Annotated in this window: 351 protein-coding genes, 9 tRNA genes, 3 rRNA genes, 3 pseudogenes and 1 riboswitch; of the genes and pseudogenes, 202 read left to right on the top strand and 164 right to left on the bottom strand. The window is 67.3% G+C overall.

All coding sequences use genetic code 11. The features are described 5' to 3' along the window. Positions 1–123: 123 nt before the first annotated feature. From E0E18_RS10390 to E0E18_RS10415, 6 genes are read left to right on the top strand one after another with little or no spacing between them, the layout of a single operon-like run. Positions 124–1170, top strand: a complete 1047-nt coding sequence (locus E0E18_RS10390) for an intradiol ring-cleavage dioxygenase (protein ID WP_237559814.1) — start codon at positions 124–126, stop codon at positions 1168–1170. 30 nt (positions 1171–1200) lie between these two features. Next, the gene (locus E0E18_RS10395) at positions 1201–1455 is read left to right on the top strand and encodes a twin-arginine translocase TatA/TatE family subunit (RefSeq protein ID WP_110482197.1); all 255 of its coding nucleotides are present in this window, start codon (positions 1201–1203) and stop codon (positions 1453–1455) included. After that, positions 1452–2255 (top strand): twin-arginine translocase subunit TatC, encoded by an 804-nt coding sequence (gene tatC / locus E0E18_RS10400; RefSeq protein WP_202616727.1) that lies wholly within the window; start codon positions 1452–1454, stop codon positions 2253–2255. The genes E0E18_RS10395 and tatC overlap by 4 nt, the downstream gene beginning before the upstream one ends. Further along, positions 2249–2779, top strand: a complete 531-nt coding sequence (locus E0E18_RS10405) for a Sec-independent protein translocase subunit TatA/TatB (protein ID WP_130840684.1) — start codon at positions 2249–2251, stop codon at positions 2777–2779. Before tatC ends, E0E18_RS10405 begins: the two co-directional genes overlap by 7 nt. Before the next feature lie 7 nt (positions 2780–2786). After that, positions 2787–4082: a sensor histidine kinase gene (locus tag E0E18_RS10410; RefSeq protein WP_161972273.1), complete on the top strand. Its 1296-nt coding sequence runs from the start codon at positions 2787–2789 to the stop codon at positions 4080–4082. Continuing rightward, positions 4042–4758, top strand: coding sequence for a response regulator transcription factor (locus E0E18_RS10415; protein ID WP_202616728.1), 717 nt, complete (start codon positions 4042–4044; stop codon positions 4756–4758). Before E0E18_RS10410 ends, E0E18_RS10415 begins: the two co-directional genes overlap by 41 nt. A gap of 3 nt (positions 4759–4761) precedes the next feature. Here the strand turns inward: E0E18_RS10415 and E0E18_RS10420 are convergent, their stop codons facing one another. The 4 genes from E0E18_RS10420 to E0E18_RS10435 all read right to left on the bottom strand — a co-directional run bounded on the left by E0E18_RS10420 (position 4762) and on the right by E0E18_RS10435 (position 10124). Then, entirely contained in the window at positions 4762–5424 is a 663-nt protein-coding gene (locus E0E18_RS10420) for a DedA family protein (protein WP_130840690.1), read from the bottom strand. A gap of 114 nt (positions 5425–5538) precedes the next feature. Then, entirely contained in the window at positions 5539–7830 is a 2292-nt protein-coding gene (locus tag E0E18_RS10425) for a 3-hydroxyacyl-CoA dehydrogenase NAD-binding domain-containing protein (protein WP_130840692.1), read from the bottom strand. Positions 7831–7840: 10 nt separating this feature from the next. Next, positions 7841–9076, bottom strand: coding sequence for an acetyl-CoA C-acetyltransferase (locus E0E18_RS10430; protein WP_066586493.1), 1236 nt, complete (start codon positions 9074–9076; stop codon positions 7841–7843). A 253-nt stretch (positions 9077–9329) separates the two neighbouring features. Continuing rightward, entirely contained in the window at positions 9330–10124 is a 795-nt protein-coding gene (locus E0E18_RS10435; protein ID WP_110482622.1) for a class I SAM-dependent methyltransferase, read from the bottom strand. Between the two features lie 105 nt (positions 10125–10229). Here E0E18_RS10435 and E0E18_RS10440 point away from each other — a divergent pair, with 105 nt between their 5' ends. Continuing rightward, entirely contained in the window at positions 10230–10793 is a 564-nt protein-coding gene (locus tag E0E18_RS10440) for a DUF4395 domain-containing protein (RefSeq protein ID WP_130840694.1), read from the top strand. Positions 10794–10843: 50 nt separating this feature from the next. Here the strand turns inward: E0E18_RS10440 and E0E18_RS10445 are convergent, their stop codons facing one another. Then, positions 10844–12085 carry an MFS transporter gene (locus E0E18_RS10445; RefSeq protein ID WP_237559740.1) on the bottom strand — a complete coding sequence of 414 codons (1242 nt, stop codon included), beginning with the start codon at positions 12083–12085 and terminating at the stop codon, positions 10844–10846. Between the two features lie 698 nt (positions 12086–12783). Here E0E18_RS10445 and E0E18_RS10450 point away from each other — a divergent pair. The 10 genes and pseudogenes from E0E18_RS10450 to E0E18_RS10495 all read left to right on the top strand — a co-directional run bounded on the left by E0E18_RS10450 (position 12784) and on the right by E0E18_RS10495 (position 22181). Beyond that, positions 12784–13008 (top strand): transposase, encoded by a 225-nt coding sequence (locus E0E18_RS10450; protein WP_161972274.1) that lies wholly within the window; start codon positions 12784–12786, stop codon positions 13006–13008. Continuing rightward, positions 12974–14041, top strand: coding sequence for an IS3 family transposase (locus E0E18_RS10455; RefSeq protein WP_130840700.1), 1068 nt, complete (start codon positions 12974–12976; stop codon positions 14039–14041). The genes E0E18_RS10450 and E0E18_RS10455 overlap by 35 nt, the downstream gene beginning before the upstream one ends. 358 nt (positions 14042–14399) lie before the next feature. Then, a complete protein-coding gene (locus E0E18_RS10460; RefSeq protein ID WP_202616729.1) occupies positions 14400–15539 on the top strand; it encodes a glycosyltransferase family 4 protein in 1140 nt (379 codons plus the stop codon). Between the two features lie 165 nt (positions 15540–15704). Then, positions 15705–16541 (top strand): annotated as a pseudogene (locus tag E0E18_RS10465) (quaternary amine ABC transporter ATP-binding protein); the annotation flags it as partial. A gap of 199 nt (positions 16542–16740) precedes the next feature. After that, on the top strand, positions 16741–17604 hold the full coding sequence (locus E0E18_RS10470; protein WP_066586502.1) for an ABC transporter permease: 864 nt from the start codon (positions 16741–16743) through the stop codon (positions 17602–17604). 13 nt (positions 17605–17617) lie between these two features. Further along, positions 17618–18649: a glycine betaine ABC transporter substrate-binding protein gene (locus E0E18_RS10475; protein ID WP_130840704.1), complete on the top strand. Its 1032-nt coding sequence runs from the start codon at positions 17618–17620 to the stop codon at positions 18647–18649. Between the two features lie 51 nt (positions 18650–18700). Further along, a complete protein-coding gene (locus tag E0E18_RS10480; RefSeq protein ID WP_130840707.1) occupies positions 18701–19327 on the top strand; it encodes a hypothetical protein in 627 nt (208 codons plus the stop codon). 95 nt (positions 19328–19422) lie between these two features. Beyond that, positions 19423–20799 carry an alpha/beta hydrolase gene (locus E0E18_RS10485; RefSeq protein ID WP_130840709.1) on the top strand — a complete coding sequence of 459 codons (1377 nt, stop codon included), beginning with the start codon at positions 19423–19425 and terminating at the stop codon, positions 20797–20799. Next, complete coding sequence (locus tag E0E18_RS10490; RefSeq protein WP_237559741.1) at positions 20780–21655, top strand: LssY C-terminal domain-containing protein; 876 nt, start codon at positions 20780–20782, stop codon at positions 21653–21655. Before E0E18_RS10485 ends, E0E18_RS10490 begins: the two co-directional genes overlap by 20 nt. Beyond that, positions 21648–22181: a hypothetical protein gene (locus E0E18_RS10495; protein WP_130840711.1), complete on the top strand. Its 534-nt coding sequence runs from the start codon at positions 21648–21650 to the stop codon at positions 22179–22181. The genes E0E18_RS10490 and E0E18_RS10495 overlap by 8 nt, the downstream gene beginning before the upstream one ends. Here E0E18_RS10495 and lysX read toward each other — a convergent pair. From lysX to pgfA, 3 genes are all read right to left on the bottom strand, one after another. Further along, a complete protein-coding gene (gene lysX, locus E0E18_RS10500; RefSeq protein ID WP_237559742.1) occupies positions 22168–25599 on the bottom strand; it encodes a bifunctional lysylphosphatidylglycerol synthetase/lysine--tRNA ligase LysX in 3432 nt (1143 codons plus the stop codon). The genes E0E18_RS10495 and lysX overlap by 14 nt on opposite strands. 405 nt (positions 25600–26004) lie before the next feature. After that, on the bottom strand, positions 26005–27651 hold the full coding sequence (locus E0E18_RS10505; RefSeq protein WP_130840715.1) for an MmpA family trehalose lipid delivery protein: 1647 nt from the start codon (positions 27649–27651) through the stop codon (positions 26005–26007). A gap of 28 nt (positions 27652–27679) precedes the next feature. After that, positions 27680–28870, bottom strand: coding sequence for a cell envelope lipid trafficking protein PgfA (gene pgfA / locus E0E18_RS10510; protein ID WP_130840717.1), 1191 nt, complete (start codon positions 28868–28870; stop codon positions 27680–27682). 70 nt (positions 28871–28940) lie between these two features. Here pgfA and E0E18_RS10515 point away from each other — a divergent pair, with 70 nt between their 5' ends. Then, on the top strand, positions 28941–30173 hold the full coding sequence (locus tag E0E18_RS10515) for an acyltransferase family protein (RefSeq protein ID WP_237559743.1): 1233 nt from the start codon (positions 28941–28943) through the stop codon (positions 30171–30173). Positions 30174–31798: 1625 nt separating this feature from the next. Here the strand turns inward: E0E18_RS10515 and E0E18_RS14225 are convergent. The 3 genes and pseudogenes from E0E18_RS14225 to E0E18_RS10530 all read right to left on the bottom strand — a co-directional run. Continuing rightward, positions 31799–33799: pseudogene (locus E0E18_RS14225) on the bottom strand (alpha-(1->3)-arabinofuranosyltransferase domain-containing protein); the annotation flags it as partial. Between the two features lie 26 nt (positions 33800–33825). Beyond that, on the bottom strand, positions 33826–34020 hold the full coding sequence (locus E0E18_RS10525; protein ID WP_066586525.1) for a DUF2613 domain-containing protein: 195 nt from the start codon (positions 34018–34020) through the stop codon (positions 33826–33828). A 154-nt stretch (positions 34021–34174) separates the two neighbouring features. Then, positions 34175–34693, bottom strand: a complete 519-nt coding sequence (locus tag E0E18_RS10530) for a universal stress protein (protein WP_130840721.1) — start codon at positions 34691–34693, stop codon at positions 34175–34177. A 37-nt stretch (positions 34694–34730) separates the two neighbouring features. Between E0E18_RS10530 and E0E18_RS10535 the strand changes: the two genes are divergently transcribed. Further along, a complete protein-coding gene (locus E0E18_RS10535; protein WP_130840724.1) occupies positions 34731–36044 on the top strand; it encodes a glycoside hydrolase family 3 N-terminal domain-containing protein in 1314 nt (437 codons plus the stop codon). A 30-nt stretch (positions 36045–36074) separates the two neighbouring features. After that, positions 36075–37796: a VanW family protein gene (locus E0E18_RS10540; protein WP_419866051.1), complete on the top strand. Its 1722-nt coding sequence runs from the start codon at positions 36075–36077 to the stop codon at positions 37794–37796. Here E0E18_RS10540 and E0E18_RS10545 read toward each other — a convergent pair. Continuing rightward, positions 37773–38942, bottom strand: a complete 1170-nt coding sequence (locus E0E18_RS10545) for an oxidoreductase (RefSeq protein WP_474077610.1) — start codon at positions 38940–38942, stop codon at positions 37773–37775. The genes E0E18_RS10540 and E0E18_RS10545 overlap by 24 nt on opposite strands. A gap of 139 nt (positions 38943–39081) precedes the next feature. Here E0E18_RS10545 and E0E18_RS10550 point away from each other — a divergent pair, with 139 nt between their 5' ends. Further along, entirely contained in the window at positions 39082–40698 is a 1617-nt protein-coding gene (locus tag E0E18_RS10550) for an MFS transporter (RefSeq protein WP_130840726.1), read from the top strand. Positions 40699–40716: 18 nt separating this feature from the next. Here E0E18_RS10550 and E0E18_RS10555 read toward each other — a convergent pair whose 3' ends face one another. From E0E18_RS10555 to E0E18_RS10610, 12 genes are all read right to left on the bottom strand, one after another. After that, entirely contained in the window at positions 40717–41445 is a 729-nt protein-coding gene (locus E0E18_RS10555; RefSeq protein ID WP_237559744.1) for a LutC/YkgG family protein, read from the bottom strand. After that, positions 41442–42983 carry a lactate utilization protein B gene (locus E0E18_RS10560; protein WP_237559745.1) on the bottom strand — a complete coding sequence of 514 codons (1542 nt, stop codon included), beginning with the start codon at positions 42981–42983 and terminating at the stop codon, positions 41442–41444. The genes E0E18_RS10555 and E0E18_RS10560 overlap by 4 nt, the downstream gene beginning before the upstream one ends. Further along, positions 42980–43804, bottom strand: coding sequence for a (Fe-S)-binding protein (locus E0E18_RS10565; protein WP_130840728.1), 825 nt, complete (start codon positions 43802–43804; stop codon positions 42980–42982). Before E0E18_RS10565 ends, E0E18_RS10560 begins: the two co-directional genes overlap by 4 nt. 674 nt (positions 43805–44478) lie before the next feature. After that, the gene (locus E0E18_RS10570) at positions 44479–45063 is read right to left on the bottom strand and encodes a hypothetical protein (protein ID WP_237559746.1); all 585 of its coding nucleotides are present in this window, start codon (positions 45061–45063) and stop codon (positions 44479–44481) included. A 14-nt stretch (positions 45064–45077) separates the two neighbouring features. Continuing rightward, entirely contained in the window at positions 45078–45656 is a 579-nt protein-coding gene (locus E0E18_RS10575; RefSeq protein ID WP_272914250.1) for an arsenate reductase/protein-tyrosine-phosphatase family protein, read from the bottom strand. A 97-nt stretch (positions 45657–45753) separates the two neighbouring features. Then, the gene (locus E0E18_RS10580; RefSeq protein WP_130840733.1) at positions 45754–46905 is read right to left on the bottom strand and encodes a polysaccharide pyruvyl transferase family protein; all 1152 of its coding nucleotides are present in this window, start codon (positions 46903–46905) and stop codon (positions 45754–45756) included. Further along, positions 46887–47345: a hypothetical protein gene (locus E0E18_RS10585; protein ID WP_130840735.1), complete on the bottom strand. Its 459-nt coding sequence runs from the start codon at positions 47343–47345 to the stop codon at positions 46887–46889. The genes E0E18_RS10580 and E0E18_RS10585 overlap by 19 nt, the downstream gene beginning before the upstream one ends. A gap of 71 nt (positions 47346–47416) precedes the next feature. Continuing rightward, positions 47417–50224: a tyrosine-protein kinase domain-containing protein gene (locus tag E0E18_RS10590; RefSeq protein WP_130840737.1), complete on the bottom strand. Its 2808-nt coding sequence runs from the start codon at positions 50222–50224 to the stop codon at positions 47417–47419. Continuing rightward, positions 50221–51321 carry a glycosyltransferase gene (locus tag E0E18_RS10595; protein ID WP_130840740.1) on the bottom strand — a complete coding sequence of 367 codons (1101 nt, stop codon included), beginning with the start codon at positions 51319–51321 and terminating at the stop codon, positions 50221–50223. Before E0E18_RS10595 ends, E0E18_RS10590 begins: the two co-directional genes overlap by 4 nt. A 22-nt stretch (positions 51322–51343) precedes the next feature. Beyond that, the gene (locus E0E18_RS10600; protein WP_130840742.1) at positions 51344–52888 is read right to left on the bottom strand and encodes a sugar transferase; all 1545 of its coding nucleotides are present in this window, start codon (positions 52886–52888) and stop codon (positions 51344–51346) included. A 449-nt stretch (positions 52889–53337) separates the two neighbouring features. Beyond that, positions 53338–53410: transfer RNA gene (locus E0E18_RS10605), tRNA-Thr, on the bottom strand. Between the two features lie 71 nt (positions 53411–53481). Beyond that, positions 53482–53552, bottom strand: a tRNA-Gly gene (locus E0E18_RS10610). A 137-nt stretch (positions 53553–53689) separates the two neighbouring features. Here E0E18_RS10610 and dcd point away from each other — a divergent pair. Continuing rightward, positions 53690–54298 carry a dCTP deaminase gene (gene dcd / locus E0E18_RS10615; RefSeq protein ID WP_066586551.1) on the top strand — a complete coding sequence of 203 codons (609 nt, stop codon included), beginning with the start codon at positions 53690–53692 and terminating at the stop codon, positions 54296–54298. Positions 54299–54571: 273 nt separating this feature from the next. Here dcd and E0E18_RS10620 read toward each other — a convergent pair whose 3' ends face one another. The 7 genes from E0E18_RS10620 to E0E18_RS10645 all read right to left on the bottom strand — a co-directional run bounded on the left by E0E18_RS10620 (position 54572) and on the right by E0E18_RS10645 (position 61796). Beyond that, positions 54572–55561, bottom strand: coding sequence for a lipase family protein (locus E0E18_RS10620; RefSeq protein ID WP_161972275.1), 990 nt, complete (start codon positions 55559–55561; stop codon positions 54572–54574). A 544-nt stretch (positions 55562–56105) separates the two neighbouring features. Then, a complete protein-coding gene (locus E0E18_RS10625; RefSeq protein WP_237559815.1) occupies positions 56106–56729 on the bottom strand; it encodes a response regulator in 624 nt (207 codons plus the stop codon). A 110-nt stretch (positions 56730–56839) separates the two neighbouring features. Then, positions 56840–57016 carry a hypothetical protein gene (locus tag E0E18_RS13890; protein ID WP_154669491.1) on the bottom strand — a complete coding sequence of 59 codons (177 nt, stop codon included), beginning with the start codon at positions 57014–57016 and terminating at the stop codon, positions 56840–56842. A 22-nt stretch (positions 57017–57038) separates the two neighbouring features. Further along, positions 57039–58244: a sensor histidine kinase gene (locus E0E18_RS10630; protein WP_066586559.1), complete on the bottom strand. Its 1206-nt coding sequence runs from the start codon at positions 58242–58244 to the stop codon at positions 57039–57041. Between the two features lie 12 nt (positions 58245–58256). Then, on the bottom strand, positions 58257–59513 hold the full coding sequence (locus tag E0E18_RS10635; protein ID WP_066589460.1) for a pyridoxal phosphate-dependent aminotransferase: 1257 nt from the start codon (positions 59511–59513) through the stop codon (positions 58257–58259). A 38-nt stretch (positions 59514–59551) separates the two neighbouring features. Beyond that, the gene (locus E0E18_RS14040; RefSeq protein ID WP_202616731.1) at positions 59552–60679 is read right to left on the bottom strand and encodes a hypothetical protein; all 1128 of its coding nucleotides are present in this window, start codon (positions 60677–60679) and stop codon (positions 59552–59554) included. A gap of 181 nt (positions 60680–60860) precedes the next feature. Next, the gene (locus tag E0E18_RS10645) at positions 60861–61796 is read right to left on the bottom strand and encodes an alpha/beta hydrolase fold domain-containing protein (protein WP_237559747.1); all 936 of its coding nucleotides are present in this window, start codon (positions 61794–61796) and stop codon (positions 60861–60863) included. 213 nt (positions 61797–62009) lie between these two features. Between E0E18_RS10645 and dnaK the strand changes: the two genes are divergently transcribed. Both dnaK and grpE read left to right on the top strand, forming a co-directional pair. Further along, on the top strand, positions 62010–63875 hold the full coding sequence (gene dnaK, locus E0E18_RS10650; protein WP_110482169.1) for a molecular chaperone DnaK: 1866 nt from the start codon (positions 62010–62012) through the stop codon (positions 63873–63875). Beyond that, entirely contained in the window at positions 63872–64498 is a 627-nt protein-coding gene (gene grpE, locus E0E18_RS10655) for a nucleotide exchange factor GrpE (protein WP_066586574.1), read from the top strand. Before dnaK ends, grpE begins: the two co-directional genes overlap by 4 nt. Before the next feature lie 110 nt (positions 64499–64608). On the opposite strand, the gene E0E18_RS10660 is transcribed toward grpE, so the two are convergent. Next, the gene (locus E0E18_RS10660) at positions 64609–65685 is read right to left on the bottom strand and encodes a DUF1444 domain-containing protein (protein WP_066586577.1); all 1077 of its coding nucleotides are present in this window, start codon (positions 65683–65685) and stop codon (positions 64609–64611) included. Between the two features lie 120 nt (positions 65686–65805). On the opposite strand from E0E18_RS10660, the gene dnaJ reads away from it, so the two are divergent. Then, a complete protein-coding gene (gene dnaJ, locus E0E18_RS10665; RefSeq protein ID WP_066586579.1) occupies positions 65806–66963 on the top strand; it encodes a molecular chaperone DnaJ in 1158 nt (385 codons plus the stop codon). 11 nt (positions 66964–66974) lie between these two features. Continuing rightward, positions 66975–67412, top strand: a complete 438-nt coding sequence (locus E0E18_RS10670) for a heat shock protein transcriptional repressor HspR (protein ID WP_130840746.1) — start codon at positions 66975–66977, stop codon at positions 67410–67412. A gap of 36 nt (positions 67413–67448) precedes the next feature. Here E0E18_RS10670 and E0E18_RS10675 read toward each other — a convergent pair whose 3' ends face one another. From E0E18_RS10675 to E0E18_RS10715, 10 genes are all read right to left on the bottom strand, one after another. Beyond that, the gene (locus E0E18_RS10675) at positions 67449–67820 is read right to left on the bottom strand and encodes a DoxX family protein (protein ID WP_066586584.1); all 372 of its coding nucleotides are present in this window, start codon (positions 67818–67820) and stop codon (positions 67449–67451) included. A 112-nt stretch (positions 67821–67932) separates the two neighbouring features. Then, on the bottom strand, positions 67933–69426 hold the full coding sequence (locus E0E18_RS10680) for a basic amino acid/polyamine antiporter (protein ID WP_110482166.1): 1494 nt from the start codon (positions 69424–69426) through the stop codon (positions 67933–67935). 26 nt (positions 69427–69452) lie between these two features. Then, the gene (locus E0E18_RS10685) at positions 69453–70805 is read right to left on the bottom strand and encodes an alpha/beta fold hydrolase (RefSeq protein WP_130840748.1); all 1353 of its coding nucleotides are present in this window, start codon (positions 70803–70805) and stop codon (positions 69453–69455) included. A 137-nt stretch (positions 70806–70942) separates the two neighbouring features. After that, a complete protein-coding gene (locus E0E18_RS10690) occupies positions 70943–71365 on the bottom strand; it encodes a GNAT family N-acetyltransferase (RefSeq protein ID WP_202616732.1) in 423 nt (140 codons plus the stop codon). Between the two features lie 54 nt (positions 71366–71419). Continuing rightward, positions 71420–72508 (bottom strand): LLM class flavin-dependent oxidoreductase, encoded by a 1089-nt coding sequence (locus E0E18_RS10695; RefSeq protein WP_130840750.1) that lies wholly within the window; start codon positions 72506–72508, stop codon positions 71420–71422. A gap of 254 nt (positions 72509–72762) precedes the next feature. Beyond that, on the bottom strand, positions 72763–74055 hold the full coding sequence (locus tag E0E18_RS10700) for an NAD(P)-binding domain-containing protein (RefSeq protein WP_130840752.1): 1293 nt from the start codon (positions 74053–74055) through the stop codon (positions 72763–72765). A 60-nt stretch (positions 74056–74115) separates the two neighbouring features. Then, positions 74116–75864 (bottom strand): alpha/beta hydrolase, encoded by a 1749-nt coding sequence (locus E0E18_RS10705; protein WP_130840755.1) that lies wholly within the window; start codon positions 75862–75864, stop codon positions 74116–74118. Positions 75865–76029: 165 nt separating this feature from the next. Then, the gene (locus E0E18_RS13895; protein ID WP_154669492.1) at positions 76030–76197 is read right to left on the bottom strand and encodes a hypothetical protein; all 168 of its coding nucleotides are present in this window, start codon (positions 76195–76197) and stop codon (positions 76030–76032) included. A gap of 73 nt (positions 76198–76270) precedes the next feature. Next, on the bottom strand, positions 76271–77830 hold the full coding sequence (locus E0E18_RS10710; protein ID WP_130840757.1) for a metallophosphoesterase: 1560 nt from the start codon (positions 77828–77830) through the stop codon (positions 76271–76273). Between the two features lie 88 nt (positions 77831–77918). Further along, positions 77919–79331, bottom strand: coding sequence for a SulP family inorganic anion transporter (locus tag E0E18_RS10715; RefSeq protein ID WP_130841427.1), 1413 nt, complete (start codon positions 79329–79331; stop codon positions 77919–77921). 248 nt (positions 79332–79579) lie between these two features. On the opposite strand from E0E18_RS10715, the gene E0E18_RS10720 reads away from it, so the two are divergent. Next, positions 79580–80251 (top strand): hypothetical protein, encoded by a 672-nt coding sequence (locus E0E18_RS10720; RefSeq protein WP_202616733.1) that lies wholly within the window; start codon positions 79580–79582, stop codon positions 80249–80251. 153 nt (positions 80252–80404) lie between these two features. Next, positions 80405–81331 (top strand): carbon-nitrogen hydrolase family protein, encoded by a 927-nt coding sequence (locus tag E0E18_RS10725; RefSeq protein ID WP_066586610.1) that lies wholly within the window; start codon positions 80405–80407, stop codon positions 81329–81331. A gap of 72 nt (positions 81332–81403) precedes the next feature. Here the strand turns inward: E0E18_RS10725 and E0E18_RS10730 are convergent, their stop codons facing one another. After that, positions 81404–82870 carry a ferredoxin reductase domain-containing protein gene (locus E0E18_RS10730; protein ID WP_237559748.1) on the bottom strand — a complete coding sequence of 489 codons (1467 nt, stop codon included), beginning with the start codon at positions 82868–82870 and terminating at the stop codon, positions 81404–81406. A gap of 222 nt (positions 82871–83092) precedes the next feature. On the opposite strand from E0E18_RS10730, the gene E0E18_RS10735 reads away from it, so the two are divergent. From E0E18_RS10735 to E0E18_RS10745, 3 genes are read left to right on the top strand one after another with little or no spacing between them, the layout of a single operon-like run. Then, a complete protein-coding gene (locus E0E18_RS10735) occupies positions 83093–84499 on the top strand; it encodes an LLM class flavin-dependent oxidoreductase (protein WP_066589466.1) in 1407 nt (468 codons plus the stop codon). Then, positions 84496–85413 (top strand): LLM class oxidoreductase, encoded by a 918-nt coding sequence (locus E0E18_RS10740; protein ID WP_130840759.1) that lies wholly within the window; start codon positions 84496–84498, stop codon positions 85411–85413. Before E0E18_RS10735 ends, E0E18_RS10740 begins: the two co-directional genes overlap by 4 nt. After that, positions 85410–87311, top strand: coding sequence for an FAD/NAD(P)-binding protein (locus E0E18_RS10745; protein ID WP_161972276.1), 1902 nt, complete (start codon positions 85410–85412; stop codon positions 87309–87311). The genes E0E18_RS10740 and E0E18_RS10745 overlap by 4 nt, the downstream gene beginning before the upstream one ends. 99 nt (positions 87312–87410) lie before the next feature. On the opposite strand, the gene E0E18_RS10750 is transcribed toward E0E18_RS10745, so the two are convergent. The 7 genes from E0E18_RS10750 to E0E18_RS10780 form a co-directional block, all read right to left on the bottom strand. Beyond that, on the bottom strand, positions 87411–88109 hold the full coding sequence (locus E0E18_RS10750) for an NADPH-dependent F420 reductase (protein WP_130840763.1): 699 nt from the start codon (positions 88107–88109) through the stop codon (positions 87411–87413). Positions 88110–88222: 113 nt separating this feature from the next. After that, positions 88223–89419 (bottom strand): LLM class flavin-dependent oxidoreductase, encoded by a 1197-nt coding sequence (locus tag E0E18_RS10755; RefSeq protein WP_066586622.1) that lies wholly within the window; start codon positions 89417–89419, stop codon positions 88223–88225. An 88-nt stretch (positions 89420–89507) separates the two neighbouring features. Beyond that, the gene (locus E0E18_RS10760; RefSeq protein ID WP_202616734.1) at positions 89508–91196 is read right to left on the bottom strand and encodes an ABC transporter substrate-binding protein; all 1689 of its coding nucleotides are present in this window, start codon (positions 91194–91196) and stop codon (positions 89508–89510) included. A 125-nt stretch (positions 91197–91321) separates the two neighbouring features. Continuing rightward, positions 91322–93040: a dipeptide ABC transporter ATP-binding protein gene (locus E0E18_RS10765; protein ID WP_130840765.1), complete on the bottom strand. Its 1719-nt coding sequence runs from the start codon at positions 93038–93040 to the stop codon at positions 91322–91324. Between the two features lie 15 nt (positions 93041–93055). Next, a complete protein-coding gene (locus E0E18_RS10770; RefSeq protein WP_130840767.1) occupies positions 93056–94024 on the bottom strand; it encodes an ABC transporter permease in 969 nt (322 codons plus the stop codon). Next, the gene (locus E0E18_RS10775; protein ID WP_237559749.1) at positions 94021–95079 is read right to left on the bottom strand and encodes an ABC transporter permease; all 1059 of its coding nucleotides are present in this window, start codon (positions 95077–95079) and stop codon (positions 94021–94023) included. The genes E0E18_RS10770 and E0E18_RS10775 overlap by 4 nt, the downstream gene beginning before the upstream one ends. Further along, positions 95072–96280 (bottom strand): LLM class flavin-dependent oxidoreductase, encoded by a 1209-nt coding sequence (locus tag E0E18_RS10780; protein ID WP_161972277.1) that lies wholly within the window; start codon positions 96278–96280, stop codon positions 95072–95074. The genes E0E18_RS10775 and E0E18_RS10780 overlap by 8 nt, the downstream gene beginning before the upstream one ends. 385 nt (positions 96281–96665) lie before the next feature. Between E0E18_RS10780 and clpB the strand changes: the two genes are divergently transcribed. The 6 genes from clpB to E0E18_RS10810 all read left to right on the top strand — a co-directional run bounded on the left by clpB (position 96666) and on the right by E0E18_RS10810 (position 105607). After that, a complete protein-coding gene (gene clpB, locus E0E18_RS10785) occupies positions 96666–99248 on the top strand; it encodes an ATP-dependent chaperone ClpB (RefSeq protein WP_066586630.1) in 2583 nt (860 codons plus the stop codon). A 127-nt stretch (positions 99249–99375) separates the two neighbouring features. After that, positions 99376–99909, top strand: a complete 534-nt coding sequence (locus E0E18_RS10790; RefSeq protein ID WP_130840772.1) for a DUF4265 domain-containing protein — start codon at positions 99376–99378, stop codon at positions 99907–99909. Between the two features lie 1066 nt (positions 99910–100975). Next, complete coding sequence (locus E0E18_RS10795) at positions 100976–102238, top strand: class-III pyridoxal-phosphate-dependent aminotransferase (protein WP_237559750.1); 1263 nt, start codon at positions 100976–100978, stop codon at positions 102236–102238. Next, positions 102231–103283 carry a phosphotransferase enzyme family protein gene (locus E0E18_RS10800; protein ID WP_130840774.1) on the top strand — a complete coding sequence of 351 codons (1053 nt, stop codon included), beginning with the start codon at positions 102231–102233 and terminating at the stop codon, positions 103281–103283. The genes E0E18_RS10795 and E0E18_RS10800 overlap by 8 nt, the downstream gene beginning before the upstream one ends. 1 nt (position 103284) lies before the next feature. Beyond that, positions 103285–104097 (top strand): GntR family transcriptional regulator, encoded by an 813-nt coding sequence (locus E0E18_RS14520; protein WP_161972278.1) that lies wholly within the window; start codon positions 103285–103287, stop codon positions 104095–104097. Then, a complete protein-coding gene (locus tag E0E18_RS10810; protein ID WP_202616735.1) occupies positions 104078–105607 on the top strand; it encodes an APC family permease in 1530 nt (509 codons plus the stop codon). Before E0E18_RS14520 ends, E0E18_RS10810 begins: the two co-directional genes overlap by 20 nt. A gap of 1244 nt (positions 105608–106851) precedes the next feature. Here the strand turns inward: E0E18_RS10810 and E0E18_RS10815 are convergent. Continuing rightward, entirely contained in the window at positions 106852–107613 is a 762-nt protein-coding gene (locus E0E18_RS10815; protein WP_130840781.1) for a trimeric intracellular cation channel family protein, read from the bottom strand. A 160-nt stretch (positions 107614–107773) separates the two neighbouring features. On the opposite strand from E0E18_RS10815, the gene E0E18_RS10820 reads away from it, so the two are divergent. Genes E0E18_RS10820 through E0E18_RS10830 form a run of 3 tightly spaced genes read left to right on the top strand, consistent with a single transcriptional unit; the run spans position 107774 to position 109722 of the window. Beyond that, on the top strand, positions 107774–108625 hold the full coding sequence (locus E0E18_RS10820; RefSeq protein WP_337189538.1) for a sulfurtransferase: 852 nt from the start codon (positions 107774–107776) through the stop codon (positions 108623–108625). Positions 108626–108673: 48 nt separating this feature from the next. Then, a complete protein-coding gene (locus E0E18_RS10825) occupies positions 108674–109192 on the top strand; it encodes a PTS glucose transporter subunit IIA (protein WP_130840786.1) in 519 nt (172 codons plus the stop codon). A gap of 23 nt (positions 109193–109215) precedes the next feature. Continuing rightward, positions 109216–109722: a hypothetical protein gene (locus E0E18_RS10830; protein ID WP_237559751.1), complete on the top strand. Its 507-nt coding sequence runs from the start codon at positions 109216–109218 to the stop codon at positions 109720–109722. Here the strand turns inward: E0E18_RS10830 and E0E18_RS10835 are convergent. Both E0E18_RS10835 and E0E18_RS10840 read right to left on the bottom strand, forming a co-directional pair. Further along, entirely contained in the window at positions 109710–110639 is a 930-nt protein-coding gene (locus tag E0E18_RS10835) for an SDR family oxidoreductase (RefSeq protein WP_130840788.1), read from the bottom strand. The two genes, E0E18_RS10830 and E0E18_RS10835, sit on opposite strands and share 13 nt — an antisense overlap. Before the next feature lie 49 nt (positions 110640–110688). Then, the gene (locus E0E18_RS10840) at positions 110689–111234 is read right to left on the bottom strand and encodes a hypothetical protein (RefSeq protein ID WP_066586643.1); all 546 of its coding nucleotides are present in this window, start codon (positions 111232–111234) and stop codon (positions 110689–110691) included. A gap of 116 nt (positions 111235–111350) precedes the next feature. On the opposite strand from E0E18_RS10840, the gene E0E18_RS10845 reads away from it, so the two are divergent. The 15 genes from E0E18_RS10845 (at position 111351) to E0E18_RS10915 (ending at position 127452) form a co-directional block, all read left to right on the top strand. Then, the gene (locus tag E0E18_RS10845; RefSeq protein ID WP_161972279.1) at positions 111351–112040 is read left to right on the top strand and encodes a TetR/AcrR family transcriptional regulator; all 690 of its coding nucleotides are present in this window, start codon (positions 111351–111353) and stop codon (positions 112038–112040) included. A gap of 207 nt (positions 112041–112247) precedes the next feature. Continuing rightward, positions 112248–112374, top strand: a riboswitch (glycine riboswitch). 59 nt (positions 112375–112433) lie between these two features. Next, positions 112434–115376 carry an aminomethyl-transferring glycine dehydrogenase gene (gene gcvP, locus E0E18_RS10850; protein WP_130840792.1) on the top strand — a complete coding sequence of 981 codons (2943 nt, stop codon included), beginning with the start codon at positions 112434–112436 and terminating at the stop codon, positions 115374–115376. Between the two features lie 4 nt (positions 115377–115380). After that, entirely contained in the window at positions 115381–116589 is a 1209-nt protein-coding gene (gene gcvT, locus E0E18_RS10855; RefSeq protein WP_130840794.1) for a glycine cleavage system aminomethyltransferase GcvT, read from the top strand. 30 nt (positions 116590–116619) lie between these two features. After that, the gene (gcvH, locus tag E0E18_RS10860) at positions 116620–117003 is read left to right on the top strand and encodes a glycine cleavage system protein GcvH (RefSeq protein ID WP_066586658.1); all 384 of its coding nucleotides are present in this window, start codon (positions 116620–116622) and stop codon (positions 117001–117003) included. Positions 117004–117039: 36 nt separating this feature from the next. Further along, positions 117040–118740: a hypothetical protein gene (locus E0E18_RS10865; protein WP_110482141.1), complete on the top strand. Its 1701-nt coding sequence runs from the start codon at positions 117040–117042 to the stop codon at positions 118738–118740. 115 nt (positions 118741–118855) lie between these two features. Continuing rightward, positions 118856–119428 carry an orotate phosphoribosyltransferase gene (gene pyrE, locus E0E18_RS10870; RefSeq protein ID WP_130840796.1) on the top strand — a complete coding sequence of 191 codons (573 nt, stop codon included), beginning with the start codon at positions 118856–118858 and terminating at the stop codon, positions 119426–119428. After that, positions 119425–120147, top strand: a complete 723-nt coding sequence (locus tag E0E18_RS10875) for a lysoplasmalogenase family protein (RefSeq protein ID WP_237559752.1) — start codon at positions 119425–119427, stop codon at positions 120145–120147. The genes pyrE and E0E18_RS10875 overlap by 4 nt, the downstream gene beginning before the upstream one ends. Next, entirely contained in the window at positions 120140–120847 is a 708-nt protein-coding gene (locus E0E18_RS10880) for a TrmH family RNA methyltransferase (RefSeq protein WP_130840798.1), read from the top strand. The genes E0E18_RS10875 and E0E18_RS10880 overlap by 8 nt, the downstream gene beginning before the upstream one ends. Positions 120848–120857: 10 nt before the next feature. Beyond that, entirely contained in the window at positions 120858–122072 is a 1215-nt protein-coding gene (locus tag E0E18_RS10885; protein WP_130840800.1) for a glycoside hydrolase family 76 protein, read from the top strand. 62 nt (positions 122073–122134) lie between these two features. After that, the gene (gene fbaA / locus E0E18_RS10890) at positions 122135–123169 is read left to right on the top strand and encodes a class II fructose-bisphosphate aldolase (RefSeq protein WP_066586673.1); all 1035 of its coding nucleotides are present in this window, start codon (positions 122135–122137) and stop codon (positions 123167–123169) included. Between the two features lie 12 nt (positions 123170–123181). Further along, positions 123182–123628 (top strand): DUF3151 domain-containing protein, encoded by a 447-nt coding sequence (locus E0E18_RS10895; protein WP_066586675.1) that lies wholly within the window; start codon positions 123182–123184, stop codon positions 123626–123628. Between the two features lie 4 nt (positions 123629–123632). Next, positions 123633–124877 carry an endonuclease/exonuclease/phosphatase family protein gene (locus E0E18_RS10900; RefSeq protein WP_237559753.1) on the top strand — a complete coding sequence of 415 codons (1245 nt, stop codon included), beginning with the start codon at positions 123633–123635 and terminating at the stop codon, positions 124875–124877. Between the two features lie 41 nt (positions 124878–124918). Further along, a complete protein-coding gene (locus E0E18_RS10905) occupies positions 124919–126139 on the top strand; it encodes an FUSC family protein (protein ID WP_110482137.1) in 1221 nt (406 codons plus the stop codon). Between the two features lie 257 nt (positions 126140–126396). Next, complete coding sequence (locus tag E0E18_RS10910) at positions 126397–127188, top strand: YbjN domain-containing protein (protein ID WP_130840802.1); 792 nt, start codon at positions 126397–126399, stop codon at positions 127186–127188. A gap of 12 nt (positions 127189–127200) precedes the next feature. After that, positions 127201–127452 carry a hypothetical protein gene (locus E0E18_RS10915; RefSeq protein ID WP_130840804.1) on the top strand — a complete coding sequence of 84 codons (252 nt, stop codon included), beginning with the start codon at positions 127201–127203 and terminating at the stop codon, positions 127450–127452. Positions 127453–127545: 93 nt separating this feature from the next. Here E0E18_RS10915 and E0E18_RS10920 read toward each other — a convergent pair whose 3' ends face one another. The 3 genes from E0E18_RS10920 to E0E18_RS10930 are packed head-to-tail and all read right to left on the bottom strand — an operon-like array spanning position 127546 to position 130260. Continuing rightward, the gene (locus E0E18_RS10920; protein WP_130840807.1) at positions 127546–128616 is read right to left on the bottom strand and encodes an ABC transporter substrate-binding protein; all 1071 of its coding nucleotides are present in this window, start codon (positions 128614–128616) and stop codon (positions 127546–127548) included. 49 nt (positions 128617–128665) lie between these two features. Further along, the gene (locus E0E18_RS10925; RefSeq protein ID WP_110482131.1) at positions 128666–129427 is read right to left on the bottom strand and encodes an ABC transporter permease; all 762 of its coding nucleotides are present in this window, start codon (positions 129425–129427) and stop codon (positions 128666–128668) included. After that, positions 129424–130260 (bottom strand): ABC transporter ATP-binding protein, encoded by an 837-nt coding sequence (locus E0E18_RS10930; RefSeq protein WP_130840809.1) that lies wholly within the window; start codon positions 130258–130260, stop codon positions 129424–129426. The genes E0E18_RS10925 and E0E18_RS10930 overlap by 4 nt, the downstream gene beginning before the upstream one ends. Positions 130261–130403: 143 nt before the next feature. Here E0E18_RS10930 and E0E18_RS14340 point away from each other — a divergent pair, with 143 nt between their 5' ends. Then, positions 130404–130535 (top strand): hypothetical protein, encoded by a 132-nt coding sequence (locus E0E18_RS14340; RefSeq protein WP_261796913.1) that lies wholly within the window; start codon positions 130404–130406, stop codon positions 130533–130535. 22 nt (positions 130536–130557) lie between these two features. On the opposite strand, the gene E0E18_RS10935 is transcribed toward E0E18_RS14340, so the two are convergent. Continuing rightward, the gene (locus E0E18_RS10935; protein WP_130840811.1) at positions 130558–131454 is read right to left on the bottom strand and encodes a hypothetical protein; all 897 of its coding nucleotides are present in this window, start codon (positions 131452–131454) and stop codon (positions 130558–130560) included. A gap of 74 nt (positions 131455–131528) precedes the next feature. Here E0E18_RS10935 and E0E18_RS10940 point away from each other — a divergent pair, with 74 nt between their 5' ends. Then, positions 131529–132815, top strand: coding sequence for an adenylosuccinate synthase (locus E0E18_RS10940; RefSeq protein ID WP_130840814.1), 1287 nt, complete (start codon positions 131529–131531; stop codon positions 132813–132815). After that, complete coding sequence (locus tag E0E18_RS10945; RefSeq protein ID WP_130840816.1) at positions 132802–133323, top strand: MGMT family protein; 522 nt, start codon at positions 132802–132804, stop codon at positions 133321–133323. Before E0E18_RS10940 ends, E0E18_RS10945 begins: the two co-directional genes overlap by 14 nt. On the opposite strand, the gene E0E18_RS10950 is transcribed toward E0E18_RS10945, so the two are convergent. Next, positions 133295–133858, bottom strand: coding sequence for a manganese efflux pump MntP (locus tag E0E18_RS10950; RefSeq protein WP_066586702.1), 564 nt, complete (start codon positions 133856–133858; stop codon positions 133295–133297). The two genes, E0E18_RS10945 and E0E18_RS10950, sit on opposite strands and share 29 nt — an antisense overlap. 432 nt (positions 133859–134290) lie before the next feature. On the opposite strand from E0E18_RS10950, the gene E0E18_RS10955 reads away from it, so the two are divergent. After that, positions 134291–135052 carry a metal-dependent transcriptional regulator gene (locus E0E18_RS10955; RefSeq protein WP_202616737.1) on the top strand — a complete coding sequence of 254 codons (762 nt, stop codon included), beginning with the start codon at positions 134291–134293 and terminating at the stop codon, positions 135050–135052. Here the strand turns inward: E0E18_RS10955 and E0E18_RS10960 are convergent. Continuing rightward, the gene (locus E0E18_RS10960) at positions 135033–136070 is read right to left on the bottom strand and encodes a zinc-dependent alcohol dehydrogenase family protein (protein ID WP_130840818.1); all 1038 of its coding nucleotides are present in this window, start codon (positions 136068–136070) and stop codon (positions 135033–135035) included. The genes E0E18_RS10955 and E0E18_RS10960 overlap by 20 nt on opposite strands. 149 nt (positions 136071–136219) lie before the next feature. On the opposite strand from E0E18_RS10960, the gene E0E18_RS10965 reads away from it, so the two are divergent. From E0E18_RS10965 to E0E18_RS10975, 3 genes are all read left to right on the top strand, one after another. Next, positions 136220–137050: a hypothetical protein gene (locus E0E18_RS10965; RefSeq protein WP_130840820.1), complete on the top strand. Its 831-nt coding sequence runs from the start codon at positions 136220–136222 to the stop codon at positions 137048–137050. Positions 137051–137169: 119 nt separating this feature from the next. After that, the gene (locus E0E18_RS10970) at positions 137170–139002 is read left to right on the top strand and encodes a hypothetical protein (RefSeq protein ID WP_227871060.1); all 1833 of its coding nucleotides are present in this window, start codon (positions 137170–137172) and stop codon (positions 139000–139002) included. Beyond that, positions 138995–140143 carry a nucleoside hydrolase gene (locus E0E18_RS10975; RefSeq protein ID WP_130840822.1) on the top strand — a complete coding sequence of 383 codons (1149 nt, stop codon included), beginning with the start codon at positions 138995–138997 and terminating at the stop codon, positions 140141–140143. The genes E0E18_RS10970 and E0E18_RS10975 overlap by 8 nt, the downstream gene beginning before the upstream one ends. Here the strand turns inward: E0E18_RS10975 and E0E18_RS10980 are convergent. The 5 genes from E0E18_RS10980 to E0E18_RS11000 all read right to left on the bottom strand — a co-directional run bounded on the left by E0E18_RS10980 (position 140112) and on the right by E0E18_RS11000 (position 144431). After that, positions 140112–140462 carry a hypothetical protein gene (locus tag E0E18_RS10980; RefSeq protein WP_130840824.1) on the bottom strand — a complete coding sequence of 117 codons (351 nt, stop codon included), beginning with the start codon at positions 140460–140462 and terminating at the stop codon, positions 140112–140114. The two genes, E0E18_RS10975 and E0E18_RS10980, sit on opposite strands and share 32 nt — an antisense overlap. 84 nt (positions 140463–140546) lie before the next feature. Continuing rightward, a complete protein-coding gene (locus tag E0E18_RS10985) occupies positions 140547–141599 on the bottom strand; it encodes a phosphotransferase family protein (RefSeq protein ID WP_130840826.1) in 1053 nt (350 codons plus the stop codon). After that, positions 141596–142828 (bottom strand): acyl-CoA dehydrogenase family protein, encoded by a 1233-nt coding sequence (locus E0E18_RS10990; protein WP_110482117.1) that lies wholly within the window; start codon positions 142826–142828, stop codon positions 141596–141598. The genes E0E18_RS10985 and E0E18_RS10990 overlap by 4 nt, the downstream gene beginning before the upstream one ends. A gap of 38 nt (positions 142829–142866) precedes the next feature. Then, the gene (locus E0E18_RS10995) at positions 142867–143646 is read right to left on the bottom strand and encodes an SDR family oxidoreductase (RefSeq protein WP_066586727.1); all 780 of its coding nucleotides are present in this window, start codon (positions 143644–143646) and stop codon (positions 142867–142869) included. Positions 143647–143672: 26 nt separating this feature from the next. Then, on the bottom strand, positions 143673–144431 hold the full coding sequence (locus E0E18_RS11000) for a TetR/AcrR family transcriptional regulator (RefSeq protein ID WP_130840828.1): 759 nt from the start codon (positions 144429–144431) through the stop codon (positions 143673–143675). 50 nt (positions 144432–144481) lie between these two features. Between E0E18_RS11000 and E0E18_RS11005 the strand changes: the two genes are divergently transcribed. Together E0E18_RS11005 and E0E18_RS11010 are read left to right on the top strand one after the other, a co-directional pair. Then, positions 144482–145204, top strand: coding sequence for a histidine phosphatase family protein (locus E0E18_RS11005; RefSeq protein WP_161972281.1), 723 nt, complete (start codon positions 144482–144484; stop codon positions 145202–145204). A 111-nt stretch (positions 145205–145315) separates the two neighbouring features. Beyond that, entirely contained in the window at positions 145316–146941 is a 1626-nt protein-coding gene (locus tag E0E18_RS11010) for an AMP-binding protein (protein ID WP_130840833.1), read from the top strand. Here the strand turns inward: E0E18_RS11010 and E0E18_RS11015 are convergent. Next, on the bottom strand, positions 146931–147629 hold the full coding sequence (locus tag E0E18_RS11015) for a FadR/GntR family transcriptional regulator (protein WP_130840835.1): 699 nt from the start codon (positions 147627–147629) through the stop codon (positions 146931–146933). The two genes, E0E18_RS11010 and E0E18_RS11015, sit on opposite strands and share 11 nt — an antisense overlap. Before the next feature lie 252 nt (positions 147630–147881). Here E0E18_RS11015 and E0E18_RS11020 point away from each other — a divergent pair, with 252 nt between their 5' ends. Continuing rightward, positions 147882–149138, top strand: a complete 1257-nt coding sequence (locus E0E18_RS11020) for an alpha/beta hydrolase-fold protein (protein ID WP_202616738.1) — start codon at positions 147882–147884, stop codon at positions 149136–149138. 59 nt (positions 149139–149197) lie between these two features. Here the strand turns inward: E0E18_RS11020 and metE are convergent, their stop codons facing one another. Then, complete coding sequence (gene metE / locus E0E18_RS11025; RefSeq protein WP_130840839.1) at positions 149198–151546, bottom strand: 5-methyltetrahydropteroyltriglutamate--homocysteine S-methyltransferase; 2349 nt, start codon at positions 151544–151546, stop codon at positions 149198–149200. A gap of 513 nt (positions 151547–152059) precedes the next feature. On the opposite strand from metE, the gene E0E18_RS11030 reads away from it, so the two are divergent. Genes E0E18_RS11030 through E0E18_RS11040 form a run of 3 tightly spaced genes read left to right on the top strand, consistent with a single transcriptional unit; the run spans position 152060 to position 154768 of the window. Beyond that, positions 152060–152854, top strand: a complete 795-nt coding sequence (locus E0E18_RS11030) for an ECF transporter S component (protein WP_130840841.1) — start codon at positions 152060–152062, stop codon at positions 152852–152854. Beyond that, positions 152851–153546, top strand: a complete 696-nt coding sequence (locus E0E18_RS11035; protein ID WP_110482109.1) for an energy-coupling factor transporter transmembrane component T family protein — start codon at positions 152851–152853, stop codon at positions 153544–153546. Before E0E18_RS11030 ends, E0E18_RS11035 begins: the two co-directional genes overlap by 4 nt. A gap of 58 nt (positions 153547–153604) precedes the next feature. After that, complete coding sequence (locus E0E18_RS11040; protein ID WP_130840844.1) at positions 153605–154768, top strand: ATP-binding cassette domain-containing protein; 1164 nt, start codon at positions 153605–153607, stop codon at positions 154766–154768. 146 nt (positions 154769–154914) lie between these two features. On the opposite strand, the gene E0E18_RS11045 is transcribed toward E0E18_RS11040, so the two are convergent. Beyond that, entirely contained in the window at positions 154915–155457 is a 543-nt protein-coding gene (locus E0E18_RS11045) for an Hsp20/alpha crystallin family protein (RefSeq protein ID WP_066586742.1), read from the bottom strand. 188 nt (positions 155458–155645) lie between these two features. On the opposite strand from E0E18_RS11045, the gene purT reads away from it, so the two are divergent. After that, a complete protein-coding gene (gene purT / locus E0E18_RS11050) occupies positions 155646–156863 on the top strand; it encodes a formate-dependent phosphoribosylglycinamide formyltransferase (protein ID WP_110482104.1) in 1218 nt (405 codons plus the stop codon). Between the two features lie 58 nt (positions 156864–156921). On the opposite strand, the gene E0E18_RS11055 is transcribed toward purT, so the two are convergent. The 4 genes from E0E18_RS11055 to E0E18_RS11070 form a co-directional block, all read right to left on the bottom strand. Further along, a complete protein-coding gene (locus E0E18_RS11055; protein ID WP_066586745.1) occupies positions 156922–157704 on the bottom strand; it encodes a RidA family protein in 783 nt (260 codons plus the stop codon). 132 nt (positions 157705–157836) lie between these two features. Beyond that, a complete protein-coding gene (gene trhO / locus E0E18_RS11060) occupies positions 157837–158805 on the bottom strand; it encodes an oxygen-dependent tRNA uridine(34) hydroxylase TrhO (protein WP_110482608.1) in 969 nt (322 codons plus the stop codon). A 31-nt stretch (positions 158806–158836) separates the two neighbouring features. Beyond that, entirely contained in the window at positions 158837–159382 is a 546-nt protein-coding gene (locus E0E18_RS11065; protein WP_066586748.1) for a GNAT family N-acetyltransferase, read from the bottom strand. Positions 159383–159720: 338 nt separating this feature from the next. Continuing rightward, on the bottom strand, positions 159721–160017 hold the full coding sequence (locus E0E18_RS11070; RefSeq protein ID WP_227871058.1) for a helix-turn-helix domain-containing protein: 297 nt from the start codon (positions 160015–160017) through the stop codon (positions 159721–159723). Positions 160018–160173: 156 nt separating this feature from the next. On the opposite strand from E0E18_RS11070, the gene E0E18_RS11075 reads away from it, so the two are divergent. The 6 genes from E0E18_RS11075 to E0E18_RS11100 all read left to right on the top strand — a co-directional run bounded on the left by E0E18_RS11075 (position 160174) and on the right by E0E18_RS11100 (position 166809). Continuing rightward, the gene (locus tag E0E18_RS11075; RefSeq protein ID WP_130840846.1) at positions 160174–161163 is read left to right on the top strand and encodes a hypothetical protein; all 990 of its coding nucleotides are present in this window, start codon (positions 160174–160176) and stop codon (positions 161161–161163) included. Between the two features lie 33 nt (positions 161164–161196). Continuing rightward, on the top strand, positions 161197–162120 hold the full coding sequence (locus tag E0E18_RS11080; RefSeq protein ID WP_130840848.1) for a chymotrypsin family serine protease: 924 nt from the start codon (positions 161197–161199) through the stop codon (positions 162118–162120). After that, complete coding sequence (locus tag E0E18_RS11085) at positions 162117–163484, top strand: hypothetical protein (RefSeq protein ID WP_130840850.1); 1368 nt, start codon at positions 162117–162119, stop codon at positions 163482–163484. The genes E0E18_RS11080 and E0E18_RS11085 overlap by 4 nt, the downstream gene beginning before the upstream one ends. A gap of 57 nt (positions 163485–163541) precedes the next feature. Beyond that, complete coding sequence (locus tag E0E18_RS11090; RefSeq protein ID WP_130840852.1) at positions 163542–164384, top strand: cutinase family protein; 843 nt, start codon at positions 163542–163544, stop codon at positions 164382–164384. A 66-nt stretch (positions 164385–164450) separates the two neighbouring features. Further along, complete coding sequence (locus E0E18_RS11095; protein ID WP_130840854.1) at positions 164451–165959, top strand: hypothetical protein; 1509 nt, start codon at positions 164451–164453, stop codon at positions 165957–165959. A 37-nt stretch (positions 165960–165996) separates the two neighbouring features. Then, positions 165997–166809: a cutinase family protein gene (locus E0E18_RS11100; RefSeq protein WP_161972283.1), complete on the top strand. Its 813-nt coding sequence runs from the start codon at positions 165997–165999 to the stop codon at positions 166807–166809. An 8-nt stretch (positions 166810–166817) separates the two neighbouring features. On the opposite strand, the gene E0E18_RS11105 is transcribed toward E0E18_RS11100, so the two are convergent. Further along, a complete protein-coding gene (locus tag E0E18_RS11105) occupies positions 166818–168245 on the bottom strand; it encodes an FAD-dependent oxidoreductase (protein WP_130840858.1) in 1428 nt (475 codons plus the stop codon). Between the two features lie 1955 nt (positions 168246–170200). On the opposite strand from E0E18_RS11105, the gene E0E18_RS11115 reads away from it, so the two are divergent. The 10 genes from E0E18_RS11115 to E0E18_RS11165 all read left to right on the top strand — a co-directional run bounded on the left by E0E18_RS11115 (position 170201) and on the right by E0E18_RS11165 (position 183639). Next, positions 170201–171889 (top strand): nitrite/sulfite reductase, encoded by a 1689-nt coding sequence (locus E0E18_RS11115; protein WP_066586769.1) that lies wholly within the window; start codon positions 170201–170203, stop codon positions 171887–171889. 213 nt (positions 171890–172102) lie between these two features. After that, complete coding sequence (locus E0E18_RS11125) at positions 172103–173806, top strand: ABC transporter transmembrane domain-containing protein (protein ID WP_130840862.1); 1704 nt, start codon at positions 172103–172105, stop codon at positions 173804–173806. A gap of 50 nt (positions 173807–173856) precedes the next feature. Continuing rightward, positions 173857–175611, top strand: coding sequence for an ABC transporter ATP-binding protein (locus E0E18_RS11130; protein WP_110482606.1), 1755 nt, complete (start codon positions 173857–173859; stop codon positions 175609–175611). A gap of 196 nt (positions 175612–175807) precedes the next feature. Beyond that, on the top strand, positions 175808–176641 hold the full coding sequence (locus tag E0E18_RS11135; RefSeq protein WP_110482078.1) for a phosphoadenylyl-sulfate reductase: 834 nt from the start codon (positions 175808–175810) through the stop codon (positions 176639–176641). After that, positions 176623–177564, top strand: coding sequence for a sulfate adenylyltransferase subunit CysD (cysD, locus tag E0E18_RS11140; protein ID WP_202616739.1), 942 nt, complete (start codon positions 176623–176625; stop codon positions 177562–177564). The genes E0E18_RS11135 and cysD overlap by 19 nt, the downstream gene beginning before the upstream one ends. After that, positions 177564–178937 (top strand): sulfate adenylyltransferase subunit 1, encoded by a 1374-nt coding sequence (locus E0E18_RS11145; RefSeq protein WP_130840867.1) that lies wholly within the window; start codon positions 177564–177566, stop codon positions 178935–178937. Before cysD ends, E0E18_RS11145 begins: the two co-directional genes overlap by 1 nt. A gap of 78 nt (positions 178938–179015) precedes the next feature. After that, a complete protein-coding gene (locus E0E18_RS11150; protein WP_227871057.1) occupies positions 179016–179780 on the top strand; it encodes a sirohydrochlorin chelatase in 765 nt (254 codons plus the stop codon). Then, positions 179777–180877: a sulfite exporter TauE/SafE family protein gene (locus E0E18_RS11155; protein WP_130840869.1), complete on the top strand. Its 1101-nt coding sequence runs from the start codon at positions 179777–179779 to the stop codon at positions 180875–180877. Before E0E18_RS11150 ends, E0E18_RS11155 begins: the two co-directional genes overlap by 4 nt. Before the next feature lie 99 nt (positions 180878–180976). Further along, positions 180977–182410 (top strand): phosphate acetyltransferase, encoded by a 1434-nt coding sequence (pta, locus tag E0E18_RS11160; RefSeq protein WP_130840871.1) that lies wholly within the window; start codon positions 180977–180979, stop codon positions 182408–182410. Positions 182411–182430: 20 nt separating this feature from the next. After that, the gene (locus tag E0E18_RS11165) at positions 182431–183639 is read left to right on the top strand and encodes an acetate kinase (RefSeq protein WP_066586790.1); all 1209 of its coding nucleotides are present in this window, start codon (positions 182431–182433) and stop codon (positions 183637–183639) included. A gap of 36 nt (positions 183640–183675) precedes the next feature. On the opposite strand, the gene E0E18_RS11170 is transcribed toward E0E18_RS11165, so the two are convergent. The 3 genes from E0E18_RS11170 to E0E18_RS11180 form a co-directional block, all read right to left on the bottom strand. After that, positions 183676–186243, bottom strand: coding sequence for a serine/threonine protein kinase (locus E0E18_RS11170; RefSeq protein ID WP_066589506.1), 2568 nt, complete (start codon positions 186241–186243; stop codon positions 183676–183678). 77 nt (positions 186244–186320) lie between these two features. Next, positions 186321–187433, bottom strand: a complete 1113-nt coding sequence (locus E0E18_RS11175; protein ID WP_110482070.1) for a glutamate ABC transporter substrate-binding protein — start codon at positions 187431–187433, stop codon at positions 186321–186323. After that, positions 187433–188878, bottom strand: coding sequence for an MCP four helix bundle domain-containing protein (locus tag E0E18_RS11180; protein ID WP_237559754.1), 1446 nt, complete (start codon positions 188876–188878; stop codon positions 187433–187435). Before E0E18_RS11180 ends, E0E18_RS11175 begins: the two co-directional genes overlap by 1 nt. Before the next feature lie 53 nt (positions 188879–188931). On the opposite strand from E0E18_RS11180, the gene E0E18_RS11185 reads away from it, so the two are divergent. Genes E0E18_RS11185 through E0E18_RS11195 form a run of 3 tightly spaced genes read left to right on the top strand, consistent with a single transcriptional unit; the run spans position 188932 to position 191916 of the window. After that, complete coding sequence (locus tag E0E18_RS11185) at positions 188932–189867, top strand: ABC transporter ATP-binding protein (RefSeq protein WP_066590231.1); 936 nt, start codon at positions 188932–188934, stop codon at positions 189865–189867. Continuing rightward, on the top strand, positions 189867–190688 hold the full coding sequence (locus tag E0E18_RS11190) for an ABC transporter permease subunit (protein WP_130840873.1): 822 nt from the start codon (positions 189867–189869) through the stop codon (positions 190686–190688). The genes E0E18_RS11185 and E0E18_RS11190 overlap by 1 nt, the downstream gene beginning before the upstream one ends. Before the next feature lie 22 nt (positions 190689–190710). Beyond that, positions 190711–191916: a multidrug effflux MFS transporter gene (locus tag E0E18_RS11195; protein WP_227871055.1), complete on the top strand. Its 1206-nt coding sequence runs from the start codon at positions 190711–190713 to the stop codon at positions 191914–191916. 72 nt (positions 191917–191988) lie between these two features. On the opposite strand, the gene E0E18_RS11200 is transcribed toward E0E18_RS11195, so the two are convergent. The 6 genes from E0E18_RS11200 to E0E18_RS11225 form a co-directional block, all read right to left on the bottom strand. Continuing rightward, the gene (locus E0E18_RS11200) at positions 191989–192528 is read right to left on the bottom strand and encodes a MarR family winged helix-turn-helix transcriptional regulator (RefSeq protein ID WP_066590255.1); all 540 of its coding nucleotides are present in this window, start codon (positions 192526–192528) and stop codon (positions 191989–191991) included. A gap of 62 nt (positions 192529–192590) precedes the next feature. Beyond that, positions 192591–194165: a cardiolipin synthase gene (cls, locus tag E0E18_RS11205; RefSeq protein WP_078057557.1), complete on the bottom strand. Its 1575-nt coding sequence runs from the start codon at positions 194163–194165 to the stop codon at positions 192591–192593. Positions 194166–194172: 7 nt separating this feature from the next. After that, a complete protein-coding gene (locus tag E0E18_RS11210; protein WP_066590259.1) occupies positions 194173–194988 on the bottom strand; it encodes an exodeoxyribonuclease III in 816 nt (271 codons plus the stop codon). A gap of 15 nt (positions 194989–195003) precedes the next feature. Next, positions 195004–196203 (bottom strand): N-acetylglutamate synthase, CG3035 family, encoded by a 1200-nt coding sequence (locus E0E18_RS11215; protein WP_237559755.1) that lies wholly within the window; start codon positions 196201–196203, stop codon positions 195004–195006. A gap of 6 nt (positions 196204–196209) precedes the next feature. After that, on the bottom strand, positions 196210–196857 hold the full coding sequence (locus E0E18_RS11220) for a peptide deformylase (protein WP_110482066.1): 648 nt from the start codon (positions 196855–196857) through the stop codon (positions 196210–196212). A gap of 29 nt (positions 196858–196886) precedes the next feature. Further along, positions 196887–198209 (bottom strand): MFS transporter, encoded by a 1323-nt coding sequence (locus tag E0E18_RS11225; protein ID WP_066590221.1) that lies wholly within the window; start codon positions 198207–198209, stop codon positions 196887–196889. A gap of 119 nt (positions 198210–198328) precedes the next feature. On the opposite strand from E0E18_RS11225, the gene E0E18_RS11230 reads away from it, so the two are divergent. From E0E18_RS11230 to E0E18_RS11240, 3 genes are read left to right on the top strand one after another with little or no spacing between them, the layout of a single operon-like run. Further along, positions 198329–198538 (top strand): DUF3263 domain-containing protein, encoded by a 210-nt coding sequence (locus E0E18_RS11230; protein WP_066590224.1) that lies wholly within the window; start codon positions 198329–198331, stop codon positions 198536–198538. A 15-nt stretch (positions 198539–198553) separates the two neighbouring features. Next, positions 198554–199492: a LytR C-terminal domain-containing protein gene (locus tag E0E18_RS11235; RefSeq protein ID WP_130840875.1), complete on the top strand. Its 939-nt coding sequence runs from the start codon at positions 198554–198556 to the stop codon at positions 199490–199492. Between the two features lie 35 nt (positions 199493–199527). Continuing rightward, the gene (locus E0E18_RS11240; RefSeq protein ID WP_130840878.1) at positions 199528–200706 is read left to right on the top strand and encodes a glutamate--cysteine ligase; all 1179 of its coding nucleotides are present in this window, start codon (positions 199528–199530) and stop codon (positions 200704–200706) included. A 36-nt stretch (positions 200707–200742) separates the two neighbouring features. Here E0E18_RS11240 and E0E18_RS11245 read toward each other — a convergent pair whose 3' ends face one another. Both E0E18_RS11245 and E0E18_RS11250 read right to left on the bottom strand, forming a co-directional pair. After that, the gene (locus E0E18_RS11245; protein ID WP_078057280.1) at positions 200743–201375 is read right to left on the bottom strand and encodes a hypothetical protein; all 633 of its coding nucleotides are present in this window, start codon (positions 201373–201375) and stop codon (positions 200743–200745) included. A 180-nt stretch (positions 201376–201555) separates the two neighbouring features. After that, complete coding sequence (locus E0E18_RS11250) at positions 201556–202935, bottom strand: dipeptidase (RefSeq protein WP_130841445.1); 1380 nt, start codon at positions 202933–202935, stop codon at positions 201556–201558. Between the two features lie 364 nt (positions 202936–203299). Between E0E18_RS11250 and groL the strand changes: the two genes are divergently transcribed. Beyond that, the gene (gene groL, locus E0E18_RS11255; protein WP_066586795.1) at positions 203300–204946 is read left to right on the top strand and encodes a chaperonin GroEL; all 1647 of its coding nucleotides are present in this window, start codon (positions 203300–203302) and stop codon (positions 204944–204946) included. Positions 204947–205206: 260 nt separating this feature from the next. After that, a complete protein-coding gene (gene ppk2 / locus E0E18_RS11260) occupies positions 205207–206112 on the top strand; it encodes a polyphosphate kinase 2 (RefSeq protein ID WP_066586798.1) in 906 nt (301 codons plus the stop codon). An 11-nt stretch (positions 206113–206123) separates the two neighbouring features. On the opposite strand, the gene E0E18_RS11265 is transcribed toward ppk2, so the two are convergent. Next, positions 206124–206570, bottom strand: coding sequence for a MarR family winged helix-turn-helix transcriptional regulator (locus E0E18_RS11265; RefSeq protein WP_066586801.1), 447 nt, complete (start codon positions 206568–206570; stop codon positions 206124–206126). Between the two features lie 96 nt (positions 206571–206666). Continuing rightward, positions 206667–206975, bottom strand: coding sequence for a rhodanese-like domain-containing protein (locus E0E18_RS11270; RefSeq protein WP_066586804.1), 309 nt, complete (start codon positions 206973–206975; stop codon positions 206667–206669). A gap of 221 nt (positions 206976–207196) precedes the next feature. Between E0E18_RS11270 and E0E18_RS11275 the strand changes: the two genes are divergently transcribed. Next, positions 207197–207862, top strand: a complete 666-nt coding sequence (locus tag E0E18_RS11275) for a YdcF family protein (RefSeq protein WP_110482059.1) — start codon at positions 207197–207199, stop codon at positions 207860–207862. A 179-nt stretch (positions 207863–208041) separates the two neighbouring features. Here the strand turns inward: E0E18_RS11275 and E0E18_RS11280 are convergent, their stop codons facing one another. After that, positions 208042–208515, bottom strand: coding sequence for an inorganic diphosphatase (locus E0E18_RS11280; protein WP_066586810.1), 474 nt, complete (start codon positions 208513–208515; stop codon positions 208042–208044). Positions 208516–208539: 24 nt separating this feature from the next. Continuing rightward, positions 208540–209007, bottom strand: a complete 468-nt coding sequence (locus E0E18_RS11285) for an SRPBCC family protein (protein ID WP_066589512.1) — start codon at positions 209005–209007, stop codon at positions 208540–208542. A 166-nt stretch (positions 209008–209173) separates the two neighbouring features. Here E0E18_RS11285 and E0E18_RS11290 point away from each other — a divergent pair, with 166 nt between their 5' ends. From E0E18_RS11290 to E0E18_RS11375, 17 genes are all read left to right on the top strand, one after another. Further along, positions 209174–210259 (top strand): helix-turn-helix domain-containing protein, encoded by a 1086-nt coding sequence (locus E0E18_RS11290; RefSeq protein ID WP_130840880.1) that lies wholly within the window; start codon positions 209174–209176, stop codon positions 210257–210259. Positions 210260–210331: 72 nt separating this feature from the next. Next, on the top strand, positions 210332–210658 hold the full coding sequence (locus E0E18_RS11295; protein WP_161972284.1) for a helix-turn-helix transcriptional regulator: 327 nt from the start codon (positions 210332–210334) through the stop codon (positions 210656–210658). Between the two features lie 89 nt (positions 210659–210747). Then, positions 210748–212232 (top strand): D-alanyl-D-alanine carboxypeptidase, encoded by a 1485-nt coding sequence (locus E0E18_RS11300; RefSeq protein WP_130840884.1) that lies wholly within the window; start codon positions 210748–210750, stop codon positions 212230–212232. Positions 212233–212235: 3 nt separating this feature from the next. Next, positions 212236–213882 (top strand): hypoxanthine phosphoribosyltransferase, encoded by a 1647-nt coding sequence (hpt, locus tag E0E18_RS14400; protein WP_318552403.1) that lies wholly within the window; start codon positions 212236–212238, stop codon positions 213880–213882. 93 nt (positions 213883–213975) lie between these two features. Then, on the top strand, positions 213976–216465 hold the full coding sequence (gene ftsH / locus E0E18_RS11315; RefSeq protein ID WP_130840886.1) for an ATP-dependent zinc metalloprotease FtsH: 2490 nt from the start codon (positions 213976–213978) through the stop codon (positions 216463–216465). Positions 216466–216545: 80 nt separating this feature from the next. Then, positions 216546–217124 carry a GTP cyclohydrolase I FolE gene (gene folE / locus E0E18_RS11320; RefSeq protein WP_066589515.1) on the top strand — a complete coding sequence of 193 codons (579 nt, stop codon included), beginning with the start codon at positions 216546–216548 and terminating at the stop codon, positions 217122–217124. Then, positions 217124–218032 (top strand): dihydropteroate synthase, encoded by a 909-nt coding sequence (folP, locus tag E0E18_RS11325; RefSeq protein ID WP_130840887.1) that lies wholly within the window; start codon positions 217124–217126, stop codon positions 218030–218032. Before folE ends, folP begins: the two co-directional genes overlap by 1 nt. Then, a complete protein-coding gene (folB, locus tag E0E18_RS11330) occupies positions 218025–218411 on the top strand; it encodes a dihydroneopterin aldolase (protein ID WP_066586817.1) in 387 nt (128 codons plus the stop codon). Before folP ends, folB begins: the two co-directional genes overlap by 8 nt. Continuing rightward, entirely contained in the window at positions 218408–218950 is a 543-nt protein-coding gene (gene folK, locus E0E18_RS11335) for a 2-amino-4-hydroxy-6-hydroxymethyldihydropteridine diphosphokinase (RefSeq protein ID WP_110482048.1), read from the top strand. Before folB ends, folK begins: the two co-directional genes overlap by 4 nt. Beyond that, positions 218947–219501, top strand: coding sequence for a DUF3180 domain-containing protein (locus E0E18_RS11340; RefSeq protein ID WP_419866052.1), 555 nt, complete (start codon positions 218947–218949; stop codon positions 219499–219501). Before folK ends, E0E18_RS11340 begins: the two co-directional genes overlap by 4 nt. 10 nt (positions 219502–219511) lie before the next feature. After that, the gene (locus E0E18_RS11345) at positions 219512–220531 is read left to right on the top strand and encodes a DUF6779 domain-containing protein (RefSeq protein ID WP_130840890.1); all 1020 of its coding nucleotides are present in this window, start codon (positions 219512–219514) and stop codon (positions 220529–220531) included. Beyond that, on the top strand, positions 220528–221544 hold the full coding sequence (locus E0E18_RS11350; protein ID WP_237559756.1) for a Rossmann-like and DUF2520 domain-containing protein: 1017 nt from the start codon (positions 220528–220530) through the stop codon (positions 221542–221544). Before E0E18_RS11345 ends, E0E18_RS11350 begins: the two co-directional genes overlap by 4 nt. Before the next feature lie 43 nt (positions 221545–221587). Then, the gene (gene panC / locus E0E18_RS11355; protein WP_237559757.1) at positions 221588–222514 is read left to right on the top strand and encodes a pantoate--beta-alanine ligase; all 927 of its coding nucleotides are present in this window, start codon (positions 221588–221590) and stop codon (positions 222512–222514) included. A gap of 10 nt (positions 222515–222524) precedes the next feature. Then, entirely contained in the window at positions 222525–222944 is a 420-nt protein-coding gene (gene panD / locus E0E18_RS11360) for an aspartate 1-decarboxylase (protein ID WP_066586826.1), read from the top strand. Positions 222945–223138: 194 nt separating this feature from the next. Then, positions 223139–223654, top strand: a complete 516-nt coding sequence (locus E0E18_RS11365) for an RrF2 family transcriptional regulator (protein ID WP_237559758.1) — start codon at positions 223139–223141, stop codon at positions 223652–223654. 5 nt (positions 223655–223659) lie between these two features. Then, positions 223660–224874, top strand: coding sequence for a globin domain-containing protein (locus E0E18_RS11370; RefSeq protein WP_130840896.1), 1215 nt, complete (start codon positions 223660–223662; stop codon positions 224872–224874). Between the two features lie 42 nt (positions 224875–224916). Next, the gene (locus E0E18_RS11375; RefSeq protein WP_130840898.1) at positions 224917–225480 is read left to right on the top strand and encodes a GNAT family N-acetyltransferase; all 564 of its coding nucleotides are present in this window, start codon (positions 224917–224919) and stop codon (positions 225478–225480) included. A gap of 56 nt (positions 225481–225536) precedes the next feature. On the opposite strand, the gene E0E18_RS14405 is transcribed toward E0E18_RS11375, so the two are convergent. Beyond that, entirely contained in the window at positions 225537–227273 is a 1737-nt protein-coding gene (locus E0E18_RS14405; protein ID WP_130840900.1) for a MerR family transcriptional regulator, read from the bottom strand. Positions 227274–227564: 291 nt separating this feature from the next. On the opposite strand from E0E18_RS14405, the gene E0E18_RS11385 reads away from it, so the two are divergent. Then, positions 227565–227969 (top strand): hypothetical protein, encoded by a 405-nt coding sequence (locus tag E0E18_RS11385; RefSeq protein WP_066589523.1) that lies wholly within the window; start codon positions 227565–227567, stop codon positions 227967–227969. 92 nt (positions 227970–228061) lie between these two features. Here E0E18_RS11385 and E0E18_RS11390 read toward each other — a convergent pair whose 3' ends face one another. Then, a complete protein-coding gene (locus E0E18_RS11390) occupies positions 228062–228256 on the bottom strand; it encodes a DUF4177 domain-containing protein (protein ID WP_110482033.1) in 195 nt (64 codons plus the stop codon). A 144-nt stretch (positions 228257–228400) separates the two neighbouring features. Between E0E18_RS11390 and lysS the strand changes: the two genes are divergently transcribed. The 5 genes from lysS (at position 228401) to E0E18_RS11415 (ending at position 236387) form a co-directional block, all read left to right on the top strand. Continuing rightward, complete coding sequence (gene lysS, locus E0E18_RS11395; protein ID WP_066586871.1) at positions 228401–230005, top strand: lysine--tRNA ligase; 1605 nt, start codon at positions 228401–228403, stop codon at positions 230003–230005. Positions 230006–230166: 161 nt separating this feature from the next. Next, a complete protein-coding gene (locus E0E18_RS11400) occupies positions 230167–231576 on the top strand; it encodes an acyl-CoA dehydrogenase family protein (protein ID WP_130840902.1) in 1410 nt (469 codons plus the stop codon). Between the two features lie 66 nt (positions 231577–231642). Beyond that, positions 231643–232851 carry an acyl-CoA dehydrogenase family protein gene (locus tag E0E18_RS11405; RefSeq protein ID WP_066586882.1) on the top strand — a complete coding sequence of 403 codons (1209 nt, stop codon included), beginning with the start codon at positions 231643–231645 and terminating at the stop codon, positions 232849–232851. A gap of 189 nt (positions 232852–233040) precedes the next feature. Further along, entirely contained in the window at positions 233041–235560 is a 2520-nt protein-coding gene (locus E0E18_RS11410) for an alpha/beta fold hydrolase (protein ID WP_130840904.1), read from the top strand. A gap of 56 nt (positions 235561–235616) precedes the next feature. Then, the gene (locus E0E18_RS11415) at positions 235617–236387 is read left to right on the top strand and encodes an SDR family NAD(P)-dependent oxidoreductase (RefSeq protein ID WP_066589527.1); all 771 of its coding nucleotides are present in this window, start codon (positions 235617–235619) and stop codon (positions 236385–236387) included. 36 nt (positions 236388–236423) lie between these two features. Here the strand turns inward: E0E18_RS11415 and E0E18_RS11420 are convergent, their stop codons facing one another. Continuing rightward, on the bottom strand, positions 236424–238196 hold the full coding sequence (locus tag E0E18_RS11420; protein WP_066586894.1) for an AMP-binding protein: 1773 nt from the start codon (positions 238194–238196) through the stop codon (positions 236424–236426). 353 nt (positions 238197–238549) lie between these two features. Here E0E18_RS11420 and E0E18_RS11425 point away from each other — a divergent pair, with 353 nt between their 5' ends. Then, a complete protein-coding gene (locus E0E18_RS11425) occupies positions 238550–241177 on the top strand; it encodes an ATP-dependent Clp protease ATP-binding subunit (protein WP_066586897.1) in 2628 nt (875 codons plus the stop codon). A 32-nt stretch (positions 241178–241209) separates the two neighbouring features. On the opposite strand, the gene E0E18_RS11430 is transcribed toward E0E18_RS11425, so the two are convergent. Further along, positions 241210–242217 (bottom strand): HhH-GPD family protein, encoded by a 1008-nt coding sequence (locus E0E18_RS11430; protein ID WP_130840909.1) that lies wholly within the window; start codon positions 242215–242217, stop codon positions 241210–241212. Between the two features lie 73 nt (positions 242218–242290). On the opposite strand from E0E18_RS11430, the gene E0E18_RS11435 reads away from it, so the two are divergent. Next, positions 242291–242977: a carbonic anhydrase gene (locus E0E18_RS11435; protein WP_130841449.1), complete on the top strand. Its 687-nt coding sequence runs from the start codon at positions 242291–242293 to the stop codon at positions 242975–242977. Between the two features lie 129 nt (positions 242978–243106). Continuing rightward, complete coding sequence (locus E0E18_RS11440) at positions 243107–243826, top strand: hypothetical protein (protein ID WP_066586900.1); 720 nt, start codon at positions 243107–243109, stop codon at positions 243824–243826. A gap of 14 nt (positions 243827–243840) precedes the next feature. On the opposite strand, the gene radA is transcribed toward E0E18_RS11440, so the two are convergent. Continuing rightward, on the bottom strand, positions 243841–245232 hold the full coding sequence (gene radA / locus E0E18_RS11445; protein WP_110482025.1) for a DNA repair protein RadA: 1392 nt from the start codon (positions 245230–245232) through the stop codon (positions 243841–243843). A gap of 122 nt (positions 245233–245354) precedes the next feature. Beyond that, positions 245355–245945, bottom strand: coding sequence for a hypothetical protein (locus tag E0E18_RS11450; RefSeq protein ID WP_227871048.1), 591 nt, complete (start codon positions 245943–245945; stop codon positions 245355–245357). A gap of 143 nt (positions 245946–246088) precedes the next feature. Between E0E18_RS11450 and E0E18_RS11455 the strand changes: the two genes are divergently transcribed. Next, positions 246089–246673: a CarD family transcriptional regulator gene (locus E0E18_RS11455; protein ID WP_066586907.1), complete on the top strand. Its 585-nt coding sequence runs from the start codon at positions 246089–246091 to the stop codon at positions 246671–246673. Between the two features lie 22 nt (positions 246674–246695). Here the strand turns inward: E0E18_RS11455 and E0E18_RS11460 are convergent, their stop codons facing one another. Both E0E18_RS11460 and E0E18_RS11465 read right to left on the bottom strand, forming a co-directional pair. Continuing rightward, on the bottom strand, positions 246696–247283 hold the full coding sequence (locus E0E18_RS11460; protein WP_130840911.1) for a thiamine biosynthesis protein: 588 nt from the start codon (positions 247281–247283) through the stop codon (positions 246696–246698). Between the two features lie 43 nt (positions 247284–247326). Further along, positions 247327–248220: a fumarylacetoacetate hydrolase family protein gene (locus tag E0E18_RS11465; RefSeq protein ID WP_130840913.1), complete on the bottom strand. Its 894-nt coding sequence runs from the start codon at positions 248218–248220 to the stop codon at positions 247327–247329. A 24-nt stretch (positions 248221–248244) separates the two neighbouring features. Here E0E18_RS11465 and cysS point away from each other — a divergent pair, with 24 nt between their 5' ends. Next, a complete protein-coding gene (gene cysS / locus E0E18_RS11470; protein ID WP_130840915.1) occupies positions 248245–249663 on the top strand; it encodes a cysteine--tRNA ligase in 1419 nt (472 codons plus the stop codon). 46 nt (positions 249664–249709) lie between these two features. On the opposite strand, the gene E0E18_RS11475 is transcribed toward cysS, so the two are convergent. Next, on the bottom strand, positions 249710–251158 hold the full coding sequence (locus E0E18_RS11475) for an MFS transporter (RefSeq protein ID WP_130840917.1): 1449 nt from the start codon (positions 251156–251158) through the stop codon (positions 249710–249712). Positions 251159–251229: 71 nt separating this feature from the next. On the opposite strand from E0E18_RS11475, the gene rlmB reads away from it, so the two are divergent. Then, positions 251230–252183: a 23S rRNA (guanosine(2251)-2'-O)-methyltransferase RlmB gene (rlmB, locus tag E0E18_RS11480; RefSeq protein ID WP_066589545.1), complete on the top strand. Its 954-nt coding sequence runs from the start codon at positions 251230–251232 to the stop codon at positions 252181–252183. Positions 252184–252223: 40 nt separating this feature from the next. Beyond that, complete coding sequence (locus tag E0E18_RS11485) at positions 252224–253369, top strand: NADH:flavin oxidoreductase/NADH oxidase (RefSeq protein ID WP_130840919.1); 1146 nt, start codon at positions 252224–252226, stop codon at positions 253367–253369. A gap of 17 nt (positions 253370–253386) precedes the next feature. Here E0E18_RS11485 and E0E18_RS11490 read toward each other — a convergent pair whose 3' ends face one another. From E0E18_RS11490 to E0E18_RS11500, 3 genes are read right to left on the bottom strand one after another with little or no spacing between them, the layout of a single operon-like run. Then, positions 253387–254313 (bottom strand): metal ABC transporter permease, encoded by a 927-nt coding sequence (locus E0E18_RS11490; protein WP_078057560.1) that lies wholly within the window; start codon positions 254311–254313, stop codon positions 253387–253389. Next, positions 254310–255026: a metal ABC transporter ATP-binding protein gene (locus tag E0E18_RS11495; RefSeq protein ID WP_130841451.1), complete on the bottom strand. Its 717-nt coding sequence runs from the start codon at positions 255024–255026 to the stop codon at positions 254310–254312. Before E0E18_RS11495 ends, E0E18_RS11490 begins: the two co-directional genes overlap by 4 nt. 20 nt (positions 255027–255046) lie before the next feature. Continuing rightward, the gene (locus E0E18_RS11500) at positions 255047–256063 is read right to left on the bottom strand and encodes a metal ABC transporter solute-binding protein, Zn/Mn family (RefSeq protein WP_110482013.1); all 1017 of its coding nucleotides are present in this window, start codon (positions 256061–256063) and stop codon (positions 255047–255049) included. Between the two features lie 114 nt (positions 256064–256177). Here E0E18_RS11500 and E0E18_RS11505 point away from each other — a divergent pair, with 114 nt between their 5' ends. After that, positions 256178–257341 (top strand): LacI family DNA-binding transcriptional regulator, encoded by a 1164-nt coding sequence (locus E0E18_RS11505; protein WP_237559760.1) that lies wholly within the window; start codon positions 256178–256180, stop codon positions 257339–257341. Positions 257342–257348: 7 nt separating this feature from the next. On the opposite strand, the gene otsB is transcribed toward E0E18_RS11505, so the two are convergent. From otsB to thrE, 5 genes are read right to left on the bottom strand one after another with little or no spacing between them, the layout of a single operon-like run. Further along, a complete protein-coding gene (gene otsB, locus E0E18_RS11510) occupies positions 257349–258197 on the bottom strand; it encodes a trehalose-phosphatase (RefSeq protein ID WP_110482009.1) in 849 nt (282 codons plus the stop codon). A 43-nt stretch (positions 258198–258240) separates the two neighbouring features. Next, positions 258241–258687 carry an META domain-containing protein gene (locus tag E0E18_RS11515; RefSeq protein ID WP_130840924.1) on the bottom strand — a complete coding sequence of 149 codons (447 nt, stop codon included), beginning with the start codon at positions 258685–258687 and terminating at the stop codon, positions 258241–258243. Beyond that, on the bottom strand, positions 258684–260219 hold the full coding sequence (locus tag E0E18_RS11520; protein WP_066585171.1) for an alpha,alpha-trehalose-phosphate synthase (UDP-forming): 1536 nt from the start codon (positions 260217–260219) through the stop codon (positions 258684–258686). The genes E0E18_RS11515 and E0E18_RS11520 overlap by 4 nt, the downstream gene beginning before the upstream one ends. A gap of 5 nt (positions 260220–260224) precedes the next feature. Next, entirely contained in the window at positions 260225–260575 is a 351-nt protein-coding gene (locus E0E18_RS11525) for a hypothetical protein (RefSeq protein WP_130840926.1), read from the bottom strand. 45 nt (positions 260576–260620) lie between these two features. Further along, the gene (gene thrE, locus E0E18_RS11530) at positions 260621–262129 is read right to left on the bottom strand and encodes a threonine/serine exporter ThrE (protein WP_066585177.1); all 1509 of its coding nucleotides are present in this window, start codon (positions 262127–262129) and stop codon (positions 260621–260623) included. 87 nt (positions 262130–262216) lie between these two features. Between thrE and E0E18_RS11535 the strand changes: the two genes are divergently transcribed. The 3 genes from E0E18_RS11535 (at position 262217) to E0E18_RS11545 (ending at position 265056) form a co-directional block, all read left to right on the top strand. Further along, positions 262217–262289, top strand: a tRNA-Thr gene (locus tag E0E18_RS11535). Positions 262290–262713: 424 nt separating this feature from the next. Continuing rightward, on the top strand, positions 262714–263643 hold the full coding sequence (locus tag E0E18_RS11540; RefSeq protein ID WP_202616740.1) for a hypothetical protein: 930 nt from the start codon (positions 262714–262716) through the stop codon (positions 263641–263643). Between the two features lie 72 nt (positions 263644–263715). Further along, positions 263716–265056, top strand: a complete 1341-nt coding sequence (locus E0E18_RS11545) for a D-serine ammonia-lyase (RefSeq protein ID WP_130840930.1) — start codon at positions 263716–263718, stop codon at positions 265054–265056. 6 nt (positions 265057–265062) lie between these two features. Here E0E18_RS11545 and E0E18_RS11550 read toward each other — a convergent pair whose 3' ends face one another. From E0E18_RS11550 to E0E18_RS11575, 6 genes are all read right to left on the bottom strand, one after another. Continuing rightward, on the bottom strand, positions 265063–266601 hold the full coding sequence (locus E0E18_RS11550; RefSeq protein WP_130840932.1) for a sodium:solute symporter family protein: 1539 nt from the start codon (positions 266599–266601) through the stop codon (positions 265063–265065). A gap of 32 nt (positions 266602–266633) precedes the next feature. Further along, positions 266634–269279 carry an NAD(P)-dependent oxidoreductase gene (locus E0E18_RS11555; protein WP_130840934.1) on the bottom strand — a complete coding sequence of 882 codons (2646 nt, stop codon included), beginning with the start codon at positions 269277–269279 and terminating at the stop codon, positions 266634–266636. Between the two features lie 4 nt (positions 269280–269283). After that, positions 269284–270252, bottom strand: a complete 969-nt coding sequence (gene speB / locus E0E18_RS11560) for an agmatinase (RefSeq protein WP_130840936.1) — start codon at positions 270250–270252, stop codon at positions 269284–269286. Between the two features lie 242 nt (positions 270253–270494). Further along, complete coding sequence (locus E0E18_RS11565) at positions 270495–271073, bottom strand: helix-turn-helix domain-containing protein (protein WP_110481966.1); 579 nt, start codon at positions 271071–271073, stop codon at positions 270495–270497. Positions 271074–271113: 40 nt separating this feature from the next. After that, positions 271114–272910 carry a BCCT family transporter gene (locus E0E18_RS11570; RefSeq protein ID WP_130840938.1) on the bottom strand — a complete coding sequence of 599 codons (1797 nt, stop codon included), beginning with the start codon at positions 272908–272910 and terminating at the stop codon, positions 271114–271116. A gap of 160 nt (positions 272911–273070) precedes the next feature. Further along, the gene (locus E0E18_RS11575) at positions 273071–274390 is read right to left on the bottom strand and encodes an MFS transporter (protein WP_078057229.1); all 1320 of its coding nucleotides are present in this window, start codon (positions 274388–274390) and stop codon (positions 273071–273073) included. Positions 274391–274481: 91 nt separating this feature from the next. Here E0E18_RS11575 and E0E18_RS11580 point away from each other — a divergent pair, with 91 nt between their 5' ends. Together E0E18_RS11580 and crtI are read left to right on the top strand one after the other, a co-directional pair. Then, positions 274482–275357, top strand: coding sequence for a phytoene/squalene synthase family protein (locus tag E0E18_RS11580; protein ID WP_237559761.1), 876 nt, complete (start codon positions 274482–274484; stop codon positions 275355–275357). Then, on the top strand, positions 275354–277021 hold the full coding sequence (gene crtI, locus E0E18_RS11585; RefSeq protein ID WP_130840940.1) for a phytoene desaturase family protein: 1668 nt from the start codon (positions 275354–275356) through the stop codon (positions 277019–277021). Before E0E18_RS11580 ends, crtI begins: the two co-directional genes overlap by 4 nt. Here crtI and E0E18_RS11590 read toward each other — a convergent pair. Continuing rightward, positions 277011–277784, bottom strand: a complete 774-nt coding sequence (locus E0E18_RS11590; protein ID WP_237559762.1) for a L,D-transpeptidase — start codon at positions 277782–277784, stop codon at positions 277011–277013. The two genes, crtI and E0E18_RS11590, sit on opposite strands and share 11 nt — an antisense overlap. A gap of 132 nt (positions 277785–277916) precedes the next feature. Here E0E18_RS11590 and E0E18_RS11595 point away from each other — a divergent pair, with 132 nt between their 5' ends. Both E0E18_RS11595 and E0E18_RS11600 read left to right on the top strand, forming a co-directional pair. Beyond that, a complete protein-coding gene (locus E0E18_RS11595) occupies positions 277917–278651 on the top strand; it encodes a response regulator transcription factor (protein ID WP_066585211.1) in 735 nt (244 codons plus the stop codon). 161 nt (positions 278652–278812) lie between these two features. Then, positions 278813–280303 (top strand): sensor histidine kinase, encoded by a 1491-nt coding sequence (locus E0E18_RS11600; RefSeq protein WP_419866064.1) that lies wholly within the window; start codon positions 278813–278815, stop codon positions 280301–280303. A gap of 30 nt (positions 280304–280333) precedes the next feature. Here the strand turns inward: E0E18_RS11600 and E0E18_RS11605 are convergent, their stop codons facing one another. Genes E0E18_RS11605 through E0E18_RS11615 form a run of 3 tightly spaced genes read right to left on the bottom strand, consistent with a single transcriptional unit; the run spans position 280334 to position 282513 of the window. Then, on the bottom strand, positions 280334–281071 hold the full coding sequence (locus E0E18_RS11605) for an alpha/beta hydrolase family protein (RefSeq protein WP_237559763.1): 738 nt from the start codon (positions 281069–281071) through the stop codon (positions 280334–280336). 31 nt (positions 281072–281102) lie between these two features. Then, the gene (locus E0E18_RS11610; protein WP_237559764.1) at positions 281103–282074 is read right to left on the bottom strand and encodes an esterase/lipase family protein; all 972 of its coding nucleotides are present in this window, start codon (positions 282072–282074) and stop codon (positions 281103–281105) included. 10 nt (positions 282075–282084) lie between these two features. Next, positions 282085–282513, bottom strand: coding sequence for an HIT family protein (locus tag E0E18_RS11615; protein ID WP_130840947.1), 429 nt, complete (start codon positions 282511–282513; stop codon positions 282085–282087). A 36-nt stretch (positions 282514–282549) separates the two neighbouring features. Here E0E18_RS11615 and purD point away from each other — a divergent pair, with 36 nt between their 5' ends. Genes purD through E0E18_RS11635 form a run of 4 tightly spaced genes read left to right on the top strand, consistent with a single transcriptional unit; the run spans position 282550 to position 286520 of the window. Beyond that, positions 282550–283839, top strand: coding sequence for a phosphoribosylamine--glycine ligase (gene purD / locus E0E18_RS11620; protein WP_130840949.1), 1290 nt, complete (start codon positions 282550–282552; stop codon positions 283837–283839). A 40-nt stretch (positions 283840–283879) separates the two neighbouring features. After that, complete coding sequence (locus tag E0E18_RS11625; protein ID WP_110481953.1) at positions 283880–284578, top strand: hypothetical protein; 699 nt, start codon at positions 283880–283882, stop codon at positions 284576–284578. Further along, positions 284579–285664 carry a YbjN domain-containing protein gene (locus E0E18_RS11630; protein ID WP_130840951.1) on the top strand — a complete coding sequence of 362 codons (1086 nt, stop codon included), beginning with the start codon at positions 284579–284581 and terminating at the stop codon, positions 285662–285664. Then, positions 285657–286520: an Fpg/Nei family DNA glycosylase gene (locus tag E0E18_RS11635; protein WP_110481950.1), complete on the top strand. Its 864-nt coding sequence runs from the start codon at positions 285657–285659 to the stop codon at positions 286518–286520. The genes E0E18_RS11630 and E0E18_RS11635 overlap by 8 nt, the downstream gene beginning before the upstream one ends. Here E0E18_RS11635 and E0E18_RS11640 read toward each other — a convergent pair. Then, entirely contained in the window at positions 286487–287755 is a 1269-nt protein-coding gene (locus tag E0E18_RS11640; protein ID WP_130840953.1) for an HNH endonuclease signature motif containing protein, read from the bottom strand. The genes E0E18_RS11635 and E0E18_RS11640 overlap by 34 nt on opposite strands. Before the next feature lie 152 nt (positions 287756–287907). Between E0E18_RS11640 and purB the strand changes: the two genes are divergently transcribed. After that, entirely contained in the window at positions 287908–289347 is a 1440-nt protein-coding gene (purB, locus tag E0E18_RS11645; protein WP_174217170.1) for an adenylosuccinate lyase, read from the top strand. Positions 289348–289404: 57 nt separating this feature from the next. Here the strand turns inward: purB and E0E18_RS11650 are convergent, their stop codons facing one another. Beyond that, complete coding sequence (locus E0E18_RS11650) at positions 289405–290064, bottom strand: LysE family translocator (protein WP_130840955.1); 660 nt, start codon at positions 290062–290064, stop codon at positions 289405–289407. An 83-nt stretch (positions 290065–290147) separates the two neighbouring features. Between E0E18_RS11650 and E0E18_RS11655 the strand changes: the two genes are divergently transcribed. Further along, positions 290148–290576, top strand: a complete 429-nt coding sequence (locus E0E18_RS11655; RefSeq protein ID WP_066585241.1) for an Lrp/AsnC family transcriptional regulator — start codon at positions 290148–290150, stop codon at positions 290574–290576. 41 nt (positions 290577–290617) lie between these two features. Here the strand turns inward: E0E18_RS11655 and E0E18_RS11660 are convergent, their stop codons facing one another. The 8 genes from E0E18_RS11660 to E0E18_RS11695 all read right to left on the bottom strand — a co-directional run bounded on the left by E0E18_RS11660 (position 290618) and on the right by E0E18_RS11695 (position 303604). Continuing rightward, on the bottom strand, positions 290618–294064 hold the full coding sequence (locus E0E18_RS11660) for a pyruvate carboxylase (protein ID WP_130840957.1): 3447 nt from the start codon (positions 294062–294064) through the stop codon (positions 290618–290620). A 15-nt stretch (positions 294065–294079) separates the two neighbouring features. After that, the gene (locus tag E0E18_RS11665) at positions 294080–295237 is read right to left on the bottom strand and encodes a bifunctional 2-methylcitrate synthase/citrate synthase (protein ID WP_130840959.1); all 1158 of its coding nucleotides are present in this window, start codon (positions 295235–295237) and stop codon (positions 294080–294082) included. A 34-nt stretch (positions 295238–295271) separates the two neighbouring features. Continuing rightward, entirely contained in the window at positions 295272–296195 is a 924-nt protein-coding gene (gene prpB, locus E0E18_RS11670; protein ID WP_161972285.1) for a methylisocitrate lyase, read from the bottom strand. Then, entirely contained in the window at positions 296195–297709 is a 1515-nt protein-coding gene (locus E0E18_RS11675) for an MmgE/PrpD family protein (protein ID WP_130840961.1), read from the bottom strand. The genes prpB and E0E18_RS11675 overlap by 1 nt, the downstream gene beginning before the upstream one ends. A gap of 545 nt (positions 297710–298254) precedes the next feature. Next, on the bottom strand, positions 298255–299991 hold the full coding sequence (locus E0E18_RS11680) for a dipeptide ABC transporter ATP-binding protein (protein ID WP_130840964.1): 1737 nt from the start codon (positions 299989–299991) through the stop codon (positions 298255–298257). Further along, positions 299988–301007, bottom strand: coding sequence for an ABC transporter permease (locus E0E18_RS11685; RefSeq protein ID WP_187119893.1), 1020 nt, complete (start codon positions 301005–301007; stop codon positions 299988–299990). The genes E0E18_RS11680 and E0E18_RS11685 overlap by 4 nt, the downstream gene beginning before the upstream one ends. Beyond that, entirely contained in the window at positions 301000–301926 is a 927-nt protein-coding gene (locus E0E18_RS11690) for an ABC transporter permease (protein WP_066585263.1), read from the bottom strand. Before E0E18_RS11690 ends, E0E18_RS11685 begins: the two co-directional genes overlap by 8 nt. A 1-nt stretch (position 301927) precedes the next feature. Next, positions 301928–303604 (bottom strand): peptide ABC transporter substrate-binding protein, encoded by a 1677-nt coding sequence (locus E0E18_RS11695; RefSeq protein ID WP_130840966.1) that lies wholly within the window; start codon positions 303602–303604, stop codon positions 301928–301930. 239 nt (positions 303605–303843) lie between these two features. Here E0E18_RS11695 and E0E18_RS11700 point away from each other — a divergent pair, with 239 nt between their 5' ends. The 8 genes from E0E18_RS11700 to E0E18_RS11735 all read left to right on the top strand — a co-directional run bounded on the left by E0E18_RS11700 (position 303844) and on the right by E0E18_RS11735 (position 315900). Beyond that, positions 303844–304743: a phosphoribosylaminoimidazolesuccinocarboxamide synthase gene (locus tag E0E18_RS11700; RefSeq protein WP_066585264.1), complete on the top strand. Its 900-nt coding sequence runs from the start codon at positions 303844–303846 to the stop codon at positions 304741–304743. Between the two features lie 88 nt (positions 304744–304831). Then, complete coding sequence (locus E0E18_RS11705) at positions 304832–307063, top strand: S9 family peptidase (protein ID WP_130840969.1); 2232 nt, start codon at positions 304832–304834, stop codon at positions 307061–307063. A 214-nt stretch (positions 307064–307277) separates the two neighbouring features. Continuing rightward, positions 307278–308699, top strand: coding sequence for a cation:dicarboxylate symporter family transporter (locus E0E18_RS11710; protein WP_130840971.1), 1422 nt, complete (start codon positions 307278–307280; stop codon positions 308697–308699). A gap of 157 nt (positions 308700–308856) precedes the next feature. After that, complete coding sequence (purS, locus tag E0E18_RS11715; RefSeq protein WP_066586205.1) at positions 308857–309099, top strand: phosphoribosylformylglycinamidine synthase subunit PurS; 243 nt, start codon at positions 308857–308859, stop codon at positions 309097–309099. Continuing rightward, entirely contained in the window at positions 309099–309770 is a 672-nt protein-coding gene (gene purQ, locus E0E18_RS11720) for a phosphoribosylformylglycinamidine synthase subunit PurQ (protein WP_066585269.1), read from the top strand. The genes purS and purQ overlap by 1 nt, the downstream gene beginning before the upstream one ends. A 24-nt stretch (positions 309771–309794) precedes the next feature. Continuing rightward, positions 309795–312167: a phosphoribosylformylglycinamidine synthase subunit PurL gene (purL, locus tag E0E18_RS11725; RefSeq protein ID WP_130840973.1), complete on the top strand. Its 2373-nt coding sequence runs from the start codon at positions 309795–309797 to the stop codon at positions 312165–312167. 287 nt (positions 312168–312454) lie between these two features. After that, on the top strand, positions 312455–313738 hold the full coding sequence (locus tag E0E18_RS11730) for a bifunctional glycosyltransferase family 2/GtrA family protein (protein ID WP_202616769.1): 1284 nt from the start codon (positions 312455–312457) through the stop codon (positions 313736–313738). Then, entirely contained in the window at positions 313735–315900 is a 2166-nt protein-coding gene (locus E0E18_RS11735) for an ArnT family glycosyltransferase (RefSeq protein WP_130840977.1), read from the top strand. The genes E0E18_RS11730 and E0E18_RS11735 overlap by 4 nt, the downstream gene beginning before the upstream one ends. Positions 315901–315932: 32 nt before the next feature. Here E0E18_RS11735 and E0E18_RS11740 read toward each other — a convergent pair whose 3' ends face one another. Next, positions 315933–316889: an acyl-CoA thioesterase gene (locus tag E0E18_RS11740; protein WP_110482598.1), complete on the bottom strand. Its 957-nt coding sequence runs from the start codon at positions 316887–316889 to the stop codon at positions 315933–315935. A gap of 244 nt (positions 316890–317133) precedes the next feature. Here E0E18_RS11740 and E0E18_RS11745 point away from each other — a divergent pair, with 244 nt between their 5' ends. Both E0E18_RS11745 and purM read left to right on the top strand, forming a co-directional pair. Next, complete coding sequence (locus E0E18_RS11745; protein ID WP_110482597.1) at positions 317134–317544, top strand: sterol carrier family protein; 411 nt, start codon at positions 317134–317136, stop codon at positions 317542–317544. Positions 317545–317596: 52 nt separating this feature from the next. Then, on the top strand, positions 317597–318685 hold the full coding sequence (gene purM, locus E0E18_RS11750) for a phosphoribosylformylglycinamidine cyclo-ligase (RefSeq protein WP_227871039.1): 1089 nt from the start codon (positions 317597–317599) through the stop codon (positions 318683–318685). Between the two features lie 123 nt (positions 318686–318808). On the opposite strand, the gene E0E18_RS11755 is transcribed toward purM, so the two are convergent. Together E0E18_RS11755 and ygfZ are read right to left on the bottom strand one after the other, a co-directional pair. Beyond that, entirely contained in the window at positions 318809–318991 is a 183-nt protein-coding gene (locus E0E18_RS11755) for a DUF3073 domain-containing protein (protein WP_066585282.1), read from the bottom strand. 133 nt (positions 318992–319124) lie between these two features. Further along, positions 319125–320327, bottom strand: coding sequence for a CAF17-like 4Fe-4S cluster assembly/insertion protein YgfZ (ygfZ, locus tag E0E18_RS11760; RefSeq protein WP_130840980.1), 1203 nt, complete (start codon positions 320325–320327; stop codon positions 319125–319127). Between the two features lie 59 nt (positions 320328–320386). On the opposite strand from ygfZ, the gene E0E18_RS11765 reads away from it, so the two are divergent. Continuing rightward, complete coding sequence (locus E0E18_RS11765; RefSeq protein WP_130840982.1) at positions 320387–321373, top strand: aminodeoxychorismate lyase; 987 nt, start codon at positions 320387–320389, stop codon at positions 321371–321373. A 3-nt stretch (positions 321374–321376) separates the two neighbouring features. On the opposite strand, the gene E0E18_RS11770 is transcribed toward E0E18_RS11765, so the two are convergent. After that, positions 321377–322123, bottom strand: a complete 747-nt coding sequence (locus E0E18_RS11770) for a heme-binding beta-barrel domain-containing protein (RefSeq protein ID WP_130840984.1) — start codon at positions 322121–322123, stop codon at positions 321377–321379. A 31-nt stretch (positions 322124–322154) separates the two neighbouring features. Beyond that, the gene (locus tag E0E18_RS11775) at positions 322155–323030 is read right to left on the bottom strand and encodes an LmeA family phospholipid-binding protein (RefSeq protein ID WP_237559765.1); all 876 of its coding nucleotides are present in this window, start codon (positions 323028–323030) and stop codon (positions 322155–322157) included. A gap of 231 nt (positions 323031–323261) precedes the next feature. Here E0E18_RS11775 and E0E18_RS11780 point away from each other — a divergent pair, with 231 nt between their 5' ends. From E0E18_RS11780 to E0E18_RS11810, 7 genes are all read left to right on the top strand, one after another. Continuing rightward, on the top strand, positions 323262–323948 hold the full coding sequence (locus tag E0E18_RS11780; protein ID WP_066586926.1) for a response regulator transcription factor: 687 nt from the start codon (positions 323262–323264) through the stop codon (positions 323946–323948). A gap of 22 nt (positions 323949–323970) precedes the next feature. Next, positions 323971–324945: a mycothiol synthase gene (mshD, locus tag E0E18_RS11785; RefSeq protein WP_066589548.1), complete on the top strand. Its 975-nt coding sequence runs from the start codon at positions 323971–323973 to the stop codon at positions 324943–324945. A gap of 141 nt (positions 324946–325086) precedes the next feature. Continuing rightward, positions 325087–326190: a phosphate ABC transporter substrate-binding protein PstS gene (gene pstS / locus E0E18_RS11790; RefSeq protein WP_066586937.1), complete on the top strand. Its 1104-nt coding sequence runs from the start codon at positions 325087–325089 to the stop codon at positions 326188–326190. Between the two features lie 35 nt (positions 326191–326225). Further along, positions 326226–327326, top strand: coding sequence for a phosphate ABC transporter permease subunit PstC (gene pstC, locus E0E18_RS11795; protein WP_419866053.1), 1101 nt, complete (start codon positions 326226–326228; stop codon positions 327324–327326). A 13-nt stretch (positions 327327–327339) separates the two neighbouring features. Continuing rightward, positions 327340–328254 carry a phosphate ABC transporter permease PstA gene (gene pstA, locus E0E18_RS11800; protein ID WP_066586940.1) on the top strand — a complete coding sequence of 305 codons (915 nt, stop codon included), beginning with the start codon at positions 327340–327342 and terminating at the stop codon, positions 328252–328254. A 19-nt stretch (positions 328255–328273) separates the two neighbouring features. Continuing rightward, a complete protein-coding gene (gene pstB, locus E0E18_RS11805; protein WP_066586943.1) occupies positions 328274–329050 on the top strand; it encodes a phosphate ABC transporter ATP-binding protein PstB in 777 nt (258 codons plus the stop codon). A gap of 77 nt (positions 329051–329127) precedes the next feature. Then, a complete protein-coding gene (locus E0E18_RS11810; RefSeq protein WP_066586947.1) occupies positions 329128–329652 on the top strand; it encodes an AAA family ATPase in 525 nt (174 codons plus the stop codon). 61 nt (positions 329653–329713) lie between these two features. Here E0E18_RS11810 and phoU read toward each other — a convergent pair whose 3' ends face one another. Both phoU and dusB read right to left on the bottom strand, forming a co-directional pair. Beyond that, positions 329714–330451: a phosphate signaling complex protein PhoU gene (gene phoU / locus E0E18_RS11815; RefSeq protein WP_066586950.1), complete on the bottom strand. Its 738-nt coding sequence runs from the start codon at positions 330449–330451 to the stop codon at positions 329714–329716. 75 nt (positions 330452–330526) lie between these two features. After that, complete coding sequence (dusB, locus tag E0E18_RS11820) at positions 330527–331696, bottom strand: tRNA dihydrouridine synthase DusB (RefSeq protein WP_272914264.1); 1170 nt, start codon at positions 331694–331696, stop codon at positions 330527–330529. Between the two features lie 377 nt (positions 331697–332073). Between dusB and E0E18_RS11825 the strand changes: the two genes are divergently transcribed. The 11 genes from E0E18_RS11825 to E0E18_RS11875 all read left to right on the top strand — a co-directional run bounded on the left by E0E18_RS11825 (position 332074) and on the right by E0E18_RS11875 (position 342827). Next, on the top strand, positions 332074–333576 hold the full coding sequence (locus E0E18_RS11825; protein WP_066586953.1) for a succinate CoA transferase: 1503 nt from the start codon (positions 332074–332076) through the stop codon (positions 333574–333576). A gap of 252 nt (positions 333577–333828) precedes the next feature. After that, entirely contained in the window at positions 333829–335367 is a 1539-nt protein-coding gene (locus tag E0E18_RS11830) for an acetyl-CoA hydrolase/transferase family protein (protein ID WP_237559767.1), read from the top strand. Between the two features lie 64 nt (positions 335368–335431). Next, positions 335432–335504, top strand: a tRNA-Lys gene (locus tag E0E18_RS11835). A gap of 217 nt (positions 335505–335721) precedes the next feature. Beyond that, positions 335722–336540, top strand: coding sequence for a pyruvate, water dikinase regulatory protein (locus tag E0E18_RS11840; RefSeq protein WP_066586960.1), 819 nt, complete (start codon positions 335722–335724; stop codon positions 336538–336540). 29 nt (positions 336541–336569) lie between these two features. After that, a complete protein-coding gene (gene ppsA / locus E0E18_RS11845) occupies positions 336570–339017 on the top strand; it encodes a phosphoenolpyruvate synthase (RefSeq protein WP_110481913.1) in 2448 nt (815 codons plus the stop codon). A 19-nt stretch (positions 339018–339036) separates the two neighbouring features. Next, positions 339037–341256, top strand: a complete 2220-nt coding sequence (gene pabB / locus E0E18_RS11850) for an aminodeoxychorismate synthase component I (RefSeq protein WP_130840990.1) — start codon at positions 339037–339039, stop codon at positions 341254–341256. A gap of 5 nt (positions 341257–341261) precedes the next feature. After that, positions 341262–342053: a YggS family pyridoxal phosphate-dependent enzyme gene (locus E0E18_RS11855; RefSeq protein WP_066586967.1), complete on the top strand. Its 792-nt coding sequence runs from the start codon at positions 341262–341264 to the stop codon at positions 342051–342053. 133 nt (positions 342054–342186) lie between these two features. Further along, positions 342187–342259: transfer RNA gene (locus tag E0E18_RS11860), tRNA-Glu, on the top strand. Positions 342260–342299: 40 nt separating this feature from the next. Continuing rightward, positions 342300–342376, top strand: a tRNA-Asp gene (locus tag E0E18_RS11865). A gap of 282 nt (positions 342377–342658) precedes the next feature. Continuing rightward, positions 342659–342732 (top strand) — tRNA-Asp (locus tag E0E18_RS11870). Positions 342733–342754: 22 nt separating this feature from the next. Beyond that, positions 342755–342827 (top strand) — tRNA-Phe (locus E0E18_RS11875). Between the two features lie 57 nt (positions 342828–342884). Here E0E18_RS11875 and epsC read toward each other — a convergent pair. After that, positions 342885–343469, bottom strand: coding sequence for a serine O-acetyltransferase EpsC (epsC, locus tag E0E18_RS11880; protein WP_066586969.1), 585 nt, complete (start codon positions 343467–343469; stop codon positions 342885–342887). Between the two features lie 227 nt (positions 343470–343696). Beyond that, positions 343697–344632 carry a cysteine synthase A gene (gene cysK / locus E0E18_RS11885; protein ID WP_066586971.1) on the bottom strand — a complete coding sequence of 312 codons (936 nt, stop codon included), beginning with the start codon at positions 344630–344632 and terminating at the stop codon, positions 343697–343699. Between the two features lie 133 nt (positions 344633–344765). Here cysK and E0E18_RS11890 point away from each other — a divergent pair, with 133 nt between their 5' ends. The 6 genes from E0E18_RS11890 to E0E18_RS11915 all read left to right on the top strand — a co-directional run bounded on the left by E0E18_RS11890 (position 344766) and on the right by E0E18_RS11915 (position 354651). After that, a complete protein-coding gene (locus E0E18_RS11890) occupies positions 344766–345602 on the top strand; it encodes an enoyl-CoA hydratase-related protein (RefSeq protein WP_078057468.1) in 837 nt (278 codons plus the stop codon). Positions 345603–345605: 3 nt separating this feature from the next. Then, a complete protein-coding gene (locus E0E18_RS11895) occupies positions 345606–346094 on the top strand; it encodes an SRPBCC family protein (RefSeq protein ID WP_130840992.1) in 489 nt (162 codons plus the stop codon). Between the two features lie 435 nt (positions 346095–346529). Then, a 16S ribosomal RNA gene (locus tag E0E18_RS11900) occupies positions 346530–348048 on the top strand. A 326-nt stretch (positions 348049–348374) separates the two neighbouring features. After that, positions 348375–351449 (top strand): 23S ribosomal RNA (locus tag E0E18_RS11905). Between the two features lie 131 nt (positions 351450–351580). Continuing rightward, positions 351581–351697 (top strand): 5S ribosomal RNA (gene rrf / locus E0E18_RS11910). Together the 16S, 23S and 5S rRNA genes form the textbook arrangement of a ribosomal RNA operon. 251 nt (positions 351698–351948) lie before the next feature. Next, positions 351949–354651 carry an FtsX-like permease family protein gene (locus E0E18_RS11915; RefSeq protein WP_130840994.1) on the top strand — a complete coding sequence of 901 codons (2703 nt, stop codon included), beginning with the start codon at positions 351949–351951 and terminating at the stop codon, positions 354649–354651. A 16-nt stretch (positions 354652–354667) separates the two neighbouring features. On the opposite strand, the gene E0E18_RS11920 is transcribed toward E0E18_RS11915, so the two are convergent. The 3 genes from E0E18_RS11920 to E0E18_RS11930 form a co-directional block, all read right to left on the bottom strand. Then, a complete protein-coding gene (locus E0E18_RS11920) occupies positions 354668–355879 on the bottom strand; it encodes a cobalamin-independent methionine synthase II family protein (RefSeq protein ID WP_066590057.1) in 1212 nt (403 codons plus the stop codon). A 50-nt stretch (positions 355880–355929) separates the two neighbouring features. Then, positions 355930–357141, bottom strand: coding sequence for a cobalamin-independent methionine synthase II family protein (locus E0E18_RS11925; RefSeq protein WP_130840996.1), 1212 nt, complete (start codon positions 357139–357141; stop codon positions 355930–355932). Positions 357142–357312: 171 nt separating this feature from the next. Next, positions 357313–358626 (bottom strand): aminotransferase class I/II-fold pyridoxal phosphate-dependent enzyme, encoded by a 1314-nt coding sequence (locus tag E0E18_RS11930; RefSeq protein ID WP_130840999.1) that lies wholly within the window; start codon positions 358624–358626, stop codon positions 357313–357315. A 21-nt stretch (positions 358627–358647) separates the two neighbouring features. On the opposite strand from E0E18_RS11930, the gene E0E18_RS11935 reads away from it, so the two are divergent. The 4 genes from E0E18_RS11935 to E0E18_RS13900 all read left to right on the top strand — a co-directional run bounded on the left by E0E18_RS11935 (position 358648) and on the right by E0E18_RS13900 (position 362913). Beyond that, a complete protein-coding gene (locus tag E0E18_RS11935; RefSeq protein ID WP_130841002.1) occupies positions 358648–359667 on the top strand; it encodes an alpha/beta hydrolase family protein in 1020 nt (339 codons plus the stop codon). Between the two features lie 424 nt (positions 359668–360091). Next, a complete protein-coding gene (locus tag E0E18_RS11940; RefSeq protein WP_237559768.1) occupies positions 360092–361279 on the top strand; it encodes an NRAMP family divalent metal transporter in 1188 nt (395 codons plus the stop codon). A gap of 14 nt (positions 361280–361293) precedes the next feature. Beyond that, the gene (locus tag E0E18_RS11945) at positions 361294–362103 is read left to right on the top strand and encodes a putative hydro-lyase (protein ID WP_237559769.1); all 810 of its coding nucleotides are present in this window, start codon (positions 361294–361296) and stop codon (positions 362101–362103) included. 651 nt (positions 362104–362754) lie between these two features. Further along, positions 362755–362913 (top strand): hypothetical protein, encoded by a 159-nt coding sequence (locus E0E18_RS13900; protein ID WP_161972286.1) that lies wholly within the window; start codon positions 362755–362757, stop codon positions 362911–362913. Positions 362914–363485: 572 nt separating this feature from the next. On the opposite strand, the gene E0E18_RS11950 is transcribed toward E0E18_RS13900, so the two are convergent. Continuing rightward, positions 363486–364979 carry an aromatic amino acid lyase gene (locus E0E18_RS11950; protein ID WP_161972287.1) on the bottom strand — a complete coding sequence of 498 codons (1494 nt, stop codon included), beginning with the start codon at positions 364977–364979 and terminating at the stop codon, positions 363486–363488. 172 nt (positions 364980–365151) lie between these two features. Here E0E18_RS11950 and E0E18_RS11955 point away from each other — a divergent pair, with 172 nt between their 5' ends. Genes E0E18_RS11955 through E0E18_RS11995 form a run of 9 tightly spaced genes read left to right on the top strand, consistent with a single transcriptional unit; the run spans position 365152 to position 375056 of the window. Continuing rightward, complete coding sequence (locus E0E18_RS11955; protein ID WP_066590187.1) at positions 365152–366153, top strand: ABC transporter ATP-binding protein; 1002 nt, start codon at positions 365152–365154, stop codon at positions 366151–366153. A gap of 20 nt (positions 366154–366173) precedes the next feature. Beyond that, the gene (locus E0E18_RS11960; protein WP_066590069.1) at positions 366174–366824 is read left to right on the top strand and encodes an ABC transporter permease; all 651 of its coding nucleotides are present in this window, start codon (positions 366174–366176) and stop codon (positions 366822–366824) included. After that, complete coding sequence (locus E0E18_RS11965; RefSeq protein ID WP_110481893.1) at positions 366814–367497, top strand: ABC transporter permease; 684 nt, start codon at positions 366814–366816, stop codon at positions 367495–367497. The genes E0E18_RS11960 and E0E18_RS11965 overlap by 11 nt, the downstream gene beginning before the upstream one ends. Positions 367498–367548: 51 nt before the next feature. Further along, entirely contained in the window at positions 367549–368466 is a 918-nt protein-coding gene (locus E0E18_RS11970) for an ABC transporter substrate-binding protein (RefSeq protein WP_066590075.1), read from the top strand. Next, on the top strand, positions 368466–369119 hold the full coding sequence (locus E0E18_RS11975) for an IclR family transcriptional regulator (RefSeq protein WP_130841009.1): 654 nt from the start codon (positions 368466–368468) through the stop codon (positions 369117–369119). The genes E0E18_RS11970 and E0E18_RS11975 overlap by 1 nt, the downstream gene beginning before the upstream one ends. Before the next feature lie 11 nt (positions 369120–369130). Next, positions 369131–370390, top strand: coding sequence for an allantoate amidohydrolase (locus E0E18_RS11980; protein ID WP_237559770.1), 1260 nt, complete (start codon positions 369131–369133; stop codon positions 370388–370390). Then, complete coding sequence (locus tag E0E18_RS11985) at positions 370383–371753, top strand: formimidoylglutamate deiminase (protein ID WP_130841011.1); 1371 nt, start codon at positions 370383–370385, stop codon at positions 371751–371753. Before E0E18_RS11980 ends, E0E18_RS11985 begins: the two co-directional genes overlap by 8 nt. A gap of 2 nt (positions 371754–371755) precedes the next feature. Further along, positions 371756–372970 (top strand): imidazolonepropionase, encoded by a 1215-nt coding sequence (hutI, locus tag E0E18_RS11990; RefSeq protein ID WP_202616741.1) that lies wholly within the window; start codon positions 371756–371758, stop codon positions 372968–372970. A 58-nt stretch (positions 372971–373028) separates the two neighbouring features. Further along, positions 373029–375056 (top strand): urocanate hydratase, encoded by a 2028-nt coding sequence (locus E0E18_RS11995; protein WP_130841014.1) that lies wholly within the window; start codon positions 373029–373031, stop codon positions 375054–375056. A 30-nt stretch (positions 375057–375086) separates the two neighbouring features. Here E0E18_RS11995 and E0E18_RS12000 read toward each other — a convergent pair whose 3' ends face one another. From E0E18_RS12000 to E0E18_RS12030, 7 genes are all read right to left on the bottom strand, one after another. Beyond that, on the bottom strand, positions 375087–375740 hold the full coding sequence (locus E0E18_RS12000; protein WP_066590079.1) for a GntR family transcriptional regulator: 654 nt from the start codon (positions 375738–375740) through the stop codon (positions 375087–375089). Positions 375741–375786: 46 nt separating this feature from the next. Beyond that, complete coding sequence (locus tag E0E18_RS12005; RefSeq protein ID WP_130841016.1) at positions 375787–377604, bottom strand: ATP-binding protein; 1818 nt, start codon at positions 377602–377604, stop codon at positions 375787–375789. Beyond that, a complete protein-coding gene (locus E0E18_RS12010; RefSeq protein WP_237559771.1) occupies positions 377601–379031 on the bottom strand; it encodes a carboxyltransferase domain-containing protein in 1431 nt (476 codons plus the stop codon). The genes E0E18_RS12005 and E0E18_RS12010 overlap by 4 nt, the downstream gene beginning before the upstream one ends. Then, the gene (locus E0E18_RS12015) at positions 379028–379786 is read right to left on the bottom strand and encodes a LamB/YcsF family protein (protein ID WP_066590082.1); all 759 of its coding nucleotides are present in this window, start codon (positions 379784–379786) and stop codon (positions 379028–379030) included. Before E0E18_RS12015 ends, E0E18_RS12010 begins: the two co-directional genes overlap by 4 nt. A 131-nt stretch (positions 379787–379917) precedes the next feature. Further along, positions 379918–380556 (bottom strand): DUF3239 domain-containing protein, encoded by a 639-nt coding sequence (locus E0E18_RS12020; RefSeq protein WP_066590083.1) that lies wholly within the window; start codon positions 380554–380556, stop codon positions 379918–379920. Between the two features lie 9 nt (positions 380557–380565). Continuing rightward, on the bottom strand, positions 380566–382212 hold the full coding sequence (locus tag E0E18_RS12025) for a DNA repair helicase XPB (RefSeq protein WP_130841019.1): 1647 nt from the start codon (positions 382210–382212) through the stop codon (positions 380566–380568). Between the two features lie 145 nt (positions 382213–382357). Continuing rightward, complete coding sequence (locus E0E18_RS12030; protein WP_130841021.1) at positions 382358–384769, bottom strand: helicase-associated domain-containing protein; 2412 nt, start codon at positions 384767–384769, stop codon at positions 382358–382360. A 101-nt stretch (positions 384770–384870) separates the two neighbouring features. Between E0E18_RS12030 and E0E18_RS12035 the strand changes: the two genes are divergently transcribed. Continuing rightward, a complete protein-coding gene (locus tag E0E18_RS12035) occupies positions 384871–385065 on the top strand; it encodes a hypothetical protein (protein WP_066590205.1) in 195 nt (64 codons plus the stop codon). Between the two features lie 124 nt (positions 385066–385189). Here the strand turns inward: E0E18_RS12035 and E0E18_RS14525 are convergent, their stop codons facing one another. Both E0E18_RS14525 and E0E18_RS14530 read right to left on the bottom strand, forming a co-directional pair. Next, positions 385190–385492, bottom strand: coding sequence for a resuscitation-promoting factor Rpf1 domain-containing protein (locus E0E18_RS14525; protein ID WP_237559819.1), 303 nt, complete (start codon positions 385490–385492; stop codon positions 385190–385192). A 118-nt stretch (positions 385493–385610) separates the two neighbouring features. Then, positions 385611–385886: pseudogene (locus tag E0E18_RS14530) on the bottom strand (transglycosylase family protein); the annotation flags it as partial. 470 nt (positions 385887–386356) lie between these two features. Between E0E18_RS14530 and E0E18_RS12045 the strand changes: the two are divergent. Beyond that, positions 386357–386746: a cold-shock protein gene (locus E0E18_RS12045; RefSeq protein WP_066590088.1), complete on the top strand. Its 390-nt coding sequence runs from the start codon at positions 386357–386359 to the stop codon at positions 386744–386746. Positions 386747–386795: 49 nt separating this feature from the next. Here the strand turns inward: E0E18_RS12045 and E0E18_RS12050 are convergent, their stop codons facing one another. Genes E0E18_RS12050 through E0E18_RS12060 form a run of 3 tightly spaced genes read right to left on the bottom strand, consistent with a single transcriptional unit; the run spans position 386796 to position 389667 of the window. Next, the gene (locus E0E18_RS12050; protein WP_130841025.1) at positions 386796–387404 is read right to left on the bottom strand and encodes a DUF2771 domain-containing protein; all 609 of its coding nucleotides are present in this window, start codon (positions 387402–387404) and stop codon (positions 386796–386798) included. Positions 387405–387433: 29 nt separating this feature from the next. Next, positions 387434–388840, bottom strand: coding sequence for an MFS transporter (locus tag E0E18_RS12055; RefSeq protein ID WP_227871027.1), 1407 nt, complete (start codon positions 388838–388840; stop codon positions 387434–387436). After that, entirely contained in the window at positions 388837–389667 is an 831-nt protein-coding gene (locus E0E18_RS12060; protein ID WP_237559772.1) for a glutaminyl-peptide cyclotransferase, read from the bottom strand. Before E0E18_RS12060 ends, E0E18_RS12055 begins: the two co-directional genes overlap by 4 nt. Positions 389668–389754: 87 nt before the next feature. On the opposite strand from E0E18_RS12060, the gene E0E18_RS12065 reads away from it, so the two are divergent. From E0E18_RS12065 to E0E18_RS12075, 3 genes are all read left to right on the top strand, one after another. After that, complete coding sequence (locus E0E18_RS12065) at positions 389755–390594, top strand: DUF3027 domain-containing protein (RefSeq protein ID WP_161972288.1); 840 nt, start codon at positions 389755–389757, stop codon at positions 390592–390594. 202 nt (positions 390595–390796) lie between these two features. Beyond that, positions 390797–392278 (top strand): NCS2 family permease, encoded by a 1482-nt coding sequence (locus E0E18_RS12070; protein WP_066590103.1) that lies wholly within the window; start codon positions 390797–390799, stop codon positions 392276–392278. Between the two features lie 68 nt (positions 392279–392346). After that, complete coding sequence (locus E0E18_RS12075) at positions 392347–393225, top strand: TrmH family RNA methyltransferase (protein WP_161972289.1); 879 nt, start codon at positions 392347–392349, stop codon at positions 393223–393225. On the opposite strand, the gene E0E18_RS12080 is transcribed toward E0E18_RS12075, so the two are convergent. The 3 genes from E0E18_RS12080 to serC form a co-directional block, all read right to left on the bottom strand. Then, the gene (locus E0E18_RS12080; RefSeq protein ID WP_130841031.1) at positions 393210–394124 is read right to left on the bottom strand and encodes a DUF6928 family protein; all 915 of its coding nucleotides are present in this window, start codon (positions 394122–394124) and stop codon (positions 393210–393212) included. The genes E0E18_RS12075 and E0E18_RS12080 overlap by 16 nt on opposite strands. 3 nt (positions 394125–394127) lie before the next feature. Then, positions 394128–395177, bottom strand: a complete 1050-nt coding sequence (gene sepH, locus E0E18_RS12085) for a septation protein SepH (protein WP_130841033.1) — start codon at positions 395175–395177, stop codon at positions 394128–394130. 128 nt (positions 395178–395305) lie between these two features. Beyond that, positions 395306–396439: a phosphoserine transaminase gene (gene serC / locus E0E18_RS12090; protein WP_130841035.1), complete on the bottom strand. Its 1134-nt coding sequence runs from the start codon at positions 396437–396439 to the stop codon at positions 395306–395308. A gap of 386 nt (positions 396440–396825) precedes the next feature. On the opposite strand from serC, the gene E0E18_RS12095 reads away from it, so the two are divergent. Continuing rightward, on the top strand, positions 396826–398121 hold the full coding sequence (locus E0E18_RS12095; RefSeq protein ID WP_066590113.1) for a citrate synthase: 1296 nt from the start codon (positions 396826–396828) through the stop codon (positions 398119–398121). A 296-nt stretch (positions 398122–398417) separates the two neighbouring features. After that, on the top strand, positions 398418–398777 hold the full coding sequence (locus E0E18_RS12100) for an FKBP-type peptidyl-prolyl cis-trans isomerase (RefSeq protein ID WP_066590210.1): 360 nt from the start codon (positions 398418–398420) through the stop codon (positions 398775–398777). A 76-nt stretch (positions 398778–398853) separates the two neighbouring features. On the opposite strand, the gene E0E18_RS12105 is transcribed toward E0E18_RS12100, so the two are convergent. The 5 genes from E0E18_RS12105 to E0E18_RS12125 all read right to left on the bottom strand — a co-directional run bounded on the left by E0E18_RS12105 (position 398854) and on the right by E0E18_RS12125 (position 402599). After that, on the bottom strand, positions 398854–399417 hold the full coding sequence (locus E0E18_RS12105) for a 2-oxo-4-hydroxy-4-carboxy-5-ureidoimidazoline decarboxylase (protein WP_066590115.1): 564 nt from the start codon (positions 399415–399417) through the stop codon (positions 398854–398856). Between the two features lie 197 nt (positions 399418–399614). Continuing rightward, positions 399615–400796, bottom strand: coding sequence for an ABC transporter permease (locus tag E0E18_RS12110; protein WP_066590117.1), 1182 nt, complete (start codon positions 400794–400796; stop codon positions 399615–399617). After that, positions 400793–401710, bottom strand: a complete 918-nt coding sequence (locus tag E0E18_RS12115) for an ABC transporter ATP-binding protein (RefSeq protein ID WP_130841038.1) — start codon at positions 401708–401710, stop codon at positions 400793–400795. Before E0E18_RS12115 ends, E0E18_RS12110 begins: the two co-directional genes overlap by 4 nt. Further along, positions 401710–402327: a hypothetical protein gene (locus tag E0E18_RS12120; protein WP_130841040.1), complete on the bottom strand. Its 618-nt coding sequence runs from the start codon at positions 402325–402327 to the stop codon at positions 401710–401712. Before E0E18_RS12120 ends, E0E18_RS12115 begins: the two co-directional genes overlap by 1 nt. Then, positions 402324–402599 (bottom strand): helix-turn-helix transcriptional regulator, encoded by a 276-nt coding sequence (locus E0E18_RS12125; protein ID WP_066590125.1) that lies wholly within the window; start codon positions 402597–402599, stop codon positions 402324–402326. Before E0E18_RS12125 ends, E0E18_RS12120 begins: the two co-directional genes overlap by 4 nt. 154 nt (positions 402600–402753) lie before the next feature. Here E0E18_RS12125 and E0E18_RS12130 point away from each other — a divergent pair, with 154 nt between their 5' ends. From E0E18_RS12130 to E0E18_RS12150, 5 genes are all read left to right on the top strand, one after another. Continuing rightward, positions 402754–403620: an aldo/keto reductase gene (locus E0E18_RS12130; protein WP_066590127.1), complete on the top strand. Its 867-nt coding sequence runs from the start codon at positions 402754–402756 to the stop codon at positions 403618–403620. Positions 403621–403798: 178 nt separating this feature from the next. Continuing rightward, entirely contained in the window at positions 403799–404524 is a 726-nt protein-coding gene (locus tag E0E18_RS12135) for an enoyl-CoA hydratase (protein WP_237559773.1), read from the top strand. 5 nt (positions 404525–404529) lie between these two features. Then, positions 404530–406956, top strand: coding sequence for an HAD-IC family P-type ATPase (locus E0E18_RS12140; protein WP_130841046.1), 2427 nt, complete (start codon positions 404530–404532; stop codon positions 406954–406956). Positions 406957–406991: 35 nt separating this feature from the next. Further along, positions 406992–408170, top strand: coding sequence for a CE1758 family FMN-dependent luciferase-like monooxygenase (locus E0E18_RS12145; protein ID WP_130841048.1), 1179 nt, complete (start codon positions 406992–406994; stop codon positions 408168–408170). Continuing rightward, entirely contained in the window at positions 408170–408877 is a 708-nt protein-coding gene (locus E0E18_RS12150; protein WP_066590135.1) for a CE1759 family FMN reductase, read from the top strand. The genes E0E18_RS12145 and E0E18_RS12150 overlap by 1 nt, the downstream gene beginning before the upstream one ends. A gap of 22 nt (positions 408878–408899) precedes the next feature. On the opposite strand, the gene E0E18_RS12155 is transcribed toward E0E18_RS12150, so the two are convergent. The 7 genes from E0E18_RS12155 to E0E18_RS12185 form a co-directional block, all read right to left on the bottom strand. Further along, positions 408900–408972: transfer RNA gene (locus E0E18_RS12155), tRNA-Arg, on the bottom strand. Positions 408973–409052: 80 nt separating this feature from the next. Then, the gene (locus tag E0E18_RS12160) at positions 409053–410669 is read right to left on the bottom strand and encodes a solute symporter family protein (protein ID WP_066590137.1); all 1617 of its coding nucleotides are present in this window, start codon (positions 410667–410669) and stop codon (positions 409053–409055) included. A gap of 9 nt (positions 410670–410678) precedes the next feature. After that, a complete protein-coding gene (locus tag E0E18_RS12165) occupies positions 410679–411041 on the bottom strand; it encodes a DUF485 domain-containing protein (RefSeq protein WP_066590140.1) in 363 nt (120 codons plus the stop codon). A gap of 422 nt (positions 411042–411463) precedes the next feature. Beyond that, complete coding sequence (locus tag E0E18_RS12170; RefSeq protein ID WP_066590142.1) at positions 411464–411742, bottom strand: mycoredoxin; 279 nt, start codon at positions 411740–411742, stop codon at positions 411464–411466. 11 nt (positions 411743–411753) lie between these two features. Beyond that, entirely contained in the window at positions 411754–412422 is a 669-nt protein-coding gene (locus tag E0E18_RS12175) for a dihydrofolate reductase (protein WP_130841050.1), read from the bottom strand. Beyond that, positions 412422–413258 carry a thymidylate synthase gene (locus E0E18_RS12180; RefSeq protein WP_130841053.1) on the bottom strand — a complete coding sequence of 279 codons (837 nt, stop codon included), beginning with the start codon at positions 413256–413258 and terminating at the stop codon, positions 412422–412424. Before E0E18_RS12180 ends, E0E18_RS12175 begins: the two co-directional genes overlap by 1 nt. Positions 413259–413344: 86 nt before the next feature. Next, positions 413345–413941: a TetR/AcrR family transcriptional regulator gene (locus E0E18_RS12185; protein WP_161972290.1), complete on the bottom strand. Its 597-nt coding sequence runs from the start codon at positions 413939–413941 to the stop codon at positions 413345–413347. Positions 413942–414697: 756 nt separating this feature from the next. On the opposite strand from E0E18_RS12185, the gene E0E18_RS12190 reads away from it, so the two are divergent. The 4 genes from E0E18_RS12190 (at position 414698) to E0E18_RS14535 (ending at position 420290) form a co-directional block, all read left to right on the top strand. Further along, positions 414698–415669 (top strand): class E sortase, encoded by a 972-nt coding sequence (locus tag E0E18_RS12190; RefSeq protein ID WP_237559774.1) that lies wholly within the window; start codon positions 414698–414700, stop codon positions 415667–415669. A gap of 934 nt (positions 415670–416603) precedes the next feature. Beyond that, a complete protein-coding gene (locus tag E0E18_RS14350; RefSeq protein WP_161972291.1) occupies positions 416604–418937 on the top strand; it encodes a collagen-binding domain-containing protein in 2334 nt (777 codons plus the stop codon). 304 nt (positions 418938–419241) lie between these two features. Continuing rightward, a complete protein-coding gene (locus tag E0E18_RS12200; RefSeq protein WP_130841057.1) occupies positions 419242–419631 on the top strand; it encodes a transposase in 390 nt (129 codons plus the stop codon). Positions 419632–419789: 158 nt separating this feature from the next. Beyond that, the gene (locus E0E18_RS14535) at positions 419790–420290 is read left to right on the top strand and encodes a transposase (RefSeq protein WP_419866054.1); all 501 of its coding nucleotides are present in this window, start codon (positions 419790–419792) and stop codon (positions 420288–420290) included. Positions 420291–420402 lie beyond the last annotated feature (112 nt).

Consider the following 420402-nt stretch of genomic DNA (forward strand, 5'->3'; position numbering starts at 1 on the left):
ATCGGGTCGTATTTGTTTATGTAGTATGTGCATAAGATTCGGCTAAGGATGTCTTGCGTGTTTTTGTTTTTTTTTTTTTTCAAAGCAGAAGGCGGCATCGGAAGGGGGAGTCCGCCCCGGGGGCTGGGAGATTGTAAAAAGAGACAGGCTTATGAGGGCCGCCTGCTCGACCGCCCCGACGAGGACGTCGTCGACCAGGGCCCCGCCTTCGACATCCGCACCCTCATGACCCGCCGCACCGTCCTCGGTGTCGGCGCCGCAGGGGTCGGAGTCCTGGCCCTGGCGGCCTGCTCCGACGGATCCTCGTCCTCGGCGTCCACCTCGTCCGCGTCCGCTGCGTCCTCGACCGGCGCGTCCACCGCGACCCTGCCCGACGCCGAGATCCCCGACGAGACCGCCGGCCCCTACCCGGCCGACGGCTCCAACGGACCCGACGTGCTCGAGGAGTCCGGCATCGTGCGCAGTGACATCCGCTCGTCCATCGGGGCCGACTCCCCCGTCGACGGCGTCCCGCTGGAGTTCTCCATCACCGTCACCGACATGGCCAATAATGATGCGCCGTTCGAGAACGTGGCCGTCTACGCCTGGCACTGCAACGCCGAGGGCCTCTACTCCATGTACTCCGAGGGCGTCGAGGACGAGACCTGGCTGCGTGGCGTGCAGGTCGCCGACGCCGACGGCACGGTGTCCTTCACCTCGATCGTCCCCGCCTGCTACACCGGCCGGTGGCCGCACATCCACTTCGAGGTCTACCCGGGCGTGGACGACATCACCGATTCCACCAACGCCATCGCCACCTCGCAGATCGCGATCCCGGAGGATGTCTGCAACGCCGTCTTCGCCCTCGACTCTTACGCCGGTTCCGCCGAGAACCTCTCGCAGGTCTCCCTGGAGACCGACAACGTCTTCGGTGACGACGCCGGCGCCAGCCAGCTCGCGACGATGAGCGGTGACGTCGACTCCGGCTACATCGCCTCGCTCACCGCCCGCGTCGACACCACCACCGAACCCACCGGCGGTGCCGCACCGGCCGGTGGCGGCGGTGAGGGTGGCCCCGGCGGTTCCGGTGGCCCGGGTGGCGCCGGTGGTGAGCCGCCGGCCGGCGAGCCCCCGGCCGGATCCCCCGGAGCATCTTCCGACTCGTCCACCGATTCCACGACCACCAACTGACCCCTTCCCCCTGAGCTTTAGGAGCCCATCATGTTCGCCAATCTCACCGGCATGCACGCCGTCGTCATCCTCGCCATCGTCTTCCTCCTCTTCGGTGCGGCGAAGCTGCCCGCCCTGGCCAAGAGCGTCGGCCAGTCCGTCCGCATCCTCAGGAAGGAGGTCAACGAGGACGCCCGGGACGCAGCGCAGGACGCCGTGGCTCTCGCCACCGTTCCCGCCACCACCACCGCTGAGCCGGTTGTCGCCGCCGTGCCGACCGCGCAGCAGGAGCAGCGGATCTCATGACCACCACGACCGCTACGACCAGCGTCGCACCCGGTGGTGCCGGTGACCCGGCGACCCGGGACCTGCCCCGCATGCCCCTGTCGGGGCACCTGAGGGAGGCGAGGAAACGGATCACCCGCTCAGCTCTCGCCTTCGCGGTCGCGGCGGTCGTCGCCTACCTGCTGTCCGACGCCGTGCTCGACGTCCTGCGCGCCCCGGTCACCGACATCGCCGAGACCCGTGACGCGGCCATCAACTACGACAGCATCACCGGCGCCTTCGACCTGAAACTGAAGATCGCCCTCTACGGCGGCATCGTCCTGTCGAGCCCGGTGTGGATCCACCAGCTCGTCGCCTACGTCTCCCCTGCGCTGACCCGCCGGGAGAAGAAGTACACCTACGGCTTCCTCGCCGGCGTCCTCCCGCTGTTCACCGCGGGATGCGCGGTCGGCGTGCTGATCTTCCCCCGGATGGTCGACCTGCTCACCGGCTTCGCCTCCGACGACGACAGCACCCTGCTGCAGGCGTCCTACTATTTCGACTTCGTGCTGAAACTCGTCCTCGCCGCCGGCGTGGCCTTCACGCTCCCGGCCTTCCTCGTGGTGCTCAACGCCATGGGTGTGCTGTCGGCGAAGATCATCGCCCACAGCTGGCGGGGAGCTGTGATCGGCATCATCGTCTTCAGTGCGCTGGTCACCCCGGCCGCGGACCTGATGTCCATGTTCCTCATCGCGGTGCCCATGGTGGTGCTGTACCTCGTCGCACTGGCCGTCGCCTGGCTGCACGACCGGAGGAAGAGAAGGAGTGAGCCGACATGCTAGGCCTGTCACTCGAGAAGCTCATCGTCATCGGCATCGTCGCCGCCGTGGTCATCGGCCCGGAGCGTCTGCCGCAGTACGCCTCGAAGCTCGCCGGATTCGTCCGCAGCTTCCGGGACTTCACCGCCGCGACGAAGGCGAAGGCCGAGTCCGATCTCGGCGTCCCGCTGGACACCGCGGAGTGGAACCGGCAGATCCGGCGGTACGATCCGCGCGTCATCGTCAGGGACGCCCTGAAGGATGACGCCCTGAAGGATGATGCTCCGCAGGACGCTCCGGCGGTCGTCGGAACCGACACCGCGTCCGTGTCTGAGCCGGACACCGCACCTGAACAGGACGTCACACCGGAGCCCGAGCCGGTCATGCGGGAACGCTGGATCGTGGTCGGTGGCACCTCGGGCCACCCGGTCCGCCGTCGCGTCCTCGAACCCGTGGCGGCCACCGTGCAGGCCACTGTGACGGACGCTGTGCCGGACGCCGCACCGGAGGACCCGGAAAGCGACGTATCCGATGACATCCGGCAATAATGGCTTCATGAGCTTCCACCGCCCGCACGAGGAACCCGACGCTCTGCGCCGGATCCCCGCCCGGGCGGCGGATCTCGCCGTCGTGGTACTCATCCTCGTGTCCACCGCACTGCTGGGTCCCCGTCCCTCCGGCGACCCCGGGCCACAGGCCCCGAGACCCGCGCCGGGTGACGGAGTCGGCTTCAGTGACATGACCGGCATCGACGATCCCGACAGGTTCTGGTTCATCGTCCCGGTCACCGCTGTCGCCGCAGCTCTCCTCATCCTGCTGCGCCGCCGCTGGCCGGTGCCGGTGATCGTCGCGACCCTCGTGCTCTACGTCATCACCGTCGTCCTCGAACTCCCGGTGTTCGGCATCGGCATCGCCGCGGTCGTGGCGTCCTACTCCGTGGCGACCCGGCGGTCCCGCACGACGACCCTGGTCGTCGGCGTCCTCGGTGCCTGTGTGGTCGCGGTGCTCAGCCTGCTGTACTCCGGCGAGCTGACCCTGGACCCGCAGGTCTTCCAGATCGCCGCCGGCATCGCCATCGGCTGCGCCCTCGGTGACAGCACCCGGTCACGCCGCGAGTACACCGCGGCGATGACCGAGCGGGCCGAACGTGCCGAACAGACCCGGGAGGCCGAGGCCCGACGCCAGGTCGCCGAGGAGCGGCTGCGCATCGCCCAGGATCTCCATGACACCGTCGCCCACCGCATCTCGGTGATCAGCCTGCACGCCGGGGCGGCGTCCGCGGCACTGGAACGTGACCCCGACAAGGCCCGCGAATCCCTCGGGACGATCCGCACCGCCTCCCGCGAGGTGCTCGGTGAGATCGGCGTCCTGCTGCGCTACCTGCGTACCGAGGACGGGCAGAGCGCCGCCGTGCCGCAGCCTGGCACCGGGGACATCGACGCCCTCATTACCACGGTGCGCGACTCCGGACTGGCGGTCGACTACAGTACCGAGGGCGATCTGGACCGGGTCGACGACATCACCGGCCGGGTGCTCTACCGTGTGGTGCAGGAAGGTCTCACCAACGCCGGAAAGCACGGGTCGGGTCACACCGTCACCCTGACGATCGGCGTCGGGACCGCCGGGGTGACCGTGACGGTCACCAACCCGGTGGCCGCCACCGACCGCAACCAGCCGGACGCACCCCACGGCGGGCTGGGTCTCACCGGACTGCGGGAGCGGGTCTCCGCCGCCGGCGGCACGGTACACACCACGGTGGACGGGACCTCGTTCCGGCTGGACGCCGAACTACCCCTCAGATGGCTCATGGATGAAAGGACACCCCGTGATCTCCGTACTCGTGGTCGATGACCAGGTGCTGATCCGTCAGGCTGTCAGCGACATCCTCTCCTCCCACCCCGACATTGAGGTCGTCGGCACCGCCGGCGACGGTGAGGAGGCGGTGGACCAGGTGGCGTCGCTGCACCCGGACGTGGTGCTCATGGACATCCGGATGCCCGTCCTCGACGGCATCGGTGCGACGGAGAGGATCTGCTCGGACCCTGCGAACACCGGAACCCGCGTCCTCATCCTCACCACCTTCGAGGAGGACGAGTACGTTGTGTCCGCGCTGCGCGCCGGGGCCGGCGGATTCATCGGCAAGGGGGCGGAACCCGAGGACATCATCCGGGCGGTGCAGGCCGTCCACGCCGGGGACTCCCTGCTCTCGCCGGCGGCGACCCGTGGCCTGATCACGAGGTACCTCGACGCGCCGGGCACCGGGACCTCCTCCGGGACGCCGGGTGCGCCCGGTGCGGTGTCAGAGGCCGCGACCCGCGCGCTGGAACGGCTCACCGAGCGGGAGCAGGAGGTCCTGCTGCGGGTGGGGCAGGGCCTGTCGAACCAGGAGATCGCCGAGGAGTTCTTCATCTCCCCGCACACGGCGAAGACGCACGTCAACCGGATCATGTCGAAGATCAACGCCCATGACCGAGCGCAGCTGGTGATCCTCGCCTACGAGAGCGGGCTACTGGTGCCAGGTGACTGACCGTTACTTCAGACCCTCGTCTATGGCAGACGCGGCCCGGGCCATCGCCTCGGCCTTCCTCTTCCGGTCCCGGTACACGAGGTAGACGACGAACCCGACCAGGATCAGCGCACAGACGGCGTAGATGAGGGTGGAGAAGCTGTCGATGGTGTCCGAGACCCGGTGGTAGTTCGCTCCGAGGAGGACGCCCAGCCAGATCAGCACCGCATTCCAGACAGAGGACCCGATGAGGGTGAGGACCGTGAACTTCACCAGGTTCATCCGGTGGACACCCGCGGGGATGGAGATCAGACTGCGGATGCCGGGGATGACCCGGCCGATGAGGATCGCGGCGTCCCCGAAACGGTCGAACCAGTGCAGTGCACGGTCGACGTCACGGCCCTCGGTGAGCCACATTCGCTCGGCGATCGCACGCAGGCGGTCCGCCCCGATCGCCGCGCCCAGCCAGTACAGCAGCCACGCTCCCGTCAGGGAGCCTGCGGTCGCCCAGATGAAGGCGGCCCAGGCGCTCATGTGCCCCTCGGTCGAGGCGAAGCCGGAGAGGGGGAGGACCACCTCGCTGGGGATCGGCGGGAAGACGGTCTCGATGAGGATCGCCAGTCCGACGCCCGGGGCGCCGATCGTCTCCATGAGGGAGACGATCCAGTCGACGACAGAGGTGATCACTACGGGGCCTTTCCGGGGCAGCGGGGGAGCGGGCGGGGACGACAGTTCCCCCCATGGTAAATGAGGGTCACGACGGACTGCCACCGGGCCGGGCTCAGGGGAGCCGCCGGATCCTCACCCCAGCAGGGACTCCACTGGGGCGAACCGGTCCCCGTAGGTGGCGGCGAGTTCCCGGGCCCTGGCCACGAACCCTGCCGTGCCCGTGGTCGGGTAGTCGTCACCGGCGTCCTGAGGCAGGGGAGCCGCGGCGGGACGGGCGTAGTTGGTGATGAACTGGCGGGTGCCGCCGGTCCAGGCCGGGTACCCGATGCCGAGCAGTGAACCGATGTTGGCGTCCGCGTCGGAGGTCAGCACGCCCTCGTCGACACACTTCTGGGTCTCCAGTGCCTCGATGAACAGCATGCGTTCGATGAGGTCGTTGAGGCTGGGTCCGTCCTGTCCGGCGGAGACCGTGGAATCCAGCCCGTGCCCTGAGGTGGCGTCCTCACCGTCGGGGACGGTGACGGGGGTGACGCCCAGTTTCTCCCTCAGCTCGGTGCGCAGGCCCTCCCACAGGCCGGTGCGCCGACCGTTGTCGTCGTAGCTGTAGAAGCCTCGCCCCTCCAGCTTCCCGGGCCGGTCGAAGACGTCGAGCATGGCGTCGACGAGAGCGGTGACACCACCGTCGTCGGTGGTGACGCCGGCGGCGTCGTTGGCGGCCTTCGTCTCTGCGCCGATCTTGCGGGCGAGCTTGAGGTTGAGTTCGTCCTGCAGCTGGAGCTGCGGGGCAGGGTAGCCGGCCTGGCGTCCCGCAGCTTCGATGACGGCCGGGTCCACGCCTTCGACGAGCATGCGCATCGCCTCGTTGAGGACGGTGGAGATGACCCGGGACGTGTAGAAACCCCGGGAGTCGTTGACGACGATGGGGGTCTTGCGGATCTGGCGGGCGAAGTCGAGGGCCTTGGCGAGGGTCGCCGGGGAGGTCTTCTCGCCGGAGATGATCTCGATCAGGGGCATCTTGTCCACCGGGGAGAAGAAGTGGAGGCCGATGAAGTCACCGTCGCGGTCCACGCCCTCGGCCAGGCCGGTGATGGGAAGGGTTGAGGTGTTCGATCCGAGGACACAGGTGTCGGGCACGGCAGCCTCGATCTCGGCGAAGACCTTGTGCTTGAGCTCCGTGTTCTCGAAGACGGCCTCGATGACGAGGTCGACGTCGGCGAGGTCGGCGTAGTCGGCGGTGGGGTGGATGCGGTCGAGCAGTGCGGCGGACTTCTCCGGGGTGGTCCGGCCCCGTTCGAGGGCCTTCGCCTCCAGTTTCTCCGAGTAGGCCTTTCCCTTGGCGGCGTTTTCGGCGGAGATGTCCTTGAGGACGACCTCGAGTCCGGACTTCGCGGCGACGTAGGCGATCCCGGCGCCCATCATCCCGGCTCCGATGACGCCGACCCTGGTGAACTGTGTGGCCGGGTAGGGGGTGCCGTCGGCCTGGACCGGGCGGGAACCGCCGCCGTTGCAGTGGTTGAGGTCGAAGAAGAAGGCCTGCATCATGTTCGTGGAGGTCGGTCCGGTGACCAGCTCGACGAAGTAGCGGGTCTCCACGGCGGTGGCGTCCTCGATGCGCTTGAGCTGCGCGCCTTCCACGGCTGCGGCGAGGATCGCACGGGGGGCGGGCATGGGGGCGCCCTTGACCTGCTTGGTGACGTTGGCGGGGAAGCTGGGCAGCATCGCTGCGAGAGCCGGGGTGGACGGGGTTCCGCCGGGGATGCGGTATCCCTTCCGGTCCCAGGGCTGGGACGCTTCCGGGTTGTCGGCGATCCAGGCGCGGGCGGCGTCGATGAGGCGGTCGGCGGGGACGATCTCGTCGATGAGGCCGAGTTCGAGGGCGTCGGCGGCGTTGAACTGCTTCCCGGTGGTGAGGACGCGGGTCAGTGCGGTGGCCAGGCCGAGCATCCGGGTGACACGGGTGACTCCGCCACCGCCGGGCAGCAGTCCGAGGGTGACCTCGGGGAGGCCGACCTTCAGTCCGCGGGCGTCGGAGGCGATGCGGTGGTGGGTCGCGAGGGCGAGTTCGAGGCCGCCGCCGAGGGCGGTGCCGTTGACGGCGGCGACGACAGGGACGCCGAGGGTTTCCAGGGTGCGGAAGTCGGCCTTCATGCCGTCGCACATTTCCCGGGTCGCTTCAGCGTCCGCGGGAGTGGTGGTGATCATGGCCTTGATGTCGCCGCCGGCGAAGAAGGTCTTCTTCGCGGAGGTGACGATGACGCCCCTGATCTCACCGGCGTCGACACCGGACTTCAGTTTCTCCACGGTCTCCGTGAGGGAGGCGCGGAAGGCGTCGTTCATGGTGTTGACGGGTGCGGAGGGGTCGTCGATGGTCAGGGTGACCACACCGTCGGGGTCGGCTTCCCAACCGAAGATGTTCTCGCTCATTGTGGTCTCCTTAGACTCGCTCGATGATGGTGGCGACGCCCATGCCGGCGGCGACGCAGAGGGTGACGAGGGCGTATCGTCCGCCTGAGCGGTGCAGTTCGTCGACTGCGGTGCCGGTGATGATTCCACCGGTGGCGCCCAGGGGGTGGCCCATGGCGATCGCGCCACCGTTGATGTTCAGTTTCTCGTCGGGGATGTCGAGTTCACGCTGGGCGCGCAGGACGACGGAGGAGAAGGCCTCGTTGATCTCCCAGACGTCGATGTCTTCTGCGGTGAGTCCTGCCTTGGCGAGGGCGGCGCGTGCCGCCGGGGCCGGGGCGGTGAGCATGATCGTCGGTTCGACGCCGGTCGTGGCCGCGGTGACGATGCGGGCGCGGGGGGTCAGACCGTAGCGTTTTCCGGCGGTTTCGTTGCCGATGAGCAGGAGGGACGCCCCGTCGACGATGCCGGAGGAGTTGCCGCCGTGGTGGACGTGGTTGATTTTCTCGACCTGGGGGTACTTGGTCAGGGCGACGGCGTCGAAACCGCCCTGGTCGCCGACTGTGGCGAAGGCGGGGCGGAGTCCGGCGAGCTTCTCGGGTGTGGTGCCGGGGCGGATGGTCTCGTCACGGTCGAGGAGGGTCAGGCCGTTGGCGTCCCTGACGGGGACGACGGAACCGTCGAAGCGTCCTTCGTCCCAGGCTGTGGTGGCGCGGGCGTGGGAGCGTGAGGCGTAGGCGTCGAGTTCCTCGCGGGAGACCCCGTCGAGGGTGGCGATGAGGTCCGCGGAGATTCCCTGGGGGATGAAGTCGTTGTGGAAGGAGGTGGTCGGGTCCATTGCCAGGGCGCCACCGTCCGAGCCCATGGGCACGCGTGACATTGATTCGACACCGCCGGCGAGGACGAGGTCGTCGAAACCGGAGCGGATCTTCATCGCGCCGAAGTTCAGGGCGGTGAGGCCGGAGGCGCAGTAGCGGTTGAGCTGGACGCCGGTGGCGGTGTACGGCAGGCCTGCGTTGAGTGCCGCGGTGCGGGCGATGTCCATGCCCTGGTCGCCGAGGGGGGTGACGACGCCGGCGATGACGTCAGCTACGGCGGCCGGGTCGAGGTCGGGGTTGCGGTCGAGGATCTCCGTGATGAGGCCGGAGAGGAGGTCGACGGGTTTGACGGTGTGCAGGGAGCCGCCCGGCTTCCCCTTGCCGCGCGGTGTGCGGACGGCCTCGTAGATGAAGGCTTCGGGGATTCCCGGAGCGGTTGCGTCGGTCATAGTGGTCCTCACGTGAAGTGTTGTCGTCCCGGTGTGCGGTTCTGCCGGCCCTGCCGGACCCGGTTCCGCCCGGTCGGTCAGGTGGCGGTGTGCGTCACAGGGACAACATACGGGTGCAACATGTGTCGCCGATCACTATAGCTTCTGCCGGGTGGGCGAGGGTGCGGTTTCCGTGTCTCGGGGGTGGTTTCTTTTAAGCCCCCTGCCTGCGGTTTTGTCTGGTGAACCTATGTTCGGAGGTGGCTGCGGGACGCTACCGCCTGCGCAGAACGAGCACCAGGTTCGAGACACCCGCCTCGCGCAGTCCGGGCACCTCTGTCATCCACCACGCCCACGACGGGTGGTACCGGGGGAAGGCCGCCACGGGCTCGGCGGGGTACGGGTGGTCGGTGCCGGTGACGGACTCCGCGTACCGCAGCCCGTCGGCGCAGGAGACCTCGAACAAGGACTCACCCCACCGGTTCTTCGGCGCATGCCCGTGCCGCCGTTCGTAGCGCCGGGCGGCGAACTCCCCGCCGATGTAGTGCTGCCACAGTCCGGTCTCGTGACCGCCGAACGGGCCCAGCCAGCAGGTGTAGGAGAAGACCATGAGCCCGCCGGGCCTCGTGACGCGCAGCATCTCGTCCGCCATGCGCCACGGGTCGGGGACGTGCTCGGCGACATTGGAGGAGTAGGTGAGGTCGAACGCGGCGTCCGCGAACGGCAGGTCCATGCCGGAACCCCGGACGGACGCCGAGACCCGGATTCCTGCGGCGGACATCTCGCCGGCGTCCGGCTCGCAGGTCACGTAGTTGTCCACACCTGCGGAGGCGAAGGCGCGGGCGAAGTAACCGGGGCCGCCGCCGACGTCGAGGATCCGCGTACCGGCCAGGGAACCGGTGTCTCCGGCGTCAGCCCACACGGCGGAGAGGACGCCGACCGTGTCCGCGGCGAGGTGCCCGTAGAAACGGTCGGGATCGGCCTGCTCGTACCGGAAGTCGGCGAGGAGGCGGAGTGAGCGGCGCAGTGTCGCGTGGCGGCGGAGGGTGGGGAGGGTGTTCCCGTGCATGTCGACATGGTCGCACACTGCGGAAGGCGGTTCTGACAGGGTCACCGGGAAGTGGTGAATGGAAACCTGGTCAGGACAGCGGGGCAGGTGTACGCTGCGGCGACCATGAGCACTCCCGGTATTTCTGGCAGTCCGGTCATTCCTCCGTTGTCCGCGCAGGATTCGCGCCCGCCGCGGGGTATCCGGACGCTGTGGTGGTTCCCTCCCGTGGTCAACGACCGTGCGGCCCGGACGACGGCGATGCTGGTCGTCGCTCTGTCTGTGGTGGTCCTCGTGTTTTCGCGGACCGGTTTCGCCACTGTGGCGCTGGTCCTCAATGTCCTGCTTTTCGCGGGTTTTGTGCTGCGTGTGCTCGCCGGTCCCCGGTTTGACCCGTTCGGCCAGTTGTCGGTGCGTTGGTTGGCGGGTGCGGTGTTCGGTGGGCCGGTGATGACGGCGGGGCCTCCGAAGCGTTTCGCGCAGGGGATCGGGGTGGTTTTTTCCGGGGGGTCGTTGATTCTGCGTGCGGTGGGTTGGGATGTCGCGGCGGATGTGGTGCTGCTGTTGCTGGTGGTGGCGGCGTCTCTGGAGGGCTTCGTCGGACTCTGCCTGGGGTGCCGGATCTTCGCCTGGTTGCAGGACCGTGGGGTGATTCCGGCGGATGTCCGGGCGGACTGCGCAGTCCGGTGACTGTCAGCCCGCGGTGCCCGCGGTGACTGCGGTGGCTGAGGCTGCTGCGGCTAGTGCCGCTGGTTCACTGCCGCGGCGAGGAGTGCACCGATGACCCCTACCGCCGCGAAGAGCAGGAACGCTGCGGTACCTCCGCCGGTGGCGGAGACGATCGCCCCGGTCACCGACGGACCGACGATGCCGCCGATCCGTCCGATGCCCAGGGACCAGCCGACGCCGGTGGTCCGGGCTGTGGCGGGGTAGGAGCGGGTCACCCACCCGTTGATGAGGGTCTGGGTGGCGACCGCCCCGTAGCCGGCGAAGGCGGCGAGGATGAGCAGCAGTGCCGTGGAGTCCGCTCCCGCGAAGCAGAGCACGGCGACGGCTCCGACGAGGAAGGACGCCGTGACCACGATCTTCGAGCCCCACCTGTCGGCGGCCACTCCGGCTGCGACTCCGCCGACGATTGCGCCGAGGTTGAAGCACAACAGGAAGTTCAGTGAGCTGGAGAATCCGCGCCCGGCGTCCTGCATGAGGGTGGGCAGCCAGGTGTTCGCGCCGTAGACGAACAGGAGTGAGCAGAAGCTCATCGCCCAGAACAGTACGGTGGTGGCGCGGAATGTGGGGGAGAAGATGATCTGCAGGCCGTCGCGGGCGGCGTGGCGTCGGTGTTCTGCGGGTGTGCCGGCGGGAACCTCCTGTGACTCCGGCAGCCATCGGCGTGCCGCGGGGAGGACTGTCACCAGCGGGAGGGCGGCGATGAGGTACATCCAGTGCCAGGAGAATGCGGGCACGACCCATTTGGCCAGGAGTGCAGCCGCGACGCCGCCGACCGGGTAGCCGGACTGCATGATGACGTAGGCGACGGCACGTCGACGGACCGGGGAGAACTCGGTGGTCAGTGCGGCTGCCAGGGGCATCACCCCGCCGAGACCGATGCCGGCGAGGAACCGCACGACGGCGAACACCTCGGGGCCGGGGGCGGCGGCGCAGAGGATCATCAGCACGCTGAACCAGGTGACGCAGCCGAGGAAGGCTCTGCGGCGGCCCCACCGGGCGGCGAAGGTGCCGACGAGGATGGCGCCGACGAACATGCCGACCAGGGCCGAGGATCCGACGAGGCCGGCGGTTCCCGAGGACAGTCCCCATTCTTCGCGGAGTTTCGACAGGGTGGTGCCGTAGACGACGATGTCGTAGCCGTCGAAGGCGATGGCGGTGCCGCAGACAGCCATGACGCCGTAGGGCAGCCGGTCGGGGGAGGTGCCGGTCGGGGTTGTCACGTCGGTGACGCCGACGGTGGAGGGGGTGCTCACGGTTCTTCTTTCGCACTGGGGCCCGGCCGGTGTGCCGGGCATGAGACTGACAGAATGGGTAGCCTACCCTGTCTGTGCTCCGTGCAGGGATCAGGCAGCTATGTGTGTCCGGGTGGCTGGCGGCATGGGTAACCTAACTGTGTTGTCTGAAATCTATCTACCCGTCGGACCGGCGAGGGTCGCGGGTCCTGAGAACTCCTCGAGGTGTTGCATGGTCATGGCTGGTGCGGCCGGTGGTCGGCGATCTGTGTTGCGGGAGGCGTGGCTGGACAATGTCACGGCCTATACGGACGTCCACGTGTTCTGGGTGGAGCACGGTCATGCCCGGGTGATGGTCGGTGGTGAGCTGTACCGGCTGGGTGAGCTGGAGGCGCTGCAGATTCCGCCGGGAGTGACGGTGGACTACATCCAGACGACTGAGGGATCAGTTGCACTGTCGGTGCTGATCCCTGCCAACAACTTTCCGGAAGTCCCGTCAGAGGTGGTTCGCGAGGTTCTGGACCGGGATGCCGCCGATGTGCTGCTGCACCTGTACGTCCGGTGGACGATGCCGGACTGGAAGGGGCACGACCCCCGCAACCCGCTCGCGAATCTGGGAGGAAGTACGGCCAAAACTGACGCACCACTGGTCAGTGGGTCTGAAATGCTGAATCGCTCCGGGTTTAATGGAGGGGCCAGGATTGCAAAGGAGCAACCCCATGCCCTCGAAGTACACACCCGAACTCAAGACCAGGGCCATCGAACTGGTCCTGCACGCACAAGCAGACCCCGACACCGCCCGCGGCGCGGTCTCCCGCATCGCCGACGAGCTCAACCTCTCGCGTGAAACCCTGCGGATCTGGGTGACGGAAACACAAGGAATCCGGCGCCACCACCCCGACGGAGTCGGTGGACCTGGAAGCAGAAAACCGCAGGCTGCGTAAAGAACTCGCCGAATCACAGCGGGCCAACGAGATCCTGAAGAAGGCCTCGGCTTTCTTTGCGGCGGAGCTCGAGCTACCCACACAAGTAGTCGTCGATTTCATCGACAACAACCGTGCTCACTACGGGGTCGAGCCGATCATCCGGGTGTTGGCAGACACACCCGCCCGCATCGCCGTGAGCACCTACTACGCAGCCAAAAGCCGCCCGGCTTCCGCCCGGTCCGTCCGGGACAACGAGGTCGCCGAGGCCTTGCACCGCATCTACGCCGACAATTACTCCTGCTACGGCGCGAGGAAACTGTGGGCTGAGATCAACCGCGAAGGAGTTTTCGGCCATGTTGCCCGTTGCACCGTGGAGCGGCTCATGGTCCGTGAGGGCATCCGCGGGATCCGTCGACGGGTGAAGAAACCCGCCACGCGCAGTGCCGATGCCGATGACTGCCCGGTCGACCTGGTCGACCGTGACTTCGACGTGGAGTTTCCGAACATGCTCTGGGTCGCCGACATCACCTATATCCCGACTCGTGCTGGGTGGGTGTACGCCGCATTCGTCCTGGATGCGGCATCCCGGGAGATCGTCGGTTGGCAGGTCACCAACCACCTGCGGGCCTCACTGGCCCGTGATGCCCTCGACATGGCCTTGTCCGCTCGTCTTCGGGCAGGTCGGGACGTGTCCGGGCTGATTGACCACTCGGATCGCGGAGTGCAGTATCGAGCGGTTTCCTACGGGCAGTCGCTGGCGGACTCGAAAGTCGTCGCGTCGGTGGGGTCCAAGGGTGACTCCTATGACAATGCGATGGCCGAGGCGTTGAACTCGGTGTTCGAAGCCGAGCTGATCGACCGGAGGGTCTGGCCGGCGTTGACGGACGTCATCGTGGAGACGTCGAAGTGGGTCGGGTGGTACAACACCCGGCGACTGCATTCGGCGATCGGCTACGTGCCGCCGGTTCAGGCTCATCGTCAGCTCATCGACAGGCAGGCCGTCGCGGCCTGGTCAACAGACAAACGACCCTCTACAAAACCCAGGGCTTGACCCACTGCCCCGGTCTGCGCTCAGCGATGGTCGCACCGGCGACGGGTGTTCTAGGCATTGGTATAGACGCCGAGGTGAACGCACCCCTGCCCGAGGACTCCTGGGCGGTGGTGAGCGTACCCGGAGAGGCCGAGATGCTCGCAGACCTCGGCGGACGGGCCGATGGTGCGTGGCCGGGAATCATCTGCTGACAGCCGTGAGTATCGGTACCTGAGGCCGGACGCAGAAGGTCTCCGGGCTCCTGAGCTTGAGGTCCATGCGGCTCAGACTATGGAGATCACTGCCACCCGCCCGGGACAGAGGGGAAGCGCGGTTAGCACCGGGCGGTGTCCCCACGGGTGTTACCGTGGTTCACATCATGAAGGTTCTTCTGCTGTGCTGGCGAGATTCAGGTCACCCCGAAGGAGGTGGCAGCGAGGTGTACCTGGAACGCGTCGCAGAGTACCTGGCGTCCCCCGGGGGAGGAGGACACGACGTCACCTTCCGCACCGCCCGCTACCCGGGTTCCGCACCGGTGGAGCACCATGACGGTGTGACCTACGTCCGTGGCGGCGGTCAACTGTCCGTGTACCCGCGGGCCTGGTTGTACATGTGCAGGAACCGGTTCGACGTCGTCGTCGACACTCAGAACGGGGTCCCGTTCTTCGCCCGCATCTTCGCGGCGGGGCGTCCTCCCGTCGTCCTGCTGACACACCACTGCCACCGCGAACAGTGGCCCGTGGCGGGACCGCTGCTGTCCCGAATCGGATGGTTCACCGAGTCACGCATCTCGCCCCTCATCCACCGGCACACCCCCTATGTCACCGTCTCCGAACCCAGCGCCGGCGACCTGGTCGACCTGGGGGTCGACAGGGACAGGATCACCGTGATCCGCAACGGGGTCGACAGTCCCGACCCAGAAAACACGAACCCGGACAACACGACTCCGGACGTCACCGGGAGAACCCACCTGGTTACCCTGTCCCGCCTGGTGCCCCACAAGCAGATCGAGCACGCCGTCCACGCCCTGTCCGCGGTACTCCCGGACCACCCGGGAACTGTGCTGGACGTCATCGGTGACGGCTGGTGGTCAGAGAACCTGCGCCGGTGCGCCGCCGACCTGGGGGTCGCCGGCAGCGTCATCTTCCACGGACACGTCACCGAGGCGGTGAAGCACCGCATCCTCGCCCGCGCGGACGTCCACCTTCTGCCCAGCAGGAAAGAGGGGTGGGGCCTGGCGGTCATCGAAGCCGGACTCCACGGCGTCCCCACCCTCGGCTACTCCTCCTCGGCAGGACTGCGTGACAGTGTGGTCGACGGCCGGACCGGCATCCTCGTCGACTCCGAAGGGGACCTCATCACCGCTCTGGGCGGGCTCCTCGACAACCCGGTCCGGCGGCGGGAACTGGGGGACGCCGCCCGCGCCCGCGCCCTGAGTTTCTCGTGGGACGCGACCGGAAAAGCATGGCAGAAACTGCTTGCAGACCTTGTCCGGGAATCGCGACATTCCACCAGGTAGGCGGGTGAATTGGAGGTTACTTACCACTTCTGTGACCTGCGAATTTAAGGTTACTTTCAGTCACTCGAATCGTGGTCGTGAAAAGAATTTCGGTACAGTGGATGCGGTGATCTTCACGGTTCTGATGACGGGAACCGTACGACGACTGCTGGAGGATGATGCCGTGTGACTGCCGTGCGCGCCCGTGACCTGTACAAGGTGTTCGGGAAAAAGCCTGGTGAAGTGGTACGTAGACTGAAAGAGGGGGCAGACCGCAGCGAGCTGACAGGCCTGGGGACGGCCGCTGTGATCGACGTGAATTTCGATGTCGAAGAGGGGGAGATTTTCGTCGTCATGGGCCTGTCCGGGTCAGGGAAATCGACTCTGATCCGCATGATCAACGGACTCTGGAAACCCACTGCGGGAACAGTGGAGGTCATGGGGGAGAACATCGCGGAACTCGACGGAAAAGCGCTGCGTGACCTGCGCGCCCGACATGTGTCGATGGTCTTCCAGCACTTCGCCCTCCTCCCGCACCGCACAGTGAGGGACAACGCCGCCTACGCCCTGGAGATCCGCGGCGTCCCCAAGGAGGAACGCCTCGCGAGCGCCGACAGGTGGCTGGAGAAGGTCGGACTCCGGGGCTGGGGCGACAGCCTGCCCGGCCAGCTGTCCGGAGGAATGCAGCAGCGCGTCGGCCTGGCCCGCGCCCTGGCCGCCGAAACCGACATCCTGCTCATGGACGAAGCCTTCTCCGCCCTCGACCCCCTCATCCGGTCGGAGATGCAGGACCAGCTGCTCCAACTGCAGCATGACCTGCACAAGACCATCATCTTCATCAGCCACGACCTCAACGAGGCGATGAAACTCGGCGACCGCATCGCGATCATGCGGGACGGTCGGATCGCCCAGATCGGCACCGCCCACGAGATCCTCACCAACCCCGCCGACGCCTACGTCGCCGAGTTCATCGCCGACGTCGACCGCTCCCGCGTCCTCACCGCCGCAGAGATCATGACCCCCATCGAAGAGTTCGACGCCGAAGAACGCGAAGACACCGGCAGTTTCCCGAAGGTCGAGGCCACCGACATGGTCTCCGAACTGTTCGAACAGTTCGGAGACCATGTCGGTGGCCTCGACCTTCGGGAAACTGCCGGTGTCTTCGCGTTCTTCGGCGTCGNCCCCGGACAGCACAACCGACCCCCGGAAGGAGGCGTAGGCCGTGGGAACCATCGCCAACCCCGACGTCCCCCTCGGAGACTGGATCTCCGACTTCATCGACTGGTTCACCGGCGCCTTCGGATGGCTCCTCGACTTCATCGGAACCGTCCTCGACGGACTCTACGACGCCTTCTACTGGGTACTCGGTTCCCCCACCTACCCGTGGCTGGTCGTCATCTTCGGCCTCATCGCCTGGGCCAGCGTCAGCTGGAAGGCCGGCATCCTCACCGCGGCAGGTTTCTACCTGGTCCGGGCCGTCGACGAATGGGTCCAGGCCATGGAAACCCTCTCCCAGGTGCTCGTGGCCGTGCTCATCGCCGTCGCACTGTCCGTACCCCTGGGCATCTGGGCGGCGAAGTCACGCACCGTGTCCGGGGTGGTCAAACCCGTCCTCGACTTCATGCAGGCCATGCCCGCACTGGCCTACCTGGTGCCCATCATCGTCATCTTCGGCATCGGCGTCACCCCGGGAATGATCGCCACCCTCATCTTCTGCATGCCCCCCGGGGTCCGGTTCACCGAACTGGCGATCCGCCAGGTCGACCAGGAGACCGTCGAAGCCGGCAGGGCGTTCGGCGCGTCGAACACCCACATCCTGTTCCGCATCCAGCTGCCGCTGGCACTGCCCACCATCATGGCCGGAATCAACCAGGTCATCATGCTGGCACTGTCGATGGTGGTGCTCGCCGGAATGGCCGGCGCGCCCGGCCTCGGAGCGGACATCACCAGTGCGATCAGCAGTCTCAACGTCCCGCTGGGAGTGAACGCCGGTATCGCCGTCGTCATCCTCGCCGTCTTCCTCGACAGGGTGACCGCGGGTCTCGGCAACCGGACTCCGCTGGCCAGGGCACAGCGCAACGCGTAGGAGGAGAACAACCATGACCAGCACACCATCCGGCACCCGGAAGCCCGGCCACAGCGCCCGCACCGTCTGCGCCGCACTCGCCGCAGGCGTCCTCACCCTCTCCCTGGGCGCGTGCGGTGCGAAGAACTCCAACGACGAAGTCACCGGAGCGGGGGATGAGGGCGGGTCCTACGCCGCCAGGTTCGCCGACTGCGTCCCCGGCGAGGACTCCGCCGACCTCACCACCACGGACGTGGACGCCGACAAGTCGATCACCGTCGCCGCCTTCAACGGCTGGGACGAATCCTTCGCCGCCTCCCACCTGCTGCGCTACGTCCTCGAAGACGAGGGGTACACCGTCGACATCCAGTCCCTGGACGCCGGCCCCGGCTACACCGGCGTGTCCCGGGGCGACATCGACCTCATCATGGACTCCTGGCTGCCCGTGACCCACGAAAGCTACCTCGAGCAGTACCGGGACACCATCGAACCCCTCGGCTGCTGGTACGACAACGCCAGACTCACCATCGCCGTCAACGAAGACTCACCGGCGCAGTCCATCGCCGACCTCAGAGACGACGCCTCCGACTACGGCAGCCGGCTCGTCGGCATCGAACCCGGCGCCGGGCTGACCGAACAGGCCAAGAAGGCCGTCCGGGCGTACGACCTGGACGACTGGAACTTCCAGATCTCGTCGACCCCGGCGATGCTCGCCGAACTGAAGAAGGCGACAGACGCCGACGAGAACATCGCCGTGACCCTGTGGCGCCCCCACTGGGCCTACGACGCCTTCCCCGTCCGCGACCTGGAGGACCCCGAAGGGGCCATGGGAGGGGCGGAGAACATCCTCAACTTCTCCCGCAGCGGATTCTCCGGTGACAACCCCTACGTCGCCCAACTGCTCAAGAACCTCGTCATCGATGACGAGCACCTCTCATCCCTGGAGAACGTCATGTTCTCCGACGAGAACTACGGGGGAGAGAACCTCGACGCCGCAGTGGCGGAATGGGCGGAGAAGAACCCCGACTTCATCGACGCGTGGAAGGCCGGCACGCTGGGGAAGTGACGCGCACCGGACTGCGTCGAACCGGCCTACCCCACGTCTACAGTGGGCATGATGATCAACGACTTAGTCGCGACCGCTCCGGACACCGTGTCTGTGGTATCCGCGGTGTCCGGGGTGGCGTCCTCGGTGTCGTCCGCGGTGTCCGGCGTCATTTCCGACCTGCAGCACCAGGTGGACGCCCTTCCCCCGGTCCTGCAGTTTGTCGCCGTGTTCGTCCTCGCGGTCGTCCCCGTGATCGAAGGTGACATCGCCGCCGGTATCGGCATGGTCGCCGGCGTGGACTGGGAGTTCACTTTCGTCGCCGCAGCCGGTGGCACCGCACTCGCCGCCTGGGCCGGCGCCCTGTGGGGCTCCCGGATCACGGAGCGGCGGCGTAGCCGCACGCTCCCCCGCGATGACGCTGGGGCTGCAGCGGACACGGAGGACGCCGTCGATGTGGTCCCTTCACGCCGCCGCGCCGCGGCCGACCGGATCCTCGCCAGGGTCGACCGCTACGGCCTGGGACCCGCGATGGTGCTGTGCGGTTTCGTTTCCCCGGTGGGGCTGAACACCTTCGTGCTCGCGATGGCAGGGTTTGACCGGCGACGCCTGGTGGTCTGGGGCGTGGTCAGCGCCGTGCTCAACGTCGGGATTGTCGTGGCCGGGACCACCGGAGTGCTGCACCTGCTGCTGCACTGACCCCGGTGCCGTGGTCGCCCGGTGATCAGCGTGTTCCGTTCCTGGATCGTGGCGTGGTCAGATGCATACGGCGCGCCGGGTCATACTCTGTTCTCATGCCCGATTTCCTTCGTTCCGTTCCGCTGGTCGGAACCCAGGCCACGGTGGTCTTCCTCATTGTTGGTCTGATCTGCCTGCTCGCACTGTCCCGACAGATGCTGTGGCGCCCCGGAACAACCCGTCGACGGAGGTTGACAGTGCTCTGCACTGTCGCCGCTGTGACCGTCATTGTGTGTGCGGCCCTGTTGGTCTACGTCGTCGTGGGCATTGACGTGGGGCTGTCAGAGATCCCTCCGGCAGCACTGGCCGGTGGTGTTCTCACGGTCGTTGCGGTCGTAACCGTGGTTACCGGGTTTGTCGGCTGGATGAGGCAGGACCGAGGCACGCGGGGGACCCTGCGGCCCGTTCGTTCGTCTGTCCTGGTCGGCGGTGTGCTGCTCACCTCGGTCCTCCTGCTCAACGTTGCGTTCAATCTGTACCCGGAGGTGGGATCATTGCGGCCAGGTAAGGCCTATGAGGAGACTGATGCCTCGGATCTCCCGCGGGCAGTCGGTTCCGACGGCACAGTGTCTGTCACGGACTGGCAGGACCAGGATGAACACACCTACCAGGGGGGAACGCAGCCGAAATACGGGTCCGTCGTCACTATGCCGGTGCCCACGCCGGCATCAGGATTCGCGGCACGGGACGCGCAGGTGTACCTGCCACCTGCCTGGTTCTCTGAGCCCCGTCCCGCACTGCCTGTCCTGGTGCTCATGGCGGGGATCCCCGGTGCTCCGTCCCAGTGGTTCGGCAGTGGACGTGTCGGTGATGTCGCCCACCGCTACCAGCGGACCCACGGTGGATTGTCTCCTGTGGTCGCCGTGGTCGACGCAACAGGATCTACCTGGGGAAATCCTGTGTGCACAGACTCGCCGACGGCGAAGGTCCAGACCTTCCTCAGCAAAGATGTTCCGTCCTGGCTTGTCGGCCGTTTCGACGCTGACCCCGACCAGTCCCACTGGGCGATCGGCGGCCTGTCCTACGGAGGAACGTGTGCGTTGCAGGTGGTGGCGAATGCCCCCGAGGCCTACGGGATGTTCCTCGACTTCTCCGGAGAGCGGCGTCCGACAGCCGCAGACGGCAGCCACGAGACGACTGTCCGGGAATTCTACGGCGGGTCACAGGCGGCGTTCGCTGCCGCCAATCCGGAGGATCTGTTCCACGCACATGCCTCTGACGGCAGGTATGCGGACGTGGTCGGATGGTTCATCGCAGGTAAGCGGGACAGTTCTGTGCGTAACGACCTCAGTGCCCTGGCGGACGCCGCACAAGCGGCAGGCGTCGATGTCACCGTCCAGACGGTGCCCGGGGCCCATGACTTCGGTGCGTGGCGTGAGTCCATACGCCGAGCCTTCCCCGCCGTGGCCGAGCATGCAGGACTGGCAGGATGATGGGCTCCCGATCCGGCGCTGTGATATTGATGAGAGCATGAGTTTGGCCCGCTACCGGATCTCGCTGACCGTGGTCCTCGACCAGTTCTTCTTCATCTTCGCTGCCGGGGCGGCGCTGTGGCTGGCTTGGCTGCTGTTCACCGAGGCCTTCGATGTCGGCTGGGCGGGGACGGTGTATCTGGTCGCCTTCTGGGCGTTGCTCGCTTATTTTGTGCTGCCCCGTGTGCACCGCATCTTCGCTGCAATTTACTTACCCGGTTACTTCATCGGTCGTACCCGTACCAGCGACGGTCTCCTCGGTGACCCGGTGAATGTGGCTGTGCTGGGTGACCAGTCTCAGATTGAGACGGTGATGGCGGCTGCCGGGTGGACCCGGGCGGATCCGGTGGATCTGTGGTCGTCGATGCGGATCGTGGCCTCGGTGATCATGCGGAGAAGTTACCCGACCGCACCGGTGAGCCCGCTCTTTCTCTTCGGCAGGCTGCAGGATCTGGCGTTCCAACAGGAAGTCGCGGGAAACCCGGCGAAGCGACATCACATCCGGCTCTGGCGCACACCGGACGAGTGGCTGCTACCCGGTGGTACCCGGGTGGACTGGCTCGGCGCGGCCACTTTTGACCGTGCAGTGGGTTTATCCCTGTTTACCCTGCAGATCACCCATAAGATCGATGCTGACATCGATGTCGAGCGTGACTACGTCACCGCGTCAGTCATGGACACCGGCATCGGCGCAGAACTGGAAGTCATGACTGACTTCGCTACCGGCTACCATGCCCGCAACGGCGGAGGAGACTCAGTGCGTACCGACGGGAGTCTGCCGGTCATCGACCTCAGGAAAATCCACCGTGATGACTGAGCGGCGCCGTCACCGGGAGAAGCGTCCCGCCGGAGAGTTTCTCGCCGCCCTAGGTGACTCGGGCGTCCCTGAAGTTGATCCCGGGCGTAGACCGGCTGGGGTCTCACTCGGTATCGCTTTCCTCCTGCTCCGCGCGCTGAGCGGCGTGCTCTGGTTGATTGATCTGGTGACCAACTGGGACACGGTGGTTTCGACGGATCCGAACGGCAAGTGGGGCGCGCTGGCTTTCGCCGTGCTGCACATCGGCTGGACAGTGCTGCTACTGGCTCTCATCCGTTCCCTGTGGCGGGGATCGGATGTGACCCGGCTCGTGGTGCTGTCCTGGACGACAGTGAACATCATTATTTTCGCGGTCGGCTACTTTGCCTGTGGTCAGCAGATCGTCCTGAGTACTTCTCTGCTGGCACTTCCGCTGGACATCCTCGTCCTCCTGGCCTTGTCCGGCAGAGATGCCCGCGTCTGGACCCGGGCCAGGACTGAGCTGAGGCACCGGGCCAGAGGGAAGCGCCGGGCTACTTTGTCATAGGGAAGGCGAGCACGTCGCGGATCCCGCCGCCGACGATGAGCATGACCAGCCGGTCCACTCCGATACCCATGCCACCGGTGGGGGGCATGCCGAACTCGAGTGCCCGGAGGAAGTCCTCGTCGACCTCCATGGCTTCCGGATCACCACCGGCTGCGAGCAGGGACTGGGCCTCCAGCCGTTCGCGCTGCAGGAGCGGATCAGTGAGCTCGGAGTAGGCGGTGCCAAGTTCCGTACCCCAGGCGACGAGGTCCCAGCGCTCCACGACACCGTCGATCGACCGGTGGGGCCGGGTCAGTGGCGAGGTTGACGCAGGAAAGTCGACGTAGAACGTCGGCAGGGTCGTCCGGCTTTCCACGAAGTCGCCGTAGAGCTCCTCGAGGAGATAGCCGTGGTCCCAGTCCGCGCGCCACGGATAGTCGATGGCGTCCGCCACACGATGCAGTTCCTCCACAGGGGTACCCGGAGTGACTGCCCATCCTGGCTCCGGGGTCCGGCCGCGGGCGGTCAGTTCTTCGGTGAGTGCGGCGGTGACTGCCTCATAGACACTCACCACAGGCCACTGCCCGGAGATGTCGACGAGTGCGCCGTCAGGGCCGGTCACTGCGGGTCGACCATGGACGGCGATCGCTGCGGCACAGATCAGTCGGCGGGTGAGGTCCATCATGTCGTAGTAGTCGGAGTGGGTGCGGTACGCCTCCAGCACAGTGAACTCCGGGTTGTGGGTGGCGTCTGCACCTTCGTTGCGGAAGTCCCGGCCGAGCTCGTAGATCCGGTCCATCCCGCCGCAGAGGAGCCGTTTGAGGTAGAGCTCCGGAGCTATACGCAGGTAAAGGTCGATGGAGTAGGCGTTCGAGTGGGTCATGAACGGTCGGGCGGATGCGCCACCGTGTGTCTGCTGGAGTACGGGGGTCTCCACTTCAAGGTATGCGTCAGCGTCGAGGACGCCACGCAGCGCCTTGAGGACCGCCGCGCGAGCCCTCAACCGGAAACCTACCTGTGGGTTGACAGTCATGTCGAGGTGCCGGTTTCGCAGCCGCGTCTCCGGGTCGGTGAGACCTGAGCGGGTGTCCGGCAGGGGGTGCAGGGCCTTGGCCTCAATCCGCAGACTGTCGGCCAGTACCGACACCGTGCCGTTCCTGGACGCGCCGACCGTACCGGTGACCTGCACGAGGTCGGCCAGGTCGAGGTCGTGGATTCGTGTTGTCGCGGCCGGACGAGAGGCTTCAACGAGGATCTGACAGCGGCCTGTGGAATCCTGCACATCGAGGAATGTCACTCCACCGAACCGGCGGCGCGCCATGATGCGCCCGGAGACGGTCACCGGTGTGTCGGCATCCAGTGTGGTGACGTCCCCGCAGCCGACGGTGGGCTTCACGGCGACGGGCCACGGGTCTACTCCGGCTTCACGTAGTCGAGCGGCGGTGGACATGCGGACCCTGACCTGCTCAGGAATCCGACGGTGCGGTCGAACCGGGTTGGCGACCTCGTCGCGCCAGGTGGGAACGCGGGCGAGCGCCGCCTCCGCAGCAGGGCCGTGCACAGGTTCCGGAGATGTCGAGCGGCGGGCCAGGATCCGGGCGCCGGGCAGCGACGAGAGGTCGGGGATGAAGCCCTCGGCCATGCCGGAGGCGACACCGACGCGCACGACGGAGGTGCTCTCGCCGTAACAGAGGTAACGCGGCACCCACTGCGGGTTGTACTTCTCGTTGGAACGGTACAGGGCCTCCATCTGCCACCACCGGGAGAAGAACACGAGGACGCGGCGGTTGAGCCTGGTCAGCGGGTCGGTGCCGATGTCACTCTCGGTGGCGAAGATCCGGCGGAAGACCGCGAAATTCAGTGACACGCGGCGTGGTTCAGGCACACTTCCTGAGTTTTCCGCCTGCCCGAGGCACAGGTCGACGACCATCTTCTCGACCGTGCCGTTGGGCGCGGCGGGGCTGCGCCGCATAAGGTCGAGGGACAAGCCGTCGGGACCCCACGGCACGAGGGAAAGCTCGGCGACAACCTCGCCGTCCACGAGTGCCTCGACGAGTACGCAGTCTCCGTCGCCGGGGTCTCCGATGCGGCCCAGCGCCATGGAGAATCCACGCTCGTCAGTGGTATCGCGCCAGGCCTCCGCCCGTTCGTCGACCCGGTGAAGTTCCTCGGCGGTGAGTTCGTGGTGTCGTCGGGTGCGGACGGTGACACCGGAGCGGCGGGCCCGGGACACGGCCTGCCGCAGAGAGCGGAACTCCGGGGAGGACAGGTGCAGGTCGGCGGAGTGGAGCACGGCCTCGTCACCCAGCCGCACTGCACTGAGACCGTGACGTGCGTAAGCGCGGGCTCCGGTGTCGGAGGCGCCCATGACTGCCGGCGTCCATCCGTAGGACGCTGCCATCGCGGTCCAGGCACCGATCGCCGAATCCCAGGCCGCCGGGTCGCCCAACGGATCGGCGGCGGCGAGGCAGACACCGTTTTCCACGCGGTACGTTATCGCCGCGCGGCCGTCGGGGGCGTAGAAAACGGATTTGTCGTGACGGAAGGAGAAGTAGGCCAGGGAATCGGAGCCGTTGAACCGGGCGACCATGGTCCGCAGAATTTCCTCGTCGGTGTCGGACAGGGCGTTGCGGTCTCCGCTGGACCGCAGCAGGACCATGACACCGGCGATGACGGAGAACGCGGAGAGCACTGAGACAGTGAAGCGGATGAGGGCGGTGGGCGATCCACCGAGTACACCATGCTCGGCGATATTCACGCCGACCGCGTGCTCGAGAACCCACCACCACCGGTCGGAACCGGACAGGCTTCCGGGCCAGAGCGAGACAAGGACGGCGCCGACAACGGCGGTCGCTGTCACACCGGTCAGCCAGCAGCCCAGACCACGCCACACTGATCCGCTGCGGGTGCGGGCACGGAAACTCCGGTAGCCGAGGAGCAGACCCACGAGAATGACAAGCTGGATCACGCAGCCGATGATGAACAGAGGCCAGGGTCCGTCATAGATAGTCTTCAGGCTCGCCTCGACGATGATGGGCAGGTCTGGGTCACTGAGTAACGAGTCATCTCCGGGTCCACCGTTGGAGACGATGACGATGAAGGCGACGAGATTGAAGATGTTGAGCGCCGCGAACAGGATCGTCCAGATGAGCCAGCCGAGCCGCTTGCCAGCGAGGAGAGCGCCGCCGAGGAAGAACAGTGCCACACACCAGGCGAAGGAGGGCGGCAGCGGGAAGAACAGCAGATCCAGGGCAGCCCGCACGGAGCGCACGTTCCTGTCGATGTAGGTCAGCAGGACGATGAAGGCACCGAGCAGGGCGTAGCCGGTGAAGAGAACCCCGAAGAATCGTGGGAGCCGGCGGTCGGGGGCCTTCGCAGGTTGGTGCTGTGCAACCGATATCGGAGCGGTTGCGATCAAGGTCGGGGACGAAGTAGTCACGGAAACTCCCGGGGATGAGGGCGCCAGCTGCTGCGGTGGGTACGAGCTGTGAACGACTGAAGGTGGTGGTGCTCCAGAGACTGATGAGCCCACCGGACAGTGACTGTACGCTGACGGAATATAGTGGAACCGCAGACCGGTGCCATGGCATTTTCCGGCGGAAAGGTGGCGTGCCGATTTCAGCATTTCTCCGGAGACTCTGTCGCCGGGGTGTCGGGGTCGTTCTCCCGGCACCCCGTCCCGCCGCTTGTCCGGCCCGTCGAGTTTGCACCCTCACCGGCCGCTTTCCAGGCAGATGCGCTGCCGGTGAGGGTGTGTACATGACACCGGCGGGGGTGGTCGGAGGAGTTTGGTTCTGGCTGCCATCTCCGCACGGAGTGAATAGGCAGGCCGTCATCGACATACTCACCCCACGCGGTAGAGCGTCCACCTGTCGTCCGACCAGACCAGTTCATGGGGGGACGCCGGGTCGGTGAGTACCGCGGGGACGTCGACACCGGCGTCACGGGCAGCGTCCACCTCGACGAGGACGAGGTCGACACTCGCCTCCGCCAGGCCGTCCGCCCCGTCTGCGGTTCCGGGCGCGGCCTCGGGGGTGAACCCGTCCCCGGAAGCACCCCCGGACGCCAGTTCGGAGAGCAGTTGCACCGTCGTCGGATCACCGTCGACGACTCGTCCGTCGACGATGAGGTAGCCGGGGTCCACAGGTGAGCCGGGCAGCATCTTCAGCAGCGGGTCCAGCACCGGACGTCCGTCGATGAGCCGGTAGTTCCCCGGAGGCCACAGCAGGGTGTGCGGGTCGCTGAGGTCGGCATTCTCCGCGGCGTCCTCCACCGCGTCCACGGCATCGGCATACCCGCCGTCCAACGCCACCGGACGCAACTGTGCCAGATCGGCGGGAAGCAACGGGACCTGCAGGAACGCCAGTGCTCCCGCCAGCAGGACCGGGACAGGCGAAGTAACCCGCGGCACCAGCACATCGACCCGCGACACCAGCATCACCAGTGCCGGCAGCGCGAGCACCACGAATTTCTGGATGTCGCGCAGCAGCCCCGCCCCGGGCACGGTCTCCAGCACCTCACCGAATAGTGTCAGCCCCGGCCCAGTCGCCAGCAGAGCCGGCACCACCACGGCCACCCCACCCAGCGCCGACAACCGTCGCAGGCCACCGGTCCACCCACTCCGCCGCCACAGCACCACCGCCACCGTCACAGCGGCCACGGCGAGCAGTACGCCGGCGGGCGGCAGCCGGTGGTCGGGCACGGCGTCCGCGTTCCAGATTCCTCCGAGTCCGGCGAGTGCACCGGGTGTGCCGACCCACGGTTCCGCCCGTGCGGCGAACAGTGACGCTCCGGCGGCGTCCGTGAGCGTGCCCGCGGCGTCCCCCAGTGAGGGGAGCACCCACGGCAGTGACAGCACCGCACCCGCGACCAGCGGCAGCACAGTGAACCGCCGCCGGCCGGACGCCACGACCGCGGTCACTACGCCGAGGATCAGCCCGGTCGGCGTCAGCGCGCACACGGTCAGTGCCACCACGAGTCCCACCGCCGACTGTGCCTGGCGTCCCTCCACCGCCAGCCACGCCACCAGCGGAAGCAGCATTCCGGCCGCGACTACCGACCAGTGCCCCTGCAGCAGCCGCTCCGCAAGGTACGGGTTCCACAGCACAAGGAACGCCGCGAGTGCCTGGCCCACGCACCCCGCACCGAACTGCCGCGCCAGCAGGGATGCCCCCCACGCACCCGCCACCCCGCAACTGCACATCAGCAGGCCGACGACCACCGGTGGCGGGACCAGCGGGGACAGGACCGCGAGAACGGCGTCCTGCGGGACGGCCCTGGCCACACCGTCCGCCCCGGTGGCAAGGTCGTTGAGCGCCATGGACCCGGGCACCGACATGTCGCGCAGCAGCAGTGCATTCCTACGGTCCCACCCTGTGACGACCGCGACGACGAACGGCCACAGCACCACGGTCGTCATAATGACGCACCACGACAGACGCCACCGGTTCCCCGTGGGGGACCCGGTGGCGGCGGATGTGGCGGAAGACACGGATGCAGCGTACCCGCTGTCGGGGTGCCTATCCCCGACGGGAACCGCGGTAGACCACGAACCCGACGACCAGCAGGAGCACTCCGACAAGACCGGCACCCCACGGAATGTACTGTCCGATCAGGTCCATGCGGGCGATACCGTCCTTCGCCCGCTGCATCTGGGCGTCAACCGTCGCCTGGTTGAACTCGCCGGGGAAGTACAGGGCGGTCCGGGTCGGATCGGCGAGCTCCTTCTCCCGGTTCTCGGGGCTGGCCATCTCCCGGGCCTCGGCGTCACTGCGCGCGTAGTACATCCACACTTCCTCGGACCCCTTCACGATCACCCCGGTGTCGGGCTGGACGTGGAGGGTCCGCTTGACCGTGTAGTACCGGGACATCTGCACTTCGGGGCCGGTCTCGTCGTCAGCAGCCCACCCTCTGACGTCGTTGCGGTCGAGACCCCACACCGAGGCGGGGAACTTCAGGCGCAGGGACGCCAGGGACGCCTTGTCCGCGGCGGACAGTTCCCCGTCGGCGTTGAGCCGGGCCTCGACATTGGGGTACAGCTCTGTCGGCTCGATGACCTGCTCGAAACGGTAGACGGTCTCGCCGGCGATCTTCTCCTTGTCGACATAGTCGATGTCCTGGCTCTTGAGCACCTGGCCGTCGAAGTAGGGGTACGCCTTCTTCTCGGTGCCGAACGGGAACTGGTACTGCAGGCCGTCGCGGACGAACTCGGGGGTGTCCTCCTCGGCGGTGCCGCCGCCGACAGCCGGTGCGGTCATGTCGAAGGAGGAGACGGGACGGTCGACGGGGAAGGCGGTCTTGCGTGTCAGGGTGACCCGGTCGACCGTGGCGGAGATCAGGTTCCGCGGTTCGGCGAGGTCCGTCCTGAACACGGTGTTGCCGGCCTCGAGGGTCAGTTCCTTGTCCGTGGTGGGTTCCTGGGCGATGATGTGCCGCTGGTTCTGCAGGGGAACGTCGCGCCAGATGAAGCAGGACACCGTGCGGGTCTCTCCACGGCACTCGGGCCGGGACGCGTTGTCGCCGACGGGCCTGCCGGCGGCCAGGGCTGCCGCGTCGAGGAGGCGTCCCTCGACCTCATTGGTGACGGTGTAGGACTCGATGTCCTTCGGCAGCACCTTCCCTTTCGGCAGGACGTAGACCGGCAGAGCCAGGGCGACAGCGATGAGCGCTGCGCCGACGACGATCAGCGCGTGGGAGAGAACCTTTTTCATGGTCGCTAGTTTAACGGTAGAAACCTGGGCCACGGGGGTGGAACGGGCCAACGGTAGTGTCAGAGGGACCATGTCGACGACCACACCACCCCAGAAAACCGGCCAGCCGACCGGCCGGACGACCGGACGACGCCCGTTCCTGCCCGCCCTGGAAGGCCTGCGTGCCGTCGCCGCGTTGGGCATCATCGTCACCCACACCGCCTTCCAGACCGGCAACGACACCGGGGCGGTGGTCAACCGGATCATGGCGCGCACCGACTTCTTCGTTCCCGTGTTCTTCGCTCTGTCCGGATTCCTGCTGTGGCGTCGGCATTTCGCCGACCGGGGGGACTGGAGGGGCTACTACGTCAGACGGTTCGGCCGGATCATGCCCGCCTACCTGGTCGTCGTCGTGGTGGTCCTCGTGCTCTTCCCCGTCGCAGGGGACCCGGGACCGCTGCAGGTCACGGCCACCCTCCTGCTCCTGCAGAACTACGTCCCCGACGGTCTGGTCGGAGGTCTGACCCACCTGTGGTCACTGTGCGTGGAAATGTTCTTCTATCTGGTCATGCCCCTGCTGGCACTGGCCGTGGGCCGTCGCAGCCGCCGTACCCGGGTCGTGGTGATCGTGGGGGTGGCCGTCCTCGCGGCGTTGTGGCCCTTCCTCGCCGGGCCCCGTACCGGCGGGATCAACCCGCACATCATGCCCTGGGCGTTCTCGGGCTCCTTCTGCGTGGGCCTGCTCGCCGCGGAGGCCGAGGGCCGGATGCTGGACGCCGGGGGCGGCGGATCCTCCCGGTCGGTGGAGTCGGTGCGCCGGTGGGCGGGACGTCGGTGGTTGTGGGCCGGACTGGCCGCGGTGATCCTCGTCGCGGCGTCCTTCGACGGCCCGGAGGGACTCACCGCGGCCAGTCCCGCGGAGTTTTTCCGCCGGACCACGTGCGGGGTGCTCTTCGCCGCGGCGCTCGTCGTCCCGGTGGCCCTGCAGCCCCGGTCACGTTTCCTGGAGAGTCCGGTGATGCAGGCCCTGGGCAGGTGGTCGTACTCGGTGTTCCTGTGGCACATGGCACTGCTGTCCCTGGTGTTCCCGCTGACGGGTGTCGGGCTGTTCAGCGGCGGGGACCTGGCGGTGCTGGTGGGCACCGTGGTGGCCGTGGCACTGACTGTCCCGGTCGCGGCGCTGAGTTACTCGCTGGTGGAGGAGCCTGCGCGACGGGCGGTGTCCCGGTGGTGGTCGTCGCGCCGGGCAGACGGTAACGGCAGTACCACGGCGGTGAGGCAGGCCACGAACAGCAGCTGCACGGTCAGTGACGCTCCGGCGTAGTCGCCGCTGAGCCCGCCGCCGCCCCACGGTCCACGGGTGAACAGGGCGGTGGCCGCCGCACCGGTGACAAGGAGAATGTGGCGGGCACGGATGCCAGCGAGCAGCTTCACCGGGGCGGGGACTTTCCGGTGGCCGGTCGGGCGGCGGTACCGGAGGGCGGACACGAGGACGCCGAGGGTGACCGCGGCGACGGCGAGGCCGGCCGGCCCTGCGAGGATCCACGCCACCGCACCCCAGGCCGGCACTGCTGCGCCCACCCGGATGCGCCGACGCAGAACGCTTCCGGCCTGTCCGCGTGCGAGGTGCTCCTGCGCGCCGTCTTCCGCGTACCCCGCTGTGCGGTCCGGGGTGGACCCCGCTGTGATGCCCGGGGTGTGGTCGGGTGTGCGGTCCGTTTCGGCGGCAGGCACGGTCCTCCGCGACGACCGCAGGAGGAGCGCCCCGGTGGCGAGCAGGACCAGTGCGGCGCCGAGACCGACGGCGAGCCACGCCCGGTAGACCGGGGTGGCGGTGAACTCCGTGCGGACGGCGGCGGCGAGGTCGGAATCTGACAGTGATTCCAGCGACGGCAGGGTCGCCGACAGGGACGCCGGCACGCTCCACCCCTGCTGCCACCCGTTGACCGTCACCGGGTCGAGGGTGACCGACTGCCCGTCGAGTTCGAGGACGGCTGAGCGGCCGGGATTGACGGAGGTGGGGGTGAGCACGATCCTGTCGTCCGGCCCGGACGTGTCGGATGTGCCGGCCGGACCGGCCTCCGGCTCCCCGGACGTGCCGGCGGGGCTCTCCCCGGAGTCCAGGGTCACCCACCGGGCCGTGGACCGTACCTCATGGTCCCCCGGGGACAGGGTCACCGTGTCACCGCAGGCCAGCTTCGAGCCGTCCACCGTGGTGACCGCAGAACAGTCGGAGGAGGTCATCCGCACGCGCACACCCTCACCGGTGCCGGGGAGATTCCCGGGAAGACTCCCGTCCCGGTTCTCGGGCACAGTGACGGTGCGGCGCATCGTCCCCTCTGGGATCTCCTGGCCCAGGACCCAACGCACCGGCCGCAGGTCACCGTCGACCTGCGGGTCGGGTACGACGATGTCCCTGCGGGGGGTGATGTCCTCCCCGTCGGGTCCGTGAAGGGAGAGTTCGCTGACTCCGGCACCGCCCCATGCCCCGGTGATGCGCAGTTCCACCCTGTCGGCGTCCCCCGGTGGCAGGGACACCGTCTCCTGACGCCCCACCGGGATGCGCACCGTGGAGGACGCCACGGTCGAGTCCCCGAGGAAGGTGGTGACCTGGACGCGCAACGCCGAGCCCTGGGCCTGGGCCGTCAGCCTCATCTGGTGGACGGGACTGTCGAGGGACACGGTCAGTGACTGGTTCACCGGTGAACCCGGTGTCGGGTACCAGGCGGTCGTCTCGTCCCCGTCGACGGCTGCGGAGACCGACGAGAGTGTGTCCGCCCCTCCGAGGGAGGTCGGGTCGTCGGCCGATGAGCTGGCGTGGATGTGCCCTCCCGATTCGCGGACCCGGGTCATCCCTGACCCGTCCTGCCTGCCCGAGGGGTAGTCGTGCACCGGGTTGAGGCCGCGCCAGGGGTCGTCCCCGGCCCGGATCGCCGAATCCGGGGATGTCACGGTGCCGTAACTGTGCTCGCGCAGGGCAGGGGTGTCGGTCACGGTCAGTGCTGTCCCGGTCGCGCCACGTGCGACCAGGGCGTCCACACCCTCATCGCCGAGCAGCAGCCGGTCCCGGGGCGTCCCGCCCCCGCCGGAGTCGCTCCCGCCGGTGGCACTGTCGGCGGCGGCGAGGCGCGGCAGGACCTCCGCACCGCCGGAGACCACATCAAGGTCCCTGACATGCACCGTCCGGGGGGCGGTCGTGGAGGAACCGACCTGGAAGATCCTCACCTCCCCGTCGCCGAAGGACGCCACCTCCGTGAAACCCGGTGAACTCTGCAGGGTCCGCAGCACGGTGCGGGACCCCGGAGTATCGGCCGACGCCACCAGGTCCGACCTCACCAGCAGATAACCCACCCCCTGCTGGACCAGTGCACCGGCCAGAGTGGGGGCCGGTGACCCCGGGTCGAACTCCCGCTGCACCCCGTCGAGACCACGGATCGCCTCGGGAGGAACCAACGGCACGGCGTCCCGCACCACCCAGGGCACGTCGAGGAGTGCCTGTGCCGGCTCATCACGGGTGTTCCCCCAGCTCTGGCGGGCCGTGGCAGCGCGGGGAAGGATCATCGTCCGGGTCGACGACGCCCCGTGCGCAGGATCGTTGAGCCAGTCAGCGGCCTCGGTCCAGTAGGACGGCACCTCACGGTAACCGTCGACCGGTGTCAGACGGGCGGACCACGCCGGGGCGGTCACCACGGCGAGCAGCAGCACCACCGCAGTACACGTCACCACACGACGGTCCCGCTCCGGGTGTGCCAGCGCGGCAGGGGAGGGCAGCCGGACCGGTGCAAGCAGGTGCGCCACCCCCACGACCAGGGGAAGGTGGACGAGAGGGTCGAACTTGTGGAGGTTGCGCAACGGGGCACCTGCACCGTCGAGGAATACCCGGGCCGCCTCATGCACCGGGGAGAACGGTCCGGCGACCCCGAAGACCAGCAGACCGGCCGTCAGCATCAGCAGCCACACCGTCCGGTGCGGCACCGCGCCCCGGCCACGACGGGCCAGTCCCGCCAGCCCGAGCAGGGCGACGGCGAGAGTCCCGGCGACGAAGACGGCACCGGTGACCAGGGCTGCGCCGGCCTGCCTCTCCCCGTCGAGGAAGGGGGTCCAGCTCGTGGTACCCCGCAGAACCTCCCCGAGGTTGAACCAGTGGGTGGTGATCCCGGCGGACTCGATGTAGTCGGTGAACGGCGGGGAGTAGCGGCCCAGGACGAGCAGGGGACCGACCCACCAGAAACAGGCGGCGGCAAGGGCCGGAACCCAGTACAGCAGGAACCGGCGGGCGGTACGCCGGGTACCCCTGTCCGCCGAGCACACTCCGGCGACGAACCACCACACCACCGCCGGGACGACGGCCGCCGCCGTGGCCACCGCATTGACGGCCCCGAGGCACAGCACGGCCACGGCGGAGGAACACGCCGCGAGGGCGGTGCGGCGACGGGACGGGACGGTGCCCGGCGGGGCAGCCGCCGGTGCGGGGAGCAGCCGGACGACCGGGAGCATGATCCACGGCACCAGCGCCACCGTCCACGCTTCCGAAGAGATCGCCCCGAGGGTGGTCAGTATGCGGGGGGACAGGGCGTAGAGCACCGCCGCGGTCACCCGGGACGCCCGCGACCCGGTGCCCGTCGCCTCCAGCAGCCTGACAGTCCCGGCGAATGCGAGACCCAGCAGCAGCGCCCACCACAGTCGCTGGGTCAGCCAGTCCGGCAGGGGGGACAGGAGCGCGAAGAACAGTCCGTGGGGGAAGAGGTACCCGTACGCCTGGTTCTGCAGCTGGCCCAGGGGGAAGATGTCCGTCCACGGGGACAGTGCCTGGCCGAGGAAACCCCACGGGTCGGCCACGAGATCGTGCTTGGTGTCCGCGACGGTCAGACCGGGGGACTGCACGAGGCAGAGCAGCAGCCAGGCGCAGGCGGCAGTGAACCAGCCGCGCCGGGTCAGCGTGGACGTCACCGGATACCGGCTGGTGTGCGGGGTCGTCAGCGACGCTCGCCGTACTGGACGGAACCCAGGATGGCGTTGTTGGCGTCGATGTTGTTCGACGGCAGGTCAGAGCTGTCGGCGACCATGCCGACACCGAAGGTGACGGCGCCACCGATGACGATGCCGATGACGGCGGAGGCGATGGCGGGGCCGACGCTGCGGCGCGGCGTGGAGTCGGTCTCGAAGGGCATCGGTTTCAGGTCCTGTCTCGGATCAGGGTTGATCAGGGTTGATCGGGGAGGATCGGGGTTGATCGGGGGGCAGTCAGCGGCAGGGTCCGGCGGTGAAGTGACACCGGAGGGCCCGGTGCCGTGGATCCTGTGGAGTCTACCCGGGCCGGCCGGACTATTCGTCCTGTTCGGGCTGTTCGTCCAGCGGAGGCACGACAAGCACCGGGCACTGGGCGTGCTTGACGAGGTTGTCGGCCACGCTGGACTGCAGCAGTGACCGCCAGCCGGTCAGGGCACGGGTGCCGGCGACGATGAGGTCGACACCGAGCTCCTGTGACGCCTCGACAATGGCACTCCACACGGCAGTCGTCGACTCTACCAGGTAGGGTTCTGTCTCAAAACCAAGTTCCGCCGCCAGGGCCACACCCTCGTGGCTGATCTGGGTGGCGTCGATGTAGGCGGGGTCCGAGGTGACGTCGTCCGGGTCCTCGAAAATCCCCTGGCCGCCGCCCGCCAGTCCGCCGACGCCCGCGGCCCTCGCCGCCTGCCGGTGGATCGGCTCCCAGGCGGTGATGATGTAGGCCTTGTGGGACGACAGCAGCCGTGCCGCGTATTTGATGGCGTCCCGGGCCTGGTCAGAACCGTCGAAGGCGATGAGGACAGAATCTGTGTGGGCGCTCGTGTCGCTGCTCATGTCCCTGACACTAGTCCCACCAAGTACCGTCGGGAGTATGAACACCCCTCACCGCCACCACCCGTCAGCGGTTGCGGCCCTCCTGTCCGCAGCACTCGTCTGCCTCGCCTCCTGCTCCGGCACCGACGGCTCCGGCACCGCGGAATCCACCCCGGCCGCACAGTCGACCACCGGTGCGTCAACTGCGCCGGCACCGGGTCCGGGCACGTCGACGGGGCAGGACGCCGCGACCGGGTGCGCAGTCAACCCGGCCAACCCGGCCCCGTCAGACACCGCGGCGGTGCGCCGCGCCGCGGCCGCGACCCTCGCCGTCGGCGTCACCGGTTACGATGCGGCCGCCGCAGCAGTCGACAACGGCGTCCGCCACCTCTTCATCGGCTCCTCCACGGACCGGTCACTGCTGGACGGACAGGGGGATCCGGCACGGTCCCTGGCGTCCCTGCGCCAGCGCGTCGCGGACCTCGACGGACCTGACGGCCCGGGCCTCACCGTCTCCGTCGATGAAGAGGGTGGCAGGGTGCAGAGGCTCGCAGACCTGACCGGCACCCTCCCCTCCGCCCGGGACATGGCAGCGACCATGACCCCGGAACAGGTCACCGCACTGTTCACCGACCACGCAAGGAAACTGCGTGACCTGGGCATCACCATGGACTTCGCCCCGGACACCGACCTCGGCAGCGCCACCGGATCCGCCGACGACGCCATCGGTGACCGGGCCTTCTCCACCGACCCGCAGGTCGTCGTCACCTACGGGCGGGCGGTCGTCGACGGTCTGTTGGCAGGTGGCGTCACCCCGGTCATCAAACACTTCCCCGGCCACGGGCACGCGACCGGGGACTCCCACACCGGCGCGGTGACCACCCCCCCGCTCGACCGGATGGGACCGGACCTGCAGCCGTTCCGGGAACTGTCGCAGATCCCCGGGGTCGCCGTGATGGTCGGCCACATGCAGGTGCCCGGCCTCGACTCCGGACAGGGGGCCGGCCAGACGCCCGGCGGAGGAGAAACGGCGGTCACCGGTGCGGACACCCCTGCCTCACTGAACCCGGCGGCGTACGCACTGCTGAGGGAGGGGGATGCCGGGGCACCGGGGTTCACCGGGGTGGTGTTCACCGACGACCTGACGGGCATGCAGGCGGTCACAGACCGGTACTCCGCCGGAGAGGCCGTGGTCGGGGCGTTGCGGGCAGGCGCCGACGCTCCCCTGGTCTCCTCCGGGGTGGATGCCGCACAGGTCCCCGGGATCCTGGATTCGGTGGTCTCGGCGGTCTCCGGGGGGACTCTCGGGGCCGACGTTCTCGCCTCCGCGGCGGACCGGATCTGTGCGTCAACTGTGCCGGGGCGGCGGTGAACGGTTCCGTGAGAGGTTAAGGTATGTGTCGTGACCAGCAGAACGTACAGCTCCCGGGACGCCGGGCACCCACACGCCCGTAAGCGGCGGCGCAGTCTGTGGTGGCTGTGGACCCTCCTCGGCCTCTTCGGGATCGGGGGAGTGCTCTACGCCACCGACCTCGTCATGTCGGAGGGGACGGTGCCGCGGGGAGTGACCGTCGGCGGGGTGGACATCGGGTCGATGACCCCGGAGCAGGCAGAGGTGCGGCTGCGCAACCAGCTCGACGCACAGGTCAAGACACCCGTGACCGTCACCGCCGGCGACATGGAGACCACGGTCGACCCGGTGACCTCCGGACTGACCGTGGACTGGGACGCCACGGTCGACCAGGCCGGACAGCAGCCGATGAACCCGATCGTGCGCATCACGAGCTTCTGGCAGACCCGCGAGGTGGGCACGGTCAGCCATTTCAACGAGCAGCTCCTCGGCGGCACCGTCAGTCGTGTGACCTCGGACCTCAGCCGTGAGGCGGAGAACGCCGCCCTGTCGATCGACGACCAGGGCAGGCCCGAGGTCACCGACGACATCGACGGCCAGAGCGTCGACCGAAACGCCGTGGACGACGGCACCCGCCGCCACTGGCTCAACGCCGACCACCGTATCGCCGTGGACGCCGACAGCACTGACGCCGACGTCGACCGGGAGGACGCCGAGGTGGCGGTCCGCGACGTGGTCGACAAGGTCACCGCCGGTGACGTGGTCTTCACCGGCCGGGACAACGTCAACGGGGTGCTCCGTCCGGCAGACATGGGCAGGATCGTGACCTTCACCCCGGACAACGGCAGTTTCCGCACGGACTGGAACGTCGACGCCGCCCGCGAGATCCTCAGCGGAACCCTCTCCGCGACCGAGGTGGAGTTCCGCAACGCCAACTTCGAGGTCAACGGCAGTGACCTTGTGGTCGTGCCCTCACAGGACGGGGTGGAGATCGACTGGGACAAGACCCTTGACCCGCTGGCCGACAAACTCCTCGACACCACGAACCGGCGCCACGAGGTCAGCTACGAAGACCACAAGGCGACCTACACCACCGAGATGGCGCAGAAGGCGAACTTCGACGACGTGATGGGGTCCTTCACCACCGGAGGCTTCGCCGGGGACTCCGGCGTCAACATCCGCCGGGTCGCCGAAGAGGTCGACGGTGCGATCGTGCTGCCGGGACAGACGTTCAGTCTCAACGGGTACACCGGCCCCCGCGGCGAGGCCCAGGGGTACGTGGAGGCCGGGGTGATCGAGAACGGGCACGCCGACCGTGCCGTCGGCGGCGGTATCAGCCAGTTCGCCACCACCCTGTACAACGCCTCCTACTTCGCCGGCATGGAGGATGTCGCCCACACCCCGCACTCCTACTACATCAGCCGGTACCCGGCCGGGCGTGAGGCGACCGTCTTCGAGGGGGCGATCGACCTCCAGTTCAAGAACACCTTCGACACTCCGGTGCTGATCCGGACCAGTGCGGACAGTTCCTCGGTCACCGTGGAACTGCGTGGGGTGCGGCACGTGGACGTGGAGTCCATCCCGGGGCCGAAGACGGACTACACGGATCCCGAGCGCATCGAACTCGACGGCGACACCTGCTCCCCGTCCTCCGGGTCGAGAGGGTTCACCACCAGTGACACGAGGGTCATCCGGGACCTCGACGGCCGGGAACTGTCGCGGACGACCACGACGACGAAGTACGATCCCTCACCTATCGTGACCTGCCGCTGAGACGGGGTAGTCCGTGTAACCGGACGCCCCGCCGAAGTAGAAGGTCGACCTGTCCGGGGTGTTCTCCTGCGGCGTGGCCGCCGCGTCGACGGCGGTCCACCGTGCGACAAGGTCAGGGTTGGCCAGGGCCGGACGGCCCACGGCAGCGGCGTCGTAGCCGAGCGCCAGAATGTCCAGGGCGTCCTGTCTGGTACTGACCTGACGGAGCCCGGTGTTCCGGTTGGCGAAGACAGGGCCGTTGAACCTGTCACGCAGGCCGGTGGCCAGTTCGCCGCCGAGGTCCGGCTGCTCCAGGTTGAGGTAGGCGATGCCCTGCCCGCCGCCGAGTGAGTTCAGCCCGTCGACGAGATGCCCGTAGGTTTCCGCGGCGACGGAGTCGTCGTCCTCGACAACACCCTGGATCGTCATGCCGGGGCTGATCCTGATACCCGTCCGGTCGGCTCCGATGCGCTCTGCGACGGCTGCGGCGACCTCTGTGACGAACCGGGCCCGGTTCTCCGGGGACCCGCCGTAGGAGTCGGTCCGGATATTGGACCCGGGGCCGAGGAAGGAGTGCAGCAGGTAGCCGTTGGCGGAGTGCAGTTCCACCCCGTCCAGGCCGGCGGTGACGGCACGTTCGGCGGCGTCGGCGAAGCCCCTGCGGACCCGCTCCAGGCCGGCGTCGTCGAGGGCGACGGGGGTTTCGTAGGGGATCCGGTTGCCCCGGGCGTCATGGGACCATCCGTCGTGGTCGACGGCACTGGCGGATTCCACGGGCAGTCCGGTGACCTGGCTGTGGGTGTTCCATCCGGCGTGCATGAGCTGGACGACGATGTGCCCGCCGGCGGCATGGACCGCGTCGGCGACGGCACGCCAACCGGGGATCTGGTCGTCGGACCAGAGGCCTGGCTGGGTGTAGGAGACGCGTCCCTCACGGGTCGGCGATGTTCCGTCGGTGACGATGAGTCCCATGCCGGCACGCTGGCTGAAGTGGCGTGCCATGAGCTCGCCGGGGCGTCCTTCCGTGTCCGCCCGCAACCGTCCCATCGGTGCCTGGACGATGCGGTTGGACAGTGTGAGACGGCCGGCCTGCAGGGGCCGGAGGATCGCGGTGGCGGGTGACATCGGTGAGGGGACGACCCCGGAAACTGGTGAATCCTGGTTCATGGGACCGGAGTCTACGTGAACCGGCACAGGCGCGCCGACCCCTGCCGCACCACCGGCGGACGGGCCCGGGAGGACCCGGGGGAGGCTGTAGACCCCGGTAACGTCCCAGGTCGTGTTCAGGTCCGATACAGTTGCGGGAATGAGCAGTACCGCAACCCGCACCCGCTCCGGCGGCGGACGGCACCGTAAGGTCCCCGACCGGTCACCCCGCCGCGTTGTCGGGTGGAGCCTCGGCGTCTCCGCGGTCTCCACCGTCATGATGACGCTCGACATCACCATCGTCCTCGTCGCCCTCCCCGCGATCCGCGAGGACCTGGGCCTGACCCTGTCCGGGTCACAGTGGGTCATCAACGCCTACTCACTGACCTTCGCCTCCCTGATGCTCGCCGCGGCGAGCCTCTCCGACATCGTCGGGCGCCGGACCATCTTCCTCATCGGCCACGTGATCTTCCTCGCCGCCTCGGTCGGATGTGTCCTCACCGGTACCGAGGCAGGTCTGATCGCCTTCCGTGCCGTCCAGGGTGCCGGCGGGGCACTGGTGTTCGGTACAGCCACACCGCTGCTCGCCGACGCCTTCGAGGAGAAGGACGCCGCGAAACGGACCAGAGCCGTCGCCGCCATGATGGGCATCGGCGGTGCCGCCAGCGCCTTCGGACCACTGATCGGCGGGGCCCTGGTGGAGACCGGTGAATGGAGGTGGATCTTCGCGATCAACATCCCCATCGGGGTGCTCGTCATCCTGGCGACCCTGGTCTTCGTCCCCGACCTGTACCGGGAGTCCCGCAGCCGGGCCGGTGCCGCACCTGCCCCGCAGGGCGTCCCGGTGACCCCGCAGCGCCGTGCCCCGAAGGTCTCCGTCTTCGCGATGCTGCTGACCGTCGGTGCCCTCGCACTGTTGAACTACGGGATCATCGACGGCGAGGACCGGGGGTGGACCAGTCAGGTCATCGTGGCGTCCCTGGGGGCGGGTGTCCTGCTCTTCGCGGCCCTGGTGCTGTGGGAACTGCACAAACGCGACGGGGCGATGATCGACTTCCGGCTGTTCCGGATCCCCTCCTTCGCCACCGTCACCTTCAACGCCTTCGCCTCACGCATGTTCAGCTTCGGTATGCTGCCCTTCCTCGTCCTGTGGATGTCCGGGCAGCTCGGACTGTCCGCCCTGGAGATCGGGTACGTGGCCAGCGGACTGGCCGTACCGATGATCCTGTTCTCCGCCGTCGGTATCCGGGCGGTGGCGTGGATCCCGGTCGGCTGGGTGCAGGCCGTCGGCATGGTCATCGTCGCCGGCGGACTGATGCTCGGCCTGCGGCTGGACACGGACTCCGACTGGCACACCCTCCTGCCCATGCTCATCGTGATGGGGGCCGGGACCGGACTGATGCTCCCGCACGTCATGAGTCTGGCGGTGGAGGTCGTCCCCGCGTCACGCACCGGAATGGCCAGCGGGCTGGCGAACACCGCCCTGCCGCTGGGAACCGCCACCGGTGTGGCGGTGTACGGCGCCTACCTCGCCAACAAGGTCAACGGCGGGCTGGACACCCTGCCGATCCCGGAACAGTTCCGCGGGATCGCACAGGACGCTGCGGAGGCCGGCCAGTTCAGGCTCATCGCGCAACGGTCGGAACCGCTCGCGCAGCAGGCCCTGCAGTTCTTCCTCGACGGGCTGCACGGCATCTTCATCATCGCCGCGATCCTCGCGCTCATCGGCGCCGTCGCCAGCGTGGTGTTCATCAGGAAGCCGCGGGAACGGGCCTGAGCCGTCCGTACCTGTCCCTCAGCCGGCGAGGACCACGTCGAGGGTCCTGGGCCCGTGGACACCCTGGACACGGACCAGTTCGATGTCCACGGAGGCGCTCGGACCCGCGACCATGGTCACCGGTGTGGTGTGCAGTCCGACACCGGTGAGTCGGGTGACCGCCTCAGGGAGCAGTTCGACGATGTCGCTGACCCTGACCACCACCACATGGTGATCGGGGACCAGGGTGGTGGCGCGGCGTCCTGAATTCTCCCCGGCGAGCAGGACTGTCCCGGATTCCGCGACCGCGCAGAACGATGCGGTCACCACCGCATCGACCGCGTCAAGGTCCGCGACTGAGACGGGGGAGGACGCCGAATCCGGGAGTACCTCGCCACCCTGCGCCCGGAACCCGGCGAGCCAGCCCCCGCGGAGCGTGGCCGGTGCCACGATCCTGCTGCCTCTGCCGCCGTGCCCGCGGTCGGTGAGGAAGGACGCCACGGCGTCACCCACCGCGCTGTCGTTGTCGGCGACACGGCGGACGGTGGCGTCGTAGTCCTCCAGTCTGTCGGTGAGCAGGCTGACCAGTTGCTCTCCGGCCAGGGTGCCGGCGCGCCGGTACCTGCGGGGCACGGGTACGGTCTCGCCGGGGGGCAGGGAGCTGCCGGCGTCGCCCGTGATGCCCAGGGAGGACCGTATCCGGGCGAGAACCTCAGAGCGGGCGTCGCCCTGCGAACCGCCCTGCGAACCGGTCTGTGAATAAGTCACTGTCCGTCCCTTTCTTCCGGGTGCTGTTCATGCCGCCGGTTCTCCCTCTCCCGGAACCAGCTGCGGAAGGACTGCCCCGGTGGCCGGGGGATGTCACGGGAGGAGGTCCACCGGCCGGCCACACCGGGCAGGTCGTACACGCCGCCGCGGGGGGAGAGTCGATTGACCACGGGCAGACCCTTCTCGACCAGGGCCATGCGCCGTCCGTCGCTCATCATCCACTTCGCCCCGTCGAGGGCCGCGTCCAGCTGCGTGTGCGGGAGGCGGGAACCGTGGTTGACCTCCTGGTCCTGGGCGCGCAGCCTGGTCAGCATCTCGGGGATGTTGATCTTCACCGGGCAGGCGTCGAAACAGGCCCCGCACAGGGAGGAGGCGTACGGCAGTGACCCGTTGGCGGATTCGTCGACCCCGGTGAGCAGTGGGGTGAGGATTGCGCCGATCGGCCCCGGATACACCGAACCGTAGGCGTGGCCGCCCGCCCGCTCGTAGACAGGGCAGACGTTCATGCACGCCGAGCAGCGGATGCAGCGCAGGGCCGTACGCCCGTGCCGGTCCGCCAGGGCCTGGGTCCGTCCGTTGTCCAGCAGGACGACGTGGACGTTCTGCGGTCCGTCACCGGGGGTCACCCCGGTCCAGAAAGACGTGTAGGGGTTCATCCGTTCCCCGGTGGAGGACCGGGGGAGCAGTTCCATGAACACTTCGAGATCCTGGAACGTCGGAAGCAGCTTCTCGATGCCCATCACGGTGATGAGCGTCTCCGGCAGGGTCACACACATCCGGCCGTTGCCCTCGGACTCGACGACGGACAGGGCCCCTGTCTCCGCGATGCCGAAGTTCGCCCCGGACACGGCGACCCTGGTCTCGAGAAACTTCCGGCGCAGGTGCCTGCGGGACGCCTCCGCCAGGTGCTCCGGTTCGGAGTCCAGGTCGGGGTCCACGTCATCCATGCCGTTGAGGAAGATCTGACGGATCTCCTCACGGTTGCGGTGGATGGCGGGCACCAGGATGTGGGAGGGCTTGTCGCCTCCGAGCTGCACGATCAGTTCGGCGAGGTCCGTCTCATAGGCGTCGATGCCCGCCGGGGCCAGGGCCTCGTTGAGGCCGATCTCCTGGGTGGCCATGGACTTGACCTTGATGACGTCCCGGCGTCCTTTTTCGTTGAGCGGGGCGTTCTGCTCGATGAGGGTGCGGACGATCGTGTTGGCCTCGTCGGCGTCACGGGCCCAGTGGACGTGGCCCCCGGCGGCGGTGAAGGCGTCCTCGAACTGGATGAGGAGTTCGGGGAGACGGGCGATGACGTCGTCCTTCGTGGCTGCGGCGGCGTCGCGCAGGTCCTCCCAGTCCGGCATCTCGGACACCCTGAGGGCGCGTTTGCCGCGGATCGTCCCGGTCGCCTTGCGCAGGTTGGTGCGCATCTGGATGTTGCCGAGCTCGTGTTCGGCGACTTCGGGGAAGGGGTGGAGTTCATTGAGGTTGCCGTGGCCGGGGACGGTGGGCATGCCCAGGACCGTGCGGCTGCCGTTGTCGGTGACGCTCATCGCAGGGCACCTCCTGTCACGGTCGCGCCTTCCTCGGGCAGGAGCAGGGGATGCTCCTTCGTCGAGGCGAGGATCCTGGCGAGGTGCACGGCGGCGGGGATGTGCCCCTCTCCGGGGACCAGGCGACCGGTCCGGGACAGGCCGCCGCCGATGTGCATCGGGCAGGAGGCGTCACCGCCGGTGCAGGTGGACGCCCCGGTCGACAGTATCGCCTCGACCTTGTCACCGAGCATCGCGCCGGAGACCTGCGGGTTCTTCACCGAGAAGGTGCCCCCGAATCCGCAGCAGGCGTCCTCGTTGCTGATGGTGCGCAGTTCCAGACCTTCCACGGAGGCGAGAAGGTCGCGTTGCCGGTCGCCGAGCCGCAGCAGGCGCATCCCGTGGCAGGAGGGGTGGTAGGCGACGGTGTGGGGGAAATAGGAGCCGAGTTCCTCCGCCGCGTCGGTCACCCCGAGGACGTCGGTGAGGAACTGGCAGAGTTCGTAGGTTCGTCCGGCGATCTCCGAGGCCCTGGTGGCGAGGCCCGGGTCGCCGTTGTACTCGGCGATCATCGGGTGCTGGTGCCCCAGGGAGGCGACACAGGAGCCGCTGGGGGCGACGGCGTAGTCCCAGTTCTCCTCTTCGAACGCCCGGACGTGGTTGCGGACGACCGGGTAGGCGTCCCTGAACTTGCCGGAGTTGATGTGCATCTGTCCGCAGCATGCCTGGCGTTCCGGGAAGATGACGCGGTGGCCGAGACGTTCGAGGACGCTCACGGTCGCCTGCCCGACCTCCGGGTACATTGCATCGACGATGCAGGTGGCGAATAGTGCGATCTTCATGGGGAGTCACCCCTCAGGTTGTGGTTCGTCAGTTCTGGTTCGGGTGTCGGTCTTCTGTAGGCCGACCGGGCCGGTCGTCGGAGGGGCAGGCGGGGGAGGGCAGGTCAGTGTCCTCCTGTGGACCGGTCAAGGCCCGTCGTCTGCCCCCGGGGGCGCAGTCACCCTCCACCCTATACCGGAACAGTTCCTTTGGTCTGACCACAGGGTGAAATGCTGTGGGCTGCGGTGCCGGGGGAGGGCGGACGCAGAAACACCACCGGGTCAGGCGCCGGAGGAGGTAGATCCGGGCTGACTGCCACTGCGGGGGGAGAGAGGTCGGCTGAGGCGACCTGCGGAGGGGTGCATCCGGCAGTGGGCCGGTGGTGTTGTGCGGGGAGATGACCCAGAGAAGAGAGATTCTGCCTGGTGGGGCCGGTCTTCCCTGCGGTGTGCACTGACGATAGGCAGGCCGGCCGGACACGTGCAACGGGCCTGCCGGGGATCCGGGGGTGGCCAGGTGGATACCCCAGGGGGGTACCCGGTCGGGTACTTCCGTATCGAAGTCGCAGGTGGATGAAGAGCAGGAAACAATCGCGGAAGCGGCAGAACCGTTACCAGGGTCCCGCAACGGGGGTGGCAGGGGGGAACGGGGCCGGAAGACAGACAGGGAAGGACGCCCGGACCCGACTGACGGGTCAGCAGGAACGTGCCGCGAGGGCCTTCACCCACCCGGCGGTCTGGTACACACCCTGGCGCACATGCTCGCCGACGGACCTCGGGGACGCCGGCCTGTTCACGGCCAGCTCACCGTCCCAGCACCTGCTGAAGTACAGACGGACCCGCCCCACATGCTCGCGACTCGTCCCGGTGACATAGGCGGACCGCCAGCCGTTGGCGTCCGCCAGGGCGGCGAACCCCCGTGCCTCACCCCGGGTGGTGGACGGGTCCGGGGCGAAACAGTGGACCCGGACACCCGGAAGCTCCCCGCAGTACCGGTCCTCAATGACCTGTCCCACCGGGTTCGACAGCACCAGGTCCGGAACTCCGAGCTGCTGTGCCAGGTCCCGCGCAGCCTGGTAGTCCCCGGGCGGGACGCCACCGAGCTGCACGATCACGTCGACGTCGTCCGGCACCGGGTCCATCCGGGGGAAGTAGATCTCCTTCACCGCGAACCAGGACCACCCGACAGTGAGGGCCAGGACGAGGACGACGGCGACGAGCACGGTGCGGCGCAGCCGCCCGCCGCGGATCCGTCGCCGGCCGCGTGACCGTGGTCCCACCCGGTGCGTCATCGTCAGCGCCCGTAGGTCAGCAGGGCGGACAGTTCCGCGACGTCGTTGTCGATCGCCTCAAGTACCCGGGTGTACTCCTTCGCCGAGCTGAAACCGACCGGATCCTCGACATCCCCGTCCACCCTGGGCAGCCCGTGCCGGAGTTCCGGGAGGGCGGTCAGGGAGGGGAGCAGACCACTGCGGTGCCACTGCGCCAGCTGCGGCAGACGGAACGTCTTCGACATCGCGCCGGGGTGGGTGATGAGACAGGAGTCCACCTGACGCTGCTCGAAGCAGACCACCAGGTCCTGGGCTTCCAGGATCCGACGGCTGACACGCCGTGCGGAGAAGCCGTTCCCGTCGATGCCCCTGCCCTTCAGGTAGTCGACGGACCTGGAGTCCATGGGGTGACCGGACAGACCGGCGACACCGGCACTCGACACGGCAATGCCCGGGTGGTCACCGCCGAGGTAGTCGCGGAGAAGGTACTCGGCGGCAGGGGAGCGGCAGATGTTCCCGGTGCACACGAACAGGACCCGCAGGGGTGCGGGGGTCTGGGGGGGAGCAGATGACTGCTGTTCGGACGACATGGCTGACGACATGGCTTCGGTCTCCTGTGAGGTGGAGGGACGGAGTGGTGGAGAGCTGGACTGTGGAGAGCTGGACGGAAACGGTCAGGACCGGCCGGACGGGACGGGGTCAGGCGGGGCTCGTGGTCCGGGCCAGTCGACGGAGATCGTCGACCATTTCCCGGTGCCGCTCCTGCAGCACCGGAACACTGGAGCGTACACGCGAATCGTAGCGCGACTGATCCTCCGGATCCTCACGCAACCCGACCACCTGCGACACCACCTGGTCGACATCGAAACTGTTGACGTTGTGCACCCACTCCCCGAGTCCGAGGTCGGCGAACGCGGAGAACCCCTTCCTCTCGTAGGCGAGGTGGATGACCCGGTGCCCGGCGCGGACCGCCAGGAGCGCCGCGTGGAGGCGCACGGCGACCACCACCCTGGGCGGGTCCTGGTGGTGGACGCCACGGCGCAGATACTCGTCCTCGTCGACAGTGTTCCCCGGGGTGACCTGCTCCTGGGCGGCTCCGTCGTCGTTGCCGCCGACGGTGCTCTGGACGTAGCCGACGACCGGGACTCCGGCGTCCCGCAGTCTCCCGGCGAGCGACACCACCAGTGGAGGCAGTTTCCCGTGGACCTGACGGACGCTGAGGACGGTGGACGGGGACCCGGGGTGCCCTCCGGGACGGTCTGCGTCCCCGAGCCCCGTCGTCTCCGGGGCACCGTCGAACCGTGAGGTGAAGTCAGGGGACGCGATCGCGAGGTCCGGCATGCGCACCGCGTTGTTCGGCCCGACGTCCAGGCCGAGCTCCTTCATCGACCGGTCGTCACGCACCATGACCAGGGACAGCCGCCGCAGCAGTGGTGCGTAGAGTGCCCGGGTGCCGCCGCGGAGAGGGCCGATGCTCTGCGGAAGATAGACGGTGGGCGAGGAGGTGAAGGCGGCGGCGACCAGCTGCGGACCCATGACCAGGGCACACTTCAGCGCTTCCGTGACCCGCCCTGCCCGCAGGTATCCCCCACCGACCCCGACGACCAGGTCATACCTGTCGAGCTGACGCAGCACCCGCAGATAGTCACGCCGCCAACCGCGGGCAGAGGGGCGGGAACTGTGGAGGGTCACCGGAAGATGACGGAAGCTCTCCGGGTCGGAGGCGCACAGGGTGATGTCCGTGTCCCCGCCGAGGGCTTCCCTGAGAAGTGCCACGGTCTCCTCGACGAGAAGACCGTCACCCCGGTTTCTCGAGCTGTATCCGTGCAGGATCAGCGCCTTGCTTTCCATGTGGACTTCCTTTCGCGGGACGGTGAGGGGGTGTGGGGGACGGTGTCCGCCGGGGGAAGGAGGACAAGGGGGACAAATGCCGCGGCACTGACAAGCTGCGCCACCGCGATGGCGGTGAGCAGTGGACCGTCCGACAGGGTGAGCAGGGAGACACCGAGGATCGTGGGCCGGATCACCGACCAGACGAGGCACAGCGAATCTCTGCCGGTGATGTAGGGGACCTTCGTCACCAGCGACGTCACCAGGGAACCGAGAGTGAACACGCCCAGGCAGAGGAGGGTCCGGGCCGTGACATCCGGGCCGTCTGCCGCGAAGACCACGGCAGCGACGACGACGACCGCGGAGAAGAACGCCAGGACGACACTGGACCAGAGGCCCCGGAGAGTCCATCTGCGGACAGTCCCCGGGTCTCCCCGGCGTACGGCGTCCGAGATCTTCATCTCGAAGCCCGGTGCGACGANAGAGGGGTAAGAGGGGCAGGGGGGGGGCCGGCCGGCTCCGTCCGTCGAATTCAGCGGTCGGGGTCGGGGCGGGAGGTACCGCCGGGTACCTCGACGCTGACGGAGTCCTGTGTACCCGTGGAGGCGGTGCGTCCGGCGTCCTCCCCGGATTCTGGCCCGGATTCTGGCCCGGTTTCTGGCCCGTCCGTGGCTGCGTCCGGGAGGTCCGGGGTGGCTGCGGTACCGGCGGTGGCTGCGGTGGCCCCGTACCCGTGCGCGCCGTGGCCGTTGTCCCTGCCGTACCTTCCCTTCGGCGCCGGAGTCTGGGTGAAGACGGTACCCAGGATCCGGGAGTTCACGGCGGTGAGGGTGTCTGCCGCCGCGGGGAGCTGGTCGGGGGTGGGGCCGTTGTACCGCACCGTGATCAGCACCCCGTCCGCGGGAGAGGCGACCAGCGCACCGTCGGGGACGGGCAGCACCGGGGACGCGTCGAGGATGACATGGTCGAAACGGGCGGCGAGCTGGGCGAGGATCTCCCCGAAGCGCCTGGACCCGAGCAGTTCTGCAGGGTTCGGCGGAATCGGACCGGAGGCGACCACACTCAGCCCCTCCGTGGCGGTCGACTGGATGACGTCGCCGATGTCCGCCCGGCCTGACAGGGCCGTGGACAGGCCCACCGCACTCTGGAGATTGTTGCCCACATAGTTCGTGACACTCGGGTCACGCAGGTCGGCGTCGACCAGGCAGACGCTCTCACCGTCATCGGCCAGGGCGAGGGCCAGGTTCACCGCCAGGGTGGACTTGCCGTCACCGGGCATCGCCGAGGTGACGGCCAGCACTGTGGGGGCATTGTCGACGTCGAGGAACCTGAGGTTCGTGCGCAGCTCCCGCAACTGCTCGGCGGCCGGGGTGGGGGCACCGGAGAAATCGAGGGTGTGGTGCTCGACGAGGACGTCGGCGGTACCGACGCTGCCGATGACCGGGGCGTCGACGATCTCCTGGATGGCCGCGGGATCGGTGATCCTGCGGTCGAACAGGCCCCGGCACACGGCGGCGACAGCGCCCACCACAAGGCCCACCACAAGTCCGAGGGCGATGTTCAGGGACATGTTCGGGGACGAGGGCGACGTCGGCGTGACCGCCTGGTTGAGCAGTGCGAGCTGCGGGGCGCCGCCGGCACCGGGAGCTGAGGTCTGCTCGTTGAGCTCACGGACCATCTGCTGCAGCTGGGTCGCCGCAGAATTCGCCACATCCCGTGAGAGCACGGGATCCCCGGAGACGGCCGTGAGATCGAGGATGACGGTGTCCTTGTGGGCTCCGGCGTCGAGCATCGCCATGACCTCGTCGGGCGTGCGGTCGAGGCCGAGCTGGTCGACTACGCGCTGGCTCAGTGCCCGGCCGTTGGCCACCTCCGCGTAGGAGCCGACCTGCTTCTGGCTGAGCAGGACGCCCTGGTAGGCGTCACTGGAACCGCCGGTGGACGCCGTGCCCACGTACACCTGGGCGGTCGCCGTGTACTCCTTGGTCATGAGAGCGGTGGCACCCCAGCCGGCGAGGGCGCCCACGAGCGCGCCGACGACGAGCATCCACCAGGACCTGCGCAGATGACCCAGGTAGTCGACGAGCACGTTGCGGGCGGAGAACGTTCCACCGGCCGAAGATGCGGTGGAGGCTGGTGAAGTCCGGGAGATCATGGTGGTCCTTAGTCGTCGGGAAGATGGCGGGCAGTGGATCGGGTGTCCGGTACCTGTCTCACCGGGAGGGTCGTCGCCGGGGTCCGGCACGGTGTCCTGCGCAGCCTGGCGGCTGGCCAGCGCCACCGCGCCGACGATGAGCGGAAGGATCGGGGTGGTGTGCCGCAGGGCGGAACCCCAGTCAGGTTCGAACAGGCCCTGGACAACGAGAAAAGCCAGGGGAAGTGCGGTGAACCGGGCGAGCAGCGGGTTCCCCCTGCCCGCCGTGCCGGCGGCCCGGACCGCGCTGGTCCAGATGAGTGCGAAAAGTACGCCGATCACCAGGTAGTACGGCGAGAACTTCGCCAGCATCGGCAGGGGGACGATGAAGAACAGTGAGGTCAGGGTGGAGTTCAGGATGCCGCCGAGCGGTTCCGGGGCATTGACGAACCGGGTGATCAACGAGCCGGTGTTCGCCTGCCTTTCGGCGGTGTCGTTGGCGTCTGTACGGAAACTGTCCGCAGGTACGCCCATCACGGTCCACACCGCCAGGCCGGTGACCACCGCAACTCCCACGATCATCCACACCACCTGTGCGGTGCTGCGGGTCCCAGGACCGGCCGGACGTCGGCTGAGCAGTACCCGGAAGACCACGTAGAGGCCCATGACGATGAACCAGTAGGTGCGGAACTCCGCCCCCAGCAGTGCCATGGACGCGACAACGAGGATCTCTCCGAGGAGGTTGACCGGCATCAGCACGATGACCAGCATCGCCAGGGAGATGACCACCTCCTTGGTGTAGGCCGCCTGGTACACGCCGACGGCCAGGGGGGTGACCAGTGCGAGCACCAGGGCGAGGGTGCTCAGGTGGACACTGTCCACACGTACCAGCACGGCCCCGAGGACGGCTGCGCCGATGACGACGCCGAGGACGGCGGCGGCTGTCGGCGCCTCCACCATGCCGATGCGGGTGTAGAACGCGGCGATGGCACTGTACGAGCCGGCGCCGAGGTCCGCCGCGTCAAAGGGGGAGGACATGATCCAGCGGATGGTGGCGGCGTCATTGCCGAATCCGCCGAACAGTCCGGTGAGCCTGGGACGGACGAGCAGACCCACCGCCAGTGCGACCGCACCGAGGCACACCCCGAGGACCAGGGGCGACGAGGCCGGCCCCCGGGTGTGACTGCTGTCGGTCCGTGCGGTCACAGCACTGCCTTCCGGTCGGAGGTTCTCCCCACCGCCAGATCATAAACCGAGGTGAGCCGGTCCCGCTGGGTCTGCGGGGAGTGCGCACGGTCAAGTGACGTCCAGTCCGCAGGGTCCCTTCCCGCGGTGAGGATCCGGACTGCCCTGCGCGCGGCGTCCTCCGGTGTGCCGAACCTCGCCTCGGCCGGGCACTCCTGCAGGGCCGGGATGTCCCGGACGAGGAGGGGGACGCCGATCCTGCGGACCTCGAGGACCGACATGGGGAACCCGTCCCACCTTGCGGTGTGGACCACCACTGACAGTTCTGCGATGCGCCGGTGAAGCTCATCCCCGTTGAGCCAGCCGGTGACCTCGACCCCGGCGTCCTCGAGAACGGGAATGAGGGAGGTGTCTTTGCCGTCCCCGTCCCCGATCCACACGAAGCGGGTCTCCGGCAGTTCCCCGCGGATCAGCCGGGCGGTGGCGGCGAAGAAGGCCGGGTCGCGTTGCGGGGTCACCCGGGAGACCACGCCCACCGTCTGCGGGAGGGTGGGTGACCAGCTGTCCACGGGGGCGGGGTGGTCCTCGGCGAGCACGTTCGGGACCACGGTGACAGGCACTGTCCACGGCAGGCCGTGTCCGAGACCGCACATGAGTTCACCCTCCCAGACCGCGCAGGGTGCCCCCACGGTGGTCAACGGGTAGAGCATCTTCTCCAGCAGTCGGAAGGCCCGGCGTTGCGCGGCGGGGATGTCGGCCCGTTCGAAGGCGAAACTGTGCGGGGTGTACACCACCGGGACGGTGTCGCGGCCGGGTGTCATGCGGTCGAGTGCTGCGGCGAGGCGGACGTAGACCCCGGCGAAACTGGAGTGGGCGTGGACGACGTCCGGGCGCAGTTCGGCGACGGCGTCGCGGACCGCGCGCACGGCGGCGAGGGGGGACGCCGGGAGTTCCCGGTCCACGGTGAAGACACCGGGGCTGCGCGGGACGGGCGGGGCGGAGCTGCGGGCGTTGTTGGACAGCAGCAGGTGGCTGTGGTCGGGCAGAAGCCGGGCGTACTGCTCGACGGCGGTGGCGACCCCACCGTGGTAGCAGTCGGTGACGTGCAGGATCTTCATGGTCGTTCCGACTGCCCCCGGCTCAGTAGGCGCCACGTGACAGGGCCACGGCGCGGAACGTGCGCGCGATGGTCTTGATGTCCAGGGCGAGCGACCAGTTGTCCACGTAGTACAGGTCGAGCCGTTCAGCCTGTTCGGGGGTCAGGTCGGAGCGGCCGGAGACCTGCCACAGTCCGGTGATGCCGGGGCGGACCTCCATACGCATCCTCATGTCGGAGCCGAAGGCGTCGACCTCGTGCTTGAGGTGGGGGCGCGGACCGACGACGCTCATGCTGCCCATGAGGGAGTTGAAGAACTGGGGTAGCTCGTCGATGCTCGTCTTGCGGATGAAGCGTCCGACCCTGGTGACCCTGGGATCGTTCTTCATCTTGAACAGTCCTTCCGCGCCGACCTGCTCGCGCAGCTTCTGGAGGCGGGCGTCGGCGTCCGTGTGCATGCTGCGGAACTTGAAGATGCGGAACGGCTGGCCGTGCAGGCCGATACGGGTGCTCACGTAGAAGACCGGGCCCCGGTCCTCGAGCTTGATCGCCAGTGCGGTGAGCAGCATGACCGGTGAGACGAGGATGAGGGCGACCGCCGAGACGGTGATGTCGAAGACCCTCTTGATCAGCCCGTTGGCGGCGCTGAACCGGGGACGGTCGACGAACAGTGCGTGGCGGGGGCCGAAGGGCACGACGTCCAGCCGGGTGCCGCTGATGCCCTCGAGCATGGGGTCGAGGTACAGGCGCATGTTGAGCTTGTCCAGCTGCCAGGACAGCCTGCGGAGATTACGGTGGCCGAACTCTCCGATGGACGCCACCCACACGGCGTCACACTCGTAGCCCGCGGCGGCCTTGGCGAACTCCTCGGTGGTGAGGATGCTCATGCAGATTCCGTCGACGGGAATGCCGTGGACGTCGAGGAGCTCGTCCCGGTTCTCCGGGTCGGTGAGGAGGATGCCGTGGATGAGGTCGCCGACGTCCTCCCTGTCATGGAAGGACAGGATCATGCGGTTGATGTCCCTGACCTGTCCGATCGCCAGGAAGCTGTGCCTGAGGTCGGTGCGGAAACGGTCGGTGACCCGCAGGTTCACCATCCGGGAGACCATGAGCAGGAACAGTCCGACGGGCAGGCCGAACAGGGCGAAGTGCCGGAACACCGAGTAGGAGGAGATGGCGTCGACCATGGCGAGGCCGGAGGCGAAGACCAGGCTGCCCTTGATGACGTTCTCGCGGCCGATGCGGTGGAAGGTGCGGGCCTGGTGACTGTAGCCGTGGGTGAGGCCGATGCAGGCGAGCCAGAAGACCGAGACCGCTGCGCTGAGCAGGAGGTTCCGGGCGGTGAAGAAGTGGTCGGTGATGACGCCGAAGTCTGGTGCCCAGGTGTAGATCGAGAGCAGGTCGGCGATGAGGACCGCGGTGACGACGGCGAGGGTGTCACTGAGGACGTAGAACACCGTGCGCTGGGAGTGCCGGAACCGGCGGGTGTCCGCGGTCTTGGCGAGGTGAGGGAGGGAGGGGCGGGGGATGACGTCAGGGAAGGGGTTTCCTGTTGACCGGGAGGTCGACGGTGGAGTGCGGAGAACCATGGGAGAGTCGTTTCTGTGTGCCGGCAGGTGAGGGGGCTTGACTGGAGAGGTACGGGGGTAACAGTAATGCTTTCCCCGCCGTTACACGACGGTCCTGTCTGTACGGAGGCGGTCAACATCTGGTCTGACCAGGAGTTTCCTGGTAGTAGCCGCAAAAGGAGAGGGGCACTGAACAGGCGTTACACAAAAAACAGTGATGTTGGTCACGTAAGTTAAGCCAACGTTACGTACTGCTTGCGGGGGCGTGTCACCTGCGGTTTTACGTTCACGGTGAGTTGAATCCGGAGTCAGTGTGCGTCGGTGTCCGGCGGTCCCGGAGGCGCTCCGTGGGGCACGGGGGTGGCCGTGTAACGGAGTCGGATGTGACGGAGACCGGACGCGGTCCGGGGTGCAGATACGCAACGACCCGGCAGAGCTGGCGGCAGCTGTACCGGGTCGTGATCGTTCCGAGCCCCCTGACAGAATCGAACTGTCGACCTTTTCCTTACCATGGAAACGCTCTGCCGACTGAGCTAAGGGGGCGGGCGGCGGTCCCGCACACGGAGCCTGACGTGCAGTGCACGCGGGCAGGTCCGGGAGGAGAACCGCTGCTGAGCCGATGACGGGAATCGAACCCGCGCCACCTGCTTGGGAAGCAGGAGTTCTACCATTGAACTACATCGGCAGTGCCCGGCAGCAATGCTGCAGTCTTCGACCAGGTTTCTCTACCAGGGTCTCCGACCGGGCAACGCTAAGTACTGTAACACACCCCGGCGCAGTCCCGGAGCCAGCCCCACGTGTTGACTGCGCTACGCTGTTCACGTGCTTCTTTCCGACCGAGACATCCGCACCGCCATCGCCGACGGGGCACTGTCCCTCGACCCCTTCGACCCGTCGATGGTCCAGCCGTCCAGCATCGACGTGCGCCTGGACCGCTACTTCCGGGTCTTCAACAACTCGAAGTACACCCACATCGACCCACGGCTGCCCCAGGAGGAACTCACCACCCTCGTCGAGGTCGGTGACGGACTGGGGGAGGACGGCACCGCCATCGCCGACGGCGGCATCGCCGGGGAGGCCTTCATCCTCCACCCCGGGGAATTCGTCCTCGGTTCGGTCCTGGAGTACATCACCGTGCCCGACCACCTCGCCGCACGGTTGGAGGGGAAGTCCTCTCTCGGACGCCTCGGTCTGCTCACGCACTCGACCGCAGGGTTCATCGACCCGGGTTTCACCGGCCACGTGACCCTCGAACTGTCGAACACCGCCAATCTGCCGATCGCACTGTACCCCGGCATGAAGATCGGTCAGCTGGCCATCTTCACCCTCTCCAGTCCGGCGGAGAACCCCTACGGCTCCGGTGCCCTGGGGTCGAAGTACCAGGGGCAGCGGGGGCCGACACCGTCCAAGGCCTACCTCAACTTCCTGTAGAGGACGCCGAGTTCCGGGCTCCGGGGCGGGAGACTCCGACCCCCGCTGTGCCCGGTGCCTGCCGCCGGACACAGGTCACCCCCGGCAGTGTCGCCACTGACCGGGGGTTTCCTGCTGACGTTTCAAGAGGAGAATGCTCAGCTGCCGTATACGGATCCTTTCTGTCTGCCGATGAGATTCAATCTACGAGCGGCTTCTTGGAGGACCCTGGCAATCGACTGACGCCTCGGTGCGATCTCGGTGCAGGTTGTCCGGACGCTCTTCCGGGCCCCTTCAGACCCGCGACGATGCGAAGGCGACGGCGTCCTCGAGACCGTCGGTCCACCCGGCGTGGCCCGCGGGGTCCTCGTCGACCCGGTAGGTGACGTCCATGCCGTTGGCCTCGGCCTCCGCCACCAGGCGGGCGGTGAACGGGGCAGGACTGACCATGTCGTATGCCTGCTGGTAGATGAAGACCGGGGCGTCGTACCCGTCGACCGGGACGGCGAGGTGCTCCCGCACCGCGGGCAGGAGGTCACCGGTGGCCAGAGGCCTGGTCACCAGGTCACCGACGGGAATGTCGGCCACGGCGTCCGACATCTCGAAGTAGTTCGCGGTCTCCGCCAGATCGACGATCCGCCGGCCCGTGTCGGTGAGGTAGTCGTCGAGGGGGAAGTCAGGTCGCGCCGCGCGGAATCCGGCGAGCACGAAAGCCAGGTAAGTCTCCAGGTCAGGCTGGCTGAACTGCAGGACCGGGGTGACCACGGCAAGCTCGTCGGCGATACCGGCGGGGACGCCGCCGGCGGTGACTGCGGCGAGGTGGAGCTCCGGGGCGTACTCCGCGGCCATCTCCGCCGCCGCCATCGAAGCGTGGCCACCCTGCGAGTAACCGTTGGTGACCCATGTGGTGGACAGGTCGTCGCTGAGCGACCGGGACGCCCGGACGATGTCGATCATCGCGGCACCCTCACTGTGGGTGTTGAGGTAGGGGTGGACCCCGTCGGTGCCGAGACCGACGTACTCGGGTGCGGCGACGGCGAAGCCGGCGTCCAGCCAGTGGGCCAGGTACTGGTCGCCGGTGTTGTCCTCCCCGACCCAGCCTGTCCAGGAGACGTTGGCGTCCCCCAGGCCCTGGGTGCCGTGGCCGTAGACCAGTACCGGCCATCCGCCCTCGGGCGCCTGTCCCTGTGGCAGATAGAGGGTGCCGAGACTGGAGGCCTTCTCTCCGTGGGGGCCGTCCGTCTCGTACTCGAAGTGCCAGCCACCGCTGGAACGGGTGAGCACCAGGTCGTCCGGGAGGACAGAGGAGGAGATGACGGTGCCCCGTGTAGGGGCGGAGGCCGTGGCCGCTGGTGCCGCCGTGGCCATTGTTGCGGCGGGGGTCGGGGGGGGGGGGGCGGGGGGGGGGGGGGGGGGGGGGGGCGGGGGGGGGGGGGGGGGGGGGGGGCGGGGGGGGGGGGGGGGGGGGGGGGGGGGGGGGGGGGGGGGGGGGGCGCGGGCGCGGGGGCCCGCCGCGACACCCGCGGGGCTGCCCCCTCGCGCCCCCCCTCGCCCTCTGACAAACCCGACCGCCCCCACCAGANGGGGGCGGGGGGTCGTACGCGGGCGGGGCGTGGCGTGGGAACGGGGGAAACGTCGCATGTCGGAAAGGTTATCCTTACCGGGGGTGATCGGGAAGTTTCGGCGGCAGATCGGAAAAAAGTTTCGCAGATCGGACATTAGCTGTGGATCTGGCTGCGGGGGCCGGTCACACAGTCCCACCGACCACGCCACCCGCCCGCCCGCAGCCCCGCGGGCCCGGGGAATCCGCAGGTACTTCTGCCGGACCCTACTGGTCCTCGGGGTGGAACCCGGCCTCGACCGCCAGGACAGCCAGCTGCACCCGCGAATCGGTACCGAACTTGGTGAGCAGAGAGGACACCGTCTTCTTCACCGCGCTGGCTGAACGCCCCGTTCTGCGGGCGATCTCCGCATTCGACAACCCCGCGCACACCAGTGACAGGACCTTCTCCTCAGAGGGGGAGAGCCTGTCCAGCCGGTCCGCGTCCTCCGCCGACAGTCCCCCACCGGCAGGGAGATGCCTCATCAGACGGGTGGCAGGCTGCGGGCTGACGACGGTACCGCCGGCGAGTGCCTGATGGACCGTCTCGATGATGAACTCCGGGCGGGAGCTCTTCAGGATGTACCCCGCGCCGCCGAGCGAGAGAACCGACAGCATCGTCGCGTCCTCGTCCAACGCGGTCATCGCGATGAACACCGGGGGGCGCTCCAGCTCGCGGACATGACGCAGCAGCTCCACCCCGTCCATGGTCGGCATGTGGATGTCGGCCATGAGGACGTCAGTGTCGATCCTGCCGAGAAGGTCGAGTGCACCGGCACCGTCGCACGCCTCCCCGACCACCTCGATGTCCGAGGCGGCGGGAGTGCTGAAGTACAGGCGCAGCGAGGACAGGACCAACGGGTCGTCGTCGACCAGCAGGAGCCGGATCGTGCCGGAGGGAGAGGGGACGGAAGCGGCCCCGGAGGAGGAGCCGGGAGAGGGAGAGAACGTCACCGGTGACGTCAGCAGTAGAAGTGGTTGTGCTTCTTGCAGGAGAAGATCGAACCGAGGGACGCCTTGTAGTTGACGGAGCCGGTGTCGGCTGAGGCGGTACCGACACACAGGCCGGAGGCGAGGACCACGGTCACGGCACCGGCGGAAAGACGGCGCAGCAGGGACTTCGGGCGGGAACTGGACAAGATTTTCTCCTCTGTAAGAGAGTCACGGAGACGTGGGGGGCGATACGTCGCCTCCAACAATAGGCAGCGTGACGGCCGTGCGCCAGAGCTGGGGACCACCGGATCCGTGATCTCTGTTGACCGGACCGGCGACCAGCTCCCCTCCCGCCGTATGGGCCCTGGCGACCATCGACCCCATCCCCAGGTCACTGGTCAGCGCAGGATCTGCCCCGGCGCTGTCGGAAACCGGGTTCACCATCGACACCGTCACCGAGTTACCCGCATTCACCCTGCAGCTCAACCACACCTCAGCGTGGTCGGGGGAGTGCTTCGCGGCGTTGGCGGTCATCTCGGTGAGAATCCGGGACAGGGCCTGCAGATCCACCACAGGTTCCCGGGATGCGCGCGGAAGACTGACATGGGACCGCACCCGCAGACCGTGGGCGCGGAGTTCGCGGGTCGACGTCTCCAGGGAGTCCCGCAACGACGGTGGCGGCCCCGCACTGTCGGCACCGGTGTCCGCACTGTCCGAACTGAGCAGGCGCAGCATCGTCCGCAACTGTTCCAGCGCCTGACGTGAACTGCGGGAGATGTCCCTGAGCCCCTCGACCACCTCAGGGTCCGCGCGGTCACCCACCGTCAGCTCGAGGGCCTGGGACCTCATGACGACACCGGTCAGGGAGGTGGCCACCGAATCATGGAGCTCACGGGCCAGACCGATGCGCTGCAGCCGTTGACTGTCCGCCAGCGACCGCCGCAGTGCCGCATTGTTGAGCGCCTGCGCCAGCCGGTTACGGCCGACGAAATAACCGGTGCTGAGCAGGACCAGTGTCACGGTCACGACCACCGGGTCACTGTCGACCGTCATCGTCGCGAAATCCACCATGACCAGGGCGGTGTGGACCAGTGCCAGGGCCAGTCCCACGGCGGCGAGACCGCTGGCGGTGACCACCTCGATGATGATGAGCACGAAGAAGACGGCGTAGGTCGCGGCGTCCGCGGCAACGTAGGACGAGGCGGCGACGAACGGGAGGGTGAGGACCGCGGACGCCAGGGGCCACCGGGGTGCGGTGAGGACCAGGGCGACACCGGCGACAGCGCAGAGAATCGACGCGAGAGTCACCGGTTCACTGACCAGCACAAACTCGATGACCAGGAGCAGCAGTGCCAGCACGGCCTCCGGCAGGCCGAAAGGGATCCGGTGACGGGCCCGGAAACCCGTCAGCGCGTTACCCGCCAGAATCCGCACGCCGCACCCCGGTCACTGCTTGTAACTGGCCAGGAAGTTGCCGAGCCGTTCAATCGCCTCCGCCAGGTCCCTGGCCCACGGCAGGGTGACCACACGGAAGTGGTCGGGTGTCGGCCAGTTCATCCCGGTGCCCTGGACCAGGTGGATCTTCTCGGCCCGCAGCAGGTCGAACATGAACTGCTCGTCGTCGTGGATCTCGTGGACGTTCGGGTCGAGCTTCGGGAACGCGTACAGTGCCCCCATCGGTTTGACGCAGCTGACGCCCGGGATCTCGTTGAGCTTCTCCCAGGCCACGTTGCGCTGTTCGAGCAGTCGTCCGCCCGGCAGGACCAGATCCTCGATGGACTGGCGTCCCGACAGTGCGACCTGGATGCCGTACTGGGCGGGGACATTGGCGCACAGCCGGGTGGAGCACAGCAGTTCAATGCCCTCGATGAAGCCCTTCGCGTGCTCCTTCGGCCCGGTCAGGACCATCCACCCGGACCGGAAACCGGCCGCACGGTAGGCCTTCGACAATCCGTTGAAGGTGATGCACAGCAGGTCAGGGCACAGGGACGCCGTGTTCACGTGCACGGCGTCATCGTAGAGGATCTTGTCGTAGATCTCGTCGGAGAGCACCAGCAGAGAATGTTCCCGGGCGATGTCGACGATCCGTTCCAGCACCTCGCGGCTGTACACCGCACCTGTGGGGTTGTTCGGGTTGATGATGACGATCGCCTTCGTCCGCGGCGTCACCTTCGACTCGATGTCCTCGACGGAGGGGAACCAGTCGTTCTCCTCGTCGCAGAGGTAGTGGACGGCCTTGCCCCCGGCCAGTGTGGTCGCGGCAGTCCACAGCGGGTAGTCCGGCGAGGGGATGAGGACCTCGTCACCGTCGTTGAGCATGGCCTGGGTGACCATGGTGATCAGCTCGGAGACCCCGTTGCCCAGGTAGACGTCATTGGTGGTGAAGGGGGGGAAGTCCGGGATGACTTCGTAGCGGGCGACAACGGCCCGCCGGGCAGAGGGGATTCCCTTGGACTGGGAGTAGCCGGCGGCGTAGGGCAGTCCGGCGATCATGTCCTGGACGATGGTGTCCGGGGCGTCGAAACCGAAGGCCGCGGGGTTGCCGGTGTTGAGCTTGAGGATCCGGTGACCGTCGGCCTCCATACGCTCTGCCTCGGCGTTCACCGGGCCACGGATTTCGTAGAGGACGTTCTGGAGTTTCGTCGACTGGTCCAGGGGACGAAGCTCCACAGGGTGCTTCGGTGTGGTGCTCATTTTTCCCATCATGCCAGTACGGGGGTGGTGCCGTGCCTTCTGCCCCGTTATTCGGTGGTGGTGGAGTCCCCGTCACCGGTACCGGGGGTCGTGCCGCCACCGGCCCCCGGCGTTTCTCCGGTGCCCGGGTTTCCGCCTGTTCCCGGTGTGCCCCCGGTACCCGGGTTTCCTCCGGTGCCCGGCGTGCCCCCGGTGCCCGGGTCGGTGCCGGGTGAGGTACCGGTGCCGGGGTCGGTGCCCGGCGTCCCCGGTGTGGTGCCGCCGCCGGTGCCGGGGGTACCGGTTCCACCGGGGGTCTCCTGTCCGGTGCCCGGGGCGCCGGTTGAGGGGGTGCCCGTCGGACCGGAGGTGTCAGGCTCCTCGGTGGTGTCGGTCCAGTCGCTGCCGTCGTTCCAGCTGTCGTCCCCGGACTGGTCCCCGTAGCCGTAGCCGTAGCCGTCGTAGCCCAGGCCTGCGCTGTTGTCCGGGATCTTCGTCGTGGTCGGTGTCGTGGAGTTCCACGCGGTCGGACGTCCGTAGCTCGGAACGACGCTCGTCAGCGGTGAGGAGTCCGAGACGCTGTTGTGCCTCATGAGGCTGGCGGCGAAGAGTCCGACGAGAACGGCGAGGACGACGCCGATGACCAGGATCCACGCCCAGGGCGGCACGCTGCGGAAACTGAAGGATCTGCCGTCGCCGCCGTCGTCGCCGCCGTCACTTCCGTCGCCGCCTGAACCGCCCGCGGGGACGCCCTCCGGGGACGTCTGGCCGGACGGGGACGCCGCGACCGGAGGTACCGCACCCACGGCCGTCTCCTCTGCTGCGGCGGACCCGGCGGCGGCGGAGCCGGCAGTACCGGGTCCGGTGCCGGGGCGCTCACTGTCGTCCCGGACCGCGGGAATGATGCCGGTCATCTCCGGGTCGGTGGTCGACCCCAGCACGGGCGGCCGGGACGCGGTGGAGCGGCCGTGGTCACCGGCAGGTCCGGTCTCGTCGACGATCTCTGCGTCGATGACGGTCCCGTCGTCGGGGACGTCGGGGTGGTCACTCTCCACCACATCGGCGAGGTAGCCCTGGCGGGAGGTCGGCGGCGTTGACGCAGCTTTTCCGAAAGAGAACTCCGTGTCCTCGAACGCCGCGGTCTCGCGGGGCCGGTCTCCGCCTTTCGGGCGTTGGGGATCTGAGGGTTCGTTCATCTGATCTCTTCGTTCCGTCGGAGCACATGTTCGCCCGGCGTGCGGTATGGACTGTTCCATACTAGTCCGGGAAGGAGCGTCGACTAATCGGGGAGCCCTGCGCTCCGGTCATTGTACCGGTCGTCGGGACCGGCCTACGGGACCGGCCTACGGCACCGGTCTTCGGTCGTGGCCGGGCAGGTCAGCTGCTCAGCCACCGGATGACCTCCTCCCGGGCGGCCTTCCCCTCCGGGGTGGGGGTGAGCGGGTGGACGTGGACGGCGCCGTCGCAGGTGTGCACGTCCACCGTGGCACCGGTGCGGTGCATCCGCGCGCCCAGGGCCAGGGCGTCGGCGTGGAGGATGTCACGTGTGCCGGTCCACACCGCCGTCGGCGGTAGGGCGGCCAGGCCGGTGTCCGGTGCCGCCAGGGGGCTGACCAGCGGATCGTGGATGTCCACTCCGCCTGCGGTGTCCGCTCCCGCCCAGGCGAGGCCTGCCACGCGGAGACCGTCGGGGTGCAGCCAGGGATCGTCGTCGACGAGGGCGTCGAGGCCCTCGGTGGTGCAGGACACGTCGAGCCACGGGGACACCAGTGCGATCCGCTCCACCGGGTCGCGGGCATCGTGGCGTCCTGTGGTGAGCATCCAGCCGAGGGCGAGTCCGCCGCCTGCGGAGTCCCCGGCAAGGCACAGCCGGTGGCCGCTGTCCCGGGCCTCGTCCGCGGCGTCCCCGATGACCCTGTCGAGCAGGGTACGGGCGGAGGACGCCGTGTGCTCCGGGGCCAGGCCGTAGTCCGGGACGATGACTTTCATTCCCGCGCCGGCGATGTCGCTGACGAACTTCCAGTGCCTGTCGTCGAGGCCGTTGACGTAGCCGCCGCCGTGGAGGTAGACGCAGATGTCGAGGGGGGTGTCGCGGGGGGCGTCGGTGGCGGGGACGAGGGAGTGGACGGTGAAAGTGCCGTCGTCGGTGGTCACTTCGTGGCCGGTGACATGGTTGACCTGGTAGAGCTCGTGGGGGATCGCGGCGGAGTGGCGGGGCCGGGACATGATCTCCCTCACCCTGTCCGCGGACGCCCATGTGCTGTGGCGGGTCCGCTTCACGTAGGCGGCGAACAGCTTCATCGGCAGGCTCATGGGGTCTGATGGTAGGTGCAGGCGGCGTCCCGAAAAAAAGTTGAGTGCATCGGGAACAACTTCGGGGTGTGCGCCGTTGTACCGGATGTCATGAAGTTGAGCGAGTGGAACTCAACTCAGGTTGACTCCTCCGGATCGCGGAGGCAGACTTGAGCCCGGCTCACTTAACAAACCTCGATCATCAACGATCAAACACATCAGGAGGACGTCACTATGGGACGCGCAGTGGGAATTGACCTCGGTACCACCAACTCGGTGGTAGCAGTTCTGGAGGGCGGCGAACCCGTCGTCATCGCCAACTCCGAGGGCTCCCGCACCACCCCGTCGATCGTCGCCTTCGCCAAGAACGGTGAGGTGCTCGTCGGTCAGTCGGCCAAGAACCAGGCGGTGACCAACGTCGACCGCACCATCCGCTCCGTCAAGCGCCACATCGGCGACGACGGCTGGACCACCCCCGAGATCGACGGCAAGAAGTACACCGCCCAGGAGATCTCCGCCCGGACCCTCATGAAGCTGAAGAGGGACGCGGAATCCTACCTCGGCGAAGACGTCACCGACGCCGTCATCACCGTCCCGGCCTACTTCAACGACGCCCAGCGTCAGGCCACCAAGGACGCCGGGCAGATCGCAGGCCTCAACGTCCTCCGGATCGTCAACGAGCCGACCGCGGCCGCCCTGGCCTACGGACTTGAGAAGGGCGACAAGGAACAGACCATCCTCGTCTTCGACCTCGGTGGCGGTACCTTCGACGTCTCCCTGCTGGAGATCGGCGACGGTGTCGTCGAGGTTCGCGCCACCTCCGGCGACAACAAGCTCGGCGGTGACGACTGGGACCAGCGCATCGTCGACTGGCTGGTCGACAAGTTCAAGAGCGCCCACGGAGTGGACCTGTCCAAGGACAAGATGGCACTGCAGCGTCTGCGTGAGGCCGCGGAGAAGGCGAAGATCGAACTCTCCTCCTCCCAGCAGGCCAGCATCAACCTGCCGTACATCACCGTCGACGAGGACAAGAACCCCCTCTTCCTCGACGAGACCCTGTCCCGCACCGAGTTCCAGCGCATCACCCAGGACCTGCTCGACCGGACGAAGAAGCCCTTCGCCGCGGTGCTGAAGGACGCCGACGTCTCCGTCAACGACATCGACCACGTCGTGCTGGTCGGCGGTTCCACCCGTATGCCCGCCGTCACCGACCTGGTGAAGGAACTGACCGGCGGCAAGGAACCGAACAAGGGCGTCAACCCCGACGAGGTCGTCGCCGTGGGTGCCGCACTGCAGGCCGGTGTGCTCCGTGGCGAGGTCAAGGACGTGCTGCTGCTCGACGTCACCCCGCTGTCCCTCGGTATCGAGACCAAGGGTGGCGTGATGACCAAGCTCATCGAGCGCAACACCACCATCCCGACCAAGCGTTCGGAGACCTTCACCACGGCCGAGGACAACCAGCCCTCGGTGCAGATCCAGGTCTTCCAGGGCGAGCGTGAGATGGCCCAGCAGAACAAGCTGCTCGGTTCCTTCGAGCTCGGTGGTATCGCACCGGCACCCCGTGGCGTCCCCCAGATCGAGGTCACCTTCGACATCGACGCCAACGGCATCGTCCACGTCACCGCGAAGGACAAGGGCACCGGCAAGGAGTCCACGATCACCATCCAGGACGGTTCCGGCCTCTCGCAGGACGAGATCGACCAGATGATCAAGGACGCCGAGGCCCACGCCGAGGAGGACAAGAAGCGCCGCGAGGAGCAGGAGGTCCGCAACTCCGCGGAGTCCATGGCCTACCAGACCCGCAAGTTCCTCTCCGAGAACGAGGACAAGGTCTCCGAGGACACGAAGAAGAAGGTCGAGGACGCCGCGACCGCCGTCGACGAAGCCCTGAAGGGTGACGACGTCGAGGCCATCAAGGACGCCGTCGAGAAGCTCTCCGCCGAGAGCCAGGAGATGGGCAAGGCCATCTACGAGGCTGAGGCTGCAAAGGGCGGCGCCGAGGGTGGTTCGGCCACCTCCTCCGACGGTTCCACCAACGGCTCAGCGGACGACGACGTCGTCGTCGACGCCGAGGTCGTCGACGAGGATGATGCGAAGTGACCACCCCCAACCCCGCCGACCCCGGCTCACCGTCGGAGACCGACGAGGAGTACACCGAGACCCCGATGCCCGGGACCACCCCTGAGGAGGACGCCGTGAACGCAGCCGGCACCGATGCCGCTGACACCGTCGACGCCCTCGCCGGGGATGTCGAGGACGTGGTCGCAGAGACCGCGGACGCCGACATCGACGACTCGGGAGAGCTCTCCGACGCTGAGGAGCAGCTCGCCGAGCGGACCGCAGACCTGCAGCGGATCACCGCGGAGTACGCCAACTACCGGCGGCGTACCGAGCGTGACCGGGTCTCCATCCGCGAGGCCGCGAAGGCCGATGTGGCTGTCAGGCTGCTGCCGCTGCGGGACGACCTGGATCTCGCCGAGAAGCACGGCGACCTCACCGGACCGCTGAAGGCCGTGGCTGACAAGCTGACGTCCGTGTTCAACGAACTGGACATCGAGGCTTTCGGTACAGAAGGGGACACCTTCGACCCGGCCCTCCACGAGGCGGTGCAGGACACCTCCTCCGGAGATGAGAAGGTGATCGGCACAGTGCTGCGCCGGGGCTTCCGGATCGGTGACCGTACCCTGCGCACCGCCATGGTGGTCATCTCCGACCCGCGGTAACGCCGGTCGGAGCGGTCCGGGGGGACCGGTGCACCGTGGGTGCCACCGGATGCCGGTGAGAGCTCAGGGGGGCACCGGGGGGTATGAGGGGGTCAGGGGATACGGGAGTTTCAGTATCCCCCGTCAGGGTCGGGGAAACCCGGGAGTCCGGGACCTGCGGACCCTCCGGGAGGCCGGCCCTCGTTGATCCGGTCCATGAGGTAGTCGTCCGGGTAGACCTGGATGACCCGCTGACCGTCACCGTTGTCGGTGATGTCCGTGAAGGGGAGGACCTCCGCACCGTCACGGAACAGGTGCAGCTTCGGGGTGACCGGTCCCGGACTCTCGGTGAACTGGACCACGGCGACGGAGCTGACGGTGTTGATGCCGGTGAGCAGGTCGTTGCCGGTGGTGACGGCACGCAGCAGAAGCAGGTGACGGTGGGGGACCGCCACCATCACGCCGTCCGAGGTGTCCAGATCGGGAATCCAGCGGGGCAGCAGGTCCTCGAGGAACAGGACCGCGGAGGCGAGGAAGAACGAGGAGGACTCGACCACCCAGAAGTTCGCTCCCGGGTCGTCGCCGTGGATCTCGTTGACGTCGACCTCGGCGTCCACCAGCTCCTGCCAGAGGTTGCGGTGGCCGGCGTGCCAGAGGTCCCCGAGGTCCGCGTCGGTGTCGAGGTGCCGGGCTGCGAGAGTCCTGTCGGCGACGGTCATGACGGTGGTGGGGGTGTCGATGACGAGCGAGGTGACGAGCTCGTCGGTCCATGCGCGGGTGGTACGGCTGAACTGCTGGCCGTTTTCCGCAGTGACGGAGCTGAGCATCTCCCGGTTGACCACCCGGACCTTCAGCATCCGGAGGAACTCCGCCTCGGTCAGGGTCTCCGGGTCGATCCGGTGTGAGACGGCGTCGAGCATCCTGCGTACCCGTTCGGCGATCTCCCTGCGCCCCGGCTCCTCGCCGAGTTCGGTCTCCTGGGCGACCTGGAGGGACAGGTTGTCGAGGCCGACGAGTTCCGTGGTGTCACCCCGGGTGGCGGAGATGTAGCCGTCAGGACGCCAGGAGGTGCGGTATCCGAGCCTGTGGAGTTCGCGCAGTGCCTCGTCCCGCAGGATGTCCGCGCTGCGCCGGGGCAGGTGGGGGAACATGGTGTCGGGGGTGGAGTCCTGCATCTCCCGGCGGTGTCGGAGGCCTCTGAAGAACATGTGACCGACCCTACCGCCCGGGAATGCCGGCCGCTGCCGGCGCGTTGCAGGAGATAGTCCTTAGCGTGTTAGACTCAAGTTTCAATCACAGGCGTCAAGCCGGGAAGGGAGAGCACGACTGTGGCACAGAAGGAGTGGATCGACAAGGACTACTACGGTGTCCTGGGTGTCCCGTCCTCGGCCGGTGCTGACGAAATCAAGAAGGCGTACCGGAAGATCGCCCGGGACAACCATCCGGACTCCCATCCCGGGGACGCCGCAGCCGAAGAACGCTTCAAGGCGGCCTCGGAGGCGTACTCCGTCATCGGCGACAAGGACAAGCGCGCCGAATACGACGAACTGAAGGCCATGGCGGCCAGCGGAACGGGCGGATTCGGCGGCAGTTTCGGTGACTACGGCGGATACCGGGGCAGCTCCCGGGGCTTCAGCGGGTTCACCGGCGACGGTGAGAGCTTCGACATCGGCGACCTTTTCGGAGGCATGTTCGGCTCCGGCGGCGGGCAGGGAACCCGCACAACCCGGCGTTCCCGTGGCGCTGACGTGGAGACAGAGATCACCCTGGACTTCCGCGAGGCGACGAAAGGCGTCACCGTCCCGATCCGGCTGACCAGCCCGGCCCCGTGCACCGTGTGCCACGGCTCCGGTGCCCGACCCGGAACATCCGTCACCCGGTGCACCACCTGCGGAGGTGACGGGATCATCTCGGAGAACCGTGGTGCCTTCGGGTTCTCCCGCCCCTGCCCCGACTGCAACGGCACGGGCACCCGGATCGAGGACCCCTGCACCGCCTGCGGCGGCTCCGGCAGGGTGACCCGCACCCGGACCATCACCGTCCGGGTTCCCGCCGGTGTGGTCGACGGCCAGAAGGTCCGCCTCGCCGGCCAGGGTGAGGCGGGGGAGCGGGGGCGCGCCGCCGGTGACCTCTTCGTCACCGTGCACGTGCGCCCGGACAAGCTGTTCACCCGGTCCGGCGACGACCTGAAGGTCACGGTCCCCGTCAGTTTCACCGAACTCGCACTCGGGGACACGATCACCGTGCCGACCCTGGACTCCAAGGTCAGGGTGCGGGTTCCCGCCGGTACCGCCGACGGCACCACCCTGAGGGTGCGCGGTCGTGGGGTCACCAAGCGCAACGGCAACTCCGGCGACCTCCTCGTCACCGTGCGGGTCACCGTGCCCAGGCACCTTGACGAAGGTGCGGCCAGCGCACTGCGCCGGTACGCCGAGGAGGAGAAACGCTCCGGATTCGACCCCAGGGCGAACTGGGCCGGGAACTGAGGTGACCGGTCATGGCGGACAAAGGTGACAAAGAGGTCTTCGTGATCTCCGTTGCCGCGGAGATCACCGGCATGCACGCCCAGACCCTGCGTACCTACGACAGGTTGGGGCTGGTCACCCCCGAACGGACCAGTGGCGGAGGACGCCGCTACTCGCGCGACGACATCCGGCAGCTCATGGAGATCCAGAGACTCAGCCACGACGAGGGTGTGAACCTCGCCGGCATCCGCGCCATCATCGAGCTCCAGCGGCGGGTCAGCGAACTCGAGGACGAGAACGCGGGCCTGCGGCGCCGGGTCGCGGAGGCGGAGAGGTCGGCGTCCTCAGCGGTGGGACGGCACGGGGAGATCGTCCACGTTCCCCGGTCGACGGCCGTGGTGCTGTGGGAGCAGCGCCGGCGGCGCCGCAACGACGGCAGAAACGGTGACGGCAGGGGCGAGCGGGACTGAACCCGGCGTCCCCGCACCGCCGCACACGGCAGCACATCACAGGGTGGCGAAACCCAGCACGGCGCTGACTGCGGTGAGCAGTCCCAGCGACAGGGCGGCCTGTCCTCTGACGGCCAGTTCCCCCCGCCGGACATGGGTCGTCACCGCACCCACCATCACGACGAAAAGGCAGGTGGCCGCCACCGGCGTGAGCACCGGCAGGATGTCGAGGGCACGGGGGAGGATCAGGCCCAGGGCGCCGAGGAACTCGACCGCCCCGATGAGTTTGACGGTGTTCTCACTGAAACCGTCCGCCCACTCCTGACCTGACTCCACGAGACTCTCCCGGGCACGTCCGATCTTCATCAGCCCGGAGCCCACGAAAGACACGGCCAGGATGATGTTGACTACCCAGAGAACAACTGACATGTCGCCTCCGCCGGAGGTTTCGGGGGTGGGTGTTCCCCAGAGTGTAGCCGACACGGCAGGTCGGGCGGGCCGGAGCCGGAACAGGGCCGCCGGTGTTTCTACACCGGTGTTTCTAGTCCAGGGTGACCGAACCGTCGGCGATGAGCACGACAGCGGTGACCGCGGCAACGGCCACCACCGCGGCGATGACCCACTCGAAGGCGTTGAAGACACGACGTCCCTCACGCAGCTGCGTCACCACGTAGGTGACCGCCCCGGGAACCACGAGAACCATGCCCAGCAGCACGAACTTCGGGTCGGCGGCGTAGAACAGCCACACCGAGTAGATGAACGCGACCAGGGAGACCACCAGATGCAGACGGTTGGTCCGCACCGGAACCTCAGGCCCGTCGAGGTTGACCGAACGTCCCTCCTCAGGGTGGCGGATGCCGTGGCCCCGGGTCGAGAGGAACACCAGGTACAGCGAACCGAACAGGTACGGGATGAGGTAGAGGGACGTCGCCAGCTGGACCATCGTGGTGTACGCGGACTCGTTGAGGAAGAACACGACGATGAACAGCTGGATGACGACCGCCGACAGCAGCTGGGCGGCGACCGGTGCGCCGGTCGGGTTGATGTGGCCGAGCCTCACCGGAAGCAGCCTGTCCCGGGCCATCATCGTCAACGGTTCGGCACAGAGCATCTGCCAGGACACGTACGCACCGAGCACGGAGATGCACAGTCCCGCCGAGATCAGTGCCCCGCCCCAGTCGCCGACGACGAGCCTGAGCACCTCGGCCATGGAGTTGTCGCCCATCGCGGCGAGCTCCTCGCGGGACGCCACCCCGTACGACAGGAAGTTCACCAGCAGGAGCAGCACGAACACGGCGAGGAAGCCGAGGAGGGTGGCCAGGGACACGTCCCGTCTCGTCTTCGCCCGGCGTGAGTAGGCCGAAGCACCCTCAACCCCGATGAACGCCCACACCGTGAACAGCATCATCCCCTTGACCTGTGTGGACAGGCTGGCCGCCTGATCACCGTCCTCCCCGAAAGTGAGTGCACGCCCCCAGAAGTCCGCGGTGAAGATCTCGGTGTGGAAACCGAGGAACGTCACCAAGATGAGGAAGGCGGCGATGGGGAGGAGCTTCGCCACCGTCGTGACGATGTTCATCACCGCAGCCTGGCGGACGCCACGGGCCAGCACCGCGAAGATCACCCAGTTCAGCACCGACACGCACACCGCGTTGACGAGCGGGTGGCGTCCGTCGAACACCGGCAGGAAGTAGGACATCGAACTGAAGAACAGGGTCGCGTACCCCACCTGGGCGATGATGCTCGCCAGCCAGTAGCCCCAGCCCGAGATGAACCCGACAAAATCCCCCAGACCGGCACGCACGTAGCTGTACACCCCGGAATCCAGGTGGGGTTTGCGCAGCGCCAGGGCCTGGAAGACGAAAGCGATGCACAGCATCCCCACACCGGTGACCGACCATCCGATCACCGCAGCACCCGGGGACGCCACATTCGCCACGTTCTGGGGCAGCGCGAAGATCCCCGACCCGACGCAGGCGCCGAGGATCAGGGAGATCAGGGTGGGGAGGCGGACGGTGTCCCGGGAGCTGTTCACGGAGTGTCAGGGTACCCACCGCCGTATCAGTGATCGAGAGCCAGCTCCCGCAGTGTGCGGAACAGGCCCGCACCGTCGACGCCGAGCCCGTTGTGCTCCCAGCGGTTTGTCACATGGGGGCGGAGTCCGCTGATGTGGGAGGCGGTCTCCATCGACAGCTCGAAGGGCACGAACATGTCGTCCAGGTACACCGCAGCAGCCGTACGGACACCCTGCTCAGCGGTACGGGACAGGACGTCGGCGTTGTAGAGCGGCGTCCAGTCGTCCTTCCCGGCGAGGAGGTCGGCGACCTCCCTCCACGGGCGCAGTGCGGGATCCTCGTCGAACAACCAGGGCCGGATGTGCTCACCGGTGAGGTAGACCGGGGCGTCCCGGTCACCGGCGTCGGTCTCGTCGGTGAAACCGGGGAGGGTCGCCCCCACCCGGGCCGCCGACCATGCCGTCGCCCCGCCCATGGCGTAGATCGACTCGTGGAGCACGGCGTAGAGCGGGGCGTCGGAGAAACGGACCCTGTCGCACACTCCCAGCAGGAACGGGGTCCGCAGCCGCTTCTCCCCGTGGACGCTGACGAAGGGGTCCTCCAGCAGGTAGGCCAGACTGTCGAAGCCGCCGGTGCGTCCGAGGTCCATGCCGACCATACGGAACCGGCGCGAGGTCAGACGTTCACCGGTGGGCAGGAGCTCGTCGGCACCGTCGAGATGACGGCAGATGTCCCTGACCGTCCGCTCCACGCCGGGGAACTGCGCGTGGAAACGTTCATTGCGCACCGCGGTCTTGGCGTACGTGGCGCGGTAGATGTCGTCGGCACGGGTGCGGGGGTCGTGGGCGTAGCCGGGCAGACCACCGGTGAAGAACGCCTCCCGGACCCCCTCCGGATGCCGTGAAAGGTACGTTGTGATGCAGAAACCGCCGAAAGACTGGCCGAGCAGTGACCAGGGGCCGGAGCCGAGCGCGGAGCGCAGCAGTTCGGCGTCCTCGACGATACTGTCCGCGCGCAGGTGGGTGAGGTACTCCGCGCGGGCGGCCGGGGTGGGGCCGAGAGCGTCAGGGGAGGCGGCGTCCACCGGAGTGGAACGGCCGGTGCCACGCTGGTCGAGGAGGATGACGCGGTAGTGGCGGAGAGCCTCGCCGAGCCAGCCGCCGATCTCCCGGGTCGGGGCAGTCGGGCGCAGTGCTCCGTGGCCGGGGCCACCCTGCAGGAACAGGAGCCGGGGCAGGTCCTCGCCGCCGTCGGGCACGTACTCGCGGGCGAAGATGTCGATCGTACGGCCGGCAGGGTCTGTGCCGGGATGCACCAGCGGAGCGGTGAGCAGGGAACTGTGGACGGTGTGCCCGTGCCGGCGCGTGGTGGTGGACGTGAGGTTCGGGGTGACGGTCATGGCACCGGTTGTACCTGGTGCCTCCACCAGGCGTACCGGCGGGTGGGGGGAAGCCGGACCGGGGGGTCATGCCCGGCCGTGGGGCTCAGCGTGGGCTCGGCGTTGGCTCGGAGCGTCCCCGTGCGGGTCAGAGAAGATCAGAGGCGGGCTGTGCCGGGCAGGACACAGTGGTAGCGGCGCCTCCCCGGCCACCGGGGATCCTCCGGGGCTGCGGTGACGGTGAAGCCGAGACGGCGGTAGAAGTCCACCGCGTCATCGTCGGTCCGCGCACTGACGTCACGACCGGGGAGCTGTTCGCGCACCGCCCTGACCAGAGCAGTTCCGGTGCCCCTGCCCTGTGCCGCAGACGCGACCGCGATGTACTCGAGGCTGCCGGAGTCCGGTTCGAACGCCGCTGCCCCGGTCAGGGTCCCGTCGGTACGGTGGCCCAGGACCGACATCCCGGGCAGTTCGGTGGCGATGACCCTGTCCAGGGCGTCATCGTCGAAGTCGCCGGCAAGTCGGAGCAGTTCCCGGAAATCGCGGTGGCGGAAATCTGTGCCGTCCAGAATCGTGATCACCAGGTGAGGATAGCAGGGCGGTCAGCCGCTGCCCGAGAGGTCCCCCGCCGTCGGTCAGTCCACCGGGTAGCCGGTGACCGGTCCCTCCGTGTTGGACTTCCAGCCCAGGGCCGGGGCGACATGCTCGGTGAAGTTCTCGAGGATGCGCAGGTTGGCGTCCACGCCGAGCTGGCTCGGGATGGTGAGCATCAGGGTGTCCGCCGCGGCGAGCGCGGGGTCCTTCTTCAGCTGTTCGACAAGCTTGTCGGGCTCGTCGACGTAGGACCGGCCGAACGTGGCCTGACCGTCGTCGATCCAGCCGATTCCGCCGCTGTCACCGCCGAGTCCGAACATTCTCCTGTCCTGGTCGGAGGTCACAGGGATGATGGACCGGGAGACGGAGACCCGCGGCGTCCACGGGTGTCCGGCCTTCTTCCAGGCCTCACGGTACAGGTGGATCTGCTCTGCCTGGAGGTTCTCGAACTGGTCCCCGTTGGCCTCTGTGAGCAGTGTGGAACTCATGAGGTTGACGCCCTGTTCGGCGGCGTGGACGGCGGTGTTGCGCGACCCCGCGCCCCACCAGACGTGCTTGCGCAGGGACATGGAGTGCGGCATCACCGGGATCTTCACGTTCGGCTGGTACATCCGCGGGTACTGCTCCTCGAGGGGCAGTGAGGTGGCCATGCCTTCACCGTCGACTGCGGCGAGGAAACGGGCGAACTTCTCGCGGGCCATTGCCGCGCCCTTGGGGTCGTCGTCGGCCGGGTGGTAGCCGAAGGCCTCGTAGCCGCGGTCGACGGGCTCGGGGGCGCCACGGGAGATGCCGAGGGCCAGCCGGCCGTCGCTGAGGAGGTCCAGCTGGGCCGCCTCTTCGGCGAGGTGGAGAGGGTTCTCGTAGCGGATGTCGATGACGCCGGTGCCGACCTCGATGCGGCTGGTGCGTGCTGCCGCGGCGGAGAGCAGCGGCATGGGGGAGGCGTGCTGCGGTGCGAAGTGGTGGACGCGGTAGTACGCCCCGTTGACGCCGATTTCATCCGCGCCGACGGCGATCTCCACCGCATTCTTGAGATTCTCCTTGGCGCCGGGCATGCGGCGTCCCGGGCCGGACCGCTCGGAGGCGGCGAGGTCGTAGTGTCCGAAACTGAGGAAGCCGAAGGCTTTCACGTGGTGCTCCTTGTGGATGTCGGTATTGGTTCAGTGTTGATCAGCGGCCCGGCATGCCGGGCAAGTAGTTGACGTTTCAACTATATGTCCGTGGGGGGGATACACGCAAGGACCGGGCCCTGCGGGGACAGGCGGAAGCGGCCCTGCAGGGGCAGGGCAACGCGTTGTCCCTGACCTCGCGTCCCTACCTCGCCTCCTCGGCCTCCCCGGCCTCCCCGGCCTCCCCGGCACCGAGCTCCGGGCCGGTTGAGGTGTCAGGGCTGTGAGTCCAGTAACCGCGCTGCAGCCCGCCCCGCCAGTCTCCCGGCACGGTTCGCCCCTACCGTCGACGCCGTGGACCCGTATCCGACGAGCAGGACGCGCGGATCCTCGGCCACCCTGACCTCGTCGGCCATCCTGATACCGCCACCGGGCTCCCGCAGGTGCAGAGGGGCGAGATGGTCGAGAGCGGGGCGGAAACCTGTGTTCCAGAAAATGGCGTCGACGTCCTCGGAATGACCGGGGGGAAAGGGCTTCCAGCTGTCCGGTCGGGCGAGTGGGCTGGATCCGTCCGGTAGGGGAGCGGCATCCTTCAGGGCACTGTCGGAGGGTGCGCCCCACGTCGCGGCGTGGGCGGTGATTCTGCTGAACATGCCGTGGGACACCAGGATCCCCGTATCCACCGCATCCAGGTAGTCAGGGCGTGGGGGGATGCCGGTGTTGCGGACGACGGAGGCGGGCCGGCGCCCGTTGAAAGTCGCTTCGCGTACCCGCTGTTCGACGCCGTAGCCCCACCGTTGATCAAAGTCGGTACGCGTGAAGTTCGGGGGCCTGCGGGTGGCCCACACCGTCTCCCGGGCGGAACCGGGCCTGTTGAGTTCGAGGAGGAACTGGACGGCACTCAGCCCGCCGCCGACGACCAGTACCTTCTGTCCGGCGAAATCCTCGCTGCGCACATAGTCCACCGTGTGGAGCTGGCGTCCGGTGAAGTCCGCGATGCCCGGTACATAGGGGATGTAGGGGTGGGTCCATGTTCCGGTGGCGTTGACCAGGATGCGGGTGCGAAGTGTGCCGCAGATTCCTCCCGCCTCATTCCCACTGTCCCCACTGTCCCCGTTGCCCCCGTTGCCCCCGCACAGCACGGTCAGTTCGAGCTCTCCGGAGTGACTGTCTCTGTCGGCGCCGCCGGTGTCTCCGGTGTCTCCGGTGTCGTGGACGGAGATGACCCGCACCGGTCGGACCACCCGGAGGGAGAAGGTCTCCTCGTACCGCCTGTAGTAGTCGGCCACGAGCCGGGACGCCGGGATCTGCGGGTCCGGTCGTTCCATCTTCAGACCGGGAAGATCAGCTATCCCGTGTGCTCTGCCGAGGGTCAGGGAGTCCCAGCGGTGTTGCCAGGCCCCACCTGGGCCGGTGTCGGCGTCGAGGATGAGGAAATCGGTCCCGGGTACGAGTCCCCGGTGCACGAGTTCATGTGCGGCGGCCAGACCTGCCTGCCCGGCGCCGACGACGACAACGGGAATCCGGCTGGGCAGGTGGCCGGGAACCCGGGCGGGAGGCTGTGTCATGACGACGAGGGTAGTTCGGCGACGGAGTGACTGCGTACCGGCGGGCTGCCCGCCGGAGCCTCACTGTCCCCGCAGCGCCCCGAGCACTTTCTCGTCACCGCGGTAGCTCCCGTGTTCGTCCCCGACATCCAGGTCGGTCAACCCCCACAGGTTCATGGCGGTTTCCCACCACTGCCGGTCGGCCGGGGCCTGCCCCGGTGGCACGCCGTTGACCGAGTCCGCACCCCAGTCAGGGTCCGCAGGATCGTCGCCGTGGATACGGGGAATGTCGGCGACGAGACCGATGACGTCGCCGGGGGTCTTGTGGACGTGGACCTCGGCATGACCGTCCGTGGCCCGGAGGTTGAGGTCCCCTGCCGTCGGTGCGGTCATCCCGGGGCTGCCCATCAGATGGATCTCGTCGGCGTCGAGGGCGAAGATGTCGTCCCCTGCGGCCTCGTCGATGACCCGGGTGCCGTAACTGTGCCCGACAACGCTGAGACGGGCCTGCGGACTGTGCTCCCGCAGGGTCGACTGCAGTCCCCGCAGTGAGGTGCCCCCGGAACGGGCACTGCCGGACAGTGCCGCCTCGGGCAGAGACCCGGGTGCGGCGTAGCCGTGCCAGGCAACCGTCGCATGCCCCGGCGCCGAGATACGTCCCGCCAGTGCGGCGGAGTCCCGCAGACCACCGAGGTCGCTCGACCCGGTACCGGAGACCAGGGTGGTGATCCTGTCGGCGGTGGTGATGTCACCGACCACCACTCCCGGGGCCCCGCCGACCGTGGTCACCTCCACCCCGGTCTGCCCCGGGTCCAGACCCCGCAGAACAAGCTCCTGCGCCGCTGCTGTCGCGACCTCGAGAAGTTCCTCCTGCACCTCAGGTGTGACCGACCCGGTGAGACGGGGATCTACCCGAACCCCCTCCGGTACCCCGTCCGTCACCCCGTCCGTCACCCCGTCCGGGGACAGCGCCCACGACGCGGCCGTGCCCGGGGCCACCGGGACAGGCGCCGGGGCAGGATCCGGACCGGGCTCCACCGAGGTGACCGCGTGCACCTGTAACGCGAAAGCGGTGTCGAGGCACGACACCGTCGTCATCGCCGCCCTGAGAACTGCCGTGAGTGCAGACTCTGCTGAGCGCACCGCCCCGGACGCGGCCGGGACATGGGAGAGTACCGCGGCGACTGTTCCTGCCGCACCTGCCCTGCCCGCGGTGACCCTGCCGTCGTCGTGGACGGTCATCCCGGCTGCTTCCGCCGTCCGGACTGTCGCCACCACCGCGAGTTGGACGGCGGTGAGGACCCCGCAGTGCAGTTCCAGCAGATCCCCGGCGGCCCCTGCCGCGAGCGAGGCCGAACGTAGCCTGCCCGACGACGCCGAGATCCTGTGCCTCATCCCGTCTGAGGCGGTTCCCGACCAGCCCGGGAACTCCGCGAGCGAGTCCAGTCCCTCCGCCCCCGCCCCCCGCCCCCCCCCCGCGGGCGGCCCCAAACGGGGGGGAAAGGCGGCCCCTTTTACCCACTTAACCCGCCCGCGAAAAGGNCCCGACTCCGCCCCTGTGACCGCGTCGACGAAGATGCGCAGTTCGGACGCCGCGGATCCGGTGGACGATCCTTCAGCCGCCGCCAGCTTTCCGACCCGGTCGGCGGCGATCTCCAGATACTCGGCCGCCAGACCCCCGGGGAGACAGTCGCGGGGAGGGGCTCCACCACCAGACAGTGACTTCCCTGTCTCACGCAACTCCGATCCGTGCCCGTCGAGTTCGGACGACGCCCGGACGACCTCGTCCGGAGTGATCCCGAAGACCTCTTCCGCCCCGAATGTACCCATGTCCCCTCCAAAGGTGTCCACGGAACCGCCGGAAGTGGCGGTACCTGGTGTGAGGGGACGATAGGGCGGTGGTGGAACCTGCGGCAACGACCCGGTGTGCCGCTGTGGACAACACCTGACCACTGCCCTGCCGTGCCTGTGGAGTCCGGCCTGTGTGCTCCCGTCTCAGCCGGTGACCGTCACGGCCACACGCAGTGCGGTCAGCGCCACACCGATGCCGAGCAGTACCACCCCCGTCAACCTCAGCCGGTCGTCCCACGGTGCCGCGGCATTGCGCGAGCGGAGTATGAACAGTGCGGCGACCAGAAGGAAGGCCACGGAGATGAGGATCATGGCGTCCCAGCCTAGGGGGTGTCCCCGGACGGTGCAGCAACGGCTGCGCCGGCCACCGTCCGACCCGGGACCACTACAGTTCCACCACCAGATTCCGTGACGTGTGCCGGCCCAGCGAATACGCGGACTGCAGTCCGAACGTCGACCATCTGGTCCGTTGAGCCCACGCCAACGCCTCCGGACCGACCGCGTGCCGGAAGTTGACCGTCAACCTGTCCCCGTACACGCGGAGGTGCATCGCACCGGTCGGCCAGTTCTTCGCCGAGGCCGTCTCCAGGTACACCGGCGGCCTGCGGCCCGACGCAGGGTCCGCAGTGTTGCGCCGCACCCGGTGGGTGTGCCCGCCGAGCACGAGCCGCACCCCGGGGGCCGCGGCGAACACCGCCTGCAGACGCTGTGCGTCCGCGTCCGCCAGGGTGAAGTCCGGTCCGCCGATGTTGGTCCACTGCGCGTCGCGGGTCATCGGATGGTGCAGCATCACCACCGTCGGCCGCAGGGGATCCTCCTGCAGGATCTCCTCGATCTGCGTGAACTGCTCCCCGTTGATGACCCCGCCCGACCGGTCCCGGTGAGTCGAATCTATGCCCAGCACCCGGATCCCCCCGGGACCGTCCTCGACCCAGGCCTGCTGACGGGGCTCGAACACGGCCCCGAAACTGTCCCGGTAGTCCGTCCCTGCTTCCCCCTGATCCGGCCCCCGGTACGGCGGGGCCGCGAGGTACACCGGATCAACGGCGGCGTCATGGGGCCGGTCATGGTTGCCCCGGGTGACCCGCCACCTGCCGTTGAAGGTGTCCAGGATGCGTTTCGCCGTCTCAACTTCGACCGGGCGCGCCTCCGCCGTCAGGTCACCGTTGACGAACAGGTGCGAGGCCCCTGCCGCATGCGCCCCGGCGATCACCGACTCCAGCATGATCTCCCCGTAAGGGCGGGCTCCCCGCGCCTGGGTCACAGGCGGCGGAAAGTCACCGAAGATGATCCCGTCCCGGTCCTCGCCGATATGGGTGTCATTCGTGGTGACGACGGTGCCGGCCAACGGGCCGACCGGGGCGTCCAACGTGGTCACCGTGTCCAGCGGGCCCTCGTAGATGTTCAGCACCGGTGCCGGGGTGACACCACCGGAGGACGCCGCGAAGCGGTAGCGGGTCCCCGGCCGCAGACCGGTGACGGTGAGCACGTGGAATGACGTGGCCCCGGGTGAGTGCACCTCCCGGACACCGGAGGGATCGTCGTCCGGCCACACCCGCAGGACCCCGTCGGTGGGGGTTCCGGTGGGGCGCCCGTCGTCGAGCCTCTCCGTCGACCAGGTGCACCATGTCACGGTCAGTTCACTTTCGGTGACAGTGACAACCTGGAGGTCACCTGCGATGAACCCTCCGTCGGAGGACCGGCCGTAGGAGCCCACGGCCCCCGACAGTGAAGGGTACGGGGACGGGGACAGACTCTGTGCCCGGGCGGACGGCAGCGGGGACAGCCCTGTCGCCGAGAGAAGACCGGCGGCACCTGCCCCGCCGAGAGCGAACAACTGCAGGGCCCGGCGTCGTGAGACGGCCGGGGCGGGGAAAGGGGAACCGGGAGTGGCGGGGTGACCGCCGGAGGTGGAGGAACCGTGGTGAGGGTGATCGGAGGTCATGGCCGGTCACGGTAGGCGTCCCCGGTGTCGTCCGTTCTAACCCCGTCTGACCGTCCGGTGAAGTTCTCCGGACATGCCCGGTACCGCGCTACCCGGCCCCTCCGAGTTTCCCTTCGAGCCGGTCGATGTACCCGGCACTCACGGCGTCCAACCCGGTGAAGGTGACGGTGCTCCCGTGTCCGGCGTACCGCTCCCGGACCGCCTGCAGGGCGGCGACGGTGGAGGAGTCCCACACGGTCGCCGTCGAGAAGTCGACCGTGACCTCGGGCGGGTCGCCGGCGTAGTCGAACTGGTACACGAGGTCGTTGGAGGAGGCGAAGAACAGCTGGCCCTCCACCCGGTAGGTTCCCGGCCCGGTGGGGACGATGCGGGTGAAGTGCGCCACGCGCCGGGCGAACGCCACCATGGCCGTGAGGACGCCGAGGACCACACCCACGGCGAGGTTGTCGGTCACCACCGTGGACACCACCGTGACCAGCAGGACGACAGTCTCCGACAGGGGCATCACCCGCAGCGTTCGCAGAGAATTCCAGTCGAAGGTGGTCACCGCGACTGCCGTCATCACCGCGACCAGGGCTGCCATGGGGATCTCACCGACGATGTCGGCCAGGGTGACGGACATGATGATGAGGAAGACACCGGCGAGCAGGGAACTGATCCGGGTGCGGGCCCCGGCCTGCTTCACGTTGATCATGGTCTGACCGATCATCGCGCATCCGCCCATGCCGCCGAAGAAGCCGGTGACGATGTTCGCGGCTCCCTGGCCGAGCGCCTCCCTGGTCTTGTTCGAACTGGTGTCGGTCAGGTCGTCGACGAGTTTGGCGGTCAGCAGTGACTCCATCAGACCGACCAGGGCCAGTGCCGCCGCGTACGGGGCGATGACGCCGAGAGTGTGGAGGGACACGGGCACGTCCGGGACGCCGAAGACCGGGAAGGACTCCGGGAGCGCACCCTGGTCCCCGACGGTGGGGACGTCCACGGACAGGACGACGGCAGCGAGCGTGACCAGCAGGATCGACGCCAGTGGTGCAGGGACTCCCGTGGTGATCCGGGGGAACAGGACAATGACCAGAAGTCCTGCGGCGACGAGCGGATAGACCTGCCACGGGACGTCGATGAGATTGTCGAGCTGGGCGGTGAAGATGAGGATCGCGAGGGCGTCCACGAACCCTGTCATCACCGACCGGGGGATGAACCGCATCAGTTTCGCCACGCCGAGTGACCCCATGACGACCTGCAGGACCCCGCCCAGAATGACGGTGGCGAAGAGATACTCCACCCCGTGGTCCCTCGCGACGGGGAACACCACCAGTGCCGTGGACCCCGCCGCCCCAGAGACCATGCCGGGGCGTCCTCCGAGCAGTGCGGTGACGCACGCCATGGTGAACGCCGCGTACAGACCTGTCTTCGGGTCGAGGCCCGCGACAATCGCGAAACTCAGGGACTCGGGGATGAGGGCGAAGGCCGTGACGAGACCGCCGAGGACTTCCACGGTGAGCATGCGGGGACTGCGGAGGGCGGCCAGGACTCCCTCAGGCCCGGGTCGTTCCGGCCCCGCCGACCCCGGGGAAAGGGAGACCGTGCCGGAGGGATCCGGGCGGCGCCGGGAGGGGCCGGAGGAGGTGTCGTTCACGCAGGGGATGGTATACCGCCGCTGTCAACGCCGCGCGACAGGTGCGGAAAGGGCCGGTCATGGAGGATAATGGTCCTTTTCCGGACCTGTACCCGACCGAGAATCAGGAGACCACGTTGCCGTACAGCGAAATGTCGCCCGGGGATACGTCCGGCCGTCACGGTCGCCCCCGGTCACCTGCAGGCACCGTCTTCGCCGTCGGGGCACTGCTGTGCGCGGCACTGCTGGCCGTCGTCGCACTGGTCGCAGGGTCCGGGCGGACACAACTGGGACTGCTGGTGATCGCCGGCGGTGTGACCGCGCCGGCGGTGTGGTGGTTCATCGCCGGGGCGATGGCTCCCGGCAACCCCTACCGGCGTGCACTCTGGGTGCCGGTCGCACTGTTCGGGGCAGGGCTTGTCGTGGTGGGGGCGGTGGCCTGCCTCCGTGACCCGGAGACCAACAGGGGAGGCGACGGCCCCGCGACCTCGTCGACGGCACCTGCCGCACCGGCCCGCACCTCCGCCCCGTCATCGCCTGCACCGACGTCGACGTCCCCGTCCCGGACGCCCACCCCGGAAGCGACACCCCGGTCTCCGTCCTCCGGCTCCTACGGCGGCGGGCAGTCCCCGGTGCCGCAGGCTCCGGCACCGGATCCCGTGCAGACCCCCGCCCCCGCTCCCGCCCCGGCTCCGGTACCGCAGCTTCCACAGCTGCCTCAGCTTCCGGCACTGCCGGAGCTTCCGCCGCTGCCTCAATTACCTCAGCTGCAGATTCCCGGGATCGAGATACCCGGCCTGACCGGCTGACCCCGCCGGGTCGATCCGGTCGTGCAGATCAATCCTGGTCTGCCGGACCGGTGTCGGACAGGCCACGGACAGGCCACGGACGGGCCTCGGACAGGCCTCGGACAGACCACGGACGGGCCTCAGACGCCGGGGTAGTCACGTACCCTGGGACGCATGCGCATCGCAGCGATCCAGATGAGTTCCGCGCCGGATGTGGCGGCGAACCTGGTCTCCATCCGAACCTACATTTCCGAGGCAGCGCGCCTGGGGGCGGACCTCGTGGTCTTCCCCGAGGCCGCGATGTTCCCTTTCGACGCGGGACGTCTCGACGTTGTGGCACAGCCGTTGTCAGGTCCTTTCGCCACGGCGGTGACCCGGGCAGCCGAGGACAACAACGTCACAGTCGTCGTCGGCATGTTCACCCCGGCGGACACCGTCTACCGCCATCCCAGCGGGGAACTGTCGACGGAACCCATCGCCGGGGCGGGCGAGGCCAACCGGTTCCGCAGGGTCAACAACACTCTTCTCGTCACCGGGCCGCAGGGCACGGACCACTACGACAAGATCCACACCTTCGACGCCTTCGGTTACCGGGAGTCCGACACTGTCCGTCCCGGGTCGCGCCGGGTGGTCTATGACATTGACGGGGTGACTGTCGGTCTCGCCACCTGCTACGACATTCGGTTCCCCGGGCACTTCTACGCCCTGGCCGAGGCGGGTGCCACGGTGATGGTCGTGCCGACATCGTGGACCGACGGCCCGGGCAAACTCGACCAGTGGCACACGCTGACCTCGGCGCGGGCCCTGGACACCACCAGCTACCTTGTTGCCGCAGGCCAGGCCAGGCCCGGGTCCCCGGACCGCTACGGCATCAACGACGGGCCGACCGGGATCGGGCACTCGGTGGTCGTCGGACCCGACGGCGCCAGGCTCGCGGAGACCGGTTACGTGTCCCAGGTCCTGCTCGTCGACATTGACCCGAACCGTGTGGACAAGGTCCGGCGGGGCCTGCCCGTTCTCGCCGGACATGCCCGGGACCTGGAGATCAGTGGGGTGGACGTGCACTCCGGCAGTGTCCGCGCCCTGGGGGAGCGGGGCTGAGGCGGAATCCCGGCCGGGTCCACCGTCACGCCCGGCGTCACCCCTGCCCCGGGTGTGTCGCCCCTGCGACTGTCACAGCGGCTCCGCGGTGACGAGTGCCGGGTCCGCACCGGCGTCGGTGAGCACACGCACTGCCTCACGGACCTCAGCGGCACCCCCCGGGTTGGAAGGGTCACCGGCGACGAGGAACCTCACCCCGCCGATGCCGCCGATGCCGCCGGGCCCTGAGGTGCCCTGCCCGTCCGGGTGACCGGTGAGATCCTCCACGGCGACCCTGGCAGCGGTACCACGGCGCAGGGGGCGGCCGGCGGCGGCGAGTTCCGGACCGGGACCGGAGAAGGTGAGGAACCGTCCATGGTCGCCGTCGGCGAACCAGGCCGCGTCATCGTCGGCGGTGGCGTCCTCCCCGTCGGTGACCACGGGTGTGAAGGTCAGACGGTCGAACGCCCGGGCCAGGCCGAGCAGACCGGTGTACTCGTGCAGGTCGGAGCGGTGGTTGACCTGCCAGTACAGGTGCACCGGCGGGGCGGTGTCGCGGTCAGGGGTGGCGAGGATGAGCGAACGCAGCGGCGAGAGTCCGGCGCCCAGTGCCAGCATGACCACCGGGGTGCCACCCTGCCGGGGCATGTCCAGGGCACCCGTCGGATTCGCGACCACCCAGTGCTCTCCCACGGTGGCGGAAAGAGGCTCCCCGGCGGGGTGGAAGACCGCGAACTCGAGCAGCCCTGAGGGGTCCGGTGCCACCGAGGGGGCGGCTGACCACCACTTCCCGGGATCGGAAGGGGTACGGACCTGGAGGAACTGACCTGCCCACCAGGTCGGGGCGGGTGTGGCTTGGAGCCGGACCACGGTGACCCGGGGTGACCGTCGCTGGACTTCGAGGACCTCCGCGTCCGAGGCTGCGGGGATCCCGGCGTCCTCGTCCTCGACGGCTCCGAGGGCGGTGATCCTGACCCCGAGGTCAAGGGTCTGCAACAGCTCGGTGAGCCCCTCCGGCAGCCCGGCGGCCTCCGCCGCCTTGTACGTCAGGTCGGCACCGGGGTAGGGCAGCCCGTTGATCTGGCAGAGGGCCCGTCCCAGAGCTTCGGCGGCAGCGGCGTAGTGGTCGACGGTGACGCCGTCCTTGCGCAGGTCACGGCCGAGGTCGGCGAGGAAGTCCGTGTGTTCCCGGTCGAATGTGGCGGTCCCGGAGGCGGTGAAGGTGAGACCGTCGGCGGCGACGAGGGCGGCCCGGAGCAGCCATCGGCTGTCGGGGAGGTGGGGTGGGCCGGCGGTACCGTCCGCGGTGACGGGCTGCGGTACGTCCGCCACCGGCGGGGTGAGACGCCGCCAGTGCTCCAGGGTGGCCTCGACGAGCTCGTCGAGGCGGTCGTAGGTGGCGTTGACCGCGTCGCTGAGGGTGCCGAGGTCCCGGGTGCCGGCGGTGCGGGAATGCCGGGGACCGCGCGCCGCCAGATCCCGGGCCGCATGCCGGCCCTCCGGGTGGGTCTGTGCACGTGCCCGGTCGTATGGACCGGAATCCGGCAGGTCCGTGGTCATGTGACCATTCTGACACAGGGGAATCGGTGCACGGAGAAAGAAACGGTGACGTGCCGGGGCGGGCCGGTCCTAGGCTGGTGGCACCGCACCAGAGCAGACCGAGCTGTCTGTCCGGATCGCTGCCGGAACTGCCTGCCGGAACTGGTCGTCAGTACCGGGCACCAGAACCGGGCGGAGCAGTTGCGGCAGCGTGAACCCGACCCCACCCTGAAAGGCGTGCCCATGCCCGGAAACCGGAAGACCGGAGACCAGAAGACCGGAGATCTCACGGCAGGAGACCGCAAGGTCCACCTCGCCGCACACTTCCCGGGAGTCAACAACACCACCGTGTGGGCGGACCCGACCTCCGGGTCCCACATCGACTTCTCCAGTTTCGACCACCTCGCCAGGACCGCCGAAGAAGGACTCTTCGACTTCCTGTTCCTGGCCGAAGGACTGAGACTGCGCGAACACAAGGGGAAGATCTTCGACCTTGACGTGGTGGGACGCCCCGAAACGGCCACGGTCCTCGCCGCCGTCGCCGCCGTCACCAGGCATCTCGGAGTGGTCGGCACATTCAACTCCACCTTCAACGAACCCTATGACCTGGCACGCACCCTGGCCACCCTCGACAGGGTCTCCGGGGGACGCGCCGCGTGGAACGTCGTCACCACCCACAACGCGTTCACCGGGGAGAACTTCCGCCGCGGCGGTTACCTCGACGGGGCGGACCGCTACCGTCGGGCCGAGGAGTTCGTCACACTCGCGCGCCGACTGTGGGAGTCCGGGGGAGAACCGGTCGACTGGACGCCGGGGGCAGGGGACTCCGGGACCCCGGTCACCTCCCCGGTCCACGGCACATTCCCGGTCCCCCGGACCCCGCAGGTCGACCCGGTGATCTTCCAGGCCGGCGACTCCCCTGAAGGCAGGGACTTCGCCGCGCGCAACGCCGAAGTCATCTTCACCCGGCACGGTACCCCGGAAGAGGGACGGGCCTTCCGCCGTGACCTCGACTCCCGCCTCGCCCGGTTCGGCCGCACGCCGGACAGTCTCAGGATCTTCCCGGCGGTCACCGTCGTACTGGGCGACACCACCGCTGAGGCGCAGGAGCGGGCCCGGGAGATCAGCCTGCAGCAGGTCTCCGGACCGGGTGCGATCGCCTTCCTCGAACAGGTGTGGGGCCGTGACCTCACCTCCTACGACCCCGACGGACCGTTGCCCGACATCGACCCGGTCGCGGAGAACGTCGACATCACCCGTGGCCGCGTCCGCCACCACCGCGACCCGGCGGCGGTCGCGGGGCAGTGGCGGGAACTGGCCGCGGCGAAGAACCTGTCGATCAGGGAACTGGTCATCGAGGTGTCGGCGCGTCAGTCCTTCGTGGGCACTGCGGTGGATGTCGCCGAGGAGCTCATCCGCCGCACCCGGGACCGGGTCGCCGACGGCTTCATCCTCGTTCCCCACCTCACACCGCACGGGATCGACGATGTGGTCCGGAAGGTGGTGCCGGTCCTGCAGGACCGCGGCGCCTACCGCACCAGCTACGAAGGGGAGACACTGCGTGAGAATCTCGGGCTGCCTCCGCTGCGACCCCTCACAGGACAGGACGCCACCCCCGCAACCGCACACGACCAGGAGATCCCCGCATGACCACCGTGAGAATCAGTCCCGCCGCCGCACTCGACATCCCGGCCCTGAAAGACGCCGTCACCGCCCTCGACGCCGACCCGACGGTGGAACGGGTCATCCTCGGTGACGACCACGTCACCGGCCAGTCGGCGGTCGTCCTCGCAGCATGGCTGGCCCCGCAGACCACCCGGATCGCACTGGTGCCCGAGGCCCCCGTCCCCAACACCGAACCCTTCCACGCCGCGACGGCCACCGCCACACTGGACCATCTCACCGCGTTCACGGGCCCGGCCCGGGCCGGGTGGGCACCTACCGTGCAGACCGGGGAGGTGGGACGCCGGGACGCCGCACTCGTGGGCCTGCGTCCGCCGGCGGAACCGGCCTCAGCCTGGGAACACGCGGTCGACGTCGACACCGCCGTCAGCGCACTGTGGGGGTCGTGGGACCCCGACGCGGAGATCCGCGACACCGTCACCGCCAGGTTCATCGACCGGGACAAGGTCCGTTACACCGAAACCACCGGCACGGACGCCGCCGGGGAGACCTTCACCGTCAAAGGCCCGTCGATCGTCCCCCGCTCACCCCAGGGTGATCTGACCACCGTCATCACAGTCGACGGTCAGGAGTCACTGTCCGCGGCGTCCCGGATCGCCGATGTGGTGGTCCTTCGCCGGGGCGACGGGTCCGTCACCGTCGGCGAGGTTCTGGAGAAACTGGGGACACCGGACAGGAGTGACTCTGCCTCACCGGACAGGTATGTCCCTGTCCTTCTCGAGGTCGACGCGTCCGGCATCGTGAACTCCGGGGTCCCGGAGCTGCCGGAGGGGGTGTCCGGACTGGCGGTGGAGGTCGACGACCTGTCGACCGTCCGCCCGCTGCTCGACGCCCTGGCATCCTCCACCACGGGGGACACCGTCGCAGGACACCACCGGTGAGCAGCCTCGTCATCGTCGGTGGTGGCCCGCGGGCCACAGGGGTACTGCTCGCCCTGGCCGCGGCCCTGCGTGACCGGCCCACCCGGCTGGACATCCACGTCATCGACCCGTACCCGGTCGGTGGCGGCAGGATCTGGCGGGCGAACCAGGACAGGCTGCTCTGGATGAACTCCACCGCCGCCGAGATCACCGTCTACGCCCCGGCGGACCTCTCCGCCAGCGCCGCCGCCCCCGCCACCGCCGCCGACAACGTGAACGACAGCCCACCGGCCGGACCCGTACCCGTGACGGGCCCGGACCTGGCGTCCTGGATCCGCACCGTCACCGACCGCGACACCGGACGTGACACCTTCATCCCCCGCCGCGACCTGTCCGCCTACCTGTCCGACGCCGTGGAACGGGCCCGCGCCGTCCTCGACGGTGTCCCCGGCGTGAGGATGACCGTCCACCAGGCGACCGCCACACAGCTCCGCACCCGGACCACCCCTGACGGGGAAGGACGCCGCGACGTCGTCCTCGACGACGGCAGCGTACTCGGCGCCGACGTCGTACTGCTGGCGCAGGGACACCTCGATGTCGAATCCCCGGCCGCAGGACCGGGGCATCAACCTCCCGGGTTCACCGCGGACACGGACTGGTCGACCCTGCCCGCCGGAGAGGACGTCCTGGTCCGCGGAATGGGACTGGCGTTCATCGACCTCATGATGCTGGTCACCGAGGGACGCGGCGGCAGGTTCCTGACACCGGCGGGCAGCCCGCCCGGCACGGTCCCGGTCTACGTCCCCTCGGGCGAGGAACCGGTGCTGTGGGTCGGATCGGGCCGTGGAGTCCCCTACCGGTCGAAACTCACAGAAGGGCCCCTGCCCGTCCACCTCCGGTACCTTCCCGCCGCATCCCGGTTCGCCGGAGCAGACGGAACCGTCGACGGCCGGACCCTCGGGATCCTGCTGGAGGCCGACCTCGCCGTGGCGTGGTACTCGGCCCTGGAGGAGCACCATCCCGGGAGAACCGCACTGCACCGGGACACCCTCCACCGTCTCGTCGACGCTGCAGTGGAATCCGGCCGCTCCCCGACCGGGGACCTTGAGGAGACCGTGCGCCGGCTCGTCCCCGACCCGGCGGACCAGTTCCGGCCCCGGCTACTGGACAGTCCGCTCACCGGGCAGGTCTTCGCAGGCAGGGCCGACCTGGAGGACACGATAGCGGGGATCGTGCGGGATAACCTCACCCGTGCGACCGGACGGGATCACCGGCAGGACGGTGCCCTCTACGGGGCTTTCGTCGCCGCCTACATGACCCTGCTCTCGCTCGCCGCGGACGGACTCGTGTCGGACGCCGACCGTCACAGCTTCCTCGGCGACTCGGTGGCGTCCTCGTTCTCCTACACCTGTTCCGGGCCGCCGCCCCAGCGTCTCGCGAACCTGCTCGCCCTGCATGACGCCGGGATCGTGCGGTTCCTCGGCCCCGGAGTGACCGTGACGGCCGGTACCGGGGGCGCCGGCGGATTCACCGCCTCCTCGCCCGCGGTGCCCGGCCGGGTACACGCCCGCCGACTCGTCGACGCCCGGCTCGCCCGGTTCGACGCAGCCAGGGTCACCGACCCGCTGCTGCGTGGCCTGACGGACAGGGGAGAGGTCACCGCCACCCGTGACGGCTTCCTCGTCGACACCCTCCACCGCGCCGTGGCGTCCGACGGCACCCCGGACAACGGCCTGTTCATCGTGGGGCCGGCGGCGTCGCTGAACACCCCGGAGGCGTTCGGGCGTCCGGGTGGGCCGACCAGGGTGTTCGAGGCCAGTGCCCGCCTGGCCGCCTCACTGCTCGACGCCCTCGGTCCGGGATTCTCCCGGCGACGAGCCCCGGAGATCAGGCAGGCAGCCGGCACAGCCGTCGGTTGAGCCGGGGGGTCTGAGCCGGGGGGTCACTGTCCGGCAGCTGCCGGACTGTCGCCCGGAATCGGGGGACGGCCACCTGGCGTGCCGGATATTCGGCTGGTGTCAGATGCTGCGGTCGGCGGCGGCGAGCGCGGCCCTGAGCTCGTCCTCGGTCGCGGCACGACCGGGCCCCATGTCGAACAGGGACGTCGGAGTGGCGTCCGGGGAGATGTACGGCCTGCCGTAGGCGGGCTCACCGTTGTCGAAACGCCACCCCTCCGAGAGCACTCCCGCGTCGACCGTGCCGTAGCCGATCGAGTCGAGGAACCGGCTGACCTCGGCCTTGGCGTCATCGTCGTCCCCGGCGATGATCAGGGAGGTACGGTCGGCGGCGCCGTGCGGCCGGGCCAGTTCACCCAGGTGGGCGAAGTTGATGTTGTTGAAGGCCTTCACCACGTGTGCCTCGGGTGCACGGTCCTGGAGAATCTGCGAGGTGGTGATCTCCCTCGCGTCCAGAACATCGATGTGGCCGTCACGCTGCCAGTAGTAGTTGCTGGTGTCGATGACGGTCTTGCCGGCGAGCTGCTCCACCGGCACACTGTCCAGGGCGCCGAGCGGAACAGTGACGACGACGATGTCGCCGGCCTCCGCCGCCTCGGCAGGGGTGGCGGCACGGGCGCGGCCGCCCAGTGCGGCGACGATGGGGAGAAGGGTCTTCGGGTCGCGGGAATTGCTCAGGACGACGTCGTGGCCTGCCTGAACCGACAGTCGCGCCACGGTTGCCCCGATGAGGCCCGCGCCGATCAATCCGATGGTGCTCACAGTGTAGATCTCCCGGTCTGGTAGTTCGGTCTGGTTGTTCAGTCTGGATGACTGACGGGTCACGGGTACCAACCAGGCCCACCGGCGGCATATTCCCTGCAGGTCCGGGACAGTCAGACTGTGGTGCCCTGGTCGGCGAGGAACGGGGTGGCGGCAGCCGGGCGGACCCGGCCGGCGTCATGGTTGCGCACCGGCACACCCAACCTGAGCAGCTCCGGCACCACGCCCTCACCCACGTGGTACGCCTCCTCCAGATGCGGGTAACCGGAGAAGATGAAATGCGTCAGTCCGATCTCCCGGTACTCCGCGACAGCCTGCGCAACCTGCCGGTACGATCCCACCAGGGCAGTACCCGCACCACCACGCACCAGGCCCACCCCGGCCCACAGGCCCGGGGCGATCTCCAGGTCCCGGGCGTCCCCGCCGGCCACGAACGACCGGCCACGGTCATGCAGTTCACTCATCCGCCGCTGCCCCTCAGACTGCGACCGGGCCAGACCCTGCTGGATCCGCCCGACCTCCTCCGGGTCCAGCTGGTCGTAGAGACGCTGCGCCTCAGCCCAGGCCTCCTCCTCAGTCTCCCGGGCGATCACGTGCAGCCGGATACCGTAGTCCAGGCTCCGGTTGTTCCGTGCGGCCTCCTGACGCACCCGGTCCAGTTTCCCGGCGACCGCCTCCCTGGTCTCCCCCCATGTCAGGTACACGTCAGCGCGTCGGGCGGCGACCTCGACCCCCAGCTGTGAGGAACCGCCGAAGAACACCGGCGGCACCTGCCCGGGGGTTTCCTTGAGCACCGCGTTCTCGATTCTCAGGTGCTCGCCGGTGAACGTCACCGGTTCAGGGTCCGTCCACAACCTCGTGATCACCTCGAGCGCCTCATCGGCCTGGTGGTAGCGCTGTTCCTTCGTCGAGAAGTCCGCGAAAGCACGCTGCTCATGGTCCTCCCCGCCGACGACGACGTTGACCAGCAGCCGGTTGCCGGAGAACTTCTGGAACGCCGCACCCTGCTGGGCGATGATCGTCGGACTGACCTGGCCGGGGCGGATCGCCACCAGGAACTTCAGCCGGGTGGTCCGTGACAGCAGGGCTGAGGTGGTGACCCAGGCGTCCTCGCACCACAGTCCGGTGGGGGTGAGCACGGACTCGAAACCGTTCTCCTCGGCGGCCAGTGCGATCTGCGTGAGATAGTTCAGGTCCCCGGAACGACTGCCGAAATGGAAGCCGGAACCGTGACCTCCGGCGGTGATGTTCCGGGAGTCACCGTAGGTCGGAAGGAACCAGTGCAGGGAAACAGGAGTGGAATCAGTCATGACGTCCAGTGGAACCCGACGCAGGTCCGGTCGGCAATGAAAAAGACCACCGGGAATATTTCACCCGGAGTGCCTGACCACTGCTGCCTCACTGTTTTGTGGCGTCCACCAGGAGGTTGAGCCGCGAGTCCGCTCCGAGACCGACACCGGACACGCTGTCCGAGACCCCGAGGACCGTGGTCAGTTCGTGGACCGGGATGAACCACCGGGATTCGGCGATCTTCGTCTGGAGGGTGCCGAGCAGGTCCTCGCGTGCGGCAGGGTCGCCGGTTTCCAGCTGTCGTTTCAGCAGGTCCTGGATCTCCTCGTCCGGGATCGGCCAGTTGCGGGTGGAACCGGTGTCCCCGAAGTCGGTGCGCAGGATGTCACCGTCGGCCCCCGACAGATTCCGCCAGGCGATGTCGTAGTCCCCGGAGGTCAGACTGTTCTGGAACTCCGGAACCGTTCCGGTCTGCTGGGTCGAACCGACCCCGATCTTCTCCAGCTGCTGCTGGAGCAGCGCAATGCTGTCCGGATTGGGGCCGAAGTTGTTGATGTAGGTGATCCGGAGGGTCAGCTTCCTGCCGTCCTTCTCCCGGATCCCGTCCGCCCCGGCCCGCCAGCCGGCCTCGTCGAGCAGTCTGGCCGCCTCATCAGGCCGGTTGACGTCGATGTCGGACGAGACGTCACGGTGACCACCGGTGGTCGAGGCCAGGGGACTGTCAGCGACGGCGAAACTGTCGTTGAGGGCACCGTCGCGGATCTCGGTCGGGTTGACCGCCTCGGAGATCGCCTGCCTCACCTTCGGGTCCGAGAACAGGTCCCCACGGGTGTTGAGGTACAGGCCGAAGACGGTGCCCGGGTTGGCACGTTTGACGATCTGCGAACTGGCGGCGACCGAGTCGATGTCATTGGGGGCTATTCCACCGGCGACGTCGACCTGCCCCGAGGTCAGCCCGCCGGTACGGTTACCGGATTCGGGGACGATCGTGAACTTCACGGTGTCGGTCTCGGCACCGTCGGTGTCGGTGTCGAATCCGGGAGGGGCCCAGGCGTAGCCGTCCCGTTTCCTGAGGGTGACGGAGTCGTCCTTCGTGTAGTTGTCGAGGACATAGGGTCCGGAACCGGAGACCTTGTCGCCACCGGCCCGTTCTGCGAAGGGGATCTTCAGCGTTTCCGGGGAGACGATTCCGAAGGACGGGGAGGAGATCTGTGACAGGAGTGCGGCATTGGGGCTGGAGAAGTTGAGGGTGACGGTGCGTGCGTCCCGGACCTCGGCACCGCTGTAGGACTGCAGGGTGGCCACCCCGGAGGATTCCGCCCCGGCCGCCTTGATGTCGTCGAAGTTCGCCTTGACGGCCTCCGCGTCGAGTGCCGTGCCGTCGGAGAAGGTGACGTTGTCCCGGAGTGTGAAGGTGAAGGCGGTGGCGTCCCCGTTGACAGTCCACGATTCGGCCAGCCACGGCTGGATTTCCAGGGTGTCCGGATTCTGGTACACCAGGGAGTCGACGAGCTGCCTGGTCACGTACAGGGTGTCATTGCCGTTGCCCACGGCGCTCGGGTTGAGGACGAGGGGATCGTTGCCGATGGCGAAGTTGAGCGTCGAGGTGTCACCACCGGAGCCCGGGGAACCTGTCGAGGACCCGCAGGCGCTGAGGAGCAGTCCGGTGGCGAGGAGAGCCGAGATCACGGCGGGAGAGTGGCGCGCTGTGGACCGGGTGGACCGGGTGGACCGGGCGGTCCCGGGACGGCGGGAGCGGATGGATCGGGTGTCACGGGCGGTGCGGTGGTTCTGCACGGGTTCTCCTTCAGAGACGGTTGTGGACGCTGGTGGACGGTCGTGGACTGTCGTGGACGGTTGTATGGGGGAAGTTGTTGTTGAAACAGCTGTGGAGATGGTCGTCGACAATGTCGGTTGGGAGGTCACGGGGCTGCCGCGACCGCCTGCCCCGGTTGTCCTGCCCCGGCCGGACGACCGGGTATGGCGTCCAGGAGCTCACGGGTGTACGGGTGGGTCGGGGATCCGAAGATGTCGAGGGTCGGGCCCTCCTCGAGAAGATGACCCCGTCGGATCACGCCCACCCGGTGGGCGATGTCGCGGACGACGGCGAGATCGTGGGAGATGAACAGGTAGCTCAGCCCCCGCCTGTCCTGGAGGTCGACAAGCAGGTCCAGGATCTGCGCCTGAACACTGACATCCAGGGCTGAGACCGGTTCGTCGAGGATGACCACCTCCGGGTCGACGGTCAGCGCCCGGGCTATCGCGACGCGTTGGCGTTGGCCCCCGGACAGGCCGGCGGGACGTCGGTCGGCGAGTTCCGCGGGAAGCGCGACCTGTTCCAGCAGTTCGCGGGCGAGATCGCGGCGCTGTCGCCGGTTTCCTGTCCGGGTGGCGGCCAATGGTTCGGCGATGTTCTCTCCGACGGTGAGGCGTGGATTGAGGGTGGCGTAGGGGTTCTGCTGGACGACCTGGATCCTTGTCCGCAGCCGGCGCAGGTCTCCTCCGGTGATTCCGGTGATGTCTGTGCCGTCGAGGAGGACCCGACCGTCCGTGGGCTGCTCGAGTCTGAGTGCGATGCGGCCCAGGGTCGTCTTGCCTGACCCGGATTCGCCGACGAGCCCGTAGGTCGTTCCCCGGTCGATCCGCAGGGACACCCCGTCCACTGCGCGGAAAGTTCCGCCGCCGGAGGGGAAGTCCTTGACGATGCCGCGCAGCTCGAGAGCGGGCGGGGTCCGGGGAACCGTGAGCGCCGGCGTCCTCTGTCTGTCGTCTCCGGTCGGCCCGGCGACCCTCCGGACGGTGGTCAGGCCCGGGGCGTCGGAGATCAGCTGTCGTGTGTACGGGTGGGTCGGGTGGTTGAGCACCTGACCGGCGGGGCCGGCCTCCACGATCTGTCCGCGTGACATGACGAGGATCCGGTCCGCGCGTTCCACAGCGACCCCGAGGTCATGGGTGATCAGCAGGGAGGCCAGCCCACGGTCGGCGGTCAACCTGTCGAGGTGGTCGAGAATCCTCTTCTGCACGGTGACGTCCAGGGCACTTGTCGGCTCATCGGCGATGAGCAGGGACGGGGACGCGACGAGTGCCACGGCGATGAGGACGCGTTGGCGCATCCCCCCGGAGAGCTCATGGGGGTACTGGCGGGCGCGGAGTTCAGGGTCGTCGATGCCGACGGTCGCCAGTGCCTCGACCGCGCGGCGACGGGCCTCGGCCTTCGGGGCGAGACGGTGGGTGAGGACGGCTTCGGCGATCTGCTCGCCGATCCGCATCACCGGGTTCAGTGACACCGTCGGATCCTGGGGGACGTAGCCGATCCGGCGTCCCCGTACGGTGCGTAGGACCCGTTCCCTGGCACGGAGGATGTCTGTGGGGTGACCGGTCCGGTCGCCCCCGGCGTGGCCGTTCCAGAGGACGGACCCGGAGTCGACGTGCAGCTCCGGTGGGGTGAGCCCGAGGATGACGGACGCCACCGTGGACTTGCCGGACCCGGACTCGCCGACCAGGGCGAGGCGCTCCCCGGGGTCGACGGTGAAGCTCACCCCGCGGACCGCGGGGACGGTTCCACCGTGGGTCCGGTAGCTGACCCGGAGGTTCTCCACGGTCAGCAGCGGGCTTGCAGGGGTGGTCGAATCAGACGACATCGGTTGTACCTCCGGTCAACGACGCAGGGCGTGGGCGAGACGGTTGGTGGACAGGACGGTGGCGGTGATCACCAGTCCGGGCATGGTGGAGATCCAGCTCTGGGCGGCGAGGTAGTCCCTGCCCTGGGCGACGAGCGCCCCCCATTCCGGGGTCGGCGGCGGGGCACCGTAGCCGAGGAAGCTGAGTGCCGAGACCGCCAGCACGGCGTTGCCGAACTCCAGTACCCCGTAGACGATGACCGGGCCGAGGGAGTTCGGTACGACATGCCGCCAGAGGATGCGGAACCTTGTCGCTCCGGCGGCACGGGCGGCGTCCACGTAGGCGGCCTGCCGTACCTTCAGCACCTCGGAGCGCATGACACGGGCGATGGACGCGACACCGGTCACCCCGACAGCGACCGCGACGTTGACGGTCCCGAATCCGAGGGCGACGATGACCGCCAGGGACAGCAGCAGTCCCGGAACCGCGAGCAGGACGTCCACGAGCCGCATGATGACGGCGTCCACCCGTCCACCACTGAAACCTGCCACCGCCCCGAGCACGGAGCCGCCCACGATGCTGATGGCCACCGCGGTGAGCACCGCACGTACCGTCAGCGACGTCCCGTGGACGACCCGGGAGAAGATGTCCCTGCCCAGCTGGTCGGTGCCGAACAGGTGCTCCGCGCCGGGGGCGAGCAGTTTGGAGCCGATCTCACCGTTGACCGGGTCCTGACCGGTGAACAGTCCGGGGGCGACGGTACTGACGAGGACGAGGACCAGCCAGCCCGCCGCGAGGACGGCGGTGGGGGCGGACAGCGGTGACCGTCGGAACCTGGTCCACAGGGAAACCCCGGTGACGGTGGCGACCCTGGAGGTAGGTGAGTCCGTGCCGCTGCCGTCGGGGTGACCGCCCGGCCGCCCGGTGGACGGGTCGTCGCCTGCGGACGAAGCCTGGCCTGTCACCGGCGTGGCGTGGCCGTTGGGGGGGAAGGCGGTTGTCATGACGGACCTCCTGCCGTTGGGGTGGTGCCGGGGACGCCGGGGGTGCCGGACGCCGTGGTCCGTTCCGGTGTCTGTGCCGGGGAGTGTGCGGGCGAGCCACCGCCGATTCCCCCGGTGCGTACCCGGGGATCGGCCAGGGGGTAGAGCAGGTCGACGATGAAGCTGGTCCCGGTGTAGAGCACCGCACCGACCAGCACGGCGCCGAGGACGACCGGGATGTCCTGGCCGCTCACGGAGGACGCGATGACCCTGCCCAGCCCGGGACGGGAGAACACGGTCTCGGTGACGACGGTGCCGCTGAACAGCTGGCCGACGATGAGCCCCGCGATGGTCAGGGTCGGGAGCAGGGCGTTACGTCCGGCATGACGCAGCAGGACGGTGCCCCGGGGAACGCCCTTGGCCGTGGCTGTCACAGCGTAAGGCTCGTCGAGGGCGTCGAGGAGACTGCGGGCGAAGACCTGGGCGACAGTGGCGCCGGTGGGCAGGGCGAGGGTGAGGGCGGGAAGTACCAGCCCGGTCAGTCCGGTGGCGTTGAACGCCGGGAACCAGCCGAGCCGGAAGGAGAAGAACTGGATCAGCAGCAGACCGAACCAGAAACCCGGCACGGACACGCCCAGCACTGGCAGGGCCAGCAGCCATGACCGGAGCCAGGGGGTGCTGAGACGGACTGCGAGCAGTGCCAGGCTGACGCCGCCGACGACCGCGAACACCAGTCCGAGCAGTGCAAGCCGAACCGTCGGTCCGAGGGCTCCGGTGATGACCGCGGTCACCGGGGCTCCCTGCTGCAGTGAGTATCCGAGGTCACCCTGCAGCAGGTCGAGGAGGTGGTGGAGGTACTGGACGATGACAGGGTCGTCGAATCCGTACCGTGCGGCCAGTTCCTGCTGCTGTTCCTCGGTGACACCGGTGGAGTCGGGGCCGAGCATCAGTGAGACCGGGTCACTGGGCAGGGCGTAGAGCAGGAAGAACGCCAGTGTCCACGCGACGAAGATGACGCCGAGGGCCTGGAGGAGGCGTCCGGTGACGTAACGGAGCGGGATCCGGAGTTCAGACACGGGCGTCCTCCCGTTCACCTGCGGCGGTGCCGGGGTCGGTGCCGGCTTCTGAGGGACTGGACGTACGCGACCGCGGCGTCCATCCGAGTGAGGGAAGGACGCGTTCCCGGACGTCGGTGATGATCTGCAGGTAGTCGTCGAGTTCCAGGGCGTAGGGCAGGGCGAGCCTGAGCCCGGTGGTGCCGTCGAAGACCGGGTCGGAACTCAGCCGGTCGACGATCTCCTCGGGTGATCCCACCAGGTCCCGCTGATAGATCACGGTGCGGTCTCCCCGGCGGTGGCGGACCAGGGTCCTGTCCCGCCGGGACTGTGCGAAGTGACGGTATCGGCTGCTGCGCCCGGGGGAGGTGGGGTCGAGGGGGACGATGACCCGTTCCACCGCGACACGGGGGCCGGGGTCCCCGGGACCCGGGGACCGGTAGCCGGCGAGGTAGCGGTCCACGGTGGCGCGCTGGGCGTCGGTGAAGTCGCTGTCCTGCAGGGGGGCGTCCCCCTCGGCTGTGCCGGTACTGCCGGTACCGCCGGTACCGAGGTAGCCGATGTTGCCGAGGAACACGCCCAGTCCCAGTGATGCGGCACGGTCGACGGACCGGGCGGATCCGGCCCCGAGCCACACCCGTGACAGGGCGTCGGGGATAGAGGGGAGCACCGCCGGCGGGTGCAGCTCACCGTAGGGGGTCGGCAGGAGGGCATCGGCGAGGGGCGCCCCACGGAGGGCCTCGAGGAACCGGTCGAGGAGTTCGAGGGGGTCGGTCGCGGGGGAGTGGTCGGGGCGGTTGAGGTGGTCGAGGAGTTCGTGGTGGGGTGCCGACGTGCTGATTCCCACGGTCACGCGTCCGCCGGAGAGGGCGTCGACGGTGGCGAAGTCCTCGGCGAGGCGGAAAGGGACCTCGTATCCCAGGGGTACGACACTCGTCTCCAGTCCGATCCCGGTGGTGCGCTGGCTGGCGGCGGCGAGGACCGTCAGGGCCGAGGATGACCCGCGTTCGAGTTGACGTTGCCGGACACCGGCGGTGTCGTACCCGAGTTCTTCGGCGGCGACGATGAGGTCGAGGGTCGCCCCGAGACCGCGGACCCGGTCGGCGGGGTCTCCGTCCGGGTAGTTCGCCGCGGTGATGATGCCGGCCGAGGAAATGAGGGAACCGCCGGCGCCGGTGGCTGGATCGGGGGGAGAATCTGTGACGGGGGTGGTGGTGCTCACGGGTTCGGGTCCTTCCGGTCGGTGGTTCCGGGTCGGTGGTTCAAGACGGAGCCAGATGAGACAGACAGCTCGGTCTGTCCGGAACATGCAAGGGAGCGTATCCCCGGTCGGCCCCGCGGCAGGTATGCAAGTTCCAGCGTGAATGAAAAGAAACGGGCCGCCGGTCGGGGCGGTGGCGGCGTCCTCCGGACATGACCGGAAAGTGACACAAGTCACAACAAATCACCAACTTGAGTGGAACAGACTCAAGTAGGGATGCGTTGGAACAGTCAGGAACGTAGAGTTGACAACATCGGACTAAACCCGGGGCTGAGATCGCTGAGTCGGCCACTGAGACCCGGAACGGTCCCCGACCATCGCCCGTACCCGAGAGAAAGGGAGTCACATGAGCGGTTTCACCCCCACCACACGTACCCAGGAGGCCATGCAGGCCGCCCTGCAGTCAGCCAGCGCCAAGGGGAACCCGGACATCCGTCCGGCCCACCTCCTGGTCGCGATCCTCGAACAGGAGGACTCCATCGCCCGCCCCGTCCTGCAGGCGGCCGGAGTGGACGCTGACGGCGTCCTCGCGGACGCCCGGGACCTCGTCGACGGATACGCGAAAGCGTCCGGCGACGGGCTGGCGAACCCGAACTTCAACCGGGACGCCCTGAATGCCCTGACCGCGGCCCAGGAACTCGCCGCGGAACTGGGTGACACCTATGTCTCCACCGAGGTCCTGCTCGCCGGCATCGCCAAGGGCACCTCCGACGCCGCTGAGGCGCTAAAGAGGCGCGGCGGGACCTATGAGGCGATCCGGGGCGCCTTCGAGTCCGTCCGGGGCAACCGGAAGGTCACCACCGAGGAGCCGGAGGGCCAGTTCCAGGCCCTCGAGAAGTACTCCACCGACCTCACCGCCCGCGCCCGCGAAGGCAAGATCGACCCGGTCATCGGCAGGGACCAGGAGATCAGGCGAGTCGTCCAGGTGCTCAGCCGCCGTACCAAGAACAATCCCGTCCTCATCGGTGAGCCGGGCGTCGGCAAGACCGCCATCGTCGAAGGGCTGGCCCGGCGCATCGTCGCCGGTGACGTCCCCGAGTCCCTGCGCGGCAAGAAGCTCGTCGCCCTCGACCTGGGATCCATGGTCGCCGGCGCGAAGTACCGTGGCGAGTTCGAGGAGCGCCTCAAGGCGGTCCTCGACGAGATCAAGGAAGCTGAAGGTGAGGTCATCACCTTCATCGACGAACTCCACACCATCGTCGGTGCCGGAGCCACCGGAGAATCCGCCATGGACGCCGGCAACATGATCAAGCCGTTGCTCGCCCGCGGTGAACTGCGCCTGGTCGGTGCCACGACCCTCGACGAGTACCGCAAGTACATCGAGAAGGACGCCGCCCTCGAACGACGCTTCCAGCAGGTCTACGTCGGTGAGCCGACCGTGGAGGACACCATCGGCATCCTCCGCGGGCTGAAGGAACGCTACGAGGTCCACCACGGCGTCCGGATCCAGGACTCCGCCCTCGTCGCCGCGGCGACACTGTCCGACAGGTACATCACCAGCCGTTTCCTGCCCGACAAGGCCATCGACCTCGTCGACGAGGCAGGGTCGAGGCTCCGTATGGAGATCGACTCCCGCCCGGAGGAGATCGACGACGCCGAGAGGGTTGTCCGTCGCCTCGAGATCGAGGAGATGGCGCTGAGCCAGGAGACCGACGAAGCATCGAAGGAACGCCTCGCCAAGCTGCGTGCCGAACTGGAGGACGAGCGCGAGAAGCTCTCCGGACTCACCGCCAGGTGGGAGAACGAGAAGGGCTCCATCGACAAGGTCAGGAAAGTGAAGGAGGAACTGGACTCCCTCAAGACCGAGTCGGAGATCGCGGAACGTGACGGTGACTACGCCAGGGTCGCGGAGCTGCGGTACGGCCGGATCCCGGAGCTGGAGAAGGAACTCGCCGAAGCTGAGGCGTCGGCCGCGAAGGCGGAGGAGGACCGGATGCTGACCGAGGAGGTCACCCCGGACACCATCGCCGAGGTCGTCTCCGCGTGGACCGGCGTGCCCGCAGGCAAGATGCTCCAGGGTGAGACAGAGAAGCTGCTCGCCATGGAACAGGTGCTGAGCGGACGTGTCGTCGGCCAGTCTGCCGCCGTCACCGCCGTGTCCGACGCGGTCCGCCGGTCCCGGGCAGGCGTCGCTGACCCGAACCGTCCGACGGGGTCCTTCCTCTTCCTCGGTCCGACCGGTGTCGGCAAGACTGAGCTGGCGAAGGCACTGGCGGAGTTCCTGTTCGACGACGACCACGCCATGGTCCGGATCGACATGTCCGAGTACGGGGAGAAGCACTCCGTGGCACGGTTGGTCGGGGCTCCTCCCGGATACGTCGGCTATGACGCCGGTGGACAGCTCACCGAGGCAGTGCGGCGTCGTCCGTACACGGTGGTCCTCTTCGACGAGGTCGAGAAGGCACACCCGGACGTCTTCGACGTACTGCTGCAGGTCCTGGACGAAGGTCGGCTGACCGACGGTCAGGGAAGGACCGTGGACTTCCGCAACACGATCCTCATCCTCACCTCGAACCTCGGGGCCGGCGGGACGAAGGAACAGGTCATGGACGCCGTGAAGCACGCGTTCAAGCCCGAGTTCATCAACCGCCTCGACGATGTCGTCATCTTCGACCCCTTGTCCGAGGAACAGCTGAAGTCCATCGTGGAGATCCAGGTGCGTCAGCTCGCTGAGCGGCTCGCCGCCCGCCGACTGGACCTGCAGGTCACCGAAGGGGCCAGAGCATGGCTCGCCGAGCGCGGCTACGACCCTGCCTACGGGGCACGCCCGCTGCGCCGTCTGATCCAGAAGGCGATCGGCGACGAACTGGCCAAGAAGCTCCTGGCCGGAGAGGTCCGCGACGGTGACACCGTGCAGGTCGACGTTGACCCGCACATCGCCGACGGCGTGGACGCCCTGGACATCGAGGCCGTGGCCCACGAGGAGTGACACTCCCCCTCTGAGCGCCCCTGAGCGCCCCTGACCGCCTCTGACCGGTGACGCCGGGCAGTGAGATCTCTCACTGTCCGGCGTCAGCTCTGTCGGTCAGAGTTAGGGGAGCCTATGCTTGTGCGGCATGACCCAGCCGAAGCGCCACCTCCGGTCAACACCACAGAACCCACGGAACCCACAGAACCCACGGACACCAGTGGAACCGCAGTGCGCGGGCTCCGTCCGCACCGTCACGGCGCCTGCCGGGACCATGTCCGGGGCCACCGCCGAAACTCTCGTCACCTGGAACCTCGGGGGAGGCCACCACGTCATCCGCTCCGTACCGGTCGTCGCCACCTACCTCGCTCACGGGGACATCGTCTCCTGTTCCGAGCGTGACGGGATCCTCGTCGTCGACGACGTCGTCGTCCGTGGCGGAGGCACGACACTGCGCCTGTTGGTCGACTCCGAACACGCCGGCCACCGTCCCGGCCTGCGGGAACAGCTTGCCGGCCAGCTCATCGTCTCCGGGTGTGTGGTGGAGCGGATCGGTAACCATGTTCTCGCCGTAGGAGTGGGACCGGACGTGGACGCCGGGGACATCGGCACTCTCTGCGACGCCTGGGAGGATGCCGGGGTAGTGAAGGTCCTGCCGGGGTACACCCCTACAACTGACTGACACTGTGGGGGTAAGCTCCGGATGCTTTGTGCTCTCCCCAAGCTCGAGACCGGTGCCGGAAGTGTCCGTGGCCCGGACCCCGCTGATCCGGTGAGGGCGGCAGGTCCCTCCGCCGAAAGCGGTTCTGCAGACCATCTACACTGAACGCCATGCACCTGACTCTGCGGCCACCCGTCTGCTCTGACGGGAATGCCGAAGGACTCACCGAGACAGTGCGAAATCCACATGCTGGTAGCTGCACCATGAACCCGGAAGACTGCCCATGGTCGGTATTGCAAGGGCACCGAAGACAGCCAGACGTCGAGGCCGGAAAAGTCACGATAGACAGGGTGCAACCGGGTGTGGATAGATCCGGGACGCATACACGTGGACATCTGTGGCTAATACGGGCGACGGGCCAGATCTGCCGGAATCAGCGGAGAGAGCGGACCAACAGGCCGTAGGCACTAGGAACTTTTGGTCTCACAGTCCTGACTCGCATAGATGGATGTGCCGATACGGTCGGGCGAAGCAAACAGGGTGGAAAGAACAAGCCGTTGGCATTCCTGCAGGATATCGTCAGTGACATAACCGGTGCAGGACTCTTACAAACTATGTAGAAGGAACCTGCAGTGCCTTCCGACGCCGCCCTCATCGCACAGGGTGCCGCAGTAACAGTTGGAAGTTGTCGTGGCTCCCTTGGAGCACACCAAAAGACAATCCCCAGGGATGGGAAAGGTCTGCCCGAGACACCGGAAACTGTGCAGGTGAGGGAAAGTAAATACCTGAAAAATCGCCCGGTTGTCAGGAACGGTGTCGTCACTGAGTACATGAGACAAAGCAGTCTCCGCCTCACGGCACTCTCGCTGATCCACTGCCAGTCAGTGCGGGACCGGTGGCCTCACCGGCTATCGCTCTGGGACCGCAGTCACGGGTCGTCCTCAACAGACCATAAGCAGACCTTATCGTTTACGGAAGCGCAAACAGTCGATGACTGCACCGCAATTTCTCGACGGCAGCGTTGTGTTCGCAACACAGAAACGATCGCTGATCCGATGTGATCGTCCGAAGAGAGACAGGACCTCAGATGACTGAATCCCAGTTGAGCATGTACGGATATAATTCTAAGACGGAAGTTCTTGACGACTCGGAACACTACTGGAACCCCGACAAAACACGCTTCTGGCAGAGTGAGGGAATTCCTCTGGTCATAGGAAGACGCGAGGGGTATGTTCTCACCGACATTGACGGCCATGAGGTAATCGATGTGCACCTGAACGGAGGAACGTACAATCTGGGCCACCGCAACCCAGAAATCATCGCAGCATTGAAATCTGCCCTAGATTTGGTCGATGTGGGCAATCACCATTTCCCTACACCCGGCCGTGCAGCCTTGGCAAAAAAACTGGTAGACCTCACACCCGGATCTGAAAAAGTGGTCTTCGGATCGAGTGGCGGTGAGGCGATTGACCTAGCAATAAAAAGTGCCCGTTACGCAACTGGTAGACGAAAGATCGTGTCGATAATCAAGGCCTACCACGGTCATACCGGACTTGCGATAGCGACAGGTGACGATCGTTTCTCCTGCATGTTCAATTCCGACGATCCATCGAACTTCGTCCACGTTCCCTTCAACGACATTGAAAAAATGAGGGACGCACTTGCACCTGACAATGTCGCCGCGGTGATAATGGAAACGGTGCCGGCTACCTATGGATTCCCCATACCATCGCCCGGATACCTCGCAGCGGTTAAGCAAATGTGCGAAGATCACGGAGCGTTGTATATCGCAGATGAAGTCCAGACCGGACTAGGCAGAACAGGAAAACTCTGGGGAATATATGATCAAGGAGTCACTCCTGACATCTTGGTGACGGGGAAAGGACTCAGCGGAGGAGTATATCCGATTACCGCGGCTATTCTGGGACCCCGGGCAGCGGGCTGGCTTGAAGAGGACGGATTTGCACACATGTCTACTTTCGGCGGGTCCGAACTAGGTTGTGCTGTGGCGATGAAAGTACTTGATATCACCTTACGTGAATCTACTCAGCGAAATATTGCATACCGGATCGAACAGTTCCGTAAGGGACTCACAGATATCCAGAGGAGGCATCCCGGCCAACTCACGGAAATTCGGCAGAATGGACTTGTAATTGGACTCGAGTTTGGCGGCGGTGGCGCCAAACCTATAATGAGTGAACTATATAGGCAGGGTGTATGGGCCATCTTCTCAACGCTCGACCCGAAGGTCCTGCAGTTCAAACCCGGACTACTGGTAACAGAATCCGAGACGGCTAAAATTCTCGAAGTTCTAGAGAAATCCATGAAAAGCGTGAATTCCTATGTCTGACCTTAACTCATCAATATTTGCAGGGCCGCAGAACGGCGCATGGGCCAGCCAGTGGCGAGAGGCGCTGAGATCATACAACCTTGACACTGACCGGGTGCAGGCCCGACTCATCGGCTACTCTGAAAATGCCACCTACCGGTGCGAAGATGCAGAATCTGGGCACAGCTACATCCTTCGCTTACATCGTCCCGGGTTCAGGTCCAAGGCGCACATCCGGAGTGAGCTTCAGTGGATTGAACAACTACGCCAGGACCGAGTAGTGTCTACTCCCGGTGTCCGGCGAACCGCATCAGGAGAGTTAGTCGGTGAGTTCTCGACCGCTGACGGTACCGTGCAGTATGCTGTCCTTTTCGAGCATATGAGGGGCACGGAGCCATCAGTTGATTCACTTGCGTCTGTCATGTTCCAGATCGGAACGTTGACGGCGAGACTACATCAACATGCGCGTCTTTGGAGCCGCCCAGAGGGATTTGAGAGACCTGAATGGACGATCCGTACACTGATCGGTCAAGACTCTCTGTGGGGAAGATGGACCGATACCCCGGAAGTCGACCTCATCCCCGGGGCTCGATCTCTGCTTCGCGATGCTGAGCGCAAGGCAACCGATGAACTTGCAGAATATGGCATGGCTCGTGATCGCTACGGTCTAATTCACGGTGACCTACGGTCAACAAATCTTCTCATAGAGGATACGCAGGTCAATGTAATTGATTTTGATGACTGCGGATTCGGTTGGTTTATGTATGACCTCGCGTGCTCTCTTTCCTTCAACGAGCACCACCAGATGGTTGACCGTTGGGTTCAAGAGTGGATCCGTGGATATAATTGTGTGCATCAGTTGCGGGCGGAGGATGTTTACGTAATTCCCGCCTTGGTGATGATTAGACGACTACTTCTGGTGTCGTGGCTAGAAGCCCGCCGAGAGACAGAACTCGCCAACGGAATAAGGGGAACATTTGTAGAAGAATCTGTTCAGATCGCGCGGAAATATCTGTCCGATGAGTTCCTCGCATTCTGTCTCGTGCCGGTTGAGGCGGGAACTTAGTATGACAGCTCTGGAGGGTCTCCGTCTTGAAGGGACTGGTTCTGCGACAAAACGTGCGGTAGCAAGTATCCTGCTACGAATCGAGCGAGGAGAAGTCGAGCTTGGCGGTCGTCTTCCGCCGGAGAGACAACTCGCTCGAGAGTTGGATTGCAGCCGTCAGACCGTGCGCCGTGCGTTAGAGGTACTGGAGAAATCTGGAGAAGTGAGAAGGCGATCTGGTCGTCGTGGAGGTACTTTTGCACTGAAACCGAACCCGAACTGGCCGATGTACAGCTGGAGCAGGCTCGCTGAGGGAAGCGATCGACGTGTCGCCCGGCCGCTCGGGGTTGACGTTAGTGTACCTGAATTTTTGTCACGACAGCATTTCACAGTGAGCACCCGCATTGTATACGCGGGGTTTGAATCCGCGGACCCAGTTGTCTCCGGCGCATTAAACATTTCACCCGGATCACCGGTCATTGCGGTGAAACGAGTCCGATCTGCTGATCAGGTCCCGCTTTCCTGGGAGCGGCTATCGGTTCCGCCATCTCGCTTTCCGAACTTACTGAACTATCCATTGAACGGTTCTCTGACTGAAATTTTCAACGAGGTTTACGGGATAGAGGCCGCGAAGATCACGGAAAAGATTATGATCCGCATCGCTGAATCTCACCATGGGGAGTATCTCGACGTGTCCGCCGGACAGCCACTGCTTTCGATAACTAGAACATCATTTGATTCGTCGTCGAATCCGTTCGAGTTTTCTTACGATCTGTTCCGAGCGGACAGGACTGAACTAGTAATATCATCTTCTCGTGTTGCCGATAGCCTCTAATCTGAAGAAAGACCAAGGTATGTCACAGTTCACCGATTTTGAGAAAAGTTGCGCCTCGTCGTACACCTTTGAACGAACGCTCGGGGTTGGCTCCATTGTTTTTATGGTTGTTGCCGCAGCAGCTCCGCTGACTGTAGTGGGCGGAACAGTGCCGTTGGTCTTTGCGACGAGTGAAAGCCTTGGTGTACCCGCCTATTACCTTATAGCTGCCGTGACACTTGCTGTCTTTTCGGCTGGGTTTACTGCAATGAGCAGCCATGTCAAGAACGCCGGGGCGTTCTACTCGTACGTTCACGCAGGACTTGGAAAGGTACCGGGTGTAGGTTCCGCAATACTCGCCCTATTTTCCTATTCGGTGCTGCTGGTTGCAGTCTATGCCTACTGTGGTGAAGCGGTGAAAAACGCAGTCTCACACTATTTCCATGCGGACGCGCCCTGGTGGATATGGACAGCATCAATTGCTATTTTGATTTCATTTCTGGGTTATCACAGCATCAATTTGAGTTCCAAAGTTCTGGGAATTCTACTATTAGCAGAGGTGGCTGTTGTCGTAATTGTAGATGTGGCAATAGCAGTACAGAAAGGGGCGGAAGGGCTGTCAGCTACCCCGTTCTCGATTTCCGCTATAGCGGAAGGAAGCCCTGGAATAGGTCTCATGTTCGCATTCTTCGGTTTCATTGGATTTGAGGCAACGGCGGTATTTCGAGAAGAAACGAAGGATCCGGATAAGTCGATTCCGAAGGCTACTTATATAGCAGTTATTCTGATAGGCTCTTTTTATTCTCTCTCATCATGGGCGATAGCAATGGGAGCTGGGGTTGTTGATATTGTCAGTTCGTCTGTAGCGGATCCTGAAGGCCTGGTGATCGCGTTAGCTGGCCAGTATGTGTTCCCTGTCCTCGGCGACGTGGTACAGATTTTACTGGTTACTAGCCTGTTTGCCTGCGTGCTAGCCTTCCATAATGTTGTAACTCGATACCAGTACTCTCTCGGTGGCCAGGGTATCCTTTTTTCGCGACTCGGTAGCATTCATGAAAAAAATAACTCGCCAGCCTATTCTTCGATGGTAACTTCATTCACTTCCGTGATAGCGCTATCAGCGGTAGTAGTTATCGGACTCGATCCTGTAAGTCAGATTTATTCATGGTTTTCGGGTGCTGCAACTCTTGGGCTCTTGATATTGATGGCGCTAACTAGTCTGTCGGTCTGTGTGTTCTTTTGGAAGAAGAAATTAGGTAATAGCAGGGTTCGCACTCTGTACGCCCCTCTCCTGTCGCTTCTGGTCCTCGTCCTGGTAATCGGTTTGGTCGTACTGAATTTTCCTATGCTTGTCGGTGATACAGCTACTGCGACGGTAATGGCTACGGCGGTCGTTGTATCATTTTTCGTTGGGATAGTGATGGCTGTTCGCCTGCAACGACGTCGTCCCGATGTGCTGAGGAAAATGGACGAGTCTTTGTTCGGGGTCGGAGATTCAGCATCGGACTTGGTCGGGGAACAGGTAGTGTAGTTGAAGTAGGTTGAACCGTTGCACAGCGTGTTGCTTGATTAGCTATGAAACTAGTCTACGGTCGATGTTGTCGCGGTGGGTTCACCCGGAGCGCTAACGGTCTCCGGAACCGGATCGCGTGTCCTCCGTAACCAGGTATGATGTGACGACGCACATGATCTGAAAACCCGCGAAGAGCAGTAAGAATATAGTGGATGTGGTCAGGCGTCTGTCTGCGGCGGAAAAGACTACGGAGAGAATGTACGTAAAGATCATGCTTGCCTTCAGGTGGTTTTTCGGGGTTATCTTGTAGTTGACGAAATTGGTCCTCACCAGGAAGTGATTGATACCGATAAGCAGGAACGCGAATACTATTCCGAGAAAAAGTCCTGGAAACAAGGTCATGGTGGTTCCTTCCTGGGGCTGGTGGGATGCCCGGTGTTTTGAGACTGCTGGCGTCAGGGTTCGGTATTTCCGCAGAGATTGTCCAGGATCTGTTCCCGCAAGGTGATGCTCCGCCGCAGAGGACAGGAGAACCGGCAGTGTCAGACGGGACCGCTTACTGATTGCCGGATTAGGGGCGGGGTCGACATGTGCGCCTGTGGATCAGGTAAGCCGAGTCTAACGGCTATGTGCGGTATCGCGGAGGAGCAGTACCGCCGGACAGTGCCGACAGTCACTCTGTGAGCTGAGGTGGCGTTGACCCGGAGATCCGTGCGGTCGGATGCGGGTGATCCGGGTGAACCCTCCGCCGCGCATTGCGGGCCCTTCATTTCACATGCGGCCGGCTCCCGGATCCTGCTTCCGGAGCGCCCTGGTGAAGAGGTCGGGGGCATCCCTTCTCGCACCCCAGTTCCAGACCGGAAGGATTGCCGCCCGTCGAGCGGTGCACTGGTGTCTCGGAATCTCGCTTGTGGGACCAGTTGCCGTTAGACCTGTCGGGGCGGGAGGTTTCGACTGACCGCCACAGGTACGGGCAGTGTGAATCTGTAACAGGGGCCGGGCGGTGTTCCCGACATGATCGGTCCCCACAGGGGAAACCGCTGTGACGGTACGGAGAGTTCGGCGCCGACAGATCCCCGATAGATCGTGAGTCACCGATGTTCCACAGGGACCGGATACTGAACATAAATGCGCCTGCGGACGAGTTTTCGTGCTCTGCAGTGGCGCACCGGGGGACGGACAACCAGGGAGGCGGACCCGCGATCACTACAAGGACTTCAGTATCGGTGACGAGCGTTCCGGTCGGAGTGACAGGGGCCTGGTCAGCTGTAGGCGTCCCACTTCTTCCGCCGCATCCGCCCCCGGCGCCGTGCCATGTCTCTGGCAAGTGTCATGGGTTGGCGCAGTTTCTCCTGGGCGGCCCAGGACAGGTCCTGTGCTCCGGGGAGTACCCAGCCCCGCCAGTAGGACAGGATCATCATTCCGGCGCCGAGCACCGGGGAGACGATCATTCCGATGAACAGTACGGGGGCGTCCCCGGCCGCACCGGATTCGTTGAAGCACCAGATCCCCACCATCAGCGCGGAGGTGAGTGCGGCGGGAGTGGCGTACAGGGTCGCCCCGCCGAAGATCTCCGGTACCGACCCGGTCATCACGTCGCGGATCATGCCGCCACCGACGACCGTCACCACGCCCAGGAACAGGGCGGACGACCAGGGGAGTCCGTTCGCCAGGGCCTTCGTCGAGCCGGTGGCCGCCCATACCCCCAGCACCACGGCGTCCCCGTGGACCCGGAAGATCTCCCACCACCGTGAATTCATGTGTATGAGTGACGCCAGCACGGCCCCCAGCAGGGCCAGCCCGAAGTAGCGCATGTCCTGCAGTGCGGCGGGCGGGCCGTTGTCGATGAGGACGTCGCGGACCATACCTCCGCCGAGGGCGGTGATGAGGGCCAGGAAGATGATGCCGACGAAATCGAAGTTCCGTGACCGGGCGATCATTGATCCGATCATCCCGTAGAGAACCACACCGGTGAGGTCCAGGGTGGAGTACACCGTCCTGACTGACGGGTCGACGAAGTCCATGGCGACGACACTAACGTTTCCGGCGTGTTAACTGGAACGGAAGTCGACGACGGGTGTGGTCCCCGGGAAGATCTGCAGGTCTCCGCTCCGGCGTCCCGTCCGTCCCGGGGCTGTCCCGGGTCCCCGGCGCAGAGGCCGTGCTGCTTCTAGTATGGCCGGCATGAGCCCTTTCCTCCCCGCGGACGAACTCCTCGCCGCCGCCACCCGCGGCGAACGGATGACCATCATCGACTCCCACTGGGAACCCCGTCGCAACGCGTCCTGGGACGCCTATGTCTCCAGGCACATTCCCGGTGCCTTCTGGTGCGAACCCCTGCGCATGCTGGCCGGCACTCCGTCACCGGAGACGGGCCGCAACCCCCTGCCCAATCCTGCACAGCTCCAGCACTACATCGCGGACTGGGGTGTCTCCCCGGAGCTGCCGGTGCGGGTCTATGACAGTGGCCGTATGCTCTGGGCGGCGCGGGCCTGGTGGATTCTGCGTTGGTCCGGGGTCACGGACGTGAAGATCCTCGAGGGCGGCACGCCGGCGTGGGAGTCTGCCGGCGGAGACGTCGCCGTCGGTATCGGGTGTCTCCGCGGCAGGGGCACGTTCACGGTCACCTCCGGCTCCATGCCGACGATCGACGTGGATGAGATCGGTGAGTGGGTGGCGGCGGGCAACCTGCTTGTCGACGTCCGCGGAGCGGGACGGTACATAGGACGCCGCGAGCCCCACGACCGCCGTGCCGGGCACATTCCGGGTGCGGTGAACATCCCCGTCGAACTGATGCTGGAGACCGGCGGCGTCCCTGCCCCGGAGGTTGTCCGCGAACGTCTCACCCGACGGGGTATCGGGGGTGACGACGGTGTTCCGCCGGAGAAGGTGGCGGTGTACTCCGGTTCGGGTGTCGATTCAGCCCTGTTCATCGCGGCGATGGAGCATGCGGGGTTGCCGGGTGCCCGCCATTTTGTCGGCGGTTGGTCCCAGTGGGCAGGTGACAGTAGCCGGCCGGTGGCACTCGGGGACTGATCTGCCGAATACCGGTGGCGGTGACGGTGGGGAAACTATGCTGACCGCATGGATACTTCCGCCGGAGCCGTCAGCACACCGGGTACACCGGCTGCACCGGGCGCGTCGTCCGGCCCCGGCCACCGGGTGGTGACACCGGTGCACGGGACGGTCGCACCCCTGGACTCAGTCCCCGACCCCAGACTGGCGTCCGGGGCGTACGGGGCAGGTGTGGCAGTGGTCCCGGATTTCGGGGTGGAGGTGGCCACCGTGGTCGCACCGGTCGCCGGGGAGGTGTGCAGCATCATGCCGCACTACTTCCTCGTGCTCACTGACGGGGGCCTGCCGGTGTACACCCAGCTGGGCATTGACACGGACCTGCTCGACGGCACCGGGTTCAGTCTCCATGTCAGCGGCGGGGCCAGGGGGGGTGCGGGGCAGCGGGGCGTGACCTATGCCCCGGGGCAGCTCGGCAGGCTGGGGTTTGACCCGGTGGTGTCTGTGGGGGCGGTCCGGAGGAGCTCAGTGACGCCCGCGCTGGGGCCGGGTGAGCCGTGCGGGGCGGGGGACGTGCTGTTCGAACTGTGAGGTGACTGTGCCAGACTGGAGCCATGCTGCGCCGTTTCACCTCTGCCGCGGCGGCCCTGCTCATGCTGGTCGCGATGACCAGGATCGCTGACCGTGTCGCCGACAGGATCAGTGACGACTACGCCTCTCTGCTGTTCTACAGTTTCTTCGCGGTCGAGTTCGGCCTGATGCTGCTCGGTGTGACCGGCACGGAGCGGGACTATTTCGGACCGCGGCGTCATCCGGTCAACCGTATGTTCATCGCCTTCAGCTGGGTGGGGATCACCGGTGGTGTGGTCACCATGGTGGTGCAGGGTCCGGGTGGGGGGAGCCCCCTGTGGCTGGCGGTGATCGGCGGTACGTCGATGTTCACCGGTGCGATGGCGGGGGCGGTGCTGGCGGTGTCGTCCAGTCCGTGGCGTGACCTGTTGTACTCGCGGCGCCCCGACGACGACCGGGAACACCGCTACGGCAGGGAACACCGGCAGGTTGACAGCCGGCAGGGTGACAGCCGGTACAGCGGGTCGGGTGGTCCGCGTCAGATCCCGTGACGTCGTGCGACCAGCCCGTGGAGGACGTCCCTGGGCAGAAGTCGTGACGCGGGGTAGGCGACGGCGGCTCCGGAGCCGGTGGCGTAGAGGGCTCTGGGCCTGTCCGTGGTAGCTGCTTCAGCGATGACGGCGGCGACTTTCCCTGCGGGGACGCCGTTCCTCTCATTGGCGTTGAGTCGGTTCAACATCGTGTCGAACTCCGCCGCGTAGGGTCCGGTGCGGTCGATGTACACGGTCCTCCTCTGCGAGATTCCGGTGTCGATCGCGCCGGGTTCCATGACACTGACCCCGATGCCGAAGGGGCGTAGTTCGCGCCGGGCGGAGAAGGCGAAGGCCTTCACCGCCGCCTTGGACGCCCCGTAGCTGCCGCGGTGTGCGAGGGGGAAGCTGCCGAGCATGGAACCGACGAAGACGATGCGGCCACGTCCCTGTTCCCTCATGGCCGGCAGCAGGTGCTGTGTGACCCCGACCTGGCCGGTGACGTTGATGCGGAACAGTCTGTCCAGTGCGTCGCCGGGCAGTTCCTCGAGGGGGCCGCTCTGTGATTCGCCGGCGTTGTTGACGAGGACGGTGACGGGGTCCTGTCCCGGTCCGGCTCCCACCCGTGCGAGTTCCCCGGGCAGGGCGGCGACGGACTCCGGGTCGCCGAGGTCGAGGGGGACCAGGGTCACCCCGTCGGGGGTGTCGGCGGTGGAGCGCAGGGACGCCGGGTTCCGGGAGGTTCCGATGACACGGAAGCCGAGCCCGACGAGTGTCTGTGCGGTGGCCCGGCCGATTCCGGAGGTTGCGCCGGTGACCAGGGCGATGTCTCCGGGGATGGCGGTGGGGAGTGAGGGGGTGGTCAGTCCCCTGAACGGGGAACGCAGGGTGGTGAACAGTCGGGTGAGGTGTCCGGTGGTGCGGGAAGGTTCTGCCATGGTCACAGTGTTACCGGGTCAGAGGCGGGACTGTCCCCGGAACGGGCTGTCATGCTGTTCTTTTCCGGCCGGTGGGGGCGAACAGCTGCCAGACCGGGCCTGTGACCAGCCAGATGACCAGGACGGTCGCCATGGGGCGGTACCAGGCGCGCAGTGTTTCGGTGGCGGCGTCGGCCTGGGGTGTGCCGCTGACGAGGAGGACGCAGACCTCCAGGACCGCGGTGGCGACGGCGGCGGCGAGGAGGGCGCGTCCGAAATCGACGGTCTCGACCCGGAGTGCGGGGCCTCGGTCGGGTTCCGGGACGTCCTCGTGCCGGATCCGTCGACGGTAGGCGCGGTCTGCCCGGGCGATCACCCGGTGGCCGAAGACGACGGAGAATCCGAGGTAGAGGGCGGCGAGTCCGTGGGCGAACCCGGGTTCCCCGCCGGTCCGCAGGTCGATGACGGTGAAGGTGAGCAGGAGAAGGTCCACGACGGGGCTGGCTGCGAGGAGCACCAGTCCGGTGCGGGGGAGGTTGAGGGGATAGCGGGCGACGAGTCCTGCTGCGATGAGGACCCAGAATCCGATTTCGCAGGCGATGATGGCTGTGACCACGGCGTCTTTCCTGTGGTTGCGGTAACTGCCCGAAGTAGCACAGCTGTACTACAAGGGATGACGGAAGCGAGAGTAGCACAGTCGTATCAGAAATGGTGGGGCGCTACAGTGGCCCCATGTCCCGTAAGAGCGCCACCGAACGCCGCGCCGACGCCCTCACCGCCGTCCGGAGGCTCATCGTGGAGCAGGGGATCGAGGCGGCCAGCGTGCGCAATGTCGCCGCAGCCGCAGGAATGTCGGCAGGATCGCTCCGCCACATCTTCCCCTCCCACGAGGACCTCTTCGTCGCCCTGCTGGAGGACGCCGAGACCACGGTCGGATCCCGGATCGGGGAACTGATCGACCGGTCCCGTGGGGGGGAAGACACCGATGACGTTCCCGCCGACGGGAGCGGGTGCACCCCGGCAGACCGGAGGCGCGCCCTCGCACTGGAACTGCTGCTCCAGGTGGAACCAGTGGGAGGGGGGGACGCCGGGGGCCGGCCCACCCCCGCCGGCGGAGGAACACGGTCGGACCTGCTGGCCCAGCTGGCGGTGCTCACCGCGAACCCGGGCAACACCCGGCTCGCCGAGGTCCGCCGTCGCACCGGTCAGGCACTGGACGGTCTGTGCCTCCATGTGGTGCGGGAACTGCTCGCCGACACATCCGCCGACCCTGCCGCGGTGGACGTGCAGGCCACGGCGCTGGAACTTCGGCTGATCCTGGACGGCACAGCCCTGCGCGTCCTCGAGAACCCGGACTTCGGTGAGGAGCAGGTGAGGAAGTTCCTGGCGCACACCCTCGACCGGCTGATTCCACCGTCCTGACCAGGGATGAGGGGAGAGCGCCGACGCGACCGTCACCCCCTCCCCGTTCGGCGTGTCCCACGTCACCGCAGCAGTTATACTGAGCCCGCACGAACCACAATTTCATGCGCCGCTCGTAGCCGCGGTGGGAGAGGCCGGTGGAAGCCCGGCCGCCGTAGGAGCAAACACCTCCCCGTCAGACACTCTCAGGCACCCGTACCGCCACGGCGAGGCAACTCTGGAAAGTGCAGGTCACCGTCGTTCGTGAGCTGCCGCCGAAGGAGAAAGGCACCCTAGGAAGCACACCAGCGTGGTCATGCTGAAGCTCTCAGGCACCCTCGACAGAGTGGGGAGGACTACCATCCACGCACATCTCCGCGCGCCAGGAAACACCCTGCGCAGGAAGAAGAAGACATGGCAGCCCCCCACTACCAGCGGCACATCGGCCCGGACGCCGACGACACCCGTGCCATCCTGGACACGCTCGGCTACGGGAGTACTGAAGCTCTCGCGGCCGCCGCAGTACCGGCGTCCATAGTCCAGGACACACCGACCGACCTGCCCCCGGCGCTCGACGAAACCGCCGCGCTCGCCGCACTGCGGGACTTCGCCTCGAAGAACACGCTGAAGAAGCAGCTCATCGGTGCCGGCTACCACGACACGGTCACCCCCGCGGTGATCCGCCGCAACGTCGTCGAGAACCCCGCCTGGTACACCGCCTACACGCCTTACCAGCCCGAGATCTCCCAGGGCAGGCTCGAGGCCCTGCTGAACTTCCAGACCATGGTCGAGGACCTCACCGGCCTGCCCGTCGCCGGAGCCTCACTGCTCGACGAGGCCACCGCGGTCGCCGAGGCAGTCCAGATGATGGCACGGCTGAACTCCAGGGCGGCGAAGAAGGGCGGAGTCATCCTTCTCGACGAAGCCCTCCACGATTCGAGCATCAACGTCACCCTGACCCGGGCGGCGGCCGCAGGACTGCCGGTCACCGTCACCCCGGTGGACGTCGGTACCGTCCGCCGGCTGGCAGAGGAGGGCACCGTGATCGTCGGTGCAGTGGTGTCGAACCCGGCGACCACCGGTGAGCTCCGTGACGACCTGCCGGAGGTGGTCGCGGAAGTCCACGACCGGGGTGGTCTGGTCACGGTCGCCGCCGACCTGCTCGCGCAGGTGCTCGTCCGGTCGCCGGGGGAGGCGGGAGCCGACATCGCCGTCGGGTCCGCACAGCGTTTCGGGGTCCCGCTGTTCTTCGGCGGACCGCACGCCGCATTCCTGTCCTGCCGCGAGGAGTACCAGCGCAAGATGCCCGGGCGCATCGTCGGCGTGTCCGTCGACGCCGAGGGGACGCCCGCCTACCGGCTGGCACTGCAGACCCGTGAGCAGCACATCCGCCGTGACAAGGCCACGTCGAACATCTGCACCGCCCAGGCACTGCTCGCTGTCGTCGCCGGTTTCTACGCCGTCTGGCACGGACCTGACGGGCTGCGGTCCATCGCCACCGGAATCCACTCCCGCGCAGTGGCCCTGGCGGTCGGACTGGCTGAAGCCGGTCTGACCCTGGCGTCCGACCTGTTCTTCGACACCGTCACCGTCGAGGTCACCGACGCCCCCTCGATCGTCGCCGCGGCGTGTGACGAAGGTTTCAACCTCCGCCTCGTCGACGACATTCACGTCGGGGTCTCGGTCGGAGAATCCACCACTGACGCCGATATCGCGGCTCTGCTGCGCATCATCGCCGGTTCCCGCGTCACCGTCGACACCTCCGGTTTCGTCCTCGACGAAGGTCCCCTGTCCGGGTACCTGCGCACCGACGACATCCTCACCCACCCCGTGTTCAACACGGTGAGCTCCGAGACCCAGATGATGCGGTACATGCGTCGGCTCGCCGACCGTGACCTCGCCCTGGACCGGACGATGATCCCGCTGGGCTCCTGCACCATGAAGCTCAACGCCGCCGTGTCCATGGAACCGATCACCTGGCCGGAGTTCGCGGGCATCCACCCGCTGGTGCCCGAGGACCAGGCGACCGGCTGGCTGGAACTCATCTCCGACCTCGAGGACCGTCTGGCGAAAATCACCGGGTACGCCGCCGTGTCCGTACAACCCAATGCCGGATCCCAGGGAGAGTTCGCCGGCCTGCTGGCCATCCGCCGCTACCACCTCTCGCGTGGGGAGGACCAGCGCACCCTCATCCTCATCCCGGCGTCCGCCCACGGCACCAACGCCGCCTCCGCGGCACTGGCCGGGCTGAAGGTGATCGCCGTGAAGTCCGCCGCAGACGGTTCCGTCGACCTTGCCGACCTCGACATGAAGATCATGGAGTACGGTGACCGGATCGCCGGCATCATGATCACCTACCCGTCGACCCACGGCGTGTTCGAGGAGCACGTCGACGCCGTGTGCGAGAAAGTCCACGCGGCGGGAGGACAGGTGTACATCGACGGTGCCAACCTCAACGCACTCGTCGGGCTCGCCCAGCCGGGTGTATTCGGCGGCGATGTCAGCCACCTGAACCTGCACAAGACCTTCACCATCCCTCACGGTGGCGGTGGTCCCGGTGTGGGACCGGTGTGCGTCGCCGACCATCTCATCCCCTTCCTGCCCACCGACCCCTGGAGTGACCCCTCCGTCGCACCCGCTGTGGTCGGGGGACGCCCGGTCTCCGGGGCCGTCTACGGCTCGGCCGGGGTGCTGCCGATCTCCTGGACTTACATCGCGATGATGGGTGGGGAGGGGCTCACCGAAGCATCGCGGACCGCGCTGCTCAACGCGAACTACATCTCGCACGAACTCGCCGCGTCCTTCCCCACCCTCTACACCGGCAGCAACGGTCTGGTCGGACACGAGTGCATCCTCGACCTGCGCGAACTCACCAGGCAGTCCGGGGTCACCGCGGCCGATGTGTCCAAGAGGCTCATGGACTACGGTTTCCATGCCCCGACCCTGGCCTTCCCCGTCGCCGGCACCCTGATGGTGGAGCCGACCGAGTCCGAGGACAAGGGAGAACTCGACCGCTTCATCACCGCGATGAGGAGCATCCGGGCAGAGATCGACGAGGTCATCGAAGGAAAGGTCGCGGTGGAGGACTCGGTCCTGCGCCACGCCCCCTTCACTGCGGAATCCGTCGTCCGTGACGATTTCGAGGACGCCGTGTCCCACGGACACTTCACCCGGGAGAAAGCGGCCTTCCCGGTCCGGTCCCTGCGGCGGGACAAGTACTTCCCCGCCGTCCGCCGCATCGACGACGCCTACGGCGACCGCAACCTGGTCTGCACCTGCCCCCCGGTCGAAGCATTCGATGTCAGCGGGGAGACCGACAGCGGTTCCGCCACCTCCGCAGAGCACGAGGAGAACTGACACCATGCCCCGGAAGACAGCACTTCATGACATCCACGCCGAACTCGGCGCGAAGTTCACCGACTTCGGCGGGTGGGACATGCCCCTCAGGTACGCCAGCGAACTCGACGAACACCGTGCCGTGCGCGGGGCCGTCGGCGTGTTCGACCTCTCACACATGGGAGAGATACGCGTCACCGGACCGGAGGCAGCGGCCTTCCTCGACCATGCCCTGATCTCCCGAATCTCCGCGGTGAAACTGGGGAAGGCGAAATACTCGATGATCTGCCGTGAGGACGGCGGCATCATCGACGACCTCATCACCTACGCACTCGGGGAGAACGAGTACCTTGTCGTCCCCAACGCCGGCAACGCCCGGACAGTGTTCGAGGAGTTCACCGAACGGATCGGGAACTTCAACGTCACCGTCGTCGACGAGACCGAGGAGACCTCGCTCATCGCGGTGCAGGGTCCGAAGGCGGCAGAGGTCATGCTCAGGATCACCGACTCCGTCGCCGCCGCCCCCGCCGCCTCCGGGGCAGCAGCCGACGGAGACTCCGACCCCGTCGAGGCGGCGGTGGAGGGACTGCGCTACTACGCGGCCTTCCGGGGCACCGTCGCCGGAGTCCCCGCACTCATCGCCCGGACCGGGTACACCGGCGAGGACGGGTTCGAGATCTTCGTCCGTGACACCGACCCGGATGACACCCCCGGTACCGGCAGTGGCGCCGCAACGGTGTGGAGGGCAGCCCTCGCCGCGGGTGAACCTTTCGGCGTCCTGCCCTGCGGGCTCGCCGCCCGCGACACCCTCCGCCTGGAGGCGGGCATGCCCCTCTACGGACACGAGCTCTCCACCGCCGTCACCCCGGTCGACGCCGGTCTCGGCGTCCTGGCGGCGACGGGAACCAAGGACGCGTTCGTGGGACGCGACGCCATCCTGGCGGCCAAGGAGAAAGGCCCGGACCAGCATCTCATCGGGCTGGTGGGTGAGGGAAGGCGTGCCGCCCGCGAAGGCTACGAGATCCGGGACGCCGAAGGCAACCGGCTCGGAGAAGTCACCTCCGGCGCACTGTCCCCGACCCTGGGCCACCCGGTGGCGATGGGCTATGTCGACGCCACCGCCGCGCAGGACGGTGGACCGGCGGCTGTCGGCTCCACCATCACCGTCGACATCAGGGGGAAGAGCTTCCCTTACACCGTCGTCGAGCTGCCGTTCTACAACCGTGAGAAATAGAATTCCTTCAACTGCACCGAGGAGAGAACAATGACTGAAATTCCCGCCGACCGCCTGTACTCCGTGGAACACGAATGGGTGAACTCCACCGACATCAACCCGGGGGACACCGTCCGCGTCGGGATCACCCACATCGCCGCCGACGCCCTGGGTGAGATCGTCTTCGCCGAGCTTCCCGAGGTCGGCACCGAGATCGAGGCCGGGGAACCGTTCGGGGAGGTCGAGTCGACCAAGTCGGTCTCCGACATCTTCGCACCGGTCTCCGGGGAGATCACGGCGGTCAACGAGGAGATCGCGGACAACTCCGGTCTGATCAACGAGGACCCCTACGGGGCCGGCTGGCTCTACGAGGTGAAGGTCACCGGTGTCGGTGACCTCGTGGACCATGAGGCCTACGCCGCGGACAACATGTGACGCGGACGGAGACCACCTCCGCCTAGACTGTCGTTGATGTCTTACCCGGTTGTCGCCCTCGTCCTCGGGCTCGTACTGCTGATCTCAGCTGCGGGCCTGTTCCTGCGTGCCTCCGGACAGGACCACCGGTCCGGCAAGGGCACTCCGCCCGGCGGTGAGGGTTCCACCGGTTTCACCGGGACCGCCGGTCGGGACAGGGTGACAGGACAGGACGCCCGGGGTGCGGACCGGGGTCGTCCGCGACGGAACCCGGGGGAGAGCCGGCCCGCGGCGTCCTCCCCCCGCTCCCCGGGGGATGTGCCCTCACCTGCGGTACCCGCGGCAGATGCCGACGTTCCGGCCGTACCGGTGACTCCGGGCACACCTCAACGCAGTGAGGAGGTCCCGGGTCATGGGCCCGGGCCGACCGCAGCACCCACGTCCGGCGGTCTGTTCGGTGCGCGGCGTGGGCGCCGGAACTGGGCGGCCTCCCACGGCTTCGAGTACACCCGTGAGGACGCCTTCCTCACCGTGGAGTGGCCGGTCAGCCTGATCCGTCTCATGACCCCCACCGACTCCGGTCCCACCGCCCGCGACCTCGTCTCCGGCTTCGTCGACGGGCACCAGCTCCACATTGCCGATGTCGCAGGGTCGACGGTGTTCGCCCTGCGCCGGGGGGCCTATTCACCGGTGGACGTGCACATCAGTGCGGTCGCGGCGGTGCCCGCGGGAATGCGTCACGACCGGGCTCTCGACCGTCCCCCGTTCAGTGTCTACACGACGGACGTCCGCGCCGCGGCCCGGCTGATGGACGTCCGGGTCGACACCGCACTGCGGGGACTGACGGGTGATGTCTCCGACGTGGCATTCTCCGGGGCGTGGGTGGCGGTGCGCTGCCCGCGCAGGACCGACCCGGACAGGTGGGACGCCCTGCTGCCCCACCTCACTGCGTTGGGGACGGCGTCGCGGGTACTTCCGCCGCTGGTGACGTCCGCGACGCTCGACATCACCGTCGCCGACCCGACCAGACCCAGACCGGCCTCGGGAGCGCGGGTCGCCCCCGTGCTGCCGGACGCCGGCCACGGTCCCGGAGAGGTGCCGGAGGAGGCTCCGGCCCGCCCCCGGGACCGCGCGGACAGCCCGCGTCCCGGTCATCTGCGTGCGGTGCCGGACAGTCCTCCCCAGGCATCTGAGGCCCGCACGCCTGAAGCCCGCACATCTGAGGCCCGCACAACGGGGGAGTCCCCGGCCCCGGGGGCAGGCGCGGAGGGAAGTTCCCCCGAGCTGAAGCAGGACCTCAGGCAGGACCTGGATCAGGATGCTGTACCGTCCGCCGCAGAGGTGGAGGAGCATCCTACCGTGGAGAGGTCGGCGGAGCCGGTGGAGTTCCCGACCCGTGCGCGTGGCAGAATCCTCGGCGACGCGGACCTGGACGGGACGTGGCCGGAGGATGTCGCCGAGGACGGTCTGACCAGGATCCCCGCCCTCGGGGAGGAGCCCTCGCCCACTCCGGGGCCGGATCCCGGTGATCCCCGGATCATCCGGGCTGGGACGTCGGCGACGATCTTCTCCGACGGTCCGGGCATCGGTGCCGGGATCGGGGACCCCGAGCCGCGCAGGACGCCCCGACGGCCACGGCGGGGACGCCACCGTGGCCCGGAGGCACGGCACGCAGACACCGGAGGCGCGGGGACCGGCCGTGATGATGCCGAGGTCTACGACGTGGTGGACCCTGAGATCATCGACCCTGAAGACTGACCTGACCGGAAGGCGTCCGCGCACTGACCTCACGGGTCGTCTGTCGGCCGGGTACCGGGGTGTTCTAGGATCAGTGACCGTAGCGTCACCGTCCACAAGCCCCAGGAGCCAGCCGATGAGCGTCCCCGCCGTCAACCCCGACAAACTCCGGCGTCTCGCCGAGCTCGTCACCGAACTCTCCGTCGTCCGGGGCAGGGTCGTACTGTCCTCGGGCAGGGAGGCCGACTACTACGTGGACCTGCGCCGCGCGACCCTCCACCGGGAGTCGGCGAAACTGATCGGGGAGCTGCTGCGCGAACTGACCGCGGACTGGGACTACGTCGCCGTCGGCGGGCTCACCCTCGGGGCGGACCCGGTGGCCACCGCCGTGATGCACACCGGTGACGGAGTGGACGCCTTCGTCGTCCGCAAAGAGGCGAAGAAGCACGGCATGCAGCGCCGTATCGAGGGACCGGACATCAGCGGCAGGAGGGTCCTCGTTGTCGAGGACACCACAACCACCGGGAATTCCCCGTTGACCGCCGTCGCAGCGGCTCGTGAGGCCGGGGCCACCGTTGTCGGGGTGGCCACCGTGGTGGACCGTGCCACCGGTGCCGGGGACGTCATCGAGGCCGAGGGCGTGGAGTCCCGCAGTCTGCTGGGCCTGGCAGACCTGGGTCTCGCCTGGTCCGCCCGGGGACAGCCGTGACGTCCACCGCACGCATCCTGCGCGGCGCCTACCTCACCGCCGGTGCGGTGTCGGTCCTGGCGGCAGCGGCCGGACCACGTGGCGACCGGTTCACCCGAACCGTGAAACCCGCGCTGATGCCGTTGCTCGCGGCATCCGCACTCGCGGGGAGGCGTACCGGGGCAGGCCCAGGGGCCGTCACGGGGGCAGTCGCCGGGGTGGTCGCCGGACTGGCCGGAGGGTGGGTCGGTGACGTCATCCTCATGGGCCCGGACGGCCGTAGTGCGGACTCCCGGACCCGGGCCCGCAACCTCAACCGGGGTTCGGCGGCCTTCGCCGTCAACCAGGTCGCCTACATCACCGCACTGTGGCGGAAAGGCCACCGGCCGCAGAAGGGGCCCCTCGCCCTGCGGGTTCCGGTACTGGCGTCCGGTGTCCTCACCGCGGCCACCGGGGCGCCGGCGGCCCTTCCCGCCGCCGTGGGCTACGGCTCCCTGCTCGCGGCAGCGTCGGTGCTCGCCGCGGACCCGACGGTGACGGGTAGGCACGCCGACCTGCACGGGGTGGGACTCGGCGGCAACCTCTTCGTGCTCTCCGACGGGCTCATCCTGGCCCGTCAGGCATTCCTCACAGGGCAGAAACCCCTGGTCCGGGTGCTTGACGGCATCGTCGACGGGCTTGTCATGGCGACCTACGTCGCCGCCCAGCTGCTGCTCGTGGAAGGACTCACCCGTGAATGAAACCACACCTGACAGGGGGACGGAACCCGCGCCCGACCGGGGCCCGACCGAGTGGTCCGACCATCCGGTCGGGGTCGGGCCGTGGGCGGAGGAGCATCCGGGCGTCCCCTCCCCGTCGGAGGGCCCCGACGGCGACCGTTATGATCCCGACCTGCTGGAACACGGTGACCGGCGCAATGTCGTCGACGCCTACCGGTACTGGACGCGGGACGCCGTCGTCGCCGACATCGACACCCGACGCCATCCGCTCCACATCGCGATCGAGAACTTCGAGAACGACTCCAACATCGGAACCGTCGTGCGCACCGCCAACGCCTTCGCCGTCGACACTGTGCACATCGTCGGACGCCGCAGGTGGAACCGGCGTGGAGCGATGGTCACCGACCGTTACCAGCACCTGATGCATCACCCGGACACGGCGTCGGTCATCGCGTACGCGCGGGAGCACGGTCTGACTGTCGTGGCGGTGGACAACACCCCCGGATCGGTGTCCCTGGAGACCGTCCGCCTGCCCGAGCGCTGTCTGCTGCTCTTCGGGCAGGAGGGTCCCGGGGTCACGGAGGAGGCCCAGGACGCCGCGAGTATGACCGTGTCCATCGCCCAGTTCGGGTCCACCAGGTCGGTCAACGCGGGGGTGGCCGCGGGTATCGCCATGCACACCTGGATAAGGCAGCACGCCGACCTGGGCCGTTCCTGGTAGAAACGGTCCCATGGAGGAGATCTGGGACCACCGCGCCGACCTGGCGGAACAGGCCGTCCTGGAACGCCACGTGACAAGGCTCTGGGGAATCCCGAAAACCTCCCTCGCCGTCATCGCGTGGCCGCCGACGACCCGGGACAAGTTCTTCTACCACTGGCACTGCTGGTGGCAGGCCCAGTTCATCGACTGCCAGGTCGATGCCGCGACCCGTCGGGCGACAGGGCGTCGACTCCGCCGGATCCGACGTACGGTCCGTGCCGTACGCATCCGTAACCGGCGTGCACTGCCGCACAACGAGTTCTACGACGACCGGGCCTGGCTGGCTCTGGCCATGCACCGTGCCGGAGAACTGCCGAAGTACGGGTCTGTGCGCTACCTGCCGGGCCTGTGCTCCTCGCTGCTCGACGGGATCGACCCGCTGACCGGCGTCCTGCCGTGGCGGGACGGCCAGGACTTCTTCAACGTGACGACGAACGGTCCGGCCGCGATCCTCGCGGCGCGCACGGGGCGCCGTGACCTCACCGGGCAGTTCGTCGAGTGGGTGTACCCGCGGCTGATCAACGCCGACGGTCTGGTGACGGACGGGGTGAGACTGCGCCTGCACGGTGAGGAGCAGGTACCGCGGGTCCACACGGTGAACCAGGGGCTGGTCCTCGGTGCCCTGGTGGAGCTCGCCCGGTCCCTGCGGAAGGACGCCGGGGTCCCGATGGGCGCGGTCAGTGAGGTGGGTACCCGGTGCCTCACCCGCGTACACCAGCTGGTCCAGGCGGTGGCAACGCACATGGCCACGACCGACGGAATCATCGACACCGGTGACACCGGCGACCCGGGGCTGACCGGATGGCAGGGCAACGGGGGAGGGGACGGGGGCCTGTTCAAGGGAGTTCTCGCCCGGTACCTCGCGCTCGTGGCCACCGGACTGCCCAGCGACGACCGTCTCGGCCGGGCGACCCGTCAGCTGGCCAGGCGTCTGGTACTTCAGTCGGCGGAGTCGGTCTGGCACCACCGCCTCGAGGTGGACGGGCTGCCGTTGTTCGGGGCGTCCTGGGGCCGGGACGCGGCCCTGCCCCGCACCGGCGGGCGGGTCGGGACCGCACTGGCCTCGGGCCCGGGGGCGGGTCTGGGGGGACCGGGGCGGGATCTGTCGGTGCAGGTGTCCGGATGGATGCTGATGGAGGCGGCGGTCAGGGTGACCGGAGGGGTGGTCCGGGACTCCACGGACTGAGCGGAGCAGGCATACTGGAGAGCAGCCATGCGTCAGACAGTGGACACCTAGGGAGGACCTCCATGCCAATCGCCACCCCCGCCGTATACCGGGACATGCTCGACAAGGCCAAGGAAGACGGATACGCCTACCCGGCCATCAACTGCACCTCGTCAGAGACGATCAACGCCGCCCTCAAGGGCTTCGCGGACGCCGAATCCGACGGCATCATCCAGTTCTCCACCGGCGGTGCCGAATTCGGTTCCGGGCTCCACGTGAAGAACATGGTCGCCGGAGCCACGGCCCTCGCCGCCTTCGCCCACGAGGCTGCGAAGCATTACGGGGTCAATGTCGCCCTGCACACCGACCACTGCCAGAAGGAGAAGTTGGACACCTACGTCCGTCCCCTGGTGGAGATCTCCCGCAGGAGGGTGGAGGCCGGTGAAACCCCGCTGTTCCAGTCCCACATGTGGGACGGCTCGGCCATCCCGATCGACGAGAACCTGGAGATCGCCAGGGAACTGCTGCCCGCGTGTGCGGCGGCGGACATCATCCTCGAGGTGGAGATCGGTGTCGTCGGCGGCGAAGAGGACGGAGTGGAGGCCAGGGCGGGGGACAACCTGTACACCACGGCCGAGGACTTCGAGAAGACCGTCGACGCGCTCGGCACCGGGGAGAACGGCCGGTACATTCTCGCCGCGACCTTCGGTAACGTCCACGGCGTCTACAAGCCCGGCAATGTAAAGCTGCGCCCCGAGGTCCTCGACATGGGGCAGCGGACCGCCGCGGCGAAGCTGGGACTTCCCGAAGGCTCCAAGCCCTTCGACTTCGTGTTCCACGGCGGATCAGGGTCGGAGAAGGAGAAGATCGAGGAGGCGCTGCGCTACGGCGTCATCAAGATGAACGTCGACACCGACACCCAGTACGCCTTCACCAGGCCTGTCGCCGGCCACATGTTCGCCAACTACGACGGTGTCCTGAAGATCGACGGCGAGGTGGGCAACAAGAAGGTCTACGACCCCCGGTCCTACATGAAGAAGGCCGAGGAAGCCATGAGCGTGCGGGTCGTTGAGGCCTGCACCGACCTGCACTCCGTCGGCACGACCCTGTCGAAGTAGGTCGGGGCTGACATGACGGAACAGATCAGGAAGGGCAGGGACCTCTTCGGTGCCGAGCATCCTGCGGTGATGCTCCCGGCGTCCCTGGCGTCCTCCGTTGTCGGCGGCGAAACTCTCGCCGAACTGGAGGCGAAGGCTGTCGCAGACCCGAAGGACTCGGGTGTGTGGGCGGCCCTGGCCGCCTACCACCTGCAGCAGGGAGACCTGCCGAGCGAGAAGATCACGGCGTACGCCTGTGCACGTACGGGCTACCACCGTGGGCTGGACGCCCTGCGGGCCAACGGGTGGCGGGGGACCGGTCCGGTGCCGTGGTCCCATGAACCCAACCGGGGTGTGCTCCGGGCGATCATGATGCTCGCCGTCGTCGCCCGCGCCATCGGGGAAGAGGACGAGTACATCCGCTGCCTCAACCTCGTCAACGACTGTGACCCCGGAGCTGCGGACGAGATGCTGAAGTAGATTCTTGGACGGTCACGCTGCCTCTGCCGGGCCCGGCCCCGGCGTCGCGCCCGGGGCAGGGGAGGCACCGGCATCGCGCCGGAAGCAGGGCAGGACGCCGAGCCGGTCGGTGTGCCGGTCGGCTGGTGCGGCGGTGCGGACCATTGCGGCGGTCACTGCCGTATGCGGGTTGCTGTGGGCGTCCTCCCCGTGGTGGGGCGTCTTCACCGACCGTCTTCCCTCGTCAGTGGCGTGGCTGCTGCCCTCCGCGCAGGCTACCTGGCCGGCGGGTCTGCTGCTGACACTGGCCGCGGCAGCCGGGGCCGCGGCAGCAGGGGCGGTCCGGGGTGGACCGACGACATCCCGGTCAGTCTTCCCCGCCGGACACCGCCCGGTGCTGACGGGCCCGGCGTTTCCGGTCCTGCCTGCGTGCGCCGTGGTCGTGGTCGTGGCCGTGGCCGTGTGCGTGGCCGTGGTCGTACCCGGGATGGCAGGCAGGGCAGCATCAGCGCAGCCGGGCCCGAAGGCGCCGGGTGACCTGAGAATTCTCGCAGTCAACACATGGTACGGTGCGGCGTCGGACACGGTCCTCGCCCGCACGGCGGCAGACATGGACGCCGACGTGGTGGTCCTCCCGGAGAGCTCCGGGGCCGAGGCGGAGGCTGTGGCACGGGCGACCGGGCTGCACCTGGTACAGCAGGTCTCCACCAGATCCCGGGGCGGAGGAACAGCGCTGCTCGTCCGCTCCACGCAGCTCGTCGACGGGTCGGTGACGGACCTGCACCTCACCAGACACCAGAATCCTGTGGCCCGGTTGACGACCGGTGGGCAGGGGGACAGTGGCCCGGCAGACGCCGGTACGGTGACCCGGGCGACCGGGCCGGTGGTGACGGTCACCGGGGTGCACACCAACGCCCCGGCGCACAGCGACCTCGTCGACGGCTGGGTCCGGGAAATGGGTGACCTGCGCGACTTCGCCGCCGTTACTCCGGGTCCGTTGGTGATGGCGGGAGACTTCAACGCGACAACCGCACACCCGGAGTTCCGACGGCTGACAAAGGCACCCGGCGGGGACGTTCCCGGGCTCGTCGACTGCGGCGGCGGCATGTTCGCGGCCCCGACCTGGCCTCGCGCGGGGGTGCCGGTGGCGCCGGTACCGTTGCTGCGGCTCGACCATGTCCTTGTCCGCGGACTGTCGTGTGCCGCCTCCGGCGTGGTCGGGGTGGAGGGCAGTGACCATGCAGGGGTGTGGGCCGACCTCAGGCCGTGACCGGTCGGGCCTGCAGGACCGACGACTGACACAATGGGAGCATGTCTGAGGAGAGGGTGTGGCAGCGTCCCCGCCGGCGTGCGGGTGCGGGGGTCCGCGCCGCCGCGGCGTCCCTGAGCCGTCTCGCGCCGCGGCAGGGGCTCTCCCGTGCCCGGTCGACGGTGATCTTCGCCCTCCAGGCGGCACTGTCGGCCGGACTGGCCTACTGGGTCGCCACCGACATCATCGGCCACGACAACGCCTTCTTCGCGCCCATCGCCGGTGTGATCAGTCTCGGGCTGTCGGGTGGGAAGAGAATCCGCAGGGGTTTCGAGATCGTGCTGGGAGCGTCGGTGGGAATCGGCATCGGTGACCTCGTGATCTCCTGGATCGGTGACGGTCCGTGGCAGATCGGGGTGGTGGTTTTCGCCGCGATCCTGCTGGCCGTGGTCGTCGACCGGGGGCCACTGGTTCCTACCCAGGCTGCGAGTTCGGCGGTGCTGGTCGCCACTCTCATCCCGCCGGGTGACCAGGGTGCGTTCGACAGGGTGGTCGACGCCCTGGTCGGAGGTCTCATCGGCCTTCTGGTTCTCGCTGTGGTGCCGAAGAACCCGCTGCGTGCGGTGCGCCGGGAGATGTCCGGTCTCATCGCCAAGGCCTCTCTCGTCCTCGATGATGTGGCGGACGGAATCGAGGACACCGACCCCGGTGTCATCAACCGTGCGCTGACGACCGCGCGGGGCACCCAGACCAGTGTGAACGCCATGCTCCAGGCCATGTCCGGGGGTGAAGAGGTGGTCAGCATCTCCCCGATCTACTGGTCGGCCCGGAGATACGCGAAGTCCATCGACCGCGTGCTGGTTCCCGTGGACAACATCATGAGGAACACCCGGGTCCTGGCGCGGCGCGCCGAGATCATGGTCAATGACGGCGTCTCCCCGAATCCCGGACTGACCCGGCTGATCCGTGACCTGTCCGACGCCCTCGGGCACCTGGCCACACTTCACGCCGAAGGGGGTTCGCGGTTCACCGACGAGGAACTTCTGGAGCTGCCGGAGATCACCCGGCGTCTCCAGGTTCTCGGCGGACGGGCGGACGTGGCACTGGCCAGAGGGTCGGGACTGTCGGGGCGGGTGGTGCTGGCACAGTGCCGTTCGATCATTGTCGACGCCCTGCAGGTGTGCGGCATGTCGAGGGAGTCCGCGATGGCTGCGCTGCGTCCGACGGTGGAGCACCCGTGGCAGCCTCCGGAACTGTGGGAGGACGGGGGCGCCCCCGACTGAGAGCAGGTACCCGGAGTGTTTCCGCGTACCTGAGAAAGCCGGTCTGGTGTACAGGGATCCGTCGTGTGCCGTTGACGTGGTCGTTACTGCGGGGGTGACGTCACTGTCTTGTCTGTAGTTCACCAGGGGTGAAGCTTATACACTGCATGCGCACAAAAAATAATGAGGAGAATCTATGTTCGGCTTCGGCAGAAGGAAGTCCACGGACGCCCGGGGGCCGGTCCCGGCCGGATGCGTCGGCGGTACCCGACGCGCCTGTGGCGCAGCCGGCTCCGACGGAATCCGCGGAACAGGTGGTTCCGGGTCCTGTTGTTGAGGCCCCGTTGGCGGCAAATGCGCTGCAGCTGGTGGCGGCGGGGGCGGGTCTGACTGCGTTGTGCACCGGGACGACGGTATGGCTGCATTCCGGCGCTCTGGGTCTGGGTGAGCTTGATCTGGTGGACATTGACCTGCGTGTGGAGGTCGGTGCTTCCTCACAGGAACCGTTGGTGCATGACGCCGTGATGGACTGGTACGGAGTGCTCGACGGAATGGACCCGTTGGATGTTCAGCGGCTCGTCAACGGGTGGAATGACCGGTTTGTCGGGCCGCGGGTGTACTCCTGGCGCGACGGGCAGGGACACCTCCGGATCCGGGGGGAGATCGTGATGACGTGGTGGCGGGGGCACACCGTGGCACAGGTCGATGATTTTCTCCGGGTGGTGGTCTCTGCCGCGTTGAATCTGTCGGAGTGGCTGGAAGAGCAGTGGCCGTCCGTTGACCGCCTGACCCCGGAGACGGTGCCTCCGGAAAACGGGGTGGCATTGACAGGTGACGACCGGGGACTTGAGGAGACGGAACGACTTGCCGCGCAGTTCGTCACTCCCGGGAACCCTTTCGGACTGCTGAAGGCCGAGACTGCGCCGGTGACTGCCGACCGTATCGCCGATCTTTTCGCCGCCAGGTCGGGTCAGCGGTCGCAGGTCAGTGATGACGGGGTACTGCGGATCAGGTGGGGCGAGCCGGCAGTGGACATCGCCGTGCACGACGCGGTGCTGACCATTTCTTAGGGGGCTGAAGTCATGGTCGCAGATCCGGAGCAGATACCGGACAGCCTGCTGGAAGTCACCTGGAAATGGTCGACGAACCGTGCGGGGGCTGTCGCGGTGGTGCACCGCGAACAGAACGGTCCGACATTCCTGGTCTATGCGCTGCACCAGTTCGTCGGGATGGGAATGAGCGACGGTCAACTGGCGATGACGGCGTCCCGGACCTGCGAACTGGTCGCGGACTGCATGATCGAGTTGGCGGGGGAGATCACCGGCGGGAGGTGAGACGGCCCCGGGGGTGCGCACCTTCGGACACCCGGTCAGATATGCCCGGAGTCCGGAAGTCCGGTGGGTGGGAACCGGCCCGGTTCCCGTGACTCACCTCGGCAGGTAGTCGTTGGTGGTCACGGACGCACCGTCGATCCCGGCGTCCTGCCCCGCTGCAGCATCGAGCAGGCCGTTCTTCCGCATCCAGTCGGCGTAGGCCGACCACGCGGCAGGATCCTGGACCCCGAAATCCGCCGACGCCGCGCCCGCAGCCGCACCGCTGCCGGATCCCCCCCTGCGGAGGATGTCGACGGTGGCGTCCACCATCTTCTTCAGCAGGGCAGGATCGTAGGCGCCCTCGGTCTGCGGGGTCAGGGCGTCCACCGCCGTCGCACTGTCACCGAGCGCGGTGGTCTGCCCGTCGGCGGTGCCGGCGAGGAAGCCACGGACGCGTTGAGCGTAGTCGGCGTCCTGCGTGAGACGGGTGGGGTTGGCGATCAGGACCAGTTCGGCGGAATCCGGCAGCCCCAGATCACCGGCGCTGAGTACGGTGATCTCGGTCTGTTCGGCCAGCTCGACACCCTCGATGTTCGGGTAGGCGCCGAAGATGGCGTCCACCTGGTCACTCAGCAACGCCTGATTGAGGTTCTGCTGCACATTCGGCATCTCGATACTGTCCGGGTCGATGCCGGCCTTCTCCGCGATGAACCGCATCGACGGTTCCTGCGACGGCACACCGGAACCGGCGACCTTCCTGCCCGCCAGGTCCTTCGCCGTGGTGATACCGGAGGACTTCTTCGTGATCAGCGAGTTCAACGGAGTCGGGATCAGGGCACCGACGCTCACCACGTCGAGGCCCTGTGCCGCAGCGAGAATGGTGTCCGTCTCATAGCTCACGGCCAGATCTGCGTGTCCGAGGGAGACCTCCTTGGCGGCGTCGGCGGTGTTCCCCGGCACAATGAACTCCGGGTCCACGCCGTGGTCGGCGTAGGCGCCGGTGTGGTCGGCCGTGTACATCGCCAGATGATCGGGGTTGGGGTTCCAGTCGAGCAGGACACTGACCTGGTCGGTGCCGGCACCGTCGCCGGAGGAGGCGCTGTCACCGTCCGTGGAACAGGCGGACAGTGCGGTGCAGGCCGCCACAAGGACGGCGGAGGCGGAGGTGGTGAATCGGGTTGTCACGGAAGTTTTCCTTTCAGTGGTGCATGCCTGTGGTGCATCCGGTGCAGTTTCACCGGCGCGCGGTGCCGGACCACGGGCAGCAGAGTCGTTCAAGGGTGGTGACCGCCAGCAGGAGAGCCGCAGACATTGCGGTGAGGACGATGACGAGGGCGAAGACGAAATCTGTCTGCAGCCGTGGAATCGCCTGCAGCAGCAGGTAGCCGAGTCCGTCGGTGGAACCGGTGTACTCGGCGAAAACCGCGGCGACAGGGGCGTAGGTCACTGCGATACGCAGTCCTGCGAAGCCGGCGGGAAGTGCGGCGGGGAAGCGCAGGCGCCAGAACAGGGAATGTCGGGTCGCATGGAGACTGCGCATCGTGTCCACCAGGGTCGGGTCCACCCCGCGTATCCCGCTGAGCAGGTTCATCGCCACCGGGAAGAAACACAGCAGGGCCACGACCAGTACCTTCGGTGCCGTCCCGTACCCCAGCGCGATGGTGAGGATCGGGCCGACCACCACCACGGGGATGGACTGGGACGCCACGAGTAGCGGTGCGAAGGCGTTGCCGAGCAGCGGTATGTAACCTGCGGCAACCGCGACGCCGAGCGCCACCGCCACGCCGAGGGCGGTGCCCGCCAGTGTCTCGGTGAGGGTCAGCCAGGTCGCCGGTGCAAGGCGTCCTCCCCAGTTGTCCCGGAGCGCCGAGACGACCGAGGCAGGGGAGGGCAGCACATAGTCTTCGGTACGTCCTCCGGTGGTGGCCCACAACCAGACCAGCAGCACCAGGACCACGGTGACCAGCGGGGGGAGTACCTTACGGATGACGCTCATGCGGCATCACCCCGTGAGTCCCTGCCCAGTTCCCGGAGGATCTCCGCCCGGACCGAGGCGAACTCGGGATCGGCGAGCACCTCCTCCCTCGGCCGGCCGTGGCGCCGGGCGAACCAGCCCGGCCAGTCCCGGGCCAGGGTGCCACCGGCGACAAGTACGACACGGTGCGACAGCAGCAGTGCCTCGTCCACGTCGTGGGTGACCATGACCATCGTGGTGGCTGCGGTGGAGGGGCCGACGCCACTTCCGGTGGCGGCTCCGGCGACGGGCGCGCCGTCGTCGAGCAGTGCGGCGAGCCAGTCCTGGATCCCGGCACGTGTGATCGCGTCAAGGGCACCGAGAGGTTCATCGGCCAGGAGTACCGGTTTCTCGGCCAGCAGTGCACGGGCCAGTGCGACCCGTTGCCGCATACCTCCGCTGAGCCGGGTGGGACGTGCGGTGGCGCAGTCCGCCAGTCCGCAGCGTCCGAGAGTCGCCTCGGCACGCTCGCGGGCCGCGCGGCGTCCCACCCCCCTGTTGCGCAGAGGGACGGCGACATTGTCCCGGACACTGAACCAGGGCAGCAGACTGTCCCCCTGGGGCATCAGTGCGCAGTGACGGAGGCGGGCGTGGTCCGCGGCGTCCCCGAGGACCCGTACCTGACCGCGGGAAGGTGTCAGGAGGCCTCCGATGAGGTGGAGCAGGGTTGACTTTCCGCAGCCGGAACGGCCGATGACGGCCAGGTGTTCCCCGGCGGGGACGTCCAGGCGTATGTCACGCAGGACGGGTGATGACTTCGGGTAGGCGACGTCGACGTGGTCGACGGCCACCGCCGGTGTCGGCGGCAGGGGCATGACAGACATTCCTCCGCTCATGTGAATGAGGTCAGGTTCGGCGGGTGTGATCTCAGCCCCGGAGCTGGTCCGGGACACCCCGTGTCGGTTGGTGTCGGTTGTTCTCGGTGTTCAGTTTTTGTTTCTTCGGCCATCATAGACAGATGGACACCGTCACCGTGAAGGTCTGGAACGAACTCACCCCCGCAGAGGCCTACGTGAAGTTCAGGTTCGTGACGGTGGGTGGGGAGTTCGAGGAGGCCGGTATCCCCCACATCACGATGGTGCGCCACTGAGACCCCGCCGTCCGTCCGGGTTTCAGCGACGGACGAACTGCCCGTCGCGCAGGTGCCGGTAGAAGGTCACCGAGGACACTGTCCGCGGGTGGACCACACCGTCCCGGACCACGGTGAGTCCCACACCGCCGGCCTGCAGTGCACGACCGGTGAGCACGACGTCCGCGTCAACCTGGCCGGGAGCCGCCGGTCTGCTGAAAATCCTGGACAGTCTCCTGCCCGGGGTCATGTCCGCGGCCACCCGGTCCCACCTGGAGGGTGTGGTCAACCGTGTCGCCGCGATGCCGGGTGCCCCGGTCGTCGGGACGAAGCGGACGCCGAACGGTCCGGTCCTCCCGTTCCACGGGACTTCGGCGTCGTTGAGGAACAGGGTCTCGGAATCCACGATGACCTCGCCGACGAGGGTCTGCCCGCTGTGGAAGATCTCCGCGCAGCCGAGGGTCACCGTCCCCGAATCGTCACGGACAAGAGCGGTGGGCCGGGCCTGGCCTGTCAGTGCGACATCGAATGCCGCGGGCAAGGGCAGCTGTCCGGCGTCCAGCCCCCAGTTGTGGGCGGTCAGTGACTCAGGGTCGACCGGGACGTAGCCGACCGAGATCCACAGGGCGTCGATCCTCATCAGGCGGGTGACCACCGCGGCGAGAGCGGCGTCGGAGCCGACGACGATGACCCTCACCGGTTCATCCGGCTGCTGTGGTGCGGTGACGGGGTCGGCCTGGTGGGGAACGTCGGGCTGCGCCGCAATTTCGTCGAGGGAAGGGGTGGGGTCGACGGGCAGATGGGAGGACGCCAGTTCATCGAGGACACGCAGTTCCCTGCGGCCCGGTACCGCGGACATGACAGTGGTCACGACCTCGTGGGGAACGGTGCCCGCCAGTTCGGGCGGCAGTCCACCACAGGCGAGAATCACGGATGTCATGGCAAGTACCCTACCGGGGGGCTAAACTGTCCAGTCGGTCAATATAACGCACGCCGAGGAGCGACGGAACAACAATGACAGCAATCATCGTGGTGGGAGCCCAGTGGGGGGACGAGGGCAAGGGGAAGGCCACCGACATCCTCGGAGGAAAAGTCGACTACGTCGTGAAGCCGAACGGCGGTAACAACGCGGGGCACACCGTCGTCGTCGGAGGGGAGAAGTACGAGCTGAAGCTGCTGCCCGCCGGCGTCCTCAGTGAGAACGCCACCCCGGTCATCGGCAACGGCTGCGTGGTCAACCTGGAGGCACTCTTCCAGGAGATCGACGGACTGGAGGCGCGCGGGGCCAACGCCTCCCGGCTGAAGGTCAGCGCCAACGCCCAGCTGGTCGCCCCCTACCACCAGGTTCTCGACAAGGTCACCGAGCGTTTCCTGGGCAAGAGAGCGATCGGCACCACCGGCCGCGGTATCGGTCCGACCTACGCGGACAAGGTCTCCCGCATCGGTATCCGGGCCCAGGACCTTCTGGACGAGTCGATTCTGCGCCAGAAGGTTGCCGGTGCCCTGAACCAGAAGAACCAGATGCTGGTGAAGCTCTACAACCGTAAGGCCATCGACCCGGACGAGATCGTCGACTACTTCATGGGCTTCGCCGACCGGCTCGCCCCGATGCTCATCGACGCCGAGCTGGTGCTCAACAAGGCCCTCGACGAAGGGAAGTCCGTGCTCATGGAGGGTGGTCAGGCGACGATGCTCGACGTCGACCACGGCACCTACCCCTTCGTCACCTCGTCGAATCCGACGGCCGGTGGAGCATGTGTCGGGTCGGGCGTCGGGCCCACGAAGATCACCACCTCCATGGGGATCATCAAGGCGTACACCACCAGGGTCGGGGCAGGGCCTTTCCCCACGGAGCTCTTCGACAAGTGGGGTGAGTACCTGCAGACCACCGGTGGAGAGGTCGGAGTGAACACCGGCCGTAAGCGCAGGTGCGGCTGGTATGACTCGGTCGTGGCGAGATACGCCTCCCGCGTCAACGGTTTCACCGACCTTTTCCTGACCAAGCTGGACGTTCTCACCGGTATCGGGGAAATTCCGATCTGTGTCGCCTACGACGTCGACGGTGTCCGCCACGACGAGATGCCGATGAGCCAGTCGGACTTCCACCATGCGGTGCCCGTCTACGAGACCATGCCGGCCTGGGACGAGGACATCACCGGGTGCCGTACCTTCGAGGATCTCCCGCCGAAGGCACAGGACTACATCAACCGTCTGGAGGAACTGTCCGGAACCAGGATCTCCTACATCGGTGTCGGTCCGGGGCGTGACGAGACCATCGTCCGCCACGATGTCCTGGCCTGATCCACAGGGGCCTGACCCAGAGGGGCCCGACCGCCCGGATCCCGTCACCCTCTGTGACACTGTCCGTCGTCGGGGCCATGTTGCCGGAGCACCTTCCGGCCTCACCGACCGGGTTCGGCAGGTGCTGGCAGTCATCGGGGACGGTGAGGTCACCGGCTACGGGGAGGTGGCCCGGGCACTGGGAATTCCGCGCGGGGCCAGGGCCGTCGCCCGGGTCCTGGCGTCCGGTGGTTTCGGCTGGGATCTCGCCGCACCAGTTGTCCCGGTCGGACGGGTACGGCGGGGGTGCTTCGTCGTCCCGGAGATCGGCCAGGGCCAGCTCTCAGATGAACTCTCAGGTGGCCTCTCAGGTGAACTCTCACGGTCGGCGGCACTGGCGCGCCGGGAAGTGCCCTTCACCGTGGAGGGTTCAGGGGAGGATACCGTGCTGCTGGTCCCGACGGACCGGTGCCTCGACGCGGCAGACCTGGTGGAACGTCTCACCCGCCGAGGAAGTGCTCCAGGATGATGCGGACGCCGATGGCCACGAGTACCAGGCCGCCGATGATCTCGGCGGGTGTGCGGAACCGGACCCCGACCTTGTGACCGACCAGTACCGCCAGGAGGGACAGTGTCAGTGTGGTCGCGGCGATGATGAGGACCGAGTTGATGACGGAGACGTCGAGGACAGCGAAGGACACGCCCACGGCGGCCGCGTCGATGCTGGTCGCGAGGCCGAGCAGCAGAAGGCGTCCGAGGTCGAGGCGACCGTCACGGGGGCTGTCGTCACCCGGGTGCAGTGCGTCCCAGGTCATCTTCGCACCCACGGCGCTGAGCAGCCCGAAGGCGATCCAGTGGTCGACCGGGGCGAGAAACTGTGAGAACCGGGAGGCGGCGAACCAGCCCAGCAACGGCATCACCGTCTGGAAGACCGCGAACACCAGTGCGGTGACCAGCGCGTGGAAATAGTTCAGGGTCCGCATTCTCACACCTGTCGTGAGGGATGCGGCGACGGCGTCGGCGGAAACTCCCACACCGATGACGAATACCGACCACAATGACATCGAATTCACCCTGACTCTGCATCTCTTCCGGAGTTGTCCTCCGGTGTCACTTCCGCTTTTCGTTCCGTTGACCAGCGTCGACCACGTGCCCGTGGTGTGTCTACGCATAACTTGGCATGTCACGGCCACAAGTCAGTTGTTGATGGTCAGGGACAATGCCGTCCGGTACCGGGAATACCGGTCTGTTTTCCGTTGAAAGATTTAACTTCACAGTCTGCGACGACGGTTTCCGTTATCTCTGTTTCCAAAGTTCCCGGTCGCAAACACTGAAATTAGTGTGGACACACAGGGGCACGGGGCGGGAAAGTGGTTCTCGGCGTCTGGGCCGGCGCACGGGCAGGTGGACTGGTCGGGCGGACAGGTGTGCGGACGTGGACAGGTGAAGATGTGGACAGGTGAAGACGTGGACGACCGGAAGGTGGGACGATTACCGTGACAGCGGATGTCACACGGGTCACAGAGGACTACCTGAGGTTGATCTGGCAGTCCCGCGACTGGCCCGACGGACAGCGCAGGCCGACGACCGGCAGTCTCGCCGCAGCGCTCGGGGTGACACCTTCCACGGTCTCGGCGAACCTGAAGAAACTGGCCGGCAGGCAGTTGATCGACTACGAGCCCTACGGTGCGATCGCCCTGACCGGGGAGGGGGAGAAGATTGCGCTGCACGTGGTGAGGCGACGCCGCATCATAGAGACGTTCCTGGTCCGGCAGCTCGGTGTGGAGTGGGACGAGGTCCTCGACGAGGCCGACCGGCTGGAACATGTCGTCTCGGAGCGGCTCATCGGTCGGTTGGACGAGATTCTGGGACACCCTGCGGTGGACCCGCACGGTGATCCGATTCCCCGGCCGGGACAGGCGGGTGAACCTTCCGCGGTGGTGCTGTCCTCCTGCGTGTCAGGGGACAGCGTGCAGGTTGTCCGGGTCTCGGACATGAACACTGACATTCTCCGCTTCCTGTCCGGACGCGGCATCGGCCTCGGCACCACCCTGGTTGTGGAGGTGGAGATGTCGGCGACGGGCCTGATGAGGGTCAGGCACGGCGAGAGGGTCGCCGAGCTGAGCGCGCCGATAGCTGCCGCTGTGCTTGTCGTCCCGGCCTCCGGGGCGGGGGTGCAACAGTCCCCGCCCGACCGGGACGGCCCCGACCGGGACAACCCTGCCGCAGAGGACGGCGTCACGACCACGGGTCGATGAGCAGCTTCCCCGGTCCGGTGGTTCCGGCGTCCAGCGCCTCCGTCAGGCGCGACAGGCCCACCCGGGCCGCGACCGCGGTACGCAGCAGGCCACGGCGCTGCAGAGCGAACACCGGTCCGAAGAGCGGGGCCAGCTGTGACCGGGGCAGGGAGTGGACAGTGTCACGCAGGCGGAACATCTCGACCCTGGTACCCCGCCGTCCGTCGAAACAGGCCGGGGGGAGTGGTCTTCCCGACAGCAGTCCGTAGAGGACGAGGACGCCACCGGGTGCCAGAATGTCCGTGAGGTCGGATCCCAGAGATCCGCCGACGCAGTCCAGGACGATGTCCGCACCGTCCGGTCCGACGGCCGAGCGCAGACGGGTCCTCCACCCGGGTACGGCGGTGCCCACGATCCTGCTCCACCGGGACGGATCGGCGACCGGCGGGGAATGACCGGCAGCCCGGCGGACCAGGCCCACGGGGCGGACCGGGGCCAGGCCGGGGTGGGTGAGCGGCAGTTCGGTGAGCAGTTCGGCCAGGTGCCCGGCAATGGCGGAACCTGCGGCGGTGACGACGACGGTCGGTGGCGTCCCCGGTGCCCGGCCGGCGGCGGGCCGGGTGCAGAACCGGTCGACCATGAGTGAGGCGGTGAGGGGGTTGATGTAGGAGAAACAGGCGGTGGCGTCGTCGAGGTCGTCGGGCACCGGGACGCACCAGTCGCGTCCGACGTTCCTGAGCTGCTGCCAGCACCCGGGGCCGCCCAGAGGAAGGACGCGGCGTCCTTCCAGGGAGCTGCCGCTGTGGGCGGCCCCGCGGTCGTCCTCGACGACACCGACACCTTCGAAACCGGGGACGAAGGGGAATACCGTCCGCGACGGGTACGCCCCGGACACCGTCACCGCATCCGAGGGGTTGACCGTCGTCGCCGTCATGCGGATGCGCACCTCACCAGGGCGGGGTGGCCCGGGTCCGTCGACGGTGAGGACGGACACGGAGCCGGCGAGGGGGCCCGGCGTCCGGGCGACGGCTGCTTTCATGGTGCGGCAGTGTACCGGACCCCCGCGCCTACCCCCGGCATTGGTTCCTGCCTGCGAACCCGGGGACGGTGAGAGCAGTCACACCTTAGTATGAGCGGATACCCCCCGAACCGGTCATCCACCCCTCCGACACCCCAGGAGCATTCCCCGTGAGCTTCGGCTTCCTATTCTTCGTCCCCTCTCCGGATACAGGTACTCCGGACGGGTACCTGCCGGACAATGCCCTGCTCTCCCTGGCGAACGAGCACATGAACACCCTGGAGGCCGCCGACACGGTAACCACCGTGGACCTCGGGCAGAAGGAACCGCCCACCTGGGATGAAGCTGCAGCGAACGCCCCGGCACAGATCATCGACCTCGCAGGGTGGGTCAACCACCACGCCGACCTGGGGGCTCACGACCCGAACCTGCCCCCCGCGTTCCGGTTCCTGTCCGTCTCGGAGTACCCGGTCACCCCGGAATGCGGCGTCCTGCACATAGCGGTCCCGTTCTCCACCGCGGAGGTGACCGGACGCCACTTCCAGTTCAAGGCGGCCGAACTCGGTGTCTGCATGGTCGATGACATGGAACAGGTGTGGGTCAACCCCACCGGAGGAGATTCCGGCCTGCGGATGCGTGACTCACTGGACACGGTCACCACCCATGTCGACCGGGCGAGCATCCTCGCCGTCCTGGGGGAGGACGTCGACCGTCGTCGTCGGGCAGACCAGGGCATCCCTTTCGTGGTCCTGGAGGTCAACGGGGATGATTCGACAGCTCCTGTACCCGGGGTCCGGTACGTGCAGGCCGCACTGACGGGTGCGGGCTGGGTGGTCGAGTACCGTACCGCCAACAGGCACTACCGGCTCGACGACGGGGAGATTGACGCGGGCAATGCGCTGGACAGTATCACCACGGTCCTCGCCGAGTACGCGTCCGGTGACTCCGCGTCTTTCCTGGCGCACCGGTGGAGTGACGCCTCAGCGGAACTGATGATGTGACGGACGCCGGCCACGGGCAGGGGCCACAGGCTGGGGCCACAGGCAGGGGACACAGACTGGGGGGAACGGGTGGACTCAGCCGGCAGGTCCCGTTCCGTGTCGTTTGTTAGCGTGTCCACATGGACCCCTTGGACAACGCCTTTCTCCTCGTAGCGCCATCCGCAGTGGGCGACGGTGCGGCGTGGTGTCCGCCGGAGTACCTGCGCGGGGCACCCGGGGTTCCTGACGGGGACGAGGCCCGGCACCTCCGGGAACTGGCGGAGGACATTCTCGACCTGCCCGGCGTCCTGGGACTGTTCGACCACGCAGTCCCCGCGGACACCGGAATTCTCGCGGGAGAGGAGTTCCCGCCCGAGAGCAGGGCAGAACTTGTCGCCATGGCTGTCGACCACCGGTTCTGCCTGACCACCTTCGACCTGGTCGCCGGTGCGGTGGGGGAGATCCTCGTCAATGCGACCGGCCCGGCGACCGACTGCCTCATGTGGGACTCACACGACCGCATCACCACGCACGTGGACCGTCGGACAGTCGGTGACCTGCTGAAAAGGGACATCTCCAGGTGCGAGGAAGAGGGCGGGTCCCCGTCGGTCACGGTGGAGCCGGTCGACGGGAGCCTGTCGCCGGTGCCCGGCGTCCACCTCGTCCACGCCGTCCACCTGCGCGACCGTCTCTGGGTGGTCAGCCACGCCACCGGGGGGCCCGACCCCGAGCTCGAGGTCACAGTCGACGGAGTCGAGGAGGTGGTACGGGTGGTGGGGAACTTCATCGACGGGGACGCCGCGGAGTTCCTGGGCCGGGACTGGAACCGCCCGGGCATCGTCCCCGACGACGACGGTGATTCCACCGACGCCGACGAAAGCCCGGTGACCGTCCACTTCTTCCTCGCCGCGGACTTCGACGACGACCCCGGCCAGTTCCGCACCTCCCGCGACTTCGAACTCGCGGCAGAGGACTTCAACTCCTATGCCCGGGATCCTGCCGCCGACCGGGACGCAGTTCCCGAGGTGCTGGACAATTTCGCCGACTGGATGAACCGTCGCGCCGTCCGTGCGGCCGACGACCCCGACAATCCTCCGGCGGACATGTACATGGACCTGGACCCCTTTCCCGTCCGCCCCCGTGGACGGATGCTGTCGGTGACCGTCCCCCTGGTGGCCCACGTCCACGACGACACTTTCGTCGATCTCCTGGTCAAGGCGTCCTCCCTGGGCCTGTGCATGCTGGAGGAGAACGGCACGGTGTGGGTCAACGCCTCCGGTCCTGTCACAGACTGCCGGGTCAGCGTGCGCGGTGGCGGTGTCGTCCTCTCGGCGACACCGGAGTCCCTGCGGTCGACCCTGGAGGCTGCCGTCTTCGCCGGCGTCGAAGGGTTCGTCCTCTCCGTGGAACCGTCCGGCCGGGCTGTCGGCCCGCCGGTCCCAGGGGTGTCGGAGGTGCAGGTCGGTATCGGGGAGAACAGCTGGATCATCCACCGGCTCTCCGAGAACAGGCGTTTCTCCCTGACCACCCCGGGTACCACCGTCGACGACGTCATCGGGCTGCTCGTGGAGTACCTGACCGGGGACACCGGGGCACTTCTCGGCCGGGACTGGGAGGACATCTCCGAGGGCACCGTCCCGGACGGGTCGTCGCGGTGGCAGCTCTCGGACTCGACCGGGAACATTCTCGAGGTCGGCGAGCAGGAGGTGCACGTCGCGGTGCCGATGAACTACGACGAGGACCTCAACTGGTTCCAGGTCTCCGACCGGATCGTCCAGGGCGACTACATCACCGTCAGCCGCCACCTGGGCACCAAGTGGAGCGTGATGTGGGGACACGGTTTCGGCGAGGAACATTACTTCCGTAGGATCGTGGACACCCGGGAGGACGCCGAAACGCTGATCCACGCCTGGATAGATGAACCCGAGAGCGACTTCCTCGACCGCGGATGGGAGCTGGTCGACAATGACTGATTCTGTGACTGACCCACGGACTGACCCACGGACTGACCCACGGACTGCCGGAGCCGCGGCGCCGGAGCTCCCGTACACCCTCGTCGCCGACGTGGACACGGGGATCGACGACGCTCTCGCACTCCTCTGGCTGGCGTCCCTGCATCGGCGGAAGGAGATCGACCTCCACGTCACCACGGTCGCCGGCAACACCACCGCCGCCACCGCCGCCCGTAACTCGCGGGAGGTGCTGCAGGTCGCGGGTGTCCCGGAGGTTCCGGTGACTGTCGGGGCGGGGCGTCCCCGGGTTCTCCCGTTGACGACGACACCGGAGACCCACGGCCCCGGCGGACTCGGATACCGCGTTCCCGCCTCCCCTGCCACAGGTACCGGGGAGGCGGAGGGCACCGGGGACCCCGGGGACCCCGGGGACGCAGTGGCCGCGTGGGAGGCGGCGTCCCCGGACCGGATCCTCGTCGCCGGTCCCGCGACGAATCTCGCGTGGGCGGTCGAACACCGACCGGAGGTACTGCGGGGCACCCGGGTCACGCTGATGTGCGGGGCATTCCTGTACCCGGGCAACACCACTCCGACCGCGGAGTGGAACGCCTGGTCTGACCCGCATGCGCTGGCGTACTGCCTGGACAACTGGCCCGCGTCCGCACCGTTGCCGCAGATCTGTCCGCTCAACGTCACCGAAACTGTCCTGCTCACCCCGCAGCGCCTGGAGGAGTGGACTGCGGCGGCTCCGGCGGAGGTGGGCGTCCTCCTGGATGAACTGCTGCGCTTCTACATGGAGTTCCACCGGTCGGTCGGGGTCGGCTACGTCGCCCAGATACATGATCTCGCGGCAGCGACCGTCCTGTGTTCGGCGGTGCCGGCGGAGTTCCGGGACGCCACGGTACGGGTCGCCCTCGGTGACGATCTGGTGCGCGGGACCACGGTCGCGGACTGGACGGGCGCGACGGCCCAGGGTGACGGGCGTTGTGCCGGCACGGGCCCCGACCCCTGCATACAGGGCGGTCTTCAGGGTGCGAGGAATACAGAGCCGGCAACGGGGCCGTACTGGGGACGTCCCGCCAACGCCAGGATCCTCACGGGTCTCGACCCGGAGACGGTCTTCGCCAGGTTCAGGGAAGCGTTGACCGCTCCGGCAGGATGATCTCGGTGGCGCCGGCGCCGTCCGCGCTGGAGCCGTCGTCGCTGCCGGACAGTGCCATGAGGAACATCACCGCGATGACGACCGCCACCACGACAACTCCGATGACAACCCCCACGATGATCGTCGACAGGCCTCCGTCACCGTCGTCGGGCTCCTGATCCCGCGAATCCCGGTGCCCGTCCGGCCGGCTGTCCAGCTTCCCGTCCAGCTTCCCGCCCGGAGTCCTGTCCTGTGTCCTGTCCTGTGTGCTGTCCTGTTCCCGGGGTCGGGCAAGGTCGTGCACCCCGTGGTACGGCGGGTTCGGTCTCGGATCTGTCACAAGGTCCTCCGGCTCTCGACGGAAAGTCTTCGTACGATGGCGGACATCCAGTGTAACCGCGCCTGCGACCGCCACCGCAGCAGACTACAGGCCCACCGCGTCGGCGATCCCGGTCGCCTTCGACACCAGCAGGTCGACCAGTTCTGTGGTGGGGGCGCCGGAGGTGGGTGCGTTCTCCGGCCTGTCACCGACCCGACGGACCACCCCCTCCACGATCACGGCGACCTTCCACAGTCCGAGGACGTGCCAGAAATCCAGTGCGGTCCGCGATCGTCCGGTGGCCGAGAGATAGCGGTCAGCAAGTTCAGCATGGCCGGGGAAACCGTCGGAGAGCGCGGCGTCGAATCCGGGCAGGTTCGGCCCGGTGGGTGTGGGCCAGTACGCCAGCAGTGAACCGATGTCCGCCAACGGGTCACCCAGGGTGGCCAGCTCCCAGTCGACCACGGCGTTCACCGTCCCGGTGCCGGGGTCGACGATGATGTTCCCCAGGTGGAGGTCACCGTGGACGAGGACGGTCTCGGACTGGTCCGGGACAGCGTCCCGGAGTCGGGCGGTCAGTGCGTCCAGCGGGGGAAGTTCCCTGGTCTTCGTCTTCTCCCACTGCCGTGACCACCGCCGCAGCTGTCGTGGTGCGTAGGGTTCGTGGGAGGCCAGAGTGGACAGGCCGGTGCGGTCCAGGTCGACGGCGTGGACGGCGACCATGGCGTCCACCAGTCCCTCGGCGGCGGCGGCACGTGCCCGGGGTGACAGTGCGGCCGCGGCGTCCCTCGAGTTCAGCGAGGTGCCGGGGACGACGGACATGGCGATGACGGGAACACCGCCGGCGGTGGTGGTGGCCCCGTAGATCTCCGGCACCGGCACGCCGCTGCCCGCCAGGGAGGCCATGATCCGTCCTTCGCGGAGGACGTCGTGGGCGGAGGCGGTGAGCCGGCCCAGGGGAGGACGCCGCACCACCACCCGGTGTCCGTCCCCGTCGGCGGCGAGGAAGGTGATGTTGGACTGTCCGGCCCCGATGCGGGTGAGGGTGACCGGGCCGTGCCGGTCACTGATCACCGGGCCGTGCAGGTCAGGTGGTGAGGACAGGGACGCCAGCCAGGTGGTCAGTTCGGCGGTGTCGAAGGCGGTGGTCGTGTTCATCGCGCTACCCCGTCATCGTCGGTCCGGTGACGCCGTAGTTCGGTCCGGGCGATGGTCATCAGGTGCACTTCGTCAGGGCCGTCGGCGAGTCTCAGGGTCCGCAGTCCGGCGTACATCTGCGCCAGGGGTGTGTCGTCGGTGACGCCTTCCCCGCCGAACACCTGGATGGCCCGGTCGACGATCCGCAGGGCCGTCCGAGGTGCCAGGACCTTGATCGCGGCGATCTCCTGTCTGGCGGCCTTGTTGCCGACGGTGTCCATCATCCATGCCGCTTTCATGGTCAGCAGTCGGGCGGATTCTATGCTGATCCTCGCTTCGGCGATCCAGTCGCGGATGTTGTCCCGGTCCGACAGTCGGCGTCCGAAGGTGGTCCGCGACATCGCCCGTCGGCACATGAGGTCGAGGGCACGTTCGGCGATGCCGATGGACCGCATGCAGTGGTGGATGCGTCCGGGGCCGAGACGGTCCTGGGAGATGCGGAAGCCCGCGCCTTCGCCGCCGAGGATGTCGGAGTCCGGTACGAAGACGTCCTCGAACCGGATCTCGGCGTGGCCTTCACGGTCGTGGTAGCCGAAGACCGGGAGGTTGCGGACCACGGTCACCCCCGGTGCGTCGGCGGGGACGACGAGCATGGACTGCTGGAGGTGCCGGTCGGCGTCCGGGCTGGTCTTGCCCATCACGATGAGGACGCCCAGGTTCGGGTGCATCGCATTGGAGCTGAACCATTTCCGCCCGGTGAGACGGTAGCCGCCGTCGACCCTGCGGAAGTCCATGGCGATGTTCGTGGCGTCGGAGGAGGCTACCCCGGGCTCTGTCATGCAGAACGCGGAGCGTATCTCGCCGCGCAGGAGGGGGGTCAGGTACCGGCGGCGGTGTTCGTCGGTGCCGTAGAGTTCGAGGATCTCCATGTTCCCGGTGTCCGGGGCGTTGCAGTTGCACGCTTCGGGGGCCAGGCCGATGCTGCGTCCCATGATCTCTGCCAGGGGCGCGTACTCGGTGTTGGTCAGTGCGGGGACCCCGTCTCCTGCGTGGGGGTGGAACAGGTTCCACAGGCCACGGTTCTTCGCCTCCTCTTTGAGTTCGCCGAGGACGGCGGGGAAGTGGTGGGGGTCTCCGGAGGCCCGGATCTGTTCCTCGGCGACCGGTTCTGCGGGGTAGACGCATTCGTCCATGAATGCGGTGAGGCGGTTCTGGTAGTCGGTGCTGCGGTCGGTGTTCGCGAAATCCATGCTGTTCTCCCGGGGTGCCGGTTGTCGGGGTGGGCGCTCTAGTGTCCGACGGTGCCGACGAGCTGCCCGCCGTCGACGACGAGGTTTGCGCCGGTGATCCAGGAGGTGGAGGGGGCGGCGAGGAAGGCCACGGCGTCGGCGATGTCGGAGGGTTCGCCGATCCGTGCCAGGGGTGTGACAGCTGTGACGGTGTCCTCGTGGTCTCTCCACAGCGCCTCGGACAGTCGGGTGCGGACCACTCCCGGGCACACGGAGTTCACCCGGACCCGGGGGCCGAGTTCCCGGGCCATCTGCCGGGTGAGGTGCACCAGGGCGGCTTTCGAGGCGTTGTAGACGCCGATGCCGTCCTCCATGGTCAGTGCGCCGATGGAGGCGATGTTGACCACGGCGCCGGTGCCGACGGTGCCGAGCCCTGCGGCCAGGGCTGCGGCGGTCCACACGGCGGGTGCGGTGGTGTTGATCTCGAAGACCTTGGCGACCAGGGCCGGGTCCTGGTCGGTGACGGGGCCGTAGGCGGGGTTGGTTCCGGCGTTGTTGACGAGGATGTCTAGGCGTCCTGTGGTGTCGACGGCGGTGTCGCACACTGCGCGGGCGGCGGCCGGGTCTGCGGCGTGGGCGGCGGTTCCGGTGACGCTGCCGGCACTGTCGGGGAGGGAGTCGGTGATTGTCCGGGCGGCGTCGTCGGCGCGGGCGGCGTCCCGTGCGGTGAGGATGACGTCCGCCCCGGAGGCGGCGAGGAGGGCTGCGGTGGCGTAACCGATGCCGCGGGATCCGCCGGTGACGACGGCGGTGCGGCCGGTGAAGTCGTAGGTGGTCATGGCACCACACTACTGTGAACTGTGATTCATTTCACCGAATCGGGAGAAAGGCCCAGAGTTCCCAGCCAGATACGGTCGGCGGTGGAGCACATACGCTCGAAAACCTCGTCGGTGTCGGGGAATCTGCCGTCCACCCAGGCGACGTAGGCCAGGCGCGAGACCGCCGCCGACAGTGCCGTCGCCGTCATCTCGGGATCGTCCAGGGCGATCTCCCCGGCGTCCACGAGACGCTGCAGCGCCCGGGAGTTGCGGTCGATGAAACCGTCCGCCCGCAGCAGCCGCTGGCGTCCGAAGCTCTCGTCGGCCTGCGCGACCTGTTCCATCAACGCCATGATCGCCCGGTTGCGCCGGTAGGAGGCCAGGTATGCGCGGTTGGTCGCACTGATCTGCGCCGCAGGGGACACGGGCCTGCCGTCCTCCGGGGCTGCCGGCCGCCCGGCGGCCCTCATCTCCTCCTCGACCTCGGAGAGCACCGCGGCGAGCAGGGCGTCCCGGTCGGTGAAGTAGGTGTAGAGCGTCCCCACCGAACACCCCGCCTCCCGGGCCACACCGGTGAGCTTGGCGTCATGGTAGCCGTCGCGGAGAAACACGGTACGCGCGGCGGAGAGAATGTCGGCGCGCCGACGCTCGGCCCGCTGGGCGCGTCCGGCCTGTGATGCCCGGGTCGGCGACGGGACGCGGGAAGAGCTGTCTCCACCGTCCGCGCTGCCTCCGCCGCGTGCGGCGGAGCCGGATGCGGAACCTGTGGAATGTCCGTCAGTCGGGGAGTTACCTGAGTCACTCATGGGCAAATCGTATACGCTGGCCGCCGTACAGGGGTGCCGAAAGGAGTCAAATGTCCGTCATCTACCTGGTCAGGCACGGGCAGGCAGGGCAGAACGCGCTCGACAACGCCACCGGAGGTGGCTTCGAGGCCGCTTATGACAGGCTCAGCGAACTCGGACGAATCCAGGCCGAGGCGACCGGCCGGGCACTGGCGGAGAGGACGCCGCAGGGCACCCCGGTGATCCACGGCCCTCTCGTGAGACAACGGGACACGGCGGCCGTGATCGCGGAAGCCCTCGGCTCCCCGCCGCCCTGCGTCCATGACGCCTGGCGGGAGATCAGGTTCGGCGACATCCTCACCCCGTGGTTCCGCGAGCGCCCGGACATTGTCGCCGACCTGGGGAAGGCACGCGCCGGACTGCTGCCGCGACCGCAGGTCGACAGGGTCAACCGCGAACTCACCGATGCCGTCGGACGCTGGGCGGACGGTCCGGAGTTCCCCGCGTTCCGCCGCCGCGTCCGCGCCGGGCTGCAGGACGCCGCCCGCACTGCGGCGGACACCGGTGCGCTGGTGGTGGTCAGTTCAGGTGGACCGATCGCCGCCTGCGTCGCCGAGATGCTCCCCGGAGTCCGGTGGACGACCCTGCTGATGACCGTGCTCAACGGGTCGGTGACCACGATCGGGGTGACGCCGGAGGCAGGACCCGGGATGAGGCTGCGCTCGCTCAACGAGCACGCCCACCTCGACCGACAGGACGGGAAAGGCGGGCACCCTCTGCGTACCTTCGGCTGACCCCCGGAATCTGAACCGAAATTCGGACGCGGGGGTGCGGGACAGGCTAGTGTCATTTCACAACGGAAAGTCCCGTCAGTTCTCTCCCGCCAGTCACCCAAGGAGCCCGCCGTGCCCGTCACCAGCCCGCACCGCCCCGTCGAGATTCCCGGGGTCGGTGTATACGACCTCCTGTTCGCCGACCTGACCCCGCAGGACGCCGCGCGTACCGCCGTCACCGACTCCGCCACCGGCACCTCCGTCACCTTCGGGGAGCTGAGAGACCGTGTCGACGCCTTCGCCGGCGCCCTGGCGCACCGGGGCGTCGGAGTCGGGGAGGTCGTGGCCCTCCACGCACCCAACTCCCTCGCCTTCGTCGTCGCCTTCCACGGCATCATGCGGGCGGGGGCGACCGTCACCACTGTCGGCGCCCTGGCCACGGCAGGGGATGTCGCCCGGCAGGTCACCGTCTCCGGGGCGTCCCTCATGCTCACCGTCGGACTGCTCGGCCCGGCCGGGGCCCAGGGGGCGGAACAGGCCGGTCTCGACACTGACCGGGTGATCGACCTGGCGGACGGGGAGCGGGGACTGGCGTCCCTGCTGTCGGAGGGCCACCCCGCACCCCAGGTCGACTTCGACCCCGCCACCCACGTCGCGGTCCTGCCTTTCTCCTCGGGCACGACCGGGGTTCCTAAAGGAGTCCGGCTCAGTCACCGCAACCTGGTGGCGAATATCGTGCAGATCAGTCCGCTGCTCATGGACAACGGGCAGACCCGGGACTCGGTGATCATGGCCGTCCTGCCGTTCTTCCACATCTACGGGATGAACGTCCTGCTCAACTCCTCGCTGTACAACAGGACCCACCTGGTCACGATGCCTTCGTTCGACCTGCCGACCTTCCTTGACCTGCACCAGAGGCACAACATCGACTTCACCTTTGTCGCACCCCCGATCGCCGTGGTCCTCGCAAAGCATCCGCTGGTCGATGACTACGACATCTCCTCGCTCACCACCGTGCTCTCCGGGGCTGCCGCCCTCGACGAGAACCTTGCCGCAGCGGTGGAGAAGCGGCTGGGGGTGAAAGTCCTCCAGGGGTTCGGCATGACCGAGGCGTCACCGGTGACCCACGTGTCCTCCCGGGGTGTCACACCCCTGGCCTCCATCGGTCTGCCCGTGGCGAACACCGAGTGCAAGGTGGTGGACCTCACCGACCCGGACTTCTCCGAGATCCTCCCGCCGGCGCAGGAGTCCGGGCTGTCCGGACTGTCCAGGCCGGGGGAGATGTGGGTCCGCGGTCCCCAGGTGATGCTCGGCTACCTCGACAACGAGGAGGCCACCGAGGTCACACTGCTGCGCGACGGCTGGCTGCGCACCGGAGACATCGTGCGCTACGACCACCAGGGCAATGTGTACGTGGTCGACAGGGCGAAGGAACTCATCAAGTACAAGGGCTACCAGGTCGCCCCGGCGGAGCTTGAGGCACTGCTGATGACCCACGACTCTGTCGCGGACGCCGCCGTCGTCGGCTTCTTCCGGCCGGAGGACGGTGAGGAGATCCCCCGGGCGTTCGTCGTCCCCCAGGTCGACGCGTCCGGCACCCCGGTCACCGTTGACGGGGACGCGCTGATGGAGTGGGTCGCGGCACGGGTGGCACCGTACAAGAAGATCCGGATGGTCGAGGTCATCGACGTGATCCCGAAGTCCGGCACCGGCAAGATCCTCCGCAAGGACCTGCGCGACCTCCCGGTCACCCCGTAGGCCCGACGGCACCGGGGTCGGGGGTGATGTCGTGTGAGACGTGGGCGGCCATGGCGGCAGCGGCGGCGTCCGGGTCCCGGTCCCTGATCGCCCGGAGGATCACCGAATGGTCCTCCCTGCGCAGCTGCGGAAGGTCCGGTGCCTGCAGGTCTCCGCTCTGCCGGTGGCGTCTCACCGCGGCGATGGTGCACGTGTACATGTTCAGCAGGAGAAGATTTCCGGACGCCTCGACCACGGTGTGGTGGAAACTGCCCGGGGCCCGGGCGTGACTGAACGGCAGCGTGCTTTCCGCACCGGCGTTGCGGCTGTCGTCGAGCAGGGCGGTGAGGGTCTGCAGCTGTTCCTCTGACCGGTTCACGGCGGCCTGCCGCGCACTCTCGATCTCGAGGGACCTGCGGTAGCCGAGAATGTCCGCGACGGGGAAGTCCGCGATGTAGTCGGCGATGACCGAGTTGACCGGTGTCCTGGAACGAACGAACGTGCCGACGCCGCGGATCGGCTCCAGCATTCCGAGGCTGGTCAGGGACCGTACCGCCTCCCGCAAGGTGGACTTGCCCACTCCGATGGCGACCATGAGCTCATGCTCCCGGGGGATCCGTGAGTTCAGTGTCCATTCTCCGGAGGTGATGCGGGCACGCAGGTAGCGCAGGGCTGCGGCGGTCTTGCCGGAGTCGGTGGGATGAGTCACCGGGGTTCTCCCGTCAGTCTGTGGGGTCGGAGCTCCAGATGGCCACCAAGTCTAGGTCGTCAGGTCCGTATCCTCGGCCACCCGGCCACCCGGTCGCCGGTGATCCGCTGGTGGTTCCGGTATGAACAGGGGCCGGGACGTGGCGCTACCGTGGTGACGGAGACAGGCCGGAGAGACTGACCGGTGGAAGATGACTGACTGTGGACGTCCGTGGAGATCGAACCGTGGAGACCGAACTGTGGAGATCGAACTGTGGTGACAGCAGGTGGGAAGGACATGATGCTTGACGGGCTGACTGTGCTGCCGAGACCCGGTAGCAGGCTCCGGACACCGGTGCCGCGGACCACCCTCCCTGAGGGTTTCCGTGACCCGGCGTCGGGCCACGGGTGGGACGGGGCGCCGGTGTGGACGGAGTTCAGCCGGAGTGACGGTCGTGTCGGGGTCGTGGTGCGTCACCGCGCACCGGAGGCGACGGCGGTGTCGGTCGCCGTCAGCGGATGGTTCCGCCCGGATCCCCCCGCCGCCTGCGACCTGGAGCCGGTCGGCCACGGCTGGTGGGCGGCCGCCTTCACCGTCCCGGGGGACTGGCAGGCCTCGTACTCCTTCCTCGAGCACCGGGGACCCGTCGGGCGGACGGGGTTTCCGGCCGGCCCCGTGCCGGACCGTGAGTCAGGGCAGGGGGCTGCCCCGTGGCACGGGGGGGACCTCCACCGCCTGCCACGCCTGGTGCCCGGTGACCCCGGTCTGTGTCGCGCGACCGTCAGTGAGGTGGCACGGGTCTGCCCCCGGCGTCCGTGGCTGGACGCCTACGGGACGCCGTGCCCGGAGATGACGGTCACGTTGCCGGCCCGGTCACCGGAGGAACCGGTCGTCCGGCTGTGGCGCTCCCCGTCCGCGCGACCGGAAACTCCTGTCCCCCTGGTCGTGGTTTTCGACGGTGAGGGGCATGTCGACCGTCTCGGCACACCGCTGGTCCTCAGGGACGCGGAGCAGGCGGGGGTGGTTCCCCCGGTGGCGGTGGCCTTCGTCTCCGCCGGTCCTGCCAGGTCGGAGGACCTGGGGGTTCCCGGCGGTCAGGCGGAGTGGGTGGCAGGCGTTCTGGTTCCACGTCTCCACGCCGAGGGCGTCCTGGGCGCGGTGGACAGGACCGGCACGGTGGTCACCGGGGCCTCCTTCGGAGGACTGTCGGCACTGTTCGCACTCGCCCGGTCCGGGGGGAGGATCGGCGCCGCCGTGGCGCAGTCGGTCTCCTACTGGCGCTACCGGACACCTGACCTCGACAATGCCCTGGCCGCCGCACTCCGTGGCGGGGACGCCGTCGTCCGCCTCCAGTCGGGACGTTACGAGGGAGATTCGGCGCAGAGGGCGCAGGAACTGGCGGCGCTGCTGCGCCGGCAGGGCGGTGACGCCACCGCCCGCACGGTGTCCGGCGGTCACGACTGGGCCTGGTGGATACCGGAGATGGTGGAGGAACTCGGCGGACTGCTGTCCCGCTCCGGCAGGCCCTGACAGGGTCCTGACAGGGCCCTGACCGGGCAGATCAGGCCCGTGGCGTCACGCCGACGCTGTCACGCCGACGCTGTCGCGCGGGCCTTCTCCGCCGCCGCGACGAGCACCCGGATCGAGGCCGTGGTCTCCTCCCAGCCGCGGGTCTTCAGACCACAGTCCGGGTTGACCCACAGCTGGGACGCCGGGACGGCCTCCAACGCCTCGGTGAGCAGGGTGTCCACCTCGGACTGTTCCGGGACGCGGGGGGAGTGGATGTCCCACACCCCGGGGCCGACACCGAGCTCGAAACCGGATTCCCGCAGTGCGTGGAGCACCTGCATCCCGTTGCGGGCGGCCTCGATGGAGGTCACGTCGGCGTCCAGGTCGCCCACTGTCCCGATGAGCTCATTGAACTCGGAGTAGCACATGTGGGTGTGGATCTGGATGCTGTCCGCGACACCGGAGGTGGCCAGACGGAAGGCACCGACCGCCCATTCCAGGTACGCCGGTTGCTGGGCACGGCGCAGGGGCAGAAGCTCACGGATCGCAGGCTCATCGACCTGGATGATCTTCGCACCGGCGTCCACAAGGTCGTCGATCTCGTCACGCAGGGCCAGGGCGACCTGGTCGGCGGTGGTCCCCAACGGCTGGTCGTCGCGGACGAACGACCAGGCGAGCATCGTCACCGGCCCGGTGAGCATCCCCTTCACCGGCTTGTCGGTGAAGGACTGGGCCACCCGGAACCATTCGACGGTCATCGGCTCCGGGCGGGTGACGTCACCGAACAGGATCGGCGGGCGGACACACCGCGACCCGTAGGACTGCACCCATGCCAGGTCGGTGGAGTGGTATCCCTCCAGCTGTTCGGAGAAGTACTGGACCATGTCGTTGCGTTCCGGTTCCCCGTGGACCAGGACGTCGAGGCCCAGTGCCTCCTGCCGTTCGATGACGTCCCGGATCTCGTCGACCATCGCCTGGTGGTATTCGGCCGGGGTGGTCCGGCCCGCCCTCAGGTCGGCCCGGGCCCGCCGGATCTCGGCTGTCTGGGGGAAAGAACCGATCGTGGTCGTCGGCAGCGGGGGCAGGTTCAGCTCCCTGGCCTGTACTTCGCGACGCTGTTCGAACGGACTGCGGTGCCGGTCGGCGTCGGTGACGCCGGCGGTACGTGCACGCAGTGCCTCATTGTGGGTCCGCGCGGAGACACGGCGTGCCTCCACAGCGTCGTGGGAGACGGCGACCGCGGTCCGGTCAGTCTCGGTCTCGGTGCCGGTGAGCAGCCGGGACAGGACCGCGACCTCGGCGACCTTCTCGGCACCGAACGCCAGCCAGCTGCGCAGCTCGGCGTCATCGTCGAGGCTCGTCTCCTGCGCCAGGGAGTAGGGGACGTGCAGCAGCGACGATGAGGTGGACACCCCCACCGGCCCCCGCGCGGCGAGGGTCTTCAGGGTGGCGAGGGCGCGGGAAAGGTCGGTGCGCCAGATGTTGCGCCCGTCGACGACACCGGCGAGGATCTGCTCCTGCCCGGTCCACGAGGGAAGCAGGTCGGCGTCGGCGGTACGGGTGTCGGTGGACTGACGCTCGTCGGTGCGGCCGGTGACCAGGTCCACACCGAAAGCGGCGATGCCGGTGCCCGACAGGGTGCTCACCGCCAGGTCACCGTCCCCGAAGTAGGTCTGCAGCAGGATGTGCAGGTCGGACGCCGCGGCCAGCTTCGTGTACCCGGCGCGGGTGCGGGCCAGCAGGTCGGACCGTCGCCCGTCGTCGACGGCGATGTCGGTGACGAGGTAGGGCTCGTCGAACTGGACCCAGGAGGCACCGCGTTCGGCGATGCGGGGCAGCAGGCGGGCGTAGGCGTCGAAGACCTCACCGAGGTGGACCAGGGCGTCTGACCCGTCGGTGGTGCGGGCCAGTGCCAGGTAGGTCAGCGGGCCGATGAGCACCGGACGGGCGGCGGTGCCGCGGGTGATCTGGTCGGAGAGGTCGGAGAGCAGGGCGGCGTCGTCGAGACGGAACTCGGTGTCCGCGTCGAGTTCGGGGACGATGTAGTGGTAGTTCGTGTCGAACCACTTCGTCATCGCGGACGCCGGGAGGTCGGCGGTGCCCCGGGCGGCGGCGAACAGCCGGTCGATGTAGGCGGGCAGGCCGTCGTTGCCGTGGTCGTCGATGTCGGCGACGCGGGCGGGAAGGGTGCCCAGGAGGGCGGAGGTGTCGAGCATCGAGTCGTAGAAGCTGCGGCCGATGGTGGGGACGGAGTCCAGGCCCGCCTGCGTCAGCGCGTCGGCCTGCTGGTTGACCAGCTGTGTGGCGACGGTGGCGAGGTTGCGCCCGGTTGTGGCGTCCTTCCAGTAGGTTTCCAGGGCTTTCTTCAGCTCGCGCCCGGGGCCGATGCGCGGAACCCCGGCGACGGTGGCGTTGATCTGTGCGGTCACGATGATCCTTCACAAAGTGGGTGTACGGGTCTCGCCGTCGGTGGGAGGTCACGTGAAGGCCGGGTCCGCCGGTACCTGCCGGGGGATCTGCGGATGATGCGCGGAAAGCCCCGGGGAAGCGCCTGTGGACCAGGCTGCACGCTGCGGTCCGTTCCCGTGGGGGGGGAAGGTCCGCAGGTTCCGCCTCATCCGGGGCTCCAGGAGGGGAACTCGACTCTCGTCGACTGCTTGGTGCCCAAGAAAACCAGTAGACCGCTCGGTCTGTCAAGTCTGCGGGTGGACTCCACTGTCCCGCATCCCGGGAAAACCCGGTTCACACGGTGTTCGGCAGGCAGCTGTCTTGCCCCCGCGGGCCGTACTGGGCACAATTGCCCGTAGCAACTTCAGGAACAACCTCAGGAACCGGCCCTGCCCGGCGATCTGAGGTGGGCGGCGACCCCGAGGTGACATAGGGGCTGCCGCGACCTGTCCAGCCACGCCGTCCACACCAGGCCAACCCAGGAAGTCATCACCGTGCGCCCCTTGTCACGCCCCGTACGCCACGCACTTGTCGGCACCAGTGTGCTGCTGTTCGTCCTCACCTGGCTCTGGCTCGTCCTCAGTCAGCCGGAGGACTCCGACTTCTCCACGGTCGCGGACTCCCGGTCCACCGCCGTCGCACTGGTGGGGTTCCTCGTCCCCACGGTCCTCTCCCTCATCGCCGTGGTCCCCACCCTGCCGGTGCGCACCCTCAGCATCATCCCCGTCGCCCTGGTGCTCAACATCGTCGTCGGCCAGGTGGTCGGGACCATGGGCCTGCCCCTGCCGCTCTACCTCGACTCCTTCGGCACAGTACTCGTGGCGGTCCTCGCCGGTCCGGCCGCAGGACTGGCCACCGGGGGACTCTCCAGTCTGGTGTGGGGGGCGTTCAACCCCACGATCATCTGCTTCGCGGCAGGCTACGCGATGACCGGCTTCGTCGTCGGTCTGGTCCGGGGACTGTGGCGGTCGTCGTGGTGGAAGGTCGTCATCGCCGGACTTGTCGTCGGCCTCCTCTCCGGCCTGGTCTCCGCCCCGGTCGCGAACTTCATCTTCGGCGGAACCGCAGGCACGGGGACCGGGCTGCTCGTCTCCGCCTACGAGGCACTCGGGTTCTCCGGTACCACAGCGGTGTTCCTGCAGTCCTGGCCCTCCGACCCGGTCGACAGGGTCATCATCTCCATGCTGGTGTTCGTGGTCTCCCGGGCACTGCCGCAGAAGCCCCGCCGGACCTTCGCCCCCGCGGCCGACAGTGCCCCCGCCGCCGACGGCACCACGGTGACGGTGTGAACCCGTTGACGCCGTTGACCGCGGCGGTGTGTGCGGTGGTCGTGGTCATGATCGCCCACGACACCGTGGTCAGTGCCGTCATGCTGACATTCGCCGTGGTCACCGCCGTGCTGTCAGCCGTACTGTCTGGCGGGGCCGGCCGCTCCACCGGACGCCGGTCGTCACGGCAGCTCCGCGCTCTCGGCGCCTCCCTGCTGCTCACTGTCCCGGCCACGGTCTCCTACGCGCTGATCTACGTGCCTTTCTCCGCGGAGGGCTGGACCACCGCCGGAGGGCTGTCACTCCGGTTCGCCGCGATGACGGCGTCAGGGCTGGTCCTGCTGTCCTTCGTGGATGTCGACGATCTGATGTGCTCACTGCAGCTGCGGGTCCCGGCACCACTGGTCTACATGGTCGGATCCGTGGTCCGGCTGCTGCCGATGGCACGCCGCCGCTGGTCGACGATCCGGGAGGTGCAGCGCAGCCGCGGTGTGCCCGACACCTGGCGGGCCAGGGCGTCCTGCGTCCTGCCCCTTGTCGTCGGACTGGTGGTGGAGGCCGGTCACCGTTCCCGCCCGCTCCAGCGCACCGGAATCGGCGACCCCGGCCCCAGGACACTCCTGGACCCGGTGGACGATCCCTGGCAGGAGAGGGTGGGACGCCGCCTCCTGGTGCTCGTCCCGGTGTTCGTCGCAGTCACGGTGCTGTGGTGAGCTGCCGTCGGTACCGCCGGTGCCGCCAGGCCGTGCCGACGCTGGTACGGTCTCGGCCATGACCGTGCGCTTCATCTGGGGGACCTCCGGATCCGGCCTGTCCGAGCACGCCTGGGCCACGGCCGAATCCACCGGTGCCGCGTGGGTGGGCAACGACGCCGCCGCACATATCTCGCTCCTGCGACCTACGGTCCGTCAGGAACTCGCCTTCGGCATGGAACAGCAGGGGGTGCCCAGGGAGGAGATGGAGTCCCGCATCAGTGCCGCCGTGCACCTGTGGGGACTGGAGGAGATCACCGGTCAGGACCCGTCGGCACTGTCTACCGGGCAGACCAGGCGGGTCGCCGTCGCCTCAGCGCTCCTGCGGGACCCGGGGTCCCTCGTCCTCGACTGTCCGACAGACGGACTGGACGCCGCCGCCGTGGACACCCTGGCCGCCACGCTCGTACGGTTCAGCCGCACGGTCGGTGACGTGACCGTCTACGACCGGTTCGCCACGCCCCTGACCGCCCTCGCCGACGAGCAGTTCAGGCTGACCGACGGGCATCTCGTCGCCGCGCCGGCACCGCGGCCCGAGGTTCCCGCCACTGTTTCCGCCACGGTTCCCGCGCCGCAGGGGGACGCCGTCCTCGACTGCGATCTCACCGTGGTGAACGGCGCGTTCACGCTCCGGGCGTCCCTGACCGCTTTCGCGGGCCAGGTCACCCACCTTGCGGGGCCGAACGGGTCGGGGAAGACCACCCTCATGCTCGCAGTGGCCGGACTGCGGCCGTCAGAGGGACGCCTCCGCGCCCCCGCCGTCACCGGCTGGGCACCCACCGGGATGGACGCCGCGTTCTCCAGGCGCACCGTCGCCAGGGAACTGGAGGTGGGCACCGACGCGGACCACGCGGAGGCGGCGCTCCGGTGGGTGGGGCTGGAGCGGTGGCGTGACGTGCACCCGTTGGACGTGCCCAGTGCCGCACGCAGGATGGTCGCGGTCGCTGCAGCACTGGTGAGGGGGCCGGAACTGCTGCTCGTCGATGAGCCGACGGTGGGGCTCGACGCGCCGGGCCACGGGTGGCTCGCCGGGGTCCTGCGCCGGTACGCGGCGGGGGACTACCACCGTGAACTGGGGAGGGACGGGGTACGTCCGGCGGTGGTGTGGACCTGTCATGACGCGGACTTCGCCGCGGCGGTCAGCGACCGGTCGGTGACGCTGGCGGGCAGCGGACGCGACTGAGGGACGCCGGGGGCCGGGGGCCGGCGCCGGGCACAGCAGAACCCGGCCACAGGCGGGTGTGGCCGGGTTCTCCGGAGATGTCGTGTGTCTCCTGCTGACCAACGTCACTGCAGGGGAGGTGTTACAGCGCAGGCGTCAAGAACCGCTCAGGCTTCGACAGCGGGTGCGGTCGGTGCCGCGTCGACGGTCTCCGGCGCAGCTGCCGTCACGGTCTCCGGGGTGGAGGCGCTGTGGGTGACGGCGATCCTGCGGGTCTTGGCACGTTCTGCGACAGGCAGGGTGACTGTCAGCACTCCGTCGGAGTAGTCGGCGGTGATCTTCTCGGTGTTGACCGTGTCACCGACGGAGATCTGGCGCCGGTAGGAACCCGAGAACCGTTCGTTCGCCAGCCAGGTGGCTCCGGACCTGCCTGAGGTCCCGTTGGCCTGGGCGTCACCCCGGGCGTCCCCGGTGGTGTCGGCGGCCGGTCCGGTGGTCCTCTCCGCGGTGATGGTGAGGATCCCGTTGTCGATGTCGATCCCGATGGATTCGGGCGAGACTCCCGGGAGGTCGGCGGTGAGGGTGAAGCCGTCCTCGGTCTTCACCAGGTCCAGCGGCATGAAGCGGGGAGCACGGGTGGCGGGGGTGCCGAAGAACTCGCGCGCGACGTGGTCGAGGGGGGCGAAGGGGTCGAGGCGGAAGCTGGTCATTGTACTGTCCTTTCTGCCCCGGTGAATCCGGGGAACGGTCTCAAAACTTGCTTGCACCACACTCAACTCTTGCGGGGGAGGATCTATTCCCGACCGGGCACATTTTTCCCGTTCAGTTTCGGTGTGACGGGGGTCCTGGGGGTAGCGTCTCGGGGTGACGCAACTGACAGTCTCCCGAAAGGAACACGGTGTACACTCCCGACGCCATCGGCACTCCGGGCGCCGCCAACGCCACGAAAGTCCTTCTCCTCGGTTCCGGTGAACTCGGGCGTGAGGTCACCGTCGCACTGCAACGGCTCGGCGTCGAGGTCCACGCCGTCGACCGGTACGCAGGGGCACCGGCACAGCGGGTCGCAGATTTCCACTACACCGTCGACATGACTGATCCGCAGATGATCCGTGGCCTGGTCGAGGAGATCCGTCCGGACTTCGTCGTCCCGGAGATCGAGGCCCTGGCCACCGGCGCCCTCCAGGAACTGGAGGACGAGCAGCTCACCACGGTGATCCCCACCGCGCGGGCGACGAGGTTGACGATGAACAGGGAGGGGATCAGGACACTCGCCGACCGGGAACTCGGGCTGCCGAACTCCCGGCACGTCTTCGCCTCCTCCTTCGAGGAGTTCCGGGACGGTGTCCGGCAGATCGGGATCCCCTGCGTGGTCAAGCCGGTGATGAGCTCCTCAGGCAAGGGACAGTCCTACATCCGGTCAGCGGAGGACATCGCCCCGGCATGGGAGTACGCGATGAGCGGTGGGCGGGTCCACTCCGAGAGGGTGATCATCGAGCAGTTCGTGCCCTTCGACTACGAGATCACACTTCTCACGGTCCGGTCGGTGGATCCGGCGACGGGGGAGGACGCCACGTGGTTCTGCGAACCGATCGGTCACCGGCAGGAGCACGGCGACTACGTCGAATCCTGGCAGCCGGCACAGATGAGCACCGAGGCACTGGAGGCCGCACGCTCGGTGGCCGCGAGGATCACCGGTGCTCTCGGCGGACGTGGAGTGTTCGGGGTCGAACTGTTCGTCAAGGGCAATGACGTGTACTTCTCCGAGGTCAGCCCCCGCCCGCACGACACCGGCATGGTGACCATGGGGTCGCAGCGGTTCAGTGAGTTCGACCTGCACGCACGGGCGATCCTGGGACTGCCGATCGACACCACCCTGATCTCCCCCGGGGCGTCCGCGGTGATCTACGGTGACGTCGAGGGCAGGGCCCCGTCCTACGCGGGTCTGGCGCAGGCACTGGCCGTGCCGGAATCCGACGTGCGGATCTTCGGTAAGCCGGAGAGTCATGTCCGTCGCAGGATGGGGGTGGCGTTCGCGACGGCCGAGGACACGGACACCGCCCGCAGGAACGCCAGACAGGCCGCGGACGCCGTGACCCTGAGCGTCAGCGGCGAATAGCCGGCGGCCCGCTCAGACGGGTTTCACGGGGGTCACCTGCCGTGCTCCCGGGGCCCGGTCAGTCCTCCCCGTGGAAGACCTCGATCTCCACCTGCACGAGCCACCCCTCCACCGGCTGCTGGGCGACCCCCACGGTGACGAGGGTGGGGCGGGTGGGGTTGACCGTGCCCGGGTACAGATCCTCGACCGTCGAGGGGCGGGTCGTCCTCGTCGTCGCCGGTGCAGTGGATGACCGGCCGGTCGTGGCCGGTGAGGTCTCGTCGGGACCGGCCGGGGTGGTGGACAGCGCCACAGGCGGCGGTGGAGTGGACAGCGCCACAGTGGTCGACACGGTGGTGGTCTCCACCGGTTCCGGGAGGAGGGAGTCCCCGTTGTCCCGGTCGATGTTGGCGAAGTAGCGGCGGTAGGCACGCTGCCACCCGTCGAAGTCTGCGCCTGCCGCCCCGTCAGGTGCCAGGTAGGCCCTGACTGTGCCGACCTCGTAGAACTCCAGACCCCGGGAGGTCAGCAGGTCGTCGAGCTTGCCGAGGACCTGGAGCGACTGGGCCTCGGTCAGACTCATTCCCGCGGGCAGACGTCCTTCACTGTCGAGCAGTCTGCGTTCCACGTAGGCCAGTGGGGACCCTTCCCCGACGAAGAAGTTCACCCGGTCGGGACCGATCGCCGAGGAACGGAAGACCGAGGCGTCGGCAGGGGCCGAGATGCCCGCGGCCGCAGGATCGGTCTCACTGTCGACCTCACTGTAGAACACCGCTTTGTCTGCGCATCCGGCGGCGCAGGTCAGCAGTACCGCCCCTGCAGCGAGGGCGACCACGCGCGGGATTCCGTGGTCAGCTCTCATGGTGAACCCTCATTGTCCGTCCTCCGTGGTTCTGCGGTTCCTGTATGCCTGTTCCCGGGTCTCTCAGTGCCTCTCAGTGCCTCTCAGCGCCTCACATGGCCTCATAAGGCCTCTCCACCCTGATCATACGAATCACACGGACACGGAGCCGCTGACGCGCCCTGTGGAGGTCCCCGCCGTGTCTCCATCCGGGACCGTCCCCGGTTCCACAGCCGGGATCCGGCACCCGGGGCGTCCGCAGTGGGAGGTCGCCGGTTGCGCGGCACAGTTGTCGCAGATGAGGACCATGTCCCGGCAGCTGTCGTTGATGCAGTTGCGGTAGGTGTTGGTCGCGGTTCCGCAGTGGATGCAGTGGCCGAGTTCCGCGGCGTCCCCGCTGAACTCCACGTGCATGCGCCGGTCGAAGACGTACAGTGACCCCTCCCACAGGCCGTGGTCGCCGAACTGCTCCCCGTAGCGGACGATCCCGCCGTCCAGCTGGTAGACCTCCCGGAATCCCCGGTCCACCATGAGCTTGCTGAGAACCTCACATCGGACGCCTCCGGTGCAGTAGGTGACGACAGGCCGGTCACGGAGGTCGTCGTACTTCCCTGAATCCAGTTCACCGAGGAAGTCCCTGGTGGTGTCCACGTCCGGGACGACCGCTCCACGGAACTTTCCGATGGCGGCCTCCATGGCGTTCCGTCCGTCGAAGAAGACGACCTCGTCGCCCCGTTCGGCAACCAGGTCGTTGACCTGGGCGGGGGAGAGGTGCACCCCGCCCCCGACAACCCCGTGTTCGTCGACCTCGATACTGTCGGGCACGCCGAAGGTGACGATCTCGTCGCGGACCTTGACCGACAGCCGCGGGAAGTCGCCGGCGGAACCTGCGGACCACTTGAAGTCGATGTCGTGGAAGGCCGGGTAGGTGCGGGTGCTCCGGATGTAGGCCTTGACGGCGTCGAGGGTGCCTCCGACTGTGCCGTTGATGCCGTGGCGGCTGATGATGATCCGTCCCCGGAGTCCGAGGGACTCGCACAGGGTGCGCTGCCAGAGCATCACTGCGCCGGGATCGGACAGCGGTGTGAAACGGTAGTACAGGAGAATGCGGGATTCGGTCACGCGTGTGAGTGTAGGCGGGCCGGCCGGCATCTCAGAGGGTGAGGTGCATCTCCTGGTGCGCGATACCCTCCACGGTGAACGGTTCGCCGACAGGCTCGAAACCGTAGGAGGCGTAGAACGGCTGGGTCGCGACCTGGGCGTCGATCTTCACGACCGCCTGCTGACTCACCGGGTCCAGTGCGGCGGCGCGACCCCGTGCGACGTCGAGTGTCGCCTCGACGATTCTGCGGGCGACGCCGAAGCCGCGGAATTCCGGCAGTACGGCGAGGCGTCCTATCTGCTGTTCTTCGGCCGGCCCGAAGATGCGCGCGGTACCGATGAGCTTCAGCGGGGACCCCGGGTCGGGGGTGCCCCACCGCAGGTCCGCACCGGGGTGGATGTAGGCGAGGACATGGTGGGTGCCGGGTTCGGCGTCCGCGTCGTCGATCTCGGCGAAGCTCGTGTGCTGTTCGTTGACAAATGTGTCCACACGCAGCTTGTACAGGGCATGGACCTGGCCGGGGGTCATGGCGAGCAGTTGCTTGCCGGTGATGTGGACGTCGGGGGTCTCTGAGGAGATGTCCTGGCTGTCGGTCATGTCGATCAGGATAGTCCGGGTCCCGTGGGGAGAGGGAGGATCGCGGAAAGTCTGTCCCTGCAGTGTCTTCTGCCGGGCACCGGTTTCTCCGGAGGAACTGCGGCGGACAGGGACGCCGTGGCCGGCACAGAATACCGAACTTATGTGATGTTCATCACAGTCAAGTCCTCGTCTGAGTCCTCGACTATCAGTGGGGTAAATATCGAGGACTTAGGCTACCATACGTGTCAAGTGTGTGGCTTGAATAATGGCCCTGAACAGGTAAGTTCCGACGTGTCACCCTCGGCACGGACGGAAGGAAACATATGTCGGCATATGTGAAGGCATATCTGGAACGCTCAGGACAGGCCGCTGCGGCTGTCGGCTGCGTCCCGCTCCTCGGCAAGTCTCAGCAGTTCGCTGGGGCGGACCCCGAGGGCGTCCGCGAACCTGCCGAGGATGTCCACCGTCAGACTGGTCTGCCCCTGCTCGATGCGGATGACGCCGCGCTTGCTGACCCCCACCGCCGCCGCCAGCTGGGTCTGTGTCAGCCCCCTGGCGTGCCGGAGGTCGCAGATCGTGTTCCCCAGGCTCACCCGACGCCGCTCCTGCACTGCGAGCTGGGCCTCGCTGAGATGGGCGGATGACTGGGGCATGACGCCCATTGTGCCTTACGGCACCTGACAGCTCCGCCGGCCGGTGCCGTCGGATACCGCCCGGAGCTGTTGATTACCACAGAAAGTGACAGTACTGTCACTACGGTCCCGTGTGCAACCACCACTGCCACCGCAAGAGAAACAGGAGAAAACCACATGTCCCGGTACACCCTCTACCGATCACTCGGTCTAGACCGGAGCAGAGACCCGCAGCAGTTGGCGGCCCAGCTCGACCAGTGGCTGAAAATGCCGGACCAGGACGCCCTGCGCCTGGAGGAACTGCGGGTGGCCCGGGCCATCCTCGGCGACCCGTGGAAGAGGACCGAGTACGACCGGCGGATCGACGACCCCGCCGCCGCCCCCATGTCGCTGGCGGAACTGACGGAGCTGGCCGCGTGGCAGCAGTACCCGGCGACCCCGGTCTGGTCGCAGGCTGCTGAGCCGGCGGTGGCTCCGACCGTCGGACAGAGGCAGGGGTATTCCGCGGCACAGGTCGTCTCCGCCGCCCCGGCTACCGCGGGGCGGGGAGCAGCAGCAGCCCTTGGCGTGCTGTTCCTGTTCCTGGTGCTCAGTCTGTTCCTGAACTGGAAGAAGTTCACCAGCAGCTTCAGCTATGAAGGCGTGGACTTCGACTATGACATCGACCAGAAGGGGTACGGACGACTACTTGCCGACCTCGCCGCCGACGGACAGTCGCTTGACAGTACTTCCGAGGTCCTCCCCTTCTACCTCTCAGGGATACTGCTCTCTCTGGTGCTGGTCCTTGTGGGATCAGGGCTTCTCGCGATGGGGAAGGCGCCCCGTTCCGCCACTGTGCTGGCTGGTGTCGGCGGCCTGGTCGCAGCACTTCTCGCTGTCCTGAACATGGCCGCGAACAACATGGACGACGCCATGGATTATTCAGAAGGTGCTGAGGACGTTGTTGAAGCGATGCTCCGGGACGGCGAATTGTCCACCGGGCTCGGCTGCTTCATCGCCCTTGCCACCGGAATCCTGATCATAGTGGCAGCCGGATCTGCCTTCGTTCTGGTCCGTCGACAGCAACTCGCTCAGTCGGGATATGAGTGCCCGGGAAATTCGGGTTTCGGTGACCACCCGGACGCTGCTCCGATCTCGTCCCATTTCGCCTCCGGCAACCGGATCTGAATGGCCGGGGAACTCACCAGAAAGATGACCAAAATGAAGACATCACGCGCAGCGGCAGGTATCTCCGCTCTCGCAGTCTCCCTCGTCCTCGCATCCTGCAGTGACGGTTCGACCGCCAAGGTCATCGACAACTACACGCCACCGGCGACGTTCACGGACGCCGCTGACATGCAGGACCTTGGCAAACTGGACACCTCATCGCCGGAGAAGGTGGAACAGGATCCGGAAACCATTGAGAAGAGGGAAATCCTCCGGGACAGCGAGAGTTATCAGTACCTGTCCACGCCGAACTACATCGAACCGGGTGCACGGTACTACGTCGATTCCGCAGAGGGGCTGGCCTCGTGCTCCTTCGGCTGGTTCGTCCAGGAGAAGGGAAACCGGGACGCAACCTACAACCTCACCGCCGGACACTGCGGTAACCCCGGAGACAAGGTCTACATGGATCCGAGTGGGACCGAGGATCCCCGACAGTTCATCGGGGTCGGTGAGTTCGTGTGGCGGGCATTCGACAGTGAGTCATCAGCGATGAACGGCGGCGATGACTATGCGCTCATCCAGTTCTACCCGGAACTCGTCGATGAGGACGTCATGACCGGTACCCCGAACTTCCAGATCTTCGGAAAACAGGGTGAACTGGAACTTGCAGGATGGGAGGATTCCACCTGGCTGGAGAAGAACAAACCCTACATGTGTCGCCTCGGTTGGCGCTCCGGCATCACCTGCGGTGAATATCAGAAGATGGTGGATGATACGAATGTCGCCTTCGACGGTATCACCGATCATGGTGATTCCGGCGGCGTGATCTGGGCATTCGACCCTGCGGACAGCTCCATGCGCACGATTCAAGCTGTCGCCATCACCAGTTGGGTGGACTTCGCGGAGGACGCTGCGACCACCAATGGCAAGACCATCGACAAGGTGATGACGGGTATGGACCTGGGGGTTCTCGCATGACGAACTGGCAACAGCAACCGCGGCAGACACTGCAGAACTGGCAGATGCCGCAGCAACCGTATCCGCAGCAACCTGCCGTCCTAACCGGACCGGGTGCCAGGGACTACCTGGTCCGGCTCACCGGATTCGGTGAGTCTGTGCCCAGCTCCCGGGAGGCGGCGGCACTCACCGCAGCCGGCGTGGTCGAGCCACGGGTCCAGGGCCTTCTCGTCTGGCGACGCACCCTCCTCATCGTCATCACACCGCTACTGCTGCTGGCTTTCATCCTGTCCGCCTACCAGTGCACGGTGTCGATGGGGCAGGACATGTCGGAGTTTGAGACAGGCCTGGGGAAGTTCCTGGAATGGTTGTCTCCGATCACGCTCCTGGCGCTCCTTGTCGGCGCCCTGATCGTCATCGGGTGGTGGACTGAGACCGGACGTTCCACCCGGATCCTGTTCTGGAGCTGGCTGGTCGCCACGGTCACTCCTCTGGTGACGGCACTGGTCCCGTTGGCGTGGCAGTGGGATTTCACGGCCATGGGGGCTGCGGACTTCGAGTCCTCCAACGGCTACCGGTCGGAGAGTGTAGAGGAGATTCAGGGTTATGCGGACCTCTACTCGGACACACTGGGTATGGCCAGCGTCCTCGCCTACTCGATTGGCCTGCTTCCCGTGATTGTCGGTCTGGTCAGTGGTGTCCTCCGCGGAGCGCGTCGGACCAAGTCCGTCTTCCCGTCTTCCATTGTCCCGGGATGGTTCCTCATCATCGCCGGTCCGTTCTACTCGGTCATTCTGCTCACGGTGTTCGCGATCATCGCCCCGATGCTCGGTAATGCCCTGCTTGCTGTGGGAGCCCTCATTCTCGCTACGGCACCACTACTCAACCTCTTGTTCATGCGGAACTTCACTCGCCCGATATCCCGGGCAGAGGCAGCCCCGCTCTTCTACCGGTCCTCGTTCCTCTCGATCGGGGTCAGCATCCTGGGGATGGTGCTGCTCGGTATCTACCTGTTCACCGCCGAGGTCCACGGGGTGGCAGTTCTCGGCAGCAGCTCCGCCAGGGAGGAGGGTACTGCCTGGTTCTCGTACCTGAGCCTGTCCCAGGCCGGTGTGGGGTTGGTGGCCCGTTACTTCTTCACCACCCTTGTCATGGCATTCCTGTTCGCCCGGCTGGTCTACCGGGAGAGTCACGAGATCACCTCGATGACCCCGGATGTCCGTGAAGAACTGGTCGAGGACATGCAAGGACTCCGGCGTTTCGCCGGGGAATCTGCGGTGACCCGCGCAGGTGCTGTATCTGCTCCAGCATCCTCTGCCCCCTCCGTGCCGTGGACGATCCGGCAGCCAGATACCACTGCGCGTCCACCGCAGTATCCGCAGTAGCTCTTCACCTGTCCCGATACACACCGAACGTCCCTACGCTCCCGAAGGAATACCGCCATGTCCGTGCCCTACCCGCCGTACCCTCCACACAAGCCCGCCCTGCAACGGCGACCCCCGTGGCTCCTCATCATCGGAGCGCTGGTTCTGGCCATTGCCCTGGTCACGGCAGTGGTGGTCATTGCCGTTCGCTCCGGATCATCGTCCTCGATAGCGTCCTGTGCCGACGTGGAGTTCATCGGTGCAGCCGGTTCCAGCCAGCGTGACATTGACCCTTCCTCCGGGACTACCGAGATCGCGGACAGCGGTGTAGGTGGCATCGTTGAGGACACGTACCAGAATCTTGCCGTTGATCTTCCGGAGGGAACAGATATCAACCTTCGGGCTGTAGAGTATCCGGCTATGGCTGTTCCTGTTAAGCCTACAGTGGATAACTGGACAGCTTTCTTGAATTCAGTTTCCACCGGCGCATCGGAGGCGGAGCAGCTTATCAGGGCGACGATGGATGAGTGCGGTGATTCGAAGATCGTGGTTGCCGGGTACTCCCAGGGAGCAATGGCGGTGCACCGCGCGCTGCGGGCGATCGGTCCTGATGATCGGATCACTGCAGGGGTTCTGATCGGGGACGGGGACAAGGTTCCCGACGACAATGTGGAGACCATCCCGGAATACGACACCGATGCGAGACAGGGAATTGCTCAGGTGGCGCTCGCTAACGGGATAAACTCGGGTGCCGTCAACGAAGTTCTTCCGCCGGAATGGAATTCGAGGATTATTTCCCCGTGTATGTCTGGCGATGTGGTCTGTGCACCCAACTCTTTTGCGCTGCTGAGGGTTACCGCTCATGTCAGTTACGATGCCGATGATTGGCGAGGTCAGCTCCTTTCCAAGGTAACTACATAAGGTGTTATGTACAGACGATGGGTTCTGTGTATAATTAAGTAATAACCAATTCACAGGGAGAATATCATGTCCTATTCCTCACGGCGCACGACCGGCCTGCGCCGCGCCACAGGCCTCGCTGCGCTGGCCACCGTCATGGCACTGACCGTCACCGCCTGCGGCCCTGATGACAACTCCGGGGCTTCGGCAGTTGCCGGTGATGACGGCGGTAAGGACGCTGACGTACAGAAGGCCGAGGCTCTGAAAGACGCCTACCGGGGCGTCCTCGGCGGTCTGAACACCGCTGATTTCGAGGATCCGGAGGGGGTCTCCATCGATTTCACAGGGAACTTCGAGTACACCACGGCCGATCTCAACGCCGACAAGGCCCCGGAGCTGCTGGTCAAGGCAGTGGGTAAGGAATTCAGTCCGATCCGCGTGTACAGCGCCACGGAGGACGGCACGCTCATCACCCCTGCCAAGTTCTTCTATGAGGGCGCGTCCTCTGCCGGCGGTGCACGGGGAGCGGTGTACACGGCGTCCGACAGCAGCGGACTACTGCAGGACGACTGGATGAGCGGGACCGGTGAGGCAACATCGACGCTCTGGACCCTCGACGGATCGGAGATGGCTGAGTCCGGTAAGGACTGGGACTACCGGATAGACCAGATTCCTTCGGACCTGACAGCTCTCCAGACCAAGATCACCTGGATCTCCACCGACGACTCCTCGGCCATCGATTCCCTGGTCGTCGGCGGGGCAGGGGAGGACGCGGCGTCCGGCGACGGTCCTCAGCCGACGGCAGTCGGCCGCGGAGAGTTGTCATCGAATGCGACCGCACCGTCTTCCCAGATCGGCGGGAACTGTGGCACCGTCGACGGTGCGACAATCACGGCCGGCAGTGTCACCAGTTGCGGTTTCGCGATGAATGTCGCCAAGGAGGCGCTGAGTACGACGTGGGGACCGGACACCGTCTCGCCGGCTGATGCCAATGGAGGTGCCGGTATCACCACGGTCACTGCGACCAGTCCGTCAACGAGCACCACTTACACGATGAACTGCATGATTGGTTCCGGAGGCGGTACGGCGAACTGCACCGGTGGGAACAACGCCCAGGTCCGTATCGAGAAGCCCGGCAACAGCAGCCTGCTGTACCTCGTCGACGAGAACGTGACCCCCGGGGCATCGTCGGGCCAGGGGCAGCGGCCCGCTCCGGACACCACTGTCGACGGTCAGACGGTCCTCACCGGCACCGTCGTCGACATGACCACCAGCGAAATCATGGACATCAGTGAGACTGCGCCGGGCAGTCCCCCACCCAACGGAGAACCTGAGACCAACGGCTACATCGTGCTGAAGCTCGACAGACCGCAGCAGATCACGGCACGGCATTCCGGTATGAGCGGACAAACAGCGGAGCGGACGGTTCGCTACGTCAGCCTGTCTACCCCCAACGGCTCAGAGAGCTCCATCAACTGGACCGGCTACGTTGGAAAGCACGTCACCGTGACCACCACCGCTGAAGGTATGTGGTTTCCCTCGGACACCGGGCTGCCGCTCGGTATGGTGCGGCTGTCTGAGGGGACGGTGAAGTAGTGCCGCACCAAGGCCCGACCTGATCTACCCTGAGTCCGTGTCATTCAGTAAGAGACGTCGTACCGGGTGGATCCTCGGGGCCGTGGTCCTCGTCCTCGTTGTCGTCGTGGGACTGGCAGGTGCCCTCGTCCTCGGCAACCGTGGTGGGGGAGACAACAAGGACGCCTCCGGCTGCTCGGACGTCGAGTTCATCGGCGCTGCCGGATCCGGACAACGGACCGTCGACACCCTCACCGACACCCCCGTGCACAGCGGCGTCGGCGAAATCGTCGAGACGACCTACCTCAACCTCGTCCAGGACCTGCCGGAAAACCGCACCATCGCCCTGCACCCCGTCGAGTACCCGGCCCTCCCTGTCCCGGGCGGCATGGACCGGGCGGCGTGGACGGACTTCCTCGGCTCCGTCTCCACCGGTGCGGACACCGCCGAGGCTCTGATCCGGGACGCCCTCGTCACCTGCGAGGACGCTACGATCGTCGTCGCCGGGTACTCCCAGGGTGCGATGGCGGTGCACCGTGCCCTGCAGCGCATCGGGCCGGATCCGCGTATCGTCGCCGGCGTCTTCATCGGTGACGGGGACAAGGTCGCCGACGACAATGTCACGACGCTGCCTGGTGAAGACACGGACTCCCGGGCGGGCATCGCCCAGGTCGCCTCCGGCCTGGGGATCAGCACCGGTGCGGTCGTCGAGAAACTCCCGGAGACCTGGCGTCCGGTACTGATCTCGGCGTGTCTCGACGGGGATGTGGTCTGTGCCCCGACGTCCTTCAACCTCAACGGTTTCGGGACGCACGGCGACTATGACGCTGAGGCGTGGCGCGCCGGGCTCCTGGACCGGGTGACCGGCTGAGCCGGGGTCTACGCCTCGACCCGGGCTTCGCCGGAGGAGTAGCGGACCATTTCCTCGATCTCGCGGACCTTCTTGCGCTCGCGTCCCTCGGCCTCGCCCAGGGCACGCTCGTGGGCGTCGAGGTTGTGCCACCCTTCCCAGGTGGTGTAGTCGATACCCCGCGAGTGCAGTAGTTCGATCACGCTCTCCTCGGACGCGTCCTCAGGCTGGAATCCGATCCCCTGCGCAACATCCTCGAGCAGATTGGCGACGGCCTGGTTGGCGTCACCCTTGGTGTTGCCGATCAGCCCCACCGGGCCGCGGCGAACCCAGCCGGTGGTGTAGACACCGGGAAGGGTTTCGCGCAGTTCGGCCTCGGGGTCGGCGGAGCCGGGCACGCCGGCAATGCCGTCCGCGGTCGGTCCTTCGGTGAGGACACGTCCACCGACGTTGGGGATGACGTTCTGGCGGTCATCCCACGGAATGTCCGCCGGCCTGTGGGACTTGTAGCCCACGGCACGGTAGACGTCGCCGACCGGCCACTCGGTGAGCTTGCCGGTGCCGACGACCTTGCCGTCCCGGTAGGTGGTGCGTTCAGTGATGAGACCGGTGACCTTGCCGTCGGCGTCGGTCTTCACCTCCACCGGGGACTCGAAGAAGTGCAGGTAGAGCTTGTGGGGGGCATTCTTGGGGTCGGCGATGGCGTAGTTCTCGAGAATGGTGCAGACCTGGTCGGTGATCTTCGAGTTGTGACGGGCCTCCATGGACGCCTCGTCGTAGTCGATGTCCTCCGGGTCGACGACGACCTCGATGGTCTTCGAGTGGTTGAGCTCCTTGAGTTCCAGGGGGGTGAACTTCGCCTGGGCGGGACCACGGCGTCCGAAAACGTGGACCTCCCGGGCCCGGTTGTTTTTCAGGGACTCGTAGACATTGTCGGGAATCTCGGTGACCAGGAGTTCGTCCCCGGTCTTCGCCAGCACGCGGGCGATGTCGAGGCCGACATTTCCCACCCCGATCACGGCGACGGATTCGGCCGGCTGTGACCAGGATTCGGAGAAGTGCGGGTTGGCGTCGTAGAAGCCGACGAACTTTCCGGCACCGATGGTGTGTTCGCCGCCGGGGATGTTCAGTTCGCGGTCGTCGGTGGCGCCCGTGGCGTAGATCACGGCGTCATAGTGCTTCTTCAGGTCGTCCAGGGTGACGTCCTCGCCGACGTTGATATTGCCCAGCAGGCGGATCTGGGGCTTGTCCAGCACCTTGTGGAGGCTCTTGATGATGCCCTTGATGCGGGGATGGTCAGGGGCGACGCCGTACCGGATCAGTCCGAATGGGGCGGGCATGCGCTCGTAGAGGTCGATGGAGACCTCCTGGCCGGATTTCATCAGGGCGTCAGAGGCGTAGATGCCGGCCGGGCCGGATCCGATGACGGCGACGCGGAGCGGTCGGTTGTCAGACATGAATACGAGGGTCCAATCCGTTGATGACAGTGCTTCCACGTTAGCGTGGCCTGACTTCCCCGGGAAGGGCCGGGCACGCGGAAGTGGGCAGGGCAGGTGGGTCGGACCGCAGTCTAGACCGCTTGGTCTGTTCTATGCAAGGTGAATTGTTCCGGGTGGGGATGAGGGCGTCCTGCGTTGTGTATCTGAACCGAGCGGTCTACTCTGGGGCGTCGACGAATGCTAGACCGAGCAGTCTGGACAGAGAGCCGCTCAGAGAGAAGGGTACCTATGACCACGGCGACCGAGACGCCTTCCCGCGCCTCGTCCAGGGTGGATGCCGCCCGTGAGCATGTCCGTGAAGCGACCGCAGCCAGGGATTCCGCGGCGGCGGCCGCCAGAGCAGCCGCGCAGGCGGCGAAGGCGGACCCCGACAACGAGACGCTGGCGGAGGAGGCCCGTGCGGCCCACAACGCCCGCCGGCGTGCCGCCCGAGCCCTGAAGAAGGCGGAGGAGACTCTCGAAACGTTGCTGGAGGACGCCCCGGACGGTGAGACACCGGACAATGAGACACCGGACCGTGACACCACCGCAGTCGGAGGCACGTCTCCGGCCTCCGCGGAATCTGCGCTCGACATCGCCCGCGATAACGCGCGGCGTGCCGAAGCGGAGAAGGCGGAGAAGGCGTCGGCGACTGCGGCAGCAGAGGCCGCTGCCGAGGCGGATCCCGGGAACACGGAACTGTTCGCGGCGGCCCGTCGGGCGCGCTGGGACGAGCTGAAGGCGGCCAGGGCGGCCCAGAAGGCTGCTTCCGCGCTGGCCGCCGCCGAAGCTGAGGCAGGGGCGGAAGCCGGCACCGGCCCTGATGCCGGACTGGAGTCCGCTGCCTCCGCGACGGAAGCCGCAGCAGCCACAGGAACCACCGCAACCGAGGAAGCCCGGGAAGTCGAGGAGGCCACAGAGAAGACCACCGGGCGGGGCGGGGTCACCGCCGCAGGTCAGGACGCCGGTTCCGCGGAACCGGCGGAACCTGCCGTCGTGCAGCCGGCTGCTCCGGCCGCGTCCGCTGCGACGGAGGACACCGCACCACAGGCTCCTGCTGCCGACGGGGCGACCGCGGACGAAGACCCGGTGACTGCCGCGGAACGCAGGCTCGCCGAAGCTACGGCCGCGACAGAGGCTGCTGAGGCTGAGGCGGACAAGGACCCCGGTGACAAGCATCTCGCAGCTGTCGCGCGACGGGCCAGGGCTGCCCAGAAGAAGGCCACCCGTGCGCTGAAGAAGGCCCGGCAGGCTGTTGCGACGGCGGAAGGAGACGCCGACGGAGGTACAGGCAACGGTACCGACGGCGACTCCGCAGTCGACGCGCCCGCTGACGTGGCGTCCCCGGCAACTGCCGGGCCGGATGCCGCTGCGGCCCCGGTCCCACCGGACGCCGCGCCGACCGAGCCCGCAGATTCGACCGCAACCGCCGNGCTGCCGCAGCCGTGGCCGCCGCCGCAGCACTCCACGCCCGGCCACCGGCCCGCCCCCACCTGCCTGCCGGTCAGGCTCTGCCGAACGAACCCGGACAGGAGAGCCAGGCGGCAGGCACCACCCCGGCCACCACCGACGCATCCGCCGCCGCTGTGACAGAGGATGCCGCTGCGACAGAGGACGCCCCGGTGACCGGGGCAGCAGCTGAACCGGACAGTCCGGAAAGCCCGGAAAGCCCGGACAGCCCGGAAGTCACCGCGGCGCGCGAGAACCTGCGAACGGCCGAGGACGCCCGGGACCGGGCTGCCACGGCAACCGCCGCCGCAGAAGCTGCCGCAGAAGCAGACCCCGGCAATGCCACGCTCTTCTCCGCGGCACGCAAGGCCAGGTGGGACGAACTCAAGGCGGGCAAAGCGGTCCAGAAGGCCACCGCAGCACTTGAAGAGGCGCTCGCCGCCGCACCGGCGGCCGGAGCCGCCCGGCCCGCCCCGCCCGCCGGGCTGCCTGCCCCCAGGACACTCACCGACGAGGAGAAGGAGGAACGCCGCGCCCCCAAACCACAGGGCCAGTGGCTCATCGACGGGCACCGTCCCCTCAACGACGACGAACGCATCAAACGGGAGGACGCCGGACTCGCCGTCGCCGACCGGGTGCGGAACATCTACGCCCTCCAGGGATTCGACTCCATCCCGGCAGAGGATCTCGCCCCCCGGTTCAAGTGGATCGGGATGTACACGCAGCGGCGTCAGGACATGGACGGTGAGCAGACCGGCACCCTGTCCAACGCGGAACTGCAGGACCGTTACTTCATGATGCGGATCAGGTTGGACGGCGGGCAGGTCACCCCGCGCCAGCTGCGGGTCATCGGGGAGATCTCCTCCAGGTTCGCCCGCGGTTCCGCCGACTTCACCGACCGCCAGAACATCCAGCTGCACTGGGTGAGGATCGAGGACGTCCCGGAGATCTGGGACAGACTCGCCCAGGTGAACCTGGACACCTTCTTCGGATGCGGCGACGTCCCGCGCGTCATCCTCGGCTCTCCGGTGGCAGGGATCTCCAAGGACGAGATCATCGACGCCACCCCCGCCATCAGGGAAATCAAGGAGAACTGGCTGACACGCGAAGAGTTCGCCAACCTCCCCCGCAAGTTCAAGTCGGCGATCTCCGGCAACCGTCGGCAGGACGTGACCCACGAGATCCAGGACATCTCCTTCATCGGCTCCGAGCACCCGGAGAAAGGCCCCGGCTTCGATGTCTGGGTCGGCGGCGGGCTCTCCACCAACCCGATGCTCTCGCGGCGACTCGGGGTGTGGGTGCCGATCGACCAGGTCCCCGAGGTGTGGGTCGGTGTGGTCCGGATCTTCCGTGACTACGGCTACCGTAAGCTGCGCAACCGTGCCCGTCTGAAGTTCCTCGTCGCCGACTGGGGCATCGAGAAGTTCCGCCGCATCCTCGAGGAGGACTACCTCGGGCACCCGCTCACCGACGGTCCGGCTCCGGAGATCTGGCCGGGCTACCGTGACCACGTGGGAGTCCACGAGCAGAGGAACGGAAGGTTCTACGTCGGTGTCAAGCCCACCGTGGGCCACACCGAAGGCGACCAGCTGCAACGGCTCGCGGACCTCGCCGAGGCCCACGGTGTCTCCCAGCTGCGGACCACCCCTGACAAGGAACTGCTCTTCCTCGACGTGGACGGGGAGGACGTCGACGACCTCGTCGCCGCCCTGGACAGGGAAGGACTGTCTGCCAGGCCGTCCAGCTTCCGGCGCGACATCATCTCCTGCACCGGTCTGGAGTTCTGCAAGCTCGCACTGGTCACGACCAAGGCCCGGGCCATCGAACTCACCGACCAGCTCGAGGAACGTCTCGGAGACCTGGACGTCCCCCTGAAGATCAGTCTCAACGGGTGCCCGAACTCCTGCGCCCGCACACAGGTCGCGGACATCGGTCTGAAGGGCCAGATCGTCACCGACGAGAACGGCAACCGGGTCGAGGGATTCCAGGTGCACCTCGGCGGCGCCCTGGGCATGCACCCCGACTTCGGCAAGAAGCTGCGCGGTCACAAGGTGACCTCCGCCGGTCTGGACGACTACATCGTCCGCGTGGTGGAGCACTACAAGGAGCAGCGCAACGACGGGGAGCAGTTCCGTGACTGGGTGCTGCGGGCGGATGAGGCGGTCCTGCAGTGACGGACGAGACGAACCGGACCATCGGCGGGAAATCCGCCCACCCCAACCCCCGGAGGGCCACCGTGATGAACTGCCCCTACTGCGCATCGGAGAACCTCTGGCCGGATCCGGAGACAGACAACGCATGGCAGTGCAGGGACTGCTGCAGGGTCTTTTCAGTCAAACTGCACGGGCAGTTACCCCGCGGCGTGTAGAGCGGTAGCCTCGGAGGTCATGGCGCAGCGCGACGGACAGGAACGACACCCCCGGCACGACCCCCGGCAGGACCGTCACGACGGGTCCGTCAGTTCGGGCAGGCTCAGCGTCCGGGTGTCCCGGCTGCCGGAGCCCACGGATCCGCACTGGCTGTTCAAGGTGGCGTTCTCGCAACGGCCCCGGCAGTTCCTCGCCTCGGGCGGGATGCTCCTCGGGTTCATCTGCAACGCGACCACCTCGGTGATCGTCGGACGGGCCATCGACGAGGCTGTCGCCACGGGCAGTGTCCGCCAGCTCCTTGTCTGGCTCGGCGCCCTCGTCGCCCTGTTCTGTCTCAACGGGGTGGCCGTCTGGTTCGGACGCCGTTACCTGGAGATGATCCTCCAGCAGCTCAGCCATGACCTGCGCACGGCGGTCACCGACCGCATCCAGGATCCGCGCGGGGTCGGTGTGCCGGCCGGAGGTGCCGGAGTGGAACGTACTGCCGGGGGGCTGTTGTCGGTGGCGAGCACCGACGCCAACAAGGCCGCCGAGATCGTGGTGATGACCGTCTTCCCCGTCGCGGAGCTCGGTTCGATACTCTATGTCGCCGCAGTTGTGCTCACCGTGGACTGGCGTCTCGGACTGGCGGTTCTTCTGGGTGCCCCCGCTGTGGTCCTGCTGTCGGTGCGTGCGGCCCGCCCGCTGCGTGCCCGGGCTGGTGCCCGTCAGACGGCTCTCGCACGCACGGCGGCGGTGGCCACCGACGCGGTGCGTGGTCTGCGGATCATCAAGGGTCTCGGCGTGGTCTCCACGATGCGGGACAGGTACCGGGGTCACTCGGACCGGGCCTACCGGGCGACGGTCGCGGCCAACGCGGCCGAAGCCCGTCTGACGGCGAGTACCCAGTCCATCGGCGCGGTCTACGTCGTCGCGGTCGGCGTCGCCGCCGGGTGGCTGGCCCTCCACGACGGTCTGACTGTCGGTCAGCTGATCACCGTCGTCGGCCTGTCCCAGTACGTGGTCCACCCGATGACCATGCTCGGGCGGAACTTCGCCACCCGGGTCGCGGTGTCCGCGGCGTCCGGTCGGAGGGTCGTCAGCGTGCTCACCGCACCGTACGTCACCGTGGGGGAGGCGTCGGAGTCCGCCACCTCGGCGGTGCTTGACGCGGTCCCCACTGGTCTCACGGTGGTCCGCGGAACGGGCCGGTCGACCAGGTTGGCCGATGCCCTGCAGCATCTGCCCCGCAACCGGGTCATCGTGGCCCCGCACACCGCGGACCTGTTCGACGGATCGCTGCGTGACAATGTTCACCCGGACCCGGAGGTGGCGGACGCCGCGCTCGTCCTCGCCGACTGTGCGGACATTCCCGGCGGACCCGACCGTCCGGTGGGTGAGGGGGGACACGGACTGTCGGGTGGTCAACGGCAGCGTGTAGCCCTGGCCAGGGCCCTGGCCGCCGACCCGGAGCTACTCGTGCTCACGGACCCGACCACCGCGGTGGACTCGGTGACCGAACAGCACATCGCCGAACGTGTCGCCGCCCGCTACAACGGCACCGGGCGCCGTCTGCTGGTGCTCAGTGACGCGCCGGCGTGGCAGGTGGTCGCCACCACACGGTGGGACGCCGCCGCCGCCGACCGTCTCGCCGACCTTCTCACCGACGGTCTCTCCGGCCGTTTCACCGACACGGTCGAAGGGACCGGCACCGCCGGACGCAGGTCGGGGGTGCAGGCGTGAGTGAACTGCGTCCCTTCCCCCTGGCGACATGGAGCCAGGCCCGCCGGGACATGGCCCGGCAGCTCCGCCGCGTCCCCGGGGCCCGTCGCCAGGCACTCCTCGCCGCGGTGCTGCTGGCGTTCGGGGCGTGGTGCACCGTCTCGGTGCCACGGCTCATGGGCGGCATCGTGGACATCGTCACCGCCGCAGACACGGCCTCCGGCGCCGACGGTGACGCAGCCCTGTGGCGGACCGCCGGGCTGATGGTCGCCGCCGCGGTGGGCGCCGGTGTCGCTGACGGTGCCGGCTACTTCCTGCTCGCGAGGCTGTCGGAACGCATGATCGCCAATCTCCGTGAGGAGATGGTCGGCACCGCACTCGGACTGCCGATGCACCGGGTGGAGGACGCCGGTACCGGTGACGTCGTGAGCCGCTCGACAGACGACGTCGCCCAGGTCTCCTCGGCGGTGATGGAGGTCATGCCGGTGCTCTCCGGTGCGGTGTTCGTCATTGCGGCGACCGGGGTGGGGCTGCTCAGCGTGGACTGGCGGTTCCTTCTGGTCCTGGTGCTGGTCTCGCCGGTGTACTGGTTCTCCGCCCGCTCCTACCTGCGCCGGGCCCCGCAGCTTTTCGCTGCGGAGCGGGCGTCGATGGGGCTGCGGGCACGCCGGGTCCTCGAGGCCATCCACGGACGCCGTACGGTCCGGGCGTTCCGCATGGAGCAGGAGATGCACGACCGGATCGGGGAGGCGTCCTGGTCGGTGGCGACGAATGCGGTGGCCGCCAACCGTGTCATGGTCACCCTGCTGAACAGGATGCTGGTCGCGGAGCTGGTGATGATCTCCTCGACGGTGCTGCTGGGCTTCTTCCTCGTGGGTCACGGCGTCCTCGGGGTGGGTGCGGTCACCGGCGCGGCGTTGATGGTGATCCGGGTCCGCGGACCGTTGCAGCAGGTCATGAGGGTTCTGGACGCCGCCCAGTCGGGGTATGCGTCACTGGCGAGGATCATCGGGGTCACCGTGGATCCGCCACGGCCGGTTCCGGACGCGGGTGCGCCGGAGCCCCGGGGCGAGATCGTGATGGACGGGGTCGGATTCAGCTACGGGCCGACAGAGGGGGACGGGGCGGGTGACGGTTCCGTGGACTGGGCGGTCGAGGACGTGAGTTTCCGGGTCACCCCCGGCCGAACCGTGGCTCTGGTGGGATCCTCGGGCGCGGGGAAGACCACCGTGGCCACGCTGCTCGCAGGTCTGAGGGAGCCGACCACGGGGGCGGTGACCGTGGACGGGGTACCGGTGACGGAACTGTCCGATGCCGAGCGTGCGGCACGGCTGGCGCTGGTTTCCCAGGAGGTGCATGTCTTCTCGGGGACGTTGCGCGACGACCTGCTGCTCGCGGCACCTGGCGCGGGTGACGGGGAGCTCCGGGACGCCCTGTCCGCGGTGGGGGCACTTGAGTGGGTGGACCGGCTGCCCGACGGACTGGACACTGAGGTCGGCAGCCGTGGTGTGGTCCCTGACCCTGTCGTGTCACAGCAGCTGGCGTTGGCGAGGATCCTGTTGCGTGACCCGAGAGTCGTGGTGCTGGACGAGGCGACCGCGGAGGCGGGGTCCTCCGGGGCACGGGCGCTGGAGGACGCCGCCCGCCGGGTCACCGAGGGGCGGACGGCGTTGACGGTGGCACACCGCCTGGACCAGGCGCGGGAAGCTGACGAGATTCTGGTGATGGAGGACGGGCGGATCATCGAGCGCGGGACCCACGAGGACCTGGTGGCGTCCGGGGGCAGGTACGCCGAGCTGTGGTCGGTGTGGTCCCGGGGGCGGTGACAGACCCCTCTGTCCGGGAGTTTTTTACGCCCTGAACTGAATATACAAATCCAGCTTGTAGGGGTACGGAACTTCCCTGTTGCCCCAGGTGAACCGAGTGGTCTAGTGTGGGGCAGCATTAGACCACTCGGTCTGTTGACGACGGGCCGCGGTGGACGACAGGAAACGCCGAGAAGAGCTTAGGGAAGAGCAGTCAATGACTAACGCGGGCGCAGCCGCCGGCATCACGGCGCTGACCGGTCTTGTGGGACCCGGGATCACCGGTGCAACCCCGGACAGGCCCCTGAAGGACCCGGAGGTCAGTCCCGCCGGCGCGCCGACGACAACCACTCACCTCAGTGCCGAGCAGAGCGCGGTACACCGGGCGCTGGTGGACGAATGGAACCCACGCCTGGAGGGAAAAACCGCCGAAGAGATCCTCGACTGGGTCAACACGTACGTCACCGGAACCGTCGCCGTGACCATGTCCATGCAGGACACGGTGCTGGCGGAACTGGTGCAGGACCGGGTGCACGACGCCGACCTGGTGTTCCTCGACACCGGCTACCACTTCGACGAGACCTACGAGGTGGCCCGGAAGGTCGATGAACGCTACCGCCTGCCGTTGAAGACCGTGGAACCCGTGCTCACGGTCGCCGAACAGGACCGTGAGTACGGGGCGAACCTCTACCGGTCGAACCCCACGGCCTGCTGCAGGATGCGCAAGGTGGAACCCCTCGCACGCATGCTCAACCCCTACGAGGCCTGGATCTCCGGGGTGAAGCGGGTCGACAGCGAGCTGCGGAAGAACACCCCTGTCCTCGACGTCGACCGCACCGGGCGTCTGAAGATCAACCCGATCGTCGCCTGGACCGACCAGGACGTCGAGGACTACATCGAGGAACACGACCTCATCATCAACCCGTTGACCAGGCAGGGCTACCCCTCCATCGGCTGTGCCACCTGCACTCTCCCCGTCGCCCCCGGCGAAGACCCCCGTTCCGGCCGCTGGGCCGGCTCCACCAAGACAGAATGCGGACTCCACCTGTGACCACTGCAACCACCGAAAAGAACCAGAAGAAGCTCAGCCCCCACCTCGCCAGCCTGGAGGCCGAGGCCATCGAGATCCCCCGGGAAGTCGCCGGCCAGTTCGACCGGCCGGGTCTCCTGTTCTCCTCCGGCAAAGACTCCGTCGTCGTCCTCGAACTCGCGAAGCGGGCATTCGCCCCGGCAGCGGTCCCCTTCGAGCTGATCCACGTCGACACCGGCCACAACTTCCCGGAGGTCATCGAGTTCCGGGACCGCGTCGCCGCCGACCCCCGGATCAGCCTGCATGTCGCGCTGGTGCAGGACTGGATCGACTCCGGAGCGGTCCAGGAACGCCCCGACGGGACCCGCAACCCGCTGCAGACCGTCCCGCTGGTCGAGACGATCCAGAACCGGGGCTATGACGCCGTGATCGGTGGCGCCCGGCGCGACGAGGAGAAGGCCCGGGCCAAGGAGCGCGTTTTCTCGGTGCGTGACTCCTTCGGAGGATGGAATCCCCGGCGTCAGCGTCCGGAACTGTGGGGGCTGTACAACGGCCGCCACCAGGCCGGCGAGAACATCCGGGTCTTCCCGATCTCGAACTGGACCGAGGCGGACATCTGGGAGTACATCCGCGACCGCGACGTGGAGATCCCGCAGATCTACTACGCCCACCGCCGCGAGGTCTTCAACCGCAACGGCATGTGGCTGACCGCCGGCGACTGGGGCGGCCCGAAGGAGGGGGAGACCGTGGAGACCAGGACGGTGCGCTACCGCACTGTCGGGGACATGTCCTGCACCGGTGCCGTGCTCTCCGAGGCTGCGACGGTCGACGAAGTCATCGAGGAGATCAGGTCCTCGACCACCACTGAGCGGGGTGCGACCCGCGCCGACGACAAACTCTCCGAGTCCTCCATGGAGGACCGCAAGAAGGAAGGCTACTTCTGATGACCGCCGCAACCACCGCAGCAACCGTGGCCACTGACGGTGCCGCCGACCGGGATTCCGGTGTGGGAACCGACCTGTCGGAGACCACCGCACTGCCGACCCTGCGGCTGTGCACCGCGGGTTCCGTCGACGACGGGAAGTCCACCTTCGTCGGCCGTCTGCTCCACGACACGAAGTCGATCCTGGCCGACCAGTTCGAGGCGGTGCGGCGGGTGTCCGCCGCGCGCGGCCTGGAGAACCCGGACCTGTCCCTGCTCGTCGACGGTCTGCGCGCCGAGCGTGAGCAGGGAATCACCATCGACGTCGCCTACCGCTACTTCGCCACGGACCGGCGTTCGTTCATTCTGGCGGACTGCCCCGGGCATGTGCAGTACACCCGAAACACCGTGACCGGGCTGTCGACCTCTGAACTGGTCATCGTGCTCATTGACGCGCGCAACGGTGTGATCGAACAAACCCGCCGGCATCTGACCGTTGCAGCGATGATGCGGACCTCCCATGTCGTCGTCGCAGTGAACAAGATCGACGCCGTGGACTTCTCCGAGGAGGTGTTCGGCAGGATCGCCGCCGACGTCAGGGAACTGGCGACGGAGCTGGGTCTGCCGAAGGTCGACATCGTCCCGACCTCGGCCCTGCTGGGTGACAACGTCGTCACCAGGTCGGAGAACACGCCCTGGTACGGCGGCCCCTCGGTCCTGGAGATCCTGGAGACCGCCCGGCCCGCCCGGGTCAACGCGGGCCGGGAGCGGGGACTCCGCTTCCCCGTGCAGGTGGTCATCCGTGACCACGCCTCCGACTACCGGGGCTACGCCGGACGACTGACCTCCGGGTCGGTCTCTGTCGGGGACACCGTCACTGTCGGCGGAGCCGGCGGACGCACCACCACCGTCGTCGGCATCGACGGTCCCGGTGGCGCGCAGGACCGGGCCGTCCGCGGGGAGTCGGTGACCCTCCGCCTGGCCGATGACATCGACATCGCCCGCGGTGACCTCATCGCCACCGGGATCGAGGGGGACCCGCTCCCCGCCCCGGTGAGCACGTTCAGCGCACTGGTGTTCCATCTTGCGGAGTCGCCGGTGCGTGTGCGCGGCAATGTTCTTCTGCGGTACGGGACCTCCCTGGTCAGGGCGCGGGTCGACGAGATTGTCCGCAGGGTCGACATCCTCGGCGGGGAGTCCGCCGACCGTGGTGACGACCCGACCCTGCAGCTCAACGACATTGCCGAGGTCCGGGTCACCGTGGCGGAGCCGCTTCCGGTCGAGGAGTACCGGCGGGGTGGACGGGTCGGGTCCTTCCTCCTGGTCAGCCCCGGGGACGGGGACACCCTCACCGCCGGACTGGTCAGCGACACCGGGGACCGGTCGGGACAGTAGCGGCGGCACAGGCGGCGACGGCCGCACAGGTGGCACAGGCGGCGACGACAGCCGGACCGGGAATACAGGAGGAGACAGGTGCCAGCAACTCTGGCGAAAGACGGCACGGACGCGACCCCGGTGATCTGTCTGGCACACGGGTCCCGGCATCCGGAGGCGGATGCCGCGGTGGCCAGGATCGCTGATGCGGTGGGTGAGTCCACCGGGGTGCCGGCACGGGCCGCCTACCTCGACTTCTCACCGCTGACCTTCGGCGCTGTCGCCCGTGACCTCGCTGAGGCAGGGTACCGGCAGGTCACCGTGGTACCGATGTTGTTCACCCGGGCCTACCATCTCAACAATGATGTCCCGGAGGTTCTCGGGGAGGCCGCCAGGGAGACCGGGCTGGAGTTCCGGCTCGCCGACGGTCCCGGTACCGGTGACGATGTCGCCGCACTCCTGGCGTCCCGCATCCCCCGGGGCACCCGGCGTTACATCCTGTACTCCGTGGGCTCCTCGGTGGCGGGTGCCAACGAGACTGTCGCCGGTCTCGCCGTGAGGGCGGGCAACCTGGCAGGCCTGGAAGACGGAGATGTCGTGGCACTCACCGCCACCGGCCCCGGGAACACCGGCCCCGCGGCTCTCCTCGCGGCAGTGGAGCAGGCCGCCGGCTCCTCCGCCGCTCCCGTGCACGTGGCACCTCTGTTCACGTCCCCGGGGACCCTGTGGGACGCCGCGGTGGATGTCCTCCACGGACTGCCGCGGGACATCCCGGTCACCACCGGTGTCCCACTGGACACCGCCGTTGTACCGGTCGTCCTCGACAGGGTCAGGGCCGCCTGGGCCGGGAGGCCGCGGGAATGAAACTTCTCCTCTTCGCTGTGGCAGGTCTGCTGGCACAGCTGGTCGACGGCGCCCTGGGCATGGCCTTCGGGATCACCGCGACGACGGCGCTGATCCTGTCCGGTGCGGCACCGGCGCAGGCGAGCGCGGCTGTGCACTTCGCCGAGGTGGGTACGACCCTGTTCTCGGGACTGGCTCACTGGCGGCTGCGCAATGTCCACTGGCCTACCGTGCTGTGCCTCGGTGTCCCTGGGGCGGTGGGGGCGTTCGCCGGGGCGACCGTCCTGTCGGGGATGTCAGGCGAGGCCGCTGAACCCGTCGTCTCCTGCCTGCTGCTTCTCCTCGGAGCGTACGTACTTGTCCGCAGCATCGCCCTGCCCTGGAGGGAGACACCGGAGAGGGCGGAGAAGAGGGCACGCCGGCACAGCGGCGGGGACAGTGGGGAACTGGCCGGGAATGTGGCCGGGGATCTGGCCGGGGAGTCGTCCGCAGAGCCGACCGCTGAGCGGCACCACCGGGACCGGCGACGCCTGGGACTGGTGGCACTCGGTCTGGGCGGCGGATTCCTCGACGCCACCGGTGGCGGCGGTTGGGGACCGGTGACCACCTCGACACTGCTGAGTGTGGGACGCCGGGAACCGCGGCTGATCATCGGAACGGTGAACACCGCCGAGTTCCTTGTCGCGGTGTCGGCGTCGCTGGGCTTCCTGTTCGGTCTGGAGCAGGTCCACGGCTCATGGCAGCCGGTGGTCGGTCTGCTCGTCGGCGGTGCGCTCGGTGCACCGGTCGCGGCCTGGGTGGTCACAGTCGTGAGACCTGACATTCTGGGTGGACTGGTCGGTGCGCTGCTCGTCGTCCTCAACGGGATCCGTGTCGTGGAGTCCGCGGGTGTTCCGGGGGCACTGCTCGTGGCGGCGCTGGCCGTTCCTCTCAGCGTGCTGGTCGCCGTGACCGCGGTCCGCGCGTTCCGCCGTCGTGGTCGCGAGGGTCGCGAGGGTCGCGAGGGTCGTGGCGGTAGCGACGGCCACACCGGTGCCGGTGGCGTCGCGGCAGACCGTCCCGGCGAGGTTGTGGATAACGCGGGTGCCCCCGCGAGCGGGGCTTTCACCACAGGTTAGAGCCTGTTTGCCCGTGCCCGAAAATGTGGCGTTGGTCACCGCTTGTGGTTCGGTGCACAATAGTAAGGTCCGTGTAGACCACACCACACAGGAGATTCCGTGACAGTTCGCGCCGTGCTCAGTCCGATCGCCGCCGCAGCAGGCCGCCGAAGGGAGCTGCTCAGCACCCTGGGAGCCGTTGACGGTCCCGATGTCGGAACCGTCACCGACATCTTCGACACGCTCCGCCCCGCAGCACCGGATTTCAGTGCCGCCCTGGACGTCGCCCTCGACACCGACGGAGGAGTGCTCGTCGCCACCGGCGAGCCGATGTTCGACTCCCGCCTCGCTGCGGCGGTGGGTGCACCACAGTTCCTCGTCGCCGCCGGCGAACAGGACCACCTCCAGCTCCAGCAGGTGTCCGGACAGCTCGTCCGGGTCGGTCGCATCCCCCGCGGCATCGCACTGATGGACGGCTCCCACGGCGGGTCCGCACTCGAGGCGGAGGGGGAGGCGATCGCCTTCACCGAGCTGGACAGGCTGGACAACGCCGACCCCTCCACACCGGTCGTCGGCCCGGAGGTCTTCGAACGCAACCTCATCATCCAGGCCCGCGCCGCGTCCGCGCACATCGTGTTGCCCGAGGGTGATGACGACCGTATCCTCACCGCCGCCCACCAGCTGCTCGCGAAGAAGGTCTGCGACCTCACCATCCTCGGCGACCCGTCCGGTATCGCCGCCCGCGGCCACGAGCTCGGACTCGACCTGTCGGGTGCCACGTTGACCGACCCGACGAAGGGGGACGACCTTGAACGGTTCGCCGCCGAGTTCGCCGAACTCCGGCGGGCCAAGGGAGTCACCCTCGACGAGGCACGGGAGACGATGAAGGACATCAGCTACTACGCGACGATGATGATCCATCTCGGACTGGCCGACGGCATGGTCTCCGGTGCCGCCCACACCACCGCGCACACCATCAGGCCCAGCTTCCAGATCATCAAGACTGTTCCCGAGGCGTCCATCGTCTCCTCGATCTTCCTCATGGTCATGGACGGCGTCCTCTGGGCCTTCGGCGACTGCGCCGTGAACCCGGACCCCACCCCGGCCCAGTTGGCGGAGATCGCCGTGGTCTCGGCGAAGACCGCCGCACAGTTCGGCATCGACCCCAGGGTCGCGATGCTCTCCTACTCCACCGGATCCTCCGGGTCAGGTGCGGACGTGGAGGCTGTCGCCGAAGCGGTCTCGCTGGCACATTCCGCGGCACCGGACCTCAGCATCGACGGCCCGCTCCAGTTCGACGCCGCGGTCGTCGAGTCCGTCGGACAGAAGAAACTCCCGGGTTCCACTGTCGCCGGCCACGCCAACGTCTTCGTCTTCCCGGACCTGAACAGCGGGAACATCACCTACAAGGCCGTGCAGCGCACCGCTGACGCCCTGGCGGTCGGCCCGATTCTCCAGGGACTCAACAAGCCCGTCAACGACCTGTCCCGCGGGGCCACGGTCGCGGACATCGTCAACACCGTCGCGATCACCGCCATCCAGGCCGGCAACTAACCGAAAGGTCACCCACAACCATGACGCAGCACATCCTGGTCCTGAACTCCGGCTCCTCCTCCATCAAGTTCCAGGTCCTCGACCTTGAGGCCGAGCACCCGGACGTCCCTTTCCTCTCCGGACTGGTCGAGCAGATCGGTGAGTCCCGCGGTCACATCCGGATCGTCACCGAGAACAACACCATCGAGGACCGGCGCCCGATCCTCAGCCACTCGGTCGGCCTGGAACGTGCCTTCGGCATGATGTCCCTGCTGGGGGTCGGCCCGCAGGACCTTGACGTCCACGCTGTCGGCCACCGCGTGGTGCAGGGCGGGTCCATCTTCAACGAACCGGTGATCATCGACGACCGGGTCGCCGAACAGATCGGCTCACTGATCCCCCTGGCCCCGCTGCACAACCCGGCCCACCTCGACGGGATCGAGAACGCCCGGGCACTGCTCCCGGACGTCCCCCATGTCGCGGTGTTCGACACCGCGTTCTTCCACTCGCTGCCGGACGCCGCATCCCGCTACGCTCTCAACCGTGACATCGCCGACCAGTACCATATCCGCAGGTACGGGGCGCACGGAACGAGCCACAAGTACGTCTCCGGTCTGGTGCCCGACATCATCGGCAAGGATCCGCGGGAGGTCAACCAGATCACCCTGCACCTCGGCAACGGTGCGTCGGCGGCGGCGATCAGGGGCGGCAAGGCGATCGACACGTCCATGGGGCTCACCCCGCTGGCAGGCCTGGTCATGGGTACCCGTACCGGCGACATCGACCCCTCCGTCATCTTCCACCTCGTCCGCGAGGCGAAAATGAGCATCGACGAGATCGACACCCTGTTCAACCGCCGTTCCGGTCTCAAGGGCCTCTGCGGCGTCAACGACTTCCGCCTGCTCCAGGAACTCATGAACGAAGGGGAGTCGGACGCCCAGGAAGCCTATGACATCTACGTCCACCGGGTCCGCCAGTACGTCGGTTCCTACATGCTGGAACTGGGACGCCTCGACGCCATCACCTTCACCGCCGGAGTCGGGGAGAACCATGTCGGCATCCGCAGGGACACCATGGCCAACCTGGAGAACTTCGGGATCATCATCGATGACGCCAGGAACAACAACGAAGCAGGGGTGAAGGGAGCCCGCCTCATCTCCACCGACGATTCCGAGGTGAAGGTGCTCGTCGTCCCGACGAACGAGGAGCTCGCCATCGCGCGTGCCGCGGCGGAGCTCGCTGACAGCTAGAACCGCCTGACGGCCCCGACAGGAGAGGGCACCGGGTCAGAACCAGGTCCGTGGGCGGATCCTGTTGGCCATGTCGACAAGCCGGAAACGGTGCCTGGCGAACGGTGACTGCCGGGCAAGCTCACGCAGTCCCCGCTCCAGGCCCGTCCGCAGCCCCCGTTCAGTGAAGTCGACGTCGAACAGCTGTCCCGGTCCGACCGTCACCGGCCGGCCCGAGGACTCCCGGTCACGCAACCAGTCCAGGGCGGCGGAGAGGACCGCGATCCGCAGCTGGGGGATCCGCGGCTCCGTCGTCGGGAGAAGCTCCAGGCGCCTGCCCGCCCGTCGGATACGGGACTCGTTGAGCGCCTTACGGTCGGTGATGAACATCAGCACCGTCGTCAGACGGGCGATCTCATGGTGCCGGGAGTTCGCCGGCACCCTGTCCAGTGTCGCGACCGCGGCGTCCACCATCCCCTCCGCCTGGAGTTGCCGGGCCATCCCGAACGCCGAGGACACCGTCGTCGGATTCGTCGACCAGACCAGACCGTACAGTCGGAGCGCGTGGAACCGGAGAGCCACCGGATCCAGGGTGAGATGGCTCCAGCTGGGCACCGAGGTCTCCTCGTCAAGGTTCAGTCCCTGCTGGTACGTCAGCGCCATCGCCGAGCGCCGGATGTCGGCGTCCAGCAGCCCCACGGTGTTGACCCCTTGGGCCTGCAGCAGCAGTTCATCGGTAGCTGCCAGTGCAAGTTTCGGGGCCGGTTCACCGGGAAGAATGTTCAGCACCGTGTTGAAGTACCTCTGGGCGCTCACGAAATCACCGTTGAGCAGGGCACACACCCCCGACAGCCACTGGTGACGCCAGTCGCGGCGGGCAGTGGCGTCCATGTCCCTCAGGATGGTCTCCGCCTCCGCGGTCATCCCCAGGTCGAGCTGGGCGCGGACCAGGGTCAACGGGATCTCCCGGGAATTCTCGAAACCCGGCTGGTCCATCGCGGTGGACAGGGTGTCGATGATCTCGCCCGGCTCTGTCAGGCTCGCCGCCGACAACAGGGCGGCGCCGGGGTCCGCAGGATCCGTCAACGGGATGGGGAGAGCGGCCACGACCTCCGGGGCGGTGATCTCCACCGAGCGTTCGATTCCGTCCAGGAGCTGGTCGGTGCGGAACAGCAGGTGGTTCGTGCCGAACGTGGACCTCTGGGCGGTGAACCGGGTGGCGGTGTGCGGGTACTGTCTCCCGTCCCTGATGGCCAGCACTTCCCTGAGCACACCGACAAGCTGGTCGCGCAGACTGCGGACCGAAGAGAACCTCACGTCCGGGTCCGGGTCTGTCGCCCGCAGCAGGAGCCGGTACAGCGACAGGTAACGCCGGAACAGCGGCTCATCGTCGGGGGAGGGCAGACCTGGATCGTAGACGCCGTCGGTGACCGGGAGGTTCACCACCAGGCTCGCGAGGGTCCTGCCGACCGTGTAGATGTCGCTGGCGACCGTGGGGCCGGTGCGCGCGATCTCCGGGGCCTGGAAACCCTTCGTGCCGAAAATATGTCCGTACGCCCCGATACCGGTCACCGCGCCGAGGTCGATGAGCTTGACCTGGTCCTCGGTGATGATGATGTTGTCCGGCTTCAGGTCGTTGTAGACGACGCCCCGGGAGTGCAGGTACTCCAGTGCGGGGAGGACGGACAGGATGTACCCGATCGCGACGTCCACGTCGAGGGTGTTTCCCTTCTGCAGACGCCGACGGTCGCGCAGGGAGGGCCCACCGACGTACTCCATGACGATGAAACCGCCGGGACTGCGCGGATCGTCGATGAAGTTGAAGATCTTCACGATTCCCGGGTGGGTGATGTCGGCGAGGAAGGCCCGCTCCGATTCCGCGACAGCCCGTTCCTGGCGGGTCACCGTCGCCATCATGCCCTTGAGGACCACCCACCTGTCGGAGACGTTGTGGTCCAGCGCCAGGTAGATCCATCCCATCCCGCCGTGGGCGATGGGACCGATCACCTCGTACTGCCCGGCGACGATGTCACCGGCGGACAGGGTCGGTGCTTCGGTGCCCTTCGCGATCTCCTCCGCCGGGTCGATCACCGCCCTGGCAGGGTCGGTCGGCGGTATGAACGGCAGGCGGACCATGCCTCCGGCGACATCTGCCCCGGCCCGGGAGGTGCCACGGCGTCGACGGAAGGTGGAGAGGGCCTCCAGCCGGCTGCGCTCCCCGGCGTCGCGGGTCGTTGTCGCGTCGGTGCCCGCTCCCGTCGGGGTCTGGTCGTCACTGTCCTCGGCAAAAGGATCGAAAGGTGTCGCAGACGTTCCCGCGTCACCGTCTGAGGTAGTCGGGCCGGGGGTCCGTGCGGTTGCACCGTCGGTCGCTCTCTCGGCAGTCCTGTCGGCGGACACGGTGACGCTGTCGGTGCTGCTGTCGGTGCCGCCGTTGCCGCCGCTCCCGCTGTCATTTCCGGTGCCCGTGCCCGCGGTTCCACCTCCCGCCATAAGGTCGGCGATGTCGATCTCGGGTTCGTCGTCATCGTCGGCGAAAGGATCGAAGACGACCGCTTCAGTACCCGGCCCAGTCACAGGCCCGGTGTGCCCGTCCGACGGACCTGCCCCGGAGCCCTGCGTCATCCCGGAGTCGTCCCGGCCGTCGTCTCCGGAGCCCCCGTTCGCCCGGTCATCCCCGTTCGCCCGGTTCTTCCTGTCCTTCACTGTCGGTTCCCCTCGCTCTGCGGTACGTCGGCGGTGGTGGCAGGTGCGCCGGACCCGCCGGGCTCATCTGACGGAGGCGTCCTGCGTGCGGCGAGCCGGATGTCCCTCAGTTCCTCCGACTCCTCCGCACTCCGGTACTCCGCCTCCGGCTGCACCGCGGCACCCATGAACGGTGCGAGCCACCTGTTGTAGCTGCGGGTCCAGGAACCGTCACCCCGCATACGTTCCAGTGTCGCATTGACCTGGCGGACCAGCCCTTCGGTGTCCCGCACCGTCGACGGGGCGACAGCCACCCCGTAGACATCGGAGGAGCCGTCGGTCGCGATGAGCTCGGTGTTGGGGTCCTGGGCACGCAGCCCCGACAGCACCGGGGAATCGGAGAAGATGGCGTCCACCTGTCCGTGCTGCATGGCCATGAGACAGTCCGTCCAGGTCTGCGTGACGAGCAGGCGACCGTGGGGTATGTCCTGGGACACGGACTGGGCGTTGGTGGTGTTCTCCGCGGTGCACACCGTCCGGTCGGAGAGATCCGCCTCCGAGGTGATCCCGGAGTCCCTGCCGACGAGCAGCCGGGGGGAGACCGTGAGATACGGTTCCGAGAACTCGAGGGTGGCCTGCCTGGTCCGGGTCACCGTCATCGACCGTATGACGATGTCCACGTCACCGTCGTACAGGGCGTCCTCCCGGTCAGCGCCCTCGACGTAGCGGAAATCCACTCTCCCGGGGTCACCGAAGATGTCCCGGGCGATCTCGTGGGCGATGTCCACCTCGAAACCGGCCATGTCCCCGGTGACCGGGTCGCGGAACCCGAGGCGGTTCATCGACTGCGACACGCCGACGATCAGCCGTCCCCTCTCGATGATCTGCGGCACTCTCACCGACGCCGGTTCATCGTCGGGGGCCAGGGAACCGAAGGGGACACCACCGTCGTCCTGGACGGGGCCGGTGTCGCCGCTGACGTACGTCGAACCGGCGGGCAGCGCGAGGGTCGGTTCCGGGGCGTCCGGCCAGCGCTGGACCCCGTCGGAGGCCCCGCAGGCACCGAGCAGGAGCGCCGGGACCAGGAGCAGGCAGGACCCTGCGGCGCGGAGGAGACCGGGGGCAGCCATCACAGGTACTCCTGGAGACGGGGGCGGGTGCCCTGGATGACACAGAGGATCGACAGCAGGGACAGCACCAGCACCAGAAGATTGACCCGGCTGGCGGCGGCACCGGCGTCGGCGAGGTAGTCGCGCAACTGCTCCCGGGAGTTCCCGATGAGCGACTCAAGGTCGTTGTCGAGGGCGGTGAAACTCTCACTGACCCCGTTGTCGTCGTCACCGACGGTCGCCCTGACCGCGGCGGAGTAGTCACCCTGCCGCACCATCGACACCATCTGGGCGTGGGCACTGTCCCAGGTGCGCAACGCCTCCCGTGCCTCGTCGATCCTGGTCCGGCCGTCCTGACCGTCCGCGGCACCACGCAGCTGCTCCAGCTGGGCGTCGATGGAGGCGACCCGGTCGGAGAAACTGTTCTGGTTGTCACTGGTGTAGTCACGCTGCACCAGTCCCAGGACCTCGGTGGACCTCGCCTGCTGGACCTCTATCCTCAGCGAGGTGAGTGTCTGGAGGGGCAGTGACGTCCCGGTCACCCCCCGGGGACCCTCGTGCCAGGTACTGAGGGAGGACACCCCCGCCCACACCAGGGCGACGGACATCAGGACGGTCGCCGTCGCATATCCCACACTGATCCGCCGGTTCGACCACGCAGCCAGCCAGAACTGCGCCACGATGAGCATCAGTACCGCGGCGAGCAGGCCTGACAGGGCGAACCAGCTGGGCCGGGTGAGCCGGTGCTGCTGGGCGACGACGGAGGAACTGGTGCGGTCGTAGAGCTCGGCGGCGGCCGGCAGGAGTTCCTCCTGCATCATCGAGGACGCCTGGGTGATGTACGCGGCACCGAGCGGAAAACCCTGCCGGTTGTTCGCCCCTGCCTCGGTGACCAGGCTGACATAGGAGGGCAGCTTCTCCTGGATCTCCAGGATCAGCGACATCTCCCTGCTCGACGGGTCATCGATACCGTTCGAGGCACGGACCACGGCCCGGGAGGCGGTGTCCAGCGCCCTACGGTAGGGGTCACGGGTGTCCGCAGTCCGGGACGGGTCGGTGAGGAATCCTGTCGTCGCCACCGCGTCCGCGACCGACAGGGAGTTGTAGAGTTCCTGTGCGGCAAATGAGACCGGCTCAGACCTGTTGACCATGGTGCTGAGCTCATCCTGCCTGTCCCCTGAGGACGCGGCCATCGCCCCGCCGGCGGCGAGGATGGCGGCGACGAGGATGACGGAGACCACGGAGAGCAGTCCGGGAGTCGTGGAGATGAACCGGGCGAAACGTTTCGGGGCCTCCACCAGCGGGGTGAAGATATGGAGCCGGCGGGGGCCGTCGGTGGCGGCTTCCTCGTCCATCCAACGGTCGGCGTCCCGGCGCGGCGCCCCGCTGGGCTGCGGGCCCGTGCGGGGTCCGGCACTGGGCTGTGGGTGCGACGTGGGTGGCGTCACCGTCTCCGGCAGGGACATGGTTCCGATGATACTGTCCGGGGCCGGCGGGAGGGATGTGGCACCATGGGACCATGATAGAAGTCCAGTCACTGACCAAGAGATACGGAGCCGCCACTGCGGTCGACGATCTCTCCTTCACGGTTGATTCCGGCATCGTCACCGGTTTCCTCGGACCCAACGGGGCGGGGAAGTCGACCACCATGCGGATGATCACCGGGCTGGACGAACCCACCTCCGGCACCGCGACGATCGACGGCACCAGGTACCGCGACCTGGACCGCCCGTTGACGAAGGTGGGGACGCTGCTGGACGCGAAGTGGGTGCACCCCAACCGTTCCGCGGCGAACCACCTGCGCTGGATCGCAGCGGCCAACGGCATCGGGAGGAACCGGGTCGACGAGGTCCTCGGCCTGGTCGGACTGTCCGATGTCGCAGGTAAGAAGGCGGGCGGGTTCTCACTGGGAATGGGGCAGCGGCTCGGCCTGGCGGCTGCCCTGCTGGGTGACCCGGGAACTCTCATCCTCGACGAGCCGGTCAACGGTCTCGATCCTGAGGGAATCCGGTGGGTCCGTGATTTCGTCCGGCACCTCGCCGCTGAGGGCAGGACCGTTCTGATCAGTTCCCACCTGTTGTCCGAGATGTCGCAGACCGCCGACCGGCTCGTCGTCATCGGCCAGGGCAGACTCGTGGCAGACACCACCACCCGTGACTTCATCAGCAGTTCCTCGGAATCCACCACCGTCGTCCGCTCCGAGCATCTCGACCACCTGGACAAGGCCCTGACCGAGGAGGGTCTGAGGTTCGAACGCTCCACCGACGAGGAGGACCGTCCCGTCCTCGTCGTCCACGGCGCCACCCCCGACGATGTCGGACGTATCGCCTACAGCTACGGTCTCATGGTCCTGGAGCTCACCGAACGTCGTGCATCCCTGGAGGACGCCTTCATGCGGATGACCGGTCACGCCGTGGACTACCAGACCGGCTCACTCCCGGGAGAGGACAACTGATGCTGCTCAACACCGTCCGCGCGGAATGGGTCAAGCTCCGCACCACCCGGAGCCTCTACTGGACCACCGCGCTCATCGTACTGTTCACTCTCGGCTGGGCCCTTCTGATGGGTTACGCCAACGGCTCGACATTCCAGCAGGCCGTCGACGACCGGGACACGAGTCTGCTCACGGCCCTGGGCGATCCCTCGGAACTGTTCACCGTCTCCACCGCGCTGCAGGGACTGCAGTTGTTCGGGACGATGATCGTCATCGTCCAGGCGGTGATCACGGTGACCGGCGAGTACGGCAACGGGACCGCGAAACTGTCCGCTCTCGCCGCGCCGGGCAGGTGGCAGCTGCCGGTGGCGAAGACTGTCGTCTACGGTGCCGTGACGGCCGTCGTCTTCCTTGTCGTGGGTGTCGCCAGTGTCTTTTTCACCGCGATGACCGCGAACATGCAGCTGGACGACAAGTCGCTCACCGACGGACTGTCCCTGGGTGCCGACGGCGCCTGGCGTGCCGTCGGGTTGACCGTCCTGTCCTCGGTACTGGTGGTCATGGTCTCCGTGGGGGTGGGGTACCTGCTGCGCCGCACCGCGGGCGCGGTCGCCCTGCTGATGCTGTGGGTGCTGCTGCTCGAGGACCTCATCGGCGCGATCCCGAAGATCGGCGAACATGTCACCTCGTACCTTCCGTTCAGGAACCTGAACGCCGCGCTGTCCGGGACGCCGATTCCGGACGCGCCGTGGGGTACCACGGGGTCGCTGATCTACTTCATCGTCATCGTTGTCGTGGTCTTCGGCGCGGGAATTGCGGTGTTGAGGCGTCGGGACGTGTGACCGGGGGGTATCCTGGCACCACGTGACTACTTCCCGGCCCGCGTCATCTTCCGCGCCCCGTCCCGCACTTCCCCTGGCGATGCTCGCAGGTATAGCCCTGCTGTCGACTGCCGGGCCGTTCGGCACCGACATGTACCTGCCGAGCCTGCCGGAGATCACCCGGGACCTGGGGACCACCGACTCGGTCACCCAGTTGACCATCACCGGTTTCATGGTCGGCATGGCCCTCGGCCAGCTGGTGATGGGACCGTTGTCGGACAGGGTCGGCCGCCACCGGATGCTGACGGTCGCGACCGTTGTCTGGCTGGCGGCCTCGGTCGTCTGTGCCCTGGCTCCCGGGGTGGGACTGTTCATCGTGGTCCGTTTCCTTCAGGGTGCGGCCGGCGGTACGTGTGTGATGCTGGGGCGGTCGATGATCGCCGACCGGGCCACGGGGTCGGCGGCGGCGAAAGCACTGTCGACGATGATGATCTTCACCGCGGTGGCACCGATCCTCGCCCCGGTGGTGGGTGGTGTCGTCGCCGGCCTGGGCGACTGGCGGACGGTGTTCTGGGTCCTCGCGGCCGTCGGCGCCGTGGAGTTCGTGGTGGCGGTGTTCCTTCCGGAGACCCTGGTGAAGGAGAAGCGGGCGTCAGGTTCACTGTCTGTGGTGTACCGCCGCATGGCCGGCCTGTTCCGTGTCCCGGCGTTCGTGTGTCACCTGGCGGCTTTCGCGGTCGGATTCGGGGTGTTCTTCAGCTTCGTCTCCGGTTCCTCGTTCGTCATGCAGGAGGAGCTCGGACTGTCCTCGACGGGCTTCAGTCTGGTCTTCGCGGGTAATGCCGTGGCCCTGGTGGTCACCAACCTGGTCAATGCGCGGATTGTCGGCAGGTTCGGCCCGGCCGTCCTGCAGCGCACCGGTCACGCCATGCTGGTCACCGGGTCAGTGGCGCTGCTGGTCGTTGCACTCGTTGACCCGTCGTTGCCGGCGGTGGTCGTCTGCACGTTCATCGCGACAATCGGCAACGCCCTGAACATGGGCAACACCACCGCCCTGGCCATGGACCTGAGTCAGGGGCGTGCCGGTGCTGGTTCGGCACTGCTGGGTGCGGGTCAGTTCATCACCGCAGGCACGGTCGCCCCGCTGGTGGGGCTCATGGATGACGGCCTGCTGAACATGGCACTGGTGATGACGGTGTGTGCCGTTGTCGCGGCCGGTGCCGGTGTGCTGGGCCGGCGCCGCGGCTGAGCCCCCGGAGTTCCGCACCGGCGGGCCCCGGTGCCCCTGGCGTCACCCCCGGTGCTCCGGAGGTCGTGGCGGTCAGCGTTGCCGCTGGATGTCCTCGATGAGGCCCTCGGCGGCGACGGAGAGGTTGCGCAGTGCAGGGACGCCACGGCGCAGTTTGGCCAGGTCCCTGCCGTCCATCCTGGTCGCTGCACGGGAGATCAGCAGCGCCCATTCGTCCGTCACCGAGTTCAGCATCTCGATGCCGTCCTCGGACAGGAAAAGGTCCTGTGCGCGGCGGTCCTGGTCATTGGCCCGTCGCAGGACCAGTCCGGAGTTGATCAGCCGGCGCACTGTCGCCGAGACATTCGAGGCGCGCAGGAAACGCAGCCGGGCGATGTCGGAGACACCGCATCCGGGGTGCTGGGAGATGAACTGGAGGACCTCGATCTCCGACTGGGAGATGGAGAGCTTCTGGTTGGGCCGGTCCATGAGCCGGCGCAGGGCGGAGAGGAAGTCGTAGACCGCCGAGGCGATCTCGGTGACGTCGACGTCGGGCAGAATCTCCGGCGCACGGTGTCCGCGTATGGAGCCCCGCGAGTCCTCGTAGAGGTCGTCGACGGTCTCATTGGTCATGGCGGACTCCTTCTCGCAGTTCATTGCACAGCCAAAAGCGGATATCCGCCATTGTAAGACACTCACTGTAGTGCGGAGCTCAGGCGGGCCACGTTATCGACGTAGCGCCGGAGCCGGGGACGCCGGTCCCATTCCTCGGCGGTGAGCTCCACACTGGCCTCCCGGTACTCCGCGGCGAGGTCTTTCATCCTGTGCAGGAGAGTCCCCTCCACCGACATCAGGGTGATCTCGTAGTTCAGTCCGAAAGAGCGCATGTCCATGTTCGACGAGCCGGTGCACACCACCTCGTTGTCGGCGATCATGAACTTGGAGTGCAGGACCGCCGGATACGGGTAGCGCAGGATCCGGATCCCCGCGGACAACAGTTCGGCGTAGTAGGAGGACTGGGCGTGTTCCACGAGGTTCTGGTCGGCTCTCTCCGAGACGAAGAGCTCGACCTCCACACCCCGGTACGCGGCGGTGGTGATCGCCTCCAGCAGTGACTCGTCAGGGATGAAGTAGGGGCTGACAAGGATCAGGTGGGACTTGGCGTGGTGGACCACCGAACTGAACAGCCGGAGGTTGGGTTCGGTGGTGAACCCGGGGCCGGAGGGCACGATCTGCAGCATGTCGCTGCCGGGGTCGGGCACGGCGTCCGGGGAGTTGCCCTTCGGTCCGTTGTCCAGCCACTCGGCGGATTCCGAGGGGGTGAGCAGCGGGAGTTCTTCGCCGCACTCCGTGAACCAGTCCACGGCGAAGACTGAGTTCAGCATGGTGACCACCGGCCCGGTGACCTCGACCATGTTGTCGATCCAGTGACGTCCCTCCCGGACGTTCGCCTTCATCAGGTAGGAGGAGTCGATCATGTTCTGGCTGCCCATGAAGCCGGTGTGCCCGTCGATGACCACCAGCTTGCGGTGGTTGCGCAGGTCGGGTCGGCGGAACCTCCACCGCCACGGCTGCAGCGGCAGCATGACCAGCCATCTCACGCCGATGGCGTCGAGCCGTCGTCCCAGGGTCCGGTAACCGGGGTACTTCCAGCTGCCGACATGGTCGAACATCAGCCTGACGGTGACGCCGCGGTCCACCGCCCGTTCCAGGGCACGGAAGAAGACGTCGGTGGTGCTGTCCCAGGCGGTGATGTAGATCTGCACGTTGACGTAGTGGTCCGCGGTGTCCACCGCCTCGGCCATGCGCCTGATCGAGGCGTTGTAGTCCGAGTGCACGTCGACGACTGTTCCGGTGGTCGCGGGCATGGCGGTGAGCCGTCGGTTCAGGGACACGAGGCTGCGCTGCTCCGGGGTGAGCGTGTGTCCCTCCGGGACATCCGGTTCGTCACGGCTGACGGTGCGGATCAGTTCGTTGGCCCGGTTCTGGATGTGGTGCCGGCGCCGGTTGATGTACGGCGAACCGATGAGCATGAACAGGATGATGCCGACGAAAGGCATGAGGAAGATGGCGAGCAGCCACGCCATCGCACTGGTCGGTTTGCGCTGGGACGGCACATAGCCCAGCGCGATGATCTTCAGGGAGTAGTCCAGGGCCACCAGCATCCACGCCCACCACGCCATACCTTCGGTCACGAGTGTGCCGAGGAAGGAGAACCCGAAACCGTCGGGGGTGATGAAGCTCCACGCTGAGTGCAGATCGTCCCACATGCCGCGCTCAGCTTCCCGACACAGCTGACTCGGCGGGCAGGGAGGGCAGAGAGGGCACGGTGTAGGTGACCGTCACCGGGGCGTGGTCGGAGGCACCACGACCACGGCGCTCGTCAGTGTCGGTGACGGGGGCCTCCCCGGCCGAGGGTGTGATACCCCGGCAGAACTGCAGGTCGATACGGATGCCCTGTCCCCGCTGGAACCGCAGGGACTGGTAGTCCCAGTAGGAGTAGGTCCCCGTCAGCGGGGCGGTGGACTCCGTGAGCCCGGCGTCCTCCAACCGCCGCAGGGCGGCACGTTCCCGCGGGGTGACATGGGTCTTCCCTACGAACAGGGAGGGGTCCCAGACATCGTCGTCGGTGGGGATGATGTTGAAGTCGCCGGCGAGGACGAGGGGGCCCTCGGTCTTCTCCGCGTAGGACGCCAGGGCCCCGAGGAAGTCGAGCTTGTAGGTGTAGTGCCGGTCGGAGATCTCCCGGCCGTTGGGAACGTAGAGGCTCCACACCTCCACCCCGCCGCACACCGCACCGAGTGCCCTGGCCTCCGGTTCCTGCGGGGCCGCAGGGTCCTTGTCGAAACCGGGCTGCCCGAAGTCGGTGCGTACGTCACTGACGCCCACCCGGGACAGCAGTGCGACACCGTTGAACGATCCGTCACCGTGGTGCACCTGCCGGTAGCCGGTGTCGGAGAAGTCCGGGAACTGCGCGTCGGTGCACTTCGTCTCCTGGAGGCACAGGACGTCCACGTCCGAGCGGGCGAGGAACTCACGGACGCGGTCCTCCCGGGTGCGCGCGGAATTGATGTTCCAGGTGGCGATACGCAGTGCTGACGGCATGCCCTACACAGTATCGGGAATGACGATGCACCGGTGCCGGTGGTGCTCGGTGAACCCCAGGTTGAGATAGAGGCCACGCCCGGCGGTGTTGCTCGCGATGACCTGCAGGCAACTCTCCGTCGCACCGTGCCGTGCCCCCCAGTGCAGCATCGCGGTCCCCAGCAGGGTCGCCAGACCACGACGACGCCACGCAGGGGCGACCTCGACGGCCGAGTAACCGAGGAACATGCGGCCCCCGCCCCCGGTCACGGTGCCGCGGGTCACGGCGACGAGTTCCCCGTCGACGCTGAGGCGGGCGAAACCGAGCGAACCCTCCAGCCTGGCGGCGAGGAGTCTGAGGGCGTGCTCGGGCAGGGGCCTGCCACGGAAGTGGTAGAGACGCAGCCACTGGTCGTCCGGCTGGTCGTCGATCCGGAGTTCCAGGCGTCCTGCCAGGTCCGCCGACGGTTCAGGGACGGGGGGCAGGGGCCCGGTGAGGCTGCGGGCCATGACGATGATCTCCGGGCCACGCTGTACCCCGGGCAGGGCCAGCAGAGGTTCGGCGGGACGGCTGATGCGGTCGGGAAGGAGGAGCCGGGTCGGCAGCCCGTGGGACCGGTAGAAGGCGTGGATCCTGTCCAGCGGCACCGGGGTGGTCCCGGTCTCCGGCCCCAGGGGGACCGCGGAGTTCGACCGTTCGGTGATCCCGTCGCCGGCCCTGGCCAGCCAACCGTCGATGTCGCGGTGTTCCAGTCCGGGGAACGCGGCGGCGGTGGCGGCCTCGACTGCGCGGATGTCGGAGGCCCGCACCGGACGGGAGTGGAGGGTCTTGAGGACCACGACGTCGGCGGCCGGGATGTGGTGCACGGCACCCTTGGCGTCCTCCACCGTCAGCGGGTCGGTCTGACGGAGGACGCCGATGATGTCGCTGACCAGCGGTCGGCCGGTGGCAGGGTTGATGCGGGGACGCCCGTCGTCCCCGGTGACGGTGCGGCGGACAGTGGCGCGCGCGCCGGGCCGGACCGTGAGCGGGTCGGTGTGTCTCGACACGGGGAAGGGAAGGCCGGTCTGCGCCGGTGGGAGGGCACCTGCCCGGGCACCGGACCAGGCGGTGTCCCGGTCCGGCTGTCTGCCGGCGGCAGGGTTCGGCCGTTCGCCGGCGGCTGGGTCCGGCCGTCTGCCGGCGGCAGGGTCACGGGGGTGCCCGGAGGGGGTTGCTGACACGGCGGTTCAGTCGTCGTGGCCGAAGGGGTCGGGGTCGACCCCGGGAAGCCAGGAGTTGCCCGGGACGGTCCACCCCTCGCGCTTCACCATCTTCTTCGCAGCCCGGGCATAACGGCCGATGAGCATGTCGATGTAGAGGTGCCCGTCGAGGTGGCCGGTCTCGTGCTGCAGGCAGCGGGCGAAGAACCCGTGGCCTTCGACGCTCACCGGCTGACCGTGTTCGTCGAAGCCTGAGACCCGTGCCCAGTCGGCGCGGCCGGTGGGGTAGTCGTAGCCGGGGACGGAGAGGCATCCCTCGACGTCGTCCTCTGGGTCCGGCATGGTCTCCGGTACAGGCCCGGTCTCCAGGACCGGATTGATGACGCAGCCACGGCGCATGGGGCCGCCCTGGGCCTCGATCTCGGCGTCGGACTTCCGGGTACCGTCCGGCCCGTCGATGTCCGGGCAGTGGTAGACGAACAGCCGCAGTCCCTGCCCGACCTGGTTGGCCGCCAGTCCCACCCCGTGTGCCTTTTCGAGGGTCTCGTACATGTCGGCGATGAGCCCGCTCAGTGCGGTGCCCTCACCGAGCTGGTCGACGACCGGTTCGGGGACCGGGGTGGTGGGGCGGTGCAGGACGGGGTCGCCGCAGATGACGACTGGAAGAACGGACATGCCGTCCAGAATAACCCGCTGTCTTCCGGTCAGACGTGGAGGTCCGACTTCTCCACCGACTTCGGCACCATGAGTACCGCAACCAGGGAAATGAGGCACATTCCCCCGAGGTAGAGGCCGATCATCCAGGACCGTCCGGTGGCGTCGAGGATCATCTGGGCGAAGGTGGCGGCGAAGGCACCGCCGAGGATGGAACCGAAGGCGTAGCCGATGGAGGTCCCGGAGTAGCGGACGTCGGCGGGGAACATCTCGGCGTAGAGGGCGGACTGGGGGGCGTAGGAGGGCGCCAGGCCGAGGGTCAGCACGAGGATGGCGAAGATGAATGACGCGGTGGTGCCCTTGTCGATGAAGTACCACATGGGAACGACCCAGGCGATGAGCAGGACGTAGCCCAGGGCGAAGGTCACCCGGCGGCCGATGCGGTCGGAGAGCCGGCCGCTGTAGATGGTGAGCACCAGCCAGGCGATACCGCCGACGATCGCGGCGACGAGGGTCTGTGACTTCTCCATCCCCAGGGTCTTCGCACCGTAGGAGGAGAAGAAGGCGATGACCATGTAGCCGGTGGCGTTGTTTCCGGCGAAGATGAGGGCGGCGAGCAGCACCCGGCGCCAGTGGTCGCGGAACAGGCGTCCCAGCGGGGCCGAGGCGTCCTTCTGGCGGGACTGCATGTCGAGGTAGACCGGGGATTCGGCGACGCCGGCGCGGATCAGGTAGCCCACCACGATGAGCAGGAGGGAGGACAGGAAGGGGATGCGCCAGCCCCAGGACTGGAAGTCGTCCTCGGACAGGGAACTGGTGAGGACGTACATGAACGAGGTCGCCAGGATGAGTCCGAGGGGGACGCCGATCTGCGGGTAGGAGCCGAACAGCCCCCGCTTGTCGCGGGGGGCGTGCTCGACGGACATCAGGGCGGCGCCGCCCCACTCTCCGCCGGCGGAGAAGCCCTGCAGGATGCGCAGCAGGATCAGCAGGACGGGTGCGGCCACGCCGATGGTGCCGTAGGTGGGGAGGACGCCGATGAGCGCGGTGGCAGCGCCCATACCGACCAGGGTGACGACGAGCACCGCTTTGCGTCCGTATCGGTCACCGAGGTGACCTGCGATGATCGCGCCGAGCGGGCGGAAGAGGAAGCTGATGCCGATGGACGCCCAGGAGAAGATCTGGGCCAGCGAGGCGCTGCCCACGGGCTCGAAGAAGAGGGGGGCGAAGATGAATGCCGCGGCCTGGGCGTAGATGAAGAAGTCGTACCACTCGATGGTGGTTCCGACGAGGGTGCCGGCGAGCACCCGTTTCTCTTCTCTGGAACGGGACCCGGACACGGGTCCGGCGGGGTGAGCGGTGGCGGTCGCCACGGGGCCTCCTGAAAGGTTCTGGAAAATCTCTGGGTGTCCGCACCTGCTGGCAGAGGTACTGACCTGACAGTTCGGGGGTGAGATCGTCAGGGTGGTGACGGGTATTACACTTTACGGGCATGACTGCGCTGAACGACCGGGAACGGGAGATTCTCGCCTTCGAACGCCTGAGGTGGTCGGCCGAGGGAGCGAAGGAGGAGGAGATCCGTCGTCGGTTCGGAGTGGAGCCCTGGCGGTACTTTCAGCAGCTCAATGCCCTTATCGAGAGACCGGAGGCGCGTGAGGAGGACCCGGTCACGGTGAGGATACTGCTGGAAAGGCGGGGCTGAAGTTAATATTGGGGCGTGACTGATCACAATGGACCGCGCCATGCCCGGGATTCCGACGGGAATCCACCTGACAGTGTCGACCGCGACAGCTCCCACGGGGACCGGTCGTACGGAGACCACTCGTACGGCTCCGCCCACGACGCCACGTACGACTCCGCCTACGACTACGACCCGGCCTACGCGTACCCTGCCGCGGCCGCCGGAGACGTCCCCGGCGCCCCGGAAGAACCCCGGGCCGGTGCCGCCGGTGCCGCCGGCGCCGGGGCAGGCGCTGCAGCGGGTACCGGTGCCGGTGACGCCGACGCGGAGAAGTCAGGTCCGCCGCTGAGGGGTTTCGCCATGATCCTCACCGCGGTCGCGGTCGTCCTGATCCTCTGGGGAGCATTCTCACTCTTCGGGAACGATGACGGGGACGGGGACTCCGCCGCCGACACCTCCACGGCCGGACAACCGGCCGCCCCCGCACCGCAGAGCGGTGCCCCGGCAACACCGGCGCAAGGCACGGAAGTCCCGGGGGACAGTGCCGGTGCGCCTGCCCCTGAGGCTTCTGCTCCGGCGCCCGCCCCCGGTGACACCCCGCCCGCACCCGCCGACGGTGCGCCCGCCGGTACCGTGCCGGTGGACAAGGGCATCGCGGTGACCGTGCTGAACAACAGCAATGTCGAGGGAGGTGCGGACTCCCGGGCCGGTCAGCTGCGTGAGGACCGCTGGACCTCGGTGGCGACCGGAAACCTTCCGGGCGCGACCTACCCCGCGTCGGGGGTGTACTACCCCGGAGACAATCCGGCTGCCGAGGCGGCGGCACGCCAGGTGGCGCAGGACCTCGGTATCGCAGCCGTCGAGGCCCGCAGTGACGAGGACAACCGGAACTTCGCTACGGCGCGGACGCCGGGGGGAGGGGAGGTTCCGGTCTCGGACGTGGTCGTCGTCCTCACCGCCGATCAGCTCCGGTGACTCTTCCGGGGTGGTGATGCAGTAACATCGCCGCCATGGAATTCCCGGGGTCTGCACCGACGGTCGGCATCGAATGGGAGGTCGCTCTCGTCGACCCGGAGTCCCGCGACCTTGTCGCCCGGGCTCCGGAGATGCTCGCGGAACTGGACCGTCGCTACCCCGGGCACACCGTCACCCGTGAATTCCTGGCGAACACGGTGGAGATGGTCACCGGCGTCCACGACACCGTCCCAGGGGCCGTCGAGGACCTCCGGGGACAGCTTCGCAAGATCATGGAGGTCGCCGACGACCTCGGCGTCCGGGTCTTCTCGGCCGGAACGCATCCTTTCGCGCACTGGGGGGACCAGGTGCTCAGCGCGAAGCAGAGCTACAACGAGATCATCGAGCGGACCCAGTACTGGGGCCGTCAGATGCTGATATGGGGCATCCACGTCCATGTGGGGGTGGGGGACAGGGACCGGGTCTGGCCGATCATCAACGCGGTGATGATGCAGTACCCGCACGTTCTGGCGTTGTCGGCGTCATCCCCGGCGTGGGAGGGGCTGGACACCGGCTACGCCTCCAACCGCACCCTGCTCTACCAGCAGCTTCCGACCGCGGGAATGCCGTACCAGTTCGCGGACTGGGAGGAGTGGGAGGCCTTCAACGTCGACCAGGACCGCTCCGGGGTCATCAACCACACCGGATCGATGCACTTCGATGTCCGGCCGTCCCGGTACGGAACCGTGGAGGTACGTTTCGCCGACGCGACCATGGAGGTCCGCGAGGTCGCCGCGATCGCGGCATTCATCCACTGCCTGGTCGTGCACTACGAGCGCGAGTGGGTCGCCGGCCGCGCCCTGCCGACACTGCAGTACTGGCATGTCGCCGAGAACAAGTGGAGGGCAGCCCGTTACGGACTTGACGCGCTCGTCATCACCGACCGTGACACGACCGAGCGGCTGGTCACCGACGACATCGCGGACTGGGTGGAGAGGTTGACTCCCCTGGCCGCGGAGCTGGGGTGTTCCGCGGAACTGGCCGACGTGCCGAGGATCATCGACCGTGGCGGGGACTACGCCCTCCAGCGCGCCGCGGCGAGGGCCGCCGGGGCCGCCCTCGAACCAGGGGTGCGCACCAGAGGGGACGCCGGGGCGGAGCAGGGATTCACCCAGCCGGAGGCCTGGATCGCGGCCGTGGACCTGACGGTGGAGACACTGCGCCGGTCAGTGTAGGGGACGCCGCGGCCCGGGTGAGCGGCGGCCGCGGCCCTACCCGTGCAGACGGGTGGCGGCCGAGGCCAGAGCGGACGCGATGGAGGTGTCCCGGTCCGCGCCGAATCCGACGGCCCAGACGCGCGTGTTCTTGTGCTGCGCGTAGATGAAGGTGACGGTCGCCTCGAAGATGTCGTACTGGTGGAACTCCAGGATCTCGACCCGGCGGCCGTGGTCGGCGAGGATCTGCGTCATCGCACCTGCCGCACCCATCGACATGATCGACACCGTGGTGGACATGCCCTCGGTCAGCCCGGTGACCGCGAACTCATAGTTCCTGCGCCCGGCGGTGAGCCGGGTGGAGCGCAGTGACTCGACCCGGATGTTCTCGGGCGCGTACGTGGCGACGAAGGTCCGCCATTCCATGCCCCTGGCCTCCTGACGCATTCCGGACGGGAGGTGGCGTCCGAACCGGGCGCGGAACGGATCCTCGGCGAAAGTGCGGCTGCGTCGCCTGTCGATGCGTTGTGACCTGCGGTCACTGCGGTAGGTGACGGAACTCGACCGTGGTGCGGCCGGACGGCCCGTGGGGCGGAGGGTGTAGCTCGCCTGGCGGTCCTCGGTGGACTCCGGCCTGGCGAACCTGATCAGTGTGGTGGATGACATCCGGTTGTCCTGTGACTCGAACATGAGTGGTTTTCCCTTTGGCGGTGACGATGGTGTCGGTTGGATGTGGACCGACGCACCGCGCGAGTATGGCGGAGACCCCGAGGTGGAGGGGTCAGTCCCTTCCTCCACCCGGGTGGGGTACTCGCTTGAGGGAGATGCGCATGGTCGAGGATCTTAGTTCGGACCCCGGTGTGGGGCAAGTCACGCGGTGGGCTCTGCCGCCGCCCGGGCTTCTGTCTGGACCGCCGTCCGTGCAAGGAAGAGCAGCTCAGCGGCGCCTATGGCGGAAATCTCATCGGGAGAGACGGACTCGTCCGCAGAGTGGATACGGCAGGTGGGTTCCTCGATGCCGAACAGGCCGAGTTCAGCGTCGGGGTAGTGGCCCAGCAGGGAGTTGCACAGTGGAATCGAGCCGCCCGATCCGATCCGCGCGGTCTCGGAGACCCCGTAGGCGTCCGCGAGAGCGTCGCTGAGGCGGGCGAGCGCCGGCCCTGACGTGTCCGCGACGAACGGGGACGCCGTCGACTCACGGTCGACGGTGACCCGGGCGTGGTTCGGTACATGGGACTCTATGTGTCTGACCAGGGCGTCCTGCGCCTCGACGGCATCCGTTCCCGGCGGAACCCGGAGACTGACGTGGGCGGCGGCGCGCGCGACGACCGCATTGACGGCGTCTGCGACAGGAAGGGCGTCGAGTCCGGTGACGGTGATCGACGGGCGGGCGACGGTGAGGTCGTTCGGGCTGAGGCCCTGAGCCTCGCCGATCACGTCGACACCGTCGAGGACACCGGCGTCCCGGCGGAACGTCCGGGCGTCCGGACCCCTGCCCTCCCACCGTGCGTCCGAGACGAGGCCCTCGACGGCGACGAGCCCGTCATCGTCATGGAGTGTGGAGAGCACACGGATCAGGCTCAGCAGGGCGTCCGGCGCCGCACCGCCGTACTGTCCGGAGTGGACGGGCTGGTCGAGGGTCTCCACGGTGACGGTCACCGACGCCGTGCCACGAAGGGCGGTACCGAGAGAGGGGACGCCCGGGGCGTCGTTTCCGGAGTCGGCGATGAGGAAGACATCGGCGGCGAAAAGCTCGGGATGTGTGTCGAGCAGGTCCTCCAGCCCGTACCCGCCACGTTCCTCCGACCCTTCCACGACGACGCGGACACCGATCTCCGAAAGCTCGGGACGGTCGGCGGCGAGGATGTTGAGTGCGCGGAGGACCGCGAGGTGCATGACCACATGGCCCTTGCAGTCCGCCGCGCCGCGCCCGTACCACCGGCCGTCGCGTTCGGTGAGTTCCCAGGGGGAGCTCGTCCAGTTCGTGGTGTCGGTCGCCGGCTGGACGTCATAGTGGGAGTACAGCAGGACCGTGGGGCGGCCGGGGGCGGGTTCCCGCAGACCGATGACGGCGGTCGACCCGTCGGCGGTGACGTGGGGCTCGACGGGGACGCCGACTTCACGGAAGGCGTCGACGACCCAGGCTGCTGCGGCGGCGTTGTCCTGTTCGAGCCCGGGGGTGGAGTGGACGGAACGGAAGGAGACCAGTTCGGTGAGGGCGCTTTTCACGAAGTCCGCCTGCGCCGCCATCGCCGCGCGGGCGTCCTGGGGCTGTCTCTTTTCCACATCTCCGAGCCCCCGAGACGGACTCCTACCTCCGATGCCGGCTTNCCGCGCGGGCGTCCTGGGGGGAGGGGGCGGTCGGTCGGGTCGGGGAGTCAGTCATGGGTAGAGGATAGCGCGCCGGAGTGATTCTGCTCCTTGCACTCGGACGCCGAGACTGCTAAAAACGGGTGTTAGCACTTGCCCATTATGAGTGCCAGACAATCTGACTGAAGTCACCTCAGGTGCAGTGAGGGTGGATGACGCGGCATGCGTCCACCCGTGCCGTCGCGGGCGCTGCGTCTGAACCGTACGTGTCGCTCCTACTCTCACACGGAGGAACAAGAGCCACATGGCTAAGATGATTGCTTTTGACGAAGAGGCCCGTCGCGGCCTGGAGAAGGGTCTGAACACCCTCGCGGACGCCGTGAAGGTCACCCTCGGCCCGAAGGGACGCAATGTCGTCCTGGAGCGCAAGTGGGGTGCCCCGATGATCACCAACGACGGCGTCACCATCGCCAGGGAGATCGATCTCGAGGACCCGTACGAGAAGATCGGTGCGGAACTGGTCAAGGAGGTCGCCAAGAAGACCGACGACGTCGCAGGTGACGGCACCACCACCGCCACCGTTCTGGCACAGGCTCTGGTCAAGGAGGGCCTGCGCAACGTCGCCGCAGGTTCCAACCCCATGGGTATCAAGCGCGGCATCCAGGCCGGTGTGGAGAAGGTCACCGAGGAACTCCTCAGCACCGCCAAGGAGATCGAGACCCGCGAGCAGATCGCGGCGACCGCGGGAATCTCCGCCGCCGACGAGAAGATCGGCGAGCTCATCGCCGAGGCCATGTACGCCGTGGGTGACGGCAAGCTGAACAAGGAAGGCGTCATCACCGTCGAGGAGTCCAACGCCTTCGGCGTCACCCTCGAAACCACCGAGGGCATGCGCTTCGACAAGGGCTACATCTCGGCGTACTTCGCCACCGACATGGAGCGCGGCGAGGCTGTCCTCGAGGACCCGTACATCCTCCTGGTCTCCTCGAAGATCTCCAACGTCAAGGACCTCCTGCCGCTGCTGGAGAAGGTCATGCAGTCCGGCAAGCCGCTGCTGATCATCGCCGAGGACGTCGAGGGTGAGGCACTGTCCACCCTGGTCGTCAACAAGATCCGCGGCACCTTCAAGTCCGTCGCCGTCAAGGCCCCGGGCTTCGGTGACCGCCGGAAGGCCCAGCTGCAGGACATTGCCATCCTCACCGGTGGCCAGGTCATCGCCGAGGAGGTCGGCCTGTCCCTCGAGACCGCCGACCTGCCGCTGCTGGGTACCGCCCGCAAGGTCGTCGTCACCAAGGACGACACCACCATCGTCGACGGTGCAGGCTCCTCCGAGCAGCTCGCCGGTCGGGTCCGCCAGATCCGCCAGGAGATCGAGAACGCGGACTCCGACTACGACAAGGAGAAGCTGCAGGAGCGCCTGGCCAAGCTGGCCGGCGGCGTCGCCGTCCTGCAGGTCGGTGCAGCGACCGAGGTCGAGCTCAAGGAGCGCAAGCACCGCATCGAGGACGCCGTCCGCAACGCGAAGGCTGCCGCTGAGGAAGGCATCGTCGCAGGTGGCGGTTCCGCACTGCTGCAGGCCGCCCACGTCCTCGACGACAACCTCGGTCTCGAGGGTGACGAGGCCACCGGTGTGCAGATCGTGCGCTCCGCCCTGTCCTCCCCGCTGAAGCAGATCGCCTTCAACGCCGGTCTCGAGCCGGGCGTCGTGGTCGACAAGGTCGCCGGCCTCGAGAACGGTCACGGCCTCAACGCCGCCACCGGCGAGTACGTCGACCTGCTGGGTGAGGGCATCGCCGACCCGGTGAAGGTGACCCGCTCGGCGCTGCAGAACGCCGCCTCCATCGCCAGCCTCTTCCTCACCACCGAGGCCGTCGTCGCCGACAAGCCGGAGCCCGAGGCTCCCGCTGCAGGCGGCGGCATGGACGAGATGGGCGGCATGGGCGGCTTCTGATCCGCTCCGCCATGTAACCCCGGGTCGTCACCCGCTGGTTGCCTGACCCCCGGAACCGTGTACCGGCAAGAAGGTACGCGGTGCCGGGGGTTCTGTGCTGCCGGGGAACTGTACCGGGCTGTACCGCAGACTCACGTACCCGTCCGCTTCCCTGTCCGTTTCCCTGCCCGTCACCTCGACGTGTGTTCCCGGGGGTACGGCGGGGGGCCGGCGTCCCCGGTGGTGTCCGGGGCCGGGGCAGTTCACTCTAGACTGGAGTCATGGCTGAGAAGACGGGCGACAACCAGGAATTCCACATCGTTGATCTGGCCGCCACCGAGGGATATCTGGTGGACGACTCTGACGAGGACGATCCGGTGCTCATCACCCCCGACGGTCACAGGGTGGACACGTGGCGTGAGAACTACCCCTACGACCACCGCATGGACCGTGAAGAGTACGAGGCGACCAAACGCGCCCTCCAGATCGAACTGCTGAAGTGGCAGAACTGGACCAAGGAGACCGGCCAGAAGCACATCATCCTCTTCGAGGGGAGGGACGCCGCAGGCAAGGGCGGCACCATCAAGCGGTTCAACGAGCACCTCAACCCCCGGGGTGCCCGCACCGTGGCACTGGAGAAGCCCTCGCCCCGGGAAGCGACGTCCTGGTACTTCCAGCGCTACATCCAGCACTTCCCGTGCGCCGGAGAGATCGTCTTCTTCGACCGCTCCTGGTACAACCGCTCCGGTGTGGAACGTGTCATGGGGTTCTGCACCAATGACCAGCACGCCGAGTTCCTCCGCGAAGTCCCGATGCTGGAGAACATGCTCATGGGGTCGGGGATCAGCCTGACCAAACTGTGGTTCTCCGTCACCCAGAAGGAACAGCGCACCCGTTTCGCCATCCGGCAGGTCGACCCGGTGCGGCAGTGGAAACTGTCGCCGATGGACCTGGCGTCCCTCGACAAGTGGGACGACTACACCCGGGCGAAGGAGGAGCAGTTCCGTTACACCGACACCAACGAATCCCCCTGGATCACCATCAAGTCGAACGACAAGAAGCGCGCCCGCCTCAACGCCATGCGCTACGTGCTGAGCAAGTTCGACTACACCGGCAAGGACTATGACATCGTCGGTGAACCGGACCCGAAGATCGTCAAGAGGGGCCGCGACCAGATCGGTGACTGACCGCGGGAGGGTCAGTCCTCCTCGGCGGCGATGATGGACTTCGCCAGCTTCTTGAGGTGTTTGAGCTGCTTGGATGTCGACTCGTCGAGGGCCTTGTCCTCGGCGTCCTGCACCACCGGGGTGAGCTTCTCCTGGACCTTGCGGCCCTTCTTCGTGGCCGTGATGATCTGACGGCGGCGGTCTTTCGGGTCCTTGACCCGTTGAGCGAGTTCCCGCTGCTCCAGCGAATCGACAAGCCTGACCATGTCCGACCGGTCGACCCCGATGACCTCCCCGAGAGTGGTCTGACTGGCGGCGTCCCCGTCCACCAGGTAGGTCAGTACCCAGTACTCGCGCAGGTTGAATCCTTCGCGGGCGAGATCCGCCTCCACGAAGCCCCGGGTGCGGCGCCTCAGCCGCTCCAGCTGGAATGACGGGGACGCGAGGAGACCGTGGGGGAGATGGGGGGATTCTGCCATAGGCTTCAGGGTAGCGGTTAGGGGTTTGGGTCACCCAATTGTTGGGGATCCCCCGTTTCGGTCCGGGTGCCCGGAAGCGGGCCACCGGACGCCGACCTAGTTCTGCGAACCAACGATCGGAAGTCCGGCGTCCCTCCAGCCGGAAGTGCCGTTGGCGACGTTGATCGCGTCGATCCCGTTCATCTCCAGCCACTGGCATGCACGGGCGGACCGGCCCCCCGACAGGCAGATCAGGTAGATGTCCCGGTCGAGGTCGAACTCGCCGTAACGCTCCTGGAGCTGGGAGAGAGGAAGGTTCACCGCACCCTCGGCGTGCCACCGGGCGTATTCCTCCGGTTCACGGATGTCGATGAGTTGGGCGCCGGCGGGAACCTCCGTCGGCTGTACTGTCTCGAAATCACTCATGTCCCGGAATTCTACGCCGGACCGCGTACCGGGACAGCGGGGTCGGGCACCGCATTCCGTGTGCCGGCGCCGGGTCTTTCCCAGCGGGAGAAGATGAATACCGTGAGAATCCCCGGTTCGGGTGGCGCCGCCCGGGGTGCGGGGGCAAGCTTCAGTGGAGTCCGGCGCCGCCGGGCAGTGCCGCCCACCTGACATCACCTGACCTCACCGGAAGGCCCCGCATGCTCCCTCACCGTCACCGGTCCTCTCCTCCGGCGGCCCCCTCCGCCTTCCCTTCCACCGTGTCCGACACCGGCAGAGGCAGGCGGCGGGCGCCCGGCCGCACCATGTCACGCCAGGCGGTGGCGGTGACCGCGGCAGCGGTCCTCGCCGGCATGACCGCCCCGGCGGCGACAGCCACCACGGAGGACCGGGACTGGATCACCGCCCACCGTGCCACCGTCGACGCCGACGTGTACGACCCCTCTCGGCCCCTCCGGGTACTGGCCCGTGACCCTCTGGTGCCGTTGGTCGTTCTCGGGGCCAGGCTCGACGAGGACTGCACACCACCCCAGGTGCTGCAGGACCGGCTGGACGCCGCAGCTGAACTCGCGGTCGCCCGTCCCGACGCCACCGTCGTCGTCACCGGCGGCACCACCAGAACCGGGTGCGTGTCCGAGGCGTCCGCCATGGCTGCCGTCCTGCGCAGCTCGGGGGTGACCAATACCGTGGTCACCGAGGAGGCTGCGACGAGCACCCTCGGCAACGTCGAGAACACCCGGCAGCTGATCCTCGACAGGGGAGGACTGGCAGTGGTCGTGACCTCCGACCCCCACTATGTGCGCGCCCTCGACAACTACCGTGACGCCGGAGTCGAGGCGGTCGCCTACGTCCGCGGGCAGGGCTGAGACTGCACCGGCCCGGTTTCAGTGGCCCGGTTTCAGTGCCCCGGACTGCGCCCGGGTCAGGGCAGGGAAAACCCCTGCCGGCAGGGCCCGGGAACACCACGGGCGCGCAGGCAGGGGCAGAGGAAGCAGGCGGTCGGGGCGTCCCGGAACGGAGTACCGGCGACGCCCCGTTCAGCGCTCTAGCTGTGACGCTCGACCGCCTCGGCGAGGATCCTCTCCGCCTCGGCCCTGTCGCCCCAGCCCGACCCGTGGACCTCTTTACCCGGCTCAAGGTCCTTGTAGTGGGTGAAGAAGTGCTCGATCTCGTTCTTCACGTCGGGGGCGATGTCGTCGATGTCCCGGTACCCCTCGTAGCGGACGTCGTCGATGACACACAGCAGCTTGTCGTCACCACCGGCCTCGTCGGTCATCTTGAACACGCCGACCGGACGGGCCTCGACAATGACGCCGGGGAACACGGACTCCGGAAGAATGACGAGCGCGTCCAGCGGATCCCCGTCCTCGCCGAGGGTGCCGTCGATGTAGCCGTAGTCGGCCGGGTAGGCCATCGGGGTGAACAGGTAGCGGTCCAGGTGGACCCTGCCGGTCTCATGGTCGATCTCGTACTTGTTGCGGGATCCCTTGGGGATCTCGATGGTGACTTCGATGCTCATGGGCGTCAAGTCTACCTTCCCCGGTCAGCCTGCCTGCTCGACCTCCCCTGCCACAGCATCCAGGGTGCGGCGGATCCCCTCCAGGAGTTCAGCCTCGAAGTCCTGCTCGCCACCGAGCGCCGTGGCGACGAGGAACCTGGACAGCAGGGAGGTGTCCCCCTCCACGATCCGCGACTCCGTGAGTGTGGTTGCTCCGTCACCGTCGGCGGCCAGATCATAACGCCACCGGGACCCGTTCAGCGGGACACGCCACTCCAGTCTCTTTCCCGGCTCCCAGACCGTGACACGTGACCACGTGGGCCAGAAAAGGACGCCTCGACGGTTCAGGTTCACCGTGACGGTCCCGACCCCGGGCTCCCCTTTCCCGAGAACGAACATCCGCCTGCACTGGGGGCTCCTGCGGCCCATTGCCGTCAGGTCGGCGACAGCCCTCCAGACCTTCGCGGGTGGTGCCTGCACGGACCGGGACGCGGTGATCAGTTCTTTCGCCATGGAACGGAGCATACGTCCCCCGCGCCCGGGGGCGCAGGAGTTCCGCCCGACCGGTGCGGGCACACCGGAAGGTAGGATCACCTCAGACAGCGCCCGGTAACCCCGGGGGCAGAGTGGGGACGGAACCGTCCCGTGAGACCCGTGACACCGGAACCGAGGACGGACTGTGGACCAGCTGATGCCCGCCTGCTGGCTGGGGACGGTCACCGTCCACAGTGACCACCACATCTTCTGGGTGATGAGGGGCACGGCGAAAGTCCTGGCAGGTGGGGAGGTCCACGACCTCGCCGCACGTGAGGCCCTGTGGATCCCGCCCGGGGTGCCCGTGGACCAGATCTCCACCGAACCCGGCAGCGTGGCGTTCACGGTACTGCTGCCGTCACGGCTCTTCCCTGACTTCCCCGCGGGAATTGTCCGGCGCACCCTCACCGGACCACTGTGCGACCTCCTCCTGTACCTCCATTCCCGGTGGGTCACACCGTCCTGGCGGGAAGCTGCCGTCACCCCGGACATCGCGGTCACCCTGCGCAGGGTGTTCTCCGGCCCGGGGCGTCCTGCCGTGTCCTTCCCCGTCACCCCGGTGTCCCCGCCGGCAGTGGCGGTGGCACGTCAGCTCGTGGACGACCCCGCCGACCGACGGACCCTCAGGGAACTGGCCGCGGAGACTGACCTGAGCCCCCGCCACCTGACCAGGATCTTCAGCACCGAGACCGGCATGTCCTTCGGCGAGTGGAGGGTGGAGCTGAAACTGGCGGTCGCCGCGCGGATGCTCGCCGACGGCACCCCGGCCGGCAGGGCCGCAGCAGCGGTCGGATACACCTCCCCGGCGTCGTTCTCCAGGGCCTTCAGGGCGAGGACCGGGACGACCCCCGGGGCGTTCCGGTCGGTTTCCGGGGGACCGGTCGCGGCCCGGCCGGACGCCGTCACCGTGCCCGAGGCGCCGGCAGCGACACTCCTCCCACTGGTCAACCGGGTGCACGTGCTGGTGTGGATGGCCCGGGGCAGTGCACGTGTACGCCTGCGCGGCCGTGAGGTGACCGTGGCCCGCGGACAGCTCATGTGGTTTCCCGCCGGAGTGTGGCATGAACTCACCACCTCCCCGGGAGGGGTGCTTCTCTGCCTGGGCACCCTCCCGCTGGAGGTGCCGCTGACACACGACCACGCCGTCCCCTTCTCCTGTCCCGGCATCCCGGAGGAGGACCTGCTGTACCGGGCCTCGGTGATGAACACGCTCCTGCGCCCCTACCCGTGAGACCCCGGGGAGTTCACCGGGGAACTCGCCGCCCTCCTGCCCCCGGTCGGGCACCGCGACAGGAGCCCGTCGGTGGCGGCGATCCTCCGTGACGACGCCGAGGGCCACCAGACCCTGGCCACCTGGTCGCGGAGGCTCGGTCCGGACACGCCGGAACTGGCACGGCTGTTCCGGCGTGACACCGGGCAGTCCTACCGGGAGTGGAAGGTGGACCGGAGGATGACGGAGGCCAGGGCGCTGCTGCGGGACCCCGGAAGGTCGGTTGAACAGGTGGCGTCCGCCGTCGGGTACCGGTCCGCAATCTCCTTCAACAGGGTGTTCCGTGCCCACCACGGCATGACACCCGGACAGTTCCGCCGCGACCGGCTGGCCCGCAGCCTGTTCGAGGCGGTCGAGTGAGCGCCGCCTGAGTCGGATACAGTGTCGGTGTCAGAAGTCGGCGCCGGTGGCACGGCACCCGCCGGCACGGTACCGAGGAAGCGGAGCAGATGGGCGGAGACGGCAGCAGGGGAACCACGGCAGGTTCCGGACGGCCGGCGCCGCAGCTGAAGCGCTGGGTCATCTCCGTCATAGCCTTCACCGTGGCGGCGGTCGTGGTCGTCACCGCCGCCCTGGTGGTCAGGGACCGGACGATGACCAGGGTCGCCGCCGTCGCGGAGATTCCCGCCGCCACGGCTGTCGTACAGGCGGCCCCGCCGGCCGCAGACTCCGGCGGGGACGAGCAGGACGCCGCGGAAGTCGGGGACGCCGCCCGCATTCTCTCCGGTCCGTCCGGGGACGCCGCGCTGGGCAGGCTGAGCGGCCGTGTCACCGACGTCGCCACCGGGCAGGAGATCTGGGCGTCCTCCCCGGACACCCCGCTGGTGCCTGCCTCGGCGACGAAACTCGCCACCGCCACCGCAGCGCTGCTCACCCTGCCCTCCGACGACCGGGTGCCGACTTCGGTGTACCGCGGCACCGTCCCCGGGCAGGTCGTCCTGAAAGGCGGGGGTGACGTCACCCTGCAGCGAACCCCGGGATCCGGCTTCTTCACCGGAGCGGCGTCCCTGTCCGACCTGGCCGCGCAGGCGGTCACGGCGTCCGCCGGTGTGCCGGTCACCTCCGTCGTCGTCGACAACTCGGTGCGCGAGGGTGACCTGTTCAACAGGACCTGGTCCACCGACGACGTGGCGGCGGGCAATGTCGCACCGCTCGGGGCGGTGATGGTCGACGCCGGCCGTCTCGACCCCGCCGACAACTACTCGCCACGGTCCGGTACCCCCGCCGCGGACGCCGGACGCGCTCTCGCTGAGGCGCTCGGCGCGGACGCCGCGGCAGTGACCGTTTCGGACGCTCCTGTGGCGGTGGACGGTGAGGCTCTGGCGACAGTCTGGTCGGCTGCCCTGCCCACCCGTCTGCGCGACATGATGCTGCACAGCGACAACCTTCTCGCGGAAGCTGTCGGACGGGAGGTCGCGGCGGCCCGGGGCCTGCCGCAGACCTTCGACGGGGCGACACGGGCCGTCCTCGACACTCTCGGTGACCACGGGATCCCGGTCGGTGACGCTGTCCTCGCCGACTGCTCCGGGATGAGCGGGGACAACCGACTCACCGCACGGATCCTCGACAGTCTCCTGGCACTGGCCGCCGGTGCGCCCGGGGACAGCGGGGGGGACAGCAGCGGTGAAGGCGCCGGCGGCGGCGAAGACGGCGCCGGCGGCACTGCGGAACTCCGGTCCCTGTTCGACGCTCTGCCGGTCGCCGCCGCCGACGGCACTCTCGCAGACAGGTACCTTCCGGGCTCCGGGGCGGAGACCGTCGCAGGCAGGGTCAGGGCCAAGACCGGAACGCTCGACGGTGTCAACGCGCTGGCGGGAACCCTGACAACCGACACCGGCCGGGTTCTCACCTTCGCCTTCCTCTCCAACGGCTCGCAGCCGGACGCCGGGCGCGCCGCCCTCGACCGTCTCGCCGCGGCACTGCGCAGGATCTAGGCCGTGGCAGCGCGACCGGGACCCCGCACCCTCGCCGTCAGGCACTCCCTGGCGTCCTTCCTCCGGACCAGCGGACTTGGGGAGGGTGACGCCGTGGTGTGCGGTGTCTCCGGGGGCGGGGACTCCATGGCGATGGCGGCGGCCTGCGTCCACGCGGGACTGGACGTCACCACCGTGACCGTCGACCACCGTCTCCAGCCGGGGTCGGACAAGGTAGCCCGGGACGCGGCCGCCCGCTGCCGGGAGCTGGGCGCCAGGGCCGAGGTCGTCACCGTCACCGTCGCCGGGGCGGGGGAGGGGCCGGCCAGGACCGCACGCTACCGCGCCCTCGGCCGGGTCGCGGCGGGGCGTCCTGTCTTTGTCGCCCACACCGCCGACGACGACGCCGAGGGACTGCTGCTCTCACTGACCCGCGGGTCAGGGACGGGCAGCCTGGCAGGACTCCGGGAGATGTCCCACCGGCACCCGGTGGTCGACGCCGGGGCGTCCTGGCTGGGACGCCCGCTGCTGGCCGCCACCCGGGCGGACACCCGCGGCAGCTGCGCGGAACTGGGCATCACCGTCTGGGACGACCCGCACAACCGGCACCCCGATATCCTGCGCTCCAGGGTCAGGAACGAACTGCTGCCCACGATGCGCGACGTCCTCGGCCCGGCGACGGACCATGCCCTCTCCCGGAGCGCACGACTGCTGCGGGAGGACGCCGACCTGCTGGACTCTCTTGCCGCCCGTGCGCTCACCGGTGCCGGGACAGTCCCCGGGGACCCGCTGCCCGTCTCTGTCGTCGCCGAACAGCCCGGACCGTTGCGACGGCGGATGTACCGGCACTGGCTGACAGGGACCACCGGCGCGCTGGCCTCCGGACACCTGTCCCGGATCGACGCGCTCGTCACCGGCTGGCACGGCCAGGGGCCGGTGGCGGTCCCGTGGCCGGCACCGTACGCCCCCACCCTGCGCCGGGCACGGCACCACACCCCGGCGACTACAATTGACCTGTCACAGCAGCGTGACACCCATCGACTGGTGGTCCGCCGGCGCAGTGGCGTGCTGGAGACCGCATTACTGAGGAGAGAGAACCGGATGCAGGTCGACATGCCCGCACATCCTTTCGGCGACGACATCACGAAAGTCCTCATCGACGAGGCGACCCTGCAGTCCCGGGTGCGGGAGCTCGCGGCGGAGGTCAGTGAACGTCACCGGGACGCAGCGGACGACCTCGTCCTCGTCTGCGTACTCAAGGGCGCGGCAATGTTCATGTCCGACTTCTCCCGCGCGCTGACGGTGCCGGCCCAGCTGGAGTTCATGGTGGTCTCCTCCTACGGGTCCGGCGCTGAATCCTCCGGGGAGGTGACGGTCGTCAAAGACCTCACCACCGACATCTCCGGACGCAGTGTGGTGGTCGTCGAGGACATCATCGACTCGGGCAGGACCCTGTCCTGGCTGGTGGAGGAACTCAGGTCCAGGGGTCCGGCGAGCCTGGAGATCGTCGCACTGCTGCGCAAACCTGACCGTGTTGTCGTCGACGTGGACTGCGACTGCCTCGGATTCGAGGTCCCCGACGAGTTCATCGTCGGCTACGGTCTCGACTACGCCGAGCGGTACCGCACCCTTCCGTGGATCGGGGCGCTGCGGCCGGAAGTCTACAGCTGACCGGGGGCACCGCCACGGTCACACCGGAGACTCCCGGGGCAGGGCGCGGTCGGCGGAACGTCACGGCGCCCGCTGCGATACTCTGGTGAGACTATGACTAAGAAGAAGGTCCTGCGGATCGCCGCGGTCATCGCCGCGGTCCTCGTCGCCATCTACGCGTTCAGCGTCCTCACCGATTCGACCCGCGGGTACTCCGACGTCGACACCTCCGTCGCAGTCAGGCAGCTCGACGACAAGAACGTCAGCGAGGTGCAGATCAACGACCGTGAGCAGCAGCTCCAGATCACACTGAAGAACAAGATCAGTGTCGACGGGGACGACGACGTCGAGAAGATCATCACCCAGTACCCTGCGCGGGCGGCGGACACGATCTTCGACAAGGTCCAGGCGTCCGGGGCGGACAAGTACCAGACGAAGGTCACCGAGGACAGTCTCCTCGGGTCACTGCTGGTGATGCTGCTGCCGGTACTGCTCATCGGTGGTCTGCTGCTGTTCTTCCTCACCCGCATGCAGGGCGGGGGAGCGGGCGGGCCGTTCGGCATCGGCAAGTCGCGGGCCAAGGAACTCAACGTCGACAACCCGGACACGACCTTCGACGACGTCGCCGGGGCGGACGAGGCGGTCGAGGAGCTCGACGAGATCCGCGACTTCCTGCAGAACCCGGGCCGCTATGAGCAGCTCGGGGCGAAAGTGCCCCGGGGCGTCCTACTCTACGGTCCTCCGGGTACCGGCAAGACCCTCCTGGCCCGTGCGGTGGCCGGTGAAGCGGGCGTGCCCTTCTACTCGATCTCCGGGTCCGACTTCGTGGAGATGTTCGTCGGTGTCGGCGCCTCGCGGGTCCGTGACCTGTTCAAGACGGCAAAAGAGAACAGTCCCTGCATCATCTTCGTCGACGAGATCGACGCTGTCGGCCGTCAGCGCGGCGCCGGGATGGGCGGCGGACACGATGAACGTGAACAGACACTCAACCAGCTGCTCGTCGAGATGGACGGTTTCGACGACCGTGAAGGTGTCATCCTCATGGCCGCGACGAACCGTCCCGACATCCTGGACCCCGCACTGCTGCGCCCCGGCCGTTTCGACCGGCAGATTCCGGTGGGCAACCCCGACCTGGCCGGGCGGGAACAGATTCTCCGCGTCCACGCACGCAACAAGCCGCTCGCCCCTGACGTGGACCTGAAGTCCCTGGCCAAGCGGACAGTCGGCATGTCCGGTGCGGACCTGGAGAACGTGCTCAACGAGGCGGCACTCCTCACCGCCCGTGTCAACGGCAACGTCATCACCGCCGACGCGCTGGAGGAGGCCACCGACCGGGTGATCGGCGGCCCCCGCCGCACCTCCAAGATCATCTCGGAACAGGAGAAGAAGGTCACCGCCTACCACGAGAGCGGTCACACCCTCGCGGCCTGGGGCATCAGGGACATCGAACGGGTGTACAAGGTCACCATCCTCGCCCGCGGCAAGACCGGCGGGCATGCGATGGCGGTGCCCGAGGACGACAAGGGCATGTACACCCGGTCCGAGCTCTTCGCCCGGCTGGTCTTCGCCATGGGAGGACGTTCCGCCGAGGAACTCGTCTTCGGCTCGCCGACCACGGGGGCGTCCGCGGACATCGAGCAGGCGACGAAGATCGCCCGGGCCATGGTCACCGAGTACGGGATGAGCCCGCAGCTGGGTGCGGTGAAGTACGGGGAGGAGCAGGGTGACCCCTTCGCCGGTCGCGGCGGTCAGGGGACCCTCGACTATTCGCCGGCCGTGGCCGCGACCATCGACGACCAGGTGCGGACCCTCATCGAGAAGGCACACGTGGTCGCCTACCGGATTCTGCGTGGTCACCGTGACCACCTCGACACCCTGGCGTCCCGTCTTCTGGAGAAGGAGACCCTGCGACGCCCCGATCTCGAGGCGATCCTCGGTGAACTGGATCCGGTCGCGGTCGAGGACATCTTCGACGGCCAGGACCGGGACTTCCCCCGGGACTACCGGGAGCCGGTGAAGACCCCCACCGAACTCGCCCGCGAACGTGGTGAAGAGCCGCCGGAGAGGCCCGACTTCTACTCTGAGGCCAGGAAGGCACGGATGGAGCGCAGGAAGGCCGAGCAGGAGGCCAGGCGGGCAGGTGCGGACCAGGGGCAGGACAGCGGCGAGGCTCGACGCCTGCCCGGCTTCCCGCCGCAGGAGGGAACCGGAACCCGCAGGTGGGGTGCCCGGTCGGACCCGCAGGAGCACCGGCGCGCCGGGCATGACCATCTGTGGGGCGGCCAGGACCGGGTGGATCCCCCCGGGGATCCGGTGGACGGCCGTTCCGGTCCGCCCCCTCACCCGGGTGAGGTGAACTACGGTCCCGGCGACGGTGCCGCAGACGGTCCCGTGTCCCCTCCGCTGCCTCCGGCAGGGGAGATGCGGGGGTTCCGGCTGCCCGACAATGAGCAGCCCGACAATCCGTGGACCACGGATGACGCCCCCACGGGACGCCATTCGCGCACCGACTCCGGTGGCAGCGGCAACCCCGACGCCGGCAACAGCAGCAGCAACAGCGGCAACAGCAACAGCAACAGCGAGGACAGGGACGGGCAGCGTTGAGTGCCACAGATTCCACCGACACACCGGACAACGTCCCGGACAAGGACGACGACCGGGGCACCGACCCGGTACGGTCACTCCTGACCGGCCGGCCTTTCGACAGACAACGTGCCGAGGCGGCGGTGCGCGAACTGCTCATCGCCGTGGGGGAGGACCCGGACCGTGAGGGCCTGCAGGAGACACCCGCCCGGGTGGCCCGCGCCTACCGGGAGATCTTCGACGGCCTCTACCGGGATCCCGCCGAAGTACTCGCCAAGACCTTCAACGAGGACCACCGGGAACTCGTCCTCGTCAAGGACATCCCCATCTACTCCACCTGTGAGCACCACCTCGTGCCGTTCTACGGGCACGCGCACATCGGATACATCCCCGGCAGTGACGGCACCGTCACCGGACTGTCGAAACTGGCCCGTCTCGTCGACGGTTTCGCCAAACGGCCCCAGGTGCAGGAGCGGCTCACCAGCCAGGTGGCGGACGCCGTGTCCGGCCGCCTCAGGGCGTCCGCGGTGATAGTCGTCATCGAGTGTGAGCACCTCTGCATGGCGATGCGCGGCATCCGTAAGCCGGGTGCCACCACCGTCACCTCCGCGGTACGGGGAGGGTTCCGCAGCGACGCCCGCACCCGTGCCGAGGCGATGTCCCTGATCCGGGGGCACTGATGCAGGCTCCGGCCTCACGGACGCTGGTGATGGGGATCCTCAACGTCACCGGGGACTCCTTCTCCGACGGTGGTCTCTGGAACTCCCCCGACCGGGCACTCGCCCACGCCAGGGAGATGGTGGGCGCCGGGGCCGACATCATCGACGTCGGAGGTGAGTCCACCCGCCCCGGCGCGACCAGGGTCGACGCACGGACCGAGCGTGAGCGGGTCGTCCCCGTCATCGCCGCACTGCACTCACAGGGCATCCGCACCAGTGTCGACACCATGCGAGCCTCCACCGCCGCTGCCGCCGTGGAGGCGGGCGTGGACATCGTCAACGACGTCTCAGGGGGACTGGCGGACCCCGACATGTACCGGGTCGTCGCGGAAGCCAACCGTGACCGGGGACCCGGCCGGCCCGTGGACTACTGCCTCATGCACTGGAGGACCGACCGTTTCGGTTCCGCCGCCGGCCGGGCCGACCACGGGGGAGACGTCGTCGCCGACGTGCAGTCGCTGACGACGGAACTGTCGGCGGCGGCGGTCGCCGAGGGTGTTCCGGCCGAGCGCATCATCCTGGACCCCGGGATCGGATTCGCCAAGAACGCCGAAGACAACTGGGCGCTGCTCCACGCCCTGCCCGGGTACGTCGCAGGGTGGTCCGCGGCAGGCTACCGTACACTTCTCGGGGTGTCCCGTAAACGCTTCCTCACCGCGCTGAGGCCGGGCCCGGACGGTCGACCAGGTTCCCCCGTCTCCGCCGACGACGCCACCGCCGCAGTGTCTGCCCTGGCCGCTTCCGCCGGAGTATGGGCTGTGCGCGTCCACGATGTCGCCCCGTCGAGGGCCGCGGTGGATGTCGCCCGGGCGGTGGCCCTGGGCCACGGACCGGACGTCCCGGAGGGATGGAGGGCACGTCGTGGCTGACCGTATCGAGCTCGACGGCCTGGAGGTGTACGGATACCACGGGGTCTACGACTTCGAGCGGGAGAAGGGGCAGAAGTTCATCGTCGATCTGGTGGTGTGGACGGACTTCCGCGCCGCCGCGGCCACCGACGACATCGGCCGCACCATCTCCTATGTCGAACTGGCGGACATTGCCGTGGAAGTCGCCGCCGGACCCTCACTCAACCTCATCGAGACGTTGGCGTCCACCATCGCGGACCGCATCAACGGACTGGACGGGGTGTACGCCGTCGAGGTCACCGTCCACAAGCCGGACGCCCCGATCCACCACCCGTTCACGGATGTCCGGGTCGTCGCCAGAAGGTCGGCGGCCGGTGCGGGAGCGGAGAAGCGTCGGTGAAGGCCGTCCTCGCGTTCGGTGCGAACCTGCCCGGTGACCTCGGCGACCCGGTGGCGCAGATCGCGCGCGCCGCACGGTCGCTCGCGGAGTCGCCGGGGATCACCGTGACCGCGGCGTCCGCGATGTACGCCACGCCGCCCTGGGGTGTCGAGGACCAGGCGGAATTCCGCAACAGTGTGCTCGTCGTCGAAGTCGATGAGGCACTGTTCTCGCCGCTGGACCTGCTGCACCGCTGCCAGGACGAGGAGAAGGCGGCGCACCGGGTGCGTCACCGGCACTGGGGTCCCCGGACACTGGACATCGACCTGATCTCGCTGTGGAGCGCCGGCGTCGAGATCCACAGCGGAGGTCGGTGGGGTGCAGAGCTGGTCCTCCCCCACCCGTGGGCACACGCCCGGGCGTTCGTGCTGGTCCCGTGGAATGACGCCGATCCGGCGGCCACGCTGGACGGACAGCCGGTCGCAGGTCTCATGGCGTCCTGCCCGGCCGGTGATCTGGCGGGAGTCCGGGCGCTGCCCGACGTAGCATGGGCACCGTGAACACATCGGACACCGGACGTGCGGGAGGCGCCGGAGACGGCGGGGGTGACCGCGGCCCCGGTCTGGCACTGACCCCCGTCAGTGCCCTGCTGACCGCCGCCGCCGGCATGGCGCTGGTCATCGGGGTCGCGGCGGTGTTCTTCTACGGCGACTTCCCGCCGGCGCGGGTGCGCAACTCGGTCGCGCTCTGGGTGTTCGCCGTCGTCGCGGCTTTCACCGCGGTCGCGGTGCGCCGTCGTATCGCCGACGGCGAGGTGGGTCTGGACCGGAGCCAGATGTCGCCGGTGTTCATCGCCCGCGCCGCGGTACTGGGTAAGGCGTGCTCCTGGCTCGGTGCGTTGGTGGGTGGAGGTTACCTGGGGCTGACGGTCTACGTCCTCATCCGGTACCCGTCTCTTCTCGCCGCCCAGGAGGACGCCCCGGGCGCACTGGTGTGCACAGCCGCAGGAGTATGCGTGGCGGTTGCCGGGGTTGTCCTGGAACGTTGCTGTCTGGTCCCTCCGGGCGACGCGGACCCTGACGGTCGTCGTTCGGGAGCACAGGCCATGTAGTGTTGGCTCCATGAGTTCCGCGTATCCGTCTCCTGATCTGCACCGGCTTCCGGACCCGAACAGCGCACAGACCACCCGGGCACCCGGTACAGGGTGGAAGCTGCTCATGTTCCTGCTCCTGGCACTTGCCCTGGCGGCGACCGTGATCATGTTCTTCGTCGACAACGACTTCTGGATCAACATGGCCGTCATCGCGGCACTGTGGGCCGCGTTCATCGGCGCTGTCCTGGTGTTCCGGTACTCAGGCGCTCTGGGGGAGGAGACCACCCGCTCGGAGGAGCGGGATGCGCGTCGTCTGGCGGAACTGGACGCCGAGCGTGCCGAGCACCGTCGCCGGGAGGCGGAGCTGGAGAAGACTCTGGCACAGAGCGCCGCCGACGGTTCCCCGGCCCGCGACGAAACCCTTGAGTCCATCCGTGCAGAGTTGGCGGCCCTGCGGGCCCAGCTCTCCGAGCTCTCCGGTCTGGACCTCAGTGAGGACCAGGTGGCTGTGCGGGCCAGGGCGGAGCGGATCATCGAACTGGAGCGGCGCTCGGGGGAGACTCCTGCCCCGGGGACTCCGGAGGGAGCCGCCTCCTCCGCCGCCCCTGTCCCATCTGCCGCACCCGAGGTCTCCGGTGAGGACCGGGGTCCCGGCGCGGCACCTCACCAGGGCGCCCGGCGCGGTGGTTTCGCCACCGGGACATTCTCCGCGGTGAACTGGGCGGGGGCGGACTCGGAGGAGACGAGCATGATCCCGCTGGTCGTCGACACCCGGGACATTGACCGGGACCGGCCTGCCCCGTCGGCACCGGCTGAGTCCCCGGCACCGGCCGGGCCGACTGCGGAGACGTCCGGCATCCCGGCCGCAGGCGGTTTCCCCGCCGGTCAGGCCGGTGGGGCGGAGGACTCCGGACAGGCTGGACACCACCGTCGTACCAGGGAGGTCGAGGACCCCCACGGTCGTCGCAGGGCCGATGAGCGTGCCGGCGCCGGCGGGTCGGTGACCGTGGCGGAACTGATGGCACAGCTGAAGAAGAACGCCAGGTGACCGGAACAGGCATCAGAGCACCACACCCCGACCGACAGGAACCACGCCTGTCGGTCGGGGTCATTTCCGCAGGTGCGGTGGGCACAGCGGTCGCAGAAACTCTCCTGCAGGCCGGCCACCACATCCACGGTGTGGTCGCACCGTCGCAGGTGTCCCGTGACCGGGTCGCACAGCGGCTCCCCGGGGTGGACGTGACGGATGTGGGGGACGCCTCCCGTGCGGCACTGGTCGTCCTCGCCGTCCCCGACACCGTCCTGCCCGGGGTTGTACGTCAGGTCGCGGAGGTCACCCGCCCCGGCCAGATCGTGGTGCACACGTCCGGGGCGTCGGGTTGCGGCGTCCTCCAGCCGGTCACCGACACCGGCGCCCTCCCACTGGCACTGCACCCCGCGATGACCTTCACCGGAAATGCTGAGGACGCCGCCAATCTCGTGGGATGTGCCTGGGGCGTCACCTCGGACTCGGACACCGGTGCCGCTGTCGCCGAACTGCTGGTGAATTCCTGCGGTGGGGTGGCGGTCCCGGTCGCGGAGGAGAACCGTCCGCTCTACCACGCGGCAATGGCGCACGGTGCCAACCACCTGGTCACGCTGGTGTCTGAGTCTCTGCGCATGCTTGACCACGCCCTGGCTTCCCCGGACACGGAGGGAGTGCCCGGTGACGGGGGAGCGGGGGCGGTCGGGACAGACCGGCCGGGCAGAGCGGGCAGGGTGCCCGTGGATCCGGACTCTGCCGTCCTGCTGCGCCGTATCCTGCCCACGGCACTGTCCAATGCGCTTGACCGGCGTACCGCGGCGTTGACAGGCCCTGTCGCCCGGGATGACGCTGAGACGGTGCTGCGCCATCTCCGTGCGTTGGACGACATCGGCACGCCGGAGCCGGTCGACGGCCCGGGGAGCCTCGACGGTGCCGGTGGCCTGTCCGGGGCATACCGGGAGGCGGCCCAGCGTACCGCCCGTGCACTCGGCTCCCTCAATGTGGAGCGGGCACTGGACGGGGACTACCCTTATTGATCCGTCACAGGACCACACACTTTTTCGCGAAGGAGCGGCAACGGTGAGTTTCACCCCCGGCCAGGCCACCGTCTACACGGGTATCGAGGAGATCGGGGAGCTGACCCGTGCCATGCGCAAGGTCGGGCGTCCCGTCGTCCTGGTCCCCACCATGGGGGCACTGCATGAGGGCCACATGGCCCTGGTCCGCACTGCCCGACGGATCCCCGGCGCCCTGGTGGTGGTCTCGGTGTTCGTCAATCCGCTGCAGTTCGGGGAGGGGGAGGACCTGGACTCCTACCCGCGCACCCTCGACAGCGACGTGCAGAAGCTCCGGGCGGTCGGGGCGGATGCGGTGTTCGCACCAGGTGCCCGGGAGATGTACCCGAACGGTCCCCGAACTTCGGTGCACCCGGGGCCGCTGGCGGAGATCCTGGAGGGGGCCGTGCGCCCGGTGCATTTCGCCGGTGTGCTGACGGTGGTCAACAAGCTGATGCACGTCACCAACTGCACCCACGCGGTCTTCGGTGAGAAGGACTACCAGCAGCTGATCCTGGTCCAGCAGATGGTCACCGACCTGAATCTGGGGGTGCAGGTCCACGGTGTCCCGGTGGTGCGTGAGGCGGACGGTCTGGCGAAGTCTTCGCGCAACGTCTACCTGTCGGAACGGGAGCGGGAGCTGGCGGTGACCCTGTCCGCCGCCCTGACCGCCGGTGCCCACGCCGCGGAGGACGGTGCGGAGGCGGTGCTGTCGACCGCCCGCGGGGTGCTGGATTCCGTGGAGGGGGTCGAGGTGGACTACCTGGAACTGCGGGGAACTGATCTGGGTGAGGCCCCTGAGGTGGGGGACGCCCGTCTGCTCGTCGCCGCACGGGTGGGTTCCACCCGGCTGATCGACAATGTCGGCGTGCCGCTCGGCACAGGTTTCCGGGGGGCGGCGGAGGGCACGGGTGTCGCTGAGGACGCCACCTCCGGCCGGGTCGGGAAGTAAGGTTGTCCGCGTGTTGCGAACGATGATGAAGTCGAAGATCCACAGGGCGACGGTCACCCAGGCCGATCTGCACTACGTGGGGTCCTGCACGATCGACGCGGACCTCATGGACTCCGCCGACATTCTGGAGGGGGAGCAGATCGACATCGTCGACGTGGACAACGGGGCGCGGCTGACGACCTATGCGATCACCGGGGAGCGTGGCAGCGGCATGATCTCCATCAACGGTGCGGCTGCGCACCTGGTGCATCCCGGCGACCTGGTGATCATCATCGGCTACGGGCAGTTCAGTGCCGCCGACCTGGAGGAGGGGTACCGTCCCCGCGTCGTTTTCGTCGACGAGCACAACCGTCAGGTGACGTTGGGGGATGATCCGGCGGATGTGCCGGTGGGGTCGGGGTTGCTGAACCCACGCTTCCCCTCCCGGTGACCGGGCCGGGTCCGTCGGTGAGGGGCCGGTGGGCAGGATCCGGCGAAATGTGACGGAGATCAATCCTGCGTCCCGGTCGGGCTGCACCACCCCCGGTCAGACCCTGGTGAACATACCCTGACCGGCAGAGATACCGGTTTTTTAAAGGGTATTCCAGATGTACCTTTTCCGTCTGCGGCCCTAGCGTGGGTGGTGTGCACCTCACCAAGTTCGCTGATCTGGGACTGCGGTCCCTCATGATCCTCGGGGACACCGGCGCAGCCGGTGCCACTGACCCGGGGCAGCGCCGCACGGTCGGAGAACTCGCCGTACGTACCGCTGCTCCGGCGTCCCATGTCAGGAAGGTCGTCGCCAGACTCACCGGTCTCGGCGTCCTCGCCTCCGTACGGGGACGGACCGGTGGGGTGTACCTCGCCGAGGGAGCCTGGGACACCGACATCGGGTACCTGCTCCGTGAACTGGAGGGGGTACACGAGGTCGTCGACTGTGACGGCAGGGAGAACGCGGTCGCCTGCCCGCTGTCCTCCCGTGACTGCGCTCTGCGGCACCTTCTCCGTGACGCCCGGGAGCGCTTCTTCTCCACCTTCGACGGTGTCACCCTCGGAGACCTCATAGAACGGACCGGCCCGGCGCACTCAGGCCCGGGCACCTCCGCCCCGGTGCGGGTCGGTCTGCCTGCCCCGCACCCCCCGAACAACCGAAGGAACTGACGACGATGTTCACCGCTGCCGAAACACTCCGCGGGGCCGCCCGCGCCGCCCGTCTCACCCCCGCCCACGAGGCCACGGTGAGGGCCACCCTCCCGGTGATCGGGGCGCACATCAACGAGATCACCCCGGTGTTCTACCGCCGGATGTTCGCGGCCCACCCCGAGCTGCTCCGTGACACCTTCAACCGGGGCAACCAGCGCTCCGGTGAACAGCAGAAGGCCCTCGCAGCCTCTGTGGCGACCTTCGCGTCCATGCTGGTCGACCCGGACGCACCGGACCCGGTCGACATGCTGTCGCGTATCGCCCACAAGCACGTTTCCCTCGGCGTGGTCGCCGACCAGTACCAGATCGTGCACGACCACCTCTTCGCCGCGATCGTGGAGGTCCTCGGTGACGCGGTGACCCCGGAGGTCGCCGAGGCATGGGAACAGGTGTACCAGCTCATGGCCGGGGTCCTCGTCGGAGAGGAGAGCGCCCTCTACGGCACCGCGGGCGTGGAACCGGGAGACGTCTTCCGGGACGCCGTCCTGGTCGCCCGCCGTGACCTCACCGACGTGGTCACCGAGTTCACCTTCGAGGTGCCGGACGCCCCGGGCGCCTTCGCAGCGGCCCAGCCCGGCCAGTACACGTCTCTCGGGGTGAGGCTGGGGGACGGTGCCCGGCAGCTCCGGCAGTACTCCCTGGTGAACTGGGACGGCCGCGGTTTCACCGTCGCCGTGCAACGCGACGGTGAGGTGTCCGGCGCCCTGCTCGACACGATTGAGGTCGGGGACCGGGTGGACGCCACTCTGCCGGCCGGTGACCTGGTCCTCGGTGACGACGACACGGTTCCGGTGGTGCTGGTCAGCTCGGGTATCGGCTCCACTCCGATGACCGGGATGCTCGCTGCACTGGTGGCCGGGGCGGGTGCGAGAGATGTCACGGTGATCCACTCGGACCGCTCCCCGGACAGTTTCGCCCAGGGCGCCGTGACCGTGGGACTGCTGGACGCCCTGGAGTCGCAGGGTTCCACCGTGCGCCGGTACTTCAGCTGGACCGGCCGTGGCCAACGGGTGGTGCTGGGGACACGGGACATCCCGGCCGGCGCTGACTGGTACCTCTGCGGAGGCAACGGGTTCCTGCAGGACGTCCGGGCCCAGCTGGCTGATCTGCCGGAACTGTGCCCGGCGGGGATCCACTTCGAACTGTTCTCCCCGAACGACTGGCTGACGGGTCAGTGAACCGCCCGTGACCGGGGCGGTGCGGGGGTATGCTGACGCTCCATGACCGGTTTCGTCTGGCCCCTCCCGTCCGCCGACGTCGTCGGTGATCTTCCGGGCGGTGCCGTGCTGCGGCTGCGTGCGCCGGTGGACACGGACCTGGAGGGCCTGGTGGTGTCCGGCCGGGATGCGGGATCGCGGCGGTTCACCGGTTTTCCGGAGAACTACACCCGGCGGGACGCTGCCCTGTTCCTCCGGACGATGATGCACGACCCGGGCGCGATGCTGTGGATCGTCGACGACCCGGACCGCCAGGGAGGTTTCGGGGGCACCGTGGAGCTGCGTCTGGTGGAGTTGAACTCCGCCACCGTCGAACTGGGGTACACGACGGCACCTCATCTGCGGGGTCGTGGGCTGATGACTGCGTCGGTGCGGTTGATCTGCGAATATCTCTTCGACTACGGCGTCCACCGGGTGCAGATCCGGGCGAATCCGGAGAACCTCGCGTCCTGCAAGGTGGCCCGCAACGCGGGGTTCCGTCTCGAGGGGACGCTGCGGGACGCCGAGTGTCTCCGGGGGCAGTGGAACGATCTCTGCATCTTCTCACGCCTGGAGGGGGAAGTCTGACGGGACCCGTCCCGGTCCGGAACCTCGGGCCGGACTCCTGAATCCGTCCCCGGAGATCATCTTCCCAGCAGGTAGTGGGCGGTACCTGCAACGGTGGTGTCCTCGTCGCCGGCGAACCTTTCCAGTGCCTCCCGGGCGCCGGCGCCGGGTATGTCGCCGAATGCCTGGACGATGCGGAGGCGGGCGGGAATACCGCTGTCTTCCGCCGTGGTGAGGAGTTTTCCGATGACGGTGCTGCAGGCGCCGGGGTCGTCGCGGACGACCCCGGCGAGTGCGTCCGCCGCTTCCGTGTCACGGATTCCGTCGCGGACCATGCCGACCAGAGTATCGATGACCTTCTCCGGACGGATACCGCGCCGGGCGAGTGCGGTCGCCACCCGTGCTGCGGTGTCAGGGCAGATGTTCTCGTCGGTGTCGCTCATGAGCAGGACATCCTCCAACGCCGCGGTGGCGGCGGGGGCGTCGCTCCCGTCGAGGAGGTCGATGATCCTCCGGTCGGTCACCGGATCTCCCCCGATGCGCTCCAGGAGGTGACAGAGGAGCCCGGGTACCGCAGCCTCCCCGGAACGCAGCAGTGACCACCGCAGTGCTCCGGCGGCGTTGTCGTCGGGTTCCTCCAGGTAGGACGCCACGAGTGCGGCCACGGGTTGCCGGTCCGGAGACTGGATGACCGCGGCCTGCCGGCGGCGGGAGGGGCCCTCGCGCAGAGCTGTCAGCAGAGCGGTGACATCAAGGGCGTCCTTCCAGTCCGTGGGTGTGGCCGCACGGACCTCATCGAGGCGGTCGAGAAGTTCCCGCTCGGCGCGGATCCGGAGGAGGGTCCGCGCTCTGATGTCGTCGAGGACGGAGGCGGCGCTCATGTCGGGGTCGGTCAGGGCGTCCCGTACCTCAGCGAGGCTGAGGCCCAGGGAACGCAGGGCCTCCACCCGCAGCAGCCGGTCGAGGTCGGCCGGTGTGTAGTCGCGGTACCCGGCGGAGGTGCGGTGGGAGGGGGTGAGCAGCCCGGTGCGGTCGTAGTGGCGCAGCATGCGCACGCTGACGCCGGAGAGTTCCGATACCTCGCCGATGCGCATGGGACCGAGCCTACTGCGCCGGCCGTCAGACTCAGGGACGGCAGTGTGTCCTTCGGTCGTGGGTCTGACCGCGGCCGCCTGATACTCCGCGGCCTGATACTCCGCGGCGTCGAAGCTCAGGTCGGCGTCGTCGAGCAGGACCAGGGTGGCCCGGGCGTGGTGGCCGCGGTGGGTGTCGGCGGTGTGAGCCTCCAGGGCAGGGCGGGCGGCATCCCCGAGCAGCAGGAGAGCGCGGGACAGGGACCGTCGGAGATCCCGGTCTCCGCGACCCAACTGTGTGGTGAGACGGTCCGCCAGAGCGGCGCGGTCACCGGGTGGGGCGAGTCCGGCGGCGGTCCGCCAGGCGGTGCGTGCGGTCTCCTCGTCGTCGCTTGTGAGGTGGGCGTCGGTGATGTGCGGCCAGGCGCGGGCGTCCCCGATCTTGGACACTGTGTGGAGTGCCTGGGCGACCGCCTGCGGAACAGGGGAGTGCAGTTCATCGAGTAGCCGGGGAAGCGTGTCCTCGACCGGGTGGCGGGTCAGGGCCCAGGTGAGCATGTCTCGGACGAAGAAGTCCGGTTCGACACGGCACTGTGCGATGAGTGCGGGGAGGTCGCCGGGCCGCGGGTCGGTACCTGCGGCGAGGGTGGCGCGCAGTCGGGTGTCGGCGTCGGAGGACGTGTAGGCACCTGTCAGGCGGTTGCTGTCGGAGCTGGTGGGCATTGTCGTGTCTCTGGTCATGTCTCCAGTGAAGACCCTGTCACGGTGTCAGGGTCAAGGTCAGGGTCACGCTGGGCTTGACCTCATCCCGAGAATGACTAGACAGCTTGGTCTATGTGATGCTACCGTCGTCGACGTTGATCACGAAGCTCACTGAGCGACGCACCTGACCCGGGCCGGAACCCCGGGGCGTCCTCCGGCTCCGGACGGACTGAAGTGACTGGCAACCGTGTCGCGTACATCGGTGCCTCCGAGAGAGATCAGCCCCGCTGGGCGACAGTCCGCGAGGAAACTGCGAAACACAGGAGCATCATGCGTACAACGCACTGCACCCTGCACACTCCAGGACACAGCGTCCATTACCTTCAGAGTCGGCGGATCACCGACTTTGCCCGGCGCTTCCCCGACCGGTGCGTCCCGGTCACCGTCCGTGACCTCGGAGCCGGCTGGTTCGAGATGCCCGCCGAGGGTGGGACCAGGCTCAGCTGGAACCACGACCCCGACCTCGTCACCGACGTCGCGCGCGACTCGGTCTACGGGGAGGTGGTCCACGTCCCCGACTTTGAGGCCCTTGTCCGCTGGGTCGGTGGCAACCGCGCTGCCGGACCTGTGGAGGGATCTGGTACAGTCCTCATCCCCGCCTGGGGTGGCGCACGTCCCTGTCTCACCGTCGACGGATACCGCGGCGTCCGCCAGGAGGCGCGCGATGAGCGGTGAGAGGTCTGCCCCTTTGCAGGCCGCCATGTCCTGCGAATGTGCCGGAGGCGCGGTACGACCGTGCCGCGGGTATCGCGGGGCGGCCCGGACCCTCACTCCCGCTCGAAGACGATGATCACCCCGTCAACGCCGCCTGGCCCCACCCTGCCCTTGACGTCGACCGAGGTCAATGACTTGTAGCGCCAGCCGTCGGCGGCGTGCCTGTTGAGTTCCTTCTCCAGCTTCCTGGCGGACATCTTTCCGCCGATGAGCCCTTCACGCAGCTCCACGACGAGGGTGCCAGACATGGTGTCGTCCTATCCGTCAATGTGATATCGGATTCCGCTGTAAGTTGACATCACTGTTGGTCGAGCGTCGGCCGTGGCGCGGTGGTCTACACCGGTGGACGCGCACTCCGGTGTCCGACCTGCCATGCAGTAGGCTGGGGGACCGTGACTGACGCGAAGCAGACCCCCCAGAGTGCAGATGCCGACGACCTCCCCGAGCAGCTGAAGATCCGCCGGGAGAAGCGTGCCCGCCTGCTGGCGGAGGGGAAGGACGCCTACCCCGTGGTCGTGCCCCGGACCCGCACCCTGCGCGAGATCCGGGATTCCTACCGGGCCCTTCCCGGGGATCCGGAGGAGGCGGCGGCTGTCGCGCGGGTCGACGGGGTGACCTACCTGGAGCCCGGTGAGGAGACCTCCGACGAGGTCGCGGTGGCCGGTCGGGTCATGTTCGTCCGCAACACCGGCAAGCTCTGCTTCGCTACCCTCCAGGAGGGTGACGGTACCCGTATGCAGGTCATGCTGTCCCTCGCGGAAGTGGGGGAGGAGGCCCTGGCGTCCTGGAAGGCGGACGTGGACCTGGGGGACATCGTCTCCGTGCACGGTCGGGTGGTCTCCTCGCGGCGTGGTGAGCTTTCCGTCATGGCGGATTCGTGGGCCATGGCGTCGAAGTCCCTGCGTCCGCTGCCTGTGGCGCACAAGGACATGAGCGAGGATTCCCGTATCCGGCACCGTTACACGGACCTGATCATGCGGGAACAGGCTCGGACCAACGCCCTGACCAGGATCAGGGTCGTGAGGGCCCTGCGCAACGCCCTGGAACGCCGTGGTTTCCTCGAGGTGGAGACCCCGATGCTGCAGACCCTCCACGGCGGCGCCGCGGCCCGGCCTTTCCGGACCCGTTCCAACGCCCTGGACATCGACCTCTACCTGCGTATCGCACCGGAGCTGTACCTCAAGCGCTGCGTGGTGGGCGGCATCGACAAGGTTTTCGAGGTCAACCGGAACTTCCGTAACGAGGGGGTGGACTCCTCCCATTCGCCGGAGTTCGCGATGCTGGAGACCTACCAGGCCTACGGCACCTACGACACCGGGGCGAAGCTCATCCATGACGTGATCCAGGAGATTGCGGTCGAGGTGTTCGGGTCGACCACCGTCACGCTCGTCGACGGCACGGAGTACGACTTCGGTGGTGAGTGGCGTTCGATGGAGATGTATCCGTCGCTCAACGAAGCTCTGGCCCGGAAGTTCCCGGAGCAGACTGTGGTGCCGGAGGTGACCGTGGAGACCTCCGTGGAGGACCTGAAGAAGCTGGCGGACCTCATCGGTCTGGAGGTTCCGGAGAAGGGTGGCTGGGGTCACGGCAAGCTTGTCGAGGAGATCTGGGAGTTCCTCTGCGGGGACCAGCTCTACGGCCCGGTGTTCGTGAGGGACTTCCCTGTGGAGACATCGCCGTTGACCCGTCAGCACCGGACGAAGCCGGGGGTGGCGGAGAAGTGGGATCTCTACGTCCGTGGCTTCGAGCTGGCGACGGGTTACTCCGAGCTGGTCGACCCGGTGATCCAGCGTGAGCGTTTCGAGGACCAGGCCCGGCTGGCGGCCGGTGGTGACGACGAGGCCATGGTCCTGGACGAGGACTTCCTCGAGGCGATGGAGCAGGGTATGCCCCCGACGTCGGGGAACGGCATGGGGATCGACCGGTTGCTCATGGCGCTGACTGGTCTGGGGATCCGGGAGACGGTGCTGTTCCCCATGGTCAAGCCGGAGCACTGACCGGGCCCCGGGGCAGCTCCACCCCCGTCGGGGGTGTCTGGTCCGGTGTGCGGTGCAGCACGATTCGTAGAATTGTGACGCGGATCATGGTGAATGGCTATGATGAAATCATCACTATTCATCCGTCCCTGTCCGAGTACAGCGAAAGGTAGCTGCCCGCCATGAGCGACCGAAGCAAGCGGAACGATTCCACGCCCGGCCTGAACACCATCAAGCGCGACGCCACCGGCGCCGTGATGCGGGTACTCACCCGTTTCACCGGCTCCGAGCTCGCGCAGCGGTACGGCCTCGGCGAGAAGATCGACCGAGTGGCCTACGAATCCACCAGGGGCGGAATGCGCACCCTCGGTGCCATCAACCGCCAGTTCAAGAAGGTCAAGGGATCCGGACGCCCGGTGCGGCTGGAACCGCAGCCCGGTGAAGCCGGAGGAGCGGAGGACGCCGCCAGGCCGGCGAAGGTCCTCTTCGACCTCACCCCGACCGAAGACCAGGAGATGCTGGTCGGCGCCGTCCGCGAGTTCGCCGAGGAGCAGCTCCGGCCGGCCGCCCATGACGCCAACGAAGCCGCCGCGACCTCCCCGGAGGTCTTCGCCGCCGCAGCCGACCTCGGCATCTCGCTGATCAACCTGCCCGAGGAGTACGAAGGCCTCGCCTCCGAATCCTCCGCCACCACCGGTGCCATGGTCGCCGAGGCCCTCGCCTTCGGTGACATGGGACAGGCGGTCGCCGTTCTCGCACCCGCAGGAGTGGCGAACACGATCACCAACTACGGCGACGACGCCCAGCAGAAGACCTACCTGCCGGAGTTCGCCGGACAGAACGTCCCCGTGTCCGCCGTCATCGTCAACGAGCAGCGCGCACTGTTCGACCCCTTCGTCCTGCAGACCACCGCGAAGCGGGAAGGGGACGACATCGTCGTCAACGGGGTGAAGACGATGGTCCCCAACGCCGGCTCCGCGGAACTGTTCGTCGTGGCCGTCGACCTGGACGGGGTGAACACCTTCGTCATCGTCGAATCGTCCACCGACGGCGTCATCGTCGAAGCGGACCCGTCGATGGGACTGCGCGCTGCATCCCTGGGACGGGTGCTGTTCAAGGACGTCCGCGTCCCGGTATCCAATCTTCTCGGCGGGGCGGACCTGGACGCCGACACCAGGGGGGAGAACTACACCGAGATCATCCGCCGGGCCCGTCTCGGATGGGCGGCGCTGGCGACCGGCACCTGCGAAGCGGTCCTCGAGTACGTCAAGCCCTACGTCCTGGAACGTCAGGCATTCGGTGAGCCCATCGCCAACCGGCAGGCCGTCGCCTTCATGGTCGCCAACATCAGGATCGAGCTGGACGGTCTCCGCCTCATCACGCTGCGCGGGGTGTCCAGGCTCGACCAGGGACGCTCCTACAACCGGGAGGCCGGGCTCGCCCGCCGTTTCGCCGCGGACAAGGGAATGCAGATCGGTTCGGACGGGGTCCAGCTGCTCGGAGGGCACGGTTTCACCAAGGAGCACCCGGTCGAACGCTGGTACCGCGACCTGCGTGCCGTCGGTGTCGCCGAGGGCGTCGTGGTCCTCTAGCCCGCACAGTGAACTCCACCGGCACCGCCGGTTCCGAAAATCAGCAGAGCATTCAGGAGAACTGACATGATCAACCTCGAACTCCCGAAGAAGCTGCGGGCGACCGCCAACCAGGCGCACCAGGCCGCAGCAGAGATCTTCCGGCCGATCTCCCGCAAGTACGACCTCGCCGAGCACGAGCGTCCGGTCGAACTCGACACCATGGCATCCCTCGTCGAGGGGATGACCGACGGCGGCGGCAACATGGCCGGCGCCTCAGGCGGACGCAGCGACAGGAAGAAGGATGACGGCGCCGTCCGCAACGGCGGGAACATGGCGTCGCTCATCAACGTCATCGAGACCTGCTGGGGCGACGTGGGACTGACCCTCTCGCTGCCGTACCAGGGTCTGGGAAATGCCGCGGTCGCCGCGGTCGCCACCGACGAACAGCTCAAGCGGTTCGGCAAGGTCTGGGCGGCCATGGCCATCACCGAGCCGCAGTTCGGGTCGGACTCCGCCGCAGTGGCGACGACGGCAAAGCTCGACGGTGACGAGTACGTGCTCAACGGCGAGAAGATCTTCGTCACCGCCGGTGAGCGTTGCGACCACGTGGTCGTGTGGGCCACCCTCGACAAGTCCGCCGGCCGTGCCGCGATCAAGTCCTTCCTCGTCCCGCGGGACACGCCCGGTTTCGAGCTGGTGCGCCTGGAGCACAAGCTCGGCATCCGCTCCTCCGACACCGCCCACTTCATCCTGGACAATGTCAGGGTCCCCAAGGACAACCTGCTCGGTTCCCCGGAGATCGACACGAAGAAGTCCTTCGCCGGTGCCATGGCGACCTTCGACAACACCCGCCCGCTCGTCGCCGGGATGGCCGTGGGTGTGGCCCGGGCGTCGCTGGAGAAACTCCGTGAGATCCTCACCGACGCCGGCGTGGAGATCGACTACGACGCCCCGGCCTGGAACCAGAGTGCCGCAGCCTCCGAGTACATCCGGCTCGAGTCCGACTGGGAGGCCGCCTACCTGCTGACCCTGCGTGCCGCGTGGATGGCGGACAACAGGCAGCCCAACAACAAGGAGGCCTCGGAGTGCAAGGCCAAGGCCGGCCGCATGGCGACCGAGCTGACGCTGAAGGCTGTGGAGCTGGCGGGTTCATTCGGTTACTCTGAGCGCTCCCTCCTGGAGAAGTGGGCCCGGGACTCCAAGATCCTGGACATCTTCGAGGGCACCCAGCAGATCCAGCAGCTCGTTGTCGCCCGGCGCGAGCTGAACCTCTCCTCGTCCCAGCTGAAGTAGCAGGCCAGGGTAAGGCCACGACGGCGTCCGGTCACACCGACCGGGCGCCGTCCGCGTTGTCTGCCCCGTACGTCCCGTACACCCCGTCGCTGCGTCGCCCCGTCACTGCGTCCCCGGGAGTGTCCGTAGATCCGCACATGTAATCACCATTCCACAAAACAGTTCTACTTTGTGAAGTAGACTTCCGGCATGAGTACACACACGCCGGACCGTCCGGGCACTGCGGACAATCCACTCGACCTGCTGATCGTCGGAGCCGGCCTGTCCGGGATCGACCTCGCGCACCACGTCTCCGCGAATTTCCCGGACTGGACGTGGGAGATCCACGACACCCACGATGATCTCGGAGGTACCTGGCACACCTTCCGGTACCCGGGGATACGCTCCGACTCGGACATGGCCACCTTCGGATTCCCGTTCCGACCCTGGCCCCACCGGGGCACCCTCGGACAGGGTGCGGACATCAGGGAGTACATCAGGGACGTGGCCAGGGACAGCGGGGCACTGGAGAGACTGAGGACAGGATCCTGGATCCGGGACTCCGACTGGCGTACCGACCGGAACCTCTACGCGGTCACCTCGGTCACCGGGGACGGGGAACGCACCATCTGGGCCCGACGGGTCCACTACGCCTCCGGCTACTACTCCCACGGCGCAGGCCACCGGCCCACCTTCCCCGGTGAAAAGGACTTCGCCGGACAGGTCATCCACCCGCAGGAATGGCCGGAGAACCTGGACTGCCGCGGCCGTCGGATCGTCGTCATCGGCTCCGGTGCGACCGCCGTGACCCTCTTGCCCGCCCTCGAGAAGGCCGGGGCCCGGGTGACTATGCTGCAGCGCAGTCCCAGCTACATCGCCCCCATGCCCTCGGTGGACATCATCAGCGCGGTGTGGAGACACCTGCTTCCCCCGTCCGCCGCCTACCGCGCGGCACGGCTCAACCACGCGGCCAGGGACATGGCCCAGTACACCCTCGCGCAGCGGGCGCCGGGGGCGTTCCGCAGGGTCCTCCGGCTCATGCAGCGCAGGTACCTGTCCGCAGAGGAGATCGACCGGCACTTCACACCCCGCTACAGTCCCTGGGACCAGAGGGTGTGCAAGGCTCCCGACGGTGACTTCTTCACCGCGCTGAAAGGCAACGCCGACGTCGTCACGGACACTGTCGACAGATTCACCTCCGGGGGAATCCTCCTCGGCTCCGGGAAGACACTGCCCGCCGACATCATCGTGACCGCCACCGGTCTGGAACTCGAGGCGTTCGGGGGAGGGACGCTGAGCATCGACGGTGAACCTCTCGACCTCAGGGAACGGGTGTTCTACCGGGGGATCATGCTGGCGGGACTGCCCAACTTCAGCTTCACCGTGGGATACATCAACGCGTCCTGGACCCTGCGCTCCGACATGGTCTCCCGCTACATGGTCAGACTGTGGGGTACAGGCGAACGGTACTACTGTCCGGTACTTCCCCCGGGACGCCACGACCGGCCGATGCTCGAGTTCGACGCGGGCTACATCCGCCGCGGAATCCACCGTTTCCCCACCCAGGGCGACCACTCACCGTGGCACTACACCCAGAACTACCTCACCGAGCTGCCCGAGCTGGCATTCGGCGACCAGCGCAGGGACATGGCTTTCGGCGACAGGGCCCTGCAGTGTGCCGGGGCATGCTCCCCGGGGCCGGTGGTCAGGTCAGTCGGGTCGGCCGCACCTTTCAGGCCGACGGACCTGGGCGACCTCCCACCCACCGAGACAGTCACCGTCGCCGGTCGGACCGTCAGGATCCGACGCACCGGCACCGGGGGAGACTTCCGCACCGCCGGCACCACCGTGGTGATGATCCACGGGATCGGACGTTCCCTCGAGGACTGGGACGACCTGGTCGCCCTGGCAGGAAGAACCGGCTCCACCGGCTCCACCGGCTCCACCGGCTCCACCGGCGGTGACCTCGCCTGCATCGCAGTCGACGTGCCGGGCTTCGGGCTCAGTGAACCGCCCCGGGACGTCACTCTCGCCGACACCGCCGGACTCATCTGGGCGGCCCTGGACGCCCTCGACGGGCAGGACGCCACAGACAGTCCCGCCCCCGTCTCCCTTCTGGGGAACTCGCTCGGTGGCGCACTGGCGATGGAGATGACTGCTCAACGTCCCCACCTGGTCTCCAGCGTGGCACTGGTGGACCCGGCAGGCTTCGGCTCCGGGACGACCCCGCTGCTCAGGCTCCTCGCCGTACCGGTACTCGGCCTGATCAACGCGGCCGCCACCCGCCTGCCGGTCGTGTACCGCCCGGTGGAGCATCTCATCCTCCGCCGGCGGGGAGCGGTCACCGCCCACCGGCTCAGGGTTGCGGGCAGGGTCGCGGCGAATCCGGGCCGCGCCCGCACCTACCACAGGATGGTGAGGCACCTCGGTAGCCCGGCGGGTATCCGACCCGGATGGCGCAGAGACCTGCTCGACCGTTTCACCCGGGCGGTCGGGGACCGGATCCCCGTCATGCTCGCATGGGGCGCCGACGACCTGATCCTGCCCTACGGTGACTTCCGCCGGGCCCTCGAAAAGATACAGGTCGCGGACGCCGTGGTCTTCGACAACTGCGGTCACATGCCGCAGCTCGAGTATCCGGAGGAGTTCGCCGACGAGTACCGCAGATTCCTCGCCGGGGTCGGCGCGGGGCAGATCCGCCGCAGTGACATGGCGGGGGCGGCACTGTGATGGCGCCTCGGGTGTGCCACAGGGGCGCCGGACGGTCCACCGGCCGTCCACGCCGTGTGCTGGTCACCGGTGCGGCCTCGGGTCTGGGCCTGGAGTTCGCCCGGGTGTACCTGGGTCGCGGGGACCGGGTGACGTTGACCGACATCCACGAGACTCCTCCGTCACCGGTGACCGCACTGTCCGGGGACTGGAGCTACCGGAAACTCGACGTGACCGATGAAGCTGACTGGGCCGCCGCCGCGCAGGAGGTCGGCTCCCTCGACGTGCTGGTGAGCAATGCCGGTATCGGTGTCGGCGGAAGGATCACCGGGACGTCCCTGGCGACCTGGCGACGTGCCCTGGACATCAACCTGCTGGGTTCGGTGCGGGGGGTCCGTGCGATGCTGCCGAGGATGGGCGGGGGAGGGCAGATCGTGCTGACCGCCTCCCTGGCGGGGCTGGTCCACGCGCCGTCGATGGCGGCCTACAACGCCACCAAGGCCGCGACCGTGGCACTGGGTGAGACCCTTGACGGGGAACTGAGGTGCCGGGGGATCAGCGTCACGACCGTCTGCCCCCAGTTCTTCCGCTCGGGTCTGGCCGGTTCACTCACCGGTGACGACGCCTCGGCCGACCGGGTGGCCCGTTCCCTGCTGAAGTACACCTGGCTGGACGCGGCCACGGTCGCTCGCCGGGGGGTGCGGGGTGCGGACGCGCGCCGGGTGACTGTGACCCCGGACGCCTTCGCCACACTGTCGTGGTACTCGAAGCGCTTCACCCGTGTCCCGTACCTGCTGGTGATGCGGTTGATCGGCAGGTGGGTGGACCGGCGCCTGGGGCCGAGTTGACGGCGTCCTTCCTCCCGGGGGCGGGCCTTCCCGGGATCAGTCCCCGTCCTGCATCCCGTTGTCGACGTCGGGCAGCAGTCTCGGGACGATCTTGCCGACGGCGTTGCGGGGCAGCACGTCCATGAACACGAAGTAGCGGGGCACGTTGTGGCGTGCCAGTTTCGCTTTCACGGCGAGTTTCGCCTTCTCCGCGAAACCTTCCTCCTGTTCCCCGTCGTTGAGCACGACGTAGCAGGCCAGTGCCTGCCCGAAGTCGGGGTCGGGGACGCCGTGGACCGCGACCTCGTAGACCTCCGGCATGTCGGCGATGACGTCCTCCGCCTCCTGCGGGTACACGTTCTCACCACCGGAGACGATCATGTCGTCGCTGCGTCCGGCGAGGTAGAACAGGCCGTCCCGGAAGTAGCCGAGGTCGCCGGTGGCGACGAGGCCGTGGAGGTTCTCCTTGTCGACACCGGGGCGGGTGTAGCCGTCGAAGAGCAGGTCGTTGCCGACGAAGACCCGGCCGATCTCACCTTCGGGAAGATCGTTGCCCTCGTCGTCGACGACTTTCAGGACCGTGGCCATCGGGGCCTTGCCGGCGGTTGTCGGATGGGCCTCGAGTTCCTCGGGGGTGGCGATGGACGCCCAGGAGACCTCGGTGGACCCGTAGAGGTTGTACAGGACCTTGCCGAACTTCTCGTGGGTGTCGCGGATGACACGGGCGGGCAGGGCTTCACCGCAGGCGACGATGTTGCGGACGCCGGGGCTGAAATTCTCGGGTACCGCCTCCAGCAGGCGGCGCAGCTGGGTGGGGACGATGGCTATGGTGTCCGGCCGGTTCGCCTCGATGAGTTTCACGGCGTCACGGGGGCTGAACCTGCGCTGGAGGATGAAGGTCGCCCGTAGGGCGAGGCCCAGCTGGATCTGGCAGAAACCCCAGAGGTGGAACATGGGTGCGGGGACGTAGTAGCCGCGGTGGTGTTTCAGCGGGATCCTCGACATGACCGAGGACGCCGGGAGGTAGGTCTTCGGTTCCGGGCGCCGGGCGCCTTTCGGTGTACCGGTGGTGCCGGAGGTCAGGATGATGGTGCGTCCTCTCCTCGGGTGGGCCGGGATCTTCTCGGTCCCGGGGGAGGTGCGCAGCACCTCGGTGAGGGTGGGCCACTGGGGGTTGCGTTCGGCGTGGTCGTCGGACTGCTGTGCTTCGGCGACGTTGCTCGCGTACTCGATGACGTCGTAGCCGAGGGACGCCCGGTGTCTCTTCTCCTCGTCGGTCAGGGGCGCGGCTGCGGAGTCCTGGTTCTCCTCCCAGCTGATGACGACGGGGCAGTCGTCGAAGCCCCGGGGCAGCAGGGGGATGAACTCCTCGTCGATGAAGAGCAGGTCGATCTTCTGCTCCTTCATCACCGCACGGGTCTGTGCGGCGGAGGCGCCGGTGTTGAACAGGACGATGTCGGTGCCGAGCCGGCCGTGGGCGCACAGGGTCATGAGGAATCCGCGGTGGTTCCGGCTGAGCATGCCGATCTTGTCGCGCTCGCGGACTCCGGTGCGGTACAGCGCCTGAGCGAGTCTGTTGGTCTGGTCGTGGAGTTCGCTGTAGGTGATGGAGCCGGCGTCGTCGATCACGGCCGTGTGGTAGGGGTCCTGTGCCGCGCCGAGGGCGAGTAGTCCTGCGGGGGTGAAGGACCACTGGTAGATGGCCTTGAGTGCCTTGCCCATCGCCAGTGGTCCCATGAGGCCGAGCACTCCGGACCGGAAAAGTGGCAGGGTGCCTTCCGCGAGTTTGGGGAGCTCCTTCAGGGAGACGGCGGGGTCGGATCCGTTCATGGTTCCTACTCTCGTGATCGGGGGCTGACGGAAGTGACGTACGGGCGTCTGAGCGCCCTTCTGTAACATAGATTACAGATAAAAATGGAAAGTTTTGCCCAATCACCGTTTTTGGCGCAGACGGCCTCCGACCGCCCGGGGTTCCGGCTTCCCGGGACCTGTTCGCTGACGGCGAACAGGTCGCCGTGGCGTCCCGGATATGCGTCCTGACCTGTGACGACGGGTCCTGTCGGCAGGGACGGGGCGCCGGGAACACTCTTGTGCTCCGCCGTGTTGACACTGCTGAGTCAACGAAGGGTCCGGAAGTCACTAAGGTGGTGCCCATATCCGACCCCGCGAGTAAGGGAGAGCTCATGTTCGAGAGGTTCACGGACCGGGCACGGCGTGTCGTCGTGCTGGCGCAGGAGGAAGCCCGCGCGCTCAACCACAACTACATCGGTACGGAGCACATCCTGCTCGGGCTGATCCATGAGGGGGAGGGAGTCGCCGCCAAGGCCCTCGAATCCATGGGGATCTCCCTCGAGGCGGTGCGCACCGAGGTCGAGGACATCATCGGCACCGGTGGTCATCCGCCGAGCGGGTACATCCCCTTCACACCGCGTGCGAAGAAGGTGCTCGAACTCGCACTGCGCGAGGCACTGCAGCTCGGCCACAAGTACATCGGCACCGAGCACATCCTGCTCGGCCTGATCCGTGAGGGTGAGGGTGTGGCCGCCCAGGTGCTGGTCAAGCTCGGCGCGGACCTGTCCCGCGTGCGTCAGCAGGTCATCCAGCTGCTGTCCGGGTACGAGGGCGGCGAGCCGGAGAGCGAGCACGCCTCGGACGAGCCGGCCACCGCCGGTGTCGGCGAAGGTGCCCCCTCCACCCCGTCAGGCAAGCCGGGCCAGAAGTCCAACTCTCTGGTCCTTGACCAGTTCGGCCGGAACCTGACCCAGGCGGCCAAGGACGGCAAACTGGACCCCGTCGTCGGCCGTGAGAAGGAGATCGAGCGCATCATGCAGGTGCTCTCGCGGCGGACGAAGAACAACCCGGTCCTCATCGGTGAGCCCGGTGTGGGCAAGACCGCGGTGGTCGAGGGCCTGGCCCTGGACATCGTCAACGGCAAGGTCCCGGAGACACTGAAGGACAAGCAGCTGTACTCCCTCGACCTGGGTTCCCTGGTCGCCGGTTCCCGCTACCGGGGTGACTTCGAGGAGAGGCTGAAGAAGGTCCTCAAGGAGATCAACCAGCGCGGTGACATCATCCTGTTCATCGACGAGATCCACACCCTCGTCGGGGCAGGTGCCGCCGAAGGTGCGATCGACGCCGCCAGCATCCTCAAGCCGAAGCTGGCGCGCGGTGAACTGCAGACCATCGGCGCGACCACCCTGGACGAGTACCGCAAGCACATCGAGAAGGACGCCGCCCTCGAGCGGCGCTTCCAGCCCGTGCAGGTCCCGGAGCCGAGTGTCGAGATGACGGTCGAGATCCTCAAGGGTCTGCGGGACCGCTACGAGGCGCACCACCGCGTCTCCATCACCGACGACGCCCTGGTCGCCGCGGCACGCCTGTCGGACCGTTACATCAACGACCGGTTCCTGCCGGACAAGGCCGTCGACCTCATCGATGAGGCCGGTGCCCGCATGCGTATCAAGCGCATGACCGCGCCTAAGGCCATCCAGGACATCGACGACCGGATCGCCGAGGTCCGTCGGGCCAAGGAAGCCGCGATCGACGACCAGGACTTCGAGAAGGCCGCCTCCCTGCGCGACGACGAGCGCAAGCTCACCGAGGAGCGTGCGGAGAAGGAGAAGCAGTGGAGGGCCGGCGAGCTCGACGATGTCGCCGAGATCGGTGAGCAGGAGATCGCCGAGGTCCTCGGTTCCTGGACCGGTATCCCTGTCGTCCAGCTGACCGAGGAGGAGACCTCCCGTCTGCTGCACATGGAGGATGAGCTGCACAAGCGGATCATCGGCCAGGAGGACGCCGTCAAGGCGGTCTCCCGGGCGATCCGCCGTACCCGCGCCGGTCTGAAGGACCCGAAGCGTCCCTCCGGATCGTTCATCTTCGCCGGTCCCTCCGGTGTCGGTAAGACGGAGCTGTCGAAGGCTCTCGCCGAGTTCCTCTTCGGCGACGAGGATTCGCTGATCTCCATCGACATGGGCGAGTACCACGACAAGTTCACCGCCTCCCGTCTCTTCGGCGCCCCTCCCGGATACGTCGGATACGACGAGGGTGGGCAGCTCACGGAGAAGGTCCGCCGCAAGCCGTTCTCGGTGGTCCTGTTCGACGAGATCGAGAAGGCCCACTCGGAGATCTACAACACCCTGCTGCAGGTCCTCGAGGAAGGCCGCCTCACCGACGGTCAGGGCCGGGTGGTGGACTTCAAGAACACCGTCCTGATCTTCACCTCGAACCTCGGCACCAGGGACATCTCCAAGGCCGTGGGCATGGGCTTCTCCTCGAGCGGGGAGACTGACGAGGCGGGCCAGTACGCGCGCATGAAGTCGAAGGTGAACGAGGAGCTGAAGAAGCACTTCCGCCCCGAGTTCCTCAACCGTATCGACGACATCGTGGTCTTCCACCAGCTGACCCAGAAGCAGATCGTGGAGATGGTCGACCTGCTGCTCAACCGGCTGCGTAAGGCACTGTCCGACAAGGACATGGCGCTCGAGGTGAGCGACACGGCCAAGGACCTGCTGGCCAAGCGCGGTTTCGACCCGGTGCTGGGAGCCCGTCCGCTGCGTCGCACCATCCAGCGGGAGATCGAGGACCACCTGTCCGAGGAGATCCTGTTCGGCAACGTGCACTCCGGTGAGATCGTGACCGTCGACGTGGAGAACTGGGACGGAGGTCCCCGGACCGAGAACGCCAGGTTCGTCTTCGGTTCGAAGCCGAAGCCGGCCCCCGTGGCGCTGCCCGCGGTGGACGTGGCTGACGGGGTCACCGAGGTCCCCGGGGTTCCCGAGGTTCCGTCCGTGGACGCCACCGACGCCAAGTAACCGGGATCCGACCTCCCCCGGAGTGACGGGAGCTACCGCGGCAGACGGTAGCTCCCGTCATTCGTCTTCTCGACCAGTCCGTCGGTCACCAGGGAGGCCAGGGCACGTGCCCTCTGCACGGGATCAGGTCCGGCGTCGGGAAAGTCGACGGCACTGCCACGGTCACGCAGCACCGCCATGATTCTTCCCCGGACCTGTCGGTCGGTTCCCTCGAACTTCTGTACTCTCCGCCTGGCCGCGGCCCGGTCCGCGTCAGACGGTTCCGGGCGCCCCAGTGCGATCCACCGGCAGCGGGAGGAGACGGGACAAACCGTGCATTTCGGGGAGCGTGCGGTGCACACCACGGCCCCGAGTTCCATCAGAGAGGCACACATCCCCAGTGCCTCGGTACGGCGGGAGCGGTCCTGCACCGGGTTACGGTAGCCCCGCCGGAGAAGGTCGGGGTCGTCGTCGACCCAGGGCATGAGGTCGGCGACGTCACCGAGGTCCCCGCTACGGGCCGGGCCCTGCAGGAACTCTCCGCGGACGAGACGCCGGTGGACCCTGCGCACGTTCGTGTCCACCACCGGTACCGCTGTACCGAAGGCGAATGCGGCCACGGCACGGGCGGTGTAGCCGCCGATGCCGGGGAGCGCCAGCAGGTCGGCGATGTCCGTGGGCACTCTGCCGTCGTGACGGTCCACTATCGCCGCAGCGCACTCCCGGAGCCTCAGTGCCCGTCTCGGATAGCCGAGGTTGGCCCATTCCCTGAGAACCTCGTCGGTGGGGGCCACAGCGAGGTTGGCCGGTGCCGGCCACTTCTCCAGCCACCGTCTCCACAGTGGTTCCACCCGTGACACCGGTGTCTGCTGCGACATGACCTCACTGAGCAGTACCGCCCAGGCCGAGGTGCCCTCCTCCCTCCACGGCAGGGGACGGGCAGTGGCGCGGTACCAGGAGTTGAGGAGTTCACCCAGGGTGGCGTCAGAACCGGCGGAGACGGCGGGGGCAGGGGACGCGGCGGAGGCGGTGGACTGGACAGGGTACTGGACGGCGGTCATGATTCCTCCACTGTGCCGTACCGGGACGCGGCGCACCAGCCGGAGGTCCGACCGCCTCCTGTGCGGTGGCACAATGGTCACCATGACAACCGAGAAGACGGACCAGACAACGACGTCGGACCCCCGCCACACTCCCCAGGGGGCGTTCGAGGCCCTGCGCCGGGGAAACTCCCGGTTCATGGCAGAGGAGTCCGCCCATCCCAGGCAGGACGGGGCACGTCGGGAACTGATGACGACCGGTCAGCGCCCTTTCGCTGTCGTACTGGCGTGCTCGGACTCCCGGGTTCCCGTGGAGATCATCTTCGACCAGGGACTCGGCGACATCTTCGTCATACGGACCGCCGGCGAGATCACCGATCTGTCGGTCCTCGCATCGCTGGAGTTCGCGGTGGTCGGCCTGGGCGTCCCCCTGGTCGTGGTTCTCGGACACGAGAACTGTGGTGCGGTGAACGCCGCCCAGAACGCCCTGGAGACCGGCGAGCTTCCCTCCGGGTTCCAGCGGGTCCTGGTCGAGAAGGTCACCCCGTCACTGCTCGCGGCCAGGGCTGAGGGCGGGGACACCGCGGAGGACTTCGAGAGACACCACGTCGTCGAGATCGCCGCACACATTGTCGACCGCTCACCGCAGATACTGTCCAGACTCAGGGAGGGGACCGTCGGGGTGGTCGGCATGCGTTACCGGCTGTCGGACGGGATGACGGAACCGGTGGTGAACTATGGTCTCGACGTCCCGGGCACTCCGGGTCAGCCGCTGAACTGACCGCACCGTGTCCGGCCCCTGTGACCGCACCGTGTCCGGCCCCTGTGTCCGGACCGGTGCCCGGACCGCTGCGGGGCCGGGGGGTGTCGTGTCCGGGGCAGGACCACCGCGCTGGATAGACTGGACTGCGTGACCCAGCCCGCGTACCCAGGTAACCGCCCGCTCCCTCCCGAGATCTACCGCCGGCGTCGTATCGCCGCGGCAGTTGTCGCGGTCGTCGTGCTGGTGGTCCTGGTTCTCGTTGTCCGGGCCGTCGCCGGCGGCGGTGATCCCGAGGGGACGGCGTCGTCAACATCCGTTGTCCCGTCCACCGCCTCCTCCGCGGCGGACAGGACAGCCACCACGGCAACCTCCACAGCAACCTCCACAGCTACCTCCACGGCGTCGTCGGAATCTCCGGCCTCATCCACCGCCCCGGCGGGTACGACCACCTCCCTCGCCGCGGAACCGGGTGGGGAGTGCACCGCGGAAGACCTGGTCCTCTCCGTCAGCGCCGGCCTGCCGACGTACGCCGCCGGCGAACTACCGGACTTCTACCTTTCGGTCTCGAATCCGACCGGTTCAGGGTGTGCCGTGGACCTCTCGGCGAATCCGATGAGTTTCGAGGTCTACACTCTCAGTGACTATGCGCGGGTGTGGGCGGACACGGACTGCAACGAACCCACACTCACCGGGACACTCGAACTGGCCGCCGGGGAAGAGCGCAGTTTCGCGCTCAACGGCTGGTCACGGACGACATCCTCACCCGACCAGTGCACCGACAGGGAACCGGCGGGCACCGGAGCGTTCCTGCTGTACGGACGTCTGGGCGACAGCACCTCCGAACCCGCGACCTTCAACCTGGCCTGACCGGCGCCCCGCACTCAGGAACCGTCGAGTCCGAGTTCCCCGAGTGCACCGGCCACCGTGTGCACCGGGATGATCCGGAGCCCGGGGAGTGCCACACGGTCGGCGTCCCGCGTGGCGGCGGGAACCACCGCCGACGTGAACCCCAGCCGGGACGCCTCAGTCAGCCGGAGCCGAAGATCGGGGACCCGGCGTACCTCGCCTCCGAGGCCGACCTCGCCGACGGCGACCAGCCCCGTGGGCAGACTGTGGTCCCTGCTGGTCGATGCCAGCGCGAGCGCGGTGGCAAGGTCAGCGGAAGGTTCGGTGATCCGCATCCCCCCGACCGTGGCGGCGTAGACCTCGTGGTCCATGAGGTTGAGTCCGCATCTGGTCGCGAGGACTGCCAGTACGGTCGCGACGCGTCCGGGGTCCACGCCCGTGACGACCCGACGTGGATTATGCTGCTCCGACTTCAGGGCGAGGGTCTGGATCTCCCCGACCATGGGGCGACGGCCGTCCATGACGACCGTGACCGCCGTCCCGGACACCGGTTGATCCCGGTGGTTGAGGAACAGTCCGGACGGGTCGGGAACCTCCCGGATGCCTTCGGCAGTCTGTTCGAAACACCCCACCTCGTCGGTGGCCCCGAAACGGTTCTTCTGTCCCCGGAGGAACCTCAGCGAACTGTGCCTGTCGCCTTCGAAGTGCAGGACGACGTCAACGAGGTGTTCGACGGTACGCGGACCTGCCACAGCACCGTCCTTCGTCACATGGCCGACGAGCAGCACCGGGATGCCCGTCGTCTTCGCGAAGGTGGTGAGGGTGGCTGCCACGGCACGGGTCTGGGCCACACCGCCGGGAACCCCCTCGACGCCCGGTGCGTGCAGTGTCTGGAGGGAGTCGACGATCACCAGTTCAGGGCCGACAGTCTCGATCTGGCCCAGTGCGGTCTCCAGGTCGTGTTCTGCGGCCAGCCAGAGGTCACCTGACAGGGCATCCGTGCGCCCGGCCCGCTGACGGACCTGGCTGACCGACTCCTCGGCGGTGACGTAGAGGACACTTCGGCCCTGCCGGGCCCACCTGTTCGCGACCTCGAGAAGCAGAGTCGACTTACCGACCCCGGGCTCCCCGGCCAGGAGAACGGCACTTCCGGGGACCACCCCTCCGCCGAGGACCCGGTCGAGCTCACCGATGCCGCTCGGACGGTGTGCGGCCTCCGACGGGTCTATGTCCGTGACCCGCTGTGCAGGGGAGGTGGGCGTCAGTCCGGCGGGGACTGACCTGCCGGCGTGGGAGCCGCTGACGACGACGGCCGGGGCGGCTTCTCCCACGGTCCCCCATTCCCCGCAGGAGGGGCATCTGCCCACCCATTTGGGGACGCGGTAACCGCACGAGGAGCATTCGTATCCGGGGGTCTTCCTGGCCATGGTCGCACAGCCTAGTCCGGGCACCGGACACGGGAACGCGCGCCCACCGTGGCCGGTGGACGCGCGTCATGTCGGCGGGGTCGGCCGCCGTGACCTCCCTGTCGACGGGGAGACGGGAGGAACTAGTGGGAGGCGGGAAGGTCGGCGAGCTCACTGCCTTCCTTGGTCACACCGTCCTGGTCCCGGTGCAGGGTGCCCGACGGCGCGTAGTACGACGTGATCGGGGCGTTGATCTGGATGTCACCGGTGTCGAAGCTGAAAGTGATGTTGCGGGACGCGCCGGGGTAGAAGTCCGTCCCCTCGACCGTGGTGGGCAGGTACTCGGTGCAGGAACTCGTGTTGTCCTGGGCCCGCATGTCCTTCAGCCCCTGTTCCGAGTCCGCCACGAGGTTGCACCGCGGGTCGATGGTGCGGTTACCGCCGAGGTTGAATGTGGCGTCCTCGATCTTCACCGAGGAAAGCACCACCGGGTCCTTGTCGATGGCCTGGTTGGAGGCGTTGAACTTCAGTGCCACCGACCGGTCCTCCTGGATGATCAGGCTGACGTCGCGGACGACAGCGTCCCCGGACTCACCGTTGGTCCCGTTGACGGCGGGAACCTGGTTGGCGGTCTGGGAGATCTGACCGGCACCACAGGCGGTGAGGGCCAGTGCCGCGGAACCGGCGACCAGGGCGAGTGCGCCACGGGCGCCGGGGGACTTCAGGTGCTTCACTGTCTTCTCCTCCATTGAGGCATACGTCGTACTGCAGTCATCGTCCAGAATAGCCCCTGGGGACGCCCGGAACCTACTCAGTACCCCGTCCGGCAGGGCTGGTGGGGGAGGGACGGGGGAGGACGGTGGTAGAGTTTCAGGTCATGGAGTTCAACATCGGGGACGTTGTCGTCTACCCCCACCACGGCGCCGCAGAGGTCAGAGGAATCGAACAGCGGGAGTTCAAGGGCGAGACGGTCGACTACCTGGTACTCCGCATCCTCCAGGGTGATCTGCTGGTGAAGGTCCCCGCCGCGAACGCCGAACTTGTCGGCGTGCGGGACGTCGTCGGTGAAGAGGGCCTCCAGAAAGTCTTCTCTGTCCTGAGGGAGACCGACGTGGAGGAAGCCGGAAACTGGTCGCGCCGGTACAAGGCCAACCAGGAACGACTCGCCTCCGGCGACGTCAACCGGGTCGCCGAGGTCGTCCGTGACCTGTGGCGCCGTGACCAGGACCGGGGCCTGTCCGCAGGAGAGAAGCGCATGCTCGCCAAGGCGCGTCAGGTTCTCGTCGGTGAGCTGGCACTGGCCGAGGGCGTGGACGATGACAAGGCAGATGCCGTCATCGGATGGCTGGAGGAAGCTGTGCAGCGTCACCGGGACGCCGCAGCCGCCGCCCGCGCCGCTGCCGCCGCAGGTGAGGAGCCCAGGCACACCGTCGACCTCGATGAAGAACTCGACGAGGACTGACCCCCGGCACCGCCGTTGGTGCTCAGTCCGCGAAGGTGACCGGGGCCTCACCGACATTGCGGAACTCATTGGCGTGGTCGCCGAAGAGTTTGAGCACACATGTGTCGACCGAGCAGTCCACGGCGTCCCCCTTCTCCGCCACGGTGAGGGTCACTTCGGCGTTGCCTTCGGCGTCGAAATGGTCGGTGGCGCGCTGCTCAGACTCCGGGGCGATCCACTTCGAGGCAGAACGGTCCCCGGTGCACTCCGGCGGTGCTCCCCGCCCCGCGGCGTCCGCCCCCGTGTCCTCCCTGCAGATCGCGAGGTAGTACCCGGCCGAGGTGTCCAGTCCGTGGAGGGTGACGATGATCTGTTCGCCGTCGACGAGGTTCTGGGTCTTGTCCGCGGAGATCTGCGGCGGACCGGGATCTTCCGGGGGAGTGTCCCCGGCAGCCAGCGGCGCCTCACTTGTCGGCGGAACGGTACCGGTGGAGTCGCCCGGGGTCTCCGTGCCGGCCGCGTCTGTCGTTCCGCCGGTGCCGTCCCCGTCGCCTGAGCAGGCGGCCAGGCCCACGGCCAGGACGGCTGTGGCGGTGAATGCGGCGGTACGGCGGGTGAGGGTGGTGGTCATCGGTGGACTCCTCAGCGTGGTGTGGTGAACGTCAGTTCTTAGTTCAACCTACCAAAGGCAGGGGTGAGCGCACCGTGGTTTCGACCGAACCCAGTCCGTCGACACTGACCGTCACCACGTCACCGTCCCTGAGGAACCGGCCGCTGCCCGCCCCCACACCCTCCGGGGTTCCGGTGAAGATCACGTCACCGGGTTCCAGGGTGGTGAACTCGGAGATGTACCGGACCAGGTCGACCGGAGGGAACACGAGGTCGGCGGTGGAGTGCTCCTGACGCAGCTCCCCGTTCACCCACGTCCGTAGGACGGCACCCCCGGCAACCGGGTCGACCCCGGTGGTCAGCCACGGTCCCAGCGCGGAGGACGCGTCCAGGTTCTTGCCCTGGAGCCACTGCTGGGTGCGGTACTGCCAGTCACGCTGCGAGAAGTCGTCGCCGACGGCGTACCCGGCGATCGCGGCCTTCGCATCCTCCTCTGAGGCTCCTCCGGTGGCCCCCGGGAGGCGGCGTCCGATGACGACGACGAGTTCACCCTCGTAGTCCGCTTTCGCCGCCAGATGCTCCGGCACGGTCACGGTCGCGGAGGGACCGGTCAGTGCGGTGGGGAACTTGGCGAAGAGGGTGGGATGGTCGGGGACCGGGTGGCCCATCTCGACGATGTGCTCCCGGTAGTTCAGCCCCACGCACAGGGCCTTGCCGGGGCGGGGGACCACCGGCAACAGGTCGGAACGGTCCAGGGTCACCTCGGCACCGTCCCGGCGGAGGCAGGTCGACACCCTGGATTCCAGGTCGTCGGGGGACTTCGCCAGCAGGGTCCCGAGGTCGCAGCGTTCCACCACCCGGCCGGTGACGGTGGCCGAACCGGAGATGTCGGCCCCGTCGTCGATGAGCACCGTGGCGACACTGCCGGCGGCGTCGATGCGGGCTGTGGCAAGTTTCATGGGCTTCTCTCCTACAATGACGGTGTGACTCTGCGCATCTTCGATACCGCCACCCGAGAACTCCGTGACTTTGTTCCGCTGCGGGAGGGGCACGCCAGTGTGTACCTGTGCGGTGCGACTGTCCAGTCCGTCCCGCACATCGGTCACGTGCGGTCAGGGGTGGCCTTCGACATTCTGCGCAACTGGTTGACGGCCAAAGGGCTGGACGTCGCTTTCGTGCGCAATGTTACCGACATCGACGACAAGATCCTCGCCAAGTCTGCCGAACACGGCCGCCCCTGGTGGGAGTGGGCGGCGACGCACGAGCGTGCGTTCACCCGTGCATACGACCTGCTGGGCGTCACCCCGCCGTCGGTGGAGCCGCGTGCGACCGGGCACGTCCCGGAGATGATCGCCTACATCCGTCGCATCATCGACAACGGCCTGGGTTACGCCGCCCCCGACGGGTCGGTCTACTGCCGGACGGCGAAAGTGCCCGGTTACGGCTTCCTGTCCCACCAGAAGCTCGACGAACTCGACCAGGGTGAGGATCCCGCCCCCGGTAAGGAGGACCCCCGGGACTTCGCCATGTGGAAGGCCGCCAAGCCCGGTGAACCGGGTTGGGAGACCCCCTGGGGGTACGGCCGTCCGGGCTGGCACATCGAGTGCTCGGCCATGTCCCGGAAGTACCTCGGTGCCACGTTCGACATCCATGCGGGGGGAATGGATCTGCAGTTCCCCCACCACGAGAACGAGGCGGCGCAGGCGCACGCGGCCGGCGACGGTTTCGCGAACCTGTGGATGCACAACGGCTGGGTGACGATGTCGGGTGAGAAGATGTCGAAGTCCCTGGGCAACGTGCTCTCCGTGCCGAATGTGCTGACGCTGGTCCGCCCGATCGAACTGCGCTGGTACCTGGGGTCCGCCCACTACCGGTCCATGCTGGAGTACTCGGAGAAGGCCCTGCAGGACGCCGCGGCCGGGTTCCGCCGGGTCGAGAAGTTCCTCGACCGTGCTGTGGAGGTGCTGGGCACCGTCGAGGTGGGGGACTGGCTCCCGGAGTTCGGGAGGGCACTCGACGACGACCTCGGGGTGCCGGCGGCCATCGCGGTCCTCCAGGACGCCGTGCGCTCGGGCAACACCGCCCTGGACGGGGGTGACCTCGTCGCGGTGGCCCGGATCGCGGGCCAGGTGCGCGCGATGACGGGTGTCCTCGGGGTCGATCCCCTGTCGGACACCTGGTCAGGGCCGGACTCCAGAGGACGTGGCCAGGGCATCGGTGCCGGGGCGTCATCCGGGGCTCTTGAGGCGTTGGATGTACTGGTGAAATTCGAGCTGGAGCGCCGGGCGACCGCGCGTGCCGAGAAGGACTGGGCCACCGCGGACGCCGTGCGCGACCGCCTGAAGGCCGCCGGTGTCACCGTCGCGGACTCCGCTGACGGTGCCACCTGGTCGCTGGGCTGAGCAGCTGGGCTGAGCCTGGGCCGGGTCCGCTAGGCAGGGCCGGGTGCTAGCGTTCCGCCAGTGCCGTTCCCTTGAGCTCCGGCAGGGTGTAGGCGGCCACGGCCGCGACGGCGAAGGCCACCCCGAACAGGGCGAAGAGGATTCCGGTCCCGCCGAAGACCAGCAGCGGCGGCACGATGAGCGGTGCAATGATCGAGGCGATGCGTCCGAATCCGGTGGCGGCCCCGGTACCCGTCGCCCGCAGAGGCGTGGGGTAGAGCTCCGGCCCGACCGCGTACAGCGCACCCCAGGCGCCGAGGTTGAAGAAGGACAGCAGGCATCCGGCCGCGATGATCTGCCATCCGGCGTCGGCCAGCCCGTAGAGTCCGGCCGCGCACGCCGAGCCGACGAGGAACGTGGTCAGGGTGACGCGGCGTCCCCACTTCTCGATCAGCCAGGCGGCGCAGGCGTAGCCGGGCAGCTGCGCGACCGTGATGACCAGCGTGAAGGTGAAGGACTTCACCAGTGAGTAGCCGTTGGACGCCAGGATCGAGGGGATCCAGGTGAACGCCCCGTAGTAGCTGAGATTGATGCAGAACCACACTGTCCAGAACGCTGCCGTGCGCCTGCGCAGGGGCTTCGACCAGATGCCGGTGACCTCGGCGTCCCCGTCTGTCCCGATGATCGCGGCGTCCCTCTGGGCCTCGTCGAGCACCCTGTCCCCGGGCGCGGGGGTCCCGGCCTGAAGGAACTTCGGCCCGGGTTCACTGGCCTCGAACTCGCGGACGGTGGCCTCGGCCTCGGCGTGGCGTCCCCGTGACTCCAGGAACCGCACCGACTCGGGCAGTGTGAGCCGCACGACCAGGGCGTAGGCGGCGGGGATCACGCCGATGGCGAAGGCCCAGCGCCAGCCGTTGTCACCGAGGGGTACGAGGAGTGTGCCGATCACGGCAGCGGCGATCCAGCCGACCGCCCAGAACGCCTCGAGCAGCACGACCATCCTGCCGCGCACGGCACGGGGGGAGAACTCGGAGACCAGGGTGGAGGCCACCGGAAGCTCCGCGCCGAGGCCGAGGCCGATGACGAAACGCAGCACCAGCAGCATGACCAGTCCGGTCGACAGTGCCGCGGCACCGGTCGCCAGTCCGTAGACCAGCAGGGTGAGGGCGAAGACGTGGCGTCGTCCGAACCGGTCGGCCAGGAGCCCCCCGACCGTGGCGCCCAGTGCCATTCCGATGAATCCTACGGAAGCTATCCAGGAGGTCTGGGTGTGGGAGAGTCCCCAGTGCTGGGTGAGTGCCGCCATGATGAAGCCGATGAGGCCCACGTCCATGGCGTCCAGTGCCCATCCGATACCGGATCCGGTGAGCAGTCTGGTGTGCCGACGGGTCACGGGGAGCCGGTCAAGACGCTCGGTGCGGCTGAGTGCACCGGCGGACGGTGACTGCGGTGAATGCGGTGACTGCGGTGACGATGGTGACGAGGGGGACGGTGACGGGGGAGGGGTGGTGTTCATGGGCCATGAGGGTACCCTCATGGGACGTGCCGGAATAGAGCTGCCCGGGGTTGACCCGTAGGATGACCCCCATGGCAGGTAACGACAGGCGCCGCGGCGCGGTGCGCAGGACCGAACGCAAGGGCTCGACGAAGGGTTCGGGGGGACAGGTCCGGCGGGGGCTCAAGGGGAAGAAGGCCACACCCAAGGCAGAGGACCGCGTGTACCACGCGAAGTACAAGGCGAAGAAGGCGAAGGAACGCCGTGAATCGGGTCGTCCGGCGCCGAAGGACCCGGACACCCAGCCGGAACTCGTCGTCGGGCGCAATCCCGTCATCGAGTGCCTCCACGCACACGTGCCGGCCACCGCACTCTATGTCGCGGTGGGCACGGCCAATGACGACCGTCTCAGCGAGGCGGTGCACACCTCGGCCGAACGGGGGATACCGGTCCTGGAGGTCAGCAGGGACGAACTCGACCGCATGACCGGTAACGGTATGCACCAGGGTATCGGACTGCAGGTGCCCCCCTACCGGTACGCCGACGTGGACGACCTCATCACCCTGGCACAGGAGTCCGGCCGACCAGGTCTCATCGTCGTGCTGGACAACATCACCGACCCACGCAACCTCGGGGCGGTGATCAGGTCGGTCGCAGCGTTCGGCGGGCACGGTGTCGTCATCCCCGGGCGCCGTTCCGCATCAGTGACCGCGGTTGCGTGGAGGACGTCGGCGGGCACTGCGGCCCGACTTCCGGTCGCCAAGGCGACAAATCTGGTTCGTGCGTTGAAGCAGTTCCAGCAGTCCGGCTACCAGGTCGTGGGACTGGATGCGGGAGGACGCCACACCCTGGACACCTACGACGGCACCGGTCCGGTGGTGGTTGTCGTCGGTTCCGAGGGCAAGGGACTGTCCCGGCTGGTCGGGGAGACCTGTGACGACATCCTCTCGATCCCCATGACCTCCACCGTAGAGTCGCTCAACGCCTCCGTCGCCGCCGGGGTGGTGCTCAGCGAGTTCGCCCGCCAGCGCAGGGTCCGCGGCTGAAACGGGAATTCCCGCCCCGCCCCGCGCGTTGGGTCACTGTATGACCCGTAAGTTGTTCACCCCCGTGACCCTGCCCACCCCGGACGGATCAGGACTGGAGGTCGGCAACCGCGCCTTTGTCGCGCCGATGTGCCAGTACTCGGTCACCGCCCGTGACGGCGTTCCCACTGACTGGCATCTCTCTCACCTCGGAGCATTCGCCGCCGGCGGGTTCGGACTCGTCGTCGTCGAAGCCACCGGTGTGGAGGCCCGGGGCCGGATCTCGCCGCTGGACCTCGGACTGTGGGACGCCGGACAGGTTCCCGCCCACACCCGTATCGTCGACTTCATCCACGGTCAGGGGCGCCTCGCCGGCGTCCAGCTCGGACACGCGGGCGGGAAAGCCTCGACCTACCCGATGCTCCCCGGTCACAACGACGGTGCCACTGTCCCTGAAGAGGAGGGAGGATGGTCCACCGTCAGTGCCTCCTCGGGACCGGTACTGGAAGGGCTGGATCCCGCCCGGGAACTCACGGAGGAGGACATCGCCGGGGTGGTGGCGTCCTTCGTCGCGGCCGCACGGCGGGCGGAGGAGGCGGGCTATGACGTGGTCCAGATCCACGCCGCGCACGGTTATCTCATCCACCAGTTCCTGTCGCCGTTGACCAACCGGCGCACCGACGGCTACGGCGGTGACCTCAGGGGCCGTTCACGTCTTCTGCGCGAGGTCGTCACCGCGGTCCGGCAGGAGTGGCCGGACTCGAAGCCGCTGGGGGTCAGGGTCAGTGGAACAGACTGGGTGGATGACGGCCTGCAGATCTCCGAGGTCGCGGAGGTGCTCAGAGGCCTCGCCGCGGAGGGGCTCGTCAGCTGGGTGGACGTGTCCTCCGGTGGTCTGACCGACGGGTCGACCATTCCTGCCTGCCCCGGCTACCAGGTGCCGTTGGCACAGCATGTCACCCGGACTCTCGCGGACGCCGGTCTGGGCGAGGACACGGTGGTGGTTTCGGCGGTCGGTGCCGTCGACAGTGCCTCCCAGGCGGAGACGATCCTGGTCACCGGGCAGGCGCATGCTGTGTCGATCGGGCGCGCGGCACTGCGCAACCCTCACTGGGCGGCCCTGGCCGCGGCGGCGCTACGGGTGCCCCGCGGGGAGATCCCCCATGCCCCGCAGTTCTTCCGCGCCGGGTTCGGGTCGGCGTCCTGACCTCCCAGTGATGTGGGTCAGTGCCGGTGGTGGTCTCCGTCGCCGGGGACGGCGGTGACTCCTTCGGTACTCCCGGCCCCGTCACCCGGGGCGTCCCCGTCGGGGTTCTCCGGGTTGTCACGTGAGGCGTCACGTGAGACACGTCGTCCCCGCACTGCTGCGATACCCCGGCAGGCGAGGTAGATGCCGAAGCTTATCGAGGTGACGAAGGGGCTCACCGGCAGTCCGGGACCGAGGGAGAGAACCAGCCCGCCGGCGGCGGAGACCACCGCGAAGGACGCCGAGAGCACCACCGCCAGGGCCGGGTTGGCCGTGACCTTCACCGCCGCCGCGCCGGGGGTGATCAACAGGGCGAGCAGGAGCAGTGCCCCGACGATCTGCACTCCCTGGGAGGCGACGACGCCGATGATCACCGCGAAGACGGCGGCCAGGAGTTTCACCTTCACTCCTGCGGCTGCGGCGAGCACCGGATCGGCCGTGGCGAACAGCAGGGGGCGCCAGAGAACCCCGACCACGGTGACGACGAGGACGGTGACGACGGCGAGTGTTCCCAGCGACGCCCCTGACACGCCCACGATCTGCCCGGTCAGCAGGGCGTAGGCTTCAGAGGTCCGTCCGGGGTAGAGGTAGATGAACAGTACCGACAGTCCCATGCCGAAGGCGAGCACCACTCCGGTGGTGGCGTCCTGTTCCCTCATGCCGAGCAGGGCGAGGACGACCGAGGCGAGGACTGCCCCGGCAACCGCACCCGCGGTGACACTGACTCCGAGCAGGAGGGCGGCTGCGGCCCCCATGAGTGCGAGTTCGCCGGTGGCGTGTGCGGCGAAGCTCATCTTCCTCATCACGATGAGGGGTGCGACTGCCCCGGACACCACTCCGAGCAGCAGTGAGGCCCAGAGGGCGTTCCGGACGAAATCGACCCCGAGCAGGTCCCAGGTACTCACACGACCACCAGTTTTCCGTTGACGCGGGCGACATCGACCCTGGTCCCGTAGAGATCGGAGAGGACGTCGCCGCGCATGACCTCGTCGACTGTCCCGGTGACGTGGCTGCGGGGGCCGAGGTAGAGGATCCGGTCCGTCACGTCGAGGACCGGGTTGATGTTGTGGGTGACGAAGACGACCGCGGTGCGGCGTTCACGACGGCGGCGGTCGAGCAGTTCGACGGCAGCACGCTGGGTACGCAGGTCGAGACTGAGCAGGGGTTCGTCACACAGCAGCAGCTGCGGGTCACCGGCCAGGGCCTGGGCCTGGCGTACGAGCTGCTGCTGGCCTCCCGAGAGGGTTCCGACGCGGCGGTCGGCCAGTCCCAGGGCCCCCACTTCGTCCAGGGCGCGGTCGACGGTGGAGCGGGAGGGACGCCGGTTGTGCAGGATCCCGTGTCCGATGGCCAGGCCGACCAGGTCACGCACCCGTACCGGAAGGTCGGGGTCCGCCATGCGCTGCTGGGGTATGTACCCGGTGCGTGCGCCGGTGGTGACCGTGCCGTGGGTCAGGTGACGGGTGCCGAGGACTGTTCCGAGGAGGGTGGATTTGCCGACCCCGTTGGGGCCCAGGACGGTGAGGAACTCCCCGGGGGTGACGGTGAGGTCGAGATGACGCCACAGGGGCTCGACGGCGGCGTCACGGAAGGTCAGGACGGTCGTCTGGACAGGCACCGTCCGGGGCACTGTCCGGGTCACTGTCCGGCTTCTTCCGGGCCGGCGGCCTTCTCCAGCGCTGTGACGACATTGTCGAGGTAGTCGAAGTAGGTCTGCCCGTTGTCGGGGGATTCGTTGACGTTGACCACGGCGTCCCTGTCGGGCAGGCCCTTGTCCTGTGCGGCCTCGACGAGGCGTGTGGCGGCGGGTGTCTGGGCCTGGGTGTTGGTGACGAGGATGTCGACGGTTCCGTCGCTGATGAGGTCGCGGGCGGCGGTGAGGTCGGCGGCGGAGGGCTCCGATTCGTTGAGGGTGGCGTGGGCGAAGCCTTCCGGGGTCACGTCCCTGAGCTTCGTGTTCTTCAGCAGGTCGGCTGCGACCGGTTCGGTGAGCAGCACATCGGCCGCCGGGAGTTTGCCGAGCCTGGCTCCGGCGTCGTCCAGTTTCCCGGCGACACCGTCGGCGTGGTCGGGGAAGGAACTGTCCCTGCCGTGGAGGGAGGACGCCAGGCGGTCGGCGAAGTCGCGGACGGTGGCGAGGTCGAACCAGACATGCGGGTTCACGTCGTCACTGGGGCTGTCACCGTGGCCGTCACTGGGGCTGTCACTGTGGTCGTCGCCTGCGTGGTCGTGTTCCCCGGTGTCATGTCCTTCGGTCGTGGGCGCGGCGGTGATGACCTCGGCGTCGGGTGCGGCGTTGTCGGTGAGCCAGTTGTCGTAGCCGGCACCGTTGCCGATGACGATGTCGGCGTCCCTGATGTCGGCTATGTCTTTGGCGGTGGCCTCGTACTCGTGGGGGTCACCGTCGGTGCCGGAGAGGATGGTGGTGACGGTGACGTCGAGGTCGGAGCCTGTTTCCCGGGCGTCGTCGACGACTTCCCGGGCCACTGAGCCCCATACGGCGGTGGATGCGACGATGTGCAGGTCGGCGTTGTCGGCGGCAGGATCTCCGGAACCGCCGGAGCACGCGGTGAGGGACGCCCCGGTCAGGGTGAGTGCGGCGGCGGCGACGAGTGCCGTGCGGGTGGCACGGGCGGTCAGGTGGAGGCTTCTCATGGTGCGTCAACGTAACTCTTGTTGTTAATGGTTGTCAATTGCAGAAGAGTGCGGGCGCGGGGGTCGGACGTGCCCGCCCGGCCACCGGGTGAACACCGGCTAAACTCGGACCCCGTGAACCGATCCAGCAGCCAGGGCAGGAAGGGCCGACCCGCCCGCCGGGGAACCCTCGCCTCCATCGCCGCGGAACTCGGGGTCTCCCGCACCACCGTGTCGAACGCCTACAACCGCCCGGAACAGCTCTCCGCGGAACTCCGGGAGAAGATCCTGCGCACCGCCGACGCCATGGGCTACTCCGGCCCCGATCCCATGGCCCGGTCCCTGCGCACCAGGCACGCCGGTGCCATCGGCGTCCTGCTCACCGACGACATGACCTACGCCTTCGAGGACCAGGCCTCCCTGGAGTTCATGTCCGGCATCTCCGAGGCGTGCGTGGGCATGGACACCTCCATGCTGCTGATCCCCGCCGGCGCGGAGACCAGCGAGGAGGACCGGCCGGCGACCCTGGTCAACCAGGCCGTCGTCGACGGGTTCATCGTCTACTCCGTCGCCTCCGACGACCCCTTCCTCACCTCGGTGGAGGCCAGGAACATCCCCACCGTGATCTGTGACCAGCCCGCCGACGACCACGGCGTGAACTTCGTCGGCATCGACGACGCCACCGCGATCCGACCGGCGGCCCGCGCACTGGTCGATGCGGGGCACACCAGGATCGGGATCCTCTGCATCCGCCTCGACCGGACACCCAACAACGGACCCGTCGACCCGGGCCGGCTCGCCGGGGCCCATCTCCACGTCCAGCGGGACAGGGTCAGCGGGGCCCTCGCCGTCCTCGCTGACGCCGGAATCGACCCGGTGACCGTCCCGGTCATCGAGCGGCACCTCAACACCCCGGAGACCAGTTACTCCGCCGCTGCGGAACTGCTGGAGAGGCATCCGGACCTCACCGCGGTGATCTGCACGACCGACTCCATGGCCCTCGGCGTCCTCGACTATGCGGCAGACCGTGGCATCGACGTGCCGGGTGACCTGTCCGTCACCGGTTTCGACGGCATTCCCCGGGCCCTGGACCGGGGACTGTCCACCGTGGTGCAGCCCAACCGGGAAAAGGGATTCACCAGCGGAAATGTGCTGGCCGCCCTGATCCGCCGCCGGGAGGACGCCCTACGTCCCACCCACCGTCGCCCCGCCGGGGACGCCGACTGGGCCGAACCGGAGAAGCGGATCATCCTCCCGACCCACTGGCAGCCGGGGACGACCGTCGCGCCGGCACGGTGACCGGAGCTCAGCTCTGCGCCGGAGCGTCCCGGTCAGCGTTGTGGAGGGAACGGGCGTCGGTGAGGCGCCGCAGAACATCCGCGACCTCCGCGGTCCCGGCCACCCGGCGGGTCGCCGCAGTCTCACCGTCGCCGACCTTCACCCCGAGGTCACCGGGGCGCAGGACGCGCAGGGCAGTCTCGTCGGTGAGGTCGTCACCGATGAACACCACCCGGTCGGGACGGGTCGCTTCCGTGTACCACTGCAGGTACCTGCCCTTGGTCATGTCGGTCACCGCGACCTCGAGGATGGCCTTGCCGACGGTGAGTGTGACACCCGGCAGATCCTGCACCGCCGCCCGCAGCGCCTCCGTCGCGGCGAGCCCTTCCGCGGCGTCGACGGCGGTGCGCCGGTGCAGCCCCCGGGAGTAGGGCTTGTACTCCACCCACAGTCCCTCGTCCCGTGAGGCCTGTTCCTCGGCCACCGCGGTGATCCGCTCAAGCAGTGCGACCTGCGCGGGGGTGAGCATGTCCGGGGAACCGTCGGCGTCGGCGTCCTTCTCCGCAGGCTCGGCACCGTGACTGCCGACCAGCCTGACGTCGTCGGGGCCGGGGAACTCCAACGGTTCAAAACCGGTGATGATCCGCAGCTGCCGGAGGTCACGGCCGGACAGGAGCATCACGGTGGTGCCGGGCATCCGGCACAGCTGCCGGACCGCCCGGTCGGAACCGGGGACGAGGCGGACGGACAGCGGGTCCGGGGAGAAGTCGGCGAGGGTGCCGTCGACGTCGAGGGCGACCAGCAGGGTGGGGGAGGACGCCAGGTCCGCGATGTCCGCGTCGGACACCGGGGGCAGTGGTGCGGGAGTGTCAGTCATGCCCCCAGGGTAGCCGGACCGTGGGCCGGGCACGGGCGCGGCGTCAGCCCGAGAACCTGATGCTGCGCCGGGGTGAGTCACTGTCCCACAGCCGGAACTCCCGGAGGGAGGCACTGTCGTCGACTGTCCATCTCAGGTCCGGGGTGCCCAGGATGTCGGTGAGCTGATCGGCGTTGTAGCGGTCGGCGGGGCCGCAGTCGCCTTCGACGGTCGTCTGCAGGTCTGTCAGCGTGACTGTCGCCGAATCACCGGACCCGTGCCAGGTGACGTTCCCGCTGAAGTGGACGCAGCCGGACGCCCCGGTGAACGACGACGCACCGAAGGTGAGCCGGGTCGTGGCCTGTTCGGGGGCGTCGAAGTTCTGGTCGCCGACGGAGGTGACCTGCCAGTCCACACCGGTCACCCGGTCCGGCCCGTCGTCGGCCCCGCAGGAGCTGAGCAGAACTGCGGCGGCCGGGAGGACCACCAGGCAGGAGCGGGTGATGCTCACCGGCGCTCCAGTTCACGGAGGAACCTGTGGGCCCAGGCGTGGACGTCATGCCTGCGGACCTCGTCCCACATGGCTGTCATGCGGGCGCGCCGGTCCTCCTCGGGGGATTCGATGGCCTTCATGATCGCCCCGGCCGTGGACTCCACGTCATAGGGGTTGCACAGGTAGGACTCTGTGAGCTGGGTCGCCGCCCCGGTGAACTCGGACAGCACCAGGGCCCCGGAGCCGTCGGAGTGGGCGGCGACGTACTCCTTCGCCACGAGATTCATCCCGTCCTTCAGGGCGGTGACGAGCATGACGTCCGCGGCGGCGTACAGGGCCACGACCTCTGAGAACGGAAGCCCGGCGTGGGTGTAGTGCACCACAGTGTGGCCCAGACTGCCGTGCCGGCCGTTGATACGGGACACGGCGAGCTCCACGTCGTTCCGGGTGCGCTGGTAGGAGTCGATCCGTTCACGCGACGGGGTGGCGACCTGGACCAGGCAGACATCGTCGGCGTCCAGCTGGCCCCGGTCGAGCAGCTGTTCCAGCGCCCTCAGACGCTGGAGGATGCCCTTGGTGTAGTCCAGCCGGTCAACGCCGGCGAGCAGGATACCGGGTGATCCGACACGCCGTCGCAGCGCCGTTGCCGCGGCAATGGTCTCCGGTGACGAGGCGGTACGTGACACTTCCGCGGAATCGATGGAGATCGGGAAGACGCCCACCTTCACGTGGCGCGTCCGACCGTCGGGGCCCTCGACGTGCACGGTCCCGGCCACGGCGTCCCGTCGCGGAAGACGGGCACCACGGATGTAGGAGACCCCCTCCTCGTCGGTGCCGGAAGCCCCGTCATCGGCCCCGCAGGCGTCACCGGCGCCGACCTTGGCGAAGGACACGTCCGCCCCGAGGGCGCGGAGGGTGTAGAGGAAGTTCCAGGCTGAATCAGGGGTGTGGAACCCGATGAGGTCGGAACCGAGGGTGCCGAGCAGGACATCCCACCGCCAGGGCAGCTGGCGGAAAAGCTCGGGAGCGGGGAAGGGGATGTGCAGGAAGAACCCGATACGCAGGTCAGGTCTCATCTCCCGCAGCATCCCGGGGACCAGGTGGAGCTGGTAGTCCTGCACCCACACGGTGGCCCCGGGCGCGGCAGCCTCGGCGGCGGCTTCCGCGAAACGCCGGTTCACCGTCCGGTAGGAGCGCCACCAGGAGCGGTGGAACTCCGGGTGGACGATGACATCGTGGTAGAGGGGCCAGAGGGTGTCGTTGGAGAACCCCTCGTAGTAGGAGGTGAACTCCTCGGTGGAGATGTTCACCGGCAGGAGGGTGATGGCACCCCCGGGCATGTCCTCGGCGACGATCTCCTGGTCGTGGGTGTCCGCGGTGGTGCCGGGCCAGCCGACCCAGCACCCGTGGTCGGCCTCCAGCACCGGGCGCAGTGCGGTCACGAGGCCCCCCGGGCTGGTGGTCCAGACGGTCTCTCCGTTGCGGTCGACGGTCCGGTCCACCGGCAGGCGGTTGGCGACGACGACCATGTCTCGCGGGGTGACGGGCATGCAGGTCAGCTCTCGTCGGAGGTGTTCGACGCGGCGGACTGGTCAGCCGACTTACCTGCCGCTTTCCCGGCGGACTTCTTTGCCGTGGTCTTCTTCGCCGCGGCCTTCTTGGTGGTCTTCTTCGTCGTCTTGCGCCGGGTCTTCTTCTCCGGCTCCGGCGGGGCGAACTCGGCGGCGACCTTGCGGTGGATCAGGCCCTCCGGCTCCACGCCCAGCATGCACATCAGGGTTGCGGCGTCAAGGTTGTCGGTCGAATAGGTGGCGACGATACGCCGGGCTGCGGAAGCGGTCTCGCTTTCCACGGTGTGCAGGGATTCTGCGCTGGTGGTCTGACTGTCGGTGACCTTCGGCGGCACTGGTGCTCCCTCTTGAGATAGACATGCGGTTGCAGTTGCACCATTCTACCTGCGGCGTCGACGCCTCGCACGATCCGCCCGGACTTTCCAGTGGCGCGGTGCCCGGTGTACCCGGGGACGCCGCAGGCCCAGATCCCGGTGCAGGATCCGGGGCCGTCGCAGACGGCGGGCGACCCACTCCCCGAAGGTCACCCCGGCAGCCAGGGCCGTCGCCGTGGCCAGTGCGATACCGAGACTGGACAGGCCGAGGACAAGCTGGTCGGACAGCAGTGAGTACATGCCCCGGTAGAGCGACAGACCGGGCAGCAGGGGGGTGATGGCAGAGATGGCGGTGATCTGCGGGGGGATGAGGTAGCGGCGCGACAGCAGGCCGCCGGCCAGTCCGATCAGCACAGCCACCGCACCTGCCGCGGACACGGAGTCCAGGCCCACCACCGGCATGGCCAGCTGGTGGACGGTGAATGCCACGAAAGTGGTGAAGGTGGCGACGACGAGGGCCCGTCTGTCGCAGAATTCGGCGACGCAGAAGAACGCCGCCGCACCGACGCCGCCCAGAATCCGCAGGGCCACGCCCCCGACACCGCCGAGGTCAGGCGTCGAGGTATCGATCGGGGGCAGGGTCATGCCGATTCTGCTCATCAGCTGGATACCCACGGCGACTCCGGCGATGATGCCGCCGGTCATGAGGACAGTCTCGAAGAAGCGTGCAGACGCGGTCACGGGGGCGCCGGTGACCCCGTCCTGGAGTGCCTGGACCAGGGTCAGACCGGCCAGCATCGCGACGATACATGCGGCTATCACCAGGGAGGGGGACAGACTGATGTGCAGCATCCGGGCGAAGTTGTAGGTCACCGCTGCGGGGACGGTCGCTATCACCCCGCCGATGACGTTCTGGAAGAACAACGGCAGGCGCCTGCCGCTGAGCCACATGTTCACCGCCATGATGATGGTGGTGGTCACCACCGAGATCACCGCGACGACCGGGCCTCCGCCGAGGAGCAGTGCGACGAACCCGGCGAAAACGCCCCAGGCCGGGGGCACCCACCGCAGCCGGTAGGGCAGGGGACTCCTCTCGATCTCCGTGACGATAGACGCCGCCTGCTCGACAGGTGTGGCACCGCCGACGATCGACCGGATCAGCCGGTCCACCTCGGTGAGGCGGGAGAAATCCGTGTTGAGAGCGTTCACGACCCGGAAAGTGATGACCGGAGGGTCGGCGTGGTCGGTGCTGCGGGTGTAGACCGTGATGGTGTTGAGGGTGATGTCGACATGGCAGCCGTACAGCCCGTAGGCGGAGGTGACGGCGAGGATCTGGGCCTTGGTGTCCGAATTGCCGGTACCCGAGCCCAGCAGGAGATCACCGATGCGCGCGGCGACGTCGGTGACCCTGTGGACGGCCAGGGGATCGGTCAGGTCCACAGGGGCCAGGGGTGACGGCGGGGGAGCCATCCGGATCGTGTCGATCGTCGATCTGTTTCCCCCTGCGAGCAGGTCGACTGCCGCGTTGCGCACGGAACGGGCCCGGGTGCGCATCCGGGTGACGATGCCGGTCATGTGGCCACCCTACGACACAGCCTCCGGGGGCTGACACACGGGAACGGTACCGGGCCTGCTAAAGTCTCCGACGGTGTTCTTTCACCCGCTGGAGTGGCGCAATCGGTAGCGCAACGGTCTTGTAAACCGTAGGTTGCGAGTTCAAGTCTCGTCTCCAGCTCAACTTCCCCGGTCGGAGCGTCGCAGACTCTCCGGACGGGGTTCTTTCGTGCGCCCAGGCTTATGTCCCGGGCGCACGGACCGATCACGTTCCGGTGTCCGACGGAACAGCGGACTTCTTCCGTGCCCCCGGTGCAGCTACTGGTCCGCGTCAGGCAAAGACACTGCGGGAAGACCCTGCGGGACGATGCCGCGGCAACATGCCTCTGGCGTGCACCTCAGGCAGGCCCGACAGTCAGGGACAGGTGGGGGACGGTCGGGGGGTGTACCGGGTGTCACTGACTGTGAGAGCCCGTCGGAGGGGAACATGTGCGCTTCCCGCGGTGTCACACCTACGGACCCCGCGCACCGACTCTCGGCGGAGCGTGTTCCACGTCCGGACAGTATGAAAGTACCGTGCGGAAACTAGTTTCCCTCAGAGGAGTATGATGGGCCGAAAGCTCAAAGTTGTCTCTGCGATTCTCACTGTGGCAGTGCTGTCGTCCTGTTCTGACCAGGGTCAGCTGTCTCCGGAACTGTACGCGGTACTGTCTGCCGCCGCGACTGCTGAACCGACTGCTCAACCGACTGCTGAACCGACTGTTGAGCCGGGTGGCGACCTCCCCACCACCGTCAGCTCCTCCTCCCCGGTCGACGACGACAGTATCCCCACGTTCGCGGAACACTTCTCCTCGGACAGGTACCAGGCTGACCTCCTCGGCGGAGCTGTGACCCAGGGCATGCAGGGTAAGGTCCGTGACTACACCGCCTTCCCCCTCACCACTCCCGGAGAGTCCCTCAACGTCATCAAGGCGGACACCGGGAAGCACTCCCTGTGCACTCTCGGTGCCCTCGCCGAGCGCTACGGGCAGCGGGTGCTGGTCACCGCCGGACACTGCGGTGTCGAAGGCTCCGTCTACCGGGACGACACCTCCCTCGGAGACCGGCGTATCGGCACGACGGTCGTCTCCGAGTACCGTGGAGACCCCGTCGGACCCACGTACACCGACGTCAGTGACTTCTCGATTATCAGCACCGCGGACAAGGGCGTCGGCTACGACCCCCGCATCGCCGGAAAGTACTCCGTCACCGGAGTCGCGGACTCCGACACCATCGAACCCGGCACTGAAATCTGCAAGTTCGGAAGCCGTACCGGGGAGACCTGCGGCGAGGTTCTCGCCCTGACGGACACGTACATCAGGGCCGGAACGTACAGTGTCGGCGGTGACTCCGGTTCCCCTGCGTACATCAGAACCGGTACGGACACCGTACTGCTGGTCGGGTTCCTCTCCAGCTCCCCGGGTGACTCCGACTATGTCACCGACTTCGCACTCGCGGACGCCATCTTCCTCAGGTACGGTCTGACGGTTCCCTGACCGGACCGCTCGGTGGTGCGGCGCACCCCGGGGACGCCACCCGACCGCCCTTCCGCGTTGTAGCCTCTGCTCATGGTGCAGACGGTGCTGGACAGGTTGAGAAGTGAGCTTCCCGCAGGGCAGGCACGCCGGGTTTTCGAGGATGTGGTGTCCGGGCGTCCTACCGTGTGGTCTCCGGACCGGTCGGGCGCGGTCGCGGGGGAGACTGTCCCTCCGGATCTGGTGGACGCCGCGGAGGACCGTTTCCGCTGGTTCGCCCCGTTGTTCGAGGAGTTTTTCCCGGAGACCGCGGGCACCGGTGGGATTCTCGAGTCTCCGTTGGTGAAGGTCGGGGCGCTTGCGGAGGCGTTGGACGGTCAGTTCGGTGGGGCGGGGTGGAGGGTGCCCGGGAACCTGTGGGTCAAGAGGGATGATGTCCTGGCGGTGAGCGGGTCGGTGAAGTCCCGGGGTGGGGTCCACGAGGTGCTGGAGACGGCGCTGGGGGCCGCCCGTGAACTGGGCGTGGACCTGGGGCGCGGTCCGGCCGTGTTCCTCGACCCCGAGGTTCGTGAGGTGATGTCGACCAGGCGGATTGTCGTCGGTTCGACCGGCAACCTGGGTATGTCGATCGGGTTGACGGGCGCGGCCCTGGGTTTCAGCGTCACCGTGCACATGTCGAGGGACGCCAGGCAGTGGAAGAAGGAGCGGCTGCGCGGTTCCGGGGTGGAGGTGGTCGAACACGGCACTGACTTCACCGGGGCGGTCCGGGCCGGACGTGCGGCCGCGGCAGCTGACCCGGACGCCCGTTTCATCGACGACGAAAGTTCACTCAGCCTCTTCGCCGGCTACGCGGTGGCGGGTCGCCGACTGGCGGGCCAGCTCGCCGCCCTGTCCGTCACCGTGGACGGGGCACACCCGCTGTACGTGTACCTGCCCTGCGGTGTGGGCGGTGCCCCGGGCGGAATCACCTGTGCACTGTCAAGCGTGTTCGGGGATGCGGTCCGCCCCGTCTTCGTTGAGCCGGTGGCTGCCCCGGCTTTCCTGCTGGGAAGGTTGACCGGCCGTGACGACGGGATCAGTGTCGCGGAGGTGGGGCTCAGCGGCCGGACCCTGGCCGACGGTCTGGCAGTGGGGCGTCCCTCCGGTCTCGTCGGGAAAGCTGTCGGGCATCTCGTGGACGCCTGTGTCACCGTCACGGACGATGATCTGCTGCGCACTCTCGCGCTGGCCCATGATGTCGCCGGGCTGAAGCTCGAGCCGTCCGCGTGCGCGGGACTCAGGGCCGCGGGAGCGGTCGGGCAGGGTCAGGTGCAGACGCAGGGTACCCACGTCGCCTGGTTGACCGGCGGTTCGCTCCTGCCGGAGGACGAGTTCGCTGCCCTGCTCGGGGAGGGCCGCCGGCTGCTTGCCGGCAATCCGCCGACAGGCGGCTGACACCCGTCAGTCGACGGGCCCGACCGGGGTCCCCTGCGTTGCGGGGGTGGTGCCGCGGGAGCGCACGGCGTCCTCCGGGTTGTCTGATTCGGCGACCTCTGTTCCGGCGAGCCGGCCGTTCCACACCTCCAGCACGGCCGGGTCGGTCGGCCTGGTCGCCAGGCTGACGACGATGTAGGTGACCAGGGCGGAGGCGAGTCCGAAGTAGATCGGTTCATTGGCGAGCACGTCGGTGAGCGCCATCGTCACAAGGGTGACCACGGTGCCGACTGCCATGGAGGCCAGTGCGCCGGCTCCGGTCGCACGCTTCCAGAAGAACCCGCCGAGGATGGCGACCAGCAGTCCTCCGACGAGAATGTCATAGGCGACTGTCAGGGCGGCGACCACGTCATCCATGAGCATGGCGATCACCGTGGCGATGACGCCGAGGCACAGGACCCACACCCGGTTCTTCCTGACGTCGCTCTCCGGGTCCACGACGGGCGCGGGGGTGGAGGAACGGTCGGTGAGGCGGCGCAGCAGGGGGACGATGTCGGTACGGCAGACGGTGGAGCAGGCGATGAGCGCGCCGGACGCCGTGGACATCATCGCCGCGACCGCCGCGGCGAGAACCAGGCCGGAGAGTCCGACCGGAAGGACCGTCTCCGCCATCGCGGCATAGACGTCGTCGTTGACCTCCATGCTGGGGAGGATCACCGCGCCGGCGGTGCCGATGAGCGCTCCGGCGACACCGTAGAGGAGGCAGTACACGCCGGCGGCGGTGCCGCCCCACTTGGCGGTGCCCGGGGTGCGTGCGGTGAAGACCCGCTGCCAGATGTCCTGCCCGATGAGCATGCCGAAGGTGTAGACGACGAAGTAGGTGATGATCGTCGCCCCGCCGATGCTCATGATGTCGAAGTGCGCCTCACCGGCGTCCCCGAGCTTCTCGACGATGCCGTCGTGTCCCCCGGCCCTGTGCCATGCGGCGGGCAGCAGCAGGAAGAACACGCCGACGGTCTTGATGATGAACTGGACCATGTCGGTGAGGGTGATCGACCACATCCCGCCGATGGTGGAGTAGATGATGACCGTGGCCGCGCCGATGATGATGGACACCCAGCGGGGGGTCTCGAACAGGACATTGAAGACGGTGGCGTAGGCGATGGTCGAGGTGACGGTGAGCATCAGGGTGTACAACGCCATGACGATCCCGGAGGCGCCGGTGGCGTTGACGCCGTAGCGCAGCTGGAGCACCTGGGCGACGGTGAACACGCGGAGTTTCTGGATGGGTCCGGCGAAGACGAGGCTGAGGACGATCACGCCGGTGGCGATGGCGATGACGAGCCACATGCCGGAGATCCCGTACCGGTAGCCCAGTCCGACCCCTCCGACGGTGGATGCGCCGCCGAGGACGACGGCGGCGAGGGTGCCGGTGTAGAAGACGGGTCCGAGGCGTCTGCCGGCGACGAGGTAGTCACTGGAGTTACGGGTCCTGCGTTTGCCCCAGAAGCCGAAGGCCAGCATACAGAGCAGGTAGGCGATGATGATGAGGATGTCGAGGGTCATGGTGGTGCACCTAACGGGTGTGGTCCGGGTGGTCAGGAAAGGTGGGTGGGGGCGAACATCTGCAGGGTCGCTCCGAGAACGACGACAGACGGTCCGGGGGTGGCGAGGGCTTCTGCGAGAGTGTCGCGGAGGTGTTCCGGGTCGGTGTGGCGGGCGGGGATTCCGAAGGCTCCGGCGAGGGCGACGAAGTCGGGTCGGGCGAGTTCGGTGGCGGTTGTCCTGTCGAAGGCGTCTGTCATGTACTCGCGGAGGATGCCGTATCCGCCGTCGTCGACGATGAGCCAGGTGACGTCCGCGTCGTGCTGTCTGGCGGCCGCGCGTTCGGCGATGCCGTACATCGCCCCGCCGTCACCGGAGACGGCGAGGGTGTGACGGCCGGAGCCGACGGCGGCCGCGAGGGCGGCCGGGAAGGCGAACCCCAGTCCGCCGGAGCCCTGGGCGGAGTGGAATCCACCTTCGCGGGGGTCCCAGGCCGACCACGCCCAGTAGGCGGCGATGGTCATGTCCCAGAAGGTGTCCGTGTCGGCGGGGGTGGCGGCGCGGATGTCGGCGAGGACGCCCTGCTCCGGTGCGAGGTCCTGGTCGGCGAGCCGTTGCCCGACCCGTTGCCTCAGTTCCGCGGCGACGGTGCTGCCGTCCCGGCGTGGTGTGTCGGCGGGCGTCTCGGCGGGCGTCTCGGCGAGTGCGTCGGCGAGTGCGTCGGCGAGGGCGTTGAGCGCTTCGCCGGCGTCGGCGGGGATCCCGAGCGACGGGTGGTTGGAGGACAGGACCCGGGGTTCGGCGTCGATCTGGATGAGGGTACCGCGCGGGCTGAGCGTGAAGTAGTTGCTGGTCACCTCGCCGAGTGAGGTTCCGACGGCGAGGAGGACGTCGGCATCCTCGAGCAGGTCTGTGGTGTACCGGTCCTCGATCCAGGATGCCGCACTGAGCGGGTGGTCGAAGGGGAACGCGCCTTTTCCTCCGACGGTCGAGACGACGGGGGCGTCGAGAGCTTCGGCGACGCGGCGCAGGCCCCCGCTCCCGGTGGGGGACCGGCGGACTCCTCCGCCGGCGAGGATGACAGGGCGTCGGGAGGACGCCAGCAGCCGCGCAGCTTCGGCGGTGAGCTCGGACCGTGCGGGCCGGGGTGTCGGCCGGGGCCGGATGTCGGTCACCGGGGGAATGTCGGCGGGGCCGAGGAGGACGTCCTCCGGGATCTCGACCCACACCGGTCCGGCGGGCGCGGTGGTCGCCACGGACCAGGCGTCGGTGAGGAGGGTGGGGATGTGGGAGGCGTCGCGGGCGACGGCGGTGTACCGGGTGACGTTCTGCGCGCTCTTCTGCTGGTCGTCGAGCTGGTGGAGGAGCCCGTTGCGGGTGCCTCCGAGACCGCGCCGGGGCACCTGGCTGGAGATGACGAGGACGGGTACGCCGGTGACGTAGGCCTCCTGCAGTGCTCCGAGTGTGGTCAGTGCCCCCGGTCCGGTGGAGACGAGGAGGACGCCCACCCTGCCGGTGGCCCGGGCGTAACCGTCGGCGTTGAAGGCGGAGTTGTTCTCCACCCGGGAGCTGATGAACCGGATGTCGCTGCGTCCCAGGGCGTCGAAGAGTCCGAGGGCGTGCTGTCCGGGTATGCCGAAGACGTCGGTGACGCCGAGACGTGTGAGTGTCTCGACGACGACGTCGCCGCCGGTGCGGGTGTGTTCGTTCATGGTGTGTCCTGGGTGGGCGTCGGGGTTGGGCGTCGGGGACGGGCTGTGGTTCTGTGTGCGTTCCAGGGCGTCCGCGACGGCGCGCGCCGGGGTGGTGACGTAGCTCCGGGCGGTGGCGGAGCTGTAGAACGCGGTGTGCGGGGTGACGGTGACGTCGTCCCGGTGGAGCAGGGGACTGTCCGGGGCCGGTGGTTCGTCCTCGAGGACGTCGAGGAAGGCCCCGGCGGTGTGGCCGCTGTCGAGGGAACGGATCAGCGCCTGCGCGTCGACGAGTTCCCCGCGGGAGACGTTGACGATGTGGGATCCGGCCGGCATGAGGGCCAGCGTGCGGGCGTTGACGGTGTGCCTGGTCTGTTCTGTCAGGGGCACGTGCAGGGTGAGGACGTCGGCACAGCGGAACAGGTCGTCGGGGTCGGTGACCCGGTCGATCCCCTCCGGCCAGGCGTCTGCGGGCAGGTAGGGGTCGTAGGCGGCGACGTGACCGAACAGGGGTCGGGCGTACCGGGCGTAGAGTCCGGCGATTCTGCCCATCCCGTATATCCCGACGGTGAGTCCGCTGATCCGGGGCGGGACGGGGATCCGGGTGAAATCCCATTCCGGTGCGGCTGCCCGGGCCTGCGGCAGTCGTCGCAGGAGGCTGAGGGTGCCGGCGAGCGCGTGGGTGGCGACATCTTCGGCGGACAGCGGGGGAAGCGTGTGGACCTCCACACCGCGTGCGGCGGCGGCTCGGGTGTCGATCTGGTCGGCTCCCATGGTGGTCGTGGCGATGACCCGGAGGTGGGGGAGTGCGTCGAGGGCGGTGGCGTCGATCCTGGCGAAGCTGACGATGAGCGCTTCGGTGTCCGCGGGTGCTCCGGCCGTGGCGTGGTCTGTGCCGGTGCCGGTGCCGGTGCCGGGCAAGGTCACCGAGTGACCTGCGGCGGTGAGCAGGTCGACGGCGGGCGTGACGTCAAGTCCTCCGGTGTCGGTGACGTGGACGTGTGCCATGGTCTCAGGCCTGCTCTGCGGCGCGTTCTTCGCTGCGCCGCAGCGCCAGCAGGGTGACGAGGTCGTAGGCGACGTGTGAGGCGGCGATACCGGTGATGTCGGCGTGGTCGTAGGCGGGGGAGACTTCGACGACGTCGGCGGCGACGATGTTGAGTCCCCGCAGACCGCGGAGGATCTCGAGGAGTTCCCGGCTGGTGATGCCGCCGGCTTCCGGGGTGCCGGTGCCGGGGGCGTGGGAGGGGTCGAGCACGTCGATGTCGACGGAGATGTAGACGGGGCGGGTTCCGATGCGGTCCCGGAGCTTGGCGATGATCTCGTCGACGCCCTGGCGGAAGACATCCGAGCTGGTGACGATGCCGAAGCCGAAGCGACGGTCGTCCTCGAGGTCACGCTTGCCGTAGAGGGGGCCGCGGGTGCCGACGTGGCAGAGTGCCTCGGTGTCGAGGATGCCCTCCTCGAAGGCCCGGCGGAAGGGGGTGCCGTGGGTGTACTCGGCGCCGAAGTAGGTGTCCCAGGTGTCGAGGTGGGCGTCGAAGTGCAGAAGTGCGACAGGTCCGTGGCGGCGGGCGGCGGCGCGCAGCAGGGGCAGTGCGATGGTGTGGTCACCGCCGAGGGGGATCAGCCGGGTTCCGTCCGAGGTGAGTCCGAAGGCTGCGTCTTCGACGGCGTCGACGGCTTCACGGATGTCGAACGGGTTGACGGGGATGTCTCCGGCGTCGGCGACCTGGACGAGTTCGAAGGGGGAGGCGTCCATGGCGGGGTTGTAGGGGCGCAGCAGGCGGGAGGATTCACGGATGTGGGTCGGCCCGAACCGGGTTCCGGGGCGGAAGGAGACGCCGGTGTCGAAGGGGACGCCGGCGAGCACGATGTCTGCGTGGTCTACCTGGTCCAGGCGTGGCAGTCGGGCGAAACCGTCGCGGCCGCTGTAGCGGGGGACTCTGGAACTGTCGACGGGACCGATGTGAGTGGACAAGGGAACAACCTCCGAAGTTGCCTAACGGGAAACAGATGATGTCTGACAGTAAGCCTGACAGGGGCGAAATTAGTAGAGGTGCATCACACTGTCAAGAGGGAATGTCGTGCGTCACATCATGTGGAAACGACGAATAGACCGGGGGTTTCCCGGCCTCGTGAACTGAAAATAGGCAGGGTTGTTTACCCCGGTGTTCCGGAAATGTGTCCGGGAGGTTAGAGATCGGGAGGTCAGAGCTTGCGTCAGAGCTTCCACAGTGCCGGGACGAGGACCCAGATGACCTCGGCGCCCCCGGGGCTGGCGACCGACCAGCTGTGCGGTTCGGTCCCCTTGAATGTGGCGGTGTCGCCGGGGCCGAGGCGCCAGCTGTCCCCCGAGAAGATGGCGTCCACCTCTCCGCTGAGCACGTGCATCAGCTCCACGTCCGCAGACAGGGAGTAGAGCTCGTCGCCGGAGCGTCCCTCCGGACCGATGGTGGAGCGGATCACCTGCACCCGGGACTCGTGCCGCGGAGAGATCAGCCGCTCCTCGGCATCGATGCCCCCGAGCTCGAGGTGCGGGCCTTCGCCGGCCCTGACGACCTGGACCTCCAGCGGTTCGAACAGGGAACCGATCTGGATCGAGAGCACGTCACACAGTTCCACGAGGGTGTTGAGACTCGGGGAGACCTGGTCGCGCTCGATCCTGGAGATGAACCCCTTGGTCAGGCCGCTGACCTTGGCGACGTCGTCGATGGTGAGGTAGCGGGCCTTCCGGATGGCGCGGAGCCGGGCACCGATCTCGATACGGCGGTTCTCCGGTTCCAGTGGCAGTGAGCGCATTGGACCATGGTCTCACATCTGCAGCGCAGGACGGTGGAGGTCACTCCCGGGGCCGTCTGCGGTCGAGATCTCCGTGTTCGACGAGTTTTTCGGGGTCTTCGACGTACTCCGCCTCCACCGACTGCATGATGAACGGCTTGCCGTGGTGCTCCTCCACACCCTCGTGCACGGAGTTCTCCAGGACCACCCGAGCCAGGTCGTAGTGGATGACCATGGGGTCGCGGGAGAGGTCCCGCCACAGGCTGACGCACAGCAGGAGCAGCACGAACAGGAAGGGGACGGAGGAGACGATGGTGATGTTCTTCAGTCCGGTGAGGGCGGCGGAGGGGTCGTCTCCTCCGGCGAGCAGCATGGCCGCCGCGACCGCTCCGGTGGCCACACCCCAGAAGATGACCGTCCTGCGGGAGGGGTCCACCGCACCGTTCTCGGACAGTCCGCCCATCACTATGGAGGCGGAGTCGGCGCCGGTGACGAAGAAGATGGCGATGAGGAGCACGGTGATCACCGTGACGACGGTGAGGACGGCCCCGGGCAGGCCGAGCTGCCTGAGCATGTCGAACAGGACGGTGTCGAAGTTGATGTCCCCGCCTTCGGCCTCCTTCGACAGCATCGCCGAGACGTCACCGGCCCGTTCCGCCCGTTCCTGCAGTCCGATCGCCCCGCCGCCGAAGACGGCGAACCAGATGAGGGAGACGACGGAGGGGACGATGAGGATGCCGGCGACGAACTGGCGGATGGTCCGTCCGCGGGAGATCCTGGCGATGAAGATGCCCACGAAGGGGGTCCAGGAGATGAACCAGGCCCAGTAGAACACCGTCCACCCTGACATCCACTCCTTGAGTTCGGGCTGGTCGTCGGAGGGGGTGCGGGACGCCATGTGCGGCAGCTGGTCGATGAAGTTGCCGACCGTCTGCGGGATGATGTTGAGGATGAACAGGGTCGGCCCGCCGATGAAGACGAGGACCGCCAGCAGCAGTGCCAGCACCATGTTGATGTTCGACAGCCACTGGATGCCCCGGGAGATTCCGGAGGCGGCGGAGGCGACGAAGCATGCGGTGAGGATCGCGATGATGAGGATGAGCAGGGAGTTGCCGACGGAGTCGGCGATGCCCGCGGAGACGATTCCGCCTCCGATCTGCAGTGCGCCCAGGCCCAGGGAACAGGCGGACCCGAAGAGGGTGGCGAGGATGGCGAGGATGTTGATCGCCCGTCCTCCGGGGCCGTTGACGACGCCGCGGCCGAACAGCGACTCGAACATCGAGGAGAACAGCTGGGTGCGGCCGAGCCGGAAGGTCCCGTAGGCGATTCCCAGGCCGACGAGCGCGTACATCGCCCAGGGGAACAGTGACCAGTGGAACAGGGCGGTCCCCATGGCTGTGACCCCGGCCTCGGGGGTCTGGGCGGCGACGGTGTCCGGGGGAGGGGACATGTAGAAGAAGAGGGGTTCCCCGACTCCGTAGAACACCAGTCCGATGCCCATGCCGGTGGCGAACATCATCGAGATCCACGACAGGGTCCGGTACTCGGGGGGTTCGCCGTTGCGGCCCAGCGGTATCCGTCCCCGTCGTGACAGTGCGACGACGAGGATGAACAGGGTGATGACTGCGGCTGCGATGACGAAGAGCCAGCCGAGTTTCGACACTGTCCAGTCGAGCATGGAGGAGGCGACGGAGCCGAGGCTGTCGGGGGAGGTGAACCCCCAGATGACGAAGGCTACGGCGAGTACGGCGGCGAAGCCGAAGACCCAGGGGTCCAGTCGGGGTGGAAGTCGGAAAGGGCGTCGTCGTCTGGACCGGCGCAGTTCATCGAGCAGTTCGGCGGTTTCCTGGTGGGACATGGCGGTCTTCTCTCCGTGGGTGTCTCATCGTAAAGCGCAACGGGTTGCACTCTACGCAACTCCGGTAAGGTTTTTCACGTTATGGGACACTCAGCCGGGTCGCACCCCGGGGATGGCCACCCAGGGTAAAAGCCACGTAAAACCTCAGGTGACGACGGTGCTACCTCGCCAACCGCAGGAGCAGGGCGACACCTGCCAGCAGCACCAGCGCGATGCCCAGAATCCCCGCCCTGTCACTGCCGGAAACCCCGGTGAACAGGGCGAAGGCTGCCGGAGCCAGCCAACTCACCGCCCGCCCCGTGGTGGCGTAGAGACCGAACATCTCCCCCTCCCGCCCGGGCGGGCACATCCGCGACAGACACGACCGGGACGCCGACTGTGCCGGTCCGACGAACAGGCAGAGGACGAGCCCGAACACCCAGAACATGGCGGGACCGTCGACGAGGAAGAGCACCAGGGCGTCCGCCACCATCAGCACCAGCGACACCGCGATGACCGGCACCGGTCCCACCCGGTCGTCGACCCGGCCGGCCACCAGTGCGCCCACTGCAGCGACGACATTGGCACCCACACCGAAGAGGAGCACATCAGAGTCGGACAACCCGTAGACGGACACCGCGAGGATCGCACCGAAGGTGAACACGCCGGCCAGACCGTCACGGAAGACCGCTGAGGCGACGAGGAACCACACCGCCCGGCGGTCGGTGCGCCACAGCATCCCGAGGTCACGGAAGAGTGCACGGTAGGAGTCCCGCCACCCGACACCCGCCGCACCACCCACGGTGGCGGGCACCTCGGGGATACGACGGAACAACGGGAGGGACGCCACGAGGAACCACACCGCCGCGAACAGTGCGACAGCGCGCACATTCCACCCGTCCTCGACCGGGAGGCCCAGGAGCCCGCGCGTGTCACCCTCGCCGGCGATGAAACCGACGTAGCACAGGAGCAGGAGGATGATCCCGCCGAAGTAGCCCATCGCCCACCCGAAACCGCTGACCCTGCCGACGGTCCCGGGAACCGAGACCTGGTTGAGCATCGCGAAGTAGCCGACCTCGGCGAACTGGAAGGTCACCGAGGCGACCGCCATGACGGTCACCCCGAACCAGAAGTAGCCGGGCGCGTCGTCACCGACGACGACGAGGACCGCCATGAGGGCCACCGTGACGAGGGTCCAGGTCCGCACCGCCCGTCGTCGCCGGCCCCGGGCGTCAGAACGGCGTCCCACCACCGGTGCGGTCAGAGCGATGACGGCCCCGCCCAGCGCCATGGCCACGCCGTACCAGGTCGAGGCACCGACCGTGCCGGAGACCGAGTCCCCCACCGAATCCGTGAGATACACCGAGAAGATGAAGGTCACCAGGACGGCGTTGAAGGCCGCCGAACCGAAGTCCCAGAAAGCCCAGGCGGTGACGGTCCGACGGTCGGTGCGGTGGACGGACGACACTACAGCGTCTGCGGCGGGGGCGGGTGCGCTCATGGTCACGAGAATACGGCGTCCGCCGTGGACACCCCCGCCTCTTCCCCGTGTTCCGTCGGTACCCTGTCCCCCCACCGGCTAGAGTTGAGCCGTGCAATCACGGTGGAGGCTGGAACCCGGGACCCTGTACGACGACCTGGCGGACAGGGTCGCCGCCGGCGTCATGTCCCGCTACTCGACCTCCTTCACCCTCGCCACAAGGCTCCTCGGCCGGCCGGTGCGGCGTGACATCCGCAACCTCTACGCGGTGGTCCGTGTCGCCGACGAGATCGTCGACGGTGCCGCGACCACGGCAGGCGAATCCCCGCAGCGTGTCCGGGAACTGCTCGACGCGTACGCGCAGGCGGTGACATCCGCCCCCGGACGCAGTTTCCACACCGACCCGGTGCTCCACGCCTGGGCGGGGACGGCGCGGCGCTGCCGGCTGGACCCCGCCGACATGGAGGCCTTCTTCACCTCCATGCGAAGTGACCTCGACCCGGTCGTGCACGACAGGCGGTCCCTGGCGTCCTATATCCACGGGTCCGCGGAGGTCATCGGCCTGATGTGCCTGGACATCTTCATCACCCACGGTTCGGTCACGGCTGACCGGGACTGGCTGCGTGAGGGGGCGTCATCGATGGGGTCGGCGTTCCAGAAGATCAACTTCCTGCGTGACATCGGCGCGGACACCTCCGTCCTGCACCGCAGCTACCTGCCCGAACCGTTCACCGGGGACGCCAGGGACCGGCTTCTCGACGAATGCTCCGACGAACTCGACGTCGGATGCACCCGGATCCCCGCCCTGCCCGTCGGCGCGAGGGCGGGCGTCGCCGCGGCCGCGGCACTGTACCGGGAACTCCTCGACCGCCTGCGTGCCACGCCCGTCGACGATCTCACCGGCCCCCGCGCGGTCCGGGTGAGCGTCCCGGCACCGGTGAAGGCCCTGGTCACGGCAAAGGCTGCGGGAAGGGCGGTGCTGTCGTGACGGCCCGGGGCAGCGGAGACCCTGTCCGTGTCGTCGTGGTCGGCGGAGGAGTCGCAGGGCTGGCCACCGCGGGACTCCTGTCCCGCCACGGGTACTCCGTAACCCTCCTGGAAAGGAACGACGACCTCGGAGGCCGGGCAGGGTCGCTGACGACACCCTGGGACGGCGGGACCGCGTTCCGGTGGGACACCGGCCCGAGCTGGTACCTGATGCCCGAGGCGTTCGACCGCTTCTACTCCCTCATGGGGACGGACACCGCCCACGAACTCGACCTGGTGGACCTGTCCCCGGGCTACCGGGTGCTGTCGGAGGGACTTCCCCCCGTCGACGTGCCGGTGGGGGAGGACCCTGTCGCCGACCTCTTCGAGTCCCTGGAACCGGGCGCGGGCCACGAGGTCCGCCGCTACCTCAGGGAGGCGGGGGACACCTACCGTACCGCCGTCGACCGTTTCCTCTACACCAGCTACACCTCCCCGGCACCGTTCCTCGCACCCGAGGTGCTGAAACGTTCAGGACGCCTCGCCCGGCTGCTCACCGGCTCCCTGGAGAACCTGGTGGACCGGAGGTTCAACGACCGGCGGCTGCGCCAGATCCTGTCGTACCCGGCGGTGTTCCTCTCGTCCAGGCCCTCGGCGCTGCCCGCCATGTACCAGCTGATGAGCTACACCGACCTGGTCCAGGGGGTGAAGTACCCGGTGGGCGGTTTCGCCGCCGTCGTCGACTCCCTCCACCGCCTGGCCGTCGGCAACGGTGCACAGGTTCGGACCGGGGCGGAGGTGACGTCCGTCAGGACCGACCGGCCCCGGGCCAACCCCCTTCGCCGGGTGCCGGGTCTCGGCCGGATCTGGCCGGCCCGGGCCCGGGCGACGGGCGTGGAACTGGCGGACGGCACCGTGGTGCCCGCCGATGTCGTCGTCAGTGCGGCCGACCTGCACCACACCGAGACCACCCTGGTCCCGGAGGGACTGCGCACCTACCCGGAGAGGCACTGGGGGAAGGTGGACGCCGGGGTGGGTGCCGTGGTCGTGATGCTGGGCGTCCGCGGGGCACTGCCGGAACTCGCGCACCACACACTCATCTTCAGCAGGGACTGGGGACCCGACTTCGCCGCCGTGTTCGACGGCGGCGGCACCCCGGCCGGGCAGGGGGTCTCGCAGTCCGTGTACGTGTCCAGGCCGTCTGCCACGGATCCGGCCGTGGCCCCCGACGGGTACGAGAATCTCTTCATCCTGGTCCCCGCGGCCGCGGATCCCTCGCTGGGCCACGGCGACCACGCCGGGGAGGGGTCCGTGGAATCGGCAGGGGTGGCGCGGATCGCGGACCGGGTCACCGAACTGGTGGCCGACCGTGCGGGAATCCCGGACCTGGCGTCCCGGGTGGTGGTCCGCCACACCCTGGGGCCGGCGGACTTCGCCGACAGGTACAACTCCTGGCACGGCTGGGCACTCGGACTGGCGCACACCCTGCGGCAGTCGGCGTTCCTGCGGGGGACGAACCGGTCACGGGCGGTGTCGAACCTGTTCTACGCCGGGTCGACGACCACCCCCGGCGTCGGCGTGCCGATGTGTCTCATCAGCGCGGAAAACGTCCTCGAGAGGCTGGAGACAGGGCGGGAGACACCCGGCCGGGCCCCGTTGCCGGACAGTTCCGGTTCTAGTAGATGAAGACTTCGTCGCCGGGTTCCAGGGCGTCGAAGAAGGCCACCGCATCCGGCCCGGACAGGTGGATGCAGCCGGCCGACTCGACGTCGGGGTCACCCTCGTGGAAGGCGTGCCCGGAGTTGGTGAAGTACACGGAGTACGGCATGGGGGCGTTGTTGAACTCCCGGCTGACCTCGTCGCGGACCTTGTAGGTGACGTGGAAGGTCCCGCGCGGGGTTTCGGTGTCCGCCCCGGGTGCGCCGGAGGAGATGTAGACGGGACCGTAGACGGTGTTCCCGCCGTCCTGCAGCCAGGCCCGCCTGCCGTCGAGGTCGACGCAGGCGTCCGCGGTCACAGGGCACGGGGTCGAGGAGGTGTCGTTCCAGGCGTCCCTGCGGGACTGCTCCGCCGTGGCGGCGTCGGCGGCGGCACGGGCCGCGGCACGGTCGGCCTCACGCTGGGCGAGGGCCCCGGGGGCGACGGCGTCGGTCAGGTCGGTGACGCCCTGACCGTAGACGTCACGCACCTCCTGCGGGATCTCGGGGACTGTGTCGAGGGCGTCGAGGGTGTCGAGCGCCGCGAGGGCACTGTCGTGGGCGTTGAGCGCGCCGTCGGTGATCCCGGCACGGAGATCGTCGACGGGGTCAGCGGCCGCGGGCCCGGCACCGAGCCCGGCGAGGGCGGCGGCCGAGGCGCCGGCGAGCGCGATGCTCCGGCGGGTCCGGGTGGTCACAGTCTGCGCAGTGGTCGCGCGGTGGCGTCCGCGGTAGGTGTAGTTGTTCGTCACGGCGACAATTCTACCTGCCGGCCCCGCCGTCCACGGGATTTCCCGACCTACCGGGGAACACGTGGCAGTTCCACAGGTAAAATACAGCGGCATTGCACCTGATTTCCGGACTGCCTCCCCAGACTAGGACCCATGACCGTGCCCCTGACCCACCAGAACCACCAGAATGTCTCCGCCCACGGCACCCGGGTGCTCGTCGTCGACGATGAAGCCAACATCGCCGACCTGATCAAGGCCCGCCTCGAGTTCCAGGACTTCGAGGTCCGCACCGCCAACGACGGTGCCACGGCACTGGGGATAGCCCGTGAGTTCCACCCCGACGCCTACATCCTCGACGTCATGATGCCCGGCATGGACGGGTTCACCCTCCTCAACAGGCTGAGAGAAGCCGGTGACGACGCCCCGGTCCTGTTCCTCACCGCGAAGGACGCCGTCGACGACCGGATCCACGGCCTCACCCTCGGCGCGGACGACTACGTCACCAAGCCTTTCGCCCTCGAGGAGGTCATCACCCGGCTGCGGGTCATCCTGCGCCGCGTACAGCCGGAGGAGAAGGAGGACGAGTCCCTCATCACCTACGCCGACCTGACACTCTCCGACGACATGCACGAGGTGACGAAGGCGGGGAAGGTCGTGGACCTGTCGCCGACGGAGTTCAAGCTCCTGCGCTACCTCATGATCAACGCCGAAGTGGTGGTCTCCAAGGCCAAGATCCTCGACGCGGTGTGGGAGTACGATTTCGGCGGTGACGGCAACGTCGTGGAGTCCTACGTCTCCTACCTGCGACGCAAGATCGACACCCGGGACCCGCGACTGATCCACACCGTCCGTGGTGTGGGCTACGTCCTGCGTCTTCCGCGGAACTGACCCGGCAGACGACAGGACTACCGACGGGAGCTTGACTTTTGGCGAGTACCAGAGCCGGCGGCAGATCCGGTATCCGTTCCGGCGTGCGGGAAGGCACCCGGCGGCGGTACCCCGGGGTCTTCCTGTCCCATTTTCCGCTGAGGGTGTCGCTCGTCATCGTGATGACGACCCTCGCCGCCCTCGGTCTCGCCGTCTCCGGTGCCGTCGTGACCGGGATGATGCAGCAGTTCCTCGTCAACCGGGTCGATGAGCAGCTCACCACCGCGACACGCGAGTGGGCCAACCGTCCCACCGACTCCTCCCTCGGCGACTCCGCCACGGGCAGCGACACCCAGCCCGGGCCCTCGCGTCCGCCCAGCCAGTTCTACGTCAGCATCATCGACAGGGGCACCACGGTCTACGTCAACATCCCGGCGTCCTGGACCTCAGCTCCGGACGTGTCCAGTCTCACGGAGGAGACCCCGCCGGTCACGGTCCCCGCCAGGGAAGGTTCCTCGTCGATGACACCGTGGCGCGCCGCCGCGGTGATCAACGAATCCGGGTCCGTGACAGTCGTGGCACTGCCGATGGAGGGCGAGTTCCACATCATGAGCCAGCTGATCGTGGTGCTGGTGACCATCGGGCTGGTGGTACTGGTGCTTCTCGTCGTGGCGAGCCTCTACCTGATACGACGGGCCCTGCAACCGCTGTACCTGGTGGAACGGACAGCGGGACGGATCGCCAAGGGGCAGCTCGACGAACGTGTCCCCGAATGGTCCCCCAACACCGAGGTCGGCCGGCTGTCGGGGGCACTGAACCGGATGCTCGCCCAGATCCAGGGCGCGTTCATCGCGATGAACAACTCCGAACGCCAGGCGCGTGAGGCCGAGGCGTCGATGCGCAGATTCATCGGGGACGCCTCCCACGAGCTGCGGACCCCGCTGACCAGTGTCCGCGGCTACGCAGACCTCTACAAGTCCGGTGCCACGAAAGACGCCGACATGGTCATCGACCGGATCTCCTCGGAGGCGGGGAGGATGAGCCTGCTGGTCGAGGACCTTCTCACCCTGGTGCGGATGGACGAGGGCCGTCCCATGCGCCGCGACCCGGTCGACCTGCTGGACCTGGGCGTCGCCGCGGTCGAGAATGCGCGCGCCGGTTTCCCGGGCCGGGAGATCACCCTCGTCAACGGGACCGGGTCGATTCCGTTGACCATCGGTGACTCTGACCGTCTGCACCAGGTCATCGGCAACCTGCTGACCAACGCCCTCAGACACGGCGGTGAGGACGCCCGGGTCACACTCACACTCACCAGGTCCCCCGCCGGGACTGAACCGGCGACCGTCGGATTCGACGTGACCGACGACGGGGCGGGCATTCCCGCCGCCGACGTCCCCCACCTCTTCGAACGGTTCTACCGGGCCGACGTGTCACGCTCGAGAGCCTCAGGAGGTTCGGGACTCGGCCTCTCCATCGTGAAGAGCCTGGTGGAGGCTCACGGCGGGACCATCACGGTGGAAAGTGAACTCGGTGAGGGAACCACCTTCCGGGTCCGGCTGCCCGCCGCCGCGGAAATGCTCGACGACAGGGACATTGAAGACCTCGAGGACCTCGGTGACTCCGGGGACCTCGGTGACGCCGGGGACCTCGGGGACACAGGCGGCCGCAGCTAGACCCCGGCACCCTGTCACCCTGGCACCCTGTCACCCCAGCACCCCGGCGACCAGTTCACCGACCTCCCGGCTGTAGGGCAGGTTCTCGTGGGCGGTCCCCGTGACGGTGAGGACACGTACCGGACCGCGGTGGGCGGGCACCCCGCTGACCGGGTCGTCGGACAGGAAGGCCCGGGCCCGGTCGACCGGGACGATCCGGTCGGCCGTCGACAGGACCTGCACCACCGGCACTGTGGAGCGACGGGTGTAGTCCAGCACAGCGGCGAGCGCGGGCGACCCCACAAGGTTGTCCGACCAGGCGGGAACCGGAAGAGGTAGCCGGGCAGGCAGGAACCGTGGGCGACACACGCCACGGAAATTGCCGGCGATACCGACCACCCTGCCGACCTTCCCACGGAGATCAGGGGTGCCGGACGCCGCGAGTGCGATGAGTCCGCCCTGGGAATGACCCACCAGGTCGACCCTGCCGGCGTCCGCGACGATCCCGGTGAGCAGGGCGCGGACGCGGGTGAAACTGGTGCGGAGACCGGTGGTGCCGTGGTGGCCGTAGGACACCGAGAGCACGGGGTGACCCGCTGCACGGAGAGCAGGGACCACTCCGGTGAAGTTGCTGCGGGACCCGGCAGCCCCGTGGACCAGCACCACCGGGCGGGTGGAGGGGTCGTCACTGCGCGGGTAGGGGCGCCGGTGAGGCGACTCCTCCCAGGCGTCGTCGGGGAGACGGTCGAGGAGCCGGCCGATCCAGGGAACACGTTCAGGGTCAGTCACGGCACCTACTGTGCCACGCGCGCCCCGACAGTCATCCGAGACCCGCGACCAGGACCTCATGGACGATGCGCTGCACCTCCGGGTCGGAGGGCATCTCGTTGTGCAGCACACGCCCGGCCCCCAGGTCCTGTACATAACGGTTCGTCACCTCGGTCTCTCCGCCGCTGTCCCCGGTGAGGAACCCCGACTCCGGGGGGACCACCGTCGTGTCCACCCTCGTCACCAGACAGGTGTAACGCACCCCCGGCCGGGTCTCCGGCGAATACGACAGGTCGTTGAGCAGGGGGGAACCGACCACCTGCTGCATCCCGGCGACCCCCATCATCCGGACCACCGTCGCCTCGGCGACCTTCGCCGCCAGCTCATTGGTGGACAGCAGGGACGTCAGCTGCGCGTTCAACGACGTACCGTGGTGGGGGGCCGACAAGGTGACGAGGTGATGGACCCGGTCGTCGAAGCCCATCTCGTTGATGAGGTAGCGCGACAGAAGCCCACCCTGGGAATGGGCGACAATGTCAACCTTCTCCGCCCCCGTGGCCCGCAGCACCTGGTTGATGTACGCGCCCACGTCGATCGCCGACTGGCGGATCTCACCGGTACCGTGGCGTCCGTAGTCTGGGGCGAAGACCACGAAACCGTCGTCACGCAGTCGGGTGACGAGGTTCTGCCACACCGCCTTCGAGGAAATGGTGCCGTGCACCAGAACGACCGGCCAGGGACGACGGTCGACAGGCCGGGCCCACCAGAGGTCGTCGACGTAGCCGGCGAAACTCTGCCGCGCGCCGATGGGCACGGCGTCCTCACCCGGCGGGGCGGGGGCCAGCTTCACCAGCCGGGAGGTGAAACCCAGGGTGTTGCGCAACCCGTCGGAGAACGAGGCGAGCTGCTCAGACCAGGAATGCTGGCCAGGGTCGGCGGCCTCGGCGGCCGCAGCGGCGGTGAGAGCGTCGATGTAGGAGGTCAGGTCCTCAGGGACCCCGTCACTGTTCCCGTTGTCCTTCACGGTGACAGTCCTATCCCGGGACGTTCTCCACACCACGGGCCCGCAGACCCGCGCGGATCCTCTCCGCGGCGTCATCCATCCTCTGCGGGTCGGTCTCGTCCATGCTCAGGGCCGTGGCGAGGTTGTAGCCGGACATGTCCGCGGCAGGGAAGACATGGATGTGGGTGTGGGGGACCTCGAACCCGGCGATGAGGTAGCCGGCACGCGGGGCGTCGAAGGCGTCGACGATGACCGCGCCGATGCGCTGGGCCACCTCGTTGAGGTGGGCCCACAGGGCGGGGTCGAGGTCGGTCCACCGGTCCACCTCCTCGACCGGGACGACGAGAGTGTGCCCGTAGGCGACGGGTTCGATGGTCAGGAACGCTGCGACGGTGTCGTCGCGGTACACGAAACGGCCGGGAAGTTCACCGGCGATGATCTTGCTGAAGACGGAGGCCATGGGTCCGATCGTAGCGACCCGTTAAGATCGTTGACCATGCGCACACTCGTCATCGGCAACGGAGCCCGTGAACACGCCCTCGCCTACTCGCTCTCGCAGGACCCCCAGGTGACGGAGGTGCACGTGGCCCCCGGTAACCCCGGAATGGCCGCAGTCGCCACCCTGCACCCGGAGACACGGGGGGAGGACGCCGCGGCCGTGGTCGACCTGGCCCGCGCCCTGGCCCCGGACCTGGTGGTCGTCGGCCCGGAGATCCCCCTCGTCGCGGGAGTGGCGGACGCCCTGCGTGAGGCAGGGTTCGCCGTTTTCGGTCCCTCGGGTGCAGCCGCCCGCATCGAGGGCTCCAAAGCCTTCGCCAAGGGCGTCATGGCGTCCGCCGGTGTCCGTACGGCACGGGCCGAAACCGTGGGCACCGGAGCCGGAGATGCCGACATCGAAGCCGCCCTCGACCGGTTCGGCCCCACCTGGGTGGTCAAGGACGACGGCCTGGCCGGGGGTAAGGGGGTGGTCGTCACCACCGACAGGGACGAGGCGCGGGCACACATACGCGCCGTCCACGCAGCAGGCAACCCCGTACTGCTCGAAAGCTTCCTCGACGGGCCCGAGATCTCCCTCTTCTGCCTCGTCGACGGACCGACAGTGGTTCCGCTGCTGCCGGCCCAGGACCACAAACGGGTCGGAGACGGTGACGAGGGGCCCAACACCGGTGGCATGGGAGCCTACACACCCCTGCCGTGGCTGCCCGCCGACGGAGTGCAGCGCATCGTCGACGAGGTGTGCACCCCCGTGGCCAGGCAGATGGTCGAAGAGGGATGCCCGTTCTCCGGACTCCTCTACGCGGGACTGGCCTGGGGCCATGACGGCCCCGCAGTCGTCGAGTTCAACTGCAGGTTCGGGGACCCGGAGACCCAGGCGGTGCTCGAACTGCTGGAGACCCCGCTGGGCGGAGTGCTCTCCGCCGTGGCGGAAGGCCGGCTCGCCGAACTCCCCCCGCTGACATGGAGGGACGGGTACGCGGTGACCGTGGTACTCGCCGCCGGAGGATACCCGGAAGCCCCGGTCACAGGCGTACCCCTCGACGGTGCCGCCGCCGGCGACGAAGCCCGCGGAGTGCGTGCCGCCGGGGTCGCCGCCGACCCCGCCGGCGGGCCCGGCCTGGTGTCAGCCGGCGGCAGGGTGCTCAACGTCGTGGGAACCGGGGCGACCCTCGAGGACGCGAGGGACGCCGCCTACCGCGAACTCGCGACAGTGTCCCTGCCCGGCGGACACTACCGGTCGGACATCGGCCTCGCCGCGGTCGAAGGCCGCATACAGGTACCGGAGTAGAACCGAAGTGCCCAGGACGCGCAGAGCCCCCACCGTTCCCGTGATATGCACCGGTCTCCTCACCTGCACCGCCTGCGCCTTCGTCAGCGCCTGCGGCTCCGACAGTGACCGGATGGTGGACACCTCCTCAGTGTCCACGATGCTGATGACCAGGGACGACACGCCACCCGGATACACCTGGAACAGTGTCGCCGAAGTCCTGCGGGACGCCGGTGACGACCTCGGCCAGCAGATCGACGCCGAGGCCGCATCCGTGAAAGTGGAACCGGACTACTGTGCCGCCCTCGTGCCGACCTCCACCTCGATCATCGCCGAACTCCACGACCACGGGGACACCACCGGGGCCGTCGAGTTCCTCCCCGAAGACTCCAACGACCCCGCCGTCGTCGACGCAGTCGTCTCCACCTCCGACGACGGCGACACCGCAAGCCTCGCCTCAGGGAAAGTCAGCGCGGACCGGTGCAGTGACTTCACCAGGACCAGGGACGACGGATCAGTGACACACTTCCGGGCGGACTCGAGCAGAGCATCACTGGCATCCCCGGACGACACAACAGTCATCACCGTCCTCAGCGACTCGGTGACACCCGGGGAAGAACTGGTCACCACCATCACAGGGACCGTCGACGGAGTCCACTTCCGCATCGCCGCATCCGGGGTAACCGACACACAGATCCTCACCGACCTGGCAGAAAAGCAGGTCAGACACATTATCGAGGTCATGGAGGGGCAGGACTAGATGTTCGGTCGGAGAAAAGCCCCGGGCCGGTCACGGCGAACGGTCCGCCAGTGGAGACATGCCCCGGACCCCGGCGAGACAGAGATACTCCCATCGCCACAGGTCGACCCCCACGCCGCCTCCGCAGTGCTCCACCGGGTACTCACCGAGATCGGAGGTGACCGGCCCGTCACGCAGGTCGGCGGATTCGCGGTCGCCACCACAGTGCGCACGGCCCCGCTCACATTCGCACTCGAAGGGCTGTGGGAAGGACAGAGTGACAGCGACTCCGGGAAGCTGCTCACGCTGGCGGGCACCTGGAACGCCGGGCACACGGTACCGCGGGCGCAGGTCGGCGTCGACCGCTCCGGCCGGGTGACGGTCACAGCGGACAGTGAACTGGTGTGCGGGGTCGGGGTGACCGTGCAGCAGCTCGACGAATGGCTGCGCCGCGCACTGGCAGGATTCAGTGCATTCGGCAGCTTCCTCGCCGAACGTGGACTGCAGACCGTGGCCGGTGGTGACAGGGCCGGTGGTGACAGGGCCGGTGAGTCCGGAGACCGCCAGCCGGACGCGGTGCCGGTGGACGCGGTGCTGGAGGAGGTCGCCCACGGTGACGTCACGGCTGCCGTCACCCCGGGAAACAGGTTCGGTCTCGTGGGCGGTCGGACTCCGGCAGTTCTGCTCGCGAGGATCGGGACATCACTGGAAGGCAGGACCGAGCACAGGGAACCCGGGGCGTCAGGACGCCGTGGAAACGGCTACCTCAGGTTCGCTGCCGGGGCTGACGTGGCACTTCACGACGGCACTCTGTCCGTGACGGATGGTGTGACGCTGGGCTCGCCGGGATCAGGTGGCCCGGAAAGTGACGATGACACGAACGACGTGGAGGAGTGGCTGAGAGCTTTGTGCAACCGGGTGAACACGCTGCCAGGAGGGGTCGTCGCGGTCTTCGACCGGGGAACTCTCACCTGTGCGGTGCACCGTCCGGTGGGTTCCGGGTTGTCGGACGCCCAACTGGATGACGCTGTCTCCCGCGACCGTCGGGCTGTCGGTGAGATGCTGCGGTTGATGGCGGCCGAGATCTCCGGTGAAGCTGATGCCTGAAGGGCACGTGGTCCACCGGCTCGCCGCAGCACTGGTCAGGACTTTCGGTGGTCGGGTGGTGTCCGTGAGCTCGCCGCAGGGGCGTTTTGCCACGGAGGCGGCGTTGATCGATGGTTCAGTCCTGTCTGACGCCACGGCCTGGGGAAAGCATCTGTTCGTGCATTTCTCCGCGGGGACGGTGCACATCCATCTCGGACTGATCGGCACCATGGGCTTCGGGCCTGCAGCGCCTCCCCATGGTCAGGTGCGGTTGCGGATCAGTGACGGGCACGAGGTCGCCGACCTCCGTGGGCCGCAGAGCTGTGCCCTGGTGGTTCCGGAGGAAGAGGACGCCGTGATCGCGAAACTGGGAGCTGACCCGTTGCTGCCGGTCAACGGTTCGGCGGGGGTCGGCGTACTCAACCGGGGGAAACTGGAGTCGACGGTGCGGCGGACCCTGTGCTCGTCGAGACCGGTCGGCGCACTGTTGATGGACCAGGGTCTATTTGCCGGGGTGGGCAGCATCTACCGGACGGAGGTGCTGTTCCGGCAGGGTATCTGTCCGCAGCGCCGGGGCAGCGAGCTGCGGTCCGGGGAGTTGACCGCTGTCTGGGATGATCTGGTCCTGCTCATGGAGGCCGGTGAGCGTACCGGTCGTATCGACACGGTCCGGCCCCGGCACACACCGGAGGCGATGGGCAGGGCTCCGCGCAGGGATGACCACGGCGGCGAAGTGTATGTGTACAGGCGCGCCGGTCAGCCCTGTCTGGTGTGTGGCACGCCGGTGCAGACCGGTGTGCTGTCCGGGCGGAAGATCTACTGGTGCCCGGACTGTCAGCCTGTTCAGTCGACCGGTCCGTCGGGATCGTCACGGTAGAAGTGTGACAGGGGGCCTGCAGCGTAGGTGGTGTGCTCCTCCCCGTTCGGCCCCGTCCAACAGACTGTGTGACCGCCGTCGGGGGAGTTGCACGTCCACAACCGGGTGGTTTTGACTCTGTGGTGTTCGGGACAGAGGTTCTGGACGTTCTCCAGCTCAGTTGCCCCGTTGGACGTGGGATCGGTGTGGGGTGAGTTCTCGATGTGGTCTTTCTCGCATCGGACCGCGGGAACGGTGCATCCGGGGAACCTGCAGTGACCGTCACGGGATTCCGCGGCCATCTGCACCAGCACCGGCCACCGGTAGGCCTCCGTGGAGGGAAGTTCGACGCGCCGGGTGGGGAGGACCTGAACCGTCCCGTTCGGGGAGGTGCGTGCGAGATCTTCGAGACGTTCTGCCGCCTCCACGTCGAGCCAGCCGACTTCGGGGGAGTAGGCGGCACCGGTGCCGTGGACGTCGTCGACGGTGGCCCGGAAGAGATTGATCCGTACGGTCAACGTCTCCGGGTCGTCACCGAGCATGCCCATCAGGATCTGGGCCTTGATCTCGTTTCTGGTCGGGAGCGGGGGAAGAGCCCCTGGGTCGTCGGCCTCGTCACGACTGTGCCGCAGGCCGGCGATCATCTGCTTCGCCTTGTCCGTGAGTGCCCTGTCGATGCCGGCGGCGGTCAGCTCGTTGCCGCAGTGAAGTGAGAGTACCCTGCCCCGACGGTGCAGTGTCGCCGAATCTCTCTCGGCTCTGGCGGTCTCGGCGTAGAGTCCGGGGGCCTTGTCCAGGAGGACCGCATCGATGAGATCCCGCAGATCCGCGAGGTTGACGGTGCAGGTTCCCTCGCCGTTCTCCGACAACCAGGAGACCACCGCAGGCTCGACGACATGGTCGAGTCCTGTACGGGTCTCCTCCGTCAGACTGACGGGGACAGTAGACATGTGGCGGTTGATCCTGGACCAGACAAGATCGAGATGGTCCACCGCCAGCCGTCCGGATTCCTGGGCGAGGGTGAACAGTTCGGGCATACGTTCGGCGACGTCTGTTGCGTGACCGAACCGGACCGCATCTGCCCGGGTACGGCCGCGCCATGCCAGGGCGGTGGAGATACGGGCTTCCACAGGGGTGGCGAGCAGCCCGACGACGGTGAGCATGTCCCCCAGGTTGGCCAGTGGAATGATGTTGTCACGGACGTGTCTGGCGACTTCGGCACCGCCTATGTGCGGTGACTGTACTGCGGTGGTCATGGTGGCGTCCTTCCCCCGGTGGTTCACTGGGGTGAACTGTACAGGAAATTCTGATGTAATGAAACAGGTGTTCTAATGTGGGGTGCCCGTGGATCCCTGCCACAGGCGCAGGGGAAGGCACCGGGCCGGCGAGGGGAGGGCGGTGTGGGATACTGGACGCCGTGGCTGACAAGAAGAAGATCTCCAACGTCCTGGCCGACCGTTACGCTTCCCCGGAGCTGACCCGAATCTGGAGCCCGGAGGACAAGATCCTCGCTGAGCGCCGCCTGTGGATCGCCGTGATGAAGGCCCAGAAGGAGATGGGGGTGGACATCGCCGACGGCGTCATCGAAGACTATGAACGGGTCATCGACGACATTGACACCGTCTCCATCGCCGAGCGCGAGAAGGTCACCCGGCATGACGTCAAGGCCCGCATCGAGGAGTTCAACGCCCTCGCCGGCCACGAGGACATCCACAAGGGGATGACCAGCCGGGACCTCACCGAGAACGTTGAGCAGCTGCAGATCCGCCGCTCCCTGGAGATCGCCCGCGACAAGGCCGTCGCCGTCCTCGCCCGCATCGGCGAGCGGGCCGCCCGCTACAGGACCCTCGTCATGGCTGGCCGCTCCCACAACGTCGCAGCACAGGCGACCACCCTCGGCAAGCGGTTCGCCTCAGCCGCCGATGAACTGATGATCGGCATCGAGCGGATCGAGAACCTGCTGGACCGTTACCCGCTGCGCGGAGTCAAGGGCCCGATGGGCACCAGTCAGGACATGCTCGACCTGCTCGGCGGAGATGTCGGGAAGCTGGAGGCATTCGAACGCAGGATCGCCGACGAGCTCGGATTCACCCGCATCTTCGACTCCGTCGGGCAGGTGTACCCCCGTTCCCTCGACTTCGACGCCCTGTCAGCTCTCGTCGAGACCGGTGCCGCGATGTCTTCCCTGTCGATGACCATCCGGCTGATGGCGGGCAACGAGACCGTGACCGAAGGGTTCAAGGAGGGGCAGGTCGGGTCATCGGCCATGCCGCACAAGATGAACGCAAGGTCCTGTGAACGTGTCGGGGGCATGCAGATCATCCTGCGCGGATATATGACGATGGTGTCTGACCTGGCAGGTTCGCAGTGGAACGAGGGTGACGTCTTCTGCTCGGTGGTGCGGCGGGTCGCCCTGCCGGACGCCTTCTTCACCTTCGACGGCCAGTGCGAGACTTTCCTCACCGTCCTGTCCGAGTTCGGTGTGTTCCCGGCGATGATCGACCGCGAGCTCGAGCGTTACCTGCCGTTCCTCGCCACGACCCGTATTCTCATGGCCGCGGTGCGTGCGGGGGTGGGGCGTGAGACCGCCCACGAGATCATCAAGGAGAACGCGGTTGCCGTCGCACTGAACATGCGTGAGAACGGTGGGGGTCAGGACCTCGTTGAACGGCTTGCCGCCGATGAGCGTTTCCCGCTCGACGAGCAGCAGCTCAGGGAGGCTCTGGCTGACCGTCACGCGTTCATCGGTGCCGCGGAGAACCAGGTGGACCGCGTCCTGGCACGGGTGGACGCCGTGGTCGCGAAGTATCCGGAGGCGGCGGCCTACACTCCGGGTGAGATCCTCTAGGCGTCACCGCCCCAGGCGTCCCCGGGTGTGATTTCCACGCCGGGGACGGCCCCCACCTCACAACAGTGCGTCGAGGAGCATCCAGGTTCCGAAGCCGGTGAGGAAGATTCCGGAGCATACCGTGACTGCGGTCGCCAGGCGTGGCCGGCTGCGCAGCAGGGAGCGGGCCAGTACCGCGACGCCGGAGTAGACCACGAGAATCTCGAGTACGAATATCCCGCCGAGCAGTGCCATCTGTACCCCGGAGTGCCATCCTCCGGGGGTCAGGAACTGCGGCAGCAGTGCGAGGAGGAGCATGAGCCCCTTGGGGTTGATCCCGCTGACGCCCATGCCGCGGATGAACTGGTGCAGTCCGTCGGAGGGCACGCCTGTGCCGGTCCCTGTGCCGGTCCCTGTGCCGGCGGCAGGGGCCGGAGAGACCAGGGCGGGGACGCCCCGGCGCAGTTCGAGGAGGTTGGTCACGCCGAGCCAGACGATGTAGGTCGCCCCGACCACCGTCAGTACGGTGAGGAGGTCAGGGTGGGAGCTGACGACAGCTCCGACACCCACGGCGATCACGGTGACCTCGACGATGTACCCGCCGGCGAGTCCGAGGACCGGGGGCACCACGGATCCGGTGCGCAGTCCGGCCGTGATCGCGTAGGCCCAGTCGGCGCCGGGCATGACGGCGAAGATGCCGGCCGTGAGCGCGAACTGGAGCACGAGAGCTGTTTCCACAGCTCACAAGCTTATTTCAGGATGAGGGGAATGTGTTTCGAACTTTGCGTCCGACATCGCCTGTCCGTGCAATAATATTCCGCATGGACGCCGTCGACAGGAAAATCCTTGCACTGCTCCGGGATGACGGGAGAATGAGTGTCACCGACCTCGCCGGCGCAGTCCGTCTCAGCGTGTCCTCCTGCCACCGGCGTCTGAAGGAACTGGAGCGCACCGGCGTCATCCTGGGCTACCACGCCGAGATCGACCGGGCCGCCCTCGGACTGGCCTTTGAGGCGCTCGTTTTCGTCACCATGGGCAGGACCGATCAGGCCACGGTAGCCGCCTTCGAGGACGCCGTGTCCCGCGAACCCGCCGTCGTCTCCGCCGAGCGGGTCTTCGGCGAAACCGACTACATCCTGCGCACCCTGACCCGCGACCTCACCGGCTACCAGGAACTCTATGACTCGGTGCTGGGGACGCTGCCCGGAGTGGAGCGGTTGACCTCGACCATGGTCATGAAGAGGCTCTGACGGCAGGTCCGTCACTCCGCTGCCCGTCACTCCGCTGTCCGTCACTCGACGACGACGAGCAGGTCACCGCCCTCGACTTTCGTCGGCTGGGTCGTCACGACCCGAGTGACCGTCCCGTCGACCGGAGAGGTGATCGTGGCCTCCATCTTCATCGCCTCGATGACGGCCACGGCGTCCCCGGCGGAGACTTCGTCGCCGACCTTCGCGGTGACCGTGACCGCACCGGCGAACGGTGCGGCAACCTGGCCGGGGACTGCAGGATCGGCCTTCTCCGCCGCAGCCGTCACAGATTCCACCGCACGGTCGCGTACCCGGACCGGCCTGATCTGACCGTCGACGGTGGTGACGACCCGTCGGATCCCCTTGTCGTCGGGTTCGCCCACCGCGTCGAGGCGTACCACCATCGCGGTGTTGCCTCTGATCCTCACGGCAGTCTCCTCACCCTCCTTCAGCCCGTAGAGGAACTGCCTGTCACTGAGGACGGAGACGTCACCGAATCGGCGCCGGTGCTCCTCGAATCCCTCCGTCTCCCGGGGGAACAGCAGCCGGTTGAGGGCGCTCCTGCGCGCCCGGGACGGTGCATCGGCCGGACCGCGCAGGTTCTCCTCCTCTCCGGCGGGGACCTCGACCACCCGGGACGCGGTGGACCCCCTGCCCTCCAGGGCCAGCGTGCGCAGGGGCTCCGGCCAGCCTCCGGGAGGTGTCCCCAGCTCACCGCGGAGGAACGCGATGACTGACGCCGGGATGTCGTACCGGCGGGGGTCGGCGGCGAACTCCCCGACAGTGACACCGGCGCCGACGAGATGCAGCGCCAGATCGCCGACGACCTTGGACGAGGGGGTGACCTTCGTGGGGCGTCCGAGCAGGCGGTTCACCCCGGCATAGGCGTCCTCGATGAGTTCGAACCTGTCACCGAGGCCGAGGGCGACAGCCTGGGTGCGCAGGTTGGACAGCTGCCCTCCGGGGATCTCGTGCGTGTACACCCGTCCGGTGGGGCCCGGAAGCCCGGACTCGAAGGGCCGGTACACGGTCCGGACGGCCTCCCAGTACGGTTCCATCGAGTTCACGGCGTCCAGCCCGATGCCGGTATCCCGGTCGGTGTGCGCGAACGCCGCCACGATCGCCGACAGGGAGGGCTGGGATGTTGTCCCGGCCATCGCGGCGCTGGCCCCGTCGACGGCGTCGGCACCCGCCTGCGCTGCGGCGAGGTAGGTCGCCAACTGCCCGCCCGCGGTGTCGTGGGTGTGGATGTGCACCGGCAGGTCGAAGTTCCTCCGCAGTGCGGTCACCAGGGTGGTCGCCGCGGCGGGGCGGAGAAGCCCGGCCATGTCCTTGACGGCCAGTACATGTGCCCCCGTCGCGACGATCTGTTCGGCCAGGCGCAGGTAGTAGTCCAGCGTGTAGAGGTCCTCGGCAGGGTCGGAGAGGTCCCCGGAGTACGCCATCGCCACCTCCGCCACCGCCGTCCCGGTCTCCAGGACCGCGTCGACGGCGGTGCGCATCTGGTCGATGTCGTTGAGTGCGTCGAAGATGCGGAAGATGTCCACACCCGACACCGCCGCCTCCGCGACGAAGGAGCGGCACACCACGTCCGGGTACGGCGTGTAGCCGACGGTGTTCCGGCCCCGCAGGAGCATCTGGATGTTCATGTTCGGCATCGCCGTCCGCAGCCTGTCGAGTCTCTCCCACGGATCCTCGTGGAGGAACTGCAGGGCGACATCGTAGGTCGCACCGCCCCACGCCTCCACGGAGAGCAGTTCCGGGGTCAGCCGTGCGACAGCCTCTGCGGCGTCGACCAGGGCACTGGTCCGTACCCGGGTGGCGAGCAGGGACTGGTGGGCGTCCCGGAAGGTCGTGTCCGTCACAGCGAGGGAGGCCCGGCTCCGGAGCCGACGGGAGAACTCCTCCGGCCCCACCTCACGCAGCAGGTCCCGGGAACCCCGGGGCAGGGGGGCGGCACCGTTGGCGTCACTGCCGTTGCGGGCGTCCTTCTCCCTCACCACCGGCGGAAGTTTGCGCGCCGGGACGACCTCCGCCGGCCGGTCACCGTTGGGCCGGTTGACGGTCACGTCGGCGAGGTAGTCGAGCAGTCGTCCGGCCTCGTCGTCGGCCGGCGGCGCCTGCAGCAGCCACGGGTGGGTGGTGATGAACGACGTGGAGATCCGGCGGTGGAGGAAGTCGTCCTCGCGCAGCAGTGCGCGCAGGAACCCGATATTTGTCGCCACACCCGAGACGGTGAACTCGTTGAGGGCCCGTCGGGCACGGGCGACAGCCTGGGCGAAGTCGGTGCCGCGGCAGGTCAGCTTCACCAGCATGGAGTCGAAGTTGGCCGTGATCTCTCCGCCGAGGCTCACCGCCCCGTCGAGACGGACACCTGCCCCGCCCGGTGAACGGTAGGCGGTGACCGTCCCGGTGTCCGGCCGGAATCCGTTGGCGGGGTCCTCGGTGGTGATCCGGCACTGGAGGGCCGCTCCCCGGGTCACGATGTCCTCCTGCCGCAGTCCCAGCTCATCAAGGGTGGCGCCGGCGGCGAGGTGGATCTGGGCCTTCACGATGTCTACCGAGGTGACCTCCTCGGTGACCGTGTGCTCGACCTGGATACGGGGGTTCATCTCGATGAAGACATGGTTGCCGGCGGCGTCGACGAGGAACTCCACCGTCCCGGCCCCCTGGTACCCGATTGCGCGGCAGAACGTCACGGCGTCCCTGCAGATACGGTCGCGCAGGTCAGGGTCGAGGTTCTGGGCGGGCGCGATCTCCACGACCTTCTGGTGCCGTCGCTGCAGCGAGCAGTCACGCTCGTAGAGGTGGATGACGCCGCCGTCACGGTCACCGAGCACCTGGACCTCGATGTGCCGGGGATCGGTGACGGCCTGTTCGATGTACACCCTGGCGTCGCCGAAGGCCGCCGCAGCTTCCCGGGAGGCCTCCGCCGCCTTCTCGGCCAGCTCTCCGGGGGACGCCACGAACCGCATTCCCCGGCCCCCGCCACCGGCCACGGCCTTGACGAACAGCGGGTAGGCGCGGCCCGCGGCCATGGAGACGATGTCGTCGATGTCCTCGGAGGGTTCCGAGTCGTCGAGGACGGGAAGTCCGGCCCGTCGGGCAGCCCGGACCGCAGCCGCCTTGTCCCCGGTGAGTTCCAGGGTCTCCGGTGACGGCCCGATGAAGGTGATGCCGTTGTCGGCGCAGGCGCGGGCCAGGGCCGCGTTCTCCGACAGGAAGCCGTAGCCGGGGTAGACGGCGTCCGCCCCGGTCTGCTCTGCGGCCCGGATGATCTCGTCGACGTCGAGGTAGGCCTTGACCGGGGAACCGTCCGTGCCGATGCGTACCGCTTCGGTGGCGAAGGAACGGTGGAAGGAGTTGCGGTCCTCCCGCGGGTACACCGCGACAGTGCGGGCGCCGGTCTCGTAGGCGGCGCGGAAGGCGCGGACGGCGATCTCGCCACGGTTGGCGACGAGAATCCTGTCGAAGGAGGGGAGTGCCATCTGAGGCCGGTCCTTTCAGGCGGCCGGACGGTCGTTGACCGACCGCTGGGGTTCGCCGTTGTAGGCGGACAGCGGGCGGATCAGCGCATTGTCCGCGTTCTGTTCCGCAATGTGCGCGGTCCAGCCGACGACCCGGGCGATCACGAAGATCGGTGTGAAGAACGGGATGTCGATACCGAGCATGTAGTAGGTCGGTCCTGCGGGGAAGTCGAGGTTCGGCAGGATTCCCGTGCGCTTCTCCATGGCGTCCTGCATCTTCTCGTACATCTCCACCCACTTCGCTCCGTCGTGGTTGGCCGCGGTGCGCCGCATCGCGGCCTCCATCGACGGGACCCGGGAGTCACCGCGCTTGTACACGCGGTGCCCGAAGCCCATGATCTTCTCCTTGCGGTCCGCCTTGTCCAGGACCCAGGCCTCGGCCCGGTCGGGGTCACCGACCTCGAGGAAGTTGTGCATCACGGCCTCGTTCGCGCCACCGTGCAGCGGGCCCTTCAGCGCACCGATCGCCCCGGTGACCGCGGAGTAGGTGTCCGAGGTCGTCGACGCGATGACCCGGCCGGTGAAGGTCGAGGCGTTGAAAGAGTGCTCGGCGTAGAGGGTGAGTGACTGGTCGAAGGCCTCGACATCGTCGGGACCGGTCGCCGGGGACCCCTCGCCGTCCCCGAAGGCCATGTACAGGTAGTTCTCGGCGATGGAACGGTCAGGGGAGGGGGCGATGAAGCCCAGTCCCCGGCGTCGGCGCATGTCGTAGGCGACGACGGTGGGAAGTTTCGCCAGGAGGTTGAGGCCGATACGTCGGACCCCGTCGCCCGACCGGTCACCGGCCTGCGCGTCGTGGGCACCGATCCAGGACACGGCGGTGCGGCAGACGTCCATGGGGTGGCAGTCCTGCGGCAGACCGTCAACGAGGTCGACCAGGGCCTGCGGGATCCCGCGCAGGGACCGTTCCGTCCTCTCGAACTCCTCCTTCTGTTCGGGGGTCGGAAGTTCCCGGTTCCACAGCAGGTAGGCGACGTCCTCGAAGGTGCAGTGCTCGACGAGCTCCTGGACCGGGTAGCCCCGGTAGGTCAGGGAGTTGGTCTCCGGGACGACCTTGGAGACGGCGGTGTAGTCGACGATGACGCCGTTGAGACCCTTGCGGACCTCGGTGGCGGTGGAATCTGTGGCGTTCATGGTGGTGGCTCCTCTCACGGAAGTGGTGTGCCGGTCAGGCGGTGGGATCGTAGGTGTCGGGGGAGTAGGTGAAGACGCTGGTGTCGAACTCGTTGTATTCCCGGTAGCGCAGCAGTTCGTAGAGTCGCGACCGGTGCTGCATACGGTCCAGCCAGTCACGCTGGGTTCCGGTGGAGGCGATGTCGCCCAGTGCCTGTTCAACCTGGCCCATGGCTATACGCAGGGTGGTCACGGGGAAGATCACGGCGTTGTAGCCGAGGTCCTCCAGGGTCTGTGCGCCGAGCAGCTCAGACTTCCCGAACTCGGTCATGTTCGCCAGCAACGGGACGTCGACCGCGGCCCGGAACTTCTCGAACTCCGCCGGGGTACGGAGGGCTTCGGTGAAGATGAGGTCGGCACCGGCGTCCGCGTAGGCCTTCGCCCGTTCCACGGCACTGTCGATGCCCTCGACCCCGGCGGCGTCGGTCCGGGCGCAGATGACGAACTGGTCGTCCCGGCGTTCCTTCACCGCCGCGCCGATGCGACGCAGCATCACCTCGGTAGGCACGACCTCCTTGCCGTCGAGATGGCCGCAGCGTTTCGGATTGACCTGGTCCTCCAGGTGGCAGCCGGCGATCCCGGCGTCCTCCAGCTCGGACACGGTCCTGGCCGCCGACATGGGTTCGCCGAACCCAGTGTCCGCGTCGACCAGTACGGGCAGGTCGGTGGCTCTGGCGATCTGGCGGGCGCGTCCGGCGACCTCGGTGAGGGTCGTCAGGCCGATGTCCGGAAGTGCCAGGTCAGCGGCGACGACCGCCCCGGAGACGTAGACGCCCTCGAAGCCCTTGTCCTGGACGGCGCGGGCGACGAGCGGGGAGAATGCGCCGGGGAGCCGGGTGATCCGTGTCGAGGTGAGGGAGTCCCTCAGCGCCCGGCGACGGTCGGTGGGAGGGACGGTGCTCGAGTACAGGCCGGACATCACAGGATCCCGTCGGGGATCGCGGGGGCCTTGGCCAGGGTGTCGGCGTCGAAGGTCACGGTGAGCTGGTCGAGCTCGTCAGGGCCCAGGGACGCCGTGTTGCGGGCGGCGTCGAGGAAACGGTCCTGTTCCTTGTCCGGTACCAGTCCCTCGGCCAGGGTGCGGAACTTGTTCTCGTACTGGGCGCGGTCGAAGGGGTGGGCGCCGAGCGGGTGGGCGTTGGCGACGGCGAGCTCGTCCTCGATGACGGTCCCGTCCTCCATGGTGACCACCGCCCGGGCACCGAAGGCCTTCACCGCCGGGTCACTGGAGTGGTACCGGCGGGTCCACTCCGGGTCTTCGACGGTGGAGATCTTCCGCCACAGTCGGACGGTGGACGGGCGGTGGGCGCGTTCGGGGGAGTAGGAGGTGCTGTAGTCCCAGACACCGTCCTCGAGGGCCACGGCGAAGATGTACATCACCGAGTGGTCGAGGGTCTCACGGGAGGCGTCGGGGTCGAACTTCTGCGGGTCATTCGCACCGGTGCCGATGACGTGGTGGGTGTGGTGGCTGGTGTGCAGGACGACCGACCTGATCTTGTCGAGGTCGTCGATCCGGTCGCGGAGGAGGAAGGCCAGGTCGATGGGGGCCTGGGACTGGTACTCCGCCGAGTGTTCCTTGGTGTAGGTGTCGAGGATGGCCCGCTTGCCCTCGCCCGGTGCGGGGAGTGGGACGGTGTACTCGGCGTCCGGCCCGTCGAGCAGCCACGCGATGACGCCGTCCTCACCCTCCCAGATGGGGGCGGGGGCTCCCTCGCCACGCATCGCGCGGTCGACGGCCTCCACCGCCATCTTCCCGGCGAAGGCGGGGGCGAAGGCCTTCCAGGAACTGATGAGTCCCTTACGCGACTGCCGGGTGGCGGTGGTGGTGTGCAGTGCCTGGCCGACCGCCTGGTAGATGGTTTCGGGGTCGAGCCTGAGCAGGGCGCCGAGACCTGCGGCGACGGAGGGCCCGAGGTGCGCCACATGGTCGATCTTGTGGGCGTGCAGGCAGATGCCCTTGACGAGGTCGACCTGGATCTCGTAACCGGTGACGATACCGCGGATGAGGTCTTCACCGGTCAGGCCGCGGGCTGCGGCCTGCCGCTGGGCGACGGCGAGGACCGGGGGGATGTTGTCTCCGGGGTGGGAGTATTCGGCGGCGAGGAAGGTGTCGTGGTAGTCGAGTTCGCGCACGGCGACACCGTTGGCCATGGCCGCCCATTCCGGTGCATAGGTCCCCGGGACGCCGAAGACGGTGGAGCCCGGGCTCATGGGGCGGGCCATGGCCTGGGTACGGGCGGTCGACGGCGGTCGGCGGAGTACCGACGCGACGGCGACGGAGGCGTTGTCGATGATGCGGTTGACCGCCATGTCCGCTGATTCGGCGGGCACGGCCACCGGATCGGCGGCGACCTGTGCGATCTTCCAGGCGAGGTGTTCGCTTCGGGGGAAGTCTTCGGCGGACGGGTGGACGCGGACGATGTGATTCTCCACGGAACAGATTCTCCTTTGTGACGGGTGACACATGGTGTGATGTGGATCCCACTATGCCACCGCTGTCGAAAGAATTATCCGGGAAAATAAGCACGGGGGTGAAGTACGCATCACAGAGGGGCTTTAACAGTGTTGCGCCACACACTTTTGCGGGTGGCTTTCCGGACCGGCCAGCCGCCGGCCGGGCTGTGACCGGGCTGTGGAAGTGTGGTGTCGGGAGTGGTGGAAAAAGGTGGGAGGACGGTGGCACACCGCCGCGTACACCGCCGACCGGGAATTCCAGGTGCCATGTCAGTGCAGGTCAGAGAATGTTCACCCGGGAGATGGAACTGTGGCGGTGCGCTCGGGCTGTGCCCGCGGTGCGGTGGCGGTGCGCTCGCTGTGCGGTGGCGTCCCACCCCTGCGCCCTGACCGGGTGACACCGGCGAGATCGCCGGAGCCGGAATTTCCCCACTTTTCCTGCGCCGGGGGTGGTGGACAATGCAGGTGCTCTGGTAAGTGACGACCGCCGGCCGGCACCCGTTGAGGGCCGGCCGTCCCCCGGTTCAGCCCTGGTACAGCGGCAGGGAACTGCCGGGGATCGAGTCGATGAGGTGACGCGTGTACTCCTGCTCCGGCGTCTCGAACAGGGCGTCCGTCTCCCCTCTCTCCACGATCCTGCCGTCACGCATGACCAGGGTCTCGTCCGCGATCTGTTTGACCACCGCAAGGTCATGGGTGATGAACAGGTAGGTCAGCCCGGTGTCCCGCTGCAGCTCGTTGAGCAGTGCCAGGATCTGCGACTGGACCAGCACGTCCAGTGCACTGACCGCCTCGTCGAGGATCAGCGCCTCCGGGCCCAGGGCCAGCGCCCGCGCGATGGCGACACGCTGCCGCTGCCCGCCGGACAGCTCGCCGGGGTACCGGGACAACATCGACGACGGCATCGCAACCCGGTCAAGCAGCTCACGGACCCGCTTCTCCCGGTCCCGGGCAGACCCCACCCCGTGGACCTTCAAGGGCTCCGCGATGGTGTTGAACACCGAGTACATCGGGTCGACCGAGCCGTACGGGTTCTGGAACACCGGCTGAACCCGACGGCGGAACGCCAGTTCCCCCGCCTTGTCGAGTCCGGTGACGTCGGTACCGTCGAAGGTCACCGTGCCCCGCGTCGGTTCCAGCAGACCGAGCACCATCTGTGCCACGGTCGACTTACCCGACCCGGACTCGCCGACCAGCGCGAGCGTGCGTCCGCGCCGCAGGAAGAAACTGACATCCTCCGCCGCGGTGAACTGCTTCTTCCGCCACGGGCGGTCCCCGGCGACCTCGTAGATCTTCGTCAGCCCGGACACCTCGATGAGGTTCGGTGTGCTGTCCCCTGACGTGCCCGACGTGCCTGACGTGCCTGCCGGGCCTGACGGCGCCACCGGGGCAGCGTCCTTCAGCGGCTCCTCCAGCTTCAGGTCGACACGGCGGGCCGCCACCGACGGGGCGGACGCCACGAGCTTCTTCGTGTACGGGTGCCGTGGATCCTGCAGGATCTCCAGGGAGGGACCGGTCTCCACGATCCTGCCCTGGCTCATCACGATGATCCGCTGGGCGCGCTCTGCGGCCAGGCCCAGGTCATGGGTGATGAGCAGGACAGCGGTACCCAGCTCCCGGGTGAGCCCCTGAAGATGGTCGAGGATCTGCTGCTGCACCGTCACATCCAGAGCCGAGGTCGGCTCATCGGCGATGAGGAGGCGGGGACGGGCGGCCAGTCCGCAGGCGATGAGGGCACGCTGCCGCTGACCACCGGAGAACTGGTGGGGGTACTGGTTGATCCGGCGTTCCGCATCGGTGAGACCCGCCTCCTCCATGAGCTCGACGGCCCGGGTGTGGGCGGCCGAACCGGTGGCGACGTTGTTCGCCTTCAGAGCCTCCTTGATGTGGTGGCCGATCGACCACACCGGGTTGAGGTTGCTCATGGGGTCCTGGGGGACCAGGCCCACCTCCGAGCCGCGGATCTCCGTGAAACCACGCTCACTGAGATGGGTGATGTCGCGGCCGTCGAAGGTGATGGTCCCCCCGGTGACCCGCCCGCCGCCCGGCAGCAGCCCCATGATGCTCATGGCGGTCGTCGACTTCCCGGAACCGGACTCGCCCACCACGGCGACGGTCTCCCCGGGCCAGATGTCGAGACTGACGTCGGCGACCGTAGGCAGCGGGTTCTTCGGAGTACCGAAGGCGATGGAGACATCGCGCATCGACAGGAGGGGGAAGTCGCCGGAGGTGCTGTGGTCGTTGACTGTGGCGTCACTCATCGGGTGCGCTCCTTCGGGTCGAGGGCGTCCTTGAGGGTGTCACCGAGCAGGATGAACCCCAGCACGGTGAGGGCCAGGGCGCCGGCCGGGTAGAAGAGGATCTCCGGGGCGATCCGCAGGGTCGACTGGGCGGTGGAGATGTCGTTGCCCCAGGAGACCGTCTCCGGTGGCAGACCGATGCCCAGGTAGGACAGGGTCGCTTCGGCGACGATGTAGATACCCAGGTTGGTCGTCGTCATCACGATGATCGGTGCCAGACAGTTCGGCAGGATGTGACGGACGAGGATGGCGACCCGGGACAGTCCGAGGGCGCGGGACGCCTGCACGTAGTCGTTGTTCTTCGCCTGCATCACCGCCCCACGGACCATGCGCGCCATCTGCGGCCAGCCGAACAGCGACAGCACCAGCACCACCGTCCAGGTGGTGCGGACCTCGAAGGCCTGCATGAGCACGATGCCGGCGAGCAGCAGCGGGATGGCGAAGAAGATGTCGGTGATGCGGGAGAGCAGGGCGTCCACCCAGCCGCCGAGGTACCCGGCCAGGGAACCGACGATGATACCGACGAGGGTCACCGCGAGTGTGGTGAGGACGCCGGTGGTCACCGACGCGCGGGCACCGTAGACCGTGCGGGCGTAGACGTCGTAGCCCTGCTGGGTGAACCCGAAGGGGTGGCCCGGGGCCGCGCCCTCCAACGAATCCTCCAGCCGGGCGGCGCGTGGGTCGGTCCCGGAGAACAGTCCGGGGAAGACCGTGACGAGAAGGACGACGGCGATGATGATGACGGAGACCCAGAACATGGGCCGGCGCCGCAGCCTGAGCCACGCCGACCCCCAGAAGCCCCGGGGGGCCTCGTCGGGGAGTCGCTGGTCACGGGTGAGGACGTCGGAGGTCTCGACCTCGGCGACCCATCTGCCCCCACGGGGCAGCGGGTCAGGACGCGTCGTTGCTGTGGAACTTCCGGCACCGGTGGAACTGCCGGGACCGGTACCGGTGGTGGTGCTGTGCGGGTCAGACATAGCGGATCCTGGGGTCTAGGAGGGCGTAGAGCAGGTCGATGAGAAGGTTGGAGAGCACGAAGATGATCACCAGGACGGTGACCACGCTGACCACCGTCGGGGACTCCCCGAGCTTCACGGCCTCGAAGAGAAGTCCGCCGACACCGTGGATGTTGAAGATGCCCTCGGTGACGATGGCGCCGCCCAGCAGGGCCGCGAAGTCCGCGCCGATGAAGGTCACGACCGGGATCAGTGAGTTCCTGAGCACGTGCGCGGTGATCACCTTCGGGCGGGACAGTCCCCGGGCCGAGGCGGTACGGACGTAGTCGGCGCGCAGATTCTGGGCGACCTCCGACCGGGTGAGCCGGAGAACGTAGGCGAAGGACACCAGCCCCAGCACGAACGCCGGCAACAACAGGCGGGTGAAGGAACCGTGGGAGCCGACGGTCGGCGGGACGATGCCCCACTGGATGCCGAAGAGGAACTGTCCGACGAAGCCGAGGACGAACACCGGTACGGCGATGATGACCAGGGAGACGACCAGCAGGGTGGAGTCGAACCAGCCGCCCTTCTTCAGACCGGCGACGACGCCGAAGCCGACGCCGAAGACCGTCTCGATGACCAGTGCCATCACCGCAAGTTTGACGGTGATGGGGAAGGCCTCGGCGAGGACCTCGGTGACCGGTCGGCCCGAGAAGGTCAGTCCGAGGTCACCCTGGAAGATTCCGCCGAGGTAGAGCAGGTACTGGACGATGAACGGCCGGTCCAGATGGTACTGCTCGCGGATGGAGTCGAGCACCGCGGGATCCGCGGCCTTGTCCCCCGCGAGAGCGAGAACCGGGTCACCTGGGGTGAGGAAGACCATCGCGTAGATGAGGAATGTCGCTCCGAGGAAGACCGGGATCAGCTGGAGGAGACGTTTTCCGAGATACCACCACATGTCAGTTCACGTCCTTCGTGATCTCGGTGTAGACGGGCATGCCCAGCCAACCCGACTGCACGTTGTGCAGTTTCGGGCTCCAGGCGGTGGACGCCGCGTAGTACCACAGCGGGATCTGGGGCAGGTCCTTCATGAGGATCGCCTGCGCCCGGTTGTAGACGGGCTGGGCCTGCTGCGCGTCGGGCTGTGCCGCGGCATCCGCCAGGAGGCGGTCGAACTCGGGGTTGGAGTAGTCACCGTCGTTGGAGGAGTCCCCCGTCCGGTAGTTGGACACGAGGAAGGACGCGATCGACGGGTAGTCGGCGTTCCACCCGGACCTGAACGCCGCGTCGACGGTGCGGTTGACCACGTCGTCACGCATGGCCTTGAAGGTCGGGTAGGCCTTGCCGACGGCGTCGATACCGAGGTTCTGCCGGATGCTGTTGGTCACCGCCTCGACCCACTGCTGGTGACCGCCGTCGGCGTTGTAGGCGATCTCGAACTTCTGTCCGCCCCACGGGCTGATCCTGTCGGCCTGCGCCCACAGTTCCTTCGCCTTCTCGGGCTGGTAGGTCAGTACCTCCTTGCCCGGGATGTCGGGGAGTCCGCCGGCGAGTGTGGGGGCGCCGAAATCCTCGGCGATGCGTCGGGTACCGAAGTACACCTTGTCGATGACAAGCTGCCGGTCGATGGACATGGAGATCGCGGCGCGTCGCAGCCTGCCCTCCTCGTCGGGACCGAAACCGGGCAGACTCTCCGGCACGGTGAAGTTCTGGATCGCGGCGTAGGGCTTGTCGTCGTGACTGTCGGGGAAATCCTCGGTGTACGTCGGGTACGCCTCCGGTGACACAGTCTCACGCATGTGGTCGAGATCCCCGGACTGCAGGTCCGCGTAGGCGGTGTTCAGTGAGGAGTACATGACGAACGCGATCCCGGGGTTCTTCGCCGGGGTGTCACCGGGGTAGTCCGGGTTGGCGCGCAGGGTGATGGAGACGTTGTGCTGCCAGGCGTCATCCCCGTCCATCATGTACGGTCCGTTGCCGACCGGGTGGGCGCCGAAGGCGTCCATGTCCTCGAAGGCGACGGAGGGCAGTGGGGCGAAGGCGGAGAAACCGAGGAGGGAGACGAAGGAGGAGTCCGGGGCGGAGAGGGTGATCGTGAACTCGGTGTCGCTGATCTTCCGCAGGCCGGACATGGTCTCCGCGGTCGGTTCGACGGTCACGTTGCCGTCGGCGTCTGTCTCCCCGGCAACGTCGGTGTAGCCCTTGATCGGGGCGAAGAAGGCCGACTGCAGCTGCGCGTGCTCCGGCTGGACCGCCCAGTTCCAGGCGTCGATGAAGGAGTCGGAGGTGACCCGTTCCCCGTTCGTGAAGGTCCAGTCGTCGCGGAGCCTGACACGGAAGGAGGTCGAGTTGTCGTTGGGGGTGATCGACTCGGCCACGCCCATGCGAACCTCCCCGTCGGGGGTGTATTCGGCCAGGCCGGTGAAGAGATTCTCGATGACCTGCCCGCCGTTGACCTCGTTCGTGTTGGACGGGACCAGCGGGTTCTGTGGTTCACCGCCGAAGAAACTGATGTACTCGTCGGGGACCCGGTCGGAGTTGTCCGCGCAGGCCGCGGTGGCGAACACGACGGACAGACAGGCGAAAAGTGCCGTGATGAGGCGGGGTATGTGCCCGGGGAGCCGGGTGTGACTCATGGTGTGCCTTTCATGGGTGGGAGAGGTCGGAGGGATCTGGTGAGGGGTTACTGGACTTCCGGTGCAGCGCCGCCGACAGCGGTGAGACGCCGACAGTGGTGAGACGCGGACCACAGCCACCTTAGAGTTACCAGGGAGTCACCGGGGATTCATCCGGGAGAACAAGATGTGACGGCCGCCACGCCGCCGGGGAGTGTCCACGTGGAGTTCAGTCCACAGGCGGGCTAGACTTTGCCCCCATGCGACCTGACTTGTCCGAGTACACGCACTTTTCCGCAGGTAAAGTGCGCGAGATCTACGAGATCGACGACACAACTCTGCTGATGGTGGCCACCGACCGGATTTCCGCCTACGACTACGTCCTGGACACCGACATCCCGGACAAGGGGCGGGTCCTCACCGCGATGAGCGACTTCTTCTTCGACGCGCTCGACTTCCCCAACCACCTCGCCGGCGGGGCGGACGACGAACGGATCCCCGAAAAGGTCGTCGGGCGGGCCATGGTCTGCCGGAAACTGGACATGCTCCCCTTCGAATGCGTGGTCCGTGGATACCTCACCGGATCAGGCCTCGCCGAGTACCGGGAGAACGGTGCCGTGTGCGGGGTGGAACTCCCCGAGGGTCTCACCGAGGCCTCCAGGCTCCCCGAACCGATCTTCACTCCGGCGACCAAGGCCGAGATCGGCGACCACGACGAGAACGTGACCTTCGCCAGGGTCGTCTCCGACCTGGGCAGGGAGCGGGCCGAGGAACTGCGCGCCGCGTCGGTGAAGATCTACAGCCAGGCTGCGGCCATCGCCGCCGACCACGGGATCATCCTCGCGGACACGAAGTTCGAGTTCGGGCTGGACGCCGCGGGCAACCTCGTCCTCGGCGACGAAGTCCTCACCCCAGACTCCTCCCGCTACTGGCCGGCCGACACCTACGAGGAGGGGAAGGTCCAGCCGAGCTTCGACAAACAGTACGTCCGCAACTGGCTCACCGGACCGAAGTCCGGCTGGTCACCGAAATCCCAGACACCCCCTCCGGAACTGCCCGGATCCGTCGTCGAGGCCACCCGCGAACGCTATATCGAGGCCTACGAGAGGATCTCGGGGAAGCGCTTCGCCGACTGGATCGGCACCTGCGCAGGATACTGACCGCAGGCCCAGAAAGAGGCCGGGGCAGACTCCGGGGAAGAGTCCGGGGAAGAGGCCGGTGCAGAGTCCGGGGCTACGATCGGGATCCATGGATTCCGAACACCGGCCCGACAGTTCCCCGACACCGTCCCCGGAGCCGCCGGTCGCGGCGAAGGTGCCGTACACCCGCACCTTCCACGGCCGTGACTTCGTCGACAACTACGAATGGCTCCGGGACAAGGGCGACCCCGCGGTACGCGCCTACCTCGACGAGGAGAACGCCTACACCCGGGCCCGCACCAGTCACCTGACTCCCCTGGAGGACGCCGTCTTCACCGAGGTGAAGTCACGTATCCGGGAGACGGACATGTCCCTTCCCGTGCGCTCGGGCCCCTGGTGGTACTTCTCCAGGACCGAGGAAGGGAAGAGCTACGGCACGATGTGCCGCATCCCCGTACGGGACAGCGGGGACGCCGATCCCTGGACACCCCCGGAGATCATCCCCGGGCATGCGGCCCCCGACGAGCAGGTCATCCTGGACAGCAATGACCTGGCGGAGGGACACGAGTTCTTCAGCCTCGGGGCGGCCTCCGTCACACTCGACGGACGCTACCTGGCCTACTCCGTCGACGTGACCGGTGACGAACGGTTCGACCTGCGTGTGAAGGACCTCTCCACCGGGGAACTTCTCGACGACCGGATCGACGGAATCTCCTACGGCGCGACGTGGGTGGGGGACTCGTGGCTTTTCTACCAGCGGGTCGATGAGGCGTGGCGTCCCCACGAGGTGTGGCGTCACAGGATCGGCACCCCGGTCTCCGAGGACGTGAGGATCTTCCACGAAGACGACGAGCACTTCTGGGTCGGGGTGGGGGTGACCCGCTCCGAACGCTACCTTCTGGTGTCCACGGCGTCGAAGACCACCAGCGAGACCTGGTACCTCGACCTCGGAGACTCGGCCGGAGACTCGGCCGGAGACTCGGCCGGGGACTCGGCCGGAGACTCGGTCGGAGGCGAACTGACCTGTGTGCGTCCCCGGGAACAGGGGGTGCAGTACGACGTCGACCACGCCGTGGTCGACGGTGAAGACTGGTGGCTGGTGCTCCACGACTCTCTCGCCCACAGGCCCAACGGTGAGCTCGGACGTTGCAGGGTCGGCACGGTAGGGGACCTCGACGCCCTGGAGGTGATGGTCCCCCACCGTGACGACCGGCGTGTGGAGGGGGTCGACGTGTTCTCCGACCACATCGTGCTCGCCACCCGCGACAACGGGGTGGAGAAGCTGTCGCTGATGACACTCGGTGAACACGGTGCGCACTGGGGCACCTTCGAACCCGTGGAATTCGATGAAGAGCTCTACTCGGCGGGCACCACCGGCAACTCGGAGTGGGAGTCCCCGGTACTCCGGATCAGCTACACGAGCTATGTCACACCGGCACAGGTGTGGGAGATCGACCTGTCCACCGGACGACGGGTGCTGCGCAGGCAGCAGGAGGTCCTCGGAGATGTGGACCTCACCCGGTACACGGCGTCCCGCCGGTGGGTCACGGCGTCGGACGGTGCACGGATCCCGGTGTCCCTGGTCCACCGCACCGATGTGCCGCTGGACCGGGTCAACCCCGTGCTGCTGTACGGGTACGGCTCCTACGAGGCGTGCATGGACCCGTACTTCTCCGTGTTCCGCCTGTCGATGCTCGACCGCGGGGTCGTGTACGCGGTGGCCCATGTCCGGGGTGGTGGAGAAATGGGACGTACCTGGTACGAGCAGGGCAGGGGACTGCACAAGAAGAACACTTTCACGGACTTCATCGCCGTGGCCGACGATCTGCTCGCCTCCGGAATGACCGCTCCCGACCGCATGGTCGCCGAGGGAGGATCGGCAGGGGGACTGCTGATGGGGGCGGTGGCGAACGCCGCGCCCGACAGGTTCGCGGGGATCGAGGCGGTGGTGCCCTTCGTCGACCCCCTGACATCGATGCTGCGGCCGGACCTGCCGCTGACCGTGACGGAGTGGGAGGAGTGGGGTGACCCGTTCCACGACCCCGAGGTCTACGACTACATGGCGTCCTATTCCCCCTACGAGAACGTCACCGCGCAGAGGTACCCGGCGATTCTCGCGGTGAGCGGTTTCAACGACACCCGGGTGCTCTACGTGGAGCCCTCGAAGTGGGTCGCGGCGCTGCGGGCCACGGCGTCCCCGGACTCGGGGGAGATCCTGCTGAAGACCGACATGTCCTCCGGGCACGGGGGAGTGTCGGGCAGGTACGCGAAGTGGCGGCAGACCGCCTTCGAGATCGCATGGGAGCTCGACCGCATGGGGGCGACAGAACTTCTGCCCTGAGAAGGACGCCCTCAGCCACCCCCGCCCACCCTTACCCGGGACGGGGGTTCCACGGGATGGGGTATTTGGTCCGCTCTGTGGGATGACCTTGCGTGTGAATACTGTTAACCATGAACAGTGTGACGCCGCTTATACCTGAACGGTGGGGGGAGCGGGAGCGGTCGGCGAAAAATCTTTTGGAGCGGGGTCAGATCGGGGGTACCTTTCACCTACTATGAGCCGTCAAGAGTCCTCCGCACAGGACACCACACCTGTCGCCACCGTGCCGAAGAAGAAATCCAACCGGGCCACCCACTGGCTCTACATATCGGTGATCATCGCCGTCGTCGCCGGCGTGATCTTCGGGCTCGTGGCACCGGGGGCGGCAAAGGAAGTCAAGTTCCTCGGCGACATGTTCATCGCGCTGATCAAGATGGTCATTCCCGTGGTCATCTTCTGCACGATCGTCATCGGTATCGGACACGTCCGTGAGGCGACGACCGTCGGCAAGGCCGGTGGTCTGGCACTGGTGTACTTCATCCTGATGTCCACCTTCGCCCTGGCCATCGGCCTGGTCGTCGGCAACATCATCCAGCCCGGTGGCCACCTCAACATCGGAGCAGACGACAGCGCCGCCCGCGCGCTCATCGGGAACTCGGAGAAGACCCACGACCTTGACGGCGTGGCCGGGTTCGTCATGGACCTCATCCCCACGACCCTGATGTCCTCCCTCACCGGAGGGTCGATCCTGCAGGCGCTCTTCGTCGCCCTGCTCGTCGGATTCGTCCTCCAGACCATGCCGAACCAGGTGGCAGGTCCCTGCCTCTACGCGATCGAGCTTCTGCAGAAGGTCGTCTTCAAGATCATGTCCTGGATCCTCTGGGTGGCCCCGGTCGGCGCATTCGGGGCCATGGCGGCGCTCATCGCCAACTCCGGCGCCAAGGCGATCCTGGACCTGCTCACCCTGATGCTCGCCTTCTGGATCACCTGCATCGTGTTCATCGTGGTGGTCCTCGGGACCATGCTCAAGGTGGTCACCGGACTCAACATCTTCAAGGTCCTCAAGTACCTCGGCCAGGAGTACCTGCTGATCCTGGGCACCTCCTCCTCCGAGTCCGCGCTTCCTCAGCTCATGCAGAAGATGGAGTTCGCCGGAGTCGACAAGGCCACCGTCGGTATCGTCGTCCCGACCGGGTACTCCTTCAACCTCGACGGAACGGCGATCTACCTGACCATGTCCGCGATCTTCATCTCGGACGCCATGCACATGTCCATGAACATCGGTGAGCAGATCGGACTGCTCGTCTTCATGATCCTGGCGTCCAAGGGTGCCGCCGGGGTCTCGGGGGCCGGACTGGCGACACTGGCCGTCGGTCTGGAGTCCCAGAAGCCGGAACTGCTCGCAGGTGTGAGCTACATCCAGGGCATCGACAAGTTCATGTCCGAGGCCCGGTCACTGACCAACTTCACCGGCAACGCCGTGGCGACCTTCCTCGTCGGCAAGTGGACGAAGTCCCTGGACCTGGGACAGGCCAATGCCGTGCTCGACGGACAGAAGAAATTCGAGTACGTCGACGACGACGATGTCCCCGAGATCGTCGGTGCGAACCCCCAGCCCGCCGTCCAGGAACCGGCGACCGAGGTATGGCGTCCCTGACGCAGCTCCCGACCCCGCCAACCGGGGCCGTCCCGCCGCCACCTGACAGTGTCAGGGGCAGGGGGCGGTCCCGGTTCGCACTGTCCGGACCACCCGGTAAGGTTGTGCCCGTTCAGCTACCCGAACAGCAACCGCTGACGTATTGGAGAGAATCACCGTGGCCCGTGTCGTAGTCAATGTCATGCCGAAGGCGGAGATCCTGGACCCGCAGGGCCAGGCCGTCGTCCGAGCTCTGGGGCGCACCGGCGTCAGCGGGGTGTCCGATGTCCGCCAGGGGAAGCGTTTCGAGCTCGAGGTCGACAGCACAGTCACCGCCGAGGACCTCGAACGCATCGCATCCACCCTCCTGGCCAACACCGTCATCGAGGACTACCGGGTCGTCACCGAGGTGGCAGAGTAATGACCGCCCGAATCGGTGTCATCACCTTCCCCGGCACCCTCGACGACGTCGATGCGGCCCGTGCCGTGACCGTCGCCGGAGCAGAACCCGTCCCCCTCTGGCACGCAGACTCGGACCTGAAGCAGGTGGACGCCGTCATTGTCCCCGGAGGATTCTCCTACGGTGACTATCTCCGCTCAGGCGCTATCGCGGCCCAGGCCCCGGTCATGCGGTCCGTCATCGACCGGGCGGCAGCCGGAATGCCGGTCCTCGGGATCTGCAACGGTTTCCAGATCCTCACCGAGGCGGGACTGCTCCCCGGTGCCCTGACACGCAACAAAGGCCTGCACTTCCACTGCGTCGACACCTGGCTCGAAGTAGTCAACGACAGGACCGTGTGGACCTCCGGCCTGGAGAGCGGACAGAAGATCCTCATCCCCGCCAAGCACGGCGAAGGGCGCTTCCAGGCGTCCCCGGACACCGTCGCGGAACTGGAGGCGGAGGGCCGGGTGGTCTTCCGCTACACAGACAACTTCAACGGGTCAGTGAACGCCATCGCCGGCGTCACCTCCGCCGACGGCCGGACCGTCGGCCTCATGCCGCACCCCGAGCACGCCGTGGAGACCCTCACCGGCCCGTCGCTCGACGGTCTGCAGCTGTTCCTGTCCGCCGTCGGCTCCGTCGCCGCCTAGAACCCGCACCGAGGTAGCACCACAATGACCGACGCACAAGCCGTCACAGTCGTCAACGACACCGTCGCCGATGCCCTGGCCACACCCGATCTCGAGCAGCCCTGGGCGGAACTCGGCCTGAAAGAGGACGAGTACCTCCGCATCCGCGAGATCCTCGGCCGACGCCCGACCGCGGCAGAGCTCGCCATGTACTCCGTGATGTGGTCCGAGCACTGCTCCTACAAATCCTCCAAGATCCACCTCCGCTACTTCGGTGAGACCACCACCGAGGAGATGCGGTCCAGGATGCTGGCCGGCATCGGTGAGAACGCCGGCGTCATCGACATCGGGGACGGCAACGCCGTCACCTTCAAGGTCGAGTCCCACAACCACCCGTCCTACGTCGAGCCCTACCAGGGTGCGGCCACGGGTGTCGGCGGCATCGTCCGCGACATCATGGCCATGGGTGCCCGGCCCGTCGCCGTGATGGACCAGCTCCGCTTCGGTCCGGCAGACGCCCCGGACACCCAGCGGGTACTGCCCGGTGTCGTCGCGGGAGTGGGCGGGTACGGCAACTGCCTCGGCCTGCCCAACCTCGGCGGAGAGACAGTCTTCGACCCCTCCTACGCCGGCAATCCCCTCGTCAACGCTCTCTGCGTGGGCACCCTGAAGGTCGAGGACCTGAAACTCGCCTTCGCGTCCGGCACCGGCAACCGGGTGATCCTCTTCGGGTCACGCACCGGACTCGACGGCATCGGCGGAGTATCCGTGCTCGCCTCCGACACTTTCGAGGAAGGCGCCGAACGTAAGCTCCCTGCCGTCCAGGTCGGGGATCCCTTCGCCGAGAAGGTCCTCATCGAGTGCTGCCTCGACCTCTACCGGGCCGGTGTGGTCGTGGGTATCCAGGACCTGGGCGGAGCCGGACTGTCGTGCGCGACCGCGGAACTTGCCGCGGCCGGTGACGGCGGCATGCACATCAACCTGGACAACGTGCACCTGCGTGCCGAGAACATGACCGCCGCGGAGATCCTGTCCTCGGAATCCCAGGAACGCATGATGGCGGTGGTCACCCCGGACAACGTCGACGCCTTCATGGAGATCTGCGCCCGGTGGGAGGTCATCGCATCCGACCTGGGCGAGGTCACCGACGGCGAGCACCTCGTCATCGAGCACCTGGGACAGGTCGTCGTCGACGCGGACGCCGCATCGATGGCGGACGAAGGCCCCGTGTACGAACGCCCCTACGCCCGGCCAGAGTCCCAGGACGCCCTCAACAAGGACGTCGACCTGGCGCGCCCGGCCACGGTGGACGAGCTCAGGCGGACGATTCTGGACCTCGCGGCATCACCGGCCCTGTGCTCGCGCGAGTACATCACCGAACAGTACGACCGCTACGTCCGGGGTAACACAGTGCTCGCGAAGGACGCCGACGCCGGCGTCCTGAGGATCGACGAAAAGACCGGCAGGGGCATCGCCGTGGCCACCGACGCCTCCGGCCGCTACACGGAACTTGACCCCAACACGGGGGCACGCCTGGCACTGGCCGAGGCGTACCGCAATGTCTCGGTCACCGGGGCGACCCCGGTCGCACTGTCGAACTGCCTGAACTTCGGGTCCCCGGAGAACCCCGGCGTGATGTGGCAGTTCCGGGAGGCGGTCCACGGGCTCGCCGACGGGGCGGCGGAACTCGGGATCCCCGTCACCGGCGGCAACGTCTCGTTCTACAACCAGACGGGAACGGAACCGATCCTCCCCACCCCGGTCATCGCCGTGCTCGGAACCGTCGACGACGTCGCCACCAGGATCCCGGCCCAGGCCCCCGCAGGCGAGTACGTCCTCCTGCTGGCCGGCGCCGCGACCCTGGACGAGCTCGGAGGGTCAATCTGGCAGCAGGTGGAGCATGACACTCTCGCCGGGCTTCCCCCGCGCGTCGATCTCGCCGCCGAGCGGCGTCTCAGTCAGGCACTGTCCCGGCTCCGCGGGACCGTGGCATCCGCCCACGACCTGTCCGAGGGCGGACTGTCCCAGGCTCTCGTCGAGTTCGCCGTGCAGTCGGGTGCAGGGGTGTCGGTCGACCCGACCGCGGTCCTGGCCGGGGAGGCCACCACCGGTGACCCGGTCACCGACGTGTTCACCTCCCTGTTCTCGGAGACCGCGACGAGGGTCCTCCTCACTGTCCGTGACGACCGGGTATCCGGGGCGGAGGAGATCCTCTCCGCCCACGGCGTGCCCGTGTTCCGTGCAGGTGTCGCAGTCGTCACCGGTGACGCCGCCGATGTCGAAGGTCAGGTGATCTCCGTGACCACCGGGGGAGCGGAGTTCACCCTGCCGGTGTCCGAGGCGCGCGCCGCCTGGGAGGGCACCCTGCCCCGGTTGTTCAGCCACGCCGTGGGCGCGAACTCCGTCGTGGAGGAGTGACCCGGCGGTGCCGGAATCCGCCGGGGTGCCGGAGACTCTGCCGAACCTGTACGTGACCTGCCGGTCCGCGGGGAATTCGGTGCAGTTGCGCTGACGGGTGGCCGGGGGCGGGGTACCGGTGTCCGGAGAGAACTCTGTTGGCAGGAACATGCCAGCGGCGTCCCGAGTTTCTCCCACCGTGGTGCGGGACCATCCCGGCTATGACACCTACAGACAACTCCGCCCCGCCGGGCGGACAGCGCTTCCCCGTCGACGGCCATCTTCCGGACCACCGCTGCCCCGATGACATGGCCGACGCGGCAGGGACAGGAGCAGGGAACTCCGCCCGCACCGCCACGGTCGACATCGTCGTCCCGGTCTACAACGAGGAACGCAGCCTGCCCGGCTGTATCGCAGGCCTGACGAGCTTCCTTGAGACAGTCCCGTGGCGTACCTCAGTCACCGTCGCTGACAATGCCTCGACCGACGCGACCCTGCCGACGGCGCGGGCCCTCGCCGTCGCCGACGAAAGACTGAAGGTGGTTCACCTCGACGAGAAGGGGCGCGGCCGCGCCCTGAGGAAAGTGTGGCTGGCCTCCACCGCCGACGTCGTGGTGTACATGGACGTGGATCTGTCGACCGACCTCCACGCCCTCGTCCCGTTGATCGCTCCGCTGGTGGCCGACCATTCAGACGTGGCGATCGGCACCAGACTCGCCCGACAGTCCACCGTGACCCGCGGACCGAGACGAGAGTTCATCTCCCGGACGTACAACCGTCTCCTCCGCACGGTGATGGCGGTGGGATTCTCCGACGCCCAGTGCGGTTTCAAGGCCATGCGTTCAGATGCGGCACAGGCGATACTGCCCCATGTCGAAGACGACAACTGGTTCTTCGACACCGAAATGCTCATACTCGCCGAGCGTGCCGGATACCGGATCCACGAGGTCCCGGTGGACTGGGTGGACGACCCGGATTCCCGGGTGGACGTCCTCGCCACTGCCCGGGAGGACCTCAGAGGCATGTGGCGCGTGGGAACGGCACTGATGACAGGAAAGACGGACGTGGACGCCATGTCCCGGCCCCCCAGGACCGCCGCCGGTCCCGTGCACGGGAACCCGGACCACCACAGTCCGGGCCACGACAGTCCGGGCCACGGAGAACCCGCCACCCGGGTCGACGGGGACCAGCGTCTGGGCGGCCAGCTCCTCAGGTTCGTGGTGATCGGGGTACTGTCCACCCTCGCCTACGCACTGCTGTACCCGCTGTTCCGGATTTTCATGTGGGCCCAGCTGGCGAACTTCCTGGCCCTGCTGGTGACCGCGGTGGTGAACACCGACCTCAACAGGATGTTCACCTTCGGGGTGACGACGAGGAACGGACTGGACCGTGACCGTGCCGGGGGACTTCTCGTGTTTCTCCTGTGCTGGGCCGTCACCTCGGGTTCGCTCGCGGTGCTGCAGGCGTCTGTCCCGGACGCATCAGCCGGTACGGAGCTGCTCATTCTGACCGCAGCGAACCTTGTGGGTACGGTACTCAGGTTCATCCTGTTCCGGGCGATGTTCTCCGGACGAAGGAGGGGACGGCGATGACCGTGACGACGCATACGGCAGGACCGGACAATCGGGGGGACAGCCCGGTGGACCACCCCCACCCGGTCGTGGTGCAGAGACTGACAGTGCGGGGCAGGGCCGGGCTCGCACTTCTGTTGCTGGGCACTGCCGCCGCCTATCTCGTGAACCTTTCCGCGGGTGGCTACGGGAACAGTTTCTACGCCGCAGCAGCACAGGCAGGGGCCCAGAACTGGGAGGCGTTCTTCTTCGGGAGCTCGGATGCGGGTAATTCGGTCACGGTGGACAAGACCCCGCTGTCCCTGTGGCCCTCAGCTCTAGCGGTGAAGCTGTTCGGGCTGTCGAGCTGGAGCATCCTCGTCCCGTATGTCCTGGTCGGGGTTGCCGCGGTGGCACTGCTGTGGTCCGTGGTGAGAAGGTACGCGGGTGTGCCGGCTGCATTCGTCGCCGCTGTGGTGCTTGCCACCACCCCGGTCACCGTGCTCATGTTCAGGTACAACAACCCGGACGTTCTCCTGGTGCTGCTGATGATCGCGGCGTTGTGGGCCGTGCTGCGGTGCTGTGAGGACGGGCGGTGGCGTTGGGCGGTGGCGGCGGGGGTCTTCATCGGTCTCGGGTTCCTGGCCAAGCAGCTGCAGGTGGTGCTGGTGGTGCCGGGGCTGGTACTGGCGTTCATCGTCGCATCCCCCCGGTCGTGGAAGGTCCGGGCAGGTCAGCTGCTGGCCGCCCTCGGTGCGGCCGTGGTGTCCGCCGGCTGGTACCTGGCGGTGGTGGAACTCTGGCCGGAGGACTCCCGTCCGTACATCGGCGGAAGTCAGAACAACTCCATCATCGAGCTCACCCTCGGCTACAACGGTCTCGGAAGGATCAACGGTGACGAGACCGGAGCGGTGACAGGAGGCGGCGGCCGGGGGGCGGGGATGCCCGGCGGCGCAGAGGCCGGAGGCGGGTTCGGTGCTGCCGGAGGGCCGACAGGGATGTGGGGGGAAACCGGGATTCTCCGCATGTTTGAACCGGCCCAGGGCGGTCAGATCGCGTGGCTGATCCCTGCGGCACTGATCCTGGCTGTGGCGGTTCTCGTTGTCGTGCGCAGGCGTCCGCGGACCGATCTTCTGCGTGCCTCTGTTCTGGCATGGAGCGGCTGGCTCATTGTCACCGGCATCGTCTTCAGTTTCATGCAGGGCATCTTCCACCAGTACTACACGGTGGCGTTGTCACCTGCTGTCGCGGCGCTGGTGGGAACCGGCACGGTGACCCTGTGGAAGCACAGGAAGGAGAGCAGGTGGACGCCGTGGGTCCTGGCGATCGTCGTCGCGGTGACGACGGTCTGGTCGTACATTCTGCTGGACCGCACCCCTGACTTCGTGCCCTGGCTGAAGTTCGTCGTGGTGGTCTGCGGCCTGGTGTCAACGGTCGCGCTTGCAGCGGTCGCGCTCGGGGTCACCGGGAAAGCTGTGGCTGCCGTCGCTGTCATCGCCGGTGGAACCGCAGGTCTGGCGGGACCGGTCGCCTACTCGGTGGACACGCTGGCCACTGCGCATTCCGGGGCCATCGTCACGGCGGGACCCGAGGTGTCGTCGGGTTTCGGTCCCGGTGGACGTCCGGGGGGAGCAGGTGGCCCCGGGAGGATGCAGGACGGGATGGCCGGGGGAATGGGCGGCGAGGTCCCCTCCGCGGGACGGGACGACGGTTCCGGTCAACTGCCTGCCCCAGGTGGGGGCGGTCAGGCAGGCGGACTGCCGGGTGGTCAGGCAGGCGGACTGCCGGGTGGTCAGGCAGGCGGACTGCCGGGTGGTCAGGCAGGCGGACCCGGCGGTCTCAACGGGGCGTCCGCGGACGCTGAGGTGGTGGATCTGCTGGAGCAGGACTCAGGGAGTTATGTGTGGGCTGCGGCCGCGGTCGGATCGCAGACGGCGGCCGAGTACCAGCTGGCCACCGGAGAACCGGTGATGTCCGTCGGCGGGTACAACGGCTCAGATCCCACGCCCACCCTGGAACAGTTCAAGGACTACGTCCGGGAGGGAAAGATCCACTACTTCCTGGGATCCGGGACCGGAGGTCGCGGCCAGCAGATGGGAGGGAGCACCGTGAGCACGGAAATCTCGGAGTGGGTGGCGGACAACTTCACTGCCGTGGAGAAAGGGGGCATGACGGTCTACGACCTCTCGGTCACCTCGGACTGACCGTCCGACGGTGTTCCGGGAGGACGCCGGGGTCAGTTCACCGGGTACTGCGGCTCCTCGCGCAGTGGCCGGAACAAGGGCTCAGGTGAGTACTTGGTCCTCAGTTCCCTGAGCGCCTGGGCGTGCTGTTCCAGGCGCCTGTCCTCCGGGGACACCGGGGTGAAGTGCCTGGCGTTGAGCGGGTTGCCGTCGATGTCCACACCCACGTAGGTCATGGACGCGTGGATGGCGACCGGGAGGTTGCCGGTGCCCTCCCGCGGGTCTCCGGCGCGAAGGTGCACGGTCACGGCCATCGACCGGGTGTCCGTCCTGATCAGGCGGGCCTCCACCTCGACGAGGTCGCCGATGTGCACCGGCCGGTAGAAGCGGATGCCGCCGGCGTACACGGCCACGGTCTTCTCACCGGACCAGGCCATGGTGCATGCGGTAGCGGCTTCGTCGATCCACTCCATAGCCGTCCCGCCGTGTACGTTGCCGCCCCAGTTGACGTCGGTGGGTTTGGCCATGAACCGGTGGACCATACTCGGTGCGGTACCGGAGTCGGTGTAGCTCTGTTTGAGCATCTCCTCCTCGATCGCCTTACGCAGGCGCACCCGGGACAGTGCAGCTTCGGCGACGCGCCGCTCCTCGTCGTTGCGCGGTTCGAAGTGCGGTACCGGGGTGGAGTGCCGGTTCTCGTCCATGGCGACGAAGATCACCAGGCAGTCGCAGGCCCGGGTGAAGATGAGTTCCCGCGGATCGGCGGAGAGAACCTCGTTGACGATGTGCATGGAGGATCTGCCCGTGTAGGCGATCCGGGAGCGGACCTCCACCACATGCCCGGAGGGGATGGGTCTGGTGAAGTGGATGTGCCCGACGTACGCGGTGACGCAGTAGGCTCCCGACCAGCCCACCGCGCATGCGTAGGCGCCCTTGTCGATCCATTCCAGCACTCTTCCGCCGTGCACCCCGTTGGCGCCCTGCATGAGCACGTCTGTCGGTGCGGCCATGAACCGGAGGGTGACCTCGGGATCCGGGGATCTTTCCACGCCGTTCACAGTCTCCGTCACAGCCTCATGCCTCCGTAGCTCCGGGTCGCGTCAGTCACCCTGCCATCCTATGTCCCGAGGGGGGAACTGTGTGGCGGTGTCACGGAAGTCACGTCCCCTGCCCGTTGACCTTCACCGGTCACCTTCACCGGTCACCTTCACCGGTCATCTTCGGACCGTGGTGCCGTCCGTCTACAATCGGGGTATGGCGCAGAGGACGCGGACCGATCCCGCGGAGGTGCGGGCGGCTCTGGTGGCGGTACGGGAGTGGATCACCGCGGACGAGGAGGACGTGGCGTCCGGGGCGGTTCCCCGACCGTCGCGGGCGGCCGTGGCCGCGGCGTGCCGGTTGAGTACGGCACTGCTGGGGGAGGACGCCCCGGGCCACAGTGTCGAGGTCCGGGTCCCGCCGTTCGCGGCGGTGCAGTGCGTCGCGGGGTCGGTACACCGTCGGGGCACTCCGCCGAACGTGGTGCAGTGCGACCCCCGGACGTGGCTGAGGCTGGCGACCGGGCTGCTCACACTGGAAGAGGCTGCGGCGGCCGGTGCGGAAGTGTCAGGGGCTCACGCGGCCGATGTCGCGCACTGGCTGCCGGTGGTGGACCTGAACCGCTGAACAGGTAGGGTGGGTACGTTAAACTCCTGATTTCTCCCGAAGGCGTAGGACTGTGACAGACGAAACCTCCATCTCCGACAACCCCGACCAGGACGGTGCCAGCTACGCTGCTGCCGGGGTCGACATCGAGGCCGGTGACCGGGCGGTGGAGCTTTTCGCACCGCTGGCGGGAAAGGCCACCAGGCCGGAGGTGCGTGGAGGGCTCGGCGGGTTCGCCGGTCTCTTCGCCCTCGGGGAATATGACAAGCCGCTGCTGGCCGCAGGTTCCGACGGGGTCGGGACCAAGGTGGCCGTAGCCCAGGCGATGGACCGGCATGACACGATCGGCCGCGACCTTGTCGCCATGGTCGTCGACGACCTGGTGGTGTGCGGTGCAGAACCGCTGTTCCTCCAGGACTACATCGCGATCGGGAAAGTGGTGCCCGAGCACGTGGCGTCGATCGTCTCGGGTATCGCGGCGGGGTGCATCGATGCGGGGTGTGCACTGCTCGGCGGTGAGACCGCGGAGCACCCCGGCCTCATGGAGCCCGGTGAATACGACATCTCCGCCACTGCGGTGGGCGTGGTGGAGGAGGACGAGCTGCTGGGCCCGGACAGGGTGCGAAACGGTGACGTCGTCATCGCCATGGCAAGCTCGGGCCTGCACTCCAACGGTTACAGTCTGGCCCGGCATGTTCTGCTGGAGCAGGCCGGTCTGCCCCTGGACGGTTACGTCGCGGACTTCGGCCGTACCCTCGGTGAAGAGCTCCTGGAACCGACCCGCATCTACGCGAAGGACTGCCTGGCCCTTGCCACAGAGTGTGAGGTCCACACCTATGCGCATGTCACCGGTGGTGGGCTGGCGTCGAATCTCGCCCGCGTGATCCCTGAGGGACTCACCGCCGAACTGGACCGCGGAACCTGGAGCCCGGCGCAGGTCTTCCGCACGATCGCCCGCCTCGGCAAGGTCGCCCCCGAGGAGATGGAGAAGACCTTCAACATGGGTGTCGGGATGGTCGCCGTGGTGGCGGAGGAGGACGCCGAGCGTGCCCTCGCCATCCTCACTGCCCGCCACATCGAGTGCTGGAATCTCGGGCGGGTGCGGTTGGCCAGGGACAGTGACGCCGCCCGTGCGGTGCTTGTCGGCGGTCACAGGGGTTAAGCGCCGGCGGGCGGTCGACCTGCCCGGTCCGGCATGAACAGGTCCGGAGCGCATGAACCCCGCACCCTGTCCTCACGGACAGGGTGCGGGGTTCATCTGCTTCGGTGGATCAGCAGTGGGGTATCACCGACCGGAGTTGTCCGGACCCCACTCCTCCCACCGGGTGTAGTCGTCCTCGGACACCGCATCGTGCCGGTGTTCCCCTGAGAGTTCACGCTGGAGACTGTCCAGGTCCATCTCAGGAGAATTGTACTTGAGCTGACGGGCAACTTTCGTCTGCTTCGCCTTGGCGCGGCCGCGACCCATGGCCTACCCCCTCGGGTGTACTTGCGTAGCGGCCCAGGGATTCAACCGCCGACGCTGATGTCTTGTATCTGTTCCTGGCACCACCATAGCGGGTGGCGCCGGATTTTTCAGAACCGCCCCCGTCGAAGCCCCGTCAGCCCTTTCCCCGCAGCCTGTCCACAGCGAGGCGCCCCGGCTTCTCCGAACGCCGGAACTGCAGGTCATCGGGGTCGATCGCGGCGTCCACCCCGTCCGCCTGCAGCGGGGGTGCGGTCCCGGCCGCCGCCGCCTCCACGACCGCCCGCTTCACCAGGGCGAGGACCACCGGCCCGTAGTCGGCGTCGTGGACCGGGGCACCTGTCCTGCCCACGGTGCGGCCCCCGGCGGTGACAGACGACCCGACTTCAGGAAGGGTCCCGGTGGAACCGTCGAGCTGCAGCAGGACCAGCAGCCGTGGCGGCTGTCCGAGGTTGTGCACCCGGCTGACCGTCTCCTGGCCCCGGTAGCACCCCTTGTTCAGGTGAACACTCGACGAAGTCGGACCGTCCTGGGCGTCGGCGAGCCGTGTCGCCTCCCCGGATTCGGGCCCGATGAAGGCGGGAACCTCGTGGGGAATCACCCGCTCGTCCGTGTCAACCCCGAGGACCGGCACCCGGTCGCGCAGCCGCCAGGCATCCACGGCCGTTCCCCCGGTCGGTACGGCACCCGCCGAGACGAGGTCGTCCCACACACCGGTGATCCTCTCCCGGGGCACCCACAGGTCGGTGACCGGGATACCGGAGGTCTGACGGGTCCGCCAGAAAACGGCCAGGGGATGCGGTGCCCCGGAAGTTCCGGCGGCACCTGTGCCGGGGAACCCGTCGGGGCGCAGCACACTGAGCCGGGCCAGTGCCGGACGGTCGATCTCCACCCCGGACCAGAACACCATTCTGCGCAGGAAGCCCTCGAGGTCGTCCGCACGGTCCGCTGCGACATCGAGCACGACCACGGGGTCACCGTCCCCCGCACCGCTGTGCTCCGCGTCGACGTTGTCAGGGGACACCACGCTGATACCGAACGCCTGCTCGATCCGGCCACGGGCGTCGAGCAGCAGCCCGTCCGTCGCCGTGCCCGGAGCAGCTGCGTCGATCTTCTGGGAGATGAAGTCGTTGAGCCACCCCCTGGCCGCGGCACCTGTGACTGTCAGCGCCACCCTGTCCCACCCGTCGACCAGACCGGTGGCACCCTCGTCCACGCGGGACTGCTCGACCAGCGGAGCCCCGTAATGACGTGCGGTGACCGACTCGACCCCCGTACCGTCCCGGGTGCTCGCCGCTGCAACATGGGCCACGATCGGTGATACTTCCGGGACACTCACACCGTCCACTGTAACCCACCGGCGGACAGGGGCGGCGGCCACAGACCTAGGATGTCCACATGACCGAAGAGAACCAGAGCGCCCGGCGTCACCGGAAACCCGCTCCCGCCACCTCCGGGGCCGACCTCAGGGTCGTCGTCGACGTACACCCCGCAGGGGACGCCGACCCCGCAGTCCTCGACGCCGCAGCCCCCGTCCTGTACATCGACGACCTCGCGGCGGTGCGCGGTGACGGTGTCTTCGAGACCCTGATGGTCAGGGGAGGGGCAGTACGGAACCTGGACCGGCACACCGCCCGGTTCCGGAACAGTTCCCGGATGCTCGACCTGCCCGACCCGGACACCGCCCGCTGGAAAGCGGCCACAGACCTCGCACTGAAACGGTGGGCGGCCCTCGGTGGGCAGGACGGTTCCCTGCGGTGGATGTACTCCCGTGGCCGGGAGACCACCGGAATACCCACGGGCTGGGTCTCCGTCGCCCCTGAATCTCCCGCGGTCGCCCGCGACCGTGACCGCGGCGTCCGCGTGATGACGGCCCACCGGGGCTACAGCCTGCACATCGGGCACGACGCCGCGCCCTGGGCGCTCGTCGGCGCCAAGACCCTGTCCTATGCGGCGAACATGGCGGCCCTGCGTTACGCCCGGGCCCACGGCCTCGACGACGTGATCTTCACCGGCGAGGGCGTGGGCACCGCAGCAGGGGACGACCGGGTGCTGGAGGGGCCCACCTCCTCGGTGATCGCCGTGCGGGACAGGCGCGGCGACGGCGGCGACAGTGTCCGGGAGATCCTCACCCCCCTCCACGAGGTCGGCGTCCTGCCCGGAACCACCCAGGCGGCGATGTTCCGACTGGCGGGTGCGTCCGGGTGGGAGTGCCGCGAGGAGCCCCTGACCGTCGCCGACCTGCTGGACGCAGACGGGGTGTGGCTCCTGTCATCGGTGCGCAGGTACGCCCGGGTGACCGAACTCGACGGCACCCCGCTGCCCCGACCGACCTGCGCGGACGAGATCGAGGAACTTGCGACGGGGGCGGCGGAGGGGCGCTGAACCTCAGCCCATCACACGGGTGAGTTCCGCGGACATCCACGGGGTGAGGGCGGGGGCGTCTGCGCCGGCGTCCCCACCGGCACCGGATCCTTCCCCCGTCCCGCCCACCGGTCGCGCGAGACGTTCATCCACCCATCCGAGGTGGTTGTTCGGCATGAGCCCGTAGAGTCGCCGGCCCGGGCCCAGGGAAGCCGGCCCGGTCTCGGTGACCATCGTCGACGCACTTTCCATCTGCCAGGAACGCTCGGTGAGCGGGCGACCGTACATGATCTCCACGGCACCGTCACTGTGCGCGGTGACGAACTCGATGTTGTCTTTCAGGTCGATCCGCAGAAAGCCGGTCTCCCGCCTGTCCTGGCCGACTGCCTGCCCCTTGTCGTCGAGGCGCCAGATCCGGGAGGAGAAGCTGATGTAGTTCTCCCCGTCGTGGGCGAAGACGAGCTGCTGGCCGAAAGCGTAGGGTTCGGAGCCGTCCGTGGGAGCGGCGTTTCCCTCGCCGCGCCACACGCCGATGAGCGGGAGCAGTGCGAGGAGGCCCTCGTGAAGGTCCGGGCCCTGGCGGAGGTTGGCGGTGTCCTCGGCCACAGGGAGGCCGCCGAGGGTCGGAATGTTACGGGACGCCGTGGTCCGGGCCTGTTCTGCGGCGCGGGCGACAGCCTCGTTGCCGTCGACGGTGGTCGAGCCGGTGGTGGAGCCGGTGGGAGAGTCGGCGGTGGAGCCGGTGGGAGAGTCAGTCATGGTGTCCAGCATACGTACCGGGTTCCGCCGGTATCCCGGTCACTCACAGTCCGGCGCGGTCGTCCTCCGCCAGCGGAGCGGACACGGGCGCCAGGTCCGAGAGACTGACCCTGGTGAAGTTCTGCTCCGTCTCGATGTAGAGCGCTCCACCGTTGACGTACACCCGTCCGGGGCGGGAGTGCATGGGAAGTGACTCTCCCGGAAGCTCGAGGGTGAACGCCTCCATGATCTGGTCACGGGTCTGCGGGTCCGGCGCCCGTGAACCACCGTCGCCACGGGACCTGTCCCCGTCGACGGAGACGATCTTTGTCGGGAGGATGCGTACGTCGCCCTCCCAGACCCTCAGGCGCATGTCGACTTTCACCGGTCCGGTGACGCCGGGGATGTCACCGGGGGTTGCGGTGAACTGGGCCTCGGTCTCCCACCCTCCGGCGGGGGAGATGTCCTCGACGCCCTGGATGTGCAGGTCGTCCATCCCGCTGCGGCCGTCGTCGGCGGCGAGCAGCTCTCCGAGGGCGACGGCGTCGAGCTGGAGGCGGGTGAACACCTTTCTCGCCGGTGCGTCGGTGAAACTTCCGGACAGAATCTCTTCCCTGGTCAGGGTGACTTTCTGGGCCGAGGAGGTGACTGAGACCCGGGCGAAACCCGGTACTTCGACATCTCTGGCGTCCACCGACACTGACGGCAGGACATGGGTGAGCAGAGAGGAGACGAAGGGCATTCCCGAGACCTGCACGGACGGTGGCGTGGCGAGGTTGGACTCCTTCCAGAGCCTCTGGGAGACCGACCTCTCCACTTTCGCCGCAACGATGCTGTCTGAGACGACGGCGACGGTCAGCAGGGTCAGGACGGTCACCAGAGCGGTGACGAGGATGCGGCGGAGCCGACGAGGGGATCGGGGTCGGGCGGTCGCGGTCACTGTTACAGCATAGAGCAGCCGGCCCCCGCGGCCTGAGCGGCAGTCCGGCCCCGCGGCCTGAGCGGCAGTCCGGCCCCCGCGGCCTGAGCGGGAGTGTCGACCGTGTTCCTTCATGTTACGGTCGCGTTTCGACCCTGTTGCCCCGTGCCGGCCGGTAGGAGAGCGGAGTACGCCGCGTGTAACCTCGGTTACGTCACAGACGCAACGACGTGAAGAGGAAGGACGCCGGCCGTGAAACTGACCGTGCTCTCGGACAAGGACGATATCTCGGAAGTCCTGCCCTCTCTGGCGCTGCTGTCGCACGAGACGGTGCTGCTGCCGGCGACCGCGACGTCCGTCCGTGAAGTGGGGGACGCCGACATCGTCCTCATCGACGTCACCGGCAGGAATCTGCTGGGTATCCGGGACCTGTGCCGGTCCGTGGCTGCCGCCTACCCCACTCTTCCGGTGGCGGTCTCCATCGAGGAGACGAGTGTCATCGCCCTGGACGGGTCCTGGGCGGTGGACGACTTCATCCTCCCGGTCGCTTCGCCGACGGAGGTGGACGCCAGACTCCGGATGCTGATGACCAGGCGTCCTGTTCCTGTGGAGGAGGCCGAGGACAGTCAGGTGGCGTCCATCGGGGGACTGATTGTCGACGAGGTCACCTACGTCGCACGTGTGGAGGGGCGTCCCCTGGATCTGACATACAAGGAGTTCGAGCTGCTGTATTTCCTGGTCAAGCATGCGGGCCGGGTGTTCAGCAGGGAGCAGCTGCTGCAGGATGTGTGGGGTTACGACTACTTCGGGGGGACCCGCACCGTTGACGTGCACGTGCGGCGGCTGAGGGCCAAGCTCGGCCATGACTACGAGAAAGTCATCGCGACGGTCCGTAACGTCGGTTACAAGGCCGTGGACATCAGCGCCGAAGGAAGGTAGAGCCGTGACCGTGTACCGCTGGATGGAGGACGAGCCCCCCGAGGTGCAGGAGAGGTACCGGGGTGCACTGGACGGGCTGCTCGCCGAGGTGGCGGAGGCGGACGGCGTCCCCGCCCTTTCGGAAGCTTTCGTGCAGGGTATCAGGGGCGAAGGGGGACACACGGGTCACCGTCACCTTCTCGCCGTCGATGACGGGGGGACGGTTGTCGGTGTTCTCGCCGTCGACGCGGCGGGCCCGGATGACGCGGCAGGTGTCGCGGAAATGGCGGTCAGGCCTGTGGCCCGTCGCAGGGGAACGGCCACCGGGCTGCTGAGGGAGGTGGGTCGTGGACTCGATCCCGAGGCGCAGTTCAGTATCTGGGCGCACGGTGACCTCGGCGCGGCCCGGGGACTGGCGGAGGTCCGGGGAGCGCGGACCGTCCGTGAACTGCTGAAGATGTCCGTCCCCTGCGGTACCGGGGACCCTGCCCGCCGGGAGCTCGTCGACGGGGCCCGTGTGGCGCGGACGACCGTGGAGGACGCCGGGTACCGGATCTACGACTATCCCGCGGCCTGCGCTGAGTTCGGTGCGGAGCTGGTCGACCGGGAGTGGCTCCGTGTGAACAACGAGGCTTTCGCCTGGCACCCTGAACAGGGCGGCTGGGATCTGCGACGGCTGCGTGAGGCCCGCGGCACCGACTGGTTCGATCCGGCCGGTGTGATCATGCTGTGGAGCCGGGACGAGTGCCAGGGGCCGCAGTGTGCCGGGGTGCACTGGACGAAACATCCGGACGGTGATCCGCACGGTGAGGTTTACGTGGTGTGTCTGGCGGACGGGGCCAGGGGGAGGGGCCTCGGAGGACCGTTGACGCTGCTGGGGATCGGGCATCTCATCGAAGAGGGGGTGGACGCCGTGGACCTGTATGTCGAAGGTGACAACGCCCCGGCGGTCGCGACCTACCGCAGGCTGGGTTTCACGGTGGTGCACCGGGACGTCGTGTTCCGCGGAATGGTGTGATTTCGGGGTGACGTGCCACGACATCGTGGACACGTCATCTGTTCATCCGGAGTTCATTTTGAGGGAGACTTGCGTCCACCTCGGACCGCTATGGTCAAGCCTGTTCCGTCCACACTGACTGTTGAAAGAGGACATCCACCCGTGACCACCGTGAAGTTCCCTGCCGCCACCGCTCTCGCAGCTCTGGCCGCCGGTTCCCTGCTTCTGACCTCCTGCTCGAACTCAGGCAACGGAGGGTCCGAGGCGGAGAGCACCTCGACCTTCGACCTCACGAACACTTCCGGCGAACTCCGCGGGGAAGGCGCCAGCTCCCAGCAGAAGGCCATGGAGCTCTTCGGCGTCGCGTACCAGACCGCTGTCCCGGGCGCATCCCTGGCCTACAACGCGACCGGCTCCGGCGCCGGCCAGAAGCAGTTCATCGCCGGACAGGTCGACTTCGGCGGCTCTGACTCGCCGCTGAAGGACGAGCAGATCGCGGACGCGGCGAAGCGCTGCGGCGGCAACGACGCCTGGCATCTGCCGATGGTCGTCGGCCCCGTGGCCGTCGCCTTCAAGCTCGACGGTGTCGACACACTCAACCTGTCCGTCGACACGGTCGCGAAGATCTTCAAGGGCGAGATCACCAACTGGAACGATCCCGCCGTCGCCGCGGAGAACCAGGGCACCACCCTGCCCGACCTCCCGATCAGTGTGCTCTACCGGGCGGAGGAGTCGGGCACCTCCGACAACTTCCAGAAGTTCCTCACCGCCGCCACCGACGGTTACTGGGACACCGAGGGCAAGACCTTCCCCACGAAGGTCGGTTCCGGTGCACAGGGTTCCTCCGGTGTCGCGGACCAGGTCAAGGCCACCAACGGGGCGATCACCTACGTCGAATCCGGTTACGCCACCGCGGCCGGCCTCGGTATCGCAGCCCTGGACTTCGGCTCCGGCCCGGTCGAGCTGTCCACCGAAAGCGTCAACAAGGCCCTGGCCGGGGTGAAGTTCACCGGTACGGGCAATGACCTTGTGGTCGATTCGGAGGCGCTCTTCGCCGCCAACGAGCCGGGAGCCTACCCGCTCGCCCTGACCACCTACGAGATCGTCTGCTCCGCCGGCTACGACACCGAGACCGCCGGCAGGGTCAAGGACTTCCTCCACACCATCCTCGACAACCAGAACGCCGACCTCGAGGAGGCCGGTTACGTGCCCCTGTCCGGTTCCTTCCGTGACAAGCTCGTCGCTGCCGTCGACGCACTTCAGTAGCACCGAAGTAACTACGACCGGAAGAAGCACACCCCATGACGAGTGCTCCGTCTGAGCAGACGCCCGCCAGGCAGACCGGGACAGGCATACACGGTACTGTCCAGCCTGTGAACGATTCCACCACCGGTACCGCAGGTCAGCCCGGTCAGACTGAGAAGGGACCGGTGATCGCACGGAGCGGACGTTCTGCGCGGCGTCCGGGTGACCGCATCTTCTCCGGCCTGACCACAGGCTCGGCGGTGCTCATCACAGTCTTCATCGCCGCCATCGCACTGTTCCTCATCCTCCAGGCACTCCCGGCCCTGGCGAAGGAACGGGACGGAATACTCGGGTTCTTCACCTACTCCGGTGCCTGGAACCTCAACTACGCCACCAATGACGGCGGCTGGATGCAGTTCGGCATCCCCAACCTCTTCTTCACCACCGTGCTCGCCTCAGTCCTGGCCCTGGTCATCGCGATGCCGGTGGCTCTGGGCATCGCGATCTTCCTGTCGAACTACTGCCCGAAGCACCTTGTCCGCCCGCTGGGTTTCATGGTGGACCTGCTCGCCGCCGTGCCGTCGATCGTCTTCGGTATCTGGGGAATGCAGGTGCTCGGCCCGTCACTGGGCGGGATCTTCGAGTGGGTGCACAGCTGGGCCGGCGGCTTCTTCCTGTTCCAGTGGGACCAGCAGACCTCCCCGGCCTTCTCCACCAGCCGCAACATCTTCACCGGTGGTGTGGTGCTGGCCATCATGATCCTGCCGATCATCGCGGCCACCGCACGTGAGGTGTTCGTCCAGACGCCCCGGGGTCAGATCGAGGCCGCCCTGGCGCTCGGTGCCACCCGGTGGGAGGTGGTCAGGATGACCGTGCTCCCCTTCGGCAAGTCCGGTTACATCTCCGGTGCGATGCTCGGACTGGGCCGTGCGCTCGGTGAGACGATGGCGCTCTACATGGTCATCGCATCTGCACCGGGGTTCAGGTGGTCCCTGTTCGACGGTGGCACCACCTTCGCCACCGCCATCGCCAACGCCGCCCCGGAGTTCAACGACGACACCAAAGCCGGAGCGTACATCGCCGCCGGACTGGTGCTGTTCGCCCTGACCTTCATCGTCAACGCGGCGGCACGGGCCGTCGTCAACAACCGCAAGTAGGAGACGGACCGACATGACCGTCCACGTGGAACCCCACGCAAGCCTCGCCGCCAGCGGCTTCACCGACATCTCCTCCTCCCGGAAAGCCAGGGACAGGATCGCGACCGTCGTCGTCTACGCGATGATGGCACTGGCCTTCGTCCCCCTGATCTGGGTGATGGTCGTCCTCGTCGCCAAAGGCCTCCCGGCCGTCCTGAACACCGGGTGGTGGTCCTTCGACATGGCGGGCCAGCTGTCCAACAAACCGGGCGGCGGCATCAGCCACGCCATCATCGGCACCCTCACTCAGGCGGCGGTCACGACCGTGATCTCCGTCCCGGTGGGTGTCCTCACCGCCGTGTACCTGGTGGAGTACTCCAGGGGCGGCAGGCTCGGCCGGATCACCACCTTCATGGTCGACATCCTCACCGGCGTGCCCTCCATTGTCGCGGCACTGTTCATCTACGCCGTGTGGATCGTCCTGTTCGGTTTCGACCGGTCCGGTTTCGCCGTGTCTCTCGCCCTCGTGCTCCTGATGATCCCGGTGATCGTGAGGAACACCGAGGAGATGCTGCGGATTGTGCCCGATGACCTGCGGGAGGCCTCGTACGCCCTCGGCGTCCCGAAATGGAAGACGATCGTGAAGATCGTCCTTCCCACCGCCCTCTCCGGAATCGTGACGGGTGTGATGCTCGCTGTCGCCCGCATCATGGGTGAGTCCGCCCCGGTGCTGATCCTCGTGGGCGCGACCCCGGTGATCAACTGGAACGTCATGGAGGGCAACCAGAACTCGTTGCCGCTGTTCATGCTGGAAATGTACAAGCTCCAGTCCAATGACGAGGTGCTCTCCCGCCTGTGGGGTGCCGCCCTGACCCTGGTGCTCCTCATCGCCGCCCTCAACCTCGCTGCCCGGTTCATCTCGAAGCGGTTCGCAGTCAAGACACACTGACACTTTCGAAGGACACACCATGGCCAAGCGCCTCGACCTCCACGACGTGAACATCTACTACGGCGACTTCCATGCCGTCCAGAACGTCGACCTCCAGGTCCCGCCGCGGTCGGTCACCGCATTCATCGGCCCCTCCGGCTGCGGCAAGTCCACCGTGCTGCGGTCCCTGAACCGTATGCACGAGGTGATCCCCGGTGCGTACGTGACCGGGGAGATCCTCCTGGACGGGGAGAACATCTACGACCGGGCGATCGACCCCGTGGCAGTCCGAAACACCATCGGAATGGTGTTCCAGAAGGCCAACCCCTTCCCGACCATGTCGATCGAGGAGAATGTCGTCGCAGGTCTGAAGCTTTCCGGGGTCAAGAACAAGAAGCGTCTCGCCGAGGTCGCCGAGAAGTCCCTGCGTTCCGCCAACCTGTGGGAGGAGGTCAAGGACCGGCTCGACCGACCCGGCGGCGGACTGTCGGGCGGTCAGCAGCAGCGCCTCTGCATCGCCCGGGCGATCGCCGTGGAACCCGAGGTCCTGCTCATGGACGAGCCCTGCTCGGCACTTGACCCGATCTCCACGCTCGCGGTGGAGGACCTCATCCACGAACTCAAGGAAGAGTTCACCATCGTCATCGTCACCCACAACATGCAGCAGGCGGCCAGAGTCTCGGACCAGACCGCGTTCTTCTCCCTGGAGGCGACCGGCCGGCCGGGACAGCTCGTGGAGGTGGGCGCCACGAAGAAGATCTTCGAGTCCCCCGACAAGAAGGAGACCGAGGACTACATCTCCGGACGTTTCGGCTGACCTGCCCCGACCGGGGCCGGGGGACCACCCCCGTCCCACTTTCGTGCCACACTTGGGGTGACGGAAGGAGACAAGGGATGGAACCTGTACACATCGTGCTGATGGGGGTCAGCGACAGCGGCAAGGCAGCACTGGCCGCTGAACTGGTGGAACGCACCGGATTCACGGGAGCGACCGCCGAAGAACTGCAGCCCGGGGAACTGCAGGAGATGATGGCGGCGGACCGTTTCGTCACCCCGGACGAGAGACTGCCCTGGGCGTACGCCATACGGGACTGGATGACCGACCAGGCACGGCAGGGTCATTCCACCGTCGTGGTCAGTCTGGGACTGGGACGCCGCGCCCGTGACATCTTCCGGGAGGCGGAGGGATTCGTCTTCTTCGTCCACGTCCATGCCACCGAGGACGTGATCCGGGAGAAGATCCGGCAACGCACCGGCCGCGAGCCCGATGCCGCTGAACTCGAGGTGCTGAGACGTCAGTACGCCGAACTGGAGAGGCTCAGGGCCGACGAACCCGGGGTCCGTCTCGACGCCACCAGAGAACCTGCGGTGCTGGCGGACGCCGCCCTGGCCGCACTGTCAGTGGCCAGGCAGGCCTGAACCCGGTCCCCAGGCCGCGAGCCGTGGGACCGGGCTCCTGGGGGACCGGGCAGGCGGGCACTCAGAAGGAGTCTGAACCGTAACGGCGGCGGATCTCGTCGAACTGTTCGCGGACCGTCTCCTGCTGCTCCTCGCTGCGCCGGGTGGTCTCGTACTCCTCCGGCTCTTTGCCGGTGGCGAGGTAGACGACCCGGGTACCGATGTCCACGGCATGGTCCGAGTACCGCTCGAAGAACCGGGACAGGAGGGTGACGTCGACGGCGGCGGAGACAGGGTAGGGCCACTCCCTGTTCGATGTCAGCTGGAACATGTGCTCGTGGAGGTCGTCCACGGCGTCGTCGTCGAGGGCGAGCTCCATGGCCTCTTCGGGGTCATAGGTCACCAGGACGTCGTGGAGCTTGTCACCGATGTCGTCGACGAGGCGGGCCATCTCCCGGAAGAACGGTTCGACGGAGTCGGGGAGGGTCTTGTCCGGGTGACGGCGGCGGGCGATCCGGGCTATGTGCACCGACAGCGCGGCCATCCGCGACAGGTCCTCGACAATGTAGGTGCCGGACACGACCTGGCGGAGGTCCCGGGCCACCGGGGCTTCGAGTGCGAGAAGCTCGAAAGACGTCTTCTCGGCACGCTTGCGAAGCACCTCGACAGCATCGATGGAGCTGAGCACGACCTCGGCCGTGTCGATGTCGGCGTCGAAGAGGGCCTTGCAGGCCTCCGACATCATGGTGCGGACCCGGTCCGACATCTGTGTGAGGTCGTGGGCGAAAGTCCGCATCTGTTCCTGGTAGACAGTGCGCATGGCGGACAGTCTACGTGGAAGTCGGTGCTCAGGGGGGACGGCCGGGAAAGTCTTCACCCGGCGTTCACATGTTCTCTACCCTCCGTTGTTCGCGGCGTCCTCGACATCTTCGGTGACACGGGCGCAGTCCTCGTAAGGGTCGTCGAGCCAGTTGTGCGGCAGTGAGACCCTGCCGGGGGAGCCCTGACGTCCGCGGGCACCGTCGGCGTCCACGGCTTTCGCCGTGGACCCGCGGACCGGGTCGAGGACACGGCGCAGGTCGTCGAGGCTGTTGATCGTGCTCAGCTGCCGGCGCATCTCCCCTCCGGCGGGGAAGCCGCGGAGGTACCAGGCGACATGTTTGCGGATGTCGCGGCTGGCGTGCTTCTCGCCGTCGTGTTGGGCGAGCAGTTCGGCGTGGCGCATGATCACGGAGGTGACCTCTCCGAGGGTCGGCTCTGCGGGTACCGGCCGTCCCTGCAGCTGGGCGGAGAGTTCGGCGAAGAGCCACGGACGTCCCAGGCAGCCCCGTCCGACGACGACACCGTCGCAGCCGGTCTGCTCCATCATGTCGGCGGCGTCGGTGGCCCGGAAGATGTCCCCGTTGCCGAGCACAGGGACGCCGGTGCCGGCCATGTGATCGACGAGTCTGGCGATCTGCGACCAGTCTGCCGACCCTGAGTAGCGTTGCGCGGCGGTACGGCCGTGGAGGGTCACGGCGGCGGCACCTTCGGCCGCGGCGATACGGCCGGCGTCCAGGTGGGTGTGGTGGGTGTCGTCGATGCCGACGCGGAATTTCACGGTCACCGGCACGGCGTCGGGGCCGCTGCCACGTCCGGCGTCCTCGACGCCTCGGACGGCCGCGCCGACGATGGCGGCGAAGAGCCGGCGCTTGTACGGCAGGGCGGAACCGCCTCCCCGGCGGGTGACCTTGGGGACCGGGCACCCGAAGTTCATGTCGATGTGGTCGGCCATGTCTTCCTCGGCGAGCATGCGGGCGGCCCGGTAGGTGTACTCCGGGTCTGTCGTGTAGAGCTGCAGGCTGCGGGGGTTCTCGTCAGGGGCGAAGGACGCCATGTGCAGGGTGCGTGGGTTGCGTTCCACGAGCGCGCGGGCGGTGATCATCTCGCAGACGTAGAGGCCGGCCGCTGTCCCGGTGTGCCTGCGCTCCTGTTCGCGGCAGAGGGTACGGAACGCCGTGTTCGTCACGCCGGCCATGGGGGCCAGGACGACGGGGGAGGCCAGTTCGAGCGGGCCGATCTTCAGTGCGGGTCGCGTCGGGGCAGGACGCCGCGACGCACCGCCGGGGGTGTGCGCTGTCGGGGTTTCAGGGGCGTCCGGGGTCGACACAGTCACCGGCCGATTCTCACACCGGGTACCCGGCGGGCGCAATTCAGGGTGCATGTCACGCATGTCAGAGCCTGTGGACAACGTGGGTGTGACGTCCGGGGGTGGTTAAGGGTACCCGGGTTCCCAGTGACTTCATCGGCGTAACTAGGCTGGGGTGCAACTCGTCACAGTCCCCGGAAAATGCGGGAAAACACTGCTGTGATCCGGGCAGTGCGGTAAGCGGACGTCTTCTGCGATACTGGGCTGCCGAGTACGTTTTTGACGATTAAACGAGATCCACACAAGGAGAGCCAGTGTCAGAGCGCATCAGGAACCAGGCCCTGAAGTCCAAGGTCATGACCGCTGAAGAAGCGGTGCAGTTCATCAGTAACGGTGACATGATCGGGACCTCCGGATTCACCGGTGCCGGCTACCCGAAGGGCATGCCCGCGGCCATCGCCGCGAAAGCCCGTGAAGCGCACGAGCGTGGTGAGGAATGGGCCGTGAAGATTCTCACCGGAGCCTCCACCGCCCCCGAGAACGACGGCGTCCTCGCCGAAGCGGATGCCGTGAGCTTCCGATCCCCGTTCAACACCGACCCCAAGATGCGCGCGAAGATCAACGAGGGCAAGGTGAAGTACACCGACATCCACCTCTCGGAGCTCGGCATGTACGTCCAGGAGGGCTTCTTCGGCCACATGGATGTCGCGATCGTGGAGGCTGTGGCCATCCGCGAGGACGGCAGCATCGTCCCCTCCTCGGCGGTGGGCAACAACATCGAGTACATGGACGCCGCCGACCGCATCATCATCGAGATCAACGAGTGGCAGGCCGCCGAACTCGAGGGGATGCACGACATCTACCGGATGCCCATGCCGGGGGCCCGGGTTCCGCTGCCGATCGTGAGCCCGGGGGACCGCATCGGCACGACCTCGATCGACATCGACCCGGAGAAAGTCGTCGCCGTCGTCTTCACCGACGGTCCCGACCGCAACGCCCCCTTCAAGCCCGTCGACGAGACCTCCAGGGCCATTGCGGGCCACCTCCTCGACTTCCTGGAGGGTGAGGTCACCGCGGGCCGTCTCGCCTACGACCGTCTGATCCTGCAGAACGGTGTCGGAAATGTGCCGAACGCCGTGCTCGCCGGCCTGCTGGACTCGAAGTTCGAGAACATCACCGCCTACACCGAGGTCATCCAGGACGGCATGCTCGACCTCATCGACGCCGGCAAGATGACCATGGCGTCCGCCACCTCGTTCTGTCTGTCGCTGGACGCCGCACACCGGATGAACGACGACGCGACCCGCTACAAGAACCACATCGTCCTGCGTCCGCAGCAGGTCTCCAACCACCCGGAGGTCATCCGCCGACTGGCACCGATCGGCATCAACGGGATGATCGAGGCGGACATCTACGGCAACGTGAACTCCACCAACGTCGCCGGATCCAAGATGATGAACGGCATCGGCGGGTCCGGGGACTTCACCCGCAACGCCTACATCTCCTCCTTCGTCACTCCCGCGGTGGCGAAGAACGGCGACATCTCCGCGATCGTGCCCTTCGCCTCCCACGTGGACCACTCCGAGCATGACGTGAAACTGATCGTGACCGAGTACGGCTACGCGGACCTCCGCGGCCTGTGCCCGCGGGACAGGGTTCAGAAGATCATCGCGATCGCCGACCCGGAGTACCGGCCGCTGCTGGAGGAGTACGTCGAGTACGCCTCGAAGTCGAAGGCCCGGCACACCCCGCACGACCTCTCCCGTGCCTTCGAGTTCCACACCCGGTTCCTGGAGACCGGGTCGATGAAGAAGTAGCCCGGTGACGGGGTGACCCCGTCCGTCTGACGGCCCCGCCGGTACGCGTCCCGCGTCCGGCGGGTTTTTCGTGTGTCGGCCCGCATCGTTCCGCCACCCCCGAAAAGTGTGGAGCAGGAAAGCAAAGTAGTCCGTCTCTATAATGGAAGTCACGTTCGTGGCTGCATCGTGATGTACATCACCTGTGCTGCGGTCACAGCAGAGCACCCCCGGAAAGACTCCCCCAGAATGACTCCCAGGAGAGGACACATCATGTCAGACAGCATGTCAGACAGCACGTCAGACACCTCAGGCAGGATCGCCCACCCCGGACTGCGGGCCAAGGTCATGAGCCCCGACGAGGCGGCGACCTTCATCAATGACGGAGACCTCGTCGGAATGTCGGGGTTCACCGGTGCCGGGTACCCCAAGGTGCTTCCCACCGCGATCGCCGCGCGGGCCAGGGAATTCCATGCCAGAGGCGACAGCTTCGCCATCTCACTGCTCACCGGAGCATCCACCTCCGCCGAACTGGACGGCGAACTGGCGGACGCGGACGCCGTGAAATTCCGGGCCCCGTACCAGTCCGACCCGCTGATGCGCGAGAAGATCAACTCCGGAAAAATGAAGTACGCCGACATTCACCTCTCCCACCTCGGAATGATGGTCCAGGAGGGCTTCTTCGGCACAATGGACGTCGCCATCGTCGAAGTCACCCGGATACTCGAGGACGGGCGGATCGTCCCGTCGTCGTCGGTGGGCAACAACGTCGAGTACCTTGACGCCGCGGAGAAGATCATCCTCGGAGTCAACTCGTGGCAGTCCGAGGAGCTCGAGGGCATGCACGACATCTACCGGATACCCCTGCCCGGCCATCGCCGCCCCATCCCGATCAACGACGTGGGGGACCGGATCGGATCCCCGTACATCGACTTCGACATCTCGAAGGTCGTCGCCGTCGTCGAAACCGACTCCCCCGACCGCAACGCCCCGTTCAAACCCGCCGACGAAACCTCGCGGAAGATCGCCGGGAACTTCCTCGACTTCCTGGAAGGAGAAGTGTCCGCGGGACGTCTCAGCTACGACCGGTACATCATGCAGTCCGGGGTCGGCAACGTCCCCAACGCCGTGATGGCGGGCCTGCTGGACTCGAAGTTCGAGAACATCACCGCCTACACCGAGGTGATCCAGGACGGCATGCTCGACCTCATCGACGCCGGCAAGATGACCGTGGCGTCCGCCACCTCCTTCTCCCTGTCCCCCGAGTACGCGGAGAAGATGAACCGTGAGGCCCGGCGGTACCGTGAACACATCATCCTGCGCCCCCAGCAGGTCTCCAACCACCCCGAGGTGATCCGGCGCCTCGGCCTCATCGCCACCAACGGGATGATCGAGGCGGACATCTACGGCAACATCAACTCCACCAACGTCATCGGATCCAGGGTGATGAACGGCATCGGCGGGTCCGGTGACTTCACCCGCAACGCCTACATCTCCTCCTTCATCAGTCCCGCCGTCGCCAAGGGCGGCAAGCTCTCCGCGATCGTGCCCTACGTCACCCACACCGATCACACCGAACACGACGTGATGGTCGTCATCACCGAATACGGGTACGCAGACCTGCGCGGACTTGCCCCGCGGGACCGGGCGGAGAAGATGATCGCCATCGCCGCCCCTGAGTACCGGCCCCTGCTGGAGGAGTACGTGGACATGGCGGGCCAGGGGGAGTTCCTGCAGACCCCGCACGCGCTGGACCACGTCTTCGATTTCCAGAAGCGCTTCGTCGAGACCGGGTCAATGCTGCCGCAGTGAGTTGGTCAGGGGTGGCGCACACCTGTCCTCCGGTGTGCGCTACACTCTTCCTCGACAGTGGTACGGGCCTCTAGCTCAGTTGGTAGAGCTACGGACTTTTAATCCGCAGGTCGTGGGTTCGAGCCCCACGGGGCCCACCGGTACAGGCGCTGTCACACCACGATCCCGGGCGTCACGCCCGGGTGGAGGTGTGACAGCGCCTCTGTCATTCCCGGGGTCTGCCTGACCGTGGCGTCCTCAACCCCGGCCGGGGGTGAAACCCAACACCGGCGCCGTCATCATTTCCGCATACGCTGCTACCCTCGGGGGCACTTGCAGTGGCGGACGAGCGGGACGGCAGTGAGGACGACAGCGGTGGAACCGAACCGACGACCGGTCTTCTTCGTCTCGGACAGCACGGGGATCACCGCTGAGACCTTCGGCAACGCACTGCTGGCACAGTTCCCGGACTTCACCTTCCGCCGTCGCCACCTGCCGTTCGTCGACTCGGTCGAGGCCGCACGGTCGGCCGTCGCCCGCATCACCCGGGAAACCGGGGGTGGCGGTCCGACCCCGCTGGTGTTCCTCACCGTCCGCGACCCGGCCGTCGCATCCGAACTGGCGACCGCCCCCGGTGAGGTCGTCGACCTCCTCGGACCACACCTCACACGGCTGGAGAAGATCCTGGGTACCGCAAGAACAGGAAATGACACCGCATACCACCGGGTCGGAGACCTGGCGCGATACCACGACAGGATCGACGCAGTCGAGTTCTCCGTCGCCCACGACGACGCCACCAGCCTCGCCGACCTCGACCGGGCCGACCTCATCCTCCTGGCCCCGTCGCGCTGCGGAAAGACCCCGACCGCGATGTACCTGGCACTCCAGCACGGCCTGCGGGTCGCCAACTATCCGCTCACCGAGGACGACACCCCCGGCGAGCTGCCCGCCGTCCTGCGACCGCACAGGGACCGCCTCTTCGGACTGACGACCACCCCGGCCCGGCTCAGCCAGGTCAGAGGTGAACGCCGACCCGGAAGCGGCTACGCCAGTCTCTCCCGCTGCCGGGCTGAACTGCGGTCCGCCGAACAGCTCTACCGGAGCAACGGCATCCCCTCCATCGACTCACACGCCATGAGCGTGGAGGAGATGGCGAGCATCATCCTGACAACCATGGACCTGCGCCACACCTGAGCAGGCGACCTCTGAGAAAGGACCACCCCATGTCCACCACCGTCAACGTCCTCGACTTCACCCGGATCGGAATGGACGACGTACCCCGTGTGGGAGGCAAGAACGCCTCCCTCGGCGAAATGGTCGTCCACCTCGCGGACGCGGGCGTCCGCGTCCCGGGAGGATTCGCCACCACCGCCGACGCCTACCGCGACTTCCTCGCCGTCGGCGGTCTGGACCGTGAGATCAGCGGACTCCTCACCGGCCTCGACATCGACGACGTCAACGAACTGGCCCGCCGAGGTGCCCTGATCCGTTCGCGGATCATGGAACAGCCCTTCCCCGACGCCCTGGAGAAGGACATCCGTGACGCCTACGCCGCACTCGTCGCCGCCGACCCGGACCCCGACCAGGTCACCTGGGCGGTACGGTCCAGTGCGACAGCCGAGGACCTCCCCGACGCCTCCTTCGCAGGCCAGCAGGAGACCTACCTGAACATCGGCGGGATCGACAACATCCTCCGGGCCGTGAAGGCAGTGTTCGCCTCCCTCTACAACGACAGGGCCATCGCCTACCGGGTCCACAACGGATTCCGGCATGACGATGTCGCACTGTCCGCCGGAGTGCAGCGCATGGTGCGAACGGACATCGGGGCGTCCGGAGTGATGTTCACGGTGGACACCGAATCCGGGTTCGACAGGGCAGTCTTCGTCACCGCCTCCTACGGGCTCGGAGAGGCCGTCGTCCAGGGCGCCGTGAACCCCGACGAGTTCTACGTCTCGAAACCGGCCGTCCGCGCGGGAAAGACAGGGAAGGACGCCGTACTCTCCCGGACCGTCGGCGGGAAAGCCGTGGCCATGCGCTACGCCGGAGGTTCGGACATCGACTCCGCCACCAGATGGGAGGACGTTCCCGAAGAGGACCGCCGCCGGTTCTGTGTCACCGACGAGGAGGTCACCGAACTGGCCCGCCACGCCATGGCGATCGAGGACCACTACGGCAGGCCCATGGACATCGAGTGGGGACGCGACGGACTCGACGGAAAGCTCTACATCCTCCAGGCACGCCCGGAGACAGTTGTCTCACGACGTACAGGTCAGGCCCTGTCGCGCTTCGAGATCGACAAGGACGCCACGGCACAGGCCGAGGTACTCGCCGAGGGCCGCTCGATCGGTCAGCGGGTCGGATCAGGACCGGTGCGGGTCCTGCGGTCCCTCGACGACATGGACCGGATGAAACCCGGCGACGTCCTCGTCGCCGAGATCACCGACCCGGACTGGGAACCGGTGATGAAGCGGGCGTCCGCCATCATCACCGAACGGGGCGGGAGGACCTGCCACGCCGCGATCATCGCCAGGGAACTGGGCGTCCCCGCGATCGTGGGCACCGGGGACGCGACCACGGTGCTCACCGACGGCGAAGAGGTCACGGTCTCCTGCGCCGAGGGGGACACCGGACGGGTGTACCGGGGCGTCCTCCCGTACGAGGAGAAGACCACCGACGCCGGGGACATGCCGGACATCCCGGTGAAGATCATGATGAATGTCGCAACCCCCGACCAGGCCTTCTCCTTCTCCTCACTGCCGAACGACGGTGTCGGGCTGGCCAGGATGGAGTTCATCATCAACCGCCAGATCGGGGTCCACCCCCGGGCACTGCTGGACAGGGACACCCTCACCCCCGAACTCCGCCGCCGGGTGGACACCATCACCGCCGCCTACCCGGACCCCCGCGAATTCTTCATCCGCCGCGTCGTCGAGGGAGTGGCCACCATCGCCGCCGCCTTCGACCCGAAACCGGTCATCGTCCGGCTCTCGGACTTCAAGACCAACGAGTACGCCAACCTCCTCGCCGGCGACCTCTACGAGCCGGAGGAGGAGAACCCGATGCTCGGCTACCGGGGGGCGGCGCGCTATGTCTCCGAGGACTTCCGCGACTGCTTCGCCATGGAATGTGAGGCACTGCGCCGGGTCCGGGAGGACATGGGACTGACCAACGTGAAGATCATGATCCCCTTCGTCCGCACGACCGCCGAACTCGACGACGTGCTGGAGCTCATGGCGTCCCACGGCCTGTCCCGTGGCAGCGGCGGGGACACCACCGGCCGGGGCGCCCTGGAAATCGTGATGATGTGCGAGGTCCCGTCGAACTACCTCCTCGCAGACGAGTTCCTTGACCGGGTGGACGGTTTCTCCATCGGCTCCAACGACATGACCCAGCTCATACTCGGGGTCGACAGGGACTCCGGTCTCGTCGCCCACGACTTCGACGAGCGGAACCCTGCCGTGCTCAAGGTCCTGGAGTCGGCCGTCACCTCCTGCACCTCGCGCGGAAAATACGTGGGAATCTGCGGACAGGGCCCGTCCGATCACCCCGACCTCGCCGCCTGGCTGGTCGAACGCGGGATCGTCTCCCTGTCCCTCACCCCGGACACCGTCGTACAGACCTGGCTGTCACTGGCCGACCAGAGCGACCGGGAAGGAGGAAACAGGTCATGAGCTGCGGTATCATGACCAGATGATCCGTACACTGCTCGTCGACAACCACGATTCCTTCACCTGGAACCTGGTCCACGACCTCATCCGGGTCAACGGGGTGGAGCCGGTCGTGGTCCCCAACGACTGGGACCGGTGGCAGGCAGAGGGGGACGAGATCCTCGACCGGGTGGACAACGTGGTGATATCCCCGGGGCCGGGGACCCCCCTGGAACCCGGGGACGTCGGCATCGGACCTGCGGTCATCGACGGTGCAGTCCGACGGCAGCTTCCCGTCCTCGGGATCTGCCTGGGGCACCAGCTCATCGCGCATCTCCAGGGAGCAGCCGTGGAGCGGGCCGCCGAACCCGTCCACGGGCGGATCTCACAGATCACCCACGACGGAAAGGGCGTGTTCCAGGGCATCCCGTCCCCGTTCGAAGCGGTGCGTTACCACTCACTGGCCGTCACTGACGTCCCACCGAACCTCACCGTCAACGCCCGCAGCGGCGACGGCACTGTCATGGGGGTCAGTGTCCCCGGCAAACTCCTGTGGGGCGTGCAGTTCCACCCCGAATCCGTGAAGACCGGTCACGGACCGGAGATCCTCGCGAACTTCGCCGAGATCACCAGGCGGCAGGGCCCTGTCCGCAGGGTCCGCGACCGGGTGGTCCCGCTGACCCTTCCCACCACGGCAGGGGAGAAGGACGCCACCGACACCCGCCGACTGTCCGGGGACCTTTTCCGGACCCTGTTCCGGGGCAGGGACGCCGCAACCACCGTGGTGTGGCTCGACGGGAACGCCCCCGGTGACCCCCGCGCCCGGTTCTCCGTCATGGGTGCCGCGGACGGCAGACACGCCGGCCCCTCTGCCGCGACCGCCACCGCGGACGTCGCCGCCGGCACCGTCACAGTCACCAGGGGCGGCACGACCGAGGTACTGAACGGTGACGTCCTGGACTGGCTGGAAGCGGACCTGGCCCGCTGGAACATCCGGGGCGGAGGGCTCGACGAGGACCTCGCCGGGGAACCGCCCTTCGGATTCCGCCTGGGCTGGATCGGCTACCTCGGCTACGGGGTGAAGGCGCAGTGCTGTCCCGGTGAAGGCGGACCGAACAGTCACCCCGCCGACGCGGGCACCGGACCTGATGCCGCCTTCGTCTTCCTCGACCGGGCCGTCGTCATCGACCACGACCGGGCGGAGGCGCATCTTCTCACCCTGGACCGTCCGGTCGCCAGGAACGCGGGGCCCTGGGCGTCCGCCGACGAGACCGCCTGGTCGGAAACCACCGCGGCGGTGGTGCGTCGCCTGGTGGCCGGCCGGGACACCGGTCCGGGACAGGGCACTGTGGAGGGCTCGGTGCCGGGCACTGTGGAGGGCTCTGTGCCGGGCTCCCGTGGCCTGTCCGTGCGGGTACGGCCCGAACTCCACGACCGGGGGGACTACACCGGAAAGATCCGCAGGATAAGGGAGCTCATCGCGGAGGGGGAGACCTACGAGGCCTGCCTCACGACCGTCCTCGACGTGACCGCGGAGGAGGTCAGCGTCGACGGGACGGTCCGGTCCGGGCATCCCGCCTGTTTCGACATCTACACGGCACTGCGGGCGGCGAGTCCCGCCCCCTTCGGCGCCTACCTGCAGTTGCCGGGGGTGACAGTGATGTCGACCTCACCCGAACGGTTCCTGCGGGTGGACGCCGACGGCACGGTCACCTCGTCCCCCATCAAGGGGACCCGGCCCACCGGGGACACCGAGGAGGAGGACCTGAGGATCCGGGCGGAACTGCAGCACAGTGAGAAGGACCGGGCCGAGAACCTCATGATCGTCGACCTGGTCAGACACGATCTGGGGCGGGTGGCGGACCCGGGCAGCGTGCACGTCCCCGAACTGTTCAGCGTGGAGAGTTACGCCACGGTCCACCAGCTGGTCAGCACCGTCACAGCGAGACTCGGCGACGGTGCCGGCGGCCTCGACGCCGTGCGTGCCGCATTCCCGCCCGGCTCGATGACGGGAGCTCCCAAAGAACGGACGATGCGGATCCTGGAGGAACTGGAGGACTCCCCACGGGGCATCTACAGCGGAGCACTCGGATGGTTCTCCCTCGACGGTGCCCTGGACCTTTCCGTCGTCATCCGGACCCTCGTCTGCGCCGGCGGCCGTCTGACCTACGGGGTCGGCGGTGCGGTGGTCGCCCAGTCGGACCCGGACGCCGAGTACGAGGAGACGGTGGTGAAGACGGGGCCGCTGCGCCGACTACGCTGAACGGCGTGACTGAACCAGTGAATACACCGGACAGCGGTGAGGAGACGGCGACGGGGCAGGACGCAGCGGTGGCCGGACTGCGCACGCGGTGGTCGACCGTGCGGGCAGGCATCGATGAGGCGGCGCACCGCGCAGGACGCGATCCGGCCCGGATCCGCCTGCTCCCGGTGAGCAAGACCGTCCCGGTGGAGAGACTGCGGTACGCGGTCGCCGCCGGCATGACCGAATTCGCGGAGAACAAACCCCAGGAGATCCAGAAGAAGGCACCGGCCCTGGCCGGAGCCCCGGAACTCCCCGCGGTCCGGTGGGTCGCCATCGGACACCTGCAGACCAACAAAGCGAGGATCATCGCCGAATACGCCTCCGAGTTCCAGGCCCTGGACTCTGTGCGCCTAGTCGAGACCCTCCAGCGGCGGTTGGAACTGCTCGCCGACGCGGGAAAGGACCGCACCCTGGACGTCATGGTCCAGGTGAACACTTCCGGGGAGGAGTCGAAGACGGGTGCGGCACCGGAGGAGGTCGACGCCATTCTCGGGGCCACGGCGGGATGTGACCGGCTCCGGGTCCGCGGATTCATGACTGTCGCCACCCACACCCGGGAGACCACGGAGGTCAGACGGTGCTTCGCCGAGCTGCGGGGGATCCGTGACCGGGCCCGCAGCTCGGGGATCGTCGATCCGGAGCCCCTTACCGAGCTGTCGATGGGGATGTCCGGGGACTACCCGCTCGCGGTGGCGGAGGGTGCGACCTGCGTCCGGGTCGGCACCGCAATCTTCGGGGCCCGCCCTCCCGCCTGAACCGTCTTCAGGGCCCGGGGAGAGAAAACAGCAGGCCAGTGCATGTTTTTGTGATTAGTCGGACGGTAGTCTATTCTGAACGAGCTGCCGACCTGAGGTCCCCGTTGTGCGGGTGGTCGAGGGTAGAGGTAGGGCTCCCATCGTCTAGTGGCCCAGGACTCCGCCCTTTCACGGCGGCAACACGGGTTCGAATCCCGTTGGGAGTACGTCGGATACTGCGGTAGCGTGGTGTCCACACAATTACATGGCCCTGTGGCGCAGTTGGTTAGCGCGCCGCCCTGTCACGGCGGAGGTCGAGGGTTCAAGTCCCTTCAGGGTCGCCATGGAACAGCAACGGGTCCCACCGTCACGGTGGGGCCCGTTGTCTGCGTCTGCGGGAAGTCCGGACCGCCGGGTCCCCGGCCGCCGGTCATCCGGGACTGGTGGGGCCTGGCCTGGGGCCCGGCCTAGGGCTGGAGTGGGGGGCTGGGGAGGGACCTGCCAGAGGGCCGGTGGCGGGGCAGAAATGAAATGATCGCCCTGACATGCAGGTTTGCCGCTTTCCTGAGGGCTGTGTAGAGTATCGGCTCGTGCACGGGGCACACCGCGAGGTTTTCCCGGAGCATGGCCCTGTGGCGCAGTTGGTTAGCGCGCCGCCCTGTCACGGCGGAGGTCGAGGGTTCAAGTCCCTTCAGGGTCGCAAGAGGGTTAACCCCCTTTTTGCCCAGATAGCTCAGTTGGTAGAGCGTACGCCTGAAAAGTGTAAGGTCCCTGGTTCGATCCCTGGTCTGGGCACACAGAGAAACCCCCGTGGAGAAATCCACGGGGGTTTCGGCGTCCTCGGGGCGTCCTTCAGATGTTGTTCTGGAGATCGTCGACGTAGGAGGCCGGCTCGACCAGGGGAATGTGCTCGTCCGGGAGCCGGTGACGGATCTTCGCCGGGATGCCGACGAGAATCGAGTCCGGTGGGGCGTCCTTGGTCACCACGGCGTTCGCGCCGATCGCCGAACCGGCGCCGATGGTGATGGGACCGAGGACCTTCGCCCCGGCGCCGACCATGACACCGTCACCGATGGTGGGGTGCCGCTTGCGCTGCACGAGCTCCGAACCGCCGAGGGTGACGCCGTGGTACAGCATGACGTCGTCGCCGATCTCGGCCGTCTCCCCGATCACCACGCCCATGCCGTGGTCGATGAAGAAGCGGCGTCCGATGGTCGCCCCGGGATGGATCTCGATCCCGGTGAGGAAGCGGGTGAACTGGCTGAGGACCCGGGCGGGACCGCGCAGACCGCGGAGCCACAGACGGTGTGCCAGCCGGTGGCTCCAGATCGCGTGCAGGCCGGAGTAGACCAGTGCATTCTCGATGTCACCCCGGGCGGCGGGGTCATGTGTCCTGGCGGCGTCCAGGTCCTCTTTCAACGTGCTCAGCAGACTCACCGGTGAGTCGCCTCCTTCAAGTCACTGTCCAACGGTTTCACGGGCAGATTTCCGGGTTTTCTGTGCTTTCTGTACGGGCGAGGTCTGTCACGGTCGGACCGTCGGGCGACCTGCCCGGCTCTCAACGGATACCGTACCGTTGTGCCGCTCCTGCCCGGGCATGCGGACGGCCCCGTACCTCTCGTGCCGGGGCATGGGGTGGTACGGGGCCGTGACGGTCCTGCGGACTAGTCGCGCAGGTCGTCGAAGAGGAGGGTGGAGACGTAGCGCTCGCCGAAGTCGGCGACGATCGCGACGATGAGCTTGTCCTTGTTCTCCGGCTTCGCGGCTTCGGCGACCGCGGCGGCGATGTTCGCGCCGGTGGAGATGCCGACGAGGATCCCCTCCTTGGCGGCGAGCTCGCGGGCCCACTTCACGGACTCTTCGATCGTGGCGTCGTAGACGCTGTCGAGGATCTCCTTGTCCAGGTTGTCCGGGAAGAAGTTGGTGCCGATGCCCTGGATCTTGTGCGGTCCGAAGCGGCCCTCGGTCAGCAGGGGCGAATCCTTCGGCTCGACGCCGATGACCTTGACGTCCGGGTTCTTCTCCTTGAGGTACCGGCCGGTACCGGAGACCGTGCCGCCGGTGCCGATGCCGGCGATGAAGATGTCGACCTTGCCGTCGGTGTCGGTCCAGATCTCAGGGCCGGTGGTGGCGTAGTGGGCGTCAGGGTTGGCCGGGTTGGCGAACTGGCGGGCGAGGATCGCGTTCTCGGTGTTCTCGACGATCTCGTTGGCCTTGTCGACGGCACCCTGCATGCCGGCGGGCGGCGGGGTGAGGACCAGTTCCGCACCGAGGGCGCGCAGCATGATCCGGCGCTCCAGGGACATGGACTCCGGCATGGTCAGGATCACCTTGTAGCCGCGGGCGGCGCCGACGGTCGCCAGGGCGATACCGGTGTTACCTGAGGTGGCTTCGACGATCGTCCCACCGGGCTTCAGCGAGCCGTCGGCGACGGCGGCGTCGATGATGGCCGCGCCGATGCGGTCCTTGACGGAGTTGCCCGGGTTCGCTGACTCGAGCTTGACGGCGACGGTACCGGGCAGGCCCTCCGTCACCTTGTTCAGCTTCACCAGCGGAGTGTTGCCGATGAGGTCGGTGATGTTCTCGTAGATTTTTGCCATGGCTGTGTTGAGCCGTCCTTTCAGGAGACTGGTAAGCGGTAGACCGATCGGTCTGTCCGCACTGTCGTCAGTCTACAGCACGATGTCACCGAGTGTCGACGGGCCGACGGTGGCTCATGACACAATGGGGGACATGACAGACACGCAGCCACACTCCCAGCCGGACCAGCGGTCAGCACCCGGGCAGGCCGCAGCAACCGCCTATTCGACGATCCTCACCTCGGTGGCCGACGGCGTCGCCACGATCACCCTGAACCGCCCGGAGGCGCTCAACGCCCTCAACCAGACCGTGATGGAGGAGGTCATCACCGCCCTGGAGATCTTCGACGCCGACCCCGTCGTCGGTGCCATCGTCGTCACCGGCAGTGAGAAAGCCTTCGCCGCCGGGGCGGACATCGCCCAGATGAAGGACCAGACCTGGCCGGATGTCCGGATGAGACAGCTCTACGCCCGGTGGGACCGCGTCACGGAGGTGCAGACCCCGGTCATCACCGCGGTCCAGGGATTCGCGCTGGGCGGTGGATGTGAACTGGCGATGATGGGGGACATCATCCTCGCCAGCGACCGTGCGAAGTTCGGCCAGCCGGAGATCGGTCTCGGCGTCATCCCCGGAATGGGCGGGACGCAACGGCTGACACGGGCAGTCGGACGTTACAAGGCCATGGACCTCATCCTCACCGGAAGGATGATGGGGGCGGAGGAGGCGGAACGCAGCGGCCTGGTGTCCCGGGTACTGCCCTCCGAGGGCTTCGCGGAAGCTGTCGACGCGGTGGCCAGGAAAGTGGCGTCCTTCTCCCGTGTCGCTCTCGCCGTGGCCACCGAGACCGTCGACGCCGCGATGAACACCCCGTTGAACGAGGGTATGCGACGGGAACGGGAAGCCTTCTGGAGCCTGTTCGCCACTGAGGACCAGAAAGAGGGGATGGCCGCCTTCCTGGAGAAGCGGGACCCCGAATGGAGGCACCGGTAGACCATGGTCACCAGGGCGACAACAGTCACACGGACGATCGACCTGCCGCTGGAGACGGTGCGCAGGGTCGTGGAGTCCGAGGAGTTCCTCCTCACCGTCGGCGACGGTCCAGGGCAGACGGTGACCCTCACCGGCGGGGAACGCGAACTGCTCGACGACGGCTCGGTGACGGCGACAGTCACCGCGACCTTCGGCCAGGGGGAGGACGCCGTGGTCATGGTGCAGCGTGCCGAACTGTCCGCCCCTGACGAGGACGGCTCCTTCACCCTGTTCACCTCGGTGCCGCTGCCGGGAAACCTGGGGACCATGGCGACCAACCAGGTGTTCGAGGAGGCGGAGGGGGACCCGGGCGATGTCACGTCGCTGGTGACCACGGTGGCGGTGCAGGTGGATGTGCCGGTCATCGGCCCGAAGCTGGTGGACCGGGTACTCTCGGGTGCGGAACAGTCCACCGACCAGGGTGTGGAGAGGATTCTCCGGCTGGCTTCCTGAGCCTGTTCTCAGCCTGCGGGAGTCCTGTCCCCGGGAGTGTCCGGGGAGTGTCCCGGTCGAGTCTCGGTCGTGTCCCGGGGGCCGTTGTCCGCAGCTTCCGGGGAAACGGGGGTCAAAGAGTCCTCGGGCGTGGTTTCCGCGGGGGTGGTGACGGGCAGGNGGTTCGTGGTGTGCGGTTGTTGTTTGAGAACTCAATAGTGTGATGAACCAAGTTTTTACAAGTCGCAGATGATGCAGACGGTTCGGATGGTCCCGGCAAGTGGGTGACTGCTTGTTAAATATGGATCTTTTGTTTTCTGTCTGTTGGTTTTTGTGACCTGCGTGCGGTCCCGGTCCCCCGACCGGGGTTGTGCGTGGATGTCCGGTTTTTGTGCCGGATGTCAGCAGTTCAGTTTTTTGTTGTGCCGGTGACGGCTCTTTGTAGGGTTTGTTGCTTTTATGGAGAGTTTGATCCTGGCTCAGGACGAACGCTGGCGGCGTGCTTAACACATGCAAGTCGAACGGAAAGGCCCTGCTTGCAGGGTACTCGAGTGGCGAACGGGTGAGTAACACGTGGGTGATCTGCCCTGCACTTCGGGATAAGCCTGGGAAACTGGGTCTAATACCGGATAGGACCATCGTTTAGTGTCGGTGGTGGAAAGTTTTTTCGGTGTGGGATGAGCTCGCGGCCTATCAGCTTGTTGGTGGGGTAATGGCCTACCAAGGCGTCGACGGGTAGCCGGCCTGAGAGGGTGGACGGCCACATTGGGACTGAGACACGGCCCAGACTCCTACGGGAGGCAGCAGTGGGGAATATTGCACAATGGGCGCAAGCCTGATGCAGCGACGCCGCGTGGGGGATGACGGCCTTCGGGTTGTAAACTCCTTTCAACCATGACGAAGCTTTCGGGTGACGGTAGTGGTAGAAGAAGCACCGGCTAACTACGTGCCAGCAGCCGCGGTAATACGTAGGGTGCGAGCGTTGTCCGGAATTACTGGGCGTAAAGAGCTCGTAGGTGGTTTGTCGCGTCGTCTGTGAAATTCCGGGGCTTAACTCCGGGCGTGCAGGCGATACGGGCATAACTTGAGTGCTGTAGGGGAGACTGGAATTCCTGGTGTAGCGGTGAAATGCGCAGATATCAGGAGGAACACCGATGGCGAAGGCAGGTCTCTGGGCAGTAACTGACGCTGAGGAGCGAAAGCATGGGTAGCGAACAGGATTAGATACCCTGGTAGTCCATGCCGTAAACGGTGGGCGCTAGGTGTGGGGGTCTTCCACGACTTCTGTGCCGTAGCTAACGCATTAAGCGCCCCGCCTGGGGAGTACGGCCGCAAGGCTAAAACTCAAAGGAATTGACGGGGGCCCGCACAAGCGGCGGAGCATGTGGATTAATTCGATGCAACGCGAAGAACCTTACCTGGGCTTGACATACGCCGGATCGCCGCAGAGATGTGGTTTCCCTTGTGGCCGGTGTACAGGTGGTGCATGGTTGTCGTCAGCTCGTGTCGTGAGATGTTGGGTTAAGTCCCGCAACGAGCGCAACCCTTGTCTTGTGTTGCCAGCACGTTATGGTGGGGACTCGCGAGAGACTGCCGGGGTTAACTCGGAGGAAGGTGGGGATGACGTCAAATCATCATGCCCCTTATGTCCAGGGCTTCACACATGCTACAATGGTCGGTACAGTGGGTTGCGATGCCGTGAGGTGGAGCTAATCCCTTAAAGCCGGTCTCAGTTCGGATTGGAGTCTGCAACTCGACTCCATGAAGTCGGAGTCGCTAGTAATCGCAGATCAGCAACGCTGCGGTGAATACGTTCCCGGGCCTTGTACACACCGCCCGTCACGTCATGAAAGTTGGTAACACCCGAAGCCGGTGGCCCAAACTCGTTAGGGAGCCGTCGAAGGTGGGATCGGCGATTGGGACGAAGTCGTAACAAGGTAGCCGTACCGGAAGGTGCGGCTGGATCACCTCCTTTCTAAGGAGTTTTTTTGGTTTGTTTCCGCGTGTCCGGGTCTCGGGTGCGTGTGAGTGTTTTTTCCGGGTGGATGATTGTCCGGTGTGTGTCGTGTGTGGCTTGTGGGTTGCCGTTGGTGGTGGCCGGGTTTGGTTTGTCATGGTGTTGGGTGTCTGGGACAGCGACGTTGTCGTGTGTTCTTGGTGCGGGTGTCTTGTGTGCTGGTCGTGGTGTTGTGCTGCGGGTGGTGTGTGGGGTGCCTGGTGTTGTTTGAGAACTGTATAGTGGACGCGAGTATCTTCTTTTGATGCAATTTTGCGTGTGTCGTTTTGTGCGGCGCAGTTGTGTGTGAAGTGTGTGAAGGGCGTACGGTGGATGCCTTGGTACAGTGGGCCGATGAAGGACGTGGGAGACTGCGATATGCCTCGGGGAGTTGTCAACTGAGCGTTGATCCGAGGGTGTCCGAATGGGGAAACCCGGCCGTGGTTGTGTGCGGTCACCTGCCGGTGAATGTATAGCCGGTGTGGAGGTTACGCGGGGAAGTGAAACATCTCAGTACCCGTAGGAGAAGAAAACAATAGTGATTCCGTGAGTAGTGGCGAGCGAAAGCGGATGGTGGCTAAACCGGTGTGCGTGTGATACCTGTCAGGGGTTGCGTGTGCTGGGGTTGTGGGGTCTTGTGTGACTGGTCTGACAGCTGGTCGCCCGGGTTGCGTGTGCTAGCGGAAGTGGTTTGGAATGGCCTGCCGTAGACGGTGAGAGTCCGGTACGTGAAAGCATGTGTGGTCGGGTTGCGAGTGTCCCCGAGTAGCAGCGGGCTCGTGGAATCTGCTGTGAATCTGCCGGGACCACCCGGTAAGCCTGAATACCCGTTGTGACCGATAGCGGATAGTACCGTGAGGGAATGGTGAAAAGTACCCCGGGAGGGGAGTGAAATAGTACCTGAAACCGTGCGCCTACAATCCGTCAGAGCCTTTCGGGGTGATGGCGTGCCTTTTGAAGAATGAGCCTGCGAGTCAGCGGCACGTCGCGAGGTTAACCCGTGTGGGGTAGTCGTAGCGAAAGCGAATACTAACGAGTGTGTTGTAGTGGCGTGTCCTGGACCCGAAGCGGGGTGATCTACCCATGGCCAGTGTGAAGCGACGGTAAGACGTCGTGGAGGCGCGAACCCACTTAGGTTGAAAACTGAGGGGATGAGTTGTGGGTAGGGGTGAAAGGCCAATCAAACTCCGTGATAGCTGGTTCTCCCCGAAATGCATTTAGGTGCAGCGTCGTGTGTTTCTTGCCGGAGGTAGAGCTACTGGTTGGTTTAGCGGGACTATCATCTTAGCGACATCAGCCAAACTCCGAATGCCGGTAAGTGAGAGCGCGGCAGTGAGACTGCGGGGGATAAGCTTCGTGGTCGAGAGGGAAACAGCCCAGATCGCCGGCTAAGGCCCCTAAGGGTGTACTAAGTGGAAAAGGATGTGGGATCGCGAAGACAGCCAGGAGGTTGGCTTAGAAGCAGCCATCCTTGAAAGAGTGCGTAATAGCTCACTGGTCGAGTGGTCCTGCGCCGACAATGTAGTGGGGCTCAAGTACACCGCCGAAGCCGCGGAACTCTGCACGTGTGTGCGGGGTTGGTAGGGGAGCGTCGTGTGGCCGGTGAAGGTGCGGGGTGACCCAGTGCTGGAGGCTATGCGAGTGAGAATGCAGGCATGAGTAGCGAATGATGAGTGGGAAACTCATCCGCCGGATGACCAAGGGTTCCTGGGTCAAGTTGATCTTCCCAGGGTGAGTCGGGGCCTAAGGCGAGGCCGACAGGCGTAGTCGATGGATAACGGGTTGATATTCCCGTACCCGTGTGTGTGCGATCATGGTGAATCGGTGATACTAACTGCCCTGAAGCTGTCAGGTCACGTCTTTGGCGTGGTGTGGTGGTGGATGCGTGGGACCTGAGCCGGTAGTAGTCAAGTGATGGGGTGACGCAGGAAGGTAGCCGAGCCACTTAGTGGATTGTGGTGTAAGCGTGTGGCCCGAGTCCCAGGTAAATCCGGGGCTTGTGTGGGTGAGGCGTGATGCGTACCCGTTTGCGGGGATGTCGGTGATCCTATGCTGTCGAGAAAAGCCTCTAGCGAGTGCATGTACGGCCCGTACCCCAAACCGACACAGGTGGTCAGGTAGAGAATACTGAGGCGATCGGGTGAACTGTGGTTAAGGAACTCGGCAAAATGCCCCCGTAACTTCGGGAGAAGGGGGGCCCGTGCTGGTGGCAGGACCGTGCGTTCTGGAGCTGGTGTGGGTCGCAGAGAATAGAGGGAAGCGACTGTTTACTAAAAACACAGGTCCGTGCGAAGACGGTAAGTCGATGTATACGGACTGACGCCTGCCCGGTGCTGGAAGGTTAAGAGGACCTGTTAGGGCTTTTGTCCGAAGCGGAGAATTTAAGCCCCAGTAAACGGCGGTGGTAACTATAACCATCCTAAGGTAGCGAAATTCCTTGTCGGGTAAGTTCCGACCTGCACGAATGGCGTAACGACTTCCCTGCTGTCTCAACCACAGGCCCGGCGAAATTGCAGTACGAGTAAAGATGCTCGTTACGCGCGGCAGGACGAAAAGACCCCGGGACCTTCACTATAGCTTGGTATTGGTGTTCGGTTCGGTTTGTGTAGGATAGGTGGGAGACTGTGAAGTGGCCACGCCAGTGGTTGTGGAGTCGTTGTTGAAATACCACTCTGATCGTATTGGATGTCTGAACCTCGGCCCATGATCTGGGTTAGGGACAGTGCCTGGTGGGTAGTTTAACTGGGGCGGTTGCCTCCCAAAGTGTAACGGAGGCGCCCAAAGGTTCCCTCAGCCTGGTTGGCAATCAGGTGTTGAGTGTAAGTGCACAAGGGAGCTTGACTGTGAGACTGACAGGTCGAGCAGGGACGAAAGTCGGGACTAGTGATCCGGCACCGGCTTGTGGAAGCGGTGTCGCTCAACGGATAAAAGGTACCCCGGGGATAACAGGCTGATCTTCCCCAAGAGTCCATATCGACGGGATGGTTTGGCACCTCGATGTCGGCTCGTCGCATCCTGGGGCTGGAGTTGGTCCCAAGGGTTGGGCTGTTCGCCCATTAAAGCGGCACGCGAGCTGGGTTTAGAACGTCGTGAGACAGTTCGGTCTCTATCCGCCGCGCGCGTTGAAACTTGAGAAAGGCTGACCCTAGTACGAGAGGACCGGGTTGGACATACCTCTGGTGGGCCAGTTGTCACGCCCGTGGCATGGCTGGTTGGCTACGTATGGGAGGGATAACCGCTGAAAGCATCTAAGCGGGAAGCCTGTTTCGAGATGAGGTTTCGTGTGAGGTTCCCTGTAGACGACGGGGTTGATAGGCCGGATCTGGACAGTGTGTGAGCGCTGGAGGTGACCGGTACTAATTGGCCGAGTGCTTCACTTCTGATTGTGTGCGTGTGTTGTGTTGTTGTGAGGGTTTTTGCGTCCACTGTGCAGTGTCTGGAACGGCACCGTGTGCCCGGCCCCCTTGGTGTGTTGTGGGGGGTGTGTGGCGTGTGTTGTTTCGTTGTGTTTGTCGGTGGTTTCAGCGGTGGGGTCACGCCCGGTCCCTTTCCGAACCCGGAAGCTAAGCCTGCCTGCGCCGATGGTACTGCACCTGGGAGGGTGTGGGAGAGTAGGTCACTGCCGGCATCATTCTTTTTTGTTGTTGAGGGTGTGTGGGTGCGGGGTCTGGTTGACTGTCCTGTGTGGATGGTTGGTCGGTTCCTGTGCCTGTGCACTCTCTGTTTTTTTGCGTGCGGTGTTCACCCACAATTCACCCCAGGGGGCAGGTGTCGCACGGTGGCCGTTGCACCGGTACCGTCGGGGAGGTTACCGGACAGGATAGGCACGCGACGAGTAGCGGGCGCGGTGACACCGGAAGGTGGACCAGGTGAGCAGTAATGACGCGTGACCACACGCGGGATGAGCGTTCGCCTGCCCGGGCAGGGGGAACCGTGCTGAGGCTGTCGCTGCGGTCGCTGCGCAGCAGCGCACCCCGACAGTTCCTCAGTGTTCTGGCGATCGCCGTGGCGGTCGCCTTCCTCACGTCCACCCAGATGCTGATCTCGGTCCTGAACACCACGGCGTCCTCGATGATGAGCTCCGGCTACGAGGGAGTGGACGTGGTGGTCCGACCGGGACAGAGCAGCACGGAACTTGACCCGTCTTTCCCCGACAGGATCGCATCCCTGCAGGACGTGTCTTCAGTGTCAGTTGACGACAGGAGGACCGTCAGCGTCACACTCCCCGACGGCACACCGGCGGACACTGCGGGGCACCGCGTCCACCTCGAACCCTGGCCGATCAACGGTAAGGGCAGCACCCGCGGGCAGTCGCAGATACCGGGCGAGTCCTCGGCCGGAGAAGGCTCCGGGGAGGGTCCCACAGTTTCGGGCAGCGGTGAGGCCTATATCCCGGCGTCCACGGTGCAGGGCGACCTGCACCCCGGGAGCATCGTCGTGGTCGAGGACAGCACCGGAGACTACAGTCTGGCACTGCAGGATCCGCCAGAAGGGGGCGTAGCGGGCGGCACGGCCGGCACAGGCGGCACGCCTGGCACGGCCGGGGGCGGCGGGGACATTGCGGTGTACCTCCCCGCAGGGGAGTACATGGCCCGCTACGGCGCTGACGGAGTCCCGGAGATCCACGTCGCGGTCGCCGGGTCGTCCGGCGCGGAGTCCGTAGCAGCATCGGTCTCGGCACTGCTGACGTCCCCCGACGCCCCTGCGCCGGACGTGCGTACAGGTGCCGAGCTTGTCGCTGAGGCGGAGAAGACAACCAGAGACACCATCGGTTTCATCCCCTACCTTTTGTACGCGTTCGTCGGAACCGCGCTGCTGGCCACAGCCTTCACCATTTTCAACACGTTCACGACCACTGTCGTGCGCCGTCAGCGGGACACCGCACTTCTGCGCTCACTGGGCATGACGCGCGGGCAGACCGTGGCGGCCATCCTCATCGAGGCACTGTCCTGCGCGGTGGCAGGATCCTCGGCAGGGGTGGTGGTCGGACTACTCGTGGTCCGGTCGGTGGTTCCCGCTGTCGGTCGACGGCTGTCCGATGTCAGCCTGACCGTCCCGGAGCTCACAGTGGTGTCGGTCGCGCTACCGGTGGCGGTGGGGGTCGGTGTGACACTCGCCGGAGCACTGCTGCCCGCACTGCGTGCCGGGCGGGTGTCAGCTACAGAGGCTCTGCGCCGCTCCGGGGCTCCCCGACGCGGGCCCCGGTGGGGTCGTGTTCTCGTGGGACTCATGCTGCTCACCGCAGCCCTGGCCCTGTGCCTGGCCGGACGACTGCTGTCCGGGGCGGGAACCGGGGCACGGGTGGGACTCGCCGGCGTCGGCACGGTGGCCGGTTTCGCCGGGGTGTACCTGGTCTCCCCGGCGGTTCTCCATGGCCTGGTCACTGTGATGGTGCCGGTCGTTTCCGCACTGACCCGACGCCTTCCTGTCAGCGGGGCGGCCCTCAGACTTGCCGTCGCCCAGGGACGGCGTGATCCGGCGCGGACGGCCGGAACCGCGTTCGCACTGACCCTGGGACTGGCCCTGACCACCGTGACCGGCTCTCTCGGCGCCTCGGTCGTCAACGGTGTGACGACGGCGGTGGACTCCGAGGTCACGGCCGATCTTGTCGTCAGTTCGGCGGACGGGCTGACCGGCGAGCCTGTGCCCGGACCCGCGGTCTCCGCCGTGCAGGACGCCCCGGGCGTCGCCTCGACCTACACGGTGGGCAAAGCCCCGCTGATCGTGGGCACGGCCGGGGACGGTGTCGTCCTGGCGTCCGTCAGTGACGGCGATCCCACCACTGCACTGGATGTCGGGGAGACCGAAGGCACGACCGACCTGTCGGACGGGGAGGGGGTGACGATGTCGGCGTCCTTCGCCCGTCAGCACGGGTGGATTGTCGGCGACACCGTGGACATCGCGGTACCCGGGCAGCCAGCGTCCGCGCCGATGCCCCTGGTCGGCACCTACGGGCACTCCCGACTTCTCGGTGACGTGGTGGTGTCCTCCACCGCATTCTGGAAACTTGCCCCCGGCTCGAGGGGACTGGGCGGGCACCGTACCCTTGCCGTCGCCGTGACCGGGGACGGTTCACAGGACGCCGCGACCCTGCGTGAGGGAATTGCCGGGGCGGTGTCCCGCTACCCGGCCGTCGACGTCCAGACACCACAGGAGTTCGCTGGGCAGCAGACGAAACTCGTCGACAGGTTCACCGCCCTCGTCTACGCGCTCTGTGCACTGGCGGTGCTGGTGGCCGTGGCAGGTGTGGCGAATACGCTGGCACTGTCCGTCGTGGAGCGTCGCCGGGAGATCGGGATGCTGCGGGCGGTGGGGGCGTCCCGCGGGTTCGTGCGCAGGACCCTGACCGCGGAAGCGGTGCTGACTTCCGTGTACGGTGCCGTGGTCGGCGTTGTCACGGGCCTCGCCGCAGGTTACGGCCTCCAGGGCGCCCTGGGCGGCGTGGGGCTGACAGCCCTTGTCGTACCGGGTGGACTGGTCCTGGGCGTCCTCGTGGGATCTGTCGTCGTGGGGGTGGTGTCTGCGGTGGTGCCGGCGGTGAGGGCCGCCCGCATCCCCCCGTTGGACGCCGTGGAGGACTGACGCAGGTCCGGGAGGGTCAGCCGAAGAGCTCTTTCGTCGCGATGGCGGCACCCTCGACCAGGGACTCCAGCTTGGCCCAGGCGATCTGGGGGTGCAGGCGTCCTCCCAGACCGCAGTCGGTGGAGGCGACGACGTTCTCGGGGCCGACGATCCCGGCGAACTTCTCGATCCTGTCGGCGACGAGACGGGGGTGCTCGACGACATTGGTGGAGTGGCAGACGACACCCGGGTAGATCAGGGTGTTCTCCGGAAGCTGGTGGTCGGTCCAGACCCGCCACTCGTGGGCGTGGCGGGGGCTGGAGGCCTCGAAGCTGTAGCCGCCCACCCGGGCCCGCAGGACCTCGTCGATGATGTCCGCGAAGGGGATGTCGGTGGTGTGCGGGCCGTGCCAGGATCCCCAGCAGATGTGCAGCCGTGTCTGTTCGCGGGGCAGGTCCCGGATGGCCTCGTTGAGTGCGTCGATGCGGATGCGGATCCACGCGCGGTAGTCGGCGACCGTCGGTTCGGGGTTGATCTGGTCCCATGCCTCGGCGAGGTCGGGAGCGTCGAACTGGACGGTGAAACCGGCGTCGGTGATGGCCCTGTACTCGTGGGAGAGTGCGTCCGCGCAGGCCCGGACCAGTTCCTCGTCGGTGTCGTAGAACTTGTTGGTCAGACGGGCGGCGGAACCGGGGGCGATGGCTGCGACGAAAGCCCCGGACCGGTCGTGACCGACCTTGTCGAGGGCAGTGGTGAGAAGCTGGACGTCGGTGTCGACCTCCTCCTGGCCGATGTAGGTCACCGGGCCGGTGAACTCCGGGTTCGCGACCTTCGCGCGGCCGGTGAAGATACCGGACTCCGGGTCCTCGTAGGCCTCGCTGAACGCGGCACGGTCGCGTCGGTCAGGGAAGCTGGTCAGCCTGATGTGCCCCGGGGTGGAACGGATCCGCTCCGGGTTGGCCCACCGGTCGGTGTCCGTCATCGTCAGGCCGCCCAGCCGGGTGAAGGTGTAGTTCCACCAGGCGCCGTAGTCCACCGCCCCGGAGGTGATGTGGCCGTACTCGCCCTCGTTGATGATGTCGAGACCGAGGTTGTGCTGGCGGGCGACGACCTCGTCGACGCTCTGCTGGAGGATCGTGAGGAACTCCTCACGGGAGATCTCTCCGGAACTGAAACGGCTGTTGGCGTCCAGCAGCTCCGGGGTGCGGGGCAGCGACCCTACGTGGGTGGTGCGGATCTTGTTGACCATGTGACTCTTCGTGTCTCTTTCTCGGATGGACTAGTTGACGGGGCAGCTGTCTAGCTGCCGTAGATCTCGCGGGACGCCAGGGCGGCGCCCTCGACCAGGGACTCCAGCTTCGCCCAGGCGATCTGCGGGTGCAGGCGTCCTCCCAGACCGCAGTCGGTGGAGGCGACGACGTTCTCGGGGCCCACCAGGTCCGTGAACTGCAGAATCCGGTCGGCGACGAGACGGGGGTGCTCCACGACATTGGTGGAGTGGCACACGACACCCGGGTAGATCAGGGTGTTCTCGGGCAGCTGGTGCTCCGACCACACCCGCCACTCGTGGGCGTGGCGGGGGCTGGCGCCCTCGAAGGTGAGGCCGCTGACCTCCGCCCTGAGGCATTCCTCGACGATGGCGCCGAAAGGCACGTCCGTGGTGTGCGGGCCGTGCCAGGATCCCCAGCAGATGTGCAGCCTGACCTGCTCCCGGGGGATTCCGCGAAGGGCCCGGTTGATCGCGTCGATACGGATGCGGATCCACGCCCGGTAGTCGGCGACCGTGGGCTCCGGGTTGATCTGGTCCCAGGATTCCGCGAGGTCAGGGGCGTCGATCTGCAGTGTGAAGCCGGCGTCCGTGATCGCCCTGTACTCCTCGTGCAGCGCCTCGGCACAGGCGATGACGATCTCCTCGTCCGAGGCGAAGTACTCGTTGGCCAGGCGGGCGGCCGAACCGGGGGAGATGGCCGCCATGAAGGCGTCCTTCCGGGGGGGTCCGGCGGCGTCGAGAGCTGTGGTGAGCAGGTCGATGTCGGCACTGACCTGCTCCTGCCCGGTGTAGGTCACCGGGCCGACGAAGGTGGGTACGCTCATCGCCCTGCCCATGAGACAGCCCGACGAGGGATCGGAGTACGCCTCACGGAACGCGGTCCAGTCACGGCGGTCGTTCATGCTCGTCAACTGCACGTTGCCGGGGGAGGAGCGGACGACGTCCATCTCCACCCACTCGCCGGGCTGCGGGGCTCGCAGTCCGGAGAAGCGGTCGAAAATGTAGGACCACCAGGCTCCGAAGTCGATCGGGTCGGAGGTGATGTGGCCGTACTCACCTTCGTTGACGATGTCGATGCCGAGGTTGTGCTGACGGGCGACGACCTCGTTGACACTGGTGCGCAGGACATCGAGGAACTCGGTCCGGTCGATGTCCCCGGCTGCCATGCGGGCCCCTGCCTCCAGCAGTTCGGGGGTGCGGGGCAGGGATCCCACGTGGGTGGTACGGATCTTGTCGGCCATGGTTACTCCTGAGGGACGGGGCTGACGGAGGCGCAGCCGAAGTGGGACACCGTGTCAGACACGGTGTGGTTGGCACGGTGAACCACAGTGCAACTCTGTGGTGAAACGCTTAAGTGAGAATCTTCAGTGGAACTCTGTGGGGGATTCTAGACCGAGCGGTTCAGTAGGTGACTATTCACCCCCGGCGAGGTGTACCTTCACCCCCGAACGCAGACGCACGGCGGCGAGATCCAGCGTCTCATCGTTCTTGCAGAACGTCCACCGGACCAGCGTGTGCACCGGGTCAGAGGGGTCGGCGGCCGCACGGTCGTTGACGAAGGCGGAGACCGGTATCCCTGCCACGCCCACAGCTGCAGGAAGACGCCGGCAGAACTCCTCGGCAGACATGGGGTTCCCGTCGGCCCCCGTCAGCCCCAACGGGGAGATGTCGGTGATCACGTAGTATGTCCCGTCACTTCCCAGAACCTCCATCCCGGCGTCCCTCAGGGCCGTGGTGAGCCGCCCGCGGCGGGAACGCAGTGTCCGTGCCCAGTCCCGGGACCACGCGTCCGCGTTGTCCAGGGCCCAGGCCACCGCCGGCTGCAGGGGCGTGACCCCGACATAGGTGAGGAACTGCTTCGCCGCGGTGACAGGGCCGAGCAGTTCCGGCACGGCGATCGCCCATCCGGTCTTCCAGCCGGTGACGTTGAAACTCTTCGCGGCCGAGGAGATGGTGACCGTGCGGTCGGCCATGCCGTCCAAGGTCGCGAAGGGAATGTGCTCCCCGTCGAAGGCGAGACGCTCATAGACTTCGTCACTGATGACGACGATGTCTGTTCCCCGCACACAATCGGCGATGAACTCGAGGTCACCGCGGCCCAGAACCGTGCCGGTGGGGTTGTGCGGTGTGTTGAGGAGCACGGCGGCGGTCCCCGGCCCGGCGACAGCGGCGGCGAATGCCTCCCTGTCGAGGGACCAGCGGCGGACCCCTGTGCTGCCGGTGCCGGTTGTGCCGGTTGTGCCGGTTGTGGACAGTCTGAGCCGTACCGGACGTACCGTCGCACCCGCCAGCCCGACCGCCGCCGTGTAGGCGTCATAGGTCGGCTCCAGGGTCACGACACTCTGCCCCTCGTCGACCAGGCCGAGCACGGAGGCCGCGATGGCCTCGGTGGCGCCCACGGTGACCAGGACGTCGTCGGCGGTGACCTGCTGTCCCCAGCGGTTGCGCCGGTCCCGTGCGACCGCCTCGCGCAACTGTGCGACACCCGGACCCGGACCGTACTGGTTGTCGCCGCTGAGAATGGCGTCCGCGGCGATACGCAGCATCTCGGCCGGACCGTCGTCGTCGGGGAAACCCTGGCCGAGATTGGCGGCACCTGTTCGCACCGCTTCGGCGGTGGCGGTGGCGAAGATGGTCGGGCCGATGCCGGCGACGCGGCCGGCCGGTCGGTGACCCCGGCCCGGGGGTGTGGTGGAAGTGGTGGTGTGTGCGGGGGACTGGACCATGACCGCAATACTATGGGCGACATGACTCACATCCAGCGACCCACCCCCCTCACCGCCACCGGCGCGGACCCCGACCATGTCGAACACCTGGAGGCGGTGGACCCCGCTGACCTGCCCAAGGGTCATCCGAAGGACGCCATGGCCGGCCATGACAAGCTCAGCCCACGTCAGCAGCTGGGCCTGCTCCTGCAGTACTTCCGTGACTCCTACCCGGAGATCTACACCTCCCTGACCACTGACGAGGGTGCGGGCGGTGCGGTCACCGCCGAACTGAAGGACGCCACGGAACGGATGTGGGCCCGTGTGCCCGACCTCATCACCCACTGCAGCCTCCTGGTGCTGGGGGCCGGACTCGACCAGACGATGCCGGGTGTCGCCTTCCTGAGGTCGGGACCCGCGGCGTCCCCCGTCGTTATCGCCGGCCTGGCTGCCACGGTGCTGCGTCCCTCGTCCCCGACGGGTGCGGTAGCTGTGAGCCTGCACGGGGGGCCGGGCTGGTTCGGGGACGCCGAAAGCCATGACCAGCTGTGGCTGCCGTTGTTCGCGGCACTGGCGGAGAAGTCCGGGGTGACGGTCGTCGACCTGGTGTACCCCCTGCCGGGCTACGGGGACGGAACTCTGCAGAAGACCGCCGCCGCGGTGGCGTCCGCGGTCGCGGAGGTGCGGGAACGGGCCGGGGAGTTCGTCGCGGGAGCTGCAGCGGACCGGGTCGGCCTGGTGACCTTCGGGTCCGGGCTGACGGTGGCGGAGCAGGTCGTGGAGGACGCCTCGTTCCTGCTGGCGATGACACCACGGATCCCGGAAGGGCAGGACCTCGACCTGTCGGGGGTCTCCACGAGGGTGTCGGTGGCGTCGGAGGATTCCAGGGGGACGCATCCGCAGACTGTCCTGGACTGGTTCACCGCCCGTACCGGCGGCCGGGAGCCTGCCACCGGCACGGACTTCGAGTACGCGGAGTACCTGTCTGAGCACATCATCGGCGTGCCGGACGTGTGGCGCCGGAGAGTCTCTGACGATGCGGCATGGCTGGCCCGGCGGTAGGCGAGATCAGGGTGTTTTAACCGGTAACGGGAGGCGGAAAACAGGTACAGGACAGCTGTCTCCGGGTACTGGTAGCGCACGAGCTGCATGCTCGGGGGCTGCCGAAGCCGGCGCAATGTGGGAATCACGTGCGGATTCGACCTCACGCAGGCGGTGGCGTCACAGTCTGATCACCAATCTCCCTGGGCTTGGGCGCGGATCCGTCCATCGGCGCTGCCAGCGTTACAGTCTTGTAAAAGCTCTCAGATTGTTGAACACATACATTGTGGGTTGTTCAACAATCCCATAAAGTGATCTGCACCATAACGAAAGAGGTGCAACGATGAACGAAGCTGGCGCGGACAATTGTCCCGAGGGCAGTGGTACGGCTGCTACCGGTGAGAAAACGGCAGTCGGGCCATCAGACGGACAGCGCAGGAAAGGAATGACTCCCACCGGTCGCGCGGCGACATTCGGGGCGATGTTCATGATGGCCACCAGCGCCATCGGTCCAGGGTTCCTGACCCAGACCAGTGTCTTCACCGTCCAGATGGGGGCTGCACTCGCATTTGCGATCATCATCTCCATCATCATCGACATAGCTGTGCAGCTGAATGTGTGGCGGGTTCTGGCTGTCTCCGGACAGCGAGCCCATGAACTGGGGAACACCGTGCTTCCCGGTCTCGGGTGGTTCATCGCAGTCCTCGTGTTCACCGGAGGTGTCGCCTTCAACATCGGCAACATCGCGGGAGCCGGGCTGGGGACCAACGCGATGCTCGGCATGGACCCGAAGCTCGGTGGCGCACTCTCCGCCCTCATCGCTATCTGTGTCTTCCTGTCCCGAAAGGCCGGTCTCGCTCTGGACCGCATCATGGTCGGCCTCGGCGCCCTGATGATCCTCCTCATGCTCTACGTTGCCGTAGTCTCCAACCCGCCGGTGGGGGAGGCTCTGAAGAACACCGTGGCTCCCGACGAAATCGACTTTATGGTGATCACCACTTTGGTCGGTGGCACCGTCGGCGGATACATCACCTTTGCCGGAGCACACCGACTTATCGACAGTGGTGTCACCGGTCCGGAGAATGTCGGCAGGATCACGAAGACGTCCATCGCGGGCATAGTCATCACCGGTGTGATGCGCATCCTTCTGTTTTTGGCCGTGCTCGGCGTAGCCGCGACCGGAGTGACACTGGCAGAGGACAATACCGCCGCGGATGCCTTCTACCACGCTGCCGGTGAACTGGGACTCCGCATGTTCGGGATCGTGCTCTGGGCCGCCGGACTCAGTTCAGTGGTGGGCGCCGCGTACACTTCAATCACCTTTATCACGACCCAGCAGACGCAGCCGAAAAACCGGAATGCTCTCACTGTGGCGTTCATCGCCTTTTGCGCGGTAATCTTCCTGTTCCTCGGCGCCGCTCCCCAGACCCTTCTGATCTTCGCGGGAGCATTCAACGGGATCATCCTTCCCGTCGCCTTCGCTCTTGTGCTCTGGGTCGCCTGGAAGCGCCGAGATCTGCTCCACGGGTACGCGTATCCGAAGTGGCTGCTGGTTATCGGCGTCATCGTTCTGGCGCTGGAGTTCTACCTCGGGTGGAACTCGCTGACCGGTATTGCTGATCTCTGGAAATAGAGAGGAATCCATCCGTGACTGTCCCATCCCCGATCTCCCACGAAGAACGGGCCGCGCTGTCGCCGGCGCAGGCACGCGCGCTCTTCCGAGACGGCCTGCAGGTCCCCACCCCCGGGTTTTCTGCGGGCTACGCACAGGCCAACCTCATCACTCTGCCGAAAGAGGATGCCTTCGACTTCCTCATTTTCGCGCAGCGCAATCCGAAGTCGTGCCCGTTGCTCGGTATCCTCGAACCGGGGGAGATCTCCTCCGAACTACTCCTCGGGGGTGATATCCGGACCGACATTCCGGGATACCGTGTGTTCCGCAACGGTGAACTCACCGAAGAACGCGCCGATGTGACTGGCTTGTGGCGTGAAGACCTCGTCTCCTTCATCATCGGTTGCTCCTTTACTTTTGAATCAGCTCTCCTCGACAACGGAATTCCGGTCGCGCACATCGAGCAAGGGTGCAACGTTCCTATGTACAGAACCTCTATCGAGACCTCTCCGGCAGGGAAGTTTCACGGGCCGATGGTGGTTTCCATGCGCCCGGTCCCGGCGAATCAGGTGGCGGATGCTGTGCGCATCACCTCTCGCTATCCCTCGGTCCACGGGGCCCCGGTGCATGTCGGTGATCCCGGTGTCATTGGTGTCCCTGACCTCGCGCACCCGGACTTCGGCGACGCCGTCGAGGTTGCCCCGGGAACGGTGCCGGTGTTCTGGGCCTGTGGCGTGACCCCGCAGTCCGTGGTGATGAGCTCGAAGCCGGAACTGGCCATCACCCACTCGCCGGGACACATGCTGGTGACGGATGCCCGTGACCTGCAGTACCAGGTGCCGTGACGGACGGCATCAACCGGTACGCCGCCGTTGCGAACCTCTGGACCGCTGAGGCGACCCTGTAGACCCGGGCCGATCCGCACCGCTCGGCGGACAACCATCCGCTGAGTATGCCGCTGTCAAATGGCCGGGGTGCGGACCTCTGCCTCAGGAACGAGACCACCCACCCGACTGGTCCATTGAAGCTCCGGCGGGCCCGCACACTGTTTCGTCCACGGCATGGCCAACGGGTGGATCCAGGAGGGCGCACGGTGGTCGAGACGTCCTCCGGATCCACGGGGATCTTTTGACAGATGGAGATGGAGTGGTTCCCGGACCCGACGTGGATCGTCGCCGCCGTCGTCGCCGCCGTCATCACCTCGTCTAACCTGGGGGAATAGACGTCCTTTACGCCGGACCACTGACCGCCCTGTGCGTAGCGGGTTCGGAGAACTCCGCGTCGTTCCCCGCGTGGTCGTCCGGCGACCGTTGCCTGTTCACCAACGCGACCCTCCTGGGGCGAGGGCATCGGACGCCATCAGGTGGAACAGAGTTTCGCCGGCTTGGTCGTCGAGCGGATGATGAGCGTGTCGGACGCCGCGGCGACGGGTGTTGGCCGCACTCTGGAACGGGTCACCGGTATCCGAGCCGATAGCTCGACATAAAGGCCTGTGGGTGGTACTGCGTCTGGTGATCGAGATCGTGGATGCAGGTGAGCACTGCCTTGACAAGTACTACTCGGACACCTGGCCGGCAGAGAGGGAGATCGACGCCGGCCCGTGCCGTGACCGCATCGGGTACCGCATTTTCCCGGTCTGCCCACCTGGCACGTAGGGCAGGCCAGCTGTTCCAGATACCGCCGGTTGGTGTCACTGATCATGCCCGCGCCAGCGACGACGGTGACGTCACTAAGGCCGTAGGTGTCCGTAAGCGCCTCCAGCTGCGGGACGAATGCCGTCGTTTCAAGCTTGTTGCACTCGAACGCCCGGATACGCAGGGGAAACCCGTTTGTGCCGGTGAGCATTCCGAGGGTGAGTCACACTGGTCGATTAGGCGCTCCTCGGGTCACCCGGTCACGCGGAACCAGTCACCCTTTCTTCTCGGAATACGGAGTGGTGACCTCATTGAGGACTTATAAGGTCGGTCCCATCCCCGCATGATCAGCACACACGCCGGTGACCGCATTTCGGAACCCGTCGGTGGGGTGGTGCGGATGTGGCCGATGTCCCGGGAATCTGGTCGCCGGAAATCTGGTCTCTCGGAATGCGTGATCTGTACGTCGGTGACCTCGGAGGCCGTGGTCACGGTACGACTTTGTGGGCTCACTGCGGTCGGATCTTGTCAAACCCGGCGTCCGGACAGTGGGTCGGGAGCTCTCAGCAGGAGCGTGTCGACCGGGCAGCGCCTTATTCCGCGCGGACCCCGCGGCCGGCCGTCAGTCCGTGACCAGGTGAGCTGCGGAGGATGTCGGCGATACCGGGCACGAAGTCGAGTGTGCGGCGGAAACCCGGCCTGAGATCGTGGTCCTCGTCGGTGGTGTCGAACGTGGACGCCCCGGACCAGATCTCGCGGAGTACGGGGGACAGCAGTCCGGCGCGGCCGCGGAGACGGAGGACCCGGACGGCGGCGAAGAGCTCACAGGCCAGCTGCACCTCGAAGGCGTCCAGGGAACGGTTCAGCTGGTCGACGGCCTGGGGTGCGAAACTGGCGTCCTCCTCCATCCCCCGGGACACTGTCGTGGTCCCCAGGGAGACCGGGGCAGCGGAGGCGCGCATCTCGGCACCGGCGGAGGAGGAGACGTACTCGAGGATCATGAGTCCCGAGGACCCCTCGGGCCCCTGTGCCACGAACGGGGGGAGACCGGTGATGCCGGGGTCCATGGCGTCCGCGATCCTGCTTTCGGTGAGCGGGCAGGTGCACGCCAGTGCGAGGTTCACGGCGTCCAGCTCCTGGGCCAGTTCGATCTGGTTGAAGTTGCCGTGGTGCACAGCGTCGACAGTTCCGTCCTCCGCCTCGACGAACAGGGGATTCTCCTGGGCGATGTTCATCAGTGCGGTCAGGTGGTCCCGCAGCGCCGCAGTCCGTGCCACGAGAGCCCCGAGAACCGTGATGAAGGTACGGAATCCGTACCGTTCCTGGACGCGGGGAACGGGCCCGTGGAAGGCGGGGGAATCGGTCAGCCTCCGCAGCAGATCAGCCACCTCCGGGACGCCGGGGGCTGCGGCGGCCCGGGCGGAGGCTGCGGACCAGTGCTGCGGATTGGCGGCGACCGCAGAGGCGGTCAGTGCGAACACCGCCGCCGCGGCGTCCGTCAGCTTCCCGAGTCTGACGAGGCTGAGGGCGGCCCGCGACACGGTGAGTGCACTGCTGCTGATGAACGGGAGAGCATTGTCTGAACTGAAGCGGAACGGCGCCTGGTGCATCTCCGGGGTACAGGGACGCTCCCCGGCAAGGGCCAGCCCGAGTCCCGCCAGGGCGGAGAGGTCCCCGGTGCCGATGGCCGACCGGGAGAGAACGGTGGGCAGTTCATCGGCGTCCAGCAGCCCGACGAGGCGCTGCAGCAGTTCCGGGGGGACTCCGGAGCCGGGGTGGGAGAGCTGGCTGGCGCGCACCGCGATCATGCCCCTGACCACGGGACGGTCCAGAGGTTCCCCGGTTTCCAGGCCGTGACTGCGCAGGAGCCTCATGCCGTGTCCCTCACCCTCCAGGCGTGTGGACTTGTTGCCGCCGACACCGGTGGTCCTGCCGTACACCGGCTGCGAGGTGTCCCGGGATTCCAGGCGGTGGTGGAGCCGGCCGATCCTGTCGAGGACCTTGTCCGGGACGGAGACGGTGTCCTGTTCCACGGCGATTCTCCAGAGGGAGTCAGGGGTGAGCTGGTCGCCGAGTTCGAAAGGCATGGGGAGCTTCCTTCGTTTGACATGCGGATATGTGTTGACGTGAACACTCCGGAGCATATCAACTTCCACATCGTGAAAGTCCAGTTTCATGATACGGTAACAATGAAGTAACTCGGACGACACGGTGACGCAGCAGATTGAGACTGTCACCACCGCAACCAAGAGGAGCCTCATGATTGAGCTCAGAAACGTGTCGAAGAAGTATCCGGACGGCACCGTCGCAGTGACGGACCTGACGTTCAGTGCTCCCAACGGCAGGATCACCGCGCTCGTCGGACCGTCGGGCTGCGGCAAGACCACCACTCTGAGGATGGTCAACCGGCTGATCGAACCCAGCTCCGGTGAGATTCTCCTCGACGGGGAATCCGTGAAATCCCGTGACGTGGTCGAACTGCGCCGCCACATCGGATACGTCATCCAGAACGCGGGTCTGCTCCCGCACAGGACCGTGATCGACAACATCGAGACCGTGCCACGCCTCGAGAAGAAGAACATCGACAAGGCAGCCCTGCGTGAACGCGCCCGTTCACTCATGGACATGGTCGGTCTCGACTCCTCGTTCGAGGACAAGTACCCGGGACAGCTCTCCGGAGGCCAGAGCCAACGGGTCGGGGTGGCCAGAGCCCTCGCCGCCGACCCGCCGTTCATGCTCATGGACGAGCCCTTCAGCGCAGTTGATCCCGTGGTCCGCAAACAGCTCCAGACAGAGTTCCTGAAGATCCAGGCCAAGGTCGCCAAAACGATCATCATCGTCACCCACGACATCGACGAGGCGCTGCTTCTGGCGGACCAGGTTGTCGTCCTCGGGGAAAAGGCGAAGATCGAGCAGATCGGGACACCCGAGGAACTCCTCAACGCACCGGCCAACGAGTTCGTCCGGAACTTCCTCGGGAAAGGACGGGACTACCGGGCCCTGGCATTCGGCTCATCCGCCGGTCTCGTACTCGATCCTCTGCCCGTCACCCACCCCGGCGGCGAGATCAGGACCGGTGACGTCCTGGATGCCGCGACCCTGGACTGGGCCGTGACGGTCGGGACCGACAACCTCCAGGCCTGCCTCGACGCGACCCTGGCCGCGCCCGCCGGACGGGCCGTCGCAGTGGACCCCTCCGGACGGGTGGCGGGGAGCTTCGACTCCGGTGCCGTCACAGCTGCCGCACGGGCACAGGAATAACGGCAGGACGGCAGATCACCATGAACTGGCAATGGGTCCCGGAAAACATGGACCTCATCATCGACCTGACGAAAAGTCACCTGAAACTCACACTCGTCCCGACCGGAATCGGGCTGGTGATCTCCCTGCTGCTGGGGACACTGGCCACCTACGTCCCGAGAATCCGGGAGTTCGTCGTCTCCGGAACATCACTGCTCTACACGATTCCCTCACTCGCCCTGTTCGTGCTGCTCCCGGGAATCCTGGGGACGAAGATCCTCGACCCCGTGAACATCGTGGTCGCCATGACCATCTACACCGTCGCACTGCTGGTGCGCGTGGTGGTGGACGGGCTTACATCGGTCGACGAGACCACCCTGATCTCCGCGAAAGCCATGGGATTCACCGGCGTCCAGGAATACTTCCGCGTCCGCCTTCCGCTGGCCGTGCCCGCGGTCCTCGCCGGTCTGAGGAACGTCGTCGTGTCCAATGTCTCGATCGTGACGATCGCCGCGACGATCGGTATCAGCCAGCTGGGCACACTGTTCACACTGGGATTCACCCGGAACAGCATGGAACCGATCGTGGCGGGACTGGTGTTCAGTCTCCTCCTGGCCGTGGTCCTCGACCTCGTGCTGGTGTTCATCGGCAGGCTGCTGTCCCCATGGAAGCGAGGCAAGCGTGCTCACTGAAGTCATCTCATGGCTGACCGACCCGGGTAACTGGGGCGGTGACGGCGGAATTCTCTACCAGCTCGGTTACCACATCCTCTACTCGCTGGTCTCCCTGGTGGTCGCCACAGCGGTGGCCGCCCCGGTGGCCGTGTACATCGGGCACACGGGACGGGGCAAGCAGACGGTCATGGCACTGGCCAACGCCGCCAGGGCCCTGCCCACACTGGGTCTCCTCATACTCCTGGTGATCCTCATCTCCCCCAGTTTCTCCAGTGACCTGGCATTCCTGGTCCCGGGCCTCATCGTCCTGGTCCTCCTCGCAGTCCCCCCGATCATCACCGGAATCGTCACCGGATTCGACTCCGTTCCCGACTACGTCATCGACGCCGCCCGGGGAATGGGCATGTCCGAGATCTCCATCGTGTTCAGGGTCGAAATTCCCTGTGCCACGGCCCTGGGCATCTCGGGGATCCGCAGCGCCCTCCTGCAGATCGTCTCAACGGCCACGGTCGCGGCATATGTGTCCCTCAACGGACTCGGGCGCTTCATCCTGGACGGACGGGCGATGAACGACTACGCCCAGATCGCCGGCGGAGCAGTTCTCATCACACTTCTCGCACTGGTCATGGACCTCATCTTCATGGCTGCGCAACGGGTGGCGGTCCCCCGTGGACTCAGAGTGAAGAAATAGAACCCCAGAACCACAGAACCACAGACAGCACAGCATCGAAACGGAGACACAATGTTCAAAAAAGTAATGACCACAGTTGTCGCGGCGGCAGTGACGGGATCCCTCCTGGCAGGCTGCGGCGGCGGGGACCCGACCTCCTCCGGCACCGGCTCCTCGGGAGACAGCTCGACACTGACCATCGGATCGGCGGACTTCTCCGAAAGCCAGCTTCTCGCGACGATCTACTCCCACGCACTCCGTGACGCGGGCATCAACGTGACCGAGAAACTGGGGATCGGCAGCCGGGAGATCTATCTCGAGGCACTCAAGGACGGTTCGATCGACATGCTCCCCGAGTACAGCGGAACTTACCTTTCCGCACTCGACCCCGACACCACGGAGACAGACCCCGCGAAGATCACCGCTGAACTGAAGGAGAAGGTCGGTGACGGCCTCGAGATCCTGGATGTGTCGGAGGCGGAGAACAAGGATGTCGTGACACTGTCAAGTGACTTCGCCCGTGAACACCCCGAGGTCGACAAGGTCTCCGACCTGCAGGGACTCGCCGGCGACATGACCCTCGCCGGGCCTTCGGAATGGAAGGAACGCTACATGGGTGTCGCTGGTCTCAAGGAGGTCTACGGACTCGACTTCAAGAGCTTCAAGGTCCTTGACGCAGGAGGGCCGCTGACCCTCGCCTCCCTGAAGAGCGGCCAGGCTCAGGCCGGCGACATGTTCAGCAGCGATCCCGCGATCGAGGACAACGACCTCAAACCCCTCGAAGACGACAAGAACCTGTTCCTTCCCGCGCAGATCGTCCCCGTCGTGCGGTCCTCGAAGATCACCGACCAGGGACGTGAGGTCATCAACAAGGTGCAGGCGGCACTGACGACGGAAGGGTTGACCGACATGAACAGGAAGATCGCCGACGGCGGTGATCTCGGCCAGATCGCCGATGAGTGGCTCAAGGCTGAGGGGTTGGCGTCCTGATGGCGGGCGAGGGAGTCACCAAATCCGTCGAGCGGGCACTCCAGCTGCTGGGCATCGTGTGCAGCGAAGACTCCATGACACTGACAGAGGCGGCGCGGGACGCCGATCTGCCGGCAAGTACCGCACTGCGGCTGCTGCGTTCACTGTGCGCCCAGGGTTTCCTGCGCAGGGAAGAGGACGGAAGCTACCGCGCCGGGCCCCGGCTGATCCAGCTCGGCGCCAGAGCACTGTCGAAGAACAACCTGATCAACAGCGCCGGACCCTATATGCGGGCCCTGGCCGCCGAATGCGGTGAATCCGTGTACCTGTCGGTGAAGGTGAGCCAGGAGGAGGCCCTCTACATCCACATCGAGGAGGGGACCCACTCCGTCCGTCACGTCAGCTGGGTGGGCAACACCATACCCCTGGACAACTCCGCGGCAGGGAAGGTCTTCCGAGGTGACGAAGGGGAGGCCGCGGTCGTGGAGGACAGTGTGGAGAAGGACGTGACCGCCATCGCCACGGGTGTGAGGGTCGGCGGTCAGCTGGTGGCGGCGCTGAGCATTGTGGCGCCCAGCTACCGCATGGACGCCGACATCATCGACGCCCTGAGTTTCGATCTCAGGGAGATGGCCTCGGACGTGGAATGTGCACTGGGAGGAGAACTGAAGTGAGAGGAGACAAGGTGACAGACGACACCAGGGCACTGGAACAACGTGTGGCGGCAATGCTCGCTGAAATCTCACCGGTCGGCCGGGCCACCGGTGGCGGATGGTCACGTTTCGCGTGGACGGACGAGGACCGGGTTCTGCGGGAATGGTTCACCGCGAAAAGCCGTGAACTCGGTCTCACGGTCGACGTCGACAGGGCCGGGAACATCTGGTCCTGGTGGGGAGGACGCCCCACCCCCGACCGGCCCGGTGTCACGACCGGCTCCCATCTCGACTCCGTCCCCGGAGGAGGGGAGTTCGACGGCCCCCTCGGCGTCGTCAGTGCGCTGGCGGCCGTCGAGCTGCTGCAGGACGGGGGAGTCGTGCCGGAACACCCGGTGGGAGTCGTCGTGTTCAGCGACGAGGAAGGTGCACGGTTCGGGATAGCCTGCTTCGGTTCGCGGGTCCTGACCGGAAGTCTGTCCGCCGAGGAGGCGCTGTCGCGCCGGGATGCCGCAGGAACCACCCTGTCCGAGGCCCTGCGGGCCGAAGGTGTGGACCCGGAAGACTACGGTGCGGACCCGGACCTGGTCTCCGTGATCGGGGCGCACATCGAACTCCATGTCGAGCAGGGGGTCGCTCTCGGCGACCTGGACGCCCCTGTCGGGGTCGCCAGTCACATCTGGCCCCACGGGCGCTGGGAGGTGACCGTCGCCGGTGAGGCCAACCATGCAGGCACCACCCCCATGGACCGGCGGTCCGACGCGATGGTCAGGGCGTCGGAGTTCGTCCTGGCGGTGAGGGACTCCGCGGTCGTGCATGACGCCAGTGCCACCGTCGGGCGTCTCCGGGTCGAACCCAACGGTGTCAACGTCATTCCGTCGCGTGTCACGGCCTCGCTGGATGTGCGGGCGCCGGGTGAGGACGCCGTGGAGGCGGTCCTTGACGATGTCGCCGACTTCGCCCCCGTCAGACAGTCCTGGACCCCCGGGACCTGGTTCGACTCCCGGCTGCGGGAGGTGGTGGCCGAGGGCGCCGCGGAGGCCACCGGACAGGAGCTGCCCGTGGTCGGAACCGGCGCCGGCCATGACGCCGGCGTCCTCCAGAACCACGGTGTGCCGGTGTCCATGCTCTTCGTCCGGAACGGTACGGGAGCGTCCCACACCCCGGCCGAACATGCCGAACTGTCTGACTGCGCTCTCGGGGTCAAGGCTCTCGCCGGTGCCCTGGTCAGCGTGGACCGGTGGCTGACCACCGTCCAGGCTGACACCGTGCAGGGGGTGTCCCGTGGCTGAAAACGCCACCGCCGCCACCGCCGCCATCACGGCGGCTGCAACTCCGACCGCTACCGGCTACTGGATGCGACGGGCCTGGCTGCCCGACGGTGTAGCTGAACGCGTACGGGTCGAGGTCCTCGACGGGACAGTCGCCTCGGTGGTCGCCGACGTCGACCCCCGCAGCGGTGACACGGTGCTGGACGGAACCGTCCTGCCCGGTGCAGCCAACTGCCACTCCCACGCCTTCCACCGTGCCCTCCGGGGAGCGGGAGCCCCCGGGGACACCTTCTGGGGTTGGCGGAAGACGATGTACCGCATCGCCTCGCGGCTTGACCCGGACAGCTACCTCCGGCTCGCCCGCAGCCTCTACGCGGAGATGCTCGCCGCCGGGTACACCTCCGTCGCCGAGTTCCACTACGTCCACCACCAGCCCGACGGCACCCCCTACCAGGACCCCAACATCATGGGCCTGGCACTGAAGCAGGCGGCCCGGGAGGTGGGGATAAGACTGACCCTGCTGGACACCTGCTACCTTTCCTCGGGATTCGGCGCGGCACCGGAAGGAGTGCAGAACCGGTTCTCCGACGGTGACGCAGCCGGCTGGGCGGAGAGGATCAACCCGATTCCGGACGACGACATGTTCAGACTGGGTGCGGCCGTCCACTCGGTGCGTGCCGTCCCCCGGGAACAGTTGGCGACAGTCTCCGACTGGGCCCGGCAGCGGGACACGGTCCTGCACGTCCACCTGTCGGAACAGGAGGCGGAGAACGAGGCATGCCTGCAGCACACCGGGCTGACCCCGACCGGCCTGCTCCGGGAGGCAGGGGCCTGGACGCCGAAATCGGTTGCCGTGCACGCCGTGCACCTGACCGACGACGATGTCCGGATCCTGGCGGACGACGGGGCCACAGTGTGCGTGTGCCCGTCGACGGAGGCAGATCTGTCCGACGGTATAGCACCGGTGCTGCGGCTGGCAGATGCCGGCGTACCGATGTGCATCGGCTCCGACGAGAACGTGCTCATCGACCCCTTCCGTGAGGTCAGGAGCGCAGAGATGCACGAACGCCTGCGCAGCAGGCGCAGGGAGAACCTCGCCCCCCGAGATCTTGTCGCCATGCTCTCCGGGGCCGGTCAACCCGCAGCCGGATGGCCCGAAGCAGGAAGGATCGCCGTCGGTTCCCTCGCGGACTGGGTGGAGGTGGACGACAGTTCTCTGCAGTTGACGGGAGTGCTGCCGGACAGGATTCCGCAGACCGCCACCGCAGCGCAGGTACGCCGGGTCTTCGTCGGCGGAGACCTCGTCGCCGAAGACGGCGTGGTCCCCGGGGTGGAGGACCCCTGCGACGGACTGGATTCCATCATCGGAAAGCTGAGGAGCTGACTGTGACAACAACGGGGACAACAACCGGGACAACAACCGGGACAACAACCGGGACCACGACGCTGATCACGGGCATATCGGAACTCGTCACGAACGACGGGCCGGACTGGGACCTCGGCGTCATCCCCGGTGCCGCCGTGCTGGTCGAGGACGGCACCGTCACCTGGACCGGAACCGCCGCCACCGCACCGGACGCCGAACGGACCGTGGACGTGGGCGGCAGAGCCGTCATTCCGGGGTTCGTCGACAGCCACAGCCACATCGTCTTCGCCGGGGACCGCAGCGCGGAGTTCACGGCACGGATGGCGGGCGCGGCCTACGACGGCGGAGGAATCGCCTCCACCGTCGCGGCGACGAGGTCAGCCACGGACGATGCCCTGCGGGAACGGGCGCGGCGTCTCGTCGGTGAGGCCCGGGCACAGGGAACGACCCTGCTCGAGGTGAAGAGCGGCTACGGACTGGACACGACCCAGGAGAAGCGTCTGCTGGGAATCGCACACGAGATGACCGGGGAAGTCACCTTCCTCGGGGGTCATGTTGTCCCGGCAGAGTACCGGCACGACCCCGACGCCTATGTCCACCTGGTCGCAGGAGCCATGACTCAGGCGTGTGCCCCCTCGGCGAAATGGGGTGACGTCTTCTGCGAGCCCCACTCTCCCGTCGCCTTCGACGAGGACCAGTCCCGGGAGATCCTGGAAAGCGCCCGGAACCACGGCCTCGGACTGAGGGTGCACGGTGCACAGCTGGGCCCGGGGCCCGGCCCGCGCCTGGCGGTGGAACTCGGGGCGGCGTCCGTCGACCATGCGACCTTCCTCACCGACGCGGACATCGACCTGCTGTCACAGGCGGCAGGCTCCGGTGGACCGGTCGTGACCTTCCTGCCGGTGGTGGAGTTCTCCACCAGACAGCCCTACCCCGACGCACGCAGGGTCATCGACGCCGGAATCACCGTGGCCGTGGCCACGGACTGCAACCCGGGAACCTGCTACTCGAACTCGATGTCCATGGCCATGGCCATCGCCGTCCGGGAGATGGGGATGACCCCGGACGAGGCACTCTGGGCCGCCACGGCCGGCGGTGCACGCGCACTGCGCCGGGCCGACGTGGGAAAGATCGCGCCGGGCAGCCGTGCCGACCTTGCCGTGGTGGACGCCCCGAGCAGGGACCACATCGTCTACCGGGCAGGAGTTCCCCTGGTCAGAGCACTCGACATATAGCGATCCCGGACACCGGGACACACCCCCAGGCAGTACAAGACAAAGATTGGAACGGGACATGACAAACTCCACCGCGACCGCCGCCTACACCGCACCGCTGATCACGGAACTGCCCGAGATGCCGGACTTCGAACCCGGCATCCGACGGGCCCCCTCGCGCGGATTCCGGCTCACACCGTCTCAGACCGAGACGGCACTGAAGAACGCACTGCGCTACATCGACCCGTCACTGCACGACCAGATCATCCCGGAGTTCCTCGAGGAGCTCACCACCTACGGGCGCATCTACGGCTACCGTTTCCGTCCGGCCGGTCGGATCTGGGGCCGGCCGGTGGACCAGTACCCGGGAGCCACGCTGGAAGGCAGGGCCTTCCAGGTGATGATCGACAACAACCTCGACTTCGCGGTGGCGCTGTACCCCTATGAACTGGTCACCTACGGAGAGACCGGATCGGTGTGCCAGAACTGGATGCAGTACCGGCTGATCAGGCACTACCTCGGCGTCCTGACCCGGGAACAGACGCTGGTGATGGAATCGGGGCACCCCCTCGGACTGTTCCCCTCCCGTCCGGACGCTCCCCGCGTGATCATCACCAACTCGCTGATGGTCGGCGAGTTCGACAACCCGAAGGACTGGGAGATCGCCGAGGAGATGGGGGTGGCGAACTACGGACAGATGACCGCCGGAGGGTGGATGTACATCGGTCCGCAGGGAATCGTCCACGGCACCTACAACACCCTCCTCAACGCGGGGAGGCTGTTCCTCGGAATTCCTGAGCAGGATGATCTCCGCGGACGGCTGTTCGTGTCCTCCGGTCTCGGAGGGATGAGCGGTGCGCAGCCCAAGGCGATGAAGCTCGCCGGCGGGGTCGGCGTCATCGCGGAAGTCGACCCCTCGCGTATCCAGACCCGTCTGGACCAGGGATGGGTGGACGTCAGTTCCCCGGACCTCGACAAGGTCTTCTCCGTGGCGAAGGACAACCTGGACTCCGGCACCGCCATCTCCATCGCCTACGAGGGCAATATCGTCGACCTGCTCGAGTACGCGCTGGACAGGGACATCAGGATCGACCTGCTGTCGGACCAGACCTCGTGCCATGTCCCCTACGAGGGCGGGTACTGCCCCCAGGGGCTCAGCTTCGGGGAGCGGACCAGAATGATCGCCGAGGACCCCGCAGAATTCCGGACGCTGGTCGACAGCACCCTGCGTCACCACTACCACCTCATCGACGCCCTGGTGAAGCGGGGATCGTACTTCTTCGACTACGGCAACGCCTTCCTCAAGGCGGTCTTCGACGCCGGGGAGACCTCCATCTCGAAGAACGGTGTCGACGACAAGGACGGGTTCGTCCTGCCCTCGTACGTCGAGGACATCATGGGCCCCCACCTGTTCGACTACGGTTACGGCCCGTTCCGGTGGGTGTGCCTGAGCGGGGATCCGGCGGACCTCCACACCACTGACCTGGCCGCCATGGAAGCCATCGACCCGGAACGCCGCTACCAGGACCGTGACAACTACAACTGGATCCGGGACGCCGAGGACGCGCAGCTCGTCGTCGGCACGCAGGCCCGGATCCTCTACCAGGACGCCGAGGGGAGGATCCGCATCGCCCTGAAGTTCAATGAACTGGTCCGGGAAGGAAAGGTCGGGCCGATCATGCTGGGTCGGGACCACCACGATGTCTCGGGAACGGACTCCCCGTTCCGTGAGACCTCGAACATCCGGGACGGGTCCAACGTCATGGCGGACATGTCCGTCCAGTGCTTCGCGGGCAACGCCGCCCGGGGCATGAGCCTGGTCGCCCTCCACAACGGTGGCGGAACCGGTATCGGCAAGTCGATCAACGGCGGTTTCGGCATGGTCCTCGACGGGTCGGAGCGGGTGGACCGCATCATCAGCAGTGCGATGCTGTGGGATGTCATGGGTGGTGTGGCCCGACGTGCCTGGGCGCGCAACGAGCACGCCCTCGAAGTTGTCGACCAGTTCAACCGCGACCACGGACATGACGCACATATCACCGTGCCGGCGGTGGCCGATGACGCGACGGTGCACGAGGCGGTCGCCCGGCACCTGGCCTCTCTCTGACAGGGGCCGGCCGACGGTCGTGGACCGTGGTCACGACGGTGCCGGCAGCCGCCTGTTCCCGCCCACCGTCTCCACGAGCTCCCTGAGCTGGAGACCGGTTTCGGTCAGGGACTCCCGGAGGCGGGTCGCGGCGTCCTGCCTCCTCCCGCCGGACACGAGGTCGGCTATTTCCCGGTTCACGGGGACGAACTGCCGGTGAAAATCGTGCCGGACCTTCTCCGCCTGCAGGAACACCAGCCGCATCCGGGCGAGGAGCCGGTCGGTCTCGTCGTCGAGCAACGGTGATCCGGCCGCCGCCACCACCGCACGGTGGAACCTCTGGTTCGCCAGACCTGCTGCGGAGTAGTCCTGCCGGGAGACGGCGTCCTCCGCGTCCCGGACGGCCGCATCGAGGGCGGCCGTGTCCAGGTCAGGCCCCCACCACAGGGCGGCGGGCTCGATGACGGCACGGGCACGGTACAGGTCGCTGACACTGTCGGGGGTCGGGGACGCGATGAACACTCCGCGGTTGGGGATGCGCTCGATGATGCCGTCGGCGTCGAGGAGAGCGAAACCCTCCCGGAGAGTGTTGCGGGAGACGCTGAACCGTTCGGACGTCGTCACCTCGTTGAGTTTCTCCCCGGGGAAGTACTCCCCGGCGGAGACGGCGCGACGGATCGCCGTGGCAACACTGAGAGCACGCATGGTGACAAGTGTATCGGGCTCCCCGGTACCGGGGTCGGGACAGCCGTCACCTCCGGGCGGACTCCTCCACGATGACCGCCAGCGGCTGACCCGAGGCGACGGTGTCACCGGCGTCCCGGATGATCTGCAGTGTTCCCGCCGCCGGAGCGGTGACCGCCCTCTCCATCTTCATGGCCTCGACGGTCACCACCGTCTCACCCTCGCTGACCTGCGCACCGTCGGCGACCTTCCACTCCACCACAGTGCCGGCGAAAGGGGAGGGTACCGGGGACCCCGCGCCGGGCGCACCGGTACCGACGGACCCGGCACCGACGGTCACCGCACCGGGCGCACCGGGAGCCCCGGCACCGACGGTCACCGCACCGAGCGCCCCGGCCGGAATCCCGACGCGGTGCAGCCGGCCGTCGATCTCCACGGAGATCTCCGTGCGTTCGACGTAGGCGTCCTCCACCTTGTCGCCGTTGCCCGCGCCGGCGACAGCGGAGGACGGTGACCAGCAGGTGTCCACCCAGTCGGTGTAGATGCCGAAGTTCCCGTCGGCTGCCACGAAGGCAGGCTCCCGGACGATGGAACGGTGGAACGGGAGGACCGTGCGGACGCCACTGACCCGGAACTCGTCGAGTGCCGCGCGCGCCCGCCGCAGCGCCACCTCACGGGTGGGGCCCCACACGATCAACTTGCCGAGCATTGAATCGTAGAATCCCGGGACCCGGGAGCCGGGGACAACTCCGGCGTCCACCCTGACACCCGGTCCGGTCGGCACCTCGAACCTGTCCACCGTGCCGGGACAGGGGACGAAACCGTTGGCGACATCCTCGGCGTTGATCCGGAACTCGAAGGCGTGACCGGAGGTCTCCGGGTCCGTGGCCCCGCCTGCGGCGATCCAGCTCAGGGGCTCACCGGCGGCGATGCGGAACTGTTCGGCGACGATGTCCACCCCGGAGGTCACCTCGGTGACCGGGTGCTCGACCTGGACCCGGGTGTTGACCTCCAGGAAGGAGACCGTGCCGTCATCGGCGACAATGAACTCCACTGTCCCGGCGCCGACGTACCCTGCCGCCGCGCAGATTGAACGCGCACCTTCGGTGATCTGCCGGCGCTGCCCCCCGGTCAGGAAGGGGGCGGGGGCCTCCTCGACCAGTTTCTGGAACCGGCGCTGGGTGGAGCAGTCCCGCAGACCCACCACGGAGACATGCCCGTGCCTGTCCGCGAGGACCTGGGCTTCGACGTGCCTGGGCTTCTCCAGGAACTTCTCGATGAAACACTCGGTGCGGCCGAACGCCGAGCCCGCCTCACGGCCGGCCGAGGCGAAGGCGTCCTCCACCGCACCGAGACCGTCTTCCCTGGTGACGATCTTGAGTCCGCGACCGCCGCCGCCGAAGGCCGCCTTGACGACCACCGGCAGGCCGTGCTCAGCGGCGAAGTCGCGGGCCTGTTCCCAGGAGGTCAGGGGCTCGGAGGTACCGGGGGCGAGAGGGGCCCCGACCGACTCGGCGAGCTGCCGGGCCGCCATCTTGTCGCCGAGGGTGTCGATGGTCTCCGGGTCCGGTCCGATCCAGGTGAGACCGGCCGTGGTCACGGCGCGGGCGAAGTCCGCGTTCTCCGACAGGAACCCGTAGCCGGGGTGGAGGCAGTCCGCTCCGACGCGGGCCGCGATGTCGAGCAGTGCGGGGATGTTCATGTAGGTCTGCGCCGAGGTGGACCCCGGCAGGGCGTAGGCCTCGTCGGCGACCCGGGTGTGCAGTGCCCCTACATCAGGTTCCGAGTACACCGCGACGGAGCAGATGCCCAGGTCGCGGGCCGCGCGGGCGATGCGGACGGCGATCTCCCCACGGTTGGCGATGAGTACGGTGTGCAGGGTCATGGTTTCTCCTGGGGAATTCTGTCGGTGGTGCCGGGGTCCGGGTCGACGGCTCTGAAGGTGACGGTGCTGCCGGGTGCCAGCTGGGCTGCGGCGTCGAGATCCCCGGGGACGACGGTGGCGATCACGGGGTAACCCCCGGTGACCGCATGGTCCCGCAGGAACAGCACCGGAAGCCCGTCCGGGGGGACCTGCACAGATCCGGGGACCATGCCCTCGCTGGGCAGTTCCCCGTCACGGTCGCGGACGACGGGGCGGTCTCCGGCGAGGCGGATCCCCACCCGGTTGGAGGCGGGACTGACCGTCCACCGTGTGGCGGTCAGTGCACGGACGCCTCCTGGGAACCAGTCGTCCCGGGGGCCCGGGACCACCCGCAGTACCCCGTCGGTGCGTGGTGAGGCGGCTACCGGTGCGACTGTCCCGGAGGGGCGCCCGGCGTGGACGAGGTCGCCGGGCGTCAGGGGCGCGGGGCCGAGTCCGGAGAGCAGGTCCGTGGACGCGGATCCGAGGACCGGTGCGGTGACCACGCCGCCGCGGACACCGACATAGCTGCGCAGCCCCCGTGTCGCCGGCCCCACGGTGAGCTGTGTGCCGGGTGTCAGCAGGACAGGGGTTCCCTGCGGCACCGGTCGGCCCGGGTGTGTCGTGCCGGGCCGGCGGTGCACGCTCACAGGTGCCTCCGCCCCGGTGACCACGACCACTGTGTCGACCAGGGCGGTGAGTGCCAGCCCGCCGATGTTCTCCAGGACGGCGGCGTCGCGTGCATTGCCGACAGCATCGTTCGCGGCCCGGGGTGTCACCGGCCGGTAGCGGACCAGGTCACCGGGGGAGAGCAGGGCGGGGTGGGCGGACGCGGCGTCCCAGAACGGAGTGGTGGTCGTCCCGATCAGCTGCCAGCCGCCCGGGGAGGTGCGGGGGTAGACCGCGGAGAATTCCCCGGCCAGGGCCACCGATCCGGCGGGGACGGTTGTCCGGGGGGACCGGTGCCGCGGAATCTCCGGCAGTCGGGGGTCCCCCTGCGGCACGCAGTAGGTGAAACCCGGGGCGAAGCCGCCGAACGCGGCGACCCACGTCGTCGAGGAGTGCAGGTCGACCAGCGCCGCGGTACTCATCCCGAGACCGGTGGCGAGGCCATCGAGGTCCTCCCCGTCGTAGACGACGTCGACGGTGACTTCACGGGGGTCGGGCAGGGTCGTGCGCCCGGGTGTGAACCCGGGGAGGATGTGTCGCGCCGAGGCCGCGTGGGTAGGGGAGCTGAAGCGGACGAGGACGGTGCCTGCGGCGGCGCCGACCTCGGTCTGGCCGGGCAGGGGGTCGGCGCTGAGCGCGGCGTGCCACGCCATCGCGGTCGCCAGGTCGGGCAGGTCCACGAGCAGTGCGAGAGTGCCGACGCGGTGGACGGGGACGGACTGCGGGGTCGGGGCGGTCACAGGAAGCTCCGGACGGTGATGCCGTCGCGTGCGAGTTCTTCGACGATGCTGCGCGCCAGTGCCACCGAGCCGGGGGAGTCACCGTGGACGCAGACGGATTCGGCGTCCACCCTGATGACCGTGCCGTCGACTGCGGTGACGGTACCGGTGGTGGCGACCTGGCGTACGCGGTCGGCGACGAAGGAGGGGTCGGGGACGACGGCGTCCGGCCGGTCACGGGAGACGAGGGTGCCGTCGGGGTTGTAGTTGCGGTCGGCGAAGGCCTCGCGGATGACGCGGAGGCCCTTCTTCCCGGCGATGTCGGCGGCCACTGCGCCGGGCAGGAGCATGACGGGGATGTCCGCGGAGAAGGCGTGGACGCCGTCGATGACTGCGCGGGCCTGTTCTGTGTCGTGGACGATGGTGTTGTACAGGGCGCCGTGGGGTTTGACGTACCGCACCCGGGTGCCGTACCGGCGGGCGAGGGCGTCGAGTGCCCCGATCTGGTAGAGGACTTCGTCGGCGAGGCGGGAGGGGTCGATGTCGATGAAGGTACGGCCGAAGTTCTCCGGGTCCCGGTAGCCGATGTGTGCCCCGACGGTGACGCCGCGTCGCGCGGCCGCCTCCACCGTCCCGGCGATCGAGTGCGGGTCGCCGGCATGGAATCCGGTGGCGATGTTCGCGCTGCTGACCAGTCCGATCATGGCGGCGTCGTCGGCGACGGGAACGCCACGGTATGTTTCGCCGAGGTCTGCGTTGAGGTCGATTGCTGTCATCGGGTTGTCTCCTGCGGGACGCCGCATCGTCGGATTGTTGAACAATCCAGAGTCTAGTCCACGGCCCGGAAGATCACCACAGGAACACGGGACGCGCCCCTGGCTCCCCCCAACGGTCCCTGCGCCCCCGGCTACAGTTCCAGCAGTCTCCGCCTCGTCGCCTCGACCTCGTCGACCCGGCCGACCAGTCCCTCGAGCTTCCGCCACCGCCCGGCGGGGACGGCGCCGTCCGCGGCGTCGATGACCGCACGGTCTTTCGTCCCCCACGCCACCGGCATCGGGGAGATCTCCTCCCAGTGGTTCCGGTTGCGGGTGGTGCGCATCCCTGTCACGGCCATCGACGGCACGTGCTCACCGACGACCCGCCGGATGCCCGGGACCGAGGTCACCGTCCGCACCGCAAGGGCCGGGGTGGAGGGCTCACCGGTGCCGTCGACGGCCGTGTCCACCAGGGCGAGCAGCACCACGTCGCGGGGGTTCACCTTCGCCACGACCGCGGGGACGAGGTCGTAACGGTCGTAGTAGGACTGCGGTGAGCCCAGCTGCCGCGGCAGCACAGGCACCATCACGAGACACAGCAGGGCCATGATCCCGCAGGCCACACCGACAGTGACCGTCAGACCGGTGCCGACCAGCACCAGGACAACCGTGGCGACAAGGAACAGGAGACCCAGGATCCCCGCCGACCACTGGAAGCGCCGGGCGTCCCGGAAGAACTCGTTGTGGGTGCGGGCGAAGCTCTCGTCGACGGTGAAATTGAACTCGGTCACGGTGATCCCCTACAGGTCTACAGAATCTATGATGCGGTAGCCGTACCCCTGCTCCGCAAGGAACCGCTGGCGGTGCGCCGCATACTCCGCGTCCAGTGTGTCACGGGTGACCACCGAGTAGAAGAACGCCGCACCCCCGTCCGGCTTCGGCCGCAGGATACGGCCCAGACGCTGCGCCTCCTCCTGCCGTGACCCGAAGGTGCCGGACACCTGGACGGCGACCGATGCACCCGGAAGGTCGATGGAGAAGTTCGCGACCTTCGAGACGATGAGGACGCCGACCTCCCCCGCACGGAAGGCGTCGAAGAGCTCCTCGCGTCGCCGGTTCGGTGTCTTGCCGTCGATGACCGGGGCGTCCAGCTCCTCCCCGAGTTCCTCGAGCTGGTCGATGTACGCGCCGATGACCAGGGCAGGTTCGCCCGCGTGCTTCTCCAGGATCCTCTTGACGACCGGGGTCTTCACCGGGGAACAGGCGGCCAGCCGGTACTTCTCGTTCTGCTCTGCGGTCGCGTAGACCATGCGCTCACTGTCACCGAGCTGCACGCGCACCTCGGTACAGTCCGCGGGCGCGATGAACCCCTGGGCCTCAATGTCCTTCCACGGGGCGTCATAACGTTTCGGCCCGATGAGGCTGAAGACGTCGTCCTCGCGTCCGTCCTCACGCACCAGGGTGGCGGTGAGCCCCAGCCTGCGACGCGACTGGAGGTCACTGGTCATCCGGAAGACCGGGGCGGGCAGCAGGTGGACCTCGTCGTAGATGATCAGTCCCCAGTCACGGGAGTCGAACAGCTCCAGAGCACGGAACTCGCCCTTCGTCCTGCGTGTGACGACCTGGTAGGTGGCGATCGTGACGGGACGGATCTCCTTTCTCTCCCCGGAGTACTCGCCGATCTCGTCGGCGGTGAGGGTGGTCCGGCGGATGAGCTCGTCACGCCACTGGCGTCCTGCCACGGTGTTGGTCACGAGAATCAGGGTGGTGGTCTGCGACTTCGCCATCGCCGCAGCCCCCACCATGGTCTTACCGGCACCGCAGGGCAGAACGACGACGCCGGACCCGCCGGACCAGAAGGAGTCCGCGGCCATCTCCTGGTAGTCCCTCAGCTCCCACGGTTCAGTCTCCGTGGACAGTGCGATCGGGTGGGCCTCCCCGTCGACGTACCCGGCGAGGTCCTCGGCGGGCCAACCGACCTTGATCAGTTCCTGTTTGATCCGGCCCCGCTCGGACGGGTGCACGACGACGGTGTCCGCGTCGAGCTGCTCACCGAGCATGGGGCTGATCTTCCGGTGCCTCCGGATCTCGGCGAGCACCGCCGGGTCCTTCGACTCCAGTACCAGCCCGTGGGCGGGGTCCGTGGCCAGGGTCAGCCGACCGTAACGGTCCATCGTCTCCGCGATGTCGATGAGCAGCGGCTGCGGTACCGGGAATCGCGAATAGGTCTCCAGGACATGGACCACCTGTTCGGCATCATGCCCGGCGGCCCGTGCATTCCACAGGGCCAGCGGAGTGATGCGGTAGGTGTGGACATGTTCGGGTGCGCGTTCGAGCTCCGCGAACGGGGCCAGGGCGTTGCGCGCCTCGGCTGCCGCCGGATGGTCGATCTCGAGCAGGACTGTCTTGTCGGACTGGACGATCAGTGGTCCGTCGCCGAGTGGCACGGGAACTCCTAACAACGGGGACTGTGGTGGCAGGCGGCGGTGGCGGGCGGTGGGGCCCGCGGCGGTGCCGGCCGGGACGGGTCTGCTGCTGCAGACCGCAACCGGACCAGTCTAGTCCGGATCCGGCTCCTGCAGCAGACGGTGCTCAGCCCACGGGAACTCCGACCCAGGAGATGCGGTGCGGGCGGATTCCCAGTGACGTTCCCCCGGACTCCGTCACCCCGACGATCTTCACCGGGCTCATCGTCACCACCGAGATCCACTCCCGGACCGCAGAGCCGTCGGCGTCGACATAGCTGATCTCCACCCGGGTGCCCCGGTCGTAGGCGGTGCGCAGGGCGTCCATGATCGCCCTCGGCTCGCGGACCGTCTCGACCCCCGGAACTGTCCCCGAGCCGTCCGGATCGTCGGGACGCGTCTCCTGTGAGCGACGCAGGGTCTCGACCGCCGCTTCCAGCTGGCCTGCGACGTCGTCCCGGGTGACCACGGGCGGGTCCGGGTCAGGAACCAGGGACAGGACCGGTCCGTGGGCGACGGCACCGGAATCGCCTTCGACTTTCACCCTGGCGCCCGAGGCGTCCAGTGCGTCGACGACGACCGAGAGCTGTGACCGGCTGACCGCCACAGTCGGCGCGATCCGGCGCAGCCCGGCGCGGTCCGCCTCCGCGTCGGTGAGCTGCCCCAGGACGAGATCCATCATGGCCGCGTCCGGTGCCGTGAGCACGGTCGAGGCCGTCCCCGCTGTCACGGATCCGGTGTCCCGGAAGGTGTCCGAGATGAGGTAGTCGAGGCCCTGGGGGATCTCCGCGGCCATTCCGGACAGGAACCCCCGGACGCTCTCCGCGGACTCCCCGTAGGACGCCGCCCTCTTCAGTGATCCGGTGGAGATCCGCCACACGCTCGCCATGCCGGTGGACTCGACGTCCGCGATACGGCGCAGCATGGATTCGGTCGGGGCATCGAGCAGCCCCGGCGCCAGGACTGTGAGGTCTGCCTGGATGAGCAGGGTGTGCACCGGATCGGGCAGTACACGGGCCAGTGCCTCCGTCAGGGCGTCGACAGGGTCGGCGGAGGCGGGACCCGGGCCGGGATCCGCGTCAAGCGCGGTGGCGAGTGCGGTGGCGGCACCGGTGGGACTGCCGTCGACCCGGAGACCGAGCTCCTCCGCCTCACCGAGCACGGCGTCCAGGGCGTCGACTCCGGTACGGGCGGCGAGGGAGGGGCGCAGCTGCCACAGCTTCTCCGCGGCGTCCGTCCCACCGTCGAGCACGGTCACCAGCTCGGCGGTGATCCGGCGCAGGGCGGTGATCCGCGGGCTGTCCAGGGAGTCCTCGAGCAGGTGGGCACCGGTCGTCGCCGCCTCCCACTGGGCGTGGGGGCTGGACGACCAGCCGTACAGCAGCAGTGCCCAGCGACGGGCGGTGTCCGCGGACAGGAACTCCGCCCCCCGGTCGGTCACCCCCCAGACGTCGCCGTCAGGACCGGCCGCGTCCACCTCGGGAGCTGGCACGGGCAGACCCCGGGAGACCAGGTCCGCGTGCCTGCACAGCAGCAGCGTGCCCGTGACCTCCCCGACGGTGGCCCCGGTGCTGCGGGAGACCCGGGTGAGTTCCCGGACGCCGACCCCTCCCGCGGTCAGCGGACGCAGCGGTGCAGTCGCCAGATCGGTGAGCAGGTCCGTCACCCGACGCAGGGTCTCCACCGCGCGTGCCGCCCCGGCACTGTCGACAGCGCCGGTGACCGGAACCGGGACGGCGACGGTGAAGTCGCCGCCGGGCGCGGGGACGATCCGGCCTGAGATGAAGGCACCCACCCGGGGCGACAGTCGCGCCGTCCCGGCGTCGATGCGGTCCAGCAGGCCGGCGGCGATCATGCGCGCCAGCGGCCGTTCCGGATCGTCGAGACTGGTGGAGTGTCCGATACCGCCGGCCGACGACAGGGTGTCGAGGAGCCGCCGCTGTCGTTCCGGGAGCTTTCCGAGGACGTCGGGCATGTCCCGGGTCGGAACGGGGCAACGGTAGCCGTCGACCAGGGCCCACGGAATGTCGGTGGCGGGGCCGAACAGTGACCGGAGGTTGCCGGGCACCGCCACAGGGAAGGTCTCGGCGTCGCCTGCCCCGTCGACACGCAGTCCCGGCCCGTAGGCCAGTGCGAGGTGTGCCAGGGAGGTCAGCAGCCCGGGGAGTTCCTCTGCGGGCAGGCGTCGGTGCTCCGGTGTTCCGGCCGTGTCGAAGAGCCCGGTGAGTGCGGACCGGAGCTCGTCGCGGTCCACCGGACGGTGGGTGGCACCGGCCCGGACCAGGGCATGGAGAACCGCCAGGTGGGCCGCGTCGAGCTGTCGCAGCGCCCCGACGTCGGTCACCGTCGGCAAGGGCGCGGTGCCACGGGCGGATCCGGCTGTCCCGGAACCCGCTGACGGCATGAACGGGCTGTGGAAGGCACGCAGGCGCCAGAACAGGTCCACGAGGGTGGAGTCACCGTGGTCGGCCAGCCACTCACCGTACGTCGGGAACGGGGGAGTGGTGGAGGGATCCGTCCTGGAATCGTTGTCGGGCATGATTCCGTCGATTTTACCCGGACGGGTGCCGGGGGTGGGGTCGCGCCCGTCCGGGGTCTTCAGGTATTGCACGCCCGGTCAGGTGTGGAATGATGGGTCACATGGCTGATGTTGAGAAGAAGCACTACGTTGATCCGGGCTGGCCGAAGGACGTCCCGGAGGGTCGTCACGCCGTCAGCGAACTCATCGCAGGGGACGCCGGTGCCCTGAGCCCCTACGGTGACATCGATCTCCCGGTTCCCGCGGAAACCCTGCCCTATGTCCACCCGTTCACCGTGATCAACCGCGCGAAGTAGTCTCTGCGCGGTCCCGGTGACCGATGCACGGCGAAGGCCCCGCAGAACAGCTGTTCTGCGGGGCCTTCGCCGTGGACGGGGCAGGTGTCGGTGACCCGGCCCCGGTAGCTTCCGGTGTGCCGTGTCAGAACCTCAGGGCACCGGCGGCGGCGGTGATGCCGTCGACCGCCTGGCCCAGCTTCTCGGTCCCGGCACGGTAGGCACCGTCGAGTTCCTCGCGGTGCTCGTTGTAGGCGTCGGTGATCTGCTGGGGGACCGGGTAGCCGGCGGCCTCGAACAGTGCCGAGATCTGCGCGAACACGGTGTCGAGGGCGTAGACGTCCTCGGTCTCCTCGATGACGGCGACGTCGGCGGCGACGGCCTGCGGCTGTGCCGGGGTCGCGGCGGGGGCCGTACGGGGGGNNNNCCTCTTCGTCGGCCGCGTCAGGGGTGTATAAGGGACGGGTACGGGGGGTCGCGGGGGAGTTCAGGCCCAGCTTGGAGGAGCAGGCGGGCCATGCCCCCCAACCCTGGGAGGCGAGGACGCGCTCGGCGACCACGATCTGCTCTTCACGGCTGGCGAGGTCGGCGCGCGGGGCAAACTCTCCGCCGTTGAAGCCGTTCCAGGTGGAGCCGGAGAACTGGAGTCCGCCGTAGTAGCCGTTGCCGGTGTTGATGTGCCAGTCTCCGCCGGACTCACACTGTGCCAGGCGGTCCCAGTCGGAGTCGGGCGCGGCGGTGGCGGCCGGGGCGAGGGCTGCGCCGAGGCCGGCGACAGCGATGCCGGCGACGGCGAGTCGCTTGGTCGAGGTGAAGCGGGTGCTGGTCTTGTGGCGTCCCATAGAGGTTGTCCGTTCCTTCCGGTCTGACGGTGGGGCGGGGCCGGTGACCGGTCCGCCACTGTCCGTCGTTCTCCGTCGTTGTCTCTGTCTGCAAGCGGGGACGTCCCCGCTCGGTTCGGTGGACAGCGTAACGTCCGGTCACGTTTTAGTCACGCTACGTGAGGTCGTCCGGGGCCGGGACCCGGTGTCGGACAGTGGTCTGACCGGAGGCGCTGGTGGAGGTTGCGGGGCGGGAAGAAGGACGGAGTTCCTGCTCAGCGGCCCCGTTATCAATCCGTGTCTGTGTCGTTATGCAATTGTGATGCTGTGGATTGAGTGAGATAGTGATCTTGGTCACATACCTGGCAGCGTGGGACTAGCGGGACAACTGGGGCAGTTGTGATTCGGAGGGGTCCGGTTGATAAAGTCATCGGTTCCCCGTGCACCCGGCGACGCCGGATGCAGACCACAGGAAAGGACACGGAGAAGACATGCCGACCGGCAAGGTGAAATGGTTCGACGCCGACAAAGGCTACGGATTCGTGACAAACCCCGGCCAGGAGGACGTCTACGTGGGACGTCAGGTGCTCCCCGAGGGAGTCACCGAACTCGTCCAGGGGCAACGCATCGAATACGACCTGGCCACCGGCCTGCGCGGCCGTGGTCCGGAGGCACTGCGCGTCACAGTGCTCGACCAGGGGCCCCGCCGCGCAGCGCACAGGTACCCGCCCGAGAAACTCCACGGACTGGTCCAGGACACCGTCTCGCTGCTGGAGAACAGGATCCAGCCGGCGCTGGAGGCCGGACGACGGCCCGGGCGAAAAGAAGGCCACCAGGTGGCCGAGATCCTGCGGACAATCGCCCGCGAACTCGACGCCTGAGGCAGAAACCCCGGTGCCGCCCCGGCGATTCCCCGGTGCGCGGAGGTGACTACCGGTCGGCGGCGTCTGTGGTGCTCGTGGCGCCGGTCGCGTCTTCGGCGACATCGTCCGGAGTGAGCGACCACACCGCCGCCACAGGTTCCTCGTCGTCACCGGAGCCTTCGACGAGGAGCGTCTGGATCTCCGCGACAGCCAGCCGGGGCCGGTTGCCCTCGGCGTCCTCGGCAGGGGAGGAGCCCTGAAGGGTGAACTCCTTCTGCTCGTTGGCGGAGTAGGAGTTCTCCGTGTTCGCGGCGGGATCATCGTAGATCCGGACGAGTTTCCAGTCATGGTCGTAGATGTCCTGCGGCAGCCTGACCGTCACCTCGCCGTCGGCGGGAAGCGGAATCCTCGAGGACTGCCCGCCGCTGCAGTCGGTGTCGTCGAAGCCGCACACCGAATACGGTGCCAGTTCCATGTCGCCGTCAGCGGTGGTGACAGTGACCCGGAGGTCGGAGGGGGAGGTGTGCGCCTGCGAGGACCGGTACCTCTGGACCCCCAGGACCACCCCGGCGACAACGACGACGAGGACGACAATCCCCAGGAACGTGAGCAGCTGGCGGCGCTGTGCGGCCTTTCGCCGCTGCTTCTTCGTCTGCTTCGGGGACTCGTCCGACATGGGGCCTGCTTTCCGTCTCGGTGCTGCGGTCAGGACCGTGACCGGACACGGCCGATGAGTGATCCCACACCGATGCCGCGGGACGCCGCGATCACGTTGACGAAGAACACTGTACCGGTGGCTGCCAGTACCGACATACCCACGGTGAGCTCGGTCGGCAGCAGCAGCCCCAGAGTGCCGCCCAGGACCCAGGACAGCTGCAGTGTCGTCTCCGAGATACCGAACGCCGACGCCTGGGCGGACTGGTCGAGATTCTCCTGGATCGTGGCGTCCAGGCAGGACTTCGATATCGCGCTTCCCACGGACAGTACCGCGGTGGCCAGCGCAGCCGTGGCCGCACCGTCGACGACCGCAGCGAAGACCACCGACGCCAGAGAGACCACGCCCAGCACGATGACGGTCGACCTCGGACGGGAGAACCTCACCCGGGAACCGACCGCATTGCCGAGGAAGGTACCGACACCACCGGCCGCCCCGACGACGCCCAGGAGGGCCAGCTGCTCGGTGCCGGACAGACCGTGGGAGGACTTCGCGACGAAGGCGATGTAGATCGTCATGAACCCCGTCCCCAGCCTCTGCAGGGCGGTACCCCACATGGCTGTGCGGGTGGCGTCGGGGAAGCGGACGGACATCGACCGGCGCCACTGCCTGACCAGTGAACCGCGCGGACGATGCCCCGGCGGTGCGGGCATGTCACGTGTCACGGCTGTGGCGTCGGAGGTCCGCTCACCCCGGGGAGCGGCGATGACCTCTGTGGGGGCGAAAGGATCGGCGTACACCTCGTCCGCACTGCCCTCGGCGGCGTCCGGCATGAGAGCACACAGGTAGATTCCCGCCAGGGCACAGACCAGCAGCAGCCACAGTGCCGCCTGCGGATCCTCGACGAAGGCGACGGCCGCCGCGAGCCCGCCGGCGACCATGGAACCGCCGATGTGTCCGGTGATCGTCAGCCGGGCGTTGGCGCGCACCAGGTCGAGTCCCTCGGGCGCCAGCCGGGGGGTGACAGAGGATTTCAGGACGCCGTACGCCTTGGACAGCACCAGCATCCCGAGTGCGGCAGGGTAGAGCAGCCACGAGTGGAAGTTCTGCAGCAGCACGGCCGCGAGGATGACACGACCGGCGAAAGTCAGTGACATGGCCAGGCGACGGCCGGTGCGGATCCGGTCGAGGACCGGGCCGATCACAGGGGCGAGAACTGCGAAAGGCGCGATGGTGACCAGGAGGTACGCGGCGACAGAGCTCTTCGACTCGCCGGTGGCCGCGGAGAAGAACAGGGTGCCTGCCAGTGCGACGGCCAGGACAGCGTCCACGGCGAAGTTCGCGATCGTGGCGTACATCAGCGCGGTCAGACCGGACTCTCTGGCCCCGTCCGCGCCGAGCATTCCCCAGACTTTCGCCGCCAGACGGTGGGTGGGACCGGGACGGTCACTGCTCACCGGACGGTCACCTCGTACACGGTGTCCCAGAGCTTCCCGGTCAGAAGGTAGTGGTCCGGGGTCCCGGGTACCCGGGCGATCCCGTTGAGCACGTCCGCTCCCCGACGGTCCCGGGCGGGAAGGTCCAGGCCGGAGGTGTCGAGGACGCCGGTGACTTCGCCCGTGGCCTGGCTGATCCGCACGATCCTGTCGGACTGCCAGATGTTCGCCCACACCTCACCGTCGGAACAGTCGAGCTCGTTGAGCTGTGTCACCGGTTCACCGTCGAGTGTCACCTCGACCCGTCCGGTCTCCCCGAAGGTCTCCGGGTCTCGGAAGGTCAGCGTCGACGAACCGTCGGACATCACCAGCCGCTCGCCGTTGGTGCACAGGCCCCATCCTTCACCGGGGTACTGCACCCGGCCGGTCTCCTGCAGTGTCGCGGCGTCCCGTTTCACCGCGACCCCGTCCTTCCACGTCAGCTGCCAGACCGTGTCACCGTGCCGTGTCGATCCCTCACCGAAGAACTCCGGGTCGAGGTCGACGGACACCGTGGGTACGGGAGCCCCGGTCGGGCCGGCACCGTCGCCGACCGACACGGCGCCGGTGAGCGGGGTGCGGTAGATCCGGGAACTCCCCTCACGTCCGGTGGAGACGAGCAGGTCCCCCTCCGGCATGACCTCCAGACCCTGGACGAAGGACGTCGGGTCGGAGGGGTACTCCGCGACAACCTCCGCGGTGAGGGTCGCGGCGTCCCCCGCACCCTGTCCGGACGCCGACCCGGGCGTGTCCCCTCCACCCCCCGACGAGCATCCGGCCAGTGCCAGGACCGAAAGGACGGCAATCACGGGAGCCCCGCGGTACAAGGGCCCGGAACGGCGGGGGGAGCTGGGCGGGTACAGGACCATGGGCTCCCTGCTGCCATAATGGGGAGTGTGAGCAATCGACGACACGGGGGAAAGCGGACACATGACCGGCGGGGGGCCGGTCGCGGCGTCCTGCTCTCTGCCAGGGGAGAGGAGGGCGCCGAGGAAGCGGGCGTCGAGATCGCCGGGCCGGAAGCGGGGGGCCGTCATCTCGGTGCCACGACCGTGGGCCCGGACAGTGCGGCACACCGCTTCGAATGCCGCGAGCGTGGATACCGGGGCTGGGAGTGGATAGCTGTCATCGCCTGCGCGCCGGGGACCGAGCATGTGACGGTCAACGAGGTCTCACTCCACGCAGGAGACCACGCCCTCGCCGCACCCGCCTGGGTGCCCTACGAGGACAGGATCCGGCCGGGGGACCTGCGGCCCGGGGACCGTCTGCCCCTGAAGACCGACGACCCCCGCGTGACAGACCCCGACGACCCTGCCGGTACTGCCGGTTCTGCCGGTTCTGCCGACGGTGTCCCCCGTAACCCGGGCGCCCGTCGCAGTCTCACGCGGGCAGGTTGGGAGGCGGCGGTGCGGCGCTGGACCACCGGCGAGGACGCCCCGGACCCGGAGTTCGCCGGTCTGGCGGAACGCTCCTGCGACAGCTGTGCCTTCTGGCTCCCCCTGCAGCGGCACGTGCGTACCGGGGCAGCAGGGTCGGGCGGTCGGGCGGGAAAGGCCGGTCGGGCGGGACAGGCCGGTATTCCTGAGGTGGGTGTGTGCGCCAACGAATTCTCCGCGGACGGCAGGGTCGTGGCATCCGACTACGGTTGCGGCGCACATTCCGAGACCCCCCGTGAAGCAGGTGAGGGCAGCGCCTCCCGGACCGCGTACGACGACGGCGGCCCCGAGAGGTACTGAAGAGGTGCTGTAGAGGTACTGAAGAGGTACTTAAGAGGTGCCGCGAATTTCCGGTACGCCCGCAGGCCTCGACAGTCTCCGTTTCCCCCACTGTTCTCACCGTCCTCACCGTACTCACTGCGGCTCAGGTTGCCCGCACCGCGCCGACGGGAGAAACTGGGACGTCCCATCTGACGTTTCCTGAACTGAAAGCTGGTTCCATATGGCAACCCCGACAGGGCCTGCAGGGCCGACAGGACTGAAGACCCCCGCAGGTGCGGAACCGCGGTCCTTCCTCGACCGCTACTTCCACATCACCGAACGCGGCTCCACAGTCGGCACCGAGGTCCGTGGCGGCGTGGTCACGTTCTTCGCGATGGCCTACATCATTCTGCTCAACCCGCTCATCCTGGGCACCGTCGCCGACCGTGACGGCAATGTGCTGGGAATCTCCCCGGTCGCCGCCGTCACCGCCTTCGCCGCCGGCGTGATGACGATCGCCTTCGGCATCTTCGCGAAGTATCCGTTCGGCATCGCCGCCGGCCTCGGCATCAACACCCTCGTCGCGGTGACCTTCGTCGCCACCGAGGGACTGACCTGGCCCGAGGCAATGGGCCTGGTCGTCATTGACGGTGTCATCATCGTGGCACTGGCGGTCTCCGGATTCCGGGAAGCCGTGTTCCACGCGATCCCCGCATCCCTGAAGTCGGCGATCACCGTCGGCATCGGACTGTTCATCGCCTTCGTCGGTGTCGTGGACGCCGGCTTCGTCACCCGCAACACCGACGACATGAACACCACCGTCCCGGTCAGCTTCGGGGTCGGTGGCTCCATCGTCAGCTGGTCCGGCGTCGTCTTCGTCGTCGGCCTGGTGATCTGCGGGATCCTTGCCGCACGGAAGGTCCGCGGGGGCCTGTTCATCGGTATCGTCGCGACCACCGTCTTCGCCGTCATCGTCCAAGCGGTCGCCGGGGACCCTGACGACTCCCCCTCCACGGGATGGCACATGGCTGTCCCGGCCGTCCCGGACTCCCTCGGAGGTCTGCCGGACCTGGGCCTCATCGGCAACGTCGACCTTTTCGGCGCCTTCACCAGGGTCGGTTTCCTCTCCGCCTGCCTGCTCATCTTCACCCTTGTGCTGTCGAACTTCTTCGACGCCATGGGCACGATGACAGGCCTCGGCAAGCAGGCCGGCCTGGTCGACAAGAATGACGTCCTGCCCGACATGCGCACCGCCCTGATCGTCGAGGGCGCCGGTGCGGTTGTCGGTGGCGCGGCCTCGGCGTCCTCCAACACGGTCTTCGTCGATTCCGCCGCGGGTATCGGCGACGGTGCCAGGACCGGGCTGGCGAACATCGTCACCGGTCTCATCTTCCTCGCAGCCATGTTCCTCACCCCCCTCTACGAGATCGTGCCGATCGAGGCCGCCGCCCCGGTTCTCGTCATCGTCGGTGCGATGATGATGGCGCAGGTCAAGGACATTGACTTCGGCAACCTCACCACGGGCCTGCCGGCATTCCTCACGATCGTCATGATGCCGTTCAGCTACTCCATCGCCAACGGCATCGGCATCGGTTTCGTCGCCTATGTCGTACTGCAGCTGGGGACCGGCAACTGGCGGAAGGTCCACCCGCTGATGTACCTCGTCGCGGTGCTCTTCGCCGTCTACTTCGGGATCGACCCCATCAAGGACGCCATCGGCTGAGCAGGACCCTGATCCGGGGACCGGACTCGGCGGCCGACCGCCCCGGCCCACCCGCTAGGCTGACCGGGGTGGAACCTGTGACCGTCATATCCGATCCCCTGGACCCCCGCCTCGACGACGTCCGGGACCTCAACTCCTCCGACCGCCGTCCCGACCTCCCCGGAGGCAGGGGCCTCGTCATCGCCGAAGGTAACCTCGTTGTCCCGCGGCTGATCTCCTCACGCTTCCCGGTGCGCTGCGTGGTGGGTTTCCCGCGGCGCCTGGCCGAACTTGCGGACGCCGCGGCCGCCGACCCTGCTGTCGCGGCAGGTCTCTCCGGTGTCCCTCTCTACGAGGTGGACCGGGAGACACTCGCCGACGTCGCCGGATTCGACATGCACCGCGGCCTCGTCGCTGCCGCCGACCGGGTACCCGAGCCCACCGTCACCGAGGTGCTCGACGGACTGGACCCCGGCAACCGCGTCATCGGCGTCCTCGAAGGTGTGGGGGACCACGAGAACATCGGCGCCCTGTTCCGCAATGCGGCGGGGCTGGGGGTCGGTGCGGTGCTTCTCGGTGCCGGGTGCGCCGACCCGCTGTACCGGCGGGTCGTGAGGGTGTCCATGGGGCATGTTCTCCGCGTGCCGTTCGCACACATGCCGGGGAAGACAACCACCTGGCAGAGAGGTTTGTCGGACCTCCGTGACCGTGGCTACCGGGTGGTGGCGATGACGCCGAACACGGAGACCACCCTGGAGGACGCTGTCCGTGGGGCGGGGAGAGTCGCCGTCATGGTCGGTGCGGAGGGGCCGGGGCTGACCGAACATGCGATGAGGGCGGCGGATGTCCGGGCGAAGATCCCGATGGCACCCGGCACCGACTCACTCAACGTGGCCACTTCGGCCGCCATCGGCTTCTATGCGGCGACGTCGCCGGGTGCTGCGGATGCCGCTCAGCGTCCGGTCTGACGGGCACGTCGGCGTACCTCGTCGCCGATCCGGTGCGCGCCGGAGCGGAGCCACCTGAACCCCCACCGGACGCCACGGAGCACGGAGACCGCGGCACCGCGCAGCAGTTCACCGGTGGGGCGGGACTCGCCGTCATTGTCAGGGCGGTCAGCGTAGTCGTCGTAGTCGTCGGTGACGGTCGTGGCGTCCCCGGCGGTGCCGGCCCGTACCGGAGGGGCCGGCACGGCGGGAACCGGGAGGTCACCGGGCCGCCCCGTGCGGACCTCAGGGCGCCCGTCGACGGCGAAGGCCGCGACCGGGATGTCGATCTCGTCGGAGACCCGGAAGCCCAGCCAGTGGGTGACAGCGGCGGCAGCCATCTCGGAGGGACGGAACGGCAGTTCGATTCCGTGTGCCTCGGTGTCCCCCTCCCAGAAAGCCGCCTCGGCGGGCAGCGGGAGTCCGGTGTCCTCGATGATGTGTTCCCGGGTCGCGTAGAAACAGCGGGTCATCCGACCGCCCACCCAGTGGGCGAAACCGCCCAGGCCGTCACGGTTGCCGGGAGTGTGCACCGTCACGAGCAGGTCGGCGGTGGGGATCATCCGGGTCAGGGACGCGAAAGGTGCGAAAGGCTCTGTGAGCTGGGGCAGGCCGGACAGTGACCAGTTGTGCGGGACATCCGGAAGGACGGTCTGCACGACAGTGAGTCCCCGGTATCCGCCGATGTAGAACTCTCCGTCGCCGGGGGGTGCGGACCGGTTCATGTCGAAGTCACCGATGTGGGTCAGCGGCCAGGCCGGATTGAGCTGGGCGAGAAGCTTCCGCGCGTATCCCCGGTCGGCTGCAGGCTCCGCGGCGAGAACGGCACGCGGATCCGCCGCGGTGATGAACCAGAGGGTGACGACCTGTTGTGACCCCATCCGTCATTTCCTCCGCCGGGGTGGGTTGCGGACCCCGAGCAGCACATCCTCCCAGTGCGGGGTTGCAGCGCCTTTCCTGCGTCGGGAAGGGTGGGACGGGGATCTGCCGACCGCATCGCCGAACAGGTCCACGGTCGACCCGTCACGCCTGGCGGGGCCCGGTACCCCGGTGTCACCGTCCGCGCCGGTGGCCCCGTTGTCGCCGGTACCGCCGTTGCCGGCGGCGTCTCCGTCAGTGGGGAAGACGTCGTCGACGACGTCACCGTTCCCGTCGAACCCGTCACCGGGCTCTCCGGCCCCGGGTACGGGGGTGACACTGCGGACCGGCCGGTTGAACCGGGGGTCGATGAGGTCGCCGGCGACCGAGTTCGCGGGCTCGACCGTGGACGGTCCGGCTCCCGGCCTCCGGGCGGGTACCCAGCGGAACTCGGCGACGAACTGGGTGGCACCCCGTCTGTTGCCCCGGGTCCAGGTCACGGTGACGATCCAGGCGTCGGAGGAGTCCATGGCCGCGTCCCACTCGGCGGCTCGGACATCCTCCCCCCGGGCACCGAACGCGGTGGCCAGGACCTCCCAGAGCGTGTGCTCCGCCGGACCGTCGGCGCGGACGGGGTAGGCGTCCCTGGCCAGCTGGGCGATACGGTGCCGTTCCATCTCGATGGGGTGGGCGTACGGCAGGAGACGGGACTCCGGTTCGCCGGTTTCCGCGGCGAGCTCGGCGACGGTCGCCCCGTGCCGGAGGCGTTTCTGGATGTCCCGGGGACGCAGACGGACCTTCTCCCTGCGCTCTTTCGGGGCAGTGCCTCCGCCGCGACCGTCGGCTGCCCCGGAGAGGGGGCGGACGGCGGGTCCGGTTGAGGTGGGGGTCGTGTCGGCAGCCTGTCCGGCACCTGCGGATTCTATGCCGCCGGTGGTGGGGGAGGCGGTGAGGATCTCCTTCAGCGGGCCGGTGACCTCCAGCAGGAAGCGCTCACCGTCCTCTGCGGAACCGGGGACGCGCAGGACCAGGGAGGTGGCGTCACTGTCGCCGGGGACGAACTCCAGTTCCTGCATCGGGACCTCCGTGGTGGTAGTGAAAGCTCTCTCGCCTGCGACTGTAGCGCACACCTGCACAGATACGTCGGAATGACGGGCTGTTCCCTTCCACGGACCGGTTCCGGAGATCCCGGGCGGTGCGGCTGTTACCGGGAGGCGACGCCGGCGTCGAGGATGTAGTCCACGGCCCTGGTCAGGGTACGGATGTCCTCCGGCTCGATGGCGGGGAACATACCGATCCGCAGCTGGTTGCGTCCCAGCTTGCGGTAGGGCTCGGTGTCCAGGATCCCGTTGGCACGCAGGGTCTTGGCGATGACGGTGGCGTCCACCGAGTCGTCGAAGTCGACCGTGCCGACGACCAGGGACCGTCCTGCAGGGTCGGAGACGAAGGGGGTGGCCTCGGCACGGGACTCGGCCCAGTTGTAGAGGATCGCGGAGGATTCGGAGGTCCTCTCGACCATTCCCTCGAGCCCGCCGTTGGCGTTCATCCATCCGACCTGGTCAGCCATCATCAGCAGGGTGGCGACGGCCGGAGTGTTGTAGGTCTGGTTCTTCCGGGAGTTGTCCACGGCGGTCTTCAGGTCGAGGAACGCCGGAATGTAGCGGCCGGAGGCCTTGATCTCTTCGACGCGCTCGAGCGCGGCGGGGGAGAAGGCTGCGAACCAGAGGCCACCGTCGGAGGCGAAGCACTTCTGCGGGGAGAAGTAGTAGATGTCGGTCTCGGAGATGTCCACGGGGAGACCGCCGGCACCGGAGGTCGCGTCCACGGCGACGAGGGCGTCCGTCGCAGGCCGGTGGACGGCCACCATCGCGCCGGTGGAGGTCTCGTTGTGGGCCCAGCCGACAAGGTCGGCGTCGGTGCCGTCCAGTTCGGAGGACGCCGGGGCGGCGCCGGGCTCGAAGGCGTGGATCTCCGGGTCGGCCAGCCAGGGTGCCTTCGTGGACACGGTGGCGAACTTCCCGGAGAACTCGCCATAGGTCAGGTGGGCGGAGCGTTCGCGGATGAGGCCGAAGGCCGCGGCGTCCCAGAAGGCGGTGGCCCCGCCCAGTGAGGTGATGATCTCGTAGCCCTCGGGAAGCTGGAACAGCTGCGCCAGGCCTTCCCGGACGGAACCGACGACGTTCTTGACGGCCGCCTGGCGGTGGGAGGTCCCGATGATGTCCCGGCCTCCGGCCACGATCGCGTCGATCTGGGCCGGCCGGACCTTGGAGGGACCGCAGCCGAACCGGCCGTCGGAGGGGAGGAGGTTCTCGGGGAGGGTCAGGAACTGATCGCTCATGGTGAGGTACTGTCCGCTTTCTTCTTGTCGTCCCCGGATCTTGTGGTGATCCCGGAGTGTGCCACGCATCAGCCTAACCTGTGGACGGCCCGTCCGGAACAACAGGGAACGACTACCGGGGGCCGCAGGGGCGGGTGCGCGGTCGACGGCGCACCCGCCGTGCCGGGTACCGTTTCATAAGGGGGAGAGTCTGGGGGTACCCGTGGCGCGGAGTATCCGGTACCGGCGTGTTGCCTGTGTCGGGAATTCTGTAGAGTGTGTCCTATCCCACGACCGCCCGCGGTCCGGTCAGTCCGGCCGTGTGCCCTCCTCCGGGCCGCCATCACTGGTGGCGATCGGACTGTGGACGTAACCGAGAACTTGAGAAAACATCGAAAGGGATGTCAATGGCTTCCGAGAACCAGGACAAGGCCGTTCTCCACTACCCCGGTGGCGAGTACGAGATGCCGATCGTGAAGGCGACCGAAGGAAACTCCGGTTTCGCACTGGGTAAGCTCCTCGCCGAGACGGGTTACACGACGTTCGACCCCGGGTACGTGAGCACCGGTTCCACCAAGTCGCAGATCACCTACATCGACGGAGCCAACGGGATCCTGCGTTACCGCGGCTACGACATCGCCGACCTCGCCAACAACGCCAGCTTCAACGAGGTCAGCTACCTGCTCATCAACGGTGAACTCCCGAACGAGACCCAGCTCGAGGACTTCAACCACAACATCCGCAAGCACACCCTGCTGGACGAGGACTTCAAGAGCCAGTTCAAGATCTTCCCCCGCAATGCGCACCCGATGAACGTTCTCGCGTCCTCGGTCAACATCCTTGCGACCTATTACGAGCATGAGCTGGACCCTCTCAACAAGGACTTCCAGCTCAAGAACACCTACCGGCTCATGGCCAAGGTCCCGATGCTCGCCGCGTACGCCTACCGGGCGTCCAAGGGCAAGCCGTACATGTACCCCTCGAATGCGCTGAACGCCCGGGAGAACTTCCTGCGCAACATGTTCGGCTACCCGACCGAGGAGTACGAGATCGACCCGGTGGTCGCCAGGGCCCTCGACAAGCTGCTCATCCTTCACGCCGACCACGAGCAGAACTGTTCGACCTCGACAGTCCGCATGGTGGCGTCCTCCCAGGCGAACATCTACGCCTCCATCGCCGCCGGCGTCAACGCGCTGTCGGGCCCGCTGCACGGTGGAGCCAACCAGGCGGTCCTGGAGATGCTCGAGGACATCCACTCCAACGGTGACGACGCCACCGAGTTCATGGCCCGGGTGAAGAACAAGGAGCCGGGCGTCAAGCTCATGGGCTTCGGTCACCGCGTGTACCGGAACTACGATCCCCGTGCCGCCATCGTCAAGGAGTCCGCGCACGAGATCCTGGACCACCTCGGTGGCGACAACCTGCTGGACCTGGCGATGAAGCTGGAGGAGATCGCCCTCAACGACGACTACTTCATCAGCCGGAAGCTGTACCCGAACGTCGACTTCTACACCGGTCTGATCTACCGGGCCATGGGCTTCCCCACGGACTTCTTCACCGTGCTGTTCGCCATGGGCCGGCTCCCGGGCTGGATCGCCCACTACCTCGAGCAGGTCAACGACCCGACCGCGAAGATCAACCGGCCCCGCCAGATCTACACCGGCGAGACCCTCCGCAAGGTCACCCCGCGCTCCGAGCGCTGACACCGTACCCGGTGCCGCCCCACGCGGAACCGGGTCACCATCGTCACTGCCGCCGGCAGCTGTCACCCCGCCCCGCATGAACAGCGGTCGGCGGGGCCTGTCATATCCGGGGTCTCCATCGCCTGACCTGCCGGTTCCCCTCCTTCCGCCCTGGCTGTTCCCCTCCGGCCTTCCCCCGGTCACACCGGTTCCCGGACGGGGTCGGGGAGTTCGCGCTCCTGCCTCGACCGGGGTTTTCCGCGTGCAGCTGGTAGACTGGCGCGGTTGTATCCGACGAGAAGAGGAGTGTGACCGAGATGGTCAAGCCGCAGATCGACGCCCAACAGGGGCCGGCCCCTGAAGAACTGGTCATCGAGGACATCACCGTCGGTGACGGCGCCGAGGCCGTGGCAGGCGGCATGGTCGAGGTCCACTACGTGGGCGTCGACTACGAGACCGGGCAGGAGTTCGACTCCTCCTGGGACCGTGGAACCACCATCGAATTCCCCCTCGCCGGGCTTATCCAGGGATGGCAGGACGGAATCCCCGGCATGCGGGTGGGAGGACGCCGCAAGCTGACCATTCCCCCGGAACTGGCCTACGGCCCTGTCGGCAGCGGCAATCCCCTGGCCGGCCGTACCCTCGTGTTCATCATCGACCTCGTCGACGCCCGGTAGCGCCAACGGGTAGCGCCAACGGGTAGTGCGAACCGGTATCCACACCGGTGGGACTGTGGTCAGCTTCTGACGACAGTCAGCCTTTCACGACGCTGCGGAGACGCAGGGTGTTGATCCTGCCCAGTTCCCGGACCGTCGTCTCCCATTCCGTGACGGTCGGGTTCTCCAGCCGGCGGCGTAGCAGTCGGAGGACCTCGTGACCGCCGATCCCCTGGGCACAGACGAGGAACAGGTGGTGGAAGCGCTCTTCGTAGCGCCGGCACAGGTCGGCGATCTCGCTGAGGACCTCAGGTGGAGATTCCAGGATGAATGACTGCTCTTCCCTGGAGTAGATGTCGGAGGTCTGTTCACCGAGGACCGGGTGAGCCTGGATACTGTCGAGGACCTCGACCCGCGGCATTCTGAGCAGTTCGCGGTGTGCGACATCCAGGAGGTGCTCCAGGTTCCGGAACGGGGCGGCTGCGGCGACCTCTTCCCCGAGAGTGGGGTTGTAGAGCAGGTCGCCGATCATCGCCGAAATCTGGGCAGGCGTCATCCGGTTCAGCTCGGCGAGGGTGGTGTGGAACGGCGTGGCGGTCCGGGTCGGGGCGATGAGCTCGGAGTCTGAGGAGTTCTCGGCGATGGCCTGTGATTCAGTCATGTACCCAGGAAACCCTGTCGTCGTTTCCGCCCTGTTACGGGGCGGTGACCCCGAACGTTAACCCTCCGTCAGCGCAGTTAACTGACAGTAGTCGCCGTTAACTCACCCCCTTTCGGGGCGGCAGGTCCGGACCTGTCAGGTCCTGCCGTCCCCCGTCGGGCTTCCCCGGCAGGCACTCCCGTCCGGCTCCCGGGCCGTCACCGTCGCCGCAGTGCCTGGATCCAGCCGAGCTTCCGGCCGTTGTGGAGGATCGACGCCCGGTATATTCTCGCGACAACCACGAGGACCAGGGTGGTGACCACGGCGAACAGCAGGAACGACGCGACCAGGCCCACCCCGGACAGGTTACCTGCGGCGAACTGCATCGGTGCCACCCCCATCGACACCGGCGGCACCCACGTGAGCACCTGCATCACCGGGGTGTCCAACGCCGAGAACCCGAACGCCGGCGGGTACAGCGCCGCGAAGAGCAGCAGCATCACCGGCATCTGCGTACTGCTGAGGTCCTCAGCCCGGCTCACCAGAGACCCTGCGGCGGCGTACAGCGAACTGAAGAAGAGCATGCCCAGGACGAAGGCGACCAGCAGCACTACCAGTGTCAACGGATCCAGATCCACCTCGCCGAGCAGGTCGGTGGCGGACATGGCGGCCACCGCGGACCCCAGGATGACGGCGGTGCCGGCGAAACCGATGACCAGCATCGCGAGCACCTTGCCGGCGAGCAGGTCGAGCGGCCGGATGGTCGCGAGAATGATCTCGACGACCCTGGACGACTTCTCTTCGGTGACCCGGCCCCCGACATTGCCGGAGAAGATCATGATGAAGGTGACGATCACCATCGTGCCCAGCATGGTCGTGACCACGGCAGGGGCCGTGTCCCCGGAATCCGAGTCGGAGACGTCGACTGTGTGGAGGGTGGCGTCCGGCATCGCCGCCGCAAAGTCCGCGGGGTCCACGCCGACCGCGTCAAGTGCCTCGGCCTGAGTGACCGTGGCGACGACCGCCCCGGCGGCGGCGGACAGTGCCGGGTCAGGGGCACCGTCGCTGACGAGTTCGAACCGCCCGTCAGAGCGCACGAGAGCGGCGTCCTTTCCGTCGTCCTTCACCGCCGCGGTCGCCTCCGCGAGGTCGGCTGCCGCAGTCACCTCGATCCCGTCGCCGGTGACGGTCGACACGGTGGCGGTGTCGACTCCGGAGACGACCAGTGACGGACGGTCCTCACCACGGTCGCTGAGCCAGCTGAGAATGAACACCCCGCCGACGACGACAATGAAGACGATGGCTGTCGAGATGATCAGACTTCTGCTGCGCAGGGCGACCTGGATCTCGCGGCCGGCGACCGTGCGGACCGCGTCGAGATGAGAGTACCGGGAGCTCATGACGCCACCACTTCCTTGAACAGTTCGTTGAGATCGGGAACGCGACGGGTGAACCCGTGCACCGGGCCCGCGGCGAGAGCGGCGTTGAGGATGGTCTGGTCGTCGACACCACCGGCGTCGAGGAGAACAGTGGAGCCGTCGTCGCCGGGACCGCCTTCGCCCCCGGTCATCCCGGTGACTGTCGTTCCCGGCGGGTACCAGTCGCGGGCGGGGGTCCTGATCTCGAAGATGACCGGACCCCGGCCGCGGAGCTCGTCGACCGTGCCCTCGGCGCGCATCTCACCGCGGGTGATGATGCCGACCCGGTCGCAGAGGCGTTGCACGAGGTCGAGCTGGTGCGAGGAGAACAGCACCGGTACCCCTTCGGCGGCCTTGGCGAGCAGCATCTCACTCATGACCGACACCGCGACCGGGTCTAGACCGCTGAAAGGTTCGTCCAGGATCAGCAGGGCGGGGTCGTGGACCAGACTCGCGGCGAGCTGGACCCGCTGCTGGTTGCCCAGGGACAGTTCCTCGAGCCTGGAGTCGGCGCGGTCCGCCAGTCCGAGCTGTTCCAGGAGCCCTGCGGTGGTTTTGCGGGCGGACGCCCTGGTCAGTCCGTGGAGTCTGCCGAAGAACTCCAGCTGGTCGGCGATGCGTTCCTTGTCGTACAGTCCGCGTTCCTCCGGCATGTATCCGATGGTCCGGCGGATGTCGTCGTTGACGGGGGTGCCGTCGACCCGGGCTTCGCCGGAGTCAGGGGAGAGGACGCCGAGGGTGATCCGCATCGCGGTGGACTTTCCGGCGCCGTTGGAGCCGACGAATCCGTAGACCTCCCCCGGGTTCACCGTGAAAGTGAGGTCGTTGAGGGCCCGGACGGTGGATCCGCCGGTGCTGAAGGTCTTGGACAGGTGGTCCAGTTCCAGGGTGGGCATCAGGTGCTCCTCTGGTCGTTGTCGGGCAGTTGCGGTGCTGCTGAGTCGGTTGACGGTTCGCTGGTGGGGTCGGTGGTCCGGTCCGGCGGCACCGGACCGAAGGTCGTGGCGTAGGCGATGGTCGGCATGGCGACGGCGGCGAGAACCCCCAGCAGTGTGAACAGGCCGCCGGTGTACATCCACCTGTCCAGGCTGCCGATGTCGGAGGCGCCGAGGATGATCATGAAGGTCGAGGCGACCATGGCGAGGATCACGAGCCATCCGTAGGCGGTGACCTGCCAGGTCCTCAGGACCTCCAGTTCGTACTCGTCGAGTTCCTCCTCGGGAGCGACATCGCGGATATTGATGACGGTGCGCAGCATGGTCCAGTTGGCCAAGGAGATCACAGTGAACAGAAGCCAGGCGAACATGACGGGCGGCCAGAAGACCTGGATCACGCTGATCACCGTGCCCAGTGCCAGGGATCCCAGGTAGGTGCGGACAAGCAGCCGGGTGCGGTGCGGCGTCCTCCAGCCGGAAAGCCGGGCGGAGACTGCGTCGCTGCGCCGGCGCCAGCGTTCGCTGCGGTCCCGGAGCCGGACGTTGATTCGGGAGGAGAGGGCTGTGACGGGGTTCAAGGGGCGTCCTTCCTGGTGTTCCGGTAGATCTCCGAGGACAGGGGAGGGAACTCCGTGCGGCTGAACACCGCTTCGACGGGGAGGTCGAAGACCTCGCACACGCGGAACGCGAGATCGAGACTCGGGTAGTGGTCACCGCGTTCGAGCGCGCCGACCGTCTGGGGGTTCACGTCGAGCAGATCGGCGAGAGCCGCCCGGGTCATGTTCCGCTCGGCGCGCAGCACCCTGATCCGGTTGTGGATCGGGGCGGCAGGTTTCTTCCGTGGTGACACAGCAGCAAGTGTTGTATAAAAGCAACGAAGTGTCAACAAAACAAGCAAAATATATGTTGAATACATCTGGAAGACACGTCCACGCGCATACCCTCGACGGGGACGCCGAACCCCTTCCGCGACGGACGGAGAAAATTCGCGTACAACGGGACCCATGACTGCACCCACCGACACGATCACACTCAATGACGGACACACCATCCCCCAGCTCGGACTGGGGGTGTGGGAACTGACCCCCGAGGAGGCGTACTCCTCGACCAGGGCGGCCATCGCCGCGGGCATCCGCCACATCGACACCGCCGCCGGTTACGGCAACGAGGCCGAAGTGGGACGCGCCGTCGCGGACGCCGTCGCCGACGGCGAGGTCACCCGCGACGACCTCTTCATCACCACGAAACTGTGGAATGCCGACCAGGGCTACGATGACGCACTCGAAGCACTCGGAGTTTCCCTGGACAACCTCGGACTCGACCACGTGGACCTCTGGCTCATCCACTGGCCCGTCGAGAAGTGGGACCGCTACGTCGACACCTGGAAGGCCTTCGTCACAGCACGGGAGGAGGGCAGGGCACGGTCCATCGGAGTCTCCAACTTCTACCCCGAGGTACTCGACGAGATCGTCCGCGCCACCGGCGTGACCCCCGCGGTCAACCAGATCGAGATCCACCCCGGATTCTCCCAGCAGGAGCAGCGGGCCGACAACCTGTCACGCGGCATCGCCACCGAATCCTGGTCCCCGCTGGGCCGGGGCGTGCTCGGACACCCGGTCATAGAGAAGATCGCCGCGGAACACGGTGTCACCCCGGCCCAGGTCGTCATCCGCTGGCACCTCGACCAGGGACTGATCGTGTTCCCGCGTTCCCGCCGCCCCGAAAGAGTCGCCGAGAACGCCGACGTCGCCGGGTTCAGCCTCACCCCGGACCAGGTCGAGGCCATCACCGCCATCGACGACGACCCCGACTACTCAGGCCGCATCGGCGCCGACCCCCGTGACGCGGTGTTCGGTACCCCCCTGGCCTGAGCAGAGGACCCGGCCGGACCGGAAGTGGCACGGGCAGGAGAGGCCCGGGTCGGACAGGCACGGGCAGGAGAGGCCCGGGTCGGGGGACGGCAGCACACCTGCACGACACGCGTTCGCGACACACCGTCGCAGCACGCCGTCACAGCACGCCGTCACAAGGTGAGAGACAATGGGCCCCATGACTCGAGACGTGCTGAAGTCGGAGACCGACGGACCGGTGACCCTGGTGACCCTGACCCGGCCGGAGCGCAGGAACGCCCTGGACGCGGAGGTCTGCACCGCCGTCACAGCGGCCCTGTCCGGCACCGGGCCCGGTACCCGGGCGGTCCTGCTCCGCGGAGAAGGGCCTGCATTCTGCGCCGGGGCGAACCTCAACGGAGGGGTCTACGAGGACGATTTCTTCACCGCGCTGGAGAAAATGCTGACCACCGTCACCGAACTGCCGGTGCCCGTGATCGCCGACATCCAGGGCCCGGCGGTCGGAGCCGGCTGCCAGCTCGCACTCGCCTGCGACCTGCGGGTGACAGGACCGGGCGCACAGCTGTGGATTCCCGCGGTGGACCACGGGTTCGCCCTTGACCCCTGGACGGTCTCCCGTGCGGTCGAACTGCTCGGAGGGTCCGTCGCCCGCAACATGCTCATCGCGGGCGAGAGGATCGGAGCCAGGGAGATAACGGCCACCGGCTTCGCCACCCGGGCCGGGAACCCCGGGGACGCCCTGGCCTTTGCCCGGGAGGTCGCCGCCCAGGCACCCCTGGCGACAGCCTGGTTCAAGAAGGCCCTGAACCGTCCGGGTGACCCCGCACTGGCCCGGGAGGCCGCAGCCTGCTGGTCCAGCAGGGACGTGAAAGAGGCGCGGGAGGCACGCGCCGGACACCGGGCGCCGGTTTTCGAGGGAAGGTAGGCACCGTGGCGGACACACCGGAGAACACGACCGGGAACACGACCAGCAACCAGGCAGAGAGCACGGGCGCTCCGGCGCTCACCGGCCTGACCTCCGCAGAGGTGGAGAGACTCACCAGGCAGGGGCGTGCCAACGTCACCGGCCGCGGTACGGGCCGCAGTGTCGGACAGATCATCAGGGCGAACGTCTTCACCCGCGTCAACGCCATCCTCGGCGTCCTGTGCGCGATTGTCCTGTCCACCGGGTCGGTGATCAACGCGGCCTTCGGCCTGCTGATCATCGCGAACTCCGCGATCGGTGTGATCCAGGAACTCCGCGCGCGCCGGACCCTGGACAACCTGAAGATCGTGGGCGAGACCCTCCCGACAGTCATCCGTGACGGTGAGCGGGTCACCGTCCACCAGACCGAGGTCGTCGAGGGGGACCTGGTCGTCCTCCACTCCGGTGACGAGATCGTGGTGGACGGACCGGTGGTCTCCGGGGCAATGTCCGTTGACGAGTCCCAGCTCACCGGGGAGTCGGACCCGGTGCACAAGGAGGAGGGGGAGGAGCTGCGTTCGGGCTCCTTCGTGACCTCCGGTCATGCGGTCTACCGGGCGGAGAAGGTCGGCACACAGGCCTATGCGGCGCAGCTCGCGGCGAAGGCCAGCGAGTTCTCGTTGACGGATTCGGTGCTGATGAACGGGATCAACAGCATCCTCAAGGTCATCACCTGGCTGCTGATCCCCACCGGCATCCTGACGATCTGGACCCAGCTCGCCCGTTCCGGAACCGACCTGAAGGAGTCGATCCTGTCCATGGCCGCGGCGATCGTGCCGATGGTTCCGGAGGGCCTGGTGCTGATGACATCCATCGCCTTCGCCGCCGGAGTGATACGCCTGGGACGTTACAAGGCACTCGTCAATGAACTGGTCGCCATCGAGGGACTGGCCCGGGTCGACACGGTGTGCACGGACAAGACCGGGACGCTGACGACCAATGAGATGGAACTGGACGCCGTGTGCGCGGCTGACGGCTCCACTGCGCCGGACAGGGCGCGGGAGGTGCTGGGCCGGCTCGTCGCCTCCCAGGAGGACCGGAATGCCACGGCTGCGGCGATTCTCGCGGCGATGCCGGACGCGCAGCCGTTCCCGGACTCCGCCGAGATCCCGTTCAACTCCCGCTACAAGTTCTCCGGCGTGAGAACCTCCGGTGACGCGTGGATCCTGGGTGCCCCGGACGTCCTTCTGGAGCAGGACGGGACTGCGGCGCGGACGGCGAAGCGCCTCGGTGACCGGGGGCTGCGCGTCCTCGCCTTCGGCCGGGTCGACGGTGACCTGGCGGTACCGGGGGAGGACGCCACCATGCAGGACGCCCCGGTGCTGGAGGACCCCTGCCTGGTGACCCTGCGCCAGCAGCTGCGGCCGGATGCGCGTGAGACCCTGGACTTCTTCGCGGCCCAGAATGTCGACCTCAAGATCATCTCCGGGGACAACCCGGACTCGGTCAAGGCGGTGGCGGCCGGGGCGACGGACAGGGAGCTCGTCGCCGTGGACGCCAGGAGCCTGGTGGGACTTCCCGAAGATCAGTTCGACGCGGAGATCGCCCGGGCCAATGTCTTCGGTCGGGTGAGTCCGGAACAGAAGCAGGAGATGGTCGAGTCCCTGCACCGCGCCGGGCGCACTGTCGCGATGACGGGGGACGGGGTCAACGATGTCCTGGCGCTGAAGAAGGCCGACATCGGGGTGGCGATGGGGTCAGGGTCTCCCGCGACACGGTCGGTGGCGCAGCTGGTTCTGCTGACGAACCGTTTCTCGGCTCTGCCCCGTGTCGTCGCCGAGGGACGTCGGGTGATCGGGAACATCGAACGGGTGGCGAACCTGTTCCTGACGAAGACCGTGTATTCGGTGGTGCTGGCTCTGGTGGTCGGCGTCCTCGGCATCTCTTTCCCGTTCCAGCCGATCCATGTGACGATCACCGGGTGGTTCACCATCGGGATCCCGGCTTTCGTCCTGTCCCTGGCTCCGAACACGGAACGGCCGAAGGACGGTTTCGTCCGCCGGGTGCTGTCTCTGGCGTTGCCCTCGGGACTGCTGATCGGGGGGATCGCGGTGGCGATGTGGATCGCGGTCTACCCGGGCGGCGATGCCCCCGCCCTTGAGCGGGACCGGGCGGGTACCGCGGTGCTGCTGGCCCTGATCATCATGGGCCTGTGGGTGCTGGGGATCGTGGCCCGTCCGCTGGTGTGGTGGAAGGTCCTGCTGTTGTGCGGGTGTGTGCTCGGGTACGTGGTGATCTTCACCGTCCCCTTCCTGCGTGACCTTGTGCTGCTGGAGCCGGGGGACACCGGTCTGATGACCGTGGGTGCGGTCGTGGGCGTCTGCGGTGCCGCTGTCATCGAGGTGGTTCACCGGGTGCTGCGTGCTGTGGCCGCCCGCCGCAACGGAAAGTAATTGACGCGTCAACTAGATGGGTCCATAATGGAACCATGGAATTCGGAATCTTCACCATCGGCGACGTCACCACCGACCCCACCACCGGTGTCACGCCCACCGAACACGAGCGCATCACCGCGACGGTCGAGTACGCGCAGAAGGCGGAAGAGGTCGGACTGGACGTCTTCGCCACCGGTGAACACCACAATCCACCGTTCGCGGCACCGGCGAATCCCCCGGTCCTGCTGTCCTACCTGGCCGCACGGACCAGCCGGATCCGTTTCTCCACCGCCACCACCCTCATCACCACGAATGACCCCGTCCGCCTGGCGGAGGACTACGCCTACGCCCAGCACCTCGCCGGAGGACGCCTCGACCTCATGCTCGGACGGGGCAACACAGGACCGGTGTACCCGTGGTTCGGGGCCGACATCCGGCAGGGAATAGCCCTGGCAGTCGAGAAGTACCACCTGCTCAGAACCCTGTGGCGCAAGGAGAACGTCGACTGGAAGGGCGAGTTCCGCACGCCCCTGCAGGGGTTCACGTCGACCCCGCGGCCCCTGGACGACACCCCGCCGTTCGTGTGGCACGGTTCCATCCGTTCCCCGGAGATCGCAGAGCAGGCCGCCTACTACGGTGACGGTTTCTTCCACAACAACATCTTCTGGAACATCGAACACACCCAGCACATGGTGAGGCTCTACCGTCAACGGTACGAACACTACGGTCACGGAGCGGCCGACCAGGCCGTCGTCGGCCTCGGAGGGCAGGTGTTCATCGGGGAGACGACGCAACAGGCGGAGAAGTTCTTCCGGCCCTACTTCGACAACGCGCCCGTCTACGGTCACGGCCCGTCGATGGAGGAGTTCACGAAGATGACACCCCTGACCGTCGGTACCGTCGACCAGGTCATCGACCGCTACCTCGGCTACGCAGACAAGGTCGGCGACTACCAGCGCCAGCTGTTCCTCGTCGACCACGCCGGACTGCCGAAGGAGGTCGTCCTCGAACAGATCGAGATTCTCGGCCGCGAGGTCGTCCCGGTGCTCCGGCGGGAACTCGAGGCACGGCGTCCCGCTCATGTCCCCTCGGATCCTCCGACGCACGAGTCGCTGGTCAGGGAGGGTAAGGACGCCCCGATCCACCTCATCGAACCCGCGGGGAAGACGGCGGACACAACCGGTGCAGCAGGAGCGGCCGGAAAAGCCAGCGCTGCAGAGGAGCAGAAGTGATGAAGAGCCTTGTGATCGTCAACGCCGGTCTCGGCGACCCGTCCACCACGCGCCAGGTCGCCGAGCGGGTCGGGGACGCCGTCGTGCGCCGGGTCACGGCGGCAGGTGAGGGGCTGGAGGTCCGTCGGATCGACCTGCGCGACCTCGCCTCCGACCTGGCCACGTACATGACCACCTACATTCCCTCGGAGGCCCTGGACCGGGCCAGGCGCACCGTCTCCGCCGCGGACGGGCTGATCGTGGCGACCCCGGTGTTCCAGGGCAGCTACTCGGGCCTGTTCAAGATGTTCTTCGACACCCTGGAGATGCGTTCCCTCGAAGAGGTGCCGGTGACGATGGTCGCCACCGCGGGGACTGCCCGCCATTCGATGGTGCTCGACTACGCGGTACGGCCGCTGCTGTCGTTCCTCCACGCCCTGGTGCTGCCGACCGGAGTGTTCGCGGACACCGCCGAATTCGGTGCGGACAGCGGACTGTCCGCCCGTATCGAGCGGGCCGCGGGCGAACTCGCCCGCCAACTCACGGCTGTCCGGGGAGTCCGCGGGTTCACGGGTGACAGTGGTGCACCGGACGGGGCAGCCTCCGCCGGAAAGCCCCGGAATTCCCGTCCGGTGGCGGGGGAGGCGCTGCAGGGGGACGGAGGGGCGGACTTCCGCGTCCCGGAAGGTGGTTTCGCCTCCCTGCTCGCCGGTCACAGCGGCTCCTGACCTGCAGTGACGGTCTGTATTGTGCCCCAGGGCAGATTCGAACTGCCGACACCCGCTTTAGGAGAGCGGTGCTCTATCCCCTGAGCTACTGGGGCGCACCGTGACAGTGTAGCGTGTGCCTGCCACGGGCAAAAAGCGCACCCCGCTTTAGGGAGCCGGGGCACGTGATCCGGTTCTAGTGCTGGACCGGAGCTTCGACTCCGACACCGGTCAGCGAGCGGACCTCCATCTCCGCCTGCAGGGCCTCCTTGTGGTCCGGCTTGCCGAGGTAGGTACCGAGGACGGCGAGGAGGAATCCGACGGGGATGGAGATGAGCCCCGGGTTGGTCAGGGGGAACCAGGAGAAGTCCACGCCGGAGATCATCGAGTCCTTGGCGCCGGAGACGGCGGGGGAGAAGATGAGCAGGACGAGGGCGGAGATCAGACCACCGTAGGTCGACCAGACGGCACCGGTGGTGTTGAACCTCTTCCAGTACAGCGAGAACAGGATGGTCGGGAGGTTGGCCGAGGCGGCGACACAGAACGCGAGGGAGACGAGGAAGGCGACGTTCTGGTCCATGGCCAGGATTCCGAGGACGATGGAGATGACGCCGAGAACCACCACCGTGATCTTCGATACCCTCACCTGCTCTTCTTCCGTGGACTCACCACGCCGTATGACCGAGTGGTACAGGTCGTGCGCCACCGAGGCTGAGGCGGTGATCGCCAGGCCGGCGACGACGGCGAGCACGGTGGCGAAGGCGACGGCGGAGATCAGCGCCATGAACACCGGTCCTGCGAGTTCGAGGGCCAGCAGTGGTGCGGCGGAGTTGGCGCCGCCGGCGGAGTTCGAGATCCGTTCCGGTCCGACGTAGGCTGCGGCGGCGTATCCGACGACGAGGGTCATGAGGTAGAACACGCCGATGAGGACGATGGCGGAGACCACGGACTTACGGGCTTCCCGGGCTGTGGGGACCGTGTAGAAGCGCATGAGGACGTGGGGGAGGCCGGCGACGCCGAGGCAGAGTGCGAGTCCGAGGGAGATGAAGTCGAGCTTGTGGGCGGTGTCCACCCCGTACTTCATGCCGGGGTCGAGGATGGCGGTGTCCCCGCCGTGCATTTCGACGGCCTTGTCCAGCAGGTGGGAGAAGTTGCCGCGGTAGGCGGCGAAGACGATGACGACCATGATGAAGACGCCGGCGATGAGGAGCACGGCCTTGATCATCTGGACATAGGTGGTGCCCTTCATTCCGCCGATGAGGACGTAGGCGATCATGACGACGCCGACGATGGCGATGACCAGGGCCTGCCCGCCCTTGTTGTGGATGTCGAGGAGGGTGGAGACCAGTGCACCGGCTCCGGCCATCTGTGCGATGAGGTAGAACAGGGTGACACCCAGGGTGGCGAAGGATGCGGCCAGGCGGACGGGGCGCTGCTTGAGCCGGAACGACAGGACGTCCGCCATGGTGAACTTGCCTGTGTTGCGCAGCGGCTCGGCGACGAGGAGGAGGGCGATGACCCATGCCACGAAGAAGCCGATCGAGTACAGGAATCCGTCGTAGCCGGTGAGTGCGACGGAGCCGACGATGCCGAGGAAGGACGCCGCCGAAAGATAGTCGCCCGCGATGGCCAGACCGTTCTGGGTTCCGGAGAAGCTGGCGCCGCCGGTGTAGAAGTCGGACGCCGTGGAGGTCTTCTTGCCGACCCTGGTGACGATGGTCATCGTCACCACGATGAACGCGACGAAGATGATGATGTTGAGGACGGGGTTTCCGGCTTCCGAACTGGAGGCCGCGAGGTATGTCGTGGTCATGGTGCTCCCTTAGACGGTGCGGGTGTCGGAGTACGGGCCGGTGTGTTCGAGACGGTTGCGGATGTCCGCGGTGAGAGGTTCGAGCTCACGGTCGGCGTACTTCACGTACGCCCAGGTGATGACGAAGGTCGTCAGGAACTGCAGCAGACCGAAGACCAGTCCGACGTTGATGTTCCCCCAGAGCTTGTGGGAGAAGAAGTCCGGGAGGAACATCGCGGTGACGATGTACACGACGAACCACAGGATGGCTGCGATGGTGACCGGGAAGGTGAAACTGCGCCGCTTGGTGCGGAGCTCCTGGAACTCGGCGCTCTGCTGTGCCGCGATGAACTCCTCGGCTGTCGGTGTGTGCCGGGGGTCGGGTGTCGACATGGGCTCCCTTTCGTGTTCGGTGATCCCTGTGAAAACGGATATCGAGCATGTCGCGGGCAACGGGACCGGATATGGACCGGTCCGACCGTCAGTGACAGGAGTCACAGGCGTGCCGCGGATGGGAGCCAAGTTACAGAAGTGTGCGAAGTCTTTTCAATGTTGAATTCAAAAGGGGGGTCCCGTCCGCGTGCTCTACCCCCAGCCGTGTGGCTGACGTGCAGGGACATCGGATACACAGGGGGTGACTGCAGGGACACCTGCAGAGGTAGGACCAAATGGGCAGGGACGAAGATAGTGTCTTAAACATGCGCAACCCCCGCCCGGGCAGTTTCGGGGACCGCCGGGGCGGCGGTATCCCGGCTCTGCCGGTGCGGGGGAGCGGTGGGAAAGCGGTGCAGGGGGCCGGTGTCAGGCCTGTTACGTCAGGCCTGTGACGAGGTGCCGGTGAGTTCGGCGACACGGCGGCGAACCTGACCGGCCGGAGGGTTGGTGGAGTACGAACCGTCGGCGTACTTCACGGTGGGGACGACCCTGTTGCCGTCGTTGACGGACTCGACCCAGGCCGCGGCGTCGGCGTCCTCCTCGACGTCGATCCGGGTGTAGGGGGTGCCGGTACGGTCGAGGTTCTCGACGAGGCGGGTGCAGAACGGGCACCAGGTGGTGGTGTACAGGGTGACAGCGGGAGCCGGAGCATCGGACATGGATTTCTCCTTCACAGGGTTGTGCCGGTCGACCCGGAGGACCGGGCGGGGCGTGTACGGCGACCCCCGGTCGTCCGGGTGAACTCACAGATACGGTATCGCAGCGGGTGCTCTCCCGTGAGGGCGGTGCCGCGGGCGGAGTCCAGCCACGGACCGTCGGCCACCGTGAAGTCGGTTTCCGCCCGCATGTCCGGTGCCCGGACCGTGAACCTCTCCGGCGCGCCGCAGGCGATGTCGGTGACCACGACCCGTTCGGCGACCGGGACGCACTGCCGGTACACGTGGCCGCCGCCGAGAATCCACACCGTCGACACGCCCAGCTCGAGGGCGGACAGTCCGGCGGCGGTGACGGCGCCGGGCAGTGAGGTGTGCACGGTGGCTCCGGGTGCGTCGTAGGCGGCGTCCCGGCTGATGACGTGGTTGTCCCTGCCCGGCAGGGGACGGTACCTGGGGTCAAGGGCCTCCCAGGAGATCCGCCCCATCACCACGGGAGTTCCGAGAGTGGTCGTCTGGAAGTGTTTCAGGTCCTCCGGCAGGTACCACGGCATGTCGGCGCCGTCGCCGATGACGCCGTCGGTGGTCTGGGCCCAGATCATGCCGATCTCCACCCCGTCGGGGAATCCGCCGAGATCGTCCCACGTGATCACGGGGCGGCCGGTGAATGCCGGCTGCGCGCCCATCAGACGGCCACCGGTGCCTTGATCCCGGGGTGCGGATCGTACCCGGTGACCTCGATGTCCCCGAAGTCGTAGGAGAAAATGTCCGGGGCGTGCTTCAGGTGCAGGGTGGGGTAGGGCCGGGGTGTGCGGGACAGCTGCAGCCGGACCTGGTCGAGGTGGTTGTCGTAGATGTGGCAGTCGCCACCGGTCCAGACGAACTCCCCGACATCCAGACCGGCCTGCTGGGCGAACATATGGGTCAGGATCGCGTAGGAGGCGATGTTGAACGGGACGCCGAGGAACATGTCGGCACTGCGCTGGTAGAGCTGGCAGGACAGCTTCCCGTCGGCGACGTAGAGCTGGAACAGCAGGTGGCACGGGGGCAACGCCATGCTGCCCAGTTCCGAGACATTCCAGGCGGAGACAATGTTGCGCCGTGAGTCCGGGTTAGTTTTCAGGGTCTCGAGTGCGGCACTGATCTGGTCGATGTGCCGGCCGTCGGGTGTCGGCCAGCTCCGCCACTGCACCCCGTACACGGGTCCGAGGTCGCCGTCGGCGTCCGACCACTCGTCCCAGATGCTCACACCGTGGTCGTGCAGCCAGGCGATGTTGGAATCCCCCCTGAGGAACCAGAGCAGTTCCCCGACGACCGAGTGAAGGTGCACTTTCTTGGTGGTGACCAGGGGGAAACCCTCCGCCAGGTTGAACCGCATCTGACGGGCGAACAGGCTGCGGGTGCCGGTACCCGTCCGGTCGTCCTTGTGGACGCCGTGGTCCAGGATCTCGCGGAGGAGATCTTCGTAGGGGGTGGGAACCGTACGCCCGGAGGATGCGCCTGGAGGGGTGGTGGAACTCATGCCCACCAGGATAGGACAACAGGACGGCGCAAGGTTCCGTCACGGTGCCTGTACGGCTGCTGTCACCGTGGCTGTCACTACGGCGGTCACTGCGGCTGTGGCGGTCCGGCCACAGGTCCGGTGTACTCGGGCCACCGGGGGGCGACCACGGCGAGATGGTCGAGGAAGAAATCCACGGTTCTCCTCCACTGCCGTCGTGACGCCTCGGTCAGGCTCTCCCTGTCGGTGAGAGGTTCGTCGTCCGGTCCCCTGAAAACCCGGGCACCGGGACTGCCACGGTCGCGGAGGAACTCCGCCAGCTGCCGCTGGAGGTGAGCTACAGCAGATGTGGTCAGGTCAGTGATGTACATCAGGGAGAACACCGACTGCCTCCATGTGAAACCGAACTCATTCAACTGCGCCAGTAATTGATCTGTCACAGGAAAGACGGTGCGAAGTGACCGGGTCTGCGAGGTGAACACCGCCTCCAGGTAGGGGTACCTGGTGAACATGTCCCATGCGCTGTCAGCGACTGTGCCAAGAAATTCTCTCCAGTCTTCGCAGTGAGGAGGATCTGTGACCTGGGAAGAAATTTTCCCGAGGCAGGCCTCCAGAAGATCATCGCGGGAACTGAAACACCGGTACAGTGCGGGGCTGGTGATTCCGAGCTTTTCAGCCACCGCCGCCATCGTGAAAGTTGACACTCCGATATTCAGGGCCGCTTCCACGGCATCTTCCGGACTGAATTTCGAAGGTCGTCCCCGTCGTTGTCCGGTGTTGTTTAATCTTCCCATGGTTGTCAGAGAGTGCGCCGGTGAATTGCACCTGCGTGACAGGCGATGGACCGGGCTTCCCGAAGGAACCCGGTCCAAGTCTGGTGCGACAGTATCTGCACTTTCAGCGAATCTAGTTGAGAATCGCCTTCAGATGTTAGATGAGGGAACCTGCGACGCTGCCGACCAGACCAAGCAGGCCAGTGACCAGAAGTCCGAGGGTGCCGCCGAGACCGAGAAGAAGTCCACCGATCATGGTAGATCCTTTCTGTAGATGTGAATGATGAAGGGAAAAGAGCAGTAAAAAAATGATCAATTACTGCATGGAGAAGTTTTCCAGACGGATGGAATACGTACAAGTGGATAGTTGCTGCAGGTCTGTCCTCGGGGGTGCATCGGGAATGCAAGTTGAATTCACTGCTGTCGAGGTTGTTGCCCTGTCAAAGGGTAAGTGTCGACAAGTTCAGGGGTGGTGTGGAAGAGGGGTCTGCTGCGCCGAAGTGACCCCATTGAGGGGGAGGTACGCAAACTGAAGGATGATAAAGTAATCACAAGCAGTGTGGGGATGCTGATCGCGTAAGACGGTATTCTGGGAGTGAGGCGCGGCCGCGGTCAGTGAAGTACCGGCGAGTAGCTCTTCCGTTATCCTTTAATGGTGTGGAAGTGATTCATCTTTCGGTGTGGTGAATGCAGCTTGGCAACTTTCGCGTAGTTTACTATTGTTGGAATATGTTCTGGTGCGTCAGAGATGCGGGGGTAAATAGTTCGGGCTGTAACTTCCGCGTGCTGGCCTGTCTGGTCGAACAGGGTGATAATGCGCGTGTGGCGAAGCACAGTGCGGACAGAAAGAGCGAGTCGGGCTCTGACGCACAACGGAGAACTCCGACCTTCGCTTCGGTCACGGGGGAACTGCTTCTGACTCTCGGCGTCATTGTGGCCCTTTTCGTCGTCTACCAGGTCTGGTGGACGGACATTGAAGCCGGGAAACTGCAGGCCCAGGCGTCCGGGGACCTGGAGCGGCAGTGGGCGGACGAGAATCCTCGCCCGCTGACCCGCGATGTGGAAGGTGCCGCTTTCGCTCGCATGTTCATCCCCTCGTTTGGCCCAGACTTCAGTTACGCAGTGGTGCAGGGGACGTCCGATGATGCCCTGGACCGGGGTCCCGGGCACTACGTGAACACTCAGCTGCCGGGACAGCCGGGGAACTTCGCGGTGGCCGGACATAGGGTGGGGCGCGGTGCCCCGTTCAATGATTTGGGTTACCTCAGCACTTGTGATGCGGTGGTGGTGGAGACAGCTACAACCTGGTACATTTACCGAGTTCTTCCCGTCGGTAACGACGAGAATTCATCGGAGATTTCTCGTAGGGGAGCGGTGCAAAATTGCCTTCACGCCCCTGTTGTCGATGAAGTTGTGTCCGGAAGATATGCGAATTTACCCGGAAGGTACGTGACCTCGCCGGGGAACATCAGCGTTCTTAACCCTGTCCCGGGAACTGGTGGTGCATTTGTCTCTGAGGGTGATCTTCCCATTCTCACTTTGACGACATGTAACCCACGCTTCTCGAATAAGGAGCGGATGATAGTCCACGCGGTTCTTGAACATTCTGAATCCAAGGTGGAAGGAATTGTTCCCGCTGTGTTGGCTGGAGGAGAATGAGATGTATTCATGGTTGTGGCGGCACCTGCCCGGTCCGAGGTTGGTGCGTGCTATTGCTGTTTTTTTATTGTTGGCCGCGGCATTTTTTTTGTTGATGGAGATTGTGTTTCCATGGTGGGAGTCCATTCTCCCGTTTAGTGATGTTACGCTTTAGCCCCAATAATGTTAAGTTATGTTCTCTGGTGGTACGTTGGCGCCATGCCACGCGTCGGAAAGTTCACACCATCCACTCACACCCGCTTGTCCGGTCTCGTCTCCATCGATGTGCTCACCCGGGTGGTTCCGCCCGAGTCGGTTGATTGAATCGCTCCGAGTTTTGTAGAGACTCCCGTACCTGTCATCACGCGGCGTCTGCCGCGGTGTGGTGATGCTGCCGAGGTGGGTTCAGCGGTATTGGGGCATTGAGAACAAGCTGCACTGGGGCCGTGACGTGGTCTTCGGTGAGGATGCGTCGCTAATCGGTACCGGGGTCGGCCCACGGGTGATGGCGACGCTACGGAACACAGCGATCAGTGTGCTGCGGCTGATCGGCCGTGAGGACATCCAACCGGCTCAGCGGTACTTCGCGGCTGTGTTTGACAGGCCAACTGTGCTGGTCATGACCGTTCATCACCGACTATGACGGATCCCTGGCCCTACCCCACACTCAAACAAGAAGAATCGAATATGTAAGGGGGGGGAACGAATAAAAAGTGTCGGGTGATAACTTTTATTCATACGTGGACTGGACTTATAATTCGCTCGCTATGACTCTTGAACTGGCGGTCTTAGTGAGTCAAACAAAAGCCCGGTAAGAGTTTACGTCGACTACTTTTACCTGGCACGTCCACTTGCTCTAAGGAGAGTCGAATTGAATCGATCATTAAGAATGAATGCAGTTCCCGGTTGGAGGCGTGCGATATCGGCGATCGGTGTTTCTGCACTCTTTGCCGGTATGGCCGTATCGACGGGAACTGCCGCGGCAGCCGACAATGCGTCCATTAATCCCTTTGAAGTGAACAACGGGTTCACTATCGTAGGGCGTGGTGACGTGAAACTGGGTAACGGTGAGCTTGAAGGGTCCGTCGCAGCTTTCAAGTCGTTGGAGTCAACAAAGTCCAACTATCCAGTAATTCACAAGGCGGCGGGAACGGGGGATTACTCTGTCCCAAAGGTGGATGGTGTTCCGGTCCGTATCTTGGCGGACAGCTTTGTCGGAAACGGGTCTTTTGATGTCTCGAACCGGGGAGCAGTAGACGGTTCTGAGGCGGGCAAGGCTGTAGCCAAACTTGTCAAGACCGAGGGTCTAGAAGCTAAGCAGCGGAGTAACTTCGTGCGACTTCACCGTACTGCGGCAGGAGAGGAGGAAGGAAATATCGATCTGCAGGCGGCAACCCCTTTCGTTAATGACTTGAGCCCATACAAGGCTGCGCAAGATACTGTGGCCTCCTACTTCGAAGCTCTGGACACCAAGGTCTCACAGGCGAACAAATGCCTTGATTCGCTGTATCTGTCAGAAGCGAGCTCCGTGAACAAGGTCACGATCGGCGAGGAAGGTGGATCGCCTGCCCCCTCGGGCTTTTCGACCGATAAGCCTAACGTTATTGAGTACGGAGACTTGGCCAACTTTACTCAACATAAGATGAAGATGGCGAAGGCGGGCGGCTACAAGCCAACCGCCGCTGCGCCCCTGATTATCCACGTTCCGGCTGGGACCACGGATCTTAAGCTAGACTTCGAGGGATGGGATGTAGGTGGCGCAGACCAGGAGCTGGCTCGCTACATTATGTTTGATCTATCCGATGTCAGTGGTGAGGTTTCAATTACCGAAGTGCCTCTTGGCGCCATGTGGGCTCCGAATTCCTCTCTGAAATTCGACTCGAATACGACCACAAACGGCCAGTGGTATTCCGGTAGCTCGGTGACTGCTGGGCCTAGCGCCGGAGAGGTGCATCACCACGCATTCTCGGCGAAGCTGCCCTGTGACACCGCAGATGAGGATGCGGTGCCTTCCATCGCTACCTCCGCGACTGTAACGGAGGGTGCCGTCGATGGAGCCGACGGCAAGACCATTTCTACGAATGGTGGTTCGATCACTGACACGGTGACTTTCCATGACCTGAAGCCCGCGACCGAATACACCATGGCGGGCCAGCTGGTGACGGCCGAGGGTGAGGAAACAGGAATCAAGGGCGCGGTGACTTTCACCACCCCGCCTTCCACTGGCGGGGAGGCCACGGTCGACGGCACCGTTGCGATGGAGTTCAAGATCTCTGGCGAGCAAGCCGCCAAGTATGCAGGAAAGTCGTTGGTCGTGCTTGAGGCTCTGAGTCTCGACGGCAAGGAGGTCGCGACACACAACGACGCGGGTGACAAGGCCCAGACCTTCGTCATTGCGGAGCAGCCGGGTACCACGGAGCCGAGTGAGCCGGGTACCACGGAGCCGAGTGAGCCGGGTACCACGGAGCCGAGTGAGCCGGGTACCACGGAGCCGAGTGAGCCGGGTACCACGGAGCCGAGTGAGCCGGGTACCACGGAGCCGAGTGAGCCGGGTACCACGGAGCCGAGTGAGCCGGGTACCACGGAGCCGAGTGAGCCGGGTACCACGGAGCCGAGTGAGCCGGGTACCACGGAGCCGAGTGAGCCTGTCACCGGTATAGAAATCCAGAAGAAGATCAGCGGTGACAAAGCTAATGAGGTTAAGTCTGAGGAGGACGCAGCTTATGACATCCTGCTGTCTTGGAAGGACAGTGAAGGTATCGAACAGTTCAGGAAGGTGACTGTTACTCCGGATACCCCGGTGGACGTCTCAGACCTGCCGCACGGAGTGGAGATTACCCTGACGGAGGCCAATGCTTCGTCATCCATAAATGGTGTCGCCTGGTCCGACATCGTCTGGTCCGGTGATGGAGTGGTCGACGAGAAGGGAGCTTCCCGACAAGGAACCGTCACTCTCGTGGAGAACCAGGTCGCTAAGGTGACTGTCGAGAATGTCACGGACGACAACGACGCCGCCATCATCATCCCGATCATCCCGACCATCCCGGTCGCTCCGGTAATCCCTGTGAATCCGGTGAACCCGGATGCGCCTGATTCTCCGATCGTGAATTATCCGGAAGTTGACCACGAGACCATTGATTCTGACAGCGCCCGTCCTAGCGCTGGCCCCGAGTCCCACGGTGGCGGCCTGGCCAACACCGGTGCAAGTGTTATGGGTCTTGGTGCACTCGCCGTGATTCTCGTCGGTGGGGGTGCATGGTTGGTGATGAGGAGTCGTCGCGAGGCCTGACTCCCGCCATCTGAGGCCGCTCATTCACGTCGTCAGATGTGATATGGCACGGGAATGCCTCTGAGAGATAGTCCTCCCCGTCGGTGACCATGGATGATCCCCGTGGACACGGCCGGGGAGGTTCTCGCCATGTGTACCCAGCTGTACTGATTGTTGAAAACAGCGTGGTTTACTGGCTCTTCGCGGTGGGGAGTGCGTATAGCTGGCAGTAGGACGGGGTCCGGGGTGGCACAACATGCACAGGCCCCGGCCGGTACAAGATGAGAGATGCGAAGCTTCCATCTGACCGAACCAGGACCCTACCGTGCACCCTACTGGCAACCTCGTCGCCGACACCATCTGCCGCACTGCGGAACTCGGACTGACGATCACCGGTGCTGCCGACGCCGGCACACTCACCATCATCGACACTGCCCCGGTGTCAGTCGCCTATTCCTGCCCGGACTGCGCGATGCCTGGGGCGAAGCGGGACCACGTCCGACGTCGACTCGTCGACCTGCTGGTCGTGGGGTTCCCCACTCGCCTGCACGTCCGGGTACCCAGCTTCACCTGCACCAACCCCGCCTGCGGCAAGAAGATCGTCCAGACCTCCCTGCCGTGCGCCGACGATGGAGCCACGCTGACCGGGCGGGTGACCCCGCTGGATCCTCCAGCGCCTTGCCATCGACCGGATGAGTGTGAAAGCCACTGCTAAGGCGCTCGGGGTGGGCTGGGAATTGGTCAACAAGGTCGCCGTCACCGCAGCCCGCAACCTTGTCTACGCCGACCCGTCGCACCTGGGGCGGAGTACGGATCCTCGGAGTCGATGAGCATGTCTGGAAGCACACCCGCCGCCCCGGTGAACCGTCCTCAATGGTTACGGTACTGGTGGATCTGACCTCACTGGTCGACGGGGCGGGTCCGGCCCGTCTGATCGACATGCGGCCGGGCCGCAGCGCAGAGGTTCTGCGGACCTGGCTTTGTGAACGTGACCCGGACTTCCAGGCCGGGGTAAAGGTCGTGACAAGTGGCACGGATTCACCGGCTACGCCACCGCCGTCGACCACGCACTCCCTGCGGCGCGGAAGGTCATGGACTAAGTTCCACGTCGTCCACCTGGCCGCCGAGAAACTCACCGGGTGTCGGCAACGCCTACAGCGGGAAACCACTGGGCGGCGGGGGAGGAAGGACGATCCGCTGTACAAGCACCGCCGGGGCCTGCTGACCAGAACGGACTATCTCACCGACCGGCAGAAACAACGACTGCAACTGCTGTGGGATACCGATGACGACTACGTCGCGTTGCAGGTCACTTGGCAGTATCTACCCGGACTTGATCGGCGCGTTCGGGCACCCGGAAGTAGTGCCCCATAGAGTGGTGTAACTCGGTGGCCGAGCCCCTCTACGAATCCGTGTTGTGCACGGATGTAGAGCGGCCACCGTGTGATCCTTCGAGTCAACCGTCTAAAGAATCCTCGAGGAGTCA

The sequence above is a fragment of the Corynebacterium neomassiliense genome, assembly GCF_900626215.1.
GTDB lineage: Bacteria > Actinomycetota > Actinomycetes > Mycobacteriales > Mycobacteriaceae > Corynebacterium > Corynebacterium neomassiliense.

Excerpts from the sequence above, each read along its gene's own strand:
- E0E18_RS12165 (WP_066590140.1), bottom strand. The coding sequence starts at position 411,041 with ATGTCGACACCCGACCCCCGGCACACACCGACAGCCGAGGAGTTCATC.
- E0E18_RS10440 (WP_130840694.1), top strand. The coding sequence starts at position 10,230 with ATGAGCACTCCCGGTATTTCTGGCAGTCCGGTCATTCCTCCGTTGTCC.
- E0E18_RS10560 (WP_237559745.1), bottom strand. The coding sequence starts at position 42,983 with ATGAGCGTCACCGACAACGGCAGCCGCACGGTCCTGGGCATGCCCACC.
- E0E18_RS13895 (WP_154669492.1), bottom strand. The coding sequence starts at position 76,197 with ATGATCCTCATCTCCGTGGCCTTCCTTCTGGTCGCCGCACTGTTCATA.
- E0E18_RS10525 (WP_066586525.1), bottom strand. The coding sequence starts at position 34,020 with ATGCCCTTCGAGACCGACTCCACGCCGCGCCGCAGCGTCGGCCCCGCC.
- E0E18_RS11040 (WP_130840844.1), top strand. The coding sequence starts at position 153,605 with ATGACCGTGCGCTTCATCTGGGGGACCTCCGGATCCGGCCTGTCCGAG.
- sepH (WP_130841033.1), bottom strand. The coding sequence starts at position 395,177 with ATGCAGGAACTGGAGTTCGTCCCCGGCGACAGTGACGCCACCTCCCTG.
- E0E18_RS11550 (WP_130840932.1), bottom strand. The coding sequence starts at position 266,601 with ATGACCCTCGACATCCTCATCATCATCGCCTACCTGCTCTGTATGCTG.
- pstC (WP_419866053.1), top strand. The coding sequence starts at position 326,226 with ATGACGAGTGCTCCGTCTGAGCAGACGCCCGCCAGGCAGACCGGGACA.
- E0E18_RS11095 (WP_130840854.1), top strand. The coding sequence starts at position 164,451 with ATGTCCTATTCCTCACGGCGCACGACCGGCCTGCGCCGCGCCACAGGC.
- E0E18_RS11455 (WP_066586907.1), top strand. The coding sequence starts at position 246,089 with ATGGAGTTCAACATCGGGGACGTTGTCGTCTACCCCCACCACGGCGCC.
- E0E18_RS10715 (WP_130841427.1), bottom strand. The coding sequence starts at position 79,331 with ATGCTCACCGTGGAAGTCCTCGGCGGTCTCGTCACGGCCTTCGCCCTC.
- E0E18_RS11475 (WP_130840917.1), bottom strand. The coding sequence starts at position 251,158 with ATGAACACCACCCCTCCCCCGTCACCGTCCCCCTCGTCACCATCGTCA.
- E0E18_RS11765 (WP_130840982.1), top strand. The coding sequence starts at position 320,387 with ATGACCGAAGAGAACCAGAGCGCCCGGCGTCACCGGAAACCCGCTCCC.
- E0E18_RS10460 (WP_202616729.1), top strand. The coding sequence starts at position 14,400 with ATGAAGGTTCTTCTGCTGTGCTGGCGAGATTCAGGTCACCCCGAAGGA.
- E0E18_RS11390 (WP_110482033.1), bottom strand. The coding sequence starts at position 228,256 with ATGTCTGGCACCCTCGTCGTGGAGCTGCGTGAAGGGCTCATCGGCGGA.
- E0E18_RS12150 (WP_066590135.1), top strand. The coding sequence starts at position 408,170 with ATGAAGAGCCTTGTGATCGTCAACGCCGGTCTCGGCGACCCGTCCACC.
- E0E18_RS10835 (WP_130840788.1), bottom strand. The coding sequence starts at position 110,639 with ATGGCAGAACCTTCCCGCACCACCGGACACCTCACCCGACTGTTCACC.
- E0E18_RS11080 (WP_130840848.1), top strand. The coding sequence starts at position 161,197 with ATGAAGACATCACGCGCAGCGGCAGGTATCTCCGCTCTCGCAGTCTCC.
- E0E18_RS10915 (WP_130840804.1), top strand. The coding sequence starts at position 127,201 with ATGGTCGCAGATCCGGAGCAGATACCGGACAGCCTGCTGGAAGTCACC.
- E0E18_RS11185 (WP_066590231.1), top strand. The coding sequence starts at position 188,932 with ATGATAGAAGTCCAGTCACTGACCAAGAGATACGGAGCCGCCACTGCG.
- pstA (WP_066586940.1), top strand. The coding sequence starts at position 327,340 with ATGACCGTCCACGTGGAACCCCACGCAAGCCTCGCCGCCAGCGGCTTC.
- E0E18_RS11755 (WP_066585282.1), bottom strand. The coding sequence starts at position 318,991 with ATGGGTCGCGGCCGCGCCAAGGCGAAGCAGACGAAAGTTGCCCGTCAG.
- E0E18_RS11105 (WP_130840858.1), bottom strand. The coding sequence starts at position 168,245 with ATGTCTGACAACCGACCGCTCCGCGTCGCCGTCATCGGATCCGGCCCG.
- E0E18_RS12005 (WP_130841016.1), bottom strand. The coding sequence starts at position 377,604 with ATGACCCTGCACACCGTACTCATCGCCAACCGTGGGGAGATCGCCGTC.
- E0E18_RS11300 (WP_130840884.1), top strand. The coding sequence starts at position 210,748 with ATGGGCGGAGACGGCAGCAGGGGAACCACGGCAGGTTCCGGACGGCCG.
- E0E18_RS10800 (WP_130840774.1), top strand. The coding sequence starts at position 102,231 with ATGTCTGACCTTAACTCATCAATATTTGCAGGGCCGCAGAACGGCGCA.
- E0E18_RS11890 (WP_078057468.1), top strand. The coding sequence starts at position 344,766 with ATGACAGACACGCAGCCACACTCCCAGCCGGACCAGCGGTCAGCACCC.
- E0E18_RS11635 (WP_110481950.1), top strand. The coding sequence starts at position 285,657 with ATGCCTGAAGGGCACGTGGTCCACCGGCTCGCCGCAGCACTGGTCAGG.
- E0E18_RS10790 (WP_130840772.1), top strand. The coding sequence starts at position 99,376 with ATGACCCAGCCGAAGCGCCACCTCCGGTCAACACCACAGAACCCACGG.
- E0E18_RS14340 (WP_261796913.1), top strand. The coding sequence starts at position 130,404 with ATGGACACCGTCACCGTGAAGGTCTGGAACGAACTCACCCCCGCAGAG.
- E0E18_RS14520 (WP_161972278.1), top strand. The coding sequence starts at position 103,285 with ATGACAGCTCTGGAGGGTCTCCGTCTTGAAGGGACTGGTTCTGCGACA.
- E0E18_RS10985 (WP_130840826.1), bottom strand. The coding sequence starts at position 141,599 with ATGAACACGACCACCGCCTTCGACACCGCCGAACTGACCACCTGGCTG.
- ftsH (WP_130840886.1), top strand. The coding sequence starts at position 213,976 with ATGACTAAGAAGAAGGTCCTGCGGATCGCCGCGGTCATCGCCGCGGTC.
- E0E18_RS11630 (WP_130840951.1), top strand. The coding sequence starts at position 284,579 with ATGTTCGGTCGGAGAAAAGCCCCGGGCCGGTCACGGCGAACGGTCCGC.
- E0E18_RS12170 (WP_066590142.1), bottom strand. The coding sequence starts at position 411,742 with ATGTCCGATGCTCCGGCTCCCGCTGTCACCCTGTACACCACCACCTGG.
- E0E18_RS12035 (WP_066590205.1), top strand. The coding sequence starts at position 384,871 with ATGGCTGATGTTGAGAAGAAGCACTACGTTGATCCGGGCTGGCCGAAG.
- E0E18_RS10700 (WP_130840752.1), bottom strand. The coding sequence starts at position 74,055 with ATGACACAGCCTCCCGCCCGGGTTCCCGGCCACCTGCCCAGCCGGATT.
- E0E18_RS10975 (WP_130840822.1), top strand. The coding sequence starts at position 138,995 with ATGACTGATTCTGTGACTGACCCACGGACTGACCCACGGACTGACCCA.
- E0E18_RS10895 (WP_066586675.1), top strand. The coding sequence starts at position 123,182 with ATGACGGAACAGATCAGGAAGGGCAGGGACCTCTTCGGTGCCGAGCAT.
- E0E18_RS11400 (WP_130840902.1), top strand. The coding sequence starts at position 230,167 with ATGAGCGACCGAAGCAAGCGGAACGATTCCACGCCCGGCCTGAACACC.
- E0E18_RS10585 (WP_130840735.1), bottom strand. The coding sequence starts at position 47,345 with ATGAAGATCTCGGACGCCGTACGCCGGGGAGACCCGGGGACTGTCCGC.
- E0E18_RS11425 (WP_066586897.1), top strand. The coding sequence starts at position 238,550 with ATGTTCGAGAGGTTCACGGACCGGGCACGGCGTGTCGTCGTGCTGGCG.
- E0E18_RS11180 (WP_237559754.1), bottom strand. The coding sequence starts at position 188,878 with ATGTCCCTGCCGGAGACGGTGACGCCACCCACGTCGCACCCACAGCCC.
- gcvT (WP_130840794.1), top strand. The coding sequence starts at position 115,381 with ATGCCCCGGAAGACAGCACTTCATGACATCCACGCCGAACTCGGCGCG.
- E0E18_RS11065 (WP_066586748.1), bottom strand. The coding sequence starts at position 159,382 with ATGACCGACAGCCAGGACATCTCCTCAGAGACCCCCGACGTCCACATC.
- E0E18_RS11240 (WP_130840878.1), top strand. The coding sequence starts at position 199,528 with ATGGAATTCCCGGGGTCTGCACCGACGGTCGGCATCGAATGGGAGGTC.
- E0E18_RS11570 (WP_130840938.1), bottom strand. The coding sequence starts at position 272,910 with ATGTCCCACCAGGAAACCGCCGAACTGCTCGATGAACTGCGCCGGTCC.
- E0E18_RS11190 (WP_130840873.1), top strand. The coding sequence starts at position 189,867 with ATGCTGCTCAACACCGTCCGCGCGGAATGGGTCAAGCTCCGCACCACC.
- E0E18_RS10865 (WP_110482141.1), top strand. The coding sequence starts at position 117,040 with ATGTCTTACCCGGTTGTCGCCCTCGTCCTCGGGCTCGTACTGCTGATC.
- E0E18_RS12050 (WP_130841025.1), bottom strand. The coding sequence starts at position 387,404 with ATGTCGGACGAGTCCCCGAAGCAGACGAAGAAGCAGCGGCGAAAGGCC.
- E0E18_RS10730 (WP_237559748.1), bottom strand. The coding sequence starts at position 82,870 with ATGACCACGGACCTGCCGGATTCCGGTCCATACGACCGGGCACGTGCA.
- E0E18_RS11370 (WP_130840896.1), top strand. The coding sequence starts at position 223,660 with ATGTTCACCGCTGCCGAAACACTCCGCGGGGCCGCCCGCGCCGCCCGT.
- E0E18_RS11045 (WP_066586742.1), bottom strand. The coding sequence starts at position 155,457 with ATGACCAGCTTCCGCCTCGACCCCTTCGCCCCCCTCGACCACGTCGCG.
- E0E18_RS10830 (WP_237559751.1), top strand. The coding sequence starts at position 109,216 with ATGCTGCGCCGTTTCACCTCTGCCGCGGCGGCCCTGCTCATGCTGGTC.
- E0E18_RS11220 (WP_110482066.1), bottom strand. The coding sequence starts at position 196,857 with ATGTCCGTTCTTCCAGTCGTCATCTGCGGCGACCCCGTCCTGCACCGC.
- E0E18_RS12145 (WP_130841048.1), top strand. The coding sequence starts at position 406,992 with ATGGAATTCGGAATCTTCACCATCGGCGACGTCACCACCGACCCCACC.
- E0E18_RS10770 (WP_130840767.1), bottom strand. The coding sequence starts at position 94,024 with ATGACAACCGCCTTCCCCCCCAACGGCCACGCCACGCCGGTGACAGGC.
- E0E18_RS10495 (WP_130840711.1), top strand. The coding sequence starts at position 21,648 with ATGACTGAGCGGCGCCGTCACCGGGAGAAGCGTCCCGCCGGAGAGTTT.
- E0E18_RS12160 (WP_066590137.1), bottom strand. The coding sequence starts at position 410,669 with ATGACCACGACATACCTCGCGGCCTCCAGTTCGGAAGCCGGAAACCCC.
- E0E18_RS11745 (WP_110482597.1), top strand. The coding sequence starts at position 317,134 with ATGGCGCAGAGGACGCGGACCGATCCCGCGGAGGTGCGGGCGGCTCTG.
- E0E18_RS11250 (WP_130841445.1), bottom strand. The coding sequence starts at position 202,935 with ATGGCGGCGCAGGCGGACTTCGTGAAAAGCGCCCTCACCGAACTGGTC.
- E0E18_RS10490 (WP_237559741.1), top strand. The coding sequence starts at position 20,780 with ATGCAGGACTGGCAGGATGATGGGCTCCCGATCCGGCGCTGTGATATT.
- E0E18_RS11090 (WP_130840852.1), top strand. The coding sequence starts at position 163,542 with ATGTCCGTGCCCTACCCGCCGTACCCTCCACACAAGCCCGCCCTGCAA.
- E0E18_RS10815 (WP_130840781.1), bottom strand. The coding sequence starts at position 107,613 with ATGGACTTCGTCGACCCGTCAGTCAGGACGGTGTACTCCACCCTGGAC.
- E0E18_RS11830 (WP_237559767.1), top strand. The coding sequence starts at position 333,829 with ATGTCAGACAGCATGTCAGACAGCACGTCAGACACCTCAGGCAGGATC.
- E0E18_RS11005 (WP_161972281.1), top strand. The coding sequence starts at position 144,482 with ATGTCCGTCATCTACCTGGTCAGGCACGGGCAGGCAGGGCAGAACGCG.
- E0E18_RS11435 (WP_130841449.1), top strand. The coding sequence starts at position 242,291 with ATGGTCACCATGACAACCGAGAAGACGGACCAGACAACGACGTCGGAC.
- E0E18_RS10740 (WP_130840759.1), top strand. The coding sequence starts at position 84,496 with ATGACCACCGTGAGAATCAGTCCCGCCGCCGCACTCGACATCCCGGCC.
- E0E18_RS10670 (WP_130840746.1), top strand. The coding sequence starts at position 66,975 with ATGGCGGACAAAGGTGACAAAGAGGTCTTCGTGATCTCCGTTGCCGCG.
- E0E18_RS11545 (WP_130840930.1), top strand. The coding sequence starts at position 263,716 with ATGGTGCAGACGGTGCTGGACAGGTTGAGAAGTGAGCTTCCCGCAGGG.
- E0E18_RS11640 (WP_130840953.1), bottom strand. The coding sequence starts at position 287,755 with ATGACCACCGCAGTACAGTCACCGCACATAGGCGGTGCCGAAGTCGCC.
- E0E18_RS10970 (WP_227871060.1), top strand. The coding sequence starts at position 137,170 with ATGGACCCCTTGGACAACGCCTTTCTCCTCGTAGCGCCATCCGCAGTG.
- E0E18_RS11710 (WP_130840971.1), top strand. The coding sequence starts at position 307,278 with ATGAGCCGTCAAGAGTCCTCCGCACAGGACACCACACCTGTCGCCACC.
- E0E18_RS10600 (WP_130840742.1), bottom strand. The coding sequence starts at position 52,888 with ATGGTTCTCCGCACTCCACCGTCGACCTCCCGGTCAACAGGAAACCCC.
- E0E18_RS10905 (WP_110482137.1), top strand. The coding sequence starts at position 124,919 with ATGTCTGAGGAGAGGGTGTGGCAGCGTCCCCGCCGGCGTGCGGGTGCG.
- E0E18_RS11950 (WP_161972287.1), bottom strand. The coding sequence starts at position 364,979 with ATGCCTTTCGAACTCGGCGACCAGCTCACCCCTGACTCCCTCTGGAGA.
- mshD (WP_066589548.1), top strand. The coding sequence starts at position 323,971 with ATGGAGGACGAGCCCCCCGAGGTGCAGGAGAGGTACCGGGGTGCACTG.
- gcvP (WP_130840792.1), top strand. The coding sequence starts at position 112,434 with ATGGCAGCCCCCCACTACCAGCGGCACATCGGCCCGGACGCCGACGAC.
- E0E18_RS11595 (WP_066585211.1), top strand. The coding sequence starts at position 277,917 with ATGACCGTGCCCCTGACCCACCAGAACCACCAGAATGTCTCCGCCCAC.
- E0E18_RS14405 (WP_130840900.1), bottom strand. The coding sequence starts at position 227,273 with ATGACCAGAGACACGACAATGCCCACCAGCTCCGACAGCAACCGCCTG.
- E0E18_RS11230 (WP_066590224.1), top strand. The coding sequence starts at position 198,329 with ATGACTGCGCTGAACGACCGGGAACGGGAGATTCTCGCCTTCGAACGC.
- E0E18_RS12115 (WP_130841038.1), bottom strand. The coding sequence starts at position 401,710 with ATGCCCACCCTGGAACTGGACCACCTGTCCAAGACCTTCAGCACCGGC.
- E0E18_RS11895 (WP_130840992.1), top strand. The coding sequence starts at position 345,606 with ATGGTCACCAGGGCGACAACAGTCACACGGACGATCGACCTGCCGCTG.
- E0E18_RS10595 (WP_130840740.1), bottom strand. The coding sequence starts at position 51,321 with ATGAAGATCCTGCACGTCACCGACTGCTACCACGGTGGGGTCGCCACC.
- E0E18_RS12130 (WP_066590127.1), top strand. The coding sequence starts at position 402,754 with ATGACTGCACCCACCGACACGATCACACTCAATGACGGACACACCATC.
- E0E18_RS12180 (WP_130841053.1), bottom strand. The coding sequence starts at position 413,258 with ATGAGTTCCACCACCCCTCCAGGCGCATCCTCCGGGCGTACGGTTCCC.
- E0E18_RS10485 (WP_130840709.1), top strand. The coding sequence starts at position 19,423 with ATGCCCGATTTCCTTCGTTCCGTTCCGCTGGTCGGAACCCAGGCCACG.
- E0E18_RS10950 (WP_066586702.1), bottom strand. The coding sequence starts at position 133,858 with ATGTCATTGTGGTCGGTATTCGTCATCGGTGTGGGAGTTTCCGCCGAC.
- E0E18_RS10945 (WP_130840816.1), top strand. The coding sequence starts at position 132,802 with ATGTCCTGGCCTGATCCACAGGGGCCTGACCCAGAGGGGCCCGACCGC.
- E0E18_RS10565 (WP_130840728.1), bottom strand. The coding sequence starts at position 43,804 with ATGAAGATCGCACTATTCGCCACCTGCATCGTCGATGCAATGTACCCG.
- E0E18_RS10935 (WP_130840811.1), bottom strand. The coding sequence starts at position 131,454 with ATGACATCCGTGATTCTCGCCTGTGGTGGACTGCCGCCCGAACTGGCG.
- E0E18_RS11175 (WP_110482070.1), bottom strand. The coding sequence starts at position 187,433 with ATGGCTGCCCCCGGTCTCCTCCGCGCCGCAGGGTCCTGCCTGCTCCTG.
- E0E18_RS12080 (WP_130841031.1), bottom strand. The coding sequence starts at position 394,124 with ATGGGGTCACAACAGGTCGTCACCCTCTGGTTCATCACCGCGGCGGAT.
- folP (WP_130840887.1), top strand. The coding sequence starts at position 217,124 with ATGCAGGCTCCGGCCTCACGGACGCTGGTGATGGGGATCCTCAACGTC.
- E0E18_RS11270 (WP_066586804.1), bottom strand. The coding sequence starts at position 206,975 with ATGAGTGATTTCGAGACAGTACAGCCGACGGAGGTTCCCGCCGGCGCC.
- E0E18_RS11125 (WP_130840862.1), top strand. The coding sequence starts at position 172,103 with ATGGCGCAGCGCGACGGACAGGAACGACACCCCCGGCACGACCCCCGG.
- fbaA (WP_066586673.1), top strand. The coding sequence starts at position 122,135 with ATGCCAATCGCCACCCCCGCCGTATACCGGGACATGCTCGACAAGGCC.
- E0E18_RS11280 (WP_066586810.1), bottom strand. The coding sequence starts at position 208,515 with ATGAGCATCGAAGTCACCATCGAGATCCCCAAGGGATCCCGCAACAAG.
- E0E18_RS11275 (WP_110482059.1), top strand. The coding sequence starts at position 207,197 with ATGCTCCCTCACCGTCACCGGTCCTCTCCTCCGGCGGCCCCCTCCGCC.
- E0E18_RS10475 (WP_130840704.1), top strand. The coding sequence starts at position 17,618 with ATGACCAGCACACCATCCGGCACCCGGAAGCCCGGCCACAGCGCCCGC.
- E0E18_RS12110 (WP_066590117.1), bottom strand. The coding sequence starts at position 400,796 with ATGAGCTCCCGGTACTCTCATCTCGACGCGGTCCGCACGGTCGCCGGC.
- E0E18_RS11245 (WP_078057280.1), bottom strand. The coding sequence starts at position 201,375 with ATGTTCGAGTCACAGGACAACCGGATGTCATCCACCACACTGATCAGG.
- E0E18_RS10480 (WP_130840707.1), top strand. The coding sequence starts at position 18,701 with ATGATCAACGACTTAGTCGCGACCGCTCCGGACACCGTGTCTGTGGTA.
- E0E18_RS10580 (WP_130840733.1), bottom strand. The coding sequence starts at position 46,905 with ATGGAAAGCAAGGCGCTGATCCTGCACGGATACAGCTCGAGAAACCGG.
- pgfA (WP_130840717.1), bottom strand. The coding sequence starts at position 28,870 with ATGAAAAAGGTTCTCTCCCACGCGCTGATCGTCGTCGGCGCAGCGCTC.
- E0E18_RS11685 (WP_187119893.1), bottom strand. The coding sequence starts at position 301,007 with ATGTCTGACCCGCACAGCACCACCACCGGTACCGGTCCCGGCAGTTCC.
- E0E18_RS12175 (WP_130841050.1), bottom strand. The coding sequence starts at position 412,422 with ATGGGCGCGCAGCCGGCATTCACCGGCCGCCCCGTGATCACGTGGGAC.
- cls (WP_078057557.1), bottom strand. The coding sequence starts at position 194,165 with ATGTGGGACGATCTGCACTCAGCGTGGAGCTTCATCACCCCCGACGGT.
- E0E18_RS10405 (WP_130840684.1), top strand. The coding sequence starts at position 2,249 with ATGCTAGGCCTGTCACTCGAGAAGCTCATCGTCATCGGCATCGTCGCC.
- E0E18_RS11940 (WP_237559768.1), top strand. The coding sequence starts at position 360,092 with ATGACTCCCACCGGTCGCGCGGCGACATTCGGGGCGATGTTCATGATG.
- E0E18_RS10515 (WP_237559743.1), top strand. The coding sequence starts at position 28,941 with ATGTCGACGACCACACCACCCCAGAAAACCGGCCAGCCGACCGGCCGG.
- E0E18_RS11075 (WP_130840846.1), top strand. The coding sequence starts at position 160,174 with ATGTCCCGGTACACCCTCTACCGATCACTCGGTCTAGACCGGAGCAGA.
- E0E18_RS11615 (WP_130840947.1), bottom strand. The coding sequence starts at position 282,513 with ATGGCCTCCGTCTTCAGCAAGATCATCGCCGGTGAACTTCCCGGCCGT.
- E0E18_RS10825 (WP_130840786.1), top strand. The coding sequence starts at position 108,674 with ATGGATACTTCCGCCGGAGCCGTCAGCACACCGGGTACACCGGCTGCA.
- E0E18_RS10410 (WP_161972273.1), top strand. The coding sequence starts at position 2,787 with ATGAGCTTCCACCGCCCGCACGAGGAACCCGACGCTCTGCGCCGGATC.
- E0E18_RS12190 (WP_237559774.1), top strand. The coding sequence starts at position 414,698 with ATGCAGCTTGGCAACTTTCGCGTAGTTTACTATTGTTGGAATATGTTC.
- E0E18_RS11975 (WP_130841009.1), top strand. The coding sequence starts at position 368,466 with ATGGCGGGCGAGGGAGTCACCAAATCCGTCGAGCGGGCACTCCAGCTG.
- E0E18_RS11055 (WP_066586745.1), bottom strand. The coding sequence starts at position 157,704 with ATGAGAGCTGACCACGGAATCCCGCGCGTGGTCGCCCTCGCTGCAGGG.
- E0E18_RS11085 (WP_130840850.1), top strand. The coding sequence starts at position 162,117 with ATGACGAACTGGCAACAGCAACCGCGGCAGACACTGCAGAACTGGCAG.
- E0E18_RS11730 (WP_202616769.1), top strand. The coding sequence starts at position 312,455 with ATGGCCGACGCGGCAGGGACAGGAGCAGGGAACTCCGCCCGCACCGCC.
- E0E18_RS10425 (WP_130840692.1), bottom strand. The coding sequence starts at position 7,830 with ATGAGCGAGAACATCTTCGGTTGGGAAGCCGACCCCGACGGTGTGGTC.
- E0E18_RS10925 (WP_110482131.1), bottom strand. The coding sequence starts at position 129,427 with ATGAGCGTCATCCGTAAGGTACTCCCCCCGCTGGTCACCGTGGTCCTG.
- E0E18_RS10645 (WP_237559747.1), bottom strand. The coding sequence starts at position 61,796 with ATGAGCCTGCCGATGAAGCTGTTCGCCGCCTACGTGAAGCGGACCCGC.
- purD (WP_130840949.1), top strand. The coding sequence starts at position 282,550 with ATGCGCACACTCGTCATCGGCAACGGAGCCCGTGAACACGCCCTCGCC.
- cysD (WP_202616739.1), top strand. The coding sequence starts at position 176,623 with ATGCGGACTCCACCTGTGACCACTGCAACCACCGAAAAGAACCAGAAG.
- E0E18_RS10940 (WP_130840814.1), top strand. The coding sequence starts at position 131,529 with ATGACAGCAATCATCGTGGTGGGAGCCCAGTGGGGGGACGAGGGCAAG.
- E0E18_RS11285 (WP_066589512.1), bottom strand. The coding sequence starts at position 209,007 with ATGGCGAAAGAACTGATCACCGCGTCCCGGTCCGTGCAGGCACCACCC.
- E0E18_RS10575 (WP_272914250.1), bottom strand. The coding sequence starts at position 45,656 with ATGTCGTCAGCCATGTCGTCCGAACAGCAGTCATCTGCTCCCCCCCAG.
- E0E18_RS11465 (WP_130840913.1), bottom strand. The coding sequence starts at position 248,220 with ATGAAACTTGCCACAGCCCGCATCGACGCCGCCGGCAGTGTCGCCACG.
- E0E18_RS10685 (WP_130840748.1), bottom strand. The coding sequence starts at position 70,805 with ATGACCGTCACCCCGAACCTCACGTCCACCACCACGCGCCGGCACGGG.
- E0E18_RS10930 (WP_130840809.1), bottom strand. The coding sequence starts at position 130,260 with ATGCCCCTGCCGCCGACACCGGCGGTGGCCGTCGACCACGTCGACGTC.
- E0E18_RS11345 (WP_130840890.1), top strand. The coding sequence starts at position 219,512 with ATGAGTTCCGCGTATCCGTCTCCTGATCTGCACCGGCTTCCGGACCCG.
- E0E18_RS10885 (WP_130840800.1), top strand. The coding sequence starts at position 120,858 with ATGGAGGAGATCTGGGACCACCGCGCCGACCTGGCGGAACAGGCCGTC.
- E0E18_RS10675 (WP_066586584.1), bottom strand. The coding sequence starts at position 67,820 with ATGTCAGTTGTTCTCTGGGTAGTCAACATCATCCTGGCCGTGTCTTTC.
- E0E18_RS11655 (WP_066585241.1), top strand. The coding sequence starts at position 290,148 with ATGGACGCCGTCGACAGGAAAATCCTTGCACTGCTCCGGGATGACGGG.
- E0E18_RS11135 (WP_110482078.1), top strand. The coding sequence starts at position 175,808 with ATGACTAACGCGGGCGCAGCCGCCGGCATCACGGCGCTGACCGGTCTT.
- rlmB (WP_066589545.1), top strand. The coding sequence starts at position 251,230 with ATGGCAGGTAACGACAGGCGCCGCGGCGCGGTGCGCAGGACCGAACGC.
- E0E18_RS11705 (WP_130840969.1), top strand. The coding sequence starts at position 304,832 with ATGGATTCCGAACACCGGCCCGACAGTTCCCCGACACCGTCCCCGGAG.
- pyrE (WP_130840796.1), top strand. The coding sequence starts at position 118,856 with ATGAGCGTCCCCGCCGTCAACCCCGACAAACTCCGGCGTCTCGCCGAG.
- E0E18_RS11200 (WP_066590255.1), bottom strand. The coding sequence starts at position 192,528 with ATGACCAATGAGACCGTCGACGACCTCTACGAGGACTCGCGGGGCTCC.
- E0E18_RS11955 (WP_066590187.1), top strand. The coding sequence starts at position 365,152 with ATGATTGAGCTCAGAAACGTGTCGAAGAAGTATCCGGACGGCACCGTC.
- E0E18_RS11575 (WP_078057229.1), bottom strand. The coding sequence starts at position 274,390 with ATGAGCGCACCCGCCCCCGCCGCAGACGCTGTAGTGTCGTCCGTCCAC.
- radA (WP_110482025.1), bottom strand. The coding sequence starts at position 245,232 with ATGGCCAGGAAGACCCCCGGATACGAATGCTCCTCGTGCGGTTACCGC.
- E0E18_RS10660 (WP_066586577.1), bottom strand. The coding sequence starts at position 65,685 with ATGTTCTTCAGAGGCCTCCGACACCGCCGGGAGATGCAGGACTCCACC.
- E0E18_RS11405 (WP_066586882.1), top strand. The coding sequence starts at position 231,643 with ATGATCAACCTCGAACTCCCGAAGAAGCTGCGGGCGACCGCCAACCAG.
- E0E18_RS11485 (WP_130840919.1), top strand. The coding sequence starts at position 252,224 with ATGACCCGTAAGTTGTTCACCCCCGTGACCCTGCCCACCCCGGACGGA.
- E0E18_RS12030 (WP_130841021.1), bottom strand. The coding sequence starts at position 384,769 with ATGCCCGACAACGATTCCAGGACGGATCCCTCCACCACTCCCCCGTTC.
- E0E18_RS12045 (WP_066590088.1), top strand. The coding sequence starts at position 386,357 with ATGCCGACCGGCAAGGTGAAATGGTTCGACGCCGACAAAGGCTACGGA.
- E0E18_RS11960 (WP_066590069.1), top strand. The coding sequence starts at position 366,174 with ATGAACTGGCAATGGGTCCCGGAAAACATGGACCTCATCATCGACCTG.
- E0E18_RS11915 (WP_130840994.1), top strand. The coding sequence starts at position 351,949 with ATGACGCGTGACCACACGCGGGATGAGCGTTCGCCTGCCCGGGCAGGG.
- E0E18_RS11680 (WP_130840964.1), bottom strand. The coding sequence starts at position 299,991 with ATGAGTGACGCCACAGTCAACGACCACAGCACCTCCGGCGACTTCCCC.
- tatC (WP_202616727.1), top strand. The coding sequence starts at position 1,452 with ATGACCACCACGACCGCTACGACCAGCGTCGCACCCGGTGGTGCCGGT.
- thrE (WP_066585177.1), bottom strand. The coding sequence starts at position 262,129 with ATGACCGGCATCGTCACCCGGATGCGCACCCGGGCCCGTTCCGTGCGC.
- E0E18_RS11070 (WP_227871058.1), bottom strand. The coding sequence starts at position 160,017 with ATGCCCCAGTCATCCGCCCATCTCAGCGAGGCCCAGCTCGCAGTGCAG.
- gcvH (WP_066586658.1), top strand. The coding sequence starts at position 116,620 with ATGACTGAAATTCCCGCCGACCGCCTGTACTCCGTGGAACACGAATGG.
- E0E18_RS11810 (WP_066586947.1), top strand. The coding sequence starts at position 329,128 with ATGGAACCTGTACACATCGTGCTGATGGGGGTCAGCGACAGCGGCAAG.
- dnaK (WP_110482169.1), top strand. The coding sequence starts at position 62,010 with ATGGGACGCGCAGTGGGAATTGACCTCGGTACCACCAACTCGGTGGTA.
- E0E18_RS11420 (WP_066586894.1), bottom strand. The coding sequence starts at position 238,196 with ATGAACGGATCCGACCCCGCCGTCTCCCTGAAGGAGCTCCCCAAACTC.
- E0E18_RS10735 (WP_066589466.1), top strand. The coding sequence starts at position 83,093 with ATGCCCGGAAACCGGAAGACCGGAGACCAGAAGACCGGAGATCTCACG.
- E0E18_RS10435 (WP_110482622.1), bottom strand. The coding sequence starts at position 10,124 with ATGCACGGGAACACCCTCCCCACCCTCCGCCGCCACGCGACACTGCGC.
- E0E18_RS12000 (WP_066590079.1), bottom strand. The coding sequence starts at position 375,740 with ATGCGTGCTCTCAGTGTTGCCACGGCGATCCGTCGCGCCGTCTCCGCC.
- groL (WP_066586795.1), top strand. The coding sequence starts at position 203,300 with ATGGCTAAGATGATTGCTTTTGACGAAGAGGCCCGTCGCGGCCTGGAG.
- E0E18_RS10765 (WP_130840765.1), bottom strand. The coding sequence starts at position 93,040 with ATGTCGTCTGATTCGACCACCCCTGCAAGCCCGCTGCTGACCGTGGAG.
- E0E18_RS12070 (WP_066590103.1), top strand. The coding sequence starts at position 390,797 with ATGGCAACCCCGACAGGGCCTGCAGGGCCGACAGGACTGAAGACCCCC.
- E0E18_RS11000 (WP_130840828.1), bottom strand. The coding sequence starts at position 144,431 with ATGAGTGACTCAGGTAACTCCCCGACTGACGGACATTCCACAGGTTCC.
- E0E18_RS11930 (WP_130840999.1), bottom strand. The coding sequence starts at position 358,626 with ATGGTCCAGTCCCCCGCACACACCACCACTTCCACCACACCCCCGGGC.
- E0E18_RS11500 (WP_110482013.1), bottom strand. The coding sequence starts at position 256,063 with ATGAGAAGCCTCCACCTGACCGCCCGTGCCACCCGCACGGCACTCGTC.
- E0E18_RS14535 (WP_419866054.1), top strand. The coding sequence starts at position 419,790 with ATGGTTACGGTACTGGTGGATCTGACCTCACTGGTCGACGGGGCGGGT.
- E0E18_RS12100 (WP_066590210.1), top strand. The coding sequence starts at position 398,418 with ATGGTCAAGCCGCAGATCGACGCCCAACAGGGGCCGGCCCCTGAAGAA.
- E0E18_RS11770 (WP_130840984.1), bottom strand. The coding sequence starts at position 322,123 with ATGCTGGACACCATGACTGACTCTCCCACCGGCTCCACCGCCGACTCT.
- E0E18_RS10795 (WP_237559750.1), top strand. The coding sequence starts at position 100,976 with ATGACTGAATCCCAGTTGAGCATGTACGGATATAATTCTAAGACGGAA.
- E0E18_RS10535 (WP_130840724.1), top strand. The coding sequence starts at position 34,731 with ATGAACACCCCTCACCGCCACCACCCGTCAGCGGTTGCGGCCCTCCTG.
- E0E18_RS11460 (WP_130840911.1), bottom strand. The coding sequence starts at position 247,283 with ATGACCACCACCCTCACCCGCCGTACCGCCGCATTCACCGCCACAGCC.
- E0E18_RS10415 (WP_202616728.1), top strand. The coding sequence starts at position 4,042 with ATGAAAGGACACCCCGTGATCTCCGTACTCGTGGTCGATGACCAGGTG.
- E0E18_RS10550 (WP_130840726.1), top strand. The coding sequence starts at position 39,082 with ATGAGCAGTACCGCAACCCGCACCCGCTCCGGCGGCGGACGGCACCGT.
- E0E18_RS11155 (WP_130840869.1), top strand. The coding sequence starts at position 179,777 with ATGAAACTTCTCCTCTTCGCTGTGGCAGGTCTGCTGGCACAGCTGGTC.
- E0E18_RS11970 (WP_066590075.1), top strand. The coding sequence starts at position 367,549 with ATGTTCAAAAAAGTAATGACCACAGTTGTCGCGGCGGCAGTGACGGGA.
- pstB (WP_066586943.1), top strand. The coding sequence starts at position 328,274 with ATGGCCAAGCGCCTCGACCTCCACGACGTGAACATCTACTACGGCGAC.
- E0E18_RS12105 (WP_066590115.1), bottom strand. The coding sequence starts at position 399,417 with ATGACTGAATCACAGGCCATCGCCGAGAACTCCTCAGACTCCGAGCTC.
- E0E18_RS11920 (WP_066590057.1), bottom strand. The coding sequence starts at position 355,879 with ATGGTCAACAAGATCCGCACCACCCACGTAGGGTCGCTGCCCCGCACC.
- ppk2 (WP_066586798.1), top strand. The coding sequence starts at position 205,207 with ATGGCTGAGAAGACGGGCGACAACCAGGAATTCCACATCGTTGATCTG.
- E0E18_RS11695 (WP_130840966.1), bottom strand. The coding sequence starts at position 303,604 with ATGAGTCACACCCGGCTCCCCGGGCACATACCCCGCCTCATCACGGCA.
- E0E18_RS10820 (WP_337189538.1), top strand. The coding sequence starts at position 107,774 with ATGAGCCCTTTCCTCCCCGCGGACGAACTCCTCGCCGCCGCCACCCGC.
- E0E18_RS11565 (WP_110481966.1), bottom strand. The coding sequence starts at position 271,073 with ATGCGCTCACTGCCACTGGAACCGGAGAACCGCCGTATCGAGATCGGT.
- E0E18_RS11995 (WP_130841014.1), top strand. The coding sequence starts at position 373,029 with ATGACAAACTCCACCGCGACCGCCGCCTACACCGCACCGCTGATCACG.
- E0E18_RS11385 (WP_066589523.1), top strand. The coding sequence starts at position 227,565 with ATGCGTACAACGCACTGCACCCTGCACACTCCAGGACACAGCGTCCAT.
- E0E18_RS14350 (WP_161972291.1), top strand. The coding sequence starts at position 416,604 with ATGGCCGTATCGACGGGAACTGCCGCGGCAGCCGACAATGCGTCCATT.
- E0E18_RS12095 (WP_066590113.1), top strand. The coding sequence starts at position 396,826 with ATGGCTTCCGAGAACCAGGACAAGGCCGTTCTCCACTACCCCGGTGGC.
- E0E18_RS10990 (WP_110482117.1), bottom strand. The coding sequence starts at position 142,828 with ATGGATTTCGCGAACACCGACCGCAGCACCGACTACCAGAACCGCCTC.
- otsB (WP_110482009.1), bottom strand. The coding sequence starts at position 258,197 with ATGACTGACACTCCCGCACCACTGCCCCCGGTGTCCGACGCGGACATC.
- purL (WP_130840973.1), top strand. The coding sequence starts at position 309,795 with ATGACCGACGCACAAGCCGTCACAGTCGTCAACGACACCGTCGCCGAT.
- E0E18_RS11170 (WP_066589506.1), bottom strand. The coding sequence starts at position 186,243 with ATGACGCAGGGCTCCGGGGCAGGTCCGTCGGACGGGCACACCGGGCCT.
- prpB (WP_161972285.1), bottom strand. The coding sequence starts at position 296,195 with ATGTCCGGCCTGTACTCGAGCACCGTCCCTCCCACCGACCGTCGCCGG.
- pabB (WP_130840990.1), top strand. The coding sequence starts at position 339,037 with ATGATCCGTACACTGCTCGTCGACAACCACGATTCCTTCACCTGGAAC.
- ppsA (WP_110481913.1), top strand. The coding sequence starts at position 336,570 with ATGTCCACCACCGTCAACGTCCTCGACTTCACCCGGATCGGAATGGAC.
- E0E18_RS11700 (WP_066585264.1), top strand. The coding sequence starts at position 303,844 with ATGCGACCTGACTTGTCCGAGTACACGCACTTTTCCGCAGGTAAAGTG.
- E0E18_RS11165 (WP_066586790.1), top strand. The coding sequence starts at position 182,431 with ATGACGCAGCACATCCTGGTCCTGAACTCCGGCTCCTCCTCCATCAAG.
- E0E18_RS11600 (WP_419866064.1), top strand. The coding sequence starts at position 278,813 with ATGACGACCCTCGCCGCCCTCGGTCTCGCCGTCTCCGGTGCCGTCGTG.
- E0E18_RS11410 (WP_130840904.1), top strand. The coding sequence starts at position 233,041 with ATGAGTACACACACGCCGGACCGTCCGGGCACTGCGGACAATCCACTC.
- E0E18_RS11430 (WP_130840909.1), bottom strand. The coding sequence starts at position 242,217 with ATGACCGCCGTCCAGTACCCTGTCCAGTCCACCGCCTCCGCCGCGTCC.
- E0E18_RS10635 (WP_066589460.1), bottom strand. The coding sequence starts at position 59,513 with ATGGGAAAAATGAGCACCACACCGAAGCACCCTGTGGAGCTTCGTCCC.
- E0E18_RS11555 (WP_130840934.1), bottom strand. The coding sequence starts at position 269,279 with ATGGCACACGTCCACGTCACCGACACCGGAGGACTTGACGTCACGCCC.
- E0E18_RS11735 (WP_130840977.1), top strand. The coding sequence starts at position 313,735 with ATGACCGTGACGACGCATACGGCAGGACCGGACAATCGGGGGGACAGC.
- E0E18_RS11935 (WP_130841002.1), top strand. The coding sequence starts at position 358,648 with ATGACTCACATCCAGCGACCCACCCCCCTCACCGCCACCGGCGCGGAC.
- E0E18_RS11690 (WP_066585263.1), bottom strand. The coding sequence starts at position 301,926 with ATGTGGTGGTATCTCGGAAAACGTCTCCTCCAGCTGATCCCGGTCTTC.
- E0E18_RS11540 (WP_202616740.1), top strand. The coding sequence starts at position 262,714 with ATGATGGGCCGAAAGCTCAAAGTTGTCTCTGCGATTCTCACTGTGGCA.
- E0E18_RS11660 (WP_130840957.1), bottom strand. The coding sequence starts at position 294,064 with ATGGCACTCCCCTCCTTCGACAGGATTCTCGTCGCCAACCGTGGCGAG.
- clpB (WP_066586630.1), top strand. The coding sequence starts at position 96,666 with ATGAGCGGTTTCACCCCCACCACACGTACCCAGGAGGCCATGCAGGCC.
- E0E18_RS10545 (WP_474077610.1), bottom strand. The coding sequence starts at position 38,942 with ATGAACCAGGATTCACCAGTTTCCGGGGTCGTCCCCTCACCGATGTCA.
- E0E18_RS10725 (WP_066586610.1), top strand. The coding sequence starts at position 80,405 with ATGCGCATCGCAGCGATCCAGATGAGTTCCGCGCCGGATGTGGCGGCG.
- E0E18_RS11925 (WP_130840996.1), bottom strand. The coding sequence starts at position 357,141 with ATGGCCGACAAGATCCGTACCACCCACGTGGGATCCCTGCCCCGCACC.
- E0E18_RS11665 (WP_130840959.1), bottom strand. The coding sequence starts at position 295,237 with ATGAACGCCACAGATTCCACCGCCACCGAGGTCCGCAAGGGTCTCAAC.
- E0E18_RS10845 (WP_161972279.1), top strand. The coding sequence starts at position 111,351 with ATGTCCCGTAAGAGCGCCACCGAACGCCGCGCCGACGCCCTCACCGCC.
- phoU (WP_066586950.1), bottom strand. The coding sequence starts at position 330,451 with ATGCGCACTGTCTACCAGGAACAGATGCGGACTTTCGCCCACGACCTC.
- purQ (WP_066585269.1), top strand. The coding sequence starts at position 309,099 with ATGACCGCCCGAATCGGTGTCATCACCTTCCCCGGCACCCTCGACGAC.
- E0E18_RS10960 (WP_130840818.1), bottom strand. The coding sequence starts at position 136,070 with ATGAAAGCAGCCGTCGCCCGGACGCCGGGCCCCCTCGCCGGCTCCGTG.
- E0E18_RS10755 (WP_066586622.1), bottom strand. The coding sequence starts at position 89,419 with ATGACTGATTCCACTCCTGTTTCCCTGCACTGGTTCCTTCCGACCTAC.
- E0E18_RS10710 (WP_130840757.1), bottom strand. The coding sequence starts at position 77,830 with ATGACCTCCGATCACCCTCACCACGGTTCCTCCACCTCCGGCGGTCAC.
- E0E18_RS10395 (WP_110482197.1), top strand. The coding sequence starts at position 1,201 with ATGTTCGCCAATCTCACCGGCATGCACGCCGTCGTCATCCTCGCCATC.
- E0E18_RS10530 (WP_130840721.1), bottom strand. The coding sequence starts at position 34,693 with ATGAGCAGCGACACGAGCGCCCACACAGATTCTGTCCTCATCGCCTTC.
- cysK (WP_066586971.1), bottom strand. The coding sequence starts at position 344,632 with ATGGCAAAAATCTACGAGAACATCACCGACCTCATCGGCAACACTCCG.
- E0E18_RS12015 (WP_066590082.1), bottom strand. The coding sequence starts at position 379,786 with ATGACAGCAATCGACCTCAACGCAGACCTCGGCGAAACATACCGTGGC.
- E0E18_RS11740 (WP_110482598.1), bottom strand. The coding sequence starts at position 316,889 with ATGGCCGCACCGACAGACGTGCTCATGCAGGGCGCCAACGGGGTGCAC.
- E0E18_RS11145 (WP_130840867.1), top strand. The coding sequence starts at position 177,564 with ATGACCGCCGCAACCACCGCAGCAACCGTGGCCACTGACGGTGCCGCC.
- E0E18_RS11520 (WP_066585171.1), bottom strand. The coding sequence starts at position 260,219 with ATGCCCGTCACCCCGCGAGACATGGTCGTCGTCGCCAACCGCCTGCCG.
- E0E18_RS10430 (WP_066586493.1), bottom strand. The coding sequence starts at position 9,076 with ATGACCGACGCAACCGCTCCGGGAATCCCCGAAGCCTTCATCTACGAG.
- serC (WP_130841035.1), bottom strand. The coding sequence starts at position 396,439 with ATGAGCGATCAGTTCCTGACCCTCCCCGAGAACCTCCTCCCCTCCGAC.
- E0E18_RS14040 (WP_202616731.1), bottom strand. The coding sequence starts at position 60,679 with ATGAACGAACCCTCAGATCCCCAACGCCCGAAAGGCGGAGACCGGCCC.
- E0E18_RS11130 (WP_110482606.1), top strand. The coding sequence starts at position 173,857 with ATGGCCCGGCAGCTCCGCCGCGTCCCCGGGGCCCGTCGCCAGGCACTC.
- E0E18_RS11265 (WP_066586801.1), bottom strand. The coding sequence starts at position 206,570 with ATGGCAGAATCCCCCCATCTCCCCCACGGTCTCCTCGCGTCCCCGTCA.
- E0E18_RS11375 (WP_130840898.1), top strand. The coding sequence starts at position 224,917 with ATGACCGGTTTCGTCTGGCCCCTCCCGTCCGCCGACGTCGTCGGTGAT.
- E0E18_RS12135 (WP_237559773.1), top strand. The coding sequence starts at position 403,799 with ATGACTCGAGACGTGCTGAAGTCGGAGACCGACGGACCGGTGACCCTG.
- E0E18_RS10995 (WP_066586727.1), bottom strand. The coding sequence starts at position 143,646 with ATGACCACCTACGACTTCACCGGCCGCACCGCCGTCGTCACCGGCGGA.
- E0E18_RS10450 (WP_161972274.1), top strand. The coding sequence starts at position 12,784 with ATGCCCTCGAAGTACACACCCGAACTCAAGACCAGGGCCATCGAACTG.